The organism is Actinomadura sp. NBRC 104425 (genome assembly GCF_030269545.1).
Lineage (GTDB): Bacteria > Actinomycetota > Actinomycetes > Streptosporangiales > Streptosporangiaceae > Spirillospora > Spirillospora keratinilytica.
Genome location: NZ_BSTN01000002.1, coordinates 1 through 456,004 on the forward strand (window position 1 = coordinate 1; position 456,004 = coordinate 456,004).

Sequence of the window (456,004 nt, forward strand, 5' to 3'; positions counted from 1 at the left end):
CGGGCTGCGGCTGGCACTGGCCGACGTGCGGATGGAAGACCGCCGTCTGGCGCGCGCCCTGCTCGACCGGGAGGTCCGCCGCTCGATCGACCGCGTCTTCAACGCCTATCCGCCGGGCGGGTACGGCCCGCAGGGCCCGTATCCGCCGCAAGGTCCCTATCCGCCGCAGGGCGACTACCCGCCCCCACCGCCCCACGGCGGTCGCGGCGGCGGTCGCGGCGGACACGGCGGCGGCGACTACCCGCCGATCGGCGGGGGCGGCGGAAACTTCGGCGGCGACATGTTCGGCGGCATGTTCGGCAAGGGACGCCCCAAGCGCCCCGGGTTCCCGATCCCGTGCTTCACCGGAACGCTCGTCTGCGTCACCTGCGGCGTCTTCCAGCCCGAGTGGAGCGAGTACCACGGCAAGGACTGCTCCGAGCGCTGCTGGTGCACGCGGCACTGCGACGACTGCGACTGCGGTTGCGACGGCTGCTGCGACTGCTGCGACTGCTGCGACTGCGACTGCGGGTGAGACCGCGGTCTTGACCAAGCGGACGCTTGGGTGACACGCTCGCGACGTGGCGAAGGCGACGTTCGCGCAACTGCTGCTGGACCGCGCCGGCGACCACCACGCCGGCCTGCGCTTCGAGGACGAGACCTACACCTGGGCCGAGACCGTGCGCGCCGCCGGGGCCCGGGCGCGGATGCTGCGCGAGCTGCGCCCGGGCCCCGGCGACCGCCCGCCCCATGTGGGCGTGCTGCTGGACAACGTGCCCGAATACGTGTTCTGGCTCGGCGCCGCCGCGCTGGCGGGCGCGACGCTCGTCGGCGTCAACCCCACCCGGCGCGGCGCCGAACTGGCCGCAGACATCCGCCACACCGACTGCGACCTGATCGTCACCGACTCCGCCCACGCCCCCCTCCTGGACGGCCATTTCGCCGGGCCGACCCTCCGCGTGGACGACGACGCCTACGCGGCCGCGCTCCCGGACGGCGCCCCCGGCCCCGCGGACGCGGCACCGGGCGACCGGCTCCTCCTGCTGTTCACGTCCGGCTCCACCGGCAGGCCCAAGGCGGTGATCTGCAGCCAGGGCAGGCTGGCCGACATCGCGCGCCGGTCCGCCATGATGGGCCTGGGCCGCGACTCGGTCACCTACTGCGCGATGCCGCTGTTCCACGGCAACGCGATCATGGCGAACGTGGCGATGGCCGCGCACGCCGGCGCCACGATCGCGCTGCGGCGCCGCTTCTCCGCCTCCGGGTTCCTGGACGACGTGCGCCGCTACGGCGTCACCTACTTCAACTACGTCGGCCGCGCCCTGGCATACGTCCTCGCCACCCCCGAGCGGCCCGACGACGCCGACAACACGCTGCAGGCCGCGTTCGGCACCGAGGCGTCCGCCCGGGACATGGCCCGGTTCGCCGAGCGCTTCGGCTGCCGCATCATCGAAGGGTACGGGTCCAGCGAAGGCGCGATCTCCCTGCACCGCACCCCGGACACGCCGCCCGACGCGCTCGGCGTCCCCCACACCGGCCGCAAGGTCGCGATCCTGGACCCCGACACCGGCGCCGAATGCCCGCGCGCCCGCTTCGGCCCCGACGGCGCGCTGCTCAACCCCGACGAGGCCATCGGCGAGATCGTCGGGCTGGACGCCGGAGCCGCGTTCGAGGGCTACTACAACGACCCGGACGCCGACGCCGAACGCGTCCGCGGCGGAGCCTACTGGAGCGGCGACCTCGGCTACCGCGACGCCGCCGGCTTCTTCTACTTCGCCGGTCGCGGCACCGACCGGCTGCGCGTGGACAGCGAGAACTTCGCCGCCGCGCCCGTCGAGCGCATCCTGTCCCGCTGGGACCCGGTCGTGATGTGCGCGGTCTACCCGGTGCCCGACCCCCGCACCGGCGACCAGGTGATGGCGGCCCTGGAACTGGACGGCCGGCCGTTCGACCCCGGGGCGTTCGCCGCCTTCCTGGCCGCGCAGCCCGACCTGGGCGCCAAGTGGGCGCCGCGGTTCGTCCGCCTGGTGCGGTCCATGCCGCTCACCGCCACCGGCAAGGTCGACAAACGCCCGCTGCGCCGCGCGCACTGGCAGACCGGCGACCCGGTCTGGTGGCGCCCCGGCCGCGACCTGGCCTACCGGCCCCTGGAACGGGCGCACGCCGCGGCACTACGCGCCGAGTTCGCCGCGCACGGCCGCACCCACGTGCTCACCGCGCTTTGACCCCCGGCACGGCCACGGGAGACCCTCAGTAGGGTTGATGCAGGCCCCGTACCGACTCTGGAGAATCCCGGCCGCCTATGAACATCGGCATGCTGCGTCCCGTGCCGCGCCGCCTGCTCGGCGCCGGCACGGCCCTGGCATTGGCGTTCGCGGGGCTGCTCGCGACGCCCGCGTCCGCCCACGCCCCGTCGCCCGGGCGCGGCGCGGTCCCGCACGCGCAGAACGACGGCGCGGAGGGCGGCATCCCCTGGCTCATGATCCTCATCGGGCTGGTGGTCGGGATCGGCATCGGCATGGCGATGGTGTTCCGCGCCAAGCGCGCGGCGGAGCGCGGCCTGCGGGACCCAGAGCGCGGCGGGGCGGCGAAGAACCGGGACAACGGAGCGGTGGGCGGTGGCGACTAGGGACACGGCGACCAAGGACACCGGGACGCCGGCGGGCGCCGGCACGGCGGCCGTCCTGCGCGTCGGCGCGGTGGCGCTGGCCGCGGGCCTCGCCGTCCTCGCGGCGGGCCTGATCCTCGGCGGGGCCGCCGCGGAGAAGGTCATCCCCGGGCTGACCGACGCGGGCGCGCTGACCCGCTGGGGCCTGCCCGTCTCGCGGCTGGCGATGAACCTCGGCGCGGCGCTGACCGTCGGCGCGCTGCTGACCGCCGTCGCGCTGCTGCCCCTGGAGGGCGGCAAGGGCAAGGAGGTGCCGCGCCTGTCGGGGGACGCCCTCGACTACCTGCGCGCCGCGTCCTGGGCGGCCGCCGCGTGGGCCGCAGCCGCCGCGGCCACGCTCGTGTTCACCGTCGCCGACGTGCTCGGCCAGCCGGTCGGGCAGATCCTCACCGGCAGCGAGCTGAGCAACTACGTCGGGCAGCTGCCGCAGGGCACCGCGCTCATGCTGGTGGTGCTGCTGGCGGTGGTGGTCGCGCTGCTGGCCCGCACCACCACCACGCCGGCGGCTGCGGTCGGCCTGCTGGCGGTCGCCGGCATCGCGCTGCTGCCGCCCCCGCTGACCGGCCACTCCGCCTCGGCCGCCAACCACTCGGTCGCCGTCACCGGCGTCGCCCTGCACGTCGCCGCGGCCGCGCCCTGGGTGGGCGGCCTGGCCATGCTGGTCGCGCACGGGCTGACCCGGCGCGCGCGGCTGGACGTCATGGCCGACCGGTTCAGCCGCATGGCCCTGTGGTGCTACGTCGCCGTCGGCGCCAGCGGTCTGGTGAACGTCATCGCCCGGCTGCCCGACCCGGCCGAGCTGGTGACCACCGACTACGGCCGGCTGGCCCTCGGCAAGATCATCGCGTTCGCCGCGCTCGGCTGGTTCGGCTGGTGGCACCGCGGCCGCACCGTCCCCGCCGTCGCCGACGGCAGGCCCGGGGCGCTGATCCGGCTGGCCGGCGTCGAGGTCGCCGTCATGGCCGCCACGATGGGCCTGGCCGTGGCGCTGGCCCGCACCGCGCCGCCCGCCCCGGCCACCGACCAGTCGGCCGCCGAGGTGCTGCTCGGCTTCCCGGTCCCGCCGCCGATCACCGTCGGCCGGCTGGCCTCGCTGTGGACGTTCGACCTGTTCTTCGCCGCGCTGGTGGTCGTGCTCGGCGGCCTGTACCTGGCGGGGGTGGTGCGGCTGCGCCGCCGCGGCGACTCCTGGTCGGCCCTGCGCACCGTCTCGTGGCTGTTCGGGCTGCTCACGATCGTCGCCGTCACCCAGACCGGCGTCGCCCGGTACGCCCCGGTGATGTTCAGCGTGCACATGGCCGAGCACATGGTGCTGTCCATGCTGACGCCGATCTTCCTGGTGGCCGCGGCGCCCGTCACGCTGGCGCTGCGCGCCCTGCGGCCCGCGCGCGTGCGCGGCGACCGGGGGCCGCGCGAGTGGCTGACGGCCCTGCTGCACAGCCGCTACATCGCCGTCGTCACACACCCGGGCGTCGCCACCGTGAACTTCGTGGCGAGCACGTTCGCGCTGTACTTCACGCCGCTGTTCCAGTCCGCGATGCGCAACCACCTCGGGCACATCGCGATGACCGTGCACTTCCTGGCGGCCGGGTCGCTGTTCTTCTGGGTGCTGATCGGCATCGACCCGGCGCCCCGGCGGCTGCCCTACCCGGGGCGCCTGCTGCTGCTGTTCGTCACCATGCCGTTCCACGCGTTCTTCGGCCTGGCGCTGATGAACCTGAGCGAGCCGCTGGCGCGCGGCTGGTACAACGCCGTCTACCCGTCGTGGGCCACCTCGCTGCTGAAGGACCAGCACACCGGCGGCGCCATCGCCTGGGGCTTCGGCGAGGTCCCCACCTTCATCGTGCTGGTGTTCCTGGCGTTCCAGTGGTTCTTCGACGACCAGCGGCAGGCCCGGCGGATGGACCGCAGGGCCGACCGCGCCGCCGAACGCACCGCGCGCGGCGAGGCGGCGGCCGAGGACGACGAACTGGCCGCCTACAACGCCCGCCTCGCCAAGCTGGCCGAACGCGACCGGCAGGCCCGGCGGCCCCGCCCGTCCGGGAAGGCCGACGGCCCGGACCTCACCCGCGCGGGGGAGGGCGACGGCTCCGCGGGGTGACGGCGGCCCGGGCGCCGCCGCCCCGGCCGGATCCCCGGGCGCGGACGGCCTCCGCGTTCGGCCATGAGCGTACGTTCTGTACGTTTCGTGGCCGAGTGTGGTGGAGTGATGGCCATGCGCGGCTTCCGATTCGGGTTCAACTTCTTCGACGTGGCGGACCGGGACTCGTTCGTCCGGCGGTGCCGCCGGGCCGAGGCGCAGGGGTACCACATCGCCCTGCTGCCCGACCACCTCGGCGGCCCGGCGCCGTTCCCCGCCATGGTCGCCGCCGCGGACGCCACCGAGCGGCTGCGCGTCGGCGCCCTGGTGCTCAACGCCGCCTTCTGGAACGCCCACCTGCTGGCGCGGGAGGTCGCCACGGCCGACCGGCTCACCGGCGGGCGGGTCGAGCTGGGCCTCGGCGCGGGCCACATGAAATGGGAGTTCGACGCCGCGGGCATCCCGTGGGAGCCGTTCGGCGCCCGGGTGGACCGCATGGCCGCCCTCGTGGCGGAGCTGCGCGGCCTGTTCGCCGAGCCCGGCTACGCCGAACGCGCCGACCGCGAGGCGGCCCACGGCCTGTCGGTGCCGGCGCCGGTGCAGCACAGCGGCTTCGGTGGGTCCGGCCCGCCGCTGCTGATCGGCGGCACCGGCGACCGCGTCCTGGAGCAGGCCGCCCTCCACGCCGACATCGTCGGTATCGCCGGGGTCCGCCAGGCGCCGGGGCGGCCGCCGGGCACGTTCCTGCTCGGCGGCGCCGAGCAGGCCGACGACCGCGTGCGGTTCGTGCGGGAGCGGGCCGGCGACCGCTTCGCCGAGCTGGAGCTGAACGTCCTGATCCAGCATGTGGAGATCACCCGGGACCGGCGCGCCTTCGCCGAGCGCCTCGCCGCCGAGCGGATGCCCTACCTCACCCCCGAGCAGGTGCTGGACTGCCCCTTCCTGCTGTTCGGCACCGTCGGGCAGATGGCCGAGCAGCTGCGGGAGCGCCGCGAGCGCTACGGCTTCACCTACGTCGCCGTGCACGCCCCCTTCGTCGACGCCTTCGCCCCGGTGATCGAGCGGCTCGGGTGACGCGGGGACCGGGGCGCGGCCGCGCCGGATCCGGTCCGGCGGCCGGGGCCCGACCTGGGAGAAGTTAGATCGTGGGTTATCCGGGAATGGCCGCGCTCATCCCCGATGTCGGTGATGGGGGGGCGCGAATGTGGAGGCGGCGGATCGCGTCGGTGGTCGCGCCGGTGATGGCGGGCGCGGTGGTCGCGTGGGCGCCGGCGTGCGTGGAGAACGCACGGGTCGTCCCGGCGGCCCGGTCCACGCAGGCGCCGGGCGACGTGCGCCCCACCGCCCGCCCCGCGCCGCAGGCCACCACCGTGCCGCTGCGGATCCTCACCCGGGACGGCGCGACCATCGTGCTCGTCCCCGTCACCGTCAACGGGTACGGCCCCTACGACTTCATCCTGGACACCGGCGCGTCCTCCTCCTCGGTGGACCGCCGCCTGGTGGACCGGATCGGCCTGCCCGACACGGGGGAGACCGCCCGCGTGCGCGGCGTCGGCGGCAGCATGGTCGCACCGCTGGTGCGGGTCCGCGACTGGCGGGTCGGCGACCGGCCGCTGCGCGGCCGGTCGCTGGTCGTCACCGACGTCGGCGACGACCGGGTGGCGGGCCTGCTCGGCTCGGACGAGCTGCGCCGCTTCGGCGTGATCACCGTCGACTACGCCCGGGCGCGGCTGGTGCTGCACGGCGGGTGACGGCGGTCCCGGGCCCGGCGGGACCCGGCTCGCGGCGGACGGCGCGGCCCGCATACCGGGCCTTCGGCACCGACGGGAGGACGACGATGGCCACCATCCCGACCGCGCCGACCACCGGGGCGGCGGGCGCGGTCGGCCCGCGCGCCGCCACCGCCGCCCCGCGATGAGCGCCCCGCGGCCGTCAGGGGAGCTGCCCGAGCGTCACCTTGACGGCGCGGTCGACGCCCTCCGCCGTCGTGATCTGCACCTGGGCGGTGTCGCCCGGACGCAGCCCGGCCAGCGCCTCGGCCAGCGCGCTGGTGTTGGGCGTGGGCGTGCCGTTCACCGCGCGGATCAGGTCGCCCGGCCGGATGCCCGCCTTGTCGGCCGGGCCGCCGGACGTCACCTCCACCACGCCCACGGCCGTCTGCTGCGGGTCGTCGTCGATGATGACCGTCTGGATCGACACGCCCAGCGCGGCCCGGCCCGACCGGCGCACCCGCCCCTCCTTGATCAGCTGCGGGACGATCGTGCGGACCGTGCCGCTCGGGGTGGCGAAGCCGATGCCGACGGCGGTGCCGCCGATCCGCGGGTCGGACGCTGCGGCGGTGGGGATGCCGATCACCTCGCCGTGCAGCGTGACCAGGGCGCCGCCGCTGTTGCCGGGGTTGATCGGCGCGCTGGTCTGGATGGCGTTGGCGATCGTCGCGCCGGGGAAGGCGCCCTCGCGCCGGGTGGTCACCGTGCGGCCCAGCGCGGAGACGATCCCGTTGGTGACGCTGCCGGACAGCCCCAGCGGGTTGCCCATGGCCAGCACGATCTGCCCCGTCCGCAGCTTTGCGGAGTCGCCGAAGGCGGCGGGCCGCAGCCCGGCGCCGTGGACCCGCACCACGGCCAGGTCGTCGGGGGCGTACTCGCCGACCAGCGTCGCGGGCAGCGGCCGGCTCCCGCTGGCCGGGAGCACCTCGATCTTCTGCGCGCCCGCGACGACGTGGGCGTTGGTGACGATGTCGCCGTCGCCGTCGAACACGACGCCGGAGCCCACGCTCTGGTCGGTGCGGATCTGCACCACCGACGGGAGCACCTTGGCGACCACCTTCTCGAACTGCTGCTCCAGCGACGACGCCGCGGGCCCGACCGCGACGGCCGCCGTGTCCGCCGCACGGCGCGCCTCGGTGGAGCCGTCGTCGCCGCCCGTGCATCCGCCCAGCAGCAGGGCGCCCGCCAGCACGGCGGCGCCCGCCCGGGCCCCTGTCCGGAGGAACCTCATGCCCGCGATTGTCCCCGCCCCCGGGGCTTCGACCCCGGGACCGGCGGGCGGCCCGGGCGTGCCGGGCGCGGGCCGGTGGCGATCCTCGACAAGGTCTTACACATCGTTTACTCGGCTTTCGTTAGAAAAGAGAAACGGACATCCGATCGGGGGAACATGGACGCCGCCACACTCTCCGAACTGCGCAAACCGCGTGCCTACCCGGCCGTCTCGGTGCTGATGCCGACCGAGCGCCGGGCGCCGCGCCGCCGCCAGGACCCCATCCGCCTGCGCAACCTGCTCGCCGAGGCGCGGCGGCGGTTGCACTCCGACCCGCGGGTCGATCCCGACGTCGCCGACGAGGTGATGCACAACCTGGAACGCGCCGCCGCCGCGGCCGACCCGGCCCACGCCGAGGGCCTGGCGCTGTTCGCGGCGCCGGGCGGCGAGCACCACGCCTTCGCCGTCGACCAGCCGGTGGACCAGCGCGTGATCGTCGACACCACGTTCGCCACCCGCGATCTGATTGCCGCCTCCACCCGCACGTCCCGGTACTGGCTGCTGGCGCTGTCGGACCACGAGACGCGGCTGTGGGACGGGCGCGGCGGCGAGCTGACCGAGGTCGTCCGGCACGGGTTCCCGGCGACGCCCGAGCCGGTCGACGAGGAGCGCGTCGGGCGCCAGTCGCCGCGCGGCCTGCACGACGGCGACGAGCGCCACCGCCAGTACCTGCGCGAGATCGTGGCCCGTCTGGAGGCCGTGCTGGTCCGCGACCGCCGTCCCGTGGTCGTCGCGGGCGTCGTCCGCCGGCAGGCGCTGTTCGACGAGCTGGCCGGGACGCGGGTGACGGTGGCGGGCCGCATCGACGGCAGCCACGAGACCACGCCGCCGAGCACGCTGGCGCGGCTGGCGCGCCCGGTGCTGGACGCCTACGAGGACCTGCGCGAGGTTGCCGTGCTGGCCGAGCTGGAGACCGCGCGCCGCCTGCACCGCTACGCCGCCGGGCTGGACGAGGTGGTGCGCCTGGTCGAGGAGGGGCGCGGCGAGCACCTGATCGTCGAGCGCGGCTACTACGCCCCGGCGGTGCGCAGCGGCGAGGAGCTGGTGCCGTTCGAGGGCGTGCCCGGGGTGCTGCGCGGCGCGGACGTCGTGGACGACGTGGTCGACAACGTCATCGAGACCACGCTCGAATACGGGGGCGAGGTCACGTTCGTCTCCGACGGCTTCCTCGTCGACCACGACCGCATCGCCCTCGTCACCCGCTTCTAGACGGCGCCGGGAGCCGCTGGGGGCGGCGGTGCCCGGGCCGGCGGCCGTGCGCGGGCGTCAGCCCTTGGTGAGCCAGCGGGTGGTGATCTCGCCGAGCACCGACCGCATCGTCAGGATCGCCACGCCGAGCGTCAGCAGCGGCATGACCACCCAGCGCTCCACCTTGCCGTCGGTGCGCGGGATCACCGGGATCTCCACCCGCCACCTCATCGGCCAGAACACCGGGCAGCCGCGCGGCGTCAGGCAGTCGCCCGCCACGTGCGCCAGGCAGCCCAGCGCCACGGCGAACCCGGCGAAGCTCATGTCCAGGTCGTGCATGAGGTAGACGGCCAGCGCCGCGACCGCGCAGTCGGCCAGCGCGGACTGCGGCTCGCGGCCCTCGAAGTCCAGGCCGATGCCGCGCAGCCCGAACCCGACGATGACGAACAGCGCCGCCCACCAGCCGTATACGAAGTCGGTGGCCAGCCGGTCCATCGCCAGGCCCATCAGGACGGCGAACACGATCGAGTGGGTGGCCTGCCGGTGCCCGCCGGCGATCTTGCCGATCCACTTGCACATGTCCTTGGTGATGGGGCCGTAGGTGTTGGCGATGCGGCCGTTGTGGTGGTCGATGTCGGGCAGCAGCGCCGCGCCCGCGCACACCACCGCGCCCGCCAGCAGCTGCGCGGGCGACAGCGTGATCGCGTGCTCGCCGAGCAGCCGCTCCTGGCTGAGCAGGGGCACCGCCCCCAGCCACACCAGCGCACCGGAGAGGGCATGCGTCTGCCCCATCATGTCGTGATCTCCCGCCCTTCCGCCCGATTCGCACCCGGGCGGGACTTTAGCCCGCCGCGGCGCGCCGACGGCGGCGACGCGCCGACGGCGCGGTGAGGGACCGGCCCTCGTCCGCTTCGACGCGATCTTCGGCCGGAAGGTTCACCGCCGCCGGCGGGCGGGGATGAGCCGCCAGGCACCGGTCCGGCCGCCCGGCTGGTACGGGGCGTCCAGGCGCTTGGCCAGCACGCCCGGCAGGCCCTGCTCGCGGGCGGCGGCCAGCACGGCGTCGCCGTCGCCGGCAAACCACGGGGCGGTCTGCCAGCGCGGGCCGTTCAGCCCCAGGCCGTCGAGCGTGCGGCGGCGCCGCTCGTACGGCTCGTCCAGCAGCGGCCGCCCGTCCAGGTGCAGCACGTCGAAGATCAGGTAGGTCTCGCGGCCCTCCAGCGGCGCCAGCTCGCCGTCGAGCAGGACGGGACGCGCGCCCAGCGCCCTGCCCAGCGGCCCGCCCAGGCCCGCCGGGCCGCCGACCGCGCGGCCCCGCCCGTCGGTGAAGCGGGTGCGGCCGCCCTCGACGTAGGCGAGCAGGCGCCGCCCGCCCCAGGCGAACTCGAAGCCGTAGGCGCCCTGGTCGCGCGGCAGCCGGGCGCGGCCCGCGGCGTGCATCGGCCGCAGCGACTCCGGCAGCGGCTCGGCGCCGGGGTCGGCGGGCGGGTCCATCCGGTGGATCATCCAGTTCTTCCCGCGGGTGCGGAACAGCACGTACCGGCCGGACACGCGCGCGCCGTGCAGCACCACCTTGACCTCGCGGTCGGACCACTTCTCGGTCTCGTACGTGCCGCGGTCCCAGATCGTCATCGTGCCGGCGCCGTACTCGCCTGCGGGGATCTGTCCGTGGAAGGCCGCGTACTCCAGCGGATGGTCCTCGGTGTGCACGGCCAGGCGGTCGGTGCCGGGGTCGGCCGGAATGCCCTTGGGCACCGCCCACGACACCAGGACGCCGCCGCGTTCCAGGCGCAGGTCCCAGTGCAGGCTGCGCGCGTGGTGCTCCTGGACGACGAAGGTGTCGTCGTCGCCCCGGGGGAGCGGCCCGTCCCCCGGCACCGGCTCGGGGGTCCTGCGGGGGTCGCGCCTGCTCCGGTACTCGGCGAGCCGGTCGGCGCCCCCGCCGCGTGCCGTGTCGTCCTCAGCCGCCATGCGGGACGGTCTACCCCGCCGCGGCCGGCCTCACCGGACGGCGGGCCGGCCGCTGCGGGGTCACCGGATGAACACGGCGTGCTCGGCCATCTCGGCGGTGAGCGCCGGGGGCAGCCCGGCCAGCGCCGACAGCTCCTCGGCGGACATGAACCCGCCGGTCTCGTCCCGCACCTGGACGATCCGCGCGGCCATCTGGGGGGTGACGCCGGGCAGCTGCGTCAGCACCTCCGCCGGGGCGTGGTTGACGTCGATCAGCCCGCCGTCGTTGTACTCGCGCGGCAGGTCGGGGCGGCCGATGCGCAGCTCGCGGGCCAGGCCCGGGTCGCTGGCGGCCAGCTCGCGGGCCTTCTGCCGCAGCGCCCGGGAGCGCCGCACCCGCTCGATGGCGGCCTCGTTGTCGACCCCCGACAGCCCGTGCGGGTCGAACACCCGGCGGCGCACCAGGAACGCGTGCCCGCACCCCACGATCGCCTGCACGAAGGTCAGCACGCCCAGGAGCCGGGCGGAGCCCCCCTCCCCGGAGTCGCCCAGGAGCGCCACCTGCGCCACGAAGACGGCCGCGTACACCAGGGCGGCCACCACCAGGTGGGTGCTGCGCCGCCACAGCGCCGCCCCCGCGAACGTGAACGGCGTCAGGTAGCCCAGGCTCAGGAACGGCAGCGCCGCCCACGTCACGCTCAGCGCGGCCCGGCCCGGCGGCATGCTGTCGGACGGGACCCGGGGCGGCGGATACGGCGCTGGGGCGTTCATCGGGCTGCCCTCCTGTGCCGGTTGACGGCTTGTGTGGCCCTCGGTCCCTTTTCTTACCCGGGGGTAGGGGTGCGGAACGGTCAGGGAAGGGTCAGGATCTCGTGGCCGTCTTCGGTCACCACGATGGTGTGCTCGAACTGGGCGGTGCGCTTGCGGTCCTTGGTGACGACCGTCCAGCCGTCTTTCCAGATGTCGTACTCGTAGGTGCCCAGCGTCAGCATCGGCTCGATGGTGAACGTCATGCCCGGCTGCATCACGGTGGTGGCCGCCGGGTCGTCGTAGTGCGGGATCACCAGGCCGGAGTGGAACGTGGTGCCGATGCCGTGCCCGGTGAAGTCGCGCACCACCCCGTACCCGAACCGCTTGGCGTACGACTCGATCACCCGGCCGATCACGTTGATGGCCCGGCCCGGCGCGACCGCGCGGATGCCGCGCATCATCGCCTCGCGGGTGCGCTCCACCAGCAGCCGCGACTCCTCGTCGACCTCGCCGCACAGGTAGGTGGCGTCGGTGTCGCCGTGCACGCCGTCGATGTAGGCGGTGATGTCGATGTTGATGATGTCGCCGTCGCGCAGCACCGTGTCGTCGGGGATGCCGTGGCAGATCACCTCGTTGATCGAGGTGCACAGCGACTTGGGGAAACCGCGGTAGCCCAGGGTGGAGGGGTAGGCGCCGTGGTCGAGCAGGAACTCGTGCCCGATGCGGTCCAGCTCGTCGGTGGTGATCCCGGGGCGGACGTGCCGGCCGACCTCCTCCAGCGCCTGCGCCGCGATCCGCCCGGCCACCCGCATCTTCTCGATCGTCTCGGGCGTCTTGACGTCGGGTTCACCGGTCTTCGGGCGCTTCTTTCCCACGTACTCCGGGCGCGGGATGTGTGCGGGGACCTTGCGCATCGGCGAGACACGGCCGGGTCGCAGGAGTTGGGTCGTCATGTCTGGGAGTGTAGTAACCCGGATCGGGGGACGATTTCAGGGCGCGCGCGTGATCGGCCGTGCGGGAGCGGAGGGACGCGATGAGCGACGACGGCGACTGGTGGTTCTGCCTGAAGCATCTGAAGGTCGAGCACGGCCCCGGCTGCGCCGGCAAGGACCGCATGGGGCCCTACCCCTCCGAGTCGGCGGCGGCCGGTGCGCTCCAACTGGCCCGCGAGCGCAACGAGGCGTGGCGCCGCCAGGACGACGACGAAGACTGACCGGCAGGCGGCGGGCTAGTCCACGGTCGGGCCGCTGACCGCCTCCAGCAGGCGGGCCAGGCGGCGGCGCAGCCCGAGGCCGCCCGGGCGCGGCGCCGGCTCCTGCCCGGCCGCCGCGCTGACCAGGTGCTGCGCGCCGTCGAACGACAGCGCCGCGTCGCCCGGCGGGACGGTCAGGGCCTCGTGCGCCAGACCCCGCAGCTCCCGGTCGCCGCCCTCCAGGGCCAGGATCGTCGCGCCGGTGCGGCGGGCGTCGTCGACCCGTTCCAGCAGCGGCGCCGGCGCGTCCCGCTCGGCGACCACGAACAGCGTCTCACCGCGCCGCGCCGCCTCCAGCCGCTCCAGCCCCACCCGCAGGTGCGGGGGCGCGTCCGGCGGGGGCGACCAGCGCACCAGCGTGGGCGACAGGGCGGGCAGCCGGCTCAGCCTGCTCTCGTCGTCGAGGTGGGCGGCCAGATGCCAGGGGTCGTCGCCGGGCGTGCCCACCAGCAGCAGCCCGCCCGGGGTGCGCGCGCTCACCCGCAGCGCCCGGCCGAGCTCGCCGGTGCGCTCCAGCCACCCCGTCGCCGCGAGCACCTCGCGCAACATCGTCACCTGCTCGGCGTCCACGACCTTATGGTGCCGCAGACCGCGTGCGGCCCTCCGGCTTTCCCGGATGCCGGAGGATGGCGGCGCGGACCGGTTTGGCAGACTCGGCCCATGACTGAGCAGCGGAAGAACCCCTACGACCTGCCCGACGTCAGCGGGCTGTCCATCGGCATCCTGGGCGGCACCGGTGACCAGGGCAAGGGGCTGGCGCGCCGGTTCGCGCTGGCCGGGCACCAGGTGATCATCGGGTCGCGGAAGGCGGACCGGGCCCGGGACGCCGCCGCGGACCTGGGCGCGGACCTGCCGGTGCGGGGCGCGGAGAACCCGGTCGCCGCCGGGGAGGCCGACGTGGTGATCGTCGCGGTGCCGTGGGAGGGGCACAAGGCCACCCTGGAGTCGTTGCGCGCCGAGCTGGACGGCAAGATCGTCGTGGACTGCGTCAACCCGCTGGGCTTCGACAAGCGCGGTGCGTACGCGCTGCCGGTCGAGGAGGGCAGCGCCGCCGAGCAGGCCGCCGCCGTGCTGCCCGGCAGCCGGGTGGTGGCGGCGTTCCACCACGTGTCGGCCAAGCTGCTGCTGGACCCGGGCGTCGACGAGATGCAGCTGGACGTGCTGGTGCTCGGCGACGACCGGGAGGCCACCGACCTGGTCCAGGCGCTGGCGGGACGCATCCCGGGCATGCGCGGCGTGTACGGCGGGCGGCTGCGCAACGCCCGCCAGATCGAGGCGTTCACCGCCAACCTGATCTCCATCAACCGCCGCTACAAGGCCCACGCGGGCCTGCGCGTCACCGACGTCTGACGCGGCGGGAGCCGCAGCTTCGCCGCGCCCGCGGCGGGGCGACCCGCCCGGTGCGGATCGCCCCGCCGGGGACGCGGAGCGACGAGCCGGCGTTCAGCGGGCGATCGACCGGTGGACGGTCAGTGGTAGGCGTGCTCGGGGGCCGGGAACACGCCGCCGACGACCTCCTCGGCGAAGGTGCGGGCCGCGTCGCCGAGCACCGTCTGCAGGTCGGCGTACTTCTTGACGAACTTGGCGGTGTGCGGCGTCAGCCCCGCCATGTCCTGCCACACCAGCACCTGGGCGTCGGTGCGGTCGCCGGCGCCGATGCCGATGGTGGGGATGGACAGCGACTCGGTGACGCGGGCGGCCAGCTCCTCCGGGACGCACTCCAGCACCACCGAGAACGCGCCCGCCGCCTCCAGCGCCTTGGCATCGGCGATCAGCTCCTCGCCCGCCTGGCCGCGGCCCTGCACCCGGTAGCCGCCGAAGACGTTCACCGACTGCGGGGTCAGCCCCAGGTGCGCCATCACCGGGACGCCGGCGGCGACCATGGCCTCGACCTGCGGCAGGATGCGGCGGCCGCCCTCCACCTTGACCGCGTGCACGCCGCTCTCCTTCAGGAAGCGGGTGGCCGCGGCCAGCGCCCCGGGCACGTCGGCCTGGTAGGAGCCGAACGGCAGGTCGGCGACCACCATCGCGCGCTTGGAGCCGCGTACCACGGCGGCGGCCAGCGGGATGAGGTCGTCCAGGGTCACCGGGATCGTGGAGTCGTAGCCGTACACGACCATGGCGGCCGAGTCGCCGACGAGCAGCACCGGGATCCCGGCCTCGTCGAACACCCGCGCGGTGAGCGCGTCGTAGGCGGTGAGCATGGGCCACTTCTCGCGCCGCTGCTTGGCGGCGGCGATGTCGCGGACGGTGACCCTGCGGTCTCCCTTGCCCCCGTAGAGAGCGGTGGGCTGGGCAGCGGACGTCGAAGACACGATGTACCTCCCGTCTCGAGGCGCCACGGTGGCGTACCCGGACGAATCCGATGATTCCACCGCCGAAACGATTCGGGTAGCCCCGAGATTCCGCGCACCGGGTTATTCCCGGCCGTGCATGTGAGGGTGATTACGAAACGATACGGTTGCGTATCGATCCATCCCGTCCTAGGCTCCTTCCGAAACGCAGTCGTATCGAAGCCGCATTCCCCCGCTAAGGAGCGAGTTGGATCCGCAGCTAGTCCACCGCCGGCGCTGGTACATCCTCGCCGTGCTCACCGTCAGCCTTCTGGTGGTGGTGTTGGACAACACCATCCTCAACGTCGCGCTGAAGACCATCGCCGACCCCGAGCAGGGCCTGGGCGCCACCCAGAGTCAGCTGGAGTGGGCGATCAACTCCTACACGCTGGTGTTCGCCGGCCTGCTGTTCACCTTCGGCGTGCTCGGCGACCGCGCCGGCCGCAAACGCGTCCTGATCGGCGGCTTGGCGGTCTTCGGCGTCGCCTCCCTGCTGTCGGCCTACGCCCAGACCCCCGACCAGCTGATCTGGGCCCGCGCCCTGATGGGCCTCGGCGGCGCCGCGGTCATGCCGCAGACCCTGTCCATCATCACCAACGTCTTCGAACCCCAGGAACGGGCCCGCGCCATCGGCATCTGGGCGGGCGCCGTCGGCCTCGCCGTGGCCATCGGCCCCGTCACCGGCGGCCTGCTGCTGGCCCACTTCTGGTGGGGCTCGGTGTTCTTCATCAACGTCCCCGTGATCATCGCCGGGATCGCGCTGATCGCCCTGCTGGTCCCCGAGTCGCGCAACCCGCGGCCGGGACGGTTCGACCCGGTCGGCGTGCTGCTGTCCATCGTCGGCCTGGTCGCCCTGTCGTACGGCATCATCCACGGCGGCGACACCGGTGACTGGCTCACGCCCGGCGTGCTGGCGCCGATCGTCGGCGGCGCCGCCGTGCTGGGCCTGTTCGCCTGGTACGAGGCCCGCACCGACCACCCCGCCTTCGATGTGCGGCTGTTCCGCGACCCGCGGCTGTCGGCGGCGGTCGCCTCGATCGCGCTGTGCTTCTTCGCCGCCACGGGCGTGTTCTTCTTCGCCAACTTCTACATGCAGTCGGTGCGCGGCCTGACCCCGCTGCAGTCCGGCCTGATGGTCCTGCCGTTCGCCGCCGCGCAGCTGATCTTCTCGTCGCGCAGCGCCGCCATGGTGCGCCGCTTCGGCGCCAAGGCGGTGTGCACGGCCGGCCTGCTGCTGGTGTCGGCGGCCCTGACCGCCTACCAGTTCGTCGGCGAGCACACCCCGCTGTGGGTCATGGGAGCGGTGTTCTTCGCGCAGGGCGCGGGCATGGCCAACGTCATGCCGCCCGCGACCGAGTCGGTCATGTCGGCGCTGCCCCGGGAGAAGGCGGGCGCCGGATCGGCCCTCAACAACACCGCCCGGCAGGTCGCCGTCGCACTCGGCGTCGCCGTGCTCGGCTCGGTGGTCGCCTCCGTCTACCGCGGCGACCTGGCCGACCGGCTGGCCGCGCTGCCGGCGGGCGTCCGCGAGGCGGCCGGGCAGTCCATCGAGGGCGCCCACGCCGTCGCGGAGCGGCTCGGCCCCGCCGGGGAAAGCCTGATCGGCCCGGCGAACGCCGCGTTCGTGCACGGCATGCACACCGCGTCGGCCGCGGCGGCGGTGGTCGCGTTCCTCGCCGCCATGATGGTGCTGAGCTGGATGCCCGGCCGCTCCCCGGCCGGCGGCGAGACCACCTCCGCCGAAACGCCCCGGCAGCGCGAGAGCGCTCGGGGGTGACGCCGGGTATGACCAACGCCGCGGTATGAGTAACGTGGCCAGAGATGACCGAGACGACGCAGCATCCCACCCCCGCTGAGCCCGGCGCCGACGCCCCGTGCACCGGCGCCTCCGGGCCCGGCGCCCCCGCCGCGCGCGACGGCGTCCGCGCGCCCGGGCGGCCGCGCAGCGAGCGCGCCGAGAAGGCGATCATCGACGCCGTGATCGACCTGCTGGCCGAGGAGTCCGGCGTGGCCGGCGTCTCCATCGAGGCGGTCGCCGCGCGCGCCGGCGTCGGCAAGACCACGATCTACCGGCGCTGGCCCAACAAGGAGGCGCTGATCGTGCACGCGCTGGCCACCATGAAGGGCCCGCTGCCGCAGCCGTCCGGCGCCTCGGTCCGCGAGGACCTGCTGACGCTGGCCCGCGGGCTGCGCTCCGAGCGCGCCCGCAAGCGGATCCAGTGCTTCTGGAACGTGGTCGGCGCCGCCGAGAAGCACCCCGAGCTGTACGACCGCTACCGGCAGGACGTCATCGAGCCGCGCCGCGAGGTGTTCCGGGACGTGCTGCGCCGCGGCGTGCGCACCGGCGAGGTGCGGCCCGACGTGGACGTCGAGGCCGCCGTCGCCATGCTGATCGGGTCGCTGACCGGGCGGTTCCCCACGGAGCGGCAGCCCGACGACTTCCCCGACGCGGTCGTCGACACGCTGCTGCGCGGCATCGCCGCGGGTGCGTCCTGAGGTGTCCCGGCACAGGCGTCCGCGGGCGCGCCGCGCCCGCGCCCGCGTCCGTTTTCGGCGCGGTAAACGTGCTCTTCTCCCCTCCGTCCCGCCGGATGCTCCATACTGGCGCTGGGGAGAGGTAGGCCGACGGCTGTCTGGAGCGCGTCAGGTGAGATCGGTGATGGCGCCGCAAGGCGATGCGACGGCGGCCGATACGGCGTCGCGCACCCTGGTGCTCGGGGTGGACGCCACGCGGCGCGTCGTGCAGTGCGGACCCAACGCCGAGCCCGTCCTCGGCCACGCTCCGGCCGAGGTCATCGGGCGGTCGGCCGCCGAGCTGGTGGTCGACGAGGCCAAGGCCGACCTGGAGATCCTGCTGGAGGGGCTGGCCACCGGCCACGAACGCAGCAAGGCGCTGACGATGCGGCGCGCCGACGGCACCACCACCGATGCGGTGGTGACCGCCCAGCCGCTGGTCGGCGACGGCTCGCCGGGCGTCCCGGCCGGGCTGCTGTTCGTGCGGGTGGCGCTGCCGCCCAGCGAGCGCTACCAGGACCCGGCGCTGATGCGGCGCGCGCTGATGGACGACCCGCTGGCCCGGTTCGGCGCGTCCCTCGACCTCGACCAGGCCGCCCGCGGGCTGGTCGACGTGATCGTCCCGCACTACTGCACCACCGCCTCGGTGCTGGTGCTGGAGAGCCTGGTCGCCGCCGACGAGGTGCACGAGGAGACGGGCGCGGCCGTGCTGCGCCGCATCGCCGTCACCTCCGACGACGACAACCCGGGCTGGACGGCGACCTTCCCGGTCGGCGAGGTGCTGGTGTATCCGGAGGGCACCCCGTACCGGCAGGTCCTGCAGACCATGCGGCCGGTGCACCTGCCGCTGGTGGACGCCAAGACCGCGCACGACATCGCGCGGCGCTGGCGGCGCGGCCCGGTGGGCGAGCTGCTGACCAACGTGTCGATGGTGCTGCTGCCGCTGGTGGCCCACGACACCCTGCTGGGCTTCATCGCCTGCACCCGCGTGCCCGGGTTCCGCCGCTTCGACGCCTACGACGTCGAGATCGGCATGGAGTTCGCCTCCCGCGCCGCCATCGTCATCGACAACGCGCGCCGCTACAGCCGCGAGCGCGCCACCGCGCTGGCGCTGCAGCGCTCGCTGCTGCCCAACCGGCTGTCGGCGCCGTCGTCGGTCGAGGTGCGCCACCGCTACCTGCCCGGCAGCAAGCTCGTCGAGGTCGGCGGCGACTGGTACGAGTCGATCGCGCTGCCCGGGGCGCGGGTCGCGCTGATCGTCGGCGACGTGGCCGGGCACGGCGTTCGCGCCGCGGTCACCATGGGGCGGCTGCGCACCGCCCTGCACACGCTGGCCAACCTGGAGCTGCCGCCCGCCGACGCGCTGCACCTCATGCACGAGCTGATGATCGAGCTCGGCGAGCAGGAGCCGCACTTCGCCACCTGCGTGTACGCGGTGTACGACGCCACCACCGGCGTCATCGAGATCGCCTCGGCCGGGCACCTGCCGCCGCTGCTCGCCCGCCCCGACGGCAGCAGCGAGTACCTCAAGGTGCCGCCCGCCCCGCCGCTCGGGGTGTCCGGCGGGGCCGCCATCGAAAGCCGCGAGTTCACCGTCGAGGACGGCAGCGTCTTCGTCATCTACACCGACGGCCTGGTGGAGAACCGCGGCACCGACATCGACGACGGCCTGGCCCGGCTGCGCGACGTGTTCGGCCCCGGCACCGTCGAACGCCCCATGGAGGACCTCGCCAAGGCGACGCTGGCGGGCGTGTACGCCGACCACCACCGCGACGACATCGCGGTGCTGATCGCCCGGTTGCGGCGGCTGCCGCCGGAGCGGTTCGCCTCCTGGACCCTGCCGCACGACCCGGCCGTCGTGCGCCGCGCCCGCGGCCTGGTGCGCCGTCGGCTGCAGGACTGGGGCCTGGAGGAGCTGTCCTACACCACCGAGCTGCTGGCGTCCGAGCTGATCACCAACGCGCAGACGCACACGCCCAGCGAGAGCCCGATCGAGCTGCGGCTGCTGCTGGAGCGCACGCTCGTTCTCGAAGTCATGGACCGGTCCGCCGCGCTGCCTCGACTGCGGCACGCCGCCGACGACGAGGAGAACGGACGCGGCCTGCTGGTCGTCAGCCAGCTCGCGCACCGCTGGGGCTCCCGCCGCACCGCCTCGGGCAAGGTCGTGTGGTGCGAGCAGATCGTCCCCGGCGTCGACCCGGACCCGTTCGACACCGTCGACACCTGGCCCGGCGAGAACCACCACAAGGAGTGAGGGCCTCCGCGAGGCCCGGGCGGCCCCCCGGAACCGCTCCGGGGGGCTAGCGGCCGGAGGGTTCGCGCCAGCGGTTGGTGATGGGCAGGCGGCGGTCCCGGCCGAAGTTCTTCGGGGTGATCTTGGGGCCGGGCGGGTACTGCCGCCGCTTGTACTCGGCCAGGTCCACCAGCCGGATCACCCGCTCCACCAGGTCGGGGTCGTGGCCCGCGGCGACCAGCGCGTCGCGGCCGAGGTCGTGCTCCACGTAGTCGACCAGCAGCGGGTCCAGGATGTCGTAGGGCGGCAGCGAGTCGGTGTCGCGCTGGCCGGGGCGCAGCTCGGCCGACGGCTCCTTGAGGATGATCTCCTCGGGGATCGGCTCGACGTCCAGCGCCCGCCAGAACGGCGAGCCCCGGCCGACGCGGCCGTTGCGCCAGCGCGCCAGCTGCCACACCATCGTCTTTGTGACGTCCTTGATCGGGCCGAAGCCGCCCGCGGAGTCGCCGTACAGGGTGGAGTAGCCGGTGGCCAGTTCGCTCTTGTTGCCGCCGGTCAGCACCAGGTGGCCGGACTCGTTGGACAGCGCCATCCAGACGTTGGCGCGGATGCGGGCCTGCAGGTTCTCGGCGGCCAGCCCGTGCAGGTCCAGCTCGGCCTCGAACGCGTCGACCATGCCGCGGATCGGCACGGTCCGCGAGTGCAGACCCTGCCGCTTGACCAGCTCCTCGGCGTCGGTGACCGAGTGCTCGGAGGAGTAGCGGCTGGGTAGCAGCACCACGTGCACGTTGTTCGCGCCGACGGCGTCGGCGGCGATCGTGGCGACCAGGGCCGAGTCGATGCCGCCGGACAGCCCGAGGATCACCGAGCGGAAGCCGTTCTTGCGGACGTAGTCGCGCGTGCCGAGCACCAGCGCCGCGTACACCTCGCCCAGGTCGTCCAGCGGCTCGGCGCGCTCCGACGGGGCCGGCTCGTAGGCGGGCACGGGCGTCTCGGACAGGATCCGCCGCTCGACGGTGATGGCGGTGCCGTCGCCGGCGTCCACCGGCCGGCTGCCCGCGCCCTCGGACCGGTCCGCCTCGGGCAGGTCCAGATCGGCCACCAGCAGGTGCTCGGCGAACTGCGGGGCGCGCGCCAGCAGCCCGCCGTCGGCGCCGACGACCACCGAGTCGCCGTCGAACACCAGCTCGTCCTGGCCGCCGACCATGTTGACGTACGCCAGGCAGCAGCCCGCCTCGCGGGCGCGCCGGGCGCACAGGTCGAGCCGCACGTCGTCCTTGCTGCGCTCGTAGGGGGAGGCGTTGACGACCAGCAGCAGGCCCGCGCGGGCGGCGCGGGTGACGCCGACCGGGCCGCCGTCCTGCCACAGGTCCTCGCAGATGACGGTGGCGACGTCCACCCCGTGCAGGCGGACGACCGGCAGCCGGTCGCCGCGCGCGAAGTAGCGGTACTCGTCGAAGACCCCGTAGTTGGGCAGGTGGTGCTTGGCCGACCAGGTCAGCACGCCGCCGTCGTGCAGCCACGCCACCGCGTTGTAGGACGAGGGGAGGGGCCTCCCGGCGCGCACGGGGGCGTCCGTGCGGTCCAGGTAGCCGACGACGACGGGCAGGTGGCCGAGGCCCTCGTCGGCGAGCCGGCGGGCGGTGCGGCCGAGCGCGCGCCGAGAGGCGTCCACGAACGACTGGCGCAACGCCAGGTCCTCGACCGGATAGCCGGTGAGCGCCATCTCGGGGAAGACCGCCACGTGCGCGCCCGCGTCGGCGGCGCGCCGCGTCCATTCGACGATCAGGTCGGCGTTGCCGTCCAGGTCGCCGACCGTCGGGTTCACCTGCGCGAGCGCTATCCGGAGCTGTGCCACGTCCACAGGGTAAGCCGGGGAGGGATCGCGGCACGAGCCCCGGTTTCGTCATTGTGACGAAAAGAACGTTCGCGGCCGGACCGCGGCATCCGCTCGCGGGGGCGCGGGCGGTCAGGGGCGCAGGTGCGACAGGGTGTCCAGGCGGGGCGGACGCCGCCCCGACTCCGTCGCCGCCGCGTCGGCGGAGGCGTTGTAGCGGCCCGACTCGGTGAGCCAGTCCACGTGCGCGCGCGGTACGCCCAGCAGCACCCGCGCGATCTGCGAGGCCGTCTGGCGCTGTTCCGGGGACAGTTCCAGGCGGTCCATGGTGGCGGGGAACGCCCGCATCGCCTCCTGCACCTCGTCCAGCCGCTCGACGATGCGGTCGAGCACCAGCGCGGCCCCCTCGCGCGGCCCGCACCCGTGCGTCCGGCACATCACGGCGACCAGGTTGTGCGCGTCGCGGCGGGCGTCCTCCATGGCGAACGAGGCGATGTCGTTCGACCAGGCGACGACGTCGGCGACGCCCTCGGACAGGATCACCCACTGCGGCGAGGTCGTCAGCCGGTCCGCCAGCACCACGCCCAGCACCGGCTCGATCAGGTCGTACAGGAACGGCGCGGCGGCCCGGCGGCGCAGACCCGCGTACTCGCGCGGGGTCGGCACCCGGCCGGTGCGGCGGTTGACCGCCTCCTGGGCGCAGCCCGTCCGGTGCGCCTCCATGTGCAGCATGAACCGGCGCCGCCACTCGCGGTCCATCCGGGTGGCGGTGACGTCCCACAGCTCGACCAGCGTGGTCTCCAGGGGCCGGGCCCCGGGACGGGCGTGCCCGAGCCGCATGGCGCGCAGCAGGTCCTCGTACAGCTCGTGCACGGCGGTGGCGCTGCCCGCCAGCGGCTCCTGGTCGAGCATGTCGTCCAGGGCGAACGCCCAGGTCAGCCAGCGTGCGAACAGATCGACCCGGTCGAGGTCGGCGGTGGGGAACACGCGGGCGGCCAGCCGTTCGAACCGGCCGCGGCCCAGTGGCGAGCCGTCCGGGTCGCCCAGGATCAGCCCGCGTCCGCGCGCCCAGCCGTCCACCCGTTCGCCCAGCGGCCAGGCGTCCGGGTGCATGGCCGACGGGGTGGCCAGCGCGGCCACCCGGTCGGTCAGCGAGAGCAGGAGTGATGCGTCCACGACGGGTCCCACGCTATTGATCAGCGGCTATTGCGGGCCATGATCGCAACGTCAAATTTCCGGAAAAGCGGATGAGCGGCGGCCGCCGGGACCCGGTGGCGGGGCGCCCGGACCCGCTCGCCCCCGGCGGGTTCCGCCGACACCGCACCCGCGCGGGTCCGGCATGGCATATTTCTCCCGCGTGCGGTCCTCGCGCGCGGCAGACAAGTGAACAGCGGGAGGAAGAGTGTCCGGAGCATCTCCTTGGCGTCCGGTTCTCGGCGCGGTGCTGGCCGCGCTGGCGCTGGCCGCCGCGGCCTGCGGCGGCGACGGCGCCACCGTGCAGGGCGTGGAGCTGGTCGCGAAGGGGCGGCTCACCACGTGCGCGCAGCTGCCCTACCCGCCCTTCGAGACCAGGCAGGGGGGCCGGGTGGTCGGGTTCGACGTCGACATGCTCGACCTGGTGGCCCGGCGGCTCGGCGTGACCCAGCGCGTCGTCGAGGTCCCGTTCGCCACCATGACGAACGGCGAGGCGCTCGACGCGCAGAGGTGCGACGTCGTCATGGGCGCCATGGCCGTCACCCCCGAGCGCACCGAGCGCATGGACGCCTCCAAGCCCTACTTCGACGCCGCCGTGGCGCTGGTGGTCGAAAAGGGCAGCGGGATCACCTCGCTGCAGGAGGTCGAGGCGGGCGGCCTCAGGCTCGGCACGCAGTCCGCCACCGCCGCCGAACGGTACGTCGAGGACGGGGACTTCGACGACCCCCGGTCGTACGACGACCCGCAGACCGCGCTGAAGGACTTGCGCGCCGGAAAGCTCGACGCCGTCGTGCTGGACTATCCGGCCGCCCGGAACCTGCTGCGGACGCAGGCTGGCTCCGGCGTGGAGATCACCGCCACCCCGCGCACCGGCGAGCGGTACGCCTTCTGGGTCCGCAAGAACCGCAACCCCGCGCTGGTCCGGCTGATCGACCAGGTGATCGACCGGGCCAGGGCGGACGGCACCTACGACCGGCTGTACCGCAAATGGATCGGGCCGCTGCCGGACGCGGGCCGCTCCGCCGCCGCCAGGTGACCTTCGGCGCCTGTTGTGACGGGCGCCCGCATCATGTGGCACAGTGGAGCGAACAGGGCAAATTCGGGGCATATGCGCGGTTTGCTCCCGAGACGGCGCCGCGCTCGGTCCCCGTAACGCCGTGGAAACAGCGGCGAGGCATACTGCAGAATCCCGGACCTGTCGGCACCAGCGTAAACGCCCGTTCAAGCAATGCCGGGCGCGGGCATGGACCGGGCAGTCGGGCTAGCTCATGAGGGAGTAAGGCTTTGGACCGTCAGCAGGAGTTCGTGCTCCGCACCCTGGAGGAGCGCGACATCCGCTTCATCCGGCTGTGGTTCACCGACGTGCTCGGGTTCCTCAAGTCCGTGGCGGTCGCCCCCGCCGAGCTCGAAGGCGCCTTCGACGAGGGCATCGGCTTCGACGGGTCGGCCGTGGAGGGCTTCGCCCGCGTCTACGAGGCCGACATGATCGCCAAGCCGGACCCGTCCACCTTCCAGGTGCTGCCCTGGCGCAGCGAGTCGCCCGGCGTGGCCCGCATGTTCTGCGACATCCTCATGCCGGACGGCACCCCCAGCTTCGCCGACCCGCGCTTCGTGCTCAAGCGCGCCCTGGCCCGGGCCGCCGACCTCGGGTTCACCTTCTACACCCACCCCGAGATCGAGTTCTTCCTGCTGCGCGACCGGCCCGAGGACGGCCGCGTGCCCGACCCGGTGGACGCCGGCGGGTACTTCGACCACACCCCGCACAGCGCCGCGCACGACTTCCGGCGCAACGCGATCATGATGCTGGAGGCCATGGGCATCTCGGTGGAGTTCAGCCACCACGAGAACGCCCCCGGCCAGCAGGAGATCGACCTGCGCTACGCCGACGCGCTCACCACCGCCGACAACATCATGACGTTCCGGCTGGTGATGAAGGAGGTGGCGCTGGAGCAGGGGGTGTACGCCACCTTCATGCCCAAGCCGTTCACCGACCACCCCGGCTCGGGCATGCACACCCACATGTCGCTGTTCGAGGGCGACCGCAACGCCTTCTACGAGCCGGGCGCCGAGTACCAGCTGTCCAAGGTGGGCCGCGCGTTCATCGCCGGCGTGCTGCGGCACTCCGCCGAGATCACCGCCGTGTGCAACCAGTGGGTCAACTCCTACAAGCGGCTGTGGGGCGGCGTCGGCTCCACCGCGGGCGCCGGCGGCGAGGCCCCGCCGTACATCTGCTGGGGCCACAACAACCGCTCGGCGCTGGTGCGGGTGCCGATGTACAAACCGCACAAGGGCCACTCCACCCGCATCGAGTTCCGCTCGCTGGACTCGGCCTGCAACCCCTACCTGGCGTTCGCCGCCATCCTCGGCGCCGGGCTGAAGGGCATCGAGCAGGGCTACGAGCTGCCCCCGGGCGCCGAGGACGACGTGTGGGCGCTCACCCCGGCCGAGCGGCGCGCCATGGGCATCCGCCCGCTGCCGCAGAGCCTGGACGAGGCCATCCACGCGATGGAGCGCAGCGAGCTGATGGCCGACGTGCTCGGCGAGCACACCTTCGACTTCTTCCTGCGCAACAAGCGCCAGGAGTGGGAGGACTACCGCCGCCAGGTCACCGAGTACGAGCGCCGCCGCCTGATCCACATCCTCTGACGGCCCGCGCCCCGCCGGCCCTCCCCGGCCGCGCCGCCGGAGACGCAATCGAGACGTTCGGGTGGGCGCTTGGGGAGTCCCGTGGGGCGCATTCGGTTTAACTTGAGTGCGTGAGCGTGTCGTGGACGCCGGACCGCCGTCCCTCGCTGCCGGGGCGGCTGGCCAGGCTCGGATTCAGCGAGGCGGGACGGGCCGAACGGCTGCTGAAGGAGGCCGAGGACGCCGGTGTCCCACTCGGCGACGACCTGCTGGACGGCCTGGGCGCCACGGCCGACCCGGACCTGGCTCTGGACGGGCTGCTGCGGCTGCTGACCGCCGCGTCCGGCGAGCCGCCGGCGGCACGCGAGCTGCGCGCGGCGCTGGAGCACGAGCCGCCGGTTCGCCGGCGGCTGCTGGCGGTGCTGGGGGTCAGCGCCGCCTTCGCCGACCACCTGGCCCGCCATCCCGGGCAGTGGCGGGCGCTGCGGGACGATGATGGATCGGTCCAAGCGGATCCGCGGACCGTCCTCCTGGGCGCCGTGGGCGCCGATCCGGACGCCGCCGAACCGGTCGCCCGCGACGCCTCCCCCGAGACGCTGGTGGCGCTGCGCGTCGCCTACCGGCGGCGGCTGCTCGGCCTGGCCGGCCGCGACCTGACCGGCGCCGCCGACGTCGCCGAGGTGGCCGCCGAACTCGCCGACCTGGCCGCCGCGGCGCTGCAGGCGGGCCTGGCCGTGGCGCGCGCCGAGGTGCCCGAGCACACCGCCTGCCGGCTGGCCGTGATCGGCATGGGCAAGTGCGGCGGCCGCGAGCTCAACTACGTCAGCGACGTGGACGTGATCTTCGTGGCGGAGCCGCGCGACGGCCACCCCGAGGACGCCGCCATGCGCGCCGCCACCCGCCTGGCCTCGGCCATGATGCGGGCCTGCTCGGCGCACACCACCGAGGGCGCGCTGTGGGAGGTGGACGCCGCGCTGCGCCCCGAGGGCAAGGCCGGGCCGCTGGTGCGCTCGCTGGCCAGCCACCGCGCCTACTACGAGCGCTGGGCCAAGACCTGGGAGTTCCAGGCGCTACTGAAGGCCCGCCCCGTCGCCGGCGACCCCGACCTCGGCGCCCGCTACCTCGACATGATCACTCCGCTGGTGTGGCAGGCCGCGGCGGGGGAGGGGTTCGTCGACGAGGTGCAGTCGATGCGCCGCCGCGTCGAGGCCCACCTCAACCGCCGCGACCCGGCCGCCGAACGCGAGCTCAAGCTCGGCCCCGGCGGGCTGCGCGACGTGGAGTTCGCGGTGCAGCTGCTGCAGCTCGTGCACGGCCGCGCCGACGAGACGCTGCGCGGCCGCGGCACCCTGGAGGCGCTGGCCGCCCTGTCGGAGGGCGGGTACGTGGGCCGCGACGACGCCGCCGCGCTCGCCGCTGCCTACCGGTTCCTGCGCCGCGTCGAGCACCTGGTCCAGCTGCACCGGCTGCGCCGCACCCACGTGGTCCCCGAGGACCCGGCCGACCTGCGCCGCCTCGGCCGCGCCCTCGGCCTGCGCACCGACCCCGTCGGCGAGTTCACCGCGCAGTGGCGGCGGCACGCCCGCCAGGTGCGGCGGCTGCACGAGAAGCTGTTCTACCGGCCGCTGCTGCGCGCCGTGGCCCGCCTCCCCGGACCCGAGGCCCGCCTCACCCACGCGGCCGCCCGCACCCGCCTGGAGGCGCTCGGCTACGCCGATCCGGCGGGCGCGCTGCGGCACATCGAGGCGCTGACCGCCGGGGTGTCGCGGCGCGCCGCCATCCAGCGCACGCTGCTGCCGGTCATGCTCGGCTGGTTCGCCGACGCCCCCGACCCCGACGCGGGCCTGCTCGGCTTCCGCCAGGTCAGCGACGCCCTCGGCGCCACCCCCTGGTACCTGCGGCTGCTGCGCGACGAGGTCACCGTCGCCGAGCGCATGGCCTGGGTGCTGGGCTCCAGCCGGTACGCCACCGACCTGCTGCTGCGCGCCCCCGAGGCGGTGACCATGCTGGTCGGCGACGCCGAGCTGGCGCCGCGCCCGTACGAGGCGCTGCGCACCGAGGCGCTGGCCGCCGTGCGCCGCCACGCCCCCTCCGAGCCGGCCGCCGGGGCCGGCGCGGTGCTGCCCGCCGAGGAGGCCGTCGCCGTCGTGCGCGGGCTGCGCCGCCGCGAGCTGTTCCGCGTGGCCGTCGCCGACCTGCTCGACCTGGCCGACGTGCGCACCGTCGGGGAGGCGCTGTCCGACATCGCCGCCGTCACCGTCGAGGCCGCGCTGCAGGCCGCCATCGACAAGATCCAGATGGAGCGGCGGGGGCCGCTGCCCACCCGGATCGCCGTGGTGGCGATGGGCCGCTTCGGCGGGCACGAGCTCGGCTACGGCAGCGACGCCGACGTGATGTTCGTGCACGACCCGCTGCCCGGTGCCGACGAACGCGACGCGCACGCGGCCGCGCACGCCGTCGCCGAGGAGATGCGCCGCCTGCTGGCGCTGCCCGCCCCCGACCCGCCGCTGGAGATCGACCCCAACCTGCGCCCCGAGGGCCGCCAGGGCCCGCTGGTGCGCACGCTGGCCTCCTACGCCGCCTACTACGCCCGCTGGTCGGAGCCGTGGGAGAGCCAGGCCCTGCTGCGCGCCCACGCCACCATCGGCGACCGGGAGCTGTGCGAACGCTTCCACGCCGTCGTCGACCCGGTGCGCTGGCCCGAGGGCGGCATCGACGACGACGCCGTCCGGCAGATCCGGCGGCTGAAGGCCCGCATGGAGTCCGAGCGGCTGCCCCGCGGCGTGGAGCGGCGCCTGCACATCAAGCTCGGCCCCGGCGGGCTGTCGGACGTCGAGTGGGTCGCCCAGCTGCTGCAGCTGCGCCACGCCCACGACGTGCCCGCGCTGCGCACCACCCGCACCCTCGCCACCCTGGAGGCGGCCGCCGCCGAGAACCTGCTCGCCCCCGCCGACGCCGAGGTGCTGGCGGACGCCTGGCAGCTGGCCACCCGCCTGCGCAACGCGATGATGCTGGTGCGCGGCCGGGCCTCCGACGTGCTGCCGACCGACCACCACCGCGAGCGCAGTTCCGTCAGCCGCATGCTCGGCTACCCCGGCACCGGCGACCTGCTGGAGGACTACCGCCGCCACGCCCGCCGCGCCCGCGCCGTGGTGGAACGCGTCTTCTACGGCGAGGAGTGACCGGCTAGGGGGTCGAGGACTGACCGGTGGCGCGGGCCGGGAGCAGGACGGCGAAGGCCCGGAACGCGCCCCGGCCCAGGACGACGCCGCAGGCCAGCGCGACCGCGCCGCCGACGGCGTCCAGCAGGTAGTGGTTCGCGGTCCCTATGATCACGAAGATGGTGGCGGTCGGGTACAGCGCGGCCGCCGGCACCGCCCAGGGCCGCCGCCGCCCGGCCACCCCGATCACCGCCATCGCGCACCACAGCGACCACGCCGTGTGCATCGACGGCATCGCCGCGTACTGGTTGGACACCGACGCCATCGGCGAGGAGCCGTAGATGCCCCACGTCCCGAAGCTGATCACCGTGTCGGTGAAGCCGGGCAGCATGCGCGGCGGCGCCAGCGGATACAGCCAGAAGCCGACCAGCCCCACCATCGTCGTGGCGAACAGGACCGTGCGGTAGGCCGCGTACCGGTCAGGGTGCCGCGTGTACAGCCACACCAGCACGCCGATCGTCACGGCGAAGTGCATCGTGGCGTAGAAGTAGTTCGCCGGAACCGCCAGCCAGGCGTGCTCGGCGAACAGCCGGTTCAGCGTGTACTCGATGTCGAGGTGCAGGTCGTACTCCAGGGCGAGGATCTCCTGCGCCCGGTGCGCGGCGGTGGCGTGGTCGGCCGGCACCAGGTTGCGGACCATCGAGTAGCAGCCGTAGCAGATCGTGATCAGCAGCAGCTCCGGCCACAGCCGGGGACGGCGCGCTGCGCGCCGCGCGACGGCGCCGCCCGGGGATCGCCGCCCCGGCGCGTCGTCCGTCCCGGGCACGAGCCCCGCGATCCTGGAGGCCCGGCTACCGCGCACCCGAGGACCGGCCGGAGCGGAGTGGCGTGCCGCCCGCATCCCTGATGCCGGGGTCCGTTCGGGGGGTGTCGCCAGCCGTCCGCCGTCCGGGCGCGGACCGTCCGCGCCGCCTCGCCTTCGCATGAAGTTGTGCCTCCGCCTACCGCTCGGCCCCCGCGGCCACCACGGTCCGCACGGTCGTCGCCCGCCGCGTCCGCTCCGGCAGCGCGTGGCGGTACCGAAGCCAGGACGCGTACAGGGCGGCCGCGATCAACGCGATGCCCGCCGCCGCGTCCAGCACGTAGTGGTTGGCGGTGGCCAGGATGACGGCCACCGTCGTGGCCGGATAGACGACGCCGAGCACCCGCACCCACCGGCGGGCCGCCAGCCGAACCAGCACGAACCCGCACCACAGCGCCCATCCCGCGTGCATCGACGGCATGGCCGCGTACTGGTTGGTCAGCGTGCCGGACGCGTCGCTGGCGTACAGCCCCATCGAGTGCAGGGCCGTCACCGGGTCCACGAACCCCTCGTGCTCCAGGAACCGCGGCGGGGCCAGGGGGTACAGCCAGAACCCCAGCAGCGCCGCGCCCGTGGCCGCCATGATGCCCGTGCGCAGCCACCGGTAGTGGACGGGGTGCCGCCGGTACACCCAGACGACGACGCCCAGGGTCACCGCGAAGTGGGCGGTGGCGTAGAAGACGTTGGCGGCGCGCGCCAGCCAGGGCGCCTCCAGCAGCAGCCGGTTGAGGCCCAGCTCGACGTCGATGCCCAGGGACCGCTCGAACGCCAGAACCTGGTCGGCATGGGTGAACGCCGGCCCCGTGCCGTCCTGAACCAGGATCAGCCTCGTGAGCGTATAACCCGTGTAGAACAGAACGATCAGCGCCAGCTCGCGCCACACCGACGGCGCGAACGACCCCACGGCACCCGCCCGGGGCCGCGCCGTGCCGCGGCCGGGGGGTGCGAACCGGCTGGGGGTGGCCGTGGGGGCGGTTTGGACCATGCCGCCTATCCTCGCCGCGGGCCTCTCAATTGAGATCACCGGGACGAATGGTCTTCTTCTCAGACTTGAGTAGTACGCGCCCGAGGGGACTTCGGACCTTCAGGGGGAGGAGGCGCGGTGTCCCCCCGATGAAGTGCAAGGATGCCCCTGATGAACAGGCGCGGTCGTCTCGCCGCGTCTACTCCGGGAGGGATGCTTCAGGCGGAGCGGCCCTCTCCGGACGACCCGGGCAGCACCTGCTCCACGGTCATCGGCTCCTTGAGCGCGTTGCCGACCGTGCAGTAGCTCGCGTGCACCCTGCGGGCCACGGCCTCGAACACCTCGGCGGCCTTCTCCTCGCCCTCGGGCAGCTCCACCTCGTAATCGATCGTGATCGTGCCCAGCCTGCTGGTGGCGACCTTGTCGGCGCGGACGGTGGCGGCCAGCCGCGCCGGCCGGTGCCCGCGCCCCGCGGTCAGCGGCTCCACGGTGACCAGCTCGCAGCCGCCCAGCGCGGCCAGCAGCAGCTCGACGGGCGTGAACGCGCCCGGCGTCTCCCCGGAGCCGTCGACGGCGACCCGCGCCCCACGGTCGTTGACCGCTTCGAAACCGTCGTCGGTGCGCCGGACCCTTACCGTGGCCATCTGATCCCCTTGTGCTCGTCGCGTCGCCCGGGCCCCGCCCGGGCGCCCGTCGGCGCAACAAGATCAGCGGCTCGGATGTTCCCCCGGCGGGAGGGTCACCCGACCTTCAGGGGCCGGCCGTCCGCGCCGGACGTGGTGATGATGCCGGCGGACTGGCGGAGCGGCAGCCCGGCGCCGTTGTCGGGGGCGAGCGGATTGGCCGCCTTGACCCGCGTCACACCGGTGGCGGCGTAGACGGCGGGGGCCCGGACGGGGTGTGCGGCTTCTGCGCGGCGCCGCCGACGCCATGGCGGCCTTGGGTTTCGCGTCGTCGTCCGCGCCGCTGAAGCCGTCCAGCGGCACGCCGTACACCTGCACCGCGGGCGCTGCGGCCGTCGCGCGCCTCCCAAGCTCGGGCCCGGACGCCACCGGCGCGCCGGCCTGGCCCGGACGGCCGCCGGCGCCGCCGGGGCGGGCCGGTGGCGCCCGCCGCCGGACGTGCTGCCCGGACGCCCCGCCGCGGCCTGGTGCGGCCGGCCGCCGGTGACGCTCTCAGGGTAGGCCGGGCGGTCACTGTCCGTCACCGCGCGAAGACGCCTGGCGCCCACTGGCCAGGGAGCTGTCACCCGTGAGCGATGCGGCCGAGGTCAGGACCCCTGTCACGCACAGTGCCGCCGCCGCCGCGGTGGGCGAGCCCAGGCGCATGCGAAAAGGCCGCCCGACCGCCTGCCCGTTGCGGACCGGCGGCCGGGCGGCCGCTCGCTTGCCGACGTGCCCCTGGCGATGCCCTCAAGCAGCCCCGGATACCGCGACGCCCGGTCGGGCGCCGCGATCAGACGTCGTAGTGCAACTCAGACGGAACCAGGCGGGGGCACGCTGATGATGTGCCAGGTCAGCGCGCCCCGACCGGTCACACGTCGTAGTAGAGCTCGAACTCGTGCGGGTGGGGGCGCAGGCGGATCGGGTCGATCTCGAACTCGCGCTTCATGGAGATCCAGGTCTCGATGAGGTCGGGGGTGAACACCCCGCCCTCCAGGAGGAAGTCGTGGTCGTCCTCCAGGGCGTCCAGGACCTTCTCCAGCGAGCCGGGCACCTGCGGGATGGCGCGGGCCTCCTCGGGCGGCAGCTCGTAGAGGTCCTTGTCCACCGGCTCGGCGGGCTCGATCTTGTTCTTGATGCCGTCCAGGCCCGCCATCAGCATCGCCGAGAAGGCCAGGTACGGGTTGCAGGACGGGTCCGGCACGCGGAACTCGACCCGCTTGGCCTTGGGGTTGGAGCCGGTGATCGGGATGCGGATGCAGGCCGACCGGTTGCGCTGCGAGTACACCAGGTTGACCGGGGCCTCGAAGCCGGGCACCAGGCGGTGGTAGGAGTTCACCGTCGGGTTGGTGAAGGCCAGCAGCGCCGGGGCGTGCTTGAGCAGGCCGCCGATGTAGTAGCGGGCGGTGTCCGACAGGCCCGCGTAGCCGACCTCGTCGTAGAACAGCGGCGAGCCGTCCTTCCACAGCGACTGGTGGCAGTGCATGCCCGACCCGTTGTCACCGAAGATCGGCTTGGGCATGAACGTCACCGTCTTGCCCGCGGCGCGCGCCACGTTCTTGACGACGTACTTGTAGAGCAGCAGGTTGTCGGCCGTCTTCAGCAGCGTGTCGAAGCGGAAGTCGATCTCGGCCTGGCCCGCCGTGCCGACCTCGTGGTGCTGCATCTCCACCTGGACGCCCACCCCGAGCAGCTGGGAGACCATCTCCGAGCGCAGGTCGGTGAAGTGGTCCATCGGGGGGACGGGGAAGTAGCCGCCCTTGTACGGCGGCTTGGCGCCGAGGTTGCCGCCGGCCTCCTCGCGCCCGGTGTTCCAGGCGCCCTCGACCGAGTCGAGGAAGTAGTAGCCCGCGTTCTGCTTGGTCTCGAAGCGGACGTCGTCGAAGATGTAGAACTCGGCCTCGGGGCCGAAGAACGCGGTGTCGGCGATGCCGGTGCCGCGCAGGTACTCCTGCGCCTTCTTGGCCACGTTGCGCGGGTCGCGGCTGTAGGGCTCGCCGGTCAGCGGGTCGTGGACGAAGAAGTTGAGGTTGAGGGTCTTGTGCTGGCGGAACGGGTCGAGCACCGCGGTGCTCGGGTCCGGCAGCAGCAGCATGTCCGACTCGTGGATCTCCTGGAAGCCGCGGACCGACGAGCCGTCGAACATCAGCCCCTCGGTGAAGACGCTCTCGCCGAAGCTCTCCACGGGGAACGTGAAGTGCTGCATCTTCCCGGGCAGGTCGACGAATCGACAGTCGACGAAACGCACGCCTTCGCGTTCGATATAGCTCAGGACCTCTTCGGCGCTGCTGAACATCCAGCCTCCTTGGGGCGCTTTCGGCTCCAGAGGAGGCTATGGCCAGGCCGTTTCCCTACCGTGTCCCATATGTTTCGCGTGTGTTACGGCTCACGTTGGGTGGCGGTTTTGGGGGCGTCCGTGCCGTTTCACTAAGTTTCATCGGTCCCGTGAGCCTCGCCGGTGTCCGGCGGCGTCGCCGGCCGCGGGGAGCCGATGGGGACCCACCGCGGGGAGCGGATAGCGTAGAGGCCATGAGCAGCAGCGGTAAGGAGCGGCCCGCCGCGGGGGCGCGGTGGACGCAGACGTGGCTGGGCGGCGCCCGCTCGGCCGGTGCGGACCTCGGCTACCCGGGCGAGCGGCTCGGGTTGCCCGAGCAGGGCGGCGGAGCCGTCGCCGGGTACGGCCGCCGCCTGCTGGCCCTGTTCATCGACTGGGGGCTGTCCCTGCTGGTCGCCAGCCTCCTGGCGCGCGTGTTCGAGCTGTCGCCGCCCGAGCGCAGCCTGACGACGCTGCTGGTGTTCGGCGTGCAGGCCTGGGTGCTGGTCGGGCTGCTCGGCATCACGATCGGCAAGCGGATCTGCGGCATCCGGGTGGCGCGGCTGGACGGCCGCCCCGTCGGGCCCGTATGGGGGCTGGCCCGCGCCGTCCTGCTGGTGGCGGTCGTGCCCGCGCTGATCTGGGACCGCGACCACCGCGGCCTGCACGACCGCGCCGCCAACACCATCGTCGTCAACCTCTGACGCGCTCCCCGCAGCCCCGCAGAGCACGGGCAGGGCCCGCACACCGGACACGAACACCAAGAAGCGCCCCCGGACCGGGGGCGCTTTCTTGCGCGTCGTACAGGGAGGCGGTCAGCGCATCTTGGGCTTGGGCCCCTTGGGCATCCGGACGCCCTTCGGCATCGGGCCCTTGGGCATCTGCATGGCGCGGGGGAGCGCCCGCAGCCGGTCGTTCAGCTCGCCGACCTGCCCCTTGGTGAGGTTGCGGGGAAGCTTCATCAGGTGCCGCTGCAGCTTGTCCACCGGGATCTGGCCGTCGGCGTCGCCGACCTGCACGTCGTAGATCGGCACCTGCTGGGCGGCGCGCGCGATGCGCTTCTTCTCCGCCCCCAGCAGCGCCTTCACCCGGTTGGGCGGGCCCTCGGACACCAGGATCACCCCGGGGCGCCCCACCACGCGGTGCACCATGTCGAGGTTGCGGTTGCCGGCGACGGCCTCGGTGACCGTCCAGTTGCCGCGCATGCTCTTCAGGATCGCCGCGGCCGCGCCCGGCTGCCCGGCGATCATCTTGTACTGCGCGCGCTGCGCCAGCTGACCGAACACGATCATGCCGACGGCGGCCGCGGCCAGCAGCGCCAGCGGGATGAAGAACCACAGGCTGCCGACGACCACCCCGATCAGGATGACGACGACCAGGGTGCCGAGCGCGGAGGCGAACACGATCGGCAGGGCCTTGGGATCGGCCTGCTTGAGCAGCCGGGCGACCAGTCGGATCTGCTGGAAGCGGCCCGGACGCTCCTGGGCCCCGTCCGTCGGCTTGTTCGACATGGCCTCAAGGATAGTGCCGTCGTACCACTCGCCCGACATCTCCCCGACCGGCGCATATCCGCCGACCGGGTGCGGGCGGCCCGCCGGCCGCGCGGCGCGGACGGGCCGGTGTCAGGGCTCGCGGGCCTCGATCGCCTGCCGGTAGAGCCGCCCGGCGCGGTAGCTGGAGCGCACCAGCGGCCCGGACATCACCCCGGCGAAGCCGATCTCCTCGGCCTCCTCGCGCAGCTCGACGAACTCTTCGGGCTTGACCCACCGCTCCACCGGATGGTGCCGCGGGGTGGGCCGCAGGTACTGGGTGATGGTGACCAGCTCGCAGCCCGCCTCGTGCAGGTCGCGCAGCGCCTGGGAGACCTCCTCGCGGGTCTCGCCCATGCCCAGGATCAGGTTGGACTTGGTGACCAGCCCGGCCGCGCGGGCCTGGGTGAGCACGTCCAGCGACCGCTCGTACCGGAAGGCGGGACGGATGCGCTTGAAGATGCGCGGCACGGTCTCCACGTTGTGCGCCAGCACCTCCGGACGCGCGCCGAACACCTCGCCGAGCAGGTCGGGGCGGCCGTTGAAGTCGGGGATCAGCAGCTCGACGCCGCAGCCGGGCACAGCGCCGTGGATGGCGCGCACGGTCTCGGCGTACAGCCAGGCGCCGCCGTCCTCCAGGTCGTCGCGGGCCACGCCGGTGACGGTGGCGTACCGCAGCCCCATCCGAGCGACCGACTCGGCCACCCGGCGCGGCTCGTCGCGGTCGAGCTCGGCGGGCTTGCCGGTGTCGATCTGGCAGAAGTCGCAGCGCCGGGTGCACTGGTCGCCGCCGATGAGGAAGGTGGCCTCCCGGTCCTCCCAGCACTCGTAGATGTTGGGGCAGCCCGCCTCCTGGCACACCGTGTGCAGCCCCTCGGACTTCACCAGGCCCATCAGCTCGCGGTACTGCGGACCGGTCTTCAGCCGCGTTTTGATCCACTCGGGCTTGCGCTCGATCGGCGTCTGGCTGTTGCGGGCTTCGATGCGCAGGAGCCTGCGCCCCTCGGGTGTCACCGTCGTCACCCTCACAGGGTACGTCCCATACCGGACGCCCAGTACAACCCCCGCATGGTGACCTGCGCCCCATCGCAAACGGCGGACGGGGGACGAATCAGGCAGGCCGATTCCCGCGTTTCCACCCTCCGTATCGGCGGTTCTTTCTAAGGTGACACCCTGTCGCCGTCTCGACCCCGTACGGAGGAACCACCGTGGGACTGGCCATGACGTACCTGAGGGTGCCGCCGACGCTGGAGGGCGAGCCCGACCCCTCGCGCATCGCCCGGCTGGTGTTCGGCATCGCCGACTGGCGGCGCCGCCACCCCGCCGAGCACATCGTCGACCTCGGCGCCGCCTGGCAGGCGCTGCACTACCTGATCACCGGGGACGCCTGGGAGGGCCGCGCCCCCGCCGCCGACGTGGTGTGCGGCGGCCGCCTGCTCACCGAGGACGGCGCCGGCGAGCTGGGCATGGACGTGATCTACCTGGCGCCCGAGCGGGTCGCGGCCGCCGCCGAGCACCTGGCCGGCACCCCGTTCGAGACGATCGCCGACCGGTTCGACCCGGAGGCGATGGCCGCCGCCGAGGTGCAGGACGCCGCCGCCATGGACCGCGACCGGGTGCTCGCGCCCGCCTACGCGCGGCTCACCGAGTTCTTCGGCAAGGCCGCCGCCGACGAGCAGGCCGTCTACAAGGTGATGACCCAGACCGGCTGACCGGCCGGGCCGCCGACCCGGCCGGTACGGCAAAAACGTCAGGAGCCGAGCAGCTGGGCGGTGGTGCGGTGCAGGACGCCGGAGGCGCCCAGCACGTCGGCCAGGTGTCGCTCCACCAGGGGCGTGATCTCGGCGACGGTGACGGTGCGGCCGAGCTCGAGGGACAGCGAGGTGGAGCCGACGTCGCGGATCCCGCACGGGACGATGCGGTCGAACCACGACATGTCGCAGTCGCAGTTCAGCATGAAGCCGTGCATGGTGACCCCGCGCGCCACCCGGATCCCGATGGAGCCGATCTTGCGGTCGGGGCTGCCGGGCACCCACAGCCCGCTGCGGCCCTCCACCGTGACGGTCTCCAGGCCGAGCTCGGTGCAGACCGCCATCATCATCTTCTCCAGCAGCCGCACGTAGCCGACCACGTCCACCGGGTCCGGCAGCCGGACGATGGGGTAGCCGGTGAGCTGCCCTGGACCGTGCCAAGTGATCTTCCCGCCGCGGTCGACGTCCACGACCGGGGCGCCGGGGTCGCCGATCGGCCGGTCCAGCGGCTCGGTCCGCTTGCCCGCCGTGTAGACGGGTTCGTGCTCCAGCAGCAGGACGGTGTCGGGGATGAGGCCGTCGGCCCGCAGCGCGTGGGTGCGGCGCTGCAGATCCCAGCCCGCCTCGTAGGGGACGGCCGCGTCCCCGAACCCGGCGTGCACGACGACCAGTTCGCGCGCGGCGGCCGGAGTGCTCGTGGTCTCCGGCTCGCGTACGTCTACCTTCAGATCGGTCACGACGCCCAGCTTATGCCCGGGGTCGTCATGACGAGGCGAGCAGCCTGGGCTCGATGCGGCGCTCGGCGGCCGAGCCGGAGCCGTCCGGCACGACGTGGTAGGCGCCCGCGCCCTTGCCGTAGGACACCGCCTGGACCAGCTCGGTGCCCACGTAGTGCAGGGCCGCCTTCTCGTCGGCGGCGTACGCCTCCGCCAGGGTCCCCTCGGCGACGAGCTGGTGCAGCAGGGGACGGCGCTCCGGCTCGCTGTCGTAGTGGACGCCGCACGAGTACGGCAGCAGCCCCAGCCCGTCGGCCAGCGGCCGCAGGTTCGGCCCGAACGAGTCGGTGGTGCCGCCCGTGTGCCAGCACAGCGCGCCCGCGCTCTGCCCGCACAGCACCACGCCCTCCGTCCACGCCTCCCGCATCATCTCGTCGAGCCCGTGCAGCCGCCACAGCGCCAGCAGGTTGGCGGTGCTGCCGCCGAACACGTACACCAGGTCCTGCGACAGCAGGTGCGAGCGCATGTCCGCCATGTTCGGCATGGGGAACAGCACCAGGTGGCTGACCTCGGCGTCCAGCTGGGAGAAGGCGGCGTAGCCGCGGGCGACGTGCTCGGCGCCGTCGCCGAGGGCGGTGGTCAGGAAGCAGACCCGGGGACGGTCCTGCCCGGTCAGGTCGAGGGCGTAGCGCAGCAGCGGGCTCGGCTCGTACCCGTAACGGGCGTCGGGCACGAAGCTTCCGCCGCCGATCGCGACGATGTGGGGCTGGCCGTCGGTGCTCACTGTCTCGCCTCCGTCGCCGTGCGGGGGTGCTCGGGTTCACCCGTCACGCTACGGGCGCCTGGCGGCAACGTGACCGACTTTGGCGTTTCTTGGTGAAGGCTCCGCACCCGGGAAGCCCGGACGTGCGGAACCCCGCCGCTCCCGGCGGAGCGGCGGGGTTCCCACGGCTGCCGGACGCTCTCAGAGGCCGAGCTCGGACTCGAAGTTGCCCTCCTCCAGGCGGTGCTTGACGGTGCCGAGGAAGCGGGCGGCGTCGGCGCCGTCGATCAGGCGGTGGTCGTAGGTCAGGGCCAGGTAGACCATGGACCGCACCGCGATGACCTCGCCCAGGTTCGGGTCGTCGATGACGGCCGGGCGCTTGACGACCGCGCCGGTGCCCAGCATGCCGACCTGCGGCTGGTTGAGGATCGGGGTGTCGAACAGCGCGCCGCGGCTGCCGGTGTTGGTCAGCGTGAACGTGCCGCCCGCCACCTCGTCCGGGCTGAGCCTGTTGGTGCGGGTCCGCTCGGCCAGGTCGGCGATGCGCTTGGCCAGCCCCGCCAGGTTGAGCTGCCCGGCGTTGTGGATGACCGGGACCATCAGGCCGCGCTCGGGCACGTCCACGGCGATGCCGAGGTTCTCCACGTCGTGGTAGGTGACCTCGTTGGTCTCGCTGTTGATGACGGCGTTGAGCTTGGGGTGAACCTTCAGCGCCTCGACCGCCGCCAGCGCGAAGAACGGCAGGAACGACAGCTTGACGCCCTCGCGGGCCTGGAAGTCGTCCTTGGCCCGCTCCCGCAGCCTGGCGAGCTTGGTGACGTCGACCTCGACCACGGTGGTGAGCTGCGCGGAGACCTGCAGCGACTCCACCATGCGGCGGGCGATGGTCTGCCGGGTGCGGCTCATCTTCTCGGTCTTGCCGCGCAGCGCGGCGGCCTCCGGCGGCACCGCGACCGGCGCGGCGGGGGCCTGCGCGGGAGCCGCCGGGGCCGCGGCGGGCGCGGCCTGCGCGGCGGCCTGCTGCCGGGCGGCCTCCTGGGCGGCGCGCGCCGCCTCCAGCACGTCCTGCTTGCGGATGCGGCCGCCCACGCCGGTGCCCTTGACCGTGGACAGGTCGACGTTGTGCTCGGCGGCCAGCTTGCGCACCAGCGGCGTCACGTACGGGGCGTCCGCCGCCGGCTCGGCCGGGGCGGTTCCGGCCGCGGGCTGCTGCGCGGCGGGCGTCGGCTGCGGCGGCGTCGGCGGCTGGGCGGGCTGCGCCGGGGCGGCCGGCGGCGGCCACGCGCTCGGCGGCGGCGCCTGCTGCGGCGCGACGGGCGGCGCGGGCTGCTGCGGGGCGGGCTGCTGCGGGGCCGGGGCCTCCGGCGCCGGCGCGGGCGCCTCCTGCGCGGCGGGCTGCTCGGGCGCCGGCGGCGCGGCGGCGGCCTCGGCCTGGTCGCCGATCACGGCGAGCTCGGCGCCGACCTCGACGGTCTCGTCCTCGGCAACGGTGATCTTGACCAGCACACCCGACGCGGGAGAAGGGATCTCGGTGTCGACCTTGTCGGTCGACACTTCGAGAAGCGGCTCGTCCGTCTCGACGTGCTCACCCTCCTTCTTCAGCCAGCGGGTGACGGTGCCCTCGGTGACGCTCTCGCCGAGCTGGGGCATGGTGACGGAGACCGACATGACTCTCAGCGACTCCTTTGGAATCTCTCGCGTGCGGGCGTTCAGCCGTGCACGTGCAATGGCTTGCCGGCGAGGGCGAGGTGTGCCTCGCCGACCGCTTCGGATTGGGTCGGGTGGGGGTGGATGAGCTGGGCGACCTCGCTCGGCAGGGCCTCCCAGTTGTAGATGAGCTGACCTTCGGTGATCAGTTCTCCGACGCGGGCGCCGACCATGTGGATCCCGAGCACGGGACCGTCCACGGCCGCGATCACCTTCACCTCCCCCTGGGTGCCCAGGATCTTGCTCCTGGGGTTGCCGGCCAGGTCGTAGGTGAACTCCCTGACCTCGTGCCCCCGCTCCCGCGCCGCCCGGGTGGTCAACCCGACCGAGGCGACCTCGGGATCGGAGTAGGTGATGCGCGGCACCCCGTCGTAGTCGATCGGCTGCGGGTCGAGGCCGCCGAGCCGCTCGGCCACCAGGATGCCCTCGGCGAAGCCGACGTGGGCGAGCTGCGGGGTCGCCACCAGGTCGCCGACCGCCGAGATCGTGGGGACGCTGGTGCGGCAGTACTCGTCCACCTTGACATACCCGCGCTCGGTGGCCACGCCGGCCTCCTCCAGCCCGATGCCGTCCGACACCGGGCCGCGGCCGACGGCGACGAGCAGCAGCTCGGCCTCCAGGACTCTGCCGCCCTCCAGCGCGACGCGCACGCCCTGCGCGGTGGTCTCCGCCTTCTCGAAGCGGACGCCCAGCTCCAAGCCGATGCCGCGGTTGCGGAACGCCCGCTCCAGCCGCTTGGACGACGACTCCTCCTCCTGCGGCAGCAGGTGCGGCAGCGCCTCGACGATGGTGACCTCGGCGCCGAACGAGCGCCAGATGCCGGCGAACTCCACGCCGATCACGCCGCCGCCCAGGATGACCACCGAGGCGGGCACCCGGTCGAGGGTCAGCGCGTGGTCGCTGGTGATGATCCGCTCGCCGTCGATGTCCAGGCCGGGCAGGGACTTGGGGGCCGAGCCGGTGGCCAGCACGATGTGCCGCCCCTCCAGGACGGTGACGGCGCCGTCCGCGCCGGTGACCGCCACGGAGGTCGGGCCGGTCAGCCTGCCCTCGCCCTCGACCACGGTGATGCCCTTGGACTTGATGAGCCCGGTGAGCCCCTTGACGGTGCCGGACACGATCTTGTCCTTGTAGGCGTGCACGCCCGCGATGTCGATGCCCTCGTAGGAGGCCTTGACACCGAACCGTGCCGCCTCGCGGGTCTGGTCGGCGACCTCGGCGGCGTGCAGCAGCGCCTTGGTGGGGATGCAGCCCCGGTTGAGGCACGTGCCGCCGAGCCTGTCGCGTTCGACCAGCGCCGTGCTCATGCCGAGTTCGGCGGCGCGCAGGGCGCATGCGTATCCTCCGCTGCCGCCGCCGAGGACCACGATGTCGAAGGGGCCGTTGTCGGCCACTGGACGCTCCCTTTCCGGTCTGCGCGCTGTTGCTGTGCGGCGGCCGGGCTCAGCGCACGCGGCCCCGTCGCCATGAGGAAATCTATTCGGTTCTCCGGCCGCCCGTACGGGCGGGCGCGGGGCGTCCCGGGGCGGGGTCCCTCGGCGGCGCCGCCGGCCGCGCCGCCGCGGCCGGACCTGGCGCCGCCGCGGCGGCTACAGGCTCCCTGCGGCCAGGTCCTCGGCGATGCGGACCAGCGCGCGGGTCGCCGCTCCGGTGCCGCCCTTGGGGGTGTAGCCGTGCGGCTCGCCCTGGTTGAAGGAGGGACCGGCGATGTCCAGGTGCGCCCAGCGCAGCCCGTCGCGGACGAACTCCTTGAGGAACACGCCCGCCACGAGCATGCCGCCCCACCGCTCGCCGCTGATGTTGGCGATGTCGGCCACCGCCGAGTCGAGGCCCTTGCGCAGCTCCGCCGGGAGCGGCATGCCCCAGAACGCCTCGCCCGCGTCCCGGGCCGCCGCGACCACCTTCTCACGCAGGTCGTCGTCGTTGGCCATCACCCCCGCGGTGCGGGTGCCCAGCGCGACGATCTGCGCGCCGGTGAGGGTGGCGACGTCGACCAGCAGGTCGGGGTCGTCCTCGCCGGCGCGCACCAGAGCGTCGGCCAGGACCAGGCGGCCCTCGGCGTCGGTGTTGAGCACCTCGACGGTCTTGCCGCCGTACACCCGCAGCACGTCGGACGGGCGCTGGGCGGTGCCGCTCGGCATGTTCTCGGCCAGCGCCAGGTAGCCGACGGCGTTGACCTTCACGCCGAGCCGGGCGATCGCCGACAGCGCGCCCAGCACGGCGCCCGCGCCGCCCATGTCGGACTTCATCCAGGCCATGGACTCCGACGGCTTGAGCGACAGGCCGCCCGAGTCGAAGGTGATGCCCTTGCCGACCAGCGCGAGGGTCCGCTGGGCCTCGGGGTGGCGGTAGGCCAGGCGCACCAGCCGCGGCGGGTTGACCGAGCCCTGCCCGACGCCGACCAGGCCGCCGTAGCCGCCCTCGGCCAGCGCCTTGTCGTCCAGGATCTCGATGCCCAGGCCGGTTTCGCTCGCCACCCGCTCGGCGGTGCGGGCCAGGTCGTCGGGGGTCAGGTGGGACGGCGGCGTGTTGACCAGGTCGCGCACCAGGCAGACCGCCTCGGCCAGGGTGCGGGCGCGGTCGAGCGCCTGCTGCCCGCCGTCGGCGGAGGCGACCACGGTGAGCTGCTCGACCGGGTCCTTGCGGTCGCCGGTGCGGAACTCGTGGAAGGCGTAGTTGCCCAGCAGTGCGCCCAGTGCGACCGCCTCCACCTCGCCGGCGGTGGCGGCGGGCAGCGCGACGGCGGCGCGCCGGGTGCCGGCCAGCGCGCGCACGGCCGCTCCGGCGGCGCGGCGCAGCGCCTCGGCGTCCGGCGACTCGCCCAGGCCGACCGCGACGATCAGCGGGGCGGGCAGCGCGCCCAGGGTGGGCACCCGGGTGACCTCCTCGGCCTTGCCGGTCGCGCCCACCGCGCGCAGCGCGTCGGTCAGCCGCCCGCCGAGGGCCTCGTCGACCCCCTCGGCTCCCGCCGCCGGTCGTACGCCGTCGCCGTCCCGCCCGGTCGGGACGACGCCGATCACGAGCGCGTCGACGTCGAGTCTGGCCGGGGCCGCACTGTCAAGGCTGATGGTGGTCGTCACGTCGTCCGATGGTAGTCCTCCCGGTGACCGGTTTCGCCCTTTTGGATCAAGCCTTACCTCCCGGGACCTGCCCGCATCGCCCCGGGGGCGGGGGTGGCGGAAGTGGCGCGGGGCGGCGCGGCGCCGCAGGTGGGCGCGGTGGCGGCGGGTGGCGGGGTGGCGGGACGCCTCCGGTATTCCCTATTTCAGACCGGCTTTATATGGTATGCCCGTGACCAGCGAGAACTCCTCTGCACCGGCCCTGCCCGCCGCCCTGTCGCTGAGCGACGCGCGGCGGCTGCGGGCCGACCGCGCCCGGCAGGTCGCCGACGTGCTGCGGCGGCAGGTGCGGCACGGCGCCTTCCCGTCCGGCGTGCTGCCCGCCGAGGCCGACCTGGTGCGCGAGTTCGGCGCCACCCGCAACGCCGTCCGCGACGCCCTGGACCTGCTGCGCGGCGAGGGCCTGGTCGAACGCTGCCCGGGCGTGGGCACGGTCGTGGTCGGCGCGAAGTACCCGCACCCGCTGGAGCGGCTGCTCGGCCTGGCCGAGACGCTGCGCGAGCACGGCGAGGTCGGCAACGAGGTCCGCACCACCGGCCTGATCACGCCGCCGCGCGAGATCGCCGCCCGGCTGGGCCTGGCGGAGGCCGAGCCGGTGGTCTACATCGAGCGGCTGCGCCGCCTCAACGGGCTGCCGCTGTCGCTGGACCTCACCTACATCCCGCGCGACCTGGGCGAGCCGCTGCTGACCGAGGATTTGGCGCACAACGACGTGTTCGTCCTGCTGGAGCGCATCGCCGGGCAGCCGCTGGGGCGCGCCGAGCTGACGCTCGAGGCGGTCAACGCCGACCCGCACTCGGCGGCCACGCTGGACGCCCCGCGCGGGGCGGCGCTGATGATGGTCGAGCGGCTCACCCATCTGGCCGACGGCCGCCCCGTCGACCTGGAGTTCATCCGCTTCCGCGGCGACCGGATCACCATGCGCGGCACCCTGCGCCGCGGCCCCTGCCGGTAACCCCCAGCCACGAGCACCCCGCCTGTCATACCCCACGAGTCGATATCTGGAGCATCGCCATGGCCCTGGTCGAGTCCCGCGCCGACGTCCCCGTGACGGTGGACGAGGCGCTGTGCATCGACGGCTGCACCCTGTGCGTGGACGTGTGCCCGCTGGACGCGCTGGCCATCCACCCCGAGACCGGCAAGGCCTACATGCACGTCGACGAGTGCTGGTACTGCGGGCCCTGCGCCGACCGGTGCCCGACCGGCGCCGTCACCGTCAACATGCCGTACCTGCTGCGTTGAGGAACCCCATGCGGAAATCGATATCCCGGAAGGCAGCGGCCCGCAGGGCCGCGGCGGTCGCGGCGGCCCTGTCGGCGGCGACCGGCTGCACGGTGGCGGGCAACGCCGCGTCCGACGGCGGCGACGGCGCCGTGCGGGTCGTCGTCGGCTACCAGTCGAAGACGATCAACACCGTCACGGCGGGCACCCTGCTGCGCTCGCTGGGCGCGTTCGAGCGGCGGCTGAACGAGCTGGGCAAGGCCGAGGGCCGCCGCTACACGGTGGTGTGGCAGGACTACGACACCGGCGCGCCGATCACCGCGCAGATGCTCGCCGGCAAGATCGACATCGGGTCGATGGGCGACTACCCGCTGCTCATCAACGGGTCGCGGGCGCAGGCCCAGGGGGACGACGCCCGCACCGAGATGGTGTCGGTCACCGGCTACAACATGCGCGGCTCGCTGAACGGCGTGGTGGTCGCCGCGAACTCGTCCGCCCGCACGCTGGCCGACCTGCGCGGCGGCAAGGTGTCGGCGAGCGTGGGGTCGGCCGGGCACGGCACGTTCGTCCAGGCGGCGAAGAGGTACGGCCTGGACCCGGCCAAGGACGTCACCGTCGAGAACCAGCAGCCCTCCGTAGGGGCGTCGGCGCTGCAGGCGGGGAGCGTCGCGGGGCTGGCGCAGTTCGTGGCATGGCCCGGCCTGCTGGTCAACCGGGGGCAGGCCCGGCTGCTGTACGACGGCGGCGACCTGAACGTGCCCACCTTCCACGGCGTCGTGGTGCGCAAGGCGTTCGCCGGGGAGCGGCCCAAGGTGCTGCAGGCGTTCCTGCAGGCCCAGATCGATGCCACCCGGTACCTGCACGCCAACCCCGTCAAGGCGGCCGAGACGGTCGCGTCCGCCACCGGGCTGCCCGTGGAGACCGTCTACCTCTACAACGGCGCCGGGGGCGTGGCCATCTTCGACCCCACGATCAAGCCGAAACTGCGGGACGCGCTGGCGCACGACGTGCCGTTCCTGAAGTCGATCGGGGTGCTCCAGCAGCCCCTGGACCTCAAGCCGTTCATCAACGACGGCTATCTGCGGCAGGTGTACGGCGCCCAGTACGACCGCGACGTCGCCTCGACCGCCAACCCCGCCGCCATCAAGGGCACCGACCGCGTCTGCGACCGGCAGGTCGAGGACCCGGCGAAGGCGGGCGAGGTGTGGGTCGCCGGGGAGGCGCAACCGCGCCCCGTCGCCGACCCCGTGTGCCTGCTGCGCAACGTGCGGGCCGTGCAGGACGAGGGCAAGCGCGTCCGCGCCGTCTACATCCCCGACGCGGCGACCGCCACCCGCTGGTTCGCCGACAAGGACGTGTGGGTCGAAGACCCCTCCGCCGACAAGGGGGAGAGGTTCAAGCCCTTCGCCACCCAGGAGGGCGCCCAGAAGTACGTCTCCTCCCACAGCGGCGCCAAGGTCGTCTCCTACGACGAGGCGGTGAAACGGGCATGAACACCGCTCTGCGCTGGCCGGTGCGGATCGCGTCCCTGGCCGCCGCCGTGGCCGCATGGCACCTGCTCACCGCGGCCGACGTGCGCCTGTGGGTGAGGTTCGACCGGCTGCCCGGCCCCGCCGAGGTGGCGCGCGAGTTCGCCCGGCAGGTCCAGCACGGCCAGTTCTACGCCGACCTCGCCCAGAGCCTCGTGCGCATCCTCACCGGGTTCGGCCTGGCCGCCGTGGCGGGCGTGGCGCTCGGCATGGCCGTGGCGCGGTCGCGGTGGGCGGGGGACCTGCTGCGGCCCCTGCTGGAGGTGGCCCGCCCCATACCGGCGATCGCGCTGGTGCCGGTGGCGATCCTGCTGTTCCCCGCCAACGAGCAGGGGATCGTGTTCATCACGTTCGTGGCGGCGTTCTTCCCCGTCCTGGTGAGCACCCGGCACGCCGTGCAGGCGCTGCCGACCGTCTGGGAGGACGCGGTGCGCACCCTGGGCGCCGGCCGGATCCGGGTGCTGGCCCAGGTGGTGCTCCCCGGGGTGCTGCCGGGGGTGTTCGGCGGCCTGTCGGTCGGCATGGGCGTGGCGTGGATCTGCGTGATCTCCGCCGAGATGATCTCCGGTGACTTCGGCGTCGGCTACCGCACCTGGCAGGCGTACACGATCGTCGACTACCCCGGCGTGCTCGTCGGCATGACCACCATCGGCGTGCTCGGCTGGGGCACCTCCGCGGCGGTCGAGCTGGCCGGCCGCCGCGTCACCCGCTGGCTGCCGCGCGCTGAGGGAGGCCCCCGATGACGCACCCGACACCGCCGGCCGCGTCGCCGCCGGACGCCCGGTCGGACGCCCGGTCGGACACCCGGTCCAACGCCCGGTCCAACGCATCGCCGGACAGGCCGCAGGGGAAGGGCCTGGCGCTGCGCGCCGAAGGGGTCGACCTCGGCCACGGACGCGGCGCCCCGATCGTCACCGGCCTGGACCTGGACATCCGCCCCGGAGAGATCCTCGCGGTCGTCGGGCCGTCCGGATGCGGCAAATCGACCCTGCTGCGGGCGTTCGCCGGGCTGCTGGCACCCGTGGCGGGGCGGATCACCGCCGACGGCGCGCCCGTCGCCGGGCCGTCCCCCGACCGCGCGCTGATGTTCCAGGACGACGCGTTGCTGCCGTGGCGGTCCGCGCGCCGCAACGTGGAGCTGCCGCTGGCCATGCGGGGGGTGCCGCGCCGCGAACGCCGCGCGCAGGCGCTGGACTGGCTGGCGCGCGTGGGCCTGGCCGACGCGGGCGACCGGCTGCCGCGGCAGCTGTCGGGCGGCATGCGGCAGCGCGTCCAGCTCGCCCGCACCCTGGCCGCCGGGCCCCGCGCGATCCTCATGGACGAGCCGTTCGGCGCCCTGGACGCCCAGACCCGCGCCGCCATGCAGCGCCTGCTGGTGGAGGTGCTGGCCACCGCCCCCGCCACCGTCGTGTTCGTCACCCACGACGTGGACGAGGCGCTGCTGCTGGGCGACCGCGTCGCCGTCCTCGGCCCGGACGGCGTCGGCACCGAGATCGCCGTGCCCGCGCCCCGCGACCCCGACACCCCCGCGCCCGGCGACCTGCGCGACCGCATCCTGGCCGCGCTGGGCGCCCGCGGCGCGACCGCACCGACCAAGGAGACCGTCTGATGGAGACTCCGCCCGTGACCCGGCGGCGGGAACTGCGCTGCGACGTGCTGGTCGTCGGCGGCGGCACGGCCGGGACCATGGCGGCGATCACCGCCGCCGAGCGCGGCGCGTCCGTGCTGCTGCTGGAGAAGGCGCACGTGCGGCACTCGGGGGCGCTGGCCATGGGCATGGACGGGGTGAACAACGCCGTCATCCCCGGCAAGGCCGTCCCCGAGGAGTACGTCGCCGAGATCACCCGCGCCAACGACGGGATCGTCGACCAGCGCACCATCCGGCAGACCGCCACCCGCGGCTACGCGATGGTGCGGCGGCTGGAGCGCTACGGCGTGAAGTTCGAAAAGGACGAGCACGGCGAGTACGCGGTGCGGCGGGTGCACCGGTCCGGGTCGTACGTGCTGCCGATGCCCGAGGGCAAGGACGTCAAGAAGGTCCTGTACCGGGTGCTGCGGCGCCGGGAGATGCGCGAACGCGTGCGGATCGAGAACCGCGTCATGCCCGTGCGCGTGCTGACCCGGGACGGGCGGGCCGTGGGCGCCGCCGGGTTCGACACCCGCAGCGGGGAGTTCGTCACCGTCGCGGCGGGCGCGGTCATCCTGGCCACCGGCGCGTGCGGACGGCTCGGCCTGCCCGCCAGCGGCTACCTGTACGGCACCTACGAGAACCCCACCAACGCCGGCGACGGCTACGCGATGGCCTACCACGCGGGCGCCGAGCTGAGCGGCATCGAGTGCTTTCAGATCAACCCGCTGATCAAGGACTACAACGGCCCCGCCTGCGCCTACGTGGCCAACCCGTTCGGCGGCTACCAGGTCAACGCGCACGGCGAGCGGTTCGTCGACTGCGACTACTGGTCCGGGCAGATGATGGCCGAGGTCAAACGCGAGATCGACTCGGCGCGCGGCCCGATCTACCTCAAGCTCACCCACCTGCCCGACGAGACGCTCACCGCGCTGGAGGGCATCCTGCACACCACCGAGCGGCCCACCCGCGGCACGTTCCACGCCGGGCGCGGCCACGACTACCGCACCCACGACGTGGAGATGCACATCTCCGAGATCGGCCTGTGCGGCGGGCACTCGGCGTCGGGCGTGTGGGTGGACGAGCACGCCCGCACCACCGTCCCCGGCCTGTACGCGGCGGGCGACCTGGCCTGCGTGCCGCACAACTACATGATCGGCGCGTTCGTGTTCGGCGACCTGGCCGGGGAGGACGCCGCCACGCAAGCCGTCCCGCCGCCGGACGAACTGCCCGAGGACCAGGTCCGCGCCGCGCACGAGCTGATCTACCGGCCGCTGCGCAACCCCGACGGCCCGCCGCAGCCGCAGGTGGAGTACAAGCTGCGCCGGTTCGTCAACGACTACGTCGCGCCGCCCAAGACGGCCGCCAAGCTGGAGATCGCCGTCGAGACGTTCGAGCGCATGGAGGGCGAGATCGCGGCGATGGGCGCGCGCACCCCGCACGAGCTGATGCGCGCCGCCGAGGTGACCTTCATCCGCGACTGCGCCGAGATGGCCGCGCGGGCGTCCCTGGTGCGCGCCGAAAGCCGGTGGGGCCTCTACCACGACCGCGCCGACCTGCCCGAACGCGACGACTCGTCCTGGTTCTGCCACCTGAACCTGCGGCGCCGCGAGGACGGCGAGATGGAGTTCATCAAGCGGCCGGTGGCCCCGTACGTGGTGCCGGTCGAGGGGCTCCCGGTGCCGGAGCCGGGCGAGCCGGAGGTGCTCGGGCCGGTGCGCGTCGCCGGGCGGGCCGCGCCGTCGCGCACCGCCTCCGGCGGGCGGCCGGCCGCGTCCGTGGGGCGCTCCCCGCGCATCCTGGAGCTGCTGGAACTCGCCGAGACCGGCCCGTCCCTGGACGAGATCACCCCCTACCTGGACGACCCCGACCCCAAGGTGCGGCGCGCCGCCGTGGCGACGCTCACCGAGGTCGTCCCCGAGGGCGTGGCGGGCGCGCTGGCGGGCGCCCTCGGCGACCGGCACGGCTCGGTGCGGCACGCCGCCGCGACCGCGCTGCGCGAGCTCGTCGAGGTGCTCCCGGCGACCCCCGAGCTGCGCGAGGCCCTGCTGCCCGCGCTGGACGGCCGGGACGCCACCGTCCGGGCGGCGGTGCTGGACGTGCTGCGCGCGCTGCGCCTCGGCGACACCGCGCTGTTCGCCGCCGCGCTGCGCGACGGCGACCACCGCGTCCGGCTGCAGGCCGTGCGCGGCCTGGTCGCCCGCGACGCGGCCGCCGAGACCGCCCGCGCCGCCGCCGACCCGTCCCGCGAGGTGCGCGTGGCCGCGGCGCACGGCCTGGGCGCGATCGGCGACGCGGCCGCCGCCGCGGCGCCCCTGGGAGAGCTGGTGCGCGACGCCGACCCGCTGGTGCGCGCCGCCGCGTTCGAGGCGCTGGCCGGGGTGGGCTGCCCGGCCCCGCTGGACGGCAAGGCGGTCGAGGCGCTGCACGACCCGGCCTGGCAGGTGCGCACGGGCGCCGCCCGGGGCCTGGCGGGCGCGTCCCGCGAGGTGGCGGCCGACCCGCTGATCAAGGCGCTGGACGACCCGCACCTGGACGTTCGCAAGGCCGCCGTGATCACCCTCGGCCGGTGGGCCGCCGACCCGGCGGTGGCCGACGCGCTGCGCGGCGCCCTCGACGACAGCGACGCCGACGTGCGCGGGTACGCCCGCCGCGCGCTGGCCGCCTGACGCTCTTCAGCGGGCGGCCATGGCGACCAGGGCCGCGGTGGCCGCCAGCTCGACGAGGGCGCCGAGCACGTCGCCGGTGATCCCGCCGAGGCGGCGCACCGCGTGCCGCAGCATGAGCAGCGCCGCGGCCAGGGCGGCCAGCACGGCCGCAACGGCGTGCACGCCGCCCGCCGCGCCGTCCAGCCCGGCGCCCAGGGCCCCGGCCGCCGCGACCGCCACGGCGGTCGCGGCGGCCGCCGCGCGCGTGCCGACCGTACCGGCGACCAGGGCGCCCAGCCCGCCGGGACGCGCGCACGGCACCCCCGCCCGGCACGCCCAGGGCAGGGCGAGCCGCCCGGCGACCGCGGCGACCAGCACGGCCGCGGCCGGGTGCGGTGCCGTCGCCACCGCCGCGACCTGCACCAGCAGCGTCAGCACCAGGGTCGCCACGCCGAACGGGCCGATGTCGGACCGCTTCATGACCTCCAGGGCGGCGTCTGCGGGGCGGCGGCTGCCCAGCCCGTCGGCCAGGTCGGCCAGCCCGTCCAGGTGCAGCGCCCGGGTCAGCACGGCCGTCGCGGCCACGGCCAGCGCCGCCCGCAGCGGCGCGGCCAGCCCCGCCTGCTCGCCCGCGACCAGCACCGCCGCCGCGCCGCCGCCGACGATCAGCCCGGTCAGCGGGGCGGCCAGCATGGCGCGTCCGGCGGTGCGCCGGTCCACCGGCGCGGCGGGCAGCGGGACGACGGTCAGCAGCGTGACCGCCAGCCGCAGCGCCGCGCTCACCGAAGCTCCAGCACGCGCCCCGCCACGACCAGCGCGGCCTCCTCCGACTCGGCGGCGAGCCGCTGGTTGAGACGGCCCAGCAGGTCGCGGAACGCGCGCCCGGAGGCCGTGGCGGGCACCGGCGACAGGCCGACCTCGTCGGACACGGCGACCACATGGGCGGACGCGCCGCGCCACGCCTCGACCAGCTCGTCCAGGCGGGGCTGCACGGCGCCGGGGCAGTCCCAGGCGCCGGCGTCGTCGATGACCGCGGCCAGCCAGGTTCCGATGCCGTCCACCAGCACCGCGCCCTCGGCGGAGCCGAGCACCCGGGCAAGGTCGGTGGTCTCCTCGGTCCGCCACCAGGAGGGGCGGCGCCTGCGGTGCGCCTCGATGCGGGCGTTCCATTCGGGGTCGTCGTCGGCGGTCCTGCCCGTGGCGACGTACGTCACGCGGGGGTGGGCGGCCAGGCGCAGCTCCGCCTCGGCCGACTTGCCCGACCTGGCCCCGCCCAGCAGCAGCAGGCGGTACGGGCCGTCCTTTGGGCGCAGCCAGTACCCCAGGCGGCGCTCCAACTCCTGCGGGGACGGCACCCGGTGGTCGACGTGGACGGCGCGCACATCCGTCGCCGGGGTGACGGCCCCGGCGTGACGCAGCCGCCCCAGATGCTCCGGGAACCCCACCAGGTCCAAAAGCGCGGCGTCGTAGACCGCCCCGTCGGCAGGCTCGGGACGCGCACCGGGCCCGGACGCCACCAGGACGCGGCCACCGCGCGGCCCCGTCACGTCCCACCCTCCGGGGACCTCCCGCCGCGCGCACTGCTCCAGCGGCACGCCGTCCACCACCACATGGGTCGGCGCGTAGTGCACCCCGCCGGCACGCAGGCGGTTGCAGGACGCGCACCGGCATCCGGGCACCGGCCAGCCGTCCGGCCCCGCGACGCCTCGCAGTTCGATCTCCATCGTGGAGGAGACTACGGGCCGGTCGTCGCCCCACCTGCCCCGGCCACGCCCCGCACGGCTACGCTCCACGTAAGCAGGACCACAGAACGGCGAGGAGACCCGTGGCCAACCCCCCGAACCCCCCATGGCCCCCGGGCGGGCAGCCGCCCGGTGCGTTCCCACCGCCGAACCAAGGCCACGGCGGCCCTTACCCGCCGGGCGCGCCCTGGCCGCCCGGCGGCACCCCGCCTCCGCCCGCCCCCCGGCGCGGCGGCGCCGCCCTGGTGATCGGCCTGGTGGCCGGGGGACTGGCGGCCGTGCTGGTCGCGGCCGTCGCGGCGTTCGTCGTGCTCCGCGGCGGCGACGGGCAGCAGGAGCTGCGCGTCGGGCAGATCGAGGGCGGCGCCGAGGCCAGGATCGGCGAGGACGGCAGCCTCACCATGGCCCGGCCGGGCGTCGAGCGCCCCCTCGTGGAGATCTACGAGGACTTCGCCTGCCCCCCGTGCGGAAGGTTCGACCGGAGCAACGACCCCATGCTCAAGCAACTGGCGGTCGCGGGCCACGCCAAGGTCGTCTTCCGGCCGATGGTCATCTTCGCGCAGGGCACCGAGCCCATGTACGGCAACTCGCTGCGCGCCGCCTCCGCGCTGCGCTGCGTCAGCGACGGCGCGCGCTGGCTGTCGTACCAGGACGCGCTCTACAACCACCAGCCGGCCCAGGAGACCAGCAGGGGCTACGAGATCTCCGAGCTGCTGTCGTACGGCGCGTCGGTGGGGCTGACCGACGAGGCGTTCCGCGACTGCGTGTCCGAGCAGTCGCGGGCCGAGGACGTGCTGGCCGCCAGCCGCACCTACACCACCTCCCACGGCATCCAGGGCACCCCGTCGGTGCGGGTGGACGGCCGCCTTCTCGCCAACACCGACATCCAGACTCCCGACTCCCTGCGGCGCGCGATCGAGACCGGAGGCTGATCGAACGGTTACCCTCCTCAGGCCGGAGGGAGGTCGAGTACATGGCGTGGAGCTGGCGGCTGGAGAAGGCCGACGGCCAGGAGGTGGGCCGCTCGGAGGAGACGTTCACCACGCAGGCGGACGCGGAGACGTGGCTGGGGGAGACCTGGCGCGGCCTGCGCGAGGAGGGCGTCGACCAGGTCACGCTCCTGGAGGGCGAGTCGGTCGTCTACGGCCCGATGAGCCTGCACGACCCCGACTGACGGCACCGGCGCCGTGGCGCCGCCCCCGCGGGGGCGGCGCCACGGCGCGCGGGCTCAGGGACGGGTCTTCGGGCTGACCGTCTTGGCCGGGTCGCGCTCGACCACCGGGCCGAGCACGTCGTCGATGCGCTTGAGCACGTCGGCGTCCAGCTTCACCCCGGCGGCCTTGGCGTTGTCGCGGACCTGCTCGGGGCGCGACGCGCCCACGATCGCCGACGACACGTTCGGGTTCTGCAGCACCCAGGCCACCGCCAGCTGGGCCATGGTCAGGCCGAGGTCGGCGGCGATCGGCTTGAGCTGCTGCACGCGGGTCAGCACGTCGTCGTTCAAAAACCGCTTGACGAAGTCCGCCCCGCCCTTGTCGTCGGTGGCGCGCGACCCCTGCGGCGGCGGCTGCCCCGGCAGGTACTTGCCGGTCAGCACGCCCTGCGCGATCGGCGACCAGACGATCTGCCCGATGCCCTCCTTCTCGCACAGCGGGACGACCTCGCCCTCGATCACCCGCCACAGCATCGAGTACTGCGGCTGGTTGGACACGATGCGGTCGAACCCCATCTCGTCGGCGATCTTCAACGCGCGGGCGATCTCGTTGGCCCGCCACTCCGAGACGCCGACGTACAGCACCTTGCCCTGCCGCACCAGGTCGTCGAACGCGCGCAGGGTCTCCTCCAGCGGCGTGGAGTAGTCGAACCGGTGCGCCTGGTACAGGTCCACGTAGTCGGTCTGCAGGCGGCGCAGCGACCCGTGGATCGACTCGAAGATGTGCTTGCGCGACAGCCCGCGGTCGTTCTGCCCGGGGCCGGTCGGCCAGTAGACCTTGGTGAAGATCTCCAGACCCTCGCGCCGCTGCCCCTTCAGCGCCCGGCCGAGGACCTCCTCGGCGCGGGTGCCCGCGTACACGTCCGCGGTGTCGAAAGTGGTGATCCCCTCGTCGAGGGCGGCGTGCACGCACGCGCGCGCCGCGTCCTCCTCGACCTGGGAGCCGTGGGTGAGCCAGTTGCCGTAGCTGATCTCGCTGATCTTCAGACCGCTGCGGCCCAGGTGTCGGAACTCCATGGCTCCGACCCTAACCCCGCGAACCCCGCGGAGATCACGTCCGGTGCCGGGTGGACGCCGCGGCCCTCCCGGGGACGTCGCCGCGGCGCCCCCGGTCAGATCTTGTCGCCGATCTCGACCTGGGGGGCGGGGATGCGCAGCCGGCGGAACTGCATGGCGCGCATCGCCGCGTACAGCCCCACGCCCCGGCGGTCCTCGTCGGGGAACCGCTCGGCGGCCAGCTTCTTGATCCTCACGCTCAGCCAGATCCCCTCGATGAACACCAGTGCCAGCAGCAGCGGAGGCGCGAACAGCACGATCAGCCTGGCCCACACCGTCGGCACCAGACTGAGCAGGATCACGGCGAGCATGCCGTACATCAGATACGAGCCGACGGTGCGCCGCGAGTCGACGAAGTCGCGCGCGAGCCGCCGCACCGGCCCCTTGTCCCGCTTGAGGAGGTAGCGCTCGTCGCCCCGGGCCATGCCCTCGCGCACCTTGGCGCGCTCGGCGGCCTGCCTCTCGCGCATCCGCCGGTAGGCCTCCCGGCGGTTGGCGGGGGCCGTGAGCGGCTGGCGGCGCCGCTTCTCGGCGTCGCGGCGCTTGGGGGTGGGACGCCCCTTGCCGCCGGGCTTGACTACTACCTGCGGAGGATCCTCGGGGGCTTCCTGGGTACGACGTCGGAACACGGGGATCAGCCTACCGGCTGCGAACATCGTGACTGCCTCGCGCGTTAACGCGTAGGGTGATAAGAACCCCAGCAGTGGTCATTGAGCCCAGTTTGTGACTGAGCTACAGCACACGAAGGGACCGGCGCCGCGCGATGAGCGTGATGAAGCGAATGTCGATGATCTTCAGGTCCAAGGCGAACAAGGCTTTGGACCGCATGGAGGATCCTCGCGAGACCCTGGACTATTCCTACCAGCGCCAGCTGGAAATGCTGCAGAAGGTCCGTCGGGGTGTTGCCGACGTCGCGACCTCGCGCAAGCGGCTGGAACTGCAGATCAACCAGCTGGAGCAGCAGCACAACAAGCTCACCGAGCAGGGCCGCAAGGCGCTGCAGGTGGGCCGGGAGGACCTGGCCAGGGCCGCGCTGGAGCGGCGGGCCGGTCTCGACTCGCAGCTCAACGACCTGCGCACGCAGTACGAGCAGCTGCAGAGCGAGGAGGAGAAGCTCACCCTCGCCTCGCAGCGGCTGCAGGCCAAGGTGGACGCCTTCCGCACCCGCAAGGAGACGATCAAGGCGACCTACACCGCGGCCGAGGCGCAGACCAAGATCAACGAGGCGTTCTCCGGCATCTCCGAGGAGATGGGCGACGTCGGCCTGGCCATCCAGCGCGCCGAGGAGAAGACCGAGACCATGAAGGCCCGCGCCGGGGCGATCGACGAGCTGCTGGCCTCCGGTGCGCTGGAGGACTTCACCGGTCCCAAGGACGACATCCAGGCCGAGCTCGACCGCATGGGCGCCACCACCGGCGTGGAGCTGGAGCTGGAGCGGATGAAGGCCGAGCTGGGGCAGGGGGTGGCGCCCAAGCAGCTCGGCCAGGGCAGCACGCCCGACGCGCAGCAGCAGGACGCCCCCCAGCAGGCCCAGCAGCAGTCTCCCCAGCAGTCCCCCCAGCAGGCGCAGTACCCGCAGCAGCCCGGGGGTGGCCAGTGATCGTCCGCATCATGGGCGAGGGGCAGCTCGACGTCGCCGACGACGACCTGCCCGCGCTCAACGACCTCGACAGCCGGCTGGAGTCGGCCATCGACTCGGGCGACGAGCAGGCCTTCCGCGCCGCCCTGCACGCGCTGCTGGACAACGTCCGCAAGGTCGGCACGGCGCTGCCCGCCGACAGCCTGGAGCCGTCGGAGCTGGTGCTGCCCCCGGTCGACGCCACCATCGACGAGGTGCGCGCCATGCTCGGCGACGAGGGCCTCATCCCCGGCTGAGAATCCGGCCGAAATCTCCGGCCGAGTCGTGCCGGGGCCGCCCCTCCCACGGCCCGCCGCGGGCCGCCGCCCCGGGGAGGTACGGGCATCGGCCCTGCTCAGGGCACCAACGCGCCGCGTCGAACGTTCCCACAATGGGGTTTCGGACGAGCCCGGAACACCCGTGACGACGGGAGCCGACGACGGGAGGGGGCCCGTATGGCGCGCACCCGCTACGCGTCCGACCGGGGGCTGACGTCACGCATGGTCGTGACGATGTTCCTGCTCGGCCTGGTGTACGTCGCCTTCGTGGCGGCGTTCTTCGCGATCGCGCCCAGCTGGGGACTGGTCGCGCTGGCCATCGCGGTCGCGTTCCTGCTGGCCCAGTACTTCTTCTCCGACCGGCTGACGATGTTCGCCATGCACGGCCGGGTGGTCTCCGAACGGGAGGCACCGGAGCTGCACGGCGTCGTCGACCGGATCTGCGCCATGTCCGACGCGCCCAAGCCGCGCGTCGCCGTCGCCGACACCGACGTGCCGAACGCCTTCGCCACCGGCCGCAACCAGAAGAAGGCCGTGGTGTGCGTGACCACCGGCCTGCTGCGCCGCCTGGACCCCGTGGAGCTGGAGGGGGTGCTGGCGCACGAGATGTCGCACGTCGCGCACAAGGACGTGGCGGTCATGACCATCGCCTCGTTCCTGGGCGTGTGCGCCGGGCTGATCACCCGCCTCGGACTGGAGTGGGGGCTGTGGGGCGGGTTCGGCCGCCGCGACGGCGACCAGAACACCGGCCTGGTGCTGCTGGCGGTGGTGCTGGTCAGCGCCGTGGCGTACGCGATCAGCTTCCTGCTCACCCGGGCGCTGTCGCGGTACCGGGAGCTGTCGGCCGACCGGGCGGCGTCGCTGCTGACCGGCCGCCCGTCCGCGCTGGCCAGCGCGCTGACCAAGGTGTCGGGCGAAATGGCCCGCATCCCCGGTCGCGACCTGCGGGCGGCCGAGCCGTTCAACGCGTTCTTCTTCGCCCCCGCGTTCGCCAAGGGGTTCAGCGTCTCCGCGCTGTTCGCCACGCACCCGCCGCTGCAGCGGCGGCTGGCCCAGCTGCAGCGGATCTCCGACCAGCTCGGCAGGGGAGTGTGACGATGGGGTTCCTGGACGCCCTGCTCGGCCGGTCCAAGCCGGCCAGGCCCGACCTGGAGCGGCTGTTCGCGCTGCCGAACGCCGCGGTCACGCTGGAGGCGGCGGCCGGGTTCACCCCCACCGGCCTGGGCTCGGTGTGCTTCCGCGCCGCCGAGGGCGGGGCGTTCGCGCGGCTGCAGAGCGACCTGCGGGAGCTGCTCGACACCGGCGACGGCCCCCGGGTGGAGGTGAGCACCGACGGCTACGGCTACACCTGGATGCTGTCCCGGCACGCCCCCGACGAGCTGCCCGCGCTCGTCACCGACCTGCACGCGGTCAACTCCACCCTGGAGGCCAACGGCTTCGGGCCGCACCTGCTGTGCTCCCTGGCCGGGTTCCGCGACCCCGACGGGCGGCGCCTGGCGTTGATCTACCTCTACAAGCGCGGCACGTTCTACCCGTTCGCCCCGCTGCCCGGCGACAAGCGCGACAACGCCCTGGAACTGCAGGTCCGCGGGGCCGTCGCCGCCGACCTGCCCGTCGAGCAGGACCTGGGCCGCTGGTTCGCGGTCTGGGGCGCCCCCGGGCTGTGACCCGCCCGGCTTAGGATCAAGACGCCTCCGGCTCATGACCGCGACCCCCGGGGGCGTAAGGGGGCCACACCGTGCACTGGGACCACGAACGCTACTGCGACGCCGCACAGCAGGAGACCGAGTCCTTCGCCGACCGCGTGCGGGACGCCGACCTCGACACTCCGGTGCCGACCTGTCCGGGCTGGACGCTGGCCAAGCTGATCCGCCATCTGGGGCGCACGCACCGCTGGGCGGGCGGCCTGGTCGAACGCCGGGCGCGGCAGCAGGCGAGCGCCCGCGAGCTCGGCATCGTGGCCCCCGACGACCCCGCCGAGCTGCGGCCCTGGTTCGAGGAGGGCGCCGCCGCGCTGCTGCGCACGCTGCGCGCCGCCGACCCGGACGAGGCGGTGTGGACGTGGGGCCCCGACCAGCACGTGCGGTTCTGGAGCAGGCGGATGCTGCACGAGACCGCCGTGCACCGCTACGACGCCGACAACGCCCTCGGCGCCGAGACGGGCTTTTCGGCCGGCGTCGCCGACGACGGCATCGCCGAGTTCGCCGCGAACCTGGAGAGCGTCGCCGCGTTCTCCCCGAAGGTCGGCAGACTGCGCGGCGACGGCACGGTCCTCGCCTTCACCGCGTCCGACACCGGCACCCGCATGCTGCTGCGCCTGCTGCCCGACCGGTTCGACTGGACCCGCGCGGACGGCGCCGGCGACGCCCGGGCCGACGCGGAGGTCACCGCCGCCGCCGGCGACCTGTACCTGTTCCTGTGGGGACGGCGCCGCATCGGCGACCCGGGCATCCGGGCGCGCGGCGACGAGGCCGTGCTGACCCTCTGGACGGAGAACGCGGCGATCTGACGGGGGCGGGCCGGGCCGCTGCGGCCGCCCGGCCCGCCCCCGCCGGCGGCGTTACGGCAGCGCCAGCATCTGGTCGAGGGCGACGCGGGCGTAGTGCGCGGTCTCGGGATCGACCTCGATGGGGTTGACGACCTCGTCCCGCGCCAGCGACTCCAGCGCCCACACCAGGTGCGGCAGGTCGATGCGGTTCATCGTCGAGCAGAAGCACACCGTGCGGTCCAGGAACATCACGTTCTTGTCCGGGTGCGCCTGGGCCAGCCGCTTCACCAGGTTCAGCTCCGTGCCGACCGCCCACGCCGACCCGGACGGGGCCGACTCGATGGTCTTGATGATGAACTCGGTGGACCCGATCAGGTCGGCGCCGAGGACCACCTCGTGCCGGCACTCGGGGTGCACGAGCACGTTCACGTCCGGGACCCGGGCCCGCACCTCGTCCACCGACTCCTTGGTGAACCGGCCGTGCACCGAGCAGTGGCCGCGCCACAGCAGCATCCTGGCGTCGCGCAGCCGCTGCCGGGTCAGCCCCCCGTCCGGGCGGTGCGGGTTGTAGACGACGCAGTCGTCCAGCGACATGCCCATCTCCAGGACGGCGGTGTTGCGCCCGAGGTGCTGGTCGGGCAGGAACAGCACCTTCGACCCCTTGGAGAACGCCCACTCCAGGGCGCGCCTGGCGTTGGAGGAGGTGCAGACCGTGCCCCCGCGGCGGCCCACGAACGCCTTGATGTCGGCGGAGGAGTTCATGTAGGTCACCGGCACGACGTCGTCGGCCACGCCGGCGTCCTCCAGCACCTCCCAGCACTCCTCCACCTGGTCGAACGTGGCCATGTCCGCCATCGAGCAGCCCGCCGCCAGGTCCGGCAGCACCACCCGCTGGTGGTCGGCGGTCAGGATGTCGGCGGACTCGGCCATGAAGTGCACGCCGCAGAACACCACGTACGGCGCCTGCGGCCGGGCCGCCGCCTCGCGGGCCAGCTTGAACGAGTCGCCGGTGACGTCCGCGAACTGGATCACCTCGTCGCGCTGGTAGTGGTGGCCCAGCACGAACACCCGGTCGCCGAGCGCCGCCTTGGCGGCACGGGCGCGCTCCACCAGGGCGGGGTCGGAGGCGGGGGGCAGGTCGCCTGGGCAGTCGACGCCGCGCTCGCTGTCCGGGTCCGCGCCCCGGCCCAGGAGCAGCAGCGGCAGATCACGCACGGGGGTGGTCACGACGCTCTCCCTCCTGCGACAACTTATCGTCGCTTTGACGACTAATAATCGCACACATTCCGGGCATCCAAACCGGGCGGGACGGGGTGTGACGCAGACCGCACCCGATCCGCGGGCCGGATCGGGTGTCAGGCGGGCGTCAGGCGGAATGACCACGGAGCGAGGTACGTTGTCCTAGGAACGTCGAGGCGCGGTGGACCCGAACGCGCCCGACTCGACGACATCCGAGACGAAAGCCGCGGGCGCGGCGCAGACACAAGCCGCAGGCGCGGCGAGGACACCCGGGAGCCACACACATGACGGTTTCAGGCGAGACCACGCAGGAGACCACGCAGCAGGGCGTCATCCTGACCGACGCCGCCGCCGAGAAGGCCAAGAGCCTGCTCGAGCAGGAGGGCCGCGACGACCTGGCGCTGCGTGTCGCCGTGCAGCCGGGGGGCTGCTCGGGCCTGATCTACCAGCTGTTCTTCGACGAGCGGCAGATGGACGGCGACCTGGTCCAGGACTTCAACGGCCTGGCGGTGCGGGTCGACCGGATGAGCGCCCCGTACCTGGCCGGCGCCACCATCGACTTCGTCGACACGATCGAGAAGCAGGGCTTCACGATCGACAACCCGAACGCGTCGGGCTCCTGCGCCTGCGGCGACTCCTTCAACTAGGGGCCGCCCTCCGGCCGCACGAGGTGCGGCCGCGGCTGCGAACGCTCGCCAGGGCCCGGACGGCGCGCCGTCCGGGCCCTCGCGTCTCCGGCCGCGCGGCGTCTTGCGCCCCGGGGCTGCGGCGCGGGCCGATCTCGTGATGCCATGGGCAGTAGTCTTGACCGTCCCGCGATCCCCCATGGGGTCGACGACAGCCGGACACACAGCCGGACGACACCACGAGGAGAGCGACGCCGTGCGCATCGCCGTGACAGGCTCCATCGCGACCGACCATCTGATGACCTTCCCCGGGCGGTTCACCGACCAGCTGCTACCCGATCAGCTCGATCGGGTGTCGCTGTCGTTCCTGGTGGACGAGCTGGAGATCAGGCGGGGCGGCATCGCCGCCAACATCTGCTTCGGCATGGGCAGCCTGGGCCACAGGTCGATCCTGGTGGGCTCGGTCGGTGACGACTTCGCCGACTACCGGTCCTGGCTGGACCGGCACGGCGTGGACACCGCCTCGGTGCACGTGTCCGAGCTGCACCACACCGCCCGCTTCCTGTGCACCACCGACCAGGACCAGAACCAGATCGCCACCTTCTACGCCGGGGCGATGAGCGAGGCGCGCTCCATCGAGCTGCAGCCGGTCGCCGACCGGGTGGGCGGGTTGGACCTGGTGGTGATCAGCCCGAACGACCCCGAGGCGATGCTGCGGCACACCGACGAGTGCCGCGCCCGCGGCATCCCGTTCGCCGCCGACCCGTCCCAGCAGCTGGCCCGCATGGACGGCGCGGACGTGCGCAGGCTCATCGACGGCGCCGCCTACCTGTTCAGCAACGAGTACGAGAAGGCCCTGGCCGAGGAGAAGACCGGCTGGTCGGAGCGGGAGTTTCTGGACCGGGTCGGGGTCCGGGTGACCACCCTCGGCCCCAAGGGCGCGATCATCGACCGCAAGGGCGAGGAGGGCCTGCACGTGCCCGCCGCCCCCGTCGCCAAGGTCGTCGACCCCACCGGAGTGGGCGACGCCTTCCGCGCCGGGTTCCTCACGGCCACCGCCTGGGGCCTGCCGCTGGAGCGCGCGGCCCAGGTCGGCAACGTCACCGCCGCCTACGCCCTCGAGGCCGCCGGCCCGCAGGAGTACTCCCTGTCGACCTCCGCCTTCCTGGAGCGCCTGGCCGGCAGCTACGGGGAGGCCGCCGCCGACGACGTCCGCCCCCACCTGACCTGTCCGAACCCGTAAGGACGCCGCATCGGTGAACAGCGGCCCTCCCGCACGGAAGGGCCGCTGTTCCACGTCTGCGGGGGCCGCCCGAAGGCGAGCGGGAGCCCGCGAACACCCGGCCGTCGGGACGAGCGGCGGATCAGTACGAACGGCGGATCAGTACGAGCGGCGGATCAGTACGAGCGGCGGATATGGAAGGCCCAGCCCTGCTGGAGCGCCTCCTCGCGCACGAACTCCTGCGACTTCATCCGGCACCAGGCGGGCACGTCGGTGCGGGCGGCCACGTCGTCGGCGAGCACCGCGACGATCTCGCCGACCGGGACCTCCCGGATCCGCTCGGCCAGCATGATGATCGGGATGGGGCACTTGCGGCCCAGCGCGTCGATGACCAGCGCGGGCGGGGGCCCGGCGGGGGCGGCCGGCGGTTCGGGGGGCTGCGGCGCGCGCTCGGCGGCGCGGCGGGAACGGCCCAGGAATCTCATCGGAGCGGCCGCCTCACTGTCGTGGTCACGGGGGGAAGGGGCGATGGGGGCGGGGGCGGGGTCATGGGACGTCACTCCACGCTTGCTCCGGCGGCCCGGCGCAGCCGGGCGACCGCGTCGGGCAGCACCTGCAGGAACCGGTCGACGTCGGCCGCGCGTGCGCCGCGGGGCAGCGACACCCGCACGTTGCCATGGGTGATCACTCCCATCGCCTCCAGGACATGGCTGGGACGCAGCGTATCGGCCGTGCACGAGCTTCCCGAGGAGACCGCGAAACCCAGGCGGTCCAGTTCGGTCAGCAGCGCCTCGCCCGGCACGTACAGGCAGGAGAACGTCACCAGGTGCGGCAGCCGCCGCTCCGGGTCGCCCACCACCTGTACGTCTTCGATCGTACGCGGCACCCGGTCCCGGATACGGCCGATCAGCTCGGAAAGGCGGGGCGCCTCGGCGGACATCTCGGCGCGCACCGCCGTCAGCGCGGCCGCCGCCGCCACCGCGCCCGGCACGTTCTCGAACCCGGGCACGCGCCGCCGCTCGCGCTCGTCCTGCGGCAGCGGCGAACGCCACCGAGTGCCCTTGCGGACGACCAGCACGCCCACGCCGGGCGGCCCGCCCCACTTGTGCGCGCTCGCGGCCAGCAGCGACCAGCCGCCCGGCACGTCGACGCGGCCGACCGACTGCGCCGCGTCCACCATCAACGGCACCCCGGCGGCGCGGCACGCCGCCGCGGCCTCGGCGACCGGCTGCACCGTGCCGACCTCGTGGTTGGCCGACTGCAGGCACGCCAGCGCGGTGTCCGGGCGCAGCGCCGCGGCGAACTCGTCCGGGTCGACGCGGCCGTGCCGGTCCACGCCCACCACGGTGACCTCGCCGCCGTCGGCCTCGTGCGACTCGGCCGCGTGCAGCACGCTGGAGTGCTCCACCGCGCTCACCACCAGGTGGCGGCCGGTGCGGCGGCGCGCCCGCAGCGCGCCCAGCACGGCCAGGTGCACCGCCTGCGTGCCGGACGCGGTGAACGACACCTCGTCCGGACGCACCCCGAGCACGGACGCGACCTGCGCGCGCGCCCGGTCGAGCAGCATCCGCGAGGAGCGCGCCGCACCGTACAGGCGGGCCGGATCCGCCCATCCCGAGTCGAGCGCGTCCAGCAGCGCCGCGCGCGCCGCCGGGTGCGGCGGCTCGCCGGACGCGGCGTCGAGATAGACCCTCTCGGAAGGGGCCGTTTCAGCGGTTCGCACGTCGCTGCCCACATCGGATTCGGCCACCTCAGGAGCGTAACCGGGCACCCGATCGGGGGTTGGCGCGACCCTCGCGCTAATCTGTCCATCGCACGTGTGACAACCGACCTGACCGCCCGGAGGACCGGGCTTCATCTGTGGGGAAGGCAATCCGTGAGTCCGACCCGCTCTAGGGAGCGGCGTACGCCTGTGCGCGGTCGCCGCGCGTTGAAAAGCGCAGGGGCCCTGGGCCTGCTGGCGTTGACCGCCTCGGCATGCAGCGACGAGGCCAAGCGCCTGGGCATGCCCGAACCGATCAGCGAGCAGGCCGAGCGCATGCTCACGCTGTGGCAGGGCTCCTGGATCGCGGCGTTCGCCGTCGGCGGCGTCGTCTGGGGCCTGATCATCTGGGCGGTGCTGTTCCACCGCAAGCGCTCCGACGACCTGCCGCCGCAGGTGCGCTACAACCTGCCGATCGAGATCCTCTACACGGCGGTCCCGTTCGTCATCATCGGCGTGCTGTTCTACTTCACCGCCCGCGACCAGGACTACGTCGAGAAAATCGACAACACCAAGCCGCCGGCGGTCACGGTCGACGTCATCGGCTTCCAGTGGAGCTGGCAGTTCGACTACAAGGAGAAGGACGCCTCCGGCCGCGAGCGGACCGTCGCCTCCGTGGTCGGCGTGCCGGTCGCCCCCGACTCCGACAACAAGCCGGTGCTCACCGTCCCGTCGGGTGAGCGCGTCCGCATCCGGCTGCACTCCAACGACGTGATCCACTCGTTCTGGGTCCCGGCGCTCCTCTACAAGAAGGACGTCATGCCGGGCTACACCAACGAGTTCGAGTTCACCGCCACCAAGACCGGCACCTACGAGGGCCGGTGCGCCGAGCTGTGCGGCGTCGACCACAGCCGCATGCTGTTCCAGCTGCGCGTGGTCACGCCCCAGCAGTACGACCAGTTCATCGCCCAGGCCAAGGCCAAGGCGGCGCAGGGAGCCAAGCAGTGACCACCGTCAGCGACGCACCGCGCGCGCAGCTCGCCGCGGCGCGCACGAGCAAGGGGCGCATCATCGCGTCCTGGCTGTCCAGCACCGACCACAAGGTGATCGGCTACATGTACCTGATCACCTCGTTCATCATGTTCCTCATCGGCGGCCTGATGGCCGTGGTGATGCGGGCGGAGCTGTACAAGCCGGGCCTGCAGCTGGTCAGCAACGAGCAGTTCAACCAGCTGTTCACCATGCACGGCACGGTCATGCTGCTGATGTTCGCGACCCCGCTGTTCGCCGGGTTCGCCAACGTCATCATGCCGCTGCAGATCGGGGCGCCGGACGTGGCGTTCCCGCGGATGAACATGCTGGCGTACTGGCTGTTCCTGTTCGGCAGCCTGATCGCGCTGTCGGGGTTCCTCACCCCGGGCGGCGCGGCCAGCTTCGGATGGTTCGCCTACGCGCCGCTGTCGGACGCGGTGCGCTCCCCGGGCATCGGCGGTGACCTGTGGGTGATGGGCCTGACCATGTCGGGTCTCGGCACCATCCTGGGCGGCGTCAACTTCATCACCACGATCCTGTGCATGCGCGCCCCCGGCATGACCATGTTCCGCATGCCGATCTTCACCTGGAACGTGCTGCTGACCTCCATCCTGGTCCTGCTGGCGTTCCCGCCGCTGGCGGCCGCGCTGCTGGGGCTGGAGGCCGACCGCAAGTTCGGCGCGCACATCTTCGACGCCGCGCATGGCGGGGCGCTGCTGTGGCAGCACCTGTTCTGGTTCTTCGGGCACCCGGAGGTCTACATCATCGCCTTGCCGTTCTTCGGCGTGGTGACCGAGATCCTTCCGGTGTTCAGCCGCAAGCCCATCTTCGGCTACATCGGCCTGGTGTTCGCGACCATCGCCATCGCCGGCCTGTCGGTGACGGTGTGGGCGCACCACATGTACGTCACCGGCCAGGTGCTGCTGCCGTTCTTCTCGTTCATGACGTTCCTGATCGCGGTGCCCACCGGGGTGAAGTTCTTCAACTGGGTCGGCACCATCTGGCGGGGGCAGCTCACCTTCGAGTCGCCGATGCTGTGGTCGCTGGGCTTCCTGGTGACGTTCCTGTTCGGCGGGCTGACCGGCGTCATCCTCGCCTCCCCGCCGATGGACTTCCAGCTCAGCGACTCCTACTTCGTGGTGGCGCACTTCCACTACGTGCTGTTCGGCACCGTGGTGTTCGCGATGTTCGCCGGGTTCTTCTTCTGGTGGCCGAAGTGGACCGGCAAGATGCTGAACGACCGGCTCGGCAAGGTGCAGTTCTGGATGCTGTTCATCGGCTTCCACGGCACCTTCCTGGTGCAGCACTGGCTGGGCGCCGAGGGCATGCCGCGCCGGTACGCCGACTACGCCGAGGAGTTCACCGGCCTGAACATGCTGTCCTCCGGTTTCACGCTGCTGCTCGGCCTGTCGATGCTGCCGTTCTTCTACAACGTCTACATCACCTGGAAGAAGGGCAAGCGGGTCGAGGTGGACGACCCGTGGGGCTACGGCAACTCCCTGGAGTGGGCGACGTCGTGCCCGCCGCCGCGGCACAACTTCAACTCGATTCCCCGGATCCGTTCCGAGCGGCCCGCGTTCGACCTGCACCACCCGCGGGTCGGCGTCAAGGGCGAGCTCACCGGGACGAAGGGATAACCGGCGATGCGCGTACAGGCGTTCATGTTCTACGGATGCGCGGTCTTCTTCCTCGCCGCCGACGTCGTCTACTGGCTGTGGTCCAAGGACTGGACCGGCACCACGGCGCTGGCCCTGGCCATCGGCCTGGCGGGCCTGATCGGGTTCTACATCCACTTCACCGTCCGCCGGCTGGAGAAGGCCAACGGCGGCCCGCTGTACGAGGACGACCCGGAGGGCGAGATCGCCGACGCCGCGGGCGAGCTGGGCTTCTTCAGCCCGCACAGCTGGTGGCCGCTGTTCCTGGCGCTGTCCGCCGCGGCGATCACGCTGGGCATGGTGTTCGGCTGGTGGCTGGTGATCCTCGGGGTGGCCGCCACGCTGCTCACCTCGATCGGCCTGGTGTTCGAGTACTACCGGGGCCACTTCTCGCACTGATCCCCGCCGCACCCGCCGGGGGACGGGCGTCAACATCCGCTCCGTCTTCCGCAAGGGCGGCGTGCTGATCGCCCCAGCGATCGGCAAAGAAAGCCGTCGAGGGCCGGGACCCGTCTACCGGACGGGTCCCGGCTTTCCGCATAATGATCGTCGTGCACGTTTCGTGAGGAATGTTTGCCGACGGTGACATGCGATCGGGGGGGCACGGTGCGCGTCGGGAGCTGGGGGACGAGGGGCGTCGGACGGCCCGCCGCGACCGTCCGGCGGCGGTGCGGCCCGGCGGGTCCGCGCCCGCGGCGGACGGCGCTGCTGCTCGGCGCGGTGCTCGCGGTCGCGGGCGGCGCGGCCGCCTGCGACGGCGGCGAACGCGGACCGGACCCGCGCGAGGCGGTGCGCCTGGAGGTGACCCCCGCGGACGGCAGCGCGCTGATCCGGCCCGACAGCCCGATCGACGTGCGGGCCCGCAACGGCACCATAGAGAACGTCACCGTGACGACGAAGGGCACCCGCGTCGAGGGCGGGCTGAACCGCGAGCGCGACCGGTGGCGGTCCCGCTGGACGCTCGACCCGGACACCCACTACACCGTCGTCGCCACCGCCGTCGGCCGCGACGGCAGGACGCGCACGGTCACCAGCGTATTCGGCACCGCCCGGCCCGACCGGACCCTGGAGGCGGCCCTCTCCGCGCCCGACCACGGCGAGACCGTGGGCGTCGGCATGCCCATCGTGCTGCGCTTCGAGCAGGAGGTGACCGACCGCGCCGCCGTGGAGCGCGCACTGGAGCTGACCTCGTCCAGGCCGGTGGAGGGCGCCTGGCACTGGTTCGACGGCCAGAGCCTGGTGTTCCGCACCAGGAACTACTGGCCCGCCCAGACCGACGTGAGGTTCCGGGCGCACCTGAGCGGCTTGCACGCCGGCGGCGGGCTGTACGGCACCAGGAACCTCGACGTGCGCTTCCGCGTCGGCGACCAGCACATCATCCGGGCCGACGAGGACAGCCACCAGATGTGGGTGATGCGCAACGGCCGCCTGGTCCGCACCATCCCCATCAGCATGGGCCGCGGCGGCATCGAGAAGTACACCACCACCAACGGCGTGCACCTGACCATGGAGAAGGGCAACCCGGTCATCATGGACTCGTCCACGGTGGGGTGCGGACCGGACTGCCCCGACTACTACCGCCAGGTCGTCTACTACGCCGTCCGCATCTCCAACAGCGGCGAGTACGTGCACAGCGCCCCCTGGTCCGTGGGCTCGCAGGGGTCGGAGAACGTCAGCCACGGGTGCGTCAACGCCAGCCCGGAGAACGCGCGCTGGTTCTACGACTTCGTCTACCGGGGCGACCCGCTGACGGTGACGGGAAGCTCGCGCGAGCTGGAGCCCGACAACGGCTGGGGGTACTGGCAGATGAAGTGGGACGACTGGGTGAGGGGCAGCGCGCTGAACCGGTCGCTGCTGGTGGGGCCGAACGGCAGCACCCCCGTGCGGAGCACCGTGCAGGCGCCCAGCCAGGCCGGCCCGCGCTCGTCCCCGGGTGCGCACGGGGGCCGCGGGACCGCTACCGGCGATTGAGCGGGGGAGGCTCGGCCGCGCCGTGCATGCGCGCCCAGTCGCGGGCCATGGCGATGCGCTGCGGGCCGGCCGGGTGCGTTCGCCACAGCACGTACTCCACCGGGTCGGGACGCAGGTCGGAAATGTTGCGCACCGACAGTTCGCGCTGCATCGACACAAATGTGGCCGGGTCGCGGGTCAGGTCGAGGGAGTGCGCGTCGGCGCGGGCCTCGATGTGCCTGCTGACGAGGTTCTGCACGGGAGCGCCGACCTGGACGGCCACCGTCACCAGGGCCAGCACGAGCGCGGCCGAGCGGGCGTCCGCCAGGCCGCCGCCGTCGACGCCCGCGCGTCTGCGCAGCCGCGGCGAGGTCAGCAGCAGGTACAGCAGGCAGATCCCCCCGGAGACGGCCAGCGCGCCGATGAGCGTGCCGTGGAGCACGTCGTCGTTGTCGGCGTGCCCCAGCTCGTGCGCCACGATCGATTCGACCTGCTCGGGCGGGGCGCTCTTGAGCAGGGTGTCGTAGACGACGATGCGCCGCGTGGACCCGAACCCGGAGACGTAGGCGTTGAGCGCGGTGGTGCGCCGCGACGCGTCGGCCACCAGCACGTCGGTCACCGGGACGCCGTCGCGTTCGGCCATCGCCAGCAGTTCGCTGCGCAGCGGCCCGGCGGGCAGCGAGTGGAACTTGTTGAACAGCGGCTCGACCGCCACCGGGTACACGAACGACGCGCCGACCACCAGCAGGAACCCGCCCGCCGCGGCCCCGGCCCACCACCAGCGCGGGAAGCGCCGCATCAGCAGGTACAGCAGCGCCAGCGCCACAGTCCAGATCACCCAGGTGACGCCCAGCGACTTGAGCTGGTCGGTCAGCCACGACGGCCACGGCTGGGTGGACAGCCCGTAGCGGTGCAGCACCGACTCGCTCCAGGCGTCGAACGGCAGCCCCACGAGCCGCACGACCGCCGTCAGTGCCAGCGCCGCCGCGGCCACGCGCAGCGGCCACCAGGGCAGCCGGGCCGTCGCCCGGTTCAGGAACCGCGACCCCAGCGGTGTCAGCCCCAGGACGAGCACGAGGGCGAGGCCGACGAGCAGACCCGCGTACGCGGGCGGGGCCAGGGCCGCGTCGAACGCCCGGGACCGTTCGATCTGGGCGGGGGTGAAGTCGAGGGCCGGGTCGGGGGCGGTGTGCCCGCCGGGGACGTGCCCGGGCAGCGGGTTCCACGGTGTGGTGACGGCCAGCACGACGCCGACGGCGGCGAACAGCACCACCGACGCGACCGCCGCCGCCACCCGCGGCCCGGTGCGCCGCTGCGCGCCCTGCGCCGTCCGGGTCGGCGGGTCGTCCGCCCGGGCGGCCCGCGCCGGTGCGTCCGCCGTGTTCTCGCCGCGTTCGCCGCTCACTGCCTCGCCTCCGCACACGCCGTCCCGCCGCCGGTCCGATGCCGCCGGCCCTGCCCTGTCGTCCTGCTCCGTCGTCCTGCTCCGTCGTCCTGCTCTGTCGTCCTGCTCCGTCGTCTTGCCCTGTCGTCCTGCCCCGTCGCCCGTTCCGTCAGCCCAGCTCCTCGCGGAGGTAGCCGCGCCACAGCGCGGTGAGGCGGTCCCGGCCGACGCCCAGCGTCTCGCGCAGCGCGGTGTCCTCCGGTATGCGGCCGGCGGCCCGGTAGAGCCGGACCAGCGCGGCCTCACCGTACCGCTCGGCGATCATCCGGCACGCCAGCCACGCCTCCTGGTACGCCTGCGACAGCCGCGGCGAGGAGCCGGCGAAGTCGGCGCGGCCGGGCAGCCCGGCGGGCAGCCGCCCGGCGGCGACCTCGGCGCGCAGCTCGCGGGCCGCCGACCGGACGCCGATGTCCGCCCGCAGGTAGCCGACGTAGTCGGCCAGGCCCTCGATCAGCCACAGCGGGGTGCGGCCGTCGCGTGCGCCGCCGGTGGCCACGTGGGTCAGCTCGTGCGTCAGCACGACGTCGCGGCCCAGCTCGTTCAGGCGGGCGAACGCGGCGGGGGACACGACCACGCGGTCGGCGCCCGGCCCCTGCGCGGTGGGCGCCACGGTCGCGACGGCGGCGATCCGGTCGAGGTCCTGCGACGGCCCGGCCAGCGCGGAGGCCAGCCGGGCGTCCGCGGGCACCAGCGCGACGGTGCGCCGCCGCCAGCCGCCGCTGCCCACGACGCCGGAGACGACGGGCACGGCCGCGTCCAGGCGGTGCGCGATCTCCTGCAGGCGCGGTCCGTCGCCCACCACGAGGGTGTGGCCGCCCCGCACCACGGTGAGCGGGCCGCCGTCGAAGATGTCGGCGTCGTCGGCCAGGCCGCGCGCGGAACCGTCGCCCGCGATCGTCCAGGAGCCCGCACGCGGTGCGAACGCCAGGTAGCGGGTGCGGACGACGGGTTCGTCGTCGAAGCCGCGCAGACGGTAGCTCAGCCGCACGCGGGCCACGGCGGAGCCGGGTTCGATGCGGTCGAGCGTCTCGCTCCACGACGCCAGCGGAAGCCGCAGCAGGTTGTCGAACAAGCGGCCCTGGGCGTCGCGGTACGCGGCCGGAGCGGTGGCGACCGTGGCCATGAAGGCGGTGCGGTCGCGTTCGCGCACGGCGCGCGTGCGGTTGGCCAGGACGGCCGCGACCGCGCGCGCGTCGGGCACGGCGGTGGGCGTCGCGGAGACCGTGGTGCGGGCGGGCGCGTCGGACCCGGCGGCGGTCAGGCCGAGCCCCGCCGACAGGCATCCCGCCAGGGCGGCGGCGGTGGCGATGACGGCCGCGCGGCGCGAGATCCGGCGGGGCGGCGGCCCGTCGGTCCCGGGGCGGCCGTCGTCGTCCTTCATGCGGGCGATCCTATGCGGGGGTGCCGCGCACGCGGGGGCCTTGGGCGCAGGACGAAGCGGCGTGGCCGCCCGTGGGGGACGGCCACGCCGCGCAAAGAGACTGTGGTTCGGTCCGTCATGGACCCGGGAAGATGCAGACCGCCGGAATACCGGGGCGGCGGTCGCTGTCGGCACAAAGAGTTCTAAGGTGGCGCTCACTCCTTCCAGACGCCTACCGGGTTAGCTGACGGGTTCGGTCGTGGAAGTCGACCTACGGCGCGTGTGCCCTCGCCTTCCGGGGGCGGGGGACGGGCGCCGATTCACCCCGGAGCCGGCCACGGCCCGTATGGACGGGCCCGCGGGCGCCGGCTCGGTGGGTCCCCGGCTCCACCCCTGGTCCCAGGGGCGGACTCGGCGGTCAAGCGGCGATGAACTTGTCCGGGATCGGATGAGGACGGGCCCCGGGTGCGGGGTCCGTCCGGCCGGGCCCGGTGGGCCTGCGTGGCGCACTACCGGAGCCATGCACACCGGGGCGTGCGCACGTGCGGCCTGGGACCGGCGAGCGGGGGACGGCATCTGGCGGATGCCGCGGAGGAGAGACGCGGCACGGGGTGCCGCTGCGGGGCGCGGCACCTGGCTGGTGCCGCAGGGTGACGTCCAGACGTCGGTGCTGGTACGGCGCCTGGCCGGCGTCGCAAGCGGTCACAAAGTACCAAAGAGCAACGGATAGGCAAATACCCGACAAAAAGATCTACGGTCCAGGTCGGAGCGCGTCCGACCTGGACCGTAGCCGGGAAGACGGGGCGGGGACGAGGGGCGCGGGCCGTCAGACCCGCCCGGCGCCGTAGAAGTTCGTCCGGTAGTAGCCCGAGGTAATCGAAACGATCTCCACGTTCTTCCCGGTGCGCGGCGCGTGGATCATCTTGCCGCCGCCGATGTACAGCCCCACGTGCCCGAGGCTGTTGAAGAACACCAGGTCGCCGGGCTGCAGCGCGTCGAACGACACGCGGCGGGTGGCGGCGTACTGGCTGTTGGTGACGCGCGGCAGGTTCACCCCGGCGGCGCCCCAGGCCCGCATCGTCAGCCCCGAGCAGTCGTAGGAGTTGGGCCCCTCGGCGCCGTACTGGTACGGCTTGCCGAGCTGCGCGTAGGCGAACTGGATCGCCGTGCGCGCCGACCCGCTGGCCGGGCCGTTGTAGGTGGCCCCGCTGCCCGTGCCGGGCTTGTCGGCGGTCTCGCCCAGCTTGGCCAGCAGCTTCTTCTGCGCCGCGATCGACTTCTCGACCTCGGCCTTCTTCTCCTTCAGCTCCTTGGCCTTCTTGACGACCTCGTCGTAGGCCGCCTGGGCCTGCGCCTGCTCCCGGCGCAGCCGCTGCGTCGAGGCCAGGAACTGGTCCAGCTCCGAGCTGCGGTTGCGGGACAGGTGCGAGATGACCGCGGACTGGTCGAGGATCTTCTGCGGGTCGTCCGCCGCGGCGAACCCGACGACGCCGCCGGTGTCGCCGTTCTTGTACGCGGCGGCCGCCATCTCGGCGATCTTCTGGCGCAGCTCGTTGAAGGTCTTCTGCTCGTCCGCGCCGGCCTTCTTGGTCGCCTTCAGCTTGCGCTTGGCGATCTTGAGCTCTTCGCCGACCTGGTTGTACTTCTCGACCAGCTGCTCGACCTGCTCGTTGAGCTTGGTGAGCTTCTTACGGGCGTCGGCCGCGCTCGGCGTCGGGTCGGCGTGCGCCGTCGCCATGGGCACCGTCAGGGACGCCGCCACGGTGAGGCAGGCGGTCGCCACCAGGCGCCGGGGGGCGAGCCGCCCCCCGAAGAGATTCCGTGGGCCTCGCGAGTCCGCCGCGGGAGCCCCGGTCATATGACTGGTCACGGTCGGTTATGCCCCTCTCGTCCATGACATCAGCCGACGACACTAGCGATGAGGCACACCCGTCACAACCGATTCGTCACTACTTGCACTGCATATTCGCCACATGATCGCATTGCGTCACAGCATGATCGCTGAACGCTCAGGCGCGGCCCAGGCGGCGCAGCAGCAGGGTGGACGGAGCCGGCCGGGCCCCCGCCCGGCGGGCCGCGTCGGCCACCTCCCGGTCGGACGACACCACCACGATCGCCCGGCCCGACGGCTCGGCCCGCACCAGCTCGCCGATCAGCTCATCGGCGGTCTGCCCGGGACGGCTGAACAGCACCCGCACCCCGCGCGGCGGGTTGATCGCCACCGGGGCGTCCAGCGCGGCGCCGTCGAACACGCACGTCACCTCGGCGCGGGTCTGCGCCGCCAGGCCGCCCAGCCCCGACAGCAGCCGGACCCGCTGGTCCGACAGCGGCAGCTCCCCGTAACCGGTCTTGGTGACGTTGTAGCCGTCCACCACCAGATGCACCTGCGGCAGCGTCAGCAGCCGGTCCAGCAGCTGCGGATCGTCGTCCGACAGCGACCGGCCGGGCAGCGCCCGCAGCGCCTGCCGGTCCGGCGCCACCCCGCCCACCGCGTCGGCCGGGCGGCCGATCGTGGACGGCAGCGCCAGCTCCCGCCGCACCCCCTGCGCGGCGTCCACCAGCGCGTCCAGCAGGATGCGCAGCCGCACGTCGTCGATGTTGCGGCCCTCCCGGGCGGCGCGGCGGGCCGCCTCGGCGTTGGCCTCGGCCTGCTCCAGCCGCACGCGCAGCCGCCGCACCTCCTTGGCGTCGGCCGCCGCCGAATCCAGCGCCGCCGCCAGCCGCCGCTCGGCCGCGGCCACCGCCGCATCGGCCTGCTCGCGCACCGTGCGCGCCTTCATGCGCGCCTCGTGCAGCTTGCGCCGCAGATCGGCGATCTCGGCCTTGGCCTCGCGCAGCTCGGCCCGCAGCTTGTCCGTCTCGGCCGCCCGCGCCGCGCGCAGCGCCGCCAGCTCCTCGCGCAGCGCCGCGACGCGCCGCTCGGCCGCGGCCTCCTCCGAGGCGGTGGCGGACCGCTCCAGGTCCTCGCGCGCCGCCTCCACCTGCCGCGTCCAGCCGTCCGGCCGCAGCAGGTACGCCAGCGCCGCCACCCGCGCCGGATCGGCAGCCGGCGGCACCCGCCCGGCCTCCAGCGCCTCGGCCAGCTCGGCCTGCCCGGCGCGCAGCGGCTCGGCGACGCGGCGCCGGAACGCCTCGTCCTTCTCCAGCAGCGCCGCGATGTGCGGCGCGGCGAACTTGGCGCGCTTGCGCCGCTCGAACCGGGCGAACGGGCGCAGCGGAGCGGGCACCTCGTCGGGCGCAAGGGTGCCGATCAGCTCCGCGGCGGCCTCGACGACATGCTGCCGGACCGCCTCGGGGAGGGGACGGGCGAGCCGCTCGTCCGGATCCGGGCCGCTGTCGATGGTCTTGCTCCTCCCAGGCCGAAATGACCCCCGGTGCGCATTCTGTTCCCGGGCGCCATGCACCTTAACCAGCGCGAACGCGTGATCCCCCGACCCCCGTGCGGCCCCGAGGAGCCCGCAGGCGCCCTCAGGCAGGGGTTCGGCCGGTCCGCGCCCGCCCCCCGAGGGCACAGCGGCCGCACGGTGCGTTCCGGCGGTGTCCACACTAGCGGCACCGGCACTGTCGGTGGCGTCCTCTACGGTCACCGGCATGACTGCTGTGCCCCGCCAACGCGGTCCCGCCTCCCGCGGCGCACCCGTCCCGTCCCACGGCGTCCAGGGCACCCTCGACGACCTCGGCACGCCCCTCGCCGAGGTCACCTTCGTCGTGGTCGACCTGGAGACCACCGGCGGCTCGCCCGGCGACTCGGCCATCACCGAGATCGGCGCGGTCAAGGTCCGCGGCGGCGAACCGCTGGGGGAGTTCGGCACGCTCGTCGACCCGGGCGCCCCCATCCCGCCGTTCATCACCGCGCTCACCGGCATCACCCAGGCCATGGTGGCCGCCGCCCCCCGCATCGAGGCGGTGCTCCCCGCGTTCCTGGAGTTCGCCCGGGGCGCCGTGCTGGTGGCGCACAACGCCGGGTTCGACATCTCCTTCCTCAAGGCCGCCTGCAACGCCCACGGCTACACCTGGCCCGCCTTCACCGTCGTCGACACCGTCGACCTGGCCCGCCGCGTGCTCACCCGCGACGAGGTGCCCAACTGCAAGCTCGACACCCTGGCGCGCTTCTTCCGCACCGGCGCCGCACCCCGCCACCGCGCGCTCGCCGACGCCCGCGCCACCGTCGACGTGCTGCACGGGCTCATCGAGCGGCTCGGCTCCCTCGGCGTGCACTCGCTGGAGGAGCTGCGCGGCTTCGCCAAGGCGCCCACCCCCGAGCAGCGCCGCAAGCGCCACCTGGCCGCCGACGTGCCCCGCGCCCCCGGCGTCTACCTGTTCGAGGACGCCCGCGGCGAGGTGCTGTACGTCGGCAAGAGCGGCGACCTGCGCTCGCGCGTGCGCAGCTACTTCACCGGCTCGGAGACCCGGCTGCGCGTGCGCGAGATGGTCGGCCTGGCCGAACGCGTCCGCACCGTCGTGTGCGCCACCGGCCTGGAGGCCGAGGTCCGCGAGCTGCGGCTCATCGCCGAGCACAAGCCCCGCTACAACCGCCGCTCCAAGTTCCCCGAGCGCTCGGTGTGGCTCAAGCTGACCGCCGAGCCGTTCCCGCGGCTGTCGATCGTGCGCGAGTGCCGCGACGACGGCGCCGCCTACCTGGGGCCGATCTCGTCCCGGCGGCAGGCCGAGGAGGCCCGCGCCGCGCTGCACGAGGCCGTCCCGCTGCGCCAGTGCACCCAGCGGCTCACCCCCCGGATCATCGCCGCCGGACGGGCCCGCACCTGCGTGCTCGCCGACCTCGGCCGCTGCGGCGCCCCGTGCGAGGGCCGGCAGAGCGCCGACGCCTACGCCGGCCACGCCGCCGCCGTCCGGTCGGCCATGGCGGGCGACGTGCGCCCCGTCGTCGCCGCGGCGCAGGCGCGCATCGACCGCCTCGCCGCCGAGCTGCGCTACGAGGAGGCCGCCGCCCAGCGCGACCGGCTCGCCGCGTTCGTCCGCGCCGCCGCGCGCAGCCAGCGCCTGGCCGCGCTCGCCCGCTGCGCCCAGCTGGTGGCCGCGCGTCCCGCGTTCGACGGCGGCTGGGAGCTGGCCGTGGTGCGCTACGGCAGGCTCGCCGCGGCCGGGACGATCCCGCCGCGCGCCCACCCCCGCCCCTACATCGACGCCCTCGTCGCCACCGCCGAGACCGTGTTCCCCGGGCCGGGCCCCGCGGGCGCCGCCGGCGCCGAGGAGATGGAGTGCGTGCTGCGCTGGCTCGACTCGCCCGGCGCCCGCCTCGCCGAGGTGCAGGGGGAGTGGAGCTGTCCGGCGCACGGCGCCGAAGGGGTGCGCCCCCGGATCGAGGCCGCCTACGTGAAACCCGACCCCGAGGACCACGGGTCCCCGCGCCCTCTGCGCTGACGGCGCCGCGGCCCGCTAGGGTGGCGGACTGATCCGGCGCTCCACCGTCCCCTCGGCGCTCCGTCGTCCCTCCGGCGCTCCATCATCCCTACGGCGCTCCATCAACCCTACGGAAGGAATCCCCCCGCGCATGGCCCTGCCGCTGTACGACAGCCAGCCGACCCGCAGGGTGCCCTGGGTCACCTACACGCTGGTGGCGGTGAACGTCATCGTGTACCTGCTCACCCCCATGGCGAACTTCGCCACCTGGTACGGGGAGGGCCGGGCCCGCGAGTGCCGCGCGGCCGAGTTCGTCCTGGAGCACGGCGCCGTGCCCGCGGAGCTGACCAGCGGGCGGCAGCTGCCGCCGCCGGAGTCGATCGTCCGCCGCTGCGGCCCGGTGAGCTACGGCAAGACCCCGTGGGTGTCGGCGTTCACCTCGATGTTCCTGCACTCGGGGGCGCTGCACCTGATCGGCAACCTGGTCGCCCTGTTCGTCGTCGGGCAGGGTGTGGAGGACCGCCTCGGCCGCCTCCGGTACTTGCTCAGCTACCTGGCCTTCGGCCTGGTCGCGGTGTACGGGTACGCCTACACCTCCGCCGACAGCGGCACGCCGCTCATCGGCGCGTCCGGCGCCATCGCCGGGGTGCTGGGCGCCTACCTGGTGCTCAACCCCCGCGGCCGCATCGTCAGCCTGCTCATGCCCGTGGTGATCCGCCTGCCGGTGTGGACCGTGCTGGGCTACTGGTTCATCATCCAGTGGCTGTCGACGGGCGACGACGACAGCAACGTCGCCTACGTCGCGCACATCTACGGGTTCGCGGCGGGCATGCTGTTCGCGCTGCTGGCCCGCCGCGCGGGCCCGGCCCGCAAGATCGCCGCGCTCAGCCGCGGGTAGAGTCGGGCGACGGAGTCGTACCGGAGGCGTCGCATCGCAGACGCCGCACCAGAGGCTGGGGAGGTAGCGGTGGTCACCGCCATCGTGTTCGTCAAGACCGACGTGGCGCGCATCCACGAGGTGGCCGAGGCGGTCGCCGCGCTGGACAGCGTCAGCGAGGTCTACTCGGTGACCGGCGAGTACGACCTGATCGCCATGGTGCGGGTGCGCCGGCACGAGGAGCTGAACGACGTCATCCCGGGCCGCCTCAACAAGGTCCCCGGCATCCTCGACACCGAGACCCACATCGCCTTCCGCACCTACTCCCAGCACGACCTGGAGGCGGCCTTCTCCCTCGGCCTGCCCGACTCCGACTGAGCCGCGGCGGGCCGAAGGCCGTCCTGCGCGCCCCTCCCCCGGGGGAGGAGGGGCGGCGTCAGTCCTTGAGGGACTGCGTGGCGGCGACCCAGCGGTCGAGCAGGGCGGAGGCGGCGCCGGAGTCGACGGCCTCGGCGGCGCGGGCCAGCGCCTCGCCCAGCGCCGCGGTGAGCCCGTCGGCAGCCGGGACGCCGTCGTAGGCCACCATCAGCGCCGCCGCGTTCAGCAGCACCATGTCGCGGACGGGGCCGCGCTCGCCGGCGAACACCGCGCGGGCCACCCCCGCGTTGTAGGCGGCGTCGGCGCCGCGCAGGTCCTCCGGCTTGGCCCGGGGGATGCCCAGCTCGGCCGGGTCGAAGGCGGTCTCGGTGACCGCGCCGTCGCGCACCACCCACACCGTGGACGTGCCGGTGGTGGTCAGCTCGTCGAGCCCGTCGTCGCCGCGGAACACCAGCGACGAGCAGCCCCGCTCGGCGAACACGCCCGCGATGACGCCCGCCATGCGCGGGTGGAACACGCCCACCGCCTGGCAGGTGGGGCGGGCCGGGTTGGTCAGCGGTCCCAGGAAGTTGAACACCGTGGGGGTGCCCAGTTCGCGGCGCGGCTTGGACACGTACTTGAACGCCGGGTGGTACAGCGGCGCGAAGCAGAACGCGATGCCCAGCTCCTCGGCCACCCGGGCGTTGTGCCGGGGCGGCAGGTCGATGACCACGCCGAGCGCCTCCAGCAGGTCGGCCGCGCCGCACGACGAGGAGGCCGCCCGGTTGCCGTGCTTGACCACCCGCACGCCCGCCGCGGCCGCCACCACCGCCGCCATCGTGGAGATGTTGACGGTGTGCGCGCGGTCGCCGCCGGTGCCGACCAGGTCGGCGATGCGGCCGGGCACCGCGATCTCGGTGGCGTTGGCCAGCATGCCGTCGGCCAGCCCGGACACCTCCGCCACCGTCTCGCCCTTGGCGCGCATGGCCACCGCGAACCCGGCGATCTGCACGTCGGTCGCCTCCCCGGCCATGATCGTGTTCATGGCCCAGGCGGTCTCCTCGCTGGACAGCGACTCTCCGTCGAGCAGGGCGCCCAGCAGCGCCGGCCAGGTGGTGCGCGCATCCATGGTGTTCCCCCGAGGGGCAGGTCGGTCCGCTCCGCTCGGCCGGCGGTCGGGCGGAGCGGGTGCAGCGGTCGGATAGGGCTCGTCGGCTAGACGGCCGGGAGGTGGTCGGCGGTGCGCTTGCGCACCAGGTCGGCCACCGCGCGGGCCACCGCCATCGGGTCCAGCGGCAGGCTCACCACGGCGTCGGCCCGCGACCAGGTCGCCAGCCAGCCGTCGTCGCGCCGGGCGATGACGGCGAGCACCGGCGGGCAGTCGTACACCTCGTCCTTGGCCTGCCGGCACACCCCGAGGCCCCCGGCGGGCTGCGCCTCGGCGTCGACCACCATCACGTCGATGTCGCCGCGGTCCAGCCGCTCCACCACGGCGGGGTGGGTGGCGATCTCGACGTACTCCACCTTCGGCAGGTCGGCGGCGGGCCGGCGGCCGATCGCCATCTTGATCTGGGCGCGGGTGTCGGCGTCGTCGCTGTAGACGAGAACCTTCACGGGGCTCTCCGGCGCGGTGCTCATGGCAGAGAAGGCTACCCGTTCCGCCCGCGCGGGAGCGAGGCGGCCGACCCGCTGACACCCGCCCGCCTCCCGGCGCCCGGAAGCGCCCAGGGCCCCGTGTGACGGGCTGTGCGCCACGGGGGCGGCGATGCCGTCGAGCCGCCGTGTGAACACCGCGAAGAGCCGCTGATGGGGGGTCATGCACGGGTCAGCGGACAGGTGACGTAATAATGCTGCCCGTGGCAACAGCAACCGCGATAGAGACAACACCTCACGCTCGGGCGAACCGTCCCAACCTCGTCAGCGTGGGGACGATCGTCTGGCTGTCGTCCGAGCTGATGTTCTTCGCGGCTCTGTTCGCGATGTTCTTCACGATCCGCTCCGTGACGATCGGTCAGGAGGGCCACGACGCGTGGCCCGGCGCCCCCCTTGACCTGCCGCTGTCGGCGCTGAACACCACGATCCTGGTGCTCTCGTCAGTGACCTGCCAGATGGGCGTGTTCAAGGCCGAGGCCGGCAAGGTCCGCCGCTCCGGTAGCCTGCTCAACGTGCGCGGCTGGGGCCTGCGCGAGTGGTACGTGCTGTCGTTCCTGATGGGCGCGTACTTCGTGGCCGGCCAGTGCTTCGAGTACTACAACCTGGTCACCAAGGACGGCCTGACCCTGTCCTCCTCGGCGTACGGGTCGGTCTTCTACATGACCACGGGCTTCCACGGCCTGCACGTGACCGGTGGGCTGATCGCGTTCCTGTTCGTCCTGGGCCGCACCTTCGCCGCGAAGCGGTGGACCCACGAGCAGGCGACGAGCGCGATCGTGGTGTCGTACTACTGGCACTTCGTCGACGTGGTGTGGATCGGGCTGTTCGGCGCGATCTATCTGCTCGACATCTGACGTTCCAACCCTCGTACCGACGATCATGACCCGAACGGGGATTTCCGTGAAAAGGTTCACCGCATGGCGACGGCGCCCATGGGCGGGCTACGCCGTCGTCCTGGCGGCCCTGGCGGCGATCGGCGTCCTCTATGCCGGCTTCACGCCGCAGAACGACCGCGCCGAGGCGGCCGGTAACGCCCAGGCAGCCGAGGATCTGCAGAACGGCCGGCAGCTCTACAACAAGAACTGCGCCAGCTGCCACGGCCAGAACGGCGAGGGCACCAAGGACGCCAACGGCAAGGCGATCGCCCCGAGCCTGCTGGGCGTCGGTGCGGCCTCGGTCGACTTCCAGGTCAGCACGGGCCGGATGCCGGCGATGAACCCGGGCGCGCAGATGCCGCGCAAACGGCCGATCCCCGAGTTCAACGTCGACGTCAAGACCGACTACGAGGAGCCGGAGAAGCGCGAGGCCGCCGAGAAGCAGAAGGCCCAGGCCGAGAAGAACCTGGCCGACCTGCGCGCCTACATCGCCTCGCTGGGCGGCGGCCCCTCGGTGCCGACCGCCGAGCAGACCGACCCGGACAAGGGCAACGCGGCCGCGGGCGGCAAGCTGTTTCGGACCAACTGCGCCCAGTGCCACAACTTCGTGGGCTCGGGCGGCGCGCTGACCGGCGGCAAGTACGCCCCGCCGCTGGACACCAGCGACGTGACGCCGACGCAGATCTACGAGGCCATGCTGACCGGGCCGCAGGCGATGCCGGTGTTCAACGACACCACGCTGACGCCCGAGAACAAGCGGGACATCATCGCCTACCTGGTGAAGACGCGCGAGGAGCCCAACCCGGGCGGTAACGGCCTGGGCCGCGTCGGCCCGGTCTCCGAGGGCCTGGCGGGCTGGTTGATCGGACTCAGCCTGCTCGTCCTGGCGGCGATGTGGATCACCGCGAAGAAGCCGAAGAAGCTGAAGAAGTCATGAGCGAGAACAAGGACCAAGGCATCGGCGGCGCGCAGCGGCCGGGGGAGGAGGGCGGCGCGCCCGGACGCGTGGTCGGCACGCCGTCCCCCGCCGCCGAGCGGCGGCTGCTGCCCGAGGGCGACGTCTCCGCCTCCGAGGGCGCGGGCGAGGAGCTCGACGAGCAGTCGGCCAAGCGCGCCGAGCGCGTGGTGGCCGCGTTCTTCCTGCTCGCCTTCGCCGCCAGCGTGGCGTTCATCGCCTACTACATCGGATGGAGCGGCCGCAACGGCGGCATGCACGGCATCGAGCGGGCCCGCGAGTCCAACCTGTGGCTCGGCGGCACGATGACGCTGGCGTTCCTCGCCATGGCCATCGGCGTCACCATCTGGGTGCGGCGCCTGATGACCAGCAAGCCGATCGTGCAGGAGCGGCACGAGCTGCGCGCCGACGACGCCACCCGGGAGGCGTTCACCAAGACGTTCCTGGACGGCGCCCAGGAGAGCGGCATCACCAAGCGGCCGCTGCTGCGCCGCACGCTGCTGTTGGCCGCCGCGCCGCTGGGCCTGGCGCCGCTGGTGCTGCTGCGCGACCTCGGCCCGCTGCCGGAGAAGCGGCTGCGCCACACCTGGTGGGGCGAGGCCGTCCGCAAGGCCCAGGCCGAGGGCAAGAAGGGCGTGCGCCTGGTGGTGGACGGCACCAACAAGCCGCTGAAGGTCAGCGACTTCTCCACCCCCGGCGGCATGATCACCGTGCTGCCCGAGGGCATCGAGGAGCACGCAGAGAACCCGCTGAACGAGGTCGCCAAGGCGGTCACGATCCTCATCAACATCCCGCCGGACCAGCTCAAGCCCGTCAAGGGCCGCGAGGAATGGCACGTCAACGGGATCGTGGCCTACTCGAAGATCTGCACGCACGTGGGCTGCCCGGCGGCGCTGTACGAGCAGACCACCCACCACATCCTGTGCCCGTGCCACCAGTCCACCTTCGACGCCACGGAGGGGGCCAAGGTCGTCTTCGGGCCGGCGGCGCGGCCGCTGCCGCAGCTGCCGCTGGCCCAGGACGACGAGGGCTACCTGGTGGCCACCGGCGACTTCCCCGAGCCCATCGGGCCGAGCTTCTGGGAGCGCGGATGAGCCAGACCGCACCGGCCGCCCCGAAGGCAATCGAGGGGTCGTTGAACTTCCTCGACGACCGCCTGGGGTCCACCACGTTCTTCAAGCGCAACGCGCGCAAGGTGTTCCCCGACCACTGGTCGTTCATGCTGGGCGAGATCGCCCTGTACTCGTTCGTCATCCTCCTGCTGACCGGCACGTTCCTCACGCTGTGGTTCAAGCCGAGCATGCACGAGGTGATCTACAACGGGTCGTACACCAAGCTCAACGGCGTGAAGATGTCCGAGGCGTACGCCTCGGCGCTGCACATCAGCTTCGACGTGCGCGGCGGCCTGCTCATGCGGCAGCTGCACCACTGGGCCGCCATCCTGTTCATGGCGTCGATCATGGCGCACATGCTGCGGGTGTTCTTCACCGGCGCCTACCGCAAGCCGCGCGAGCTGAACTGGCTGATCGGCATCGGCATGTTCACGCTGGGCATGGTGGAGGGCCTGTTCGGCTACTCGCTGCCGGACGACCTGCTGTCGGGCACCGGTCTGCGCATCACCCAGGGCGTGCTCGAGGCGATCCCGCTCGTCGGCACCTACGGTTACATGTTCCTGTTCGGCGGCGAGTTCCCCGAGGGCGACAACGGCGACCTGATCCCGCGCCTGTTCACCCTGCACGTGCTGCTGATCCCGGGCATCATCCTGGCGCTGGTCACGGCGCACATGATGATCATGTGGCATCAGAAGCACACCGCGATGCCGACCCGCAACCAGACCGAGCAGCAGGTCTACGGCTACCCGTTCTACCCGGTGTTCATGGCCAAGACGGGCGCCTACTTCCTGTTCACCTTCGGGGTGCTGGCGCTGCTGTCGACGCTCACCCAGATCAACCCGATCTGGCTGTTCGGGCCGTACGACCCGGGCGCCATCTCGGCGGGCTCGCAGCCCGACTTCTACATGGGCGTGCTCGAGGGCTCGCTGCGCATCATGCCCAACTGGGAGATCACCGCCGCGGGCCACACGCTGAGCCTGAACGTGCTGATCCCCGCGCTGCTGCCGCTGGGCCTGGTGTTCGGCGGTGCGGCCGCGTGGCCGTTCATCGAACGGTGGGTGACCGGCGACAACCGCAGCCACCACGTCAACGAGCGTCCGCGCAACGCCCCGGTCCGCACCGGCGTGGGCATGGCGGCCGTCACCTTCTACGGGCTGCTGTGGCTGGCGGGCGCCAACGACCTGCTCGCCGAGCGGTTCCACGTCTCGCTGTTCGCGACCACGTGGTTCTTCCGGTTCGCGATCTTCATCGGGCCGGTCCTGGCGTACATCGTCACCAAGCGGATCTGCCTGGGCCTGCAGCGCAAGGACGCGGCGGTGATCGACCACGGCGTGGAGAGCGGCATCATCGTCATGTCGCCCGAGGGCAAGTTCAGCGAGCGGCACACTCCGGTCAAGGAGGACGACAAGATCGTCATCCTGAGCAAGGAGAACGCCAAGCCGGAGGCCCCGGCGGTGGACGCGTCCGGCGTCCCCGCTCCGGGCACCAAGGGCCCGATGGGCTTCCTGCGCTCGCGGCTCCAGCGGGCCTGGACCTTCGACGACATCCCCGTCGAGGACAAGGGCCACCACGGCGAGCACCACGAGGTCGAGGGCGCGGAGCACAGCGGCGCCGAGCAGAAGGAGCTCAGCCGCTAGCATCCGCCGTAACACCACGACGAGGGCCCGTCACCGCGCATGGTGGCGGGCCCTCGCGTCATCCGACTCACCGACAGGTCCATGAACTCCACGCGCACCCTCGTCGTCACCAACGACTTCCCGCCGCGGCCGGGCGGCATCCAGGCGTTCGTGCACAACCTGGCGCTGCGGCGCCCGGCCGGCTCGGTCGTGGTGTACGCGCCCGCCTGGAAGGGGGCGGCGGCGTTCGACGCCGCGCAGCCGTTCCCGGTGGTGCGGCACCCCACGTCGCTGATGCTGCCCGAGCCGGCCGTGCTGCGCCGCGCGGGCGACATCGCCCGGGCGGAGGGGTGCGACTCGGTGCTGTTCGGGGCCGCCGCCCCGCTGGGGCTGCTCGCCGCGCCGCTGCGCCGGTACGGGGTGGAGCGGTTCGTCGGCGTCACCCACGGGCACGAGGCCGGATGGGCGTCGCTTCCGGTGGCGCGCCGGGTGCTGCACCGTATCGGCGACACCGTGGACGTGCTGACGTACCTGGGGGAGTACACCCGGTCGCGTATGGCGCGGGCGCTGTCTCCTGCTGCCGCCGCGCGCATGTCCCGTCTGGCCCCGGGCGTGGACGAGAAGGTCTTCTTCCCCGGCGCGGGGGGCGAGCGGATCCGCGAACGGTACGGGCTGACGGGCCGTCCCGTCGTCGTGTGCGTGTCGCGGCTGGTGCCGCGCAAGGGGCAGGACGCGCTCATCCACGCCTGGCCCCGCGTGCGGCGGGAGGTGCCGGACGCGGCGTTGCTGCTCGTCGGCGGGGGGCCGTACCGTCCTCGGCTCGAGCGCCTGGCCGCTTCGCTGGGCGTGGCCGACGCGGTGGTGTTCACCGGCAGCGTGCCGTGGGAGGAGCTGCCCGCGCACTACGACGCGGGCGACGTGTTCGCCATGCCGTGCCGCACCCGCCGCAGGGGGCTGGACGTCGAAGGGCTCGGCATCGTCTACCTGGAGGCGTCCGCCACGGGGCTGCCCGTCGTCGCGGGGGATTCCGGCGGCGCGCCCGACGCGGTGCTGGACGGCGAGACGGGCGTGGTCGTGCGGGGGCGTTCGGTGCCCGCGGTGGCCGCCGCCGTGGTCGGCCTGCTCCGCGACCCGGGCAGGGCCCGGGAGATGGGGCAGCGCGGACGCGCCTGGGTGGAGGCCGAGTGGCGGTGGGACGTGCAGGCCGCCCGTCTCGACGCGCTGCTCAACCCGTGATCGCATAGGGGCCGGTTCCGCGGGGTCCCCGCCGCCGCGCCGTCGGTGGGGCGCCCGTCGCGGAACCGGCCGGTCAGGGGACCGCGGCGAAGCGCCGGCGGCGCGCGGGTGGGGCCGCCCCGGCTCCCGTCGACCAGTTCCACGCGGCCCCTTGCCGAGGAGGGCGGGTGATCCCGGCGGTGCCGTCCCCGGCGCCCTGCGTGGGGGAGGACCTGGAGGCGGGCGCCCGGTGTGGACGGGCCGGCCCGGCGGGATCGGGGGTGCGTGGACGGGAGCCCGGGGCGCGGCCCCGGCATGCGGCCGCGGCGGGACGGGAGAAGGGGTGGGCCGCCCCGCTGCGAGGGTCGTTCATCGGGGCACCTCCTCCGTTGCGCCGGCGACCGATGACGTTCCCGACGCTAGGGCGGGCGGATGGCGCCGCGAACCCCGTTAAAGCCCATTTAAGCGACAAATCAGACAGTGCTAAGGCCGTGATCACCGGCCGGAGCGGGCGGGGCCGGCGGTGCGCGGGCGGGCCAGCGCCACCACCGCACCCGCCGCGAGCAGGGCGGACAGCGCGAAACCGAGCACGGCCAGGCCGTGCGCGGCCAGCGCCCCGGCGATCTGCGGGCCCAGGCTGGCCCCGGCGAACAGCAGCGCCGAGTAGAGCGAGACGGCGGGCGCGCGGGCGGCGCCGGCCCGGGACCCGATCGTGTCGATCAGGGTGGGGACGGCGACCGCGATGCCCGCGGTGACCAGCATGAGCAGCAGCGCCAGCCCGAGCGTGCCGGGGTGCAGCAGGCCGACCAGGGCCACACCCGCCGCCGCCGTGGCGAGGGCCAGGGCCAGCCGCGCGGGGGCGGGCACGCGCGACAGCCGCGAGGCGAGGAACGGCACGGCCAGGATCACCGGCAGCGCGCTCGCCCGCAGTTCGAGCAGCCCGGTCGTGCCGGTCAGCTGCAGTCCGGTGTAGACCGCGACGAACGCGGCCAGCACCGTGGTCGTGGCCAGGTAGAGCGGCAGCAGGTCGCGCCTGACCAGCAGCGTGGGCATGGCGCGGTAGGCGTCCAGCGGGGAGCCGCCGGCGCGCGGCTCGTCCGGCAGCAGCACCCGGGACAGGACGACGGCGAGCAGGGTGAACGCGGCGGCGCCGGCGAAGAAGAACGCGCGCCAGTCCAGCGCCGCGGCCAGCCCCTGCGCGACCAGCTGCCCGACCACCGCGGCCGACAGGAACCCGGTGGTCAGCAGGGTCACGGTGGTGAGCCGGTGGCGGGGGGCGACGCGTTCGGCGATGTAGGCCATGGCCACGGGCGGGAACGCGCCGGTCGTCACCCCCTGCAGCACGCGCAGGGCCAGCGCGGCGTGCGGGCCGGGGGCCGCCGCCACCAGCCCCGTGGTGACGGCCGTGGCGGCGATGCCGGCGACGATGACGCGGCGGCGCCCGAACCGGTCCGACAGCGGGCCGAACAGCAGGAAGCCGGCCGCGTACCCGAGCCCGAAGACGCTGACCAGCCAGGTCAGCGACGCCGCACCGGCATGCCAGCCCGCGGCGGCCGGGCCGAGTAGCGGGATCATCCCGTACAGCTGCGAGGTGGCCAGCAGTGCGGTGAGGCCCAGCACCGCCGCCGTCCGGACGGCGGGGGCGTAGCGGCTCCGGTCGGCGGAGGCGGCGGACGCCATCGGTGGGGACGTAGTGCACTCCATGCTCGGCGACGGTAACCAACCAACCGGTTGGGAGTCAACCAACCGGTTGGTGGCCAATGCTGGCTATCATGTCCCCCATGCCCAGCGATCACGTCCCGTCCACCTCCGCCGCGCCCGGCAGGGCCGCCTCGCCGCGCGCCGAGTCCACCCGGCTGGCACTGCTCGCCGCCGCCCGCGAGGAGTTCGCCGAGCGCGGCATCGCCGGCGCTCGGGTGGACCGCATCGCGCGCCGGGCCGGCGTCAACAAGGAGCGGATCTACGGCTACTTCGGCAGCAAGGAGAAGCTGTTCGACGCCGTGATCGAGACCGCGCTGGACGAGCTGGTCGAGGTCACCGCGCTGCCGGGCGACGACCCGGCCGGGTGGGTGGGGCGGATGTTCGACTACTACCGCGAGCACCCCGACCTGGCGCGGCTGCTGCTGTGGGAGGGGCTGTACGGCCGCACCGAGAGTCTGCCCGAGCAGCGGCGGCGGATCGCGCACTGCCAGGACAAGATCGACTCGCTGGCCGCGCACCTGGGGCGCGAGCCGTCGCACGAGATCGGGCGGCTGCTGCTCACACTGATCGGCCTGGCCTTGATACCCCTGGCGTTTCCGCAGCTCGCCGAGCTGTTCCGCACTCCCGTGGACGGTCCGGAAGCGGCCGCCGAAATGCGTGAACATCTGACCGCCTTCGTGCGTATGGCACTGGCGAACGCCGATTTTTCGTGACCGGTGCACATCGAAGTGGCTCATGGGGCGTATGCTCCGTGGGTGCGGGCCGACCCCGGCGAAGGGGGACGCCTCGGACGCCACGGGAGTAGAGCGGGCTCCCGGTGTGGCGGCCGCACTGTCTCAGGGAACCGGCGCCGGGTATGAGCGGGCCCGGCGCGGTAGGGGCCTTACGCCTGCGTTCGCCGAGCGCTCCGCCTCCTTCGACAGGAGAGGGGCATGGCGCAACGCGACGGCAGGCATGCGTCTCAAGGCTTCACCTATGCGTCGCCGCGGACGGCATACGTGTCTCCGCACGAGACCTCTGCGAATGCGCAGGAAGACGCGTACGCACAGGCGGAGGCGTACGCGCGCTTCTGGGATGACCAGCCGGGCGGCCGCCGGCGGTCCCGGAACCGGCGGCAGCGGCAGGGGACGCGCCCGCAGCGTTCCCGCTCGTCCGGGGCGGCCGAGGAGTGGCTGTTCGGCGGGCGCCCACCGGACGAGCCGCCCCCCGGGCGACTGCCCGGACCGTCCTTCACCGAACCGCCGCCCGAGCTTCCCCGGCGGCGCTCCACCCGGCGCTCCGAGCCGCCCGGCCGCGACCGGAGCGCCTTGGCGCGTCCCCTCAGCGAACGGCGCTCTCCCGAACAGCACCCCAGCGCGCGCTTCACGGCCGGCGGCCCCTTCCCCGCGTCCGCGGGCCCGGCCCTGGGAGCAGCCCCGTACCCGGACCTCACCGCCACGGCCCCCGACCTGGGCTACGACCCGCGCGACCTCCCGCCGCGCCCCCGCACGCTCGCGGCCGAGGGGCGCCCGCCCGCCCGGACGGCACGCGAGCGGGCGGACGGGCACCGGCGGCGCGGCGGCAAGCAGCGGCGGGGCGCGAAGGCCGCGCGGACCCCGGACCGGCCGCGGCGGCGGGACGACGGCGCCCCGGCGGCGCCGCGCCCGCGGATCAAGTTCGGCCAGACCGACCGGCTGAGCGCGGGCGCGCTGACGCTGTCCATCGTCGTCGGCCTGGCGCTGCTCGCGGTCGTGGAACGCGCCGTCCTGGAGGGCGGCCCCATCGGCACGCCGCAGCAGGCCGGCTCCGCGGGCGCGCTGCCTTCGGCGCGCGACCGGTCGGCCGCGCCGCAGCGCAGCGCGTCCCCGGCGCGCCCCGCGCAGAACCCCAGCGCGTCCACGCCGACCGCGCCCGACGTGGGGGCGCTGACCGCGCAGGTCCGCCGCGTCACCCTGCTGCAGCGCGGCCCGGCGGCCCGGGAGGCGTACGGGGCCGAGCCCGCCGGGCAGCCCGTCGTCGCGACCATCCGGATGAGCGCCGACCGCACCTGGGCGTTCGGCACCACCGCACTGCCGGTGCCGGCCACCCGCTCGGCGATGCCCGAGGTGGCGTTCTTCGTGGCGCGCTGGTCGCTGGGCCGCTGGCAGACCGCGCTGTCGGGCTCCGGCGCGTTCGCCGCGCAGCTCGGCCGGGTGCCCGCCGGGCTGATGTCGGCGGACGAGGCCGCGGCGCTGGCCCGCTTCAGCTCCGTCACCGCCCAGCAGGCCGCCATCGCGACCAACGGGTCCCGCGCCGCGGACCGGCTCATGCTGCCCTGGAAGATCGGCGAGATCTGGTCGATGGGCACGGCCGCCGAGAGCGGGGCGCAGCCGGGCCGGCCGCTCGGCACCCTGGCGTTCTCCGGCGGGGACGGGCGGGTGCTGGCCGCGGGCGACGGCCGGTTCTACCGCATCTGCCGCGACGGGGCGGGCAATGCGCTGGTCATGGTGCTGCACAACAGCGGCCTGGCCAGCGTCTACTACCGGATGCGCAACGTCGCCGCGCTGCGGGACGGCAGCGTGGTCAAGCGCGGCGACCCGCTCGGACGGACCGGTACGGCGCGGCCCTGCGGCGGTGCGCCCGCTCCGCGCGCCGAAGTGCAGTTCGGCCTGCGCCGCGGCGCCGAAGGGGTGCCGCTGGAGGGCGCGCGGATCGGCGGCTGGACGTTCCGCGAGCAGGCCGACCCGTTGCTGGGGTTCGCCCAGCGCGGGGCGATGCAGGTGCTTCCCGGCGGGCTGCTGGCCAACCTCGGGCCGGTCGCACCCGCCGACGACTCCGCGTCCACGGGCCAGGGCGGCGACGAGGCGCCCGGACGCGGCAACGGCAACGCGAACGGCGACGGCAACGGCGGGGGCAACGATGCCGGAGCCGAACAGGAAAACTCCGCGCCTCCCGCAACACCGGATAGGAGTTCGACCAGTGAAGATCCGCAGTAGCGACGAGCCCGTCCTGCCGTCCTGGGCGCTGTGGGCCATCGCGCTCGCCTCGGTACTGGTGCTGGTGGGAGCGGCCACCCCGCCGGGCGCCGCCGCGGCCGGCAAGGTGCAGGCGTTCCTGAACTACTACGTGGGCGTGTTCACGCTGCTGACGCTGACCGCCGCCGTGGTCACCGGCCTGCTGGCCACCGACCGGTTCATCCTGCACATCCGGCACCGGGTGCTCATCCAGGGCGTGCACCGGGCCGCGTCCCTGCTGTCGGTGACGTGCGTGATCGCGCACTTCACCGTCAAGGTGCTCGGCGGGCTGGCCTCCCCGATGCAGATCGTGGTGCCCACCTTCGGCCCGATCGGGCTCGGCACCCTGGCCATGGAGATGATGATGTTCCTCGGGCTGACCGGGGTGCTGCGCGTCCGGTTCGCCTTCCGCGGCGGCGCGCCGTGGGTGTGGCGGTCCATGCACGCGATCGCCTACGTCGCCTGGCCGCTGGCCCTGGTGCACGGGCTCACCGCCGGGCGCGCCGCGGCGAACTGGGTGAACCTCAGCTACATCATGTGCGCGGGCGCGGTCTTCCTGGCCCTGGTCACGCGGCTGTTCGCGGCGGGCAAGCCGCGCGAGATCCGCTACGTCGGCCAGGGCATGACCGACCCGTCCACCGTGGCGCCGCGCACCGTCGTCCAGGCGCCCGGCGCGGCCGACCCGCTGCCGGCGTCGCGGGCGGGCGGCGGAGGTGAGGCGGTGCGATGACGTCCACCTCCGCGATCACCGTCGGCAACATCGGCGGGCCCCGGCTGACGCTCGGCTTCGACCGCTTCGAGCGCCTGGACCTCAACCGGCACCTGGCCGTGCACGGCAAGCTGCACACGCCGATGCTGGAGGACCTGGTCAAGATGTGCGAGCAGGTCGACCTGCGCGGCCGCGGCGGCGCCGGCTTCCCGTTCGCCCGCAAGATCATGGCGGTGGCGGCGCGGATCCGGTACCCGTCGGCCGACCAGACCGACCTGCTGCCCGGCGAGGAGCGCGACGACCGCCGCGACAGCGAGGACGCGGTGGTCGTGGTCAACGGCGCCGAGGGCGAGCCCGCCAGCTACAAGGACAAGGTGCTGCTCACCCGGGCCCCGCACCTGGTGCTGGACGGGGCCGAGATCGCCGCCACCGCGCTCGGCACCCGGCGCATCGTGGTGGCCGTGGAGAGCGAGGAGGCCGCCCGGTCGATCCGCGCCGCCATCACCGAGCGGCGCATGCCCGCCCGGGTGGTGCTGCTGGCCGAGCGGTTCATCTCCGGCCAGGCCGGCGCGGTCATCAACGCCATCAACGGCGAGATGCCGGTGCCGCCGACCCGCAAGGTCCGCGCCGCCGAACGCGGCGTGGACGGCTGCCCCACCCTGCTGTCCAACACCGAGACGTTCGCTCAGCTGGCGGTGCTGACCTCGCTGGGCCCCGACCTGTACGCCTCGGCCGGCACCGAGGACGAGCCCGGCACGACGCTGCTGACCATCGGGGGCACCAAGGTCGTCGAGGCGCCGCTCGGCACCCCGCTGCGGACCGTCCTGGACTACTGCGACGTCCCGCCCGGTCCGGCCGTGCTCGTCGGCGGCTACCACGGCCTGTGGCTGGACCAGCAGAAGGTGAACATGGCGGTGCTGTCCCGCAAGGGGATGCGCAAGGTCGGCGGGACGGTCGGTGCGGGCATCATCGTGCCGCTCACCGAGGGGACGTGCCCGCTCGGAGAGGTCACCCGCATCGTGTCGTACCTGGCGCGCGACTCGGCGGGGCAGTGCGGCCCGTGCCGGCTCGGCCTGCCGGAGATCGTGCGCACGCTGAACGCGCTGAAGTCCGGGGCCGCCATCCCCGACGACGTGCGGCGGGCCGCCGGGATCGGGCGGGGCCGCGGCGCCTGCACGCACCCCGACGGCACCGCCAAGTTCGTCGTGTCGGCGCTCGACGCCTTCGCCGCCGACATCGAGATGCACATGCGCGGCGGCGACTGCGGCATGAAGACGTTCGGCGTGCTGCCGCTGCCCGTGCCCAAGGGCTCCGAGGGCAGGGTCGCCATCGACTGGGGGCGCTGCGACGGGCACGGCCTGTGCGCGTACCTGCTGCCGGAGTTGATCCAGCTCGACCGCTACGGGTTCCCGCAGGTGCTGGGCACCGAGATCCCGTCCTGGATGGAGCGCGACGTGCAGCGCGCCATCGCGATGTGCCCCGCCCTGGCCCTGCGGGTGAGCCCGGCGTGACCGGCGGCGGGCGGCCCGGCCGAGCGGCCGGCGCCGGGCCGCCCGCCGGCCCCGCGCCACCGCGTGCCGGCACCGCGGTGACACCGCCCTGCGGAAAGCGCGCCGCGACCGGCGCGCGCGTTCGGCGCTGCCTGCGAAAAGACCCGGAGAAAACGCGGGAAAAGGGGAGCGGAATGAACCGGAGAACCGTTCCGCCGCGTATCAACCGGCGACCTCCGTCGGATCGGCCGACGCGATCGAAGAAAGGGGCATGATATCGCGTGGGGAAAACTTATGGAGCGGCGGAGATACGTGCGCTGCGGCGTTTCGGGCGCAGCCAGATTCTCCTGGTCGCGGTCGCGGTCGTCGCGGTGGGGGCGGCGCTGTTCGTCGTGCTCAGCCCGCCGGGCGGGTCGGCGGCCAGCGGGGCGTCCGCGCTCACCGGGAGCACGACCGACACCCGCTGGGGGCCGCTGAGCCCGCGCGACCGCGACCTGCTGGTCAAGGTCCGCCTGGCCGGGCTGTGGGAGGGTCCCGCGGGCCAGATGGCCCAGCAGCGGGCGGGCAGCGCGCGGGTCAAGGAGGTCGGCCAGATGATCGCCGAGCAGCACGCGCAACTGGACGCCGACACCCGCACCACCGCCCAGCGGCTGGGCGTGATGCTGCCCAGCCAGCCCAGCTCCGACCAGCAGGGCTGGCTGCGGGAGATGTCCAGGGCGACCGGCGCCGATTTCGACCGGACGTTCGTGCTGCGGCTGCGCACCGCGCACGGAAAGGTCTTCCCGGTGATCGCTCAGGTCCGTTCCGAGAGCCGCAACACCGAAATGCGCGCCTTCGCCGAACGCGCGCTGCGCTATGTCAACACCCATATGACCTTGCTGGAGAGCACGGGTCTGGCCACACAGGAGTCCCTCGTTTCCAAGTAGGTCCCCGACCCCGCTTCCAAGGGAGATCTCAATGCGCAAGAAGAAAGGCATCGCCGTGGCCGTACCGGCCGCCCTGCTGGTGGCCGCCTCGGTCGCCCAGCCCGCGGCCTGGGCGGCGCCCGCCGAACCGCTCGCCGCGGCCGCGGCCGGCGGCCCCAGAAACGGCCAGGGGAACGGCGACGCCGGACGCGGCGGCCAGGACGGCCGGCAGCAGAACGGCCAGGACCAGAACAGCCAGAACCAGAACGGCCAGAACCAGGGAGGCGAGAACCAAGGCCAAGACCAGGGGCAGGACCAGAACCAAAACCAGAACCAGAACCAGGATCAGAACCAGGGCCAGAACCAGGACCAGGACCAGGATCAGAACCAAGGGCAGGGCCAGAACCAAGGGCAGCAGCAGGGCGTCGTCCCGGGCCCGGACGCCGACGACTTCGCCCCGATCGCGCAGGCCCCGCGGCGCAACCAGCCGCGCATCGGACGCAACGGCTCGCGCGGGACGTTCGTGTCGCGCTGCGGAACCAACCAGAACAACCACCACAACCCCGACAACTTCATCGTGGCGCCCGGTGTGCAGAACGGCGCCCAGCACACCCACGACTACGTGGGCAACCTGTCGACCGACGGGCAGTCGACCGACGAGAGCCTGGCCGCGGCGGGCACCACGTGCGCCCGGGGCGACCAGTCCGCCTACTTCTGGCCCGTGATGCGCGACCGCGCCCAGCAGGACGACTCGCCGACCGCGGCGCAGAGCACCGCCGACGGCAACCTGGGCAAGATCGTCCTGCCGACGCAGGCGCGGATGGAGTTCCGCGGCAACGCGCGCAGCAAGGTCGTCGCCATGCCGCGCTTCCTGCGGATCATCACCGGTGACGCCAAGGCGGGCACCAACGGCACCGCCAACGCCCGCGCCCTGTGGACCTGCTCCGGCCAGGAGAACCGCGCGTTCACCGACAAGTACCCGCTGTGCCCCGGCAACAGCCAGGTGACCCGCATTCTGGAGTTCCCCAGCTGCTGGGACGGCCAGAACACCGACAGCGCCAACCACCGCACGCACGTGGTGTTCCCCGACCAGAACGGCGCCTGCCCGGCCGGCACCCGGGCCATCCCGCAGCTGCGCATGACGCTCCGCTACAACCTGCCCAACCGGGCGGAGGCGTTCGCCGTGGACTCGTTCCCCGAACAGGCCCACGACCCGGTGACCGACCACGCCGACTTCGCCAACGTCATGCCCGACAGCCTGATGCGGACCGTCGTCAACTGCATCAACAGCGGACGCAACTGCACCTAGCGGGCGTCCGCCCTCGGACGCACGGCCGGTGGGGAAAGGCAGACGACTTCCGGCGCGCCCCCACCGGCCGTGCCCGCGCCGTAGGGGCCCGGGGCGCCGGGGGGCGCGGCGGGCCCGGCCGCCTAGGATCGGCGGCATGGACGTTGTGATCGCGGGAGGCCACGGGAAGATCGCACTGCGGCTGGCGCGGCTGCTGGCCGCACGCGGGGACCGGGTGCGGTCCCTGATCCGCAATCCCGACCACGCCGGCGACGTGCGGGCCGCGGGCGCCGAACCCGTCGTGTGCGACCTGGAGCACGCGGGCGTGGCGGAGGTCGCCCGGCGCGCCGACGGCGCCGACGCGGTCGTGTTCGCCGCCGGGGCCGGGCCGGGCAGCGGCGCCGCCCGCAAGGACACCGTCGACCGGGCCGCCTCGGTGCTGATGGCCGACGCGGCCGAGCGCACGGGGATCCGCCGGTTCGTCCAGATCTCCTCGATGGGGGCGGGGCAGCCGCCGCGTCCGGGCACCGACGAGGTCTGGGCCGCCTATGTCAAGGCCAAGGGGGAGGCCGAGGACGACCTGCGCGCCCGCGACCTGGACTGGGTGATCCTGCGCCCGGGGCGGCTCACCGACGACCCCGGCACCGGCCGCGTCACCCTGGCCGAGCCGCCGGTCGGCCGCAGCGACGTCACCCGCGACGACGTCGCCGCCGTGATCGTGGCGCTGCTGGACGCCCCGTCCGTCAGCCGCCGCACCCTGGAGCTGGTGGGCGGCGACGTCCCCATCGCCGAAGCCGTCGCCGCCCTGTAAAAGGGTTGTGGGAGCGCTCCCAAGCGCTTCATGATGGGCCGGTGAGCGCTGCACCCGTCATCCGCCCCTACCGCCCCGGCGACCGCGACGCCGTCTACGACGTCTGCGTGCGCACCGCCCACCTGGGAGGGGACTCGCGGCACATCTACCCCGACCTGGAGCTGATGCCGAGCATCTTCGCCGGGCCCTACCTGCACCTCGAACCCGACCTGGCCTTCGTGCTGGACGACGGCGAACGCGCGGTCGGCTACATCCTCGGCACCGCCGACACCGCCGCGTTCGTCAAGGCGTACCGGGCCTCGTGGCTGCCGATGGTGCGGGGCCGCTACCCCGCCCCCGACGGGCCGCCGGCGACGCCCGGCGACGAAATGATCGCGCTGATGCACGACCCCGAGCGCATGCTGGTGCCCGGGCTGGAGGATTATCCGGCCCACCTGCACATCGACCTGCTGCCCGGGCACCAGCGGCGGGGGCACGGCCGCGCCCTGATGCGCGCCTTCCTGGACGCGCTGCGGCGCAGGGGCGTCCCGGCCGTCCACCTGGGCATGGTCACGGCCAACACCGCGGCGCGCGCCTTCTACGACCGGCTGGGGTTCCACGAGATCCCGGTCGCCGACCCGGGGCCGCTCACCTATCTCGGCCGCGGCACCGACTGACCGGGCCCCGGCCGACCGATCGCGCCCGCTCAGTCGGCGCGCTCAGCCGGTGTGCTCAGTCGGTGTAGAGGGCGTCGATCTCCGCGGCGAAGTCCTTCATCACCGCGTGGCGGCGGACCTTGAGGCTGGGCGTCATGTGCCCGGCCTCCTCGGTGAAGTCGACGCCGAGGATGCGGTACTTCTTGATCGCCTCGGCCCGGGAGACGGCCTTGTTGGCCTCGGCGACCGCCGCGTCGATCTCGGCGATCACGTCGGGGTCGCGGCGCAGCTCGTCCAGCGTCATGCCCGCAGGCTTGCCGTGCCGCTCCTTCCAGGGGCCGAGCGCCTCCTCGTCCAGCGTGATCAGCGCGCTGATGAACTTGCGGCCGTCGCCGACCACCAGGCACTGGCTGACCAGCGGATGCGCGCGCAGCCGGTCCTCCAGCGGGGCGGGCGCCACGTTCTTGCCCGCCGCGGTCACCAGGATCTCCTTCTTGCGGCCGGTGATGCGCAGGAAGCCGTCGTCGTCGAGCGCGCCCAGGTCGCCGGTGTGGAACCAGCCGTCCTCCAGGGCCTCCTTGGTGGCGGCCTCGTTGTTCCAGTAGCCGTGCAGCACGTTGACGCCCTTGATCAGCACCTCGCCGTCCTCGGCGATGCGGACCGCGACGCCGGGCAGGGGCTGCCCGACCGTGCCGATGCGCAGCGCGGTGGGCCGGTTGACCGTCGCGGGCGCGGTGGTCTCGGTCAGCCCGTAGCCCTCCAGGATGGTGATGCCCACCCCGCGGAAGAAGTGGCCGAGCCGTTCGCCGAGCGCGGCGCCGCCGGACACGGCGTACTGCACCCGGCCCCCGACGGCGGCCCGCAGCTTCTTGTACACCAGCGCGTCGAACACCTTGTGCCGCAGCCGCAGGCCCAGCCCGGGCGAGCCGTCCTGCAGCGCCTTGCTGTAGGCGATGGCTGTGTCGGCGGCCGCCTTGAAGATCTTCCCCTTGCCCTCGGCGATGGCCTTCTGCTCGGCGCCGTTGTAGACCTTCTCGAACACGCGCGGCACCGCCAGCAGGAACGTCGGCCTGAACGAGGCCAGGTCGGGCAGCAGGCCGGCGATGTCGCTGTGCCCGAGGACGATGCCGCCCTCGATGGTGGCGACCTGGATCAGCCGGGCGAACACGTGCGCCAGCGGCAGGAACAGCAGCGTGGAGCTGCCCGCCACGGTGATCTCGGAGATCGCGCCCTGCACGCCGTTGCGCGCGGTCAGCACCAGGTTCCCGTGGGTCAGCTCGCAGCCCTTGGGCCGGCCGGTGGTGCCGGAGGTGTAGACGAGGGTGGCCAGGTCGCCGGCCGTGCGGGACCGGCGGCGCTCCTCGACCACCGCGTCGTCGAGGTCCTCGCCCGGCTTCGCCGCGGCGTCGAGGCCGCCGTCGTCGATCACCCAGACGTGCGACAGGCCCGGGAGCCGGTCCCGGACCTGCTCGAGCGTCGCGCGGTGGGCGTCGGTCTCGACGAAGGCGCAGACGGCCCCCGAGTCGCCGGCGATCCACTCGACCTGCTCGGCCGAGGACGTCTCGTAGATCGGGACGGTCACCGCGCCCGCCGCCCAGACGGCGTAGTCGATCAGCGTCCACTCGTAGCGGGTGCGCGACATCAGGGCCACCCGGTCGCCGGGCTGCACGCCGGCCGCCACCAGGCCCTTGGCGAGCCGGGTCACCTCGGCGGCGAACTCCCGGGCGGTGACCGGGCGCCAGGACGCGCCGTCCTTGCGCCGGAGCACGATCTGGCCGGGCCGTTCGGCGGCCCGGGAGAACGGCGCGTCGGTCAGGTTGGTGGATTCGGGGACCTCCACCATCGCGGGGACGCTGAACTCGCGCACGGCCACTCCTCGGTCGAACTGTGCGGTGCGTTGGTGCGGGTCGATCCGTTCGGATCGACGGGTGTTCGCTGGTCGGACTTGAGCGGATAGGCGGGCACGACGGTACAGGTTCAACTGCCCGAAAGGATACCCGCGAGTAGGAAAACGGCCGTCGAGGCGCGCGCCATCCCTCGGTCGCGGCGCGGGGAAAGCGGCGCCGGGCCCCGCGCCGCCGCGGGTAACAGACCGGCAAAGCCCCGCCCGGACGCCGTTCGGACGCATCCCCGCTCGCCTACGCTGACCAGGTGGAACGCGACCGCACGCGAGCCGGGACGGGGGCCGGGCGATGGCGCTGCTCGAAGTGATCGCACTGACCGCGGCCGACGCGCGCGCCGCGCAGGAGGGCGGCGCCGACCGCGTCGAACTGGTCGCCGACATGGCCGCCGACGGCCTGACGCCCGATCCGCACGTCGTGGCCGAGGCGCGGCGCGCCACGACGCTGCCGATACGGGTCATGCTGCGCGCCAACGCGGGGTTCGGCACCACCGGACGCGAGCTGTCGCGGCTGCTGGAGACCGCGCGGCGGCTGCGCGACTGCGGCGCCGACGGCTTCGTGCTGGGGTTCCTCGACCCGTTCGGCCACCTGGACCTGGGCTCGACCGGCAAGCTGGCGACGGCCGCGGGCCCGCTGCCCTGGACCTTCCACCGCGCCATCGACCACGCCGCCGACCCGGCCGCGGCCTGGCGGACGCTGCGGCAGGCGCACGGCGGGCCGGACACGGTGCTGACCGCGGGCTCGCCGCGCGGCGTGGACGCCGGGCTGGACCTGCTGGTGCGGCGCGCCGCCGAGGGCCCGGACGCCGCGGCACTGATCATGGCGGGCGGCGGGCTGCGCCGCCGGCACGTCGCCCCGCTGGCCGCCGCGGGCGTGACCGCCTTCCACGTGGGCACCGCGGTGCGGCCCGACGGGTCCTGGCACCGCCCCGTCGATCCGGGCCTGGTCGCCGACTGGCGCGCCCTGGTGTCGGCGGCGCGCCCCCGGGACGCGTGACCCGGCGCAGGCATGATCACCGCGCGAGCGCGGATCCGGAGGCCTGATCAAGTCTCGCGCGCGGGCGGCGGCGGTTCTAAAGTCTGCTCATGCGCATCCACGTGGTGAGCGACGTTCACGGCCGCGCGGACGCCCTCCGGCGCGCAGGCGATGGCGCGGACGCGCTCATCTGCCTCGGCGACCTGATCCTGTTCATCGACTACTCCGACCACGCGCAGGGCATCTTCGCGGAGCTGTTCGGCCGGCGCAACGCCGACCACCTCATCGCGCTGCGCACGCAGAAGCGCTTCGACGAGGCGCGCGAGTTCTCCCGGGCGCTGTGGGACTCCCTGGACGGCGGCGCCTGGCCGCACATCGAACGCGCCGTCCGCAAGCAGTACGCCGAGCTGTTCGACGCCATGCCGACACCGGCCTACCTCACCTACGGCAACGTCGACCTGCCGCACATGTGGGCCGAGTACGCGCGCGACGGGCACCGGGTGCTGGACGGGGAGGCCGTCGAGATCGGCGGGCTGCGGTTCGGCTTCGTCGGGGGCGGGCTGCGCACCGAGTACCGCACCCCCTACGAGCTCGACGACGACGCCTACGCCGCCAAGGTCGCCGCGGTGGGGGAGGTGGACGTGCTGTGCTGCCACATCCCGCCCGCGGTGCCCGAGCTGCTGTACGACACGGTGGCCCGCCGGTTCGAACGCGGCAGCGAGGCCGTCCTCGAACTGATCAAAGACACCCAGCCGCGCTACGTTCTGTTCGGGCACGTCCACCAGCCGCTCGCGCGGCGCGTCCGCATCGGCCGCACCGAGTGCGTCAACGTCGGTCACTTCCGGGCCAGCGGGGTGCCCTACGCGCTGTCGGTGTGACGGATACTTTCGGTGGACCCGCGGGCGGGGGCCCCGCGGCTGACGAGGCGGAGGAAGGCGGCGATGGTGGACCGGACGAGTTCTTCCATCACGATCAAGGCGGACCGGGCCGAGGTCATGGCGGTGATCGCCGATCTGGAGGCCTATCCGCGCTGGGCGAGCGGCATCCGCGAGGTCGCGGTGCAGGAGACCGGGCCGGACGGGCGGGCGAGCCTGGCCCGGCTGACCTTCGACGGCGGCCCGTTCAGCGACACCGTCGGCCTGTCCTACCGCTGGGAGGGCGACGAGCGGGTGCGCTGGGAGCTGGTGGAGCAGGGCGGCGTGGTCACCGGGCTGCACGGCTCCTACCTGCTCGCCGAGACCGACGGCGGCACCGAGGTCACCTACGAGCTGGCCGTCGACGTGCGGGTGCCGATGATCGGCATGGTGCGGCGCAAGGCCGAGAAGCGGATCATCGACTCGGCGCTCAAGGGCCTCAAGCGGCACGTGGAGGGCTGACCCGGGGCCGGGGCGCCGTCCCGGGCGGGACGGCGATGCCCTTCCAACGGCGGCAGGTGGACAATGGCAGGCATGAACGAGCAGCCAGGCGACGTCCTCGACGAGGCGGTGCGGCTCCTCGACGCGCTGCTCAGGCGGGTCGGCGGGCTCGGTGACGTCCTCGGCGGCGCGCCCCGCGACGGCCGCGGCGACGGCGGCGACGGCAACGGCGGCGACGGCGGCGACGTGTGGGCCCGCGTCACCGCCGAGGCGCGCGAGGAGGAGCGGGCGCAGGCGCCGCACGCGCCGCACCGCACCCCGCGAATCGCCACCGGCGCTCCGGAATGTCAGGATTGCCCGGTCTGCCGCGCCATCGCGGTGGCCCGCGAATCCGGCCCGGACGTGGCCGAGCACGTGCGGGAGGCGGGCCGCTCCCTGATGGCCGCGGCGCTGGACGTGCTGGCGGCGTTCGAACGCACCCGCGGCGGGCGGACCGGCCCGGACGCCCGCGGGTCGGGGCGCGGCGCCGCCGCGGACCCCATCGACATCGGCTAGGGCGCGGACGGGCTCCCCGTCCGGGGCGTCGCGAGGAGGAGGAAGGGTAGATGGCCCTGACCATCGGCGTGGATGTGGGCGGAACGAAGGTCGCCGCCGGGGTGGTCGACGACGGGGGGCGCATCCTGGAGCAGGTGCGCAGGCCCACCCCCTCCACCGACCCCCAGGAGATCGCCGACGTCATCGCCGAGGTCGTCGACCTGCTGAAGGGCAAGTTCGAGGGAGTGCGGGCGGTCGGCCTCGGCACGGCGGGCTTCGTCGACCAGACCCGCTCGACCGTGCTGTTCGCGCCGAACCTGGCCTGGCGCGACGAGCCCATCAAGGAGAAGGTCGAGAACCTGGTCGGGCTGCCGGTGGTGGTGGAGAACGACGGCAACGCCACCGCCTGGGGCGAGGCCCGGTACGGCGCCGGGCGCGGGCACGACTTCATCGTCCTGGTCACGCTGGGCACCGGCATCGGCGGCGGCATCATCTTCAACGGCGAGCTGTACCGGGGCCGCTTCGGCATCGGCGCCGAGGTGGGGCACTTCCGGGTGGTGCCGGACGGGCGCCGCTGCGGCTGCGGCAACCGCGGCTGCTGGGAGCAGTACGCCAGCGGCAACGCGCTGGTGCACGAGGCCCGCGAACTGGCCCGGGTCGCCCCGGCGATGGCCGGGCGGCTGCTGGAGCTCGGCGGGGGCACCCCGGAGGGCATCAGCGGCCCCGAGATCACCCAGGCGGCGCGGGAGGGCGACAAGGCGGCGCTGGAGTGCTTCCGCACCGTCGCCCGGTGGGCCGGGCAGGGCCTGGCCGACCTGTCGGCCATCCTCGACCCGGGCGCGTTCATCATCGGCGGCGGCCTGTCCGACGCGGGCGACCTGCTGCTCGACCCGACCCGGGAGGCGTTCCAGAACGCGCTGACCGGCCGCGGCCACCGCCCGCTCCCCGAAATCCGCATCGCCGAGCTGGGGTCGGCCGCCGGCATCGTCGGCGCCGCCGACCTCGCCCGCACCGACCCGCTGTGAGCGTGGGAACGGTCCGGATCCTCAGCTACAACATCCGTTCGCTGCGGGACGACCCCGCCGCCGTGACGCGGGTCGTGCGCGCCCTGGAGCCGGACGCGGCGTGCCTGCAGGAGGTGCCGCGGTTCCTGGGGTGGCGCGGCAAGCGGCGGCGGCTGGCCCGCGGCTGCGGGCTGACCGTCGCGGCGGGGCGGCGCCCCGCCGGCCTGGCGGTGCTGGCCGGGCCCCGCGTCCGGGTCGTGCGCGGCGAGCACCACCTGCTGTCGCCCGTGCCGGGCCTGCACCGGCGCGGGCTGGCGGTCGCGGTGCTGGAGGTCGGCTCCGGTCGGCGCCTCATCGCCGCCGGCACGCATCTGGACCTGAAGGACGAGCCGCGGCGGACGCACACGGCCGAGGTGCTGGAGCTGCTGGACCGCGCCCGCCGGCGCTACGCCGCGCCCGTGGTGCTGGCCGGGGACATCAACGAGGAGCCGGGCGGCGCGTCCTGGGACCTGCTCACCGGCGTGTTCCAGGACGCCTACGCCACCGCGCCCAAGGGGGAGGGGCCGACCTTCTCGGCGCGCTCGCCCCGCAGGCGCATCGACGGCGTGTTCGCCGACCCGGGCGTGGAGATCGTGGCGTGCGGCGTCCCGGACGACCCGGCGGTCATGGCCGACTACGCCGCCGCCACCGACCACCGCCCCGTCCTGGCCGAGATCCGCCTCGTCTGACCCCCGCGGCGGCCCCGCAGCGCCGTCGGCCGCGGGGCCGGTCAGACGACGGCGCCGTCGTCGGGGTCGCGGGGCTCGTCGCCCATGCGCAGCACCAGGGTCACGAACCCGCCGATGAACGCCGCCACCGCCAGGAACGCCGCCCAGCCCGGCACCTGCCAGTCCATCACCACCGTGACCAGCAGGTAGAGCGGGCCGCCGACCAGCGCCGCCCAGGCGCCCTTGGTGAGCGGGTCGGGGTTGGGCAGCGGTGGCGGGGGCGGCGGGACGAAGTGCCCCTCATCGTCGGGGTCCGCGGCGTCGGGGTCCGCGGCGTCGGGGTCCGCGGCGTCGGGGTCCGCGGCGTCGGGGCCGGCGGCGTCGGGGCCCGGGGCGGCGGGCCCGCCGGACGCCGGTCCGGCCGCGTCCGCGGGCTTGATCACCCGGGCGAGCGGCAGCCGCCCGGTGCGGTCCTCGCCCTCGCCCGGCCCGGTGGGCGGGCCGGGGCGCTCGTCGCGGATGTCCTCCTGCTCGGGCCAGGGGGTGGAGCCGTCCTCGGGACCGGTGTCGAAGCCCGCGACGATCTCGGCCCAGATGGCGTCCTCGTCGCGTTCGGCGGTCGCGCCCGGGCGGGCGTCATCGGTGGCGGTCGGCGTGCCGCCGCCCGTCCCGCCCGCGCCGGCGGCGCCCGGGGCCGCGCCGGGAGACGGCTCGGAGGACGGCTCGTCGGCTTCGCGGCCGTCGCCGTCGCCGCGGGCGCCCGCGTCCCGCAGCCGGGTCAGGTGCGCCTGCAGCACGCTCTCGGCGGTCGGCTTCATGGCGACGTCCACGTACAGCCGGTCGAGCACGTCCCGGCCACCCGGATCGGCGGGCCCGGCCGCGGGCTCGCCCGCCGGGGCCGCCGACGCCGCGTACGCCGCCACGCCCGCCTCCCGCAGCGCCGTCAGCATCGCGTCGGCCAGATGCGGGGCCAGATCGACGAGCGGGGCGTAGGCGTCCGCTGACAGTCCGTTGCCACGGCGATTCACGGGGCAGGCTCCTTGGACTCCGGCGTGACCGACGGCACCGGCATACGGCCTCCGCTCCCCCAGTGACGAGTGTCCGGCGGCACCGCCCGCAGGGGGTGGCGGCACGTCCGGACGCCTTGAAACGTGTGTCCCACGGTATTCGCTGCGCCGCGCCGGACAAGCCCCCGGGCGGGATTTCCTCGGCCGAGCCCGCGCGCCGCACCGCGGACGCCGGGCGGCGGCGACGATGCGGGACCCTGTTGCGCGGAATGGGAAGATGTCGCATCATCCCCGGTCGGTCGGATCGGTGCGCCGTGCGGCCGGCGCACCCGTCCTTGAGGAAGGTTGCGGCATGCTCTGGTTCTGGATCCTGCTGCGGATCACGCTCTCGCCCATCCTGTACCTGGTGTGGCGGCCGAGGAACTCGGGCATGCACAACGTCCCCAAACGCGGCCCCGCACTGCTGGTGTCCAACCACCTGTCGTTCGCCGACCACTTCTTCGGCCCGCTGCCGCTGATGCGCCCCATCTACTTCCTCGGCAAGCGCGAGTACTTCACCGGCAAGGGCCTCAAGGGACTGATAAGCAAGGGCTTCTTCACCGGCGTCGGCGTGGTGCCGGTGGACCGCTCCGGCGGCAGCGCCGCCGAGGAGGCGCTGCAGACGGGGCTGCGCATCCTGCGCGAGGGCAAGCTGCTCGGCATCTACCCCGAGGGCACCCGGGCCCCCGACAACCGGCTCTACAAGGGCAAGACGGGCGTGGCGCGGCTGGCGCTGAAGGCCCGGGTCCCGGTGATCCCCATGGCGATGATCAACACGTTCGAGCTGATGCCGTCCGGGCAGCCGTACCCGCGGCTGGGCGTGCGCCCGGGCGTGCGGTTCGGCGAGCCGCTGGACCTGTCGCGCTACTACGGCGCCGAGGACGACCCGAAGGTGCTGCGCAAGGTCACCGACGAGATCATGCAGGCGATCCGGGAGCTGTCCGGGCAGGAGTACGTCGACCGGTACGCCGCCGAGGTCAAGGCGGAGCTGGCCGGGAAGGCGCCGCGTCCCGACGACGGCGACGAGTGACGGGCGGTGCGCAGCGGCGCGCGGCGGCGGGCCGGCGCCCCGTGGAGCTGGAGGTCGCGCTGTGGCGCGCGGTCGCCGTCTACCGGGTGCTGGCGCTGGCCTACGCCGCCGCGCTGATCGCCAAGAACTCCGGCGGGTACGCCCGTCCGCTGGGCGGCTGGGCGGTGCTGGCGGTGATGGCCGCCTGGACGGCGTGGGCCACGTTCGCCTTCGCCGACCCGAGGCGCCGCGGCCGTCCGCTGCTGGCCGCCGACCTGGCGGTGGCGATGGGCTGCCTGCTGGCGACGGCGTGGGTGGAGAGCCCCGAGGGCATCGCCGCGGGCCGCCCCACCCTCCCCGTCTCGTGGGTCGCGGCGGCGGTGCTGTCGTGGGCGGTGCGGGGCGGCAAGCGCCTCGGTCTGACCGCGGCCGCCGTGCTCGGCGTCGGCGACCTGCTGATCCACGTGCTGGCCGGCACCGCCGGCGGGCTCGAAGACCGGACGTTCAACGGCATCGTGCTGCTGCTCATGGCCGGGCTGGTCGTCGGCCACGTGGTGAAGCTGGCCCGCGACGCCGAGGCGCGGCTGGCCCGCGCGGTGGAGCTGGAGGCCGCCACCCGCGAGCGGGAGCGGCTCGCCCGCCGCATCCACGACTCGGTGCTGCAGGTGCTGGCGATGGTCAAGCGGCGCGGCGGCGAGCTCGGCGGGGAGGCCGCCGAACTGGGCCGGCTGGCGGGCGAGCAGGAGGCCGCCCTGCGCGCGCTGATCGGCGCCTCCCCGTCCGCGGCCGGGACCGGCCGCCCGGACGAAGAGCCCGGGCGGCGGGACGAGCAGACGGACCTGCGCCCGCTGCTGACCGCGCACTCGGCGGCCACGGTCACCGTGTCCACCCCCGCCACGCCCGTGCCGCTGGACGCGCACGCCGCGCACGAGATCGAGGCGGCGGTCGCGGCGGCCCTGGACAACGTCCGCCGGCACGGCGGCGACGGCGTGCGCGCCTGGGTCCTGGTGGAGGACGGCGACGACGAGGTGGTCGTGAGCGTCCGCGACGACGGCCCCGGCATCCCCGAGGGGCGGCTGGAGCAGGCCGCCGCCGACGGCCGCCTCGGCGTCGCCCAGTCCATCCGCGGACGCGTGCGCGACCTGGGCGGAACCGTCGCCATCGTCACCGCCCCCGGCGAAGGCACCGAGATCGAGATGACCGTTCCCCGCGCCCCGGACCGGCGGCGCCGATCGTAGGGTGGCCTGCGTGAGCGACGTTCCCCCTCCCGTTCCCCCCGGTGCTTTCTCCGACGTCCCCTCCGAAGAGGGCGACGGCGCCCCCCGGCCGCTGCGGGTGATGGTCGTCGACGACCACCCGATGTGGCGCGACGCGGTCGCCCGCGACCTCGCCGAGGCCGGTCACGAGGTGGTCGCCACGGCGGGGGAGGGCCGCACCGCGGTGCGCGTCGCCGCCGCGGCCCGCCCGGACGTGGCGGTGGTCGACCTGCAGCTGCCCGACATCAGCGGCGTCGAGGTGACCCGGCACCTGGCCGCCGCCGACCCGCCCGTCCGGGTGCTGGTGCTGTCGGCCAGCGGCGAGCAGCAGGACGTGCTGGAGGCGGTCAAGGCCGGGGCCACCGGCTACCTGCTGAAGTCTGCCGCGCGCGAGGAGTTCCTGGACGCGGTGCGCCGCACCGGCGCCGGCGACGCGGTGTTCACCCCGGGCCTGGCCGGGCTGGTGCTGGGCGAGTACCGCCGCCTGGCGTCCGCCGCCCGGCGCGCCGACGACGACGCGCCCCGGCTGACCGAACGCGAGACCGAGGTGCTGCGGCTGGTCGCCAAGGGGCTGACGTACAAGCAGATCGCCCAGCGGCTCGTCCTGTCGCACCGCACGGTGCAGAACCACGTCCAGAACACCCTCGGCAAGCTGCAGCTGCACAACCGCGTGGAGCTGGTCCGCTACGCCATCGAGAAGGGGCTGGACCGGGACGACTGACGCCGCCGCGGCGGAAACGGCGCGCGAATTGTGTCCCGTGACCCGAAACCGATCCGCGCCGCGCCGCATCAATAGAGGCAGGTTCCCAGGGGCGCGGCCCCGGGGGAGGGGAGGGTGACGTGCCCTTGGCTGCGGCGGGCGACACGTGGGGCGTTTCCGGGCCGGTCTCCCTGTGGTGGATGTACCTGCCCGCCACGGTCGTCGTGTTCATCATCGTCGTGTACGTGCGTTGGAGGCTGGCCAGGGGCCGCGCCCCGGAAGGCGAGCTGCACCCCTACGAGCTGGCGTACCTGGCCGAGGGCCGTTCGCGCGCGGTGGCGGCGGCGCTGGCCAGGCTGCACGCCGAGGGCGTGATCGAGGTGGACGGGCTGGGCCGGCTGTGGTTGGCCGGCCCGCCGACGGACGGCACGCCGCTCGACGACGCCGTGTACGAGTCGGTCCGGGTTGGGAACGGCGCGCGGCGCTGGAGGGACCTGCAGTACAAGTCGCGGGTGTCGGCCGCCGTCGACGCGCTCGCCGACGGGCTCGTCCGGAACGGCCTGCTGCTCGGGGACCGCGAGCTGCGGCTGCGCAGGGCGGCGGTGCTGCCGCTGGCCCTGCTGTGCGCGCTGGGCGCGGTGCTGCTCGTGCAGGGGCTCCGGCAGGGGTTGGACGACGACGACGAGCTGTTCCCGTTCCTGCTGGCCGCGACGGCCGCACTCGGTCTAGTCATGTTCGCGATGCTGAACGACGACAACACGTTCGTGGTGCTGAACGACGACAACAACCGGCCGGCCTGGACGGCGGCCGGGGCGCGCGCGGTGCACGAGGCGTCTGAGAAGTACGCGCACCTGCACCCGTCCCACGACCCGGCACTGAAGACCTACGGCCCCAAGGCCGCGGCCTACGGCGTCGCGGTCTTCGGCGCGGCGCTGCTGGTGGGCATGGCCCCCGGGTTCCTGGTGGCCGCCACCGCCGAGGAGATCGTCCGCCGGAGCGACACGAGCGCCGCCATGGGCGGCGGCAGCGGCTGCAGCGGAAGCACCAGCGGCTGTGGAAGCAGCAGCTGCGGCGGCAGCGGTTGCGGTGGCGGTTGCGGTGGCGGCGGCTGCGGAGGTGGAGGAGGAGGATGCGGGGGATGAGCACCACCCTGACCGCGCTGGGCGTCGGCATCGGCTGGCGGCCCGAGATCACCGCGTTCGTCCGCGACCTGCCCGGGCTGCGGTTCACCGAGGTGATCGCCGAGGGCGTCCACCCCGGGCACCCGCCCCGCGACCTGCTCGACCTGCGCGAGCGCGGCGGGGCGGTCGTCCCGCACGGGGTGAAGCTGTCGCTCGGCGGCGCCGAGCCCGTCGCGCCCGAACGCGTCGCGCACCTGGCCGCGTGCGCCGAGGCTCTCGGCTCCCCGCTGGTCAGCGAGCACGTGGCGTTCGTGCGCGCGGGCGGCATCGAGGCGGGCCACCTGCTGCCGGTGCCGCGCACCCGCGCCGCCCTGGACGCCCTGGCCGCCAACATCCGCCGCACCTGCGCCGAGCTGCCCGTGCCGCTGGCCGTCGAGCCGATCGCCGCCCTGTTCGACTGGCCGGACGCCGAATACGACGAGGGCGCCTTCCTGACCGAGCTGGTGGAGCGCACCGGCGTCCTGCTGCTGCTCGACGTCGCCAACGTCTACGCCAACGCCCGCAACCGCGGGCAGGACCCGGTCGCGCTGTTCGACCGGCTGCCCCTGGAGCGCATCGCGTACTGCCACGTCGCGGGCGGCGCCGAGCAGGGCGGTCGCTACCACGACACCCACACCGCGCCGGTGCCCGCCGAGGTCCTCGACCTGGTGGCCGAGCTGTGCGCCCGGCACCGCCCGCCCGGCATCCTGCTGGAACGCGACGGCCGCTACCCGCCGGCCGCCGAGCTGCGCGCCGAACTGGACGCGATCGCCGACGCCGCCGGAATGGAGCGCGTCACGTGACCCGCCAGGACGCACCCGCCGACCGCCCCGAGGCCGCCGCACCCGCCGGTGACTCACCGGAGCGGGCCGGGGAGTTCGATCCGGCGCTGGCGGCGGCGCAGGAGGCCCTGGTGCGCGCCATGGCCGCCGGCGCGCCCGTCCCGGACGGCTTCGACGAAGCCGCCGTCCGCGCCGCCGCCGACGCGATTGTGCGCAAACGGGCGGGGGAAGTGGCGCGGGCGTGGCCGGTCCTGGCAGCCTCGTACGGGACGGACTGGCCGCGCGTGTTCGCCGCGTGGGCGGCCGGGCGTCCCACCCGGGGATCGGTCCGCGACGCGTGGGACTTCGCCCGCGCGCACCGCGCCGAACTGCCCCCGGAGGCCGCCTTCGACCTGGCCCTCGCCGAGGCCCGGTGGGCCTACGACGGGCAGCGCGCGCCGAGGCGCCGCCGGGCCGCCGTTCGGCGCGTCCCCGGAGGCGTCGCGGTGCAGCTCCTGGGGCGGATGCGGGTGCTGGGCGGACGTACGCGCCGGTGATCCGGCGAAGCGCCCACGCGGTCCCGCCGAACGGCTATGGTCTAGACCAATGACCCCGTCCGCCGGCACGCCCCCGGCGCGCCGGTCGGCTCCTGTGGGACCGTGCGGACGACTAGTCTGACCAGTGAAGAAGTCGAGGGAGGGCCCATCATGGCAGGAGAAGGAGAGGGCATGCGCGTCGGAGTGCTGACCGGCGGTGGCGACTGCCCCGGGCTGAACGCCGTCATCCGCGCGGTGGTGCGCAAGGGCGTCCAGAACTTCGGCTATGAGTTCGTGGGCTTCCGGGCGGGCTGGCGCGGGCCGCTGGAGGGCGACACGGTGGCCCTCGACGTGCAGGCGGTGCGCGGCATCCTGCCGCGCGGCGGCACCATCCTGGGCTCCTCGCGGACCAACCCGCTCAAGGTCGAGGGCGGCATCGAGCGGATCAAGGACAACCTGGCCGGACTGGGCGTGGACGCCCTGATCGCCATCGGCGGCGAGGACACCCTCGGCGTGGCGCGCGAGCTGCACGCCAACGGAGTCAACGTGGTCGGCGTGCCCAAGACCATCGACAACGACCTGAACGCCACCGACTACACCTTCGGCTTCGACACCGCGGTCAACATCGCGACCGAGGCCATCGACCGGCTGCACACCACCGCCGAGAGCCACCACCGCGCGCTGATCTGCGAGGTCATGGGCCGGCACGCGGGCTGGATCGCCCTGCACGCCGGGATGGCCGCGGGCGCCAACGTCATCCTGATCCCCGAGCGGCCGTTCGACATCGACAAGGTCGTCGAGTACGTCGAGAGCCGGTTCAAGACCCGCTACGCCCCGATCATCGTGGTCGCCGAGGGCGCCCACCCGGTGGACGGGCAGATGGAGCTGCAGACCGGCGAGCTCGACGCGTTCGGGCACGTCCGGCTCGGCGGCATCGGCCAGCGGCTCGCCGACGAGATCGAAAAGCGCACCGGCAAGGAGGCGCGCTGCACCGTGCTCGGCCACATCCAGCGCGGCGGCACCCCCTCGGCCTTCGACCGGGTCCTGGCCACCCGGTTCGGCCTGCAGGCCATCGACGCCGTCCGCGCCGGCGACTTCGGCAAGATGGTCGCGCTGCGCGGCACCGAGATCGTCCGGGTCGGGCTGGACGAGGCGACCAAGGAGCTCAAGACCGTCCCGCTGGAGCGCTACCAGGAGGCCGAGGTCTTCTTCGGCTGAGCCGCGCCGGCGGTCCGTCCGCCCGGGGGCGCGTCCCCGGGCGGACTCCGGCTGGACGGGCGCCGGGAACAGCGCGACGAGTCGCGGCGTTGGGGCGTGTGGGCCACACTAGAAATCTGCCCGTTCTTGACTTTCGCAGGAGGATCCCGCATGCCCACGCTCGACGCCGCGACCGCGTCCGTCACCGGGGCCCCGCCGGTCGACGGCGAGCCGTGCGTGCTGCTCAAGCTCGGCGAGGTCGTGCTCAAGGGCAAGAACCGCGAGCGGTTCGAGCGGCGGCTGGCCGAGAACGTGCGGGCGGCCGTGCGCGGCATGGTGCCCCGCGTCGAGATCATCCGCCGCCACGGGGTGATGGTGGTGCGCGCGCCCGGCGCCGACGAGGCCGCCGTGGAGCGCCTCGCCGCCCGCATCACCGACGTGATGGGCATCGTGTGGGCGCACCGCGCCTGGGCGGTCGGCAAGGACCCGGCGAGCGTGGAGCGCGCCGCGCTGGCGCTGATGGCCGGGCGCACCGGCAGCTTCGCGGTGCGCTCGCGCCGCCGCGACAAGCGGTTCCCGATGACCTCCTCCGAACTGGACCGCGCGATCGGCGCCGCGATCGTGCAGGCCTACGGGCTGCCGGTGCGGCTGTCGAACCCCGACCACACGCTGTCGATCGAGGTCGACCGGGACGAGGTGTTCGTATTCACCGGCGGGCTGCCCGGCCAGGGCGGACTGCCGGTCGGCATGAGCGGCCGCGCCCTGGTGCTGCTGTCGGGCGGCATCGACTCGCCCGTGGCCGCCTACCGCATGATGCGCCGCGGCCTGCGGGTGGACTTCCTGCACTTCTCCGGCATGCCGTTCACCGGCCCGGAGTCGATCTACAAGGCGTACGCGCTGGTGCGCGAGCTGGACCGGTTCCAGGGCGGGTCGCGGCTGCTGGTGGTGCCGTTCGGCAAGGCGCAGCAGCAGATCAAGTCCTCCGGCGCCGACCGGCTGGCGGTCGTGGCGCAGCGCCGGGTCATGCTGCGCACCGCCGAGCTGGTCGCCCGCAACCTGGGCGGCGCCGCGCTGGTCACCGGGGACGCCCTCGGCCAGGTCAGCAGCCAGACCCTGGCCAACATCACCGCCCTGGACGACGCGGTGCAGCTGCCGATCCTGCGCCCGCTGATCGGCATGGACAAGACCGAGATCATGGACCAGGCGCGCCGCATCCGCACCTTGGCGATCTCCGAGCTGCCCGACGAGGACTGCTGCACCCTGCTGGCTCCGCGCCGCGCCGAGACCCGCGCCCGCATCGAGGACCTGCGGGTGCTGGAGAAGCGCCTGGACGTCGGCGAGCTGGCCGAGCGCCTGGCCGAGTCCGTGCAGGAGCACCGCCCCGTCTACAGCGAGGCGGCGGCCGGCTGACCGCCCCGCGGCCGGCCCGGCGTCAGCATCGCGGGCCGTCGGAGCCCATCAGGGTCAGGCGTTCGATGCGCACGATGCGGAACCGGCGGCCCGCCACCGTGATGCCGTTGCGGCGGGTGCCGTCGGTCATCAGCTCGGCGGCCTCGGCGTACTCGGCCAGGTGGCCCGCGTCCGGGTGCTCCACCGCCGGGACGATGTGCCGGAAGTAGACCGCCAGCGCCTCGCGCGCCTGCCGCGGCGCGTCATGCAGCCGGCCCACCGGGTGCCACCGGCCGTTCGTCCGCTCGGCCACGGTGAACGCCGGGGCCAGCGGCAGCGGCGTCAGGAACGGCTCGGGCGGCCGCCGGCCCGCGCGCGCCGCCGCGTCCAGCAGCTGCCACAGCAGTTCGGCCGTGGCGATGTCGGGCGTGGCCCAGCCGTCGGGCAGGAAGTCGTGGGCGCGGCCGGGGGCGCCGCTCGGGCGCCCCCGGCGCGGGTCGGGGTCGAGGTCGGTGGGGCGGGGCGGTTCGGGGCCGTCCGGCCCGTTGCGCACCAGCTGCTCGATCCGCAGCACCCGGAACCGCAGGTCGCCCGCCCGCACCTCGTCGCGCGGCGGCCCGGAGCACAGCTTGCGTGCCGCCGCGCGCAGCGCAGCGCCGCGCTCGCCGCCGGCGGACGCGGCGCGGTCGTCGAGATGGTCGGCCAGCAGCTCCCGGGCGCCCTGCGGCGACGGATCGCACGCGCAGCAGACCCGCCAGCCGCCGGGGACCCGTTCGGCCGCGGTGAACAGGGCGCCCACCGCGACCGGGTCGGGATAGGCGGCGATGGACCGGCACGCGTCCGCCAGCATCACGGCGGCGACCGGATCGACGCCGTCCAGGCCCTCGGGGAACAGCCGCCCGGCGGCGTCTCCCTCGCCCGTCGTCATGCCGGCCATCATCCTCGCCGGGGCCCCGTCCTGGCGAGTGGTTCAGACCTATTTGTTACTTTCGCTCAGGGAACACCAACGTCACCAGGCTGACGGCGAGCAGGCCCAGTCCGGCCAGCGCGACACCGCCGAGATGCTCGCCGAGCAGCACCAAACCGATGATCGCGGCCACGGCGGGCTCGGCCAGGCTCAGCGTGGTGGCGGTCGCGCCCGACGTGGTGCGCAGCCCCCGCGCGAACAGCACGTACGACGCCGCCGTGCCGACCGCGCCCAGGTAGCAGGCCACCGCGGCGCCCCGGACGTCCAGCAGCCACCCGGGCGAGCCCGCCAGCAGCACCGGCAGCAGCAGCACCGCCGCGCCGCCGAAGATCGAGCCCATCACCACCTGGTCGTCCGCGCCGCGCTCGATCAGCCGCGCGGCCACCATCGTGTACGCGGCGTAGGTGAACCCGCAGAACAGCGCGAGCGCCACCCCGCCCGGGTCGGCCCCGGACGCCTCGCCCCCGCTCATCAGCAGGGCGCAGCCGGCCACGGCACCCGCAGTGGTGGCCGACCAGCGGCGGCCCAGGCCCCGCAGGGTCAGCAGGCCCGCGAAGGCGGGCGCGCTGCCCAGCGACACCACGGTCGCGATCGCCACTCCGGTGAGGGCGACCGACGCCAGATAGGTGACCTGGTAGACGGCCCCGCAGACGGCGCCGAGCACCAGCGGGAGCCAGGCCCGGCGGCCCTGCCGCAGCAGGCCGCGCAGGGCCGTGCGGCGGGACGAGAACGCCACCAGGGCGAACAGCAGCGCGCCGCCCAGCACGATGCGGGCCGAGGCCGCCGAGACCGGCGACGCCGAGGCCGGCGCCAGCGTGAAGACCGGCCCGGCGGTGCCCCACAGGGCGGCGGCCAGGAGGATGTCGACGGCGCCGGAGCGGCGCCCGCCGCGGCGCGCGGAGACGGACGAGAGCGCGCGCGGTGAATCAGGACGTACGGACAACGAGGACTCGCTCCTGAACTCGAATCGGACGGGATGATCCGGGTCCGGGGCGCAGCCGGACGCGCCGCCGGGCCGCGCTCACGCGGCGGGCGGCACGCGCCGCCGGGCCGGGCGCGTCCGCGCCGGGCCGGGCGGAGAAGAAGAGAGGGGAAAGGTCGCCGCACCCCGGTCAGGAGCGGGGCGGCCCCAGGTTCGCCGTCCAGTACGCCATGGCCGCGACACTACCATCCGGCGCGGGCCGCGCGGTCACCTCGGTGCTCGCGCGGCCCGCGGCCGTCCCTCGGGGAGGCGTCAGGCCGAGACGGGCTCGTCGGCGGCCTCGGCGAGCCTGCGGCCGACCAGCGGCGGCAGCTCGCGCACGACGCGGGCCAGCTCGCGCAGATCGCCGTCCACCAGCGCCTGCGGGCCGTCGCACAGCGCGGTCTCCGGGTGCGGGTGCACGTCGACGATCACGCCGTCGGCGCCGACCGCGATGGCCGCGCGGGTCAGCGGCAGCACCAGGTCGCGGCGCCCGCCCGAGTGGGACGGGTCCACGATCACCGGCAGGTGGCCCAGGCGCTGCGCCACCGGCACCGCGGAGATGTCCAGGGTGTTGCGGGTGGCCTTCTCGAAGGTGCGGATGCCCCGCTCGCACAGCACGATGTCGAGGTTGCCGCGCTGGGCGATGTACTCGGCGGCCATCAGCCACTCCTCGATGGTGCCGCTCATCCCCCGCTTGAGCAGCACCGGCATGCCCGACTCCCCGGCGGCCTGCAGCAGCGCGAAGTTCTGCGCGTTGCGGGTGCCGATCTGCAGCATGTCGGCGTACCGGGCGATCAGCTCCACGTCGTGGGCGTCGACGACCTCGGTGACGATCGGCATGCCCGTCTCGGCCCGCACGTCCGCCAGGATCTTCAGCCCGGCCTCGCCGAGGCCCTGGAAGGCGTAGGGCGAGGTGCGCGGCTTGAACGCGCCGCCGCGCAGCAGGGTGGCGCCCGCCGCCTTGGCCATCTGCGCCGCCTGCAGGGTCTGCTCGGGGGTCTCCACCGCGCACGGCCCGGCGATCAGCGTCATCGTGCCCGGTCCGATCGGCACCCCGCCGACCCGCACCACCGAGCGCTCGGCGTGGTTCTCCCTGCTGACCAGCTTGTACGGGGCGGAGATGCGGAGCACGTCGCTGACCCCGCCCATGCCGCGCAGGTTCAGCGACGCGAACTGCTGCACGTCCCCGACCAGCCCGATGATGGTGCGCTCGACGCCGCGGCTGACGAACGCCTCGCCTCCCGTCGTCTCGACCAGCGAGACGACGGCCTGGATATCCGATTCGGTGGCCTCCGGGGCCATGACGACGACCATGCTGTGCCTCCTCTTGCGGCGGGATCCGGCGGACCCCGCGTCCGCGCCCTGGAAACGACGAAAGCCCCGGGCCGCAGCGGCCCGGGGCTCATCGCCTGAAGGTCTGTCAGCGCAGCGTCTGGCAGACCAGCCGCCCGGGCTGGTCGAACCAAAAGAAATACACGACGTTGCGCACGCGACAAGAGTAACCCACGGTCCGGACCGCCGGAGAGGAGGGGGTGAATATGGCTCAGCTCACGCCGGATGGCAGTATGGCCGCGTCATGTCCCCACCCGATGAGCCTTCCGGCGAAGCGCCCGGCAAACCATTGCCGCCGGGGCAGTACATCCCCCGCGGCTGGCCCGTCCTCCACTACGGCCCGGTGCCCAGGTTCCGTCCCGAATCGTGGGACTTCCGGGTGTTCGGCGCGACCGAGTCGGGCGGGCAGTACCGCTGGACGTGGGAGGAGTTCGAACGGCTGCCGCGCACCAGGGCGGTCGGCGACTTCCACTGCGTCACCAAGTTCTCCATCCTCGACAACGAATGGGAGGGCGTGCCCGGCTCGACCGTCGTGGAGCTCGCCCCGCCCCACCCGGACGTCACCCACGTGATGGTGTGGGCCGAGTACGGCTACAGCGCCAACATCCGCATGAGCGACTTCCTGGCGGACACGACGATGTTCGCCATGTACCGCAACGGGGAGCGGCTCACCCCCGACCACGGCTTCCCCGTCCGCCTGGTGGTGCCGCACCTGTACGCGTGGAAGAGCGTCAAGTGGGTCCGGGGCGTGGAGTACATGGTCAAGGACCGCCGCGGCTTCTGGGAGGAGCGCGGCTACCACAACGTCGCCGACCCCTGGAACGAGCAGCGATACTCGTACCAGGAGGAGGAGGGCGAGGCCCCGCCCTACTGACCGGCGCGCCCCCGGGCGGTCCACAGTCTGTGCCGGACGGTGCCTGTTGCCCCAAACGGCAGGGCCGCACCCCCTCATGGGCATTACTGTGTGTCTTCATGTTGATACCGTCCGTGACCGGTATTCTGGTCGGCGGGGCGGCCATGACCGCTGCCCTCGGCACGTGCGCCCTGCGGCCGTGGCTGCGGTCCCGGCGCGGGTTCGGCAGCATGGCCGACGAGGCGACGTTCGCGACGCTGCACACCATCTCGCGGGCCTCGCCGTCCCTGCGCGGCGGGCTGAACCGCGACTCCGCCCGCAAGGCGGCCCGGCACCTGCGGACGCTGCTCGGCGTCGAGGCGGTGGCGCTGGTGGCCGCCGCACCGGTGGACGACCCGCACGCCGACCCGCACGCCGACCCGCACGACGGGCCGCCCGGCGATCCTGAGGACGGGCCGGGCCGGCTGCTGGTGTGGGACGGCGCGGGCGGCTCCCGGCACGCCTGGGCGGTGCTGCACCACGCCCGGCCGGTGCTGGAGTCCGGGCGGCTGCGCGTGATCGGACCGGACGTGCTGTCGTGCGAGGACGCCAGGTGCCGCATCCGCGTGGCCATGGTGGCGCCGCTGTCGGTGCAGGGGCGGGTCGAGGGGGCGCTGGCCGCCTACGGGGGCAGCGCCTCGGCGGCGCGCGTGCGCGCGGTGGGCGAGCTGGCCCGGTGGGTGTCCAGCCAGCTGGAGCTGGCCGAGCTGGACTCCTCCCGCGCGCGCCTGGCCGAGGCCGAGATGCGCGCGCTGCGCGCCCAGATCTCCCCCCACTTCGTCTACAACTCGCTGACCACCATCGCCTCGTTCGTCCGCACCGACCCCGAACGGGCCCGCGACCTGCTGCTGGACTTCGCCGACTTCGCCCGCTACTCGTTCCGCAACCCGCGCGACTTCACCACCCTGGCCGACGAGCTGCGCTCCATCGACCGGTACCTGCTGCTGGAGCGGGCCCGGTTCGGCGACCGGCTGCAGTTCAGCGTGGAGGTCGCCCCGGAGGTGCTGCCGGTGGCGCTGCCGTTCCTGTCGCTGCAGCCGCTGGTGGAGAACGCGATCCGGCACGGCATGGCCGACGCCCGCGAGCCGTTCCGCATCCAGATCGTGGCGCGCGACGAGGGGGCCGAGGCGGCGATCAGCGTGGAGGACGACGGGGTCGGCATGGACCCCGGCCGGCTGCGGGAGATCCTGGCCGCGGGCCCCCTGTCGGCCGGGCGCGACCGGCGCGGCGGCGCGGGCATCGGCCTGGCCAACGTCGACGAGCGGCTGCGGCAGGTCTACGGCGACGAGTACGGGCTGACGGTCGAGACGGCGATCGGCGCGGGCACCAAGGTCAACCTGCGGGTTCCCAAGTACAGTCCGGGCGTGTTCCCCGACTGAGCGGCGGCGTCCCGGCGCCGGGGACGGTACCCGTGTGCGGTCAACGGTCCGTCGGCGAAATTCCTTCACTGTGCGAAACCGATTGCAGACGATCGGTAATCGCGGCAGGGTCCTCTTATGCTGCGCGTCCTTGCCGTTGACGATGAGGTCCCCGCCTTGGAGGAACTGGTCTACCTGCTGCGGGAGGACCCGCGGATCGAGCGCGTCATCGGGGCCTGCGACGCCGCCGCGGCGCTGCGCAACCTGAGCCGGATGCTGGTGTCCGGCGACCGGCTCGACGCGGTGTTCCTCGACATCCGCATGCCGGGCCTGGACGGCCTCGACTTCACGAGGCTGCTGTCGGGGTTCGCCTCCCCGCCGGTGGTGGTGTTCGTCACCGCGCACGACAACTGCGCGGTCACCGCCTACGAGCTGGGGGCGCTGGACTACCTGCTCAAGCCGGTGCGGCCGGAGCGGCTGGCCGAGGCCGTCCGCCGGGTCGACGAGGCGGTCCACCGCGCCGCCGGGCAGGACAAGCGCGCCGTCGACCGCCCGCCCGAGGACGAGATGGTGCCGGTGGAACTGGGCGGCCGCACCCGCCTTGTGCCCCGCCGGGAGGTGACGTACGTGGAGGCGCAGGGCGACTACGTGCGGCTGCACACCGCCGAGGGCAGCTACCTGGTGCGCATGCCGCTGGCCCAGCTGGCGCGCCGCTGGGAGGCGGCCGGGTTCATCCGCATCCACCGCAGCACGCTGGTCGCCCTGGCACACATCACCGAGCTGCGCTTCGACGGCGGCCGCGCGGCCGTGCAGGTCGGGCAGGAGCTGCTGCCGGTCGCCCGCCGCCACACCCGGCAGGTGCGCGACCTGCTGGTGCGCCGCTTCCGCAACGCCGACCCGGACGGCCGGAACGGCGAGCCCGGCCCCCGGCGGGGCGACCCCGGCGGCGGACCCGGCGGCCGCCGCGGCCGGCCGGACGGCGGGCCGGGACGGCGAGGCGGCGGCCGGGACGGGCGCGGCGACGAGTGGGAGCCCGGCGGCGGACGCGGCGGCGGACACGCCGATGACTGAGCCGCGCCGCGTCGCGGTGTCCAATCCGCGCACCCACCGGGCCCGCCGCGGACCGGTCGGCACGGGCTGGGGCGTCGCCCGCGACCTCGACGAGCAGACCGAGCTCGGCGCCGTGTACGCGCGCGCGCTGATCCGCGCGCAGCTGCGCTCGGCGCTGCTGACCGCCGGGGCGGTGCTGACCGCGGTCATCGGGCTGCCCCTGCTGCTGACCCTGGTCCCCGCGCTGGCGCGGGCCCGGGTGCACGGGGTGCCGCTGGCCTGGCCGCTGCTGATGCTGGGCGTGCAGCCGGTCTGGATCATCCTGGCGGTCCGGCAGCTGTGGCGGGCCGAACGCACCGAGCGGGAGTTCGCGCGCTTCGTGGACCACCCGTGATCGCGCCGGCCGTGGCCATCGCGCTGACCGCGCTGATCGTCGTCCTCGGCCTGATGACGGCGCTGACCACGGTGCGCGGCTCGACCGCGCTGCGCGGCCGCCCGCCCGTCGGCGGCGACGCCGCCTCCGACTTCCTGGTCGCTTCGCGCGGGGTGACGCCGCTGTGGAACGCCGCCGCGATCAGCGGCGAGTACATCTCGGCGGCGGCGTTCCTCGGGTGGGCGGGGCTGCTGCTGGCCCACGGCGCCGACGTGCTGTGGCTGCCGATCGGGGCCGTCGGCGGGTACGTGCTGCTGCTGGCGTTCGTGACCGCGCCGCTGCGCCGCTCGGGCGCCTACACCATCTCCGACTTCGCCGAGTGGCGGCTCGGCTCGCTGGCCGTGCGGCGCCTGGTGTCGGTGTGCGTGTGCGTGATCGGCTGGTTCTACCTGCTGCCGCAGTTCCAGGGCGCCGGCGTCACGCTGTGGGTGCTGACCGGCGCGCCCCCCTGGACGGGCTGGGCGCTGGTGGTGGCCGTGGTGGCGGGCCTGGTGCTGTCGGGCGGCATGCGCAGCATCACCGTCGTCCAGGCGATGCAGTACTGGGTGAAGGTGTGCGCGGTGGCGGTCCCGGCCATCGCCGTGCTGGCCGTCTGGCGGCTGGACGGGGCCCGCGACCTCGCCGGTGACGGGCCGCCGAAGTTCCCCCGCGCCACCGTCGTCCGGGTGCAGACCGACGTGGCCGTGCGGGTGCCCGCCGACACGGACGTGACGGTGCGCGGCGAGGTGGACGGCGAGACCCGCCACGGGCGGCCGGTGCGGCTGCCGCGGGGCCGGCACACCGTGGCCGAGGGCACCGAGCTGCGGTTCCCGGCGGGGGCGTGGGTGCCGCACGCCGAACGGCTGCCGATCCAGGAGGACCACGCCTGGGCGCTGCCGTTCGCCCGGGGCCACGACCACCCGCTGTTCGCCACATACTCGGCGCTGCTGGGCGTGCTGCTGGGCACGATGGGGCTGCCGCACATCCTGATGCGGTTCTACACCGCGACCTGCGGCAGTGCGGCGCGCCGCACCGTCGCGATGGTGCCGGTGCTGCTGGCGCTGTTCTATCTGTTCCCGGTCGTGTACGGGACGCTCGGCCGCTTCTACACGCCGGAGCTGCTCGTCACCGGCGACACCGACGCGACCATCCTGATGGTGCCGCAGCGGCTGGTGCCCGGCACCGCGGGCGCGCTGCTGACGGGCCTGGTCGCGGCGGGGGCGTTCGCCGCGTTCATCTCCACGTCCTGCGGCATCGTGGTGGCGATCGCGGGCACGGTGTCGCAGCGGGTGCTGCGCGGCGGCGTGGCGGCCTTCCGGCTCGGCACGGTGTTCGCGCTGGCGGTGCCGCTGGGGGTGCCGCTGACGCCGGCCTCGGACGTCGGCGCGATCGGCGCGGCCAGGCTGGTCACTCTGGCGCTGACGGTGTCGGCGTGCTCGCTGTGCCCGCTGCTGCTGCTCGGCATCTGGTGGCGCGGCCTGACGGCGGCCGGTGCGGGCGCCGGGCTGGTGGTGGGCGGGGGGCTGGCGGTGGCGGCGGCGGTCACCCGGCTGTTCGGCGGGCCGCAAGACGGCTGGCCCGCCGCGCTGCTGGCGCAGCCGGCGATGGCGATCGTGCCGCTGACGTTCGCGGTGATGGTGGCCGGGTCGCTGCTGACCCGCCGCCGGGTGCCCCGCCGGGCCGACCGGGCGCTGGCCCGGTTGCATCTGCCGGAGGAAATCATCAATCGTTGACGCCTGTACGCCGAAGGAAGTTGGCTGTTCCCCTCTGTTGCTGCGAAACCGTTCGTCGTCGTGCTTCGACCGTTCGTCGGCCCGCGGCGGGACGCACATCGACGGCTATCCGCCGTTGGCCGAGGGGACCCGGCCATCGCCTCCCCACCGGTATCTGATCCCTCTACTGTTTTCACTGGCACCACGCACCACACCGCTTCGGGGGGAGCGAGTGGACGCGGACGGCCCCGAGTTCATCGGCCCGCCGGCGGCGCAACCGCCACCCCCGCACGGAACAACAGAGGAGATCCGGCACGGCACCGATAAGCCGGATCAGGAGCCGTCGGATCCCGTACCGGGGGGGTGGGATCCGACGGCGTGAGGCTCGGGCGTCGCTGAATAGTCGGGGGGTTGTTCAGCGACGCCCGGGCCGTTTTCCGTTTCGGGGGCCGGCCCGGTGAGATGCAGGGGGCTGAGATGCAGGGGTGCGGCGCGGGCGGCTCAGCGGTCGCGCAGGCGCTTGAGGGTCTCGACGTCCCTGCGGTGCGGTTCGGGGGCGCGCCCGGGCGTCTCGATGATGAACGGGACGCCCGCCACGGCCGGGTGGCGGAACAGCTCGGCGAACGGCTCCTCGCCGATCCGCCCCGCGCCGATGTTCTCGTGCCGGTCCCTGGCCGATCCGCAGGCGTCCTTGGAGTCGTTGGCGTGGACGAGCTTGAGCCGCCCCTCGCCGACCGTCTCGACGAGCGCGTCGATCGTCGCGGCCGCCCCGCCCGGGGCGGACAGGTCGTGACCGGCGGCGAACGCGTGGCAGGTGTCGAAGCACACCCCGAGCCTGGGATGGCGGTCCAGCGCCTCGAAGAACGGGCCGAGCTGCTCCACCTTGGCGCACAGCATCCGGCCCTGCCCGGCCATGGGCTCCAGCAGCAGGTCGGGCCCGTCGTCGGGGATCTCCTCCAGCAGCGGCAGCAGCTGGTCGCGGACCTGCCGCATGGCGTCCTCGTACGGCTGGCTGACCGCCGAGCCGGTGTGCACCACCACGCCGCGCGCGCCGATGTCGCGGCCCCGGCGCAGCGCGTGCCGCACCGACGCCACCGACTTGGCGAGGGTGTCGGCGCTGGGCGAGCCGAAGTTCACCAGGTACGCCGCGTGGACGTAGACCGGCAGATCCTCCTGCTCGCGCAGCCGGGCGTCCTCGGCGGGCCGGCCGTCCGGCAGCGCCCAGCCGCGCGGGTTGGACACGAACACCTGGACGGCCTCGGCGCCGATCTCGGCGGCGTACTTGAGACCGCCGGTGGCCAGGCCGCCGGCGACCGGGACGTGCGCGCCGACCGGGCAGCCCGCCACGGCCGGCGCCGGGGACGCGCCGACGGAGGACGAGGTCACGGATGAGAAGGCCATAGGGCGCTCAGCATAGTCGCCCGCCGGACCGTTCCCGGCCGCGCCGGGCCGTGCTCGCGACGCGCCGCGCGGGCCGCGCCCGCCGGGCGGGCGGTCAGCCCCAGATGGTGACCTCCTGGCCGCGCTGGGCGGTGGAGCCGGGCAGCGGGTTCTGCCCGACCACCCGGTTGCCCAGCTTGCTGCCGATCTTGACCTTGAAGCCGGAGCTGCGCAGCGTGCGCCGGGCGTCGTCGAACGACTGGCCGATCACCGTCGGCACCGGGAGCCGGTCGCCCCGGTCGCCGGAGTCGTCGTCGCAGAAGAACTCGCCGATCAGGCAGTTGCGGCGGTTGACCACGAGGGTGACCTTGTCGCCGGACGACACGCCGGTGCCCGCCTTGGGGCTCTGCGACAGCACCGTGTCGCCGGGCTTCCCGTCGACCCGGCGCCGCTCGATCTCGACGTCGAGGCCCATGGAGCGCAGCCGGTTGGCGGCGTCGTCGCTCTTCTGCCCCACCACGTTCGGCAGGGACATGCCGCTGCTGACGACGATCTGCACCGGCACGTCGGGGGACTGCTTGTCGCCCGCGGCCGGGTTGGTGCGCACCACGCGGCCCTTGGCCACCGTCTGGGACGGGGTGCTGCTCTCGCGGCCCGGCTGCAGGCCCTTGTCGCGCAGGATGCGCTTGGCGTCCTCCAGGGTGCGGCCGCGCACGTCGGGCACCTCGCGCGGCACCCGTCCCTTGGACGGGGTCAGCGTCACCGTCTCGCCCTTGGCGATCCGCGTGCCCGGCGCCGGGTCGGTCTTGGCGATCTCGCCCTTGTCGACCCGGTCGCTGTACTCCTCGGGGCCGATCCGGGCCTGCAGGCCCGCGTCGGCGAGCGCCCGGCGGGCGTCGGCCACCGTCATGCCGATCAGCCGGTCGGGCACGTGGTCGTACTGGCCGGACGTCTGGTACCACACCGACCAGGCCAGCACCACGGCGGCGACCGCGCCGATCGCGATCAGCACGTACCGGGCGGGCGCGCCGACCCCGCGCCGGGGGGCGCGGTCGTCCGGCGGCACCAGGGCCGGGCCGGTCTCGGCGGGCGACAGCACGGCGGTGCGCCCGCCGCCGGGCGGCGGGTTCTGCCCCGGCGGCACGCCCGGCCCGTTCGGCGGGGCCTCCAGGACGGCGGTGTGCCCGCGGGCCGCCTGCTCGACGCGCCAGTCGATGTCGGGCGGCAGGCCGCCGTGCACCTCGGCCGCCAGCGCCAGGAACTGCCCGGCGTCCTGCGGCCGCTGCGCGGGCTCGCGCGCGGTCGCCCGGGTGACCAGCACGTCCAGCTGCTGCGGAAGGCCCGGCACCAGGTCCGACGGCGGCGGCACGGCCTCGTTGACGTGCTTGTAGGCGATCGCCAGCGGGGTGTCGCCCTGGTGCGGCAGCTCCCCGGTGAGCAGTTCGTAGAGCAGCACGCCGGCCGCGTACACGTCGGTGCGCACGTCGGCGTCGCCGGACAGCACCTGCTCGGGCGCCAGGTAGCCGACGGTGCCGATGATCAGCCCGGTCTTGGTCATCTTGCTGGCGCTCTCGGCCCGGGCCAGCCCGAAGTCGGCCACCTTGACCTGGCCGTCCTCGGTGATCAGCACGTTCTCCGGCTTGACGTCGCGGTGCACCAGGCCGGCCCGGTGCGCGGCGGCCAGCGCGGCCAGCACCGGCTGGAGGATCTCCAGCGCGGCGCGGGGGCCGAGGCGGCCCCGCTCGGTCAGCAGGTCGCGCAGCGTGCGGCCGGGCACGTACTCCATGACCAGGAACACGTGCTCGCCGTCGGTGCGCTGGTCGAACACCGCGACCACGTTGGGGTGCGACAGCGCGGCGGCCGCCTTGGCCTCGCCGATGAAGCGGGCGACGAACTCGTCGTCGGCCGCGAGGTTGGCGTGCATCACCTTGATGGCGACCACGCGATCGAGCCTCAGGTCGCGGGCGACGTAGACCGTGGCCATGCCGCCGCGCGCGACACGGGACTCAATGCGGTAGCGCCCGTCGAGCACCCGCCCGACGAGGGGGTCGGCAACCGTCGTGTCCATCGCTGCGAGTGTAGGCGGCTTTTCCGGTGCGCATCATCAGTCGGGAGTATGAGGATCGATCCGCCCTTGATCGGTCGCGCACCGTGACCGCTCCGGGGCGGACCGCTCCCGAACGGGCGCCGGCGGCGACGGCACGTGCCCGGGGGCGCGGTTCACCGTGAGCGGGCGGCCTCGGGCGCCGCACCCTCGGCGGCGGGGCCAGGGGCGGCGGGGGAGCGGCGGGCGATCCGCGCGCGGACGGCGGCGAACCCGCCCCGCGACACCGCCACCCCGGCCAGGCACAGCACGCCGCCCGCGAGGGTGGGCAGGCCCGGCACCTCGCCCAGCAGCGCCCACGACATCAGCACCACCAGGGCGGGCACGGCGTAGGTGGTCGCGCCCATTTTGCCCGCCGAGGTGCGGGCCAGCGCATACGCCCAGGTGGTGAACGCCAGGGCGGTCGGGAAGACGCCCAGGTACACCATGTCCAGCGTCGCCTTCAGCGGAGCGTCGGCCAGTTCCCCGGCCAGCCGCCCGGCGAACGGCAGGCAGGCGGCCGTCCCCACCATGCAGCCGTACGCGGTGACCTGCAGCGGGGAGCCGTGCTTCAACGCGGGCTTCTGGCTGACCACCCCCACCGCGTAGGTGACGGCCGCCAGCAGGCAGAGCACCACGCCGAGCGTCGCCGACCCGCCGTCCGGGCCGCCGTCCGACAGCGAGACGCCCACCACGACGGCGCCGGCGAACGACACCGCGATCCCGGCCAGCAGGCGCGCCGGCAGCCCCTCCTTGAGCAGCCAGCCGCCCAGCAGCGCGACCAGGATCGGGCCGACGTTGACCACCATTGCGGCGGTGCCCGCGTCCACCTCCTGCTCGCCCCAGTTCAGCACGATGTTGTAGACGCCGAACCACAGCACCCCCGACACCAGGATGCCGGGCCAGGCGGCGCGCGGCGGCGGGCCCTCCCGCCGCACCAGGCACAGCAGCAGGAGCGTGGCCGAACCCGCCAGCAGGCGGCCCAGCGCCAGCGCGCCCGGGGAGAACTCGCGGCCCGCGCTGCGGATCGCCACGAACGCCGACGCCCACAGCACGACCGTGAACGCCGCGGCGGCCACGGCGCGCCGGTCCACCGGCGGCCGGGCCGCCGCCTCTTCCTGTCGATCCATGCGCTGCACCCCGGGAAGCGGACGTTTCCACGAATCCCCGAAGCGCCCCCGCAGGCCGGGGGCCCGGACGGCGGGAAGGCGGCGCTCCCGCGCGGTGGCAGCGCGGGCCGGGGAGGACGCGGATCAGTCTGCGCCCACTCACCTTTCAGGTCCAGCGAGTATTTCTACAGGGAAGCGTTCAGCGTTCCTTCACCATCAGGTGCCGGTGCTGAGGCCCTCCCAGGGGGACGACGCCTGCGCGTAGCGGCGCTTGGGGATGCGCCCCGCCAGCCGCGCCAGCCGCCCGGCCTGCACGGCGTGCCGCATGGCGGCGGCCATCGCGGCGGGGTGCTGCGCGCGGGTGACGGCGGTCGCCAGCAGCACCGCGTCGCAGCCGAGCTCCATGGCCAGCGCGGCGTCGCTGGCGGTGCCCAGGCCCGCGTCCAGCACCACCGGCACGTTCGCCTGCTCGACGATCAGTTCGATGTTGTGCGGGTTGCGGATGCCCAGGCCCGAGCCGATCGGCGAGCCCAGCGGCATCACCGCGGCGCAGCCGACCTGCTCCAGGCGGCGCGCCAGCACCGGGTCGTCGTTGGTGTAGGGCAGCACCACGAACCCGTCGTCCACCAGCTGCTCGGCCGCGTCCACCAGCTCGATCGGGTCGGGCAGCAGGGTGCGCTCGTCGGCGATCACCTCCAGCTTGACCCAGTTGGTGTGCAGCGCCTCGCGGGCCAGCTTGGCCGTCAGCACGGCCTCGCCCGCGGTGAAGCAGCCCGCCGTGTTGGGCAGCACCCGGACGCCGCACTCGCGCAGCACGTCCAGCACCGACCCGCGCGCCTGCGGGTCCACGCGGCGCATGGCGACGGTGGTCAGCTCGGTTCCGGACGCGGTCAGCGCCTCGCGCAGCACGTGCATGCTGGGCGCGCCGCCGGTGCCCATGATCAGCCTGGAGCCGAACTCCTCGCCCGCGATGACGAGGCTGTCCGCCTCGGGGGCCGCACCGCTCTCGGGGGCCCGGCCCGCCGCGGCCGCGCCGGCCGGAGTCGTGTGGGCCGTCTGCTCTCGCACCGTCAACCTCCCTGCACGGCGGTCAGCACCTCGAGCCGATCCGCCTCCCGTAGCGTCGTGGCGTCCCAGTCGGAGCGCCGCACCACCTCGTCGTTGAGCGCCGCCGCCACGCCGGAGACGGCGGGGGCGACGGACGCCACCAGCTCGGCCACGCTGGTGCCCTCGGGCACCTCGCGCGCCTGCCCGTTGACGATGACCTTCATGCCGTGACCTCGAAGCGATCGGGGGTGAAGGGGCGGGCCGCCTCGGGCACCGTCCCGTCCAGCAGCGTCTCGGCGAGGGCGTCCGCGCTGACCGGCGTCAGCAGGATGCCGTTGCGGAAGTGCCCGGTGCCCAGCACCAGCCCCGGCAGCGCGGACGGGCCGAGCACCGGTGCGTTGTCGGGCGAGCCGGGCCGCAGCCCCGCCGACACCTCGGCGAACTCCAGCTCGGTGATGCCGGGCACCAGCTCGCGCGCGTCGCGCAGCAGCTCCCACAGGCCCCCGGCGGTGATGCGGGTGTCGAAGCCCATCTCCTCCTGCGTGGCGCCGACCACGACCTCCCCGTCGGCGCGCGGCACCAGGTAGATCGACGAGCCCTTCACCAGCCCGCGCGTGCAGCGCCGCAGGAACGGCACGCGGGTGCGCAGCCGCAGCACCTGGCCCTTCACCGGACGCACCGGTGGAACGGTCCCGGGGGGCAGGCCGCCGATGTCCGACGACCACGGCCCGGCCGCCAGCAGCACCCGGTCGGCGGGCAGCCGCGTCCCGTCGTCCAGCCGCACCCCGGCGGCGGCGTCGCGTTCGACCAGCACGGCCTCGGCGCGCCGCCGGACCAGCCGCACGCCCAGCTTCTCCGCGGCGGCCAGCAGCGCGGCGGTCAGCCTGCGCGGGTCGATCGAGCCGTCTGCGGGGACCAGCAGCCCGCCGCGCACGCTCGGCGCCAGCATCGGCTCCTGCTTGCGGCACTCCCGCCCGGACAGGTGCTCGGGGGCCAGGCCCAGCGACTCCTGGAAGCGGCGCAGGTCCTCCAGGTAGGCCAGGTCGTCGGAGTCGAAGGCGACCTGCAGCACGCCGTCGGTGCGCAGTGCGGTCTCGGCCCCGGTCAGCTCCTCCAGCTCGGCGACGAACGCCGGGTAGCGGGCCAGGGACGCAAGGCCCAGCCGCAGCAGCGGCTCCTCGCCGTAGGTCAGCTCGCTGACGGGGGTGAGCATCCCGGCGGCGACGTTCGACGCCCCGCTCGCCGGGTCGGGGTCGACCAGGGTGACCGACGCGCCGCGCGCGGCCGTCCGCCAGGCCGCGGCCAGCCCGACGACCCCGGCCCCGATGATCACGATCTCCACGTGTGCACTCCCTTCGCCGGCATGATCCGGATCAGGTCCTGGCGGTCGGCGGCCCGTACAGCCGCCCTCTCAGCCCGGTCGTACCGGACTCCCGCGGTTTCTCGCATGTACCACCCTACGTCCCATTAGTCCGTTCCAGTGTCGGGCCCACCCGTGGCGGGCGGCCGGCCGGAGCGGCCGGAACCGGGCGGGCTAAGGTGTGCCTTCATGAACAGGGTGATCGTGGTGGGCGGCGGTCTGGCGGGCGTGCGGACCGTGGAGGCCCTGCGGCGCAAGGGGCACGAGGGGGAGGTGCTCCTCGTCTCGGCCGAGCGGCACCGGCCCTACGATCGGCCGCCGCTGTCCAAGGCGGTGCTGGCGGGCGACGCCGACGACACCACCGTCGAGGTCGACTGGGACGAGCTGCGCTGCGAGATGCTGCTCGGCGAGCGCGCCACCGCGCTGCGGCCCGGCGACCCCTGCGGCGGCACCGTCGTCACCACAGCCGGCGAGCTGGAGTTCGACGGGCTGGTCATCGCCACCGGCGCCGCCCCCGTCACCCTGCCCGGCCACGGCGCCCAGCGCGTGCTGCGCACCATCGACGACGCCCGCGACCTGCGCGCGCGGCTGACGCCCGGCGTCCGCCTCGTCATCGTCGGCGCGGGCTGGATCGGCGCCGAGGTCGCCACGACCGCCGCCAGGAAGGGCTGCTCGGTCACGGTGGTGGAGGCCGCCGACGCCCCCCTGTCGGGCGCCATCGGCCCCGAGGTCGGGGCGTTGACGGCCCGCTGGTACGGCGAGGCGGGCGTGGAGCTGCGCACCGGCGTCAAGGTCGCCGCCGTCGAGCCCGGGGCGCTGCTGCTGGCCGACGGCGCCCGCGTCCCCGCCGACGAGATCGTGGTCGGTGTCGGCGTCCGCCCCGAACTGGGCTGGCTGGACGGCTCCGGCGTGGAGACCGACGGCGGCGTGGCGACCGACGCCGCGCTCCGCGTCACCGTCGCGGGCGCCCCGCGGTCCGACATCGTGGCGGTGGGCGACTGCGCCGCCTGGTGGTCGAACAGGTACGGGCGGCGCCTGCTCGTCGAGCACTGGGACACCGCCCTCAACGCCCCCGCCGTCGCGGCCGCCACCCTGCTCGGCGAGGACGCCGTCTACGACCCCGTGCCGTACTTCTGGTCCGAGCAGTTCGGCCGCATGGTGCAGTACGCGGGCCACCACCAGGGGGCCGAGCGCGTGCTGCACCGGGGCGACCCCGACGGCTCCACGTGGTCGGTGTGCTGGCTCACCGGCGACCGCCTGGACGCCATCCTCACCGTCGACCGCCCCCGCGACCTGGTGCAGGCGCGCCGCGTGCTGACCGCGGGCACGCCCGTCGACCCGGACCTGCTCGCCGACCCCGAGCGCCCCGTCCGCGAGACGGTGAAGGCCTGACGGCGCCCGCGGTCCTTCCGGGGATGCGGGGGTTTGAGAGGAGCGGGGGCGTGGTAGGCAGGGGGCGTGACGCAGATGCACGCAACCGTTGAGCGCGATCTCGATCCGCAGACCGACGCCCTGGCGGGGGAGTGGCTCACCCTCAAGGAGGCGGCCGCCCGGCTGGGGGTCAAGCACAGCAGGATCAAGCAGCTGCTCGCCGAGCGCAAGCTGCTGGCCGTCCGCCGCGAGGGCCAGCTCATGGTCCCCGCCGCGTTCCTGCGGGACGGCCAGGTGATCAAGGGACTGTCCGGCACGCTGACGGTGCTGTCGGACGCGGGCTTCAGCGACGTCGAGACGCTGCGGTGGCTGTTCACCGCCGACGACACCCTCCCGGGCACCCCGGTCCAGGCCCTCAGCGAGAACCGCGGCACCGAGGTGCGCCGCCGCGCCCAGGCCCTGGCCTTCTAGCGTCCGGGCCCGAACTTCCGGGCCCGAGCGTCCGAACCCCGGCGTCCGAACCCCGGGCCGCCCGCAGGGGCGGGCCGAAGAACGCACGTGACACGATTGCGGGGTCACGCGCGAAGGTGCCGCCGGCCGCCGCACGGCCGGTGCGCACCGGCGCGTGACCCCGCGATCCGCATCCGGCCCCCGGTGCCGGGTACCGATCCCACGACCCGCCGCCGCGCGCGGACGGACCGAGAGCGCGCACGCGCCCAGCAGTGAAAGGAACGTCTTCCACCGTGTCCAGGCACCTGCCCTCCGAACGCGCCGTCGCCCTGCGCGCCCGGCTCAGCCGGGCCCGCCTCTACCTGTGCACGGACGCCAGGGAGCGGCAGGGCGACCTGCCCGAGTTCCTCGACGCGGTGCTGGCCGGAGGCGTCGACATCGTCCAGCTCCGCCACAAGGGCTTGGAGGCGCGGCAGGAGCTGGAGTACCTGCGGGTGTTCCGGGCGGCCTGCGAGCGGCACGGTGCGCTGCTGGCCGTCAACGACCGCGCCGACATCGCTCACGCCGCGCACGCCGACGTCCTGCACCTGGGTCAGGACGACCTGCCGGTGCCGGCCGCCCGCGCCATCGTCGGCCAGGACATGCTCATCGGCCGGTCCACGCACTCCGACGAGCAGGCGTCGGCGGCCGCCGCCGAACCGGGCGTCGACTACTTCTGCGCCGGGCCGGTGTGGCCCACCCCCACCAAGCCGGGACGGCCCGCCCCCGGGCCCAAGCTGCTGGAGTACGTCGCCGCCCAGCGCGAGGTCCGCCCCTGGTTCGCCATCGGCGGCATCGACGCGGGCAACCTCGACCGGGTGCTGGCCGCCGGGGCGACCCGCGTGGTCGTCGTCCGCGCCATCACCGAGGCGGCCGACCCGGGCGCCGCGGCCGCCGAGCTGGCCCGCCGCCTGGCCGCCCACTCCGCCGATCCGTCCTGACCGCCGGCCCGGTCACCCGCCTGATCACCCGCCCGATCACCTGGCCGTCGCCGCGCCTTTCCCCGGCGGTCGCCGCGTGATCGCCGACTCGGCCGCGGGCACGCCCCGGCATGTCCCACAATGGACCCATGAGCATGGGACCCGACGACGAGCGTGTGGTCGAGCTGGTCGAGGACGAGCTGGAGATCCTCCCCGACCAGACCACCGACGACACCGACACCGGATGGGGCGACTGGCGCGGCGACGACGACTCCCGGCTCCTGGACGACCGTCCGCCGCACTGGTGACCCGGCCCTCGAACCGGCGTGCACCGGCCGCGCGGCCCGCCGCGGTGGGCGGCGCCGCGCGGCCCCGCCCATCCCGGCGGGCGGCTCACCACAGCAGGCCGAGCACGAACCCGACCGTCATCACCACGGCCAGGGCCACCATCATCCGCCAGCGGTAGGCCGGGATGCGCCTGGGCCGCGGCTTGGGGGCGGGCGCCCGCCCCTCCCGCAGCGCGCGCACCAGCTGCCGCGCCGTGGGCCGGGCGGCCGGGTTCTTGTCCAGGCAGCGCAGCGCCAGGTCGCGCAGCGGGCCGTCCATGCCGCCCAGATCGGGGCGGCGCGAGGTCACCCGACGCATCACCGCCGCGCTCGGCCCGGTGCCGAACGGGGGGCGTCCCGTGGCGGCGAACACCACCGTCGCGCCCCAGGCCAACACGTCGGCGGGCGGGCCGACCGGCTCGTCCTCGATCTGCTCGGGCGCCATGTAGGCGGGCGCGCCCACCGGGCCCGTCGTGATCGCGGCGGCGTCCGCCAGCCGGGCCGTGCCGAAGCCGACGACCTTGGCGCCGTCCGGGCCGAGCACCACCTCGCCCGGTGTGAAGCCGCGGTGCACGACGCCCGCCCGGTGGATGGCGGCCAGCCCGGCGGCGGTGCGCAGCGCCACCGCGCGCAGCCGCTCGTCCGGCAGCGGCCCCTGCTCCTCCACGACCCGCTGCAGCGTCGGGCCCTCGACGTACTCGCTGACGATGTACGGGCGGTCGCCGGCGACGCCCGCGTCCAGCATCCGGGCGATGTGCCGGCCCGTGACCTCCAGCACCGCGTCGGCCTCCGCGCGGAAGCGGCCGAGCGCCCGCCGCCCGCCCGCCGGGACGCCCCGCAGCAGCTTCACCGCCACCGGCTCGCCCTCCGGCGACCGGGCCAGGTAGGCGACGCCCCGGCCGCCCTCGCCGAGCCGGCCCAGCAGCCGGTAGCCGCCGACGCGGCGGGGGTCGTCCGGGGCCAGCGGGCCGCGCACGCGCCGGTCGCGACGCGGCCGCGGGTCGCGACGCGCATGCCGCTCGGGCGGTGAGGGACGGGGCGTGGGAGGCACGTCTGGCTCCGGCTCAGGGAGGCGAGGGTAGAGGAATGCCTCTTTTGTACCGTGCCGCCCCCGTCCGCGCGTCCCGAACCTTCGATCTGCGGTCTCGTCGCGGGCGGCGCCGCATGAGCGATGTGCGCCCGCGGCGGATGCGCCGGGCGGGTCAGGCCCGGCGGGCGGTGGCGGCGACGGCCAGCTCCTCCAGTGCACCGACGGCCACGGCGGCCAGCGGGGCGTCCGCCAGCGCGGCGGCGGCCTCGGCCGCGTACCGGTCGATCATCTCCTCGCAGGCGGCCAGCCCGCCGGTCTCCTCGATGATCGTCCGCAGCCGGTCCACGCCCTCGGCGTCCAGCCCGGGGTCGCCGAGATGCCGCTCCAGCAGCTCGGCCTGCTCGGGACCGGCGCGTTCGGCGGTCAGCGCGACCAGCACCGTCCGCTTCCCCTCGCGCAGGTCGTCGCCCGCGGGCTTGCCCGTCTCGGCCGGGTCGCCGAACACTCCGAGCACGTCGTCGCGCAGCTGGAAGGCGATGCCGAGCGGGCGCCCGTACGCGCTGAGCGTCTCGATCACCTCGGGCGGCGCCCCGGCCAGCGCGGCGCCGAGGTGCAGCGGGCGCTCGATGGTGTACTTGGCGCTCTTGTACTCCACCACGCGCAGCGCCGTCTCCACGGTGCCGCCGCGGCGCGCGCCCTCCAGCACGTCCAGGTACTGGCCGCACATCACCTCGGTGCGCATCAGGTCGTAGACGGCGCGCCCCCGGGCCAGCCGGTCCGGGTCCAGCGCGCTGGACTCGTACATCTCGCCCGACCACGACAGGCACAGGTCGCCCAGCAGGATCGCCGCGCCCAGCCCGAACGGCTCGGGGGCGCCGAGCAGGCCGTCGCGCCGGTGCAGCTCCTCGAACCGGCGGTGCGCCGACGGCTGGCCGCGGCGGGTGTCGCTGGAGTCCATCACGTCGTCGTGGATGAGGGCGCTGGCCTGCAGCAGCTCCAGGGACGCGGCGGCGGTCACGATGCCCGGCGCCTCGCCGCCGCCCGCGCTGCGCCAGCCCCAGTAGCAGAACTGCGGACGCAGCCGCTTGCCGCCGGCCAGCAGCGCGTCCAACGCGTCCAGGAGGGGGACCAGATCCGGGCTGATCGCCAGGAGTTCCGGCCGCCGGCGGTCGACGAAGGCCAGCAGCGCCTCGTCGACCTCCTTGCGGATGCGGCGCGTCGTCATTTTCCCGATCGTTCCGTTCGCTGGTTGATCACTTACGGCCGAGGTGAGTATTTCGCACCATGTCCTTAATTTCATCCTCGGACAGGGGGAAATCTGCGTGCGCACCGGGGCCGCCCCGGAGCGTGACCCGGATCGCGCCGCTCGAACCGCGGCGACCTCGGGATGTGGCCGGCGGGCCGCCCCCCACTAGGCTGTGAGAATGCGATCTGTACGTCCCGACCGCGCCCCGACGATCCGCGAGCTGCTGGCAGACGGCCGCAAGACGTTCTCCTTCGAGTTCTTCCCCCCCAAGACCGAACAGGGGGTGCGGAACCTGTGGCGCACGATCCGCGAGCTGGAGACGCTCCGCCCGTCGTTCGTGTCGGTGACGTACGGCGCGGGCGGCGGCACCCGCGACAAGACCGTCGACATCGTCGAGCGCATCGCCACCGACACCACCCTCACCCCGGTGGCGCACTGCACCGCCGTCAACCACTCGCGCGCCGAGCTGCGCCACCTGATCGGCCGGTTCGCCGCCGCGGGGGTGCGCAACATCCTCGCCCTGCGCGGCGACCCGCCCGGCGACCCGATGGGCGAGTGGGTCAAGCACCCCGCGGGCGTCGAGTATGCCGCCGAGCTGGTCGGCCTGATCCGCGCGTCCGGCGACTTCTGCGTGGGCGTGGCCGCCTTCCCCTACAAGCATCCGCGCTCGCCCGACATCGACAGCGACACCCGCCACTTCGTGGCCAAGTGCCGCGCCGGCGCCGACTACGCGATCACCCAGATGTTCTTCCGCGCCGAGGACTACTTCCGGCTGCGCGACCGGGTGGCGGCGGTCGGCTGCGACGTGCCGATCATCCCGGGCATCATGCCGGTCACCCAGCTCAGCACCATCGAGCGCTCCGAGCAGCTGTCGGGCGCCCCGTTTCCGCCCGAGGTGCGCGAGCGGTTCGACGCGGTCGCCGGCGACCCCGAGGCGGTGCGGCGGCTGGGCATCGAGCACGCCGCCGAGCTGTGCCGCGAGCTGCTCGACCAGGACGCGCCCGGCATCCACTTCATCACCTTCAACAAGTCCACGGCGACCCGCGAGGTGTACGCGCTGCTGGAGGAGTCCGGCCACGCCGGTCACGGCGCCGTCCGCGCCACCGCCTGATCTTCGGGTCCGGCGCCCCGGGGCGGCGTCCCGGGGCGCGGGCCCGGCCGGGGTCAGCGCTTGGCGGCCAGCGGCAGCATGCCGCCCATGACGGCGTAGCGGGGCCCGCCGCCGGGGAACTCGAAGTCGGTGAGCAGGTCGATCATGCCCACCGAGCGGTACAGGTTGCGGGCGGGGGAGTCCGGCGGGCTGTTCAGCGTGGACAGCACCGCCGTGCGCTCCGAACGGCCCTCGCACAGCGCGTTCAGCAGCGCCCGGCCCAGGCCCTGGCCCTGGTGGTCGGGGTGGACGTGCAGCTCGGCGACCTCGAACGCGTCGTCCAGCCAGGCGGCGGCGTGCTCGGGGCCGCCCTTGTCGGCCAGCGCCTGGTACACCACGTCGTGCCACCACTGCCCGGCCCCGCCGTGGAAGCCGTAGATGAATCCGCGCACCGGCCCGCTCAGGCCCGGCAGCGCCCCGCGCCGCTCGGCCACGATCGCCCGGAACCCCGGGTAGGAGGCGTGCCGCTGCATGATCGTGTGCCGTCCCGGCAGCTGGTCGCGGGGCGGCCGCATCGCCGCCGCGTACACCTCCACGATGGGGTTCAGGCGGCGCAGGAAGGCGCGATGGTCGATCTCGCGCAGCTTCGGCTCCCTCACGCAGTAGAGCCTAGACCCGCCCGTGATGCCGCCTGTGTCCGGCCGGGGGCGAGCGATCCGTCCCGCCTCGGGCACGGGCGCCGCGGCCGCACGGCGCCCGGGGTTTCAGGCCGGGATGGTGCGCTGGGTGGCGTTGAGGCGGTCGTAGATGTCCCACAGGATGCGGTCGGCGGCCTTCTGCAGGCTGGCGCGGTTCTCGTCGAGCTGCCCGCCCCACTGCCGCGCCTCCGGGCCCAGCCAGGCGTCCGTGCCGTTCAGCGTCTTGACGGGCGCGTCCAGGGCGTTGCGCAGCCTGCCGATGCTGCCGTAGGCGTCGGCGTACGCCTGGTAGAGCTGCCGGTAGGCGGGGTTGGGACGCTCGGTGGGCGGCAGCTTGGCCGCCGCGGACGCGTCCAGCGGCGGAAGCAGGCTCCCGGGGGGCGGCGGAGCGGCCATGGCGACCTCTCAGGTCTCGTCGTGTCTCGGCTGCGTCTTCAGGCTTCGGACTCGGAGGAGGCGGACGTCGGGGCGTACAGGCCCTGCCGGGCCAGCGCTTCGCGGGCCTTCTCGCTCAGGTCCGCGCCGGTGAGCACCTGCACCGCGACGGAGCGGACGTCCCGGCTCTCGGCCTCCTCCAGGAGCGTGCGCATCCACTTGGCGTCCATCGTGAGGTGATGGCTGGCCGTCCCCAGCGACTCCTGGAGGAAGCCCAGGCGCGTCTTGCTGCCCTCGGCAGCCTGGATCAGGGCGGCGACCCCGGCCGGGCCGAGCAGCTCGTAGAGCTTCTCGGTGTAGTCGGGGTCGTCGGCGTTGGCCTTCAGGTGCTGCCACACCGACTTGGGGATGGGCGACTCCTCCTTCAGCGCGGCGGACACGGCCAGCGCGTCGGCGCGCGCGGCCTTGGCGGCGGCCTCCCGGGTGGGGAAGTTGCCGATGTCGCCCGCGCCGTTCGGCGTCGTGCCGCGGGGCGGCGTGGCGGGCGCGGGCTTGAAGGAGTGCGCCGGCGCCCCGCCGCCCTTGGACGGCTGCCCGCCCTTGCCGGCCCCGGCCCGCGGCGCGGGGACGCCCCGCGTCGCACCCGTGCCCGCGCTGGCGGACTTGCCCGGCGTCGGCGACGGGGCGGACGGCGCCTGGACGCCCCGGCCCCGGTCGGGATGGGTGACCGCGTAGTTGTAGCGGCGCGTCAGCATGCCGAGCTGGTCGGCCGTCCACTGTGCCACCAGGTCGGCCTGCCGGTACCCGGCGGCCGACACCCCCGGCGGGGGGCGGTGGCTGCTGAGCCAGCCCCGGATCGCCGTGGCCGCCTCCTGCATCTGCCTGAGCAGCTGGTTGAGCGCGGGCGGATCGATGCCGCGGAAGTCGGGGTCTCGCGCGGCCGGCCCGGTGCGCATCTGCGCGGTCATCCGCCCTCCCGAACGTCGTTGGTCCGGTTCCCCAGAATCACACCGGCATCACTCGCTGTCGAGTACCCGCCGCACCGATTCGGGGTCGCGGGCAACGACCGCGCGGCCGTCGCCGGTCAGCACGATGGGCCGCTGGATCAGCACCGGGTTGGCGACCATCACTTCGATCCAGCGCGCGCGGTCGCGCTCCATGTTCTTCAGGTCCAGCTCCTTGGCGACGGGCTCGTTCAGCCGCGCCACCTCCCACGGCTCGGCGCCGATGCGGGTGAGCACCGCGTCGAGCTCCTCGGCCGTCGGCGGATCGTCCAGGTAGCGGCGCTCGGTGTAGGCGATGCCCGCCTCGTCCAGCGCGGCCTTGGCGGTCCTGCTCTTGGAGCAGCGCGGGTTGTGCCAGATCTCGGTCGTCATTCGTCCACTCCAACGTCGGCGGGGTCGCCCCCGGTGATGCGCACCAGTTCGCCGTAGGAGGTCGGGAAGACGGTGTGCGGATGCCCGCCCGCCGCCCAGACCACCTCGTGCCTGTCCAGCCAGACGTCCACGAGCGTACGGATCGGGGCCGGGTGCCCCAGCGGAGCGACACCCCCGATCGGCTGCCCCGTCGCCTGCCGGACGAAGTCCGGCGTGGCCCGGCGGACCTTGCGCGCCCCCACCAGCGCGGCCACCCTGCCCGTGTCGACCCGGTGCGCGCCGCTGGTCAGCACCAGCAGCGGGGCTCCGTCGGCGTCGAAGACGAGGCTGTTGGCGATCGCGCCCACCTCGCAGCCGAGCTGGTCCGCGGCGGCCTGGGCGGTGGGGGCGGGCTCGGGCAGCTCGATGATCTCGCCGGTCGCGCCCCGCTCCCGCAGGGCTTTGGCAACCCTTTCGGCGTTTGCATGCATGAGAGCACTTTAGAGTGTCGAAAACTGCACTAAGGGTGCATTTGCCCAGTAAGGGGGGTACGCGGATGCGTGCACGGATAGCGGTCGTACTGGCCGGTGCGGTGGCCGTGACCGGCTTCACGACCCAGGCGGCGACGGCCGCCCAGGACGCCGCCGTCTCCACCGTCGAACGGGCGGCCGCGCCCGCCCAGCGTCCGACGCTGAAGCTCGGATCCAAGGGCGACGCCGTACGGCAGCTGCAGAACCGCCTCAAGCAGCTCCACTACGACCCGGGGACCGCCGACGGCCGCTTCGGGACGTCCACCCGGATGGCGGTGTGGGCCTTCCAGAAGGTCAACCGCCTCACGGTCAACGGCACCGTCGACGCCGCCGTATGGAAGGCGCTGGACGCCCCCCGGCAGCCCCAGCCGCTCACCAAGCGGCGCGAGGCCGACCGGGTCGACGTCGACCTGACGCACCAGTACCTCGTCGTCTACAAGGGCGGCAAGCTGCGGCTGATCTCGCATGTGTCGGCGGGGTCCGGCAAGCGCTACTGCACCACCGACCCCAAGACCAAGAAGGAGCGCTGCCGCCGCGCCGTCACGCCCACCGGCGACTACCGCACGCTGCGCCGCATCGACGGCTGGCGCAACGCGCCGCTGGGCCGGCTCTACAACCCGATCTACTTCAACGGCGGCATCGCCTTCCACGGCGCGCCGAGCGTGCCCGACTACCCGGCCTCGCACGGCTGCGTCCGGCTGCCCATGCACATCGCCGAGTACTTCCCGAAGATCGTCTCCCTCGGGGTGGCCGTCCACGTGCGCCGTCCGGCCTAGCCGAGACTGTCGGACCCGTCTGCTCCACTGGTCGTGACCAGGGCGGTCATCGCCCGGTTCGAACACGTTGACGAATCGTCACCGGGACGGTTTACTGTGACTGCGTCGAACTTATGTTCGACGTGGTACGGGGTTGCGCGACCGTGCCAGGGCTACGGGGCGCGGTCCCCAGCGCGCCGGCCGCACGGCCGGTCCGCCGGGGCCCGCGGTGTTCACCGGGGGGATCCCGGAGCCCCCGCCCGTCCCCGCCGGTTCAGCGCGCGATCCGGCGGGACGACGGCCGGGCGGAGCGAGGGGAAGCGCTCCGCCCGGCCGGCCAGGCCGGCCCGAGCCGGAAGGAGACAGGCCATGTCCGTCACGAAGACCGCGCGGGGCGTCCACTCCGCTGTTCACTCTTCCGCCCAGTTCGGCGACCTGCCCCGCCCACGTCCACGCCCGGTTCCCGCCCCACGCCCCGCCCACACGGCCGCCGGTCAGCTGCAGGCCGCCCGCATGGGTCTGGCCGAGGCGGCCGAGGCCGCCTCGCCCGCCGTGCGCTACGTGTGCGCCCACCTGGCCGCGCTGCGCGCCGCCGCCGCGGTGCTGGCCGCCAAGGAGCCGGTGGAGACCCACCGCCGCGGCCGCCCGCGCAGCGTGTGGGTGCTGCTCCCCGAGGCCGAGCCCGCCCTGCGCGAGTGGGCCGCGTTCTTCGCCGCCGGCGCCGACAAGCGCGCCGCCGCCGAGGCGGGCCTGCCCCGCGCGGTGACCGCGCGGGAGGCCGACGAGCTGCTGCACGACGCCGAGGTGTTCGTCTCCCTGGTGGAGAAGACCCTGGGCATCCCCAGCCGGCCCACCCTCCCCGTCCACGACTCCCGCGCCGGCTGACCCGGTCCGCGCAAGCATGCCCCACCCACTCCGGAAACCCCGCCGGCCGGGCGGGCCATAACGTCGTCCACCCCACGGCGGCTTTCACCGCGCCCCCTCGTGACGGTGGCGGCGCGCAAGGGGGGGGTTCGGCGCGCGGGTGAGTCCGGTGGCCGCGGGCGTGCTGGACGGGCGCGTCGGAGCGCGCAGGGTGCTGCCGGCCGGAGGCGTGCTCGCGGGAGCCGGGCTGGGGTTCGTCAGCGTGGCGCACGGCGCCATGTGGCGGTTGTACGCGGGCGGAACCGTGCGGGGAGTGGGGTTGGGGCCGGCCTACGCGTGGCCGATCTCGTCGTCGCGGCGGTTCCCGCGGCGCACACGGGGGTGGCCGCCGGAGTGAACACGCTGCTGCGCACCGTGGGGGCGTCGCTGGGGACGCAGGTCAGCGCCGTGATCGTCACGGCGTCGGTGCCGGATGGCGGGAGGTTCCCCGCCGAATGGGGCTTCGTGCTCGGCTTCTCCGTCAGCGCGGCCGCCATGGCCGGGGTGCTCGCCGTTGCCGCGGCGGCACCGCGCAGGACGGGCCGGTGTTGACAGGGTCGAGTTGACAGGGTCGAGCTGACAGGGCAGGTGCCGGCGGGGCCGGTGTGCCGTCCGGGCCTGGCGCGCGAGTCGAGGGGACCGTCCCGCAGACCAGGACCCGGACGCCGGGTCGGGGGCTCCCGGTCAGGTGGTCAGAACGCCTCCACGGCGCGCCGGGCCTCCGGGTCGAGAACGCCCCAGCCGATCAGTTCCTCGGTCAGCTCGGACGGCGACTTGTCGTAGATCACCGCCAGCGACCGCAGGTCCTCCTGCCGGATGGACAGGACCTTTCCGTTGTAGTCGCCCCGCTGGCTCTGGATCGTCGCGGCGTAGCGGGCGAGGGGACCGGCCTTGTCCTTCGGAAGCTGCTGCAGACGCTCGAGATCGATCACGAGCTTCGGGGTAGGACCGAGCGGGCTCGGCGCGGCTCCGCCGGGCAGCAACTCGGAAACCGGCACGCCGTAGAAATCGGCGAGCTCGGCCAGCTTCTGAACGGTGACGGCGCGGTCGCCCCGCTCGTACGAACCCACGACGACGGCCTTCCAGCGGCCGCGGGACTTCTCCTCCACACCGTGCAGGGACAGACCCTGCTGGGTACGGATGGCGCGTAGGCGCGCCCCAAGAGCCTTAGCGTATTCAGACGGCATGTGCGGTCCCCCAGGCTCACTTTCGTCGTCGTTGTCGGGCCCCCGGGACGTGTTCCTTCGCGCCCGGGGGGAAGCCCGGACCCGGAGGCTGCACCGCCCCAAGGGTCCGTCTCCAGCGATGGTTACGGACAGTGACGGTAAAACGGGGACGGCCCTAGGTCAAGCTGATTGGAAAAAAGCGGTCGAATCCGCAGGTCTCGATCCGGACCGTCCGGATCGGGCCGGCCCGTCGCGCGCACCGGTCACCTCCGGCGCCCGATCCCTACATTCCCCGAATGTGACCGCTCTCACCAGGCAAGACGCCCGGTATCCCCGGTACGGGGCGGAGCGGGCGGACTGCTACGGTGATACGGACGAGCGTCCTTTAAGACCCGTCCCGTGAGGCGGGAAAGGAGGTTTCTGTGGTGAATGCTGCCCCTCGGCGGGAGGAACCGCCGGAGGCGCGGGTGGCGGACGGTGACCCCCGGCCCGCCGATCCCGGGGGCACTCCCGGGCACAAGGCCGTTCTGGAGGGTCCCGACATCCGGCGCGCGCTCACCCGCATCGCCCACGAGATCCTGGAGCGCACCAAGGGCGGCGACGACGTCGTCCTGCTGGGCATCCAGACCCGCGGCGTGACGCTGGCGCGGCGCCTGGCCGAGCTGCTGGAGCGGGTGGAGGGCCGCCCGGTCCCGCGCGGCTCGCTCGACGCCACCATGTACCGCGACGACCTGCGGATGAAGCCCGCCCGCGCGCTGAACCGCACCGAGCTGCCCGCCGGCGGCGTCGACGACCGCATCGTGGTCCTGGTGGACGACGTGCTGTTCTCCGGTCGCACCGTCCGCGCCGCCCTGGACGCCCTGGGCGACCTGGGCCGCCCGCGCGCCGTGCAGCTGGCCGTGCTCGTCGACCGCGGCCACCGGCAGCTGCCCATCCGCGCCGACTACGTGGGCAAGAACCTGCCCACCTCCATGCGGGAGACCGTCCGGGTCATGCTCGCCGAGAACGACGGGCGCGACGCGGTGCTGCTCGGCCCGGCCGACGGGCGCCCGCGCTCCGCCGAGGGGAGGCACGGCTGATGCGGCACCTGATCTCGGCGGCCGACCTGAGCAAGGACGACGCGCTGCTCGTGCTGGACACGGCCGAGGAGCTGGCCCGGGTCGCCGACCAGTCCATCAAGAAGCTGCCGACGCTGCGCGGCCGCACCGTGGTGAACCTGTTCTTCGAGGACTCCACCCGCACCCGCATCTCGTTCGAGGCGGCCGCCAAGCGGCTGTCCGCCGACGTGATCAACTTCTCCGCCAAGGGGTCGAGCGTGTCCAAGGGGGAGAGCCTCAAGGACACCGCCCTGACGCTGGAGGCCATGGGCGCCGACTGCGTGGTCATCAGGCACTCGGCGTCCGGCGCCCCGTACCGGCTGGCCAACTGGGTGCGCGGCAGCGTCGTCAACGCCGGCGACGGCACCCACGAGCACCCCACGCAGGCGCTGCTGGACGCGTTCACCATGCGCCGCCGCCTGGGCAGCCTGGAGGGCCGCCGCGTCACGATCGTCGGCGACGTGCTGCACAGCCGGGTGGCACGCTCCAACGTGCTGCTGCTGGGCACCCTCGGCGCCGACGTCACGCTGGTCGCGCCGCCCACGCTGCTGCCGGTCGCGGTCGACACCTGGCCGTGCTCGGTGTCCTACGACCTGGACGCGGTGCTGCCCAAGAGCGACGTGGTGATGATGCTGCGGGTGCAGCGCGAGCGGATGAATGCCGCCTACTTCCCCAGCGTCCGCGAGTACAGCCGCCGCTACGGCCTGGACGCCGAACGGCTGGCCCGGCTGTCCGACGACGCCATCGTCATGCATCCCGGCCCGATGAACCGCGGCGTGGAGATCGCCGCCGAGGTGGCCGACTCGCCCCGCTCCACCGTCGTCGAGCAGGTCGCCAACGGCGTCAGCGCCCGCATGGCCGTGCTGTACCTGCTGCTCGGCGGTTCCGAACCCGCCATCGGCAAGGAGGTCACCGCAAGGTGAGCGTCACCTATCTGATCAAGGACGCGCGGATCCTGGGCGGCGACCCCGCCGACATCCTCGTCCGCGACGGCGTGATCGCCGAGATCGGGCGGGGCCTGGACGCGGCGGGCGCCCAGGTCGTGCCCGCCGACGGCCTGATCGCGCTGCCCGGCCTGGTCGACCTGCACACCCACCTGCGGGAACCGGGACGCGAGGACGCCGAGACCGTCGAGACCGGCACCAAGGCCGCCGCGATGGGCGGCTTCACCGCCGTGCACGCGATGGCCAACACCGACCCCGTCGCCGACACCGCGGGCGTGGTCGAGCAGGTGTGGCGCCTGGGCCGCGAGGCCGGCTACTGCGACGTCCAGCCCGTCGGCGCGGTCACCCGCGGCATCGCCGGCGAGCAGCTGGCCGAGCTGGGCGCCATGGCCGACTCGGCCGCCCGGGTGCGGGTGTTCTCCGACGACGGGCACTGCGTGTCCGACGCGGTGATCATGCGGCGGGCGCTGGAGTACGTCAAGGCGTTCGACGGCGTCATCGCCCAGCACGCCCAGGAGCCGCGGCTGACCGAGGGCGCCCAGATGAACGAGGGCGAGGTGTCGGCCCGGCTCGGCCTGCCCGGCTGGCCCGCGGTGGCCGAGGAGGCTGTCATCGCCCGGGACGTGCTGCTGGCCGAGCACGTGGGCTCGCGGGTGCACGTGTGCCACGTGTCCACCGCCGGCTCGGTGGAGATCATCCGGTGGGCCAAGAGCCGCGGCTGCCGGGTCACCGCCGAGGTCACCCCGCACCACCTGCTGCTCGACGACACCTGCGCCGAGACCTACGACCCCATCTACAAGGTGAACCCGCCGCTGCGCACCGCCGACGACGTCGCCGCGCTGCGGCAGGCCCTGGCCGACGGCACCATCGACTGCGTGGCCACCGACCACGCCCCGCACCCGGTGGAGGCCAAGGAGACCGAGTGGGCCGAGGCCGCCATGGGCATGATCGGGCTGGAGACGGCGCTGCCGGTCGTCCAGGAGGCCATGGTCGACACCGGGCTGCTCGACTGGGCCGGGGTCGCCGACCGCATGTCGGTCCGCCCCGCGCGCATCGGCCGCCTGTCCGGGCAGGGCCGCCCGCTGGCCGCGGGCTCACCCGCCAACATCACGCTGTACGACCCGGCGCCGCGCCGCCCGGTGGACCCGACCGCGATGGCGTCCAAGAGCCGCAACACCCCCTACCAGGGGCTGGAGCTGCCGGGCCGGATCGTCGCGACGTTCCTGCGCGGCCGCGCGACCGTACTGGAAGGGAAGCTGCAGTGACCCCACCTCCCGCCGTGCTCGTCCTCGAAGACGGCAAGACCTTCCACGGGGTCGCGTACGGGGCGCTGGGCGAGACCTTCGGCGAGATGGTCTTCGCCACCGGCATGACCGGCTACCAGGAGACCCTCACCGACCCGTCCTACGCCCGGCAGATCGTGGCGATGACCGCCCCGCACATCGGCAACACCGGCGTCAACGACGAGGACCCCGAGTCGGGCCGCATCCACGTCGCCGGGTACGTGGTGCGCGAACCCGCCCGCGTGGCGTCCAGCTGGCGCGCCACCGGCTCACTGGAGTCGGCGCTGCGCGAGCAGGGCGTCGTCGGCATCGCCGCCCCCGGCACCCGCGCGCTCACCCGCCACCTGCGCGACAAGGGCGCCATGCGCGCCGGGATCTTCAGCGGCGACGCCGCCCTGGCCCCCGAGCGCGACCTGCTGGACAAGGTGCTGGCCAGCCCGTCCATGGTGGGCGCCGACCTGGCCCGCGACGTGTCCACGCCCGAGCCGTACGTGGTCGCCGCGCACGGCGCCAAGCGGTTCACCGTGGCCGCCGTCGACCTGGGCATCAAGGCCATGACGCCGTACCGGATGGCCGAGCGCGGCTGCGAGGTGCACGTGCTGCCCGCGACCAGCACCGCCGAGGACATCCTGGCGCTCGACCCCGACGGCGTGTTCTTCAGCAACGGCCCCGGCGACCCGGCCGCCGCCGGGTACGCCGTCGACGCGCTGCGCGGCGTGCTGGACGCCGGCCGGCCGTTCTTCGGCATCTGCTTCGGCAACCAGATCTTCGGCCGGGCCCTCGGCCTCGGCACCTACAAGCTACGGTTCGGGCACCGGGGCATCAACCAGCCGGTGCGCGACCGCACGACCGGCAAGGTGGACATCTCCGCGCACAACCACGGGTTCGCCGTGGACGCGCCGACCGACGGCACCTTCGACACCCCGTACGGACGCGGCGAGGTCAGCCACGTCAACCTCAACGACGGCTGCGTCGAGGGCCTGCGGCTGCTCGACTACCCGGCGTTCAGCGTCCAGTACCACCCGGAGGCGGCGGCGGGACCGCACGACGCCACCGACCTGTTCGACCGCTTCTGCGAGCTGATGGGGGGTGCCCGCTGATGCCGCGGCGGACCGACCTGAACTCCGTCCTGGTGATCGGCTCCGGCCCGATCGTGATCGGTCAGGCCTGCGAGTTCGACTACTCCGGCACCCAGGCGTGCCGGGTGCTCAAGGCCGAGGGCCTGCGGGTGGTGCTGGTCAACAGCAACCCCGCCACGATCATGACCGACCCCGAGTTCGCCGACGCCACCTATGTCGAGCCGATCACCCCGGAGGTGGTCGAGAAGATCATCGACAAGGAGCGGCCGGACGCGCTGCTGCCCACCCTGGGCGGCCAGACCGCGCTCAACACCGCCATGGCGCTGCACGAGTCGGGCGTGCTGGAGCGCTACGGCGTGGAGCTGATCGGCGCCGACGTGGAGGCCATCCAGGCCGGCGAGAACCGCGAGCGGTTCAAGGCCGTCGTCGACAAGGTCGCCCGCGAGCACGGCCTCAACGCCGCGTCGGCCCGCTCGGTGATCTGCCACACCATGGACGAGTGCCTGGCCGCCGCCGCCGACCTCGGCTACCCGCTCGTCGTGCGGCCGTCGTTCACCATGGGCGGCGCCGGCTCCGGCATGGCCCACGACGAGGCCGACCTGCGCCGCATCGCCGGCGCCGGGCTGGCCGCGTCCCCGACCGGCGAGGTGCTCCTGGAGGAGTCGATCCTCGGCTGGAAGGAGTACGAGCTGGAGGTCATGCGGGACGCCGCCGACAACGTCGTCATCGTGTGCTCCATCGAGAACCTGGACCCGATGGGCGTGCACACCGGCGACTCGATCACCGTGGCGCCCGCCATGACGCTCACCGACCGCGAGTACCAGAACATGCGGGACGTGGCGATCGCGGTGATCCGCGAGGTCGGGGTGGACACCGGCGGCTGCAACATCCAGTTCGCCGTGCACCCGCAGACCGGGCGCATGGTCGTCATCGAGATGAACCCGCGGGTGTCGCGGTCGTCGGCGCTGGCGTCCAAGGCCACCGGCTTCCCCATCGCCAAGATCGCCGCCCGGCTGGCCATCGGCTACACCCTCGACGAGATCCCCAACGACATCACCGCCGAGACCCCCGCCTCGTTCGAGCCGACCCTCGACTACGTGGTGGTCAAGGTGCCGCGGTTCGCGTTCGAGAAGTTCCCCGGCGCCGACGAGGCCCTCACCACCCACATGAAGTCGGTGGGCGAGGCCATGGCGATCGGCCGGTGCTTCACCGAGGCGCTGCAGAAGGCGCTGCGGTCGCTGGAGCAGAAGGGCTCCTCGTTCTCCTGGGCCGGGGACCGCGGCGACGCCGAGGAGTGGGTCGCCAAGGCGAGCCGTCCGCACGACGGGCGGCTGCGCGCCGTCCAGCGGGCGCTGTGGGCGGGCGCGTCGGTGCAGCGGCTGCACGAGGCCACCGGCATCGACCCCTGGTTCCTGGACCAGATCGCCGCGCTCAACGAGATCGCCGAGGAGATCCGCACCGCCGAGGACGCGCTCACCCGCGACAAGCTGCTGCGGGCCAAGCGGCACGGCTTCTCCGACGCCCAGATCGGCGAGCTGCGCGGCCTGTCGGAGGAGGTGGTGCGGGAGCTGCGGCACGCCCTCGGCGTCCGGCCCGTCTACCTGACCGTCGACACCTGCGCCGCCGAGTTCGCCGCCCGCACCCCCTACCTGTACTCCTCCTACGACGAGGAGACCGAGGTGCCGCCCGGCACCAAGCCCAAGGTGATCATCCTGGGGTCCGGGCCGAACCGCATCGGGCAGGGCGTGGAGTTCGACTACTCCTGCGTGCACGCCTCGTTCACCCTGGCCGAGGCGGGCTACGAGACCGTCATGGTCAACTGCAACCCCGAGACCGTCTCCACCGACTACGACACCTCCGACCGGCTGTACTTCGAGCCGCTGACGCTGGAGGACGTGCTGGAGGTGGTGCACGCCGAGCAGAAGACCGGCGAGGTCGCCGGGGTGATCGTCCAGCTGGGCGGGCAGACCCCGCTGGGCCTGGCCCGGCGGCTCGAGGACGCGGGCGTGCCGGTCGTCGGCACCTCGCCGGAGAGCATCCACCTGGCCGAGGACCGCGGCGCGTTCGGCCGGGTGCTGCACCGCGCCGGGCTGACCGCGCCCAAGCACGGCACCGCCACCTCCTTCGAGGAGGCCCGCGAGATCGCCGCCGAGATCGGCTACCCGGTGCTGGTGCGGCCCTCCTACGTGCTGGGGGGCCGCGGCATGGAGATCGTCTACGACGACGCCACGCTGGAGTCGTACCTGGAGATGCAGACCCGGGGCGGCCTGCTGGAGCACCCCGTGCTGGTCGACCGGTTCCTCGACGAGGCCATCGAGATCGACGTGGACGCGCTGTTCGACGGCGAGGAGCTCTACCTCGGCGGAGTCATGGAGCACATCGAGGAGGCCGGCATCCACTCCGGCGACTCGGCGTGCGCGCTGCCGCCCATCACCCTCGGCCACGACGACCTGCGCCGCATCCGCGAGGCCACCGAGGCCCTCGCCCGCGGCATCGGCGTGCAGGGGCTGATGAACGTCCAGTACGCGCTGTCGGCCGGCGTGCTGTACGTGCTGGAGGCCAACCCGCGGGCCTCGCGCACCGTGCCGTTCGTGTCCAAGGCCACCGCCGTGCCGCTGGCCAAGGCCGCCGCCCGGATCATGCTCGGCGCCACCATCGCCGAACTGCGCGCCGAGGGCCTGCTGCCGCCGTCCGGCGACGGCGGGTCGCTGCCGCTGGACGCGCCGATCGCGGTCAAGGAGGCGGTGCTGCCGTTCAACCGGTTCCGCACCCCCGAGGGCCACGGCGTGGACACCGTGCTCGGCCCCGAGATGCGCTCCACCGGCGAGGTCATGGGCATCGACGAGGGGTTCGGCACCGCCTACGCCAAGTCGCAGCAGGCCGCCTACGGCGCGTCCCTGCCCACCAAGGGCCGCGCGTTCGTGTCGGTGGCCAACCGGGACAAGCGGCACATGGTGTTCCCCGTCAAGCGCCTTGCTGACCTCGGCTTTGAGATTCTTGCCACGGAGGGGACCGCGGAGGTCCTGCGCCGCAACGGCGTGCATGCCAAGATCGTGCGCAAGCACAGCGACGGCCCGGGGCCCGACGGCGAGCCCACCATCGTGCGGCGCGTCCTCGACGGCGAAGTGGACCTCATCGTCAATACTCCCTTCGGCAGCCCCGGACAGTCGGGGCCGCGGCTGGACGGCTACGAGATCCGTACCGCGGCCGTGCTGCGCGGTGTGCCGTGCGTGACGACGGTGCAGGGCCTGGCGGCGGCCGTGCAGGGCATCGAGGCCATCGTCGGCGGCCAGATCGGCGTGCGCTCGCTGCAGGAGCACGCCGAACGCCTGCGCGGCGCGCACGGCGCGGGGCCCGCGTGACGGGAGGGCGGCCGGGGCCGTCCGGCGGATGAGCGCCGGGCCGCGCGGCCCGGCGACGACGAGAGGGAGACGGGTGTCCGACACACCGGTGCAGACGTCGGCAACCGTTCTGACGGTGCGCCAGGTGGGCGACTACCACGCGCTGACGGCGGTGGCCCCCGGGGTCGCGGAGCGGTTCCGGCCGGGGCAGTTCGTGGCGCTCGCCGTGGGCGGCGAGCACACCAGCCGCCTGGTGCGCCGGTGCATCGCCGTCCACGAGGTCAAGTCGGACTACGGCGGGACGGTGGAGATGGTGTTCGCCGTCCGCGATCCGGGCACCCGCTGGCTGGCCGGGCTGCGGTCGCGCGACCGGCTCGACGTGGCCGGCCCGCTCGGCCGCCCGTTCCGGCTGCCCCGCGACCCGGTCGGTTGCCTGCTGGTGGGCGGCGGGCCGGGCGCGGCCGGGCTGTTCGCGCTGGCCGACACGCTGCACCGGCGCGGCTGCCAGGTGCACTTCGTGCTGGCGGGCGCCACGGCCCGGCAGGTGTTCGGGTCGCGGATGGCCCAGCGCATCGGCGACAGCGCCACCGTCGTCACCGAGGACGGCTCGCTGGGGGAGAAGGGCGCGCTGCGCGAGGTGCTGCCCCGCGTGATCGAGGAGACCGCCTCCGACGTCGTCTACGGCTGCGGGCCCACGTCGCTGCTGCGCACGGTCACCCGCATCGCCGGGGACGTCGGCCTGCCCTCCCAGGTGTCGGTGGAGGAGTTCCTGCAGCAGACGGGGGCGTGCGGCATCGGCGTGTGCATGACGTGCGTGCTGCCGTTCTACGGCGACGACGGGGTGACCCGCATGGTGCGCGCCTGCACCGAGGGGCCGGTGCTGCGCGGCGACCGCGTCCGCTGGGGCGACCTGGGCACCATCCCGTTCGACGCCCTGGGCGCGCCCCGCGTCCTGCACACCCGGGCGGTGCCGGACCGGGACGACGCCGCCGACCGCGCCCGTGAGGAGGCCCAGTAGATGACGTCGGACAGGATGCGGACCCGGCTGGGCGACCTGGAGCTGCCGAACCCGGTGCTGACGGCGTCCGGCTGCGGCGGGACCGGCCGCGAACTGGCCCAGTTCACCGACCTGACCCGGCTGGGCGCGTTCGTCACCACCTCGGTGATGGCGCAGCCGCGGGCGGGCCGGCCCACCCCCCGGATGGCCGAGACGCCCTCCGGGCTGCTGACCGCGATGGGCCTGCCCGGCCCGGGCATCGACGGCTTCCTCGAACGCGACCTGCCCTGGCTGGCCGAGCATGGCGTGCGGACGATCGTGTCCCTGGCCGGCAACAGCGTCGAGGAGTTCGGCGAACTGGCCCGGCGGCTGCGCGGCGTGCCCGGCGTCGCCGCGATCGAGGTGAACGTCGCCTGCCCCAACGTCGAGGACCGCGGCCGCATGTTCGCCTGGCATCCGCGCGCCTCGGCCGCCGTGGTGCGGGCGGTGCGCGCCAACAGCCGGGTGCCGGTGATCGCCAAGCTCGCGCCCGACGTCACCGACATCGTCACCATCGCGCTGGCCTGCGTGGACGCCGGGGCCGACGCGCTGACCCTGATCAACACGATGGTCGGGATGGCCATCGACACCGACACGCTGCGGCCCACGCTGGCGGGCGTGTCGGGCGGCCTGTCCGGCCCGGCCGTGCGGCCCGTGGCGGTGCGCTGCGTCTACCAGGTGCACGCCGCGCTGCCCGGCACCCCCATCATCGGCGCGGGGGGCGTGGCCACCGGGCTGGACGCGCTGGAGTTCGTGCTGGCCGGGGCCTCGGCGGTCGCGGTGGGCACCACGTTGTTCCACGACCCCTCCGCGGGCACCCGCATCCTGCGCGAGCTGGAGGACGCCCTGGCGGCGCGCCGGCTGACCATGGCCGACGCCGTGGGCCTGGCCCACAAGCCCCCCGGTTACGTCCCGCCCCAGGTCCGCCCCGAGGAGCCCGTGCCGGCGGAGACGAAGGAGAAGCTGCCGTGACCGCTGCCCCCGCCCCCATCGCCGTGGCGCTGGACGCCCCCGACCTGGAGACGGCCGCCCGGTGGGCCTCCCTGGTCACGCCGCACGTCAGCACCGTCAAGGTGGGCCTTGAGCTGTACCTGCGGTACGGGCCGGACGTCGTCGCCAGCGTGCGCGGCGCCAGCGGCGTCCAGGTGTTCCTGGACCTGAAGCTGCACGACATCCCCGCCACCGTTGCGGGCGCGGCGCGCGCCGTGGCGCGGCTGCGCCCGGCGTTCCTCACCGTGCACGCGGCGGGCGGCCCGGCGATGATCCGCGCCGCCGTGGACGCCGCACCGGACACCCGGATCGCGGCGGTGACGGTGCTGACGTCCCTGCGCGACGACGATCTGGCCCGCATCGGGCTGGCGGGGCCCGCGCACGACGCCGTGCGGCGCCTGGCGGCCCTGGCGGTGGACGCCGGTGCCCAAGCGCTCGTCTGCTCGCCTCAGGAGGCCGCTGCGGTGCGCGCGGAGGTCGGCCCCGGTATCACCCTCATCACCCCCGGTGTGCGGCCCGCAGGCGCCGCCACGCAGGACCAGGCGCGGGTCGCCACCCCCGAGGAGGCGCTGGCGGCCGGGGCCGACCTGCTGGTGATCGGGCGCCCCATCACCGGCGCCGCCGACCCGGGCGCGGCGGCCGCGGGCATCGCCGCGGCGCTGCGCCGCACCGCGGCCGGGCCCGCAGCCTGACACGGCCCCCGGTCGCCGCCCCGAGCCGCCGCCCGAAGCACCGTCCGGACCGCCGCCCGAGCCGCCAGCGTGGAGGGACGCCCGGCGGAACGCGGGACCCCGCGGCAACCCTGCCGGTCACCTCCATTAACCTGTCATGCAGGAAGTTTTTGGACATTCCGGACAGGTGATCGACGTCACTTCCGCGGGTCCGTTTTCCGGAAAACGCGGCCCGGTCGAAAAATGTGATGCGTATCACCAAAGAAGGGGGTCCTGGGCTGCCGGAATCGCGGCGGCGGGGTCGCGGCTCGCGGGAAAGTCTCGAAGATAAGGGTGACAAGTGACGCATATGGGGCGTTGCCTGGGGATTTTTCACGATCTTGCGAAAGTCCCAGATGGGGCGGGGGTGCCGCCGGAGCCGCCCGCGAGTGTGTACACTCCGTATTCAGGACACCCCAGGGAGTGATTTTCGTGATTTTGTGGCGGGCCAAACGGCACTTCACGTTGCTTTATAGGGCGCGCACTCGCTAGTTTCCCAACCCGTCCGACTCCGTCGAGTGGAAACCTGAGGTGACCCGGCGTGGCTCTTCCGCCCCTAACCCCCGAACAGCGCGCCGCAGCCCTGGAGAAGGCTGCCAAGGCCCGCAAGGAGCGGGCCGAGGTCAAGAACCGGCTCAAGCACGGGGGAACCTCGCTTGCCGAGGTCCTCAAGGAGGGGCAGACCGACGACGTCATCGGGAAGATGAAGGTGTCGGCCCTCCTGGAATCGCTGCCCGGTGTGGGCAAGGTCCGTGCGAAGCAGATCATGGAGCGCCTGGGCATCGCCGAGTCCCGCCGCGTGCGGGGTCTCGGCGCCAACCAGCGCGCCTCCCTGGAGCGTGAGTTCGGCGGCGGTGGAAACCGCTGACGTGCGACTCACGGGCGGGCGCGGCGGTGCGGCCGTCGCGGCCGGCTCCGGCGCGCCCGGCGGCAGGCCCCCCGGCACGTCCGGCGGCGCGCCCTCATCCGGCTCCATCCCGTCCAGCCCCGGCGCGCCTGACCCCGCGCCGGGCGGCTCCCCCTCGTCGCAGGACTCCATGCTCCGGCGGCTGACGGTCCTGTCCGGGCCGTCGGGCGTCGGCAAGAGCACGGTCGTCGCCGAGATCCGGCGGGCCCACCCCGAGGTGTGGCTGTCGGTCTCGGTGACCACCCGGCCCCCCCGGCCGGGTGAGACCCACGGGGTGCAGTACTACTTCGTCGACGACGCCGGTTTCGACCGGCTCGTCGCCGAGGGGGAACTGCTCGAATGGGCCGAGTTCGCGGGCAACCGCTACGGCACCCCACGGCGGCCGGTCGTGGAACGGCTGGCCGCCGGGCGGCCCGTGCTGCTGGAGATCGATCTGCAGGGTGCGCGCCAGGTCCGGCGGGCGATGCCCGAGGCGATGCTGGTCTTCCTGGCGCCGCCCTCGTGGGAGGAGCTGGTCCGCCGCCTGGTCGGCCGCGGCACCGAGCCCGCGGACGTGATCGAGCGGCGGCTGGCGGCGGCGCGCGTGGAGCTGGCCGCCGAGAAGGAGTTCGACGTGACGCTGGTGAACACGTCCGTCCAGGACGTGTGCAACGAACTGCTAACCTTGATGGCTGTTCGTCAATAGCCGCGTCTAGGGGAAGGCCACATAGTGGCAGCCAGTTCCGAGGGCATCACCAACCCGTCGATCGACGAGCTCCTCGAGGTCGTCGACACCAAGTACGGCCTGGTCACCATCGCCGCCAAGCGCGCCCGGCAGATCAACGCCTACTACGCGCAGCTCGGTGAGGGCCTGCTGGAGTACGTCGGCCCGCTCGTGGAGACCCAGGTGCAGGAGAAGCCGCTGTCGATCGCGCTGCGCGAGACGCGGGAGGGCCTCCTGCACGCCGAGCCGATCGAGGGCTGAGCCGCCCCGACCGCATAACGGAACATGACCGATCCCAGGCCGCGCGTCGTCCTCGGCGTCGGCGCGGGCATCGCCGCCTACAAGGTGTGCGAGCTGCTGCGGCGGTTCACGGAGTCCGGACACGACGTGCGCGTGGTGCCGACCGCCGACGCGCTGCGGTTCGTCGGCGCCGCCACATGGGAGGCGCTGTCGGGCCATCCGGTGTCGACCCGGGTGTGGGACGACGTCGACCAGGTGGCGCACGTGCGCCTGGGCAAGGAGGCCGACCTGGTCTTCGTCGCGCCCGCCACCGCCGACCTGCTGGCGCGGGCCGCGCACGGCCGGGCCGACGACCTGCTCACCGGCACCCTGCTGACCGCCCGGTGCCCCGTGGTGTTCGCGCCCGCGATGCACACCGAGATGTGGGAGCATCCGGCGACCCAGGACAACGTGGCTGTGCTGCGCTCCCGCGGCGCGATCGTCGTCGACCCCGCCTCGGGGCGGCTGACCGGCGCCGACACCGGGCCGGGTCGGCTGCCCGAGCCCGCCGAGCTGTTCGAGGTGGGTCGGCGGGTGCTGGCACGCGGCCGGGCCGCGCCCGACCTCGCGGGCCGGCATGTGGTGATCTCGGCGGGCGGCACCCGCGAGGCGATCGACCCGGTGCGCTTCATCGGCAACCGCTCCTCGGGTCTGCAGGGGTACGCGCTGGCCCGCACGGCGGTGGCGCGCGGCGCGCGGGTGACCGTGGTGGCCGCCAACGTCGCCCTGCCCGACCCGGCGGGCGCCCGCGTGGTCGCCGTGGAGTCGGCCGCCCAGATGCGCGCGGCCGTGCTGGAGGCCGCCGAGCACGCCGACGCGGTGGTGATGGCCGCCGCCGTCGCCGACTTCCGGCCCGCCGACTACCGCGACTCCAAGATCAAGAAGGTGCCCGGGGCGGAGCCGGAGCCGATCAGGCTGGTCAAGAACCCCGACATCCTCGCCGAGCTGAGCGCCCGCCCGCGCGGCGGCCAGGTGGTGGTGGGGTTCGCCGCCGAGACCGACGACGTGCTGAACGCCGGGCGCGAGAAGCTCGCCCGCAAGGGCTGCGACCTGCTGGTGGTCAACGAGGTCGGCGCCGGTCTGGCGTTCGGGCGGCCGGACAACGCCGCCGTGGTGCTGGCCGCCGACGGCGCCGAGACGCCGGTGCCGCGCGGCCCCAAGGAGGACCTCGCCGACGTGGTGTGGGATCTGGTCGCCGAGCGCCTGAAACCGGGCGCCGGCGCGTCCTGTCCGCGTTAGGTGGCGATGAACCGCGACAACTGGTCAAATACCGCATTTGTCCGGTGGTGTCGTCGGAGCGTGCCGAGGAATCATTGTCGCTAGACTTCCTCGAACACCGTCGTCGCCACGGTGCGGGGAACCTGCGTCCCTGCCGAGTCCACAATCCGTCCTGCGACATCAGTCAGCAGCCGCTGCAAGGAGTTCACGTACGTGTCTCGCCGCCTGTTCACCTCCGAGTCCGTCACCGAGGGGCACCCGGACAAGATCGCGGACCAGATCAGCGACGCGATTCTCGACGCCATGCTGAAAGACGACCCCAAGAGCCGGGTCGCCGTGGAGACCATGATCACCACAGGGCAGGTGCACGTCGCCGGTGAGGTGACCACCGAGACCTACGTGGACATCCCCGGGGTGATCCGGGAGAAGATCCTGGAGATCGGATACGACTCGTCCAAGAAGGGCTTCGACGGGCACTCCTGCGGTGTGTCGGTGTCGATCGGGGCCCAGTCGCCCGACATCGCCCAGGGCGTCGACGACGCCTACGAGGCCCGGGAGGGCGAGGCTGGCGACGAGCTCGACCGGCAGGGCGCCGGCGACCAGGGCCTGATGTTCGGCTACGCCACCAACGAGACCCCCGAGCTGATGCCGCTGCCGATCACGCTGGCGCACCGGCTGGCGCAGCGGCTGGCGCACGTCCGCAAGCAGGGCGTGGTGCCCTACCTGCGCCCGGACGGCAAGACCCAGGTGACCATCGAGTACGACGGCGACCGCGCGGTGCGTCTGGACACCGTGGTGGTCTCCAGCCAGCACGCCCCCGACATCAACCTCAAGGAGCTGCTGACCCCCGACATCAAGGAGAACGTGGTCGACCCGGTGCTGGCCGAGTTCGACCTCGACGTCGAGGGGTACCGGCTGCTGGTCAACCCCACCGGCCGGTTCGAGATCGGCGGCCCGATGGGCGACGCCGGGCTGACCGGCCGCAAGATCATCGTGGACACCTACGGCGGCATGGCGCGGCACGGCGGCGGCGCCTTCTCCGGCAAGGACCCCTCCAAGGTGGACCGCTCGGCCGCCTACGCCATGCGCTGGGTCGCCAAGAACATCGTGGCCGCCGGGCTGGCCGACCGCGCCGAGGTGCAGGTCGCCTACGCCATCGGCAAGGCCCACCCGGTCGGCGTGTTCGTGGAGACCTTCGGCACCGAGAAGCTGCCGGTCGAGAAGATCCAGGCCGCCGTCCTGGAGGTGTTCGACCTGCGCCCGGCCGCCATCGTCCGCGACCTGGACCTGCTGCGTCCGATCTACCAGCAGACCGCCGCCTACGGCCACTTCGGCCGCTCCGAGCCCGACTTCTCCTGGGAGCGCACCGACCGCGCCAAGGAGCTCGCGAGCGCCGCGGGCCTGTGACGCCCCGCCCGCCCGCGGCCGGGGCGTGCACGGTCCGCCCCGTAGCCTGACGGCCCGGGAGCGATCGCACAAAGCGCCGGGCGCGCCCCGGTGCACATGCCGGGCGACCGCCTCAAAGGCCCCGTCGGAGTTCCCACTCCACGGGGCCTTCGGCATTGCGGCGCGTGAGGTCCGGGCCGCCGGTGGGCCTCGCGTCCGCGGACGGTCCGCCTGCTCGCCTGACGGCTCGGCGGCGACGGCGGCAGCGGCGGTCGCGGCCCCGGTGCGTGCGCCGGGCCATGCCTGAAGGTGCCGTGTGAGCACATGCTCCACAGGGCCTTCAGCGTTGCGGGGGTGAGGTTCGGGGCCGTCGGCTAGCAGGACGACCCGCGGGGGAGCTTGTAGACGGCTCTGAGCGTGTAGCGGCCGGGGGCCGTGGTGCGGAGGCGGGCGAACTCGCCCTCGTGCGTCAGGCACGCGCCTGCGGGGCCCTGGACGGCCAGCCACGGCGACCAGGAGACCCGCACCAGCGGCGACGCCCCCGCCCGGGGGACGTCCAGGACGACCCGGTCGGCGGTGATGCGCACGACCGAGGCGGGCGGGTCGGCCAGGGGCTGCGGGTCGGTGACGCTGAACAGCCGCCAGTGCTCGTCGCGCCACACCTCGCGAAGCCAGGGCAGGCCGCGGCGGATCAGCTCGGCCTCCTGCTCGGACGACCAGTCGGTCTCCACCTCGGGCAGCACCACGTACCGCACGCCCCAGCGCAGCAGCCACTCGCGGTAGGCGGCGGGGGTGAGGGTGCCGTCGTAGAACAGCCCGTTGCGGTCGGCGTCGACCTGCCGGTTCCAGCCGCGGGCGAGCACCACGTGCCGGCTGAGCCCCGACGCCTCCCAGTGCGAGCGCAGCGGGACGACCTCCACCCGGCCCCGGTCGGCGCCGCGCCGCAGCAGCTCGGCGACCAGCTCGTCGGAGTGCCGGGCGGCGGCCATGGCGGGCCGGGTGTGGACCAGGTCGTCGACGGGCTTGACCACCTGCCACACGGCGGTGACGGCGAACGCGGCGCCGAGCACGGCCAGCCTGCGGCGGTCGCGGACGACGGCCATGGCGCACAGCAGCAGCACGCCGCCGAACATCAGCGCCAGCCGCTCCACGTTGCTGCCGACCGGGGAGGGGATGAGGTAGGTGAGCGTGATCCCCGCCAGGTACACGGCGGTGCCGACGCGGACGGTGCGCCACGCCGGGGGCGCGAACAGCACGAGCGCGACGACGCTGGCGAGGGTGGGCAGCACCACGGCGGTGAAGGAGATCGGCTGGACGCCCTTGAACGGGAACAGCAGCGTCGTGGCGGCCACCACCGCCGGCGGGCCCGCGGCCAGGGCGCAGCCGGTGCCGCGCCGCCCGGTCAAGAACAGCGCCGCCGCCGGCACCATGACGAACAGGCCCGCCACCGGGCTGGCGAGCGTGGTGACCACGGTCAGCGACGTCAGCGCGGCGCCGCGCGCCAGAGGGGCGCCGCGCCGCGAGAGCGCCACCACGGTGGCGATCAGCGCGAAGAACAGGCCGAGCCCGAACGTCACCCGCCCGGCGGCGGCGTTGCACGACAGCGAGAACGCTGCCCACAGCGCGGCGGGCAGCGTCAGCGGGGCCCGGTAGCGCACGAGCAGGTAGGCGGTGATCGTGGCCGACAGCGTGCCGGTCACACAGGCGACCGTGCGGATGCCCGCCCAGGCCATGAGGAGCGGCGACAGCACGCTGTAGGACGCCGGGTGCATGCCGCCGTACCAGAACAGGGCGTAGGGGGAGTCGGGGTGGGTGCGGGCGAAGTGGGTCCAGGCGTGCTGCGCCGCCAGGTCGCCGCCTTCGGCCGCCAGGAACAGCCCCCACACCAGGTGCAGCGCCGCCGCCAGGAGGGTGGCGGCGGTGACGGGGTGACGCGGGTCCGTCCACCGGCGCGGGCGCCCCGGGTGCGCGGACGCGCCGGGACGGCCGGTGCGCGACGGCCGTTCACGCAGGTGGGTCGGGCCGGGGACCGCGGTCACGGCGACTCGGGGGAAATCGGTGACGCTGGCAGCATCGGGCAATGATCCAATGAATCCGGCACGCCTTACAAACCGTGCGCGGCGGCCCGGGGCCGGTGACCGCCGCGGCGTCGGCCTGATCTGGTAGGACGGTTGGCGTGAGCAACGACGGCGGGGGAGCGGAGCTGATCCCGGGGCTGGACGACGTCCCGCGGGCGGTCCCCGAGCGCCCCGCCCCCGCGGCGGGGAAAGGCAAGAGCGGGCGCGCGGCGGCCAAGGGCGCCCGGACGCCCGCCGCGACGCTGCCGGTCGCGCGGGTCGCGGTGGAGGTGCCGCTGGCCCATCTGGACCGTCCGTTCGACTATCTGGTGCCCGACCGGCTCGACGCGCAGGCCGTGCCCGGGTGCCGGGTGCGGGTGCGGTTCGCCGGGCAGCTGGTGGACGGGCTGCTGCTCGACCGGGTCGCCGACAGCGCCCACGAGGGCCGGCTGGCCTACCTGGAGCGGGTCGTCTCGCCCGAGCCGGTGCTGACCCCGCAGGTTGCGGCGCTGGCCCGCGAGGTCGCCGACCGGTACGCGGGCACCCTCGCCGACGTGCTGCGCCTGGCGATCCCGCCGCGGCACGCCCGGGTGGAGGCCGAGCCGCCCCCGGCCCCCGCGCCGGACGCACCGGCACCGAACCGCGACCCCGGGCCGTGGCGGGAGTACCCGGCCGGGCCGTCGTTCGTGGCCGCGCTGGCGGACGGCCGCGCGCCCCGCGCCGTGTGGACGGCGCTGCCCGGCCCCGCGTGGACGGCGGCGATCGCCCGCGCCGTCGCGGTCACCCTGGCGGCCGGGCGCGGCGCGCTGGTCGTCCTGGCCGACGGGCGCGACGTGGCCCGCGTGGACGCGGCGCTGGCCGCGGAGCTGGGGCCGGGGCGGCACGTCGCGCTGACCGCCGAGCTCGGCCCCGCCGAACGCTACCGGCGCTGGCTGGCGGTGCTGCGCGGCGCGGTCCGCGCCGTCGTCGGCACCCGGGCGGCGATGTTCGCGCCCGTCGCCGACCTCGGCCTGGTCGTGCTGTGGGACGACGGCGACGACGTGCACGCCGAGCCGCACGCCCCCTACCCGCACCCCCGCGAGGTGCTGGCGCTGCGCGCCCACCGGGCCGGGGCGGCGGCGCTGTTCGGCGGCTTCACCCGCACCACCGAGGCCACCCGGCTGGTGGAGTCCGGCTGGGCGCACCCCCTGGCGCCCGAGCGGACGCGGCTGCGCCAGGTCATGCCGCGGGTGCGGCCCGTGGGCGACGACGCCGAGCTGGCCCGCGACGGCGCCGCCCGCACCGCCCGCCTGTCGCACCTGGCGTTCGAGACGGCCCGGGGCGCGCTGCGGGAGGGCCCGGTGCTGGTGCAGGTGCCGCGCCGCGGCTACCTGCCGGGCCTGGCGTGCGGGCGCTGCCGCGGCCCCGCCCGGTGCGGCGCCTGCCAGGGGCCGCTGGCGCTGACGTCGTCGCACGCCACCCCCTACTGCCGCTGGTGCGGGCGGATCGCGGGCGACTGGCGCTGCCCGCACTGCGGGCACATCCACGTGCGGGCGGTCGTCGTCGGGGCGCGGCGCACGGCCGAGGAGCTGGGCCGGGCGTTCCCCGGCGTCAACGTCAGAACGTCCGGGCGCGACGGGGTGCTCGACACGGTCGGCGCCGAGCCCGCGCTGGTGGTGTCCACGCCCGGCGCCGAGCCGGTCGCCGACGGCGGCTACGCGGCCGCGCTGCTGCTGGACGGGTGGGTGCTGCTGGGCCGCCCCGACCTGCGGGCGGGGGAGGAGACCCTGCGCCGCTGGCTGAACGCCGCCGCGCTCGTCCGCCCCTCGGCCCCGGTCGTGGTGGCCGCCGAAGGGTCGCTCCCGGCCGTGCAGGCGCTCATCCGCTGGGACCCGGTCACCTTCGCCGAACGGGAGCTGGCCGAACGGCGCGGCGTGGGGTTCCCGCCCGCCGTGCGCATGGCCTCGCTCACCGCGTCCCCGGCGGCGGTCCGCGAACTGCTGGCCGAGGTGCGCCTGCCGGACGGCGCCGAGGTGCTCGGCCCCGTCCCGGTGCCCGACCCGCCCTCGGGCGCGGCCCCCGGCGGGGAGGCCCAGGGCAGGGAACGCGCCCTCATCCGGGTGCCGCGCGGCGCGGGGCTCGCGCTCGCCCGCGCGCTGAAGGAGGCGCAGGGAGTGCGCAGCGCGCGTAAAGCTCCGGAAACCGTGCGCGTCCAGATCGACCCCCTGGAGCTGGTCTGACCACTAGTGTTCTCCGGGTGGCCGACAACACGGACTGGGTCAGCGGCGTGGACGACGCGCTGCGGAAGTGGGCGGACGAGCACGGCGGCGAGTCCGTCGACCCGCGGGGCGCGCGGCTGCTGCTCGACCTCATGCGCGACGACCTGCGGCTGGCCGGGCCGGACGGGCTGACGCCCGAGCTGCTGCGCCGCCTGCTGCTGGAGGTCTTCCCCGAGACGGTGGTCGCGGGCGCCGACGAGGTGCCCGACATCCTCGCCACCGCGCACCGCCTGGTGGCGTTCCTCGGCGAGTCCGGCGCCGTCCCGGCCGCGTGCGCCGCCGAGCTGACCGCCGAGCTGGACGCGCTCGCGCCCCGCTTCGCCGAGGTGGTGGCCGCCGCCGACACCGCCGAGCGGCAGGCCGCGGCCGAGGTGCTCCACGGCATGATGGTCGCCGAGGGGGTCGATCCGGACGACGCCGAGGCGGTCGAACGGTGGGTGCGCGCGTTCGAGGCGCTGCCGGAGGCCGAGCGGTTCGCCCGCACCGAGGAGTACCTGCGCCGGGCCGAGGAACTGGTCGTCCCGCCGGTCCGGGTGGCTTCCGAGGCCGAGCTGGCCGCCGCCGCGCGCCGCTCCCCGCTGGTCGCCGAGGCGCTGTCGGGGGGCTCCGAGAGGCTCCGGCGGGCCGCGGACGAGGCCGGGATCACCGGCGAGGCCGGCATCGCGGGGGACGCCGACGACCGCGCGGTTCTGGACGCCTGGCTGCGGCTGTTCGACGCCGCGGCGGTGCCCGGGCACGACCCGTCCGGCGGCCTCACCCCGGCCCAGCTGGTGCGAAACGAGCTGACCGGCGTGCTGATCCACCTGTACGAGCAGGACGAGCCGACCGCCCCCGAGCCGCTGGCGGCCGCGCTGATGCTGCACGTCGAGCAGGAGTACGAGGTCGCCGACGACCGGCGCGCCCTGAACGCCGCGGTGGAGACCGCGCTGGCCGAGGAGCTCGGCAACCTGGTCCGCTGGGGCGTGGCCGAGACCCGCGGCGGCGGCTACGCGCTCACCCCGCTGGGCGTGTGGGGCGTGCGGGAGCTGCTGCTGGCCGACGGGTTCGTGGCGCCGAAGGTCGGCGAGCTGGCCGAGGCGCCGGCCGCGGACCTGGTGGCCGGGCTGACCTGGCACCGGCACGACACCGCCGACGAGGAGATCGACGGCTGGCTGGCCCGCCGCGACCCCGCCGGCGCCGCCGCCGAGCTGCTGGAGGTCATGCGGACCGGCACCCCCGGCGCCCGCAACCTGGCCGCCGCCGTCCTCGAACGCGTCGGCCCGCAGGCGGCCGGCGCCGTCCGGGACGCCGTGCGGCACCCGCCCGTCCGGCCGTACGCCGTGCTGTGGCTGAGCCGCAACGGCGACCCCGGCGCCGAGCTCGGCCGCGCCGAGTACGTGTGGATGTTCGTCGACTCGGTCGCCGGGATGATGGAGACCGCCGAACCCGGCGAGGCGGTGCGGGCGGCCCTTACCGAGGCGCCCGCCGGCGCCGACATGGCCGCGCTGATCGACGACATCCGGCGGGCCGACCACCCCGACGCCGTCGACGTGCTGGTGGCGCTGGGCGACCACCACCCCGACAAGGCGCTGGCGAAGGCGGCGCGGACCGCCGCCTACAAGGCCCGCTCCAGCCGCGCCGGCGCGGCGGGACGGGGCGGGGGCGCCTCCGGATCTTCGTAGACTGGTGGGACGTCCACCGCGCGACAGGGCGCGGGCCGAGCACCGCAGGGACGAACACGCACAAGCACCGTAGGGAACGGAGTCCTCGTTGGCCGTCAAGCCCATCCGCCTCTTCGGCGACCCCGTGCTGCGCACCCCGGCCGAACCGGTCAAGGACTTCGACAAGGAGCTGCGCCGCCTCGTCAAGGACCTGACCGACACGATGATCGACGCGCCCGGCGTCGGCCTGGCCGCGCCGCAGCTCGGCGTGAGCCTGCGCGTGTTCACCTACTACGTCGACGACCGGCTCGGCCACCTGGTCAATCCGACCCTGGACCTGTCGGACGAGCAGGAGACCGACGACGAGGGCTGCCTGTCGCTGCCCGGCCTGTCGTTCCCCACGCCGCGCGCGGTCCGCGCGGTCGCCAAGGGCTTCAACATGTACGGCGAGCCGATCACCCTGGAGGGCACGCACCTGCTGGCCCGCTGCGTCCAGCACGAGACCGACCACCTGGACGGCGTGATCTTCATCGACCGGATGGACGCCGAGCAGCGCCGGGCCGCGATGAAGGCGATCCGCGAGGCCGAGTGGTTCGGCGAGCCCGCGCCGGTGGTCAAGCAGTCCCCGCACCCCACGTACGGGAAGGCCATCTAGGGTGAAGCTGGTTTTCGCCGGAACCCCGCAGACGGCGGTGCCGTCGCTGGAGGCGCTGCTGGAGTCCGGGCACGACGTCGCCGCCGTCGTCACCCGCCCCGACGCGCCCGCCGGACGCGGCCGCAGGCCGGCGGCCAGCCCGGTCGCGCGGCGCGCCGCCGAGGCCGGGATCGAGGTGCTCAAGCCCGCCAAGGTCCGCGACCCCGAGTTCCTGGACCGGCTGCGCGAGATCGCCCCCGACTGCTGCCCCGTCGTCGCCTACGGGGCGCTGCTGCCGCCGGTCGCGCTGGCCATCCCCCGGCACGGCTGGGTGAACCTGCACTTCTCGCTGCTGCCGGCCTGGCGCGGCGCCGCGCCCGTCCAGCACGCCATCCTGCACGGCGACGACATGACCGGCGCCGCCACCTTCCAGATCGAGGAGGGCCTGGACACCGGCCCGGTCTACGGGGTGCTGACCGAGCCGATCCGCGCCGACGACACCGCCGGGACGCTGCTGGAGCGCCTGGCGCACGCGGGCGCGCGGCTGCTGGTGGACACGATGAACGGCATCGAGGCGGGCATCCTGGAGCCGCGCCCGCAGCCCGGCGACGGCGTCTCGCACGCCGCCAAGATCACCACCGAGGACGCGCGGGTCGACTGGGCCGCCCCCGCCATGCGGATCGACCGGCTCGTCCGCGCCTGCACGCCCGCGCCCGGCGCCTGGACCACCTTCCGCGGCGAACGCCTCAAGCTCGGCCCGGTCCGCCCGCTCGCGGGCGGCGACCCGCTGCCCCCCGGCGCGCTGCGGGTGCGCAAGAACGAGGTGCTGGCCGGCACCGGCACGTCCCCGGTCGTGCTCGGCGAGGTGCAGCCGCAGGGCAAGCGCCGCATGAACGCCGCCGACTGGACGCGCGGCGTCCGGCTCACCGACGAGGACCGCCTGGACTGATGCCGCCCGCCCACCGCCGCAACCGCGGCCGCCGCAACGCCCCGCGCCGGCCCGGCGGCCCCCGCCGCACCGGCCGTCCCCCCGAGGACCTGGCCCGCCGCACCGCGTTCGACGTCATCCGGGCCGTCCAGACCCGCGACGCCTACGCCAACCTGCTGCTGCCCAACCGCCTGCGCTCGCGCGGCCTGACCGGCCGCGACGCCGCGCTCGCCACCGAGCTGACCTACGGCACGCTGCGCGGCCGCGGCACCTACGACGCCGTCCTGGCCCTGTGCAGCGACCGCGACCTGCGCCGCATCGACCCGCCGCTGCTGGACGTGCTGCGGCTGGGCGCCCACCAGATCCTGGCCACCCGCATCCCGCCGCACGCCGCCGTCGGCACCGCCGTCGACCTGGCCCGCTCGGTCGCCGGGCCGGGGCACGCCAAGTTCGCCAACGCCGTGCTGCGCAAGGTCGCCACCCGCGACCTGGCGGCGTGGCTGGCCATCCTCGCGCCCGAGGGCGGCGACGAGGTGGCGCGGCTGTCGGTCGCGCACAGCCACCCCGCCTGGATCGTCTCGGCGCTGCGCGACGCCCTCGGCCCCGACCGCGGCGAGATCGAGCCGCTGCTGGCCGCCGACAACGAACGCCCCCGCGTCACCCTGGTGGCCCGGCCCGGCCGCGCCGCCCCGCAGGAGCTGTACGAGGCGGGGGCCGAGCCGGCGCCGCTGTCCCCGTACGGGGCGGTGCTGCCCGAGGGCGACCCCGCCGCGATCCCGGCCGTCCGGGAGGGCCGCGCCGCCGTCCAGGACGAGGCCAGCCAGCTCGTCGCGCTCGCCCTGGCCGCCGCGCCGCTGGACGGCCCCGACGCCCGCTGGCTCGACATGTGCGCCGGGCCCGGCGGCAAGGCGGGCCTGCTGGCCGCCGTGGCCGCGCAGCGCGGCGCCCGCCTGCTGGCCGCCGACCTGCAGCCGCACCGCGCCGCGCTGGTCCGCGGCGCCGTGGACGGCCGCGCCGGCGTGGTCGTCGCCGACGGCACCGCGCCCGCCTGGCGCCCCGGCGTGTTCGACCGCGTGCTGCTGGACGCGCCGTGCACCGGCCTGGGCGCGCTGCGGCGCCGCCCCGAGGCGCGGTGGCGGCGCGGCCCCGAGGCGGTGGCCGAGATGACGCCGCTGCAGCGCGAACTGCTTGCGTCGGCGCTGCAGGCGGTCCGCCCCGGCGGGGTGGTCGCGTACGTGACGTGCTCGCCGCACCTGGCCGAGACCAGCGTGGTCGTGGACGACGTGCTGCGCGGCCGCGACGACGTGGAGCGCCTGGACGCCCCCGCCGCGCTCGCGGCCGTCGCGCCCGCCCTGACCGGCGTGGCGGCGGCCGAGGACGGCTGCGCCCGGTTCTGGCCGCACCGGCACGGCACCGACGCGATGTTCCTGGCCCTGCTGCGCCGCCGCTGAGACCCGACGTCCGGCCCGCTCTGGGCAACGCCAGGGAACCTTTGCGTGTTGGACGGCGCTTCCACCGGGGACGCCTCAGTAACGTTGGCGCCTGCCGGACAGGAACGTCCCGGGGGAGTGCGTGGTGCTCACCGATTTCATGGAGGCCGTGTCGTTCATCGGGAGCGGCGGCGTCTACCTGTCGCTCCTGGTGCTCGTCTACTGGTGCGTGGATGCCCGGTGGGGGGCCAGGGCCGCAGTGCTGCTGGCGGCCGGCACGGTGCTCAACACCGTGCTGAAGCTGTTCTTCCACGAGCCGCGGCCGTTCTGGACCGACGCCTCGGTCACCGGGCACGAGCCGCGCGACTCGTTCGGCATGCCGTCCGGGCACGCCCAGAGCGCGGCGGTGTTCTGGGGCTTCGCCGCCGCGCAGGCCCCGGCGGGCCGTCCGGCGCTGCGCCGCGCGGCCTGGGCGGCCGCGCTGGCGGTGATCGGCCTGATCGGGGCGTCGCGGGTCGTGCTGGGCGTGCACTCGATCGGGCAGGTGACCGCCGGGTTCGCGATCGGCGCGGTGCTGCTGGCGGTCGGGCTGCACCTGGAGCCGCTGGCGGTGCCGTGGTGGACGCGGCGCCCGCTGCCCGCGCAGCTGGGGCTGGCGCTGGGCGTGTCGCTGGCCCTGGCCGGGCTCGGCTGGGCCGCGGTGGAGGCGCTGGGCGGCTGGCAGTGGCCGGCGCCGTGGGCGCACGCGATCGCGCAGGCCGGCGGCCGCGCCGAGCCGGTCACCGCGGGCGACTGCGCGGCCGCGGCGGGCGGGCTGTTCGGCCTGCTGGCGGGCCTGTCGTGGACGGCCCACCGGGGCGGGTACGACGCGTCCGGGCGGCTGTGGCGGCGGCTGGCGCGCATCCCGGTCGGCGCGGCGGGCGTGTCGGCGTTCTACACCCTCGGGCTGTTCCTCGGCACCCAGCCGGTGCAGGCGTTCGCCGGGCAGGCGCTGCTGGCGCTGTGGGCGACCGCCGGGGCGCCGGAGGCGTTCATGCGGCTCGGGCTGGCGACGCGCACCACCCGCGCGGTCACCCGGGCGGGTGAGGAGCGCGCCGAAGTGCGGCAATAGACTCGGTCCATCATGGCCGCACCGCAGATCTCTCCCAGCATCCTGTCCGCCGACTTCGCCCGGCTCGCCGACGAGGTGGCCGCCGTCTCCGGCGCCGCCGACTGGGTGCACGTCGACGTGATGGACAACCACTTCGTCCCCAACCTCACCCTCGGGCTGCCGGTGGTGCAGTCGCTGCTCAAGCACAGCGCGCTGCCGCTGGACTGCCATCTGATGATCGAGGACCCGGACCGCTGGGCGCCCCAGTACGCCGAGGCGGGGGCGGGCAGCGTCACCATCCACGCCGAGGCGGCCAAGGCGCCGATCCGCACCCTGCGCGCCATCCGCGCCGCCGGGGCCCGCGCCGGCCTCGGCATCAATCCGGCCACGCCGGTCGAGCCGTACGCGGACCTGCTCGGCGAGATCGACATGCTGCTGCTGATGACCGTCGAGCCGGGCTTCGGCGGGCAGAAGTTCCTGGACGTGGTGCTGCCCAAGATCCGCCGCGCCCGGCAGATGATCAAGGGCCGGGAGCTCAACGTGTGGCTGCAGGTCGACGGCGGCGTCAGCACCGAGACGATCGAGCGGTGCGCCGAGGCGGGCGCCGACGTGTTCGTGGCGGGCAGCGCCGTGTACGGCGCCGACGACCCCGCCGACGCCGTGCGCCGCCTGCGGGCGCAGGCCGAGCGCGCCACCCCCGCCGGCTGAGCCCTGCCGGCTGAGCCCTGCCGACCGGACCCGCCGGACAGGCTGCGCCGCGCCCGGCGGGTGGTCGCCCGTCCTGGCAAGCCGAGCGAGCGCTTGGTTGGCCACCTTCGGTCGTGAAATGTCTCACATCCGGTGGGGAATGCCCGGCATGGCACACTGGTTGGCAGCAGTGAACGCGTGCTCCGGGGTCGGTGAAACTCCGAACCGGCGGTGACAGTCCGCGACCCGGCCGAATCCATCGGCCGGTTGACCCGGTGGAACTCCGGGACCGACGGTGAAAGTCCGGATGGGAGGCAGCGCGCTGGGCGTCCCGTTCCGCCGCCGCGGCGGCCGGGGCAGGGCGCCGCGTACACCGTACGCACGTCCCGGAGCCCGTGCCGAACGCATGAGGAGGCCCCGGGACATGTTCACCGGCATCGTCGAGGAACTCGGCGAGATCGTCGCGCTGGAGCCCGCCGGAGACTCGGCGCGCATCACCATCCGCGGCCCGCTCGTCACGCAGGACGCCGTGCACGGCGCGTCGATCGCCGTCAACGGCGTGTGCCTGACCGTGGTGGAGGTCAAGGACGACGCCTTCACCGCCGACGCGGTCAAGGAGACGCTGGACCGCTCCAGCCTCGGCGAGCTCGGCCCCGGCGCCAAGGTGAACCTCGAACGCCCCGTGCGCCTGTCCGACCGGCTCGGCGGCCACCTGGTGCAGGGCCACGTCGACGGCGTCGGCCGCCTGATCTCCCGCGAGCCCGGCGACCGCTGGGACGTGGTGACGTTCTCCCTGCCCCCCGAGCTGTCCCGCTACGTGGTCGACAAGGGCTCCATCACCGTCGACGGTGTCAGCCTCACCGTGGTCGAGGCGGGCGCGGACCGCTTCAGCGTCGCGCTCATCCCCACGACCCGCGAGCTCACCACACTCGGGCTCAAGCAGCCCGGCGACCCGGTGAACCTCGAAGTGGACGTGGTGGCCAAGTACGTCGAGCGCATGCTCGGGAGCCGGGTGGCCTCGTGAGCTGGTACGAGGCCGGATTCCACGTCGCCGGGCAGAAGGTGCTGTGGACCGACCTGGCGGGCAACATCTGCGCCCTGGCCACGGTCTGGCTGGCGACGCTGCGCACCGTGTGGACCTGGCCGGTGCAGCTGTCCGGTTCGGTGCTGCTGTTCGCCGCGTCCCTCAACGCCCATGTCACCGGCAACGCGCTCAAGCAGGTGATGTTCGCCGTGCTGGCGGTGTACGGCTGGTACAGGTGGACGCGCGGCGCCCGCCGAGGCGGCGACCTGCTCGTCCGCCCCGGCACCGCACGCGAACGCGCCGCGCTGCTGGCCGCCATGGCGGTCGGCACGGTCGCGGTGGCGCTGCTGCTGGAGCACTTCCACGCGTCCTGGGCCCCCTGGCCGGACGCCTACATCTTCGCGGGCAGCGCGGCCGCGACCTTCGCCCAGGGCCGCGCGCTGATCGACTTCTGGTGGATCTGGCTGGCGGTCGATCTCGTGGGCGTGCCCCTGGCCCTGATGTCCGGCCTGTGGGTGACCGGCGCCGTGTACGGCGTCTTTCTGGTGCTGGTGTTGAACGGGTACCGCGACTGGCGCCGTATCTGGCAGGCGCGAAGCGTGCATACCCCCCGACCCGAGGCGGTGGCCAATTGACCGAGACCGTGACCGACACTGCGACTGACAGCGCGACCGACACCGCGCCCGAGACAGCGCCCGACACTGCGTTCGGGACCGCGCTCGACAAGGAGGGCCTGTTCGACGACATCGAGGCCGCCGTCGCCGACATCGCGGCGGGCCGGCCCGTCGTCGTCGTCGACGACGAGGACCGCGAGAACGAGGGCGACATCATCTTCGCCGCCGCCAAGGCGACCCCCGAGCTGCTGACGTTCACCATCCGCCACACCAGCGGCGTGATCTGCGTGCCGATGCCCGGCGAGGACCTGGACCGGCTCGGCGTCCCGCTGATGACCGCCCAGAACAACGAGGCCATGCGCACCGCGTTCACCGTCAGCGTGGACGCCCGCGACGGCATCGGCACCGGCATCTCCGCCGCCGACCGGGCGCACACCATCCGGCTGCTGGCCGACCCCGCTGCCGGCCCGGCCGACCTCGTCCAGCCGGGGCATGTGTTCCCGCTGCGCTACCGGCCCGGCGGGGTGCTGCGCCGCCGCGGCCACACCGAGGCCGCGGTGGACCTGGCCCGGCTGGCCGGCCTGCCGCCGGTGGGCGTGCTGGCCGAGGTCGTCAACGACGACGGCACCATGGCCCGGCTGCCCGAGCTGCAGGTGTTCGCCAAGGAGCACGGGCTCAAGCTGATCTCCATCGAGCAGCTCGCCCAGTACCGGCGCCGCCGCGAGCCGACGGTCACCCGCGTCGTGGAGACCCGGCTGCCCAACCGGTTCGGGATGTGGCGGGCCGTCGGGTTCGCCGGCCAGATCGACGGCGGCGAGCACGTCGCGCTCGTGCTCGGCGACCTGGGCGACGGCGAGGACGTGCTGGTGCGGGCGCACTCGGAGTGCCTGACCGGCGACGTGCTGCACTCCGAGCGCTGCGACTGCGGCGCCCAGCTGGACGCGGCCATGGAGCGCATCGCCGCCGAGGGCCGCGGCGTGCTCCTCTACCTGCGCGGGCACGAGGGCCGCGGCATCGGCCTGCTGGCCAAGCTGCGCGCCTATGCTCTGCAGGACGGCGGCTCCGACACCGTGGACGCCAACCTGGAGCTGGGCCTGCCGGCCGACGCCCGCGAGTATTCCAACGCCGCGCACATGCTGCGCGACCTGGGCGTGCGGTCGGTCCGGGTGCTCACCAACAACCCGCGCAAGCTCGCCGGGCTGGACGGCTTCGGCCTGCGGATCCTGGGCCGCGAGGGGCTGCCCGCCGCCGTCACCGAGCACAACCGCCGCTACCTTGCGGCCAAGCGCGACCGCCTCGGCCACCTGATCGAGGGCCTGGCGGAGAAGGAGGAGGTCTCATGAGCGGGACGGGTCGTCCCGAGGACACCGTCGTCGACGCGCACGGCCTGACCCTCGGCGTGGTGTGCACGCGCTGGCATCCGCAGGTCACCGATACCCTGTTGGAGCGGGCGCTGGCCGCGGCCAAGGCGTGCGGCGTGGCCGAGCCCGTCGTGGCGCGCGTCGCGGGGGCGCTGGAGATCCCGGTGGTCGCCCAGCGGCTCGCCCGCGACCTGGACGCCGTGGTGTGCCTGGGCGCGGTGATCCGCGGCGAGACCGCCCACTTCGACTACGTGTGCGACTCGGTCACCGCCGGCGTGACCAGGGTCGCGCTCGACGAGTCGACACCTGTGGGCAACGGCGTCCTGACGTGTGACACCATGGAACAGGCATTCGACCGCAGCGGGCTGCCGGGCAGCCGCGAGGACAAGGGATGGGAGGCGACTGTGGCCGCACTCGACACGGCACTGACCCTGCGAGGGCTGCGGCATCACGGTCACGCCGGGTACGGCGTGGAGCATCCCGGCTCCTGAGACGTCCCCGGTTCCGTCGACCACATCCCGCTCGAAAGGTTTCAACGTGCTGTCTCTCGTCCTGCCCAAGGGGTCCCTGGAGAAGGCGACCATGGAGCTGTTCGACGCGGCCGACCTGACCGTCCGCCGCGCCTCCGAACGCGACTACCGCGCCTCCATCGACGACCCGCGCATCGACCGGGTGCGGGTGCTGCGCCCGCAGGAGATCCCGACCTACCTGGAACAGGGCCTGTTCGACCTCGGCATCACCGGCCGCGACTGGATCACCGAGACCGACGCCGACGTGGTGAGCCTGGGCCAGCTGCAGTACTCCAAGGCCACCTCCAACCCGGTCCGCGTGATCCTCGCGGTGCCCAACGACGCCCCCTGGCAGCAGGTGTCCGACCTGCCGGAGGGCGTGCGGATCTCCACCGAGTTCCCCGCGCTGACCCGGCGCTACCTCGACAAGCACGGCGTCAAGGCGACGGTCGTGCCGTCCTACGGCGCCACCGAGGCCAAGGTGCCCGACATCGTCGACGCGATCGTCGACCTCACCGAGACCGGCTCGTCGCTGCGCAAGAACGGGCTGCGCATCCTGGACACCCTGCTGACCAGCTACACCGAGCTGGTCGCCAACCGCGAGGCCTACGAGGACGAGGCCAAGCGCGCGGCCATGGAGGACATCTCCCTGCTGCTGCAGGGCGCCATCCGGGCCCGCGGCAACGTGCTGCTGAAGCTGAACGTCGGCAACGACCGGCTGCCCGCGGTACTGGACATCATGCCGTCGATGTCGGCGCCGACGGTCACCCCGCTGGCGGGCGGCGACCAGCACGCGGTGGAGAGCGTGGTCGCCAAGCGCGGCGTCAACACCCTCATCCCGGCGCTCAAGGCGGCCGGCGCCCGTGACATCCTCGAGATCCCGATCTCCAAGATTGTCGACTGAGGTTCCGCCGCTTCCGCTGGTGTGGCGCCCGCGCACCACGCGGATCGTGGCCTACGCGATGGCGGGCGTGATCGTGCTCGGCATGGTCGTGCTCGCCATCGTGGTGGCCCCCAGCTTCAAGCTCGTCGACCGGGTCCTGCTGGTGCTGTTCGGGCTGGCCGTGGCGTGGATCCTGCACATGCTGGCCCGCTGCCGCGTGGTCGCCGACGCCTCGGGCCTCACCGTGGTCAACGCCTTCCGCACCCGCCGCCTGGCCTGGGCCGAGGTGGTGGACGCGACGATGAACACCGGCGACCCGTGGCCCACCCTCGACCTGGCCGACGGCACCACCCTGGGCGCCATGGGCATCAACGCCACCGAGAAGGCCCGCGCCGCCCGCGACTTCGCCCAGCTCCAGGCCCTGCTGAAGACCCACGCCGAGGCCCCCGACCCGCAGTGACCCGCGCCCGCGCCGCGCTGCGGTGGCCGCTTCGCGCAGGACCGTCCCGCCCGCGCCGCGCAGGGACCTCGGGTACGCATGGTGACTAGGCTCGACTCTCCCTGTTCTGATGCGCGCGGCGAGGGAATTGAGCTTAACTAGGGAGGGTGAGTGCGATGCCTGCGGAAAGTGACGACGCGACTACGCTGTCGCTGCCGCAATGGGTGATCCCCCCGCCGGGGGGGTTCACCGCTGACGACTTCCTCAAGATGCGCGGCCTCCCCCGGCACACGGAGCTGATCGACGGGAGTCTCGTCTTCGTGAGCCCGCAAGAGAAATGGCACAGCCGGGTCATCAACCTTCTCGTCCAGGAACTCGACCGCCAAGCGCCCCCGGAGCTGCGCGCGGAGCGGGAGATGGCCGTCAAACTCGCCAAGCGCCAGGTCCCCGAGCCCGACGTGCTGGTCGTCACCGCCGAGGCCTATGCGCGGACGAACCCGAGCACGCACTACTTGCCTGAGGATGTCGTGCTGGCGATCGAGGCGGTGTCGCCCGACTCCGAGGACCGGGACCGCGACACCAAGCCGCGCAAGTACGCGGCGGGCGGCATCCGGCACTTCTGGCGGGTGGAGCAGCATGAAGAGGGCACCGTCGTGCACGTCTACGAGCGTGATCTGGATTCCGGCGGCTACGCCCTGACCGGCATCCACCATGACCGGCTGCGCCTGAAGGTGCCGTTCGACATCGACATCGACTTCACCGACGTCTGGAACCGCCGCAACGGGTGACGGGCGTCAGGCGGTCAGCAGGGTGGCGGTGCCGGCGGCCACCAGGGCCAGGGCCCAGATCTGGTCGAGGTTGAGCCAGGCGCGGCGCAGCACGGTCAGGCCGAGGAACTCGTAGACGGCGACGGCGACGGCGCCCGCGACGGCGAACATGGCCAGGGTGTGCACCCCGGTCACGAAGATCCCCGCCGACAGGGCGCCGCCGCCGTGCAGGCCGTGGTCGTGGCCTCCGGGCGCGGGCATGCCGGTCAGGACGGGCAGCAGCATCAGACCCGCGCCGTGCACCGAGGACATCAGGAACGACCAGCACGCCAGCTGCCACAGCGACAACCGCATGCCGACCCAGCGGAAGTGCCGCTGCGACAGCAGGCGCCACAGGCCGAACCCGACGAGCACGGCTCCGCCCACGATCGCGACCACCCGGGTGGTGGTCACCGAGCGGGTGAGCGACACCAGAACGGCGACCGCGCCGACGGAGGCGGCGTGCCCGGCGGCGATGGCGGGCAGCGACTGCAGCAGCAGTGCGCGGCTGCGTTCCTGCAGGCCGCGGGCGACCGCGAACAGCCAGCCCATCCCCGGGTTGAGGCCGTGAAAGGCGCCGAGTGCCACCAGCGCCGCCAGGGAGCCTTCGGTCATCTACGGGTCACGGGTAGCAGTAGGAGTCGGAGGACGCGTCGCCGCCCTGCAGGCGCGTCTGGTGGGGGCGCAGGCCGCGGAAGTCGTCGCCGTGCGGGAAGAACCGCTCGTCGAACGCGAAGCCGTCGGAGGTGGAGTCGAGTTTGGCCATCCAGGCGCCCACGCCGTCGGGGTAGAACTGGTCGTCCCAGGCCCCGTACAGGGAGTTGGTGACGTAGACGCGGCGGCCGTCGCGGCTGACTTCCACCATCTGCGGGCCTCCGGCCAGCGGCAGGTCGGGCGCGGCGGGGTGCGGGGTGCGGCGGACGATGCCGCCGATGCGCACCGAGCCGGCCTCCACCGGGTGGAACGGGTCGCTGACGTCGTAGCGCTTGAGCTCGCCGGTGCCCCAGCACGACACGTACAGCCACTTGTCGTCGACGGACAGGTCGATGTCGGTGACCAGCGGCGGGACGGCGCCGAACGGCTTGATCACCGGCGGGAGGTCGTCGGCGTCGGCCGGTTCTGCGGGGATGGTGATGACCTTGCGGGCGGCCCACCGGTCGCCGTCGCGGTGCCACAGCCACACCGAGGCCGACAGGTCCTCGACGCTGACCACGACCCCGGCGAACCCGTACAGCTTGGTCGGGTCGTGGGCGGGGCGCAGCTCCAGCACCATCTGGTGCTCGTCGCCCAGGTCGACCGTCTGCACGTGGGTGCGCTTGCGCAGATCCCAGAAGTGCAGGGCGTGGCCGTACTTGCGGCCGAGCAGCAGCTCGCCGACGACGCCGTCCTCCACCATGGACGGGGTGCCCCACTCGGAGGTGATCAGGACGTCGTGGGCGATGTGCCACCAGGCGTCGTAGGCCAGGTGCTGCGGGCCGCGGTCGACCTCCCAGCGGCCGAGCACCTCGAACGAGGTGTGGTCGAGCAGCGCGATGCCGCCGGGGCCGTCCGCCCCGTCGGCGCCGCCCAGGTTGGTCAGGTACAGGCCCTCGGGGCCGCAGTGGACGGTGTGGGGGCGGGAGTAGCCGGCGCGTGCGGCCAGCTCCTCCGGCTCCACGGTCTTGACGATGCCGGGCTTCTTGGGGTCGTCCTTGGTGTCCAGGATGTAGACGCGCGACGAGCGAAGCCCCGGCACGATCAGGTAGCGGCGTTCGACGTGGGGGTGCGGCGCGTAGGGGCACAGGGCGCTGCTGCACGCGTTCCAGCCGAAGTGGTGGAGCTCGTCGCCGAGATTGGGCAGTTCGGTCCAGCCGACCACGGAGCCGTAGGAGTCGGATGCGGGGTCCACGTCCAAGACGGCGATGGCGTCGGGCTTGGCCGCGGCCCGGTCGAACGCGGCGACGTAGGCCAGCGTCTCCGGGGGTGCTTTCACGGCCTCTCTGGGCGAGGCGTAGAAGGTGGGATCCGGCTTCCACAGTGCCATGGCATGCTCCTACCCAGTGTCAGTTCGGGGTCACGTCGGTGCGGTGCGGTGTGGCGGTGCCGGTCAGGTGACCGTCACGGGGTGGCGGACCACCGCCCCGAAGAGGTAGCCGAGGGTGTTGTAGGGGACGGTGGCGGGCTGGACGGCGCCCGTTTCGTCGGTGGCCCGCGCCAGCAGCTCGTAGCGGCCGGGACCGGGCGGACGCCAGGGCAGCTCCCACCGCACCCAGGCGCGCGCCGGGCCGGGGCCGTGCAGGCGGGCGTCCCGCCAGGTGGCGCCGCCGTCCAGGCTGACCTCCACCCGGCGCACGCGTCCGTTGCCCGACCAGGACCGGCCGTGCAGCACGTGGGTGCGGCCCCCGTCCATGGCGGCGTCCCAGGCCAGCTCGAACGCGCTCTTGACGTTCATGCGGGTGAGGGGCGCGCTGCCCTCCTCGGGGTAGTCGGGCCCGAACAGCCGGTAGTAGCGGGTGTTCCAGGGGGAGAACAGGGGCTCGTCGGCCACCTGGATGTCGCCCAGCCACTTGATGGAGGCGATGCCCACCCAGGACGGGACGACCAGCCGCACCGGGTAGCCGTGGTCGGGCGGCAGGGGCTTGCCGTTCATCTCGTAGGCCAGCAGCACGTCCTCGAGGGCCTTGGCGACGGGCAGGGGGCGGCGGACGCGGCCGAGGTTCTCGCCGCCGTCGGTGTAGTCGGGGTCCAGGCCGCGGGGGAGGATGTCCACGGCGCGTCGGGTCAGCCCGGCACGTTCCAGGACGGTGGCCAGCGGGACGCCTCGCCAGCGCGCCACGCCGATCGCGCCCAGCTTCCACGGGGTGCCGGACACCTGCTGCCCCTGCTGGGAGGTGAAGAAGCCGCGTCCGTTGCCCGTGCACTCGACGGACGCCGTCAGCGTCTCCGACCGCATGCCGAGCAGGTCCTCGTAGGTGAACTCCACGGGGCGGTCCTCGGTGGGGGAGCCGTGCAGGCCGGTGCCCCACAGCTTCAGCCGCCAGGTGCGCGCGTCGATCAGCGGCGTGGACACGTGGTTGCGGACGAAGAAGCGGTCGGCGGGGGTGAGCAGGCCCTGCCCGCGCATCGCCTCCCAGCGCATCTCGGCGTTGGAGCCGTGGACGATGAACAGCTCGGGAGGCAGCGGCTTGACGATGGGCCCGGCGGAGGCCTGCGCGGGCGCGGCCGCCGCCTGCGCCCGGGTGCCGGCGGCGGCCGTCCGGGGCAGGGCCGCGCCCAGCCCGAGGCCCGCCGCCCCCGCGCCGATGCGGAACACCGCCCGCCTGGAGAGCCTCCCGCCGAACCGCTCCCGCCACTGCGCCGCCCGCACCCGCTCGTAGACGGCCTCGTCCGTCAGATCCGCCCCGCTCATGTCCGGCTGCGTACCGTCAAGGTCCATACCGGCGATGCTGCTGAACCGGCGGCCGAAAGTCAACTTTCCCTACTTGATTGCCAAGAAATTCCCCTACTTGATTGCCAAGGAACAGTGCGGTGGTGAATCGGTGACAACTGCCGGTGAGAGACGGGTGTCCGGTGAGTAGCCTGGCAGCGTGTGGGAGCCCGCGGCCGCCGCCGAGACCCGATCGCCCGCCGAGCTGGCCGACCTGCTGGACCGGCACGGCTACCTGTGCGACGAGGGCCTGGCCACCGCCTGCTTCCTGGCGCTGCGGATGCGGCGGCCGCTGTTTTTGGAGGGCGAGGCCGGGGTCGGCAAGACCGAACTGGCCAAGACGCTCGCCGCGGTGCTGGACGCGCCGCTGATCCGGCTGCAGTGTTACGAGGGGCTGGACGCCGCCCAGGCCCTCTACGACTGGGACTTCCCCCGCCAGCTGCTGCACCTGCGGGCCGCCGAGGCCGCCGGGGTCACCGACGTCGCCCGGCTGGAGGGCGAACTGTACGACCGGCGGTTCCTGGTCGCCCGGCCGCTGCTGCGCGCCCTGGAGACGGTGCCCAGCGTGCTGCTGGTCGACGAGATCGACCGGGCCGACGACGAGTTCGAGGCGTTCCTGCTGGAGGTGCTGAGCGACTTCGCCATCTCGGTGCCCGAACTCGGCACGATCCGCGCCGAGCGGCCCCCGGTCGTGGTGGTCACCTCCAACCGCACCCGCGAGGTGCACGACGCGCTCAAACGCCGCTGCCTGTACCACTGGCTGGAGCACCCCTCCTACGACCGGGAGGTGGCGATCATCCGGCGCCGGCTGCCCGCCGCGTCCGAGCGGCTGGCCGGGCAGGTCGCCGCCGCAGCCCAGCGGCTGCGCGCCCAGGACCTGCTCAAACCGCCCGGCGTCGCGGAGACCCTGGACTGGACCGAGGCGCTCGTCGCGCTCGGCGTCCGCGACCTGGACCCCGACGTGGCGGCGGTGACGCTCGGCACCGTCCTGAAGTACCGCGAGGACCAGGAGCGCGTGCGCGGCCACGGCCTGGCCGCCCTGGTCGGCGGCGGCCCGCCCGGGAGGACGTGACGGCGATGGGCGCGACGCGGGACGTCACCGACACGATCGTCGGGTTCGCGCGCACGCTGCGCGCCGCGGGCGTCGGCGCCGACCCCGAACGCGTCCACGCCATGCTCGCCGCGCTCGACCACCTCGACGTCCTCGACCCCGCCGACGTGTACTGGGCGGGGCGCCTGACGCTGTGCGCCGACCCCGACGACCTGCCCCGCTACGACCGCTGCTTCGCCGCCTACTTCTCCGGGCGGACGGCGCGCCCCGGCCGCCGCCCGCCGCCCCCGGTGGCGGTGCACCGCACCGCCGCCGAGCCCGCCGCCGGCCCCGGCGACGCCGCCGAACCGGCCGCCGCCGCGCTCGCCGCCGCCGGCGACGCCGAGGTGCTGCGGCACCGCGACGTGGCCCGGCTCGGGCCCGCCGAACGCGCCGAGATCAACCGGCTGATCGCGGCGCTGGACGCCGCGTCCGCGCGGCGCCGGTCGCGCCGGTACCGGCCCGCCCCCGCCGGACGGCTCGACCCGGCCCGCACCGTCCGCGACGTGCTGCGCCGCGGCGGGGAGATCTCGCTGCTGCGGCACCGCGCCCACCGCACCCGGCGCCGCCGCGTGGTGCTGCTGGTCGACGTCAGCGGGTCGATGCGTCCGTACGCCGACGCGCTGCTGCGGTTCGCGCACGCAGCGGCCCGCTCGGGCGGCCGGACGGTGGAGGTGTTCAGCGTCGGCACCCGGCTCACCCGGCTCACCCGCGAACTGCGGCACCGCGACCCCGACACGGCGATGGCCGCGGTGTCGGCGGCGATCCCCGACTGGAGCGGCGGCACCCGGCTCGGCGCGGAGCTCAAGGAGTTCCTCGACCGGTTCGGACAGCGCGGCATGGCGCGCGGCGCCGTGGTGGTCATCGCCTCCGACGGCTGGGAGCGCGGCGACGCCGCGCTGCTCGGCGAGCAGATGCGCCGCCTGGCGCGGCTGGCGCACCGCGTGGTGTGGGCCAACCCGCACAAGGCCCGCCCCGGGTACGAGCCCCTCACCGCGGGCATGGCCGCGGCCCTGCCGCACATCGACGACTTCACCTCCGGGCACAGTCTCGGCGCGCTGGAGGAACTCGCCCGCCTGGTCGGGATGCCCGGCGGACGGCACAGGGGAGGTGCCCATGCGTGACGTGCTCGGTGACATCGCGTCCTGGTACGCGGCGGGCGAGACGTTCGGGCTGGCGACCGTGGTGAACACCTTCCGCAGCGCGCCCCGCCCGCCCGGCGCGGCCATGGCGGTGTCGGCGTCGGGCGAGGTGGTCGGCAGCGTGTCCGGCGGGTGCGTCGAGGGCGCGGTGTACGACCTGGCGCAGTCGGTGATCGCGTCCGGGGAGCCGGTCGTGCAGCGCTACGGCGTCAGCGACGACGACGCGTTCGCCGTCGGCCTGACCTGCGGCGGCATCCTGGACGTGCTGGTCGAGCCGGTCGGCCCGGCCACCTTCCCCGAGTTCGGCCGGGTCGCCGCCTCGATCGAGGCGCGCGAGCCGGTGGCGGTCGCCACCGTGGTGGGCGGGCCGGGGCGGCTCGGCGCCCGCCGGGTGATCTGGCCGGACCGCGCGTCCGGCAGCCTGGCGCCCGGCGAGCCGCACGCGGCCCGGCTCGACTCCGCCGTGGACGACGACGCCCGCGGCATGCTCGCCCAGGGCCTGACCGGGCAGCGGCACTACGGCCCCGAGGGGGAGCGGCGCCGGGACGAGCTGTCGGTGTTCGTGCAGTCGTTCGCGCCGCCGCCGCGCCTGCTGGTGTTCGGCGCGATCGACTTCGCCGCCGCCGTCGCCCGCCTCGGCAAGTTCCTCGGCTACCACGTGACCGTGTGCGACGCCCGCCCGGTGTTCGCCACGTCCAAGCGGTTCCCCGAGGCCGACGAGGTCGTGGTGAAGTGGCCGCACAAGTACCTGGAGGAGACCGAGGTGGACGAGCGCACCGCGATCTGCGTGCTCACCCACGACCCCAAGTTCGACGTGCCGCTGCTGCAGGTCGCGCTGCGCACCCCCGCCGGGTACGTGGGCGCCATGGGGTCCCGCCGCACCCACGCCGACCGGGAGCGGCGGCTGCGCGAGGCCGGGCTGACCGACGCCGAGCTGTCGCGGCTGCGCTCGCCCATCGGCCTGGACCTGGGCGCCCGCACCCCCGAGGAGACGGCCGTGTCGATCGCCGCGGAGCTCATCCAGCTGCGCTGGGGCGGTTCGGGCCGCCCGCTCAGCAGCACGTCCGGCCGCATCCACGGCGACGCCCGATGACGGCGGCCCGCGGCGACGCCCCCGCCGGGCTGCTGCTGGCGGCCGGCGCGGGCCGGCGGCTCGGCCGTCCCAAGGCGCTGGTGGAGGTGGCGGGCGAGCGGCTCGTCGACCGGGGCGTGCGGGTGCTGCTCGAGGGCGGCTGCGCCCCGGTGCTCGTGGTGACCGGTGCGGCGCCCGTGGAGGCGGCCGGGGCGGTCGCCGTGCCGAATCCCGGCTGGCGCACCGGCATGGGGTCGTCGCTGCGGGCCGGGCTCGCGGCGCTGCCGCCGGACGCGCCCGCCGTCGTCGTCGCGCTGGTCGACCAGCCGCGCGTCGGCGCCGCCGCCGTGCGCCGGCTGGTGGAGGCCTACCGGGCCGGCGCCCGCGTCGCCGTGGCCACCTACGGCGGGGCGCCGCGCAACCCCGTGCTCATCGCCCGCGAGCACTTCGCCGACGCCGCCGCGGCCGCCGTCGGGGACAGGGGCGCCCGCGCGTTCCTGCGTGCCCGTCCGGACCTGGTCACCCCCGTCGCCTGCGACGACGTCGCCGCTCCCGACGACATCGACACCCCGGCCGATTTGGCCGCATTCCTCCGCCGGCCCGGGGGCGCCCGCTGACGCCCGCACCGCATGTCCCGTTGACTGCCCTGATCGTTTCGGGTCGGATGGACCGCACTGGTCAGGCCGTCCGGTGGAGGTCGTCATGCCCAAACCCCGTCCCGCACATCTCGACAGCCCCGCGTTCACCAGGATCATGAAGGCCGTCAGCGCGGTGCACGTGGCGGCCTACCAGCTGTCGGGCGGTCGGATCGGCGGCCGCTTCCCGCGGTCGGGCGCGCCGGTGTGCCTGCTGACCACGATCGGCCGCCGCAGCCGCACCCACCGCACCAAGCCGCTGCTGTACCTGCAGGACGGCGACCGCGTGGTGATCGTCGCGTCGGTGGGCGGCCACCCCCGCCACCCCGCCTGGTACCACAACCTGACCGCCAACCCGAACGTGCTGGTGCAGATCGGGCCGGATCGGCGGCCCATGCGCGCCCGCACCGCCGACGCGGCCGAACGCGAGGAGCTGTGGCCCCGGCTGGTCGCCCTGTATTCCGACTACGCCGACTACCAGTCCTGGACCGACCGCGAGATCCCCGTGGTGATCTGCGAGCCGGTCTAGTCCCGCCCCGGCAGGACGCTCTCGTCCAGGGCGCCGCAGTCGACGGCGCGGCGCAGCCGGGCGGTCAGCGCCCTGATGGTGGCGGGCTCGTCGAGGACGCCGTCGCCCTTGCCCGCGGCCTGCTCGTGCCAGGCCCGGACCCGGCCGATCACCTCGTCCACCCCGTCCAGGTGGAAGGCGTACACGGCGGCGTAGCGGCTCGGCAGGTGCGCCGGGTGCATGTCCCAGCCCTGGTAGAAGCCGTGCCGCAGGGAGTGCCGGACGTGCGCGGCGTGCACCGCCCAGGTGCGGTTGACCTCGTCGGGGCCGTCGTTGCGCGGGATGACGTTGGTGGACCCGTCCGACAGCCGCACCCCGGTGCCCGCCAGCGACACCTGCATGGCGTGCCGGGCGAAGTCGCAGGCCGGGTGGTCCAGGCGCTGCTCGGCGGGAGGCAGCCCGCACGCCGCGGTGTAGTCGAACACGCCGAAGTGCGCGGCGGTCAGCCGCCCGGCCGCGGCCTCGACGATGGCGCGCAGCCCGAACCGGCCCTGGTGGTCGATGATCGCCTCGGTGGTCTCCACCTGCACCTCGAAGCGCAGGATCCCGGCGGGCAGCCCGAGCGCCGCCTCCAGCCGCTCCAGGTACTCCACGAAGATCGACACGTGCTCGGCCATCACCACCTTGGGGAAGGTGATGGTGAACCCGCCGGGCAGCCGGCCGAGCCGGTCGCGCAGCGCGGTCAGGAACCCGTCCAGGGTCCGCATCGCGCGCACGTGGCCGCCGTCGGCGAACGACTTGATCCGCAGCCCCCAGTAGTGGGGCAGCGTGCGCGCCTGGTACGCGGCGGCGACGGCCTCGACCACCTGGCCGATGTGGGCGTCCTCCTCGGCGTCGTCGCGCACGCCGTAGCCGTCCTCGAAGTCGACGCGCACGTCCTCGATCGGCTCTGCGGCCAGCTTGGCCGCCACCCGCTCGCGCACCGTCCCGGCGATCTCCGGGTCGATGCCGAACGCGGTGCCGAACGACCCCGCGCCGGGCGTGTGCGTGTTCAGCAGCCGCAGCGCCTCGGCGCCGAAGTCGCCGGGCGTGGACGGGGAGAACTGGTCGGCGGGGACGTAGACGGTGTGCACCGGCTGGCGGCCGGACGCCGGGCCGGGGAAGTGGCGGTCGTGCTCGGCGCGCACGGCGTCGACACGGGCGGACAGGTCGTCGATCGATGCAACGCTGAGATTCACCCCGCCATGATCCCGCAAGATGCCCCCCGAATGCGCGCCGGGCGGCACGGCGGTCACGCCGGACCCCGCGGCACGGCGGCGGCCAGGGCCGCCAGGGCGTCGGCGAAGACCCCGGCGGGCGGCGCCACCAGGCCGGCCCCGACCTGCCCGGTACCCGGCTCCCGCCCGGCGATGCCCGTGTCGATCAACGGCAGGATCCCGGTGCGCACCACCCGGGTCACGTCCACGCCCGCCGGGGTGCCGCGGAACGACAGCAGCGGGATCTGCAGCACCGGATGCTCGGCCAGCGTGATCTCGTACATCCGGCGGGTGGCGGCCACCGCGTCCGGCACCTGTCCGCCGACGAACCGGACGATCGCCGGCGCGGCGGCCAGCGCGAACCCGCCCATCCCGGCGGTCTCGGTGATGGCCGAGTCGCCGATGTCGGGGTTGGCGTCGGCCGGGCCGTAGGAGCCGAGATACAGCCCGTCGGGCATCTGCGCGGGGCCGGTGAACCACCGGTCGCCCGTGCCCGACACCTGGATGCCGAAGTCGGTGCCGTTGCGGGCCATCGCCACCACCAGCGTGGACCCCGGGACGCCGCGGGCGGCGTCGGCGGCGGCCTTGGCGGCGGCCATGGCGGCGTTCAGAAAGAAGTGGTCGTTGCCCGCCACGAACCGGAACACCTCGGCGACGTGCGCGCGCGGCGCGTCGGCGGCGACCAGGTCGGCGCCGAGCTCGCGCACCAGCAGGGCCGTGGCGGCGCGGTTGCGGTTGTGCAGCTCGTCGCCCATCTGCAGAGCCTGCGCGATCAGCCCGACCAGGTCGATCGGGCCGTGGCGGCGCACCGCGTCGCGCAGCAGCGGGCCGAGGACCGCGCCCATCCAGCGCAGCCGCTCCAGCACCTCGGGCCCGTACGCCCCGTACCGCAGCACCTTGCCCAAGCCCTCGTTGAGCGAGCAGCAGGCGGTGCCGCCGTGCTCGTCGTCCTGGACCACCAGCATCCACATCGACGGGCTCACCACGCCCGCCATCGGCCCGACGGCGCCGTGGTGGTGGCACGGCTCCAGGGTCGCCGCGCCCCGCGCGAGGGCCCGCTCGGCCTCCTCGGGGGTGCCGGCGAGCCCTTCCAGCACCATGGCGCCCATGAGCGCGCCGCGCATCGGGCCGGACGCGCGGTCCCACTCCAGGGGCGGGCCCGCGTGCAGGAACACGCCCGGCTCCAGGCCCAGCACCTCCGAAGCCGGACGCACGTCCACCAGGTGCGGCCGCGCCGACAGCATGCGCCCCACGGCGCGGGCGTTGGCGTCGGCCCGGCGCGGGTCGCCGAGCACGGCGTTCAGCGCGGGCAGCGACTCCTCCGGCGCCGGCCGCCAGTCGACCTCCTCCACCGGCACCGCCTGCTGGGCCAGCGCCTCGGCCAGCACGCCGACGCCCGCGGCGACGACGCGCGGCTCGCGGGTCAGCAGCCCGCCCAGCCGGGGCCGCGCGTCACTCATCCGGGACTCCTTCCCCGAGCCCGCGCAGCAGGCCGACGGCGTGGCGGGCGGCCTCGGCGTTGGAGGCGAACACCGACGCCCCCGCCTCCCGAAGCGCCGCGACCTGCCGGTCGCGGCCCTGCGGGTCGCCGGGCGTGCCGCACAGCGACACCACCACGGCCAGGTCGGCGCGGTCGGCGCGGGCCGCCGCCAGCGCCGGGGCAAGCGCGGCGGCCGGGTCGGGCTCGGCGCCGTAGCCGAGCACCACGTCCAGCAGCAGCACCCCGCAGGCGGGGTCGGCGGCGTGCTCGGCGACGGCCGCCAGCCGCAGCGTCGGATCGATCATGGGGTGGGCGCGTCCGCGCGTGTAGGCGTCGTCGCCGAAGTCCAGCAGCGCGTGCCCGGCGGCGGGCGGCAGCGACTCGCGGACGATCGCCTCGGCCTCGTCGCGCAGCGTGCCGCCGACGAACAGGCCGCGCAGCGCCCGGCCGGGCGGCACCGGCGGCTGCGGCGCGGGCCAGCGCGGCCAGCGCGGCACCGGGCGGCCGAGCGCGGCCAGGGCCCGCTCCACCGCCGCCGTCAGGTCGTCCTCGCCCGGGGCGGGCAGCGCGAACACCACCGGGGTGTCCAGGCGGCGCGCCGCCTCGCGGATCAGCCCGGCCACCCGCGGGGCGGGCGGCTTGGACACCACGACGATCAGCTCGGTGGCCGCATCGTCGTCCAGCGCGGCCAGCGCCGCCAGCGCCGAACGCCCGCTGACCTGCGGCGACAGGTCGCGTCCGCCCACGCCGAGCACATGGCTGACGCCCACGCCCGCCGCGTCCAGCAGGCACATCACCTGCTGGGCGCCGGTGCCGGACGCGGCCACCACGCCGACCGGGCCGGGCCGCACCGCGTTGGCGAACCCCAGGCCCGCGCCGCCGACCACGGCGGTGCCGCAGTCGGGGCCCATGACGATCAGGCCGCGCCGCGCCGCCGCCTCCTTGAGCGCGATCTCCTGCTCGACCGGCACGTTGTCGCTGAAGACCATGACGTTGAGCCCGGCGTCCAGGGCGTCCATGGCCTCGGCGAACACCTGCGGGCCGGGCACCGACAGCAGCGCCAGCCCGGCGCCGGTCCGCCGCGCGGCCGCGGCGGCCGTCCGCGCGGGCTCCTGCGCGCCGAAGGCGCCGGTCTCGGCCGGGCGGCGCAGCAGCTCGTCGAGCGCGCGGAAGGCGTCGTCCAGGGCGCGGCCGGGCGCGCCGCGGGCGGTGCGGACCGCCACCACCAGGTCGTTCGGACCGGCGTCGGCGGGCACCGCGAACCCCATCCGGCCGAACATCTCGCGGTTGAGGTCGGTGCCCATCGCGGCCATCGCCTCGGCCACATCCGGCCGCTCGGCCAGGCTGCGGCTGACCCGCATCAGCGTCACCGAGTCGTGGTAGGCGCCGCGCCGCACCTCGACCCGAGTGGTGCCCGTCGTGCTCATGGCGCCCCCGATCGCGATGCGTCGCTCATGCAGAGGCCCGGTGGGGCGCCGCGGCCGACGCGGCCAGCGCCAGCACGGCGCGGCAGCCCGCGCGCACGCCCCAGGCCAGGTCGGCGCCGGAGGTGTGCCCGGCGGCCAGCAGCCGCCGCACGGCCGGGCGGGGCGCCTCGCGGCCCGCGACGGCGCGCAGCACGGCGGCCACGTCGGCCCCGGCGGAGCCGGCCGCGGCGCAGTGCAGCAGCGTCGCGGCCAGCGCCGTGGTGCGGGTGCCGGCGTCGGCGGTGACCGCGGCGCCGAGCCACCCGGCCAGCCACACGGCCCGTTCGCCGCCCCGCACGGCCCCGCCGACCAGCCGCAGCGACACCAGCAGGCCGGCCAGGACGTCGTCGCCGCTGGGCGTCAGCCCGGGGCCCAGGCCCACGATCCGCTCGGCGGCCTCGACGGCCCCGGCCAGGTCGCCCGCGGCGCAGGCGGCGGCCAGGGTCTCGGGGTCGGGATGCCCGGCCAGCCCGAAACCCGCGGCGGCGTCGGCCTCGTCGAGGGCGTCCTCCAGGACCCGCACGCCGCGGGCCGCGCCGGCCGGGGTGAGCGGGCCGAGCGCGGGCACCGCGTCCCACCAGCGGCGGGCCCGCACGTACAGCCCGTCGGTCTCGACCAGGCCGTCGCCCACCCACGCCTCGGCGCCCTCGCGGACGGCGCGGAAGGGCCGTTGGCGCCGGGTCGCGGCCAGCACCAGCGCGTTGGGCAGCCGGACGGCGTCGGAGCAGACCACCGCGAGCACGCGGGGTTCGGGGGCCGGGCCGGCGCCGGTCCGCGGCTCGACGCGCATCTCCAGGTAGACGGCGGAGGGGAAGGCGGCGATCACGCGTGCCGGGCGGCGCGGCGCCTCCAGCAGCGGGCGCAGGGGAAGACCCGCGGCGGCGGGGACCGGGGGTCGCCCGGTGAGCGTGCGCAGCGGGATCGGGTCACGCAGGACGATGGTCACGAATCCTCCCGAGGCCGGTGCCGCCGGGCGCGTGTCGTCGGCGGTCGCTCGGACCCGACCTCAGGCAGGACCGTAGACCGGGCCCGCCACCGGACGTATGGTGAATCCTGCCAAGGATGGTCAGGGTCCTTGGAGGTTGTTGTCAGGGTTGATCGCATACCGGTAGCGATCGGGGCATCTTGCGCGATGTAAGCAGCAAAAGCGAGGTGACCGTTCCCTTGAGCGAGCTTTGGTGAGCACCTCACGCAGGCAGCCCCGACCCGCCGGGACCGCCCGAACGGCTCCGGCGGCCTTAGCGCTGCCCCGCCGCCATGCGACCGGCCCTGCGTCCGGCCAGGTGACCGGCCCTGCGACCGGTCGTCCGCCCTTCTGTTCGACCGGGCGCGCGTCCGGGCGCGCCGCCGGGCGGGCGACCGCCCTGGGCCTGCGCGACCGGCCGCCGACCGGGCCGCACGATCCGGCAGGTGCGTCACCGCCGTGCCGCGCATGCGAAGTGACGTCCCGGGGGAACACGGCCCCGGGACCGCCGGGCCAGCCCCCACCCGGGCCGCGCCCGTAGACAGTCGGCGCCCGAAAACCTCGGCGCCCGTTCACGGTTGGGAGCGAAGTGATGTCACTCAATGCGGACCCGGGCCCGCCCGCGCTGCGGCTGGCGAGCACCGGCACGCTGACCTACGGCCTGCCCGTCGGCGAGGTGCTGGGCGTGTCCAGCCTCGCCGGGGCGCGGCTCATCGCGGGCCGCTCGGGGCTCGACCGGGTGGTGCAGCGGCTCAACGTCATGGAGGTGCCCGACGTCCTGGCCTGGGTCAAGCCGAACGAACTGCTGCTGACCACCGGGTACCCGCTGCGCAACACCCCGCAGTCGCTGGACAACCTGGTGGCCGACCTCGACGAGCGCGGCCTGGCCGCACTGGCGATCAAGCTGGGCCGGTACCTGGACGCGCTGCCCGCCGAGATGATCGAGCAGGCCGACCGGCGCGGCTTCCCGCTCATCCTGCTGCCCAACGACGTGGGCTTCGACGACATCCTCAACCAGGTGCTCACCGACATCCTCAACCGGCAGGCGGCCGTGCTGGCCCGCACCGAGGAGGTGCACCGGGCGCTGGTCCAGATCGTGCTGTGCGGCGGCGGCCTGCAGGAGGTCGTCGACGAGGTCGCCACGCTGCTGGACGTCGCCGTCGTGGTGCTGGACGGAGACCAGAAGGTGCTCGCCGGATCCGGCCCCGACGAGCACATCCAGGCGATGCGGGCGTTCGACGTGCTGTCGGGGCGCCCCGGGGTGTGCGTCAACGGCGGGGGCGACCACCTGGTGGTGCCCGTGGTGGCCGGGGGCTTCGACCACGGCCGGATCATCGCCTACAGCCCCGCGGGCACGCTGCGCGAGACCGACCTCGGCATCCTGGAGCGGGCCGCCACCGTGGCCGCGCTGGTGGTGACCAAGCAGCAGGCCGTCGCCGCCGTGGAGAGCAAGTACCGCGCCGACTACCTGCGCGACATCCTGTCCGGCCGGGCCGGCGAGGACGACCGGGTGATCGCGCACTGCGCCGGGTTCGGCTGGGACCTGGACCGCCCGGTCATGGTGGTCGTCGCCGAGCTGGACGGCCGCACCCGCCCGGCCGACGGACCGAACGGCCACAGCGCCCTGGGCGGCGATGCGGCGCGCGGCGGCCGCAGCGCCGACGAGCGGGTCGCCCAGGAGCGGCTGGCCGCCGCCTGGAGCACCGCGGTGCGGCGGCACGACCGGGGCGCCGCGGTCGCCAGTTTCGCCCACGAGGTCGTCGCGGTGATCGGAACGGCGGACGGCGACGAGCCGCCGCTGTCCAGTGGACCGGTCCAGGCGATGCTCAAGGAGGCCACCGCGATCTTCGCCGAGCACCTGTCCGGCAAGCGGACGTTCTCCACCGGCATCAGCCGCACGGTCACCTCGCCGTCCGCGCTGCCCGAGGCCTACGACCAGGCCGTCAAGGCGGTGCGGGTGGGCCGGCAGCTGCACGGCGACGGCGCCCGCGCGCACTTCGACCAGCTGGGCGTCTACCGGCTGCTCAGCCTGGTGTCCGACCCGCAGGAGCTGCACGCCTTCGTCCGGGAGACCCTCGGCGAGCTGGCCGGCGACGACGAGCCGGAGCTGGTCGACCTGCGCCGCACCCTGCAGGTGCTGCTGGAGACCAACCTCAACGTCGCCGAGACGGCCCGGCGCCTGCACTTCCACTACAACACGCTGCGGTACCGCATCGGCAAGCTGGAACGGATGCTCGGCCCGTTCACCGAGGACGCCCATCTCCGCCTCAACCTCACCCTGGCCCTGCACGTGCTGCGCATGCGCGGCATCTGACGCTCCCCGTGCGACGACCTCCCCCGACCAGGCCACACAGACTCCCCACCGGCTCCCGACGCTCCCGGACCCGCCAAGCACCGACCCGCCGAACCTCCGAACCCCCGCCGACTTTCCGTCCTCCCAACCCCTTTCACCTAGGTATGTCGGGGTCTGTCGCGTCGCGCCCGGATTAGTAACACATCGGTGATATAGGCCATACTCCCCACCCAACGGCGGGTGGCGGCTTCGGCACGTGTCGCCGATGCCCTCCCACCTGCCTGGATCTAGCTTGCCCGCAAGGCCGTAAAGCGGCCGTGAAGCGGGGGACGGAGCCGTGGACGCGCCGCGGCCGCGGCGGCACGAGGGAGGCGGGGATGGGCATCGGCTGGAAGGTGCACGGCGACGGCGGGACGCCGCCGCCCGGCGAGGTCGTCGCACCGGACGAGCGGCTGTCGTGGCCGCGCACGGCCGGCATCGGCGCCCAGCACGTCGTGGCGATGTTCGGCGCGACGTTCGTGTTCCCGCTGGTGATGGGGCTCGACCCCAACCTCGCGGTGATGATGTCGGGCGTCGCCACCATCCTGTTCCTGCTGATCGTCCAGGGGAGGGTGCCCAGCTACCTGGGCACCAGCGCCTCGTTCGTGGGCGGGGTGTTCGCCATCCGGGCGGGCGCCGACACCGCGCAGAGCGACGCCCGGGTGACCGGCGCGATCCTGGTCGCCGGGGGCGTGCTGGCCGCGTGCGGCGTGCTCATCCACCTGCTCGGCCCGCGGCTCATCCACCGGGTGTTCCCGCCCGTGGTCACCGGCGCGGTGGTCATGCTCATCGGGTTCGGGCTGGCGTTCGTGGTGGCCGACACCTACTGGCCGCAGGACCACTGGGTCGCGCTGACCACCATGGCGTTCGTGTTCCTGGCCATGGTGGTGTTCCGCGGATTCGTCGGCCGCGTCGCCGTGCTGGTCGGCCTGGTCTTCGGGTACGCGCTGTCGTGGGTGCTCGACCGGGTCGCCGGGCCCGTCACGTCCGTGCTGCCCGGGCAGAACCTGCGCGACGCGGCGGGCCGCGCCTGCGCGCCCGAGGGCCCGTACTGCGTGGCGACCGCGTTCCCCCACGACCGGGTGAGCTTCGACGGCGTCCGGCAGGCCGACTGGTTCGGGCTGCCGCACATGCACGCCCCCGACGTCAAGCTGTCGGCGGTCCTGCTGGTGCTGCCCGCCGTCATCGCGTTGATCGCCGAGAACACGGGGCATGTCAAGGCCGTGGGGGAGATGACCCGTACCGACCTCGACCCGCTGATCGGCCGGGCGGTGTTCGCCGACGGCGTCGGCACCATGGTCGCCACCTCGGTGGGCGGCTCGCCGACGACCACCTACGCCGAGAACATCGGCGTCATGGCCGCCACCCGGATCTACTCGACGGCCGCGTACTACATCGCGGCGGTCATCGCGATCGCGTTCGGGCTGTGCCCCAAGTTCGGCGCGCTGGTGGCCGCCACGCCCGGCGGCGTGCTCGGCGGCGTCACCGTGATCCTCTACGGGATGATCGGGCTGCTCGGCGCCAAGATCTGGATCGAGAACCGGGTGGACTTCGCCGACCCGGTGAACATGGTGCCGGTCGGCGCGGGCATCATCCTGGCGATCGGCCCCGTGGCACACGAGATCAACGACGACTTCACGCTGGAGGGCATCGCCTTCGGCACCATCGTCGTGCTGGCGGGCCACCACCTGCTGCGCGCCATCTCCGACCGGCTCGGCGGCCCCGCCGCGGCCCCGGCGGGCGGCGCGCCCGCATCCGGCGCGGCCCCCTGCGCCGGCCCGCCGGCCGGGACGGCCGAGGCGGCGCCCGCGGGAGGCGACGCCGCGCCGTGAAGCCGCCGCCGTCGCGGCCGTCCAGCCGCTGCTGCCCGCCGCGCTGCGGCACGTCGCGCACCCGGCGATCCGCAACCGCGGCACGGTCGTCGGCAGCCTGGCGCACGCCGACCCGGCCGCCGAACTGCCCGCCGTGCCGGCCGTGCTGGACGGCACGGTCGAGGCGGTGTCCGCCGCCGGGCGCCGCACCATCCGCGCCGCCGACTTCTTCGCCGGTCCGCTGGGGAGCACCCTGCGCGCAGGGGAACTGGCCGGTTCGGCGTTCTTCCTCGCGCTGCCGCCCCGCACCGGCGCAGCGTTCGCCGAGACGTCCCGGCGGCACGGCGACTGCGCCCTCGCCGGTGTCGCCGCCGTGGTCGGCCTGGACGAGGACCTGCGGGTCAGCGCCGCCCGCGCCGGATACCTGGGCGTGGCCGCCGTCCCGCTCGTGCTCGACCTGACCCGCCGGGCCCGGCAGGCGCAGGCCGGCCGCCCGCCCGGTGACGCCGACTGGTCGGGCGTGGCCGGGTTCGTCCGCGAGCGCCTCGACCCCGACGGCGACATCCACGCCGGCGCCGACTACCGGCGGCACCTGGCGGGCGTGCTCACCGAACGCGCGCTGCGCGCTGCCGCGGCCGACGCGCTGGGCCGCGCCCGCACGTCCGCGATCGACGACGAGGCGGGGTGGTGATGGAGGAGACCCACGACGTCGAGCTGACCGTCAACGGGGTGCACCGCACGGCCCGGGCGCCCGCCCGCCGCCTGCTGTCCGACCTGCTGCGGCACGACCTCGGCCTGACCGGCACGCACGTCGGCTGCGAGCACGGCGTATGCGGGCGCCGCACGGTGCTGCTGGACGGCGAGCCGGTGCGCTCGCCGCCGCGGTCGAGGACGCCGAGGGCATCCGCGTCCACCGCATGCCGCTGTCCCCCGACGACCTCCACCGCCTGCGCCTGCGCCCCGAGGCCGCCGGACAGACCGCGGCTCACTGCCGCTCGGGCGACTGCTCGGGCGATGCGGAGGCGTCCGGGGCGTTGCCGCCCAGCGAGCGCGGCAGGTAGTTCTCCACGGCGGCGGGGCGGTAGCCCTGCTGCCGGATCCAGCCGAGGATCGTCTCGAACTGCTTGGCCAGGCCCTTGCGGTAGTGCATGAGGATGATGTCGCCCGGCTTGAAGCCCTTGCCGCCGTCGGCGCGGGCGAACCCGTCGTAGCCGACACCGGGGCCGGTGGTGCCGTTGTAGTACTCGGCCGACCACAGCAGCAGCGCCTTGATGCCGCACTGTTTGGCGACCTCGCGCGTGGTCTTGTTGTAGCTGCCGAACGGCGGGCGGAAGATCTCCGGCCGGCGGCCGTACTGCCGGGCGATGGTCTGGGACGCCTCGCAGATCTCCCTGCGCTGCGCCTCGGGGCCGAGCGTGCGCATGTCGGGGTGGGAGATGGTGTGGTTCTCCATCCGCGACCCGGCGTTGCGCAGCGCCCAGAAGTACTGGCCGTGCCCGTCGACGTACCGGGTGGTCAGGAACGTCATGATCGGCACCTTGCGGGTGCGCACCAGCCGGACGAACTCCGCGTCGTACTCGTAGCCGTCGTCGATGGTGAGGAAGACCACCTTGTCGTTGGTGGTGATGTGGTCGATGACGGGCGGCAGTCCGTCGGGGGCCGGCTGCGGCGGCGTCCACGACCCTGGCCGGGGGGCGGGCCACTGCTGGTCGGCCACCACGGCGGCGAGCTGGTTGCGCATGGACGGGCCTGGGTCGCCGCCCGCCGCGGCGCGCACCGTCGGCCACGTCCCCGCGGCCACGCCAAGCACACCGGCCGCCACCGTGGCGGCCACGGGCAGTTTCCCTCGCATCAGGCGCGTTCTCCCGTTCACCTCGGGCCGACGTCGAAGTGTGTCGCGCGACGATCGGCGATCATCGCTTGGGTGGACGCTTGGACACCCGTTGAGGTTCGCGTTCCCCGCGGGGGAGCCGAGTCACACGACGGCACACATATGATCATGCCCTGTTCACGCGCGGGCCGATTCTGCCCAAACAGCCGCGCCCGCTCGGCAGGAGTTGCCGTTCGGCCGGGCGCGGGCCTTCCTTAGGGTCGGTTCATGAAGGTGATGGGGACCGCTCGGGGCGCCGCTGCCGCGCGTCTGGGAGGCGCTGCGGGCTCCGCAGGTGCCGGCCCGCACCATCCCGGGCTGCCGCTCGCTGGAGGCGGCCGGCGAGGACGTCTACGCGATGACCGTCTCGGCCGGCGTCGCCTCTGTCCGGGGCACCTATGCCGGCCGGGTGGAGCTGACCGATCCCGACCCGCCCCGGGCGTTCACGCCGCGGGCGCGCGGGCATGCGCCAGCGGCGGGCCCGGTGCCCCAACCGGTGCCTCAGCCGGTGGCGCCGGGGCCGATGCTCGCGGCGTTTCTGGCGGGCGGCGCGGTCGCCCTGGCCGGTGTCGCGGCCGGACTAGCGGCGGCCCGCCGGGGCGCGCCGCCGCCGCGCCGGGTTACTTCACGTCGACCAGGTCGACCACGAAGATCAGGGTCTCGCCGGGCTTGATCGCCGGGCTGGGGCTGTGGCTGCCGTAGGCCAGGTGCGGCGGGATCACCAGCTTGCGGCGCCCGCCGACCCGCATGCCCTGGATGCCCATGTCCCAGCCCTTGATGACGCGGCCGGTGCCGAGGGTGAAGTCGAGGGTCTCCCCGCGGTTCCAGGACGCGTCGAACTCCTCGCCGGTGGAGAACGCGACGCCGACGTAGTGCATCGACACCTGCGAGCCCTTGACGGCCTCCGGGCCGTCCCCGACCACGATGTCGGTGATGTCGAGGAACGCGGGCGGCTCGCCCTCGGGGAAGTCGATCTCGGGCCGTTCCAGGGCCATGCAGGGCTCCAGGGGTGTCGTCGGAAGCGCACGCGGGGACCGCTTGCGCCCCCGTGCTCGGTCGCCGTTCAGCGTAGCGGGGTGCGCCCACCCGCCCGAACACCGCGCGGCAAGGTCGCCGAAGATCGGGCGTTCCCATTGGCAGTTTCCGACGTCTCGGCGCCGCGGCCGAGGCGCTGCGGGCGCGGCCCGCGCACCGGGCGCGGACCCGCGCCGTTCTTCGACCGCGGCCCCGGCTTCCCCCGGCTGTCGGGCGGCCGCCCCACGCCGGCGTCGATCTTCCCGACGGGCATACTGCCTGAGACGCATCCGACGGACCGAAGGGGGAGCGATGGACCTGCTCGGCGACCCGGCGGGGCACGCGGGGGACGCGCCCGACGCGGTCCGGGTGGACGGCCGGAGCCTGTCCCGGGCCGAGCTGTTCGCCCGCGCGGCGGCGGTGGCGGCCGAGATCGGCGGCGCCGAGGCCGTCGCGGTGCACGCCACCGCCACCGTCGAGACCGTCGTCGCCGTGGTCGGCGGGATCCTGGCGGGCGTGCCCGTCGTGCCGCTGCCGCCCGACTCGGGCCCGGCCGAACGCGACCACATCCTCGGCGACTCGGGGGCGCGGCTGCTGCTGGCCGCCCGCGGCGCCTGGGACCCGGCCGCCGGCGGCCCGCCCCTCGTCCCCGTGGACGACCTGCCGTCCGCGTCGTCCGCGCCGGCGCCGCAGCCGCCGCCCGGCGACGCGACCGCGCTCATCCTCTACACCAGCGGCACCACCGGCGCGCCCAAGGGCGTGCTGATCTCCCGGGCCGCGATCGCCGCCGGACTGGACGCGCTGGCCGAGGCGTGGGACTGGACGGCCGGCGACGTGCTCGTCCACGGCCTTCCCCTGTTCCACGTGCACGGCCTGATCCTCGGCGTGCTGGGCGCGCTGCGGACCGGGTCGCCGCTGGTGCACACGGGCCGCCCCCGCCCCGCCGCCTACGCCGCCGCGGCCGAACGGCACGGCGGGTCGCTGTTCTTCGGGGTCCCCACGGTGTGGTCGCGGGTGTGCGACGACCCGGCGTCCGCCCGCGCCCTGCGCGGCGCGCGGCTGCTGGTGTCGGGCAGCGCCGCGCTGCCGGTGCCGGTGTTCGACCGGCTGGCCGAGCTGACCGGGCACCGGCCGGTCGAGCGGTACGGCATGACCGAGACGCTCATCACGGTCTCCGCCCGCGCCGGCGGCGACCGGCGTCCCGGCCACGTCGGCACCCCGCTGCCGGGCGTGCGGACGCGGCTGGCGGCCGAGGACGGGTCCCCCGTCCCCTGCGACGGGGAGACGCCCGGGGAACTGCAGGTGCGGGCGCCCATGCTGTTCAGCGGCTACCTGGGCCGCCCCGAGGCCACGGCCGCCGCGTACACGCCCGACGGCTGGTTCCGCACCGGCGACATCGCCGCGATCGGACCGGACGGCTGGCACCGCATCGTCGGCCGGGCGTCCACCGACCTGATCAAGAGCGGCGGGTACCGGATCGGCGCGGGCGAGGTGGAGAACGCGCTGCTGGCGCATCCGGCGGTGCGGGAGGCGGCGGTGGTCGGCACCCCGCACGCCGACCTCGGCGAGCAGGTCACCGCCTACGTCGTCGCCGACGGCGCGACCGGCCCGGAGCTGATCGACTTCGTGGCCGAGCGGCTGTCGGCGCACAAGCGGCCCCGCGTCGTGCACCTGGTCGGGTCGCTGCCGCGCAACGCCATGGGCAAGGTCGTCAAGACCCGCCTGGCCGAGATGTCCACGAAGACGGCTTCCACGGAGAAGGCGTGAAACTGCTGTGCAACGCCCGCCTGCACGGGCGCGAGGGCGCCTTCGACATCGAGATCGACGGCGACCGGTTCGGCCGCGTCCTGCCCGCCGGGCAGGGCTCGGGCGAGGAGTGGATCGACGCCGCGGGCGGCCTGGTCTCGCCGCCGTTCGTCGAACCCCACGTCCACCTCGACACCACCCTCACCGCCGGGGAGCCGCGCTGGAACGCCTCCGGCTCGCTGTGGGAGGGCATCGCGGTGTGGAGCGAGCGCAAGCGCGCCCTCACCCGCGACGACGTGGTCTCGCGCGCCACCGAGGTGCTGCGCTGGTACGCGGCCAACGGCGTGCTGCACGTGCGCAGCCACGTCGACGTCACCGACCCCGGGCTGGTCGCCCTGGACGCGATGCTGGAGGTCCGCGACCGCGTCCGCGACGTGGTGGACCTGCAGCTCGTCGCGTTCCCGCAGGAGGGGATCCGCTCGTTCGACGGCGGCGCCGACCTGCTGGCGGAGGCGGCCCGGCGCGGCGTGGACGCGGTCGGCGCGATCCCGCACTTCGAGGACACCCGCGAGGACGGGGTGCGCTCCCTGGAGACCGCCTTCGAGATCGCCGCCGAGCACGGGCTGATGCTGGACGCGCACTGCGACGAGATCGACGACGAGCAGTCGCGGTTCGTGGAGGTGCTGGCGACCCTCGCCCGCCGCACCGGCCTGCGCGGCCGCGCCACCGCCTCGCACACCACCGCGATGGGCTCCTACAACGGCGCCTACTCCTACAAGCTGCAGCGCATCCTGGCCCGCGCGGGCGTCAACCTGGTGTCCAACCCGCTGGCGAACCTGTGCCTGCAGGGACGGTTCGACGGCTATCCCAAACGCCGCGGCCTCACCCAGGTCAAGGAGATGCTCGGCGCCGGGGTGAACGTGGCGTTCGGCCACGACGACGTGATGGACCCCTGGTTCCCGCTCGGCACCGCCTCGCTGCTGCAGGTCGCCCTCGTCGGCGTCGCCGCCGCGCAGCTCACCGGCCCCGCCGAGATCGACGAGGCGTTCGCCATGGTCACCGAACGCGCCGCCCGGGTGCTGGGCCTCGGCGACCGCTACGGCGTCGCCGAGGGCCGTCCGGCCAGCTTCGTCGTGCTGCCCGCCGCGTCCCGCTTCGACGCGGTCCGCCGCCAGACCCGGCCCACCCACGTGGTGTCCCGCGGCCGGCTGATCGCCGAGACGCCCGCCACGCCCACCCGCCTCACCTGGCCCGGGGAGGAGCCCCGCGACATCGACTTCGTCCGCGACCGCGACCGGTGACGGGCCACCCGGGGAGGTGGGGCTGTCCCCACTGCCGACTGGCGTGGCCGCACCACTGACCTGAGGCACCCGGACGGGTTGACTGGAGCGCAGTGATGCCGCCCCCCCGTCCGGAGGAACCGATGAACGTCCGCGCCCACCCTGTCCTGCGCCGTGCCGGCCAGCACCGGCGGGCGATCGGCTGGGGGCTGGCCGCGGCGGTGCTCGCGGCGGGCGCCTGGGCGACGGCGACCAGCGGTGAGGCGGCCGCGACGGTGTCGGGGGCGCTGCGGGGGATCGCGGACGCGCACCGGGGCCTGGTGCCCGTGCTGGCCCTCCTGGTCGTCGTGCACTTCTGGTTCTCGGCCGTGGCGCTGCGGTATGCGGCGGGGGTGCGGCTGCCGCTGCTGCACGCGACCATGGCGCAGTTCACCGGGGCGACGGCGAACCGGCTGACCGGGGGCGGGCTCGGCAGCGTGGCGGTCAACGCCCGGTACCTGACCGGACGCGGCGTCCCGGCCGGGCGCGCGGTGGCGGTGGCGGGCGTCCTGCAGGTCGGCGGCGCGGTCGCCGACCTGCTGCTGTTCGCGATGGTGCTGCCGTTCGCGCTGACGGCCGGCGACGGCGCCCTGCCGGCGCGGCTGGGGGAGCGCCTCGACAGGCTCGGCGGGCCCCTGCTGGCCGTGCTCGCCGCGGCGGCGCCCCTCGGCGGCGTCGCGGCGTGGCTGCTGCGGGACCGGCTGCGCGGGCCGGCCGAGGCGTGCGCGCGGCTGGCGCGGCGGCCCGGCGACCTGGCCGCCATGCTGGCGGCGTCGGCGGCGACGACGCTGGTCATGGCCGTGGCGTTCGCGCTGAGCGTGCTGGCCGTCCCCGGCGCGGACGTGCCGCCGGGGCGGTTCGGCACGCTGATCGCCGTCTACATGGTCGGCGCGGCGGTCGGCGGCGTCGTCCCGGGGCCGGGCGGCCTGGGCTCGACCGAGGCGGTGCTGGTCGCCCTGCTGGCCGCCGCGGGCGTCCCGGCGGCCCCCGCGCTGTCGGGTGTGCTGATCTTCCGGGCCGTGACGCACTGGGCGCCCGTGCCGATCGGGCTGCTGACCGCCGGGACGGTGCGCGGCCGCAAGGCCGCCCACTGCAAGGACGCCGCCCCCGTCGCGCTGCCCGCCCCGCCTCCCCGGGACGTCCGCGTGCCCGTACGGGCGGCCTGAGCGGCGTCCGTACGAGGTGGGGCCGAAACGTCGCCATGCCCGTCCGACGGCGCGCTTTCACGCAGTCAGACAGCGGGGAACACGCCTGACAGAGGGCATGCACGGGATGGGCTCCGACGCCACGGCGGCGGACACTGCCGCGCTCGACGCAGGCGCCCCGGCCCGGCCGAGGGCACGCCCGCGCCCGGGACCCGCGATGATGGTGCACGTGACTGAGCCGCTCGTACCTCGCATGCAGGAGTTCGGGACCACGATCTTCGCGGAGATGTCCGCGCTGGCGGTGCGGACCGGGTCGATCAACCTCGGCCAGGGCTTCCCGGACACCGACGGCCCGCCGCGCATGCTGGAGACGGCCGTCGAGGCGATCCGCTCCGGCGGCAACCAGTACCCGCCCGGCCCCGGCCTGCCGGAGCTGCGCCGGGCCGTGGCCGCCCAGCGGCGCGGACGCTACGGCCTGGACTACGACCCCGACACCGAGGTCTACATCACCGTCGGCGCCACCGAGGGCATCGCCGCCGGCGTGCTGGCGCTGGCGAACCCCGGCGACGAGGTGATCGTCTTCGAGCCGTACTACGACTCCTACGCCGCCACCATCGCGCTCGCCGGGGCGGTGCGGCGGCCGGTGACGCTGCGCCCGGACGGCGGCCGCTTCACCTTCGACCCCGACGAGCTGCGCGCCGCCGTCGGCCCCCGCACCCGCCTCATCCTGGTGAACTCCCCGCACAACCCGACGGGCACCGTGTTCACCCGCGCGGAGCTGGAGGCGATCGCCGCGCTGTGCCGCGAGCACGACCTCATCGCGATCACCGACGAGGTCTATGAGTACCTGACCTTCGACGGCGCCGAGCACATCCCCCTGGCGACGCTGGACGGGATGCGCGAACGCACCGTCGCGGTGTCGTCGGCGGGCAAGACGTTCTCGGTCACCGGCTGGAAGACCGGCTGGGTCAGCGCGCCTGCCCCGTACGTGCGGGCCGTGCAGACGGTCAAGCAGTTCATGACGTACACGGCCGGCGGCCCCTGGCAGCGCGCCGTCGCCTACGCCCTGGAGAACGAGTTGGACTGGGTGGCCCGGCTGCGCGACTCGCTGCAGGCCAAGCGCGACCGGCTCGTCGCCGGCCTGGAGGCGGCGGGCCTGGCGGCCGTCCGCCCGCAGGGCACCTACTTCGTGCAGGCCGACATCCGCCCGCTCGGCTTCACCGACGGCATGGAGCTGGCCCTGGCGCTGCCGGAGAAGGTCGGCGTCGTCGCCATTCCGGCCCAGGTGTTCTACGACGACGCCGCGGCCGGGGCGCATTTCGTGCGGTTCGCCTTCTGCAAGAAGGACGAGGTCATCGACGAGGCCGTCGAGCGTCTGCGCGGCCTCGGCTGAGAAAACCGCCACGCCGGCTGTAAACACGGCGGCCCTCCCGGGACTACGTGACGACACCGAACCCCCGATCCCGAGGGAGGGCCTTCGTGGATGATCCCGCGGCGCGGTTCACGAGGCTGTACGACGAGAACTACCGGCGGGTCCTGGCGTACGCGCTCACCCACGCCGAACCGCACACCGCCGAGGACGTCGCCAGCGAGACGTTCCTGATCGCCTGGCGGCGGCTCGGCGAGGTGCGCGACCCCGCGCTGCCCTGGCTGCTCGGCGTCGCCCGCAACCTGCTGCGCAAGCAGCGCGACGGCGGACGGCGAAGACGCGCCCTGGCCGAGCGGGTCGCCGCGCTCGCCACCCCCGCCGACCAGGCCGCCTGGGACGTCGCCGAGCACGTCGTCGAACGCCAGAGCGCGCTGGCCGCCGTCGCCGGGCTGCCCGAGCGGGACCTGGAGGTCCTCGCCCTGGTCACCTGGCACGGCCTGGAGCCCCGGCAGGCCGCGAAGGTCGTCGGCTGCTCGGCGGCGGCGCTGTTCGTCCGGCTGCACCGGGCCCGCAAGCGCCTCGCCCGCGCCCTGGAGAGCGGTCCGCCGCCTGCGCCGTCCCGCCCCGTGCACCGCCATGTCGCCGAGGAGGCGACCCGATGACCACCGGAGCCGATATGAAGCGCACGCCGGCAGACATCGATCAGACGTTCGCCGCGCTGCGGCCCGCCGCCCTCGACGCGCTCGCCGAGGACGCCTACGCCCGGCGCCGCGACGCCGACATCGACGAGATCACGCGGTCGGGGGAGCCCGCGCGGGCGGTCCGGCGGCGCCCGTCGCGGCGGCCGCTCCTGCTGGTCGCGGGCGTCGCCGCGGCCTGCGTCGCCGCCGGCGCCATCGCCGTCCCGGCCGCGCGGGACGACGCGCCGCGCACGGTGGCGACGCAGCGGCACCCGGACGGGCCCGTGGACGCCCGCAGCGTCCTGCTGGCCAGCGCCCAGACCGTCGAGCGGACCGAGGAGACGCCCGGCCGCTACTGGTACACCAAGTTCCGCGTGCAGACGCTGAGCAACGTCAACAGGCCCGACGACGGCGGCTCGCGGGAGGCCAAGCTGCCCTACACCTACCGCCTCGCCTCGACCGAGGAGCGCTGGCTGTCGCGCACCGGCCGCGACCGCTCCCGCACGATCACCGGCATCGACCGCAAGATCGATTTCCCGACCGCGCGGGACGAGGCCGCGTGGCGCAAGGCGGGTGCGCCGCGGCTGACCGGCCCGGGCGGCGACAAGCCCCGGGTCATCGACGACCGCCAGACGTTCGGTGAGGTCGTCGCCAACGAACCGGTGACCGTCGAGGCCCTGTTGAAGCTGCCCACCGACGCCGGCGCGCTCACCGCCGACCTCGAGCGCAGGTACCGGCGGGACGTGCGCAGGACGGGCGCCGACATCGCGGGCCCCTTCGAGTACTTCGTGTGGAGCACCGCGGAGAGCCTGCTGGCCGGGCCGGTCACGCCCGGCACCAAGGCCGCCTTCTACCGGGTCCTGGCCGCCCAGCCCGGCATCCGCACCGAGGGCAGGACCACCGACCCGCTCGGCCGCGCCGGCGTCGCCGTGTCGATGAGCGGCGACGGCTACAGCCTGCGCCTCATCGTCGACCCGGAGACGGGGCGGCTGCTGGCCGCCGACAACCGCGTCGGCCAGACGCCCGGGGCGCGCGGCACGACGACGACGTACCTGGACATGGGCTGGGTGGACCGGCTCGGCGCACGTCCCTGAACCGCACGCCGGTTCGGCGCCCGCACGCGCGCCGAACCGGCCAGATCTGCCGAACACGCGGCTGCGCCTGGGCTGGTTTCGCCCAGGCGCAGCCGCCGCTGCGGGGCTACGGTCGGGCCCGTGAGCAGGCGCGCAGCGGGACCGTTCGACGGCGAGCGGGTCCTGATCGCGCTGGGCGGCAACGCCATGACCGCGCCCGACGGCAGCGCCGCCCCGCACGCCCGGCGCGCGCCGGGTCGAGGCGGCCATGGAGCACGTGGCCGACCTGGTGGCGGCGGGCGCCCGGGTGGCGCTCACCCGCGGCAACGGACCGCAGGTCGGCAACCCTGATCAAGAACCAGCCGGCCGCGGATGACCTGGACGGCCGCCTGGTCGACGTGTTCATCGAATGCGAGGCCGACCCGTCCGGGCGGGTGCGCGGGCGCCGCAACATCATGCTGGACGACTCCGACGTGCACTGGCACCGGCAGATCAAGGCGTGCGTCGGCGGAGTGGCCGCCTCGGTCACCGCGACCCCGCGGTGTTCGTGTCGCTCGCCGCCGTGCACCAGGGCCCGTTCGGCGGCGGCACCGTGGCGGCCATCGCCGACCTCGGCCCGAGATGATCACGGCTGGTGAGGTGATAACCGCACAGGGTGGCCGCCGGAGGCTATAGCCTCGTGGCCGTGCGCGACCTGACCATTCCCGAACCCCAGTTCCCCGGCGACGACGGCTCCGCCGACCCGCGGGTGCGCGAGGCGCTGGCCGCATACGCCGACGGCCGCCTCGGCGAGCACGCGGTGCTGCGGGAGCTGGCCGACACGCGGCTGCTGATCCCGGTGGTCGCCGTGCTCACCGAGGAGGAGGACGTCGCCCCCGGCGAGCCGCGCCGCGAGAAGTCCAGCGAGATGGCGCTGCCCACGCTGATCGGCGCGGACGGCCGCCGCGGCGTGCTCGGCTTCACCAGCCTCGACACCCTCAAGGCGTGGCGGCCCGACGCCCGCCCGGTCGCGGTGCACGCCCGGCAGGCGTGCCGGGCCGCGCTGGACGAGAACGCGCAGGCGCTGGTGGTGGACGTGGCGGGCCCGGTGCCGTTCGCCGTGGACGGGGTCCGGCTGCACCTGCTGGCCGAGGGTCGTCCCGTCCCGCCGCCGCACGAGGACCCGGACGTGCTGGCCGCCGTGGAGGCCGCGTTCGGCCCCGAGGAGGCGGTCAGCGGCGTGCGCGTCGGCCGCGGCGGCAAGGCCGAGCTGGCCATCAGCTTCGCCGTGCGGCCCGGGCACGACGAGCGCGACGCCGTGCGCCGCGTCTCCGACCGCCTCGCCGAGATGCTGCGCGGCCGCATCGTCGGCGGCGTCGAACTGACCATCGTCCGCCGCTGAACCCACCGCCCGGCGCCCGGGGATGCAAACCGTTCGCGGGCCGCCGGGCGCATCCGGCATCCTGGGGCGATGCCCGAGAGCCTCGACGACGCGCAGGTGACCGCGCTCATCGACGACTTCATCGACAACGGCTTCGTGCACGTGCCGGAGGCGTTCCCCCGCCAGGTCGCCGACGCCTGCCGCGCGATCATGTGGCCCGACACCGGCTGCGACCCGGACGACCCGTCCACCTGGACCAAGCCCGTGGTGCGGCTGTGGCACTACGCGCAGGAGCCGTTCCGCGCGGCCGCCAACACGCCGAAGCTGCACGCCGCGTTCGACGCCCTCGTCGGCCCCGGCCGGTGGGTGCCGCTACCCGGCCTCGGCACGGTCCCGGTGCGGTTCCCCAGTGAGGACGACCCCGGCGACACCGGCTGGCACGTCGAGGCGAGCTTCCCCGGGGACGACCCCGACGACTTCATGGGCGCGCGGCTGAACGTCTCCTCCAAGGGGCGGGCGCTGCTGGTGCTGTTCCTGTTCTCCGACGTCGGCGAACTGGACGCGCCCACCATGATCCGGGTCGGCTCGCATCTGGACGTGGCGCGGATCCTCGAGCCCGCCGGCGAGGAGGGCCTGTCGTTCATGGAGGCGGCGCACCGGGCCGTCCCGGCGACCGAGCACCGGCCGGTCGCCCTGGCCACGGGGCGCGCCGGGGACGTCTACCTGTGCCATCCGTTCGTCGTGCACGCCGCGCAGCCGCACCGCGGCACCGAGCCGCGCTTCATGGCGCAGCCGCCGCTGTACCCGAAGGAGCCGCTGCGGCTGGAGCGGCCCGACGGGGCCTACTCCCCGGTGGAGACGGCGATCCGGCGAGGGCTCGGGCGCTGAGCGTCGTCCGCGACGGGTCGCTCGCCCCCCACTTCGTCGCGGTCGCCAACGGCGCCTGCGACCAGGCCGCCGTCCGCGCCAACCGGCTGGGGTTCCCGGCCGCCGCCGCGACCTGGTGGCCCCCGTCCTGGACTGGCGCGAGATCACCTGAGGGCCGGCGCCGGAACGGCGGGCGTCACCCGGTCGCGACGTCGCGGAAGTTGCGCACCACCGGGCTGGTGTCGCCGCGCCGCCACACCAGCAGCAGCGGCACGCCCTCCGCCGGCGGCGTCAGGCGGCGGAACACCACCTCGGCCCGCCGTACCCGCGCCACCGCGGCCGGCACGATCGACACGCCCAGCCCGGCCGCGACCAGCCCGACGATCGTCTGCATCTGCACGGCCTCCTGCGCCACGCGCGGCTCGAAGCCCGCGGCCCGCGTCGCGCGCGTGATCGCCTCGTGCAGCCCCGGGCCGAGCGCGCGCGGGAACAGCACGAACGACTCCCCGGCCGACGCGGCGACGGCGCCCCGCGGCCGACCGGGGGCACGACGTCGTCCTCCGAGACCGGCGGCACCGCCTCGGCCACGGTGTGGGTGCTGGGCGCGCTCGGCGTCCTGGCGGTGGCGGACGCCGGCGCCATGCCGGTCAAGTTCGCCCTGCTCGGCGTCGCCGGGATCAACGTGGCCGCCTTCCACCACGGCGTCTACCGGTCGGTCGCCCGGTGGGACCGCGCCGTGCCCCCGCCCGCCCGCGCCCGCATCGCCGGCGCCGTCTCCCTGGTCGTCTGGTCCGGCGTCATCGCCTGCGGCCGCCTCATCGCCTACACGTGACCGTGATGGGGGGCGACTCCCGCGCGACCGGTCTCAAGACCTGGACGGGGGCACGGCGGACAGCGGCGAGTTAATAGGATCGTCTGCATGCTGCGCTGGTTGACCGCGGGGGAGTCCCATGGCCCGGCCCTCACCGCGATCGTCGAGGGCCTTCCGGCGGGCGTGCGCGTGACCTCGGCGGACATCGCCGAGGAACTGCGCCGCCGCCGGCTCGGGCACGGGCGGGGCGCCCGGATGAAGTTCGAGCAGGACAAGGTCACGGTCGTCGGCGGCGTCCGCCACGGCGTGACGCTGGGCGGCCCCGTTGCGGTCGAGGTGGCCAACACCGAGTGGCCCAAGTGGGAGACCGTGATGGCCGCCGACCCCGTCGACCCCGACGTGCTCGCCGCGCAGGCCCGCAACGCGCCGCTGACGCAGCCGCGGCCCGGGCACGCCGACCTGGCCGGCATCCAGAAGTACGGCTTCGACGACGCGCGCCCGGTGCTCGAGCGCGCCAGCGCCCGCGAGACCGCCGCCCGCGTCGCCCTCGGCGCCGTCGCCAAGGCGTTCCTGCGCCAGACGCTCGGCGTGGAGATCCTCAGCCATGTCGTCGCGCTCGGCGAGATCGGCGTGCCCGACGACGCGCCGCGGCCCGCGCCCGGCGACCTGGCGCGCGTGGACGACGACCCGGTGCGCTGCTTCGACCCCGAGACCTCCGCCGCGATGGTCGCGCACATCGACGCGCTGAAGAAGGCGGGCGACACCCTCGGCGGCGTCGTCGAGGTGCTCGCCTACGGCCTGCCGCCCGGCCTGGGCAGCCACGTGCACTGGGACCGCCGCCTGGACTCCCGGTTGGCCGGCGCCCTCATGGGCATCCAGGCGATCAAGGGCGTGGAGGTCGGCGACGGCTTCACCACCGCGCGCCGCCCCGGCTCCCGCGCACACGACGAGATCGAGCCCACCCCCGAGGGCGTGCGCCGCCGCACCAACCGCGCCGGGGGCGTCGAGGGCGGCATGACCACCGGCGAGGTGCTGCGGGTCCGCGCCGCGATGAAGCCGATCTCCACCGTGCCGCGCCGCCTGGACACCGTCGACGTGCGCACCGGCGAGCCCGCCAAGGCCATCAACCAGCGCAGCGACGTCACCGCCGTGCCCGCCGCCGGGGTGGTCGCCGAGGCCATGGTCGCGCTGGTGCTCGCCGATGCGGCGCTGGAGAAGTTCGGCGGCGACTCGGCCGAGGAGACCGCCCGCAACGCGCAGGGCTACCTGTCGTCTTTGGCCGTCAAGTAGGGAGCGCCGACGATGTCCCACTCTGAAGCGGCCCACTCCGGGGCGCGTCGTTCCGGGGCGACCCGCCCCAAGGCCGTGCTGATCGGCCCGCCCGGATCGGGCAAGTCCACCGTCGGCGCCGCCCTGGCCGAGCGGCTCGGCGTCGCACTGCGCGACACCGACGCCGACGTCGAGGCCGCCGCGGGCCGCCCGATCAGCGAGATCTTCATCGACGAGGGCGAGGAGCGGTTCCGCGAGCTGGAACGCGCCGCCGTGCGGACCGCCCTGGCCGAGCACGACGGCGTCCTCGCGCTGGGCGGCGGCGCGGTCCTGGCCGCCGAGACGCAGGAGCTGTTGGCCGGGCACACCGTGGTGTACCTGAAGGTGGGCCTGTCGGAGGCGGTCAAGCGGGTCGGCCTGGCCACCGCGCGTCCGCTGCTGGTGCTCAACCCGCGCAGCCAGCTGCGCCGGCTGCTGAACGAGCGGCTGCCCATCTACGAGCTGCTCGGCACCCTGCACGTGGACACCGAGGGCCGCACCCCCGAGGAGATCGCCGAACAGATCGTCAAGGAGATCGCGTGACCGCGGTGCGGGTGCCCGTCGGGCAGGACGGCGGGCAGGGCTACGACGTCGTCATCGGCACCGGCGTGCTCGGCGAGCTGCCCGCCCTGCTCGGGCAGGGCGTGCGCACCGTCGCGGTCGTGCACGCCGAGGGGCTGCCGGAGATCGCCCGCCCCGTCTGCGGGGCGCTGGAGCGGGCGGGCTTGATCGTGCACGCCCTTCCCGTCCCCGACGGCGAGGCGGCCAAGGAGGTGGGCGTGCTGGCCGGTCTGTGGTCGCGGTTCGCCCGGCTCGGCATGACCCGCTCGGACGCCGTCGTCGGCGTGGGCGGCGGCGCCACCACCGACCTGGCCGGGTTCGCCGCCGCGTCGTGGCTGCGCGGGGTGCGGGTCGTGCTGCTGCCCACCACGCTGCTGGGCATGGTGGACGCCGCGGTCGGCGGCAAGACCGGCATCAACATCCCCGAGGGCAAGAACCTGGTCGGCGCGTTCCACCCACCGGCGGGCGTGCTGTGCGACCTGGCCACCCTCGTCACCGTGCCGCGCCAGGACTACATCAGCGGCCTGGCCGAGGTGATCAAGGCGGGGTTCATCGCCGACCCCAAGATCCTGGACCTGGTGGAGGAGGACCCCGAGGGCGCCGCCTCCCCGGACGGCCCGCACACCCGCGAGCTGGTCGAGCGCTCCGTCCGCGTCAAGGCGGCCGTGGTGTCGGCCGACCTGAGGGAGAGCGGCCTGCGTGAGATCCTCAACTACGGCCACACCCTCGGCCACGCCATCGAGAAGGCCGAGCAGTACCGCTTCCGGCACGGGCACGCCGTGGCGATCGGCATGGTGTACGCCGCCGAGCTGGCCCGCCTGGCGGGCCGGCTGCCCGCCGACCTGGTGGCGCGGCACCGCTCGGTGCTGGCCTCGGTCGGCCTGCCCACCGCCTACCGCGCCGACGCCTGGCCGCGGCTGCGCGCCGCGATGTCGATCGACAAGAAGGCCCGCGGGGCCACGCTGCGCTTCGTCGTCCTGGACGGCCTGGCCGAGCCCGGCCGCCTGGAGGCCCCCGACGAGGACCTGCTCACCGCCGCCTACCGGGAGGTCAGCCGATGAGCCATCGGGTGCTGGTGCTGAACGGGCCGAACCTCGGGCGGCTGGGCACGCGGGAGCCGGACGTGTACGGGTCGGCCACGTTCGACGACCTGGCGGCGCTGTGCCGGGAGACGGGGCGGCGCCTGAACCTGCACGTCGAGGTGCGGCAGACCGATGACGAGGCGGAGCTGATCCGCTGGGTGCACGAGGCGGCCGACGAGCGGCTGCCGGTGGTGCTCAACCCGGCGGCGTTCACGCACTACTCCTACGGGCTGCGGGACGCGCTGGCGCAGCGCACCGCGCCGCTCATCGAGGTGCACATCTCCAACCCCGCGGCCCGCGAGGAGTTCCGCCACACCTCGGTGGTGGCGGGCGTGGCGACGGGCACGATCGCCGGGTTCGGGATGCTGTCGTACGTGCTGGCGCTGCAGGCCGTGGCCGAGCTGATCGCCCAGGACGCGGCCGCCTCCTCCTGACGCGCGCCGCCGTGACGACGCCGTCCGCGCCGCGGCCGACGTCGCCCTCTGCGCCGCCGTCCGCGCCGTTCACGCGGCGGCGGAGGCGGTGTGGGTCAGCTCCTTCAGCTCGGCGATCACGTCGTCCAGGGGGCTCAGGTCGCGCTTGGCGCGGCACATGATGGTGGCGCCCTCCACGGCGGCCACGATGAGGCGGGCCAGCCGGCCGGCGCGCTCTTCGGGCACGCCGGCGTTGGCCAGGCCCGTGGCCAGGGTGTCCTGCCAGCGGTCGAACACGGCGGCGGCGGCCGCGGCCAGCTGCGGGGCGTCCTCGTGCGACTCCACGGTGACCGCCACCACCGGGCAGCCCGCCCGGAAGTCGCTCTTGACCAGGACGCGCCGCCACCACGCGACGAACGCGTCCACGGCCGACGCCGGGTCGCCGCCCTCGACGGCCGCCTGGATGCCCGAGTTGAGGAACTCCCCGGCGTAGCGGACCGCCTCCTCGGCCAGCTGCGCCTTGCCGCCGGGGAAGTGGTGGTAGATCGACCCGCGCGGCGCGCCGCTGTGCCTGATGACCTCGCGGAACCCCGTGCCGCTGTAGCCGCGCTCGCGGAAGAGGTAGGCCGCGCTGCGCACCATGCGTTCCCGGCTGTCCCTGCCCATGGCTCCGATTATGACATTCATCATAAGCTTCGCGGGTTGACCATGACGCACGTCATAGGAAGCTTTGGGTATGTCGGACGTCATACCTAGTGGCTGAGGCCCAGGTCGACGCGGCCCTGCGCGGTCCGGCCCCGTAATAGGGGCGGCTCGGCCGCGAGCGGCGCGGCCGCGTGCGTTACCGTCAACAGAATCCAGTTCGGTTCGTGGAGGGGATGCCGATGCGCATCGGGATGGCGCTCAACTACGCGGGCGGCTTCAAGGAGACCGTGGAGGAACTGGCCGACTACGAGAAGGCCGGGCTCGACATCGTGTTCGTCGCCGAGGCCTACAGCTTCGACGCGGTGAGCCAGCTCGGCTACATCGCCGCCAAGACCGAGCGGCTGCAGATCGCCTCGGGCATCCTGCCGATCTACTCGCGCACGCCCACGCTGCTGGCGATGACCGCCGCCGGCCTGGACTACGTGTCGCAGGGGCGCTTCACGCTGGGCATCGGCGCGTCCGGCCCGCAGGTCATCGAGGGCTTCCACGGCGTGCCGTACACCGCCCCGCTCGGCCGCACCCGCGAGGTCATCGAGATCTGCCGCAAGGTCTGGCGGCGCGAGCGGCTCGAGCACAGCGGCAAGTACTACTCCATGCCGCTTCCGCAGGGGCAGGGCACCGGCCTCGGCAAGCCCCTGAAGATCATCAACCGTCCGGTGCGGGCCGACATCCCGGTGCTGGTCGCCGCGATCGGCCCCAAGAACGTCGAGCTCACCGCCGAGATCGCCAACGGCTGGGAGCCGATCTTCTACGTCCCGGAGAAGGCCGCCGAGGTGTGGGGCGCGTCGCTGGCGGCCGGCAGGGCCCGGCGCGACCCGGCGCTCGGCGAGCTGGACGTGGTCGGCCAGGCGCCGCTGGCCATCGGCGACGACGTGGACGGCTACCTGGAGTTCGGCCGCCCCATGGCCGCCCTCTACATCGGCGGCATGGGCGCCAAGGGCAAGAACTTCTACAACGACCTGTGCCGCCGCTACGGCTGGGAGAAGGAGGCCGAGGAGATCCAGGACCTCTACCTGGACGGCAAGAAGGACGAGGCCGCCGCCAAGGTCCCGCACGAGCTGCTGCAGAAGATGTCGCTGATCGGGTCCGAGGGGCACGTGCGCGAGCGGCTCGCGGCGATGAAGGAGTCCGGCGTCACCACGCTGAACGTCACCCCGATCGCGGGCGACCACAAGGGCCGCCTCGCGCTCATCGAGAAGATCAAGGAGATGGCCGCCGACCTGGACTGAGCCGGCACCGGCCGACGCCCCGCGACGCCCCGCGCCGCGGGGCGTCGCACGTCGGGCGGAATGTCCGGCATGCCGGGCCCCGCCCGGCAGTGGACTACAGTCCTGGCCTATGGAGGAACTCCGCCGCGCACGGCGCGAGCGGCTGGCCGCCTGGACGGCCGCCCACGACCTCGACGCCCTGCTGGTCACCCGGCTCGTCAACGTCCGCTACCTGACCGGGCTGGACAGCTCGAACGCCGCCCTGCTCGTCCCCGCCGACGGGCCCCCGGTGCTGGCCACCGACGGACGCTACGCCGGCACCGCCGCCCGCGTCTGCCCCGAGCTGGAGGCCGTCATCGACCGGCACACCGCCGAAAAGCTGCTGGAGCGGGCGGCCGGGGCCGGGGCGCGGCGGCTCGGCTTCGAACCCCACGCGGTCACCGTCGAGCGGCACACCGAGCTCACCCGCGCCGCCCCCGACGGGATGCAGCTGCGGCCCGCCGGACGCCCCGTCGAGGAGCTGCGCGCCGTCAAGGACGACGCCGAACTGGCGCTGCTGGCCGAGGCATGCGCGATCACCGACCGGGCGTTCGACGCCGTCCTGCCCATGCTCCGGCCCGGCGTGACCGAACGGGAGATCGCCATCGCGCTGGAGCGGCGCATGGTCGACCTGGGCGCCGAGCAGCCCGCGTTCGACTCGATCGTGGCCTGCGGCCCCAACGGCGCGATCCCGCACCACCGGCCCGGCGACCGGCCGCTGGCCCGCGGCGACCTGGTCACCATGGACTTCGGCGCCCGGCACGGCGGCTACCACGCCGACATGACCCGCACCGTCGCGATCGGCGCCGCCGCAGACTGGCAGCGCGACCTGTACGACCTGGTGCGCCGCGCCCAGCAGGCCGCGGTGGACGCAGCCCGCGTCGGCGCCGAGACCCGGGACGTGGACGCCGCCGCCCGCGACCTCATCGCGGCCGCCGGGCACGGCGGCGACTTCACCCACGGCGTCGGACACGGCGTCGGTCTGGAGATCCACGAGGCTCCGCTCCTGGGCTACGACAGGACCGGTAAGCTGGTGGACCGGGTTCCGATCACCGCCGAGCCGGGGGTCTACCTCGCCGGGCGCGGCGGAGTCCGCATCGAGGACACCCTGGTGGCCCGCACGGGCGGTCCGGAGCTTCTCACCACGACCACCAAGGACCTGCTCGTCCTGTGACGGGGCGGGCGAGTCCGACCCATTTGACCACCGGGGGAGCGGGGGACGTCCCCGCACCCTCCCAACGACCACGAACCGAGGCGGGGACGGCCCCGTCAGGGGGCAGGAGAGGACGCTGTGGCGACGACGAACGACCTCAAGAACGGCATGACGCTGAGGCTGGACGGCGAGCTGTGGACGGTCCTGGAGTTCCAGCACGTCAAGCCGGGCAAGGGCGGCGCGTTCGTGCGCACCAAGCTCAAGCACGTGCTGTCGGGCAAGGTGGTCGACAAGACCTTCAACGCCGGCACCAAGGTCGAGGTGGCCAGCGTCGACAAGCGGGAGATGCAGTACCTCTACCGCGAGGGCGAGGACTTCGTCTTCATGGACACCCAGACCTACGATCAGCCGCACATCCCCGCCGCGGTGGTCGGCCAGGCCGCCGACTACCTGCTGCCCGAGCAGATGGCCACCATCGCCTTCCACGGCGAGGACCCGCTGTACGTCGAGCTGCCCGCGGCCGTGGTGCTGGAGGTCACCGAGACCGAGCCGGGCCTGCAGGGCGACCGCTCCACCGGCGGCACCAAGCCCGCCACCCTGGAGACCGGCGCGCAGATCCAGGTGCCGCTGTTCATCACCACCGGCGAGAAGGTCAAGGTCGACACCCGCTCGGGCGAGTACCTCGGCCGCGCCTGATGGCGGCCGCGAGCACACCGACGACGGCCGGACGAAGGAGCGCGGAGAGCGTGCGACCGCAACGACGAGCAGAGCCGTCGCGCGAGGACGGCTGCGCGCCGCCGAGCGGAGCGCGGCGGTGAGCGCGCGGACCAAGGCGCGCAAGCTGGCGCTGGACATCCTGTTCGCCGCCGAGCTGCGCGAGGAGCTGCCGACCGACGTGCTGCACGCGCGCGGGCGGCCCAACCAGGACGAGCTGTCGGCGTACGGGCACGCGGTGCGGCTGATCGAGGGCGTGCAGGAGCACCGCGAGCGCATCGACGAGCTGCTGTCGTCCTACGCCACCGGCTGGACGCTGGACCGCATGCCCGCCGTCGACCGCAACATCCTGCGGATGGGCGCCTTCGAGCTGCTGTGGGTGGACGACGTGCCCGACGGCGTGGCGGTCAGCGAGGCGGTCGCGCTGGCCACCGAGCTGTCCACCGAGGAGTCCCCGCGCTTCGTCAACGGGCTGCTGTCGCGGCTGCAGCGGCTCAAGCCGTCGCTCGCGCTGTAGGCCCGGCCGTTAGGGTGGAGCCATGATGGACGGTCGCCAGCCGAAACGCTCGCGGGGGAGCGGCCCGCGCACCGCCGTGCTGTGGGACGCGCTGCGCGCCGTCCTCGACCGCATCGCACCCGAGTCCGGGCCGAGCGACGTGGTGGACGTCGGCGGCGGCACCGGAGGGTTCGCCGTGCCCATGGCCGAGCTGGGCCACCGGGTCACCGTCGTCGACTCCAGCCCCGACGCGCTGGCCGCGCTGGAGCGGCGCGCCGCCGAGTCCGGCGTCACCGTGCGGGCGGTGCAGGGCGACGCGGCCGCCCTGCCCGACCTGCTCGGCACCGGCACCGCCGACCTGGTGCTGTGCCACAACGTGCTGGAGTACGTCGACGACCCCGCGGCGGCCATGACCGCGCTGACCGCCGCCGTGCGCCCCGGCGGCTCGGTCAGCGTGCTGGTCGCCGGGCGGATCGGCGCGGCGCTGCACCGGGCCGTCCACGGGCACTTCGACGACGCCCGGCGCGCCCTGACCGACCCGGACGGCCGGTGGGGCGAGCGCGACCGCACGCCCCGCCGCTTCACCCGGCAGACCCTGACGGACCTGGTGGGCAAGGCCGGGCTGCGGGTCGGCGAGCTGCACGGCGTGCGGATCTTCGCCGACCTGGTGCCGGACGCGATGCTCGACGGCGAGCAGGACGCGGCCGCCGCGCTGATCGCCCTGGAGCAGGTCGCGGCCGTCCACCCGGTGCTGCGGGAGCTGGCCACGCAGCTGCACCTGCTGGCGTACAAGGACGCCTGAGGGCGGCCGTGAGCCGTAAGCAGCAGCTGCACCGGCCCGGACCGCCGCCCGGCCCGCCCGCCGACGACACCGGCTGCCACATCCTGCACGTCGACATGGACGCCTTCTACGTCGGCGTGGAGCTGCTGGAACGGCCCGAGCTGCGCGGCCGCCCCGTGATCGTGGGCGGCACCGGCGCGCGCGGCGTGGTGTCCTCGGCGTCCTACGAGGCCCGCGCGTACGGCGTGCACTCGGCCATGCCGATGAGCCGGGCCCGGCGGCTGTGCCCGCAGGCCGTGGTGCTGCCGCCCCGGCACGACCGCTACGCCCGGGTGTCGGCCGCCGTCATGGAGATCTTCCGGTCGGTGACCCCGCTGGTCGAGCCGCTGGCCCTGGACGAGGCGTTCCTGGACGTCGCCGGGGCCCGCCGCCGCCTCGGCCGCCCCGCCGAGATCGCCCGGATGATCCGGGCGCAGGTCGCCGAGCAGCAGGGCCTGACCTGCTCGGTCGGCGTGGCCGGCACCAAGTTCGTCGCCAAGCTGGCCTCCACGCGGTGCAAACCGGACGGAATGCTGGTGGTGCCCGCCGACGGCGTCCAGGAGTTCCTGCACCCGCTGCCGGTGGCCGCCCTGTGGGGCGTCGGCGACCGCACCGAGGAGGCCCTGCGCCGCCTCGGGCTGCGCACCGTGGGGCAGCTCGCGCAGGTGCCGCGGGCTGTGCTCCAGCGCGAGCTGGGCACCGCCCTCGGCGCCCACCTGCACGAGCTGGCCTGGGGCCGCGACCCCCGGCCGGTCGTGCCGCGCAGCCCCGACAAGAGCATCGGCGCCGAGGAGACCTTCGACACCGACGTCGACGACCCCGAGACGATCCGGCGGGAGCTGCTGCGACTGGCGGAGAAGGTCGGCGCCCGGCTACGCGCCGCCGGCCACGCGGGCCGCACGGTGAGCGTCAAGTTGCGCCGGTCCGACTTCACCACGCTCACCCGGTCGCGCACGCTGCGTGAACCAACCGACGTCACCCGTATGATCTACGTCACAGCGTGCGAGTTGTACGAGGCGTCCGGACTCGACCGGGTACGCCTGCGTCTGGTGGGCGTCCGGGTGGAGAACCTGGTCCCGTCCGACCAGGCCGTCCGCCAGCCGGCGCTGGACGAACCGGAGACGGGGTGGCGCGAGGCCGAACGCGCCGTTGACCAGGTGAGCAGGCGTTTCGGCAGCGGCGCGGTGCGCCCGGCGGCCCTGGTGCGGCGCTCCGGCGGAACCGGGGGGCCAGATGAGGGGGACGCGAGGTGACATCGAGGTGACCGGCATCCGCCACGCACTCGGTCGTTCGCTTTCGTCCGCCCGGCGCGACTCGTATTCTGGGCATATCACCGTTGAGGTTTCCGTCCTGCCTCGGATACCCCGTCGCAGGGCTGTCGTTGGGAGGCGCCGTGCCGCTCTCTGAGCACGAGCAGCGCATGCTCGACCAAATCGAGCAGGCGCTGTACGCCGAGGATCCGAAGTTCGCGCAGGCGGTCCGCTCGACCAACCCGCAGGTCCACTACAAGCGCCGCATCGTCAAGGCCGCTCTCGGCTTCGTGGTGGGCGTCGGCGCGCTGATGGCCGGGCTGGTGATCAACAAGGGCTCGGTCACCATCGCGATCAGCGTCACCGGCTTCCTGCTGATGGTCGTCTGCTGCGTGTGGGCCCTGTCCAGCTGGAAGCGCATGACGGGCATCGGCACCGAGACGCAGCAGCGGCAGCAGCCCCGGCGCCAGGTCCGGCCCAAGGCGACCTTCATGGAGCGCATGGAGGAGCGCTGGCGGCGGCGCACCGAAGGCGAGTGACCCCCGGGGGCCGGCACCGGCCCCCGCACCGTCCACCCGCCGCCTTCTGATCTCCGCGCGGCCCCGTGCCGCGCCCGCCCCTGGCACGGCGGCCTTTTTCGCGCCCGCGACGCCTCAACGTCCCCGCAAGCCTCAACGCCTCCCCGGCCCCGAGCCTCCACGACCTCAACGGCCCCGCAGGCCGGGCCCCGCACGCCCCACCGCACGCCCCACCCGCGCAGGTGGGGCGCCGACGTTCACGGCGGCCGCCGGACGGCCTCACCGGGCGCGGCGGGAAGGCAGCCGCCGGAACGCAGCCTCCACCCGCGACGCCGCATCGGCCAGACGGCCGCCGACCGCACGGGTCACCGACCCGACCGACCCCATCGTGGACGCCGGCAGCAGCCGGGCGCGCAGCCGGGCACGCCGCCCCACGGACGCCGCAATCGCCTCCCGGACGGTGCGGACGTCCGCCCGCAGCGTCTCCGGCGGCGTCTGGGGGCGGGACGGTGCGTAGCGCGCCAGCTCCTCGGCGTGCGCGATGCGCCCCAGCGCCTGCGACGCGGGAGCGTCCAGCTCCAGCAGCTCGCCCAGACGCCGGGCCGCCGCGCGGGGCGTGTCGCTGGGCCGCCACTCCAGACCGTGGTCCAGGGCGTCGGCGCGCATCTCGCGCCACGCGGCGTGCGCGGCCTCCCCCGGATCGGACGGGGCGCCGCCGGAACGCGACGTCACGCCCGCCCACCGCAGACGGCGGGTCACGTGCCGGGCCGCCATGGGCGCGGCCAGGAGCAGCAGCGCCAGCAGCACCCCGATGATCCAGCCGACGGGCGCGCCGTCGCCGGACCGCTCGCCGCCGGTGCCGGCCTGCGCGCCGAGGTCGTCCTGGCGCTGCGCGGTCGCCGACGGCGACGCCGACGCCGAGGCCTCCGGGCTGGTCTCCGTGGGGCCGCTCTCCTCCTCCTGCGTGCTTGCGGAGCTGCTGGAGACGGTGGGCTCGGAGTAGTCGGGGGTGGCCGCGGTGCCCTGCCCGGCGGCGCCGCTCGGCGTGGGCTCGAACCGCACCCAGCCCGCGCCCTCGAAGTACAGCTCGGGCCAGGCGTGCGCGTCGCGGGTGCGCACCTCCCACACCCCCGGGGTGACCTGCGTCCCGGGCGTGTACCCCATCGCGACCCGGGCGGGGATGCCCAGGATCCGCGCCAGCAGGGCCATCGAGGCGGCGAACTGCTCGCAGTACCCCCTCTTGTTGTTGATCAGGAAGTCGACCAGGTCGCTGCCGCGCTGCGGCGGCTGGGCCGTCAGGTCGTACTGGAACCCGCCGGTCTGGGTGAACCAGCGCTGCAGCATCACCGCCTGGTCGTAGGCGGTGGCCGCCCCGGCGGTGACCTCGTGCGCCAGCCGGCGCACCTCGCGCGGGATGCGCTCGGGGACGAACGTGTAGCGGTTGTACAGCTCGGTCGGGGTGCGCCCGGCCAGCCGCAGCTGGGACGCCGTCGGCCGGGCCCGGATGCTGGTGACGGTGTAGGAGCGGCCGCCCGCCGAGTCGCGCAGCGAGTAGATCATCAGCGACGGGGCGTGCACCCGCCAGTCGCCCTCGATCGACACGCGCGACGGCGCGTACGGCACCGGCAGGAACGACATGTCCCGCACCTGCCGCTGCACCGTGATCCGCGTGGTGACCTGCCGGGCGGGCACCGAGCTCAGGCCGGGCGGGTCGGGCAGGCGGCGGTCCGACAGCCGGTCCCGGGCCGTGCTCTGCAGCGAGGAGTAGGTCCAGCGGTCGCCGTCGAACCGGTCCAGCGAGTACAGCCGCAGGTAGTCGGGGCGGTCGGTGTCGTTGCTGCGGTAGCGCAGCACCAGCAGGTCGTCCTGGCGGGTCAGCTCCCGCTTGAGGCTGACCAGCGGGTCGGGGGTGGTGACGGTCTGCGTGCCGCCGCGCCCGCCGCCGCTGCCCATGCCGAACATGCCGCGCGAGTGGATGCCGGGCGTCACCGCCGGGATCAGCACCGCCACGGCCACGGCCGCCACGCCGATGCGGCGCCCCGCCGCCGCCATCACGCCGGTGTCGGGGCGCGCCGGGGCGTCCGCGGACCGGAACACCAGGTGGCCCCACCCGCCGACCTGCTCGTGGTTGTCGGCGGCCAGCAGCGCCAGATAGCCCAGCGCGCCGACGCCGAACGCGACCCAGCTGACGCTGTCCTCCCGCACGGCGGCGGGCACGCTGTACATCGCCAGCAGCGGCAGCCCGGCGGGCGCGGCGCGGCGCAGCCGCACCGCCAGCAGGTCCACCAGCACCGCGACCAGGCCGATCCCCCCGACGGCCAGCAGCAGAATGCCCGGCACCGGCGGCACGGGCGCGGCGTACCGGTTGGCCGCGTCCCACCCCTCCCGCGTCAGCTCCCCGAGCCGCCGCAGCGACTCGGGGGTCGGCACCACGCCGAGGAACGCCTCGGACGCGGTGAACCGCGCGGTCAGGTACAGGTGCAGCGCGGCCAGCCCGCCGACCGCGCCGAACACCGCGGGCCAGCGGAAGTGCCGCGTCGCCAGCCCGGCCGCGGCGACCACCGCGACCGCGCCCAGCCCGGACCAGAACCAGGTGCGGCCGGAGAACAGCGGGTACAGGGCCACCGAACCCGCCAGGGCGGCCAGCGCCGCCATGATCGTCATGCGTAGTCTCATGCGCCGTCCGTCATGCGAATCGTCCGCCCCGGGTCCGCGGACGCCTCGGCGGCCGCCGACCACGCGCCGGCCAGCTCCGCCGCGGTCCGCAGGCGCACCACGCGCCAGCCCGCCGACTCCAGCAGCCGCGCCGCCGCCTGCGGATCGGTGCCCGTGTCGACGTCCTCGCCGCCCTCCACCAGGACGGCGACGAACGTGCCGGTGCCGCGCCGCACCGCCGCCACCGTCCGCGCCTCCTCGGCCGTCAGCGCCCCGAACGCCGCGACGACCAGCCCGTCGCCCCCGCCGTCGGGCCCGCGCAGCGCGGCCATGCCGCGGGTCAGCGACGGCTCGGCGGAGTGCCGGACCGCCGCCAGCACGTCCAGCAGCAGCCCCTCGGCCGCGCCCGGGACGTCGGCCGTCCTGGGCAGCCGCTCGCCGGCGTCGGTGACCAGCCGCAGCGCCAGCCCGGCCTGCCCCAGGTGCACGCCGACCGACGCGACCACCGACACGGCCTGCTCGAATGACGACAGCGGGCCGTCCCCCACGTGGGCGGCCCGCCGCGTGTCCAGGAACAGGGTGCCGCTGCTCTGCAGCTGCTGCTCCTCGCGCCGCACCATCAGCTCGCCGCGCCGCGCGGTGGACCGCCAGTGCACCCGGCGCAGGTCGTCGCCGTGCCGGTACTCGCGGGGCGTCACGTCGTCCTCGCCGACGGTGGCCACCGCGTGCGCCAGGCTGTCGCCGCCACCCGCCCACGCCCCGGCCGGCCGGCCCTGCGGCAGCGGCACGATCGGCGGCGTGACGGTGAGGGTGTCGGCCATGCTGAACGAGCGCACCATCTCCACCATGCCGAACGGGTCGGCCAGCCGCACCACCAGCGGCCCGAGCCGGTACCGGCCGCGCCGGTCGGACCGGACGCGGTAGCCGAGCTCCCGGGCCCCGCCGGCCTCCAGCCGGTCGAGCACGAACCGGGCCCGCCCGCCGAGGGCGTGCGGGACCTGGTCCTCCACCATCAGCAGGCCGCTCGGCAGCCGCGACACGTTCTCCAGCCGCAGGTCGACGCGGGCCTCGTGGCCGACCGGCAGCCGCACCGGCTCCAGCCGCCGGGCGCACGCCAGCCGGTAGCGGGTGCGCGACACCGCCAGCGTGGACAGCAGCGGCAGCGCCAGGACGAGCATGCCGGCCCGCAGCAGATCGCGCTCACCGAGCACGAACGCGCACACGATCGCGGTGGCCCCGGCGGCCACGAACGACCGCCCCCGCGTGGTCAGGCCGGACAGCGCACGTCTCACGTCACTTCCCGGAGGACGGCACCGGAAGCCGGTTCACCAGCTCGGTCACCACGTGCTCGGGACGGCGCCGCTCCACCTGCGCCTCGGCGGTGGGCAGCAGCCGGTGCGCCAGCACGGGCACCGCCAGGTCCTGGATGTCGTCGGGCAGCACGTAGTCGCGGTCGTCCAGCGCCGCGTACGCCCGGGCCGCCCGCACCAGGTGCAGGGTGGCCCGCGGCGAGGCGCCCAGCCGCAGGTCGGGATGGTTGCGGGTGGCGGTCACCAGGTCGATCGCGTACTGCCGCACGGCCGGCGACACGTGCTGGCGCCGCACGACCTCGATCAGGGCGCGCACGTCGGCGGCGTCGGCGACGGGGGTGAGCCGGTCCAGCGGGGACGACTGCCCGTGCGTGTCCAGCATCTCCAGCTCGGCGGCCGGGGAGGGGTAGCCCATGGAGATCCGGGCGGTGAACCGGTCGCGCTGCGCCTCGGGCAGCGGGTAGGTGCCCTCCATCTCCACCGGGTTCTGCGTGGAGATCACCATGAACGGGCGCTCCAGGGGATAGGTGACGCCGTCGACGGTGACCTGGCGCTCCTCCATGCACTCCAGCAGCGCCGACTGGGTCTTGGGGGAGGCCCGGTTGATCTCATCGCCGACCACGATGTTGGCGAACACCGGGCCCGGCTTGAACTCGAACTCGCGCAGCTCCTGGTTGTAGGCGCTCACCCCGGTGATGTCGCTGGGCAGCAGGTCGGGGGTGAACTGCACCCGGCGCACCGAGCAGTCCACCGACCGGGCCAGCGCCTTGGCCAGCATCGTCTTGCCGACCCCGGGCACGTCCTCGATCAGCAGGTGCCCCTCGGCCAGCAGCACCGTCAACGCCAGCCGCACCACGTCGGGCTTGCCCTCGATGACCGACTCGATGGCATCGCGGATCTTGTGGGCGACCTGCGCAAGCCCGTCCAGGTCGGGGCCGTCCCCGTCCCGGTCGGCGGGCGCGGACGGCCGCAAGGGGCTCGGGCGGTCGGCTGAGGCCGGTTCTCCGGAGCCGGTAGGGGCCCGCATGTACGACTCGCCGTGAGTGCCTACTGCCACCAACAACCCTCCTCAGCCGTCCGGCCTCGCGATGTCCGCCCGGGTTCCGCCGAGTGGTACGGACGCCGGGCCGTGCGCGGCCGGTGCGACGTTCTATTGACTTGCCCAACCCCTGACAGTACGTCCTCGGGCGTCGCGTCGCGATGTCCGCGCGGAACGGGTCGCCCGCTCCCGACGCGGCCCCGCGCGCACACCGCGGCGTGTGCGACGACGGCGTCACGCTGCGGAGCCGCACCGGCACGAACCGCCCCCTCCACTCATCCCCACACAGCATCGCGGGGCACTTGACAAGACGGCATAAAGGCGCCCGCGGCGGTGCCTTCCCGGTGCCGCGCCGGCGCGTCCGGCACGCCGCGTGGGCCCTCCGGAAGGCCCCGCCCCGCCGCCCGGCGCGGCGGGGCCCCGCGCCGCCCCCCACCCCGCTCCACCCCCGTGACCTGCGGATTTGCTCGCGATTGCGGCCTGGGAAGCGTGTTCAACTAGTTGACGGTGGGGAAGAGTGGAGTACAGTGGGGCGCCGTGGGGGGTGTCAGCGCCCCGCACGGCGCGGGGAGGTGGGGGCCCGATGTTCCTAGGCACCCACACGCCGCGCCTCGACGACAAGGGACGACTGTTCCTGCCGGCGAAGTACCGTGAGGAGCTGTCGGGGGGATTGGTGATCACGAAGGGCCAGGAACGCTGCCTCTACGTCTTCCCCATGGCAGAGTTCCAGCGCATCACCGAGGCTCTCCGTGCGGCACCGGTCACCGAGAGGTCCGTGCGGGCCTACAGCCGGGTCTTCTTCGCCAGCGCGTCCGACGAGGTCCCCGACAAGCAGGGACGCATCACGATCCCGCCGCCGCTGCGCGCCTACGCGGGGCTCAAACGCGACTGCACCGTGATCGGGGCCAACACGCGCCTGGAGATCTGGGACACGCCCGCGTGGGAGAGCTACCTGGAACGGGAGGAGCAGGCGTTCGCCGAGATCTCGGAGGAGGTGTTGCCCGGGATCCTGTGACGTTCCACACGTCGGTCCGCCGAGCGGGCACGGGCCCGTGCGCACCGGCTCGCAGCCGGTCCAGCCGGGTCCGCAGAGTGCTCCAGGGGCCGCCCCTGGAGGCCCGGAACGGCGGTCGGCCCGCGTTCGGCCAGGTCTCCAGCCGCTCTCCGGTGCCATCTGGCGCAGCTTCCCCGGTGCCAGAGGGCGACCCCCGCGACACCGCGGTTCTTCCTCAAGGGCAGCGGATGGGGACCTGGCCGGGCGAGGCCGGGGCGGGCACCCCTGCTCGCCGGCCCGCGGCCGGTTGCGCGGGGGCTCGCGGTGTCTCCCGGGGAGACTCCCGGATTTCCCGAGGCGCGGTCCGCGTCCACCAGGCCTTCCGTCCGGCTCGCGCGACCGTCCCGAGTGCGGGACCCGGACATCGGGCTCCGTCCGGGGCCGGATGTTCCGCAGGGGAGAGCAGCCCTTCGCCATCACGGGGTGCGGTTCTCGTCCGGCGGCACTGGGCAGGCCGCGGGGACGGCAGGACCCTTGTACAGGGGGAAGAGTTCCTGTTCCTCTGGCCTATGGCCGGTTTGCCGGGGATTTTTCCAGGGGAGACGTCCGCCGGAACTCCCCGACGGGGGCGCCGGGGGAGGTGCGGCCGACGAAAGCCACGTAGTCCGCGAGCGAGGCGGCGCAAGGGGGTGAGCATGGACGCGGGCGACAACGCGACCGTGGCCGGTCACGTACCGGTCATGCTCGATCGCGTGCTGGCACTGCTCGGGCCCGCCGTCCAGGCCGCCGGCCCGGCCGCCGAGCGCGGCCCCGGCGGGCAGCCGGCCGGCGCGCCGGTCTACGTGGACGCGACCCTGGGCCTGGGCGGCCACGCCGAGGCCATGCTGCGCGCCCATCCCGGGCTGCGCCTGATCGGAATCGACCGCGACACCACCGCGCTGGAGCGGTCCGCGCGGCGGCTGGCCCCCTTCGCCGACCGCATCATCGCCTTGGAGCACGCCGTCTACGACGCGGTGCCCGAGGTGCTGCACCGGCTGGGCGTGCCCGCGGTCGACGCCGTGCTGTTCGACCTCGGGGTGTCGTCCCCGCAGCTCGACGAGGCCGAGCGCGGCTTCGCCTATTCCTATGACGCCCCCCTGGACATGCGGATGGACCGCACCCAGAGCCTGACCGCCGCCGAGGTCGTCAACGGCTACCCGCCCGCCGAGCTCGCCCGCATCCTGCGCGAGTACGGGGAGGAGCGGTTCGCCCAGCGCATCGCGGCCGCGATCGTGCGCGAGCGGCGGCGCGCCCCGCTGGAGTCCACCAAGCGCCTGGCCGACCTGGTGCGCTCGGCGATCCCGGCGGCGACGCGGCGCACCGGGGGCAACCCGGCCAAGCGCACCTTCCAGGCGCTGCGCATCGAGGTGAACGGCGAGCTGGACACCTGGCGGCGGGCGCTGCCCGCCGCGCTGGACGCGCTGCGCGTCGGCGGCCGCGTCGTCGTGCTCAGCTACCACTCGCTGGAGGACCGCATCACCAAGCGGGTCCTGGCCGAGCAGGCGGCCGACACCACCCCGCCGGGCCTGCCCGTCCCGCTGCCCGAGCACCGGCCGCGGTTCCGGCTGCTGACGCGCGGGGCCGAACTGCCGTCCGACGAGGAGACCACGACCAACCCGCGTGCCGCCTCGGTCCGGCTGCGCGCCGCCGAGCGGGTGCGTGAGAACCCGGGGGCGGGGGATCCCCCGGGCAGCCGCAGGGAGGCGAGATGACCACGACCACGCGCCCGCCGGGGGCCGCCAAACCGCCGGGCAGGGGGCGCCGGGGCCGCGCCGCCGACCGCGACGCCGACCGCGACGCGGGCACGCCGGCCGCGCGCAAGGGCAGGACGCCGGGCAGGCCCGCCGGCGACGCGGCCGCCGAGCCCGCCGCCTCCGGCCGCACGCGCAGGCCGGGCCGGGCGTCCGGCGCGTCCGCGGGGCGTGCGGCGGGGGCGGCGCGTCCGCGCCCGGCCGCGCCGCCCCGCCCCGGCAAGACGGCCGGCAAGACGGCCGGCACGGCGGCAAAGGCGCCCGGCAAGGCGCCCAAGGCGGGGGCCGAGCCGGCGCAGCCGTCCAGGGCCGCCAAGGCCGCCGGGCGGGCCGAGTCCGGCGCGCCGCGTCCCGCCGCCCGGCGCAGCACGGCGCCGCCGCGCACGCCGTTCGTGCTGCTGATCGTCGGGCTGCTCGGCGGCGCGCTGGTCAGCCTGCTGCTGCTCAACACGGTGCTGGCGGAGGACGCGTTCACGCTGACCCGGCTGCAGAAGAGCAACAAGCTGCTCGCCCAGCAGAAGCAGGCGCTGCAGGAGGACATCGCCCGGGAGGAGTCGCCGGCGATCCTGGCGCAGCGGGCCGAGGCGCTCGGCATGGTGCGGCCCTCCCAGGTCGCCTATCTCGACGAGCCCACCGGCCGGGTGATCGGCGGTCCGGTGCGCCCGGTGCCGCACGCCGCGGCCGCCACCGCGGGCGCCGCGGGCGTCGTCGGCATCCCCGGCGCCGTGGTGCCGGGCGACGGCGTGCCGACCTCCTCCGACACCGGCGCGTCCGGCGGGCAGAGCGGCACCGGCCAGACGCAGAACGGGCAGACGCAGAACGGGCAGACGCAGCGGCCGTCCGCGCAGCGGTCCGGCACGCCCGCCACCGGGGCGCCGTGAGCGTGAGGCACGCCGAGGGAGTGACGCGGTGACGACTCGGCCGGGACGCGGTACGGCGGGGCCGCCGCCCGGCCGCCGGGGCGGCCCGCAGGGACGCGGTCCCCGCGGGGCGGGGGCGCGCCCTGAGGACAGGAGCGAGAAGAGCGGCCCCGGCGCGGCACGGGCGTCCGGCCGCCCGGCGGGCGGTGCGCCGAAGACGCCGGGTGCGGGCACGCCTCGGCGCCCCGCGCGCGGTGCCGCCGTGCCGCCGCCCCGCAAGGGCGAGCCGGGCGGCGCCGTCCCCCAGCGCACCCCTCCCCGCGACAGGGGCAAGGACAGGGAGCCGGGCGGCAAGGCCGCGGCCAAGCCGGCGAGCAAATCGGCGAGCAAGCCGCAGAGTGAGACGGCGGGCAGGACGACGCGTCCGCGCGCCAAAGGCGCCGCGCCCAAAGGCGCCGCCAGGGAGTCCGGCAGGGCGTCCGCGAAGGCGTCCGCCAAGGCCGACGGCAAGGGGCGGCCAAGGAAGGGCGGCGGGCCGCCGGGGCCGCCGCGCCCGCCGCGACGGCCCCGGCCGCGCGTCCCGTTCCGCCGCCGGGACCCGATCAAGCGGCTGAACGCCGGGCTGCTGGTGGTGGCGTTCGTGCTGTCGCTGTTCGCCGGGCGGCTGGTGCAGTTGCAGACGATCGAGTCGGCGAGCTACACCGAGCGGGCCAAGCGGCAGCGGCTGCAGACCATCGACCTGCCGGCGGTGCGCGGCGATATCACCGACGCCCAGGGCAACCCGCTGGCCATGACCGTGGAGGCGCGCGCCGTCTTCGCCGACCCCCTCATGATCGAGCCCAAGGACCGGCAGAAGGTGGTGTCCAAGCTGGCGCCGATGCTGGGCCTGGACCCGGACTACGTCATGAAGGTGATCAGCAAGACCGGCAGCAGGTTCGAGTACCTGGCGCACGGGGTGCGGCCCGACCGGGCCCGGCTGGTCACCGCCGAGAAGCTGCCCGGCATCGGCACGCTGCCGGAGTACCGGCGCGAGTACCCCAACGACGACCTGGCCGCGGGCGTCATCGGGTTCGTCAACGCCGAGGGCGAGGGCGGCGCCGGGCTGGAGTACTCCATGAACAAGCTGCTGGCCGGCCGGGCCGGGTGGCAGCGCGTGGAGATCAGCCCCGAGGGGCAGCACATCCCCATGGGCGAGGACCAGAAGCAGCCCTCGGTGCCCGGCCGCGGGCTGCGCCTGACCCTGCTGCGCGACCTGCAGTACAAGGCGCAGGAGGCGATCGAGGAGCGGGTGCGCGAGACCGGCGCCCGCAACGGCAGCGTCATCGTCATGGACGTGCGCACCGGGCAGCTGCTGGCGCTGGCGTCCGCGCCCGGCTACGACCCCAACGACTACGGCCGCTACTCCGAGGAGCGCTGGAACAGCCCCATCGTCCGCGAGGCCTACGAGCCCGGCAGCACCGGCAAGGTGATCACCGCGGCCGCGGTCATGGAGAAGGGCGGCGTCACGCCGGAAACCCCGTTCACCGTGCCGTACAGCATCACCCGCTACGACCGCACGTTCCACGACTCGCACCAGCACCCCACGCAGCGGCTGACGTTCGCCGGCGTGCTGGCCACCTCCAGCAACGTCGGCACCATCCTGGCCAGCGAGCGGATCTCCCAGCAGACGCTCTACCAGTTCCTGCGCGCCTTCGGCTTCGGGGAGAAGACGAACATCGGGCTGCCGGGCGAGACCGCCGGAAGCCTCAACCCGCCGAGCAAGTGGTCGGGCACCGACCGGTACCCGATCTCGTACGGGCAGACGGTGTCGGTGAACGCGCTGCAGATGGCCAGCGTCTACGCCACCATCGCCAACAACGGCGTCCGGGTCGCCCCCAACCTGGTCCTGGGCAGCACGGGCGAGGATGGATCGTTCACCCCCGCCCCGGCGCCCGAGCGCCGCCAGGTGATCAGCGCCGACACCGCCCGCAAGCTGCGCGACATGCTGGAGGGCGTCACCTCCGAGGAGGGCACCGCCCCCAAGGCGCGCATCAAGGGCTACCGGGTGGCGGGCAAGACCGGCACCGCGGAGATCGTCAACCCCTCCTGCGGATGCTACCGGGGCGGCGGCTACACCGCCTCCTTTGCCGGATTCGCACCCGCCGATGACCCTCAGCTGGTGGTTCAGGTGGTCCTGCAGAACCCGCGGCGGGGAAGCCACTATGGTGGCGATGCTGCCGCGCCGGTGTTCAAGGACGTGATGAGCTTCGCGCTGCAGACCCGGAAGATCCCGCCGACGGGAAGCAAACCGCCGACCGTCAAGATCTACGCCCGGGACTGACCGCAGCGAGTACCCTCTCTCGCCGTGAGTTCAGCATCGGCAGCCGCGTCCGCCCGAACATCCGCCCGAACGTCCGTCCAGACGTCCGCCCGAACGTCCCGTACCGAAAGACACGCCATGCGCCCGACGACCACTCCGGCCCGGCCGCTGTCCGGTCTGGCGGCGCTGCTGGGGGTCGCGGACGCCGGGAACGGCAGGCGGTCGGCGGGGGTGTCGGTGACCGGCATCACCCACGACTCCCGGCGGGTGCTGCCGGGCGACCTGTACGCGGCGCTGCCCGGCACCCGCGCGCACGGCGCCGACTTCGCCCGGCAGGCCGCCGCCGCGGGCGCCAGGGCGATCCTCACCGACCCGGCCGGACGCGACCGGGCCGCCGCCGCGGGCCTGCCCGTGCTGGTGGTCGACGACGTGCGGGCCCGGCTCGGTCAGGCCGCCGCCTGGGTGTACGGCGAGCCGGCCCGCGACCTGGCCCTCATCGGCGTCACCGGCACCAGCGGCAAGACCACCACCGTGTACCTGCTGGAGGCGGGGCTGCGCGCGGCCGGGGTGGACACCGCCGTGATCGGCACCGTGGAGGTGCGGATCGGCGCCGACCGGGTGCCCGCCGCGCTGACCACCCCCGAGGCCACCGACCTGCACGCGCTGTTCGCCGCGATGCGCGAACGCGGGGTGGGCGCGGCGGCCATGGAGGTCTCCAGCCACGCGCTCGACCAGGGCCGGGTCGGCGGCGCCCACTACGAGGTGGCGGTCTTCACCAACCTGTCCCAGGACCACCTGGACTACCACCCCACCATGCGGGACTACTTCGCCGCCAAGGCCAGGCTGTTCACCCCCGACTACGCGCGGGTCGGCGTGGTCAACCTCGACGACGAGTGGGGCCGCGAGCTGGTGGAGGTCGCGACCATCCCGCTGACCACCTACTCGGCGTCCGGCGACCCGGCGGCCGACTGGCGGGCCGAGGACGTGCGGCTCGGCGCCGACGGCAGCGTGTTCCGCGTGGTCGGCCCCGGCGGCATCGAGGCCGACGCGGCCGTCCAGCTGCCCGGGCCGTTCAACGTGGCCAACGCGCTGGCCGCGATCGTGGCGCTGGTGGAGGCGGGCCTGACGCTGCCCGCCGCGGTGCACGGCGTGGCGTCGCTGACCGGCGTGCCCGGCCGCCTGGAGCGCGTCGACGCCGGCCAGGACTTCGTCGCCCTGGTCGACTACTCGCACAAACCGGGCGCGGTCGAGGCGGTGCTGACCGCGCTGCGCCCGCTCACCGAGGGGCGGCTGGCCGTGGTGCTCGGCTGCGGCGGCGACCGCGACCGCGGCAAGCGCCCGCTGATGGGCGAGACCGCCGCGCGGCTGGCCGACATGGTGTACTTCACCAACGACAACCCCCGGTCCGAGGACCCCCTCGCCATACTCGCCGCTATGGTCGAGGGCGGGCTGAAGGTGCCGCAGGAGCGGCGCGCCCACGTGGTGGTGGAGCCCGACCGCGCAGCCGCGATCGAGCTCGCCGTCGCCCGCGCCCGCCGCGGCGACGTGCTGGTGGTGGCCGGCAAAGGCCACGAGCTGGGCCAGTACGTGGCCGGCGAGGTGCTGCCCTTCGACGACCGGGAGGTCCTGCGCGCGGCGCTGCGCCGAACGCAGGCCGCCGCGGGCGCGTCCAACGTCGAGAACGCACGAGGAGACAGGACGCAGGCGTGATCCCACTTCCGCTGGCGACCATCGCCGAGCTGACCGGCGGCGTCGCCCACGGGGACGGCGCGGACGCCGTGGTCCGCGGCCCCGTCGTCATCGACTCGCGGGCCGTGGCGCCCGGCGCGCTGTTCGCCGCGCTGCGCGGCGAACGCGCCGACGGCCACGACTTCGCCGCCGCCGCGCTGGCCGCCGGGGCCGCCGGGGTGCTCGCCGAGCGCCCGGTCGGCGGGCCCGCCGTCGTCGTCGACGACGTGCGGGCCGCGCTGGGGCGGCTGGCGGCCGGGGTGCTGGCGCGGCTGCCCGGCACCGCCGTCATCGCGGTCACCGGCTCGGCCGGCAAGACCTCCACCAAGGACCTGATCGCCCAGCTGGTCGGGCGGGCCGGGCCGACGGTGTGGCCGCCGGGCTCGTTCAACAACGAGATCGGCCTGCCGCTGACCGTGCTGCGCGCCGAGGAGTCCACCCGCCACCTGGTGCTGGAGATGGGCGCCCGCGGCGCCGGGCACATCGCCTACCTGACCGGCATCGCGCCGCCGCGCGTCGGGGTGGTGCTGAACGTCGGCACCGCGCACGTCGGCGAGTTCGGCGGCCGTGAGAAGATCGCCGAGGCGAAGGGCGAGCTGGTGGAGGCGCTGCCCGCGGACGGCGCGGCGGTGCTGAACGCCGACGACCCGCTGGTGCGCGCCATGGCGGCCCGCACCCGCGCCCGGGTCGTGATGTTCGGCCGGTCCGCCGGCGCCGACGTGCGGGCCGCCGACGAGCGCCTGGACGACGCCGGGCGCCCGCGGTTCACCCTGGTCACCCCGGAGGGGGCGGCGCCGGTGGAGCTGCGCCTGCACGGCGCCCACGCCGTGCTGAACGCGCTGGCGGCCGCGGCCGCGGCCCGGGAGGCGGGCATGGGCGTCGCCGAGATCGCCGCGGCGCTGTCGGAGGCCGCCCCGGTCAGCCGCTGGCGGATGGAGGTGACCGAGCGGCCCGACGGGGTGACCGTCGTCAACGACGCCTACAACGCCAACCCCGAGTCGATGCGGGCCGCGATCGACACCGCCGCGCACATGGCCCGGGGCCGCCGGGCGTGGGCGGTTCTGGGGGAAATGGCCGAGCTCGGCCCTTCTTCCGCCGCGGAACATGCCAAGATCGGACAGCACGTCGCCGAACGGGGGTTCGCCGGGCTCGTCGTGGTCGGCGCGAACGCGGCGGCGATGGCCGAGGGGGCCGAGCGAGTGGGGTCATGGACGGGAGAGTGCGTACAGGTGGATGACGTCGGCGCGGCCGTGACCGCGCTCCGCGAGCGGCTGCGGCCGCGGGACGTCGTGCTGGTGAAGGGCTCTCGCGTCGCCGGGCTGGAGCGGGGCGCCGAGGCCCTGCTGTCCGGTGACCCGGAGGGTGCGGGGGGACGTCCCCCCTCGGGCGGCGCGGCCGGTCCGGAGGGTGACCGGGCGTGACCAATATCATCATCGCCGCCGGGGTGGCCCTGGTGTTCGGCATGGTCGGCACCCCGGTGTGGATCCGGATCGTGCGGAGGCTCGGCTACGGGCAGATGATCCGCGACGAGGGCCCCGAGGCGCACCTGACCAAGCGCGGCACGCCCACCATGGGCGGCGCGGTGTTCATCGTCGGCTCGCTGATCGGGTACGGCGCGGCCCACCTGTTCACCGGGACCGCCCCGACGATCTCCGGCGTGCTGGTGCTGTTCCTGATGGCCGGGCTCGGCCTGGTCGGCTTCGTCGACGACTTCATCAAGGTGTTCAAGCAGCGCAGCCTGGGTCTGCGCAGCGGCGCCAAGATGATCGGCATCGTGATCGTCGGCGTGGTGTTCGCGATCGCCTCGCTGAACTTCCCCAACGGCTACGACCTCACCCCCGCCTCCCCGCACCTGTCGTTCCTGCGCGACTTCGGGCCGTCCATCGGCCCCTACCTGTTCGTGGTGTGGGCGCTGCTGCTGATCGCCGCGACGTCCAACGGGGTGAACCTGACCGACGGGCTGGACGGCCTGGCCGCCGGCCCCGCCGCGATGGTGCTGGGCGCCTACGTCATCATCGGCAACTGGCAGCTGCGCAACAGCTGCTACGACTTCGCGCTGGCGCCCAACTGCTACAGCGTGCGCGACCCGCTGGACCTGGCGGTGGTCGCGGCCGCGGTGCTCGGCGGCGTGTTCGGATTCCTGTGGTGGAACGCCCCGCCCGCCAAGATCTTCATGGGCGACACCGGGTCGCTGGCCCTCGGCGGCGTCCTGGTGGGCCTGGCCATCCTCACCCGCACCCAGTTCCTGCTGGCCATCCTGTGCGGCCTGATCGTGATGATCACCCTGTCGGTGATGATCCAGGTCAGCTGGTTCAAGCTGACCAAGAAACGGGTGTTCAAGATGGCCCCGCTGCAGCACCACTTCGAGCTGTCCGGCTGGGCCGAGACCACCATCGTCGTCCGGTTCTGGCTGATGTCGGCGCTGTTCACCGCGATCGGCCTCGGCCTGTTCTACCTGGAATGGATGCCCAAGCGGTGAGCGGCTCGACCGGGAGCACGGGGGACTGGCGGGGCCGCGCGGTGTGCGTGGCGGGCCTCGGCGTGTCCGGGCAGGCCGCGGCACGGGTGCTGGCCGAGCGCGGCGCCCGCGTCACCGTCGTGGACGCCCGCGACGACGACGCGCTGCGCGAGCGGGCCGAGCGGCTGCGCGCCGACACGGGCGCGACCGTCCGCCTCGGCGACGGCGACACCCTGCCCGCCGGCACCGACCTGGTGGTCACCTCGCCCGGCTGGCGTCCCGACGTGCCGCTGCTGGCGGCCGCCGCGTCCGCCGGCATCGAGATCATCGGCGAGGTCGAACTGGCGTGGCGGCTCGCGCACGGCGGGCCCGGCGGGCGGCAGGCGGCGCCGTGGCTGGCGCTGACCGGCACCAACGGCAAGACCACCGTGGTGCGGATGCTGGCGTGCATGCTCACCGCCGCCGGGCACCGCGCCGTCGCCGTCGGCAACGTGGGCACGCCCATCGTCGAGGCGGTGCTGGACAAGTACGACGTGCTCGCCGTGGAGCTGTCGAGCTACCAGCTGCACTGGTCCAGCTCGCTGGCGCCGCACGCGGCGGCGGTGCTGAACGTGGCGCCCGACCACATCGACTGGCACGGCTCGTTCGAGGCGTACGCGGCCGACAAGGGCCGGATCTACGCGCCCGGAACGGTGGCCGTCGTCAACGCCGACGACCCGGTGTCCACACGGCTCGGCGGGCCCGGCGCCAAGGGCTTCACCCTCGGTACGCCCGCCGCCGGGCAGCTCGGCGTGGTCGAGGACCTGCTCGTCGACCGCGCGTTCACGCCCGACCCGCGGCGCGAGGCCGTGGAGCTGGCCGAACTGGCGGACGTGCGGCCCTTCGCCCCGCACAACGTCGCCAACGCCCTGGCCGCCGCCGCCCTGGCCCGCGCCTACGGCGTCCCGCCCGAGGCGGTGCGGGACGGGCTGCGCGCGTTCACCCCCGACCCGCACCGCATCGCCCACGTGGCGAACGTGGACGGCGTCGACTACGTCGACGACTCCAAGGCCACCAACCCGCACGCCGCCGCCGCGTCCCTGTCGGCCTGCCGGTCGGCGGTGTGGATCGCGGGCGGCCTGCTCAAGGGCGCCGACGTCGACGACCTGGTCCGCTCCTGCGCCGACCGGCTGCGCGGCGTGGTGCTGCTGGGCGCCGACCGGGCGCGGATCGCGCAGTCACTTGCGCGACACGCGCCGGAAGTCCCGGTGGTGGACGTCCCCGACACCGACACTGGGGCGATGGACCGCGTCGTGTCCGCCGCCGCCGGGCTGGCCCGGCCGGGCGACACGGTGCTGCTGGCCCCCGCGGGCGCGTCGTTCGACATGTTCGCCGGCTACGGGGCGCGCGGCGACGCCTTCGCCGCGGCCGTGCGCAGGCTCGCCGAGTCCCGGTAGGGCGCGGCGGGGGCGGGTCCGGCAGCGCGACGAAGAAGGGGGGCCGCGAGCATGAACGCCGCCGTGCCGCCGGCACCGGCGGACGACGGCCGCCGGGAGCGCCCGCGCCGGGCCGGGCCGCGCGAGCACCTCGTCGCCGCCGTCGGCCTGCTGGACCGCCCGCTGACCTCGTACTACCTGGTGCTCGGCTGCTCGGTCATGCTGCTGGCGCTGGGGCTGACCATGGTGCTGTCGGCGTCGCTGGTCCAGCAGATCCAGGCGACCGGGTCGGCGTACACGCTGTTCCAGAAGCAGGCCATGTGGATGGCGATCGGGCTGCCGCTGATGTGGCTGGCCTCGCGGCTGCCGGTGCGCACGTTCCGCGCGTTCGCCTACCCGCTGCTGCTGCTGTCGATCGTGGCGCTGGGCCTGGTGCTGGTGCCCGGCCTCGGCCACTCGGCGGGCGGCGCGACCCGCTGGATCGGCCTCGGGCCGGTGCTGGTGCAGCCGTCCGAGCCCGCCAAGCTGGCGCTGGTGCTGTGGGGCGCCGACCTGCTGGCCCGCAAGGAGCGGCAGGGCCAGCTCAACGAGTGGCGGCCGCTGCTGGTGCCGCTGCTGCCCGGTGCCGGGCTGCTGGTGCTGATGGTCATGCTCGGCAGCGACCTCGGCACCACCCTGGTGCTGCTGACGATCTTCCTGGCGCTGCTGTGGGTGGTCGGCGCGCCGGGCCGGCTGTTCGTCGGCATGGCCGGGCTGGTGTGCCTGCTGGTGGCGATCCTGATCATCGTCGAGCCGTACCGGCTGCAGCGGCTCACCGGCTACCTGGACCCGTCCCAGAACCAGTACACCACCAACTACCAGGGCACCCAGGGGCAGCTGGCGATCGCCTCCGGCGGCTGGCTGGGCACCGGCCTGGGCGAGGGCCGCGCCAAATGGGACTTCCTGCCGCACGCCGAGACCGACTTCATCTTCGCGATCATCGGAGAGGAGCTCGGACTGGTGGGTACCCTCGTGGTGCTGAGCCTGTTCGGGCTGCTGGCCTACGCCGGGCTGCGCATCGCCCGCCGGGTCCGCGATCCCTTCACCCGCCTGGCCGCGGCCGGGGCCACGGCCTGGGTGGTGGTGCAGGCGATCGTCAACATCGGAGCCGTGATCGGTGTGCTTCCCATCACCGGGATCCCGTTGCCGCTGGTCTCCTACGGGGGGTCGGCGCTGATCCCGACCTTGATCGCGCTCGGCATGCTGCTGGCCTTCGCCAAACGCGAACCCGGCGCCCGCCAGGCGTTGGCCGCCCGGGGCCCCGGCCCGGTCGCCCGCGCCCTAAGCTGGCTTGGCCTGGCACGGCGTCAGTGAGTCCCCCCCGTCACGAACACGCTGAGGAGATGTAAGCGAGCATGAGGGTTGTCCTGGCCGGCGGCGGCACCGCCGGACACATCGAGCCCGCGCTGGCCCTCGCCGACGCGCTGCGGCGCATCGATCCCAACACCGGGATCACCTGCCTCGGTACCGAGCGGGGCCTGGAGACCCGGCTGGTCCCGCAGCGGGGCTACCAGCTCGCGCTGATCCCGCCGGTTCCGCTGCCCCGCACCCTGACGCCGCAGCTGCTGACCGTCCCGGGCCGGCTGCGCGGCGCCATCAACGCGGCCGCGGCGATCCTGGACCAGGCGCAGGCCGACGTGCTGGTCGGGTTCGGCGGGTACGTGGCCACCCCCGGCTACCTGGCCGCCCGCAAGCGCAAGATCCCGATCATCGTGCACGAGGCCAACCCCAAGCCGGGCCTGGCCAACAAGCTGGGCGCCCGGTTCACCGAGCACGTGGCCGTCTCGCACGCCGACTCGCCGCTGCCGAACGCCCGGTTCGTCGGGATCCCGCTGCGCCGGGACATCGCCAATCTGGACCGGCTGGCCATGGGGGACAAGGCCCGCTCCTACTTCGGGCTGCTGCCCGACCTGCCCACCCTGCTGATCTTCGGCGGGTCGCAGGGGGCGCGCTCGCTCAACCGCGCCGCGGTGGCCGCCGCCCCGGCCTTCCGGCAGGCCGGCATCCAGGTGCTGCACATCGTCGGGCCCAAGAACACCGAGGAGCCCGAGCCCGCCTCCGGCGGTCCGCAGTACGTCACCATCCCCTACTGCGACCGGATGGACCTGGCCTACGCCGCCGCCGACATGGCCATGTGCCGGGCCGGCGCGATGACCTGCGCCGAGCTGACCGCCGTGGGGCTGCCCGCGGTGTACGTGCCGCTGCCGCACGGCAACGGCGAGCAGCGGCTGAACGCCGAGCCGGTGGTGGCGGGCGGCGGCGGCCTGCTGGTCGACGACGCCGAGCTGTCGCCCGAGTGGATCGTGCACAACCTGCTGCCGGTGCTGGCCGACCCGGGCCGGGTCGCCGCCATGTCCGAGGCCGCCGGGCGGCTGGGCCGCCGCGACGCCGACCAGGCGCTGGCGCAGATGGTGTACGAGGTCGTCCGCTCGGCGGGCCGCCAATGACGGGCGGCGCGACGGGCGGCGAGACGGACAACGAGGGGACGGGCACCGCCCGATGAGTCTGATCAGTCCTGGCGAGGTCGTGCCGGCGGGGGAGCTGGGCAAGGTCCACTTCATCGCGATCGGCGGCGCCGGCATGTCCGGCGTCGCGCGGATCATGTTGCGGCGCGGCATACCCGTCTCCGGCAGCGACGCCCGGGACTCCGAGCTGCTGGCGCAGCTCGGCGAGCTGGGGGCCAAGGTGTTCGTCGGCCACGACGCCGCGCACCTGGGCGACGCCGACACCGTGGTGGTGTCCACGGCGATCCGCGACACCAACCCCGAGCTGGTGGCGGCCCGCCGGCGCGGGCTGCGGGTGCTGCACCGGTCGGCGGCGCTGGCATCGCTGATGGCGGGGCGGCGCGCGGTGGCGGTGGCGGGCACCCACGGCAAGACCACCACCACCTCGATGCTCACGGTCGCGCTGCAGCGGGTCGGCGCCGACCCGTCGTACTGCATCGGCGGGCAGCTGGTCACCACGGGGCTGGGCGCCGACGAGGGCTCCGGGGACGTGTTCGTCGCCGAGGCCGACGAGAGCGACGGCTCGTTCCTGGCCTACAGCCCGCGGGTGGCGGTGGTCACCAACGTCGAGGCCGACCACCTGGACAACTACGGCGGGTTCGAGAAGGTCAAGGAGAACTTCGTCCGGTTCGTCGACCGGATCGAGCCCGGCGGGACGCTGGTGGCCGGGGCCGACGACCCGGTGGCGGTGGAACTGGCCGGGCGGGCCCGCGAACGCGGCCTGACCGTGCGCACCTACGGCGAGGCTCCCGGCGCCGACCTGCGCGTCACCGGCTTCGCCCCGCGCGGCCTGGGCTCCCGGTTCCACGTCGAGGGCGTCGGCGACGTGGCCCTCAGCGTGCCCGGCCGGCACAACGCGCTCAACGCCACCGCCGTGATCGCCGTGGCGCAGGCGCTGGGCGCCGACCTGGCCGGGGTGCTGGACGGGCTGGCCTCGTTCGGCGGGGCGATGCGCCGCCTGGAGCCCAAGGGCGAGGCGGCCGGCGTCGAGGTGTTCGACAGCTACGCCCACCACCCGACCGAGCTGACCGCCGACCTGCGCGCCACCCGCGACTACGTGGAGCAGAAGGGCGGCGGCCGGATCGTCGCGGTGTTCCAGCCGCACCTGTACAGCCGCACCCGCTTCTTCGCCGCCGAGTTCGGCGCCGCGCTGGGGCTGGCCGAGGTGGCGGTGGTGCTGGACGTGTACGGCGCCCGGGAGGACCCCGAGCCCGGCGTCACCGGCGCCCTGGTGGCCGACGCCGTGCCCGAGGCGACGCGCACCGTGTACGCGCCGGTGTTCGACGAGGTCCCCGCCCTCGTGACGGACCTGGCGCGGCCCGGCGACGTGGTGATCACCCTGGGCGCGGGCAACGTCACCGAACTGGGCCCGCGCATCCTGGAGGGGCTCGCCGCCCGCGCGTCCTGACCGCGGCGGCCCGCGGTGCGGGGGCGGACGCCGCAGAATGTGATCTTCGGGGAGTTTCGCCGTCGCCGGGCGTGGGCTCCCCGCAATCGCCGTCCGGCGCGGTCATCCTTACGGCATGACCAACGTGGGCGGGCAGACGGGGGCGCGGCGCGGGCACCCGGGCCGCTGGAAGGTGGCGTTCGTCACGCTGCTGGTGTTCGGGGTGCTCGGCGCGGTGGGCTGGGTGCTGCTCGGCTCGCGGCTGCTGGTGGTGCGCACCGTCGAGGTCACCGGCACCAGGCTCGCCCCGCGCGACCGGATCGTGGCCGCCGCCGGGGTGCGCCTCGGCGTGCCCATGGTGCGGCTGGGCACCGAGGAGGCGCGGGCGCGGCTGGAGCGGCTGCGCGAGGTCGAGTCGGCCACGGTGGAGCGGCGCTGGCCCACCACCGTGCGGATCGTGGTGCGCGAACGCGTCCCGGTCGCGGTGGTGGAGCGCGCCGGCCGGTACTACCGGCTCGACCGGCACGGGGTGACCGTCGCCGACGGCGCGTCCCGGCCGTCGGGGCTGCCCGAGCTGGTCACCGGTTCGCCCGGGCCGTCGGATCCGGCTACGCTGGCGGCGCTGCGCGTGCTCGGAGAGCTGCCCGGCCGCCTCGCCCCGCGGGTCGCCGAGGTGCGGGCGACGAGCGCCGAGTCGGTCACGCTGCGGCTGTCGGGCGGGCCCCTGGTCGTGTGGGGCTCGGCCGAGCGCACCGAGGAGAAGGCGCGGCTGCTGGACGCGCTGCGCCGCACGGCCGCCGGTCGTTCGGCGCGGATCATCGACGTCAGTTCGCCCGAGGTCGTCACCACCCGGTGAAACCGCGGCGGTGCGTGTGTCGCGGCGAAACCGGGCGCCCGATGGGGCACGCTGGGAGCATGGACGGCCTGGCGTGCTTCGCCAACCGGGGCAAGCGGGACTCACCGCGACACGCCGGATCGGTTGGCCGGGGGTTAGTTGACCCTGGCGGTTGGGCCGCCCTACTGTCCGTATCAGTCAGCAGGTTGACATAACTGTAAGCCTCAAGTTTAGGGTGAGGGTTTGCTCGGACGGCACCGCCGCCGTCCGCGGCCCGCGGCGCAGGCCGCACCCGCGGCTTGAGGCGGCAGGCGACAACCGCACAGACATCACAAGGTCCAGAGCACCGCAGCGACCCGGTTCGCCGAACCGGGTCGTCCGGTCCGATAGAGCGAGCGGAAAGGCCCCTCGTCGTGGCAGCACCGCAGAACTACCTCGCGGTCATCAAGGTCGTCGGCATCGGCGGCGGCGGTGTCAACGCCGTCAACCGGATGATCGAAGAGGGACTCAAGGGCGTCGAGTTCATCGCGATCAACACCGACGCCCAGGCGCTGCTGATGAGTGACGCCGACGTCAAACTGGACGTGGGCCGCGAGCTCACCCGGGGGCTCGGCGCGGGCGCCAACCCCGACGTGGGCCGCAAGGCCGCCGAGGACCACCGCGAGGAGATCGAGGAGGTGCTCAAGGGCGCCGACATGGTCTTCGTCACGGCCGGCGAGGGCGGCGGCACCGGCACCGGCGGCGCCCCCGTGGTGGCCAATATCGCCCGCTCCCTGGGCGCGCTGACCATCGGCGTGGTCACCCGCCCGTTCAGCTTCGAGGGCAAGCGGCGCGCCATGCAGGCCGAGGCGGGCATCGAGACGCTGCGCGACGAGGTCGACACGCTCATCGTCATCCCCAACGACCGGCTGCTGTCGATCTCCGACCGGCAGGTCAGCGTGCTGGATGCGTTCAAGGCCGCCGACCAGGTGCTGCTGTCCGGTGTGCAGGGCATCACCGACCTGATCACCACGCCGGGTCTGATCAACCTGGACTTCGCCGACGTCAAGTCGGTCATGTCCGGCGCCGGGTCGGCGCTGATGGGCATCGGCTCGGCGCGCGGCGACGACCGCTCGGTGGCCGCCGCCGAGATGGCGATCTCCAGCCCGCTGCTGGAGGCCAGCATCGACGGTGCGCACGGGGTGCTGCTGTCCATCTCCGGGGGCTCCGACCTGGGCCTGTTCGAAATCAACGAGGCGGCCCAGCTGGTGTCCAACGCCGCCGCGCCGGACGCCAACATCATCTTCGGCGCGGTCATCGACGACGCCCTCGGCGACGAGGTGCGGGTCACAGTGATCGCGGCCGGGTTCGACGAGGGGCGGCCCAGCAAGCCCGCGCCCGAGCCGGACACCCGTCGGCTGCCTCCGCCGCCGCGTCCGGCCCCGCCGCCGCCCGGCGCCGCGGGCGGCAACCCGATCCCCAGCCGGGTCGGCCGGTCCGACCCGCCGCCCACCACCGTGGCGCAGGCCGCCGCGGCGCCGTCCGCGCAGTCCGCCGCGCCGCCCACGGCGCCACCGCGGTCCGAGCCGGAGCGCCCGCAGGCCGGCGGCCCGTCCTCCGACGAGGGAGAACGGTCCGGCGGCCGTTCCGCGTCCGGCGGCGAACACGGCGACGACAGCGGCCCGTCGGCGAAGGACGGCGGCGACGCCGGCGGCTCCGCCGACCGCGACGGCGGGCGGGACGAGGAGTCCCCGATCCGCCCGCCCGCGCCGCGTCCCGCCCCCGACTCGGCCACCGGCCGCGGGCCGGGCGGCGACGGCGAGCCCTCCGGTCCGGCGGGCCAGCGCCGCCGCCCCGTGGTGTTCGACGAGGACGACGATCTCGACGTGCCCGACTTCCTGAAGTGATCGGAGCAGTGGTCACGACCGTCCCCCTGGGCGCGGGCGTGGGCGCCGCGTTCACCGACCGCGCCGGCGGCCGCAGCGCCGCCCCGTTCGACACCCTCAACCTCGGCGGCGCCGTCGGCGACGACCCCGCCGCCGTCCGCGACAACCGCCGCCGCGCCGCCGCGGCGCTGGGCGTCGACCCCGAGCGCACCGTGTGGATGCGCCAGGTGCACGGCGCCGACGTGGCGTTCGTCACCCGCCCGTTCACCGGCGACCCGGCGCCCGGCGTGGACGCCGTCGTGACGACCGAACCCGGGCTCGCGCTGGCGGTGCTGGTCGCCGACTGCGCACCCGTCCTGCTGGCCGACCCGGTCGCCCGCGTGGTGGGCGCGGCGCACTCCGGCCGCCCCGGAACGGCCCTGGGCGTCGTCCCCGCGCTGGTGGCCCGGATGCGCGAGCACGGCGCCGACCCGGCGCGGATCGCCGCGGCGATCGGCCCGGCGGCATGCGGCGGCTGCTACGAGGTGCCCGCCGAGATGCGCGACGAGGTCGCCGCGCGCGTCCCCGAGGCGTACGCGACGACGCGGGCGGGCACGCCGGGCCTGGACATCCGCGCCGGGATCGTCGGGCAGCTCAAGACCGCCGGCGTCGCCGACATCCGCGTCGACCCGCGCTGCACGATCGAGACGCCCGAGCTGTTCTCCTACCGCCGCGAGGGCCGCACCGGCCGTTTCGCCGGATTTGTCTGGCTCACCGGCGATGCGGCGGAGGCCGCCCATGGGTGACGCGGTGGCCGGGGGCGAGGCGCGCCGCGAGGAGCTGGCCGCCAACCTCGCCGAGGTCCGCAAGCGCATCGCGGCCGCCTGCGCGGCGGCCGGCCGCGACCCCGCAGAAGTGACGCTGGTCGCGGTCACCAAGACGTTCCCCGCCTCCGACGTGCGGCTGCTGGCCGAGCTGGGCGTGACCGACGTCGCGGAGAACCGCGACCAGGAGGCCCGCCCCAAGGCGGAGGAGTGCGCGGGGCTGCCGCTGCGCTGGCACTTCGTCGGGCAGCTGCAGACCAACAAGGCGCGCTCGGTGGCGTCCTACGCCGACGTGGTGCAGTCGGTCGACCGGCTGCGGCTGGTGCGGGCGCTGTCGGACGCCGCGGTCCGCGCGGGGCGGACGCTGCGCTGCCTGATCCAGGTGTCGCTGGACGAGCCGGAGCCCGGGCGCGGCCCCGCCGCCACCGGGGCGCGCGGCGGCGCCGACCCCGCCGACGTGCCCGCGCTGGCCGACGCGATCGACACGGCGGGCGGACTGGAGCTGGACGGCGTCATGGCGGTCGCTCCGCTGGGCGCAGACCCTTCCGCCGCGTTCGCCCGGTTGGCCCGGATCGCCGCCGACCTGCGGCGGGAGCGTCCCGGCGCCGCGGTGATCTCGGCCGGGATGAGCGGCGATCTGGAGCAGGCCGTCGCGTGCGGCGCGACACATGTGCGTGTCGGTACGGCGTTGCTCGGCGGCAGGCGGGCAATCGTCAGGTAATGTCCCCCCAGGGGTGCCTGCCGAAACGGCGGGGCGTACGGACGGGCGGTCCGAGGCGGCGTCGAGGCGCCGATGCCGCGGCCACAGGACGACGGAGGGGCATATGGCCAGCGCGATGCGCAAGATGGCGGTCTACCTCGGCCTTGTGGAGGACGACCGCTACGACGACAAGTACGGCAAGTATGACGAGTACGACGAGTACGAGGTCTACGACGACGACGCCGACACCCTCGCCGGCCGCCGTTCCGGACGCGACGAGGAGCCCGGCGGCCAGCTTACACGGGCCGATGACGCCGCGGAGCGGGAACGCGATCATCACGCTGCGTCACCCGGCGACCGACGCTCCGTGGCAGTCTACGAGAGCGGTTCCACCGACCTTGCGCGCATCACTACGCTGCATCCCAGGACCTACAACGAGGCGAGGACCATCGGAGAGCACTTCCGTGAGGGCACACCAGTGATCATGAATCTGACCGAGATGGTCGACAGCGACGCAAAGCGCCTCGTCGACTTCGCGGCGGGTCTGGTATTCGGCCTGCACGGGAGCATCGAGCGTGTTACGAACAAGGTGTTCCTGCTGTCGCCCGCCAACGTCGAGGTGACGGCCGAGGACAAGGCCCGGATGGCAGAACGAGGGTTCTTCAACCAGAGCTGAACGGCGACCATGCGAGAGACTGATACTTCGTGACCATCGTAGGATCCGTGCTCAGCGCGGTGCTGTACATCTTCCTGCTGTTCCTCATCGGGAGACTCATCCTGGAGGTACTGCAGTCGTTCGCCCGGTCATGGCGTCCCACGGGACTGGTGCTGGTGATCGCCGAGACCACCTACACCGTCACCGATCCGCCACTGAAACTGCTGAGGCGGTTCATTCCGCCGATACGGCTGGGTAACGTGGCCCTGGACCTCAGCTTCACGGTCCTCATCCTTGTGGTCTGGGTCATGATCATCTTCGTGCAGAGGCTCTGATCGGATACCGTCCTAGCGGACAGACTCCAAGCGCGCCAAGGAGACGACATGCCACTGACACCCGCCGACGTGCGGAACAAGCAGTTCAGTACCACCAGGCTGAGGCCGGGATACGACGAGGAGGAGGTGGACGCCTTCCTCGACGAGGTCGAGGCCGAGCTGGACCGCCTCATCCAGGAGAACGAGGAGCTGCGGGCGAAGCTGGCCGAGTGCCTGCGCGGCAAGGTCCCGGCCATGGCGGCGCCGATCGTCGAGCCCAAGCCGGACGTGCCGCAGATCCCCGAGCCGCCCCGGCCCGAGCCGCAGCCCCAGCCCGAACCGGAGCCGGCCCAGCTCGGCGGCGGTCTCGGCGGCATGGCGCCCCCCGCCCCCTCCGGCGAGGACAACATGGACACCGCGGCGCGCGTGCTGGCGCTGGCGCAGCAGACCGCCGACCAGGCGATCGCCGACGCCCGCCGGGAGGCCGACGAGACGCTCGGCCGGGCCCGCCGCGAGGCCGAGGAGATCCTCGGCAAGGCCCGCCGCCAGGCCGACCAGATCGTCAGCGAGGCCCGCTCCCGCGCCGAGGCCCTCGACCGGGACGCCCAGGAGCGGCACCGCCAGGTCATGGGCTCGCTGGTGCAGCAGCGCGAGGAGCTCGAACGCGAGGTCGACAACCTGCGCGCCTTCGAACGCGAGTACCGCAGCCGCCTGAAGGTCTATCTGGAGGGGCAGCTGCGCGACCTGGAGGCCGGCAGCACCGAGACCGGCGCGTTCCAGCCCGGTGCCCCCGTGCAGAGCACCCCGACCGCCACCGGCCCGCAGAGCACCCTCGCCCACGACGGCCGCGGCGGCGCCCCCGGCGGCTCCCCCACCGGACCCACCCCCTTCCCTCCGCCCGCCGAGCCGGCCCAGCACGCCCAGCAGGTTCAGCACTCGGCGACCGGCGCCTTCCACGCGGCTGACAACCCGCCGCACGAGAGGCGCTGACCCCCGGCCCTTTGGCGATAGTGTCTTCCCGACCGCCGCGTCGCGCGGCCGGTCCGCAGCGGGCACCGCGCGGGCCAAGCCGCTTCGGCGGTGTTCCGGTACGTCGGTGAAGGCCGTCCGGAGCGATGTGCTCCGGAGAGCGCCCGGCCCTGGAAGGGGAGAGACCCTTGATCATCCTCAGTGGCGTCCTCGTGGTGGTGGCGATCGCCCTGCTGGTCGCGGGCATCGTCGCGGGCAGCGGAGACAGCGCACAGGTGCTCGGCGTGGACGCGCTGGTGGTGATCTACACCTCGATCGCCGTCAGCCTGGTGTCGTTCCTGTGCCTGGCCATCGGGGTCTTCCTGCGGCGCAAGGAGCTGTTCGGCGCGGTCCCCGCCCCCGCCGCGGCCCCGTCGCGCAAGGCACGGTCCGCCAGGTCCGGCCGCAAGGACGACAAGAGCAAGAACAAGAAGGAGAAGAAGAAGGGCGCCACGTCCGGCCGGTCCTCGACCGCCCCGGCGCCCGCCGCCGCCTCCGCCGGCACGGCGACCCCCGGCAAGGACGCCGGTGCTCCGCCCTCCGGCGAGTTTCTGGACATTCCCGCCCAGCCGGTGAAGGTCCCCGACGACGCCCTGGTGTACGTGGTGCGCGGCCGTCGCCGCTACCACCTGGACACGTGCCGCCAGCTTGCGGGGCGCGACAAGGACGAGCTGACCTACATCGAGGCCAAGGAGGAGGGGTTCAGCCCCTGCACGGCCTGCATGCCCGACACCGCCCTGGCGGCGCGCGCCGCGGTGTCGGTGCCCGCACGGTCCGGTGCGCAGGGCCGCTCCTCGTCATCGGCCTCGCCGGCCTCGCCGACCGGGGGCGTGGCCGGATCCGGCCGCTCCACGTCGGCGTCCCCGTCGTCCCCGTCGTCCCCGTCGTCCCCGTCGTCCCCGTCGTCCCCGTCGTCCCCGTCGTCTGCGTCGGCGTCCGCGTCCGCCGAGACCGCCCCACCCGTCAAGCCGACCCTGGACAAGCCCGCGTCCGGCGGGCCCGCGGCCGGGGCGGGTGCGCCGCCGTCGGCGTGGCCCGTTCCGGGGGCGGCCTCCACGCCCGCGCGTCCGTCCGGCGGCGCCCCCGCGCAGGACGCCGCCCAGAGCGCGCCGGCGAAGGGCGGGGCCGCCGCGGACGTCCCGGCGCGCGCCGCCGAAGGCGGCCCGGCCGACGCTCCCACGGCTCCCCGTGGGGAGCGGCCCGCGCGCGACGAGGCGCACGCCGGCGCCCCGTCCGCCGGGGAGCGGGGTGCGGGTGCGCACGCGGCGGGCGACGGCGACGACCCGCAGGTGCGCATCCTCAGCGGCACCAAGCGCTACCACCGCGTCGACTGCGCGCTGATCGAGGACGTCGGCGACGAGGCCGAGGACCTGGAGACCCTGCCCCGAACGGAGGCCGCGGCGCGGGGCTGCACGCCCTGCCTGGTCTGCCAGCCCGACCGCGACCACGCCTCCTCGTAACCGCTCGGCAACCGCCCGCCACCGGGCCGCCGGGCCGCCCGCCTCGCGGCGCCCGGGTTCCGGACGCGCGGCGCCAGCGGTCAGTGCTCCAGGCGGCGCGGCTCGTCCGGGTCGGCGGCCCGCCGCCCGCCGCCGATCCTGCGTCGCTGTTCGCGCAGCTCCCGGCGCTTGACGCTGACGCCGCCGAACAGCGCGAACCCGGTGAGGCGGATGACCGGCGCGTCCGGCTCCAGCGGTCCGTCGTCCGGCAGTTCCACCCCGCCGAAGATCGCCGCGGTGGAGTTGACCACCCGCACGCCCGGCGGCACCGTGATCTCCACACCGCCGAAGATGCAGCTCACGTTGACGGTCACCTCGGGCTGCGCCAGCACGGCCTGCCGGAAGTCCAGCTGAGCCCCGCCGAACACGCAGTGGACGTGGGTGGCGGGCTCGACCAGCCAGCGGCCCCGCCGCTCCGCCCCGGCGAAGACCGCCACGATCGCCGAGGCGAGCCGCTCGGGCGGCGGCAGGTCCGGGGCGGCGTGGGCGGCGGTCTGTTTGCGCAGGTTGACGCGGGGCTGCGCCGCGTCCGGCGGGGCGGGGGCCTTTCCGGCGGCCCCGGGGATGTCCGACACCAGGGGCGTCAGCTCGGCGTAGGTCTTGGCCCGGTACGCCGCGTCGATCCGCTCGGCGTGCTCCTCGGGGGTGATGCGGCCCTCGGCGAGGGCCTCGCGCAGGAGGTCGGCGATCCGGTCCCGGTCGGCGTCCGAGGCCCGCATCAGCGCCGGTTCCGCCGCGGCGCCGGTGTCCCCGGACGCGGTCCCCGCGGGGCCGGACGGGCTCGGATCGGAGGAAGAGGGAGGTTCGGGCAACTTCACCCCGCCATCATCGCAAACGCGATGTGTCGCGAAGAACCCTTTCCGCGGGACCGGCCCGTCATCCGGCGGCGCGGCGCAGCCAGAACGTCAGGCCCAGCTCGTCGTCGCGGCGGGCGGGCAGGTCCCCGTCCGGGCGGCCCTCGTGGAACTCGACGGCCAGCACCTCGGCGGCGATCTGCGCGCCGTGCTCGCGCAGGGCCTCGGCGAGGTCGTCGCCGGCCGCCCGCCACCACAGCGCGACCCGGTCGGTGACCTCCAGGCCCGCGGCCTTGCGGGCGTCCTGCAGCAGCCGGACGACCTCGCGGACCTGCCCGGCGCGCCGCAGCTCGGGCGTGACGGTCAGGTCGAGCGCGACGGTCTCGCCGGCGGCGCTCTCCACGGCCCAGCCGGTCCGCGGCCGCTCGGTGACGATCACCTCGGCGGGGGACAGGGCCACGGCGCCGATGCCGGGCACCTCGACGGTGGCGGCGCCGTCGGCGCGCAGCGCGGCGACCAGCGCGGCGGGGTCGGCGGCGGCGACCGCCCCGGCGACCCCGGGGGTGTCCTTGGCGAACCGGCGGCCCAGCTCGCGGAAGTTGGGCTTGACCTGGTAGTGGACGAGGTCGCCGCCGATGGACGACAGGTCCTGCAGCGCCGCGACGTTCAGCTCCTCGGCGATCTGGGCGCGCAGCTCCTCGGGCAGCTCGGGCCAGCCGGGCGCGCCGACCAGGGCGCGGCCGAGGGGCTGGCGGGTGCGCACGCCGCTGGCGGCCCGCGCGGACCGGCCGAGCTCCACCAGCCGCCGGACCAGGCCCATCCGCGCGGTCAGCTCCGGGTCGAGCAGGTCCTCGCGGACGGCGGGCCAGTCGGCCAGGTGCACCGACTCGGGGGCGTCGGCGGGGCGGATCACGTCCCACACGTAGTCGGTGACGAACGGCACCATCGGCGCCATGAGCCGGGTGAGGGTCTCCACGCACTCGTACAGCGTGGCGAACGCGGCGGCCCCGGCGGGGGTGTCGGGGCCCTCCCAGAAGCGCCGCCGGGAGCGCCGCACGTACCAGTTGGACAGGTCGTCGATGAACTCGGCGAGGCGGCGCCCCGCCGCGGCCGAGTCGAACCGCTCCAGGGCGGCGTCCACCTCGCCGACGGTGCGGTGCAGCTCGGCCAGGGCCCAGCGGTCCAGCAGGGGCCGGTCGGCGGGGGCGGGGGCCTCGCCCATCCGCTCCGGCGTCCACGGGCGGCCGCCCTGGGAGGCGGCGGCGCCCGCGTACAGCACCAGGAACGACGCGGTGTTCCAGTAGGTGAGGAGCACCTTGCGGACGATCTCCTCCAGCGCGTTGTGGCCGACCCGGCGGGAGGCCCACGGCATGCCGCTGGCGAGCATGAACCAGCGCAGCGCGTCGGCGCCGTGCCGTTCCATCAGCGGGATGGGCTCCAGCATGTTGCCCAGGTGCTTGCTCATCTTGCGGCCGTCCTCGGCCAGGATGAGCCCCAGGCACAGCACGTTCTCGTAGGACGAGCGGTCGAACACCAGCGTGCCGACGGCCATCAGGGAGTAGAACCAGCCGCGCGTCTGGTCCTGCGCCTCGCAGATGTACTGGGCGGGGTAGGAGGACTCGAAGGCCTCCTTGTTGCGGTGGGGGGCGCCCCACTGCGCGAACGGCATGGAGCCGGAGTCGTACCAGGCGTCGATGACGTCGGGCACGCGGCGCGCCCGCGCACCGCACCGCGGACAGGGGAAGGTGACCTCGTCCACGTAGGGGCGGTGCGGGTCCAGGCCGGACAGGTCGCGCCCGGCCAGGTCGCCCAGTTCGGCCAGGGAGCCCACGCAGGTGACGTGGTCGTCGTCGGCTTCGCACACCCACAGCGGGAGGGGCGTGCCCCAGTAGCGGCTGCGGGACAGCGCCCAGTCGACGTTGTTGCGCAGCCATTCGCCGTAGCGGCCGTGCTTGACGGTCTCGGGGAACCAGTTGGTCCGCTCGTTCTCCTCCAGCAGCCGCTGCTTGATGCTGGTGGTGCGGATGTACCAGGCGGGCAGCGCGTAGTAGAGCAGCGGGGTGTGGCAGCGCCAGCAGTGCGGGTAGCTGTGCTCCAGCCGACCGCTCCGGTAGAGCAGGCCGCGCTCGTCCAGGTCGGCGGTGAGGAACTCGTCGGCTCTCTTGAAGAACCTGCCGCCCACCAGGGGGACCTCCCGATGGAAGCGCCCGTCCGGGCCGATCGGGTTGACGACGGGCATGCCGTAGGCGCGGCAGACGGCCATGTCGTCCGCACCGAACGCGGGGGCCTGGTGGACCAGGCCGGTGCCGTCCTCCACGGTGACGTAGTCGCCCAGCACCACGTAGTGGGCGTCGGGGATGTCGACCAGGTCGAACGGGCGCCGGTAGGAGGTGCGCTCCAGATCGGTGCCCCGGAACGTGGCGACCCGGTCCGGCCCCTCGCCCAGCACCTGCTCCAGGAGCGGCTCGGCGACGACGAGCACCTCGTTGGAGCCGGCGGGGCGGGCGGCGACGTAGACGACGTCCGGGTGCACGGCGACCGCGGTGTTGGACACCAGCGTCCACGGGGTGGTGGTCCAGATGAGCAGGGACGCGCCCATGTCGGCCAGGGGGCCGGACGTGACGGGCATGCGCACGTACACCGACGGGCTGGTGACGGTCTCGTACCCGCCGGGCTGGCCGAGCTCGTGGTCGGACAGGCCGGTGCCGCAGCGGGGGCAGTAGGGGGTGATGCGGAAGTCGCGGAACAGCAGCCCCTTGTCGAACACCGCCTTCAGGGACCACCACACCGACTCCACGTACTCGGGGTCCATGGTGCGGTAGGCCTGGGCGTTGTCCGCCCAGAAGCCCAGCCGGTCGGACATCTCCTCGAAGGCGTCCACATGGCGCAGCACGGACTCGCGGCACCGCCGGTTGAACTCGGCGACGCCGTAGGCCTCGATGTCCTTCTTGCCGGACAGGCCGAGCTCCCGCTCCACCGCCACCTCGACGGGCAGGCCGTGGCAGTCCCACCCGGCCCTGCGGGGGACGTGGAAGCCCTTCATCGTCTTGTACCGGGGGAAGACGTCCTTGAAGACGCGGGCCTCCACGTGGTGCACGCCCGGCATGCCGTTGGCGGTGGGCGGGCCCTCGTAGAACGTCCAGCGCGGGCCGGATGCGGTGCGCTCCAGGGACCGTTGGAAGACCCTGTTCTCCCGCCAGCGGCGCAGCATCTCCCGCTCCAGGGCGGGCAGGTCGACCTGCGCGGGCAGCGGGCGGAACCGACGACTCACGGGCGGACCTCCGGATGCTCACATGTGACAGCACGTGGACCGGAGGGACGAGGCGCCTTCAAGGGCCCCGCGGTACCACCCTCCTTGGCCGCGCCTCGGGCGCGACCCGCTTCGTTCACCTCTCGGCTGCCGGGTCTACTGGGCCCGTCCGGTCGCCGTGGGACGCGTGCGTCCCGAGGGGTCGGGCGGGCGGTTCTTCCGGCGGCTCCGGGGTGATCTGGCCGCCGGGCACGCCCCCGGGCTCGCACCGTCCCCGGGTCGCTCATGGCTGCATTCGGCGGCAGGTGTCCCCATCAAGGCCGTGCCGATGAGGCCGCTTGCTGTGACCGTAACGCACCGTGGCCCGAATCTCTTCCCTCCGCGCCACCGGCCGCACCCGCCGTTACGAGAATGTGGCGTAGGTCACTCTTGCGATCTGGGCGGCCGGAGGTTCCCGCACGGTCGTGACGGGGCATATGCGGTCAGTAATCTCCGCCGGCGTCCCCGGGGCGTCGGCGCACGTCGTTTGCCGTCCCGCGAAAGGGGACCTATGCTGCCCGCACTGCGTGTGGAGGACATCAGCGCGAGGGGGGCCGAAATGGCCGGCGCGGCGAAGGGGGACAAGCCTCCGGGTGGGCGCGCCCGCGGCGGACACGCGGCCTCGGGGAGCGCCTCCGGCGCGGCCCCGTCCTCCTCCGAGACGGACGCGCGCGCCCCCGGCCGCAAGCCCGCGGGCAGGGGCTCCAAGGACCGGACGGCCGACGCCGTCGCCCGGCGCTCGGACGGCCCGTCCCAGGCGCCGGCGAACACCGACCCGGGCGGCGCGACGGGCACGGCCACCAAGGCCGCGTCGAGAGCCGCGGCCAAGCGCGGGGCGGCGCCGAAGTCCAAGGACGCCGCCAAGGCCCCGGCCGGTGCGGCGCCGGGCCAGGGCGCGGGGGGCACCGCGGCCAAGGCGGCCGAGCTGCCGGTCCGCGAGGACGAGGAGCGCTGGACGGAGGAGGAGCTGGCCGAGGTCCGCTCGCGGCTGCGCGAGGAGTGCAGCGCGCTGGAGGCGGAGATCGCGGCCACCGCCACGCACATCGCCGACGGCGACTCCACCGCCTCGGCGGGCGACGACCAGGCCGACGCGGGCGCCAAGACGTACGCGCGCGAGCACGAGCTGGCACTGACCTACAATGCGCGTGACCTGCTCGCCCAGAACGAGCGGGCCGTCCAGCGGATGGACGCGGGCACCTACGGGATCTGCGAGTCGTGCGGCAGGCCGATCGGCAAGGCGCGCCTCCAGGCGTTCCCGCGTGCGACCCTATGTGTGAGATGCAAACAACGCGAGGAACGTCGCTGAGCGATACGAACAAGTCGCCGACGAGCGGGGCCGAGGCATCGTCCGGATCGCCTCGGCCGCGCCGTGTGGGCACCCTGGTCGCGGTCGCGCTGACCGCGCTGGCCCTGGACGCGGTCACGAAGGCCGTCGTGGTGGCCACCCTGTCCGACCGCGAGCCGATCCGGCTGCTGGGCGGGCTGCTGACGCTGCGCGAGACGCGCAACAGCGGGGCCGCGTTCTCCATCGGCACCGGCTACACGATCGTCTTCACGCTGATCGCCTGCGGGGTGGTCGTGGCGATCCTGCGCACCGCCCGCAACCTGCGAAGCCTGCCCTGGGCGGTGTGCCTGGGCCTGCTGCTGGGCGGCGCGGTGGGCAACCTGGCCGACCGGATGCTGCGCGTGCCCGCGCCGCTGAAAGGCCACGTGGTCGACTGGATCGAGCTGCCGTACTGGCCGGTGTTCAACCTGGCCGACTCGGCGATCGTGTGCGGCGGCGTGCTCGCGGTCGTGCTGGCCGCGCGCGGTCTCCAGCTCGACGGCACCCGCCTCGGCGACGAGGAGCCGGCCGAGGAGCCCGGCGAGCCCGAAGACTCCGGCGCCCCGGCCGGGGGAGAGGGGGTCGCCGGAGCGCGTGAGGAGGCGCCTGCGGGCCGCGAGCCCGCCGGCGCGGCTCCCGCATCCCAGGAGGCCGCAAGCGCCCCTGACAGCGGCTCTGACGGCGGCTCCGACGGTCGCGGCGGCGGCGAGTCCCCTGCGGCGGGCGGGGGCGGGCAGGACGAAGAGGGCGGGACGCCCGCCCGCGGGTCCGCGGCTCCGGAGGAGAAGTCCTGATGGCCGACGTACGCAGTCTCCCCGTCCCCGACGGCCTGGAGGGCGAGCGCGTGGACGCCGCCCTGGCCCGGCTGTTCGGGCTGTCGCGCGGCCGGGCCGCCGACATCATCGCCGCCGGCGACGTGCTGCTGGACGGCCGCGAGGTCGCCAAGTCCGAGCGGCTGCGCGCCGGCGCCTGGCTGGAGGTGACCCTGCCGCCCCCGCCCACGGCCCCCGCCCCGGTCGCCGAACCCGTGCCCGGAATGGGGATTTTGTACGAGGACGCCGACATCGTCGTCGTCGACAAGCCCGTCGGGGTCGCCGCCCACCCCACCACGGGGTGGACCGGCCCGACCGTCCTCGGCGGGCTGCTGGGTGCCGGGCACACCGTGGCCACCAGCGGCGCCGCCGAGCGCCAGGGCATCGTGCACCGGCTGGACGCCAACACCACCGGGGCGATGGTCGTGGCCAAGAGCGAGATCGCCTACTCGCGCCTGAAGCGGGCCTTCAAGGAGCGCCGCGTCGACAAGCGCTACCACGCCCTGGTGCAGGGCCACCCGGACCCGTTCCGCGGCACCGTCGACGCGCCCATCGACCGGCACCCGTCCGGCGACGGCCGCTTCGCGGTGGTCGCCGGGGGCAAGCCGTCGGTCACCCACTACGACACGGTGGAGGCGTTCCGCGCGGCCACCCTGCTCGACATCAACCTGGAGACCGGCCGCACCCACCAGATCCGCGTGCACATGTCGGCGATCCGGCACCCGTGCGTCGGCGACCTGGCCTACGGCGCCGACCCGACGCTGGCCGCCCGGCTCGGCGTGAAACGCCAGTGGCTGCACGCGGTGCGCCTGGGGTTCGAGCACCCCACGCGGGGGGACTGGGTCGAGTTCGAGAGCCCGTACCCCGACGACCTCGAGCGCGCCCTTCAGATCGTCAGCGACGAGTCCTGAGCAGCGGGCCGGGCCGCCGACGCGACCGCCTGCGGCAGGCGCCCTACAACAGGAGGCGCAGGACGGCGGTCACGCCGGCGGCCACGGCCAGCACCACCAGGAACGGGGCGCGCAGCAGCAGCGCGGCCACGGCGGCGCCCAGCCCGGCCAGCCGCGGCCCGTCCAGTTGCAGGGACCCGTTCTGGGCCAGGGCCTGCACGGCGATCAACGCGGTCAGCAGCGCCACCGGGACCAGGTCGGCGAACCGGCGCACCCGGGGGTCCGCCAGCACCCGCTGGGGCGTGACCAGCCCGCCCAGTTTGAGCGCGTAGCAGCCGACACCGGTGGCGATCACGGCGATCCACACGCTCACGGCTGCTCCTCCGCGTCCGCACGGGCGCCGCGCCCGGGCCGCAGCAGCACGGGCAGGGCCGCGGCGGCGGCCAGCATCACGGGCACGCCGGACGGCAGCAGCGGCGTCGCCCCGACCGCGATGACGGCGGCGGCCGCCGCCACCCGGCGCTCCGTGCCGCCCGCGGACAGGCGGGGCCACAGCAGCGCCAGGAACACCGCGGGCCCCAGCGTGTCCAGGCCGAACGCGGCGGGGTCGCCCACCCGGGAGGCGCCGAGCGCCCCCACCAGCGTCGTCAGGTTCCAGGCCAGGTAGAGGCTGACCGCGGTCACGTAGAAGCCGGTACGGGCCGAGGCGCGGTCCGGCTGGGCGGTCGCCACGGCCGTGGTCTCGTCGATGACGACCTGGGCGGCGGCCAGGCGGCGCCAGCCCCGCACCCGCAGCAGGTCCGCCAGACGCAGCCCGTACAGGGCGTTGCGGCCGCCCAGCAGCACCGCGCCCAGCGTCCCGGTCGCCAGCGCGCCCCCGCTGCCGACCACGCCCACGAGGGCGAACTGCGACGCCCCGGTGAAGGCCACCAGGCTCAGCGTGCACGCCTGCGCCACCGACAGTCCCGCCGTGACCGCGGCCGCCCCGAAGGCCAGCCCGGACACCCCCACGCCCAGGCCCACGCCCAGCCCGTCCCGCAGGGCCGCGGAACGCCGCCGGGCGGTCCCGGCATCCGATCCGGCATCCGATTCAGTCACCGTCATCATGGGCGTGGACGCTAGTCAGCGGTCCTGGGACCCGTCTTGAACGTTCTTGCGGTCGCGTTCGGAGACCTCCAGGCCCGCCTCGATGACGGCGTTCATGATGCGGGCCAGCCGCTCGGGGCCCAGCGTCGGCGCGCGCTCGGCCATCGCCGCGACGATCTGCCGCTCCCGGTCGGGGCAGCGGCCCGCGAAGCCCCCGACCGGTTTGAGGCGCTGCACGACGCCCGCGACGGCGGTGCGCCGTTCGAGCAGCGCGGCCAGCGCCGCGTCGATCCCGTCGATGGCCGCGCGCGCCTCCTCCACCGTGGAGAGCGCTTCGAGGCGCGGTATCACGACGCGCAGCTCCTCGTGCTGGGGCGCCTCGTCGCGGCCCGCCTCGGTGTGACGTGCTCCGGTGTCACGTGCTTCGGCGTGAAGTGCCGCGGTCCGGGGCGTCTGGGATCGGGGCGTCTGGGTGTCGAGCGTCTGGTCTGGCATGTCCGATTCCCTTCTGCGGTGGCGGCCCGCGTCAGGGAAGGTGATGCCGTCCGCGCCCGGGCCGCGCTCTGAACGAGAAAAGGCAGAGCCCTCTGGGCTCCGCCTTCGCCGGCTCCGGGGTCGTCGCCAGGTCAGCCCGCGCCGACCGGCTCACCCGGAGCCGGCTGCATAAACGCGGGATAGCGACGGTTCACGCCCGTCATCGTAGGCTCCGCCGTCCCCGACACGCCAACCCACGGGAGGAACATCTCGCCTGTTGAGACGACTCGGGGCGGCCCGGGGCGGCCCGGAGGGTTCGGAGGGCCTTGCTTCAGAGGGCCTTGCGCATCCAGATGTGCGGGATGCCCGCCTCGATGTCCTCCTCGCCGTACGCCTCGTACCCGAGCCGCTCGTAGAACGCGCGCACCGCCGTCTGCGCGTGCAGCTCCACCGACCGCAGCCCCTCCTCCCGCGCGCGCTGCTCGACCGCGCGCACCAGCGCGGCGCCCAAGCCGGCCCCCCGCGTCTCCGGCAGCACCGCCAGCCGCCCCAGGACACCGCAGCCGTCGCGGCGCAGCATCCGCGCCGTGCCCACGGGACGGCCGTCCAGGCGGGCCAGGAAGTGGTCTGCGTCCGCGTCGTGCTCGTCCAGCTCCAGTTCCGGCGGCACGCCCTGCTCGCCGACGAAGACCCGCAGCCGGATCTCCTCGGCGGCGGCTCGCTCCTGCGGGCCGGTGACCAGCGAGATCTGCATCCTCCTATGATGTCAGTCGTGTCGCAGGAAGTCGCTCATTACTGGCGGCATCCCGTTCTGCCCGACGTGGACCTGCTGCAGGCCCGCTACGTCACCCACCGCTTCGGCCGTCACACCCATGACGGGTACGTCATCGCCCTCATCGAGGCCGGGGTGGAGGCGTTCGAGCACGCGGGCAGCACCGAGCGCGCCCCCAAGGGCTCCCTCGCCGTGCTCAACCCCGGCGTGGTGCACACCGGGTACGCGGGCGCGCCGGGCGGGTGGGCCTACCGGGTGCTGTACCCGGCGGTGGGCGTCGTCGCCGACGTCGCCGCCGAGCTGGGAGCCCGGGCGGGCACCCCCTACTTCCCCGACACCGTCATCGAGCGGACGCCCGTCGCCACCCTGGTCCGCGCCGCCCACCGCGCCGGCGAGGGCGGCGACGCCCTGGCGGCCTCCTCGCTGCTGCGCACCGCCCTGGGGGCCCTGCTGCGCCACCACGCCCGCGACATGCCCGCCGAGCGCGGGGCGGCCTGGCCTGCGTCCGTGCGCGCCGCCCGCGACATCCTGCACGACCGCCTGGTGGACCCGCCCACGCTGGAGGAGCTGGCCGAGGCCGTGGGCACGCGCCCGTTCCGCCTCGTCCGGGCGTTCCGGGCCGCGACGGGCCTGCCGCCGCACGCCTACCTCAACCAGGTGCGCGTGCGGCGCGCGCGGGGGCTGCTCGACAGGGGGCTGAGCCCGGCGGAGGTGGCCGCCCGCACGGGCTTCGCCGACCAGTCCCATCTCACGCGCCACTTCAAACGCGTCGTCGGCGTGCCGCCCGGCGCCTACCAGCACGCCCGCGGCGTCGCCCGATCCCGGTCGGCCCCGCGGGACACGGGGCCGACATCCGGTTGATCAGCCTAAAAAGGGCAGGTTGGGGACGTGGTGGGGCGAACGCGGGGTGAACGGGCATCCCGGAGTGTCGGGGCGCGAGGTGTCCGAGGGGCGGGTTAGGCTCTCAGAGCCGCGCCGTCCCGGGCGCTCACCCGGGCGGCGGACTCCCCCGGAACGGATAATCCAGCCACGCACCGGCGGTGCGTGCGCGGTCGCGTGCATTCAGGAGGCGCAGCGGGCATGGCGGACTCGTTCGTCCATCTTCACGTTCATACCGAGTACTCCATGCTGGACGGGGCGGCCCGGCTGAAGCAGCTGTTCGAAGAGGTCCAGCGGCAGAAGATGCCCGCGATCGCCATGACCGACCACGGCAACATGCACGGCGCCTACGACTTCTGGAAGCACGCCAAGGACGCCGGCGTGACCCCCGTGATCGGCATCGAGGCGTACATGGCGCCCGAGTCGCGCTTCCACAAGAAGAAGGTCCAGTGGGGCGAGCCCAGCCAGAAGCGCGACGACGTGTCCGGCGGCGGTCTGATCAACCACAAGACCATCTGGGCCCGCGACAACACCGGCCTGCACAACCTGTTCAAGCTGTCCAGCCGCTCCTACACCGAGGGCTTCGTGTTCAAGTACGCCCGCATGGACGAGGAGCTGCTGGCCGAGCACGCCGACGGGCTGATGGCGACCACCGGCTGCCCGTCGGGCAAGATCCAGACGCGGCTGCGGCTGGGGCAGTTCGACGAGGCGCTCAAGGCGGCCGCCACCTTCCAGGACATCTTCGGCAAGGAGAACTACTTCCTGGAGCTGATGGACCACGGCCTGGAGATCGAGCGCCGCGTCCGCGACGGTCTGATCGAGATCGGCAAGAAGCTGAACATCCCGCCGGTGGTCACCAACGACTCGCACTACACCCACGAGAGCGAGGCGACCGCGCACGACGCGCTGCTGTGCGTGCAGGTCGGCAAGCAGCTGGCCGACCCGGACCGGTTCCGGTTCGACGGCACCGGCTACTACATCAAGTCGCCGGAGGAGATGCGCGCCCTGGACGGCTCCGACATCTGGGCCGAGGGCTGCCGCAACACCCTGCTCATCGCCGAGCGGGTGGACACCGCGGGGATGTTCGAGCACCACGACCTGATGCCGCGCTTCCCGGTGCCCGAGGGCGAGACCGAGGAGAGCTGGTTCCGCAAGGAGGTCTGGCGGGGCCTGGAGCGGCGCTTCCCCGACGGCATCCCCGAGCGGTACCGCAAGCAGGCCGAGTACGAGATGGACGTCATCCTCGCCAAGGGGTACCCCTCGTACTTCCTGGTCGTCGCCGACTTCATCAACTGGGCGAAGAACAACGGCATCCTGGTGGGGCCGGGCCGGGGCAGTGCGGCGGGGTCGCTGGTGGCCTACGCGATGGGCATCACCGACCTGGACCCCCTGCCGCACGGGCTCATCTTCGAGCGGTTCCTCAACCCCGAGCGCGCGTCCATGCCCGACATCGACATCGACTTCCCTGAAGACCGGCGCGCCGAGGTCATCCGATACACCACCGAGAAGTGGGGCGAGGACAAGGTCGCCTTCATCGCGACGTTCGGCACCATCAAGGCGAAGGCCGCCATCAAGGACGCGGGACGCGTCCTGGGCTTCCCGTACGCGCTGGGCGACCGCATCTCCAAGGCGTTCCCGCCCGCCGTCATGGGCAAGGACATCCCGCTGTCGGGCATCTTCGACGACAAGCACCCCCGCTACAACGAGGCGGGCGAGCTGCGCAAGCTCTACGAGGAGGAGCCCGACGTCAAGCAGATCATGGACCTGGCGCAGGGCCTGGAGGGCCTGATCCGCCAGACCGGCGTGCACGCCGCCGGGATCATCATGAGCGGTGAGACGATCACCGACCACATCCCGATCATGCGGCGCGACTCCGACGGCGCGATCATCACGCAGTTCGACTACCCGACCTGCGAGACGCTGGGCCTGCTGAAGATGGACTTCCTGGGCCTGCGCAACCTGACGATCATCGACGACGCGCTCAAGGGGATCAAGGTCAACAAGGGCATCGACGTCAACCTGCTCGAACTGCCGCTGGACGACCCCAAGACCTACGAGCTGCTCGGCCGCGGCGACACCCTCGGGGTGTTCCAGTTCGACGGCGGGCCGATGCGGGCGCTGCTGCGGCTGATGAAGCCCGACAACTTCGAGGACATCTCCGCGGTCGGCGCGCTGTACCGGCCGGGCCCGATGGGCGCCAACTCCCACATCAACTACGCGCTGCGCAAGAACGGCCAGCAGGAGATCACCCCGATCCACCCCGAGCTGGAGGAGCCGCTCAAGGACATCCTCGGCACGACCTACGGCCTGATCGTCTATCAGGAGCAGGTCATGTCCATCGCCCAGAAGGTCGCCGGGTACACGCTGGGACAGGCGGACCTGCTGCGCCGGGCCATGGGCAAGAAGAAGAAGGAGGTCCTCGACAAGGAGTTCAAGCCGTTCTCCGAGGGCATGCGCGAGCGCGGCTACTCCGACGATGCGATCAAGACGCTGTGGGACATCCTGGTCCCGTTCTCCGACTACGCGTTCAACAAGGCGCACAGCGCCGCCTACGGCCTGGTGTCGTACTGGACGGCGTACCTGAAGGCCAACTACCCGGCCGAGTACATGGCGGCGCTGCTGACCTCCGTCGGCGACGACAAGGACAAGAGCGCGCTGTACCTCAACGAGTGCCGCCGCATGGGCCTGACCGTCCTGCCGCCGGACGTCAACACCTCCGACGCCGACTTCACCCCGATGGGCGACAAGGAGATCCGGTTCGGCCTGTCGGCGGTCCGCAACGTCGGCGCCAACGTCGTCGAGGGCATCATCGCGGCGCGCCGGGAGAAGGGCGCCTTCACCGACTTCAACGACTTCCTCAACAAGGTCCCGCCGCAGGTGTGCAACAAGCGGGTCGTCGAGTCGCTGATCAAGGCGGGCGCGTTCGACGAGCTGGGGCACCGGCGCCGGGCGCTGCTGATGGTGCACGAGCAGGCCATCGACTCGGTCGTCGACATCAAGCGCAAGGAGGCCATCGGCCAGGACTCGCTGTTCGGGGCCCTGGAGGAGGACGCCGGCGGCGGCGCGTTCGCCGTGGCCGTCCCCGACGTCGACGAGTGGGACAAGACCACGCTGCTGTCGTTCGAGCGGGAGATGCTCGGCCTGTACGTCTCCGACCACCCGCTGCTGGGCGTCGAGCACATCCTGGAGCGCGAGGCCGACTGCACGATCGCCGCGCTGAGCGAGGGCGAGCGGCCCGACGGCCAGGTGGTGATCGTGGCGGGCCTGCTGTCGGGCCTGCAGCGCAAGGTCACCAAGCAGGGCAACTCGTGGGCCATGTTCCAGCTGGAGGACCTGGGCGGGTCCATCGAGGTGATGTGCTTCCCGTCCACCTACCAGCTGTGCTCCACGCTGCTGACCGAGGACGCCATCCTGGTGGTCAAGGGCCGCGTCGACAAGCGCGAGGACGTCGCCAAGCTCATCGCCATGGAGGTGACCCAGCCGGACCTGACCGTCACCGAGGGGTCGGGCCCGCTGGCCGTCACCATGCCGATCACCCGGTGCACGCCGCCGGTGGTGGCGCGCCTGAAGGAGGTCCTCACCGACCACCCGGGCACGTCCGAGGTGCACCTGCACGTGCAGAACGGCCCGCGCACCACGGTGGTCCGCCTGGACGACCGGCTGCGCGTCGCCCCGTCCCCGGCGCTGATGGGCGACCTCAAGCAGCTTCTCGGCCCGTCCTGCCTGGGCTGACTCGGCTTGGCGGCGGAAGGCCGCCGTCCGCCGGGCTCCGGCCCGCGGACGGCGGCCTTGTCGCATGCCTTTCCCGTCTGCGCCCGCGGCGCGGGGCTACGGGGTGACCGGTGTCCTGGGCGCGGCGGGGGCCGGCTGTTCGGCGTGCCAGTCCATGAAGCGGCCCAGGTCGTCGAAGCGGGCGCGGGCCACGCCGCCGCCGGGCAGCCGGGCCTCGGTCATGCCGGCCGTCTCGCGGAAGGGCACGCGGTGGTGGCTGAGCAGCCGCGCGAGGGTGAGCTGCGGGTGGTGCGGGAACAGGCTGACCGCGTTCGTCAGCAGCCGCGGCACCGGCACCGGATCCCAGGCGGCGGGGGGCGCCTGCGGGTCGTCGACGTGCAGGTAGGCCGACCCGCCGTCGTAGCCGGCGCCGATGTAGCCGCCTCCGCCGAGCACGCCCCCGGCGGCCATGGCGATCAGCTCGCCGCCGTGCCCCGCCGGGCCGGTGTACCAGGACAGGTCGATCTCGGGCGTGGTGAACTCGGGGATGCCGAGCCGCTCGCCGAGGCCGCGGATGACCAGGGTCGGCTCGACGGACGGGTGGTCGTCGCCGAACTGCGGGTTGGCCCAGCCCCACAGCCAGGTGCGTTCGCGGGCGGCGTAGCTGCCGAGCAGCGACACCCGGACCGTGACGCCGCCGCTGGTATAGGTGCGGGCGGTCAGGTCGGCGCTCCAGTCCTCGCGGGGGAGGAACTCGGCGAGCGTCTCCTGCTGCTGGAGGACGACCGCGGCGAGGGCGGCGCCGAAGCGCTGGAACGCAGGACTGAATCCGGACATGTCGGGCACATTATCCCAAGGAAACGGCCGCTCTGGGGCGGGAATCGGACACCACACGGCAGTCGATCGGCTGACCTGGACAGGCTAGGCTTTCGCTGTCAGGAGACATCACGTCTCGCAAGGGGACGCACGGCCATACCAGGGAGCGTACGAGGTGCGGCGACCGACGGGGAGCGCCTTGCGGACCTGTGCGGTCATCACCCTCCTCGTGGCGGTGCTCGGAGTGCCCGCCGGGCTGCTGTGGGCCTGGCTCGCCCCCGACGTGACCTTCGTCGTCGTCCGCGGCCAGGCGCTGCCGCTCGACCCCGAAGGCCAGGGACCCATCGCCGCCGACGGGACGTTCGCGCTCATCGCGCTCGTGGCCGGGCTGGTCTGCGGGTCGCTGGCCTACCTGGCCGGAGGACGCGGCAACGACATCCCGCTGCTGCTCGGCCTGACCGCGGGCGGACTGGCCGCCTCGCTGCTGGCCTGGCGGGTCGGCCACCAGGTGGGCCTCGCCGAGTACGAGCGCGCGCTGCGCACCGCCCGCGACGGACGCACCGTCACCGGCGTGGCCGACCTGCGCGCCACCGGCGTGCTGGTGTTCTGGCCGCTGCTGGCCGTCGCCGCCTACGCCGTGGCCGAGCTGCTCGTCCGCCGGCTACCCGGTGCGCGCGACCTCGGCGACCTTTGCGCCGATGAGCCGGAGCAGATCGCCGGGGGACAGCTCGATCTGCAGGCCGCGCCGGCCGGCCGAGACGTAGACGGTCGCGAACCCTGACGCCGAGGCGTCCACCACGGTCGGCAGCCGGCGGCGCTGCCCCAGCGGGCTGATGCCGCCCACGACGTACCCGGTGGCGCGTTCGGCGTCGGAGGGGTCGGCCATGCGGGCCTTCTTCCCGCCGACCGCGGCCGCGAGCGCCTTGAGGTCGAGCGTGGCCGACACCGGCACCACGGCCACGGTCAGCCGCCCGTCGACCTCCGCCACCAGGGTCTTGAACAGCCGTTCGTGCGGTACGCCCAGGGCGTCGGCCGCGGCCCGCCCGTAGCCGTCGGCCGCGGGGTCGGCCTCGTAGGAGTGCAGGGTGAAGTCGATGCCGGCCTGCGACGCCGCCACGGTCGCGGGCGTGCCGCCGGCCTTGGCCTTCTTCCTGGACGGGGATCCGGCTGGGCTCATGCGGCCAGTCTGCCGACCGCACCGCACCCGGCGCACGCCGGTTTCGGGGTGCGGGCCCGCTCAGTTCGGGTTGAACGCGCCGTCCAGGAACTGCCCGGCGGGCACGGTCGGCAGCATGTCCAGCAGCCGCGTCTCGCGCACCAGCAGCTCCCGCTCGGCGCGCAGCCGCCGCGCCGCGTCCTCGGCCTCCAGCAGCCGCTGCTTGTCGGGGCCGTCCAGCACCACGGCGGCGGCGATCAGGTACGACAGCCGCACCGGGTCCTCCGGCAGGTCCACCGGCTCGGCGATCTCCGCGCCCGCGGCGGCCAGCCGGTGCCGGTACAGCTGGAACAGCAGCCGCACCCGTTGCGCCAGCGGCTCGGCGTCCGCGCCCGCCTCCTCGGGCAGGAACTCCACGTCGCCGCACAGGTAGGGCAGCGACCGGTCGATCCGCTCGAGCCGGAAGCGGCGGCCGCCGACGGTGACGACGTCGAAGCGCCCGTCGGGGTGCGGGGTGACGGCGTGCACCTCGGCGACGCAGCCGACCTCCGCCAGGCGGCGCGCCGACTCGGCGCCCACCTCGTGGCCGAGCTCGATGCCGACCACGCCGAACCGGCGCGGCTCGGGGCGCTCCAGCAGGTCGCGCACGAGCAGGCGGTAGCGCTCCTCGAACAGGTGCAGCGGCAGCACCAGGCCGGGGAACAGCACCGTGCCCAGCGGGAACAGCGGAAGCCGTTCGGTCACCGTTCCTCCTGGTCGCCTCCGGCCCCCCTCGGAGCCGTCGCGGCCGCGCCCCTGCCGCCGTGCGGCGGCCACGGGGTCAGGGTACGTCCGGCCCCGGTGATCAAAAAGGTTGACATTGTCACAGTCTGAAGCCTGGCGCCGCGCCGTCCGGCACCGGGCCACTGGTCGCGATTGGCCCTACCGCCGCCCCGGACGCGGCGGTTAGCGTCGCGGCATGAGGATGCTGGTCGTCGACGCGTTCACCGATCGCCCGTTCGCCGGCAACCCCGCCGGGGTCTGCCTGCTGGACGAGGCGGCCGACCCCGCCTGGATGCAGCGGGTGGCGGCGGAGATGAGGCATTCGGAGACGGCGTTCGTCCGCCCCGTCGGCGAGGAGTTCGAGCTGCGGTGGTTCACGCCGCAGGTGGAGGTGGCGCTGTGCGGCCACGCCACCCTGGCGAGCGGGCACGCCCTGTACGAGACGGGCACGGTCCCCGAAGACCGGCCCATCCGCTTCCGCACCCTGCACAGCGGCGTGCTCACCGTCACCCGCACCGGCGACGGCGAGCTCGGCATGGACTTCCCCGCCGCGCCGCCGGAACCGGTGGACGCGCCCGAGGGGCTCGCCGAGGCGCTCGGCACGCCGTTCTCCTGGGTCGGCCGCACCTGCCAGCCCGACCTGCTGGTGCGGGTGGCCGACGAGGCCGCCGTCCGCAAGCTCACCCCCGACATCGCCGCGCTCGCCCGCCTCGACGCGCGGGTCGTCATCGTCACGGCCCCCGCGGACCCGGGCGCCCGGCACGACTTCGCGTCCCGCGTGTTCGGCCCGGCGGTCGGCGTCGACGAGGACCCGGTGACCGGCTCGGCGCACTGCGCGCTCGCCCCCTACTGGAGCGCCGAGCTGGGGCGCGACACCTTGCTCGGCCACCAGGCGTCCGAACGCGGCGGCGACGTGCGGACCGTCCTGCGCGGCGACCGGGTGACGCTGCTGGGACGCGCCGTCACCGTCCTCGACGGCACCTTCCGGGCGTGACGCCGCACACCCATTCGGCCTCCCGCAAGCCCTTCCACCTGCGCGTCTCGTTGGCTGAGACGGTGCGCGGGGGCCCCGCGGCACTCCGTAGACTGGACGGGTGATTTCCCGTATCGACCTGCGCGGCTCGCTGCCCGGCGATTTGCGCGACGTGCTGCCCCGTGCCGATCTCGACGTCGAGGCCGCCCTGGAGAAGGTGCGGCCGATCTGCGAGGACGTGCGGCATAGGGGCTCGGCCGCGGTACGGGAGCACACCAAGACCTTCGACGGGGTCGACCTGGAGTCCGCCCGCGTCCCGGCCGAGGCGATCGAGGCGGCGTTGAAGGCGCTCGACCCGGCCGTGCGGGACGCGCTGGAGGAGTCGATCCGCCGCGCCCGCCTGGTGCACCGCGACCAGCGCCGCACCGACGTCACCACGCAGGTCGTGCCCGGCGGCACCGTCACCGAGCGGTGGGTGCCGGTGGGCCGCGTCGGGCTGTACGTGCCGGGCGGGCGGGCCGTCTACCCGTCCAGCGTGGTCATGAACGTGGTGCCCGCCCAGGAGGCCGGAGTGCCCTCCCTGGCGGTGGCCTCCCCGCCCCAGGCGGACGGTTCCGGCGGCGGGCTCCCGCACCCGACGATCCTGGCGGCCTGCGCGCTGCTCGGCGTGGACGAGGTCTACGCGGTCGGCGGCGCCCAGGCGATCGCGATGTTCGCCTACGGCACCGACGAGTGCCCCCGCGCCGACCTGGTCACCGGGCCCGGCAACGTGTACGTCGCGGCGGCCAAGCGGCTGCTCAAGGGCGTGATCGGCATCGACTCCGAGGCCGGCCCGACCGAGATCGCGATCCTCGCCGACGGCACCGCCGATCCGGTGCACGTGGCCGCCGACCTGATCAGCCAGGCCGAGCACGACACGCTCGCCGCCGCCGTGCTGGTCACCACCGCTCCCGAGCTGGCCGACGCGGTGGAGCGCGAGCTCAAGGCGCAGGTCGCCCGCACCCGCCACGTCCAGCGGATCACCGAGGCGCTGGCCGGGCGGCAGTCCGGCATCGTCCTGGTCGACGACATCGACGCCGGCCTCGCCGTGGTCGACGCCTACGCCGCCGAGCACCTGGAGATCCACACCGCGGACGCCCGGCAGGTCGCCGCGCGCGTCCGCAACGCCGGAGCGATCTTCATCGGGACGCACGCGCCGGTGTCGCTGGGCGACTACCTGGCCGGGTCCAACCACGTGCTGCCCACCGGCGGCTGCGCCTGCCACTCCTCGGGCCTGTCGGTGCAGTCGTTCCTGCGCGGCATCCACGTCGTCGAGTACGACCGCGACGCCCTCGCCGAGGCCACCGCCCGCGTCGTCGCGCTGGCCGAGGCCGAGGACCTGCCCGCGCACGGCGCCGCGCTCAAGGCCCGCTTCGGCTGGACGATCCCGGGGGAGGGCCGGTGACGTCGCTGTCCGACCTCCCCCTCCGCGACGACCTGCGCGGCAAGGAGCCCTACGGCGCGCCGCAGCTCGACGTGCCCGTCGCGCTCAACACCAACGAGAACCCCTACGGGCCGTCCGAGCGGCTGGTGAAGGCGATCGGCGAGGCCGCCGCCGAGGTCGCCGCGGGACTGAACCGCTACCCCGACCGCGACGCGACGGCGCTGCGCGAGGACCTGGCGGCGTACCTCAACGCCGACACCCCCGGCGCCGGGCTCACCGTGCGGAACGTGTGGGCCGCCAACGGCTCCAACGAGATCATCCAGCAGATCCTGCAGGCGTTCGGCGGGCCGGGCCGCACCGCGCTGGGCTTCGAGCCGTCGTACTCCATGCACCCGATCATCACCCGCGTCACCGCCACCGCCTGGGTGAACGCGCACCGCGACGCCGACTTCGGGATCGACCCCGAGGCCGCCGTCGCGGCGATCGAGCGGCACCGGCCGGACGTGGTGTTCCTCACCTCGCCCAACAACCCGACCGGCACCGCCCTGCCGCCGCGGGTGATCGAGGCGGTGCTGGCGGCGGCGCCGGGCATGGTGGTGGTGGACGAGGCGTACGCCGAGTTCCGCCGCGAGGGCACCCCGTCGGCGCTGACGCTGCTGCCCGGCAACCCGCGGCTGATCGTCACCCGCACCATGTCCAAGGCGTTCGCGATGGCCGGCACCCGCCTGGGCTACCTGGCCGCCGACCCCGCCGTGATCGACGCCCTGCTGCTGGTGCGGCTGCCGTACCACCTGTCGGCGGTGACGCAGGCGGTGGCGCGCGCCGCCGTCGCGCACGGCGACGAGCTGCTGGCCACCGTGGGCCTGCTGCGCCGCGAGCGCGACGCCCTGGTGGCCTGGCTGCGCCGCGAGGGCCTCACCGTGGCCGACTCCGACGCCAACTTCGTGCTGTTCGGCACCTTCCCCGACCGGCGGCGGATCTGGCAGGGCCTGCTCGACCGGGGCGTGCTGATCCGCGAGGTCGGCCCGCCCGAATGGCTGCGGGTCAGCGTCGGCACCCCCGAGGAGATGGCCGCCTTCCGCACCGCACTGAAGGAGATCTTGTGACTGCCCGTATCGGACGCGTCGAACGCGGGACCAAGGAGACCGAGGTCCTGGTCGAGATCGACCTGGACGGCACGGGCCGGGTCGACGTGGCCACCGGCGTCGGGTTCTTCGACCACATGCTGGCCCAGCTCGGCAAGCACGGGTCGTTCGACCTGACCGTCAAGACCAGCGGCGACCTGCACATCGACAGCCACCACACGATCGAGGACACCGCGATCGCGCTGGGCCGGGCGTTCCGGCAGGCGCTCGGCGACAAGACCGGCATCCGCCGCTTCGCCGACGCCTCCGTCCCGCTGGACGAGGCGCTCGCCCAGGTCACCGTGGACATCGCGGGCCGCCCCTACCTGGTGCACTCCGAACCGGACGGCATGGCGCCGATGATCGGGCCGGAGTACGACACCGCGATGACCCGGCACATCCTGGAGTCGTTCGTCGCCAACGCCCAGATCTGCCTGCACGTGCACGTCCCGTACGGCCGCAACGCGCACCACATCGTCGAGGCCCAGTTCAAGGCGCTGGCCCGGGCGCTGCGCGACGCGGTCGCGTTCGACCCGAAGGTGCACGGCATCCCGTCCACCAAGGGGGCCCTGTAGCCGTGGAGGTCGGCGGCCTGGACTTCACCTACGGCAACGTCGCGCTCTTCGGGCTGGCCGTCTTCCTGCTCATGGGCGTCATCAGCTTCCTCCGGCAGGGCCTCAAGGCCGCCGCCGCGGTGGTGTTCGTGCTGATGGCGCTCGCCGCCACCGCGGGGGTGCTGTACCTGTGACCACGAAGATCGTCATTTTGGACTACGGCTCGGGCAACCTGCGCTCGGCCGAGCGGGCGGTCGCCCGGCACGGCGTGGACGTCGAGGTCACCGCCGACTGGGACGCCGCCCTGGCCGCCGACGGGCTGGTCGTGCCCGGGGTCGGCGCGTTCGCCGCGTGCATGGCCGGGCTGCGGTCGGTGCGCGGCGAGCAGATCATCGGGCGGCGGCTGGCGGGCGGCCTTCCCGTGCTGGGCATCTGCGTCGGCATGCAGATCCTGTTCGCCAAGGGCATCGAGCACGGCGTCACCACCGAGGGGTGCGGCGAGTGGCCCGGCACCGTGGACCGGCTGGACGCCCCCGTCGTGCCGCACATGGGATGGAACACCGTCGAGGCGCCCGCCGGCACCGTGCTGTTCCGCGGCATGGACCCCGGCACCCGGTTCTACTTCGTGCACTCCTACGCGGTGCGCCGCTGGGAGCTGGAGCCCGACCCGACGGGACGGCTCGCGCCGCCGCTGGTGACCTGGTCCGAGCACGGCGACCGGTTCGTGGCCGCCGTCGAGAACGGGCCGCTGTGCGCCACCCAGTTCCACCCGGAGAAGTCCGGCGACGCGGGCGCCGAGCTGCTGCGCAACTGGCTGTCCACGCTGCGCTGAGCCGCCCGGCCCGCTCCCCGTTCCCCCGACACCGCGTCCCACCTGCACCGATAGGGTTTCGTTCATGACTCTCACGCTCCTTCCCGCAGTCGACGTCGCCGGCGGCCAGGCCGTCCGCCTGGTCCAGGGCGAGGCGGGCACCGAGACCTCCTACGGCGCCCCGCTGGAGGCCGCCCTGGCCTGGCAGAAGGCGGGAGCGGAGTGGATCCATCTGGTCGACCTGGACGCCGCGTTCGGCCGCGGCTCCAACCGCGAGCTGCTGGCCGAGGTGGTCGGGCGGCTGGACGTGAAGGTGGAGCTGTCCGGCGGCATCCGCGACGACGCGTCCCTGGAGGCGGCCCTGGCGACCGGCTGCGCCCGCGTCAACATCGGCACCGCCGCGCTGGAGAACCCCGAATGGTGCCGCAAGATCATCGCCTCGCACGGCGAGAAGATCGCGGTGGGGCTGGACGTGCGCGGCGACGTGCTGGCCGCCCGCGGCTGGACCCGCGAGGGCGGCGACCTGTGGGAGGTGCTCGACCGGCTGGAGGACGACGGGTGCCCGCGCTACGTCGTCACCGACGTCACCAAGGACGGCACCTTGCGCGGCCCCAACGTCGACCTGCTGCGCCGCGTGTGCGCCCGCACCGACAGGCCCGTCATCGCCTCCGGCGGCGTCTCGTCTCTGGACGACCTGCGCGACATCGCCGCCCTGGTCCCCGAGGGCGTCGAGGGCGCGATCGTGGGCAAGGCGCTGTACGCGGGGGCGTTCACGCTGGAGGAGGCCTTGGAGGCGGTGCGATGAGCCCGCGGGCGAGCAGCGGGGTCGCGGTGCGCGTCATCCCCTGCCTGGACGTCGACGCCGGCCGCGTGGTGAAGGGCGTCAACTTCCAGAACCTGCGCGACGCGGGCGACCCGGTCGAGCTGGCCCGCCGCTACGATGCCGAGGGCGCCGACGAGCTGACCTTCCTGGACATCACCGCGTCCAGCGCCGACCGGTCCACCACCTACGACGTGGTGCGGCGCACCGCCGAGCAGGTGTTCATCCCGCTGACCGTCGGCGGCGGCGTGCGCACCGTCGACGACGTGGACCGGCTGCTGCGCGCGGGTGCCGACAAGGTGTCGGTGAACACCGCCGCGATCGCCCGCCCGGAGTTCCTGCGCGAGGCCGCGCACCGCTTCGGGTCGCAGTGCGTGGTGCTGTCGGTGGACGCCCGCCGCGCCGAGGGCACCCCGTCGGGGTTCGAGGTGACCACGCACGGCGGCCGCCGCGGCACCGGCATCGACGCGCTGGAGTGGGCGCGGCGCGGCGAGGAGCTGGGCGTGGGGGAGATCCTGCTCAACTCCATGGACGCCGACGGCACCAAGGCCGGGTTCGACCTGGAGATGCTGCGCCGGGTCCGCGAGGCGGTCTCCGTGCCGGTGATCGCCAGCGGCGGCGCGGGGGCGCTGGAGCACTTCGCCCCGGCGGTCGACGCGGGCGCCGACGCCGTGCTGGCCGCCAGCGTGTTCCACTTCGGCGACCTGAAGATCTCCGCCGTCAAGGACGCCCTGCGCGCCGCCGGCCACCCCGTCCGCTGAGGCGGCGGGAGGCAAGGGGGCCGGCAAGGGGGCCGGAAGGGGTCAGCACGCCCCGAGATCGGGTGATTCCTCGGCGTCGGGGTCGGAGACGGAGGCCTCGGGCGAGCGTTCCACGACGGGCAGCAGGATCGCCGACGGGTGGTCGGGGTCGTGGAAGACCTCTTGGTCGGCGGGGACGCCCGGGGACGCCGCGGTGGCCAGCGGCTCGCCCGTGCCCGGGTTGACCGCCACCTTCGGGTAGGCGCCGCTGGTGACGTGCACCCGGATCCGGTGGCCGCGGCAGAAGCGGTGCCCGACCGGCCACAGGTCGATCGCCACCCGCCGCACGCCCTGCGTCCCCACCGCCCCGCCGGCCGGATGCTGCGGATCCAGGCGCAGCCCGCCCTCGCAGACGTTGCGGGACGTGCCGTCCGGCGCCACGTCGCACAGCCGCACCAAAAAGTCGGTGTGCTCGCGGCTGGACCGCACGAACAGGTCCGCGACGACGGGCCCGATGAGGTCCAGGTCCTTCTTCAGCGCGGCCGAGGTGAACACCAGCACGTCCCGCCGCTTCTCCAGGGGCCGGTTGTCGACCGGCTTGGACGACCCCAGCAGCGAGGGGCCGCCCAGGGCGGGCGTGGGGTCGGACGGGTCGAACCGGTAGGCGGTGGGCCGGGAGTCCTGCGGCCCGTCCTCGCCGAGCCCTCCGCCCCCGTGCAGGTGCCAGCGTTCCCGCCGCATCCCGGGCGGCGGCCAGTCCCGGTAGTCGCGCCACTCGCGCGCCCCCGTCACGTACAGGCGGACGGGGTTGGCGCGCACGGCCGACAGGTCGCCGCGCAGGTGCGCCTTGAACCAGGCAAGCGCCTCGCGGAACGACACCAGGGTGTGCCGGGCGTCGGCGTGCCACCACGGCCCGATGGTGAGGTACGGGCGGTGCCCCGCGGCCCGCAGCGTCAGGTAGTCCTTGACCTGCCAGGGCAGGAACACGTCGTACCAGCCGCCCAGCAGCGTGACCGGCGCCGCCACCTGCCCGACCGTGCCGCTGAAGTCGCGGCGCCGCCAGTACTCGGCACCGGACTCGTGGTTGGCCAGCAGGTCGCGGTAGAACCGCATCGGCTCCCCGCCCGCCAGCACGTCCAGCTCCGACAGCGGGCGCAGCGAGCGGGCCGCGCGCAGGGCCCGGCGCCGGGACACCAGGGGCGCGGTGAGCAGCCCGAGCGTCGAGGTCTGCCGGCGGGTCAGCTCCGTCCAGCCGAGCGTGGACTCCAGGGCGAAGGAGCCGCCCACGTACGCCGCTTCCCGGAACGAGGACGCGGTGATCTGCAGGGCCATCGCCTTCAGCGCGGGCCCGGCCTCGGCCGCCAGCGCCCACGCCGAGTAGCCGAGGTAGCTGGCCCCGTAGGTGGCGAACGACCCGTCGAACCACGGCTGCTCGCGCAGCCAGGCGACCGTGGCCAGCCCGTCCTCCCGCTCGTTGCCGAGCGGGTCGAACTCGCCCCCCGACCCGAACGTGCCGCGAACGCTCTGCACCAGCAGCTGGAACCCGAACGGCACGAACGGCAGGCCGTTCAGCACGGCGGCGGGGCCGCGCCGCCCGTACGGCGTCCGCACCAGGATGGTGGGCGCGGACCGCGCGCCGCGCGGGACGTACCGGTCGGCCAGCAGCGTCACCCCGTCCGGCATGGTGACCGGGATGTCGCGCTCGACGGTATAGCGGGGGAGGGAGCGGGTCAGGCGGATCGGCGCCGGCGGCAGTCGGTCCAGGCGGTCCCTGAGGGCCATGGGAACTCCGCATCTCGTGGCTACTACCTGGTAATAACGGTATCCGCTGAATCGCCGTCTCGCCACGGCCGCCGCCGCAGGTCATGGCCCCGCCGGACCTCGCTTCGAGACGTTGCGCCATCATGTACTTACGTGACGTGACCGCGAATTCGGGCAGGTCACCACGGGGGCAGGGGCCCGACGGCTGGCATCGGGCGATCACGGGCACGGGGAGGGCCGACAATGTGGGCCGGGCACTACTCGCCGACGGGGCCGCGGGCGCGCGGTGCGCTGCGGAGCGCGGGCCCGCCGCCGGTTCGCCCGGCCGCCGGCTGGTACGCCCTGCCCGTGGCGCTGCTGCTGGCCGCGGTCGCCGGGCTGACGGCCGTGATCGCCGCCACCTGGGACGCCTCCGAGGCCGCCCAGGCCGATCCGGTCGTCGTCGACGGGCGCGGCACGATGCGGCCCGACCTGGCCGCCGGACGCCGCTACCTGCTGTACGTCCCGAGCGGCACGCCCGCGCCCGCCTCGTGCGCGGCCGCCGTCGGTGCGTGGTCGGTGCCGCTCGCGCTGACCAGGTCGGACCCGCGGAGCGCCACCCGCCGGCGCGGCTACCGCTTCGTCGGCTCGTTCCGCGCTCCGGTGTCCGGGCCGACCCGGCTCACCTGCGCGGGCGCCGCCTCCCGCCTGATGATCGCGCCGGACGACGCGGTGCACGGCCTGCTGGGCCTGGCCGCCCTGGCGGCCATGGCCCTGGCCGGCGCCGGCGCGGTGAGCCTCGTGGTGATCTTCGTGCGGCGCCGCCTCACCCGCCGCCGCCTGCTCTACGGCAGGCCCTGAGCCCGGCGCCCGGACGCGCTGCCCGGACGCGGCGCCCGGACGCGGCGCCCGGACGCGCTGCCCGGACGCCGCGCCCCGGTCAGGCCAGGAGGGGCTCGCCGATCCAGCCGCCGGCGCCGCAGCCCGGCGGCACCGCGAAGGCGGCCGACCCCACCGGAGTGATCCACAGGTTGAGCAGGTCGGACTCGGCCAGCCTCCGCTGGACCGGGATGAACTGGCGGTCCAGGTCGGCCTGGTAGGAGACGAACAGCAGCCCCGAGTCGGCCACCCCGTCGGAGCTGACCGCCTCGTCGTAGTTGTAGCTGCGGCGCAGCATGCGCAGCGACGGGTCGCCGGTGCGGGCGAGGCGGATGTGGGCGTTGTCGGAGATGACCGGGAAGCCGTGTTCGTCCTTGGCGGTGAAGTCGGGTTCGTCGTGTTCGGCCTTTCCGGTGAGCGGGGCCCCGGTCTTGATGTCGCGGCCCACGGCGAACGCCTTGGCCGCCTCGTCGGCGGCGTCCCACTTCTCCAGGTTCATGCTGATGCGCCGCAGCACCATGGTGGTGCCGCCGCGCAGCCAGTCCGGTCCGTCGCCGATCCACACGGCCTTGTCCAGGTCGGTGGGCTGGACGGTGCCGTCGAGCTGGCCCATGAGGTTGCGCTGGGTCTGCCCCGCGGGCTGGTTGCGGCGGAACCCGCGCTGGGTCCAGCGCACGGTGGCGAAGTCGCGGGCGTCCTTGACGATCAGGCGCAGCGCGTGGGCGACGGTGACGGCGTCGTCGGCGCAGAGCTGGACGAGCAGGTCGCCGCCGCTCCACCGGTCCTGCAGCCGGTCGGTCGCAAAGCGCGGCAGGTCGAGGTGGGGCTGCCGGTCGCGCAGCCCCGCCTTGGCGAACAGGCCCGGCCCGAATCCGAAGGTGACGGTGAGCCGCGCGGGCAGGTCGGCGAGCTCGGGCTGGGCGTCGGCCAGGCCCGCGCGGCCGGCGGTGAGGCGGCGGGCGTCGTCGGTGAGCAGGCGCATGAGCCGGCCCAGCGCGGCCCGGTCGGTGCCGGGGCGCAGGTCGAACGCGACGAACACCGCGTGGACCTGCGGCTGGGTGACGATGCCGGCCTGGTGCGGGCCGTGGAACGGCTCGACGGCCGGGGTCTTGGCGGGCGCGGGCGCGGCGGGCCGGTCGGCGCGGCAGGCCGCGGTGGCGGCCACCGCCGCCACCGCCCCGCCGACGAACAGGGCCCGCCGGGTGGGATGGCGGTCCATCAGTGGCCCGCCCCGGGCTCGTAGTTCTCGTTGCCGCCCTGGAAGGACTTGCCCAGCGCGGTGAACTCGACCGTGCCGCCGCCCGCGAGGGTGAGGGTGAAGGGGACCCGGTCGCCGGGCCTGATCGGCTTCGCCAGGTCCATGAGCATGATGTGGTAGCCGCCGGGCTTGAGCTCCAGCCTGCCGCCGGCGGGGACGGTGAAGCCGCCCTTGACCGGCCGCATCTTCATCTCGCCGCCGGAGCCTGCGACCTCGTGCAGTTCCACTTCCGGCGAGGCGGGCGTGGCGGCGGAGGTGACGGTGATGGCGGCGCCGGTGGTGTTGACCAGGGTGCCGAACGCGGCGGACATGCCCTTGTCGGCGGTCTTCACCCAGGCGTCGTGGACCGTCAGGGCGGCGGCGCGGCCGGCGGACGCGGCAGACGCGGGAGACGCGGAGGACGCCGCGGGGCTGCTCGGAGCGTCGGCGGCGGGGTCGCCGCCGCAGCCGGCGAGCGCGAGGCAGGCCGCGGCCAGGGGCGCGGCGGCGGTCATGGGGCGGAACGTGGAACGGAACGTGTGACGGAAGCCGTGCACGGCGAAACCCTTCTGGTTCTGGACGCGCGGCGGCATCGGCGGTCCGCGCTCGAGGCGCGGCCGTCCGTGTGCCGGTCGCGGTGGTCGGAAGGAGGCGTCCCGGCGTGATCGACGGGACGGCTCGCACGCCCCGCGTCCGCGGGGCGTGCAGGAACGACGCCCCGCGATGGCGGGGCGTGCGGAGATTGGGCGGCTCAGCGCCCCGGGACGGGCGCGGGCGGCCCCCGCAGAACCAGAACGTGGCGAAGCAGCGCGACGCGAGGCCGGGCCGGGGCGTCGGTGCGCGGCACGGCGCCGCACGGCGGCCGCGGCGCGGGCTCGCCGAGCAGCACCAGCAGCGGCCTGAGCAGGGCGGACGCCGCCAGGCGGGCCAGCCGCCAGATGGCGCGCTCGCCGCGGCGCAGCCACCAGGCCGACACGGCCGCGGCGATCAGGTGCGCGGCCGGCATCGCGGCGCCGCCGTCCCCGGCGGCGACCAGCGCGGGAGCGGTGGGATGGTGGTGCATCCCCCCGGCGCTCATCAGCGCGTGCAGGACGAACTGCCCGCCGAGCAGCCCTCCGAGGATCGTGGGAAGGGAACGCTCGTGCCCGGCCAGCGGCAGCGCCATGGCCCACATGCCGAAGAACCCCCAGTACAGCGCGTCCGGGGACATCGGCTCACCGGAGGCGGTCCGATGCCCCAGCGCGGTGAGGCACACGCACACGGCCGCGAAGAGCGCGGACCGTGCGGCGCGGTACGGGGCTGAGGAGGCCATGACGCTCCCATGCTGCCACGGGCCCGGCGCGTGTCGGCACGGGGTGTGCGGAACCGGTCCGGGCCCGGCCGGGACGGGCCGCCGGCGCCGTCAGGTCGCGTCGTGCAGCGCCGCCGAGCGGGCCAGGTGGCGGCCGATCACCATGCGCTGGATCTGGTTGGTGCCCTCGAAGATCTGCATGACCTTGGCCTCGCGCATGTACCGCTCCACCGGGAAGTCGCGGGTGTAGCCGTACCCGCCGAGCACCTGCACCGCATCGGTGGTGACGCGCATCGCCGAGTCCGTCGCCACCAGCTTGGCCACCGACGCCTGGCGGGAGAACGGCAGGCCCCGGTCGCGGCGGCGGGCCGCCTCCAGGTACGTGGCCCGCGCCGACTCCACCGCGGCCGCCATGTCGGCCAGCATGAACGCCAGCCCCTGGTGGGCGATGACGGGGCGGCCGAACTGCTCGCGCCGCGCCGCGTACCCGACGGCGTGGTCCAGGGCGCCCTGCGCCAGGCCGACCGCGCAGGCGGCGATGCCCAGGCGGCCCGAGTCCAGCGCCGACAGCGCGATCGGGAACCCCTGGCCCTCGTCGCCGATCCGCCACTCGGCGGGCACCCGCGCGTCGTCGAAGTGCAGCTGCGCGGTGGTGGAGCCGGTCAGCCCCATCTTGCGTTCGGGCGGCCCGAACGTCAGCCCCGGCATCCGCCCCTCGACCAGGAAGCAGCTGATGCCGCGCGAGCCCGCGTCCGAGGTGCGGGCGAACAGCGTGTAGAAGTCGGCCTCGCCGCCGTGGGTGATCCAGGTCTTGGTGCCGGTGATCCGGTAGGCCGCGCCGTCCTCGTCCGGAACGGCCCGGGTGCTCAGCGCGCCCGCGTCCGAGCCCGCGTGCGCCTCCGACAGCGCGTACCCGCCCAGCAGCTCGCCGCCGAGCAGCTCGGGCAGCCGCTTGCGCTGCTCGTCGGTGCCGTGCACCGCCAGCGGGTAGCACGACAGCGTGTGCACGCTGACGCCGACCGCCACCGACGCCCACACCGCCGCGATCTCCTCGAGCACCTGCAGATAGACCTCGTACGGCTGGCCTGCGCCGCCGAGCTCCTCCGGGTAGGGCAGCCCGAGCAGCCCGGCCCGGCCGAGCAGCCGGAAGACCTCGCGGGGGAACTCCTCGGCCTCCTCGGCGGCCGCGGCGCGCGGCGCCAGCTCCTTGCGGACGATCTCGCGGGTCAGCGCGAGGAGGTCCTCGGCCTCGGGAGTGGGAAGCAGACGTTCGGCAGGCATGTCCCCATCTTGGCGGATCGTCCGCACTTGCCGCGAGGCGGGCGCCCCTGGGGGCCTTGGTCAGGACGACAGGTCAGGACGACAGGTCAGGACGACGGGTCAGGACGACAGTTCGCGCTCCAGCGGCGTGCGGAAGCGCGGGGTGACCCGTATGCCGTCGAGGAAGGCGGTGATGCGGGCGGCCTCGGCGTCGACCGCGGCGCGGGCGTCGGCGCCGACGTCCTCCAGCAGGCGCGTGACGATCTCCCCGTCCGGCCGCTGCGCCCAGCCGCCGACGACGCGGCCGTCCCACCACACCGTGGGGCCGATGTTGCCGTTGCGGTCGAACAGCATCGGCGCGTGGTCGCCGAGGAACCAGCCGCGCTCCTGCCAGCCCATGGGGGTGGGGTCCAGGGCGGGCAGCAGCGCCGCCCACGGCTCGGCGTCCCGGCCCCCGCCGGCCGCCTCAGCGTCGTCGGCATCGTCGGCGTCGTCGGCGAGCATGACGCCGGTGCCGCCGCCGTCCAGTCCGACCTCGGCGACGTCCAGGCGGGCCAGGGTCTTGTTCACCTCGCCCGCGGTCCAGCCCGTCCACCACTTCAGGTCCGAGACGGGGGCGGGACCGAACGCCCGCAGCCAGCGGGTGGCCAACTCGGCGCGCGCGTCGCCCGCGGGCATGTCGGGGATGCCGCCGGGAAGCCACGTCTCGACGGGATGCCACACGTACTGGCTGCTGATCCACGAGCCGTTGGGGCGGCCCCGCACGATGCGTCCCTCGCAGCCCAGCGTGACCAGCACCCACGTGGTGACGCCGGTGGGACGCGAGTACGACTTGCCCGGAGCCGTCTCCACCTGCGTGCGCAGGCGCGGCTCGTCGGCGCTGAGCTGCGCCCCGGTCGCCTCGCCGCGCGCCAGCAGCGCGCGGTGCGCCGCCTCCAGCACGTCGCCGAACCAGGCTTGCGCGTCGGGGATCCCGCCCCGTTCGATCATGCGGCTGTAGGTGCGGCGCTGCCTGGCGGCCAGGGGCGTGGCGCAGGACGCCTGCAGTGCCGGGACCAGTTCGACGGGGACGACGAACATGGTGCGGCGCATCGCCAGCATCCGCAGCAGCGTCCGGTCGTCGTAGAGGGCCTTCTCCACCGCCTCGTGCGTCGCGGTGCGGCTGCGCGCGGCCACCGACAGGAACACCGTGGCAGGGTCGGTGGCGTGCAGCGCCACGAGGGAGCGGGCGATCTCGGCGACGTCGTCGGTGCGCGCCGCAGGGGCCAGCCGGTGCCGTGCCGCCGCGCGTGCCCGGCGCGCGGCGTCCCCCATCGAACGTTTTGTCGAACGCATGAGCGAATCCTAGGGGGCGGGTCCGACAGGCGCCGCCGGCCGGCCCGTCCCCCGGGCCGCGTCAGCCGTTGTTGGCAATCTTCACGACGATCTTGTCCTGGGTGACGGACTCGACGGACACGTTGAAGCCCTCGGCCTGCTCGGACTCGCCCCGGGGCACGGTGATCTGCTGACCGGCCACCTTGAGCGTGACGGTGTCGCCCTGGACGCTCACCAGCTCCGCCTTGATGCCGAGAATGGATGCGCTGGCCTCCACACCGCGGTCGAAGGTGATGGTGCAGGAGTTCACGTTGCAGTCGGTCGTGGCGCCCTCGCTGCTGCACGCCGCCACGGCGGCCAGGGGCAGCAGCGCGAACGGCAGTACGGTCAGTGCTCGCCGAACTGAGGGGAACATGGCTGCGAGTCTAGGTGCCGCACCCCCGCCGCCGGCCCCTCCTGGAGAGTGAACTCCCCGCGGCCGGAAGTAGTACCCGGCGGTGATGTCCGTGCCGCGCCCTCGGGCCTGCGCGCCTGTGCGTCCTCCTGTGTGACCCTGTGTGACCCTGTGTGACCGCCGTGGCGTGCCGCGTGTCAGCCGCCCTGGTGGCCTGTCGCGCTGCCCTGATGGCCCGTCGTGCCGCCCTGGTGGCCTCCGCCGCTGTGGTCGGCGCCGTACTGGATCTGCCCGCCCAGGTCCTCCTGCAGCGCCTTGAGCGTCTGCTCGGTGCTGACGACGACCCACCGCGGCCCCACCAGGTACGTGCCGCCCCAGGGCTTGGCCTCCTCCAACCACGCCTGCTGCCCCTGGTCGGTGGTGAAGCTGACCACCGTGAAGCGTCCCTTGCTCGTCTGGCAGGCGCCCTGGGACAGGTCCGCGACCTTGCGGATGCTGCTCAGCGTGCACCCGGTCTGCTGGGCGAGCTGCTCGGCGGTGGCGGGCTGGGCCTGCTTCACCTGGCCCTGCCCGCCCGCCTCGCCGCTCGCCCCCGTGCACCCGGCCGCCAGCGGCAGCAGGACCGCGGCGGCACCGCACAGCAGGGCTGCCCTCAAGGGCGATCGGTGATTGTCGGACACCATGGCCCGTCCTCTCCGGGAAGAGTTGAGCGATTCGCCCACACGTACGGGCGGACGCTTCCACGGGGTTCAGCCGCGGGGAGAGGAGGGGCGAAGGGGGTTCAGGTCATGAGGCGCCCGGCGGCGGCGGCGCGCACGGTTGGCTCCTCGGCGGCGTCGTGATGGAGGCGTTGCAGGCGGATGCGGGTCTCACGGGTGAGGGGGGCGGTCTCGGCGGCGACCCGGCGCACGCCCTCCTCGCAGTCCCACAGGCCCTCGACGGTGTAGGACTCGGCGGTGTGCGGCGCGGTACGGGTCAAGGCGGTCAGCACGCGCGGGCGCAGGAACGCATAGGTCGACTCGGTCCAAGCGGTCTTCAGCAGCGGCACGGCCTCGCCGGCGCGCAATCTGCCCAGGCCCTCGATCGGCCCGGCCGCGTCGCCCCAGTCGCGCCGCTCCAGGGCGTCGCGCAGCTCGCTCATCAGCAACGGGATGTCCTGGCGGGTGCCGTAGCGGGCCAGGATGTCCAGCGCCATGTCCTGGCATCCGCCGCGGGCCGTCGCCCACGCCCGCGCCCGCGGCACCGCCTCGGGGCCGTACTCGCGCAACGCCCGGCACACCGCCCCGCCCCATCGGCTGGGCCGCTGCGGCAGCAGCTCCTCGGCCAGGTCCAGCAGGGCCGGGGCGCGTCTGCGGCCGAGCTCGAATATGGCCGCCACGGCGCCGTCGTCACGCCGCCGGGCGGCCTCCAGCAGCTCGGCCTCGGTCCGCCGGGACTTCTTCGCGCCGGCGGCCCCGGGGCGGCGGACGCGGCCGGTGTCGCGGCGCCGGGCCAGGGCGTCGGCGATCCGCGGCTGCCGCGCCGCCCAGCTGTCGATCACCGGATTGTGCGGGCCCGCCACCAGGGCGTCCAACGCCGACTCGCTGCACCGCGCCGCCACCAGCTCGTCCAGGCCGTGCGTCAGCGCCGGATCGCCCAGGCCGACCAGCGTGTCGATGGCGTCGAACCAGTGGGTGCCCTCCTCGGCGTACCGGTACAGCGCCGACGCCGCCTCCCGGCGGCTGAGCCGCACCAGGTCCGCCAGCACCTCCAACGCCAGCTGCACCCGCCGCCCGTCGCCGTCGGCATGGTCGGACGGGGCGAACAGGTGCTCGGCCACCGGGCCGACGGGCAGTTCCAAGTCCACCATCAGACGGGCGTAATAGAGGCCGCGTTCCTCACAGCGCGGGTCCCAGCGTGGGTCGCGGCGTATGCAGTCGTAGACGAACTCGCCCGCACCCGGCTTGTCGGCCGCGCGCCGCGCGGCCCGTCCAAGGCCCCGCTGCAGTTGTCCATGCAGCGTGCCAGCTGATTCCAACACGACCTCGTTGCTCACTCAAGCAGAATGCGCACCCGACCACAAAACCGGCAAGTGCTTTACCTCGGCGAATCGCCCGCCGCCGCAGGAGCGGACCGCGGCGGCGCCTTTCCGGCGGGGCGGGGCTAGATGCGGCGCTGGGCGATCCACGACGCGTGCAGGTCGGCGTAGACGCCCGGGACGCCGACCAGCTCGCTGTGGGGGCCGCGCTGGACGATCCGCCCCGCGTCGAACACCAGCACCTCGTCGGCGGCCTCGGCCGTGGACAGCCGGTGGGCGATGGAGATCGCCGTGCGGCCCCGAGTCACCTCGTCCAGCGCGCGCTGGATGCGCACCTCGGTGGCCGGGTCGACGGCGGACGTGGCCTCGTCCAGCACCAGCAGGTCCGGGTCGGCGATGTAGGCGCGCGCCAGCGCCACCAGCTGACGCTCGCCCGCCGACAAAGACTCGCCGCGCTGCCCCACGGGCGTGTCCAGGCCCCGGGGCAGGCCCTCCAGCCAGTCGCCCAGGCCCAGCTCGACCAGCGCCCGCGCCACCTCCTCGTCGGTGGCGTCCGGCCGCCCGTAGCGGATGTTGTCGCCGAGGGGGGCGTCGAACAGGAAGCCGTCCTGCGGCACCATGACGATGCGCTCGCGCAGGGAGGAGAACCGCACCCGGTCCAGGGGCACGCCGTCCACCAGCACACGCCCGGACGTCGGGTCCATCAGCCGGGTCAGGAGCTTGGCGAACGTCGTCTTGCCCGAGCCCGTCTCGCCCACGACCGCCACGCGGCTGCGGGGGGCGATGGTCACGTTCAGGTCGTGCAGAACGGGCGGCCCTCCGGGATAGGCGAACCCGACGCCCTCGAACCGCACCTCGATCGGCCCGCGCGGCAGCACCTCGCCCGCGTCGCCCGGGTCGGCCACGTCCGGCGCGGTGTCCAGCACGCCCAGCACCCGCCGCCACCCGGCGATCGCGTTCTGCGCCTCGTTGAGCACCTCCGTGGCGGTCTGCATCGGGCTGACGAACAGGGTGATCAGGAACAGGAACGCCACCAGCTCCCCGGCGGTCAGGTCGCCGCCCACCCCCAGCAGCGTCCCCGCCACCACGACCGCGGCGGTCGCCGCGGCCGCCACCAGCTCGCTGGACGGGAACGTCAGCGCCACCAGGCCCTGCGCCCGCGTCTGCGCCCGCCGGTGCGCCTCGACGGTCTCGTCGACGCGGCGGGCGGTGCGGTCCTCGGCCGCGTAGGCGCGGATCACCGAGGCGCCCACCACCGCCTCGCTCACCGCGGCCAGCAGGTCGCCCATCCGCTCGCGGACCCGGGTGTAGGCGGCCGACAGCATCCGCTGGAAGCGGCGCAGCGCGAACGCCAGCGGCACGAACGCCGCCCACACCAGCAGCGCCAGCGGCCAGGAGTACACGGCCATGAGCACGCTGGCCACCACCAGCTGCCCGGTCGACATGATGATCAGCAGCCCGCCCCACTGCATGAACTGGCTGATCTGGTCCACGTCACCGGTCACCCGCGACACCAGCGCGCCGCGCCGCTCGGAGCTCTGGGTGAGCATGGACAGGTCGTGCACGTGCCGGAACGCCTTGATCCGCAGCGTGGCCAGCCCGGACTCGGTGGTCCGGTAGAGCCGCACGTTCATCGCGTAGGCGCTCAGCGCCGTCACGGCCACCGCCGCCGCGCACGCCAGCACGGCGGTGCGGACGAACCCGATGTCGGGCCCGCCCGGCCCGCCCAGCCCCTTGTCGATCGTCTGCTGCACCGCGATCGGCACCACCACCCGGCCCGCCGTCGCCAGCGCCGCCAGCAGCAGCGTGCCGGCCAGGCCCGCGCGGAACTCGGGGCTGAGCCGCAGCCCGCGGCGCAGCGTGGTCAGCGCGCCCTCGCCGGCGGCCGCCGCCTCGTTGAGCGCGGTCACGCCACCGCCTCCTCGCTGTCGGCACTGTCGGCACTGTCGGCACTGTCGACCTCCCCGGCCTGCTCGCCCAGGAGCCGCTGCTCGATCTCGGCGCGCTCGTAGGCGTTGACGAGCGCGCGGTAGCCGGCGGAGCGCTCCAGCAGCTCGGCGTGGGCGCCCCGGGCGGCGACGCGGCCATGCTCGACGTAGACGACCTCGTCGGCCAGCGCGATCGTGGCCTTGCGGTAGGCGACCACCACCACGGTCGCGCCGCCCCCGCCGGCCGTCTGCGCGTCCCGCAGCCCCGCCAGGATCCGCGCCTCCACCTGGGGGTCGACACTGGACGTCGCGTCGTCCAGCACCAGCAGCCGGGGGCGCCGCACCAGGGCGCGCGCCAGCGCCAAGCGCTGCCGCTGCCCGCCCGACAGGGTCGCTCCGCGTTCCCCCACCCGGGTGTCGAGGCCGTCGGGGAGGGCCGCGACGAAGCCGTCGGCCTGGGCGAGGCGCAGCGCCTCCCACACGCGCTCGTCCGGAACGTCCAGGCCCAGGGTCACGTTGCCGCGCACGGTGTCGTCGAACAGGAACGTCTGCTGCGGTACCAGGGCCGCCGTCTCGGCGACGCCGCCGCGCCTCAGGTCGCGGGCGTCCACGCCGTCCAGCAGCACCGACCCGTCGGCCGGGTCCACCAGCCGCACCAGCAGGGACGTCAGCGTCGACTTGCCCGACCCCGTGGGGCCGACCACGGCGATCGTCCGGCCGGGGGCGGCGGAGAACGACACGTCGTGCAGGACGGGGACCGAGGCGTCCCCGTCCGCGGACTCGTAGGCGAAGCGGACGTCGCGCACCTCCAGCGCCGCCGCCTTGCCCTGCCCCGGGGGGCGGTCGCCGTACGGCAGGGAACCGGTGGCGTCCAGCACCCCCCGCACGCGCTCCCAGCCGACAACGCTGCGCGGCACCTCGGCCAGCACCCAGCCCAGCGCGCGGATCGGCCAGGCCAGCAGCGTGAACAGATACGCCACGTGCACCAGGTCGCCCTCCGTCATGGCCCCGGCCTCCAACCGGACGGACCCCACCAGCAGTACCGCCAGAACCCCCAGGTTGGGCAGCGCCTCCAGCGCCGGGTCGAACAGCCCCCGGATGCGGCCGACCGCCACGTTGGCCTCGCGCAGCGCCCGCGCACGCTCGGCGAACCGCTCGGTCTCGTCCTGCTCGCGCCCCAGCGTCTTGACCACCAGGCCGCCCTCGAAGCTCTCGTGCGCGACCTCGCTGACCTCGGCGCGCAGCTGCTGGGCGCGGGTGGCGACGGGGGACAGGCGCCGCTGGTACACCACGTTCAGCAGCGCCACCGCCGGGAAGACCAGGAAGCCGACGAGCGCCACCGCCACGTCGGTGAGCAGGATCGACACGGCCGCGATCAGCAGCATGAACACCACGCCGACCGCCATCGGCAGCGGCGCGATCGGCGCCCACACCGCCTCGACGTCGGCGTTGGCGTTGGACAGCAGCTGCCCGGTGGGGTGGCGGTGGTGCCAGGCCAGGGGGAGCCGCAGGTACTGCCGGGTGACCGCCCGCCGGTAGCGGGCCTGCATGCGGTACTGCATGAGCCCGGCGTAGAACCGGCGGCCCGCCACGCCGAGCGCCTTGAGCAGCGCGACCGCCAGGATCGCCGCCGCGGCCCCGGCCAGCGCGCCCGCCGTGGTGTCGCCGGAGCGCAGCGCCGGCAGCACCACCTCCTCGACGGCCCAGCCCAGCACCTGCGCGGTGCCCACGGTCATCGCCGCGTACAGCCCGCTGGCCAGCACCGCCACGGTGAACACCCGCGGCTCGGCCTTGATCGCGACCCACAGCACGCGCAGCCCCTCGCGCAGGACGCCGGGGCTGACGCGGGGTCTGGGGGGATGCTCGCCTTCGGGGCGGCGGCTGGCCCGGGGGCGGGCGCCGGGACGGCGGCTGGCGCGTGTCGACCCTGATGGCACGGCATCTCCTCGCAGACGGCGGCGCCCGCACGCCCCGTCGGGAGGAACCGCCGGGGCCGGCGGGCTCGCCCAATGCCTACCATCCGTGCCGAACGCTTATTCCCCGGCATAGTCGGACAGGCTGCCGAAGCCACGTGAATCCCCCTTCGGCGCGACAGGCCTCGCCGCGCGGCCCGCCGCCCGCCGCGCGCCCCGCACCGGAGCGGTCCGGCGGGCGCGGCGGCCGCCCCGCCTCCGGGCCGCGGAGTGTGATCGGAACGGATTCGTTCAAGCTCGCCCCGTTTTTCGGTGTACGCACCGGTCAGCGGCGAGAATATCGGCAACGCGGCGGAGTTCTTTGTCAAAAAACACCTGATCGACATGTCCGAAAAACGCCGGTCGGCGGCCCGCCCGGCGGGCCGGGCGGCGGTGCCCGCGACGGCCGCGCAGCCCGCCGCGACGGGCCGCCCGGGACGTCCCGGGCCCGCGCCGCCGCGGCGCGGCACGCGGCGTATAACGCGCCACTTCGCCCACAGGAGAATCGGGAGGGTTGTAGCTCCTGGGGTTTACGCGGATCCGGTGATACGGTGGAGCGGTCGGTTGCAGTCGTGGTTCTCGATCGTTTGCAAGAACGCCCGCGGACTGATGGCAGCGGGCGTTTTGGCTTTTCCGGGGCAGTACCGGGGGGCGAAGACGTCCCGCAGCGACCGGCGCGGGGCCCGCGAGGTGTGGGCCCGAGTTTTGCCGCAAGGAGAAAGACATGCCCCAGCAGGGCACCGTGAAGTGGTTCAACGCCGAGAAGGGCTACGGCTTCATCGCCGTGGACGGCGGTGGCGCCGACGTGTTCGTGCACTACACGGCCATCCAGTCGTCCGGTTACCGCACCCTCGACGAGAACCAGCGCGTCGAGTTCGAGGTGACGCAGGGTCAGCGCGGCCCGCAGGCCGACAACGTCGTCCCCCTCTCGTAACCCGTAGTCGTACCGCCGGGCCCGTACCCCACGCCAGGGGTGCGGGCCCTGTGGTTTCCGGGGCGGGTTCTGAGGGCGCGGCGGGCCGCGACCCGGTACGGGGCTCGCGCGGCGACCCGGCAGAATGGAGCACATGTCCGCTCGCCCGTCCAATCTGGACCCCAAGATCGCCGAACGCCTCAAGCGCACGCCGGACGGCCTCGTGCCCGCCATCGCCCAGCAGTACGACACCGGAGAGGTGCTCATGCTGGCGTGGATGGACGACGAGGCGCTGCACCGCACCCTCACCACCGGCCGCGCCACCTACTGGTCCCGCAGCCGCCAGGAGTACTGGGTGAAGGGCGAGAGCTCCGGCCACCAGCAGTGGGTCAAGTCCGTCGCCCTCGACTGCGACGGCGACGCGATCCTGGTGAAGGTCGACCAGGTCGGCGCCGCCTGCCACACCGGCGACCGCACCTGCTGGGACGCCGACATACTCGACGCCGTCGTCGGGGAACGGCCCGCCGCGGGCTCGTGAGCCCGGCCCGGGAACGCGCCCTGGCCGCCCTGCTGTGCGCGGCCGGTGCCGCACTGCCCCTGCTGGCCGCCGGACGCGCCTGGGCGCACGTGCGGGCCACCGGCGCCATCACCCCGTTCACCCAGGAGCTCACCGGGCGCGACCTGGGCGGAGCGGCGAGCGCCCTGGGCTGGGCCGGGCTGGCGGGGCTGGCGGCCCTGTTCGCCACCCGCGGCAAGGTGCGGGCGGGGGTCGGCGTACTGCTGGTGCTGTTCGGCGCCGCCATCGGCTACGCCTCCGCGGCGTCCATGCGCGCCTCCCACGTCCGGGCGGCGGCGGGCGAGAAGAGCGCCCTGCTGCGGCTGGCCGCGCACCCGTCCGTCGACGTCAACCTGTGGTGGGTCGTCTCCCTCGCCGGCGGCCTGCTGCTGCTGGCCGCGGGGCTGGTGACGCTGCTGCGCGGCGCGCACTGGCCCGGCATGTCGACCCGCTACGAACGCCCCGCCGCGGCTGCCGCACGCCCCCCGTCCAACGCCGACGACCCCTCCAGCCTGTGGAAGTCCCTCGACCGCGGCGAGGACCCCACCGACCCTCCGGCCGACGCCACGCGGCCCGCAGCGGGAAACACCCCCCGGGAGCGGCCGTGAGCCGCGGGACGGGCCCAGACGGCGGCGGGCTCATCCTGGTCGCCGAGCACGAACCCGAGGTGGCGGAACTGCAGCGGCGCTATCTCGGCCGCGAGGGCTTCACCGTCGAGATCGAACCGGACCCGTCGCGTGCGGCCGCCGCCGTGGCGCGCCTTCGCCCCGACGCCGTGGTGCTCGACGTGTCCCGCACCCCGCTGCCCGCCGAGCTGTACCGCCGGGTGGCGGAGGCGGCCCGCCCCGCGCCCGTCGTGGCCGTGACCGGGCCGGTCGAGGCGGTCGCGCGGCACGCGTTCGGCGAGCACCAGGTGACGCGGCCGTTCGCCCCCCGCGTCCTGGTCGGCGCGGTGACCGACGCGCTGCGCCGCGGCGCCGGCACCGGCGACCCGGGGCCGCTGCGCGCCGGCCGGGTCAGCCTCGACCCGCAGGGACGCGCCGTCAGCGTGGACGAGCGCGCCGTCGCCCTCACCGTGACCGAGTTCGACCTGCTGGAGTTCCTGATGAGCAACCCCGGCAGGGTCTTCACCCGCGAACAGCTCCTCGACGCCGCCTGGGGCCCGGGCGCCGGGGCCGGAAGCCGCACGGTGGACGTGCACATCGCCCAGCTGCGCAGCAAGCTGGGCGACGGCAGCCCGATCCGCACCGTCCGCGGCGTCGGCTACGTCCTGGACCCCTGAGCCTTCCGGAGAGGAGCCCCACGGTGGACGACACGACCGCCGCACCCGCCCGCGCCGCGCACCCGCACCCGCACCCGCCCGCCCCGGCGGGGCGCCGCGGCCGCGGGCGGGCGCTGGCCGGGCCCGGCATCGTCCTGGCCGCGGCGGCCGCCGGCGTGGCGCTGGTCAGCGTCGTCGACCCGCACGAGCCCGGCCACTACCCGACCTGCCCGCTGCTGTGGGCGACCGGCCTGTACTGCCCCGGCTGCGGCGGCCTGCGCATGGTCAACTCGCTGACGCACGGCCGCGTCGGGGAGGCGTTCGGGCTCAACCCCATGGCGTTCCTGCTGCTGCCCGTCTTCGCCTACCTGTGGGCGCGCTGGACGGCCTGCGCGGCCAAGGGCGTGCCGTTCGCCTCCGCCCTCGTGCGGCCGCGCGTGATCTACCCGTTCCTCGCGCTGATCATCGTGTACTGGATCGTCCGCAACCTGCCGTTCGGGCACGCCCTGGCGCCCTGACGCGGTTTCGGGCGCCCTGATACCGGCCCGGGTTCGAGTGCCGTCGGCGGCTGCGGCTACGATCGGTGCTGGATCGACCGGAATTTAGGGGGCTTTCCCGTGAGCGAGCCCGAGCGCTGCGGCATGAGCGAGGCGGAGCGGCACGCCGCCGGGACCGACCGGCCCGCGGAGAAGGAAGACCGCGCACCGGGCGCGGCGTACAGGGGAGCGGGGGTCAGGTCGTGAGCGTGCTGAACGAGATCATCGACGGCGTGCGGGCCGATCTGGCCGACCGGCAGCGCGCGGTGCCGCTCGACGAGCTCAAGGCCAAGGCCGAGCGGGCCGAGCCGCCGCGCGACGCGCTGGCCGCGCTGCGCTCCCCGGGCGTGTCCGTCATCGCCGAGGTCAAGCGCAGCAGCCCGTCCAAGGGCGCGCTGGCCGCGATCGCCGACCCGGCCGCCCTGGCCCGCGACTACGAGGCGGGCGGCGCCAAGGTGATCAGCGTGCTGACCGAGCGGCGCCGGTTCGGCGGCAGCCAGGACGACCTGGCCGCGGTGCGCGCCGACGTCGACGTGGCGGTGCTGTGCAAGGACTTCATCGTCACCTCCTACCAGCTGTGGGAGGCCCGCGCCTACGGCGCCGACCTCGCCCTGCTGATCGTGGCCGCGCTGGAGCAGGACGCGCTGGTGTCGCTGGTCGAGCGGGCCGAGTCGATCGGGCTGGTGCCGCTGGTCGAGGTGCACACCGAGGAGGAGGTGGCCCGCGCGATCGACGCGGGCGCCAAGGTCATCGGGGTCAACGCGCGCGACCTGAAGACCCTGCGCGTCGACCGCGGCGTGTTCGCCCGGCTGGCCCCGCTGATCCCCAAGGACATCGTCAAGATCGCCGAGTCGGGCGTGCGCGGCCCGCACGACCTGCTCGCCTACGCCTCGGCGGGCGCCGACGCGGTGCTGGTGGGGGAGAGCCTGGTGATCGGCCGCGACCCGCGCGGCGCCGTCGCCGACCTGGTGGCCGCGGGCGCGCATCCGGCGCTGCGGCAGAGCGGCTGACGCGGATCGCGATAGGGTGAGCGTCATGCGGAGAGAGCCGTCCTCGGGGGAGGGCCCGTCCAGGGGTCCCGTCGAGCCACTGCGCGAACGATGGCGCGCTCGGCCGACGACCCAGCAGCCCGGATGAGCCCTTCTCCCACGACAGGAAGTCCATGACCATCGACACCACTGCCGGCGGTGCCGTCGTGCCCGACGCCACCGGCCACTTCGGCCCGTTCGGCGGGCGCTTCGCCCCCGAGGCCCTCATGGCCGCCCTCGACGAGCTGACCCGCGAGTACGAGGCGGCCCGGCGCGACCCCGCCTTCACCGGCGAGCTGGACCGCCTGCTGGCCGAGTACGCCGGACGGCCCAGCCTGCTCACCGAGGCCCGCCGCTTCGCCGAGCACGCGGGCGGCGCCCGCGTGCTGCTCAAGCGCGAGGACCTCAACCACACCGGCTCCCACAAGATCAACAACGTGCTGGGGCAGGCGCTGCTCACCCGCCGCATGGGCAAGCGCCGCGTCATCGCCGAGACCGGCGCCGGGCAGCACGGCGTGGCCACCGCCACCGCCGCCGCCCTGCTCGGCCTGGAGTGCACCGTCTACATGGGCGAGGTCGACACCGAGCGGCAGGCCCTCAACGTCGCGCGGATGCGGATGCTGGGCGCCGAGGTGGTCCCCGTCCGCACCGGCAGCCGCACCCTCAAGGACGCCTGCAACGAGGCGTTCCGCGACTGGGTTGCCTCCGTCGACCACACCCACTACTGCATCGGCTCGGTCATGGGCCCGCACCCGTTCCCGATGATGGTGCGCGACTTCCATCGCGTCATCGGCGTCGAGGCGCGCGAGCAGTGCCTGCGGATGACCGGACGCCTGCCCGACGCCGTCGTGGCCTGCGTCGGCGGCGGCTCCAACGCCATCGGCGCCTTCCACGCCTTCATCCCGGACCAGTCCGTGCGGCTGTACGGGTTCGAGGCGGGCGGCGACGGCGTGGCCACCGGCAAGCACGCCGCCACCCTGGTCGGCGGGTCGCTCGGCGTCATCCACGGCATGCGCACCTACCTGCTGCAGGACGACGAGGGCCAGACCCTGGAGACCCACTCGATCTCCGCCGGGCTGGACTACCCCGGCGTCGGCCCCGAGCATGCCTGGCTGCGCGACACCGGCCGCGCCGAGTACCGGGAGATCACCGACGCCGAGGCCATGGACGCCTTCGCGCTGCTGTGCCGCACCGAGGGCATCATCCCCGCCATCGAGTCCGCGCACGCCCTGGCCGGGGCCCTCAAGGTCGGCCGGGAGCTCGGCCCGGACGCCACGATCGTCGTATGCCTGTCCGGCCGCGGCGACAAGGACATGCACACCGCCGCCCAGTACTTCGGGCTCGTGCCGCAGGGAGAGGGCCGGTGACCGTCCAGACCGCGTTCGACAAGGCCAAGGCCGAGAGGCGGGCCGCGCTCGTCGGCTACCTGCCGGCCGGGTTCCCCAGCTTCGACGGCGCCGTGGCCGCCGCCACCGCCATGGTCGAGGCCGGCTGCGACGTCATCGAGATCGGCCTGCCCTACACCGACCCGCTGATGGACGGCCCCACCATCCAGGACGCCGTGCACCGGGCGCTGGTCGGCGGCACCCGCGTCGCCGATGTGTTCCGCACCGTGGAGGCCGTCGCCGCCACCGGCGCGGCCACCCTGGTGATGACGTACTGGAACCCCGTCGACCGGTACGGCGTCGACGCCTTCGCCCGCGACCTGAAGTCGGCGGGCGGCACCGGGCTCATCACCCCCGACCTCACCCCCGAGGAGGGCGAACCCTGGCTCGCCGCGTCCGACGCCCACGGACTCGACCGGGTGTTCCTCGTCGCGCTCAGCTCCACCGACGAGCGCATCGAGAAGATCACCGGGGTGTGCCGGGGCTTCGTGTACGCCGCGTCGCTGATGGGCGTCACCGGCGCCCGCAGCGCCGTCGACACCGGCGCCCCCCGCCTGGTCAAGCGCACCCGCACCATCCTGGAGGCGCGGGGCTCGGCGCTGCCGGTCGGGCTGGGCCTGGGCGTCAGCAACGGGGCGCAGGCCGCCGAGGTCGCCGGTTTCGCCGACGGCGTCATCGTGGGTTCGGCGTTCATCCGCCGCCTGCTGGACGCCCCCGACGAGCGCACCGGCGTCGAGGCCGTCCGCGCCCTCGCCGCCGAACTGGCCGAAGGCGTCCGCAACCCGCGCTGACACGCCCGGCCCGCGCCGCCGCCCGGCGCGCGGGCACCGCGGCGGGTCCGCTTTCCGACACCCGCCTTATGCGTCGTCCTCTAAGGTGAAGTCGCGCCGCGTCCGGGCGGACGCGTGGACCGCTCCGCCCGCGACCCGGCGTGTGACGACGTCGGTGGCGGAAGGATCGGGATCGTGCAGGAATCCGTCGAGACGCGGCGCGGCGAGGCGGCGCCCGCCGCGCCGTCGCGCCCGTCGTGGTTCGCGCCCACCGCATGGGTGCTCACGCTGATCGGCCTGGGCGTCTCGGGCTACCTGGTCTACACCCACTACGACCAGGGCGCCCTGCTGTGCACCACCAGCGGCAAGCTGGACTGCCACTCGGTGACCAGCAGCAAGTACTCCGAGCTGCTGGGCATACCGCTGCCGTGGCTCGGGCTGGCGTTCTTCGCCGGGTTCGCGGCGCTGGTCAGCCCGCCCGCGCTGAGGTCGCCGCAGCCCCTGCTGCGGTGGGGGCGGCTTGTGTCGGTCTGCGTCGGGGTGCTGTTCGTGGTCTACCTGGTGACCGTCGAGGCGGCCGTCCTGCACAAGTATTGCCAGTGGTGCACCGGTGTGCACGTCGTCACTATCCTGCTGTTCGCACTTGTCCTGTTCGATGAATACCGGCGGGCCGGTCAGATCGACTAGGTCCGCCCGGCCGCGCGGCGCCACGGCGCGCCCGCGGCGTCCCCGCCGAGGAGAGAGCTGATGAGCAAGGCCGCACGGCAGCGGTCCGCGCGCGAGCGCCTGGCCGAGCAGCGCAAGCGCGAGCAGGCGCGGCGACGGCAGCGGCGGCTGCTGGCCATCGTGCTGGGCTCGGTGGTCGCGGTGGCGGCGATCGTGGCGGTGGTCGTGGTCGTCATCGACCAGCAGAGTCGGCGCGACCAGAAGGCGACCGTCTACTCCGGCCCGCAGGCGCCGTTGACCCGCGAATCCGACGGTTCGATCGTCATGGCCAAGCAGGGCGTGACCAAGCCGGTGCTGGAGATCTTCGAGGACTTCCAGTGCCCGGCCTGCAAGCAGTTCGAGGAGTCCACCGGCAAGACCGTCAAGCAGCTGGCCGCCGAGGGCAAGGTCAAGGTCGTCTACCGGCCGTTCCACCTGTTCGGCCAGCAGCGCGACCCGATCCGGTCGAACTCGCTGCGGTCGGCCGCGGCGGCCCTGTGCGTCCCGGCCGAGCAGTGGCTGTCGTACCACGACGCGCTGTTCAAGTTCCAGCCGGTGGAGGGCCAGAAGGGCTTCGCCGCCGACGACCTGGTCGCCTGGGGCAAGGACGTCGGCGTCACCGACCCGAACTTCGACAAGTGCGTCACCGACCAGCAGAAGAAGTCCCAGGTCGACGCGATGACCAAGTACGCGCTGGAGGACCGCAAGGTCACCGGCACGCCCACCGTCTTCCTCGACGGCCGCAAGCTGGAGAACGAGATCGGCAGCGGCGACGCCCTGCGCCAGGCGGTCGAGTCCGCCGCCCAGTCGTCCGGCCGCTGACCTGCCGGCGGCGCCCGTCCGCGCCCGTCCGCGCCCGTCCGCGCCCGTCCGCGCCCGTCCCGCTCCGACGGCGGGCACCGTGGACCCCTGTGCGGGTCCACGGTGTCCTTTTACCTGCTCTGGAACGTTCCCCCGGTAGCGTCTCTACCGGCGACTCCGGGGGAGGTGGCCGTCGTCGATCGGGGGAGCGATGGACAGGGCGGGCCGGACGGGCGAGGGGCGGCGGCAGCGGGTGCTGCCGGCCGTCCTGGGCGCCGTCGCGGTGATCGCCGTGGCCGTGGCGGTGGTCGTGGCGCTGCGCGGCCGTGACGGCCGCGGGGAGTCCACCGGCCCCGGCACCTACCGGGGGCCGCTGGCGCCCGCGTCGCGCACCCCGGACGGGGCCACCGTCATGTCCCGCACCGGGGTGACCCGGCCGGTGCTGGAGATCTTCGAGGACTTCCAGTGCCCGGTGTGCCGCGCGGTGGAGCACATCGTCGGCCCGACGGTCAAGAGGCTGGCCGCCGAGGGCAGGGTCAGGGTCGTGTACTGGCCGTTCCAGCTGTTCCGCGGCCCCGGCGGCGAACCGCTGGCGTCCAACAGCCGCCGGGCCGCCAACGCCGCCCTGTGCGCCCCGGCCGACCGCTGGCCCGCCTACCACGACACGCTGTTCGCGCACCAGCCGGAGGAGGGCGTCGTCGGCTTCGAGGCGGCCCAGCTCGTCGCCTGGGGCCGCCAGGCCGGCATCACCGGCGCCGGCTTCGCCGCCTGCGTCGGCGAGATGCGCAAGGCCGCCCAGGTGGACGCGATGACCCGGTACGCCACCCGGACCCGCAAGGTGGACGCCGCGCCGGCCGTGTTCCTGGACGGCCGCCCGCTGGACCTGGAGTCCCAGCTGCTGGACGCCGCGGCGTTCGAGCGGGCCGTCGTCGCCGCGGGACGCGGCTGATCGGCTCGCCGCGGGACGCGGCTGATCGGCTCGCCGCGGGACGCGGCCGATCGGCCCGCCGCAGAGGCCGCCCGCGCCACCTCCGGAACGGCATATCGGGTTACGGGGCTTCCGGGGCACCCGGGGACGCCGGAGGCGGTAACGTCAACGGACATGCAGCCGGTGGCCTTCATACCGAGTCCTTCCCAGGGCGTCTGGCACCTTGGATTCATCCCGATCCGCGCCTACGCCCTGATGATCATCATTGGCATCGTCGTCGCGGTCTGGGTGGGCGAGCGGCGCTGGGCCGCGCGCGGCGGCACGCCGGGCGTGGTCATGGACATCGCCATCTGGGCGGTGCCGTTCGGCCTGCTCGGCGGGCGGCTCTACCACGTGATCACCGACTACCAGCGCTACTTCGGCTCCGGACGCGACCCGGTGGACGCGCTGAAGATCTGGGAGGGCGGCCTGGGCATCTGGGGCGCCATCCTGCTCGGCGCGCTGGGCGCGGTGATCGGCTGCCGGCGGCGCGGGATCTCGGTGTCGGCGATGGCCGACACGGTGGCGCCCGGCATCGCGCTGGCCCAGGCCATCGGCCGGTGGGGCAACTACTGGAACCAGGAGCTGTACGGGCGGCCGCTGAACGCGTTCTGGGCGCTGGAGATCGACCAGGGGCACCGGCCGCGCCTCGACAACGGCAACCTGGACCCCCGCTACGCCGACGTCGCCACCTACCACCCCACGTTCCTGTACGAGTCGCTGTGGTGCGTCGGGGTGGCGATCCTGGTCGTGTGGGCGCACCGCCGCTTCAAGCTGGCGCACGGGCGGGTGTTCGCCCTGTACGTCGCCGCGTACACGGTCGGGCGGTTCTGGATCGAGGCGCTGCGCATCGACGACGCCCACCACATCCTCGGCATGCGGCTCAACGACTGGACGGCGCTGATCGTTTTCGCGGGCGCCGTCGCGTACCTGTACCTGGCGCGGAACAAGACCGGCCCCGAGACCGTCACCGTGGGCCCGGACGCGGCGCCCGCCGCGGCCCCGTCCGCCCCCGCCGCGACCTCCGAGGCCCCCGAGGGCGCCCCGGAGAGCGCCGCGCCCGCGAAGCCCGCCGAGCCCGCCGCGCCCGCCGAGAAGGCCGAGGCGGCCGGGGATGGCGAGGGCGCCGACGACGCCGGGACGCCCGCCGAGAAGGCGGACGCGCCCGGGCGGGACGAGAAGCCGCACGACGCGGCCGAGGAGGACACGGCCGGGGACGGGGCGCCCGCAGCGGACGATCCCGGTGACGATGCCGACCGCACGTCCGACGAGGACGACCGTGAAACCGGCGCCGCGACCGCCGAGGCGGACGAGCCCGAGGCGGACGCCGACCCCGGCACGACCGAGAAGACCGGCGGGCACGACGAGTCCGACGAGTCCGATGAGGCGGACCAGTCGGGCGAGTCCGAGGAGTCCGCGGAGCCGAAGGCCGCCGGGAACGCCGGTGAGCGGGGCGAGGCGGAGGCCGTCAAGGACGCCAAGTAGGACGGCGAGGGGGCACCGACGTCCGCGGAGATCCGCCACCAGCACCGCGGCGTCACCGGCGGCCGGCTGCGGCCCGCGGTGTCCGCAGCCATGGACGGCCGGGCCTCCGGCGTCGCGCGCTGATCGGAGCGGGCGCCGCCTGGTCGTGTTCCGCGCGGGGCGGACGACAAACGGTGATGAACCGTTCGTTTGCCCCCGCGGGAGGCGGTGTAGTCGCTAGGCTCGCGTGCTGTGATCGAGGCTCGTGACACAGGTGCGCCGGAGACCGGTCGTCCGGCCGGTGGGCGGGACTTCTTGCCGGAGGACGACAGCAAGCGCGGCAGGAGGAAGAAGAAGCGCAGTCCCAAGCTGCTGTGGGGCGCCGTCGCGGGCGCGGTGGTCGTCGTGGCGGCGGCCGCCGCGGGCGCGGTGGTGCTGACCGGCGGCGATGACGGCGAGGGCGCCGCGACCGGGCTGAGCAACGGGCCCGGCGTGCTGCCGACCGCCTACACCCCGCAGATGGCCGACCGCCAGATGGCCCGCATCGCCCAGCGTTCGGCGGACCAGCGGCCGATGACCCAGGGCGAGGTGTTCTCGAACGAGACCAAGACGGTCACCTACCAGAACTATTCGTTCACGCTGGCGGGGTCGCAGCTGTCCGGGGACTGCAAGTCGGTCACCTGGGGGCAGCGGCTGCACGACGACCTGGCCAAGGCGGGCTGCTCGCAGATCGCCCGCGGCATCTACGTCAGCCAGGACCGCAAGTACGTCGGGCAGTTCGCCGCGATCAACCTGGCCAGCCAGGAGGGCGCCGACCAGATCGTGCGGGTGATGGACCCCGCCACCAAGTCCGGGTTCGTGCTGCCGCTGCTGGCGCCGGGCGCGCCGAAGTTCGGCGGCGGGTTCAGCGCCGCCTACGCCCAGGCGTACGGGCACTACACGATCGTCACCTGGGTGCAGCGCGCGGGCGGCGCCCGGCCCGCCTCGCTCAACGAGATGATCGACATCAGCCTGGCCGTCGAGAAGCCCGCCGACTTCGTGTGGGGCCGCCTGCCCGACGAGGGGAACGGGCGTTGACGCGGCGCGGACCCGAGGTTCGGCGCGGAACGGTCCCGCGCCGGCCGCGCGGACGTTAGTCTGCGCCCTCGTGGACCGCCAAGAACCCGGCCGCGTCCCGGGCCCGCGACGGCCCGGTGCGGCTCCCCGCTCAGGTTCCCGCCGGCCCCGTCCCGCCGACGGACGTCCGGGCCCGCGCGAACGCCGCCCCGACGACCGCCAGCCCCCCAAGGGGGAGCGGCGGTCCGGCGGCGCCCGGCCGCAGCAGCAGCCGCCCGACCGCAGGGCCCGTCCGGGCCGCCCGCCCGCCGCGGGCGACCGGCGGCGGCCTCCGGCCGAGCCGGGGCCGGAGCAGGAGGGCCGGTCGCCGTTCGGCTTCGGACGCCGGCCGCGCGGCAAGGCCCCCGCCCCGGGCGAACGGCCCGGCCGCGACCGCGCGGGCCGCGACGGCGCCGGTCCGCCCGCTGCGGGCAGGCGCCCGTCCTCCGCCCGGTCGCGCGCGGCCGAGCCGGGGCCCGAGCGGGACCCTCGCCAGGCCGCGGGCCGCGACCGCCGTCCGCGCGGCGGCCGGGGCCGGCCGCCCGCCCCGGATCCGAAGAAGCACCGGTCACGCGACCGCAAGCCCGTTCCGGAGGCCGGGGCGGCGGGGCGCGAGCGCCGCTGGGGCCGCAAGCGGCGGCAGCCCGACGCCCAGGCCGCCGTGCAGGCGCCGCACGGCGAATGGCAGGGGCAGGAGGACGAGTGGCAGGGGCACGCGCCCCACGGCCAGGGAACGCCCGCCGACTGGCAGGAGCCCGGCGAGCAGTGGCACGGCCAGGCGGAGGACTGGCGGACCACCGGGGGGCAGCCCGTCCCGGACTGGCAGCAGACGGCCGCCGAGTGGGCGGGTCAGGGCGAACAGTGGCAGGAGGCCCCCGCCGAGTGGCAGAACCCCCAGTCCGGCTGGCAGGACCCTCAGTCCGGCTGGCAGGACCCTCAGTCCGGCTGGCAGGACCCTCAGTCCGGCTGGCAGGACCCTGAAGCCGGGTGGCAGGGCGTCGAGGCCGAGGGGCAGGACGGGCAGTACGCGCCGGACGACGGCGGGCAGCAGGGCGCCGCGCCCGACAAGCCGACCAAAAAGCGCCTGCGGGGAAAGAGGAGTGAGCGCGCCCGGCGCCGGCCGGACGCCGAACGTCCCGCGCGCGGGCCGGAGGGGCCGGGCCGCGACCCGGCCGCCGGCCGGCGGCCGAAGAAGGCGGGGCGCCTGGGGGCGCTGCCGCCCAGAGTCTTCTACGGCGCCGCCGGAGCCCTCGCCGTGATCTTCCTGGTGGGGGCGCTGGCCGTGGTGCTCGTGGGCGGCGGCGACGGCGCCCAGGACGGGCGGCAGGCCCCGCAGAGCATGGGCCGCAGCCCGGCCGCCAGCGGCCCGGCGCCCGCCTCCTACTCCAGCTCGCCGTCGACCGAGGCGTACCGGGGCATCGCCCAGCGCTCGGCCGACCGGACGCCGCTGACCGCGGCCGAGGCGTTCCCCGAGTCCGCCAACAAGATCACCGTCCAGGACGCCGGGTTGCGGCTGACCCTGAAGGTCAAGAGCCTGGACTCCGACTGCACGCTCGCCGTGTGGGGCACCAGCATGGGCGGGCGGCTGCGCGAGCACGGCTGCACCCAGGCGGCCCGGACGCTGTACGCCGACGACGACGGCCGGTACGCGCTGTCGGTCACGGTGTTCAACCTGAACTCGGTGACGGACGCCGACCGGTTCGTCGACGAGATCGGCCAGGGGCGCGGCGGCGGGTTCGTGCGCCCGCTGCCCGCCGCGTCGCCGCTGGACCGCTTCGGCCAGGGCTTCGGCATGGCCCGGGGCCTGGCGATGGGGCACTACGCGGTGGTGGCCTGGGCGCAGCGCCTGGACGGCAAGGGCGACGAGACCGACGAGACGCTGCTGTCGCTGCTGATCGAGGGCGGCAAGGCCCCGGGGCCGCTCGGCCGCGCGGCCCGCACCTCCTGACCGGCCCTCGCGCGGGCCCGACCGGCCGCCGCCCGGCCCGCCCGTGACCGTTCGGGAATCTCGCGTCACGGGCGGGGGCGGCGGAGCGACGGCCGCAAACCCCGCCGCGCGCAGGGTTCGGCACCGCACGCGCGGGGAATGATGCGCATTGCCGGGGTGTTGCGGCGTTCACCATCTGAACATCCGGATCGGTGATGATCATCACCGCGTCGCGGGCGTTTTGTGGTGGTATGTCGCCGGTATCCTTGGATGGACTGACTGCTCACGCACGCGCCGGAAATCGCAGACCTGGGGGAGTTTCGCGATCATGGCGTGTCGGGGATGATCCCGACAGTGATGTAATGTCATCTCACCGCAGCAGGGCCAACGTCGTCCCGAGCCTGCACTGACCCCTTAGCAGTGACACGACGACGACGGGAGGGTTGATGGCTGCTGCTGCGCTCACACCGGGTGCTCCCCAGACCCAGGGGCTGTACGACCGGTCCTTTGAGCACGACGCCTGTGGCGTCGGCATGGTGGCCGACCTGCACGGTCGCAAGAGCCATGACATCATTTGCAAGGCCCTGACCGTCCTGAAGAATCTGGACCACCGCGGCGCCGTGGGCGCCGAGCCCGACGACGGTGACGGCGTCGGCATCCTCACCCAGATCCCCGACGCGTTCTTCCGCGAGGTCTGCGACTTCGAACTGCCCCCGGCCGGCGCGTACGCGGCGGGCATCGCGTTCCTGCCCACCGACCCTAAGGAGCGGGCCGCGGCCGTCGCGCACATCGAGACGCTGTGCGTGGAGGAGGGGCTCACCGTCCTCGGCTGGCGCGCGCTGCCGCACGACCCGAACTTCGCCGGGCCCGCCGCCCGCCGCGCCATGCCGCACTTCGCCCAGCTGTTCGTGACCGCCGCCGAGGGCGGCGAGCACGCCGGCAAGACCGGTATCGAGCTGGACCGCGTGGTGTTCTGCATGCGCGAGCGCGCCGAGCAGGACGTCGAAGTCTACTTCCCGAGCCTGTCGGCGCGGACCATCGTCTACAAGGGGATGCTCACCACCCCGCAGCTGGAGCCGTTCTTCCCCGACCTGTCCGACCGCCGCTTCGCCAGCGCCATCGCCCTGGTGCACTCGCGGTTCTCCACCAACACCTTCCCCGCCTGGGAGCTGGCCCACCCCTACCGGTTCATCGCGCACAACGGCGAGATCAACACCGTCAAGGGCAACCGGAACTGGATGCGGGCCCGCGAGGCGCTGCTGAAGTCCGACCTGATCCCCGGGGACCTGTCGCGCGTCTTCCCGGTCATCGACATCGAGGCCAGTGACACCGCCTCCTTCGACGAGTGCCTGGAGCTGCTGCACCTGGGCGGCCGGTCGCTGCCGCACGCGGTGCTGATGATGATCCCGGAGGCGTGGGAGAACCACACCGGGATGGACCCCGACCGGCGCGCGTTCTACGAGTTCCACTCCACGCTGATGGAGGCGTGGGACGGTCCGGCCAGCGTGTCGTTCACCGACGGCACCGTGGTCGGCGCGGTGCTGGACCGCAACGGCCTGCGCCCCGGCCGCTACTGGGTCACCGACGACGGCCTGGTCGTGCTGGCCAGCGAGGCCGGCGTGCTGGACATCCCCGCCGCCAAGGTGGTTCGCAAGGGCCGCCTGCAGCCGGGCCGGATCTTCCTGGTCGACACCGAGGCCGGGCGGATCGTCGAGGACGACGAGGTCAAGGCCGAACTGGCCGCCCAGCACCCCTACGGTCAGTGGCTGCACGAGGGCCTGGTCCGGTTCGAGGAGCTGCCCGCCCGCCAGCGCGAGGTCCCCACCCACGAGACGCTGGTCAAGCGGCAGCAGACCTTCGGCTACACCCTCGAAGAGCAGCGGGTGATCCTCACCCCGATGGCCCGCACCGGCGCCGAGCCGGTCGGCTCCATGGGCACCGACACCCCGCTGGCGGTGCTGTCGAAGCGGCCGCGGCTGCTGTACGACTACTTCAAGCAGCTGTTCGCCCAGGTCACCAACCCCCCGCTGGACGCGATCCGCGAGGAGCTGGTGACGTCCCTGCAGTCCACCCTCGGCCCGGAGGGCAACCTGCTCGAACCCGGCCCGGACTCCTGCCGCCGGCTGGTGCTGCCCACCCCGATCCTGGACAACGGCGAACTCGCCAAGATCATCCACATCAACGACGAGGGCGCGCTGCCGCACCTGCAGGCGCACGTCGTGCACGGCCTGTACGAGGTGAACGGCGGCGGCGAGGCGCTGCGCACCCGCCTGGAGGAGATCTGCGCCGAGGTGTCGCGCGCGATCGCCGCCGGGGCCCGCATCATCGTGCTGTCGGACCGCGGCGCCGACTCGGCCCGCGCGCCGATCCCGGCGCTGCTGCTCACCGGAGCGGTGCACCACCACCTGATCCGGGAGAAGGCCCGCACCCGCGTCGGCCTGGTCGTGGAGACCGCCGAGGCCCGCGAGTGCCACCACATGGCGCTGCTCATCGGGTACGGCGCGTCCGCGATCAATCCGTACCTGGCCATCGAGACCGTCGAGGACCTGGTCCGCACCGGTGACATCGCGCTCGACGCGGCCACCGCCGTACGCAACCTGATCAAGGCGTACGGCAAGGGCATCCTGAAGATCATGTCGAAGATGGGCGTGTCCACGGTGGCCTCCTACACCGGCGCGCAGATCTTCGAGGCGATCGGCCTGGGCGCCGAGGTGATCGACCGGTGCTTCACCGGCACCACCTCCCGCCTCGGCGGCGTCGGTTTCGACGTGCTGGCCCGCGAGGTCGCCGAGCGGCACCGCCGCGCCTACCCGCCGCGCGGCGTCGAGCCCGCGCACCGCACCCTGGAGGTCGGCGGCGAGTACCAGTGGCGCCGCGAGGGCGAGGAGCACCTGTTCAACCCCGAGACGGTGTTCAAGCTCCAGCACGCCACCCGCACCCGCCGCTACGAGGTCTTCAAGGAGTACACCCGCCGGGTGGACGAGCAGGCCGAGAGGCTGATGACCCTGCGCGGCCTGTTCCGGCTGCGCGAGGGCGTCCGGCCGCCGGTGCCGATCGAGGAGGTCGAGCCGGTCAGCGAGATCGTCAAGCGGTTCTCCACCGGCGCGATGTCCTACGGGTCCATCTCCGCCGAGGCGCACGAGACGCTGGCCATCGCCATGAACCGGCTGGGCGGCAAGTCCAACACCGGCGAGGGCGGCGAGGACCCCGAGCGGTTCACCCCCGACCCCAACGGCGACCTGCGGCGCAGCGCCATCAAGCAGGTGGCGTCCGGCCGGTTCGGCGTGACCTCGCAGTACCTGACCAACGCCGACGACCTGCAGATCAAGATGGCGCAGGGCGCCAAGCCCGGCGAGGGCGGCCAGCTGCCCGGCCACAAGGTCTACCCGTGGATCGCCAAGACCCGGCACTCCACCCCGGGCGTGGGCCTGATCTCGCCGCCGCCGCACCACGACATCTACTCGATCGAGGACCTGGCGCAGCTCATCCACGACCTGAAGAACGCCAACCCGTCCGCGCGGGTGCACGTCAAGCTGGTCGCCGAGGTCGGCGTCGGCACCGTCGCGGCCGGGGTGTCCAAGGCGCACGCCGACGTGGTGCTGATCTCCGGGCACGACGGCGGCACCGGCGCGTCCCCGCTGACCTCCATCAAGCACGCGGGCGCGCCGTGGGAGCTGGGCCTGGCCGAGACGCAGCAGACGCTGCTGCTCAACGGGCTGCGCGACCGCATCGTCGTGCAGACCGACGGGCAGATGAAGACCGGCCGCGACGTGGTGATCGCCGCGCTGCTCGGCGCCGAGGAGTACGGCTTCGCCACCGCGCCGCTGGTGGTGTCCGGCTGCGTGATGATGCGGGTGTGCCACCTGGACACCTGCCCGGTCGGCGTGGCCACCCAGAACCCGGTGCTGCGCAAGCGGTTCAGCGGCAAGCCCGAGTTCGTGGTGAACTTCTTCGAGTTCATCGCCGAGGAGGTCCGCGAGTACCTGGCCGCCCTGGGCTTCCGCTCGCTGGACGAGGCGATCGGGCACGTCGAGCTGCTCGACACCACCCGCGCCGTCGACCACTGGAAGGCCGCCGGCCTGGACCTGTCGCCGATCCTGCACCGGCCCGAGCTGCCCGAGGGCACCGCGCTGCGGCAGGTCGTCCAGCAGGACCACGGCCTGGAGAAGGCCCTGGACAACACGCTGATCCAGCTGGCCGAAGGCGCCATCGAGCACGGCCGCCCGGTGCGCCTGGAGATGCCGATCCGCAACGTCAACCGCACGGTCGGCACCATGCTCGGCCACGAGGTGACGCGGGCGCGCGGCGCCGACGGCCTGCCCGACGACACCATCGACATCACCTTCACCGGTTCGGCCGGGCAGTCGTTCGGCGCGTTCGTGCCGCGCGGCATCACGCTGCGGCTGGTGGGCGACGCCAACGACTACGTCGGCAAGGGCCTGTCGGGCGGACGCATCACGCTGCGGCCGCACCCCGACGCGCCGTTCGCCGCCGAGGACCAGATCATCGCCGGCAACGTGCTGCTGTACGGGGCGACGTCCGGCGAGCTGTTCGCCCGCGGCGTCGTCGGCGAGCGGTTCTGCGTGCGCAACTCCGGCGCCACCGCCGTGGTGGAGGGCGTCGGCGACCACGCCCTGGAGTACATGACCGGCGGCCGCGCGGTCATCCTCGGCCGCACCGGACGCAACCTGGCGGCCGGCATGTCCGGCGGCATCGGCTACGTCCTGGATTTGGACCCGCAGCTGGTCAACCCGGAGATGGTCGACCTGGAGCCGCTCACCGCCGAGGACGGCGACTTCCTGCGCGGCCTCGTCGAGCGGCACCTGGCCGAGACCGGTTCCACGGTGGCCGAGAAGCTGCTGGCCGACTGGGAGGGCTCCGCCGCCCGGTTCACCAAGATCATGCCGCGTGACTACCGGCGCGTCCTGGAGGCCATGGCCAAGGCCGAGGCCGAGGGACGCGACGTCGACGAGGCCGTCATGGCCGCCGCCAAGGCCTGAGGAAGGGGGTTTCCACACTCATGGCAGACCCGAAGGGTTTCCTGACCGTCCAGCGGGAGCTCCCGAAGCGCCGCCCGGTCGACGTGCGCATCAAAAGCTGGCGCGAGGTCTACGAAGACTTCGGCCGCGACCGCCTGGAGAAGCAGGCCAGCCGCTGCATGGACTGCGGCATCCCGTTCTGCCACCAGGGCTGCCCGCTCGGCAACCTCATCCCCGAGTGGAACGACCTGGTGTACAAGCGGGACTGGCAGGCGGCGATCGAGCGCCTGCACGCCACCAACAACTTCCCCGAGTTCACCGGGCGGCTGTGCCCGGCGCCCTGCGAGAGCGCCTGCGTGCTGGGCATCAACCAGGACCCGGTCACCATCAAGCGGGTCGAGGTCGAGATCATCGACCGGGCCTGGGCCGAGGGCTGGGTGCGCCCGCTGCCGCCGCCGGTGAAGACCGGCAAGAAGGTCGCCGTCGTCGGCTCCGGCCCGGCGGGCCTGGCCGCCGCCCAGCAGCTCACCCGCGCCGGGCACGAGGTGTGCGTGTACGAGCGCGCCGACCGCATCGGCGGGCTGCTGCGCTACGGCATCCCCGAGTTCAAGATGGAGAAGCGGCACCTGGACCGCCGCATCGCCCAGATGCGCGCCGAGGGCACCGACTTCAAGACCTCGGTGAACGTCGGCGTCGACATCACCGCCGACGAGCTGCGCGCCCAGTACGACGCGGTGCTGCTGGCGGGCGGCGCCACCGCCTGGCGCGACCTGCCCGTCCCCGGCCGCGAGCTCAAGGGCATCTACCAGGCCATGGAGTACCTGCCCCTGGCCAACAAGGTGCAGGAGGGCGACATGGAGGAGTCGCCCGTCACGGCCAAGGGCAAGCACGTCGTGGTCATCGGCGGCGGCGACACCGGCGCCGACTGCATCGGCACCGCGATCCGCCAGGGGGCGCGCTCGATCACCCAGCTGGAGATCATGCCGCAGCCGCCCGCCACGCGGCCCGACCACCAGCCGTGGCCGACGTACCCGATGCTGTTCAAGATGGAGAGCGCCCACGAGGAGCTCGCCGACATGTGTGGCGACCGGCTGTACGCGGTGTCCACCCAGGAGTTCCTCGGCGACGAGGACGGCAACGTCCGCGCCCTGCGCCTGGTCGAGGTGGAGGGTCCGCAGGCCGGGTTCAAGCCGGTCCCCGGCACCGAGCGGGAGATCCCCGCCGAGCTGGTCACCCTGGCCATGGGCTTCCTCGGCCCGCAGCGCGAGGGCCTGCTGGAGCAGCTCGGCGTGGAGCTCGACCAGCGCGGCAACGTCGTCCGCGACGCCGACTACGCCACCTGTGTGGACGGCGTGTTCGTCGCCGGCGACATGGGCCGCGGCCAGTCCCTGATCGTCTGGGCGATCGCGGAGGGCCGGTCCGCCGCGCACGGCGTCGACAAGTACCTGTCCGGCGACACGGTGCTGCCGTACCCGATTCCCCCCACCGCGCGGCCGATCGCGTAAAAGATTCACGTACCATCGAGTAAGAAAGGTTCGAGGCCGGCCCCGGCGCCCGGGGCCGGCCTCGACCATGGTGCGCCTGCGAAGGGGGGAACCGCATGCCGAGCCGCCGGATCGACGTCACCACCTGGTACCTGGAGCAATGCGATCCCGGCGACCTGAACCCGGCCCGCGAGACCTCCGCCCGCATCGTCCGCGCCGAGGTCGTCCTCCCCGAGCTGAGCCGCTTCCTCTACAGCGCCGTCGGCGGCGACTGGTACTGGACCGACCGGCTGCCCTGGACGTACGAGCAGTGGCGCAACTGGCTCGAACGGCCCGGCGTCGAGACCTGGATCGCCTACGTCGGCGGCACCCCCGCCGGGTTCGCCGAACTCGACCCGCAGCCGGACGGCCAGGTGGAGCTCGCCTACTTCGGCCTCCTGCGCCCCTTCCACGGCCAGGGCTTCGGCGGCCACCTGCTCAGCGTCGCCGCCGCCCGCGCCTGGGACCTGGCCGACCGCTGGCCCGGCCGGGAGCCCACCACCCGCGTCTGGCTGCACACCTGCTCCCTCGACGGCCCCGCCGCCCTGCGCAACTACCAGTCCCGAGGCTTCCGCCTCTACGACACCAAGGTCAAGACCAGGGACCTGCCCCACCAGCCCCCCGGCCCCTGGCCCGGCGCCCGCTGATGTGACGGGCCGCCCGAGTGCGGGTATGGCCATGGCCGTTCGGCCGGCCTGCGCATGGATCGCCGTCGGGACGGCGGCGCTCCCTTCCGCCGACGCCGCTTCACCGGCGCGGCGGGCGACGGCGGAACCCGCCGCCGGCGCGGATGCGGCGTGCATGCAACCGCCGGTCATGGCGCCGATACGCGCTGTCCGGCGGCCGGCCCGGACCGGTGTCCGGTGCGGTCCGGGCGGACGACCACGGGGGGAGACATCATGCCGACCAGGATGGTGCTCGGGCTCTTGAAGGGCGTCATGGCCATCGTCGCGATGCTGGTGCCCGCGACCGTTCCCGCCGTCGCGGCCGTCACGGCCGCGGGGGCCGTCGTCGCCGTCGCAGCGGGGTGCGCTTCCGGCGACCGCGATGGCGACGGTGACGGCGACAACAGGGACGATAGGGACGACGGAGACAACGGGAACGACGGAAACGACGGGGACAACGGAAACGACGACTGAACGGCGGCGAAGCCGGCTCCCTGCCCGTACGGGGCCCTGCGGGCGTTCACTCCGGGACGGAGTGAAGGCCTGGGGATCGGGGTGGAGGTCGACCGGACCGAGGCGATCCGGGACTACGCCGTGTCGGTCTGGCGCCATGGGGACCGGGAGGTCGCCATCAGGGTTCCGCATGAGCCGCTCACCGCCGAGGCGGTGCGCTCCGTGGCGCGGAAGACGACTCTGATCATCGTCCGGGAGATCACACCCGGGGCGCGGGAGGCGCTCAAGCAGCCGACCCGGGCCCGCTACGTCCAGCCCGAGCACATCCTGTGGATGCTCGCCAGTCTCGTGAAAAGCCGCGGCGACGAGCTCACCGCCGACGAGCTCATCCTCAGCCTCCAGCTGATCCGCGTCTCGTCGTTGGACGCGGACGGCTGGTACCTCCTCCACCCCGACGAGGTCAGCGCCCCGCCTCCCTTCCACGGCGCCCTGCCCTCTCTCACCTCTCCTTCGGAGGCGGCGGCCCCGTCCGACGACGAGCTCGACTGACACGCCGGGGAGCCCCCTGGTCAGTTCGTCCGTCCGCGTCGGGCCCGAAGGACGAAGAACCCCGCCGGCCGGGGTGCGCTCAACCGCGGGGGAAGCGCGTCACCCAGCGGCGCTGCCAGGGGGTTTCGACGGCGCGGGGGTGGTGGTGCTCGCGTGCCCAGGCGACGGCCTCGGACGGTGGGATGCCGGACAGGACGGCCAGGCAGGCGATGACGGTGCCGGTGCGGCCGACGCCGCCGCCGCAGGCGACCTCCACGGCCTGGCCCGCGCGGGCCCGTTCGTGCAGTGCGCGGATCGACCGGACGGCGTGTTCGCGGTCGCGGGGGAGCAGGAAGTCGGGCCAGTCGATCCAGTGGGACGGCCACGTCAACCGGTCCGCGTGGCGGCGGCGCAGGCGGGATGTGCCCAGGTACAGGCCGAAGTCGGGCGGCGGGCCGTCCGGCGCGGGGGCGCGCAGCCCGCGGCCGCGGATCCAGGTGCCGTCGGGGAGCCGGATGGCGCCGTGCAGCCGCGGGGCGCTCACCGGGCCACGCTCCCCAGGCGCCGGGCGCGGTGGCGGGCGACGTTGACGCGGTTGCCGCACCGTTCGGGCATGCAGTAGCGGCGCTTCCCGGCCCGGCTGGTGTCGACGAACACGCCGCGGCAGCCGGGGGCGGCGCAGGTGCGGAACCGCTCGCGGCCCAGCGTGCGGACGACGCCGGCCAGCCCGACGCCGACGAGCGCCGCCAGCTCGTCGGCCAGCGGGGCGCCGGGGGCCGTCGGCAGGTGCCACTGCCACCGGCCGTCGTCGTCGCGGTGCAGCACGGGTGCGAGGCCGGCGCGCTTGATCAGCACGGTCGAGCCCGCGATGGCGTGCTCCTCGGTCTCGGTCTCCAGGATGACGCGGATCTGCATGCGCAGCATGTGCACCAGGCGCAGGTCGTCGTCGGTCGGCGGCGGCGCGTCGAGCCGCACGCCGCGCTCGGCGAGGAACCGCCTGAGCGCGGCGGCGTCGGGGAGTGCGTCGCCGGTGGTGACGCGCACCGTGGGCGAGGTGTTGACCAGGTCGGACGCCACGGTCGCGCCGATCGTGTAGTCGCTGAGGGGGATGATCACGGTTGTCGCTTCTCCATCGATGTAACTGGTGAAACGAGCATATAACCCTTACTGTGCGGGTCCGCCGCCGTTCGCGGGAGGCGGCACGCGCGCCGCGACGGTCCGTCCGTGATCGGCCAGGGGGTTGACTGTTGCGGCGAAACCGGGATCATCACTCCTGCCCCCGGCACCTGGTGCGCCGGCGTGACCTTTGACTGGAGGCCGGAGTGCGCCTGCCCACCCTGATCGCCCTGCCGGCCGCACTGGCGGCCGCGCTGCTGTCGGCGTGCGGGAGCAGCCGCGGCGAGTCGCTGCTCGACAAGAAGACCTGGGTGGTCGGCGTGCGGCCCGACCTGCCGGGGCTGGGGCTGCGGCGGCCGGACGGCACGTTCGAGGGATTCGACATCGACGTGGCCCGCTACATCGCCCGCGACCTGGGGCGGACGGTCACCTTCGTCCCGGTGCTGGCCGCCGACCGCATTCCGGTGCTGGAGACGAAACGGGCCGACCTGGTGCTCGCCACCCTTTCGGTCACCCCCGAACGCAAGACCAGCATCGCCTTCGCCGGCCCCTACCTCACCTCCTACCAGGACGTCCTCGTCCGCGCCGACATGAAAGGCGTCACCGGCCTGCGCGACCTGATAGGCCGCAGATTCTGCGCGGTGCAGGGCTCGGACACCACCAAAAGGCTGCTGGCGGTCCGGGGGATGACCGCCACGCTCGTCCCCGCCAAGGACTACGACCGCTGCATGGCCCTGATCCGCTCGAACGGCGTCGACGCGATCACCACCAACGACGTGATCCTCGCCGGGCTGGCCAAACGCGCCGGCGGGGGAGTGCGGCTGCTCGGCGCGCAGATCGCCGAGCAGAACAGCGGAATAGGAATACGCCGCGGCGACCCGGACGGCTGCGAGGCGCTCAACGGCGCCATCACCCGCATGTACCAGAACGGCACCGCCGCGAAACTGCTGCGCAAATGGTTCGGCGGCACCGGTCTCGACCGGCGCCCCATCATCGAGGTGCCCCAGTTCGAGGGCTGCCTGTGACCGCCCGCGGGCGTTGTCACACGGCCGACTCCCGGTAGACGTCCAGCAGGTCGGTGTTCCGCGACCGCCACACTTCGAGCAGCTTCCCGCTGTCCCCTCCGTGCTCCCGGACCAGCTCGAACTCCGCCCGCGTCGCCGGAATCAGCGTGATCACCTGCAATGCGGGCCGCCCCTGGCGGTCATGGAAGACGTTGAAACCGTCCCCGGTGCAGGGATGGCCCGCCGCCAGCAGGAACTCGATCCGCGAACCGGGGATCAGCGGCTCGGAATTGACGTACCCGCCGCCGAACTCGTATCCGCGTCCGCTCCCGATCACCCGTTCGGCCGCGACGTGCAGCAGATAACCCGCCTCGTCCTCCTGCCCCGGCAGCGCCGACACCACGAACTCCTCGGGCAGCGTCGCGGTCACCTTCTGGAACCGCACGCCGGTGCTGGCCGCCGACACCATCGCCATTTCGGGATGGGCGTGGAAACCGATGGCGAACCCCCGGTTGCGCCCGTCGCCCATGACCGGCCCCTGTGCGCTCACCACCCGGCCCAGATGACGCTGCATATGGGCGAGCAGCCCCTCATATCGGTCCGGATCTGTATAGGGATAACTCACCGGCCCGATTCTAGGGGCGCGCTATCCGCGCCCCGGGCGGACTGTACGCGGGCGGCCGCTCACCTTGCGTGGCGGCGGCGCGCCGCCAGGGCTGTGACGTGCGGTCGGTCAGGCGTTGTTCACCTGCGATCCGCCGGGACGTCAGTCGAGCGCTCTAGTTTCCCAGAGGCGTTCCGACCGCCCCGGACCACCGGAACGCACCAAAGTAACGTTGAGTGATGAGGTGCGCACATGACCGTCGACCCTGACGACATCAGCTCCAACCCGTCGGGCAACGCGACGTTCGGGCAGATCGTCCAGGCCCGCCTGTCGCGCAGGGCGGCGATCCGCGGCGGCACGCTGCTCGCCGCGGCGGGCTTCCTCGGCGCCGGCGCGGGCACCGGCACGGCCTCGGCGGCGGTGGCCGCGGCCCCGGCGTCCCACGGCCGCGGCAAGCGCAGCCTGCTCGGATTCAAGGCCGTCCCGACCGGCACCGCCGACAAGGTGACCGTCCCCGACGGCTACACCGCCGACGTCCTGATCCCGTGGGGGACGCCGGTGCGCGCACGCGGCCCCAAGTGGAAGAAGGACGCCTCCAACAGCGCGGCCGAACAGGCCCAGCAGATCGGCATGAACCACGACGGCATGCACTTCTTCCCCCTGCGCGGGGGCCACGAAGGCCTGCTGGTGCTCAACCACGAGTACGTGGACCAGGCGCTGCTGTTCCCCGACGGCGACACCGTGATGACCAAGGAGAAGGTCGACAAGGCCCTCGCCGCACACGGCGTCAGCATCGTCAAGCTCGCCCGGGTCAAGGGCCGCTGGCAGCACGTCGACTCCCGCTACAACCGCCGCGTCACCGGATCGACCCCCGTGACGTTCTCCGGGCCGGTGCGGGCCGACCACTCCGCGCTGAAGGCCAACAACCGCCCCATGGGCACGCTCAACAACTGCTCCAGCGGCGCCACCCCCTGGGGCACCTACCTGGCGTGCGAGGAGAACTGGAACAACTACTTCGGCACCACCGACACCTCGTGGACGCCGTCCCCCGAACTCGCCCGCTACGGGGTCAGCGCCGAGGGCGGCGGCTACAAGTGGCACACCGCCGACCCCCGCTTCGACCTCGCCGTCAACCCCAACGAGGTCAACCGGTTCGGCTGGGTCGTCGAGATCGACCCGTTCAACCCGAACCACACGCCCGTCAAGCGCACCGCGCTGGGCCGCATCAAGCACGAGAGCGCCACCGTCACCGAGTCCCGCGGCCGCATCGTCGTCTACACCGGTGACGACCAGGACGGCGAGTACGTCTACAAGTTCGTCGGCAGCGCACCCTGGCGGCAGCTGCGCGCGCGCGGCAAGAGCCCCCTCGACCACGGCACGCTCTACGTGGCCAAGTTCAACGACGACGGCACGGGCACCTGGCTGCCGCTGACGTTCGGCACCGGCCCCCTCACCAAGGCCAACGGCTGGAAGGACCAGGCGGATGTGCTGCTGCGCACCCGCCAGGCCGCCGACGCCGTGGGCGCCACCAAGCTGGACCGCCCCGAATGGGTCGCCGTGCACCCCGGCAACAAGGACGTGTACCTCACCCTCACCAACGGCTCTGGCTGGGACAACAAGGTCAACCCCCGCAAGCCCAACCCCTACGGGCACATCATCCGGTGGCGGGAGAGGCACGGCGACAACACCGCCACCTCCTTCGAGTGGGACATCTTCCTGCTGGCGGGCGACCCCGCCTATGACTCGAAGGTCACCCTGGCGTCCGAGGACGTGTTCGGCTCCCCCGACGGCCTGGGCTTCGACCCCAGCGGCCGCCTGTGGATCGAGACCGACGTGTCCAACTCCTCGCAGAACCTCGCGTCCAAGGGCTACGACCACATCGGCAACAACCAGATGCTCGCGGCGGACCCCCGCACGGGCGAGGTGCGCCGGTTCCTCGTCGGCCCGCGCGGCTGCGAGATCACCGGGTTCACCATGACCCCCGACGGACGCACCCTGTTCGTCAACGTCCAGCACCCGGGCGAGGCGACCACCGCCTGGGGCGCGCCGAGCCCCGAAAACCCGCGCGCGGTCAGCAACTGGCCCGACTTCGACCCCGCGGGCCGCCCCCGCTCGGCCACCCTCGTCATCCGCAAGAAGGACGGCGGCGTCATCGGCACCTGACGCCCTGCCCCGACCGCTCAGGCGGCCCGCGCCCTGCGAGACGAGCACAGGGCGCGGGCCGTCGGCGCGCGGGCGCCGCAGCGGCGGGACACCGCGACCCCGCCCGCCTCCTACAGCAACGCGCCGATGGGCACCCCCGCCAGGTCGCGCACGTCATGCGCCAGGTGCGCCTGGTCGGCGTAACCGGCGCCGTGAGCCACCTCGGCCAGCGGTTCGCCCGCCCGGGCCCGCGCCAGAGCACGCTGGAAACGCAGCACCCGCTGCAGGGTCTTCGGCCCGTACCCCCGAACGCCGCCGACGCCCGCCGCCGCAACTGCCGCTCACCCAGCCCCAGCATCCCGGCCACGTCCCGCACCGGCACACCCCGCGACAACGCCCGCACCACCGCCGGAACGATCGGATCGGGCGGCCCCTCGGCCCGCGCCAGCGCGGCCCCCGCGAGCACCGCATGCGGCGAAGGCGACCCGGCCACCGCCTCCCCGAGACGGTCGGCGTCCGCCCCCCACAGGTCCCGCAGCGGCAGCCGCCCGTCGCGCACCGCGTCCGCCGGCACCCCCAGCACCGGCGGCGCCGCCCCCGGGCCGAACCGGATCCCGACCAGACGCTCACCCGGCCGCAGCTCCGCCAGATCGGGGCCGGTGTCCGGGCCCGCCACGGTCACCCGCGCGTCCCCGCTCCACCAGATCAGGTCCACGCAGCCGTCCGGCACCACCCGCTGCACCTGCGGCCCCGCGTGCGCGGCCGCCTCACGCGACCACAGGCACACCAGACCCGACCCGGGCGGAGCCGGATCCTCGCGGTAACGCGCGACGCCCATCCCCCCTCCCTACCACCGCACACCGCCCGCTCCGCATAGGGCCCCCGCATACGGGCAGGGGGAGCGGTGGCCGACCACGAGCCAGAAGGAGACCACCGCCATGGCCACCGAACTGCAGGGCAGGACCATCGCCTTCCTCGTCGCCCCCGAAGGCGTCGAGCAGGCCGAACTCACCGAACCCTGGACCGCCGTCGACAAGGCCGGCGGCCGACCCGTCCTGGTGTCCACCGAGGCGGGCCGCATCCAGGCCTTCGACCACCTCGACAAGGCCGACACCTTCGCCGTCGACGCCACCGCCGCCGACGCCGACCCCGCCTCCTTCGACGCGCTGGTGCTGCCCGGCGGCGTCGCCAACCCCGACCACCTGCGCACCAGGCCCGAGGCCGTCGCGTTCGCCAAGGCCTTCTTCGACGCGGGCAAGCCGGTGGCCGCCATCTGCCACGCGCCGTGGACGCTCATCGAGGCCGGCGTGGCCCGCGGCCGCACCCTCACCTCCTGGCCCAGCCTGCGCACCGACCTGCGCAACGCCGGCGCCACCTGGGTCGACGAGGAGGTCCAGGTCTGCCGGAGCGGCCCCAACACCCTGGTCACCAGCCGCCGGCCCGACGACCTCAAGGCCTTCTGCCAGGCCGCTGTCGAAGCCTTCCGCGCCTGACAGCCCGGCTCCGCCGCGCCCGCGCCGCCCCCGCCCGGCGGCGGTCCACGCGGCCGCCGGAGGCATGGGCGTGTCGGGGCTTGTGCGGGGTGTTGCGGGGAGTTGCGTCCGCGAGCCGCGGCGGCCGACGGCGGGCGCGAAGACGGTGCGGGAGACGGCTTCCAGGCCGGTGGTCTAGACCCTTGCCCTAGACCAGTCGGTGAATCTTCGACGACCGTATCCTGCACGAATATCCGTACTGGCAGGTAACTAAGTAGCGTTGTGCACGTGACCCGTCGAGCGAAGATTGTCAGCACCATCGGTCCCGCCTGCTCCAGCGAGGAGCAGATCCACGCGCTCGTGGAGGCCGGCATCGACGTCGCCCGCCTCAATATGAGCCACGGCGAACACGCCGTCCACGAGCAGGTCTACCACCGCCTGCGAGCCGCCGCCGAGGCCACCGGCCGCGGCGTCGGCATCCTGGCCGACCTGCAGGGCCCCAAGATCCGCGTTGGACGCTTCCCCGACGGGCCGGTACGCCTGACCCTCGGGGACGAGTTCACCATCACCACCGAGGACGTCCCCGGCAACCGCCAGCAGGTCTCCACCACCTATCAGGGCCTGCCCGGCGACGTCGCCCCCGGCGACACCATCCTCGTCGACGACGGCCGCGTCGCGCTGCGCGTCACCGAGGTCGACGGCCCCCGCGTGCGCACCACCGTCACCGTCGGCGGCATGGTGTCCGACAACAAGGGCCTCAACCTGCCCGGCGTCCCCGTCAGCGTCCCCGCCCTCACCGCAAAGGACGAGGCCGACCTGCGCTGGGCGCTGCGCCTCGGCGTCGACATGGTCGCCCTGTCGTTCGTCCGCACCCCCGAGGACGCCGCCACCTGCTACCAGATCATGGACGAGGAGGGCGTCCGCGTCCCGCTCATCGCCAAGATCGAAAAGCCGCAGGCCGTGGAACGCCTCCCCGAGATCGTCGCCGCGTTCGACGGCATCATGGTCGCCCGCGGCGACCTCGGCGTCGAACTGCCCCTCGAGCAGGTCCCCATCGTGCAGAAGCGCGCCATCGAACTGTGCCGCGAAAAGGCCCGCCCGGTCATCGTGGCCACCCAGATGCTCGACTCGATGATCTCCTCGCCACGGCCCACCCGCGCAGAGACCTCCGACGTCGCCAACGCCGTCTTCGAAGGCGCCGACGCCGTCATGCTGTCCGGTGAGACCAGCGTCGGCCAGTACCCCATCGAGTCCGTCCAGACGATGAGCCGCATCGTCGAGACGGCCGAGAAGGCGTCCCTGCAGGCCACCCACACCCTCACCCGTATCCCCGAGACCGTCGGCGGAGCCATCGCCCGCGCCGCCGCCGAGGTCGGCGCCATCGTCGGCGCCGAGGCCCTGGTCGCCTTCACCATGTCCGGCGAGACCGCCCGCCGCCTGTCGCGCTACCGCTCGCCCATCCCGCTGCTCGCCTTCACCTCCGTGCCCGCCACCCGCGGCCGCCTCGCCCACGTCTGGGGCGTCGAGACCTTCATCGTCCCCCACGTCGACCACACCGACGAGATGTTCCGCCAGGTCGAGCAGGCCCTCCTCGAACTCGGACGCTGCCAGAAGGGCGACCGCGTCGTCGTCGTCGCCGGCTCGCCCCCCGGCACCCCCGGCTCCACCAACGCCCTGCGCGTCCTGCGCATCGGCGACGCCATCTCCGGCGCCCTGCGCGGATGACCTCACGAGCACCACACGGGGGACGATCGACCGGGTAACGGCTCGCGCACCGCTCTTCACATCCGCGGCATGGCCGTCACGGTCCAGGGGATCTCGCTGCGGCCCCCTCGTCCCCCAGGTGGTGCGATGGAACCGGTCGAGAACTCCCCGACCGACGCCAGCGACTTCATCTGGGGGCCCTGGCTCCTCATCCCCTGCCTCTCGCCACCGGCGTGTACCTGACCGCCGTCCTGCGCGGACCGCAGATCCGCCGCTTCCGCCTGGCGTTCTGGCTCGCCTTCGCCAAACGCTGTGACGAGGGCGCCGACGGAGACATCCCCCACTACCCGGCACTGGCCGCCGCCCAGCGGCTTCGTCCCCCTCATGCTCGTCCTGTACGTCGCCGGCGCGTTGATTCGTGCCGGTGGGCGTGCGATGGGGCGTGCCGGGAAGCCGCATTAGGCGGCGGTCCTGTGCGGTGGCAGCGGGCGAGGCGTTCGTCTGGGGGTGCGGTGGGGACGGCGGGTCAGTACTTGGGGCCCGAAGAGGTAGCCGTACGCCCGGTGATCCAGTTCGCGACCGTGAAGGCGTGGGCAGAGGCACTGGGGCGTTCCGATGCGCGTCCGGGAGCGAGGACGCCGTCGGGTGCCGCGGCGCCGATGGCGCACCGCGGAGACAACAGACACCGCATGACTGCGCGACCGTCCGGTCGGTGAGGCCCTGAGCCTTGAGCCGAAGGGCGTGACCGGTGATCCTCTGTCATACCTGGAGCCAGCGTCGCACAGGGGCACGACACAATCGCCCCCAGTGAGGCCTCAGTGATCATTGAGGCGTATGCGACGCGGGCGGCGCGGCTCAACGCACGTGGTACCGGGAGCGGGACTCGAACCCGCACGCTCTTGCGAGCCGATGCTTTTGAGGCATCTATGTCTGCCTATTCCATCATCCCGGCTTCAAGCCGAACATCTGGCGAGATGTCCGCATTTCGGCCACCCTCGTGGGGCAGCCGACACCAGGGTAGCGGGTCCCGGTAGTCTCGTGCGCGTGACGCAGAGCGCTCGGCGAGTTGTGATCGCAGAAGATGAGGCCCTGATCCGCCTGGACCTCAGGGAGATGCTCCAGGAGGACGGTTACGAGGTCGTCGGGGAGGCCGGGGACGGGGAGGCCGCCGTCCGGCTGGCCACCGAGCTGCGGCCGGATCTGGTCATTCTCGATGTCAAGATGCCCGTGCTGGACGGCATCTCGGCGGCCGAGCGGATCTCCGCCGAGCGGATCGCGCCGGTGGTGATCCTCACCGCGTTCTCGCAGCGCGAACTGGTGCAGCGGGCCACCGAGGCGGGCGCGATGGCGTATCTGGTCAAGCCGTTCACCAAGACCGACCTGGCGCCGGCGATCGAGATGGCGGTGAGCCGGTACACCGAGCTGCGGGCGCTGGAGGCCGAGGTCGCCGGGCTGCAGGAGCGGCTGGAGACCCGTAAGATCGTCGATCGGGCGAAGGGGCTGCTGCAGGCGGCCAACGGCTGGACCGAGCCCGAGGCGTTCCGCTGGATCCAGAAGACCTCGATGGACCGCAGGCTGACCATGCGCGCGGTGGCGGAGGCGGTGCTGGCCGGGGCCGCGGGGGAGGGCTCCGCGAAGTCTCCCGGTCAGGCGGGGGCCAAGCCGTCGGGCGGTGGCAATGCCAGGCCCGCCGGAGGGAGTGGCGCCGGGCCGCGTTCTGCGGCCGGCGGCGGGGAAGGCGACGCGAACGCCAGGTCGAACGGCGGGAGCGGCCCCCGGCCCGGCGGTGCCGCGCAGGGCTGAGCCGCCCCGCAGGGCCGCGGGCCCGAGCCGCGCGCATCGCCCTGCATAGAAAACGTCACCGCGCGTGATGATCGCTGGTGGCGGCAGGGTTTTTTGGCCACGGAGCCGTAACGACTGAGTAACCCTTCTGTCCGGGGGAGCTGCTCTGGCGAGGGTCGTCGGTGTACGACATACCTGGCCCCCGAGTGACCGATATCTCCCGCTTGACGTCGGTGTCGGGGTTGGACTCGTACCCGATCCCTTCCGGATCCGGATGGAAAGGTTGGCACCTTGCGGCGCAACATGATGAGGGTCACCGGTGCGGTGGCGATGAGCGCGGTGCTGGCGCTCGGTGCCGTCGCCTGCGGCGGCGACGACGGTGGCAGCGGCGGTGGCGGCGACAGCGTCACCATCGGGTTCATGGGGGACCTCACCGGCGAGAACTCCGGCCTGGTGATTCCGCCCAAGCAGGGCGCCCAGCTGGCGATCGACCAGTACAACGCCAAGAACCCCAAGGTCAAGATCAATTTCAAGACCTATGACAGCCAGGGCAAGCCGGAGCAGGCCAGCCCGCTGGTGCAGGGCGCGATCAAGAACGACAAGATCGTTGCGCTGATCGGGCCGGCGTTCTCCGGTGAGTCGCAGGCCACCGGGCCGATCCTCGAGGAGGCCGGGGTGCCGAGCGTGTCGCCGTCGGCGACCGACATCACGCTGGCGCAGAAGGGCTGGAAGTACTGGCACCGGGTGGTGGCCGACGACTCGGTGCAGTCCGCGGGGGCCGCCGAGTTCATCACCGGCTCGCTGAAGGCCAAGAAGGTCTTCACCGTCCACGACAAGCAGGTCTACGGCAAGGGCCTGGCGGACGCGATCGCCAAGGCCGTCCAGGCCAAGGGCGTGCAGACCGGCACCGAGGGCGTGGACGACAAGGCCACCGACTACTCGTCCACGGTGAACAAGATCAAGCAGTTCAACCCGGACGTGGTGTACTACGGCGGCTACTACTCGGTGGCGGGCCGGCTGTTCAAGCAGCTGCGCGAGGCCGGGTACCAGGGCAAGGTGATGTCGGGCGACGGCTCGGTGGCGACCGGTCTGATCGACGGCGCGGGTGAGAAGAACGCGCAGGGCGCGCTGCTGTCGTGCGGGTGCAACATCGACGCCTCCGGCAAGAGCGGCAAGACGGCCGCGGACTTCGCCGCCGCCTACAAGCAGAAGTACGGCACCGACGTGGCCATCTACTCGGCCGAGGGGTACGACGCGGCGACCGCGCTGATCAAGGCGGTCGAGGCGGGCAAGACCGACTCCAAGTCGATCAACGAGTACCTGAAGACCGTCAGCTTCGAGGGCGCCGGCAAGCAGATCAAGTTCGCTGAGAACGGCGCTCTGGCGACCCAGGACATCTTCATCTACGAGGTGCAGGGCCGGGCGATCACGCTCCTGGGCAACAGCAAGGAGGCCAAGGCCAGCAGCTGAGGCGGATGACGCCCTGCTCGGCCCGTGCCCTCGGCGGCGACTGACTCCCGAGGGCGACATGTTGGCGTGGGAGCGGGAGCGCCACGAGCGCTCCCGCTCCCTTCAACAAAGGCTCCTAAGGTGTTCGAAGACTTCATCTCACAGTTCTGGCCGTCGACCATCGACGGCCTGGCGCTGGGTGCGATCTACGCGCTCGTCGCCCTCGGGTACACGATGGTCTACGGCGTGCTGCGGCTGATCAATTTCGCGCACGCGGATATCTTCATGGTCGGCACCTTCGCCGCGCTGGGCACGGTGCAGGTGCTGGGCGTGTCGGACGTGGGCGGCGCCGCGCTGATCGGTGTGGTGGCGCTGATGGCGGTGGTGGCGGCCGTGATCTCCGGCGGCGGGGCGATGCTGCTGGAGCTGGTGGCCTACCGGCCGCTGCGCAAGAAGGGGGCGTCGCGGCTGGCGGCGCTGATCTCGGCGATCGGCGCGTCGATCTTCCTGCAGCAGCTGTTCGCGACGCTGCTGGTCCCGGCGCTGTTCGGCACCTCCAAGGAGGGCGGGCGGCTGCCGGTGGACGAGCACTTCGTGTCGCGCAGCAATGTCATCGACGCGGGGCCGATCGAGGTCAGCAACGACAAGCTGATCATTTTCGTCGGCGCGATCGTGATGATGGTGGCGCTGGACCAGTTCGTGAACCGCACGCGGCTGGGCCGGGGCATCCGGTCGACCGCGCAGGACCCGGAGACGGCGGTGTTGATGGGGGTCAACATCGACCGGGTGGTGTCGGTGACGTTCCTGGTGGGCGGCGCTATGGCGGGTGTCGCGGCGGCGCTGTACTTCCTGCGGTTCGAGCAGGCCTGGTACTTCACGGGCTTCCTGCTGGGCATCAAGGCGTTCACGGCGGCGGTGCTGGGCGGTATCGGCAACATCCGCGGGGCGCTGGTCGGCGGTTTCGCGCTCGGACTGTTTGAAATGTACGGTTCGAGCCTGTTCGGGTCCGAGTGGCGGGACGTCGTGGCGTTCTCGGTGCTGATCCTTGTCCTCATGTTCCGTCCCACCGGCATTCTCGGTGAGTCTCTTCAACAGGCGCGCGCATGAACCTGACAAAGAACCACAAGGGCAACGGCGGGTCGCGGGCCGGGAGGCTGTCGCTGGACCCGGTGCGGGACTGGTGGGCGTCGGCGCCCCGCGAGGTGCGCTGGATCGTGTACCTGCTGCTGGTGGTCGGGGCGCTGGTGCTGCCGAGCGAGTCGATCGGGTCGTTCATGGCGCCCAGCGGCAGCGACTGGCCGACGATGCTGAGCGACCAGATCGGCATCTACGTGCTGCTGGCGCTGGGGCTGAACGTGGTGGTCGGCATGGCCGGCCTGCTCGACCTGGGGTATGTGGCGTTCTACGCCGTGGGCGGGTACACGATCGGCATCTTCGCCACCAAGTACGGCTGGAACTTCTGGGAGACGCTGCTGCTGGCGATTGTGCTGGCGTCGCTGTCGGGGGTGATCCTGGGGGCGCCGACGCTGCGGCTGCGCGGCGACTACCTGGCGATCGTGACGCTGGGGTTCGGTGAGATCGTCAAGCAGACGGCGGCCAACAGCGACTACGTCAACGGGCCGCGCGGCATCCAGGGCATTCCGCATCCGCCGTCGCTGTCGGAGTTCGAAGTTCTCGGCGTGCAGCCGCTGAAGTACGGGCTGCTGGACTCGCGGCCGTACTACTACATGCTGGTGGTCTTCATCGTGCTGACGATCATCTTCGTCAAGCGGATGGAGAACAGCCGGGTGGGCCGGGCCTGGGCGGCGATCCGCGAGGACGAGGACGCGGCGGAGCTGATGGGCGTGCCGACGTTCCGGTTCAAGCTGGCGGCGTTCGCGATCGGCGCGGCGATCGGCGGCAGCGGCGGCGTGGTGTTCGCGGCCAAGCAGACGTCGATCAACCCGGAGAACTTCGTGTTCCTGGTGTCGGCGCTGATCCTGGCGTCGGTGGTGCTGGGAGGCTCGGGCAACATCCCGGGCGTGATACTGGGCGCGTTCATGCTGGCGTGGCTGCCGGAGCGGTTCCGGGAGCTGCAGGACTACCGGATGCTGCTGTTCGGTGCGGCGCTGGTGCTGATGATGGTGTTCCGTCCGGAGGGCCTGTGGCCGTCGCGGCGCCGCAAGGCGGAGCTGGAGGAGGGCACCGGCGGAATGGGCGGCATGGGCGCCGAGGTCGCGGCTCCGGCCGCGGTGGGCGCGGACGTCGCGGGCGATGCCGCGGAGGTGAAGAAGTGAGCGAGGCTTCTCAGGGCGCCGCGGCCGCGGACAGGCCGGTGCTGCAGCTGCAGGACGTGACCATGCGCTTCGGCGGCGTGGTGGCGTTGAACGGGGTGTCGCTGGAGATCGGCAAGGGGGAGATCTTCGCCTTGATCGGTCCGAACGGCGCGGGCAAGACGACGGTGTTCAACGTCACCACGGGCGTGTACCGGCCGAGCGAGGGGCGCGTGGTGTTCGACGGCACGCGCATCGACGGCAAGAAGCGGTTCGCGGTCACCAAGCTGGGGGTGGCGCGGACGTTCCAGAACGTGCGGCTGTTCCACAACATGACGTCGCTGGAGAACGTCATGGTGGGGGCGGACGCGCATCACCGCACCGGGTTCGTGGGCGCGGCGCTGGGGCTGCCGTGGCATCGGCGTGAGGAGCGCGACGGCCGGGCCAAGGCGCGGGAGCTGCTGGAGTTCGTGGGCATTCCGCATCGGGGCGACGAGGCGGCCAAGAACCTGCCGTACGGCGACCAGCGGCGGCTGGAGATCGCGCGGGCGCTGGCGACCGATCCGAAGCTGCTGCTGCTGGACGAGCCGGCCGCGGGCATGAACCCGGCGGAGAAGATCGAGCTGCAGAAGCTGATCCGCAAGATCCGCGATTCGGGTCGCACGGTGCTGCTGATCGAGCACGACATGGGCCTGGTCATGGGGATCAGCGACCGGATCGCGGTGCTGGACTTCGGTCAAAAGATCGCCGAGGGCCTGCCCGCCGAGGTGCAGAACGACCCGCGGGTCATCGAGGCGTACCTGGGAGCCGCAGCCGATGCTTCTTGAGATTTCCGACATCCACGTCCACTACGGCAAGATCGCCGCGCTGAAGGGCGTGTCGGCGGAGGTGGACCAGGGCGAGATCGTCACCCTGATCGGCGCCAACGGCGCCGGGAAGACGACGACGCTGAAGACGATCTCCGGGCTGCGGCCGCTGTCGGCGGGCCGGATCGTGTTCGACGGGCAGGACATCAGCCGGATGCCGGGGCACAAGCGGGTGCTGGCGGGCATCGGGCAGGCTCCGGAGGGGCGGGGCATCTTCCCCGGCATGACGGTGGAGGAGAACCTGCTGATGGGCGCGTACGCCCGTAAAGGCGACGTGTCCAAGGATCTGAACGAGGTCTACGAGCTGTTCCCGCGCCTGGCCGAGCGCAAGAACCAGGCGGGCGGCACGATGTCGGGCGGCGAGCAGCAGATGCTGGCGATCGGGCGGGCGATGATGGCCGACCCGAAGGTGCTGCTGCTGGACGAGCCGTCGATGGGGCTGGCGCCGCTGCTGGTGCAGCAGATCTTCTCGATCATCCAGGAGATCAACCGGCGGGGCTGCACGGTGCTGCTGGTGGAGCAGAACGCGCAGCAGGCGCTGCAGATCGCGGACCGCGCGTACGTGCTGGAGACGGGCCGGGTGGTCAAGTCGGCCGCCGCCCACGAGCTGCTGGACGACCCCGAGGTCAGGGCCGCCTATCTGGGCGGCGACCTGGGTGAGGCGGCCGCGTCGACGAAGGTGGACGGTGCGCCCGAGCCGGGCTCGGATGAGGACACCGCCGCGGACGACACGGTCGTCGACGACGAGGTCCGCAAGGACTGACCTGCCACTGGTCGGCCGCCCCCGGCCCCGGGTTCGCCCGGTGCCCGGGGGCGGTCCGCGTCTTGGGGTGAGGCCGCTGGCGATGGCTTCCAGGGAGGCGTCCCCCCGGGAGAAAACAAGGACCGGCGGCCTGCACACTTGCCGGCACACCGGTCCCAGGTCTGAGGCCCGAGATCACCTTTGGGGCCGTACGGGTCTTCCCCGGAAGCGTACGTTGTCTACTCAGTGATCTCGGGCCGTTCCAATCAACGTTACCGATCGGACGCCTTCGTCCGCAAAGGAACCGCCGCGCCGGGGGAGTCGTGCCCGCGGGCGCCCGGTCATCCGGCGGACGGCGGCACCGGGTTCTCGCCGCCGGCGGGCGGACGGTCGCGGAGCATGCAGGTCAGCCGGGCGGTGCAGATCCGGCGGCCGTCGTCGTCGGTGATCACGATGTCGTAGGTGGCGAGGCTGCGCCCCGCGTGCAGCTTGGTCGCCACGCCGGTGACGTACCCGTCGGTGGCCGACCGGTGGTGGGTGGCGTTGATCTCGATGCCGACGGCGATGCGGTCGCGGCCGGCGTGCAGCGCGGCGCCCGTCGAGCCGAGCGACTCGGCGAGCACGCAGGAGGCGCCGCCGTGCAGCAGCCCGTACGGCTGGGTGTTGCCCTTGACCGGCATGCGGCCCACCACCCGGTCGGCCGTGGCCTCGAGGATCTCCACTCCCATGGCCTTCGGCAGGTGGCCCTGGGCCACGCCGTTGAGCAGTTCGACGAGCTCCTGCTGGTCGTCCGTCATCGAGCCTCCCTCAAACCGTCGTACGCGCAGACTAGAGTCAAGCTGTGGCGACCCAAGAATCGACCCCTGACAAGCAGCAAGACCGGCTCCTTCTGCTCGACGGCCACTCGCTGGCCTACCGGGCGTTCTTCGCCCTGCCGGTGGAGAACTTCAGCACCACCGACGGGCAGCCCACCAACGCGGTGTACGGCTTCACCTCGATGCTGATCAACGTGCTGCGCGACGAGCAGCCCACCCACATCGCGGTGGCGTTCGACCGGTCCGAGCCCACGTTCCGGCACGAGCAGTACGTGGAGTACAAGGCGGGCCGGCAGAAGACGCCCGACGAGTTCCGCAGCCAGGTCAGCCTGATCTTCGAGGTGCTGGACGCGCTGCGCATCCCGCGGCTGTCGGTGGCCGGGTACGAGGCCGACGACATCATCGCCACGCTGGCCACCCAGGCCACCGCCGCGGGCATGCAGACGCTGGTGGTCACCGGCGACCGGGACGCCTTCCAGCTCGTCGACGACAACGTCACGGTGCTGTACCCGGTGCGCGGGGTGTCGGAGCTGACCCGCTACGACCCGGCCGCGGTGGAGCAGCGCTACGGCGTCCCGCCCGAGCGGTACCGCGAGCTGGCCGCGCTGGTGGGCGAGAGCAGCGACAACCTGCCGGGCGTGCCCGGCGTCGGCCCCAAGACCGCGGCCAAGTGGCTCAACAAGTACGGCGACCTGGACACCCTGGTCGCCCACGTGGACGAGATCAAGGGCAAGGCGGGCGACAACCTGCGCGAGCATCTCGCCCAGGTGCTGCGCAACCAGCAGATCAACAAGCTCGACCGCGAGGTCGGCCTGGAGCTGACGCCGCCGCAGCTGACCATGGGCCGCTGGGACCGCGACGAGATCCACACCCTGTTCGACTCGCTGCAGTTCCGAGTGCTGCGCGAGCGGCTGTACGCGACGCTGTCGTCGGTGGAGCCCGAGGCCGACGAGGGCTTCGAGGTGGAGCTGGCCGAGCTGGAGCCGGGCGGGCTGGGGGCGTGGCTGGCCGAGCACGCCGCCGGCGCCGACCGCACCGGCCTGGCGGTGTCCGGCTCGTGGGGCCGCGGCACCGGCGAGGTCACGGCGCTGGCGCTGGCGTCCCCCAAGGGCCCGGCGGTGTACCTGGACCCGGCCGAGCTGATCGAGGACGACGAGCGCGCGCTGGCCGCGTGGCTGGCCGACGCGTCCCGCCCCAAGGCGATCCACGACGCCAAGGGCCCGATGCTGGCGCTGGCCGCCCGCGGGCTGTCGCTGGCGGGCGTCACCAGCGACACCGCCCTGGCCGCCTATCTGGCCCTGCCGGGGCAGCGCACGTTCGACCTGGGCGACCTGGTGCTGCGCTACCTGCATCGCGAGCTGCGCGACGAGTCCGACGACTCCGGGCAGCTGACCCTGGACGGCTCCGGTGAGGCCGAGGCCGCCCGCGACCTGGCCGTGCGCGCCCGCGCCGTCGCCGAGCTCGCCGACGCCCTCGACCGCGACCTGGAGCGCCGCGGCGCCACCCGGCTGCTGCACCAGGTCGAGCTGCCGCTGGTCGGCGTGCTGGCCGACATGGAGCGCGCGGGCATCGCCGTGGACGCCGGGCATCTGGCGGGGCTGTCGTCCTCGCTGGGCGGCCAGGTCAAGGAGGTCGAGCAGCAGGCGCACGCCGCCGTCGGCCACGAGTTCAACCTGGGGTCGCCCAAGCAGGTGCAGCAGGTGCTGTTCGACGAGCTGAAGCTGCCCAAGACCAAGCGCACCAAGACCGGCTACACCACCGACTCCGAGGCGCTGACGAACCTGCTGGCCAAGGAGGCGCACCCCGTCCTGGAGCACATCCTGCGCTGGCGCGAGGCGGCCAAGCTCAAGAGCATCGTCGACTCGCTGATCCCGATGGCCGACGACGCCGGGCGCATCCACACCACCTTCAACCAGATGATCGCCGCGACCGGGCGGCTGTCGTCCACGGACCCGAACCTGCAGAACATCCCGATCCGCACCGCCGAGGGCCGGCAGATCCGCGAGGCGTTCGTCGTCGGCGAGGGCTACGAGTGCCTGCTCACCGCCGACTACAGCCAGATCGAGCTGCGGATCATGGCGCACCTGTCGGAGGACGAGGCGCTGCTGGAGGCGTTCCGCCAGCGCGCCGACTTCCACACGATCACCGCCTCCCGCGTGTTCGGCCTGCCGCCCGAGGAGATCGACTCGGAGCTGCGCGCCCGGATCAAGGCGATGAACTACGGCCTGGCCTACGGCCTGTCGGCGTACGGGCTGTCGCAGCAGCTGCACATTTCGGCCGACGAGGCCCGCGAGCTGATGGAGGAGTACTTCCAGCAGTTCGGCGGCGTCCGCGACTATCTGCGCGAGGTGGTGGCCCGCGCCCGCCAGGACGGCTACACCGAGACCATCCTCGGCCGCCGCCGCTATCTGCCCGACCTGACGTCGGACAACCGACAGCGGCGCGAGATGGCCGAGCGGATGGCCCTCAACGCCCCGATCCAGGGGTCGGCCGCCGACATCATCAAGGTCGCCAGCCTCAACGTCGACCGCGCCCTGCGCGAGCACGGCCTGCGTTCGCGCATGCTCCTGCAGGTGCACGACGAACTGGTCTTCGAGGTCGCCCCGGGCGAGCTCGAACGCCTCCAGGACCTCGTCCGCGAGGAGATGGTCGGCGCCTACGACCTGCGCGCCCCCTTGGAGGTCTCCATGGGCACCGGCCGAACCTGGCAGGACGCCGCCCACTGACTCGGCGCGCCGGCCTGCCCCGGCGAGGGGCAGGCCCCGACCGGGCGGAGCGACCGCAACCGGCGGGGGCCGTGGTGCCCTCGTGCGTCGCCGCGGTGGGCGATGCCACCGTTGCGGTTCGGGTCTCGTCCCGGTGGTCGGCGCGACACGCCGGCTCGTCGAGGGGCGCGTCAGCGAACAGGTGCGGCGGACCGGCCGGTGTGACGGGCCCCTCGGGGCGCGAAGCTGGGGGTGCGGGCCATGTCCGCCCGTGCCGGTCGGCTCGCAGTGGTGCGCGTGTCGGTCACTGTGGGGCTGGTTGAGGGGGCGTGCCCAGGGCTGCCCGCCCTGCGCGCCAGTCTGCCCTCACAAGGGGCGGGCCCCGTGCCTGCGGTGCGACCAGCGATCCGGGCGGCGGAGCCGCTGAGGCGCCCTTTGGGCATCGTTTGCGCGGACGGTGCTCCCGGGTGTCCCACCCGGTCGGCGGGCCCCTTACGGTCGTCCAGGGGACGTCAGCGGGCCGGTCCGGCGTCGACTGGGCTGGGGTGACGGTTCCTTGGCCGAAGCTGGTCGTGTGCCTGAGCCGGGCGGTGCGTTGTCGTGCCCGTGTCGACCGCTGTGGGTTTTGGCTGTGGGCCGCGCCCTCTTTTGGGTTGTCCGTTCTGCATGCTGGCTTGCCTTGACAGGGGGCAGGGCCCGTGCCTGCGGTGCGACCGGCGACCCGGGCGGCGGAGCCGCTGAGGCGCCCTCTGGGCGTCGTTTGCGTGGGCGCTGTCTCGGGTGGTGCGTCGGGGTGTCGTCCCGCTCGGCCGGTGCGGCCCTCCCGGTCGTTCAGGGGCGCGTCGGCAGACGGGTACGGCGTCGTCGGCGGAGAGACCTGGCCGGGGGCGGCCAGGCGAGGCGACACGCGGGGGCGGGGTGGTGATCTTCGCTGGGCTGGTGACATTTTGCCATCGGATGACCACGCTCGGCGATCAAGGCGGGTCGGAGGGGTATTCGGGAAGGCGCGTACATCTCAGCAGGGCGGGGCCGCCGGAGCGGGCGTAAGAGTTACCGGCATGTCGGGTTGGCGGTCCTTCGTCCGTCGTGGACGGAGGAGCCGTACGCTTTCTCTGGCCGCGTTCCGTGGGCCGTTGGAGGGGTCGTGCCGCTTCTTCACAAGATCGCCGGTCTGGTGATCGTCTGTGCCGTGGTCCTGGGGCTCGTCCTTCCGCGGGACGAGCGCGGGGCCGGGCCGGAGCGCGAGGCGGCGCGGGCCGGGGCGCACTCGGCGTCCGACGGCGGGGCGGCGAAGGACGCGCCGGCGCGGCCGGCGCGGCAGGAGCGCACGACGCCCGCCCGGCCTTCGCCCTCGGTGACGGTGATCGCGCAGGCGCGTCCGGAGGCCGCGCGGGTCCGGGCCAACGAGCTCGGGCAGATTCCGGTGCTCATGTATCACCGGATCGTTAAAAAGCCGGAGATGTCGCTTGACCGGTCCGTCCAGGAGTTCCGGGACGAGATCACGCGGCTGGCCAAGTCCGGGTACGTCCCGATCACGGCCGGCGAGTTCGCGGCGGGGCGGATCGACGTCCCGGCCGGGCGGCACCCGGTGGTGCTGACGTTCGACGACAGCACGCCCGGGCACTTCGCGCTGGACGCCAACGGCAACCCCGCGCCCGACACCGCCGTGTCCGTCCTGCTGGAGGTGGCGCGGCAGTACCCCGGGTTCCGGCCGACGGCCACGTTCTACCTGAACAAGGACCCCTTCCAGCTCGGCGCCCGGACGGGCGAGGGGCTCAAGTGGCTGGTGCGGCACGGGTTCGAGCTGGGCAACCACACCCTGTCGCACAAGAATCTGGCGGAGATGTCGCGGTCCGCCGTCGAGAAGGAGATCGGCGACATCGAGGGGCGGATCGTGTCGCTGGCCGGCGTGCACACCAGGACGCTGGCCTACCCGTTCGGGTCCGAGCCGAAGGAGGCCGCCTGGGCGCAGGCCAAGCCGGGCTCCTACCGGTTCAACGGGGTCTTCCTGGCCGGTTGGCGGCCCTCGGAGTCCCCGTTCAGCAGGGACTTCGACTGGCGGCGCATCCCCCGGGTGCGGTCCGAAGGCAAGATCGCCGAGGACGACTGCAAGCGGTACTGCTCCACCGCCTGGCTCGACTGGTTGGACAAAAACCCCGGAGAACGGTACATCTCTGATGGGGATCCGAATACCATTTCGTTCCCTAGGACCGCGGAAGGCAAGCTGGCCAGTAGGTTCCGGGCGTACGCCCGTGCCTACTGAGCGCCGCTCGGCCATACCCTCCGATTGACCCCGCGCTGTGCGTCCCATATTCTGATCGCTGCGCTGTGGGCCTGCGCGTGTCTCGGACGGAGCAGGCTCGCGCTCGGTCAGGTCGTCGACATCGGTTCGGTATGACTGACGCGGCTTGCGCCGCGTCCCTTCCGGTCCTCGGCAGGGCGGAAATGGGCCCGCCGCGCATCCGTCAGACAACTACGCATGTCCGTATCCGGAGCCAGCCGACACATGACGAGCAGCACCGAGGCGACCTCGACCACTCCGCAGGTGGCGGTCAACGACATCGGGTCCGAGGATGCCTTCCTCGCCGCGATCGACGAGACCATCAAGTACTTCAGCGACGGCGACATTGTGGAGGGGACGGTCGTCAAGGTCGATCGTGACGAGGTTCTCCTCGACATCGGCTACAAGACCGAGGGCGTCATCCCCTCCCGAGAGCTGTCCATCAAGCACGACGTCGACCCCAACGAGGTCGTCGCCGTGGGCGACCACGTCGAGGCCCTGGTCCTCCAGAAGGAGGACAAGGAGGGCCGGCTGATCCTGTCCAAGAAGCGCGCCCAGTACGAGCGCGCCTGGGGCACGATCGAGAAGATCAAGGACGAGGACGGCATCGTCACCGGTACCGTCATCGAGGTCGTCAAGGGCGGTCTCATCCTCGACATCGGCCTTCGCGGGTTCCTGCCCGCCTCGCTGGTCGAGATGCGCCGGGTGCGCGACCTGCAGCCCTACGTCGGCCGCGAGCTCGAGGCCAAGATCATCGAGCTGGACAAGAACCGCAACAACGTGGTCCTGTCCCGCCGCGCCTGGCTCGAGCAGACCCAGAGCGAGGTCCGCCAGACCTTCCTCAACACCCTGCAGAAGGGCCAGGTCCGCAAGGGCGTGGTGTCGTCCATCGTCAACTTCGGCGCGTTCGTCGACCTGGGCGGAGTGGACGGCCTGGTGCACGTCTCCGAGCTGTCCTGGAAGCACATCGACCACCCGTCGGAGGTCGTCGAGGTCGGCCAGGAGGTCACCGTCGAGGTCCTCGACGTCGACATGGAGCGCGAGCGGGTCTCCCTGTCGCTCAAGGCGACCCAGGAGGACCCCTGGCAGCAGTTCGCCCGCACCCACCAGATCGGGCAGGTCGTGCCGGGCCGCGTCACCAAGCTGGTGCCGTTCGGCGCGTTCGTCCGCGTCGAGGAGGGCATCGAGGGCCTGGTGCACATCTCCGAGCTGGCCGAGCGCCACGTGGAGATCCCCGAGCAGGTGGTCCAGGTCGGCGACGAGATCTTCGTGAAGATCATCGACATCGACCTCGACCGGCGCCGCATCAGCCTGTCGCTCAAGCAGGCCAACGAGGGCGCCCTGGGCATCGAGGACGAGGACTTCGACCCCACCCTCTACGGCATGCCCGCCGAGTACGACGAGCAGGGCAACTACAAGTACCCCGAGGGCTTCGACCCGGAGACCGGGGAGTGGCTGCCCGGCTACGAGCAGCAGCGGGAGACCTGGGAGCGCCAGTACGCCGAGGCGCGCGCCCGCTTCGAGGCGCACCGCCGCCAGATCGAGGAGGCCCGCAAGGCCGAGGCGGAGGCCGAGGGCGGCCTCGGCGGCGACGCCTCCTACTCCGGCGGTGAGAGCGACTCCGGCGGCGCCCTGGCCACCGACGAGGCCCTCGCCGCGCTGCGCGAGAAGCTCTCGGGCGGCCAGTAGGCGGCACCCCGTTCAGGGCCCGCACGCCGCGTCCTGAACGGCCTGTGACAGCCGGTCCGGGACGTGGTTCCAGGGGACGCCCCGGGGACCGCGTCCCGGACCGATGCGCCCGCCTCTTGCGTGCAGCCCGCCTCGCAGGCGGCCGACCCGGCGGGCACGCTCGGCGTCCGGCCACGCGGTCCACAGCGCCGGCTCAGCCTCACACGCATGCTCACGGCGGTCGCCCGCGGGCGCGTGCGCGGCGCTGTCCTGTTGGGGCTTCGGTCGGGGTGTCCTTGCCGTCGGCGCTCCACCTGTGACGGGGCCCGCCCGCAGGCGGACCCGCGACGCAGGCCGCCCGCGGGCGGAGTCGGGGAAGCCCTCGAACGTCCGCGCGGCAGTCCGCCGCTGCGCGTGCTGCGGGGCGTCTGCTGAACCCGGGCCGGGGCAAGGTGCTCGCAAGACCGGCGTCGGGCGTCGCCGCTGACGTTCCGCAGGTGCTGGCGAGCCGCCCTGCGCCCCCGGGAGTCATTCGGCCGGCGCCGCCTGCTGCACGCACCCGGCGCGGCGACGTGCCGGTTGACGTACTGCGGGATGCCGGCCGGTCTGGTCCGGGGTGCCTGTGGTGCTCTGTGTGGCGGTTTGGTGCGTGTGCGCGTCCGTGAGTGGCTCCGGGGGCGCGTGAGATCGCGACTGCCCGTTGCACGTTCTCCGTCCGGCAGAGGCAGACGCAGGCTGGTACAGGCTGTGGCCCGGCTGACGCCGGCCGCCTGAAGGCACGCAGCACATGGCCGGCCCGCGCCACGCCGGCGCGGTCTCGGCGTTGGCGCGCGAGGCGGCCTGCTGCCTCCCGCCTCGCGCTCGGCAGGTGGTCCGCGGGGCCTGGGCGGTACTCCCGGCCGGCCGCATGCACGCCGGGACTGCCGCGATGGCTTGCGGACGTCCGCCCGGCGTCCATACGCGGGACCGGCGCGGGCGGCCTGCTGCCCTGACGGCTCGCCTGCGAGAGGCCGGGGTCCGCTGGGACCGGATCGGACGCCGCCGGGTCGGCCTCGCCGCAGGGACGTGGGCCTTGCCGCCCGCGGCCACCCGCGAGGCAGGCGGCCCCGTGCCGACGGGAGAGGCGGTCCGGTTGCGGCCGCGCGGCCGGCGCGTGTCGGGCTGCGGCGCCCCCTGGCTCCGCCTTCGCGTCCCGGGTAGGGCGCTGGTGTGGTGAATTTTGGGGAGTCGTAGCGGCGTGGGACGCTCGGCGGGTCATAGGATCAACGGCCGGAGGTGCGGTTCGTGGATCGGCCTTCGGCCGTGATCCTTGTGGCGCCCGCCGGACCCCTCCGGTCCCCGTCGGCGGCCCGCCCGCTCGTCCCGCCCGTTTTCCTGCTCGTCCCCGGGGAGCACACGTTCAATTGGCCAGCACAGAGGTAGGCACCCGGACCGGCGGCCCCGCGCAGGCCGGTCCCTCGATCGTCCCGCAGGGTCCGGCGCGGCTGGTGCTGATCGCCGTCACCGTCGCCGTGCTCGCGCAGACCCTGCGCTTTTCGCTGCCCCAGTTCGACCACTTCGCCGACTCCGCCGGCGTCGGCGTGGCCGGTGCGGCCGTGCTGGTGGTGTTCCTGGCGGGGTTCGCCGGGCCGCTGGTGCGCCGGGCCGCCGGGCCCCGCGGGCTGCTGCTGGCCGGGGTCGGCGGGCTGCTGGCGGTGCGGCTTGTCGCCGAGGCGGTCGAGCCGCGCGTGTGGCTGGCGTTCCTCGGCACCGCGATCGGCATGGTCGCGGTGGCGGCGCTGTACGAGGGCGCGCGCGGCCTGTCCGGGGTGGGCTTCGCCACCGCCACGGTCGCGGGCCTGTCGGCCGACACCGCGGTGCGCATGGCGTTCGGCACCTGGGACCCGGTGTGGCGGCCCGGGGTCTGGCCGTGGCTGCCGTGCCTGGCGTTCGTGGGCCTGGGCGCCTTCGCGCTGTACCGGGAGCTGTCGTCCGGGCCGGTGGAGGCGCCGGGCATCTCCTGGCGGGACGCGCTGGGCGCCTCGGCGATCGGGCCGTTCCTGGCGCTGCAGACGCTGGTGCTGTCCAGCCCGGCGTTCGTGGCGTCGTCGGGGTGGCGGTCGCTGACCGTCGCGCACGTGGCGGTCGTCGCCGGGCAGGGGCTGGCGCTGGCGTTCCTGGCGTCGGGCCTGGCGGTGCGGGCGGTGCCGGGCGGCGTGTGCGTGCTCGGCGGCACCCTGCTGGGCGTCGGCGCGGGCGCGGTCGCCGGAACGTACGCGATCAGCGGCATCGAGGTGGTGCCGGTGGTGGTCGTCGGGCAGGTGCTGTCGGCGTGGCTGCTGGCGGTGGCGTGCCGCGCGCCGCTGCGCCGCGCCGGGACGGGCGGCCCGGTGTGGCGGATCGACACGGGCGCCGCGCTCGGCGGGTTCCTCATCGCGCTGATCCTCATCCCGTACCAGGTCAGCGCGATCGAGCCGCTACCGGTGCCGAACAACGTGCTGCCCGGCCTGGCGGGAATCCTGCTGGGCGCGCTGGCGGCGATCGCGGCGGCGCGGGGCGGCCCGCTGCCGGCGCGGGCGCCGGTGCGGGCGCTGACCGCCGGGGCCGCCGCGCTGGTGCTGCTGCTCGGCACGCTGATCTTCACGTTCACCACCCCGAACCGGGAGGCCGGCGCGGCGGCCCGGTCGGCCGGGCAGGTGCGGGTGATGACCTACAACATCCACGACGCGGTCGACCAGGACGGCCGTCTCGACCCCGAGGGCATCGCGCGGGAGATCGAGCGGCAGCGCGTCGACGTGGTGCTGCTGCAGGAGGCCGGACGCGGGTCGCTGCTGTCGGGCACCACCGACGTCGGGGTGTGGCTGTCGCGCCGCCTCGGCATGAAGCTGCTGTGGGGGCCGGCCGCCGACGGGCAGTTCGGCAACGCGATCCTGACGTCGCTGCCGGTGCGCAGCTCGGGCACCGGGAGGATGGCCAAGGCCGACTGGTCGCAGATCCGCGGGTACGTGTGGGCGCGGCTGGCGGTCGGCGGCACCACGATGGACGTGTGGTCCACGCACCTGGAGGGCGGCGCCGACCAGGACGCCGAACGGGTCCGCGAGGTCGCCACGCTGCTGCGGGCCTGGGGCGGCGCCCCCCGCACGATCATCGGCGGCGACTTCAACGGCGGGCCGGGCAGCGCGGCGGTCGGCCGGATGCTGGACGGCACCGAGCTGCGCAGCGCCGCATTCAGCGGCGACCCGTCGCCGACCACGGCCGCCGGCGAGCGGGTCGACTGGATCTTCGGCACCGACGACCTGACGTTCTCCGACTACCAGGTGGTGCGGTCGCGGGCGTCGGACCACTATCCCATCGTGGTGACCGTCCGGATCGGGCGGTAGCCGGCCGCGGGCCCGCGGCCCCGCTAGGGTCGCCCCATGCACGAGCCGCAGGTCGTGATCGAGCGGGCCGGGCCCGCGGACGCCGGGGAGATCTTCACCGTGCAGCGCGCGGCCTACCTGGCCGAGGCGCAGCTGTACGGCGACCCGTTCCTCCCTCCGCTGGTGGAGTCGCTGGAGCAGCTGCGCGCGGCGCTCGACGGCGACGCGGTGGTGCTGAAGGCGGTGGCCGGGCACCGCCTGGTGGGGGCGGTGCGGGCGCAGTTCAGCGAGCACACCTGCCTGATCGGGCGGCTGGTCGTCGCGCCGGACGCGCAGGGCCGCGGGATCGGCGGCCGTCTGGTGGCGGCGCTGGAGCAGCAGGTGGCGGGCCGTGTCGACGCGTGCGTGCTGTTCACCGGCCATCTCAGCGAGGCGGGCCTGCGGCTGGCCCGGCGGCTCGGCTACCGGGAGACGCACCGCGAGCGCGTCGCGGCCCACCTGACGCTGGTGCACATGCGCAAGGACCTGGTGCCCGCGGTGGCTCCCGGCTGACCCCGCCCCCTGCGCCGCCGATCGAGCGGTCGTTAGGGTGGGGGCGTGCTGAAGGTGGGACTGACCGGCGGGATCGGATCGGGCAAAAGCGAGGTGTCGGCGCGGCTCGCCGCGCACGGCGCGATGGTCATCGACGCGGACCGGATCGCCCGGGAGGTGGTCGAGCCCGGCACGCCCGGGCTGGCGGCGGTGGTGAAGGAGTTCGGCGAGCAGGTGCTGCGGCCCGACGGCGCGCTGGACCGCGAGCGGCTGGGCTCGATCGTGTTCTCCGACCCGGACCGGCTGGCCGCGCTGAACGCGATCGTCCACCCCCTGGTGGGGGAGCGGGTGGCGGAGCTGATGGAGGCCGCCCCCGAGGGCGCGGTGGTGGTGTACGACGTGCCGCTGCTGGCCGAGAACGGCCTGGCCGGCATGTACGACGTGGTGGTGGTCGTGGACGCCCCCGTGGAGACGCAGGTCCGGCGGCTGGTGGAGCACCGCGGGATGACCGAGGAGGACGCGCGGGCCCGGATCGCCGCCCAGGCCACCCGGGAGCAGCGCCTCGCGCTCGCCCACCGCGTCATCGACAATTCCGGGAGCCTGGACGAACTACGCGCCCAGGTCGACACGCTGTGGGACGAGCTGACCCGGCGCGCACGCGCCGCCCAGGCGGGGTGAGGGCCGAGAGGGGCCGGTAGAGGCCGTCCCCCGGCCGCAGGGTCAGAACTCGGCGTCCAGGGGGATCCGGCGGACCTCGGGAAGGTAGGCGTCCAGCTCGCCCGGCTCGAAGCGGCACATGCCGATGGCGTACCAGAATTCGGAGGTGGCGTCGCCCTCCCACTTGTAGTCGCCGGACGGCGCCAGGGCGGCCCAACCGGCGGGCAGCCCCAGCAGGGTGACGCGGCGGGCCGGGGCGGCGGGGTCGGACACGTCCCACAGGATGATGGCGCCGTCGTCGCCCGCGCTGGCCAGCAGCGTGCCGTCGGGGGAGAACGACAGCGACCACACGCGCCGGGTGTGGCCGGAAAGGGTGTGCACAGTGCGTCCGTCCCGCGGATCCCACAGCCGCACCACCAGGTCGTCCCCGGCGGTGGCCAGCAGCGTGCCGCTGGGGTGGAACGCGGCGCACCACAGCCGTCCGGCGTGGCCGGTCAGGACGCGGCGCGCCTGCCCCGAGTGCGGGTCCCACAGCCAGGCGGCGCCGTCGTTGCCGGCGCTGACGAGGGTGTCGCCGGTGGCGTCGAACTGCACCCGGTAGACGCGGTCGGTGTGGCCGCGCAGCGTGACGACGCATTCGCCGGTGCGGGCGTCCCACAGGCGGACGAGGCTGTCGTCGCAGCCGGTGGCGACCAGGCGGCCGTCGGGGGAGAAGTCGATGGACCGCACCCGGCCGCGGTGGTCGGCCAGGTTGACGGTCTCGCGGCCGGTGGTCCAGTACCACAGCCGGACGGTGTCGTCGTCGTTGGCGGTGGCCAGCACGTCCCCGTCGGGGCTGAACGCCTGCGCCCACACGTGGTCGGTCTCGGCGTTCAGCTCCCGTTCGAACACGCCCGTGCCGGCCTGCCACAGGTGGACGCCGCCGTCGTTGGTGGCGGTGGCCAGCTGCGCCCCGGCGGGGTTGAACGCGGCGGAGGTGAGGTTGTCGGCGGCGCCGCGCAGTTCCCGCACCAGGCGTCCGGTGCGCGGCTCCCACAGCCGTACCAGGCCGTCGTTGCCGCTGGAGGCCAGCAGCCCGCCGTCGGGGGAGAAGCACACGCCGGTGACGCGGCGGCCGTGTCCGCGCAGCACGGCCCTGCACTGCCCCGTCTCGGCGTCCCACAGCCGGGCGGTGCCGTCGTTGCTGCTGGTGGCGAGCTGGGAGCCGTCGGGGCGGAACGCGAACGGCCACACCGCCCCGCGGTGCCCGGCCAGTTCCACGCGCAGCCGCCCGGTCTCGGGGTCCCACAGGCGGATGGTCCCGGCGCTGTCGGCGGTGGCCAGGCGCCCCCCATCGGGGCTGAACGTCGCCTGGTAGATGGCGCCGCCGTGGCCGGTGAGGGTGCGGTGCAGGCGCCCGTCCCGCCACAGCCGCACTGAGCGGTCGGTGTCGCCGGTCACCATCAGGTCGCCGCCGGGGTGGAACGCGACGGCGTAGACGCGGCCGGTGTGGCCCACCAGTTCGTGCCGGATCTCCCCGGTGCGGATGTCCCACAGCCGCACCACGCCCGCCTCGTCGCCCGCGGCCAGCAGCGAGCCCCCCGGGTGGAACACCGCGCGGTAGACGGCGCCGCGGTGGCCGGTGAGCGTGCGTTGCAGCCGCCCCGTCACCAGGTCCCACACGCGCAGGACGCCCCCGGCGTCGCCCGTCACCATCACGGTGCCGGCGGGGTCGAACACCGCGGTGTAGATGGGCGCGGTGTGGCCGGGCAGCTCGTGGCGTTTCTCGCCGGTGGCGCAGTCCCACAGGCGGACGGTGCCGTCGGCCGCCCCCGCCGCCAGGAGCACGCCCCGGTGGGGGCCGTCGGGATGGGGCGGGCCGACGACGACGGGCCACACCCCTTCGGGGTGCACGGTGAGCGTGTGCGTGCAGCGGCCCGTCGCCAGGTCCCACAGCCGGATCGTGCCGTCGGCCGATCCGGTGGCCAGCAGGTCGCCGGTGGTGTCGAACACGACCGCGTAGGCGCGGTCGCGGTGGCCCAGGAGCGTGCGCAGGGGAGTACCCGTCACCGCGTCGCACACCAGCACGCCGCCGTCCTCGCCGCCCACCGCCAGGATGGACCCGCCCGGGCTGTAGGCCAGCGGCTGCGGCAGCCGGCTGGTGGCGAAGTGGAACCCGTAGGGGACGCCGATCCCGGCGGGGGCCACCTGCAGGTCCACGGGGCGGCCGGGGGCGATGGCGGCCTCGCGCAGCTCGGGCGCGGACGCGATGCGTTCCGGCAGGTTCGCGTCGATGAGGGCGGCGCGGGTCCAGCGGCTGCCGTCCACCGCCGCGTCCCGCAGGTCGGCGCGGGCCAGCCGCGCCCGCGACAGGTCCGCGCCGCGCAGGTCCGCGCCGGTCAGCCGGGCCCCGTCCAGCCGCGCCCCGGCCAGTGCCGCGTCCCGCAGCACCGCGCGCGACAGGTCGGCGCCGACCAGCTGCGCGTCGGTCAGGTCCGCGCCGGTCAGGTCGACGCCCTGGAAGTCGCGGTAGGACAGGTCCTCGCCGGCCAGGCGGGCGCCGCGCAGGTCGGTGCGCGCGGACGTGCGCAGCCGCGTGGTGATCTTGATGGCGTTGGAGCGGGCCACGTCGCCGGCGCTCGCGTCCGCCAGCACCCCGGCCGCCCACTCCTGGCAGGCGCGCGTGTCCGCAAGGTCGCACAGGAAGTCGACGGTCAGCTGCGACAGCGCGCGGGAGGCGAGCGCGCGCGGGGCCGCGCCCTTGGCGAACTCGTCGGCGATGTGCCGGGCGACGAGCCACTCCACCACCGACCCGTGGATGAAGCCGAACAGGCCCTCGTCGGTGCGCACCAGCAGGCTCCCCGCCCCGACCGCGTGCGTCACCTGGTGCGGCGACATGCGCCCCTCGGTGAGGCCGGTGAGCGTGTCGGCCACGTCGGCGAGTTCCGCCAGGCGCAGGAACGACTCGTTGGTCTCCCACAGCCGCAGCGCGAGCGTCCCCACCGCCTGCCACATCGCCTCGACGGTGAGCCCGGCCGGGCCCCCGGTGTGGCGGACCCGGTCGGCCTCGTACGCCAGCCACGACGACAGGATCTCCCGGTACAGGTCCGCGGGGCTGACGGTGTGGCGGGCGTGCGCGACCGCCCGCAGCCGCTCCTCGGGCAGGTCGGCGATGAAGCTCAGCATGCGCGGGTTGCTGGTCAGGCCCAGCAGCTCCTCCAGGCCCGCCAGGATGCGCAGCCGCTCGTCGGCCACGCGTTCGTCGCCGTAGCGGTTGACCAGGTACGCGCGGACCTGCGCGGGGGTGAAGTCCTCCAGGCTCAGCACCCGGCGGTGCGGCAGCACCCCCACCTTCTCGCCCAGCGCGGTGAACACCTGCGCCTGCGACTTGAAGTGCTGCGTGCGGCTCGCCACCACGATCTTCGCCTTGTCCTGGGCGGCCTGCAGCAGCGTGTCCAGGTGGTCGGCGGCCTGGTCGTAGGTGACGCGGGTGACCAGCTCGTCGAACCCGTCGAACAGCAGCACGATGCGGCCCTGCCGCAGCATGTAGTGGAACGCCTTGAGGTCGATCAACTCCTCGCCGTGGTTGGCCAGGTGCGCGGCGACCAGGCCGTCCACCGAGTGCGCCTTGTCCAGCGCGCGCAGCTCGATGAGGATCGGGACGACGTGCGGCAGCTCCTCGGGGATGCGGCGGGCCAGCTCCCGCAGCGCGAACGTCTTACCGCGCCCGAAGTCGCCGAGCAGCAGCAGGAACCGGCCGTGGTCGGCGGCCAGCAGGCGCAGCATCTCCTCGACGACGTCGTCGCGCACGGCGCTGCCCTCGGCGTCCGAGGGCGACCGGTCCAGCTCGCGGAAGCGCTGCGGCACGTACAGGGACGGCGGGTACAGGGGACCCGACGACAGCCGCGCCGTCTGGCCCGCCACGTACTCCGACAGGTCCAGCAGCCCCTGGAACTCGGTGAGGCTGCGCACGCGGATGCCGCGGCGGAGCGCGTCCTCGCGCAGCGACCGGGGCGGGGGCGGCCCCACGTAGACCAGCTCCGAGCCGTGGTCGGACCCGTCGGCGTGGACGTGCCGGACGAACGCGTCCACGTCCGCCTCCGTCACCTGCCCCACGTGCGCGCCGATGCGGTACTGGCGGACGAAGCCGTCCTCCAGGTGGGTGAGCAGCAGGTGCGGCGGGTCCTGGCCCCCGTCCGGGCGGGGCGCGGGCACCACGCGGCGGATCTGGGCGCGTTCGAACCGGGTCTCGCAGGCTTCGGCGATGCGGCCCAGCAGCCGCGCCGTGGGGTCGGGCGTGGGCTCGGCGTGCCCGTCGTCGACGGCCCGCTCGATCGGGGGGGTGGGGGCGGGCGGCGCGACCTGCGCGCGCAGCGGGGGGAACGTGCCGTCGACGCGGGCCCAGAACCGTTCCAGGCGTTCGGGGCCGCGCCGCTCCGCCTGGTCGGGGATCCAGCGTTCCAGGCCGTCGCGCCGTACGACGACGGTCTGGTGGCGGCCGGGGCCGAGCGCGGGCACGACCGGCGCCTGGGACGGCATCAGCCCGATCGCGCCCAGTTCCGAGGGCGTCCCCTGGAAGAACAGGTTGACGTGGGCGCCCAGCAGGGAGTCGACGGTGCCCGGGTCGCGCAGGGCGTCCCGCTCCCCGGCGAGGGGGCTGTGCGCGACGGCACCCAGGCGCAGCCAGCCCTCGTCCTCGAAGTGCCGCAGCCGTTCGGTGAACCAGGCGGCCTGGGCGCGCCCCACCTCGCCGTAGCGGTCCTCCGGGCGGTGGGTGAGCGGCAGCGTCGAGTTGAGCCCGGCCACGACCACCTTCAGGTCGTTGACCGGGAACAGCGTCCAGGGCTGGGCGCTGTCGAAGATGAGGCTGTCCAGCCCCTGGTAGAAGTCCTTGAACAGCGCCGCGAAGTGCCGCCACTTGGGCCAGTACGGCGGCTGCGGCTCGATGTCGTCGGCCTCGCAGCTGGAGAAGTACGCCTGGCACGCCGCCCGGGTGACGTCGTGGGGGCCGGGCACGACCACCACCCGCTGCGCCTCAAGGCCCAGCAGCGCCCGCAGGCTGGTCAGGAACGACAGCGCCTCGGCGAACTCCTTGCGGCTGCCCGAGTGGGTCAGGTCGCCCGTCACCACCAGCAGGTCGGGCCGCGGCACGCCCGCGTCGGCCAGCCGCGTCACATCGCTCCAGATGCGGTCCTGCAGTTCGGTGGCGGTGGTGGGCTCGTCCGGCTCGGCGAGGGTGCGCCCGAACCGGGGCCCGGACACGTGCAGCACGCTCAGCTGCTCGCGCGGCCCCGGGTCGTCGGCCCGGCCCGGGAAGGCGGGGGGCACGACGGGCGTGCGGCGCGCCGCGCGTTCGCCCGTGGGTTCGGGCAGCGCACCGCCGGGCGGCTGCGCGGAGGGCTCCTGGGACGCCCCCGGCGCGCCGGGGAAGGCCGGGCCGGAGTCCGGCCGCGCGTGCCCGGCCAGCGCCTCCTGGATGCGCCGCATCAGCAGCGCGCGCGCCTGCGCGGGGTCCTCCACCCCGACCAGGTCCACGTAGGTGATGGTCGACAGCAGCCCGTCGATGTCGCAGTCCTCGATGCGCACCGTGACGAGCTTGCGCGCGGGGTCGTCGGGGTCGGCGCGCAACGCCGTCATCCACTCCCACCGCCCGTACCGCGACCGCAGGTAGTTGCGCGACAGCACCGCGATGACCACCTTGGCCTCCGACAGGCCGCGGTCCATGAAGTCGATGAAGTTGGTGCCGGGGACGAAGTCCCACGCCTGCATCATCGTGCGGTGCCCGGCCGTCTCCAGCTGCCAGGCGATCCACGCCGCCCAGCGCTCGTCGGCAGGGGAGTAACTGATGAAGAAGTCAGTCGGGCGATCCTGCATGGACGAGCCGGAAGGGGGTGTCATGCGGCCAGTATCGCGCGCGCCGACGGGCCCGCGCATCGCCGCAACGCCCGCGCCGTAGGGGCTGCGGCCCCCGGGGCCCGGCCGCCGCGGAGCGTGGGACGGGGTGCGCTGTTGTGGGATCATGGCGGCCGTGGCCCCATCCAGCCAGACCATCAGGCGCGCTCTGGGCGCTCTCGGCGTGCTCGACTGGATCCGGATCGGCCTGCTGCTCCTGGGGCTGGTCTTCGTGGTCACCGGACTGCTGCCCAGCGCCGACGCCCGCGCCAGCATCGAACGCATCGCCCCCCTGCTGCTGTTCCTGTTCAGCGTCATCGTGCTGGCGGAACTGACCAAGGAGGCGGGGGTCTTCGACGCCATCGCCCTGGGCATGGCGCGGCTGGGGCGCGGCGCCTACCCGGCGCTGTTCCTGCTGTGCGTGGCGTTCGCCTCGGCCACCACCGTGTTCCTCAACCTGGACACCACCGCGGTGCTGCTCACCCCCGTCATGCTGGCGCTGGCCGCCAACGCGCGCATCGCGGCGCTGCCGCTGGCGATGACGACGGTGTGGCTGGCCAACACCGCCAGCCTGCTGCTGCCGGTGTCCAACCTGACGAACCTGCTGGCGGCCGACCGCGTCGCCCTGGAGACCCCCGAGTTCGCCGCCCGCATGTGGGCTCCGCAGCTGGCCGCGCTGGCGGTGACGATGACGCTGCTGTGGGTGTTCTACTGGCGGCGCCGGATGCGGGGCGCCGACCGTTACGAACCGCCGCCGCCCGCCCCCGTGCGCGACCGGGTGCTGTTCGCGGCGACGGGCGGGGCGTGCATGCTGTTCATCGGCTCGATCCTCGCGGGGGTGCACACGGGGATCGCACTGGGTCTGGCCGCCACCGCCGCCGCCGTGGTCGCCGTGGCGGCGTTCGCCGTCCGCGCCCCCGCCGCGCTGCGGCCGTCCCTGATCCCCTGGCAGCTGATGGTGTTCGTCACCGGGCTGTTCCTGGTCGAGCCGACGCTGGAGCGGTTCGGGCTGGACGAGGTGATGCGCGGGCTCGTCGGCGCCGACGACGGCCTGGGCGGCGCGCTGCGGGCGGCCTTCGCCGGCGGCGGCCTGGCCAACGCCATCAACAACCTGCCCGCCTACGTGGCGGGCGAGTCGGCCGTCCCGGTGGCCAACCACGACCAGCTGCTGGCGCTGCTGATCGGCACGAACGTCGGCCCCGTCATCACGCCGTGGGGGTCGCTGGCGACGCTGCTGTGGTTCGAGTGGTGCCGCCGGTGGGACGTGCGGGTGCCGATGGTGAAGTTCGTGGCGACCGGCGCGCTGCTGGCGGTGCTGGGGTGCGCCGCCGGTGTGGGCGTCCTGCTGCTCGCGCACTGACCCCTGGCGGTCACAGGCGCAGGCCGTTGACGGCGGTGGCGGCGGCGGTGGTCTCCAGGAGGCGGTCCAGCAGGTTCGCGCGGGCCGCCACGAAGCCGCGCTGCTCCGCGGGCAGGTCGATGTCGAGCTCGTAGGGGGAGCCGTCCAGGCCGCGCAGTTCCGCGCCCGCCTCGGCGGCCAGCAGCGCACCGGCGGGAAGGTCCACCATCTCGGGCCGGTAGCCGACGATGCCGTCGATGTCGCCGCGGGCCAGCATCACCCACGCCACCAGCGGCGCCCACAGCTGCAGCAGGCGCCCGCACCCGGCCTCCAGCGACGTGCGCATGCTCAGCGCGACCGGGTCGCCCCGCCCCACCTCGTGGCCTTGCGTCCAGGCCAGGACGGGGTGCTCGACGCGGCCCGGGCCGTCCAGGCGCAGCCGCGCACCGTCCGGCCCGTGGGCGCCCTGGCCGCGCGCCGCCGACCACGTGCGCGCCGTGACGGGGTCGTGGACGACCCCCAGCACCGGAACCGACCCCCTGCACAGGGCCAGTCCCACCGCGTACACGGGCATGCCGATCGCGACGTTGTTCGTGCCGTCCAGCGGGTCCACCAGCCACACCATGCCGTCGCCGCCCTCCAGGACGCCCGACTCCTCGGCGATGATGCGGTGGCCCGGGTAGACGGCCCGCAGCCTGCGCAGGATCAGCTCCTCGGCCGCGGTGTCCAGGTCGGTGACCACGTCGCCGTGGTCGCCTTTCGCGCGCATCCGCAGCGGCTCGCACATGCGTGCGCGCAGCAGCGCCCCCGCCGCCTCGGCGGCGTCCACGGCGACCTGACGGGCCTGGACGAGGTCGACCGGATCGGCCTGGGCGGGGGGAGGGGTTTTCATCGGACCTCTCCAATCGGGGGGCGGACGCTAGGGCCGCGCCGAGCGGCGCGGTGCCGGGGTGCCATCGGGCCCCGGACGGGGCGGGGCGGGTTCGGGGGACGTCTGGCGTGCGGCGCCCGCGCCGGTGCCCCCCGGACGGGCGGCGTCGGCGGCCGGGGCCCGGACGTAACGCGGCGGCAGCGAGTACTCGGCGGCGATGCGCTGCGCCGAACGCAGGGCGGCGCGGGCGGCCTCGTCCGGGTCGCAGTTCGCCCGCCGCACCTGGTGCGTGGGCAGGTCGAGCGGGCCCAGGGACAGGTCGCCCCCGTCGGGGATCTGCCGGCCCAGCGCCACCGTGGCGGCGTCCGGCTCGCCCTCGATGACGGTGCTGTGGAACGCGCCCGCGGGCAGGCTGTAGGTCTCGCCGGTGCGGTGCGTGGCGGCGTCGCCGGGGGAGTACCGGACGGTGCGGCCGGTGGCGCGCAGCTCGTCCACGCCGCCGCGGCTCACCACTTCGAACACCCGGTGCGTGGCCGGGTCCTCCTCGACGACGCGTGCCCGCATGTTCCGCACCTTTCCGTACAGGACGAAGCTGACCAGGTCCCAGCTGTGGCAGTGCACCAGCGACGTGGTCGACGGCGCGGGCGTGACCTGCGGGGACCAGATGTGCAGGCACACCCCCAGCTGGCCGCGCCGCTCCACGGGCAGGCACAGAAAGCCCAGCGGGTGCCGCACCGGGGCGATGGGGGACCGCCCTTGCGCGACGTCCACCAGGATGTCGCGCGCCCACGCGGGCAGCGACCCCGCCGCGGTGCCCGCGGCGATCTCGCCGTAGACGGCGCCGTAGACGCCGCCGTGCAGGTCCGGAAAGCGCATCACCGTCACTCGTAGGGGTCCTTGGCGCGCAGCGCCTTGCGGATGATGTCGATGACGTCGCGGTCGGTGTAGGAGCCCGGCAGTTCGATCCCGGTGACCTCGAACAGCTTGCGCGCCTCCTCGACGGTCGGCTCGTCGTCCAGCGGCGCCAGCCGGGCCTGCTCGACCGGCACCCGGCGCGCCTGGTCGAGGCTGGTCTGCAGCTCGGCGGCGCACCAGGCGTAGAAGAACTTGCCGCTGTCGACCACCAGCGCCTCGCCGCGCGGATCGTCCCGCGTGATCACCAGGCGGGACGCGGCCAGGTCGTAGCGCAGCGTCGTCATCGTCTGTGACAGGCCGATGTCGATGTCGAGCATGTTGAAGCGCTGCTTGTGCCAGCAGGCCGCCAGGATCGTGGCGTAGGCCTCCTTGCGGGTGCGGTCCAGCGTCCACGGCTCGCCCGTGGCGTCCGGCCGGTCCGACACCGACCGGCGGTGCCGCGCGTAGGACTCGCACACGGTCACGTTGGTGGGGTCGATGATCTCCAGCCGGACCAGCAGGGTGCGGCGCTCGCGGCGGGCCGCGGCCACGCACTCCGGCAGCGTCCGCGCCCGGATGTAGGTGCCGGTGCCGCCCTTGAAGAACCACCGGTCGGTGTCGCGGCGGGCCTCGGCGAGCACCTGCCCCACCTGCGCGCCGTCGATGACCCGCACCACCGCCGTCTCGTCCAGGGCGCGCTTGGTGTCGGACATGACGCCCTCGAAACGCTCGATCTGCGCCAGCCGCTCGCCCAGCTCTTCCAGGGTGGCCGAGGACGACCGCAGCGTGTCGCGGACCTCGGCCTCCACCGGGACGCGGCGGGCGCGGTCACGCAGCACCGAGGTGGCCAGCAGGCCGATCACCGCCAGGATCGCGCTGTCGGTCACCTCGTCCGGCACCCGCACGCCGAGGCCGATCACGGCGACGGCGACGGCCAGCACCAGGGCGATGAGGGCGTCGGCGTTCTTCCCGAGCCAAAGCGCGAATCGCGTCATCGCAGCACAGTTCCCCGTCCATCGGCGGCGCCGTCATCGTAACCAGACCGCCACAGCGGGGCCACCGTCCCCGGCGCCCGATCGATGTGCCCGTAGGGCCGCGAGGAGGGCGGCCGCCCGGGGCCCGCCGGAAAAACCGGCGCCGGATCGTCCGCACAACGGGACCGCTTATTACGGATGTGCCGCCACACGCGCTGCGGTACCGCCGGAACGTCGTAAAAACGACGGGGCCGATCGACCTGGGCTATAGGCTCGTCACCATGCGAATCCGGGGCTGGTGGGAGGGCTTTCGGGAGTGGTGGTGGGAGCTGTGGCCGACCCGCCGCTCCCAGGCGCTCGACCTGTCCCTCGCCGTCGCGCTCGCCGCCGTCGACGGGGTCTTCCTCTGGTTCGCCACCGACGGCTTCTGGCTTCCGCCCGTTGCCGTGTCGCTGTGCAGCGCGGTGCTGGCCCTCGGGCTGGCGGTGCGGCGCCGCCACCCGGTGGCCCTGGCCCTGTTCGCCGTCGCCTTCGGGGCGGCCCTGGGCGCGGGCGCCTTCTCGACGCTCGTGATCCTCTACTCGCTGGGCGCCTACACCGCGTCACGGCGCACCGTGCTCGCCATCGCGGCGCTGAACTTCGCCGCCTACCTGCTGGTGCCGGGCCCGACCGCCGCCAAGGAACCCTTCCTCGGCCTGCTGGTCGCGGGCGTCACGTTCATCTTCTCCCCGGTGCTGCTGGGCCTCTACATGGGCGCCCGCAAGCAGCTGTTCGCCTCCCTGCAGGAACGCGCCGAGCGCCTGGAACTGGAGCAGCACCTGCTCGCCGAACGCGCGCGCGCCGAGGAACGCACCCGCATCGCCCGGGAGATGCACGACGTCGTCGCCAACCGCATCAGCGTCATGGTGGTGCACGCGGGGGCGCTCAAGGCCGTCGCCGCCCGCGACCCCGCACGGGCGGCCGAGACGGCGGCCGTCATCGGCGACATGGGACGGCAGGCCCTGGAGGAGCTGCGCCAGGTCATCGGCGTGCTGCGGCACGGCGAAGACGTGCTGCCGCAGACCTCCCCGACGCTGGCCGACGTGCGCGACCTGGTCGACCAGTCCGGCGCCACCGGCCTGCGCGTCGACCTGCGGGTCCGGGGCGAGGAGCGGCCTATGCCCCCGGCGGTCAGCCGCGCGGTGTACCGGCTCGTCCAGGAGGCTTTGACCAACGTCCACAAGCACGCCGGCGACGCCGACACCAGCGTCGACCTGCGGCTGCGGCCCGAGGCCGTCGAGGTCGAGGTGACCAACGCCCCGCCGCGCGCGGCGCCCGCCCACGGCCTGCCCAGCGGCGGCAACGGCCTGCTCGGGCTGCGCGAGCGGGTCACCGCCCTCGGCGGGGTGTTCACCGCCGGGCAGTGCGACGGCGGCGGCTTCCGCGTCCGCGCCCACCTGCCCCTCCCGGCCCCCTCCTCACCGCACTGATCAAGGCTCTGACCTGGGGAAACGTCCTCCGGTACGACATTGTCGGACCCGCTGCATAAAGTGGGGAACGGCGGATCACCCCGGTCCGCCGCGGACCCGGTACGGGGGGAGGCGGAATGCGGCCGATCACCGACCTGCAGCGCAAGGTCGCGCCGTTCGAGGTCGTCACGGAGATGACGCCGTCCGGGGACCAGCCCGAGGCGATCAACGAGCTGGCCCGGCGGGTGGAGCGCGGCGACAAGGACGTCGTGCTGCTCGGCGCCACCGGCACCGGCAAGACCGCCACGATCGCCTGGCTGATCGAAAGGCTGCAGCGCCCCGTCCTGGTGATGCAGCCCAACAAGACGCTGGCCGCGCAGTTCGCCAACGAGCTGCGGGAGATGCTGCCGAACAACGCCGTCGAGTACTTCGTGTCGTACTACGACTACTACCAGCCCGAGGCGTACATCCCGCAGACCGACACCTACATCGAGAAGGACTCCTCGATCAACGACGAGGTCGACCGGCTGCGCCACTCGGCCACCAACTCGCTGCTGACCCGCCGCGACACCGTCGTGGTCGCCTCGGTGTCGTGCATCTACGGCCTGGGCACCCCGCAGGAGTACGTCGACCGGATGGTCCCGCTGCGCGTCGGCGACGAGATCGAGCGCGACGAGCTGCTGCGCCGGCTGGTCGAGATGCAGTACACCCGCAACGACCTGTCGTTCACCCGCGGCACGTTCCGGGTCCGCGGCGACACCATCGAGATCATCCCGCAGTACGAGGAGCTCGCCGTCCGCATCGAGATGTTCGGCGACGAGATCGAGAAGCTGGCCACCCTGCATCCGCTCACCGGCGAGGTCCTGTCGGAGGACGAGGAGGTCTACGTCTTCCCCGCCTCCCACTACGTCGCCGGGCCCGAGCGCATGGAGCGCGCCATCCGCGACATCGAGGCCGAGCTGGAGGAGCGCCTGGCCGAGCTGGAGCGGCAGGGCAAGCTGCTGGAGGCGCAGCGGCTGCGCATGCGCACCACCTACGACATCGAGATGATGCGCCAGGTCGGCACCTGCTCGGGCATCGAGAACTACTCCCGGCACATCGACGGCCGCCCCGCCGGGTCGGCGCCCAACACCCTGCTGGACTTCTTCCCCGAGGACTTCCTGCTGGTCATCGACGAGTCCCACCAGACCGTCCCGCAGATCGGCGCCATGTACGAGGGCGACGCCTCCCGCAAGCGGATGCTGGTCGAGCACGGCTTCCGCCTGCCGTCGGCCATGGACAACCGCCCGCTGAAGTGGGAGGAGTTCCTGGAGCGCATCGGGCAGACCGTCTACCTGTCGGCCACCCCCGGCCCCTACGAGATGGAGCGCGTCCAGGGCGACGTCGTCGAGCAGGTCATCCGCCCCACCGGCCTGCTCGACCCGGAGATCGTGGTCAAGCCCACCAAGGGCCAGATCGACGACCTGGTGCACGAGATCCGCGAACGCACCGCCCGCGACGAGCGCGTCCTGGTCACCACGCTGACCAAGAAGATGGCCGAGGACCTCACCGACTACCTGCTGGAGCTCGGCATCCAGGTGCGCTACCTGCACAGCGAGGTCGACACGCTGCGCCGCATCGAGCTGCTGCGCGAGCTGCGCTCCGGCGAGTTCGACGTGCTGGTCGGCATCAACCTGCTGCGCGAGGGACTGGACCTGCCCGAGGTGTCGCTGGTGGCGATCCTGGACGCCGACAAGGAGGGCTTCCTGCGCTCGGAGACCTCGCTGATCCAGACGATCGGCCGCGCCGCCCGCAACGTGTCCGGCCAGGTGCACATGTACGCCGACACCGTCACCCCGTCCATGCAGCGGGCGATCGACGAGACCAACCGGCGTCGCGCCAAGCAGCAGGCCTACAACGCCGAGCACGGCATCGAACCGCGCGCCCTGCGCAAGCGGATCGCCGACATCCTCGACTCCCTGGCCCGCGAGGACGCCGACACCCAGACCCTCATCGGCGGCGCGGCCCGCCAGCAGAGCCGCGGCAAGGCGCCCGTGCCCGGCCTGGCCTCCCGCGCTCGCGAGGCCGGCCGCCACGCCGCCGACCTGGTCGGCGAACGCCCCCGCGAGGAGCTGGAGTCGCTGATCGAGGAAATGACCGCCCAAATGCACCAGGCCGCCGCCGACCTGCAGTTCGAACTCGCCGCCCGGCTCCGCGACGAGATCAAGGAACTGAAGCGCGAACTGCGCGAGATGAAGGAGGCCGGCGTCCGCTGACCCGCCCCCGACCGCCCTTCCGCCACACGCCCGTGCGCCCCCGAATGCGCCTAACCGGTCACTCCGGGGATCTCGACGCCGGTGCGAACGGCTGGGCGGCCGCGAGGCGCCCGCGGTGGATCCCGGTGGCGACGCAGCCGCCGTTCAACGGACGTCAGGCGGGGGCAGGGCGATGGGGCGGCCGGGGGTCGGGAGGTGGAGGCGGTCGGCGAGGGCGGCCTTGGTGAAGGCGGCCTCGACGTCGGCGGGGCCCTCGGTGAAGTGGGTCCAGCCCTCGATGTGCAGTGGGACGACGTGGCGGGCGCCGAGGATGCGGGTGGCTTCGGTCATCGCGGCGGCGCCCAGGGTGAACTGCGCGTCGCCGATCGGGGGAGTGCGGACCGCGCCGCCGAACAGCAGTGCCACGTCGATGCGCGGGAAGCGCGTCGCGATCTCGCGGACGACGTCCAGGGAGGCGTTGTCGCCGCTGACGTACACGGTCGGCAGGCCGGCGCCGGTCAGCACGAATCCGATGACCTCTCCGGTGAGGTGCTCGGTGCCCGGCGGGCCGTGCAGAGCCGGCACCGCGGTGATCCGTACGGGGCCGAGGTCGCGGTATTGCCACGGGCGCAGGGCGGTGACGCCGGGGACGCGGCCCGCCGCGGCGGTGGTGCTCAGCACCAGCGGGACCGTGCCGAGCAGGGCCCGGCCGGCGTGGTCGAGGTTGTCGGGGTGCTGGTCGTGGGAGAGCAGTACGGCGTCGACGGCTCCGATCCCGGCGGCGTCGACGGCGGGCGGGGCCAACTTGGTCAGGACGTGGTCGCCGATCGGGTAGTCGCCGGGCGGGTCGAAGGTGGGGTCGGTGACCAGGCGCAGGCCGCCGAGTTCCAGCACGGCGGTCGGGCCGCCGACCGGCAGGATCGTCATGGTCATGGGACGTACTGTGCCGGGCCGGGCGGAGCCGCAGGAGTGGCGTGAACGCCATGGTGCGATAGGATCCGGCCATGCCCCGGGACCCCAGGACGATCGGCGTGGTGCTCGGCGACGACGCGCCGATGCTGGAGATCGCCGTGCCCGAGCGGGTGTTCGGCCTGGCGGTGCCCGGCGGCCCCGCGTTCGAGGTGGTGGCCGTCCCCGAGCGTCCCGGCCCGTTGACGACCAGCGCGGGCATCCGGGTCAGCGCCCCGCACCCGCTGGAGGCGCTGGACCGGGCCGGCATGGTGATCGTCCCGGGCTGGCGGGAACCGGACCGGGCGTCCGCCGCGCCGCCGGTGCTGGAGGCGCTGCTCGCCGCCCACGCCGACGGGGCGATCGTGGTCGGGCTGTGCCTGGGCGCCTTCGTGCTGGCCGAGGCGGGCCTGCTGGACGGGCGCCGGGCCACCACGCACTGGCGCCACACCGCCGACCTCGCCGCCGGGTACCCGGGCGTGGCGGTGGTCGACGACGCGCTGTACGTGGACGAGGGCACGATCGTGACCAGCGCGGGGAGCGCCGCCGGCATCGACGCCTGCCTGTACCTGCTGCGGCGCGAGCACGGCGCGGCGGTGGCCAACGCGGTCGCGCGGGCGCTGGTGGTGGCGCCGCAGCGGACCGGCGGGCAGGCCCAGTTCATCGAGCGTCCGGTGCCCGAGCCGCCGGTGGGCGACGCGATCAGCGACGCGGTGGCGTACGCGCTGGCGCACCTGGACGATCCGCGCCTGGACGTCGCCCGGCTGGCCGCCGCGGCGCACATGAGCCGCCGCACGTTCGACCGGCGGTTCCGCCAGTCCACCGGCGTGTCGCCGCTGCGCTGGCTGCTGACCCAGCGGGTGCTGCGCGCCCAGCACCTGTTGGAGAGCACGGACCTGGGCGTCGACGCGGTGGCGCGGCGGTCCGGGTTCTCCGACGGCGTGGCGCTGCGTCCGCACTTCCGCAGGCTCGTGGGCGTGCCCCCGCAGGCCTACCGCAACGCTTTCCGCGCCACATGACCCTGGGAGGTTCGCGTGCCGTATCCCGATCCCGACCGCGTGCTCGGCTGCCTGCTCGGCGGCGCCATCGGGGACGCGCTCGGCGCGCCCGTCGAGGGCATGCCCCTTGCGGAGATCCGCCGCCGGTACGGGGCCGGCGGGATCACCGGGTACGTCCCGGGGCGGCTGCCCGCCGGGTCGATCACCGATGACACGCAGCTGACGATGTTCACCGCGCAGGCGCTGGTACAGGCGTCCGTGCGGGCCAGGGCCAGGGGCATCGGCGGGGCGACGCTGGGCCTGCTGCAGTCGGCGTACCTCACCTGGCTCGCCGGGCAGGGCGTGCGGATGCCGCCGCAGCACTCGCTGTACGGCCCGCTGAACATGGACCCGGCCATGACGAGCCGCCGGGCGCCCGGGCGGACCGTCCTGTCCGCGCTGCTCAAGGCGGCCGAACGGCAGCGTCCCGGCTGGCCGCTGGGCACGGTCGACGACCCCATCAACGACTCCAAGGGGTGCATGGGCGTCGTGCGGGCCGCGCCGTGCGGGATCGCGGCGGCAAGCGCCGAGCGGGCCTTCGAGCTGGGCTGCCAGGCGGCGGCGCTGACGCACGGGCACCCGACCGGCCGGCTTCCCGCGGGGGTGCTCGCCGCGACGGTGCACGGCCTGCTGCGCGGCGCCGCGCTGCGGGAGGCCCTCGACACCGCCCGCGCGCTGCTGCGCGGGCACCGGCGGCACCGGGAGACCTCCCGCGCCCTCGACCGGGCGGTCGAGCTGGCCGCCGAGCCGCCGTCGCCGGAACGGCTGGAGACCCTCGGCGGCGGCTGGACCGGGGAGGAGGCGCTGGCCATCGGCGTGTACGCGGCCCTGGCCGCCGAGCGGGAGGGCGCGCCGGAGGCCGTGGGACGGCGCGGCCTGCTGCTGGCCGTCAACCACTCCGGCGACAGCGATTCGACCGGTGCCGTCTGCGGGAACCTGCTCGGCGCCCGGTACGGGTCGGCGGCGTTCCCGCAGGCGTGGCGGGACGGGCTCGAAGTGCGCGGCACGGTCGCCGCGATGGCCGACGACTGCGCGCAGGAGTTCGGCCCCAACCCGCCCACCGGCGACTACGGTGAACCGCCGATGTCGTGGCTGATGCGCTACCCGGAGGCGTGACAAGCGCATCGGCGGCCACGTTCGCCAGGGGGGCGGCGCCCGGTCGCTGCGGGCGGTGTCCGGCCGGGTTGGGGCCCTCGGTGTGGCGCTGGTCACTTTCTGGTGCGTGCCGTGGAACGCCCCCTGGTGCGCCGGGCACGGATGCGCCGAGTTTCCGCAGGAACGGCCGAGGCCGCGGCGGGGCCGCGCACGGTCGGCGCCCGGGTGGGATCGGGCGGGAACTCGGGGCGCGGCAGGTTCGTCTGATCATGCGGGGACGAGGGAAGGGAGGGCGATGACGGGGCCGCGCTCCTGGCCGCGGCGGGTACGGGACCGCCTCGGTGACAGGGGTCTCGCCATCGCCCTCCTGCTCATCTTCATCGCGGCGGTGTTCACGCCGCTGGCGGCGTTCCCCGCGGTGCGCTGCGAGGTCTTCGGCAAAAGCTGCCCGCGGGCGGTGCACACGCTGCAGGCCGTGCCGGTCACCTCCACCCAGGCCGTCCCGCTGACCCCGGTGGAGGCCGCCACGCGGGGCGCGTACGTGGCGCTCGGCGACTCCTACTCCTCCGGCCTGGGCGCCGAGACGACGGCGGCCGACCACAACCCGCTCAACCGCTGCCACCGCACGTCCAACGCCTACTACCACCAGGTGGCCAGGGAGTTCCGTTTCGCCGGCGGAACCGCGTTCTGGGCCTGCTCGGGTGCGACCACCGCCGACGTCCTGGACGGCAAGTCCGGCGAGCCCGCCCAGCTCGGCCGCATCGGCGCCGGCACCAGCCTGGTGACGATCAGCATCGGCGGCAATGACGTCGGCTTCTCCCGGGTGCTGGCCGGATGCGTGGTCAAGCTGCCGTGGAGCCGCCGGTGCCAGGAGCAGGGCGGCGACATCGCCGCGCGGGTGGCCGAACTGCGCCGCACCCTGCCCGCCCTGCTCGACAAGATCACCGACCGGGCGCCGCGCGCCCGGGTGGTCGTGATGGGCTATCCGCGGCTGTTCTCCGAGGTCGACAACGCCTCCGGCGACAACATCGACGTGGCCGACCAGCGCTGGCTCAACGCCCGGGCGCGCGATTTGAACGAGCTGATCCGGCAGACGGTGCGGGAGGCCGACGAGCGGCTGGCCGCCGACCGCGCGCCGGGCAGCGTGGAGTTCGTCGACGCCTACAGCGCGTTCGCCGGGCACGAGGCGGGCAGTCTCGACCCGTACGTCAACGGCCTGGCGGTGAACCTGGCCGGGCTGTCGGCCGAGCCGCGCAGCTTCCACCCCACCGTCGAGGGGCACCGGGCGCTGGCGGAGCTGTTCATCGAGCAGATCAGGAAGGGGCCCGGCCGCCCGCTCAACCAGTTCCGCTGACGCCCGCAGCGGGCGGCCGGTCTCCGCGACGATCTCCGGTCAGCCCTCGGTGAGGGCGTTGAGCCGCTCGATGGCGTCGGCGAACTCCTCGATCATGTCGTAGACGACCTGGCGGGCGGGCCGGACGGAGTTCATCAGGCCCACGCACTGCCCGACGAAGTAGCCGGCCAGCTCGCGGGCGCCCGGGTTGCCGGTCTCGGCCGCCTTGGTGATCTGCCGCATCGCGCCCTCGGCGAGCACCATCTGCAGCGGCATGCCGAGCGGGCCGGGGCTGTCCGGGCCGTCCCACTCCTCGGTCCACGCCGACCGCAGCTGGCGGGCGGGCTTGCCGGTGCGCGACCGGGAGCGGACGGTATCGCGGGACGTGGCGGCCAGCAGCTTGCTCTTGACCACCGGGGGCGTCTCGGCCTCCTCGGTGGTCAGCCACACCGAGCCGCACCACACGCCGGAGGCGCCCAGCGCCATCGCCGCGGCCATCTGCCGACCGGTGGCGATGCCGCCCGCGGCCAGCACCGGGATGGGCGCCACGGTGTCCACGACCTCGGGGACGAGCACCATGGTGGAGATCTCGCCGGTGTGCCCGCCCGCCTCGCCGCCCTGTGCGACGATCAGGTCCACGCCCGCAGCGACCTGGCGGCGGGCGTGCTCGGCGGTGCCGACCAGCGCCGCCACCGGGACACCGGCGGCCCGCGCGGCCTCCACCATGTGCGGCGGCGGCGGACCGAGGGCGCTGGCGATCAGCCGGATGGGGTGGGAGAGGGCGACCTCGACCAGTTCGGTGGCGCCGCGTTCGGTGACGCCGGGGCCGCGCGCGCCGGACCGTCCGGCCCGGTCGAACTCCGGCCGCGGCACCCCGTACTTGTCGAAGAGCTCGGCCAGGAACTTCCAGTGCTCTTCGGGGACGGCCGCCAGCAGGCCGCCGAGTCCGCCCGAGCCGCTGCGGGCGGCCTCGTCGATGCGGCCGGGGACCAGGACGTCCACGCCGTAGGGGCGGCCGCCGACGTGGTCGTCGATCCAGCGCAGCTCCTCTTCCAGGCGTTCGGGCGTGTAGGCGACGGCGCCGAGCACGCCGAACCCCCCGGCGTTGGTGACGGCGGCGACCACGTCGCGGCAGTGGCTGAAGGCGAACAGCGGGAACTCGATGCCGAACCGTTCGCAGACCTCGGTGCGCATGCCCCGACGCTAGGTGACCGAACGCCGTTCGGTCTAGGGTGCGGCGGGCTGGAACAGCACGTAGGACTCGCCCTCGGCGGGGTGCTCGAACACCGCGCGCAGCGGCAGCCCCTCGCGCAGCGCCGCCAGGTCGGCGCCGACGAGCCGGGTGTGCAGCCACGGCCCCTCGGCCAGCTCCACCAGCGCCAGGCAGACCGGCGGCGGCACGGTGCCGTCGCCGGCGGGGCGGCCGTGCAGGACGGTCCAGGTCACCAGGGTGGCCTCGCCGCTCGCCTCGGCCCAGGCGGGGTCGGATCCGCCGCAGCCGGGGCAGTCGCCGGCGTCCGGCGCCAGCCACCGGTCGCAGGCGTCGCACCGCCGCACGACCAGTCGGCCGGCCGCGGCGCCGTCGAAGAACGGGTCGGTGCGCCCGTCGCGGCGCAGGACGCCCAGGTCCATCTCAGGCTCCCTTCGCATGCGGGCTGACGATCAGCGTGGAGTGGTGGTCCAGGACGCCGCCGTTGCCGCTGACCAGGATGACGTCGTTGCGGGGGGCCTGCCGGTCCCCGCCGTGGCCGCGGGCCTGGATCACCGCCTCCGACAGGGGCGTCATGCCCCACATGTAGTAGGCGGAGAGCTGCCCGCCCCCGGTGTTGGTCGGCAGCGCCCCGCCCGGCCCGAGCGCCCCGGACTCGACGAACGGCCCGCCCTCGCCCTTGGCGCAGAAGCCGTAGTCCTCCAGCGACACCAGCACCGTGTAGGTGTAGCAGTCGTAGAGCTGGCACATGTCGATGTCGCCGACGCCCACCCCGGCCATCTTCATCGCGATCGGGCCGGACACGGCCGCGCCGGTGGTGAGCCCGAACTCGCTGCCGCGCTCCCTGCCGTGCCCGGGGTGGCCCTGGCCCCATCCCCACAGGTGCACGGGCGGCTGGGCCAGGTCGCGGGTGCGGTCGGCGCCGGTGACGACGACGGCGATGGCGCCGTTGGACACCAGGCAGCAGTCCAGCAGGTGCAGCGGTTCGGCGACCCACCGGGAGTTCTGGTGGTCGGCCAGGGTGATCGGCTCGCGCATCTGCGCCAGCGGGTTGCGCGCCGCCCACTGCCGGGTGGCGACGGCGATCGCGCCGAGCTGCTCGCTGGTGGTGCCGTAGCGGGCCATGTGCCGCCGGGCGGCCAGCGCGTAGAACGCGTTGACGCTGCGGAATCCCAGCGCGGCGGTCATGCCGCCGTACCCGTACCATTCGCGGGCGTCGCGGTGGTACGCCGAACCCGCTGGCTGCTTGGGCCGCAGCGGCGCGTCGGCGAACACGCACGCGACCGTGGAGGCGGCGCCGCTGATCACCGACATCGCCGCGTACGCCACCATCGCCCCGGCGGTCGCGCCGAACGCGTTCATCTGGGTCAGCAGCCGCAGGTCGCGCAGGCCGAGCGTGCCGGCCAGCTCGATGCCGGGCGAGCCGCTCATGCCGTGGCTGACCAGCAGGCCGTCCAGGTCGCCCAGGGCCAGCCCGGCGTCGGCGACGGCCCGCCGCACCGCCTCGGCCGCGAGCCGGCGCGGGCTGCGCCCGTAGACCTTGCCGAGTTCGGTCATGCCCAGCCCCGCGATCGCGGCACCCGACGTGGGTCCCGTCACGCCCCCTCCTTCGCTTTCCGTCCTTGCGGAAAACGTTACCGAATCTGATTCTGGTCGGTGTGGGGGAGGGGGCGCGGACGGTCAGGACGCCAGCACCGCATGCAGGAAGTCGCGGGTGCGCTGCTCGGCGGGCGCCTCGAAGATCCGCTCCGGCGGCCCCTCCTCGACGATCCGCCCCCGGTCGAACATCAGCACCCGGTCGGAGATGTCGCGCGCGAAGTTCATCTCGTGTGTCACGCACAGCATGGTCAGGTCGCTGTCCCGGGCGATGTCGCGCAGCAGGTCCTGCACGCCGACGACCAGCTCGGGGTCCAGCGCCGAGGTGACCTCGTCCAGCAGCAGCACCTTGGGCTCCATGGCCAGCGCCCGGGCGATCGCGACCCGCTGCTGCTGCCCGCCCGACAGCTGAGACGGATGCGCGTCGATCTTGTCGGCCAGCCCGACCATGTCCAGCAGGCGGCGGGCCCGCTCGACCGCCTCGTCCCTGGACAGCCCCAGCACGCGCACCGGCGCCTCGGTCAGGTTGCGCAGCACGTTCATGTTCGGGAACAGGTTGAACTGCTGGAACACCATGCCGATCTGCTTGCGCATCTCGTGCAGGTGCCGCTCGCCGGCCGGGACGAGCCGGCCGCCGCGCGGCATGTGCGACAGCGGCCGGTCGCCGACCCAGATGACGCCGCCGTCCACCCTCTCCAGCGTCATCAGCAGCCGCAGGATCGTGGTCTTGCCCGAGCCGCTCGGCCCGATCAGCGTCACCCGCTCGCCGGGCGCGACCGTGAAGTCCAGCTCGCGCAGCACCACGTTGCGGCCGAACCGCTTGACCACCTTCTCGAAGCGGATGCCCGGCGCGCCGTCGGCCGGCCGCGCCGGGCCGGGCGCGGGCAGGCGGCGGCCCTCCGGGGACTCCTCGGGGACGGACGCGGACGGTGCGAGGTCAGCAGGCGGGTCAGCAGGCGGGTCGACAGGCGGGTCGACAGGTGGGTCAATAGGTGGCATAGCGCCTCTCCAGGCGACGGACGACGATGGACGACAGCACGCTCACGATCACGAACAGCACGCCCACGACCGTGATCGGCTCCAGGTAGCGCAGCGTCTCGGCGCCGGCCCGGTAGGCGGCGCCGAGCAGCTCGCTGACGCTGATCGCCAGCAGCAGCGGCGAGTCCTTGAACATGGCGATCAGGTAGTTGCCCAGGCTCGGCACCACCCTGCGCACCGCCTGCGGCAGGATCACGTCCTGCCAGGCGCGCCGCCGCGGCAGGTTCAGCGCCACGCACGCCTCCCACTGGCCGCGCGGCACGTCGGCGATGCCGGCCCGGTACACCTCGCAGGTGTAGGTCGAGTAGTGCAGCCCCAGGCCGATCACCCCCGCCGTCAGCGCGCCGAGCGTCAGCCCCCAGGAGGGCAGCACGTAGAAGATGAAGAACAGCTGCACCAGCAGCGGGGTGCTGCGGATGAACTCCACCACCCACCGCACCGCCTGGTTGACGGCCCGGCTGGGGGTGCGCCGCAGCAGCGTCCACACCAGGCCCAGCACCAGCGCGATCAGGTAGCCGAGCACGGTGGCCAGCACGGTGACGCGCAGCCCGTCCAGCAGGTCCGGCAGGATCTCGCCGGTGTAGTTCCAGTCCCAGGTCATCAGGCCTTCACCGCCCCCGCACCGGACGCCGCCGCGGCCGCGCGCCGGTCCGGCCGCCTGCCGAGCATGCGGTCGACGCGCCGCTCGGCGTACCGCACGGCCAGCTGCAGCATCTGCGCGATCGCGAAGTACACCACCAAGATGACCAGGAACGTCGCGGCCGTCTCCCCGGTGGCGGCGCGGATCCGCTGGGCGTTGAACGTCAGGTCCCCGATGGTGATCAGGGAGACCAGGGCGGTGCCCTTCATCAGCTCGATCAGCAGGTTGCCGAACGGCGGCAGCATCAGCGCCACCGCCTGCGGCAGCGTCACCCGCAGCATCCGCTGCCACGGGGTGAAGTTCAGCGCGACCGCCGCCTCGTACTGCGCCCTGGGCACGGCGTTGACCGCGCCGCGCACCACCTCGGCGCCGTACGCGCCGACGTTGAGGCCGAGCGACAGCACCGCCGCGGCGACCGGCGTGAACCGGAACCCCACCAGCGGCAGCGCGTAGAACAGCCAGTACATCAGCACGAGCGTTGCGGTGCCGCGGAAGAACTCCACGTACACCCGGTTCAGCGCGCGGACGGCGGTGTGCCGCGAGGTGCCCGCCAGGCCGAACACCAGCGCCGGCACCAGCGCCAGCGCCGCCCCGTACACCGTCAGCTGGACGGTGGTCCACGTGCCGCGCAGCAGCTGCGGGTAGGCGTCGAGCACGTCCGACATGACCGATCAGCCCCGGCAGTACGCGGCGGCGGTGTCGTCCGGGCCGGGCATCTCGGCCTGGGTGAACCCGAACGGCTGCAGGATCGGCAGCAGCCGGTTGGAGCGTTTGAGCTCGGCGAGCTTGTCGTTGAACGCCTTGAGCAGGTCGCCGTCGGCCTTGCGGAACGCGAACGCCCCCGCGCCCTTCTGCTCCTTGCCGTCGATGACGGGGGTGAAGGCGTCGGTGAGCTCGAACGGCTCGCCTTTGTGCTTGGACAGCAGGTCGGCCAGCGAGATGCGGGTCAGCGCGATGCAGTCGATGCGCTCGGCCTTCAGCCCCTCGTAGGCGCTGGGCTGGTCGGGGAAGGTCTTGATGTTGCTCTTCTTCACCCCGAGCTTCTCGGCGTACCCGGCCTCCACGGCGCCGGTCAGCACGCCGACGCGCAGGTTCTTGGCGGCGGCGTCCTCGAACGTGGCGATGCCCTCGGGGTTGCCCTTGGGCACCATGAACGCGCTCTTGGCGATGTACTCGGGGTCGGAGAACGCCGCCGCCGAGCAGCGTTCGGGGGTGATGAACATGCCGGCGGCGATCACGTCGAAGCGGCGGGCGTTCAGGCCGCCGATCAGCCCGCCGAAGTCGACCTGGACTCCCTCGACCGTGCCGATGCCCAGCTCCTTGAAGATGACGCGGGCCAGCTCGGGCGCCTCCCCGGTCAGTTCGCCGGAGGTGTCGGTGTAGCCGTACGGGGCCTCGTTGGCGAAGCCGACCTTGATCTTGCCGTCCTGCCGGGCGCGCTCCAGGGTGCCCCCGCCCCGGAGCTCCTGCTCGGGATCGGTCCGCGAGCAGCCGGCGGCGGCCAGCGGGACCGCCCCGGCCAGCACGGCCGCGGTGCGCAGCAAGTGGCGTCTCGTCGGGGAAGTCATCGTCGAACTCCTGGAGGGTGAGGCCCGGCGCCGACGGTCGCGGGGCCGGGCTTGCCGGTGGTCGTGTCGGGTGCGGGACGGGCGGCCGCGCCGGAGCGGGACCGCCCGTTCCGCCGCGGGCCCGTCCGCGCCTTGCCGGGGCTGGGCGGCGGCGGACGGGCCGCGGATCTGCGACCGGGCCCGGCCGGCCCGCCGCCGGCCGGGCCCGGTCCGGGTCAGTCGCGGACGGGGGTGAAGTCGCGTGCGCCGATGAACGACGGCCGCGGCGCGGGCGCGGAGTACGGCTCCACGCAGGCGTTGTCGACGCTGTTGAACACGATGAACACGTTCGAGCGGGGGAAGGGGGTGATGTTGCCGTTGGAGCCGTGCATGCAGTTGCAGTCGAACATCGTCGCCGAGCCGGGCGGGCCGGTGAGCAGGTCGATGCCGTGCCGCTCGGCCAGGACCGACAGGCTGCCCTGGTCGGGCGTGCCGATCTCCTGGTTGCGCAGCGACTGCTTGTAGTGGTCGGCCGGGGTCTCCCCGACGCAGGACACGAACGTCTTGTGCGACCCCGGCATGATCATCAGGCCGCCGTTGTGGACGAAGTTCTCGGTGAGCGCGATGGAGATGCTCACCGCGCGCATGCGCGGCATCCCGTCCTCGGCGTGCCAGGTCTCGAAGTCGGAGTGCCAGTAGAAGTCCTTGCCGGTGAACCCGGGCTTGTAGTTGACCCGGCTCTGGTGCACGTAGACGTCGCCGCCGAGGATCTGCCGGGCCCGGCCGACCACCCGCGGGTCGCGCACCAGGCCGGCGAACACCTCGCTGATCCGGTGCACCTCGAAGATGGAGCGGACCTCGTCGGAGTCGCGCTCGGTGACCGTCCGCTCGTCGGCCAGGATGTTCGGGTCGCAGGCCAGGCGGCGCAGCTCGGCCCGGTAGGTCTCCACCTCCTCGGGCTCCAGCAGCCGCTCGACCGTCAGATAGCCGGTGGCCTCGTACGACCGCAGCGTCTCGGCGTCGATCGGGCCGTCGTCCGGGCCGCCGTACACCACGGGGTCCTGCCGGTACAGCAGCGCGGGCTCGGCCGCCTTGCGGGTGGGATAGGCGTCGGTGCTCGTCGGATGGGACTCGATGACACTCACGCGTCCTCCTCGGTCAGCAGCGGGTAGACACCGTTCTCGTCGTGCACCTCCCGGCCGGTGCAGGGCGGGTTGAAGACGCAGACCGTGCGCACGTCGGTGCGGGCGCGCAGCGTGTGGTGCTCATGCCCGTCGAGCAGGTACATGACGCCCGGTTCGATCCGGTGCGTCTCGCCGGTCTCCTCGTTGACCAGCTCGCCCTCTCCCTCGATGCAGTAGACGGCCTCGATGTGGTGGGCGTACCACATCCTCGTCTCGGTGCCCGCGTACAGCACCGTGTCGTGCAGGGAGAAGCCGACGCCCTCTTTGGCCAGCACCAGGCGGCGGCTCTCCCAGGTCGGCGCCTTCACATCGCGGTCGGTGCCGATGACGTCCTTCAGTGACCTGACGATCATTCGTTGCTCCTCTCCGGCGGACGCGGCGCGGGTTCAGGCGGTCACGGCGGTGCGGACGGCCTCGACCGAGTCGGCCAGGATCTCCAGGCCGGCGGCCAGGTCCGCCTCGGTGGTGGTCAGCGGCGGCAGCAGCTTGACGACCTCGCCCTCGGGCCCGGAGGTCTCCATGAGCAGGCCGCGCCGGAACGCCTCGGCGCACACCTTGGGCGCCAGCTCCGGCTCCCGCATGACCAGGCCCCACACCAGGCCCCGCCCGCGCACCGAGTGCACCGCGCCCGCATGCTCCAGCGCGATCTCGTTCAGCGCCCGCTCCACCTGCTCGCCCTTGGCCCGGGTCTGCTTCTCCAGGCCCTCGTCGGCCCAGTAGTCCTCCAGTGCGCCGGTGGCGGTCACCATCGCGGGGTTGAAGCCGCGGAAGGTGCCGTTGTGCTCGCCGGGCTCCCACACGTCCAGTTCCCGCCGCAGCAGCGTCACCGCCAGCGGCAGCCCGTAGCCGCTCAGCGACTTGGACAGGCAGACGATGTCCGGGGTGAGCCCGGCCTCCTCGAAGCTGAAGAACGGGCCGGTGCGGCCGCAGCCCATCTGCACGTCGTCGACGATCAGCAGGATGTCGTGGCGGCGGCACAGGTCCTGCAGGCCGCGCAGCCACTCGGCGCTGGCGGTGTTGACGCCGCCCTCGCCCTGCACGGTCTCGACGATCACGGCGGCGGGCTTGTCCAGGCCGCTGCCGCTGTCCTCCAGCATCGTCTCGAACAACAGGAAGTCGGGGGTGCGGCCGTCCAGGTAGTTGTCGTAGGGCATGGCCACGCCGTGGCCCAGCGGCACGCCCGCGCCGGTGCGCTTCATCGAGTTGCCGGTCACCGCCAGCGCCCCCAGCGTCATGCCGTGGAAGGCGTTGGTGAAGCTGACGACCGTCTCCCGGCCGGTGTACTTGCGCGCCAGCTTCAGCGCGGCCTCCACCGCATGGTTGCCCGCCGGACCGGGGAACTGCACCTTGTAGTCCAGGCCGCGCGGCCGGAGCACCACCTCGTCGAAACGTTCCAGGAACCGCCGTTTGGCGGCGGTGTACATGTCGAGCGAGTGCACGATCGCGTCACTCGCCAGGTAGTCCAGCAGCCGGCGTTTCAGCCCCGGGTCGTTGTGCCCGTAGTTGAGCGTGCCCGCGCCCGCGAAGAAGTCCAGGTACGTCTTTCCGTCCTCGTCGGTGATATGGCTGCCCTGCGCGGTGGTGAACACCGTGGGCCAGCCCCTGCAGTAGCCGCGCACCTCGGATTCGAGACGAGCGAATACGTCCATGTTTTCTCTGCCTCCGGTGGTTCGGGAATGGGCGGTCGAAGAACTCGGCCGTGCGGTCGTCGGGACGGTCGGGATCGGAATCCGGGCGGATCTGAGAACGGGCTGAACGGGGAGCGGGCCGGGATCGCAGGATCGGGGGCGTGGACCGGTCCGGTGCGCCGCGCGCCGGCTTGCGTGCACCGCCCGGCGGTGCCCGGGCGCAGGGCCGGGCGGACGCCGCCGCGGGCTCCGCGCGGTGGCCGTCAGGAACGGCTCAGCGGGCCGATGCGGAAAAGGATCTCGGGTTCGTGGCCGGCGGGAAGGTGCGCCTCGCCGAACAGCGGGCTGCGGACCACCGCGCAGCCGCGGCCCCGGGCGAACGATTCGAACATCGCCGCGCTGGCGGCGTTGCCCGGTGTGACCGTCGCCTCCATGTACCGGCAGCCCAGCGCGGGCATCCGGTCGCCGAGCCGGTCCAGCATGCGCCGGGCGAGGCCCCGGCCGCGGTGGGCGCGGTCGACCGCGACCTGCCACACGAACAGCGTGTCGCGCCGGCCGGGGCGCACGTAACCGGTGACGAAACCGCACGCCGCGCCGTCCGCCCGGGCCACCACGGAGGTGCCGGAGAAATCGCGGCACCAGAGCACGTAACTGTATGGCGAGTTGACGTCCAGCACGTTCGAGTCTCGCGCGAGCCGCCACATCTCGGGACCGTCGGCCAGGTCCGGCTCGCGGAGCCGGAACGCCGGCTCGCTCCCTGTCGGCGGGGATGTCGAGTGCAGGGATTGCGCTGCCATGTGAGAGAAACCTAGCGAAGGTTCCTGAACGCGCCGCGGGCATTGTTATCGACGAGATGTTTGGCATTCCCGCGACGGGGTAGGGAAAATTGCTTGTTCGAATCGGGCGTGTTCGGCGCGCGCGGCGGCGGGGGACGAGCGCGCCGTTCTCCGCCGCACGCAGGGGAATCCGCGTGACGGGCACCGGACGCGCCGGCGCCCGTCACGCCCGCCACCGTGGGTGACGCGGCGTGCACAGCACCCGACCTCGATGTTTCAATTGTGTGAGGTAAATCACTCGGCCGTAGTGACAACTGTGTGGCCCTGCAGTGCGTCGGGGTGTGTCCCGCGGTGGCCGCGCGGTCTGAGTGACAGGCGAGACGCGGCCCTGCGCGGTCTTCGCCGGCGCCCCTCGCGGGCGTTCAGGGTGCGGCGCAGCCCCGCCCGCAGGCGTCCACAGGAGCCCGCGGGCGGCACTGAAGGGGAAGAAGCGTCGGGGCGCAGCGGAAAGGGCTCAGCGGGCGAACCGGTCGGTGGCCTCGATGAGGTGGTGCAGGATGCCGGGCTCGTCGTAGGAGTGGCCCGCATCGTCCACGAGGTGGAACTCGGCCTCGGGCCAGGCGCGGTGCAGGTCCCACGCGGTGGCGGGCGGCGTGCAGACGTCGTAGCGGCCCTGCACGATGACGGCCGGGATGTGCCGGATCTTGTCGACGTCGCGCAGCAGCTGCTCGTGGTCGAAGAAGCCCTCGTTGACGAAGTAGTGGTTCTCGATGCGGGCGAACGCCACCGCGAAGTCGGGGTCGCCGAACGACTCGACCAGGTCGGGGGAGGGGCGCAGCTTCATCGTGCCCGCCTCCCACTGCGCCCAGGCCCGTGCGGCGGCCACGCGCACGTCCCGGTCGGGGGAGTTGAGGCGCTCGTGGTAGGCGCGCAGGAGGTCCTCGCGCTCGTCCTCGGGAATGGGCGCCAGGAACTTCTCCCACAGATCGGGGAACATGAGCGAGGCGCCTTCCTGGTAGAACCAGTACAGCTCGAACGGCCGGAGGGTGAAGATGCCCCGTAGCACCAGCTCGCTGACCCGGTCGGGGTGCGTCTGCGCGTACGCCAGGGCCAGCGCGCTGCCCCACGACCCCCCGAACACCAGCCACCGTTCGATGCCCAGGTGCTCGCGCAGCTTCTCCATGTCGGCGACCAGGTGCCAGGTGGTGTTGTGCTCCAGCGACACCCCGGGGTCGGCGGCGTGCGGCAGGCTGCGCCCGCAGTTGCGCTGGTCGAACAGCACGATCCGGTACGCCTTCGGGTCGAACTGGCGGCGGTGCGCGGGCGTGCAGCCCGCGCCGGGCCCGCCGTGCACCATCACCGCGGGCTTGCCGTCGGGGTTTCCGCAGACCTCCCAGTGGATCCGGTTGCCGTCGCCCACGTCCAGCAGCCCGGAATCGTACGGTTCGATCGGCGGATACAGGGTTGCGAGCTCCATGGGCTGTGATTGTTTCATCTCACGCGGGGGGCCGTGAGACGCCGCATCCGCGGCTTGATCTGCGGGAAAGGACTGTGAGGATCAAGAAACTAAACCCCAAACAGGGCAAACGCTGTGGTGATCGGCACTAGAGTGCCTTCCATGTGCCAAGCGACGAGCCGCCAGGCGAGGAGTGCAGCGAACAGATGAGCACAGCAGCCCCGCGACCGTTGCTCCGCACCCGCGCCGCCCGGCGGGTCGGCCGAGTACGGCGAGGAGAACTTGGAGGGCCGGAGTGAGCGAGCTGAACGGGTCGGGCGGCGGACGCAAGATCCCGGACTCGGCCTCTCCCTGGCCCGTTCCCGCGGCCCAGCAGCCGATCAAGGCCGCCGGGCGCGCGGGCGAGGCGGGCGGCCGGCGCGACCCCGACCTGGCCGAGGCGCAGCCGTGGGACATCGTCGAGCGGCTGCGGCAGATGGCCGACCTGATCGGGGACGCGCTCGCCGCCGGTGAGCGCAAGGTCGCCGAGGCCCACAACGACGCCCAGAACCAGGTCGCCGCGATGCAGGCCGAGAAGGAGTCGGCGCAGCGGGACGCGGCGGCGGCCTGGGGCGAGGTGCAGCGTGCGCGGGGGCAGGCCGAGGAGGCCGACCGGCGTGCGCTGGAGGCCGAGCGGCGGCTGGCCGAGGCGCAGAGCGAGGCGCAGTCCCAGATCGCCGCGCTCCAGGCCGACAAGCAGAACCAGGTCGCCGCGCTCCAGGCGGAGAAGGAGTCGGCGCAGCGGGACGCGGCGGCGGCCTGGGGCGAGGTGCAGCGTGCGCGGGGGCAGGCCGAGGAGGCCGACCGGCGTGCGCTGGAGGCCGAGCGGCGGCTGGCCGAGGCGCAGAGCGAGGCGCAGTCCCAGATCGCCGCGATGCAGGCCGAGAAGGAGGCCGCCCAGCGCGACGCCGCCGCCGCCTGGAACCAGGCCCAGCAAGGGCGCGCCCAGGCCGAGCAGGCGCGCGCCCAAGCCGAGCAGGCCCTCGCCCAGGCGGAGCAGGCGCGCGTGCAGGCCGAGCAGGCCCGCGCCCAGATGGAGCAGGCCCAGGCGCAGGCCGAGCAGGCCGAGCGCAGGGTCGCCGAGGCCGAGGCCACCGTCCGGCAGGCCATGGCGCAGCGCGACTCGATGAGCGAGGCCCGCGACGACGCCCTGCGCGCCGTCGAGGACGCCGTCACCGCGCGGCGCGCCGCCGAGGCCGAGCGCGACCGGCTCGCCGAGCAGGCCGCCGAGCTGTCGCGGGCGCTGGAGGGCGCGCACGGCGAGCTGTCGGCGCTGCGCGCCAAGGCCGCCGACGCCGAGCTGACCGCCAAGAACCTGCAGCAGGTCGCCGCGGCGGCCGCCAAGGAGTCCGAGGACGCCCGGCGCCGCGCCGGGGAGGCCGAGCTGCGCGCGCAGGAGTCCGAGCGGCGGGCCCAGGAGGCCGAGCGCCGCGCCGCGGACGCCGACCGGCGGGCCGCCGACGCCGACCGGCGGATGGCCGAGGCCGACCGGCTGGTGCAGCAGGCCGGCAAGGAGCGCGAGCAGGCCCTCGACACGGCGGCGCAGTCGCTGGAGGCCGCCAAGAAGGCCGAGCGCGAGCGCGACGCCGCCGTCGCGGCCCGCGCCCAGCTGGAGCAGGCCCGCGCGCAGCTGGAGCAGGCGCGCGAGGCGGCCGAGCGGGCCCGGGAGGCGGCCGAGCGGGCGCGCGACGCCGCGCTGCAGGCGCAGGCGCAGGCCGAGTCGGAGCTGACGCTGGCGCGCGGCCGGGCCGAGACCGCCGAGCGCGAGCGCGACAAGGCCCTGGCGGGCATGCGGCAGATCGCCGCCGAGCGCGACGCGGTCGCCGAGAAGCTCGGCGAGCGCGAGCAGTGGGTCGACCAGCTCGCGCAGGCGGTCACCGAGCAGCGCGCGGCCATCGCCGAGCTGTCGCAGGAGCGCGACAGCGCCCGCAACGCCGCCGACCAGGCCCGCTCGCTGATCGACGAGCTCACCCGGCAGCTGCGCACGATCATGCCGACCGCGGCCCCGCGGATCTGACCGCCGCGGGCCTGCTGGTCGAGGGCCGCGGACGCCGCGGCCGGGTCCGGTCCGCGTTCCGGTCGCCGGATCGACGGCGGTGCCCCCGTCCCGAGGCCGGGATCGGCCACGGGCGGGGGCCTTCCTTTTCGACCGCGGGCCGCGGGCGGGTCCGGGCACGCGTCCTGGACGGCGGTGGCACGCGCGGCTGATATCCTGGTGGCCCGTGGACAGTGCGGTGGACATCTTGCGATGAACACGCGATGAACGCCGCCTCAGCAGCGACCACGGGAGCCCCTTCTTGCCATCGGCAGCCACTGGTAGATCACGTCCTACCAAGCATCTGTTCGTCACCGGCGGTGTCGCCTCCAGCCTCGGCAAGGGACTGACGGCGTCGAGCCTGGGGCGGCTTCTGGCCCTGCGGGGCCTGCGGGTCACCATGCAGAAGCTGGACCCGTACCTCAACGTCGACCCCGGCACCATGAACCCGTTCCAGCACGGCGAGGTCTTCGTGACCGACGACGGCGCCGAGACCGACCTGGACATCGGGCACTACGAACGCTTCCTCGACACCGAACTGCACGGCTCGGCCAACGTCACCACCGGCCAGGTCTACTCCAACGTGATCGCCAAGGAGCGGCGCGGCGAGTACCTCGGCGACACCGTGCAGGTGATCCCGCACATCACCAACGAGATCAAGGACCGCATCCGCGGCATGGCCGACGGCGACGTCGACATCGTCATCACCGAGGTCGGCGGCACGGTCGGCGACATCGAGTCGCTGCCGTTCCTGGAGGCGGTGCGGCAGATCCGGCACGAGATCGGCCGGGAGAACTGCTTCTTCCTGCACGTGTCGCTGCTGCCCTACATCGGCCCGTCCGGGGAGCTGAAGACCAAGCCGACCCAGCACTCGGTGTCGGCGCTGCGCTCCATCGGCATCCAGCCCGACGCGATCGTGTGCCGCTCGGACCGGCCGATCACCGACGGGCTGCGCAACAAGATCAGCCTGATGTGCGACGTCGACCGCGAGGCCGTGGTGTCGGCGGTGGACGCCGCCAGCATCTACGACATCCCCAAGGTCCTGCACGCCGAGGGCCTGGACGCCTACGTGGTGCGCCGGCTGGGGCTGCCGTTCCGCGACGTCGACTGGGGCGCCTGGGACGAGCTGCTGCGCCGGGTGCACCGGCCCGCCCGCGAGGTCACCATCGCGCTGGTCGGCAAGTACATCGACCTGCCCGACGCGTACCTGTCGGTGACCGAGGCGCTGCGGCACGGCGGGTTCGGCAACGACGCGCGCGTCAACATCCGCTGGGTCAAGAGCGACGACTGCGAGACCCCCGAGGGCGCCGGCCGCGAGCTGGACGGCGTCGACGGCGTGCTGATCCCCGGCGGGTTCGGCGTGCGCGGCATCGAGGGCAAGATCGGCGCGGTGCGGCACGCCCGGGAGAACCGCATCCCGCTGCTGGGCATCTGCCTGGGCCTGCAGTGCATGGTGATCGAGGCGGCCCGGTCGCTGGCCGGGCTGGCCGACGCGGGCAGCGCCGAGTTCGACCCGGCCACCCCGCACCCGGTGGTGGCGACCATGGCCGACCAGGTCGACGTGGTCGCCGGCGAGCGCGACATGGGCGGCACGATGCGCCTCGGCCTGTACCCGGCCGACCTGGCCGAGGGCTCGATCGTGCGCGAGCTGTACGGGGAGGCCAAGGCGGCCGAGCGGCACCGGCACCGCTACGAGGTCAACAACGCCTACCGCGAGCGGCTGGAGCGGGCCGGGCTGGTCTTCTCCGGGCTGTCGCCGGACGGCCGCCTGGTGGAGTACGTGGAGCTGCCGCGCGAGGCGCACCCGTTCTTCGTCGGCACGCAGGCGCACCCGGAGTTCCGGTCCCGCCCGACCCATCCGCACCCGCTGTTCGCCGGCCTGATCTCCGCGGCGCTGGACTACGCCGCCGCGCGGGGCCGCGCGGACGCGGTGACCGCCCCGTGACCGGCGGCTCCGGCGGCGCCCGGCTCGGCCCGGACGACGTGCGCGACCGGCCCGAGCGGTGGGAGGTCGTCGGCAGCGACGAGGAGTACCGCGGGCACGTGATCCGGGTGCGCCGCGACCGCGTCCGCATGCCCAACGGCGACCGCATGGAGATCGCCCAGCGGGACGTCGTGGAGCATCCCGGCTCGGTCGGCGTCATCGCGCTCGACGACGCCGACCGGGTGCTGCTGCTGCGCCAGTACCGGCACCCGGTGGGCCGGCTGCTGTGGGAGGCGCCCGCCGGGCTGCGTGACGTGCCCGGCGAGCCGCTGCACGAGCTGGCCGAGCGCGAGCTGCTGGAGGAGGCCGGGTGCCGCGCCGGCCGCTGGGACACCCTGGCCGACGTGCTGCCGTCCCCCGGCATGTCCGACGAGCGGATCCGCATCTTCCTGGCCCGCGACCTCACCGAGGTGCCCGCCGAGGAGATCGGCTTCGAGCGGGTGCACGAGGAGGCCGACATGCCGGTGGTGTGGGTGCCGCTGGACGAGGCGGTCCGCAAGGTGCTGGCCGGGGAGATCCACAACATGATCGCCTCGCTGGGCGTGCTGGCCGTGCAGGCGGCGCGGGCGCGCGGCTTCCGCGACCTGCGCCCCGTCGACGCCCCCGAGGACTGACCGGGCGCCCCGCGGGGCCGACCGCGGCGCGGGCGGGCGCGACATGCGGCCCGGCGGCGTGTCGATCGGGTCTCGCGGCGCCGTCGGAGGCGGCATGATGGGCAGGTCCCTGTCGGTCATCCCGCCCGGAAGAGGTCCGCACTGTCACCGAGCACGCCCGGCCGGAACGCCGCGCCCCCTGGAGCCGGACAGGACGGCGCACGGCGCGACGCACCGCGGCCTGCCGGGCAGCCCGCCGGACAGGGCGCCGCCGACGACCTCGACGGCGCCCTCGGTCCCGACGGCGGCCCGGACGGCGGCGCGTCCGCGCTGCGCTCGGCCGTGCTCACCTACCTGGGGCACCTGGCCGTGGAACGGGGCCTGGCCGCCAACACCCTCAGCTCCTACCGCCGCGACCTGCGCCGCTACCTGGCGGTGCTGACCGCCCGCGGCCGCACCGCCATCGACCAGGTCGGCGAGGACGACGTGCGCGCGTTCCTGGTCGGGCTGCGCGAGGGCGACGCCGACCACCCGCCGCTGTCGGCCGGGTCGGCGGCCCGCGCGGTGGTGGCCGTGCGCGGGCTGCACCGCTTCGCGCTGCGCGAGGGGCTGGCCCCCGGCGACCCGGCCCGCGACGTCCGCCCGCCCACGCCGCCGCGGCGGCTGCCCAAGGCCATCTCCATCGACGACGTCGAACGGCTGCTGGCCGCGGCCGCGGGCCCCGGCGGCGACGCCACCGCGCGCGGGCTGCGCGACCGGGCGCTGCTGGAGCTGCTGTACGGGTCGGGCGTGCGCATCTCCGAGGCCGTCGGCCTGGACGTCGACGACCTGGACCTGGACGAGGGGATCGCCCGCGTGCGCGGCAAGGGCGGCAAGACCCGCGTGGTGCCGATCGGCGACTACGCCCGGCGCGCCGTCGAGGCGTACCTGGTGCGGGCCCGCCCCGAGCTGAGCGCGGCGGGACGCGGCGGCCCCGCGCTGTTTCTGAACGCGCGCGGCGGGCGGCTGTCGCGGCAGGGCGCCTGGATGGTGCTGCGCGCCGCCGCCGAACGCGCCGACCTGAAGAACGTGTCCCCGCACACACTGCGGCACTCGTTCGCCACGCACCTGCTCGACGGCGGCGCGGACGTGCGGGTGGTGCAGGAGCTGCTGGGGCACGCGTCGGTGACCACCACGCAGGTCTACACGCTCGTCACCGTGCAGATGCTGCGCGAGGTGTACGCCACGTCACACCCCCGCGCCCGCGGATGAGGCCGGCGGATGAACAGGACGTATCGGGGCCAGACAAAACACGCCCATTGGCGCGCGTCGGCTTGAGAGGCGCCGTGTCAACCCCTAGAGTCCCGGACCTGGATGGCATTTACCGGGCCGCCCGGGGAGGGATCTGGTGACCAGCACAGAGGCTGCGGGGGGCGTCCTGTCCTCCGCCACCATTGAGACCGATCCGACTCTTGCCCTCGGACCGACGCAGCGGCCGGTGCCCAACTTCCCCGAGCCCGAGCCGCTGGACGAGCACGGACCGGCCCGCGTGGTGTCGATCTGCAACCAGAAGGGCGGGGTCGGCAAGACCACCACCACCATCAACCTCGGCGCCGCGCTGGCCGAGTACGGCCGCCGCGTGCTGCTGGTGGACTTCGACCCGCAGGGCGCGCTGTCGGTCGGGCTGGGCAAGGGCGATCCGCGCCAGCTCGACATGACGATCTACAACCTCCTGCTGGAGCACGACACCGAGTGGGAGGACGTCGTCATCGACACCGGCGTCGACGGCATGGACCTGCTGCCCAGCAACATCGACCTGTCCGGCGCCGAGGTCCAGCTGGTGCACGAGGTGGGGCGCGAGTACATCCTGGCGGGCGCGCTGAAGTCGGCGGTGTCGCACTACGACTACATCCTCATCGACTGCCAGCCGTCGCTCGGCCTGCTCACCGTCAACGCGCTGGCCGCCAGCCAGGGCGTGCTGATCCCGCTGGAGTGCGAGTACTTCGCGATGCGGGGCGTGGCGCTGCTGATGGAGACCATCGACAAGGTCCAGTCGCGCATCAACTCCGAGCTGCAGATCGACGGGGTGCTCGGCACCATGTACGACTCGCGCACCCTGCACACCCGCGAGGTGCTCGGCCGCATCGTCGAGGCGTTCGGCGACAAGGTGTTCCACACCGTCATCAACCGCACGGTGCGGTTCCCCGACGCCACCGTCGCGGGCGAGCCGATCACCTACTTCGACCCGACCTCGATGGGCGCCAACGCCTACCGCAGCCTGGCCCGCGAGGTGCTGCAGCGCTGGGCCGCGGCCGAGGCCGCCGCCAGGTGACGCCCCGTCCTCGCTCCCGGGAGTGAGGACGTGCCCCCGCCTGCCCGGACGTCCGCCGCGGCCGGTGGACGCGGCCGCGTCCCGACTCCGCTACCGTGAGCGAGGTGGACCGGACGTCGCAGGAGCCGCAGGCCGAGGAGGGCCGTGGCTTCCGCGTTCACCTGGACAACTTCGAGGGCCCGTTCGACCTGCTGCTCGGCCTGATCTCCAAGCACAAGCTGGACATCACCGAGGTGTCGCTGGCCAAGGTCACCGACGACTTCATCGCCCACATCCGCTCGCACGGCAAGGACTGGGACCTGGACCAGGCCAGCCACTTCCTGCTGGTCGCCGCCACCCTGCTGGACCTCAAGGCGGCCCGGCTGCTGCCGACCGGCGAGGTCGACGACGAGGAGGACCTGGCCCTGCTGGAGGCCCGCGACATGCTGTTCGCGCGGCTGCTGCAGTACCGGGCGTTCAAGGAGGTCGCCCGGTTCCTGGCGGGCCGGATGGCCGAGCAGGGGCGGCGGTACCCGCGCATGGTGCCGATGGAGCCCCGCTTCGCCAACCTGCTGCCGGAGGTGCTGCTGGGGCTCGGGCCCGCCGAGTTCGCCCGCCTGGCCGCCAAGGCCCTCACCCCCAAGGCGCCCCCGACCGTCTCGGTCGAGCACATGTACCAGCCCAAGGCCAGCGTCCGCGAGCAGGCCGCGATCGTGGTGGAGCGGCTGCGCGAGCTGCGCGCCACCACCTTCCGCGTGCTCACCGAGGACTGCGCGGGCACCTTCGAGGTGGTCGCGCGGTTCCTGGCGCTGCTGGAGCTGTACCGCGAGAAGGCGGTCGCGTTCGAGCAGGCCGAGCCGCTGGGCGAGCTGCACATCACCTGGACCGGGACCGACGACGGCGACGTCGTCGTCGGCGACGACTACGAAGGCTCCCGGGAGCCGGAGAAAGACAAGACCGATGACTGAACCGCCCCGCGAGGACGCCCCCGAGGGCGTCCCCGACGAACCCGCCCCGCCGCCCCCGCCGGCTGAGGACGCGCCCGGGGACGCGCCGCCCGGGGACGCAGGCCCCGCCCCGTCCGCGGAGGACCAGGGCCCGGGGCTGCGCGCCTCGATCGAGGCGATCCTGCTGGTGGTGGACGAGCCGGTGAGCGAGGTCACGCTCGCCCAGCTGCTGGAGCGCCCCCGCCAGGAGATCGCCGCCACGCTGCGGGAGCTGTCTGCGGAATACACCGCCCAGGGCCGCGGGTTCGACCTTCGGGAGGTGGCAGGGGGCTGGCGTTTCTACACTCGGGACGTGTGCGCCCCGGTGGTCGAGCGGTTCGTCACCGACGGTCAGCAGGCCCGCCTCACCCAGGCGGCGCTGGAGACCCTGGCGGTGGTGGCCTACCGCCAGCCGGTGAGCCGGGCCCGCGTCTCGGCGATCCGCGGCGTCAACAGCGACGGGGTGATCCGCACGCTGCTGCTGCGGGGGCTGATCGAGGAGGCGGGCCAGGACCCCGAGTCGCACGCGAACCTGTACCGGACCACGGGGTACTTCTTGGAGCGGCTGGGGTTGCGCAGCCTGGACGAGCTGCCCGACCTCGCCCCCTACCTCCCCGAAGACCTGCCAGACGACACAGTTGAGGAAAAGTGACCGACAACCAGGGCGTACGGTTGCAGAAGGTGCTCGCCGACGCCGGAATCGGCAGCCGCCGCCACTGCGAGGAGCTGATCGGCGAGGGCCGTGTCAGCGTCAACGGCCGGAAGGTGTTCCGCTTCGGTGAGCGCGTGGACCCCGAACGCGACGTCATCCACGTCGACGGCCGGCGCGTGGAGACCCGCGCCGAGATGCGCTACTACGCCGTCAACAAGCCGCGCGGCGTGGTCAGCACCATGTCCGACGAGCGGGGCCGCAAATCGCTGGCCGACTTCGTGGACGTGCCCGAGCGGCTGTTCCACGTCGGCCGCCTGGACACCGACACCGAGGGGTTGATCCTGCTCACCAACGACGGGGAGCTGGCGCACCGCCTCATGCACCCCAGCTACGGCGTGCAGAAGACCTACCTGGCCGAGATCCACGGGCCGATCCCGCGGGACCTGGGGCGGCGGCTGAAGGCCGGCGTCGCGCTGGAGGACGGGCTCGCCAAGGCCGACCGGTTCCGGGTGTTCGACCAGGTGGGCAAGCGGGTGCTGGTGGAGATCGCCCTGCACGAGGGCCGCAAGCACATCGTGCGGCGGATGCTCAAGCAGGTCGGGTTCCCCGTGCAGCAGCTGGCCCGCGTCGAGTTCGGGCCGATCAAACTCGGCCAGCTGCGTCCCGGCACACTCCGGGCGCTGACGGTCCGGGAGATCGGCGAGCTGTACAAGGCCGTGGGCCTGTAGGAGGTGTGAACGTGGCGGTACGCGCGATCCGCGGGGCGACGCAGGTGGACGCCGACGACCGGGACCAGATCCTGGCGGCCACCACCGAGCTGGTGACCGAGGTGATGACGCGCAACGCGCTGACGACCGACGACGTCATCAGTGTGATCTTCACCGCGACGCCCGACCTGACCGGCGAGTTCCCGGCGCTGGCGGCGCGCAAGCTGGGCTTCCACGAGGTCCCGCTGCTGTGCGCCAGCGAGATCGGCGTGCCGCATGCGCTGCCCCGGGTGATCCGGCTGATGGCGCACGTGGAGACCGACCGTCCCCGCTCGCAGATCCAGCACGTGTACCTGCGCGGCGCGGCCGCGCTGCGGCTCGACATCGCGCAGTGAGCCCGGCGCGACAGGACGGGCACGCCGGGCCGGGCGGGGCGTGCGGTTCCGCGGCGCGGCACGGCGGTGCACCCGGGGCCGCTACCCTTGTCGCGTGGCTGAAGAGGGCTTTCCACGGCGGATCGTGGTGATCGGGGCCGGGCTGATCGGCACCTCGATCGCCCTGGCCATGCGCGAACGCGGCGCCGAGGTGCAGTTGGCCGACCGCGACGCCGCCGCGCTGGCGATGGCCGTAGAGCTGGGCGCGGGCACGGCCCTGCCGGACGGCGACGGCCCCGCCGACCCCGGCGCGGGGCCCGCCGACCTGGCGGTGCTGGCCGTCCCGCCCGCCGCCGTGGCCGTCACCCTGGCGGACGCGCAGAAGCGCGGGCTGGCCAAGGTCTACACCGACGTGGCCAGCGTCAAGGCGCTGCCGCTGCGGCAGGCGCGCGACCTGGGCTGCGACCTGGGCGCGTTCGTGCCGGGCCATCCGATGGCCGGGCGGGAGCGCTCCGGCCCGGCGGCGGCCCGTGCCGACCTGTTCCTCGGCCGCTCCTGGGCGCTGTGCCCGCCGGCCGAGGCGGCGCCGGAGGCCGTCGAGGCGGTGGCCGCGCTGGCCCGGGCGTGCGGCGCCGAGCCGGTCACCGTCGACGCCGAGGAGCACGACCGCGCCGTCGCGCTGGTCTCGCACGCCCCGCACGTGGTGTCGGCCGCGGTCGCCGCCCGGCTGACCGGCGCCGACGACATGACGCTCGGCCTGGCCGGGCAGGGCCTGCGGGACGTCACCCGCATCGCCGCCGGCGACCCGCGGCTGTGGATCGGCATCCTGACCGGCAACGCCGCCCCCGTCGCCGACGTGCTGGAGGCCGTGGCCACCGATCTGGCCGTGGCGGCCTCGCTGCTGCGCGACGGCAGCGAGCAGGCCGCCACCCACGTCGCCGACCTGCTGCTGCGCGGCAACGCGGGCCGCTCGCGCATCCCCGGCAAGCACGGCGGCGCCCCGTCGGCGTACGCCACGGTGCAGGTGGTCATCCCCGACCGCCCCGGCGAGCTGGCCATGATCTTCCAGGCGGCGGGCGTGGCCGGGGTCAACATCGAGGACGTCTCGATCGAGCACTCCCCGGGCCGCCCGCTGGGCGTGCTGGAGATCTCGGTCAAGCCCGAGGCCGCCCAGAAGCTGGCCGAGGAACTGCGTTCGCGCGGCTGGTCGGTCCCCGGCCTGGCATAGCGCCTCCCGAGGCGTCCGCGGCGGCCCGCAGCGGGCCCGACGGGGCCGCGCACACGGGTACGCTGACGCGACGGGGGAACACGGCCCCCGGCACCCCCCGGGGCCGTCCGCGCGCCCGCCGCGGAAACCCGCGGGCAAGCCGCCGCATCACGGAAAGGGAGCGATCGTGCCGCTCGTCATCGCCATGGACGGCCCCTCGGGGTCGGGCAAGTCCAGCGCCTCCAAGGGCGTGGCCCGCGCGCTCGGGCTGCGCTACCTCGACACCGGCGCGATGTACCGCGCCATGACCTGGTGGATGCTGCGGGCGGGCGTGCCGGTGGAGGACGCCGAGGCGGTCGCGGCCCGCGCCGGGGAGCCGGTGATCGAGTCCGGCACCGACCCCGACGCGCCCACCATCGCGGTGGACGGCACGGACGTGTCCGGCCCGATCCGCACCCGCGAGGTGACCAACGCGGTCAGCGCGGTCAGCGCCGTGCCGCAGGTGCGCGAGCGGCTGGTGGCGCTGCAGCGCGAGATCATCGGCGCGGGCGGCATCGTCGTGGAGGGACGCGACATCGGCACCGTGGTGGCGCCCGACGCGCCCGTCAAGATCTTCCTGACGGCCAGCGAGGAGGCCCGGGCGGCCCGCCGCGCCAAGGACCTGGCCGACGACCCCGCCGCCACGGTGACGGTGACGCGCGCCGAGCAGGCCCGCCGCGACCGGCTCGACTCCACCCGGGCTGCCTCGCCGCTGACCAAGGCCCCGGACGCGCACGAGATCGACTCGACCGAGCTGACCCTGGACGAGGTGATCGAGAAGGTCGTGCGGCTGGCGAAGGACGCGTCCTAACCGGGCCGCACGGCCGGGCCGCACGGCCGGGCACGGGTGCGGTCCGCGGAGCGGACGACGAGGAGGGCGGCCGGCGCCGCGCGCGGCGCCCCGGAGGCGAGCGGAAGACAGTGAGCGAATACGAGATCGAGACGGTGGACGGCCCGGCGGCCGCGGACCGGGAGGCGGCGCCGCCCCCGGTCGTGGCCGTGGTGGGCCGTCCCAACGTGGGCAAGTCGACCCTGGTCAACCGGATTCTGGGCCGCCGGGAGGCGGTCGTGGAGGACGTGCCGGGCGTGACCCGCGACCGCGTCGCCTACGAGGCCAACTGGAGCGGCCGCCGCTTCACCGTCGTCGACACCGGCGGCTGGCTGCCGGACGCCTCCGGCCTGGCCGCCGCGATCGCCGAGCAGGCGCGGCTGGCGGTCGACCTGGCCGACGTGGTGATGTTCGTGGTGGACGCGACGGTGGGCGCCACCGACGTCGACGAGGCCGTGGTGGACATCCTGCGCCGCTCCGGCAAGCCGGTGGTGCTGGTCGCCAACAAGGTGGACGACGTGGCCACCGAGGCCGACGCGGCCATGCTGTGGTCGCTGGGCATCGGCGAGCCGCACCCGGTCAGCGCCCTGCACGGCCGCGGCAGCGGCGACCTGCTGGACGCGGTGCTGGACGCGCTGCCAGCCGAGCCGCCGCCCGAGACGTTCGCCGCGGCCGGGGGGCCGCGGCGGGTGGCGCTGCTGGGCCGCCCCAACGTCGGCAAGTCCAGCCTGCTCAACCAGCTGGCGGGGGAGAAGCGCGCCGTGGTCGACTCGGTCGCCGGCACCACCCGCGACCCGGTGGACGAGCTGATCGAGCTGGGCGGCCGCGAGTGGCGGTTCATCGACACCGCGGGCATCCGGCGGCGCCACCGGGAGAACCAGGGCGCCGACTTCTACGCCACGCTGCGCACCCAGTCGGCGCTGGAGCGGGCCGAGGTGGCGGTGGTGCTGATCGACGCGTCCGAGCCGCTGGCCGAGCAGGACCTGCGGATCGTGTCGATGGTGATCGAGTCCGGCCGGGCCCTGGTGATCGCCTACAACAAGTGGGACCTGCTGGACGAGGAGCGCCGCCACTACCTCGAACGCGAGATCGACCGGCAGATGCACAACGCCCGGTGGGCGCCGCGCGTCAACATCTCCGCCCGCACCGGGCGGCACGTGGACAAGCTGGTGCCCGCCCTGGACACGGCGCTGGAGGGCTGGGGCACCCGCGTGCCCACGTCCAAGCTCAACCAGTTCTTCACCGACCTGGTGGCCGCGCACCCGCACCCGATCCGGGGCGGCAGGCAGCCCCGGGTGCTGTTCGCCACCCAGCCGAGCGTGCGGCCGCCCAAGTTCGTGCTGTTCACCACCGGGTTTTTGGAGGAGGGCTACCGCCGGTTCATCGAACGGCGCCTGCGCGAGGAGTTCGGCTTCGCCGGCACGCCCATCGACATCACGATGCGCATCCGGGAGAAGCGCGGCAAGCGCAAGTGAGGGACATGTTCTCGTTGACGAGGCGACGAGAACATGTTCTCTTTTGCGGGTGAGGTTCCTGCTGTTGCTCGGGTGCGCGGCGGGCTGCGCGGCGCTCGGCTTCGCCTGGCGCGAGCCGTGGCTCGGCGCCGTCGGCCTCCTGGTCGCCTTCGCGGCGATGTTCACCGACCGCGACGACGTCCCGGTGGACGACGAGAAGCGCGCCTACGAGCCCACCAAGACCGTCCGCAACATGCGCGCCCGCGACCGCTGACGGCGCGGCCGCCGGGGGCGTGGCGCCGCTCCGTGCGGGGAGCGCGGACGTCCCGCACGGAGCGGTTGCTCGTGCCCGGCGCGCGGCGCGCCCGCCGGGTCAGGGGTGGGGCCGGTCGCGGCGTTCACCGGCGACCCGCTCGTCGTGCCGTTCGGCGGGCGCCGGGCCCGCGCCTTCCGGCCCGGGCGCGCCGGGGCCGGGTGTGCCGGATCCGGGTGTGCTGCGTCCGGGCGCGCCGGGTCTGGGCGCCTGCTGTCCCGGGGGTCCGTAGGCGGGCGGCGCGCCGCCCGGGCTCGGCGGTGGTCCGGTTCCGGACGTCCGGCCGTAGCGTCCGCGGGGCGGAACGGCCGGCTGAGCCGGGCCTGCGCCGGGCCGTGCCGGGGCGCCGCGGGCGGCTTCGCGAGCGGCCGCGGTCTTCGCGGCCCGCCGGGTCTCCCGCACGCCGACCACGGCGAAGCGGCCCAGGGCGAACGCGGAGAGGAACACGGTCACCACGCCGAGGCCGCTGAACCCCGCGATCTGCTCGGTCACGCGCTGGGCGGTGGACGTTCCGAGGGGCGCGCCGGCGGTGCCGAGGCCCCAGAGCGCTCCGAGCGTGTGGCCCACGACGAACCAGGCGCCGGCGAGGGCGGCCAGCCAGGCCCCGAACATCGCGGCCGCGCGGTTGGCGCTGACGAGCAGGACCAGCCCGCCGATGACCGTGGCGATCCCGGGCAGCACGCTCAGTTGCAGCCGCGCCGCGGTGTACACCCAGGGCTCGTCGGGTGCGAAGCCGAAGTGGGCGTAGGGGCCGACGAACGGCAGCAGCGCGCCCCACAGGCCCAGCAGCACGAGAAGGGCGCCGCTGAGGAGGCCCCGGGTCCGCGGAGCCCGCATGGTCCCAGTCATGATCTCCTCCTGACCGGGCTAACCGTGATGTGCGTGTCGGACCCCCTCTACCCGTAAGACCCGCCCCCAAGCACGTCATTTGGCATGTAAGCCCCACAAAAGGGACGGCATTGCGGGGAAGTGATCGTGGGCGGCGAGGGCGTCGTCGTCGCGCGCCGCCCGCCTGCCGCGGCGGGCGGGCCCCCCGGGACCGGGAACGGCTACGCCTCACCATCGCATCTGCGAGAGAGATAGGGAAAAAGGTCCCGCAAATGCGGTGAGAACCGCCATATTCCCTTGGCATCTGCCGCGGGCTACGCTTGCCGCGTGACGATGTTCCGGATCAGTGAGGCGGCCGCGCTGCTGGGGGTCAGCGCGGACACGGTCCGCCGCTGGGTGGACGGCGGGCGGCTGTCGGCCGTCCGCGACGAGCACGGGCACCGTCGCGTCCCCGGCGCCGAGCTCGCCGCGTTCGTCCGCGAGCAGGGGCGGCGCGGGGGCGACGGCGAGCCGGGGGAGCGGTTCTCCTCCGCACGCAACCGGATGCGCGGCATCGTCACCGACGTGCGCCGGGACGGGGTGATGGCCCAGGTGGAGATGCAGGCCGGTCCGTTCCGCGTGGTGTCGCTGATGAGCCGGGAGGCGGCCGACGAACTGGCCCTGGAGGTCGGGGTGGTCGCCGAGGCCGTCGTGAAGTCCACCAACGTCGTCGTCGAACTGCCCGACCTCGGCTGAGCCCGCCCGTACCGGCTCGGCCAACACGAGAGGACCCCATGACCGTGATGAAGCGCCTCCCCATCCCGGCCGCGGCGCCGGCCCTGCTGGCCGCCGCCGCACTGGCCCTGTCCGGCTGCGGCGACGTCGACGACGGCGGCAGTGCCTCCGCGGGCGCCGACAAGGGCGGCAAGACCCTCACGGTGTTCGCCGCGGCGTCCCTCACCGAGACGTTCACCTCGCTGGGCAAGACGTTCGAGAGCTCGCATCCGGGCGTGAAGGTGCGGTTCAACTTCGGCGGCAGCTCCACCCTCGCGCAGCAGATCGTCCAGGGCGCCCCGGCGGACGTGTTCGCCGCCGCCAACACCACCACGATGAAGACCGTCACCGACCGGGGCGCCGCGTCCGGGCAGCCGACGGTGTTCGCCAGGAACCGGCTGGTCATCGCCGTCTCCGGGAGCGGCGAGAGCAAGGTCAAGGGGCTGTCCGACCTGGCCGACCGCGGGCTGAAGGTCGTGCTGTGCGCCACCCAGGTGCCGTGCGGCTCCGCCGCCGACAAGGCGCTGCAGGCGGCCGGCGTGAAGGTCACGCCGGTGTCGCGCGAGCAGGACGTCAAGGCCGTGCTCACCAAGGTCCGGATGGGCGAGGCCGACGCCGGACTGGTCTACCGCACCGACGTGCGGGCCGCGTCCGGTCAGGTGAAGGGCGTGGAGTTCGCCGAGTCGGCCAAGGCGGTCAACGACTACCCGATCGCGCCGCTGGCCGAGGCGCCGCAGCCCGCCCTGGCCAAGGAGTTCGTCGGGCTGGTGCTGTCGCAGCAGGGCCGCACGGTGCTGACCCGGGCGGGGTTCGAGGCGCCGTGACCCGGCCGCCCGGCACCGCCCGGCCCCCCGCGGCCGGGCCGGACCGCGACCGCGGGCTGGGGCGGCCGCCGTGGATGCTGGTGCTGCCCGCGCTGCTCGGCCTGGCGTTCCTGGTGCTGCCGCTGGCCGGGCTGCTGGTGCGCACGCCGTGGTCGACGCTGGGCACCCGCCTGGCCGAGCCGCAGGTGCTGGAGGCGCTGCGGCTGTCGCTGGTCAGCGCGACCGCCGCCACCGGCGTGTGCCTGGTGCTGGGCGTGCCGCTGGCGTGGCTGCTGGCGCGCGTGCCGTTCCCCGGCGCCCGGCTCGTGCGGGCCCTGGTGACCGTCCCGCTGGTGCTGCCGCCCGTGGTCGGCGGTGTGGCGCTGCTGCTGGCGCTGGGGCGCCGCGGGCTGGTCGGGCGGTGGCTGGACGAGGCGTTCGGCATCACGCTGCCGTTCACCACCGCCGGCGTGGTGCTCGCCGAGACGTTCGTGGCGATGCCGTTCCTGGTGATCAGCGTGGAGGGCGCGCTGCGCGCCGCCGACCTGCGCTACGAGGAGGCGGCGGCCACGCTGGGCGCCACCCGCTGGACGACGTTCCGCCGGGTGACGCTGCCGCTGGTCGCCCCGGGCGTGCTGGCGGGCGCCATCCTGTGCTGGGCGCGGGCGCTGGGCGAGTTCGGCGCGACCATCACGTTCGCGGGCAACTTCCCCGGCCGCACCCAGACCATGCCGCTGGCCGTCTACCTGGCCCTGGAGACCGACCCGCAGGCGGCGATCGTGCTGAGCCTGGTGCTGCTGGCGGTGTCGGTGATCGTCCTGGCCGCCCTGCGCGACCGGTGGGTGAACGCATGAGCCGTCCCGGCGCACCGGTGACGCCGTACCGGCGGGAGGGGGACGCCGGCCGCAGCGGGCTCGACGCGCGGCTGGTGGTGCGGCGCGGCGGCTTCGAGCTGGACCTCGGGCTGACGGCCGGGCCCGGCGAGGTGGTGGCCCTGCTGGGGCCCAACGGGGCGGGCAAGAGCACCGCGCTGCGCGCGCTGGCCGGGCTCGTCCCGACGGCGGGCGGGCACATCCGCGTGGACGGCAGGGACCTGCGCCCGCTGCCGCCGGAGCGGCGCGGCATCGGCATGGTGTTCCAGGACTACCTGCTGTTCCCGCATCTGAGCGCCTTGGAGAACGTCGCGTTCGGGCTGCGCTGCCAGGGCATGCGCAAGCGCGAGGCGCGGCGCGTCGCCGCGCAGTGGCTGGAGCAGGTCGGTCTGGCCGAGTACGCCTCGGCGCGGCCGCGGCAGCTGTCGGGGGGCCAGGCCCAGCGGGTGGCGCTGGCGCGCGCCCTGGCCGTGGGGCCGAGCCTGCTGCTGCTGGACGAGCCGCTGTCGGCGCTGGACGCCCACACCCGGCTGGAGATCCGGTCCGCGCTGCGGCGCCGCCTGGAGGGGTTCGAGGGCGCGGCCGTGCTGGTGACGCACGACCCGCTGGACGCGATGGTGCTGGCCGGCCGGCTGGTGGTGCTGGAGAACGGGCGGCCGGTGCAGCAGGGGCGCCCCGCCGACGTGGCCCGGCATCCCCGCACCGAGTACGTGGCGCGCCTGGTGGGGCTCAACCTCTACCGGGGCCGTGCCGAGGGCACCTCGGTGCGGATCGGGGACGGGGACGGCGGCGGCATGGTGCTGGACACGGTTGACCATCTCCAAGGAGAGGTTTTCCTGGCTTTTGAGCCGGCAGCGGTCGCGTTGTACCGGTCCCGCCCCGAGGGCAGCCCCCGCAACGTGTGGCGGGCGCGGGTGGCGGCGGTGGAGCGGCAGGGCGACCGCGTGCGCGTGCGCCTCGACGGGCCGCCGCTCGCCGCGGCCGCCGATGTGACGCCGGCCGCCGTCGCCGAACTCGAATTGGCCCCGGGCAGCGCGGTTTGGGCGTCCTTGAAGGCGACCGAAACTCGGGTTTACCCGGCTTGATCCTTCGCATCCGGCGGCGTGATGGAAGCGCTTTCCATCGGTCCTGACCGGTGATTTCGGTCACAAATGGGTAGGTCTGTCGCACCCGACCCGCTGCAAGTGGTCCAGACCAAATGGAAAAAACGTGCGGGTTTGTTCATGATGCAGAGATCCTGCGAACTGCTGAAGGAGTAGCCCGTGTCCCACCAGGTCACCGCGTCCTCGGCCACCGGCCCGGACCAGGCCCCGACCAGTCACCGCGAGCTGATTGACTGGGTGCGCGGGATCGCCGAGCTCACCCGTCCCGATCGGATCGAATGGTGTGACGGCTCGGACGCGGAATGGGAGCGCCTGACCGACCTTCTCGTCGAACAGGGCACCTTCAAACGGCTCAATCCCGCCAAGCGGCCCAACAGCTTCTACGCCGCCTCCGATCCCAGCGACGTGGCCCGCGTCGAGGACCGCACCTTCATCTGCTCCGAAAAGGAGGAGGACGCCGGTCCCACCAACAACTGGATCGCCCCGGACGAGATGCGCGCCACCTTCCGGGAGCTGTTCGACGGCTGCATGCGCGGCCGCACCATGTACGTGGTGCCGTTCTGCATGGGGCCGCTCGGCGGCAACATCTCCCAGCTCGGGGTGGAGATCACCGACTCGCCGTACGTCGCGGTGTCGATGCGGATCATGACGCGGATGGGCACCGAGGCGCTGCGGCTGATCGAGGAGCGCCGCTCGTTCGTCAAGTGCGTCCACTCGGTCGGCGCGCCGCTGGAGCCCGGCCAGAAGGACGTGCCCTGGCCGTGCAACAGCACCAAGTACATCTCGCACTTCCCCGAGACCCGGGAGATCTGGTCCTACGGGTCCGGCTACGGCGGCAACGCGCTGCTGGGCAAGAAGTGCTACGCGCTGCGCATCGCCTCCACCATGGCCCGCGACGAGGGCTGGCTGGCCGAGCACATGCTGATCCTCAAGCTGACCCCGCCGGACGGCGAGGTCCGCTACGTCGCCGCCGCATTCCCGTCCGCCTGCGGCAAGACGAACCTGGCCATGCTGCAGCCCACCATCCCGGGCTGGAAGGTCGAGACGATCGGCGACGACATCGCCTGGATGCGCTTCGGCGAGGACGGCCGGCTGTACGCGATCAACCCCGAGGCCGGGTTCTTCGGCGTCGCCCCCGGCACCGGCGAGGGCACCAACGCCAACGCCGTCAAGACGCTGTGGGGCAACAGCATCTTTACCAACGTCGCGCTCACCGACGACGGCGACGTGTGGTGGGAGGGCCTGACCGAGGAGCCGCCCGCGCACCTGACCGACTGGCGGGGCAACGACTGGACGCCCGACTCGGACACCCCGGCGGCGCACCCGAACGCCCGCTTCACCACCCCGGCCGGGCAGTGCCCGATCATCGCGCCGGAGTGGGAGGACCCCAAGGGCGTGCCGATCTCGGCGATCCTGTTCGGCGGCCGCCGCGCCACCGCCGTGCCGCTGGTCATCGAGTCGTTCGACTGGCAGCACGGGGTGTTCCTGGGCGCCAACGTGGCCTCGGAGAAGACCGCCGCGGCCGAGGGCACCGTCGGCGAGCTGCGCCGCGACCCGTTCGCCATGCTGCCGTTCTGCGGCTACAACATGGGCGACTACTTCGGCCACTGGCTGAAGATCGGCCGCTCCACCGAGCCCGAGAAGCTGCCGCGCATCTACTACGTCAACTGGTTCCGCAAGGACGCCGACGGCAAGTTCATCTGGCCGGGCTTCGGCGAGAACAGCCGGGTCCTCAAGTGGATCGTCGACCGGCTCAACGGCCGGGCCGACGCGGTCAAGTCCCCGATCGGCCACCTGCCCACCCGCGAGTCGCTGGACACCGAGGGCCTGGACCTGGACGACGCCGCCCTGGACCTGCTGCTCAGCGTCGACCGCGAGGTGTGGAAGCAGGAGGCCGACCTGGTCCCGGCGTTCTTCGAGACCTTCGGCGACCACCTGCCCAAGGAGCTGTGGGACGAGTACCGCGCCCTGAAGCACCGCCTCGGCGAGTGACGTCCGCTGCCCGCCGCCCCGCCCAGGGTCCCGGGAACGCGGCGGGCGCAGGACGCCGGCAGCGAGGTCACACCCCCGGTGTGACCTCGCTGCCTTTTCCGGCGCCGGCCGCATCGGAGCCGTTCGGCCGGCATTTCCGGTCGTTTAGGATGCGTGCCATGACGCGGCTGGAGCACAGAGTGCACGAGCTCACCGTCGGCCAGCTCGCCGAACGCAGCGGCGTGTCGGTGTCGGCGCTGCACTTCTACGAGTCCAAGGGGCTGATCAGCAGCCGCCGCACCGCGGGCAACCAGCGCCGCTTCAGCCGCGACACGCTGCGCCGGGTCTCCTTCATCAAGGTGTCCCAGCGGATCGGCATCCCGCTCAGCGAGATCAAGAAGGCGCTGGCCACGCTCCCCGAGGGCCGCACCCCCACGGTGGAGGACTGGGCCCGCCTGTCCGAGACGTGGCGGGCCGACCTCGACGAGCGCATCGCGCAGCTCGAGCGCCTGCGCGACGACCTCACCGAGTGCATCGGCTGCGGCTGCCTGTCGTTGAACAAGTGCGCGCTGGCCAACCCCTACGACCGGCTCGGCGACGAGGGCCCGGGCCCCCGCCGCCTGCTCGTCCGCCGCGGCGAGCGCCCCCGCGACACGCGCGCCGCCCATGGAGATGACGCCCATGGGGACGCCGCCCGCGAGGACTCCCGCGAGGAGGCCGCCGCCGGCTGCGTCGGCTGCACCTGAACCCGCTCCGCCGCCGGCCGGCGACGGCACGGCACCGCAGGCGCTGCCGTCAGCGGGCCCGCGGCGTGCGCGGCTGCTGGAACGCCCGGTGGTTGCGGTCGCGGCCGTGCGGGTCGACGCGGCGCGGCGCCGGCTCCCGCCCCACCGGCTGGCTGGGCCGCGGGCTGCTCGGCACGTGCGGCACGTCCATCTCCACCGGCTTGTCGGCCAGCTCGAACTCCTGGTCGTAGTGGTGGAGCAGCAGGCCCTCGCCCTCCAGCAGCTCGTAGCGGGCCGACTCGCCGGTCACGGTGACCTTCAGCCGGTTGCCCCGGTAGCGCATGGAGAACGCCAGCCGGCTGATGCCGCCGGGCAGCCGCGGCGCGAACCGCAGCCTGCCGTGCGCCGCGCGCATCCCGCCGAACCCGGCGACCAGCCCGCTCCACGCGCCCGCCATCGAGGCGATGTGCAGGCCGTCGCGGGTGTTGCGGTTGAGGTCGTGCAGGTCCATCAGCGCGGTCTCGCCGAGGTAGTCGTGCGCCAGGTCCAGCTGCCCCACCTCGGCGGCGATCACCGCCTGGGTCTGCGCGGACAGCGAGGAGTCCCGCACCGTCAGCGCCTCGTAGTAGTGGAAGTTGCGGACCTTCTGCTCGTAGGTGAACGCCTCCCCGCACATGTGCATGGCCAGCACCAGGTCGGCCTGCTTGACGACCTGCTTGCGGTACAGGTCGAAGTACGGGTAGTTCAGCAGCAGCGGGTAGTGCTCGGGCTTGGTGGACGCGAAGTCCCACCGCGCGTGGTTGGTGAACCCCTCGCTCTGCGGGTGCACGCCCAGCCGCTCGTCGTAGGGGATCATCATGGCCGCCGCCGCGTCCCGCCACGACGCGGCCTCCTCGGTGGTGACGCCGAGCCGCTCGGCCAGGTCCGGATGGCGCATCGCCATCGCCGCGGCCTCCCGCAGGTTCCGCTGCGCCATCAGGTTGGTGTAGACGTTGTTGTCGGCGATCGAGCTGTACTCGTCGGGCCCGGTGACGCCGTCGATGCGGAACACGCCCTCCACGTCGTGGTGGCCGAGGCCGCGCCACAGCCGCGCCGTCTCCACCAGCAGCTCCAGGCCGACCTCGCGTTCGAACTCCTCGTCGCCGGTGGCGTCCACGTACCGCACGACGGCGTCGGCGATGTCGGCGTTGATGTGGAACGCGGCGGTGCCCGCGGGCCAGTAGCCCGAGCACTCCTGCCCGCGGATCGTGCGCCACGGGAACGCCGCCCCCGCCAGGCCGAGCTGGCGGGCGCGCTCGCGGGCCAGGCCCAGCGTCATGTGCCGCCACCGCAGCGCGTCGGCCGCCGACGACGGGTGCGTGTAGGTCAGCACGGGCAGCACGAACGTCTCGGTGTCCCAGAAGGTGTGCCCGTCGTACCCGGGCCCGGTCAGGCCCTTGGCGGGGATCATCCGGCGTTCGGCGCGCGCGCCGGCCTGCAGGATGTGGAACAGCCCGAACCGCACCGCCTGCTGCACCTCGGCGTCGCCGTCCACCTCGACGTCGGCGCCGCTCCAGAACTCGTCGAGATAGGTGCGCTGCTCGTCCAGCAGGCCCTCCCAGCCGGTGTGCCGGGCCGCCGCCAGCGCCGCCACCACCTGGTCGTGCAGCGCGGGACGGGACCGCCGGCTCGACCACCCGTACGCCAGGTACTTGACGATCCGCAGCCGCTGCCCCGGCTCCAGCCGCGTGGCCACGGTCAGCCGCGCGACGTCCGGGAAGCTCTCGATGTCGGTCGCCATGTGCCCGGGACCCTCGATCTGGTGGTCCATCGCGGCGGCCATGCGCAGCCCGCTGTGCCGGGTGCGGTGCACCATGACCGCCTTGGTGTGGTTGGTGACGTGCTCCTCGCTGACCAGCGGCGACTCCAGCACCGCGGCGGTGCGCGGATCGCGGCCGAGGTCGGGCAGCGACTCGTTGGCCACCAGCTCCGACTGCGCCACCACCCGCACCGAGTGGTCCAGCGGCTCGACGTCGTAGCAGATCGCGGCGATGGCGCGTTGGGTCAGCGACACCAGCCGCACCGAGGTGATCCGCACCGAGCGCCCGGCGGGGGAGGTCCACTCCACCTGCCGGGTCAGCGTGCCCGCCCGCATGTCCAGGATGCGCTCGTGCGAGTCGAGCCGCCCGTACCGCACGTCGAACGGCTCGTCGTCCACCAGCAGCCGGATCAGCTTGCCGTTGGTGACGTTGATCACGGTCTGCCCCGACTCGGGGTAGCCGTACCCGGCCTCGGCGTGCGGCAGCGGCCGCAGCTCGTAGAACGAGTTGAGGTAGCTGCCGGGCAGCCCGTGCGGGTCGCCCTCGTCCAGGTTGCCGCGCAACCCCATGTGCCCGTTCGACAGAGCGAAGACCGACTCGCTCTGCGCCAGGCGGTCCAGCCGCAGTTCCGGTTCCCGCACGCACCACGGCTCGACCGTGAACACCGGCAGGTCCACGTTGGTGGTGGTGTGACGGCCCCCGCGCCCGTCGCTCACTTGTCCTCCAGAAGTTCCGATAGGTCCCCGACGACGATGTCGGCCCCGTGCCGCGCCAGCGCCTCCCGGTGGCCCCCGCCGACCCGGTCCACGCCCACGACGTAGGCGAAGTCCCCCGCGCGGCCCGCCTCCACACCTGCCAGCGCGTCCTCGAACACCGCCGCGCGCGCCGCCGGCACCCCGACCGCCTCCGCCCCCGCCAGGAACATGTCGGGCGCCGGCTTGCCGGGCAGGTCGCGCTCTCGGGCGACCACCCCGTCGACGCGGGTGTCGAACAGGTCGGCGATGCCCGCGGCGGCCAGCACCTGCACGGTGTTGGCGCTGGACGACACCACGGCGGTCCGCAGCCCGGCGTCCCGGCAGGCCCGCACGTACGCCACCGACCCGTCGTACACCTCGACGCCGTCGTCCTCCAGCAGCTTGAGCACGAGCTCGTTCTTGCGGTTGCCGAGGCCGTACACGGTCTCGGCGTCGGGCGGGTCGTCGGGGCCGCCCTCGGGCAGCGTGATGCCGCGGGAGGCCAGGAACGAGCGCGTCCCGTCCTCGCGGCGCTTGCCGTCGACGTACTTGCCGTAGTCGCCGGCCTCGTCGAACGGGACGAACTGCGTACCGGTCGCCTCCGCCCGCGCCTTCAGGTACTCGTCGAACATCCGCTTCCACGCGGCGGCGTGCACCGCGGCTGTACGGGTAAGTACGCCGTCCAGGTCGAACAGGCAGGCGCCGACCGGTTGCGGCAGTCCCAGCATGGCTTCCCCCTCGCGGGTTCGGTGATCTCTACGATGCGTCCCGTTCCCTGGATGGAACAAGGACATGCGGCCGCCCGGTTGACCGAACAGCGGGCGACCTCACCCGCGTACCCACGGGTGTGGGGCCTGAACGAAGAGGAGACGAGTCGATGAGCAAGGCGCGCATAGGTGTCACCGGGTTGGCGGTGATGGGCCGGAACCTGGCCCGCAACCTCGCCCGGCACGGGCATCCCGTTGCCGTGCACAACCGCACCGCCGCCCGCACCAAGGCGCTGGTGGAAGAGTTCGGGGACGAGGGTACCTTCATCCCCGCCGAGACGCCCGAGGAGTTCGTGGCCTCGCTGGAACGCCCCCGCCGTCTGGTGATCATGGTGAAGGCGGGGGCGCCGACCGATGCGGTCATCGAGGAGTTCGCGCCGCTGCTGGAGCCGGGCGACATGATCGTCGACGGGGGGAACGCGCACTTCGCCGACACCCGGCGGCGCGAGGCGGCGCTGCGCGAACGCGGCCTGCACTTCGTCGGCACCGGCATCTCCGGCGGCGAGGAGGGCGCGCTGCACGGCCCGAGCATCATGCCGGGCGGGTCGGCCGAGTCCTACGAGGCGCTCGGCCCGCTGCTGGAGGACATCGCCGCCAAGGTCGACGGCACGCCGTGCTGCGTGCACGTCGGACCGGACGGCGCCGGGCACTTCGTGAAGATGGTGCACAACGGCATCGAGTACGCCGACATGCAGCTGATCGCCGAGTCCTACGACCTGCTGCGGCACGCCGCCGGGCTGTCCCCGGCCGAGATCGCCGAGGTGTTCCGCACCTGGAACACCGGGCGGCTGGAGTCCTACCTCATCGAGATCACCGCCGAGGTGCTGGCGCACACCGACGCCGCCACCGGCCGCCCGTTCGTCGACGTGGTGCTGGACCAGGCCGAGCAGAAGGGCACCGGCCGCTGGACCGTGCAGACCGCCCTCGACCTGGGCGTCCCGGTCTCGGGCATCGCCGAGGCCGTGTTCGCCCGCTCGGTCTCCGGCCATGCCGGCCTGCGCCGCGCCGCCCGCAACCTGCCCGGCCCCAAGAACGACGTGCGCTACCTGTCCGGGTTCGCCGACGACGTCGAGCAGGCCCTGTACGCCTCGAAGGTCGTCGCGTACGCGCAGGGCTTCCACCAGATCCAGGCGGGCAGCGAAGAATACGGCTGGAACATCGACCTGGGGCAGATGGCCACGATCTGGCGCGGCGGCTGCATCATCCGCGCCCGCTTCCTGGACCGGATCCGGGCCGCCTACGAGGCCGACCCGCGCACGCCGACGCTGCTGACCGACGACCACTTCGCCGAGGCGGTCGGCGCGGCCCAGGACGCCTGGCGCCGCGTCGTCGCCACCGCCGCGCAGCTGGGCATCCCGGCGCCGGGCTTCTCCAGCGCGCTGGCCTACTACGACTCGCTGCGCGCCGAGCGCCTGCCCGCCGCCCTCACCCAGGGGCAGCGCGACTTCTTCGGCGCCCACACCTACCGGCGCGTCGACCGCGACGGCTCCTTCCACACCCTCTGGGGCGGCGACCGCTCCGAAGTCGAGGCCTGAGCCGTACCGTCCCCCGGGCGCCTCGCGTGCGCCCGGGGGACGGCTTTTTCTCACGCGGTGGCCTGCTCCTGGACGACCGCCCACCGCCCGACCGGCCGGTACGCCGAGTCGTAGATCTCCGACCCGTCGCCGGGCTGAAGGGCGTAGTGCTTCAGGTTGCCGCCCCAGTAGCGCAGGATGCGCCCCAGCTCTTCGGCGGCGTCACCGTCGAACGCCGTCTCGCCCATATCGACTTCGAGAACGAATTTCACCGGCCGGACCCCTCTTTCTCGGCATGTTCCGTGCCCTTCAATCGTCTCATTGAAGTGCTTGTTGGGCTTTTGAGAGGCGCTCTCCCTGCTCACTGGTGTGTGCACCCGTCGAGAACCTCAACTCGGGGTGTCAGAGCCGGCAGCTGATCTCCATGCCCTCGTCGTAGGGGAACGTCAGGCTGTGGTACCCGTTGGCGGGGTCGCGGACGTACTCCAGGTAGGGCGCCAGCTCCTCCATGTCGACGTCGTCGGCCACGACCAGGGTGCCGGGGGCCAGGCGCGGCTCCAGCAGCCGCAGCACCGGCAGGCACAGCTCCTTCCAGCCGTCGAGCAGGACGAACCCGGCGGGTTCGTCCAGGGCGGCGAGAGTCTCCAGGGCGTCCCCCTCCAGGAGGGTGATCACGTCGTCCAGGCCGGTCTCGGCGAAGGTGCGGCGCGCCGCGGCGGCCTTCTCCGCGCTGAGCTCGGTGGTGACGACGCGTCCGGTGCCGTTGTCGCGCACCGCGGCGGCCAGAAACAGCGTGGAGATCCCGTACGACGTGCCGAACTCGACCACGAGGGCCGGGCGGGCGGCGCGCACCAGGCTGTAGAGCAGCCTGCCCCCGGGCTCGGAGATCGGCATGTAGATGCCCGAGGCCACGTCGGCGCGTTCGGCCACGGTCATCGCGGCGAGCGCGTCGAAGTCGATCTCGGCGAAGGCCTCCCCGTCGCGGTCGGCGGCCGCGAACATCCGGTCGAGTGCGCCCGCGACGCGCGGGTCGGTGAGCGTGCTGGTGTGTGTCATGCGGGCTAGACTAGACGCAACGTTGCGTCTAGTCTAGCCGGGCTATTCTTGCCTCTCGGGTGAGGGAGGACATGACGAGCGCAGCGCACACCGCCCGGCCGGAACCGGCCCGGCGGCACCACGGCAACCGGCACGGCCGCAGCGAGCCGGCCCGCCGGGCCGTCCTGGAGGCGGCGGACGGCCTGCTCGTGGAGAAGGGGTTCGCGGGGGTCACGATCGAGGGCATCGCCGCGCGCGCCGGTGTCGCCAAGCAGACCGTCTACCGCTGGTGGAAGACCAAGACCGACATCCTGGTGGAGGCCTTCCTGGAGGACCTGGACGAGGGCCCGATGCCCCCCGACCACGGCGACCTCGCCCGCGACCTGCGCGCCCACGTGCGCTGGCTGGCCGACTTCCTCGGACGCACCGAAGCCGGCGCCGTGTTCCGCGCCCTGATCGCCCAGGCCCAGCACGACCCGGCGTTCGCCGCCGACTTCCGCGCCCGCTACCTCGACCGGCAGCGCGCCCTGGACCGCCTGCCGCTGGAACGCGCTGCCCGGCGCGGCGAACTGCCCGCCGACCTGGACCTGGCCGCCGAGACCGAACGCCTCGTCGGCCCCGTCTACTACCGCGTCCTGGTCACCGGCGAACCGCTCGACGACGACTTCCTCGACGGGCTCGTGGACGCCTTCCTCGCCACCCTGCGCTGACCGTCAGCCGACGCTGACGACCTGCTGCAGCAGACCCCACACGAAATGCGCCACGTACGACTCGCCGTCGGACGTGGTGAACTCCACGCGCCAACGGCTCGGCACCTCACCCGGGTGATGCCGCACGGCGCCGAAACACCGCTCCAGGTCGCCGACGACACACCCCCACGGCCGGAGATCCTCGACACTTGCCAACTCCGGCGCCGCCGCCTCGTCGTCCCTGACCAGCCACTCATGCAGCACCGCCCCGCCGGGGCCGGCGAGGATCTCGAACCGCAGATCCGGCCACAACGCGAACGGCGGCCACCACGCCGCCTCGCACACCACGTCCCCGATCCGCTGCTCGCGCGTACCCGCCGGAGGACCGAGCACCGCCTCGTAGCGGGCCCGCCCGCGCGGGAACGTCCGCGACCGCACGATCCGCTGCCACCGCGCGTTCACCTCGCGCATCTCCGTGCGGGACGCCCCCACCGACCGCACCGCCTCGGCCACGAGGTCCGGCTGGTAGTCGGCCATCCGCCGAAGCAGAACGAGCTGGAACTCCCGCCGCGCGAACCCCTTCACCGCAGCCGCCCACCGCCCTCCACGCCGGTAGCGCTCATAGATTTCGCCCTTGCCGATAGCGGTGTCCGACCACAACACCGCCATGCTCGCACCTGGGGCGAGCCCCTGCGCGACAACTCGACCATCGCCACCGCCGTACCTGGCAGCCAAGGCGCGCAGCACCTCTCCCAGAAGTTGTCAAGGTCAACCTGACGCGCTTATGCTCCCGTCAAGGCAACCCTGACAGGAGGGCGGTTTGAGTGCGTTGAGTACAACACCCGAGGACCTCCGGTGCTCGTTCTGCAACAAGTCGCATACCGAGGTGGCCAAGCTGGTCGCCGGGCCCGGCTTGTACATCTGCAACGAGTGCGTGGACCTGTCCGCGGCCATCATCGAGGAGTACCGCGACAAGCCGGTCGAGGTCCGCTTGCCGACGTGGGAGTCGCTGACGGACGAGCAGATGCTCGACCACATTCCCCGCGTCGCGGCGGCGGCCGATCAGGTCGAAGCCAACCTGCGCTCCTGGGTCCAGGAGCTGCGTCGGCGAGGGGTGACCTGGGCGAGGATCGGAGCCGCCTTGGGCATCTCCCGCCAGGCGGCATGGGAACGCTTTTCCGGCGAGGAATGACCGCACTCTGCCACCCCGACCGGACACATCGGCCCACACTGTGGCAGCCGCGACGCTTCACCCTTCCCGATCAGCCACCGTTCGAGCCGACTCGGCGATCGGATTGTCGGGCGAGTCCAGCCAGACGCGTTGCCCTTCGAGGGTGACGGTCACCCAGAACCGGGTGCAGTCGGGGCGTCCGGCCTTGATCCATCGCTCCTCGGTCTCGTGGCGTACCGCCTGCGGTATCCCCTGCCCGCGCAGCGGCATGAAGTACGCCGGGGAGACGAACGGCCCCTCAGCCGTTCCGTCCGCGCGCACCTCCAACACAGCCAGCGGCCCGGCCGGGTGGAACGTCGCCGCCCAGGGAACCACGATCACCCCGCCCGGCCGAGTCTGCTCCACCCAGGCATACGGCACGGTATGCGCCGCCGCCGTGCAGATCACGCGGTCGAACGGCGCATGCGCGGGCGCCCCCTTCTCCCCGTCTCCCGTGATCACGGTCACATCGCCGAAGCCCGCGACCCGCAGGGCGTGACGAGCATGGTCCGCCGCCGACGGATCGATCTCCATCGACACCACCTCGGCCCCCAGGGCCGCCAGGCATGCGGCGTTGTACCCGGTCCCCGTGCCGATCTCCAGCACGCGCATGCCCGCGTCAACCCGCAAAGCGCCGATCATCTTTGCCATGACCGATGGAGCCGACGAAGACGACGTAGGCCACATTCCGTCCTTGATCTGCGTCATGATCGGCTCGTCCGACGCCACCAGCCGTTCCCATTCCTCCGGCTCGTCGCGGCGAGACAGCGCCACCAACTGAGCATCCCGAACCACCCACACGGTTTCCGGGATGAATACCCGCCGATCGATACACGGCAGCCCAGGGAACCTGGTCACGACGACGCCTGGCCCGTCCCGTTGCAGGACCCGCACGTGATCTTCTGCTCTTTGTTGTCCAGATTGATCACCGTGTAGCCCTTGCCGCCACACGAACCGCACGCCGGCTGCTTCGAGTGCTTCCCCACTTGCCTTCCTTCCCACACTTAGGGACGACGCCCCGCTCACCGCTTGTGAAGGTTTTGATGATGCCCAGAATAAAATCGCAGATCACAGCGTCATGGCCCGCGGTCCGGCCATGACAGCACCGTCCGGCCGCTGCGGGCCGTAGACAGTTCCAGTTCACCGATGGCCAGGCAGGCCGACTGGTCGATCAGGATCCGCCATGGGTGAGCGCCTGGGGTGTCGCCTAGCCGTGGTCCCTCATGCCTGAACCGCGCGAGCACTGGTCGCCTGCTTACGCCTTGATCTTCCTGGCAATCTGATCTTCCGGGGGTCTCTGTGGAAGATCGCGAGTTGCGGCCGGTGCATTGGCTGGCCCGCTCATCACTCATCGTCTGCCCCAATGTTCCGTGCTATGGCAGGCATGAGCGAGTGTACTTTCGATCGCCCATCGAGTAAGGGAAGTGATGAAAACGAAGTCAGAAGGTTATCGGACAAAGCGGACTTTGCGTCAAACTTTCCCGCCTGAATCGGCAGTGGCCTTGGGTCTTGCCGAGCTCGACGCTATGAAGCGGCCGCATTCACAGGTGGACAACGTCGTTTTTGTTGCATTTGAACTGATCGCGGTGTGGGACTCCAGCAATCGGCTGCCTCAGGTGAGGCCATCTCCGGACCTGGGGGCGGATGTCTCGGCCCTGTCGTCCGAGGGCTCCCATGACCTCGGTGGCTGGGGTCTGCCCATCGTCTCCACCCTCGCCGCCAACTGCGGCTGCACCCCCGAACCGACCGGCGGCAAGTGGGTCTGGGCCAGCCTTGAGATCTGTTGAACAGGGTGGGCTGTGGTGTCACCGGGTGGTGAACGGGGCGGGCGGGCCTGTGGGGGTGGGGGTTGTGGCGGTATTGGCGCGGGCACCCTCCGGGCACGGGCAGGATGGAAGGTGTGAACCTCATCGATCATCTTCCCTCGGGTGCCGACGTCGACGCCGACTCGCTGTTCGAGGCGTTCGAACGGTGGGTGTCCGGGCGCGGGATCACCTTGTATCCCGCGCAGGAGGAGGCGCTGATCGAGGTGGTGTCCGGCGCCAACGTGATCCTGGCGACGCCCACCGGGTCGGGTAAGAGCCTGGTGGCGGCGGGGGCGCTGTTCGCGGCTCTGGCGCGCGACGAGGTCGGGTTCTACACCGCGCCGATCAAGGCGCTGGTATCGGAGAAGTTCTTCGACCTGTGCGAGATGTTCGGGCGGGAGAACGTCGGCATGATGACCGGCGACGCCAGCGTCAACGCCGACGCGCCGATCATCTGCTGCACCGCCGAGGTGCTGGCCAACATCGCGCTGCGCGACGGCGCCGACGCCGACATCGGCGTGGTGGTGATGGACGAGTTCCACTTCTACGCCGAGCCCGAGCGCGGGTGGGCGTGGCAGATTCCGCTGCTGGAGCTGCCGCAGGCGCAGTTCCTGCTGATGTCGGCGACGCTCGGCGACGTGTCGTTCTTCCAGAAGGACCTGACCCGGCGCACCGGGCGCCAGACCGCGCTGGTGACGTCGGCCGAGCGGCCCGTCCCGCTGATCTACGAGTACCGCACCACCCCGCTGCACGAGACGATCGAGGAGCTGCTGGGCGAGCAGAAGGCACCGATCTACCTGGTGCATTTCACCCAGGCCGCGGCGATCGAGCGGGCGCAGGCGCTGATGAGCGTCAACGTGTGCTCCAAGGCGGAGAAGCGGCAGATCGCCGAGATGATCGGCGACTTCCGGTTCACCACCAAGTTCGGGCGCAACCTGTCGCGGTTCGTGCGGCACGGCATCGGCGTGCACCATGCCGGGATGCTGCCCAAGTACCGGCGGCTGGTGGAGCGGCTGGCGCAGGCGGGGCTGCTGAAGGTGATCTGCGGCACCGACACACTCGGCGTCGGCGTGAACGTGCCGATCCGCACGGTGGTGTTCACGGCGCTGAGCAAGTACGACGGGCACCGGGTGCGGCGGCTGCGGGCCCGCGAGTTCCACCAGATCGCCGGGCGGGCCGGGCGCGCCGGGTTCGACACCGTCGGGTACGTGGTGGCGCAGGCCCCCGAGCACGTCGTCGAGAACGAAAGGGCGCTGGCCAAGGCGGGCGACGACCCCAAGAAGCGGCGCAAGGTGCAGCGCAAGAAGCCCCCGGAGGGGTTCGTCGGCTGGGACGAGGACACCTTCCGCAAGCTGCAGACCGCCGAGCCGGAGAAGCTCACCTCGCGGTTCCAGGTCAGCCACGCCATGCTGCTGTCGGTGATCGCCCGCCCGGGCAACGCGTTCCAGGCGATGAAGAAGCTGCTCACCGACAACCACGAGGACCGGGCCGCGCAGCGCCGGCACATCTCCCGGGCCATCGCGATCTACCGGTCGCTGCTGGCGGGCGGGATCGTGGAGGTGCTGGACGAGCCCGACGAGCAGGGCCGCTACGCGCGCATCACCGTCGACCTGCAGGAGGACTTCGCGCTCAACCAGGCGCTGTCGACGTTCGCGCTGGCCGCGTTCGAGATCCTGGACCCCGCCTCGCCCACGTACGCGCTGGACGTGCTGTCGGTGATCGAGGCGACGCTGGACGATCCGCGGCAGATCCTGGCCGCGCAGGAGAACAAGGCCCGCGGCGAGGCCGTCGCCGAGATGAAGGCCGAGGGCATCGAGTACGAGGAGCGGATGGAGCTGCTCCAGGACGTCACCTACCCCATGCCGCTGGAGGAGGAGCTGGCGGCGGCGTACGAGACGTACCGGACCGGGCACCCGTGGGTCGGCGACCATCCGCTCAGCCCCAAGTCGATCGTGCGGGACATGTACGAGCGGGCGATGACGTTCACCGAGTACATCGCCCACTACGAGCTGGCCCGGGCGGAGGGGCTGCTGCTGCGCTACCTGTCGGGCGCCTACAAGGCGCTGCAGCAGACCGTCCCCGAGTCGATCAAGACCGACGAGCTGATGGACCTGATCGCCTGGCTGGGCGAGCTGGTCCGCCAGGTCGACTCCAGCCTGCTGGACGAGTGGGAGCAGCTCGCCCATCCCGAGGACGGGCCCGTCCGCCAGCCGGTCGAGGAGAAGGTCGCCAAGGTCACCGCCAACGCGCGGGCGTTCCGGGTGCTGGTGCGCAACGCGATGTTCCGCCGGGTGGAGCTGGCCGCGCTGGAGAAGTACGACGAACTGGGCGAGCTGGACCCGGAGCTGGGCGCCGACGGGTGGGCCGCGGCGATGCAGGCGTACTGGGACGAGCACGACGACCTGCTCACCGGCCCGGACGCGCGCGGCCCGAAGCTGCTGATGATCGAGGAGGTGCCGGAGGAGTCCCTGTGGCGGGTCCGGCAGGTCTTCGACGACCCGGAGGGCCACCACGACTGGGGTATCGACGCCGAGGTGGATCTGACAGCCTCGGACGAGGCGGGCGAGGCGGTCGTCCGCGTCACCGGCGTCGACCGGCTCTAGATCTGGGAGGGGTTCCATGGTCCAGGTGGCCGTCGCGCAGTTCGCGGCCGGGCTCGACAAGGAGCGCAACCTGGCCGGCGTGCGGGAGCTGGTCGGGGAGGCGGCGGCCCGGGGCGCCCGGGTGGTGGTGCTGCCGGAGTACTCGATGTTCGCCGCGCCGCGCGTGGACGAGCGGTTCGTCGCGTCCGCCGAGGACCTGGACGGGCCGTTCGCCACCGGGCTGGCCGAGACCGCCCGGCGGCACGGCGTGCACGTCGTCGCCGGAATGAACGAGCGCACCGACGACCCCGGCCGCATCTCCAACACGCTGCTGGCCGTGGGCCCGGACGGGAAGATCGCCGCGACCTACCGGAAGATCCACCTGTATGACGCGTTCGGCATGCGCGAGTCGGACGTGATCCGCCCCGGCGAGATCGCCGAGCCGGAGACGTTCACCGTCGACGGCCTGCGGTTCGGCATGCAGACCTGCTACGACGTGCGGTTCCCGGAGGTGACGCGGCGGCTGGTGGACGCGGGCGTGGACGTGCTGGCGCTGCCCGCCGACTGGGTGCCGGGCCCGCTCAAGGAGGACCACTGGCGGACCCTGGTGCGCGCCCGCGCCATCGAGAACACCGTCTACGTGGCCGCGGCCGACCAGCACGCCCCGACCGGCGCCGGCAACAGCATGATCGTCGATCCGATGGGCGTGGTCGTGGCGTCGCTGGGCGAGGGCACCGGAACGGCGGTCGCCCCGGTGTCGGCCGAGCGGATCGCCGCGGTGCGGGCGACGAACCCGGCGTTGGAGCTGCGCCGCTTCACTGTCGCGCCCCGCACCTGACCACCCGCCCGGCCCTGCGCCCGGCCCGGAACGCCGCTAAAGGCGCCGCCCCACCCCGGTCACCAGCTCGCGCAGGCGCATCGGCCCGCCGGTCTCGGGCGACAGCGGGGGAGTGTCCATGCCCGCGCCGCTGCGCAGCCCGTCGAGGAACTGGCGCAGCGCGTCCAGCGCGCTGTACCGGGGCGTCCAGCCCAGTTCGGTGCGGGCCCGGGTGGTGTCCATGACGGGCAGGTGCAGGGCCAGGTCGAGCAGCTGCGGGGAGGCCGGCACCAGGCCGAGCTCCCACGCGATGCTCAGCGCGGCCTTGGCCCCGCGCGCGGGCAGGCGGATCCTGCGCGCGTGCAGCAGCTGCGCCAGCTCGTCCGGGCCGATCACCGGGTCGGCGGCCAAGTTGAACGGGCCCCGCACGTCCTCGGTCACCGCCAGCCGGTACGCCTCGGCGGCGTCGTCGGTGTGCAGTGCCTGGAACCGCAGCCCGGGCACGTCCGGCACGACCGGGATCAGGCCCGGTCGCACCAGCGGGTTCGGCAGGAACGGCCCGGCGAACAACCGCCGCTGGCCGGACGCCGACTCCCGTTTGAAGATGAACCCGGGGCGCATCCGCACCACCCGGCGGTCGGGGTGCTCGGCCTGGAAGGCGTCCAGCATCCGCTCCACGTACGCCTTCTCCCGGCCGTAGGCGGCGGTGGGCCAGCTGTGCGTGGGCCACGACTCGTCCACCGGGCGGTCGTCGCGGGGCCCGGGGGAGTAGGCGCCGACGGACGAGGCGTACACCAGCGCGGGCACGCCCGCGTCGGCCACCGCCTGGAACACCCGGGCGCTGCCCGCCACGTTGGCCCGCCAGGTGATCGCCGGGGTGTGCGTGGGCTGGAACAGCCAGGCGAGGTGGACGACGGCGTCCGCGCCGCGGAACAGGCCCGCGAGGTCGGCGTCGGCGACGTCGGCCCGCGCCCACTCGGTCTTGTCGATCCTCAGCCGGGGACGGCGGCGGGCGATGCCCAGGATCGAGGTGATCCGGACGTCCGCGGCCAGCGCCTGCGCGGTGCTGGTGCCCACGTTGCCCGTGGCCCCCACGACGACGACCCGCATGATCGCCTCCTTGCGCTGTCGGCGGTCGGGTTCTTTTCGCCGTACCCCGCCGCGCCGCGCCCATGCGTCCCGCCCCCGGCCCGGGGGCGGGATGCCGGCCCCGAGTCAGGCGGCCTCGCTGGTGATCAGCCGCGTCACCTCGGTGCGCAGGGAGTCCACGTCCACGCCGGAGGTCTTCAGGATCCACACGGCGGGGTTGTCCCGGTCGTGCAGCACGCCCAGGAGGACGTGGCCGGCCGCGATGTGGTTGTGCTTGAGGCTGATCGCGTGCCGCAGGCTCAGCTCCAGGGACTTTTTGGCGCCCTTGTTGAACGGCACGTGCCCCCGCTCGCCCCGCCGCCACCGGCCGGGCGGGGCGTCCAGGGCGCCCTCGCCGAACGTCTCCTCCGCCGCCCGCCGCACCGCGTCCAGGTCGATGCCGATGGAGCGCAGCGCCTCGGGGTCGAGGGGGTCCCCGCCGGCCGCGGTGCGGGCGAGCCGGGCCCGCAGCTCGCGGGCCTCCAGCCCCTGCCCGCGCAGCGCCCGGCCCGCCGGGCCGTCGTCCTGGACGAGGGCGAGCAGCAGGTGCTCCGGGCCGATGTGCCGGTGGCCCAGTTCCCGCACCGCCTCCTCCCGGGCCAGCGTCACGACCGCCCGGGCGTCCTTGGTGAACCGTTCGAACATCGCCTCATCGCTCCTTCGACAGGATCCGCCGGCCGCCGCCGTACTTCTTGTGGACCGCCTGGCGGCTCACCCCCAGGCACACCGCGATCTCCTGCCAGGACCAGCCGCGTTCGCGGGCGTTGGCCACCTGCAGCGCCTCCAGCCGTTCGGCCAGTTCGCGCAGTGCGCGCACGGCCCGCAGCCCGATGGCCGGGTCCTGGCTGCCCGCCTGCGTGGCGAGCTTCACTCCGTCGTCCATGCTGTCAATGTAGGTTGACAATCCGGAGGTTGTCAACCTGAGTTGACACAATCCGGGTGGACGTCAGGCCGGGGTGAGCAGGGGGGTCAGCAGATCATCCAGGTCGATCAACCCGGCGGGGCGGCCGTCGGAGGCCAGCACCAGGCCCAGCCGGCTGCGGTGGGCGCGCAGCGTCGCCACCGCCTCGGCGACCGGGGCGCCGATCGGCAGGGCGGGCACCGGGTGGGCCAGCTCGCCCGCGGTCGTCCGCACGCCCCGGGCCCGCGCCACGTACGCGTCCCGCACGTGCACCATGCGCGCGGCGCCGTCCCGGCCCGGGCCCCGGACCATCAGGCGGACCAGGCCGTGCCGGGCGGCGGTGTCGACGATCTCCCGCGGGGTGGCGGCGGCCGGCACCGCGACGATGCCGCCGATCGGTGTCACCAGGCCCGCCAGCGGGGCGCGCGGCGCGTCCAGCGCGGCGGTCAGCAGCCGCAGGTCCGTCTCCCCGATCAGCCCCAGCCGCCGCGACTCCACCACCAGGCTGCGCAGCTGCTCGGGCGTGCGCGACACGCTCGCGGTGTCCCGCGCCGGGACGCCGACCAGGCGCAGCAGCAGGTTGGTGGCGGCGTTCAGCACCGCCAGCACCGGCCGGGTCGCCGCCGAGAACGCCCGGAACGGCGGCGCCAGCAGCATCGCCGACCGCTCCGGATGCGTGATCGCCCACGACTTGGGCGCCATCTCGCCCAGCACCATGTGCAGGAACGTCACCAGGCCGAGCGCCACCACGAACGCCGCGGCGTGCGCGGCCGCGGACGGCAGCCCCGCCGCGCGCGCGAGCGGCGCCAGCGTGTGCGCGATCACCGGCTCGGACACCAGGCCCAGCCCCAGCGAGCACATGGTGACGCCCAGCTGCGCTCCGGCCAGCATCAGCGACAGCTCGCGGACGCCCGCCACCGCCGACGCGGCGGCCCGGCTGCCGCGCGCCGCCGCCCGTTCCAGCCGCGGCCGCCTCGCCGCCACCAGCGCGAACTCCGAGGCGACGAAGAACCCGTTGCCCGCCAGCAGCGCCGCCGTCACCGCAAGGCCCGTGGACAGGTTCATTCCGCGCCCCTCTCCTCGCCCTCCGGCACCGCGGCCGTCACCCGCAGCCGGATCGTCTCGGGGACGTGCCGGTGCACCGTCACCACCTCGACCACCGCGCGGCGCGGCGGCTCGTCCAGGCGGGCCGGCGGCAGGTCCACGGTGACGACGTCGCCCGGCTCTGCGACCCGGCCCAGGCGCCGCAGCAGCAGCCCGGCCACCGTCTCGTAGTCGCCCTCGGGCAGCGCGATGCCGGTCTCGTGCGCCACCTCGTCCACCCGCAGCCCCGCATCGGTGATCCACCACCGGCCGCGCCGCCGCGCCGGGACGTCGGCCGCCTCCAGCTCGTCGGCGATCTCCCCGACCAGCTCCTCGGCCGCGTCCTCCCAGGTGATCAGGCCCGCGAACCCGCCGTACTCGTCGATCACCAGCGCCATGGCGGTGCCGCCGGCCCGCAGGCGCAGCACCACCTCCGGCAGCGGCAGCGTGGCCGGCAGCAGCAGCGCCGGACGCGCCGCCTTCCGCACGGGGACGGGCGCGTCCGGCGGCAGCCGCACCAGCTCCTCCAGGCCGACCACGCCCAGCACGTCGTCGACGCTGTCGCCGACCACCGGGTAGCGGCTGTGCCCGGCCTCGGCGATCACCTCGGCCATCCGGGCGACCGGCGTCCCGCCCGGGACGGTGACCACGTCCACCCGCGGCACCATCGCCTCCCCGGCGGTGCGGTCGGAGAACGCCAGCGCCCGCTCCAGCAGCTCGGCGTGCTGCTCCTCCAGCTGCTCGCCGGACTCGCCGATGATGTGGCCGAGCTCCTCCAGCGTGGCGCCGTGCCGCAGCTCCTGCACCGGCTCGATGCCGGCCGCGCGCAGCAGCCGGTTGGCCGAGGCGTCGAACAGCCGGATCAGCGGCGCCGCCACCGCCAGGTACACCAGGGTGGACGAGGCCAGCGCGCGGGCCATCGCATCGGCTCTGGACAGCGCGAGGTTCTTGGGGAACAGCTCGCCCAGCACCATCTGGATCACCGTGGCGATCAGGAAGCCGAGGGCCAGGGCGATCCCGCCGGTCGCGCCCGCCGGGACCCCGGCCGCCGCCAGCGCCGGGGCGATCAGCCCGGCCAGCGCCGGCTTGGCGATGAACCCCACGACCAGGGCGGTCACGGTGATGCCGAGCTGGGCGCCGGACAGCATGAACGACAACCGCTCCATCACCCGCACGGCGCGGGCCGCGCGCCGGTCGCCCCGCGCCGCCATCGCCTCCAGCGTGGGCCGGTCCGCGGTGACGAAGACGAACTCCTGGGCCACGAAGTACCCGGTCGCGGCCGTCAGCGCCACGACCGCCGGCAGCCCGAGCGCCAGGTCCACCGAACCTCCCTCCTGCAGAGGGCTCCCGGAACCCTGCATATCCCCGATCTCCCGTCCGCCACTCGGGGAGGGCGCGCCGCGCCCGTGCCGCCGGGGCCGAGCGGGGGGTGACGAGGGGGCGACGAGGGGTGCCAACGGGCGGGGCCGCTTGGCATGCTGGAGGGAGTCCCGTCACGCGCGACGGGAGCGACAGGGCATCGGTTGCACGGTTTTCCCTACCCGCCGGGAGTGCCCATGACCGACGAGAAATGTCCCCGTCCCGTCTTCGACCCGGCCATCCCCAGCGGCGACCGGGCGCTGCTGGCGGCGGCGCCGGAACGGCTGACCCCGGCGAGCCTGCCCGTTCCGCCCCCGCCCCGCCCGAGCGCCGCCGTGCTCGCGGCCCGGGCGGTCTGGATCCCGCTGTTCGCGTTCTTCTACGGCGTGCTGCCCGGCGGCTGGCTGCGCCTGTTCTTCCTGGCCTCGCTGGACGAGGACGACCTGATGGGCGGGGTGTTCCGGTGGGGCCGCACGGCGGTCGCGGCGATGATGCTCACCCCCGCCGTGCAGGTCGTGCTGATCCTGCTGGGCATGGGCGAGGCCGCGGTCGCGCTGGCGGCGGTCAGCTTCGCCGCCTGGGCGGTCGGCGCCGTGCGGCACCTGCGCGAGCCCGCCGCGTCCCGGGCGGCCCGCGAGCACCACGGCCGCTACCTGCTGCCCGCCGACTTCGACCGGCCCGCCGCCCGGCTGCTGGTGCGGGCCCAGCGGGCGATCGACACGGTGCTGGGCTCCGCGGCGCACCGCGTCGGGCTGCTCGACGACGTCAACAACGCGGTGGTGCTGCCCCGCCAGGAGTGGGCGGTCGCCTGCGCGCTGGCCGAGCACACCCGGCTGCGCCGCGAGCGCCGCGCCCAGCAGCCCGAGCGGCTGACCGAGACCGTGCGCGAGCTGCTGGAGCCGCAGCGCCGCGCCCTGGAGCTGTCGGTGCGTGCGATCACCCAGCGGATCGAGGCGCTGGAGGAGTACGCCCGGCGGGCCCGGCAGGCCGACGACGCCTTCCACGAGTGGCGGGTGCTGCGGCGGCTGCCCGAGCAGAACGCCCGCTACCAGGACCTGCTGGCCCGCACCGTCGGCCACGACCTGGCCCGCGAGGAGATCGAGCGGCTGGCCGACGACGCCCGCCGCGCCGAACGGGCCCTGCGCGACAGCGTCGCCACGGCACTGCGCACGGGCCGCGCCGTCACCGCGCCCCCCGCCTGACCACCCGGGACCCCGGTCACCGGACGCGGCGGGCCGACCGGGGCGGCGGCTCGGCGGGCCGCCCGACCCGCACGACGCTGAGCAGCCGCGCCGGGTCGTCCACGTCCAGCATGCGGGCGAGCGCGGCGCGCGTGGCGGGCGCGTCGATGATCTGGCTCAGCGGGTGGACGGTGTGGCCGAGGCGGGAAAGCGCCAGCCACTGCCGCATCAGCACCCGCCCCATCGCGATCTCCCCCTCGGGCGGGCAGCCGGCCGGGCCGACGAGCACGAGCACGTCGCCGTCGTGGTCGAGCAGGCCCCGGGAGGCCGCCGCGAGCAGACGCGGCAGGCCCGCGCGGCGCAGCACCGGATACGCCCGCGGCGACAGGACGGCGCGCAGCCCGAGCGCCTCGGCGCGGCCGAGCCGCAGGGCCCGGTCGGTGAGGCCGTCGAGGCCGTAGCGGGGGTCGCGGGGGCTCAGTCGCAGCCAGGCGCGCAGCTCGAACGTCACGGCGGGGTCGCCGAACATGTGCCGGTCGGCGTCGTACAGCAGCCCGGCCAGCCGGCGGCACGGCAGCCGCAGCGTGCGGGCCCCGGCCGCCTCGGCCTGCTCGGCGGCGGCCCCGAACACCGCGTCGTCGAGCCGCCCGGGCCGGTAGGGGACGCGGCCGGTGCGGCGGGCGCGCACGTCGTCCGCGGTGAACGGGGTGGCGTACGGCTCGCCGGCGGCCACCAGAGCACCGACCAGCCGCCGCGCCCGGTCGTAGCCGGGGCGGAACCCGACCGGCAGACCCGCATCGGCGCACACGATCAGGCACGTCTCGGTGAACGCGCCCAGCCCCAGCCGCAGGTCCCGCCCGGTCGGGTCGGCCGCCGGCAGCGCACACGCCGGATCCCAGCCGATCTCGACCCGGTCGCCGCGGTAGCGCAGCGTCCACGGCTGGGTGTTGTGCGCGCTGGGCGCCCGCCAGAAGTCGGGCTCCAGCGCGCGCAGATCGCCCAGGTTCACCGGATCTCCATTTCGTAGAACGTGTAGCCGTGCAGCGGCCTGCCGCCCATCGCGACGTACTGGGCGGCCGACCCCGGATTGGTGCGTTCCACGAACGTGCTGCGCAGCGTCCGGTAGCCGCCGGCGCGCAGGTTGCGCAGCAGCTCCCGGGACAGCAGCCGCATGTACCCGCGCCCCTGCTCGTCCGGCACCGTGCCCTTGACGATCAGGACGGCGTCGCGGCGGTACCGGGAGCGGGTCAGCAGCAGCCGCACCTGGTTGCGCGGGCCGAGGTCGCCGTCCACACCCGCCACGAACTCGGAGATGTCCGGCACGCACAGCACGAACGCGATGGGACGCCCCGCCTTGGTCAGGTAGAGCAGCAGCGACTCGTCGATCAGGTGGGCCAGCCCGTCGGTGGCCCGGTCCAGCTGCTCGGCCGAGATCTCCGTGTAGTAGCCGAGCCCGGCGAACGAGGCGTTCAGCATCTCCCGCAGCATCGGCAGCTGCTCGCCGAACCGCCGGCGCGAGCCGCGGTGCACCGCCAGGTCCTCGGCGGCCAGACGGGCGTCGTCGAAGCCGAACACCGCGTCGGGGTCGGCGGTCACCGGGCAGATCCACGTGTCGGACTCGAACCGCCGCGCGAACCCGTACGCCTCGTAGGCGCGCGGGTAGTACGCGGGGTTCCACGCGCTGTCGATGAACCCGCGCTCGGAGAACCCCGAGGTGATGACGCCGCCGGACTGGTTGGGCAGCAGCGACACCGGCCCGAACGCCGCGGCCTTCCCCGCCTCCGCCCCCGCCGCGCGGATCGCGTCGAACAGCGCGCGTGCGGCGCGCTCGTCGTCGGTGAACTCGGTGAGCCCGAACAGCTGCGCCGGACGGCCGATCTTGGCGTCGAACGCGGCGTCGGTGTGCAGGGTGGTGCGCGCCACCACCCGGCCGGCCGCGTCGCGCAGCACGTACAGCCGCACGCCCGGGACCTCGCCGCGGTACCAGCCGCGGATCTGCTGCCGCAGCGGCGGCACGAACCGCGGGTCCCCGCCGTGGACGCGCCGGGCGAACTCGATGAACTCGCGCAGAGCGCGCCGCGTCCGCACGTGCTCGAAGGTGAAGGTCATCGGCGCTCACGGGCGACCGGCGGGCCCTGCTCCTCGTGGCTGAGCGGAGTGAACTCGCAGATGTGCGCCATGACGTCGCCCTCGGCGCGCCACACGCCGTTGCTGTAGCCCTCCGGCTCGGCGTTGTAGATGCGGATGTAGCCGCCGGTGGCGTTCCTGGTGCCGTCGGTCACCCAGCGCATCAGCCTGCGGTGGTGGCGGCTGCGCGCGAACAGCAGCAGCGAGTCGCGGTCCTCGAAGAACGCCAGGGTGCCCAGCGTGAACGGGAACTCCCAGTACACCTTGTGCCAGCAGTAGCCGCGCATCCGCTTCATGTCGCGGACCAGCCGGAACCAGGTCAGGCTCAGGGTGAGGACCGACAGCGGGCCGCGGTAGCGGGTGGCGCCGACGAACATCGCGGTCGCCTGCGCCTGCCGGGGCGCCCTGCTGAAGTCGGCGGTGCGCATCAGCAGGCCCTCGCGTGCCGCCCGGCGTCCGCCGCCGGGGCGTCCTTCACCAGGTAGACGTTCTTGAGCCCGCCGGCGCCCGCGAACGGGCCCTCGCCCGGACCGAACACCCGCACCCGCAGGTCGCCGGCCGCCGGGTCCTCCTTCAGCGACGCGGCGAAGTCGCGGGACACCGCGGCCAGATGGTCGCGGACGCCGTCGCGGCAGATTCGCGCCAGCCGGGCGACCGCCGTCTCGTCCATGTCCGCGTCCTCCCGCAGCTCGATGTTGACGACGGGCCGCGACTCCAGGTCCGGCTGCTCCTCCAGCGACAGGCAGAACCGCGCGATGTCGGCGGCGTAGGGGTTGCCCTCGTACAGGCCGTACTCCACGTCCTGCGGGTAGAGGTTGGCGCCCATGTAGGAGATCGTGCTGTCGGCCCGTCCGAACAGGAACAGCAGCGGCAGCGTCATCTTCTCGTCGCCGGTGGCGCGCCGGCACTCGGCCCACCGCTGCGGGTCCCGCCGGATGATCTTGCGGACCCGGTGCAGCGGGTGCAGCAGCGCCTCGTCGCCCACGTTGTAGCGCAGCTTGGGCTGCAGGCAGGCCTTGCTGGTGAGCGTGCACAGCAGCTCGCCGCGCGCGTTGACCTCCAGGTACGTCTCCAGCGGGTTGTAGTGGAAGATCATCGGCAGCCGCTGCTCGTGCTCGCCCAGCAGCTCGCGGCGCAGCTCGGCGTCGACGGCCAGCCGCTTGCGCAGCCACACCGTGAACGCGCTTTCGGCGCCCATCCCGATCGTCAGGTCGCTGGCGCCGTAGCCGGAGCGGACCTCCTCCAGGCGCCGCTCCAGGTAGTCGCGCAGCGCCTCGGTCATCCCCTCGCCGCCGACCATGCCCCGGATCCGGTACTCCTTCCAGGGGAAGCCGAGCGCGTCCAGCCGGTCCACCAGGTGCTTGAGGAACGGCGGGTAGGCGGCGACGATGTAGTCGTAGCCGGGGCCGAAGTGCTCCAGCGTGTCGACGATCTTGTCCAGGTCGGGGCCGGTGTTCTTGACCATCGCGATGCGGGCCAGCGCCGCGCCGGTGGTGGTGCCGGTCGCCCACGCGCCCATCGAGTACGCGTTGATCACAAAAAGCCGCCGGCCGGGGAAGACCAGCTCGATGTACCCGGCGGCGTTGCGGTAGATCCCTTTGAGCTCGCGCGGGCCGCGCACCCAGTTGTACGGCTTGCCGGTGGAGCCGGACGACTCGTCCACGATCACGCCGGGCCGGTGCAGCCGCCCCTCCTGGCACCGGCTGGCCTCGTCGTAGACGCTCGCGTAGTTCTGCTTGCTCGTCTCGGGGAAGTCGGCCAGGCGGCGGGGCCGGCGGGCGCACGTGCGCCGCACGAAGTCCCGGTAGGCGGGCACGTCGACGGCGGCGAACGCGCACGCCAGCCGCGCGTGGCGGGCGGCCAGCCGGTCGAGCGCCGGATGGTAGCGGCGGGCGGTGAACCGCCACACCGCCGGATGCGCCGCGGCGCTCCGGTACACGCCGGTCAGCAACCAGGAGCACGCCTGCAACCGGGCCCGGCGCCAGCGCTCGCGCGGCGTGAGCGGTCCCAGCCGGGGCGACAGCCGCGCCCCCGCATCCTCCCTAGCCATGATCACCTTCCTGTCGGTGCGTCCGTCAACGTCTGGAAGGAAGTGTGCGTGCCGCGGGGGCGCGGGGACATCCGCCGTGCGACGGGGTTCCGCCCCCGTACAAGTACCTAGGCAGTGGGCGCCGCGGTACTCACCGGCTCCCGCGCCGCGGCGGGCGCGGCCCCGGGGCGGCGGTTGAGGGCGTGGCCGAGCGCCACCGTGGCGAGCGCGGCGGCGCCCAGCCCGGCGCCGATCCACCCGACCGCCGGGTACCCGGCGCCCGCGCCGATCGCCAGACCGCCCAGCCAGGGGCCCGCGGTGATCCCGACGTTGAACGCCGAGAAGTTGGTGGCGGCGGCCAGCGTCGGCGCCCGGCCGGCCAGGGCGAACACCCGGGCGTTAAGCGCCGGGTTGGTGGCGAAGCCGAACGCGCCCAGCAGGAAGACCAGCGGAACGGCCGGCGCGGGCGTGCCCAGTGACAGCGCCAGGGCCGCGGAGACGACGACGGTCCCCGACACGCCGATGTACAGCGTGCCGAAGGGGTGCCGGTCGGACGTGCGGCCGCCGACGGCGATGCCGAGGAAGGACCCGACCCCGTACAGCACCAGCACGGCGGGCACCCAGCGTTCGGCCAGCCCGGTGGTGTCGGTGAGCATCGCGCCCAGGTAGCTGAACGTCACCAGCAGCGCTCCCGTGGACAGCGCGGTCGTGCCGTAGGCGAGCCAGAGCCGCGGGTTGGCCATGGCGCGCAGCTCCTCGCCCAGCCGGGGCACGGCGTCCGGGTCGGGACGGCCGCCCGGCAGCGTCGCCGGCACCCCGACCATGGCGAGCGCCGACAGGGCGGCCACCGCCCAGAACGCCGCCCGCCAGCCGAGGTTCTGGCCGATGAGCGTGCCGCCGGGCAGCCCGACGATGGTGGCGACGGTCAGCCCGCCCGCGACGACGCTCATCGCCTTGCCGCGCGCGTTCTCCGCCACCAGCCCCACCGCCGTGACCGAGGCGACCGCCCAGAACCCCGCGTACACGAACGCGCCGAGCGCGCGGGTCGCCAGCAGCGCGCCGTAGCCGGGGGCCAGTGCCCCCGCAACGTGGGTCAGTGCGAAGACCGCCAGGAAGGCCGGCAGGGTGGCGCGGCGGGGCCAGCGCAGGGTCACCACCGCCAGCAGCGGCGCGCCGACCAGCATCCCGGCGGCGAACGCCGAGATCAGCAGGCCCGCCTGCGGGACGGACACGCCGAGATCGGCGGCCATGCCGGGCAGCAGCCCGGCGAGCATCAGCTCCGAGGTGCCCTGGGCGAAGATCGCCAGGCCCAGGACGTAGACGGCCGGTGGCATGGGGGGTCCCTTCTGTTTTGGATTGATCAGTTCAATATGAGGGCGAAAGAAAGGGCGGCACGGCGGCCGCCCGGCGCTCACGGCGGTCAGGGCCGCCCGGGCCTCACAGCGCGTCCAGCGCGGTGCGGGCGATCGCCTCCAGGACGTCGCGCCCGGCGCCGCCCCGCGCGGCCACCCGCATCCCGCTGATGGTGGCGATGACGAAGTGGGCCAGGGCGTCGGGGTCCTTGCCGGGGTCGATCTCGCCGCTGCGGCGTCCCCGGTCGATCGCCGTGCGCAGCGCCTCGAAGCGCAGGTCGTAGTTGCGGCGCAGCCACGCGGCGGTCTCGGGGTCGCGCGGGCCCAGTTCGACGAGCGAGTTGACCACCAGGCAGCCCGCCGGGTCGTCCGGGTCGGGCTCGACGGCCCGCCACATCAGCGTCCGCACCTTCTCCCTGGTGGGCAGGTCGGACTCCAGCACCTCCATCATGTCGGCGTCCTTGGCCTGGGCGTAGCGGCGCAGGACCCTGCCGAACAGGTCGCGCTTGCTGCGGAAGGTGTTGTAGACGCTGCTGCGGCCCAGGCCCGTGGCCGCGCACAGGTCCTCGGTGGAGGTCGCCTCGTACCCGGCGGTCCAGAAGGCGCGCATCGCCGCCTCCACCGCCCGGTCCTCGTCGAACTGTCTCGGTCGCGCCATGCCGGCACGCTACCACGTTTTGGATCGAGCGATCCAAAACCTGCGGTGCGGCCGGCGGCCACCGGACCGGCGCGGACGGCCGCGCCGGCCTCAGCCGAACACCTTGCCCGGGTTGAAGATCCCGGCCGGGTCGAGGGCGTCCTTGACGGCGCGGTGCAGGGCCAGCACCGCCGGGCCCGCCTCGGCGGCCAGCCCGCGCATCTTCAGCAGCCCCACCCCGTGCTCCCCGGTCACGGTCCCGCCCAGCTCCAGCGCCGCGTCGATGATCCGGTCGAACGCTCGCTGCGCCCGCGCCCGCGCCGCCTCGTCGCCCGCCGGGACGATCATCAGCGGGTGCAGGTTGCCGTCCCCGGCGTGCGCGATGTTGGCGATCCGGATCTCCTCCTCGGCGCCGATCCGCTCGATCCGGCCCAGCATCTCCGGCACCAGCATGCGCGGCACGCACACGTCCTTGGTCAGCACCGGCCCGAGCCGCTCCAGCGCCGGATAGGCCAGGCGCCGCGCCGCGAACAGCGCGTCCGCCTCCGCCTGGTCGGTGGACCGCGCGCTCCACATCGCGCCCGCCTCCTCGAAGCACGCCAGGACCGCGTCGGCCTCCTCGTCCCCGGCCGCGCCCGGCGCGTCGCAGCGCGCCAGCAGCAGAAAATCGCCGCTGTCGGCCAGCCCCATGTTCTTCCAGTCGTCGACCGCGCGCAGGCAGTACCGGTCCACCAGCTCCAGCGCGCTCGGCACCACCCCGCGGGACGTCACGGCGGCCACGGCCCGCCCCGCATCGGTCAGCGCCCCGAAGCAGCCGACGACGGTGCGCTCGGCGGCCCGCGCGCCGCGCAGCCGCACCGTCACCTCGGTGATCACGCCGAGCGTGCCCTCCGACCCGACCAGCAGCCCGGCCAGGTCGTACCCGGCCACGCCCTTGGCGGTGCGGCGGCCCAGCCGCACCGTCTCGCCGCGGCCCATGACCGCCTCCAGGGCCAGCACGTAGTCCCGGGTGACGCCGTACTTCACGCAGCACACCCCGCCCGCGTTGGTGGCGACGTTCCCGCCGATCGTCGACCACGGGGAGCTGGCCGGATCCGGCGGATACCACAGCCCGTGCTCCGCGCACGCCGCGCGCAGGTCGTCGTTCACCACACCGGGCTGCACCACCGCCAGCCGCTCGTCCGGGTCGATGCGCAGGATCCGGTCCATCGCCTCGAACGAGATCACCACGCAGCCCGCGACGGCGTTGGCGCCGCCCGACAGCCCGGTGCCCGCCCCGCGCGGCACCACCGGCGCGCCGCGCTCGGCGCAGCACGCCACCACGGCGGCCACCTCGGCGGTCTCCCGCGGCCGCACCACCGCGGCCGGCGTCTCGTAAGGCGCCCAGGCGGCCTGGTCGCGGGCATAGGACGCCAAGATCTCGGGGTCGGTGACGACCCGGTCGGCGGGGAGGACACGTTCCAACGCGGCAGCGATATCGCCCATACCCGCACACTATTCGGTCTCCCGAGTACGGCCCGGGCGTACCGGCCGACGCGGGTCGTTCCACCCGCAGACAGGCACGGGGCCTGGCTATCATGGGTGATCGGCCGTGCTCTGTGCGGTGACGCGGCCGGAGACGGGGCGCCGCATCTCGGCCCCCGCCTTATCCCTGTTTCGACCGGCTCGGCGCCGGTCCTTTTCGTGTCCGCCCGCCCTCGGCGGGGCGGGCGAAGTCCGTGAGGAGGGTGACGTCCATGTATCCCAGGGACGGCCGAGGGAACGCGGTCGAGGGGAGCCCGTCCTTTCCCCAGGTCGAGCGCGAGATTCTCGACCTCTGGGCCGAGGGCGACACCTTCCGCCGCTCGGTGGAGGCGCGCCCGGCCGGGCAGAGCGGCTCCAACGAGTACGTGTTCTACGACGGGCCGCCGTTCGCCAACGGCCTGCCCCACTACGGCCACCTGCTGACCGGGTACATCAAGGACGTCATCCCCCGCTACCGCACCATGCTCGGCCGCCGCGTGGAGCGCCGCTTCGGCTGGGACTGCCACGGCCTGCCCGCCGAGGTCGAGGCCGAGAAGCAGCTCGGCATCTCCACCAAGACCGAGATCCTCGACATGGGCGTCAAGCGGTTCAACGACGCCTGCCGCGAATCGGTCCTGCGGTACGTGGAGGAGTGGGAACGCTATGTGACCCGCCAGGCCCGCTGGGTCGACTTCGACAACGACTACAAGACGCTCGACCTGAACTTCATGGAGAGCGTCATGTGGGCGTTCAAGACCCTCTACGACAAGGGCCTGATCTACGAGGGCTTCCAGGTGCTGGCGTACTGCTGGCGCTGCGAGACGCCGCTGTCCAACGCCGAGACCGGCATGGACGACTCCTACCGCGAACGCGTCGACCCGTCCGTCACGGTCGGCTTCGAGCTGGAGACCGGCGAGACCCTGCTGGTGTGGACCACCACCCCCTGGACGCTGCCCAGCAACCTCGCCGTCGCCGTCGGCCCCGACATCGACTACGCGGTCGTCGCCCACGACGGCAAGGAGTACATCATCGCCGAGGCCCGCCTCGGCGAGTACCGCAGGCAGCTGGCCGCCGAGGGCGCCGAGCCGGACGTCGTGCGCCGGCTGCGCGGCGCCGACCTCGTCGGCCGCTCCTACCGGCCCCCGTTCGACTTCCTCGCGGGCACCGAGAACGCCTTCCGGGTGCTCGCCGGCGACTTCGTCACCACCGACAGCGGCACCGGCATCGTGCACATGGCGCCCGCGTTCGGCGAGGACGACCAGCGGGCCTGCTCCGCCGCCGGCATCCCCACCGTGGTCACCGTCGACGACGCCGCCCGCTTCACCAGCCAGGTGCCCGACTACGCCGGGCAGCAGGTCTTCGACGCCAACAAGCAGATCGTGCGCGACCTGCGGGCCCGCGGCGCGCTGCTGCGGCACGACTCCTACACCCACTCCTACCCGCACTGCTGGCGCTGCGACACCCCGCTGATCTACAAGGCCATGTCCAGCTGGTTCGTGGCCGTCACCAAGTTCCGCGACCGGATGGTCGAGCTGAACGAGCAGATCGACTGGGTGCCCGGGCACGTCAAGAAGGGCGCGTTCGGCAAGTGGCTGGAGGGCGCCCGGGACTGGTCGATCAGCCGCAACCGGTTCTGGGGCTCGCCCATCCCGGTCTGGAAGTCCGACAACCCCGACTACCCGCGCGTCGACGTGTACGGCTCGCTCGACGAGATCGAACGCGACTTCGGCGTGCGCCCCGCCGACCTGCACCGGCCCGGCGTCGACGAGCTCGTGCGGCCCAACCCCGACGACCCCACCGGCAAGTCCATGATGCGCCGCGTCCCGGCGGTGCTGGACTGCTGGTTCGAGTCGGGCTCCATGCCGTTCGCGCAGGTGCACTACCCCTTCGAGAACGGCGAGTGGTTCGACGACCACTACCCGGGCGACTTCATCGTCGAGTACCAGGGCCAGACCCGCGCCTGGTTCTACTACCTGCACGTGCTGGCCACGGCCCTGTTCGACCGGCCCGCGTTCCGCACCTGCCTGGCGCACGGCATCCTCCTCGGCGAGGACGGCCGCAAGATGTCCAAGAAGCTGCGCAACTACCCGGACGTCTACGAGATGTTCGACCGGTACGGCGCAGACGCCATGCGCTGGTTCCTGCTCAGCTCGCCGGTGGTGTCGGGCGGGGACATGCCGGTGACCGAGGCGGGCATCCGCGACGCCGTCCGCCAGGTGATCAAGCCGATGTGGAACGCCTGGCACTTCTTCGCCCTCTACGCCAACGCCACCCCCTACGAGGCGCGGCTGCGCACCGACTCCGAGCACGTCCTCGACCGCTACATCCTCGTCAAGACCGGGCGGCTGGTGCGCGAGGTGCGCGCCGACCTGGACGGCTACGCGCTCGGCGCCGCCTGCCAGCGCGTCCGCCAGTTCCTCGACACGCTGACCAACTGGTACGTGCGCCGCTCCCGCGCCCGGTTCTGGGACGGCGACGCCGACGCCTTCGACACCCTCTACACGGTGCTGGAGACGCTGCTGCGGGTGGCGGCGCCGCTGCTGCCGCTGACCACCGAGAAGGCGTGGCGCGGCCTGACCGGCGGCGAGTCGGTGCACCTGACCGACTGGCCGGACGACGGCGCCTTCCCGGCCGACGACGCGCTCGCCGACGGCATGGACCGCGCCCGCGAGGTCTGCTCGGCCGCGCTGTCGCTGCGCAAGGCCGCCGACGTGCGGGTCCGGCTGCCGCTGCGCACCCTCACGGTGGCCGCCGCCGACGCCGACACGCTGCGCCCGTACCTGGACCTGGTCGCCGACGAGGTGAACGTCAAGAGCGTCGAGCTCAGCGACGACGCCGCCGGGCACGCCGAGCGCGTGCTGACCGTGCTGCCCCGCGTGCTCGGCCCCCGCCTGGGCAAGGACACCCAGAAGGTCATCCGCGCCGTCAAGAGCGGCGACTGGCAGGAGCGCGACGGCCGCATCGTCGCCGGGGGCGTCGAGCTGGAGGAGGGCGAGTACGAGACGCGCCTGGTGCCGCGCGACTCCGGCCAGGCCGCGCTGATCGGCGACGGCGTGGTCGTCCTGGACACCGAGGTCACCCCCGAGCTGCGCGCCGAGGGCCTGGCCCGCGACCTGGTGCGCGTCATCCAGACCGCCCGCCGCGAGAGCGGCCTGCACGTCTCCGACCGGATCACCGTCGCCGTCGGCGGCTCGTCCGACGTGGCCGAGGCCGTGCAGGAGCACGGCGAGTTCATCGCGCGCGAGACCCTCGCCGAGAAGCTGAGCTTCGGCGACGTCCCGGACGGCGCCGTCCACACCGGCGAGGTCGGCGACGGCGACCCGGTCACCGTCGCCGTCCAACGGGTGTGACGCATGTTTCCCGCGGGGCGGCCGGCGCCGCCCCGCGCGAAACCGTGCGCCCGGGCCTGGGCACTCTGGCGGCGCCGTCAAACTGCAACTCCCACGCGGTCATGCTTCTGTGACACATTGGTCACTGTGCGTAGCTATATAGTCTGGGGCGTCCGAAATCAGGGGGCTTCAGACAACGGTGAGGAGAACCGCATGGTGACCCCGTTCACCACGGAGCGTCACGAGCGGCTGCGGCGGCAGGTCAGCGAGTTCGCGGAGGCCGAGGTGCGGCCCCGCGTCCGCCAGATGGAGGAGTCCCGCACCGTCCAGCACCGGCTGGCCAGGCTGATCGCCCGGCAGGGCTGGATCGGTGCGACGATCACCCGTCGGTACGGCGGCATGGGCCAGGGGCACCTCGCCAAGACCATCATCATCGAGGAGCTGTCGCGGGTCAGCGCCGCCATGGGCGCCATGGTGCAGGCCTCCCAGCTGGGCGTGGCCAAGATCGTGCACTTCGGCAGCGAGGAGCAGAAGAAGACCTGGCTGCCCGCGATCGCCGCGGGCGAGTGCCTGCCCACCATCGCGGTGACCGAGCCGGACTCCGGCGGCCACGTCCTCGGCATGACCTCCAGCGCCGTCCGCGACGGCGACGACTACATCCTCAACGGCCGCAAGGTGTACGTCGGCAACAGCCACATCGGCGACCTGCACGGCGTGGTGGTGCGCACCGGCCCGGGCTCGAACGGGCTGTCGGCGTTCCTGGTGGAGGCCGACCGGCCCGGGCTGACCGTCGTCCCGCACCGCCCGGCCATGGGCCTGCACGGCTTCGGCTTCGGCGAGCTGCGCTTCGACGGCTGCCGCGTGCCGGCCGCCAACCGGCTCGGCGCCGAGGGCGACGGCCTGCACGTGGCGTACTCCTCCAGCGTCCTGTACGGGCGGCCCAACCTGACCGCGGTGTCCCTCGGCATCCACCGCGCCGTCGTCGAGGACACCGGCGCGTTCACCGCCCAGCGGCACCGCTACGGCAGGCCGCTGGCCGAACTGCCGTCGGTCAAGCTGAAGCTGGGGCGGATGCAGTCGCGGCTGATGACCGCCCGGATCGCCGCCTACCACGCCGTCCACCTGCTGGACCTGGGCGAGCCGTGCGACGCCGAGCTGATGAACGCCAAGCTCGTCAACGTCGAGCACGCCATCGACAGCGCCCGCGACGCGATGGAGGTGCACGCCGCATGCGGGCTGTTCACCGACCGGCCCGTCGAGCGGTACCTGCGCGACGCCTTCCACATCTTCGCGCCCGCCGGGACGTCCGAGGTGCAGCTGCTGCGGCTCGGCGAGGTGGCGCTCGGCACGTCCAAGGGGCAGTGGTCGCGCCGGTTCGCCGCCCCGCTGGACGCCGACGCCTTCGCGGGAGCGCTCGCAGGCCGCGGGTGACCGCCCGCACGGCGCGGGCGGCGCCGCGGCCGGCCGGCAAAGGCGGGCCGGATCAGCCGGTGGCCAGGTCCTCGCGGCGGTGGATCAGCTCCACCATCTCCGCCGCCCGCGCCTTGATCAGCTCTAGGCCGGGCCGGCCCCACGGCCGCGGCTCCCGGTCCACCACGCAGATCGTGCCGAGCGCGACCCCGCACCGGTCGATCAGCGGCGCGCCCATGTACGAGCGGATGCCGATCGTGTCGACCACCGGGTTCCCGGCGAACCGCGGATAGTCGCACACGTCGTCCAGCACCAGCGGCAGCCGCCGGACGACCACATGCGGGCACCAGCCGTGGTCGCGGGCCATCTCCCGGCCCATCTCGATCGGCTCGCCGCCCCCCGACACCGCTTCGACGCCGGGCGCCACGTACAGCCCGGCGAAGAACTGGCGCTGCTCGTCGATGAAGTTGACCATGGCGAACGGGGTGCCGGTGACCTGGGCCAGGTCGCGGGCGAACGCGTCGAACTCGGGGTCGGCCACGTCGCCGAGCCGAAGCTCGCGCAGCCGCAGCACGCGGCGCGGCGCCTCCTCGTCGACGGGGGTCAGCAGTCGCTCGTAGAACATGGCAGGGGGCTCCTCGGACATCGGGGGACCGGACTAGACGGGACGGGACGACACCGCGCGGGCGAGCAGATGGCGCACCAGCGCCACCAGCACCGACGTGGCCGAACGCGCGGCCCGGGCGTCGCACGGCACCACCGGCACGTCCGGGCCGAGGCGCAGCGCCGCCCGCACCTCCTCGGGCTCGTAGCGGAACGCCCCGTCGAACTCGTTGATCGCGACCAGGAACGGGATGCCTCGGCGCTCGAAGAAGTCCACCGCCTCGAACGAGCCGGTCAGCCGGCGGGTGTCCACCAGCACCACCGCGCCCAGCGCACCGTTGGACAACTCGTTCCACAGGAACCAGAACCGCTCCTGCCCGGGCGTGCCGAACAGGTACAGCACATGCCGCGCGTCCACGGTGATGCGGCCGAAGTCGAACGCCACCGTGGTGGTGGACTTGCCGGCCACGCCCGCCAGGCTGTCGGTGCCGACGCTCGCCGCGGTGATCAACTCCTCGGTGCTCAGCGGGGTGATCTCGCTGACCGCGCCGATGAAGGTCGTCTTGCCCACGCCGAACCCGCCGGCGACCAGCACCTTGGCCGCCGCGGGGAACTCGTCGTCACAGGCGTTGCCGCAGGCCATCGAGGAGCGCCTCCAAGACGATGGGGTCGGACGGGTCGGTCGCCGCGCCCGGATGCCGGGTCTGCACGGCGCCGTGGTCGATCAGGTCGGCCACCAGCACCTTCGTCACCGCCACCGGCAGCCGCAGATGCGCGGCGAGCTCGGCCACCGGGACCGGCGCGCGGCGGCACAGCTCCAGGATCCGGGCGTGTTCGGGGCCGTGCCGCGGCGCCGCCTCCCGTCCGGTCGCCTTCACCAGCGACAGCAGGTTCAGCGGATGGGCGGGACGGGTGCGTCCGCCGCTCACCTGGTACGGGCGCACCAGCCGCCCGGCGTTGCCGTCCAGCCACGGCTCCTGCCCCGAGACGGCCACGGCTCACCGGACCGGGGGACGTGCGGCGCCGGCGGCCGTCTCCCGCGCCGGGGTGGCCAGGAACGGGCGGACGCTCTTGATCAGCTGGGCCATCTCGTAGCCGAGCACGCCCGCGTCCGCCTCCCGCCCGGCCAGCACCGCCAGCACCGAACCGAACCCGGCCGAGGAGACGAACAGCAGCGCCTCCTCCAGTTCGGCCACCACCTGGCGCACCAGGTCGCCGCCGCCGAACTCGGCGCCGGCGCTGCGGGCCAGCGAGATCAGCCCGGAGGCGATGGCCGCCATCCGCTCGGCGCCGTCCTGGTTCAGCCCGTGCACGGCCTTGGTCAGCCCGTCGGACGACAGCAGCACGGCGCCGCGGGTGTGGCGGACCCGCTGGACCAGGTCGCTCAGCAGCCAGGTCAGATCGGTTTCCTGGCTCGGGGGCACAGCGCTCACCATGATGGAAGGACTCCTTTGCCGCGTGGGACGCTCGCTTCGGCGGGACGGTCAGCCGGTCAGCCGGACGTGCCGGGAGGGCCCGCGGAGCCGCCGGGGTCGTGGCCGCCGTCCTCCCGTTCGGCGCGCCTGACACCGCCGCGGAACGCCGCCATCAGACCGGGGGAGTGCAGCGGCCCCTCCTCCTCGCGCCTGGGCGCGGGCGGCTCCCGCAGCTGCGGCGCCAGATGCGTCTGCGCCCGGCGTTCGGGCAGGGGCGGCCGCTCGCCCCGATCGGCGGGCGGGGAGCCAGGGGCGGAGTCGGCGGGGGAGGGCGGGGGCGGAGCGTCCGGCGGAGCCGCGCCAGCACCGCCGGACGCCGCCTCCGCACCCGGACCGCCCGCGTGCGCGACGGGGGCGGCCGGGACCTCGCGCGCCGCCGAGGCGTACCGCGGCTCGACCGGCCGTGCGTGGGCGGCGGGCGTCGGGGCCGGAGAGCCGCCCTGCGTGCCCTGCGCGCCCGCCGCCGGGGCCGGCGCCGCCGCCGCGGTCTCGCGCGGCACCAGGGTGACCAGTTCGTTCGGCAGGACGGCCACCGCCTGCGTGCCGCCGAAGACGTTGCTGCGCAGCCGCACCCGCACCCCGTGCCGGCGGGCCAGCGAGGCCACCACGAACAGGCCGATGCGGCCGTCGCGCAGCAGCTCGTCGACGCTGACCCGGTCGGGGTCGGCCAGCAGCTCGTTCATCCGGCGCTGCTCGGCGGCCGCCATGCCGAGGCCGCGGTCCTCCACCTCGACCGCCAGCCCGGCGGCGACCCGCTCGGTGCGCAGCAGCACATGGGTGTGCGGCGGGGAGAACCGGGTGGCGTTCTCGATCAGCTCGGCCACCAGGTGGATCACGTCGGCGACCGCGTCGCCGCGCAGCGCCCCCAGCACCGGCGGCACGACCTTGACCCGCGGGTACTGCTCCACCTCGGCGACCGACGAGCGCAGCACCTCGTACATGTCCACCGGGCGGGTCCACTGCCGCCGGGACGACGCGCCGCCGAGCACCGCCAGGCTCTCGGACTGGCGGCGCATCCGGGTGGCCAGGTGGTCGATGGTGAACAGGCCCTTGAGCAGTTCGGGGTCCTCCACCCGGGCCTCCAGCTCGTCCAGCAGCCCGATCTCGCGGTGCACCAGCGACTGCATCCGCCGCGCCACGTTGACGAACACCTCCACCTGCCGGTCGGCGCCGGTGCCGGACCGCAGGCTCGCCGCCCGCATCACCGCCTCGCGCGCGGCGTGCCGCTCCCGGTGCAGATCCAGCGCGAGCAGCGTGAACGGGTCGCGGTCGGCGGCCTCGGCGGGGGGCGGGGCCACGCGGCGCGGCGTGGGGCGCTCGCCGTTCTCCAGCCGGGTCATCAGCGCACGCAGGTCGGCGCGGCCGTGGGCGCTGAGCGCACGCAGCGCGTCCACCCGCTGCCGGACGCGGCGCGCGGTGTCGCGGGCCCCGTACACGGTGGCGCCGAGCAGCACGACGGTGCCCGTGCCCGCGATGGCCAGCACCACGCGGGTGCCGGTGGCCGACGGGTCGGCCACCACCAGCAGTATCGCGGTCACCCACGCCAGCACCGCCATCGCGGCGGTGGGCAGCACCAGCAGCCACGGCTGCACCACGGTCGCGGTGCCCGTCGCGGTATCCGTCGGGACACCTCCGGGGTGCTGATGCGGCGGGCCGGGCATGGGCATCCTCCACACGCGGGGGCTGATGGGCGACATACAGTAGCGAATTCGCCGCGTCTGAGAAGGGGGATGAGGCGATTTCGGCCTGGAGAAAGCGGCCCGCGAATAATGATCAAGAAAAATGGCAGCGAAATGGTCGCTGCAACTTTCGTGGATGGCGCCGTTTATATCCGGATAATGCGGCGATTATCGTCAATCCGGGTGGAGTCAGGTGATCGTCACCAGGTAGAAGGGCAGCCGGCCGCAACGGGCCGCCGCGCGCACGCCGTCCCCGGCTTCTCGGACGGCCTCCGCCGCCGGGCCGCGCAGCAGGGCGCCGGTCACATGGCGGGCCGACGCGGACACGATGATCCGCCCCTGCGCATTGGCCAGCACGGTGCCGGACGGCATCAGCGGCAGCACCGGGCCCTCCAGGCGGCGCACGAACAGGTCCGCGCCGGTGACGCCCAGAAAGCGCGCCCCGTCCAGCACGGGTGCCGACATCGTGAGGATGTACTGGTCGGTGCCGTAGTAGTCGACGTACGGGCCGTGCACGTGGGCGCGGCCGCTGTCGCGCGGCACCGTGAACCAGCCGTGCCGCGTGTAGTCGTAGAATCCCGGGCCGGCCGGGTCCAGGTCGACGACCAGGCGTTCGGGCGCGCCGGAGCCGTCGGCGGTCTGCCACCACTCCAGCCACATCGGCGCGTCCGCCGGCACGTCCGGCGCGGCCACGAACCCGGCCCCGCTGACCAGCTCGGCGTGCCGTGCGATCAGCGCCGCCGCGTCCTCGCGCAGCGGCGCCGCGGCGCCGCGGTCGGGCCGGCCGGCCGCGCGGATCAGCGCCGCGGCGCGGGCGCCGAAGGCCTCCACCGAGTCCAGCACCGCGTCGAAGACGGCGCCGACGCGCCGGCTTGCGGCGGCGGCCTGCTCTCGTTCCTGCGCCGATGCCCGCGTCACCGCTCTCACCGCCCCACCAGGTCGAGGTGCAGCCCGATGAGCCGCTCGACGGCCTCGGTCACGTGCTCGCGGGCCAGCCGCGCGGCGCGCTCGCCCTCGCCCGCCCCGATCGCCCCGGCGATCCGGCGGTGCTGCTCGGCCATCCGGCCGCGGGCGGCGGCGCCGGCGCCCGGCAGCCACAGCAGCGGGCCGATCTCGGTCTGCATGGCGATCTCGGCGCGGGTCAGCCGGGCCGAGTGGGCCGCGGCGGCCACCTCGACGTGGAAGCGGCCGTCGGTGCGGTGCCGCCGCTCGGGGTCGTGCGCGGCGGCGAACGCCTCGGCGGCGTCCGACAGGCGCCGCACGTCCTCGGGCGAGGCGCGGTCGGCGGCCAGCAGCGCGGCGCCGGCGGCCAGCGCGGCGTAGTGGTCGCCGAGGTCGCGCAGGTCCTCCACGGACAGCCCGCGCAGCCGTGCGCGCCGGTGGGCCGCGGTCTCGCGGGGCGACGGCCCGCGCACGAAGCTGCCGCCGCCCCGGCCGCGGCGGGTGACGATCAGCCCCTGGCGGCGCAGCTCGCCGAGCGCCTCGCGGACCGTGGCGATGGCCACGCCGAGCTGGTCGGCCAGGTCGGCCTCGCTGGGCAGCTGCTCGCCGTCGGCCAGCAGCCCGAGGCAGATCGCGTCGGCCAGCCGCCGTGTGATCAGCTCGGCCCGGCCCAGGCTGTCCAGCGGTGTGAACACGGCGAGCCGGGTGATCGCGGACGCGTCCGGCGCGGGCATGGCGGCGGCCCCCCGTCGACAAACATGCGGTCCCGTGAGTTTCCGGCCGATGCTACTGGAGAGCACCGGCCGGCGTCAGTCTCCCGGGACCGGCGCCGCAACGGGATCCGGATCCCGGCGCCCGACGAGGCCGGCCGCCCCCGCGCTTGCGCCGCGGCCCGGGGCCGTGGGCCGCGGCGGCCCGGCCGTTGGCTCAGAACGGGTAGTGGGCGTGCTGCGTGGCGACCGTGACCCAGCGGGTGTTGGTGAACGCCTCGATGCCCCACCGCCCGCCGAACCGCCCGTACCCGGAGGCCTTGAACCCGCCGAACGGGGCCTGCGGCTCGTCGGCCACCGACTGGTCGTTGACGTGCACGATGCCGGTGCGGATGCGCCGCGCCACCTTCAGCCCGTGCGTGGCGTTCTCGGTGATGACGCCCGCGGTGAGCCCGTTGTCGGTGTCGTTGGCCAGCGCCACGGCCTCGTCGTCGGTGGCGAAGCTCTCCACCACGCAGACCGGGCCGAACGCCTCGGCGTAGTACAGGTCGGCCTCCTTGGGCACGCCGGTCAGCACGGTCGCCGGGTGCACCGCCCCGTCCGGTTCGCCGCCGCCGGCCAGCACCCGGGCGCCCTTGCCGACCGCGTCGCGGACCAGGGCCGCCACGCGGCGCGCCGCGTCCGCCGAGATCAGCGGGCCGATGACGGTGGCGGGGTCGTCCGGGGAGCCGGACGGCAGCCCGGCCGCCTTCGCGGTGAACTTGGCGGTGAACTCCTCGGCCAGCGACTCGTGCACCAGCACCCGGTCGCCGGACATGCAGATCTGCCCGGCGTTCATGAACACCCCGAACGCGGCGGCGTCGACGGCGTAGTCCACGTCGGCGTCGTCCAGCACGATGATGGCGTTCTTGCCGCCCAGCTCCAGCACCGCGGGCTTGAGGTGGCGGGCCGCCTTCTCGCCGATGATCCGGCCCACGTTCGTCGAGCCGGTGAAGTTGACCGCGCGCACCCGCGGGTCGGCGATGAGCGCGTCGGCGACCGCGGGCGCGTCGGCCGGGTCGTTGCTGACCACGTTGAGCGCCCCGGCCGGCAGCCCGGCGTCGCGCAGCACGTCGGCCACGAAGTAACCGCAGGCCAGCGGGGCGTCCTCACTGGGCTTGAGCACCACCGAGTTGCCCGCCGCCAGCGCCGCCGCCACCGCCCGCACCCCCAGGATGATCGGGGCGTTCCACGGGGAGAACGCGGCGACCACGCCGACCGGCTCGCGCACCGCCAGCCCGAGCGCACCCTCCTCCTGCGCCGAGAGCACATCGCCGCGCGGCGCGGTGACCGCGGCGGCGGCCTCCCGCAGCATGCCGGCGGCCAGCGCCACGTTGAAGTGCGCCCACGGCCGGGTGCCGCCCACCTCGCCCGCCATCAGGTCGGCGGCCTGCTCGGCGCGCTCCTCCAGCAGGTCGGCGGCCTTGAGAAAGATCGCCCGGCGGACGGAGGGGGTGACCGCGGCCCAGCCCTCGAAGGCGGCCTGCGCGGCGTCGACGGCGAGCGTCACGTCCTCGGGTCCGGCGGCCGCCACGGTCGCGTACGTCTCGCCCGTGTAGGGGGCGACGTCCCGCGTCGTGCGGCCCGACCGGGCGGGCACGTCCTCGCCTGCGATCAGCAGCTGTCGGGTGAAGGTCATGCCGCTCCAGCATTGTGGTCGGGGCCACATGGGCGAAGCCTACTTTTCCGCTCAATGGAAAACCTAGTGGAAAAGCCGGAGCGAAGCCGTTCTATGTGCGGGCTCACCCGGAATATGCTCGTGGTACGAGGATAAAAGCGGGGGCGAGGATGTCACCATGCAGCAGACCGCGCACCGGGCCCGCAGCCAGCGGTGGCAGGGGGCGCTGGCGGTGCTCCGCCACGTCCACGCGCACCCCGCGGCCACCCGGGCCGACGTGGCGCGCGCCCTCGGCCTCAGCAGCGGCTCGGCCACCGAGATCACCGCGCGGCTGAAGGCGGCGCGGCTGGTCGCCGAGGCCGACCCGCGTCCCACCGGCGAGCGGGGCCGTCCCTCGCCCGCCCTGGTGGCCCACCCGCGCGGTCCGCTGGTGTGCGTCGTCGACATCGGCCACGAGCACTGGCGCGTGGCGACGGTCGAACTGGGCGGGGGCATCGCCGGCCTGGAGTCCGGGCGGCATGCCGACCGCGACGCCGGCGCCGTCCTCGCTCGCCTGCGCGGCAGGGTCGCTGCCGTACGGCGGCGGTACGGCCCGCGCGTGCGCGCCGTGTCGGTCGCGGTCGCGGGCACGGTGCGGGGCGGCACGGTCGTGCAGGCCTCCGGGATGGGCTGGAGCGAGGTGGACCTGCAGTTGCTGCCGTCAGGCTCCCGCACGCCCCTGCTGGTCGGCAACGACGCGTCCCTGGCCGGGCTGGCCGAGGCGCGGCGCGGCGTCGGCGCCGGCGCCCGCGTGGTGCTGCACCTGACCGTCGAGGTCGGCGTCGGCGGCATCCTCGTCGTGGACGGGCGGCCCGTCGACGGCGCCACCGGCGCGGGCGGCGAGTTCGGGCACATGCCGTTCGGCGACCCCGCGCGTGCCTGCCCGTGCGGCGCGCACGGCTGCTGGGACCTGGAGGTCGACGGTCGCGCCATGGCGCGGCTGCTCGGCCAGCCGCCGCCGCGCGACCCCCGCACCGCCGCCGAACGCGCCCTCCGGGCCGCCGCGGGCGGCGACCCGTCCGCCCGCGCCGCCGTGGCCGCCGCCGCCCGCGCGCTGGGACGCGGCGTCGGCGGCCTGGTCAACGCCCTCGACCCGGACATGGTGAGCCTGTCCGGGCTGGCCATCGACCTGGCCGCGACGGCACCGGACGAGCTGAACGCCGGCTACCTGGCGGGCCTGATGCGCTTCCGTCGCGCCGCCCCGCCGCCGCTGCTGACGTCGACGCTCGGCCCGCTCAGCCCGGTCACCGGCGCCGCCGAGGCCGCCTTCGACGTCCTGCTCACCGAGGAGGGCCTGGAGTCCTGGCTCGCCACCGCGGGCTGATCCACCCGGCGAGACCCTCCGGCGCCACGTGCGCCTTGTCCAGCCGGAGCTGTCCGGCCGGGCCCGTCGGGGCGGCCCGCGTCGGAGCCGTGGTCGGGGACGGGCGTCAGCCTTCCTGCCGCGCCCGCGCCATCAGTTGCGCGAGCTCGCCGAGGTCGCCGATCCGCAGATCGCCGGGCAGGCCGCGCAGCGCCGCCACGGCGGCGCCGGCCGCCCGGCCCGCCTCGATGCCCGGCATGCTGTCCTCGACGACCAGGCAGCGCGCCGGATCGACCCCCAGCAGCTCGGCCGCCCGCAGGTACCCCTCCGGGTCGGGCTTGCCCCGCCGGACGTCCTCGATGGTGATCAGCAGCGGCGGTTCGGGCAGGCCCGCCGCGCCCAGCCGCGCCTTGGCCAGCCGCACATCGGCACTGGTCACCACCGCCCAGGGCACCTCCCACCGGGCGAGCAGCGCCAGCAGGTCGGCCGCGCCCGCGATGGGCGTGATGTCGTCCAGGTCGTCGTACTCCAGCGCGAGCTGCCGCGCCGCCGACGCGGCGACCGCGTCGTCGTCCAGGTGGGGCAGCAGCCGCCGCACGGTGCGCTCGCCCGGACTGCCGTGCATGATCGCCAGCACGTCCGCGACCGGCACGCCGTTCTCGGCGGCCCACGTGCGCCATGCACGCTCCACGGCCGCGTCGGAGTCGACCAGCGTGCCGTCCATGTCGAACAGGACCGCCGCCGCCTCCGCCAGGTCTCGCATGAGCCCCTCCCCGATATTTCCTCGCCAGTCGAGGATAAAACAAGGGCCGGAGGCCGGTGCGGACGGCGCCGGTGAAACCGGAGACTCAGGGCCGGCAGGGGCGTCAGGTGTCGCAACCTGTCCTTGCGGAACCGGCCCCTGTCTGAACCGCGAAGGTCCGCCGCCCCCCAGCGCCCGCGTCGGCACCGGCCCGTGTCCCGCCGGGCACGGGCCGGTGGTTCACGGATCAGTCCTTGACGAGGAGCTCGACCAGCCCGGGCAGGCCCTCGGCGCCGTGACCGTCGGCGACGCGGCGCTTCATCAACTGCAGGATCGGGTCCCACAGCTCGGTGCTGACGCCCTGGGCCCGGCTGAGGTCGCCGATGGCGTCGTGCGACACCTGCATGGCCAGGTTGGAACCGGTCTCGGCGTAGTCGCGCGCGTCCACCTGCGCCGCCCACGCGGGGACCGCCCCCAGCATGGCCCGCAGCCACGGAACGAGCTCGTCACGCGCGAACTCCGCGACCTCGCCGCCGGACGCACGCACCAGCGCGGCCGCGTGCAGGAACCCGCCGATCATCCCGTACATCCCGCTGAGCAGCGCCAGATCGTGCAGCGGGGCGGTGCCCGGGTCGTCACCGAGGTACACGCTGCGGCCGAACACGTCCAGCACCTCGCGGTGCTTCTCGAACGCCGCCGCCGATCCGCTGTACAACAGCGTGGCCACGGGCTGGGCGATCATCTCGGGGACGGCCATGATGCCGCCGTCCAGGTACTCGGCGCCGAGCGCGCTCACCTTTTCGGCCAGCGTCCGCGCCTCCGCCGGCGCACCGTTGGTGAGGTTGACCAGCGTTCGCCCGCGCAGCGCCTGCCCGGCCTCGTCGACGAGCGTGTGCACGTCGGCGTAGTCGAGGATGCAGATGATCGACACGTCGGCCGACGCGAAGGCCTCGGCGGGCGTACCGGCGCGCACCGCCCCGCGTTCCACGAGCGCGTCCGCGCGTGCGGGCGTGCGGTTCCACACGGTGAGGCGGTGACCGGCGGCGAGCAGCGCGTCGGCGAGCGCGGTGCCCATGGCACCGAGCCCGAGCAGCGCGACGGAAGGCTTCGAAGGCATGCCGAACTCCACTGTTGACAAGGGGTGACGTCGAAGCGGGGCCGAGCGGCGCCCGCCGCTCAAGTGTCGGAAGCCGGCGTTACGCTCGGCAAGTACCGACTTAAAGGTTCGGTACTTACCGAAACCTCAGAAATGGAGACTCGGATGGCCGGTCCCGGTCCGTACACCTGCGGCTTGGACGCCGCGATGGACGTGGTCGGCGGTAAGTGGAAGGCACTGATCCTCTGGGCGCTCCAGGACGGCCCGGTGCGCTTCGGGGAGCTCCGCCGGGAGATCCCGGGCATCAGCGAGAAGATGCTGATCCAGCAGCTCAAGGAACTGCAGGGCCACGGCGTGGTGCACCGCGAGTCCTTCCACGAGATACCGCCGCGCGTGGAGTACTCCCTGACTCCGCTGGGCGTCTCACTGACCGAGGCGCTGGACGCACTGGGCGAGTGGGGGACCCGCCACCTCGCCGAGTTGGCCGCAAGGACCGGACGCCCGCCCCACCCCCTCCACGCCGAACGCTCCTCCGAATCCCGCTCCCACGCGGCTCAGCCCGGCTAAGCCCCGCGCGGAGCCCCACCCGCGTGCGCCTGGCGCGCGGCGAGCGCCTCATACAAGGGCCGCGCTCGGCTCGCCGCCGATGGCTGATGAGCCCGTGCCGGGACGTCACAGGCAATGCCGTGGACGGCTGCGCCGGCGACATCTGGCGGGCCGTCTCGACGGCGGCCTGGCACGTCCCCTGCGGTGAGGTCCCATAGAGCAGCCGGTGCTGCCGTGGTCACGTCACGGGAGGCGTGCGGGCCCCGGCCCGTCCGTGCGGACGGCGGACGATGCGCACCCCGGCCGGGGCCGTCAGCCCGGGGCGGCCCAGGTTCGTGCAGGAGGCCCCAGACGATGGCGGATCATGTCTGTGTGCCATCGCTGGAACCCATGACGCTCTACACCGGTGACGCCGTACGCCTCGACGCCGCCCATCTGCCCGGGGACAAGGGCCTGTGCTTCGTGCTGGCGCACGGGTTCACCTGCTCCTGGCGGAAGCCGGCGCTACGCCGCATCGCCGGCGTGCTCAACCACTACGGCGGGGTCATCGGCCTCGACTTCCGCGGCCACGGCAGGTCCGGCGGCCTGTCGACGGTCGGCGACCGCGAGGTGCTGGACGTGGAGGCGGCCGTCGCGGCGGCACGCAGACGGGGGTACGAGCGTGTCGCCGTGGCCGGGTTCTCCATGGGAGGAGCGGTCGCCGTCAGGCACGCGGCGTTGCACGGGGGCGTGGACTGCGTCGCGTCCATCAGCGCGCCCGCCCGCTGGTACTACCGAGGGACGGTGCCGATGCGACGCGTCCACTGGGCGATCGAACGGCGCACGGGGCGCCTGGCGGTCAGGCTCGCCCGCCGTACCCGGATCGCGGCCGAGGGGTGGGATCCCGTCCCCGAGGCGCCCTACGAGGTCGCAGGCCGGATCGCCCCGACACCGCTGCTGGTGGTGCACGGGGACGCCGACCCGTTCTTCCCCCTCGAACACGCCCACCAGCTGTACGAGGCGGCGCGTGACCCGCGAGAACTCTGGATCGAGCCCTCGTTCGGCCACGCGGAGGCCGCCGCGCCACCTGCGCTGATCAAGAAGATCGGGGAGTGGGCCGCGGCCGCGTCCTGAGCCCGGGCAGACCGGCGACCGTGTCGGCGCGCCCGGCGGGTCGCGCTACCCGACGCGACGATCCCCCTTGTGCGCGCCGTAGAGATCGACCTGCCGGGCCATGATCTCCCGCAGCGGCGTCCCCCGGGGGGACGCCGTACACGGTGCCCGGGAAATCCAGGTCCCGTTGCACCTCCCACGGCTGGTCGTGCTGCTCGGGGGAGAACGACTGCGCCGGATCTCCTGCGGCCGTCCACCCGATCGGCACGACCGTGTCCGGGGCGAGCCGTGAATTGACGTGCAAAACGCTATGAAGATCACTATAACGAGCCGAATCAGGCATTTTCCTTGTGCGCCGCGAAGTTATCCACAGATGCGGCGATGCCTTCCGCCGGAGCATCGTGAAATCGCATTCTCGTCACCATGAAAACGTTCACACCGGCCGGCGGACACGCCGGCAACCTCACCTGGAGGCGCGTTCCGGACGGGCTCGCCGTCCCTGTCACCGATGACACCGGCCCCGCATCCGGCCGGGCGGACTCACTGACCGCCCGAGCGTCGATGATCAGCCGTCTGCTGGCGCCGCACGCGGTCGTCACCCGCAGGACCGCCGCCTGGATCTGGGAGCTGGACGTGCTGCCTCCCGGAGTGCACGAGTGGCAGTGGGACGTGGAACTGATGTGGCCCGGCCGCGATCTGCCGCCGGACGAACTGCCGGCCGAGCACATCGTGGAGCAGGCCGGTGTCAGGGTGACCTCCATGGCGCGCACGGCGCTCGACTGCGCCCGCTGGCTGCCGCGCCTGGAGGCGGTGGCGGCGCTCGACCAGTTCCTGCGGCGCGGCGTCGACCCGGCGTCCCTGGCGGCCATGGCCCGCGACCTCGCCGGACGCCCCAACGCCCGGCGACTGCGCGACGTACTGCGCCTCGGCGACGGCGCCGCCGCCTCCCCCGGTGAGAGCTGGACGCGGGTGATGGTCGTCGACGCTGGCTTCCCCCGCCCCCGCACGCAGATCCCCGTCGCCGGCCCCTACGGGGAGCCGCTGTTCGTCGACCTCGGTTACGAGCAGTTACGCGTGGGTCTGGAATACGACGGCGAACGCCACCACAGCGGCGCCCGGGCCCGGGCGCACGACGAACGCCGGCGCCGATGGCTGCGAAAGGAGATGGGATGGGAGATCATCCCCGTCACCAAGGGCATGTTCGCCCGGCCTGCTCCCTACCTGGAGGCCTTGCTCACCGCCCTCCTGCAACGTGGCTGGACCCCCGGCGACGCCACGCTGAACCGCATCGCCACCCGCCTGGACCGCCGCGTCAGGACCCGACGCACGCCGTGACGCGTCACCGACTCGGGGGTGCACCTGGCCATCGGGCTTCTCCGACGCCTGGCCCTGGCGTTGAGAACGCTGCTCGCCGGGGCGGCGACCTGCCCCATGGCGGCCCGGCGTAGTGCGGCGCCGTCCACGGCCCCCGGCGGGCGCATCGCCGTGGCCGGCAGCACGCGACGGCCACCGCAGCAGCCGGAACGATGCCGCAGCAGTAAGGCGGATGCCGCCCGCGGCGCGGCCGTACCGGCGTGGGCGCCGCAGAAGGTCGCCGCCGCGGCACCGGGCCGTCACCTCCGCTCCGACGCCGCGATGCGCCGCCGCATCGGTCGCCGGACGGGCCCACCCGGCGCCCGGCATGCACCGAGGCGCCGTGGCGGGCAGCTCGATCACGTAGGCTGTCCCTCACATCGGATGGTCCGTGCTGCTGGGGGGTCACATGGGTTCTCACGACGGGGACGCCGGTTCCGTCGTCGGGGACGACCCGCTTCTCCCATTGGTGCTGGCGGTGCTGGAGCACTACGGCTACGCCTGCACGCTGATCAGCGCGGACGAGGTCGAGGTCTCACGGCCGGACCGCGCCGACGTCAACCCCTACCGCATCCGGCTCACCAACCTGCGGCAGTGGACCGCGCGCGAGCCGCGCGACCAGTGGCCCGCGCTGGTCTCCGACTTCCTCGGCAGCCTCATCGCCGCCACCGAGGCCGACCTGAACGACGGCGCCCTGGACCTCGACGACTACGCGTCGGTGCGGTCGCTGCTGCGGATGCGCCTTTACGCCGAGGACATCGACGACGAACTGGACCTCGTGTGCCGTGCCGTGGCGCCCGGGCTCTGCGAGGTCGTGGTGATCGACAAGCCCACGACGCTGATGGTGCTGACCGCCGAGATCGCCAAGGAGTGGCCGGTCGACTGGGACGAGCTGTTCCGGGTGGCGCGGGAGAACGTCCGGTCGGACGGTCCACTGGACGCCCACGTGCAGCCCGTCGGCGGCACCCGGCTCGCGTCCCTGTACGGCGACACCGCCTATGTCACCGGGCACGCCCTGTGGGTGGGGGACTACCCGGTGACCGGGCCGTACGGCGCACTGCTCGCCGTCCCCACACAGAGCGTGGTGCACGCGGCGCCGCTGGAGGGGGCGGCGGTCCCCGACGCCATCAACAAGCTCATCGGCCTCGCCTGGACGGAGTACCGGCAGGGTCCGCGTTCGGTGCAGCCGCACATCTACCGGTGGCATGAGGGCGAGCTGTCGCTGGCGGGGACGGTGGAACAGTCGGCGGACAGCTCGCTGACCGTTCAGATCACGCCGGAGTTCCAGGACTGCCTGGAAGAACTGATCCGCGACTGATCCGCCCGCTGCGAGAGGTCGGCGGCCCCCACCATCAACGCCCAGAACACGACCAAAACCTGTTTGCGCCGGCCGGTGGGGCCGCCCCGGGGGTGCGATCGGGGCGGCCCGCCTGTCGGTTGCGCTTGGCGCTGGGGGCGGCACCTGGTCGATGGGGGCGCTTTGGCTGCCGGGTTGTGCGGAGCCGGGCGTGGTGGCGCAGGGCCTTGACCTTTTTATGCGGGCGGGGGTTGGTGCGGCTCCGGACGATGGCAGGTCGCTGGGCGCCGACCGCCACGGCATGCCGGGTCGCGCCGCCTGTGCCGATGGATGCGGCTGCGACGTTTCGGCCCTCTTCATGGGCATCGCTCTGGTGTTCGCCGTCGCCGCCGGGCGGCACGTCCCTGGTCTGGTGCTCCTGCCTGGCCTGAGCCTTGCCTCGGCCCTGCGGAGCCGGGCGTGGTGGCACAGCGCTCTGACCTCGGCGTTCGATCCGTGCGCGAGCGACCCGGCTGATCGAGCGGGGCGCTCCGTCTCATCGCGTCGCGGGGGCTCGCGGGCGGGTGGTTCGTTGGCCTGGTGCAGGGTGTGTCAGGGGGTGAGGGCTTTGGCGAGGGCGGAGGTGAAGGCTCGGACCTCGTCTTCCGTGGTGGCGAAGGAGCACATCCAGCGGACCTCGCCGGTCCGCTCGTCCCAGGTGGCGAAGGAGTACTGTTCGCGCAGGCGGGCGGCGGCCTCGGCGGAGAGGGCGGCGAAGACGGCGTTCGCTTCGACGGGGCGGGTGATGCGCACTCCGGGGAGGGGGCGGACGGCCTCGGCCAGGCGCCGGGCCATCGCGTTGGCGTGGCGGGCGTTGCGCAACCACAGGTCGCCGTCGAGGAGCGCGACGAGCTGGGCGGAGATGAAGCGCATCTTGGACGCCAGCTGCATCCCCGCCTTGCGCAGGAACGGCAGGCCGCGCACCGCCGCGGGGTCGAGCACGACGACGGCCTCGCCCATCAGCAGGCCGTTCTTGGTGCCGCCGAACGACAGCACGTCCACCCCCGCGTCGGTGGTGAGGGCGCGGAGGGGGACGCCGAGTGAGGCCGCGGCGTTGGCGAGACGGGCGCCGTCCATGTGCACGCGCATGCCGCGTTCGTGGGCGTGCGCGGTGAGCGCCGCGATCTGCTCGGGGGTGTAGACGGTCCCCAGCTCCGTGCTCTGCGTCAGGGACACGACGCCGGGCTGCGCGTGGTGCACGTCGCCCCAGCCCCAGGCGTACCGGTCGACCAGTTCGGGGGTCAGCCTGCCGTCCGGCGCGGGCACCGGGACCAGCTTGAGCCCGGCGACCTTCTCGGCGGCGCCGCACTCGTCCACGTTGATATGGGATCCCTCGGCGCAGATCACCGAGCTCCACCGCTCCGACATCGACTGGAGGGCGACGACGTTGGCGCCGGTGCCGTTGAAGACGCAGAACGCCTCGGCCTGGTCGCCGAAGTGCCGCCGCACGACGTCGCGCAGCCGCGCGGTGTACGCGTCGTCGCCGTAGGCGCCCTGGTAGCCCTCGTTCGCCGCGGTCAGGGCGGCGAGGATCTCCGGGTGCGCCCCCGCGCAGTTGTCGCTGGCGAAGCCGGCGTCCGGCGTGCGGGGGCCGTCAGGAACCGGTGAGGTCAACGCGTCGTCCGTTCAGCTCGTCGGCGGGGCGGTTCCACAGCGCGGCCACGGCGTCGGCGAGGTCGTCGACGTGGGTGTGCCGGGAGTAGTCGGCGTCCGGGTCGTCCCGCCTCATGGCGTCGGTCAGCAGAGCCTCGACGACGAGGATCGTCGCCGCCGCGGAGCTGCCGGACAGCGCGTCGGCCAGCGCCAGCGTCCACGTCTCGGCCGCCGCCTTGGCGGTGGCGTACACGGCGTCGCCCTGGGTGGGACGCCGTGCGGCGGGCTGCGACACGATCGCGAACCGACCTGCGGGGGAGCGGCGCAACTGCCGGTGGAACGCCAGCGTGGCGTGCTGCAGAGTGCGGATCAGCAGATCGTGCAGCAGCGCCCAGTCGGCCAGGTCGGTGTCGGCGAACGATTCGGCGCCGCGCCAGCCGCCCACCAGGTGGATCAGCCCGTCCGCGGCGCCGTGCTCGGCGGCGACCCCGTCCGCCCAGGCGCGGGTGCCGTCGGCGTCGAGCAGGTCGATGACCGCGGGGAACACGTTCGCTTCGGCCCAGCGCTGCGGCCGCACGTCCGCCGCCACGACCCGCGCGCCGTCCGCCGCCAGCCGGCGCACCACGGCCCGGCCCGCGGGACCGCCCGCGCCCGTCACCACGATCACCCGACCGCTCACGGCCGACAACTGGACCATGCGCATATTCTGCACGTCCGCGGGAGAGCGCCCGCCACCGGGATCACGATCACCCGCCCCGGGCACCGACCCCGGTCGCAGGGAGCGCGCTTCGGTGTGCCGGGCCTCGAGGCGCTGCCCCTCGCCGCGCGGGCATTGGTCCTGAGCCCCAGGCGGAGGCCGGGGCCGTCGGCGTGTCGGGGGTCGGGCGGAGGTCAGCGGTGGGCGGGGTCGGCGTCCAGGAGGTGGGCGCAGTCGTTGAAGGCCGTGGGGCGCAGCGCGCCTCCGTCGCGCCGCCAGCGGGTCACCGAGCAGTTGCCGATGGGATCCTTCTCGATCTCCATGATCTCCTGCTCGGACAGCTCCTCGACGATGTACCGGGTCATCACCACGATCGCGTCGTGCGCGACCACCAGGATGCGGGCGTCCGGCGACGACAGGCCCAGGTCGCGGTAGAAGCTGCGCAGCCGCAGGGCCAGGTCCGTCCAGGACTCGCCGCCCGGGGGCCGGTAGTAGAACTTGCCCAGGCGCCGCATGCGCGCGGCCTCCTGCGGATGGCGGCGGCGCACGCCGACGGGGGTCAGGCCCTCCAGGATGCCCTGCTCGCGGTCGCGCAGCCGTTCGTCCACCTCGATGCGCAGCCCGCCCGGCTCGTCCGGGCCGAACGGGGTCTGCGCGAGGGCGATGCGGGCGGTGTCCCGGGCGCGCAGGTAGGGGGACGTGACGACCCTGGTGGGGCGCTCGTCGTCGGGCAGGTCCGCCAGCCAGCGGCCGAGCGCGGCGGCCTGGCGCCGTCCGGTGTCGGTGAGGGGGATGTCGGCGTCGCGTTCGGGGAGACCGACCTCCTCGACGTCGGTGCCCTGCACCGCGCGGTAGGCGGCGTTGGCGGTGCTCTCCCCGTGCCGGGTCAGGATGAGGCCGTCGAGCGCGTTCACGCCGTTCATGATTCCACGGGACCGGACGGCCGGTGCTCTACAGGCGGTAGTAGTCTCGGGACCGCCATGTCGAGCGCCCTCTCCACCGTGATCATCGTCGTGTCGCTGCTGGCGGCCGTCTACAGCCTGGTGACGGCCCTGCGCGACCGGGCGATGGGCTGGGACCACCTGGCCGCGCTGGGCGTCCTGGAGGTGCTGCTGGTCGCCCAGATGGCGGTGGGCTTGGTCAAGCTGTCCGGCGACGAGGGGCCCGACGACACCGCCACCTTCGTCGGCTACCTCATCGGCGCCCTGCTCGTCCCCGTCCTCAGCGCGGGCTGGGGCCTGCTCGAGCGGACCCGCTGGGGCCCGGGCGTCATCGTGGTGGCGTGCCTGGCCGTGTCGGTGATGGTGGTGCGTCTCGGGCAGCTGTGGGAGGGCACCGTTGGCTGAGGACGTGAGCGGAAAGACCGCGCAGACCGCCGGGACGGGCAGCGGCCCCGGGCGGATCCTGGTCGCCGTGTACGGGATCTTCGCGCTGGCGGCCGGGGCGCGCGCCGGGGTGCAGATGGCGACCCGCTTCTCCGACGCGCCCGTCGCCTACTCGCTGTCGGCGTTCGCCGCGGTGGTGTACGTGCTGGCCACCGTGGCGCTCGCCCTGGGCGGACGCACGTCGCGGCGCGTGGCGCTGGTGTCCTGCTCGATCGAGCTGGCCGGAGTGCTCGCCGTCGGGACGCTGAGCCTCGCCGACAAGGAGGCGTTCCCCGACGAGACGGTGTGGTCGGTCTACGGCCAGGGCTACGGGTTCGTCCCCCTGGTGCTGCCCGTCATCGGCCTGTACTGGCTGTGGCGCAGCGGCCGCCGCACGGGCTGACCGGATCCCGGCGCGGCCGCCCGTGACCGGCGGCCGCGCCCAGGAGGGATCAAGGTCGTCGCCTCGCGTGTCGCCGTTCCGGGCGGCCGCTTGCGGCGCATCCGGGGGCGTACGGACGGTCAGGCGGCCTCGGACGTCATCGTGCGGCCCCCGATGGGGAGCGCGTGCACGGTCGCGCGGGCGACCGTGTCGACGTCCTCGGGGGACAGGACGGCGTGCGGGTGCCGGCGGATCCACCACAGCAGCCGCAGCGGCCGGGCGAACAGGATGCCGTCGGCGACGAACGGGCTCTTGCGCAGCTTGCCGCCGTGCACCGCGTGCACGGGCACCACCTTCAGCTCCATGTCGGCGCGCTCGGAGATGAGCCGTCCGGCGGTGGCGGCGGCCTCCTTCAGCTCGCGCGTCATGGCGGTGCGGGTGCGCCCGTCGATGAACAGCCGGCCGCCGTGCTTGCTGATCTCGGTGTCGGGGTGCCAGGCGTCGTTGCGGATCAGCCACACCCCGCCGGGACCGACGAGTATCTGGTCGGCCTCGCCGTGGCCGGGAACGATGCGGGCGTGCAGCACGCGGTGCCCGCGCCGCTCCAGCGTGAACCACAGCAGCCGGGCCATCTGCTGGTCGCCGCGCAGCCCGCGCCGCCACACGTGGGATCGGTGGTACAGCCACCAGTGCAGGGCCGCGTCGGCCGTCGCGACCAGCAACGCCATGACGACACCGAAAACACCGTTCACCAAGAGCACGCCCAGCACAAGCGCCACACCGGCGAGAATGGCGCGGATGCGCAACCTGCTCTTTCGGTCGCGCTGCCACAGTTCTGCGTACACCGCCTGCGGGGATCCGCCGGTGAAGGCCTCCCGGTCGCGGAAGTAGATGGAGCTGCCGAACATCCCGAGTCCTTCCCTGCGCCTGCGATGACGACTCGATTATCGGGATACCTGAGCTCCGGCCCGCTGTCGTCCCCCGGTGCGGGGCTTGCGTCCGGAAAGCGACCGCGGTGAAAGAGATTTGGCAGGTCACCGGGATGCGGTGAAGCATCTGCCGCATGTTCTCGGCGGTTGCTTTAGAACGTTCTAGGCACCCGGCTGAAATACGCAGTGCAACTATCACCGCAAGAGTCGGACGCCCATTTTCCGCGTGGTGTTTCTCACATGATGTACGACGCGGCGGCGAGAGCGCCACCCGGCGCCCGGCACACTGGTGCGGTGCCTGACGAACGTCTCCGAGCGGCCCTGACCGAACTGCCCGTCCGCCGAGCGCTGCCCGGGCTGCGCGCGGCGTTGCGCGAACACGGCGTCGCCGTGCTGGCGGCGCCTCCCGGCACGGGCAAGACGACGCTGGTCCCGCTCGCGCTGGCGGGGCTGACGCCGTCGGACGGGCCCGCCGCCCCGGACGGCAAGGTGGTCGTGGTGGAGCCGCGGCGCCTGGCCGCGCGGGCCGCCGCGCGCCGCATGGCGTGGCTGCTGGGCGAACGGGTCGGCGGCCGGGTCGGCGTCAGCGTGCGCGGCGAGCACCGCCCCGGCACGCGGGTCGAGGTGGTGACCACGGGCGTGCTGCTGCGGCGGCTGCAGGACGAGCCGGAACTGGCCGACATCGCCGCGGTCGTCCTCGACGAGTGCCACGAACGGCACCTGGACGCCGACACCGCGATGGCCTTCCTCCTCGACGTGCGCGCCGCCCTGCGCCCCGAACTGCGCCTGGTCGCCGCGTCCGCCACCGCCGACACCGAGCCGTGGGCGCGCCTGCTCGGCGGCGACGGCGCGCCCGCCCCCGTCGTGGAGACCGAGGCGGCGCTGCACCCGGTGGAGGTGGTCTGGGCGGCGCCGCAGCGGCCGCCCGCGCCACCGCACGGCATGCGCGTCGATCCGGCGCTGCTGGACCACGTCGCCGCGACCGTGCGCCGGGCCCTCGCCGAACGCGACGGCGACGTGCTGTGCTTCCTGCCGGGCGCCGGCGAGATCGCCCGGGTGGCGGGGCTGCTGTCCGGCGCGGGCGCGGACGTGCTGCAGGTGCACGGCCAGGCGCCGGCCGCCGTGCAGGACGCCGTGCTCGCGCCGGGGGAGCGGCGGCGGGTGGTGCTGGCGACCTCGGTGGCCGAGTCCAGCCTCACCGTGCCGGGCGTGCGCGTCGTCGTCGACTCCGGACTGGCGCGCGAGCCCCGCACCGACCACGCCCGCGGCCTCGGCGCCCTGACCACCGTGCGGGTCTCGCGCGCCGCGGCCGAGCAGCGCGCCGGACGCGCCGGGCGGGAGGCCCCCGGCACCGTCTACCGCTGCTGGAGCCGGGCCGAGCACGAACGGCTGCCCGCCCGCCCCCGCCCCGAGATCGAACTGGCCGACCTGACCGCGTTCGCCCTGCACGCCGCCTGCTGGGGCGACCCGGACGCGGCCGGGCTCGCGCTGCTGGACGCCCCTCCGCAGGCGGCGATGCGCGCCGCGCGCCGCACGCTGCGCGCCATCGGCGCGGTGGACGGCGACGGCCGGGCCACCGAGCGTGGACGCGTCCTCGCCCGCGTCGGCGTCCACCCGCGCCTGGCGCGGGCGCTGGTGGACGGCGCCGAACGGGTCGGGGCCCGCGCCGCCGCCCAGGTGGTGGCGATGCTGTCGGAGCCGCCGCCGCGCGGCGCGGGCGACGACCTCACCGCGCTGTGGCGCACGCTGCGCCGCCCCGGCCCGCCCGCCGACGCCTACGCCGCCCGCTGGCGCGACGAGGCCGGACGCCTGCGCAACGCCCTCCCGCACGACCCGCCGCCGGCGGAGGCGCATGTGGAGGGGCATCTGGAGGGGCATGTCAAGGGGCATGACGACGCGGTGGCGGGCACCGTGGTCGCGCTGGCGTTCCCCGAGCGCGTGGCGCGCAGGCGGCCCGACGGCGGCTACCTGATGGCCTCGGGCACCGGCGCCGCCCTGGCCGACGGGTCGGCGCTGGCGGCGGCCCGCGCCGAATGGCTGGCCGTCGCGGAGGCCGACCGGCCCGCCGGGGCCGCCACCGCCCGCATCCGGCGGGCCGTCGTCATCGACGAGGACATCGCCCGGCCGGCCGCCGCGCCGCTGCTGGCGCAGGACGAGGAGGTCGCCTGGCGGGACGGCGACGTGGCCGCCCGGCGCGTCGAACGGCTCGGCGCGATCGAGCTGACGGTGCGTCCGCTGCCCGAGCCCGACCCGCAGCGGGTGCGGGCGGCGCTGCTGGACGGCCTGCGCGCCGAGGGGCCGGGCCTGCTCACCTGGACGCCCGCGGCCGTCGCGCTGCGCGAGCGGCTGGCGTTCTGCCGCCGCGCGCTCGGGGACCCGTGGCCGCGGGTGGACGACGGGGCCCTGATCGAGCACGCCGCAGACTGGATCACCGCGGCCGGGGCCCGCCGCCGCGCCGACCTGGCCCGCATCGACGTGGCCGCCGCGCTGCGCGCCCTGCCGCCCTGGGAGTGCGCGGCGCGGCTGGACGAGCTGGCGCCCGAGCGGATCGAGGTGCCGTCGGGGTCCCGGATCCGCGTCGACTACTCCGGGGAGCAGCCCGTGCTGGCGGTCAAACTGCAGGTGCTGTTCGGCTGGGACGCCGCGCCGCGGCTGGCCGGCGGGCGCGTCCCGCTGGTGGTGCACCTGCTGTCGCCGGCCGGGCGGCCCGCCGCCGTCACCGCCGACCTGGCTTCGTTCTGGCGGGACGGCTACCGGGCCGTGCGGGCGGAACTGCGCGGCCGCTACCCGCGCCACCCGTGGCCGGAGGACCCCGTGACGGCCGAGCCGACCCGGCACGCCAAGGCCCGCCGCGCCCGCTGATCCCGCCACCGGACGCGAGACGGGGATCAGGCGCTGCCGGCGCGGGAGCGGATCAGCACCTCGACGCCGTCCGGCACCCGGCCCGGGCCGGACTCGAAGGCGTGCTCGGGGCCGACGGCGCCGCCGTACTCGGCATCCTCGCAAAGCACCGGTGCGTCCGCGTCCGCGGCTGCGCGGACCCGTCCGCCCGCCGGGGCGCCTAACCTGGAGCGATGAGCGCCACTCGACCGGCCGCCCCGCCCGGCGGCCGCCCCCGGCTCATGCTGCCCGCCCTGCGCGAGGTCTACGAGGCCTACGTGCGGGCGGCCGGCGAACTGCCCGGGCTGCCCGACGCGCTGCGGGCCGAGGTGTGGACGTCCGCGCAGCTCGGCACGCTGGAGGCGGCGGCCCCGAACGCCGCCGCGCGCCGCGCCGCCCTCGCCGACCTGATCACCGTGCTGGGGTCCGCCGGGACGCCCGGCGCGCGCCTGTTCCTGCGCGCGCTCGCCGCGGTCGGACCGGCCGAGGCCCGCCCGGCGGCCGCCCGCGCCGCCCGGCGCGCGCCCCGCACCCCCGAAGGCGGCGAACCGCCGTGGGCGCGGCGGCTCGGCCGGGTCGCCCCAGGGCAGGTGTGGCTCATCCAGGAGGGGCCCCTGGACGGCGACAGGCTGGTCTGCGAGTTCCGCTACACCTTCGACGGATCCGGGCTGCACGCCCTCGCCGTACGGCTCGGATACGGCGACGTCCCGAGCGAGGTCGTCGTCGTGGGGGACGTGCCCGCGCTCATGGCCGCCGCCCGCCGGGCGATGCAGGCCGAACTGTGCGTCGTGCAGCCCCACGACCCGGCGGCCGTCGGCGCCAGGCTGCGCGCCGCCCTCGCCGACGCCGACCGGCTTGCCCCCGAGTGCTATCCCGCGCTGGCCCTCGCCCGGCACCGCGCCGCCCTGCTTGCCGGGGAGACGCCCCCGCGCAATCGAACGGCCGAATGAACGGGCTGCACGGCCACGAGGACGGATCGTGGCCGTGCAGCCGTCACCCGGCGCCCCGGAAAGGGCGGCGTCCGGACCATGGCGGGGGACAGGCCGGACACCGACCCGGGCAGCGCTCCGGGACCGGGTTCGGAAGGCGGGGAGGCACCGCCGCGGGGCGGGCGGCACACGGCGCCTCCCCGCGGGCTCAGACCGGCACGGTGAGCAGGGTGCGGCCGCCGCCCTGACCGATCGTCCGCACCTCGAAGCGGGCGATCTCGTCGGACGACAGCGCGGTGCCGCCCTGCAGCGTCAGCGGGTCGGGGGAGCCCGGCACCCCGTAGCCCTTGGCGGGCACCGACCAGCCCGCCACCGTGTGCGCGCGGCCCGTCCGGTCGATGGCGACCAGCTCGCACTGCAGCGGGCCGCGCACCTTGGACAGGCGCAGCCCCACCCGGCTGCCCCACAGCTTGGACTCCACCGCGACCGTGCCCGTCACACCGGTGCCGGGGTCGGAGGCGGTGACGCGCTGCCCGTCCCGCATGAGCGCTTCGACGCTGCCGTCCACGACCCGCACCGACGGGCCGGCACCGGCGGCCGCTGCGCCCCCGCCGCCCGCGTCGCCGGACATGGTGAGCCCGGTGCCGAACGCGCCCGCGAGCAGCACCACCCCGGCCGCGGCGCCGACCAGCGCGCGCCGGACCCGGCCGCGCCGCATCTTCCGCGCCCGGTGCCGCAGCAGGTCGGTCACCACCTCGGGGGGCGGCGGGACGGGCGTGGCGTCGCGCGGGTCCTCGATGGGCGGCATGCCGTGCAGCTGCGCCGCGACCCCGCGCAGCACGGTCAGCTCCTCGTTGCAGGGCAGGCAGGTGGACAGGTGGGCCTCGAACGCGCGCCGGTCCGGCTCCTCCAGCAGGCCGAGGGCGTAGGCGCCGACGTCGATGTGCGATGGGCCGGTCGTCACGGCGTGACGCCCCTTTCCTCCAGGGCCACGCGCAGCGCCCGGAGCGCGTAGTAGACCCGGGACTTGACGGTGCCGACGGGGATGCCGAGCTGCTTGGCGGCCTCGTTGACCGAGCGGTCCCGGAAGAAGGTCTCGTTGAGGATTTCGCGGTGCGCGGGGGACAGCGACTGGAGCGCCTCGGACACGACGACTGATCGCAGGAGATCCTCCAACCCGTCGGGGGCGCGCATGTTCTCCAGCGGGCCCTCGCCCGCCTCCTGCGGCCGGGCGTTCTTGCGGCGCTGGTCGTCGATGACGATCCGGCGTGCGACGGTGGCCAGCCACGGCAGCATCGACGTCGCGTTGGCGTCCAGCTGGTGTGCGCTGCGCCAGGCCCGGATCATCGTCTCCTGGACGACGTCCTCGGCCCAGTGCCGGTCGCCGCCGGTCAGCCGCAGGACGAACGACAGCAGCGGGCGGCCGTACACGCGGTACAGCTCGGTGACGATCACCTGGTCGTCCACGGCGTCGGCGGGGCGGGGGCCGCGGAACCAGCTCCACGGGCCGGAGCCGCCGTCACCGCCGCGCGGGCGGCGGCGCGCCGCCACGGTGGTCGAGGATCTGTGTGCCATTCGGCAATCTCCGCTGATGGGGGTAGTCGGGAGGTCGGGCAGGGATGCGGGTCAGCCGCCGGGTGCGCCGCCGGAGCCGCCGCCCGCCCCGGCGCCGAGGCCGACGGTCGTCCCGGTGCCGACTGCCGTGCCGGTGCCCGCCTGGGCCTTGGTGCCGTTGGGCCGGACGACGAACCAGAGGTTGTTCACGCCGTGGCCGTTCTCGTCGCCGGGGGAGGTGTCCTGGGAGTAGTGGTAGAGCGGCCAGCCGCCCACGGTGACCTGCAGGGCACCGTCGGACCGCCTGATCCGGCCGATCCTGGCCCGCTCCACCCCCGTGACGTCCAGCGTCGGCGTCCACAGCACGGGCGGCCAGGTCTGCGCGCACGTCCCCACGCACCGGGACAGCGACGGGCGGGCGCTGTCGCGGTCGTACCGGTAGACGGCGCGTCCCCGGTTGTCGACCAGGATCGCGCCGAGTTGGTAGTCCTGCATCGCGCGCAGCCCGGTCGGGCTCGCGGCGCCCCGGGGCTCGATGGTGGGCGTCCCCTTCCAGGGCCATCCGCCCGAGGCCGGCTGCTCGCCGGCGGCCCCCGCGGCGCCGCCCGTGGCCGTACCGGCGGGCGCCGCGCCCTGCGAGGCCCCGCCGTACAGGCCGCAGCCCGCGAGCGTCGCGCAGGCCGCCGCGACCGCGGTCCCCATGAGGACGCCCCGTCCCCGGACGTTCATGTGCCTCCTCCGCTGTGGCGTGTGCCGCGTCGGAAGGCAGTACGGGGCGCCCGGCGGAAAGGGTTCAACGGTCCGCGCACCGGATCCGCAAGGCAGCTGCGCTGAAGAAAAAGGCGCGGCGCGAGGGCACCCCGCAGTTCCCTCGCGCCGCGCGTTTGTCCGGCCCTGACGCGATCCCCGTCACGCCGCGTCGGGGCCGTACACCTCCCACAGCTCGCCGGCGAAGAACCGGCCGAACCGCACCAGCGCCGCCGCGCAGTCCGGACCGGACGTGCGGAACGTGGTCAGCTGGCGGGCGAAATCGGGCAGCCGGATGTGCATCACCCCGGCCGCCAGCACCTCGGCGTCCGCGTCCCCGCCCTCGGGCACGTGCCCGTCCAGGATCCGCACGTACAGGGTCGAGGTGTCCGGCCAGATCCGCGTGGGCGGGCCGTGCAGGACGTTCTTCTGCCCGGTCAGGGTGCGCGGCCGGCCCTCGCCGTCGGTGAAGTGCAGCCGGTACTTCATCAGGCGGCGGTCCTCCGCGCCCGCGGGCGCCAGGCAGTTGAACCAGCCCCGCAGGACGGCCCGCCGGCCCCCGCAGCCGGCGGACTCCACCCACCCGTCGGCCCGCGCGGTGTGCTCGGGCTCGTCGAGGAAGCGGTCGACGTCGTCGGCGGTGATGGTGAGGCGCAACGTGATGCGCTCGCGCGCCCCGGCGAGCTCGCCCGCGCGCGGGTCGTCCTCGCCGAACGTCACGAACCCCTTCATCACCTCGGTGAACGACAACGACGTACGGGCGTCCGCCCCGGGGGACGTCCCCCGGTCCCGCTCGGGGCGCCCCGAGTCCGCCTCATACGCCGTGCCGTTCCCCGCCCCTCCAGACGGGCCGGCCTCCCCCGAGGCCGGCCCGGCCCCCGTGTCCGGTGCGTCGTGCGTCCGCTGTGCGCCGTCGCGCGGCGGGGTGTGCGTGCTCCTGCCCCGGCTCGCGGCGTTCTCCAGCGCCCGGGTGCTCAGGCGGTCGGCCATCGCCGCGATCGTCAGGGAAGGGTTCGGGCCCACCGGCCCGGGCATCGCCGCCCCGTCGGCGATGTACAGGCCGGGGTGGCCGAACACCTCGCCGAAGGCGTCGCAGACGCCCTCGCCCTCGTGCCGTCCCATCGGCGCGCCGCCCAGCGGGTGCACCGTGATGACCCGCTTGCGGAACCAGATCGGGTTGTCGGCGTACTCCGCGCCGAGCACGTCGGCGATGGCCCGCATGGTCTTGCGCAGCCGCGCGTAGTGCGCCCGGCTGGACTCGGCGCTCCACCTGGCGTTCAGCCGCCCGCCCCGCAGCTCCAGCCGGCCGTCGGCGGCGTCGCGGCCCATGCCCAGCAGCGGCAGCGAGCTGACCGACAGCGCCCCGTCGCCGATCAGGTCCGACAGCTCCGCCGACACGTTGGTGTCGGGCGCGTCCTTGAAGAACTCCACGAACCGCTGCCACAGGAACTTCACGACCCGCACGATCTGCTCGTCGGGCTCCAGCCCCGGCACCATCCAGTCGACGAACGAGGGGTAGCCGCCGTCCTGGATGTAGGCGCCGGGCCCGGCGCCCGGCGCGCCGTCCAGGGCGTCCGGCAGCCGGATCGCGCTGGTGATGACCGGGCCGCGGCTGGCGTCCAGCGGCCGCACCCGGTCGCGGTCCTTGGCCTTGAGCAGGAACGTCAGCAGGTCGCCGTTGCCGCTGAACCGGGTGCCGAGCGCCCCGCTCAGCCCCGGCAGCGCCGCCCGCGACTTCAGCAGCAGGTACGTCGTGCCGTACGTGCCCGCCGCCAGGACCAGCCGCTCGCACGCGATCGTGCGGACCGGCCGCCTGTCCTTGCGGACGTTCACGTCGTGGTGGACGTAGTCGACCTCGTAGCCGCCGCCGGGCCGCGGCCGGATCCCCTTGACCTCGTGCTCGGTGCGCAGGTCGGCCCCGTGGAACGCGGCCGCCGACAGGTAGGTGTGGTCGAGGCTGTTCTTGGCGCCGTCGTTGCAGCCGATGTCGCACTCGCCGCACAGCCGGCACGTGCGCCGCGGCACGCCGTGCACGTTGCCGTAGGACGGCTCGGCGAGCGGCAGGCCGACTCCCGGCTCGGCACCGGGCGACGGGGCGAAGCTGATCCCCAGCGGCGGCCGGCTGTAGTGCAGCCCCAGCTCGGCGGCCGCGTCCTGTATCGCGTGCGCCTTGGGCGTGTGGTCGTACGGCGGCCGGTCGAGCGGGTAGACGGCGGTGCCGATCATCTTCTCGACCGCGTCGTAGTGCGGGTCGAGGTCCGCGCGGCTCACCGGCCACTCCTCGTGCCGCCCGCCGGGCAGGTCGGTGACGAACCACCGCTCGTCCTTGCGCAGCAGCACGTTGGCGTAGATGAGCGACCCGCCGCCCAGACCGGACGACACCACCGAGTCGAAGCCCTTGAAGCTCCAGACGTCGAACATCCCGTACAGCCCGGCCTCGGGGTCCCAGAACGCCCGGCCGATCTCGGCGGGGGAGCGGGGGAAGGTGCCGGGCGGGTACGCGCGGCCGCGCTCCAGCACCACCACCGACCGTCCGGCCTCGGCCATCCGGTACGCGGCCACCGAGCCGCCGAACCCGGACCCGACGACCACCGTGTCGACGTGCTCCATCAGGCCACCTGCCGGTCGCGGCTGTGCTTGCGCAGGTGCTCCAGGATGGCCGGGAACACGTCGGCGTGCGCGTTGCGGCCGACGATCGGGTCCACGTGGGAGTACCGGGGCAGGACCTTCAGCGAGTGCCTGCCGGGCGCCCGGCGCGACAGGACGCGGTGGCAGACGATGTTGGAGTCGGTGAACACGCGGTTGTCCGAACCGGTCAAGAACAGGCTGGGCGGCAGGTTCTCGGGGGCGTCGCGCAGGTAGTTGTCGGGCAGCGCGGCGTAGCGCGGGTCGCCCGGACGGTTCTTCACCGCGTACCCGGCCTTGACCATCTTGCGGATGTGCCGGTAGTAGCTCAGCCCCGTCACCGGGAAAAGGTCGGCCCACCGCTGGTGCGTCTCGGGCGCCAGGCTGTCGTGGTCGTAGAACATCGCCGGGAAGCCGGTGCCCCACATGAAGCTGACCATGTGGCAGTCGGGGTTGTCGCACTCGCGGTGCACCGCCGACACCAGCCGGGAGATCATCCGGTTGCGGGTGAAGCGGCCCGCCCGCGCCGAGTAGGCGTCCAGCACCGACACCCCGAACCCGTACTCGACGATGGCGGGGCCGAAGTTCAGCTTCAGCCGCGACCACGCCGGCACCCGGGTGACCAGCGAGACGCTGTTGGACACCGCGCTGGTGACGTCGGTGATCAGGCCCGCGGACATGCTCATGAAGAACGACACCGCGCCCAGGCACTGCGCGACGACGTGCACCCGCCGGTCGCCGATGTGGCGGCGCAGCTCGCGCATGGCGGCGGGGTGGTCGTACAGCGCGATGTCGTCGAGGCTGTACCCGTTGGTCTCGGCGTTGTACGGGTACCGGTTGCTCATCCGGAAGTCCAGCGTCCAGACGTCGGTGAACCCGTTGTCCAGCAGGAAGTTCACCATGTTGTAGTGCTCGGGCATGATGAACATGTCGCTGGACGCCGGCAGGCCGTGCAGGAGCAGCACCACGTCGTCGCAGTCGGCGCGGTGGAAGCGCGTCAGGTGCAGCCCGAGACCGTCCTCGGTGGCGAACGGGTGCACCGAGATCTCGGCCTTCTCCACGCCGTCCAGCGTGTAGCGCGCGACGGGACGCTGCATGTCCATCGACCTCCCCAGCTCGGCAACAACCATGGCGTCCCCTCGGGCGCGGGGACATCGTGGTAAACCCTGACTTCCACGGTGCCGTTCCGGAGGACGTGTCGTGCGTGATTCTCCGGAGGGCCCTTCAGCGTCATGTGACGCACCGCGGACCGCGCCCGTTTCAACGGTGCGCCGGCCCCGCCCGCGAGCGCCACGTCAACCCTCTCCCGCCGTGTGGCGGGGGCGCTACTCCTGCGCGTCGGTCTGCAGCCGGGCCAGCGCCTTCACCAGGTTCACCCGGGAGGTGATGTCCAGCTTGGAGAAGATGTGCGACAGGTGCGTCTCGACGGTGCGGACGCTGATGAACAGCCGCTCGGCGATCTGCTGGTTGGTGAGGCCGTCGGAGACGAGCATGGCGACCTCGAACTCCCGCTGGGACAGGCCGAACTGCTCGTCGCCGCCCCGCCGCCCCGACGCGCCGCGTCCCGCCGGGCCGGGCGTGCGGATGCCGACGCGCCGCTGCTCCAGCGTGGCCCGGGAGTGCAGCAGGCGGGCCCCGCACGCGGCGAAGATCTCGGCGGCGGCGCGCAGGTCGTCGCGGGCCGCGGCGCGGTCCTTGGCCCTGGCCGCGGCGACCCCGGCGGCCAGCCGCGCCCGCCCCACGTCCACGCGGGCGTAGCACGCCTCGAACAGCGCGGCGGCCTCGCGGGCCAGGCCCGCGGCGGTCTTCGGGTCGGCGGACATCGCCGCGTGCGCGCGCGCCAGCATGGCCCGCGCCCGGTCGCTGTCGAGCTGCGGGTGGGCGACCTGCTCGGCGCGCCCGGCCCACAGCGCGGCGTCCTCGTCGCGGCCCTGCTGCGCGGCGACCTCGGCCATGGTCTCGCAGCAGGCCAGGCGGGCGTCGGGGTCGAGCAGGATCACCTCGCCGAAGCCGTTGCAGGCCTCCATCATGGCCTCGACGCCCTCGTCCACCCGCGACAGGCCGAGCAGCGCCCGCGCCCGCGCGTACTGGGCCTGCGCGCCGTACCACTCGCCGCCGTCGGCGCCGGCGCGCATCGCCTCGTCGGCCAGCCGCAGCGCCTCCTTGGCGTCCCCGGCCAGGCCGACCGTCAGGGACTGCTGGGTCAGCGCCCCCGCCAGCTGCGGCGCCGCGCCCAGCAGCCGCGCCGTCTCGGCCGCCTCCTCGGCGATCATCATGGCCTCGGTGAGCCGGCCCTCCATCGTGGACGCGCGGGCCTGCCCGGTCAGCAGGGTGGCCAGGATGTAGGTCTGCCCGGTGGCGCGGGCGACCGACACCGCGCGCTCGAAGTGCCGCCGGGACGCGGCGTAGCGGCCCATCATGTGCTCGGCCCAGCACAGCCAGGCCACCGCGTCCAGCCATTCGGCCAGTTCGTCGTCGGTCGCCTCGGCCACCAGCCGGTCGGCGGTCTCGGCGTACCGGACGGCGGCGGCCAGGTCGCCGGACAGGAACGACGACATCGGCCGCAGCGCGGTGACCGCCATCCGCACCGCGGGCGGCCAGCCCTCCCCGCCGTTCTCGGGCATGTTCTCCAGGACGGCGCGGGCCGCGCGGAAGTCGCCGCGGAACAGGCTCTCGGCCACCAGCCGCAGCCGCAGCGGAACACCGGTCGGCGACGCCGGGTCGGGGATGCGGCGCAGCTCGTCCAGCAGCAGCGCCCGCGCCTCGTGCGGACGGCCCAGCAGCCGCTCCATCAGCGCGCACAGCCGCGCCGCCGTGACGCGGCGGTCGTAGTCGTCGGTCGGCAGCAGCCGCAGCAGCGTGCGGGCCGTCTCGCGCCCCTCGGCCAGCCGCCCGCCGAGCGACTCCACCTGCGCCAGCTCCAGCAGCAGCTCCAGCCGGGACGGCAGCGGCCGGCGGCCCTGCGCCGCCGCGGGCGGCTCGGGCATGTTCTCCGGCATCAGCCGCAGCGCGGCGCGCAGCCAGTGCGCCGCGGTGACCGGGGCCTGCGCGGTGAACGTGCGGGCCGCCTCCACCAGCGTGGCGATCGCCGCCGGGTCGCCGACCCGCCCCGACCGCTCCACATGCCGGGCGCGCACCGCGGCGGGCGCACCGATCCGCGCCAGGTAGGCGGCGATGCGGCCGTGCGCGGCCAGCCGCCACCCGGCCGCGGCCGACCCGTAGGCGGCGTGCCGCACCAGGGGGTGGCGGAACCGGAACCGCTCGGCCATCGGCCGCACGATGTCGCGGGCGACCAGCTCGTCCAGCGCCGACAGCGTGTCGTCCTCCGACACCTCGGCGGCCACCGCGGCCAGTGCCGGGTCGAACTCGTCGGCGGCGACCGCCGCGCCCTGCGCCACCAGCAGCGCGGTCCGCGACAGGCCGCTCAGCTCCAGCATCAGGGCGGCCTGCACCGCGGGCGGCAGGTCGCCGTCGCCCGGGCCGGCGACCGGCCGCTGCGGGCTGCGCGCCAGCGCCTCGAGGTAGAAGGGGTTGCCGCCGCTGGCGCGGTACAGCTCGCGGCAGCGCGCGTCGGGCACCCGCAGGCCGAGCAGCTGCGCGACCTCCTGCTCGGTGAGCGGGTCCACCGGGACGCGCAGGCCGCGGCCGTTCTGCACCGCGTCCTCGACCAGCGCGGCCAGCCGCGGCGACGCCTGCGCCGGCCGGTACGCCACGGCGAGCGCCACCCGCGCCCGCGGCGGGTGCCGCACCAGGTGGTCCAGCAGCTCGATGGTGGCCTCGTCGGCCCAGTGCAGGTCGTCCAGCATCAGCGCCAGGCCGGACGCGGCGGCCAGCTCCTCCAGCAGCCGCCGCACGGTCCGGTACAGCTGGTAGCGGGCCACCTGCCGCCCGTCGGCGGTCACGGCGGCCGGTCCGGTGGCGGCGGGCGCGGCGGCCAGGGCCGGGAACACCGCCGACAGCAGCCGGGTCGCGTCCGGCCCGAGGTCGGGCAGATGCTCCTCCAGATGGTCGTCGAGGGCGTCGACGACGGCGCCGAACGGCATCTCCTGCTCGAACTCGGCGGCGCGGCCCGCGCGGGTGGGCAGCTTGCGCGCCGCGGCGGCCCCCGACAGCTCGCTCAGCAGCCGGGTCTTGCCCGCCCCCGGCTCGCCGACGAGGGCGACGAACCGGAACGCGCCCTCGGCCGTGGCGTCCAGCGCCTCCTCCAGGGCACGCAGCACGCCCTGGCGCCCCACCAGCGGCAGGGCCGCCGGAAGGACGTCGGGCTGGTGGTCCGTACGACCCTCCATGTCCACACCCCACCAGTAGTGACAAGGCGGTCGACACGCCGCGACGAAGACGTCCAGCCGGTGTCTTGCCTCGATCTTCAGGCAGCCGCAGGGGACACTTTACCGATTCGGCCGATGGCATGGCCGAACCCGCGGTCCGGCCTGCGCAGCCCGGACCGCCGCGGTCGCGTCCCCCCGCGGTCGCTCTCTGCCATCAACCGCCTTAACCAAGGGGATGTCAACAGTCTTCAGTTAGGCGTTGCCTACCCGTCACCCTTCTACTCGCGTTCTGCTCACTCATCCCGGCCACGGCCGGGCCGCCGCCGAACCCCGCCGGGCGGCCACGACGCGCGCCGACCTCGCCGGAACCAGCGTGACCGCCCTGAGCCGGACGCGCTCGGGCGCGGGGTCGGCGGGACGCAGCTCCACCCGGCGCAGCACCTCGGCGACGATCATCCGCATCTCCAGCAGCGCCAGCTGGGCGCCCGCGCAGTAGCGGCGGCCGCCGCCGAACGGCAGCCAGGCCCGGTTGGCCTTCGCCGCCTCCGGGCCGAGGAACCGCTCGGGCCGGAACACCCCGGGGTCGGGGAACACATCCGGATCGGTGTGCACCAGCGGGATGACCGCCGCCACGCACCATCCGGCGGGAATCCGGTGGCCGCCGACCACCATCGGCTCGGCCAGCACCCGGGGCGTGGCCGGCACCACCGGGCGGACCCGCAGCGACTCTTTGATCACTGCGTCCAGGTAGGCGCGGCCGTCGTCGCCGTCCGCCGGCTCGTCGCGCAGCCGCTCCAGCACCCGGGGCGTCCGCACCAGGCGCTCGAACGTCCAGGCCAGGGCGGTGGCCGTGGTCTCGTGCCCGGCGACCAGCAAAGTGATCAGCTCGTCGCGCACCTCCCGGTCGGTCAGCGGCTCGCCCGCCTCGTCCCGCGCCGCCAGCAGCTGCGACAGCACGTCGCAGGCGCCCGGGTCGCCGTCGCGGCGGCGCCGGGCCATCTCGTCGTAGAGGATCGCGTCGACCTGCGCGCGGACCCGCGCGAACCGGGTGGTGGGCAGGAACGCGGCGCGCCGCGCCGCCGGGGCGGTCAGCAGCCACTCGCGCGGCCGGGGCGGCAGGCGCACCACGGCGGCGTTCCCGCCGAGCGCCACCAGCCGCGGCAGCAGGACGCGCAGGCGGCGCAGCCGCCCGGCGTCGCGGATGCCGAACACCACCCGCATGATCACTTCGAGGGTGATGCGCTCCATCCGGGGGCGCAGCGCGAACGGTTCGCCGAGCGGCCACCGGTCGATGTCGGCGGCGGCGATCTCGGCCACCCGCTCGCCCCAGCGCGCCACCGCCCGCCCGTGCAGCGGCGGGCCGAGCAGCCGCCGGTGCCGCCACCACGGCTCCTCGTCCAGCGTCAGCAGTGACGCCTCGCCGACCAGCGGCCCGAGCAGCCCGCGCCGCACCGCCCCCGCGCGCCCCCCGGAGCCGTCGGCGGCCAGCACCTGTTCGGCCAGGTCGGCGGTGGCCACGCACACCTCCGGCGGCATGCCGGGGAGCCGGATCGCAAAGACGGGCCCGAGGCGGCGCCCGGCGGCGAAGAACCGCATCGGGTCGGCGACGAGCCAGGCCACCTGCAGCGGCGGAGGCAGGCGCAGACCGGGGGGAGCGGGCATCGAGACTCCTGCACGGGATCTCCGGGGAGGAGATCCTTCGAGATGGCGTTCACCGGAGCGCGGCGGAGTGGGGCCGCCGCGCCACTCCGGTCGGATCCGCACCGGAGATCACTGTAATGATCTTCGTTCGCAGGCGTCTCTCACATCGTGGTAAACACCGATATCGGCGGTCAGTCAGAAAGCGCCGACCACCCGGGTACCGGTGACCGCTCAGCTCAGGCCGATGCGGGCGGCCGCATCCGACCAGGCGGACTCGTCGCCGCGCGGCTCGTAGCGGCGCAGCGGCTGCGTCCCGGCGACCAGCGCCCGCATCTCCGCCAGGTCGCCCACGACCCCGTGCGCGCGCGCCTGCACCAGGGCGTTGCCCAGCGCGGTGGCCTCCACCGGCCCGGCGACGACGGGCAGCCCGCACGCGTCCGCGGTCAGCTGGCACAGCAGCTCGTTGCGGGAGCCGCCGCCGACCAGGTGCACCACCTCCACCTCGCGGCCGGACAGCCGCGCCGCCTGCCGGATGGCCGCGCGGTGCGCCAGCGCCAGGCTGTCGAGAACGCAGCGTACGGTCTCGGCGCGGGTGCCCGGCTCGGGCATGCCGCGGCGGCGGCAGTGCGCGGCGATCCGCTCGGGCATGCCGCCCGGCGGCAGGAACTCGGGGTCGTCCGGGTCGATCAGCGAACGCAGCGCCGGAACCCGCGCCGCCTCCGCCAGCAGCGACGACAGGTCGGGGGAGTCCCAGGCGCGCAGGCACTCCTGCAGCAGCCACAGCCCCATCACATTGCGCAGGTAGCGGACGGTGCCGTCCACCCCGCCCTCGTTGGTGAAGTTGGCCTCGCGGCTGGCCTCGGTCAGCACCGGCTCGGGCAGCTCCACACCCACCAGGGACCAGGTGCCGCAGGAGATGTAGCCGAAGCGCTCCCCCGAGGCGGGGACCGCGGCCACGGCCGAGGCGGTGTCGTGGGACGCGACCGCCGTCACCGGCAGGTCCGCGCGCAGCCCCGTCTCCTCGGCCACGTCGGCGCGCAGCGTCCCCACCACGTCGCCCGGCTCGCGCAGGTCGGGCAGCAGCTGCGCGGGAAGACCCAGGCGGTCCAGCAGGGGCCGCGACCACGCGCCCGCGCGCACGTCGAGCAGCCCCGTCGTGGACGCGTTGGTGCGTTCGGCGCCGATCCGCCCGGTCAGCCAGTACCCCACCAGGTCCGGGATCAGCAGCAGCGTCCGCGCGCGCTTGAGCACGTCCGCCGATTCGGCCGCGAGCTGGTAGACGGTGTTGAACGGCAGGAACTGCAGGCCCGACACCTGGTACAGGTGGTCGTCGCCGAGTTCGGCCCGCACCCGCTCCATGACGCCGTCGGTGCGCGCGTCGCGGTAGTGCACGGGGTTGCCGAGCAGCGCGCCGCGCTCGTCCAGCAGCCCGTAGTCGACGGCCCACGAGTCGATGCCCACCGACACCAGGCCGGGCGGCGCCGCGCGCAGCCCGTCGAGCACGTTGCCGTACAGGCCCAGGATGTCCCAGTGCAGCGTGCCCGCGACCCGCACGGGCCGGTTGGGGAAGCGCCGCAGCTCCTCCAGCTCCAGCGTCCCCGGCCCGACGCGCGCGGCCATCACCCGACCGCTGGACGCCCCGAAGTCGACGGCGGCGAACACCGCAGATGAAGCGTTCATGGGACGAGCAGTACCTCCAGGGTGCGGGGGCCGTGCACGCCCTCGACGCGCGACAGCTCGATGTCGCTGGTCGCCGAGGGGCCGGACACGAAGGTGAGGGGACGGGACGGGTCGAGCCGCTCCAGCGCCTCGGGCACGTCGGCCGCGACCTGGCCGGCGGTGACCACGATCAGGTGGTAGTCGGGCACCAGGGACAGCGCCCGCGGCCCCTGGCCGGGCCCGTGGTCCAGCACGATCGTGCCGGTCTCGGCGATCGCGGCGGCGCAGCCGGTGACCGCGCCCGCCAGCCCGTCCAGTTCGGCCGCGGACGGGTCGCGCGCGATCCGCTCCGGCGGGACGTGCGCCAGCCACTCGTCCGGCAGTCCGGACGGCACCGCGAACGCCCCGCCGCCGCGCGCGGCCGGGGACTCGCCTCGCGCGGCCGGGGACTCGGCGCGCGCGGCCAGCGCCTCGCCGCGCGCGGCCAGCGCCTCGGCGCGCGCGGCCAGCGCCTCGGCCACCGCGCCGGGCAGTTCGCCGGCGGACACCAGCCGCACCGCGGCGCGGTAGTCGGCGACCCGTTCGGCGAACAGCTCCAGGGTCCGCTCGCCGTGGTGGCGCCGCAGGTAGCCGCGGTCGATCCGGGCGTAGGACTCGGCCACGTCGGCGGCCGTGCGCCGACCCGTGATCCGCTCGATGCGGCCGAGGATCTCCTCGCGCGCGTTCGCGCCTGCCCGCCCGCTCATTCGCCCTTCCCTCCGGTGCGGTTCCACCAGGCGCGGAACGACTCCTCCGGCGGCGCCGGCGCGTCCCGGGTGTCGGTCCACGCGCTCAGCGGCCCGGGCAGGCGCCGGATGCGGCCGCGCCGCCCCACCACGTGCCGGCCGGCGGACGCGGCGCGCTGCGCCAGCGCCAGCCGGGCGGGCGAACGCAGCGTCCACCCCGCGACGTCCATCACCGCGCGCTCCAGCGGATGCTTGCGCCCCTTCTCCACGGCGCGGGCGCGCAGATGCACCAGCACCTCGGGGATGTCGATGGCCACCGGGCACGCCTCGAAGCACGCCCCGCACAGCGACGACGCGTAGGGCAGCGAGGAGTCCACGTCCGAGCCGATGCCGCGGATCTGCGGCGACAGGATCGCGCCGATCGGCCCCGGGTAGGGCGAGCCGTAGGCGTGCCCGCCGGCCCGCGCGTAGACGGGGCACACGTTCAGGCACGCCGAGCAGCGGATGCAGCGCAGCGCCTGCCGCCCGACCTCGTCGGCCAGCGTCGCGGTGCGGCCGTTGTCCAGCAGGACCAGATGGAAGTCCGACGGCCCGTCGCCGGGGGTGATGCCGGTCCAGGCGGAGGTGTAGGGGTTCATCCGCTCCGCCGTCGAGGAGCGGGGCAGCAGCTGCAGGAACACCTCCAGGTCGCGCCAGCTCGGCACGATCTTCTCGATGCCCATCACCGAGATCAGCGTCTCGGGCAGCGTCAGGCACATCCGCCCGTTGCCCTCCGACTCCAGCACCACCAGCGTGCCGGTGTCGGCGACGGCGAAGTTGACCCCGGACACCGCCACCTTCGCCGACAGGAACTTGGCGCGCAGGTGCCGCCGCGCCGCCTCGGCCAGCTCGGCGGGCGAGTCGGACAGCCCGGCCGGCGCGTCCGGCATGGTGCGGCGGAAGATGTCGCGGATGTCGGCGCGGTTGCGGTGGATGGCCGGGACCAGGATGTGCGACGGGCGGTCGTCGCCGAGCTGCACGATCAGCTCGGCCAGGTCGGTCTCGTGGGCGGTGATGCCCGCCTCGGCCAGCGCCTCGTTCAGCCCGATCTCCTGGGTGGCCATCGACTTGACCTTGACCACCTCGGTCTCGCCGGTCGCCCGGACCAGGTCGGTGACGATCCGGTTGGCCTCGGCGGCGTCGCGCGCCCAGTGCACCGTGCCGCCGGCCTCGGTGACCTTCTCCTCCAGCAGGCGCAGGTAGTGCCCGAGGTTCGCCAGGACGTGGTCCTTGATCTGCCGGCCCGCCTCGCGCAGCGCCGCCCAGTCGTCCAGCTCGGCGACGGCCTCGGCGCGGCGCCGGCGGATCGTGGACGTGGCGTGCGCCAGGTTGCGGCGCAGCCGGGTGTCGCCCACCGCGCGGCGCGCCGCGTCCGGGAACGCCGGCATCCCCAGGTAGGTCGGCATGCGGGCGGCGGTGCCGCTGTCGGTGCCGCTGCTCATGTTCGGTCCTCCTCCGTGGAGGCGAGGATTTCGGCCAGGTGCACCGTGCGCACGCCGGACCGGGTGCGCGACAGCGCCCCGCCGATGTGCATCAGGCAGGAGTTGTCGGCCGCGCACAGCGCCTCGGCGCCGGTGCGGCGCACGTTGGTCACCTTGTCGGCGCACATCGCGGCCGACACCTCGGAGTTCTTGAGGGCGAACGTGCCGCCGAAGCCGCAGCACTCGGCCGCCTCGGGCAGTTCCACCAGGTCGATGCCGCGCACGGCGCGCAGCAGCCGCAGCGGCCGGTCGCCCACGTGCAGCATGCGCATCGAGTGGCAGGTGGGGTGGTAGGTGACGCGGTGCGGGAAGTAGGCGCCCACGTCGGTCACGCCGAGCACGTCGACCAGGAACTCCGACAGCTCGTACACCTTGGGCGTCAGCGCCTGCACGCGCGCGGCCAGGGCGCGGTCGCCGGAGTCGGCCGCCAGCCTGGGGTGCCAGTCGCGCACCATCGCCCCGCACGACGCCGACGGGGTCACCACCGCGTCGTAGCCGGCGAACGCGTCGGCGAACCCGCGCACCAGCGGCAGGGCCTGCCTGCGGTAGCCGGTGTTGAAGTGCATCTGCCCGCAGCAGGTCTGGGCCTGCGGGAAGTCGACCTCGTGCCCCAGCCGGTTGAGCAGCCGCACGACCGCCTTGCCCGTGCCGGGGAACATCGTGTCGTTCAGACACGTGATGAACAGCGCGACCTTCATCGCTCCTCCTCGGAGCCGCCCGCGCCGACGGAGATCTCCGGGAGGCCGGAGTCCTCCGCGCCGACGCGGCGGCTTGACTCGCGCACCACCAGCTCCGGCTGGAACATCACCTGCTGGTGGGCGTGCCCCTCGGGGTCGTCGCACTCCTCCAGCAGCAGTTCGGTGGCGATGCGGCCCAGTTGGTAGGTGGGCTGGCGCACCGAGCTGAGCGGCACCGCGGCCGCGGCGGAGAACTCGATGTCGTCGTAGCCGATGAGCGCCACGTCGGCGGGCACCTGCACCCCCGCCTGCAGCAGCACCCGCATCACCCCGAGGGCGAGCAGGTCGTTGGCGCAGAAGATGGCGTCGGGCAGGGTGCCGTCGGCCAGCAGCCGCCGCGCCGCCTCCTGGCCGGCGCGGGCGTTCATCGCCGGGACGGTCAGCTCCCGCATCGCCTCGCGCGGCATCCCGGCCGCGCGCAGCGCCCGCAGCGCGCCCCTGCGCCGGTCGGCGCACTGCCGCAGCGCGGAGGGGCCGGTGACGAAGCCCAGCGTGCGGGCGCCGTCGGCCAGCAGCCGGCCGACCGCCAGCTCGCCGCCCGCCACGTCGTCCACCGCCACCGAGCACTGGTTCGCGCGGGGGGTGGGGTGGTCCAGCAGGACGACCGGGATGTCGCGCTCGCGCAGCCGGTCGGCCTGCCGCCCGTCGTCCACCGGCGTGACCAGCACGCCGCGGACCCGCTGCTCGGCGAACACGCGCAGGTTGCGCTGCTCGCGCTCCTCGGACTCGGCGGACGACGACAGCAGCACCGCGTAGCCGTGCTCGCTGGCCGCGTCCTCCACGCCGCGGGCGACCTCGGTGAAGAACGGGTTGGACAGGTCGAGCACCATGAGCCCGACCGTGCGGCTGTGCCCGGCGCGCAGCGTCGACGCCGAACCGTGGCGGACGAACCCCAGCTCGCGGATGGCCTGCTCGACCCGGGCGCGGGTGGCGGGGGCCACCCGCTCGGGGCGGTTGAGCACGTTGGAGACGGTGCCGGGAGACACTCCCGCGTGCTGCGCCACCTGCTTGATGCCCACGGTCGCCGGGCCCCCGGCACCGTTGCGCGTGGCCGGACGTCTCCTCGCGGACCGGCGCGGTGCGGGGACCTCGCCGGTGCCGTCTGTGCTCATCTGCCGCCCCCGGGTCGGTCTGCGTCTGTGGTGTGTGCCCGCTCACTTTGGGTCATGCCGTTAAAACGTGTCAACCCCGCAGTGGCGATCTTGGAAGCAGCGGCGCGGTCGGCGCCTCCTCGGCCCCGCCGCTCCCGAAGACTCGTTAGCCCCTGTCCCACCGGGGATCCAGCGATTTTCCGGCAAGTGCCCTCTTGACGAGTGCGTTGAGTCACATCTACCGTCCTCCGCAACATCACCTTAAAACGTTTTTCATCTACGAGACATCGAAACCCCATCCGAGGAGGGCGGCCGTGAGCGCACCCGCTCGGTCGGCTCCGCCGACACTGGCGCTGGTCAACGTGAGCAAGTCGTTCGGCGCCGTGCGAGCCCTGCAGGGCGTGACCATCGAGCTCCACGCGGGCGAGGTGCACGCGCTGGCGGGCGAGAACGGAGCCGGCAAGTCGACCGTCGTAAAAACGTTCGCAGGCGTGCACCGCCCCGACACCGGGGAGGTGCGGGTCGAGGGCCGTCCGGTGACCTTCCACGGCCCCGCCGACGCGCAGGCCGCCGGCGTCGCGGTCATCTACCAGGAGCCCACGCTGTTCCCCGACCTGTCGGTCGCCGAGAACATCTTCATGGGCCGCCAGCCCCGCACCGCCCTCGGCCGCATCGACCGCCGCGCCATGCACGCCCGGACCGCCGAGCTGTTCGAGCGGCTCGGCGTGGCCCTGGACCCGCAGCAGCCCGCGCGCGGCCTGTCCATCGCCGACCAGCAGGTCGTCGAGATCGCCAAGGCCATCTCCCGCAAGGCCCGGGTACTGATCATGGACGAGCCGACCGCCGCGCTCACCGGCCAGGAGGTCGCCCGGCTGTTCGCCGTCACCCGGACGCTGCGCGACCAGGGCTGCGCGGTGCTGTTCATCTCGCACCGGCTGGAGGAGATCTTCGAGATCTGCCAGCGGGTCACCACCCTGCGCGACGGCACCTACATCGGCACCGAGGACGTCGCCGACCTCACCCCCGACGACCTGGTGCAGCGCATGGTCGGCCGCGAGGTGGAGGCGCTGTACCCCAAGCAGGACGTGACACCGGGCGAGGTGGCGCTCAAGGTGTCCCGGCTGACCCGCGAGGGCGTGTTCACCGACGTGTCGTTCGAGGTGCGCCGCGGCGAGATCGTGGCACTGGCCGGGCTGGTCGGCGCGGGCCGCAGCGAGGTCGCCCGCGCGATCTTCGGCGTGGACCGCTGGGACGCCGGCGCGGTCGAGGTGAACGGCACCGCGCTGCCCCCGGGCAGCCCCACCGCGGCCATGGCCGCCGGGATCGCGCTGGTCCCCGAGGACCGCCGCCAGCAGGGCCTGGTCATGGACATGTCGATCGAGCGCAACATGGGCCTGACCCAGCTGCGCTCGCTGCGCCGCGCCACCGGCCGCGGCCCGCTGATCTCCCGGCGGGTGGAGCGCGACCGCGCCGCCGACTGGGCGCTGCGCCTGCAGCTGAAGTACGCCCGGCTGAGCGACGTGGTGGGCGTGCTGTCCGGCGGCAACCAGCAGAAGGTCGTGCTGGCCAAGTGGCTGGCCACCGACCCGGCGGTGCTGATCGTCGACGAGCCCACCCGCGGCATCGACGTCGGCACCAAGGCCGAGGTGCACCGGCTGCTGTCGGAGCTGGCCGCGCAGAACCTGGCCATCCTGATGATCTCGTCCGACCTGCCGGAGGTGCTCGGCATGGCCGACCGGGTCCTGGTCATGCACGAGGGACGGCTCACCGCCGAGATCCCGCGCGCCGAGGCCACCGAGGAGTCGGTCATGGCCGCCGCCACCGGCCGCACCGGCGCCGTGGGGGAGGCCGCGTGAGTACGACCCTTACCAAGTCGCCGGGGGCGCCGTCGGCGGCGGACAACGGCGGGCGCAGCGGCCGGCTGGTCGATCTGGTGCTGCGCGCCCGCGAGCTGAGCATCGCCGCGGCGCTGGTGGTGCTGGTGCTCGGCACCACGATCGCCAACCCGCGCTTTCTGTCCGAGCAGGGCGTCAAGGACATCTTCCTCAACGCCTCGATCCTGGCGCTGCTGGCCGTCGGGCAGACGCTGGTGGTCGTCACCCGCAACATCGACCTGTCGGTCGGCTCGGTGGTCGGCCTGGTGGCGTTCGTCGTCGGCGACTTCGTCTCCGGCACCGACCACGGGCTGCCGTCGGCGCTGGCCGTCGGCATCGGGATCGGCGCGCTGTGCGGGGTCGTCAACGGCCTGCTGATCAGCTTCCTGCGGGTGCCCGCCCTGGTGGTCACGCTCGGCATGCTGTACGTGATCCAGGGCATCGACTACTACATCGCGCACGGCGAGCAGATCAACGCCGCCAACGTGCCGCAGAGCATCCTCGACCTCGGCAACGGCAGCCTGCTGGGCGTGCCCTACCTGCCGCTGATCACCATCCTGATCATGCTGGCGGTCGGGTACTACCTGCGCTCCTACTCCTCGGGCCGGGAGTTCTACGCCATCGGCTCCAACCCGGAGGCGGCGCGCCTGGCGGGCGTGCCGATCCGCCGCCGGGTCTTCACCGCCTACCTGGTCAGCGGAGTGCTGGCCGGGCTGGCCGGGGTGCTGTGGCTGGCCCGCTTCGGCACCGTCGTCGCCGACAACGCCAACGGCTGGGAGCTGCAAGTGGTCAGCGCCGTCGTGGTCGGCGGCGTGGCGATCACCGGCGGGGTCGGCACCGTCTACGGCGCCGCGCTCGGCGCCCTGCTCATCACCACCATCGGCAGCGCCCTGGTGGTCCTGAAGATCAATTCCTTCTGGCAGGACGCCATCACCGGCCTGCTGCTCCTGCTGGCGATCAGCGTGGACCGGGTGCTGGCGCTGCGCGTCACGCAGGCCTTGAAGAAGAGGAGCCGCCGTCATGGCTGACCGGGGGGCTGTGGGGGGTCGTCCCCCCACCGGGAACAGGGCTGACCGGGGGGCTGTGGGGGGTCGTCCCCCCACCGGGAACACGGCTGACCGGGGGGCTGTGGGGGGTCGTCCCCCCACCGGGAACACGGCTGGAAGCAAGCAGGGCGGATTCGAGGTCGGCCGCCTGGTGCGCTGGGACGTGGTCGTCGCCGCGCTGCTCATCGTGGTCTTCTTCGGCGGCGTCGGCCTGTCGCCCGACTTCGGCAACACCGACAACATCTCCTTCGCCCTCGGCGACCTCAGCGAGATCGCGCTGATCGCGCTGCCGATGACGCTGCTGGTGGTGTGCGGGCAGGTGGACCTGTCGGTCGCCTCCGTGCTCGGCCTGTCCAGCGCGCTGGTCGGCAAGCTGTGGGACGGCGGCATGGCGATCGAGACGATCATCCCGCTGGTGCTGGTGGTCGGCCTGGTGTGCGGGCTGGTCAACGGCGTGCTGGTGACCCGGCTCGGACTGCCGTCGCTGGCCGTCACCATCGGCACGATGACGCTGTACCGCGGGCTGGCGTACGTGGTGCTGGGCACCGAGGCCGTCTCGCAGTTCCCGCAGCAGTACACCGACCTGGCCGTCAACAACGTGCCGGGCACCCCGATCCCGTACCCGATCGCGCTGTTCGCCGTGCTGGCGCTGACGACCGCCGTCGTCCTGCACGCCACCGGCGTGGGCCGCTCCCTGTTCGCCATCGGCGCGCAGGAGGAGGCCGCCTACTTCGCCGGGATCCGCGTCAAGCGCCTGAAGCTGATCCTGTTCGTGCTGTCCGGGCTGGTCGCCTCGTTCGCCGGGATCGTCTACACGCTGCGCTACGGCAGCGCCCGCGCCGACAACGGCCTGGGCCTGGAGCTCACCGTCATCGCGGCGGTGCTGCTGGGCGGCGTGGACTTCGACGGCGGCAAGGGCACCCTGGGCGGCGTGCTCGCCGGGGTCCTGCTGATCGGCGTGATGCGCAACCTGCTGATGCTCAACGACGTCGCCAACGAGATCCAGTCGATCGTGACCGGGCTGCTGCTGGTGGTGTCGGTGCTCACCCCGCGGGTGATCGCCATCGTCCGCGAGGTCAGATCCCGGGGCGGCGGCTCCGGCGCCCCCGCCGCGGCGAAGGCCGCCTCCTAGCGAGAAGGCCGCCTCCCAGCGACTTCACTCCCGCTCCCCGCTGCACATCACCCACCCCGATCGCATCGCCGATGCGACTTTGCGAAAGGCACGACAGATGACCTTCCGTTCCGTCCTCACCCGGCGTTCGGTGAGCGCCATCGCGAGCGCGAGCGTGCTCGCGCTCGGCCTGGCCGCCTGCGGCGGCACCACCAAGGAGTCCACCGAGTCCGCCGCGGGCGGGGCCGCCGCGGCCACGGCCTCCGCCAACCCCAACGCGGAGATCAAGAAGGGCCTGAAGATCGCCTTCCTGCCCAAGCAGATCAACAACCCGTACGAGAAGATCGTCGACGAGGCCGGGATCGCCGCGGCCAAGGAGTACGCCGGCGAGGCCAAGGAGGTCGGCCCGTCCGACGCGGCGGCGTCCTCCCAGGTGTCCTACATCAACACGCTGGTGCAGCAGCGGCAGGACGCCATCCTCATCGCCGCCAACGACCCCAACGCCGTGTGCGGCCCGCTCAAGCAGGCCATGTCCCGCGGCATCAAGGTCGTCGCCTACGACTCCGACACCTCCAAGGACTGCCGCAACCTGTTCATCAACCAGGCCAGCTCCGAGGAGATCGGCCGCAGCCAGGTCAAACTGCTGGCCGACCAGATCGGCGGCAAGGGCGAGATCGCGATCCTGTCCGCCACGGCCAACGCCACCAACCAGAACACCTGGATCAAGTACATGCAGGACGAGCTGAAGAAGCCGGAGTACTCCGGGATGAAGCTCGTCAAGATCGCCTACGGTGACGACGACGACCAGAAGTCGTTCCAGCAGACCCAGGGCCTGCTGCAGGCCTACCCGAACCTCAAGGGCATCATCTCGCCGACCACCGTGGGCATCGCCGCGGCCGCCCGCTACATCTCCGGGTCCAAGTACAAGGGCAAGGTCGTGCTGACCGGCCTGGGCACGCCGAACCAGATGCGCAAGTTCGTCAAGGACGGCACCGTCGAGAAGTTCGCCCTGTGGGACCCCAAGAACCTGGGCTACCTGGCCTCCTACGCGGCCGCCGCGCTGGCGTCCGGGCAGATCACCGGCGCCGAGGGCCAGACGTTCAAGGCCGGCAAGCTCGGCTCGCGCACCATCGGCAAGGACGGCGAGGTCATCCTCGGCCCGCCCACCGTCTTCGACAAGAGCAACATCGACCAGTACGACTTCTGAGCCGGGGGAGAGAGCGCCCATGCGACGCGTGTGTTTCCTCCTGAAGGTCAAACAGGACCGGATCGAGGAGTACCGGGAGCGGCACGCCGCCGTCTGGCCGGAGATGCAGGCCGCCCTGCGCGACACCGGCTGGCGCAACTACTCGCTCTTCCTGCGCGACGACGGGCTGCTGGTCGGCTACCTGGAGACCGAGGACTTCGACAAGGCGCTGGAAGGCATGGCCCGCACCGAGGTCAACGCCCGCTGGCAGGCCGAGATGGCGCCGTTGTTCGAGGATCTGGACGGCCGCGCCCCCGACCAGGGGATGCTGCCGCTCACCGAGGTCTTCCACCTGGACTGAGACGATCGGACCGGGCCGTCCCGGGGCGCCCGGGACGGCCCGCAGACCGGGCACCGGGAGACCGGGGACCGGGGAAAGGAACACATGACTGAGATCAGCGCGGTGAAGGACGCCCTGCGCCGCCAGCACATCGAGACTCCGTCCTGGGCCTACGGCAACTCCGGGACGCGTTTCAAGGTGTTCCCCCAGCCGGGCGTGCCGCGCACACCCCAGGAGAAGATCGACGACGCGGCGCAGGTGCACCGCTTCACCGGGGTGGCGCCGAGCGTGGCCCTGCACATCCCGTGGGACACGGTCGACGACTACGCCGCCCTCGCCGCCTACGCGCAGGAGCGCGGCGTGCGGATCGGGGCGATCAACTCCAACGTCTTCCAGGACGACGACTACAAGCTGGGCAGCGTCACCAACCCCGACCCGGCCGTCCGCAAGAAGGCGCTGAACCACCTGCTGGAGTGCGTCGACATCATGGACGCCACCGGATCGCGCGACCTGAAGCTGTGGTTCTCCGACGGCACCAACTACCCGGGCCAGGACGACATCCGCGAGCGCCAGGACCGCCTGTTCGAGGCGCTGCAGGCGGTGTACGAGCGGCTCGGCGACGACCAGCGGATGCTGCTGGAGTACAAGCTGTTCGAGCCGGCGTTCTACACCACCGACGTGCCGGACTGGGGCACCTCCTACGCGCACTGCCTCAAGCTGGGCCCCAAGGCGCAGGTGGTGGTGGACACCGGGCACCACGCGCCCGGCACCAACATCGAGTTCATCGTGGCGTTCCTGCTGCGCGAGGGCAAGCTCGGCGGGTTCGACTTCAACTCCCGCTTCTACGCCGACGACGACCTGATGGTGGGCTCGGCCGACCCGTTCCAGCTGTTCCGGATCATGTACGAGGTGGTGCGGGGCGGCGGCTACGAGCCGGACTCCGGGGTGGCGTTCATGCTCGACCAGTGCCACAACATCGAGCCGAAGATCCAGGGGCAGATCCGCTCGGTGATGAACGTGCAGGAGGCCACCGCCAAGGCGCTGCTGGTGGACGCCGAGGCGCTGCGGGAGGCGCAGCGGTCCGGCGACGTGCTCGGCGCGAACGCGGTGTTCATGGACGCGTTCAACACCGACGTGCGGCCGCTGCTGGCCGAGCTGCGCGAGGAGATGGGCCTGCACCCGGACCCGGTCGCCGCCTACAAGGCGTCCGGCTACTTCGAGCGGATCGTCGCCGAGCGGGTCGGCGGCACGCAGGCGGGGTGGGGAGCGTGACCGTCCTGCTGCGCGGGGCGGCCGGCCGCCGGGCGCGCGCGGTGACGCTCGGCGCGGCCGCCCTGCTCGCCCTCGCCTGCGTGCCCGCGGCCGCCGCGACCGCGACGGCCGGTGCGCAGGCGGCCGCCGCCAAGGCCGACGGGACGCCGTCGCTCAAGCGGCTGCGCGACACCGAGCTGGACCCGCAGGCGCTGTACTTCGTGTCCTACGACGGCCTGGTCAACAACGGGTCGTTCCAGCAGAGCGGCATCCTCACCTACGCCGGGTACCAGTACGCCGCCTGGTACACCGCCGACCGCAGCGCCGTGATCGCGCGCCGCCACCTGCCGAACGGCGCGTGGCAGAAGGTGGTGCTGCCGCACAAGCTGTCGGTCGACGACTCCCACAACGTCATCTCGCTGGGGGTGTCGCCGCAGGACGGCCGCCTGCACGTGGCGATGGACACCCACAACAACCGCGTGTACTACACCAAGTCCGAGCCGGGCCTGGTGTCCAAGCCGTCGCCGAGCCGGTGGGACGCCTCCCGGTTCGGCGAGGTGCGGCGCGACCTGGACGGCGTCGACCTCGGCGACATCACCTACCCGCAGTTCGCCGTCACGCCCGAGAAGAAGCTGCAGCTGGTGTACCGGACGGGCGGCTCGGGCAACGGCACCAACGAGATCGCCGAATACGACAACGGCACGTGGACCAAGCTCGGCAAGTGGTCCAGCGCCGCCGGCACGTACTCGGGCAACGGGCAGACCAGCAACGCCCGCAACATGTACGTCCACGGCATCACCTACGGCAAGGACGGCAGGCTGCACGCCGCGTTCACCTGGCGGGAGCAGAACTTCGGCGTGCTGTGCCATCCGGGCGGCCTGTCCAACCACGACACCGGCTACGTCTACTCCGACGACCGGGGCCGCACCTGGCGCAACGACGCGGGTCAGACCGTCGCGACCACCGGCACCGACGACCTGGTGGCGCTGGACGACCCGGGCCTGGTGGTCGACCCGCTCGACCCGAACCACGCGCTGATGAACCAGGAGAGCCAGGCGGTCGACTCGACCGGCGCCCCGCACGTGATCATCAGCTACGTGCCGGGCCGGTTCACCCAGTGCGTCACCGACTTCACCGCCCAGCGCAAGGCCTACTCGCGGGCGTTCCACCTGACCCGCGACGCGTCCGGCAAGTGGCGCAAGGTGGAGATCCCCGTGCCGGTCGAGGCGTTCGGCCGCTCCCGCATCGTGTTCGACGAGCACGACAACGTCTACGTCGTCATGCCGTTCGGCCGGGTCGTCGCCGCGAGCAGGGCCAGCGGCTGGACGGACTGGAAGCTGCTGTTCGACGGCACCTTCTACGACGGCGGCCGCACCCTCAACGCGTTCGGCGAGGTCCTCGTCGACGACTCACGGGTCGCCACCGACGGCGTGCTGTCGGTGATGTACCAGCGCAAGTCCTCCGGGACCACCCCCTCATCCATCCGCGTGATCGACTTCAAGCTCTCCTGACCGACGGAAGGCGACGGACGTGCCCCCCACCGACCCTGTGGCAGTGAACGCGGCAGTGAACGCGGACTCCGCCGTCCGCGCCACCCGCTGCGACCCCGGCCGCCGGACGCGGACGCCCCGGCGGCGTCCGCGGGGGCCGGCACCGACGACGGCTCCGCACTGACCGCCGCGCGCGTCGTCCGCGTCCCGGACGCGGGCGGCGACGGCACCGACCGGGTCGAGACCGGCCCGGGCACCGACAAAGTTCACGACGAGGGGAAGCGAATAATGACCTCCACTCCACGCGAAGTGGAGCAGCTGCTGGAACGGGCCCACACCCTGGGCTCGGACCCGCGCAACACCAACTACGCGGGCGGCAACGCCTCCGCCAAGGGCACCGTCACCGACCCGGTGACCGCCCAGGACGTCGAGCTGATGTGGGTGAAGGGCTCGGGCGGCGACCTGGGCACCCTCACCGAGGCCGGCCTGGCCGTGCTGCGCCTGGACCGCATGCGCGCGCTCGTCGACGTCTACCCGGGCGTCGAGCGCGAGGACGAGATGGTCGCCGCGTTCGACTTCTGCCTGCACGGCAAGGGCGGCGCCGCCCCGTCCATCGACACGGCCATGCACGGGCTGGTGGACGCCGCGCACGTCGACCACCTGCACCCCGACTCCGGCATCGCGATCGCCACCGCCGCCGACGGCGAGGAGCTGACCCGGCGGATCTTCGGCGACCGGGTGCTGTGGGTGCCGTGGCGGCGGCCCGGCTTCCAGCTCGGCCTGGACATCGCCCAGATCAAGAAGGACAACCCGCAGGCCATCGGGGTGATCCTCGGCGGGCACGGCATCACCGCCTGGGGCGCCACCAGCGAGGAGTGCCAGGCCAACTCGCTGGAGATCATCCGCACCGCCGAGGAGTACATCGCCCGCAACGGCAAGGCCGAGCCGTTCGGCCCGATGATCGACGGCTACGAGCCGCTGCCCGAGGCCGAGCGGCACGCCCGCGCCGCCGAGCTGTTCCCGCTGATCCGCGGCCTGGCATCCACGGACCGGCCGCAGGTGGGCCACTACACCGACAGCCCCGAGGTGCTGGACTTCGTCTCCCGCGCCGAGCACCCCCGGCTGGCCGGGCTCGGCACGTCCTGCCCGGACCACTTCCTGCGCACCAAGGTCGCGCCGATGGTGCTGGACCTGCCGCCGTCGGCGCCGCTGGAGGACGTCAAGGCGCGGCTGCGCGAGCTGCACGCCGCCTACCGCGAGGAGTACGCCGCCTACTACCGGCGGCACGCCACCCCCGACTCCCCGCCGATGCGCGGCGCCGACCCGGCGATCGTGCTCGTCCCGGGCGTGGGCATGTTCAGCTTCGGCGCCAACAAGCAGACCGCCCGCGTCGCCGGTGAGTTCTACGTCAACGCCATCAACGTGATGCGCGGCGCCGAGGCGCTGTCCACCTACCGGCCGATCCCCGAGTCGGAGAAGTTCCGCATCGAGTACTGGGAGCTGGAGGAGGCCAAGCTCCGCCGCATGCCCAAGCCCAAGCCGCTGGCCACGCGGGTCGCGCTGGTCACCGGCGGCGGGTCGGGCATCGGCGCGGCCACCGCCCGCCGCCTGGCCGCCGAGGGCGCGTGCGTGGTCGTCGCCGACCGGGACGCGGCCGCGGCCGAGAAGGTCGCCGCGGAGATCGCCGACGCGGCCAAGGCGCTGCAGCCCGGCGACGTCGCCACCGCCGTCGCCGTGGACGTCACCGACGAGGAGCAGATCGCCGCGGCCGTGCGCGCCGCCGTGCTGGCGTTCGGCGGCGTCGACCTGGTCGTCAACAACGCCGGCCTGTCGATCTCCAAGCCGCTGCTGGAGACCACGGCCGCCGACTGGGACCTGCAGCATGACGTGATGGCGCGCGGCTCGTTCCTGGTGTCCCGGGAGACCGCCCGCGTCATGATCGAGCAGGGCATGGGCGGCGACATCGTCTACATCGTGTCCAAGAACGGCGTGTTCGCCGGGCCCAACAACATCGCCTACGGCGCCACCAAGGCCGACCAGGCGCACCAGGTGCGGCTGCTGGCGGCCGAGCTCGGCGGGCACGGCATCCGCGTCAACGGCGTCAACCCCGACGGCGTGGTGCGCGGGTCGGGCATCTTCGCCGGCGGCTGGGGCGCCCAGCGCGCCGCCGTCTACGGCGTGGAGGAGGAGAAGCTCGGCGAGTTCTACGCCCAGCGCACGCTGC

At 74.0% G+C, this 456,004-nt stretch carries 411 protein-coding genes, 1 tRNA gene, 6 pseudogenes and 2 riboswitches (1 of these 420 cut by a window edge); of the genes and pseudogenes, 258 read left to right on the forward strand and 160 right to left on the reverse strand.

The window, feature by feature from the left end:
* From QSK22_RS03110 to QSK22_RS03135, 6 genes and pseudogenes are all read left to right on the forward strand, one after another.
* Nucleotides 1-514: pseudogene (locus QSK22_RS03110) on the forward strand (hypothetical protein); the annotation flags it as partial.
* Nucleotides 515-560: 46 nt separating this feature from the next.
* A complete protein-coding gene (locus QSK22_RS03115) occupies nt 561-2,204 on the forward strand; it encodes an AMP-binding protein (protein ID WP_285492397.1) in 1,644 nt (547 codons plus the stop codon).
* Between the two features lie 89 nt (nt 2,205-2,293).
* Nucleotides 2,294-2,608, forward strand: coding sequence for a hypothetical protein (locus QSK22_RS03120; RefSeq protein WP_285492398.1), 315 nt, complete (start codon nt 2,294-2,296; stop codon nt 2,606-2,608).
* Complete coding sequence (locus QSK22_RS03125; RefSeq protein ID WP_285492399.1) at nt 2,598-4,748, forward strand: bifunctional copper resistance protein CopD/cytochrome c oxidase assembly protein; 2,151 nt, start codon at nt 2,598-2,600, stop codon at nt 4,746-4,748. The genes QSK22_RS03120 and QSK22_RS03125 overlap by 11 nt, the downstream gene beginning before the upstream one ends.
* A gap of 114 nt (nt 4,749-4,862) precedes the next feature.
* The gene (locus QSK22_RS03130; RefSeq protein WP_285492400.1) at nt 4,863-5,801 is read left to right on the forward strand and encodes a TIGR03621 family F420-dependent LLM class oxidoreductase; all 939 of its coding nucleotides are present in this window, start codon (nt 4,863-4,865) and stop codon (nt 5,799-5,801) included.
* Between the two features lie 128 nt (nt 5,802-5,929).
* Nucleotides 5,930-6,478: a retropepsin-like aspartic protease gene (locus QSK22_RS03135; RefSeq protein WP_285492401.1), complete on the forward strand. Its 549-nt coding sequence runs from the start codon at nt 5,930-5,932 to the stop codon at nt 6,476-6,478.
* Between the two features lie 181 nt (nt 6,479-6,659).
* On the opposite strand, the gene QSK22_RS03140 is transcribed toward QSK22_RS03135, so the two are convergent.
* Nucleotides 6,660-7,727 carry a S1C family serine protease gene (locus QSK22_RS03140; protein WP_285492402.1) on the reverse strand — a complete coding sequence of 356 codons (1,068 nt, stop codon included), beginning with the start codon at nt 7,725-7,727 and terminating at the stop codon, nt 6,660-6,662.
* 156 nt (nt 7,728-7,883) lie between these two features.
* On the opposite strand from QSK22_RS03140, the gene QSK22_RS03145 reads away from it, so the two are divergent.
* On the forward strand, nt 7,884-8,975 hold the full coding sequence (locus tag QSK22_RS03145) for a baeRF3 domain-containing protein (protein WP_285492403.1): 1,092 nt from the start codon (nt 7,884-7,886) through the stop codon (nt 8,973-8,975).
* Between the two features lie 57 nt (nt 8,976-9,032).
* Here the strand turns inward: QSK22_RS03145 and QSK22_RS03150 are convergent, their stop codons facing one another.
* From QSK22_RS03150 to map, 4 genes are all read right to left on the reverse strand, one after another.
* The gene (locus QSK22_RS03150) at nt 9,033-9,749 is read right to left on the reverse strand and encodes a metal-dependent hydrolase (RefSeq protein WP_285492404.1); all 717 of its coding nucleotides are present in this window, start codon (nt 9,747-9,749) and stop codon (nt 9,033-9,035) included.
* A 141-nt stretch (nt 9,750-9,890) separates the two neighbouring features.
* The gene (locus QSK22_RS03155; protein WP_285492405.1) at nt 9,891-10,925 is read right to left on the reverse strand and encodes a DNA polymerase ligase N-terminal domain-containing protein; all 1,035 of its coding nucleotides are present in this window, start codon (nt 10,923-10,925) and stop codon (nt 9,891-9,893) included.
* Between the two features lie 60 nt (nt 10,926-10,985).
* Nucleotides 10,986-11,675, reverse strand: coding sequence for a ComEA family DNA-binding protein (locus QSK22_RS03160; RefSeq protein WP_285492406.1), 690 nt, complete (start codon nt 11,673-11,675; stop codon nt 10,986-10,988).
* An 80-nt stretch (nt 11,676-11,755) separates the two neighbouring features.
* Nucleotides 11,756-12,607 (reverse strand): type I methionyl aminopeptidase, encoded by an 852-nt coding sequence (gene map / locus QSK22_RS03165; RefSeq protein ID WP_285492407.1) that lies wholly within the window; start codon nt 12,605-12,607, stop codon nt 11,756-11,758.
* Nucleotides 12,608-12,687: 80 nt separating this feature from the next.
* Here map and QSK22_RS03170 point away from each other — a divergent pair, with 80 nt between their 5' ends.
* On the forward strand, nt 12,688-12,867 hold the full coding sequence (locus tag QSK22_RS03170; RefSeq protein WP_285492408.1) for a hypothetical protein: 180 nt from the start codon (nt 12,688-12,690) through the stop codon (nt 12,865-12,867).
* A 15-nt stretch (nt 12,868-12,882) separates the two neighbouring features.
* Here the strand turns inward: QSK22_RS03170 and QSK22_RS03175 are convergent, their stop codons facing one another.
* Nucleotides 12,883-13,476: a hypothetical protein gene (locus tag QSK22_RS03175; protein ID WP_285492409.1), complete on the reverse strand. Its 594-nt coding sequence runs from the start codon at nt 13,474-13,476 to the stop codon at nt 12,883-12,885.
* Between the two features lie 90 nt (nt 13,477-13,566).
* Here QSK22_RS03175 and npdG point away from each other — a divergent pair, with 90 nt between their 5' ends.
* Entirely contained in the window at nt 13,567-14,256 is a 690-nt protein-coding gene (npdG, locus tag QSK22_RS03180) for an NADPH-dependent F420 reductase (RefSeq protein WP_285492410.1), read from the forward strand.
* Between the two features lie 119 nt (nt 14,257-14,375).
* Here the strand turns inward: npdG and panB are convergent, their stop codons facing one another.
* The gene (gene panB, locus QSK22_RS03185; protein WP_502872262.1) at nt 14,376-15,221 is read right to left on the reverse strand and encodes a 3-methyl-2-oxobutanoate hydroxymethyltransferase; all 846 of its coding nucleotides are present in this window, start codon (nt 15,219-15,221) and stop codon (nt 14,376-14,378) included.
* 226 nt (nt 15,222-15,447) lie between these two features.
* Between panB and QSK22_RS03190 the strand changes: the two genes are divergently transcribed.
* The 3 genes from QSK22_RS03190 to QSK22_RS03200 all read left to right on the forward strand — a co-directional run bounded on the left by QSK22_RS03190 (nt 15,448) and on the right by QSK22_RS03200 (nt 20,007).
* A complete protein-coding gene (locus tag QSK22_RS03190) occupies nt 15,448-17,016 on the forward strand; it encodes an MFS transporter (protein WP_285492411.1) in 1,569 nt (522 codons plus the stop codon).
* A 44-nt stretch (nt 17,017-17,060) separates the two neighbouring features.
* Entirely contained in the window at nt 17,061-17,735 is a 675-nt protein-coding gene (locus QSK22_RS03195) for a TetR/AcrR family transcriptional regulator (protein WP_285492412.1), read from the forward strand.
* A gap of 163 nt (nt 17,736-17,898) precedes the next feature.
* Nucleotides 17,899-20,007 carry a SpoIIE family protein phosphatase gene (locus QSK22_RS03200; RefSeq protein WP_285492897.1) on the forward strand — a complete coding sequence of 703 codons (2,109 nt, stop codon included), beginning with the start codon at nt 17,899-17,901 and terminating at the stop codon, nt 20,005-20,007.
* A gap of 46 nt (nt 20,008-20,053) precedes the next feature.
* On the opposite strand, the gene QSK22_RS03205 is transcribed toward QSK22_RS03200, so the two are convergent.
* Together QSK22_RS03205 and QSK22_RS03210 are read right to left on the reverse strand one after the other, a co-directional pair.
* On the reverse strand, nt 20,054-21,844 hold the full coding sequence (locus QSK22_RS03205) for an NAD+ synthase (protein WP_285492413.1): 1,791 nt from the start codon (nt 21,842-21,844) through the stop codon (nt 20,054-20,056).
* 111 nt (nt 21,845-21,955) lie between these two features.
* Nucleotides 21,956-22,999, reverse strand: coding sequence for a terpene synthase family protein (locus QSK22_RS03210; RefSeq protein WP_285492414.1), 1,044 nt, complete (start codon nt 22,997-22,999; stop codon nt 21,956-21,958).
* A gap of 226 nt (nt 23,000-23,225) precedes the next feature.
* Between QSK22_RS03210 and QSK22_RS03215 the strand changes: the two genes are divergently transcribed.
* The 3 genes from QSK22_RS03215 to QSK22_RS03225 all read left to right on the forward strand — a co-directional run bounded on the left by QSK22_RS03215 (nt 23,226) and on the right by QSK22_RS03225 (nt 28,824).
* On the forward strand, nt 23,226-24,053 hold the full coding sequence (locus tag QSK22_RS03215; RefSeq protein ID WP_285492415.1) for an ABC transporter substrate-binding protein: 828 nt from the start codon (nt 23,226-23,228) through the stop codon (nt 24,051-24,053).
* Nucleotides 24,054-24,301: 248 nt separating this feature from the next.
* Entirely contained in the window at nt 24,302-25,663 is a 1,362-nt protein-coding gene (glnA2, locus tag QSK22_RS03220) for a gamma-glutamylpolyamine synthetase GlnA2 (RefSeq protein ID WP_285492416.1), read from the forward strand.
* A gap of 110 nt (nt 25,664-25,773) precedes the next feature.
* On the forward strand, nt 25,774-28,824 hold the full coding sequence (locus QSK22_RS03225) for a bifunctional [glutamine synthetase] adenylyltransferase/[glutamine synthetase]-adenylyl-L-tyrosine phosphorylase (RefSeq protein ID WP_285492417.1): 3,051 nt from the start codon (nt 25,774-25,776) through the stop codon (nt 28,822-28,824).
* A 4-nt stretch (nt 28,825-28,828) separates the two neighbouring features.
* Here the strand turns inward: QSK22_RS03225 and QSK22_RS03230 are convergent, their stop codons facing one another.
* The 5 genes from QSK22_RS03230 to glnA all read right to left on the reverse strand — a co-directional run bounded on the left by QSK22_RS03230 (nt 28,829) and on the right by glnA (nt 33,587).
* Complete coding sequence (locus QSK22_RS03230; RefSeq protein ID WP_285492418.1) at nt 28,829-29,629, reverse strand: phosphatase PAP2 family protein; 801 nt, start codon at nt 29,627-29,629, stop codon at nt 28,829-28,831.
* A 175-nt stretch (nt 29,630-29,804) separates the two neighbouring features.
* The gene (locus tag QSK22_RS03235; protein ID WP_285492419.1) at nt 29,805-30,650 is read right to left on the reverse strand and encodes a phosphatase PAP2 family protein; all 846 of its coding nucleotides are present in this window, start codon (nt 30,648-30,650) and stop codon (nt 29,805-29,807) included.
* A gap of 197 nt (nt 30,651-30,847) precedes the next feature.
* Nucleotides 30,848-31,273: an OsmC family protein gene (locus QSK22_RS03240; RefSeq protein ID WP_285492420.1), complete on the reverse strand. Its 426-nt coding sequence runs from the start codon at nt 31,271-31,273 to the stop codon at nt 30,848-30,850.
* 95 nt (nt 31,274-31,368) lie between these two features.
* Complete coding sequence (locus QSK22_RS03245; protein ID WP_285492421.1) at nt 31,369-31,491, reverse strand: hypothetical protein; 123 nt, start codon at nt 31,489-31,491, stop codon at nt 31,369-31,371.
* 671 nt (nt 31,492-32,162) lie between these two features.
* Nucleotides 32,163-33,587, reverse strand: coding sequence for a type I glutamate--ammonia ligase (gene glnA, locus QSK22_RS03250; protein ID WP_285492422.1), 1,425 nt, complete (start codon nt 33,585-33,587; stop codon nt 32,163-32,165).
* A gap of 233 nt (nt 33,588-33,820) precedes the next feature.
* Between glnA and QSK22_RS03255 the strand changes: the two genes are divergently transcribed.
* Nucleotides 33,821-34,309: an RDD family protein gene (locus QSK22_RS03255; protein WP_285492423.1), complete on the forward strand. Its 489-nt coding sequence runs from the start codon at nt 33,821-33,823 to the stop codon at nt 34,307-34,309.
* A gap of 111 nt (nt 34,310-34,420) precedes the next feature.
* Here QSK22_RS03255 and QSK22_RS03260 read toward each other — a convergent pair whose 3' ends face one another.
* Both QSK22_RS03260 and lipA read right to left on the reverse strand, forming a co-directional pair.
* Nucleotides 34,421-35,116, reverse strand: coding sequence for a DUF4191 domain-containing protein (locus tag QSK22_RS03260; protein WP_285492424.1), 696 nt, complete (start codon nt 35,114-35,116; stop codon nt 34,421-34,423).
* A 111-nt stretch (nt 35,117-35,227) separates the two neighbouring features.
* Nucleotides 35,228-36,157: a lipoyl synthase gene (gene lipA / locus QSK22_RS03265; RefSeq protein ID WP_285492425.1), complete on the reverse strand. Its 930-nt coding sequence runs from the start codon at nt 36,155-36,157 to the stop codon at nt 35,228-35,230.
* Between the two features lie 185 nt (nt 36,158-36,342).
* On the opposite strand from lipA, the gene QSK22_RS03270 reads away from it, so the two are divergent.
* Nucleotides 36,343-36,846, forward strand: coding sequence for a DUF1877 family protein (locus QSK22_RS03270; protein ID WP_285492426.1), 504 nt, complete (start codon nt 36,343-36,345; stop codon nt 36,844-36,846).
* 38 nt (nt 36,847-36,884) lie between these two features.
* Here the strand turns inward: QSK22_RS03270 and lipB are convergent, their stop codons facing one another.
* The 5 genes from lipB to QSK22_RS03295 all read right to left on the reverse strand — a co-directional run bounded on the left by lipB (nt 36,885) and on the right by QSK22_RS03295 (nt 43,151).
* On the reverse strand, nt 36,885-37,622 hold the full coding sequence (gene lipB / locus QSK22_RS03275) for a lipoyl(octanoyl) transferase LipB (RefSeq protein ID WP_502872263.1): 738 nt from the start codon (nt 37,620-37,622) through the stop codon (nt 36,885-36,887).
* A gap of 25 nt (nt 37,623-37,647) precedes the next feature.
* Nucleotides 37,648-38,385 carry a Type 1 glutamine amidotransferase-like domain-containing protein gene (locus tag QSK22_RS03280; protein ID WP_285492427.1) on the reverse strand — a complete coding sequence of 246 codons (738 nt, stop codon included), beginning with the start codon at nt 38,383-38,385 and terminating at the stop codon, nt 37,648-37,650.
* Between the two features lie 180 nt (nt 38,386-38,565).
* Complete coding sequence (gene sucB, locus QSK22_RS03285; RefSeq protein WP_285492428.1) at nt 38,566-40,032, reverse strand: 2-oxoglutarate dehydrogenase, E2 component, dihydrolipoamide succinyltransferase; 1,467 nt, start codon at nt 40,030-40,032, stop codon at nt 38,566-38,568.
* Nucleotides 40,033-40,073: 41 nt separating this feature from the next.
* Complete coding sequence (gene lpdA, locus QSK22_RS03290) at nt 40,074-41,465, reverse strand: dihydrolipoyl dehydrogenase (RefSeq protein WP_285492429.1); 1,392 nt, start codon at nt 41,463-41,465, stop codon at nt 40,074-40,076.
* A 195-nt stretch (nt 41,466-41,660) separates the two neighbouring features.
* Nucleotides 41,661-43,151, reverse strand: coding sequence for a leucyl aminopeptidase (locus tag QSK22_RS03295; protein WP_285492430.1), 1,491 nt, complete (start codon nt 43,149-43,151; stop codon nt 41,661-41,663).
* A 211-nt stretch (nt 43,152-43,362) separates the two neighbouring features.
* On the opposite strand from QSK22_RS03295, the gene QSK22_RS03300 reads away from it, so the two are divergent.
* The 6 genes from QSK22_RS03300 to QSK22_RS03325 are packed head-to-tail and all read left to right on the forward strand — an operon-like array spanning nt 43,363 to nt 50,236.
* Nucleotides 43,363-44,145 carry a GntR family transcriptional regulator gene (locus tag QSK22_RS03300; protein ID WP_285492431.1) on the forward strand — a complete coding sequence of 261 codons (783 nt, stop codon included), beginning with the start codon at nt 43,363-43,365 and terminating at the stop codon, nt 44,143-44,145.
* Between the two features lie 59 nt (nt 44,146-44,204).
* Complete coding sequence (locus tag QSK22_RS03305) at nt 44,205-44,432, forward strand: 4Fe-4S dicluster domain-containing protein (RefSeq protein WP_285492432.1); 228 nt, start codon at nt 44,205-44,207, stop codon at nt 44,430-44,432.
* Nucleotides 44,433-44,440: 8 nt separating this feature from the next.
* A complete protein-coding gene (locus QSK22_RS03310) occupies nt 44,441-45,904 on the forward strand; it encodes an ABC transporter substrate-binding protein (RefSeq protein ID WP_285492433.1) in 1,464 nt (487 codons plus the stop codon).
* A complete protein-coding gene (locus tag QSK22_RS03315) occupies nt 45,901-46,683 on the forward strand; it encodes an ABC transporter permease (RefSeq protein WP_285492434.1) in 783 nt (260 codons plus the stop codon). Before QSK22_RS03310 ends, QSK22_RS03315 begins: the two co-directional genes overlap by 4 nt.
* On the forward strand, nt 46,680-47,549 hold the full coding sequence (locus tag QSK22_RS03320; RefSeq protein ID WP_285492435.1) for an ABC transporter ATP-binding protein: 870 nt from the start codon (nt 46,680-46,682) through the stop codon (nt 47,547-47,549). Before QSK22_RS03315 ends, QSK22_RS03320 begins: the two co-directional genes overlap by 4 nt.
* Nucleotides 47,549-50,236 carry a fumarate reductase/succinate dehydrogenase flavoprotein subunit gene (locus QSK22_RS03325; protein ID WP_285492436.1) on the forward strand — a complete coding sequence of 896 codons (2,688 nt, stop codon included), beginning with the start codon at nt 47,549-47,551 and terminating at the stop codon, nt 50,234-50,236. Before QSK22_RS03320 ends, QSK22_RS03325 begins: the two co-directional genes overlap by 1 nt.
* Nucleotides 50,237-50,242: 6 nt before the next feature.
* Here QSK22_RS03325 and QSK22_RS03330 read toward each other — a convergent pair whose 3' ends face one another.
* Complete coding sequence (locus QSK22_RS03330; RefSeq protein WP_285492437.1) at nt 50,243-50,998, reverse strand: adenosylcobinamide-GDP ribazoletransferase; 756 nt, start codon at nt 50,996-50,998, stop codon at nt 50,243-50,245.
* A complete protein-coding gene (locus QSK22_RS03335) occupies nt 50,995-51,939 on the reverse strand; it encodes a bifunctional adenosylcobinamide kinase/adenosylcobinamide-phosphate guanylyltransferase (RefSeq protein ID WP_285492438.1) in 945 nt (314 codons plus the stop codon). Before QSK22_RS03335 ends, QSK22_RS03330 begins: the two co-directional genes overlap by 4 nt.
* Nucleotides 51,940-52,040: 101 nt before the next feature.
* On the opposite strand from QSK22_RS03335, the gene QSK22_RS03340 reads away from it, so the two are divergent.
* A complete protein-coding gene (locus QSK22_RS03340; RefSeq protein WP_285492439.1) occupies nt 52,041-52,889 on the forward strand; it encodes a DsbA family protein in 849 nt (282 codons plus the stop codon).
* A 41-nt stretch (nt 52,890-52,930) separates the two neighbouring features.
* The gene (locus tag QSK22_RS03345; RefSeq protein WP_285492440.1) at nt 52,931-53,131 is read left to right on the forward strand and encodes a hypothetical protein; all 201 of its coding nucleotides are present in this window, start codon (nt 52,931-52,933) and stop codon (nt 53,129-53,131) included.
* Between the two features lie 54 nt (nt 53,132-53,185).
* Here QSK22_RS03345 and QSK22_RS03350 read toward each other — a convergent pair whose 3' ends face one another.
* A complete protein-coding gene (locus QSK22_RS03350; protein WP_285492441.1) occupies nt 53,186-54,187 on the reverse strand; it encodes an aldo/keto reductase family protein in 1,002 nt (333 codons plus the stop codon).
* A gap of 95 nt (nt 54,188-54,282) precedes the next feature.
* On the reverse strand, nt 54,283-54,855 hold the full coding sequence (locus QSK22_RS03355) for a DUF3043 domain-containing protein (protein WP_285492442.1): 573 nt from the start codon (nt 54,853-54,855) through the stop codon (nt 54,283-54,285).
* Between the two features lie 158 nt (nt 54,856-55,013).
* Here QSK22_RS03355 and QSK22_RS03360 point away from each other — a divergent pair, with 158 nt between their 5' ends.
* The 5 genes from QSK22_RS03360 (at nt 55,014) to QSK22_RS03380 (ending at nt 58,631) form a co-directional block, all read left to right on the forward strand.
* Nucleotides 55,014-55,826 carry a PspA/IM30 family protein gene (locus QSK22_RS03360; RefSeq protein ID WP_285492899.1) on the forward strand — a complete coding sequence of 271 codons (813 nt, stop codon included), beginning with the start codon at nt 55,014-55,016 and terminating at the stop codon, nt 55,824-55,826.
* Nucleotides 55,823-56,101 (forward strand): PspA-associated protein PspAA, encoded by a 279-nt coding sequence (gene pspAA, locus QSK22_RS03365; RefSeq protein ID WP_285492443.1) that lies wholly within the window; start codon nt 55,823-55,825, stop codon nt 56,099-56,101. Before QSK22_RS03360 ends, pspAA begins: the two co-directional genes overlap by 4 nt.
* Nucleotides 56,102-56,299: 198 nt before the next feature.
* A complete protein-coding gene (gene htpX, locus QSK22_RS03370; protein WP_285492444.1) occupies nt 56,300-57,217 on the forward strand; it encodes a zinc metalloprotease HtpX in 918 nt (305 codons plus the stop codon).
* Between the two features lie 2 nt (nt 57,218-57,219).
* Nucleotides 57,220-57,789: a PspA-associated protein PspAB gene (gene pspAB, locus QSK22_RS03375; protein WP_285492445.1), complete on the forward strand. Its 570-nt coding sequence runs from the start codon at nt 57,220-57,222 to the stop codon at nt 57,787-57,789.
* Nucleotides 57,790-57,860: 71 nt separating this feature from the next.
* Nucleotides 57,861-58,631 (forward strand): maleylpyruvate isomerase family mycothiol-dependent enzyme, encoded by a 771-nt coding sequence (locus QSK22_RS03380; protein WP_285492446.1) that lies wholly within the window; start codon nt 57,861-57,863, stop codon nt 58,629-58,631.
* Nucleotides 58,632-58,682: 51 nt separating this feature from the next.
* On the opposite strand, the gene nadA is transcribed toward QSK22_RS03380, so the two are convergent.
* Nucleotides 58,683-59,837, reverse strand: a complete 1,155-nt coding sequence (gene nadA, locus QSK22_RS03385) for a quinolinate synthase NadA (protein WP_285492447.1) — start codon at nt 59,835-59,837, stop codon at nt 58,683-58,685.
* A gap of 296 nt (nt 59,838-60,133) precedes the next feature.
* Here nadA and QSK22_RS03390 point away from each other — a divergent pair, with 296 nt between their 5' ends.
* Together QSK22_RS03390 and QSK22_RS03395 are read left to right on the forward strand one after the other, a co-directional pair.
* Nucleotides 60,134-60,496 (forward strand): HesB/IscA family protein, encoded by a 363-nt coding sequence (locus QSK22_RS03390; protein ID WP_285492448.1) that lies wholly within the window; start codon nt 60,134-60,136, stop codon nt 60,494-60,496.
* A 235-nt stretch (nt 60,497-60,731) separates the two neighbouring features.
* On the forward strand, nt 60,732-61,718 hold the full coding sequence (locus QSK22_RS03395; RefSeq protein ID WP_285492449.1) for a carbohydrate kinase family protein: 987 nt from the start codon (nt 60,732-60,734) through the stop codon (nt 61,716-61,718).
* Nucleotides 61,719-61,873: 155 nt separating this feature from the next.
* Here QSK22_RS03395 and QSK22_RS03400 read toward each other — a convergent pair whose 3' ends face one another.
* Both QSK22_RS03400 and QSK22_RS03405 read right to left on the reverse strand, forming a co-directional pair.
* Nucleotides 61,874-62,182, reverse strand: a complete 309-nt coding sequence (locus QSK22_RS03400; protein WP_352231403.1) for a sulfurtransferase TusA family protein — start codon at nt 62,180-62,182, stop codon at nt 61,874-61,876.
* A gap of 71 nt (nt 62,183-62,253) precedes the next feature.
* The gene (locus QSK22_RS03405) at nt 62,254-63,420 is read right to left on the reverse strand and encodes a cysteine desulfurase family protein (protein WP_285492901.1); all 1,167 of its coding nucleotides are present in this window, start codon (nt 63,418-63,420) and stop codon (nt 62,254-62,256) included.
* 207 nt (nt 63,421-63,627) lie between these two features.
* Between QSK22_RS03405 and ctaC the strand changes: the two genes are divergently transcribed.
* The 4 genes from ctaC to QSK22_RS03425 all read left to right on the forward strand — a co-directional run bounded on the left by ctaC (nt 63,628) and on the right by QSK22_RS03425 (nt 68,057).
* Nucleotides 63,628-64,407, forward strand: a complete 780-nt coding sequence (gene ctaC, locus QSK22_RS03410; RefSeq protein ID WP_285492450.1) for an aa3-type cytochrome oxidase subunit II — start codon at nt 63,628-63,630, stop codon at nt 64,405-64,407.
* Complete coding sequence (gene ctaD / locus QSK22_RS03415; protein WP_285492451.1) at nt 64,404-66,068, forward strand: aa3-type cytochrome oxidase subunit I; 1,665 nt, start codon at nt 64,404-64,406, stop codon at nt 66,066-66,068. The genes ctaC and ctaD overlap by 4 nt, the downstream gene beginning before the upstream one ends.
* A gap of 6 nt (nt 66,069-66,074) precedes the next feature.
* Nucleotides 66,075-66,485, forward strand: coding sequence for a cytochrome c oxidase subunit 4 (locus tag QSK22_RS03420; protein WP_285492452.1), 411 nt, complete (start codon nt 66,075-66,077; stop codon nt 66,483-66,485).
* Nucleotides 66,486-66,692: 207 nt separating this feature from the next.
* Nucleotides 66,693-68,057: a L,D-transpeptidase gene (locus QSK22_RS03425; protein WP_285492453.1), complete on the forward strand. Its 1,365-nt coding sequence runs from the start codon at nt 66,693-66,695 to the stop codon at nt 68,055-68,057.
* Here QSK22_RS03425 and QSK22_RS03430 read toward each other — a convergent pair.
* The 4 genes from QSK22_RS03430 to QSK22_RS03445 all read right to left on the reverse strand — a co-directional run bounded on the left by QSK22_RS03430 (nt 68,044) and on the right by QSK22_RS03445 (nt 74,244).
* Nucleotides 68,044-69,441, reverse strand: a complete 1,398-nt coding sequence (locus tag QSK22_RS03430) for a M48 family metallopeptidase (RefSeq protein ID WP_285492454.1) — start codon at nt 69,439-69,441, stop codon at nt 68,044-68,046. The two genes, QSK22_RS03425 and QSK22_RS03430, sit on opposite strands and share 14 nt — an antisense overlap.
* Nucleotides 69,442-69,589: 148 nt before the next feature.
* Entirely contained in the window at nt 69,590-70,861 is a 1,272-nt protein-coding gene (locus QSK22_RS03435) for a hypothetical protein (protein WP_285492455.1), read from the reverse strand.
* Nucleotides 70,862-71,054: 193 nt separating this feature from the next.
* Nucleotides 71,055-71,267, reverse strand: a riboswitch (cyclic di-AMP (ydaO/yuaA leader).
* A gap of 399 nt (nt 71,268-71,666) precedes the next feature.
* Nucleotides 71,667-72,578 carry a C40 family peptidase gene (locus tag QSK22_RS03440; RefSeq protein ID WP_285492456.1) on the reverse strand — a complete coding sequence of 304 codons (912 nt, stop codon included), beginning with the start codon at nt 72,576-72,578 and terminating at the stop codon, nt 71,667-71,669.
* A gap of 271 nt (nt 72,579-72,849) precedes the next feature.
* Nucleotides 72,850-74,244: an NYN domain-containing protein gene (locus tag QSK22_RS03445; protein ID WP_285492457.1), complete on the reverse strand. Its 1,395-nt coding sequence runs from the start codon at nt 74,242-74,244 to the stop codon at nt 72,850-72,852.
* Between the two features lie 187 nt (nt 74,245-74,431).
* Between QSK22_RS03445 and QSK22_RS03450 the strand changes: the two genes are divergently transcribed.
* The 3 genes from QSK22_RS03450 to QSK22_RS03460 all read left to right on the forward strand — a co-directional run bounded on the left by QSK22_RS03450 (nt 74,432) and on the right by QSK22_RS03460 (nt 77,456).
* Entirely contained in the window at nt 74,432-76,222 is a 1,791-nt protein-coding gene (locus QSK22_RS03450) for a DEDD exonuclease domain-containing protein (RefSeq protein WP_285492458.1), read from the forward strand.
* Between the two features lie 130 nt (nt 76,223-76,352).
* Entirely contained in the window at nt 76,353-77,099 is a 747-nt protein-coding gene (locus tag QSK22_RS03455; protein WP_285492459.1) for a rhomboid family intramembrane serine protease, read from the forward strand.
* A gap of 69 nt (nt 77,100-77,168) precedes the next feature.
* Nucleotides 77,169-77,456: an Lrp/AsnC family transcriptional regulator gene (locus tag QSK22_RS03460; protein ID WP_285492460.1), complete on the forward strand. Its 288-nt coding sequence runs from the start codon at nt 77,169-77,171 to the stop codon at nt 77,454-77,456.
* A gap of 58 nt (nt 77,457-77,514) precedes the next feature.
* Here QSK22_RS03460 and trpD read toward each other — a convergent pair whose 3' ends face one another.
* Nucleotides 77,515-78,564 (reverse strand): anthranilate phosphoribosyltransferase, encoded by a 1,050-nt coding sequence (trpD, locus tag QSK22_RS03465; protein WP_285492461.1) that lies wholly within the window; start codon nt 78,562-78,564, stop codon nt 77,515-77,517.
* An 86-nt stretch (nt 78,565-78,650) separates the two neighbouring features.
* Nucleotides 78,651-79,073 (reverse strand): hypothetical protein, encoded by a 423-nt coding sequence (locus QSK22_RS03470; RefSeq protein WP_285492462.1) that lies wholly within the window; start codon nt 79,071-79,073, stop codon nt 78,651-78,653.
* A gap of 209 nt (nt 79,074-79,282) precedes the next feature.
* On the opposite strand from QSK22_RS03470, the gene ctaE reads away from it, so the two are divergent.
* The 5 genes from ctaE to QSK22_RS03495 all read left to right on the forward strand — a co-directional run bounded on the left by ctaE (nt 79,283) and on the right by QSK22_RS03495 (nt 84,882).
* Entirely contained in the window at nt 79,283-79,942 is a 660-nt protein-coding gene (ctaE, locus tag QSK22_RS03475) for an aa3-type cytochrome oxidase subunit III (RefSeq protein ID WP_352231404.1), read from the forward strand.
* A 46-nt stretch (nt 79,943-79,988) separates the two neighbouring features.
* Nucleotides 79,989-80,900 carry a cytochrome bc1 complex diheme cytochrome c subunit gene (gene qcrC / locus QSK22_RS03480; protein ID WP_285492464.1) on the forward strand — a complete coding sequence of 304 codons (912 nt, stop codon included), beginning with the start codon at nt 79,989-79,991 and terminating at the stop codon, nt 80,898-80,900.
* On the forward strand, nt 80,897-82,012 hold the full coding sequence (gene qcrA, locus QSK22_RS03485) for a cytochrome bc1 complex Rieske iron-sulfur subunit (protein ID WP_285492465.1): 1,116 nt from the start codon (nt 80,897-80,899) through the stop codon (nt 82,010-82,012). The genes qcrC and qcrA overlap by 4 nt, the downstream gene beginning before the upstream one ends.
* Nucleotides 82,009-83,667, forward strand: coding sequence for a cytochrome bc1 complex cytochrome b subunit (gene qcrB, locus QSK22_RS03490; RefSeq protein WP_285492466.1), 1,659 nt, complete (start codon nt 82,009-82,011; stop codon nt 83,665-83,667). Before qcrA ends, qcrB begins: the two co-directional genes overlap by 4 nt.
* 81 nt (nt 83,668-83,748) lie before the next feature.
* Nucleotides 83,749-84,882, forward strand: a complete 1,134-nt coding sequence (locus tag QSK22_RS03495; RefSeq protein WP_285492467.1) for a glycosyltransferase family 4 protein — start codon at nt 83,749-83,751, stop codon at nt 84,880-84,882.
* A 474-nt stretch (nt 84,883-85,356) separates the two neighbouring features.
* Here QSK22_RS03495 and QSK22_RS03500 read toward each other — a convergent pair whose 3' ends face one another.
* Nucleotides 85,357-86,565 (reverse strand): MFS transporter, encoded by a 1,209-nt coding sequence (locus QSK22_RS03500; RefSeq protein ID WP_285492468.1) that lies wholly within the window; start codon nt 86,563-86,565, stop codon nt 85,357-85,359.
* 77 nt (nt 86,566-86,642) lie between these two features.
* Between QSK22_RS03500 and QSK22_RS03505 the strand changes: the two genes are divergently transcribed.
* From QSK22_RS03505 to QSK22_RS03540, 8 genes are all read left to right on the forward strand, one after another.
* Nucleotides 86,643-87,275, forward strand: coding sequence for a TetR/AcrR family transcriptional regulator (locus QSK22_RS03505; RefSeq protein ID WP_285492469.1), 633 nt, complete (start codon nt 86,643-86,645; stop codon nt 87,273-87,275).
* A 219-nt stretch (nt 87,276-87,494) separates the two neighbouring features.
* On the forward strand, nt 87,495-89,516 hold the full coding sequence (locus tag QSK22_RS03510; RefSeq protein ID WP_285492470.1) for a M23 family metallopeptidase: 2,022 nt from the start codon (nt 87,495-87,497) through the stop codon (nt 89,514-89,516).
* A complete protein-coding gene (locus QSK22_RS03515) occupies nt 89,500-90,264 on the forward strand; it encodes a ferric reductase-like transmembrane domain-containing protein (RefSeq protein WP_285492471.1) in 765 nt (254 codons plus the stop codon). The genes QSK22_RS03510 and QSK22_RS03515 overlap by 17 nt, the downstream gene beginning before the upstream one ends.
* Complete coding sequence (locus QSK22_RS03520; RefSeq protein WP_285492472.1) at nt 90,261-91,754, forward strand: NADH-quinone oxidoreductase subunit NuoF family protein; 1,494 nt, start codon at nt 90,261-90,263, stop codon at nt 91,752-91,754. The genes QSK22_RS03515 and QSK22_RS03520 overlap by 4 nt, the downstream gene beginning before the upstream one ends.
* Nucleotides 91,755-92,014: 260 nt before the next feature.
* Nucleotides 92,015-92,659, forward strand: a complete 645-nt coding sequence (locus tag QSK22_RS03525) for a DUF4142 domain-containing protein (RefSeq protein ID WP_285492473.1) — start codon at nt 92,015-92,017, stop codon at nt 92,657-92,659.
* 31 nt (nt 92,660-92,690) lie between these two features.
* Nucleotides 92,691-93,947, forward strand: a complete 1,257-nt coding sequence (locus QSK22_RS03530) for a DUF1996 domain-containing protein (protein WP_285492474.1) — start codon at nt 92,691-92,693, stop codon at nt 93,945-93,947.
* Nucleotides 93,948-94,083: 136 nt separating this feature from the next.
* Nucleotides 94,084-94,737, forward strand: a complete 654-nt coding sequence (locus QSK22_RS03535) for an SDR family oxidoreductase (protein WP_285492475.1) — start codon at nt 94,084-94,086, stop codon at nt 94,735-94,737.
* 41 nt (nt 94,738-94,778) lie between these two features.
* Entirely contained in the window at nt 94,779-95,393 is a 615-nt protein-coding gene (locus QSK22_RS03540) for a GNAT family N-acetyltransferase (protein ID WP_285492476.1), read from the forward strand.
* 55 nt (nt 95,394-95,448) lie between these two features.
* Here the strand turns inward: QSK22_RS03540 and QSK22_RS03545 are convergent, their stop codons facing one another.
* The gene (locus QSK22_RS03545) at nt 95,449-97,239 is read right to left on the reverse strand and encodes an AMP-dependent synthetase/ligase (RefSeq protein WP_285492477.1); all 1,791 of its coding nucleotides are present in this window, start codon (nt 97,237-97,239) and stop codon (nt 95,449-95,451) included.
* Nucleotides 97,240-97,564: 325 nt separating this feature from the next.
* On the opposite strand from QSK22_RS03545, the gene QSK22_RS03550 reads away from it, so the two are divergent.
* The 6 genes from QSK22_RS03550 (at nt 97,565) to QSK22_RS03575 (ending at nt 101,869) form a co-directional block, all read left to right on the forward strand.
* Nucleotides 97,565-98,269 (forward strand): copper homeostasis protein CutC, encoded by a 705-nt coding sequence (locus QSK22_RS03550; protein WP_285492478.1) that lies wholly within the window; start codon nt 97,565-97,567, stop codon nt 98,267-98,269.
* Nucleotides 98,270-98,358: 89 nt separating this feature from the next.
* Entirely contained in the window at nt 98,359-99,126 is a 768-nt protein-coding gene (locus tag QSK22_RS03555) for a metallophosphoesterase family protein (RefSeq protein ID WP_285492479.1), read from the forward strand.
* 63 nt (nt 99,127-99,189) lie between these two features.
* Nucleotides 99,190-99,624 (forward strand): SRPBCC family protein, encoded by a 435-nt coding sequence (locus tag QSK22_RS03560; RefSeq protein ID WP_285492480.1) that lies wholly within the window; start codon nt 99,190-99,192, stop codon nt 99,622-99,624.
* 72 nt (nt 99,625-99,696) lie between these two features.
* A complete protein-coding gene (locus tag QSK22_RS03565) occupies nt 99,697-100,158 on the forward strand; it encodes a hypothetical protein (protein WP_285492481.1) in 462 nt (153 codons plus the stop codon).
* A gap of 50 nt (nt 100,159-100,208) precedes the next feature.
* Nucleotides 100,209-101,162 carry an ROK family glucokinase gene (locus QSK22_RS03570; protein ID WP_285492482.1) on the forward strand — a complete coding sequence of 318 codons (954 nt, stop codon included), beginning with the start codon at nt 100,209-100,211 and terminating at the stop codon, nt 101,160-101,162.
* Complete coding sequence (locus QSK22_RS03575; RefSeq protein WP_352231405.1) at nt 101,159-101,869, forward strand: endonuclease/exonuclease/phosphatase family protein; 711 nt, start codon at nt 101,159-101,161, stop codon at nt 101,867-101,869. The genes QSK22_RS03570 and QSK22_RS03575 overlap by 4 nt, the downstream gene beginning before the upstream one ends.
* Before the next feature lie 41 nt (nt 101,870-101,910).
* Here the strand turns inward: QSK22_RS03575 and QSK22_RS03580 are convergent, their stop codons facing one another.
* A complete protein-coding gene (locus QSK22_RS03580) occupies nt 101,911-102,876 on the reverse strand; it encodes a hypothetical protein (protein ID WP_285492483.1) in 966 nt (321 codons plus the stop codon).
* Nucleotides 102,877-103,207: 331 nt separating this feature from the next.
* Between QSK22_RS03580 and QSK22_RS03585 the strand changes: the two genes are divergently transcribed.
* From QSK22_RS03585 to thiI, 8 genes are all read left to right on the forward strand, one after another.
* Entirely contained in the window at nt 103,208-103,924 is a 717-nt protein-coding gene (locus tag QSK22_RS03585; RefSeq protein ID WP_285492484.1) for a lysophospholipid acyltransferase family protein, read from the forward strand.
* Nucleotides 103,921-105,141, forward strand: coding sequence for a MacS family sensor histidine kinase (gene macS / locus QSK22_RS03590; protein ID WP_285492485.1), 1,221 nt, complete (start codon nt 103,921-103,923; stop codon nt 105,139-105,141). Before QSK22_RS03585 ends, macS begins: the two co-directional genes overlap by 4 nt.
* A gap of 100 nt (nt 105,142-105,241) precedes the next feature.
* Nucleotides 105,242-105,880 carry a response regulator gene (locus tag QSK22_RS03595; protein WP_285492903.1) on the forward strand — a complete coding sequence of 213 codons (639 nt, stop codon included), beginning with the start codon at nt 105,242-105,244 and terminating at the stop codon, nt 105,878-105,880.
* A 119-nt stretch (nt 105,881-105,999) separates the two neighbouring features.
* Nucleotides 106,000-107,001: a TIGR04222 domain-containing membrane protein gene (locus tag QSK22_RS03600; RefSeq protein WP_285492486.1), complete on the forward strand. Its 1,002-nt coding sequence runs from the start codon at nt 106,000-106,002 to the stop codon at nt 106,999-107,001.
* Complete coding sequence (locus QSK22_RS03605; protein WP_285492487.1) at nt 106,998-107,822, forward strand: MbnB/TglH/ChrH family RiPP precursor modification enzyme; 825 nt, start codon at nt 106,998-107,000, stop codon at nt 107,820-107,822. Before QSK22_RS03600 ends, QSK22_RS03605 begins: the two co-directional genes overlap by 4 nt.
* Nucleotides 107,819-108,337: an SCO6045 C-terminal-like domain-containing protein gene (locus tag QSK22_RS03610; protein WP_285492488.1), complete on the forward strand. Its 519-nt coding sequence runs from the start codon at nt 107,819-107,821 to the stop codon at nt 108,335-108,337. Before QSK22_RS03605 ends, QSK22_RS03610 begins: the two co-directional genes overlap by 4 nt.
* A gap of 171 nt (nt 108,338-108,508) precedes the next feature.
* Nucleotides 108,509-109,534, forward strand: coding sequence for a 6-phosphofructokinase (locus tag QSK22_RS03615; RefSeq protein ID WP_285492904.1), 1,026 nt, complete (start codon nt 108,509-108,511; stop codon nt 109,532-109,534).
* Between the two features lie 150 nt (nt 109,535-109,684).
* Nucleotides 109,685-110,923 (forward strand): tRNA uracil 4-sulfurtransferase ThiI, encoded by a 1,239-nt coding sequence (gene thiI / locus QSK22_RS03620; protein ID WP_285492489.1) that lies wholly within the window; start codon nt 109,685-109,687, stop codon nt 110,921-110,923.
* 22 nt (nt 110,924-110,945) lie between these two features.
* Here the strand turns inward: thiI and QSK22_RS03625 are convergent, their stop codons facing one another.
* The 3 genes from QSK22_RS03625 to aroF form a co-directional block, all read right to left on the reverse strand.
* The gene (locus QSK22_RS03625) at nt 110,946-111,830 is read right to left on the reverse strand and encodes a DUF5954 family protein (protein WP_285492490.1); all 885 of its coding nucleotides are present in this window, start codon (nt 111,828-111,830) and stop codon (nt 110,946-110,948) included.
* A 55-nt stretch (nt 111,831-111,885) separates the two neighbouring features.
* Nucleotides 111,886-112,812, reverse strand: coding sequence for an EamA family transporter (locus tag QSK22_RS03630; protein WP_285492491.1), 927 nt, complete (start codon nt 112,810-112,812; stop codon nt 111,886-111,888).
* A 291-nt stretch (nt 112,813-113,103) separates the two neighbouring features.
* Nucleotides 113,104-114,147 carry a 3-deoxy-7-phosphoheptulonate synthase gene (gene aroF, locus QSK22_RS03635; protein WP_285492492.1) on the reverse strand — a complete coding sequence of 348 codons (1,044 nt, stop codon included), beginning with the start codon at nt 114,145-114,147 and terminating at the stop codon, nt 113,104-113,106.
* A gap of 262 nt (nt 114,148-114,409) precedes the next feature.
* On the opposite strand from aroF, the gene QSK22_RS03640 reads away from it, so the two are divergent.
* The 5 genes and pseudogenes from QSK22_RS03640 (at nt 114,410) to QSK22_RS03660 (ending at nt 119,610) form a co-directional block, all read left to right on the forward strand.
* Nucleotides 114,410-115,039: a sulfite oxidase-like oxidoreductase gene (locus QSK22_RS03640; RefSeq protein WP_285492493.1), complete on the forward strand. Its 630-nt coding sequence runs from the start codon at nt 114,410-114,412 to the stop codon at nt 115,037-115,039.
* Nucleotides 115,040-115,152: 113 nt separating this feature from the next.
* Nucleotides 115,153-116,436, forward strand: a complete 1,284-nt coding sequence (locus tag QSK22_RS03645) for a histidine kinase (protein WP_352231406.1) — start codon at nt 115,153-115,155, stop codon at nt 116,434-116,436.
* 117 nt (nt 116,437-116,553) lie between these two features.
* Nucleotides 116,554-117,303, forward strand: a pseudogene (locus QSK22_RS03650) (LytR/AlgR family response regulator transcription factor); the annotation flags it as partial.
* Between the two features lie 175 nt (nt 117,304-117,478).
* Nucleotides 117,479-117,859, forward strand: coding sequence for a hypothetical protein (locus QSK22_RS03655; RefSeq protein ID WP_285492494.1), 381 nt, complete (start codon nt 117,479-117,481; stop codon nt 117,857-117,859).
* The gene (locus QSK22_RS03660) at nt 117,856-119,610 is read left to right on the forward strand and encodes a sodium/solute symporter (protein WP_285492495.1); all 1,755 of its coding nucleotides are present in this window, start codon (nt 117,856-117,858) and stop codon (nt 119,608-119,610) included. The genes QSK22_RS03655 and QSK22_RS03660 overlap by 4 nt, the downstream gene beginning before the upstream one ends.
* A 480-nt stretch (nt 119,611-120,090) precedes the next feature.
* Here the strand turns inward: QSK22_RS03660 and QSK22_RS03665 are convergent, their stop codons facing one another.
* From QSK22_RS03665 to thiO, 6 genes are all read right to left on the reverse strand, one after another.
* Complete coding sequence (locus QSK22_RS03665; RefSeq protein ID WP_285492496.1) at nt 120,091-120,990, reverse strand: deoxyribonuclease IV; 900 nt, start codon at nt 120,988-120,990, stop codon at nt 120,091-120,093.
* 94 nt (nt 120,991-121,084) lie between these two features.
* Complete coding sequence (pknB, locus tag QSK22_RS03670; RefSeq protein ID WP_285492497.1) at nt 121,085-123,037, reverse strand: Stk1 family PASTA domain-containing Ser/Thr kinase; 1,953 nt, start codon at nt 123,035-123,037, stop codon at nt 121,085-121,087.
* Nucleotides 123,038-123,189: 152 nt separating this feature from the next.
* Entirely contained in the window at nt 123,190-124,182 is a 993-nt protein-coding gene (locus QSK22_RS03675; RefSeq protein ID WP_285492498.1) for a DMT family transporter, read from the reverse strand.
* Between the two features lie 195 nt (nt 124,183-124,377).
* Complete coding sequence (locus QSK22_RS03680; RefSeq protein ID WP_285492906.1) at nt 124,378-125,133, reverse strand: thiazole synthase; 756 nt, start codon at nt 125,131-125,133, stop codon at nt 124,378-124,380.
* Nucleotides 125,134-125,231: 98 nt separating this feature from the next.
* Entirely contained in the window at nt 125,232-125,432 is a 201-nt protein-coding gene (gene thiS, locus QSK22_RS03685) for a sulfur carrier protein ThiS (RefSeq protein WP_285492499.1), read from the reverse strand.
* Nucleotides 125,429-126,550 carry a glycine oxidase ThiO gene (gene thiO, locus QSK22_RS03690; protein ID WP_285492500.1) on the reverse strand — a complete coding sequence of 374 codons (1,122 nt, stop codon included), beginning with the start codon at nt 126,548-126,550 and terminating at the stop codon, nt 125,429-125,431. Before thiO ends, thiS begins: the two co-directional genes overlap by 4 nt.
* 207 nt (nt 126,551-126,757) lie before the next feature.
* Here thiO and QSK22_RS03695 point away from each other — a divergent pair, with 207 nt between their 5' ends.
* From QSK22_RS03695 to QSK22_RS03710, 4 genes are all read left to right on the forward strand, one after another.
* Nucleotides 126,758-127,960 (forward strand): NAD(P)/FAD-dependent oxidoreductase, encoded by a 1,203-nt coding sequence (locus tag QSK22_RS03695; RefSeq protein ID WP_285492501.1) that lies wholly within the window; start codon nt 126,758-126,760, stop codon nt 127,958-127,960.
* 75 nt (nt 127,961-128,035) lie between these two features.
* Nucleotides 128,036-128,410, forward strand: coding sequence for an Rv2175c family DNA-binding protein (locus QSK22_RS03700; protein WP_285492502.1), 375 nt, complete (start codon nt 128,036-128,038; stop codon nt 128,408-128,410).
* 272 nt (nt 128,411-128,682) lie between these two features.
* Nucleotides 128,683-129,369, forward strand: coding sequence for a thiamine phosphate synthase (thiE, locus tag QSK22_RS03705; protein WP_285492503.1), 687 nt, complete (start codon nt 128,683-128,685; stop codon nt 129,367-129,369).
* A gap of 128 nt (nt 129,370-129,497) precedes the next feature.
* Nucleotides 129,498-129,656 carry a hypothetical protein gene (locus tag QSK22_RS03710; RefSeq protein ID WP_285492504.1) on the forward strand — a complete coding sequence of 53 codons (159 nt, stop codon included), beginning with the start codon at nt 129,498-129,500 and terminating at the stop codon, nt 129,654-129,656.
* An 85-nt stretch (nt 129,657-129,741) separates the two neighbouring features.
* Here QSK22_RS03710 and QSK22_RS03715 read toward each other — a convergent pair whose 3' ends face one another.
* Nucleotides 129,742-130,650 carry a serine/threonine-protein kinase gene (locus QSK22_RS03715; protein WP_285492505.1) on the reverse strand — a complete coding sequence of 303 codons (909 nt, stop codon included), beginning with the start codon at nt 130,648-130,650 and terminating at the stop codon, nt 129,742-129,744.
* Nucleotides 130,651-130,876: 226 nt separating this feature from the next.
* A complete protein-coding gene (locus QSK22_RS03720; protein ID WP_285492506.1) occupies nt 130,877-131,929 on the reverse strand; it encodes a polyprenyl synthetase family protein in 1,053 nt (350 codons plus the stop codon).
* Nucleotides 131,930-132,128: 199 nt separating this feature from the next.
* On the opposite strand from QSK22_RS03720, the gene metF reads away from it, so the two are divergent.
* The gene (metF, locus tag QSK22_RS03725) at nt 132,129-133,061 is read left to right on the forward strand and encodes a methylenetetrahydrofolate reductase [NAD(P)H] (RefSeq protein ID WP_285492507.1); all 933 of its coding nucleotides are present in this window, start codon (nt 132,129-132,131) and stop codon (nt 133,059-133,061) included.
* Nucleotides 133,062-133,114: 53 nt separating this feature from the next.
* Here metF and QSK22_RS03730 read toward each other — a convergent pair whose 3' ends face one another.
* The 5 genes from QSK22_RS03730 to QSK22_RS03750 all read right to left on the reverse strand — a co-directional run bounded on the left by QSK22_RS03730 (nt 133,115) and on the right by QSK22_RS03750 (nt 135,959).
* Nucleotides 133,115-133,699, reverse strand: coding sequence for a GNAT family N-acetyltransferase (locus tag QSK22_RS03730; RefSeq protein WP_285492508.1), 585 nt, complete (start codon nt 133,697-133,699; stop codon nt 133,115-133,117).
* A 105-nt stretch (nt 133,700-133,804) separates the two neighbouring features.
* Entirely contained in the window at nt 133,805-134,134 is a 330-nt protein-coding gene (locus QSK22_RS03735; protein WP_285492509.1) for a hypothetical protein, read from the reverse strand.
* A 38-nt stretch (nt 134,135-134,172) separates the two neighbouring features.
* Nucleotides 134,173-135,081, reverse strand: coding sequence for a hypothetical protein (locus QSK22_RS03740; protein ID WP_285492510.1), 909 nt, complete (start codon nt 135,079-135,081; stop codon nt 134,173-134,175).
* A 48-nt stretch (nt 135,082-135,129) separates the two neighbouring features.
* The gene (locus QSK22_RS03745; RefSeq protein ID WP_285492511.1) at nt 135,130-135,489 is read right to left on the reverse strand and encodes an arsenate reductase family protein; all 360 of its coding nucleotides are present in this window, start codon (nt 135,487-135,489) and stop codon (nt 135,130-135,132) included.
* Nucleotides 135,486-135,959: a YbaK/EbsC family protein gene (locus QSK22_RS03750; RefSeq protein WP_285492512.1), complete on the reverse strand. Its 474-nt coding sequence runs from the start codon at nt 135,957-135,959 to the stop codon at nt 135,486-135,488. The genes QSK22_RS03745 and QSK22_RS03750 overlap by 4 nt, the downstream gene beginning before the upstream one ends.
* Before the next feature lie 65 nt (nt 135,960-136,024).
* On the opposite strand from QSK22_RS03750, the gene QSK22_RS03755 reads away from it, so the two are divergent.
* From QSK22_RS03755 to QSK22_RS03765, 3 genes are all read left to right on the forward strand, one after another.
* Entirely contained in the window at nt 136,025-136,774 is a 750-nt protein-coding gene (locus QSK22_RS03755) for a L,D-transpeptidase family protein (RefSeq protein WP_285492513.1), read from the forward strand.
* A gap of 348 nt (nt 136,775-137,122) precedes the next feature.
* Nucleotides 137,123-137,638 (forward strand): SAV_6107 family HEPN domain-containing protein, encoded by a 516-nt coding sequence (locus tag QSK22_RS03760; protein ID WP_285492514.1) that lies wholly within the window; start codon nt 137,123-137,125, stop codon nt 137,636-137,638.
* 315 nt (nt 137,639-137,953) lie between these two features.
* Nucleotides 137,954-138,208, forward strand: coding sequence for a hypothetical protein (locus QSK22_RS03765; RefSeq protein WP_285492516.1), 255 nt, complete (start codon nt 137,954-137,956; stop codon nt 138,206-138,208).
* Nucleotides 138,209-138,348: 140 nt separating this feature from the next.
* On the opposite strand, the gene bldD is transcribed toward QSK22_RS03765, so the two are convergent.
* Nucleotides 138,349-138,843: a transcriptional regulator BldD gene (gene bldD, locus QSK22_RS03770; protein WP_285492517.1), complete on the reverse strand. Its 495-nt coding sequence runs from the start codon at nt 138,841-138,843 to the stop codon at nt 138,349-138,351.
* 446 nt (nt 138,844-139,289) lie between these two features.
* Here bldD and pyrR point away from each other — a divergent pair, with 446 nt between their 5' ends.
* From pyrR to metK, 13 genes are all read left to right on the forward strand, one after another.
* Nucleotides 139,290-139,901 carry a bifunctional pyr operon transcriptional regulator/uracil phosphoribosyltransferase PyrR gene (pyrR, locus tag QSK22_RS03775; RefSeq protein WP_285492907.1) on the forward strand — a complete coding sequence of 204 codons (612 nt, stop codon included), beginning with the start codon at nt 139,290-139,292 and terminating at the stop codon, nt 139,899-139,901.
* Complete coding sequence (locus QSK22_RS03780) at nt 139,901-140,842, forward strand: aspartate carbamoyltransferase catalytic subunit (RefSeq protein WP_285492518.1); 942 nt, start codon at nt 139,901-139,903, stop codon at nt 140,840-140,842. The genes pyrR and QSK22_RS03780 overlap by 1 nt, the downstream gene beginning before the upstream one ends.
* Nucleotides 140,839-142,128: a dihydroorotase gene (locus QSK22_RS03785; protein WP_285492519.1), complete on the forward strand. Its 1,290-nt coding sequence runs from the start codon at nt 140,839-140,841 to the stop codon at nt 142,126-142,128. The genes QSK22_RS03780 and QSK22_RS03785 overlap by 4 nt, the downstream gene beginning before the upstream one ends.
* Complete coding sequence (gene carA / locus QSK22_RS03790; protein WP_285492520.1) at nt 142,125-143,246, forward strand: glutamine-hydrolyzing carbamoyl-phosphate synthase small subunit; 1,122 nt, start codon at nt 142,125-142,127, stop codon at nt 143,244-143,246. The genes QSK22_RS03785 and carA overlap by 4 nt, the downstream gene beginning before the upstream one ends.
* Nucleotides 143,246-146,587 (forward strand): carbamoyl-phosphate synthase large subunit, encoded by a 3,342-nt coding sequence (gene carB / locus QSK22_RS03795; protein WP_285492521.1) that lies wholly within the window; start codon nt 143,246-143,248, stop codon nt 146,585-146,587. The genes carA and carB overlap by 1 nt, the downstream gene beginning before the upstream one ends.
* A 73-nt stretch (nt 146,588-146,660) precedes the next feature.
* Entirely contained in the window at nt 146,661-147,584 is a 924-nt protein-coding gene (locus QSK22_RS03800; RefSeq protein WP_285492522.1) for an iron-sulfur cluster-binding protein, read from the forward strand.
* A complete protein-coding gene (locus QSK22_RS03805) occupies nt 147,585-148,574 on the forward strand; it encodes a dihydroorotate dehydrogenase (protein WP_285492523.1) in 990 nt (329 codons plus the stop codon).
* Complete coding sequence (gene pyrF / locus QSK22_RS03810) at nt 148,571-149,284, forward strand: orotidine-5'-phosphate decarboxylase (protein WP_285492524.1); 714 nt, start codon at nt 148,571-148,573, stop codon at nt 149,282-149,284. Before QSK22_RS03805 ends, pyrF begins: the two co-directional genes overlap by 4 nt.
* Nucleotides 149,285-149,843: 559 nt before the next feature.
* The gene (mihF, locus tag QSK22_RS03815; RefSeq protein ID WP_285492525.1) at nt 149,844-150,170 is read left to right on the forward strand and encodes an integration host factor, actinobacterial type; all 327 of its coding nucleotides are present in this window, start codon (nt 149,844-149,846) and stop codon (nt 150,168-150,170) included.
* A 169-nt stretch (nt 150,171-150,339) separates the two neighbouring features.
* A complete protein-coding gene (gene gmk / locus QSK22_RS03820) occupies nt 150,340-150,894 on the forward strand; it encodes a guanylate kinase (protein WP_285492908.1) in 555 nt (184 codons plus the stop codon).
* A 24-nt stretch (nt 150,895-150,918) separates the two neighbouring features.
* Nucleotides 150,919-151,173 carry a DNA-directed RNA polymerase subunit omega gene (rpoZ, locus tag QSK22_RS03825; protein WP_285492526.1) on the forward strand — a complete coding sequence of 85 codons (255 nt, stop codon included), beginning with the start codon at nt 150,919-150,921 and terminating at the stop codon, nt 151,171-151,173.
* Nucleotides 151,174-151,197: 24 nt separating this feature from the next.
* Nucleotides 151,198-152,430 (forward strand): bifunctional phosphopantothenoylcysteine decarboxylase/phosphopantothenate--cysteine ligase CoaBC, encoded by a 1,233-nt coding sequence (coaBC, locus tag QSK22_RS03830; protein ID WP_285492527.1) that lies wholly within the window; start codon nt 151,198-151,200, stop codon nt 152,428-152,430.
* Nucleotides 152,431-152,622: 192 nt separating this feature from the next.
* Nucleotides 152,623-153,816 carry a methionine adenosyltransferase gene (gene metK, locus QSK22_RS03835; RefSeq protein ID WP_285492528.1) on the forward strand — a complete coding sequence of 398 codons (1,194 nt, stop codon included), beginning with the start codon at nt 152,623-152,625 and terminating at the stop codon, nt 153,814-153,816.
* Nucleotides 153,817-154,169: 353 nt separating this feature from the next.
* Here metK and QSK22_RS03840 read toward each other — a convergent pair whose 3' ends face one another.
* Nucleotides 154,170-155,834, reverse strand: coding sequence for a DUF8823 domain-containing protein (locus QSK22_RS03840; protein WP_285492529.1), 1,665 nt, complete (start codon nt 155,832-155,834; stop codon nt 154,170-154,172).
* 137 nt (nt 155,835-155,971) lie between these two features.
* Between QSK22_RS03840 and QSK22_RS03845 the strand changes: the two genes are divergently transcribed.
* From QSK22_RS03845 to QSK22_RS03910, 14 genes are all read left to right on the forward strand, one after another.
* Nucleotides 155,972-158,071 carry a primosomal protein N' gene (locus QSK22_RS03845; RefSeq protein WP_285492531.1) on the forward strand — a complete coding sequence of 700 codons (2,100 nt, stop codon included), beginning with the start codon at nt 155,972-155,974 and terminating at the stop codon, nt 158,069-158,071.
* A gap of 17 nt (nt 158,072-158,088) precedes the next feature.
* On the forward strand, nt 158,089-159,771 hold the full coding sequence (locus QSK22_RS03850; RefSeq protein ID WP_285492532.1) for a hypothetical protein: 1,683 nt from the start codon (nt 158,089-158,091) through the stop codon (nt 159,769-159,771).
* 88 nt (nt 159,772-159,859) lie between these two features.
* Nucleotides 159,860-160,405: a peptide deformylase gene (gene def, locus QSK22_RS03855; protein ID WP_285492533.1), complete on the forward strand. Its 546-nt coding sequence runs from the start codon at nt 159,860-159,862 to the stop codon at nt 160,403-160,405.
* A 1-nt stretch (nt 160,406) separates the two neighbouring features.
* Entirely contained in the window at nt 160,407-161,333 is a 927-nt protein-coding gene (fmt, locus tag QSK22_RS03860; protein WP_285492534.1) for a methionyl-tRNA formyltransferase, read from the forward strand.
* The gene (locus QSK22_RS03865) at nt 161,333-162,763 is read left to right on the forward strand and encodes an RsmB/NOP family class I SAM-dependent RNA methyltransferase (protein WP_285492535.1); all 1,431 of its coding nucleotides are present in this window, start codon (nt 161,333-161,335) and stop codon (nt 162,761-162,763) included. Before fmt ends, QSK22_RS03865 begins: the two co-directional genes overlap by 1 nt.
* A gap of 124 nt (nt 162,764-162,887) precedes the next feature.
* Entirely contained in the window at nt 162,888-163,853 is a 966-nt protein-coding gene (locus tag QSK22_RS03870) for a phosphatase PAP2 family protein (RefSeq protein ID WP_285492536.1), read from the forward strand.
* A gap of 12 nt (nt 163,854-163,865) precedes the next feature.
* Entirely contained in the window at nt 163,866-164,540 is a 675-nt protein-coding gene (rpe, locus tag QSK22_RS03875) for a ribulose-phosphate 3-epimerase (protein WP_285492537.1), read from the forward strand.
* A gap of 173 nt (nt 164,541-164,713) precedes the next feature.
* Nucleotides 164,714-164,844: riboswitch (FMN riboswitch) on the forward strand.
* A 99-nt stretch (nt 164,845-164,943) separates the two neighbouring features.
* Entirely contained in the window at nt 164,944-165,543 is a 600-nt protein-coding gene (locus tag QSK22_RS03880) for a riboflavin synthase (protein ID WP_285492538.1), read from the forward strand.
* Nucleotides 165,540-166,178, forward strand: a complete 639-nt coding sequence (gene pnuC, locus QSK22_RS03885; protein ID WP_285492539.1) for a nicotinamide riboside transporter PnuC — start codon at nt 165,540-165,542, stop codon at nt 166,176-166,178. Before QSK22_RS03880 ends, pnuC begins: the two co-directional genes overlap by 4 nt.
* On the forward strand, nt 166,175-167,500 hold the full coding sequence (locus tag QSK22_RS03890; RefSeq protein ID WP_502872264.1) for a bifunctional 3,4-dihydroxy-2-butanone-4-phosphate synthase/GTP cyclohydrolase II: 1,326 nt from the start codon (nt 166,175-166,177) through the stop codon (nt 167,498-167,500). Before pnuC ends, QSK22_RS03890 begins: the two co-directional genes overlap by 4 nt.
* A complete protein-coding gene (gene ribH, locus QSK22_RS03895) occupies nt 167,497-168,009 on the forward strand; it encodes a 6,7-dimethyl-8-ribityllumazine synthase (RefSeq protein ID WP_285492540.1) in 513 nt (170 codons plus the stop codon). The genes QSK22_RS03890 and ribH overlap by 4 nt, the downstream gene beginning before the upstream one ends.
* 46 nt (nt 168,010-168,055) lie before the next feature.
* Entirely contained in the window at nt 168,056-168,931 is an 876-nt protein-coding gene (gene hisG / locus QSK22_RS03900) for an ATP phosphoribosyltransferase (RefSeq protein ID WP_285492541.1), read from the forward strand.
* Nucleotides 168,921-169,370 carry a PH domain-containing protein gene (locus QSK22_RS03905; RefSeq protein ID WP_352231409.1) on the forward strand — a complete coding sequence of 150 codons (450 nt, stop codon included), beginning with the start codon at nt 168,921-168,923 and terminating at the stop codon, nt 169,368-169,370. Before hisG ends, QSK22_RS03905 begins: the two co-directional genes overlap by 11 nt.
* Nucleotides 169,371-169,525: 155 nt before the next feature.
* A complete protein-coding gene (locus tag QSK22_RS03910) occupies nt 169,526-170,137 on the forward strand; it encodes a Uma2 family endonuclease (protein WP_285492542.1) in 612 nt (203 codons plus the stop codon).
* Nucleotides 170,138-170,143: 6 nt separating this feature from the next.
* Here the strand turns inward: QSK22_RS03910 and QSK22_RS03915 are convergent, their stop codons facing one another.
* From QSK22_RS03915 to QSK22_RS03925, 3 genes are all read right to left on the reverse strand, one after another.
* Nucleotides 170,144-170,770, reverse strand: coding sequence for a hypothetical protein (locus QSK22_RS03915; protein WP_285492543.1), 627 nt, complete (start codon nt 170,768-170,770; stop codon nt 170,144-170,146).
* A 7-nt stretch (nt 170,771-170,777) separates the two neighbouring features.
* Nucleotides 170,778-172,178, reverse strand: coding sequence for a selenium-binding protein SBP56-related protein (locus QSK22_RS03920; RefSeq protein ID WP_285492544.1), 1,401 nt, complete (start codon nt 172,176-172,178; stop codon nt 170,778-170,780).
* Between the two features lie 63 nt (nt 172,179-172,241).
* On the reverse strand, nt 172,242-173,543 hold the full coding sequence (locus QSK22_RS03925) for a sulfite oxidase (protein WP_285492545.1): 1,302 nt from the start codon (nt 173,541-173,543) through the stop codon (nt 172,242-172,244).
* A 178-nt stretch (nt 173,544-173,721) separates the two neighbouring features.
* Here QSK22_RS03925 and QSK22_RS03930 point away from each other — a divergent pair, with 178 nt between their 5' ends.
* The 5 genes from QSK22_RS03930 to QSK22_RS03950 all read left to right on the forward strand — a co-directional run bounded on the left by QSK22_RS03930 (nt 173,722) and on the right by QSK22_RS03950 (nt 178,029).
* Nucleotides 173,722-174,633: an AAA family ATPase gene (locus tag QSK22_RS03930; RefSeq protein WP_285492546.1), complete on the forward strand. Its 912-nt coding sequence runs from the start codon at nt 173,722-173,724 to the stop codon at nt 174,631-174,633.
* Nucleotides 174,634-174,638: 5 nt separating this feature from the next.
* On the forward strand, nt 174,639-175,775 hold the full coding sequence (locus QSK22_RS03935) for a vWA domain-containing protein (protein WP_285492547.1): 1,137 nt from the start codon (nt 174,639-174,641) through the stop codon (nt 175,773-175,775).
* Nucleotides 175,768-176,886: an XdhC family protein gene (locus QSK22_RS03940; protein ID WP_285492548.1), complete on the forward strand. Its 1,119-nt coding sequence runs from the start codon at nt 175,768-175,770 to the stop codon at nt 176,884-176,886. Before QSK22_RS03935 ends, QSK22_RS03940 begins: the two co-directional genes overlap by 8 nt.
* Entirely contained in the window at nt 176,883-177,482 is a 600-nt protein-coding gene (locus QSK22_RS03945) for a nucleotidyltransferase family protein (RefSeq protein WP_285492549.1), read from the forward strand. The genes QSK22_RS03940 and QSK22_RS03945 overlap by 4 nt, the downstream gene beginning before the upstream one ends.
* Nucleotides 177,483-177,567: 85 nt before the next feature.
* On the forward strand, nt 177,568-178,029 hold the full coding sequence (locus QSK22_RS03950) for a nitroreductase family deazaflavin-dependent oxidoreductase (protein WP_285492550.1): 462 nt from the start codon (nt 177,568-177,570) through the stop codon (nt 178,027-178,029).
* Here the strand turns inward: QSK22_RS03950 and QSK22_RS03955 are convergent.
* From QSK22_RS03955 to QSK22_RS03970, 4 genes are read right to left on the reverse strand one after another with little or no spacing between them, the layout of a single operon-like run.
* Entirely contained in the window at nt 178,026-179,246 is a 1,221-nt protein-coding gene (locus QSK22_RS03955) for a DUF6986 family protein (RefSeq protein WP_285492551.1), read from the reverse strand. The genes QSK22_RS03950 and QSK22_RS03955 overlap by 4 nt on opposite strands.
* Nucleotides 179,247-179,299: 53 nt before the next feature.
* Entirely contained in the window at nt 179,300-180,724 is a 1,425-nt protein-coding gene (locus QSK22_RS03960; RefSeq protein WP_285492552.1) for a YlbE family protein, read from the reverse strand.
* Nucleotides 180,717-182,171 carry an AllF/FdrA family protein gene (locus QSK22_RS03965; protein WP_285492553.1) on the reverse strand — a complete coding sequence of 485 codons (1,455 nt, stop codon included), beginning with the start codon at nt 182,169-182,171 and terminating at the stop codon, nt 180,717-180,719. Before QSK22_RS03965 ends, QSK22_RS03960 begins: the two co-directional genes overlap by 8 nt.
* Before the next feature lie 25 nt (nt 182,172-182,196).
* A complete protein-coding gene (locus tag QSK22_RS03970; RefSeq protein WP_285492554.1) occupies nt 182,197-183,156 on the reverse strand; it encodes an oxamate carbamoyltransferase subunit AllH family protein in 960 nt (319 codons plus the stop codon).
* Nucleotides 183,157-183,766: 610 nt separating this feature from the next.
* Here QSK22_RS03970 and QSK22_RS03975 point away from each other — a divergent pair.
* The 4 genes and pseudogenes from QSK22_RS03975 to QSK22_RS03995 all read left to right on the forward strand — a co-directional run.
* Nucleotides 183,767-185,488: a PucR family transcriptional regulator gene (locus QSK22_RS03975; RefSeq protein ID WP_285492555.1), complete on the forward strand. Its 1,722-nt coding sequence runs from the start codon at nt 183,767-183,769 to the stop codon at nt 185,486-185,488.
* Nucleotides 185,489-185,844: 356 nt separating this feature from the next.
* Nucleotides 185,845-187,338, forward strand: coding sequence for a uracil-xanthine permease family protein (locus QSK22_RS03980; protein ID WP_285492556.1), 1,494 nt, complete (start codon nt 185,845-185,847; stop codon nt 187,336-187,338).
* A 43-nt stretch (nt 187,339-187,381) separates the two neighbouring features.
* The gene (locus QSK22_RS33660; protein WP_502872276.1) at nt 187,382-188,008 is read left to right on the forward strand and encodes an FAD binding domain-containing protein; all 627 of its coding nucleotides are present in this window, start codon (nt 187,382-187,384) and stop codon (nt 188,006-188,008) included.
* A pseudogene (locus tag QSK22_RS03995) lies at nt 188,008-188,241 on the forward strand (2Fe-2S iron-sulfur cluster-binding protein); the annotation flags it as partial. The gene QSK22_RS33660 and the pseudogene QSK22_RS03995, both read left to right, overlap by 1 nt.
* Before the next feature lie 61 nt (nt 188,242-188,302).
* Here the strand turns inward: QSK22_RS03995 and QSK22_RS04000 are convergent.
* On the reverse strand, nt 188,303-189,169 hold the full coding sequence (locus QSK22_RS04000; RefSeq protein ID WP_285492557.1) for a polysaccharide deacetylase family protein: 867 nt from the start codon (nt 189,167-189,169) through the stop codon (nt 188,303-188,305).
* A 277-nt stretch (nt 189,170-189,446) separates the two neighbouring features.
* Between QSK22_RS04000 and QSK22_RS33665 the strand changes: the two genes are divergently transcribed.
* Nucleotides 189,447-189,860, forward strand: coding sequence for an SRPBCC domain-containing protein (locus QSK22_RS33665; RefSeq protein ID WP_352231413.1), 414 nt, complete (start codon nt 189,447-189,449; stop codon nt 189,858-189,860).
* Here the strand turns inward: QSK22_RS33665 and QSK22_RS04005 are convergent.
* The gene (locus tag QSK22_RS04005) at nt 189,808-190,182 is read right to left on the reverse strand and encodes an FKBP-type peptidyl-prolyl cis-trans isomerase (RefSeq protein ID WP_285492558.1); all 375 of its coding nucleotides are present in this window, start codon (nt 190,180-190,182) and stop codon (nt 189,808-189,810) included. The two genes, QSK22_RS33665 and QSK22_RS04005, sit on opposite strands and share 53 nt — an antisense overlap.
* Before the next feature lie 331 nt (nt 190,183-190,513).
* Here QSK22_RS04005 and QSK22_RS04010 point away from each other — a divergent pair, with 331 nt between their 5' ends.
* From QSK22_RS04010 to QSK22_RS04055, 10 genes and pseudogenes are all read left to right on the forward strand, one after another.
* Nucleotides 190,514-191,968 carry an acyl-CoA synthetase gene (locus QSK22_RS04010; protein ID WP_285492559.1) on the forward strand — a complete coding sequence of 485 codons (1,455 nt, stop codon included), beginning with the start codon at nt 190,514-190,516 and terminating at the stop codon, nt 191,966-191,968.
* On the forward strand, nt 191,965-193,248 hold the full coding sequence (gene codA / locus QSK22_RS04015) for a cytosine deaminase (RefSeq protein ID WP_285492560.1): 1,284 nt from the start codon (nt 191,965-191,967) through the stop codon (nt 193,246-193,248). Before QSK22_RS04010 ends, codA begins: the two co-directional genes overlap by 4 nt.
* A 122-nt stretch (nt 193,249-193,370) precedes the next feature.
* Nucleotides 193,371-194,432 carry a lysylphosphatidylglycerol synthase domain-containing protein gene (locus tag QSK22_RS04020; RefSeq protein ID WP_285492561.1) on the forward strand — a complete coding sequence of 354 codons (1,062 nt, stop codon included), beginning with the start codon at nt 193,371-193,373 and terminating at the stop codon, nt 194,430-194,432.
* 208 nt (nt 194,433-194,640) lie between these two features.
* Nucleotides 194,641-195,804 (forward strand): pyridoxal phosphate-dependent aminotransferase, encoded by a 1,164-nt coding sequence (locus QSK22_RS04025; protein WP_502872265.1) that lies wholly within the window; start codon nt 194,641-194,643, stop codon nt 195,802-195,804.
* Nucleotides 195,805-195,890: 86 nt separating this feature from the next.
* Complete coding sequence (locus QSK22_RS04030; protein WP_285492562.1) at nt 195,891-196,442, forward strand: RNA polymerase sigma factor; 552 nt, start codon at nt 195,891-195,893, stop codon at nt 196,440-196,442.
* Nucleotides 196,439-197,554: a CU044_5270 family protein gene (locus QSK22_RS04035; RefSeq protein WP_285492563.1), complete on the forward strand. Its 1,116-nt coding sequence runs from the start codon at nt 196,439-196,441 to the stop codon at nt 197,552-197,554. The genes QSK22_RS04030 and QSK22_RS04035 overlap by 4 nt, the downstream gene beginning before the upstream one ends.
* Before the next feature lie 377 nt (nt 197,555-197,931).
* Nucleotides 197,932-198,015 (forward strand): annotated as a pseudogene (locus QSK22_RS04040) (ring-opening amidohydrolase); the annotation flags it as partial.
* Between the two features lie 17 nt (nt 198,016-198,032).
* Nucleotides 198,033-198,158 (forward strand): ring-opening amidohydrolase, encoded by a 126-nt coding sequence (locus tag QSK22_RS04045; protein ID WP_285492934.1) that lies wholly within the window; start codon nt 198,033-198,035, stop codon nt 198,156-198,158.
* 60 nt (nt 198,159-198,218) lie between these two features.
* Nucleotides 198,219-198,914: an SseB family protein gene (locus QSK22_RS04050; protein ID WP_285492564.1), complete on the forward strand. Its 696-nt coding sequence runs from the start codon at nt 198,219-198,221 to the stop codon at nt 198,912-198,914.
* 69 nt (nt 198,915-198,983) lie between these two features.
* Nucleotides 198,984-199,781 (forward strand): phytanoyl-CoA dioxygenase family protein, encoded by a 798-nt coding sequence (locus QSK22_RS04055; protein WP_285492565.1) that lies wholly within the window; start codon nt 198,984-198,986, stop codon nt 199,779-199,781.
* Between the two features lie 175 nt (nt 199,782-199,956).
* On the opposite strand, the gene QSK22_RS04060 is transcribed toward QSK22_RS04055, so the two are convergent.
* Nucleotides 199,957-200,460, reverse strand: a complete 504-nt coding sequence (locus tag QSK22_RS04060) for a LysR substrate-binding domain-containing protein (RefSeq protein WP_352231410.1) — start codon at nt 200,458-200,460, stop codon at nt 199,957-199,959.
* On the opposite strand from QSK22_RS04060, the gene QSK22_RS04065 reads away from it, so the two are divergent.
* From QSK22_RS04065 to aroQ, 5 genes are all read left to right on the forward strand, one after another.
* Complete coding sequence (locus QSK22_RS04065; protein WP_285492935.1) at nt 200,356-200,592, forward strand: hypothetical protein; 237 nt, start codon at nt 200,356-200,358, stop codon at nt 200,590-200,592. The two genes, QSK22_RS04060 and QSK22_RS04065, sit on opposite strands and share 105 nt — an antisense overlap.
* 87 nt (nt 200,593-200,679) lie before the next feature.
* Nucleotides 200,680-201,861 (forward strand): chorismate synthase, encoded by a 1,182-nt coding sequence (aroC, locus tag QSK22_RS04070; RefSeq protein WP_285492566.1) that lies wholly within the window; start codon nt 200,680-200,682, stop codon nt 201,859-201,861.
* 12 nt (nt 201,862-201,873) lie between these two features.
* On the forward strand, nt 201,874-202,422 hold the full coding sequence (locus QSK22_RS04075) for a shikimate kinase (RefSeq protein WP_285492567.1): 549 nt from the start codon (nt 201,874-201,876) through the stop codon (nt 202,420-202,422).
* Entirely contained in the window at nt 202,419-203,501 is a 1,083-nt protein-coding gene (aroB, locus tag QSK22_RS04080) for a 3-dehydroquinate synthase (RefSeq protein ID WP_285492568.1), read from the forward strand. Before QSK22_RS04075 ends, aroB begins: the two co-directional genes overlap by 4 nt.
* Entirely contained in the window at nt 203,498-203,956 is a 459-nt protein-coding gene (gene aroQ, locus QSK22_RS04085; RefSeq protein WP_285492569.1) for a type II 3-dehydroquinate dehydratase, read from the forward strand. Before aroB ends, aroQ begins: the two co-directional genes overlap by 4 nt.
* A gap of 69 nt (nt 203,957-204,025) precedes the next feature.
* Here the strand turns inward: aroQ and QSK22_RS04090 are convergent, their stop codons facing one another.
* Nucleotides 204,026-204,601: a TetR/AcrR family transcriptional regulator gene (locus tag QSK22_RS04090; RefSeq protein WP_285492570.1), complete on the reverse strand. Its 576-nt coding sequence runs from the start codon at nt 204,599-204,601 to the stop codon at nt 204,026-204,028.
* 218 nt (nt 204,602-204,819) lie between these two features.
* On the opposite strand from QSK22_RS04090, the gene QSK22_RS04095 reads away from it, so the two are divergent.
* The 7 genes from QSK22_RS04095 (at nt 204,820) to QSK22_RS04125 (ending at nt 210,859) form a co-directional block, all read left to right on the forward strand.
* Complete coding sequence (locus QSK22_RS04095; RefSeq protein ID WP_285492571.1) at nt 204,820-205,869, forward strand: LLM class F420-dependent oxidoreductase; 1,050 nt, start codon at nt 204,820-204,822, stop codon at nt 205,867-205,869.
* A gap of 109 nt (nt 205,870-205,978) precedes the next feature.
* Entirely contained in the window at nt 205,979-207,061 is a 1,083-nt protein-coding gene (locus QSK22_RS04100) for a M24 family metallopeptidase (RefSeq protein WP_285492572.1), read from the forward strand.
* 117 nt (nt 207,062-207,178) lie between these two features.
* Nucleotides 207,179-207,736, forward strand: coding sequence for an elongation factor P (efp, locus tag QSK22_RS04105; RefSeq protein WP_285492573.1), 558 nt, complete (start codon nt 207,179-207,181; stop codon nt 207,734-207,736).
* Nucleotides 207,737-207,854: 118 nt separating this feature from the next.
* Nucleotides 207,855-208,271: a transcription antitermination factor NusB gene (nusB, locus tag QSK22_RS04110; RefSeq protein WP_285492574.1), complete on the forward strand. Its 417-nt coding sequence runs from the start codon at nt 207,855-207,857 to the stop codon at nt 208,269-208,271.
* 22 nt (nt 208,272-208,293) lie between these two features.
* Nucleotides 208,294-209,052 carry a methyltransferase domain-containing protein gene (locus QSK22_RS04115; protein WP_285492575.1) on the forward strand — a complete coding sequence of 253 codons (759 nt, stop codon included), beginning with the start codon at nt 208,294-208,296 and terminating at the stop codon, nt 209,050-209,052.
* Nucleotides 209,053-209,060: 8 nt separating this feature from the next.
* Nucleotides 209,061-210,323 (forward strand): DNA polymerase IV, encoded by a 1,263-nt coding sequence (locus QSK22_RS04120; RefSeq protein WP_285492576.1) that lies wholly within the window; start codon nt 209,061-209,063, stop codon nt 210,321-210,323.
* 140 nt (nt 210,324-210,463) lie between these two features.
* On the forward strand, nt 210,464-210,859 hold the full coding sequence (locus QSK22_RS04125) for an SCO2097 family morphological protein (protein ID WP_285492577.1): 396 nt from the start codon (nt 210,464-210,466) through the stop codon (nt 210,857-210,859).
* 258 nt (nt 210,860-211,117) lie between these two features.
* Here QSK22_RS04125 and QSK22_RS04130 read toward each other — a convergent pair whose 3' ends face one another.
* From QSK22_RS04130 to QSK22_RS04140, 3 genes are read right to left on the reverse strand one after another with little or no spacing between them, the layout of a single operon-like run.
* Nucleotides 211,118-213,514, reverse strand: coding sequence for a transglutaminase TgpA family protein (locus tag QSK22_RS04130; RefSeq protein ID WP_285492578.1), 2,397 nt, complete (start codon nt 213,512-213,514; stop codon nt 211,118-211,120).
* Nucleotides 213,511-214,785, reverse strand: a complete 1,275-nt coding sequence (locus QSK22_RS04135; RefSeq protein WP_285492579.1) for a DUF58 domain-containing protein — start codon at nt 214,783-214,785, stop codon at nt 213,511-213,513. Before QSK22_RS04135 ends, QSK22_RS04130 begins: the two co-directional genes overlap by 4 nt.
* Nucleotide 214,786: 1 nt before the next feature.
* Complete coding sequence (locus tag QSK22_RS04140) at nt 214,787-215,830, reverse strand: AAA family ATPase (protein ID WP_502872277.1); 1,044 nt, start codon at nt 215,828-215,830, stop codon at nt 214,787-214,789.
* Nucleotides 215,831-216,425: 595 nt separating this feature from the next.
* Here QSK22_RS04140 and mraZ point away from each other — a divergent pair.
* From mraZ to QSK22_RS04235, 19 genes are all read left to right on the forward strand, one after another.
* Nucleotides 216,426-216,857: a division/cell wall cluster transcriptional repressor MraZ gene (mraZ, locus tag QSK22_RS04145; RefSeq protein ID WP_285492581.1), complete on the forward strand. Its 432-nt coding sequence runs from the start codon at nt 216,426-216,428 to the stop codon at nt 216,855-216,857.
* Nucleotides 216,858-217,531: 674 nt separating this feature from the next.
* Nucleotides 217,532-218,587 (forward strand): 16S rRNA (cytosine(1402)-N(4))-methyltransferase RsmH, encoded by a 1,056-nt coding sequence (rsmH, locus tag QSK22_RS04150; RefSeq protein WP_285492582.1) that lies wholly within the window; start codon nt 217,532-217,534, stop codon nt 218,585-218,587.
* On the forward strand, nt 218,584-219,507 hold the full coding sequence (gene ftsL / locus QSK22_RS04155) for a cell division protein FtsL (RefSeq protein WP_285492583.1): 924 nt from the start codon (nt 218,584-218,586) through the stop codon (nt 219,505-219,507). Before rsmH ends, ftsL begins: the two co-directional genes overlap by 4 nt.
* Nucleotides 219,508-220,087: 580 nt before the next feature.
* Nucleotides 220,088-221,806 carry a peptidoglycan D,D-transpeptidase FtsI family protein gene (locus QSK22_RS04160; protein ID WP_502872278.1) on the forward strand — a complete coding sequence of 573 codons (1,719 nt, stop codon included), beginning with the start codon at nt 220,088-220,090 and terminating at the stop codon, nt 221,804-221,806.
* Between the two features lie 117 nt (nt 221,807-221,923).
* A complete protein-coding gene (locus QSK22_RS04165; protein ID WP_285492585.1) occupies nt 221,924-223,495 on the forward strand; it encodes a UDP-N-acetylmuramoyl-L-alanyl-D-glutamate--2,6-diaminopimelate ligase in 1,572 nt (523 codons plus the stop codon).
* Nucleotides 223,492-224,934: a UDP-N-acetylmuramoyl-tripeptide--D-alanyl-D-alanine ligase gene (locus tag QSK22_RS04170; RefSeq protein ID WP_285492586.1), complete on the forward strand. Its 1,443-nt coding sequence runs from the start codon at nt 223,492-223,494 to the stop codon at nt 224,932-224,934. The genes QSK22_RS04165 and QSK22_RS04170 overlap by 4 nt, the downstream gene beginning before the upstream one ends.
* Nucleotides 224,931-225,992 (forward strand): phospho-N-acetylmuramoyl-pentapeptide-transferase, encoded by a 1,062-nt coding sequence (mraY, locus tag QSK22_RS04175; RefSeq protein ID WP_285492587.1) that lies wholly within the window; start codon nt 224,931-224,933, stop codon nt 225,990-225,992. Before QSK22_RS04170 ends, mraY begins: the two co-directional genes overlap by 4 nt.
* Nucleotides 225,974-227,407 (forward strand): UDP-N-acetylmuramoyl-L-alanine--D-glutamate ligase, encoded by a 1,434-nt coding sequence (gene murD / locus QSK22_RS04180; RefSeq protein ID WP_502872266.1) that lies wholly within the window; start codon nt 225,974-225,976, stop codon nt 227,405-227,407. The genes mraY and murD overlap by 19 nt, the downstream gene beginning before the upstream one ends.
* Before the next feature lie 51 nt (nt 227,408-227,458).
* A complete protein-coding gene (gene ftsW / locus QSK22_RS04185) occupies nt 227,459-228,739 on the forward strand; it encodes a putative lipid II flippase FtsW (RefSeq protein ID WP_285492589.1) in 1,281 nt (426 codons plus the stop codon).
* 41 nt (nt 228,740-228,780) lie between these two features.
* Nucleotides 228,781-229,872 carry an undecaprenyldiphospho-muramoylpentapeptide beta-N-acetylglucosaminyltransferase gene (murG, locus tag QSK22_RS04190; protein ID WP_285492590.1) on the forward strand — a complete coding sequence of 364 codons (1,092 nt, stop codon included), beginning with the start codon at nt 228,781-228,783 and terminating at the stop codon, nt 229,870-229,872.
* A gap of 52 nt (nt 229,873-229,924) precedes the next feature.
* A complete protein-coding gene (murC, locus tag QSK22_RS04195) occupies nt 229,925-231,337 on the forward strand; it encodes a UDP-N-acetylmuramate--L-alanine ligase (RefSeq protein WP_285492591.1) in 1,413 nt (470 codons plus the stop codon).
* Nucleotides 231,338-231,452: 115 nt separating this feature from the next.
* On the forward strand, nt 231,453-232,172 hold the full coding sequence (locus QSK22_RS04200) for a cell division protein FtsQ/DivIB (protein WP_285492592.1): 720 nt from the start codon (nt 231,453-231,455) through the stop codon (nt 232,170-232,172).
* A 392-nt stretch (nt 232,173-232,564) separates the two neighbouring features.
* Nucleotides 232,565-234,037, forward strand: coding sequence for a cell division protein FtsZ (ftsZ, locus tag QSK22_RS04205; protein ID WP_285492593.1), 1,473 nt, complete (start codon nt 232,565-232,567; stop codon nt 234,035-234,037).
* Entirely contained in the window at nt 234,034-234,801 is a 768-nt protein-coding gene (gene pgeF, locus QSK22_RS04210; RefSeq protein WP_285492594.1) for a peptidoglycan editing factor PgeF, read from the forward strand. Before ftsZ ends, pgeF begins: the two co-directional genes overlap by 4 nt.
* Nucleotides 234,794-235,540, forward strand: a complete 747-nt coding sequence (locus QSK22_RS04215; RefSeq protein WP_285492595.1) for a YggS family pyridoxal phosphate-dependent enzyme — start codon at nt 234,794-234,796, stop codon at nt 235,538-235,540. Before pgeF ends, QSK22_RS04215 begins: the two co-directional genes overlap by 8 nt.
* 103 nt (nt 235,541-235,643) lie before the next feature.
* Complete coding sequence (locus tag QSK22_RS04220; RefSeq protein ID WP_285492596.1) at nt 235,644-236,195, forward strand: cell division protein SepF; 552 nt, start codon at nt 235,644-235,646, stop codon at nt 236,193-236,195.
* 29 nt (nt 236,196-236,224) lie between these two features.
* A complete protein-coding gene (locus QSK22_RS04225; RefSeq protein ID WP_285492597.1) occupies nt 236,225-236,509 on the forward strand; it encodes a YggT family protein in 285 nt (94 codons plus the stop codon).
* A gap of 48 nt (nt 236,510-236,557) precedes the next feature.
* Entirely contained in the window at nt 236,558-237,478 is a 921-nt protein-coding gene (locus QSK22_RS04230; protein ID WP_285492598.1) for a DivIVA domain-containing protein, read from the forward strand.
* 167 nt (nt 237,479-237,645) lie between these two features.
* Complete coding sequence (locus tag QSK22_RS04235; RefSeq protein ID WP_285492599.1) at nt 237,646-238,956, forward strand: hypothetical protein; 1,311 nt, start codon at nt 237,646-237,648, stop codon at nt 238,954-238,956.
* Between the two features lie 80 nt (nt 238,957-239,036).
* On the opposite strand, the gene QSK22_RS04240 is transcribed toward QSK22_RS04235, so the two are convergent.
* Both QSK22_RS04240 and ileS (QSK22_RS04245) read right to left on the reverse strand, forming a co-directional pair.
* Nucleotides 239,037-239,813 (reverse strand): DUF1707 SHOCT-like domain-containing protein, encoded by a 777-nt coding sequence (locus QSK22_RS04240; protein WP_285492600.1) that lies wholly within the window; start codon nt 239,811-239,813, stop codon nt 239,037-239,039.
* 58 nt (nt 239,814-239,871) lie between these two features.
* Nucleotides 239,872-243,060, reverse strand: a complete 3,189-nt coding sequence (gene ileS, locus QSK22_RS04245) for an isoleucine--tRNA ligase (protein WP_285492601.1) — start codon at nt 243,058-243,060, stop codon at nt 239,872-239,874.
* A gap of 943 nt (nt 243,061-244,003) precedes the next feature.
* Here ileS (QSK22_RS04245) and QSK22_RS04250 point away from each other — a divergent pair.
* The 3 genes from QSK22_RS04250 to QSK22_RS04260 all read left to right on the forward strand — a co-directional run bounded on the left by QSK22_RS04250 (nt 244,004) and on the right by QSK22_RS04260 (nt 246,125).
* Nucleotides 244,004-244,384 (forward strand): TraR/DksA family transcriptional regulator, encoded by a 381-nt coding sequence (locus tag QSK22_RS04250; RefSeq protein WP_285492914.1) that lies wholly within the window; start codon nt 244,004-244,006, stop codon nt 244,382-244,384.
* Between the two features lie 65 nt (nt 244,385-244,449).
* Nucleotides 244,450-245,196, forward strand: coding sequence for a signal peptidase II (locus QSK22_RS04255; protein ID WP_285492602.1), 747 nt, complete (start codon nt 244,450-244,452; stop codon nt 245,194-245,196).
* Nucleotides 245,196-246,125, forward strand: a complete 930-nt coding sequence (locus QSK22_RS04260; protein WP_285492603.1) for an RluA family pseudouridine synthase — start codon at nt 245,196-245,198, stop codon at nt 246,123-246,125. Before QSK22_RS04255 ends, QSK22_RS04260 begins: the two co-directional genes overlap by 1 nt.
* A gap of 43 nt (nt 246,126-246,168) precedes the next feature.
* On the opposite strand, the gene QSK22_RS04265 is transcribed toward QSK22_RS04260, so the two are convergent.
* The 4 genes from QSK22_RS04265 to QSK22_RS04280 all read right to left on the reverse strand — a co-directional run bounded on the left by QSK22_RS04265 (nt 246,169) and on the right by QSK22_RS04280 (nt 248,418).
* A complete protein-coding gene (locus tag QSK22_RS04265) occupies nt 246,169-246,477 on the reverse strand; it encodes an AzlD domain-containing protein (RefSeq protein WP_285492604.1) in 309 nt (102 codons plus the stop codon).
* Nucleotides 246,474-247,202, reverse strand: coding sequence for an AzlC family ABC transporter permease (locus QSK22_RS04270; protein ID WP_502872267.1), 729 nt, complete (start codon nt 247,200-247,202; stop codon nt 246,474-246,476). The genes QSK22_RS04265 and QSK22_RS04270 overlap by 4 nt, the downstream gene beginning before the upstream one ends.
* A 24-nt stretch (nt 247,203-247,226) precedes the next feature.
* Nucleotides 247,227-247,685, reverse strand: coding sequence for a chorismate mutase (locus QSK22_RS04275; RefSeq protein ID WP_352231412.1), 459 nt, complete (start codon nt 247,683-247,685; stop codon nt 247,227-247,229).
* Nucleotides 247,686-247,995: 310 nt separating this feature from the next.
* Nucleotides 247,996-248,418 carry a GNAT family N-acetyltransferase gene (locus QSK22_RS04280; RefSeq protein ID WP_285492605.1) on the reverse strand — a complete coding sequence of 141 codons (423 nt, stop codon included), beginning with the start codon at nt 248,416-248,418 and terminating at the stop codon, nt 247,996-247,998.
* Between the two features lie 9 nt (nt 248,419-248,427).
* Here QSK22_RS04280 and QSK22_RS04285 point away from each other — a divergent pair, with 9 nt between their 5' ends.
* Together QSK22_RS04285 and dnaE are read left to right on the forward strand one after the other, a co-directional pair.
* Nucleotides 248,428-249,297 (forward strand): AraC family transcriptional regulator, encoded by an 870-nt coding sequence (locus QSK22_RS04285; RefSeq protein WP_285492606.1) that lies wholly within the window; start codon nt 248,428-248,430, stop codon nt 249,295-249,297.
* Between the two features lie 219 nt (nt 249,298-249,516).
* Nucleotides 249,517-253,047, forward strand: a complete 3,531-nt coding sequence (dnaE, locus tag QSK22_RS04290) for a DNA polymerase III subunit alpha (RefSeq protein WP_285492607.1) — start codon at nt 249,517-249,519, stop codon at nt 253,045-253,047.
* Between the two features lie 96 nt (nt 253,048-253,143).
* Here dnaE and QSK22_RS04295 read toward each other — a convergent pair whose 3' ends face one another.
* Entirely contained in the window at nt 253,144-253,863 is a 720-nt protein-coding gene (locus QSK22_RS04295; RefSeq protein WP_285492608.1) for a DUF6882 domain-containing protein, read from the reverse strand.
* Between the two features lie 178 nt (nt 253,864-254,041).
* On the opposite strand from QSK22_RS04295, the gene QSK22_RS04300 reads away from it, so the two are divergent.
* The gene (locus tag QSK22_RS04300; protein ID WP_285492609.1) at nt 254,042-254,623 is read left to right on the forward strand and encodes a hypothetical protein; all 582 of its coding nucleotides are present in this window, start codon (nt 254,042-254,044) and stop codon (nt 254,621-254,623) included.
* Here the strand turns inward: QSK22_RS04300 and ybaK are convergent.
* Together ybaK and QSK22_RS04310 are read right to left on the reverse strand one after the other, a co-directional pair.
* Nucleotides 254,504-255,019: a Cys-tRNA(Pro) deacylase gene (ybaK, locus tag QSK22_RS04305; RefSeq protein ID WP_285492610.1), complete on the reverse strand. Its 516-nt coding sequence runs from the start codon at nt 255,017-255,019 to the stop codon at nt 254,504-254,506. The genes QSK22_RS04300 and ybaK overlap by 120 nt on opposite strands.
* Before the next feature lie 60 nt (nt 255,020-255,079).
* On the reverse strand, nt 255,080-255,742 hold the full coding sequence (locus tag QSK22_RS04310) for an LON peptidase substrate-binding domain-containing protein (protein WP_285492611.1): 663 nt from the start codon (nt 255,740-255,742) through the stop codon (nt 255,080-255,082).
* Nucleotides 255,743-255,956: 214 nt separating this feature from the next.
* On the opposite strand from QSK22_RS04310, the gene QSK22_RS04315 reads away from it, so the two are divergent.
* The 8 genes from QSK22_RS04315 to hisF all read left to right on the forward strand — a co-directional run bounded on the left by QSK22_RS04315 (nt 255,957) and on the right by hisF (nt 262,226).
* On the forward strand, nt 255,957-256,754 hold the full coding sequence (locus QSK22_RS04315) for a PhzF family phenazine biosynthesis protein (protein WP_285492612.1): 798 nt from the start codon (nt 255,957-255,959) through the stop codon (nt 256,752-256,754).
* Between the two features lie 100 nt (nt 256,755-256,854).
* Nucleotides 256,855-258,177, forward strand: a complete 1,323-nt coding sequence (gene hisD, locus QSK22_RS04320; RefSeq protein ID WP_285492613.1) for a histidinol dehydrogenase — start codon at nt 256,855-256,857, stop codon at nt 258,175-258,177.
* A complete protein-coding gene (locus tag QSK22_RS04325) occupies nt 258,174-259,262 on the forward strand; it encodes a histidinol-phosphate transaminase (protein WP_285492614.1) in 1,089 nt (362 codons plus the stop codon). Before hisD ends, QSK22_RS04325 begins: the two co-directional genes overlap by 4 nt.
* Nucleotides 259,190-259,855, forward strand: coding sequence for an imidazoleglycerol-phosphate dehydratase HisB (gene hisB, locus QSK22_RS04330; protein WP_285492615.1), 666 nt, complete (start codon nt 259,190-259,192; stop codon nt 259,853-259,855). Before QSK22_RS04325 ends, hisB begins: the two co-directional genes overlap by 73 nt.
* Nucleotides 259,856-259,857: 2 nt before the next feature.
* Nucleotides 259,858-260,028, forward strand: a complete 171-nt coding sequence (locus QSK22_RS04335) for a CG2302 family histidine operon protein (RefSeq protein WP_285492616.1) — start codon at nt 259,858-259,860, stop codon at nt 260,026-260,028.
* Nucleotides 260,025-260,666 (forward strand): imidazole glycerol phosphate synthase subunit HisH, encoded by a 642-nt coding sequence (gene hisH, locus QSK22_RS04340; RefSeq protein WP_285492617.1) that lies wholly within the window; start codon nt 260,025-260,027, stop codon nt 260,664-260,666. The genes QSK22_RS04335 and hisH overlap by 4 nt, the downstream gene beginning before the upstream one ends.
* A 64-nt stretch (nt 260,667-260,730) precedes the next feature.
* Nucleotides 260,731-261,450 (forward strand): bifunctional 1-(5-phosphoribosyl)-5-((5-phosphoribosylamino)methylideneamino)imidazole-4-carboxamide isomerase/phosphoribosylanthranilate isomerase PriA, encoded by a 720-nt coding sequence (gene priA, locus QSK22_RS04345; RefSeq protein ID WP_285492618.1) that lies wholly within the window; start codon nt 260,731-260,733, stop codon nt 261,448-261,450.
* Nucleotides 261,447-262,226: an imidazole glycerol phosphate synthase subunit HisF gene (hisF, locus tag QSK22_RS04350; RefSeq protein ID WP_285492619.1), complete on the forward strand. Its 780-nt coding sequence runs from the start codon at nt 261,447-261,449 to the stop codon at nt 262,224-262,226. Before priA ends, hisF begins: the two co-directional genes overlap by 4 nt.
* A 42-nt stretch (nt 262,227-262,268) precedes the next feature.
* Here hisF and QSK22_RS04355 read toward each other — a convergent pair whose 3' ends face one another.
* A complete protein-coding gene (locus tag QSK22_RS04355; RefSeq protein ID WP_285492620.1) occupies nt 262,269-263,987 on the reverse strand; it encodes a CocE/NonD family hydrolase in 1,719 nt (572 codons plus the stop codon).
* A 222-nt stretch (nt 263,988-264,209) separates the two neighbouring features.
* Here QSK22_RS04355 and QSK22_RS04360 point away from each other — a divergent pair, with 222 nt between their 5' ends.
* Nucleotides 264,210-264,806 (forward strand): hypothetical protein, encoded by a 597-nt coding sequence (locus tag QSK22_RS04360; protein ID WP_285492621.1) that lies wholly within the window; start codon nt 264,210-264,212, stop codon nt 264,804-264,806.
* Nucleotides 264,807-264,885: 79 nt separating this feature from the next.
* Here QSK22_RS04360 and QSK22_RS04365 read toward each other — a convergent pair whose 3' ends face one another.
* The 10 genes from QSK22_RS04365 to QSK22_RS04410 form a co-directional block, all read right to left on the reverse strand.
* Nucleotides 264,886-266,043: a Dyp-type peroxidase gene (locus QSK22_RS04365; protein WP_285492622.1), complete on the reverse strand. Its 1,158-nt coding sequence runs from the start codon at nt 266,041-266,043 to the stop codon at nt 264,886-264,888.
* A complete protein-coding gene (locus tag QSK22_RS04370; RefSeq protein ID WP_285492623.1) occupies nt 266,043-266,576 on the reverse strand; it encodes a copper chaperone PCu(A)C in 534 nt (177 codons plus the stop codon). The genes QSK22_RS04365 and QSK22_RS04370 overlap by 1 nt, the downstream gene beginning before the upstream one ends.
* A 236-nt stretch (nt 266,577-266,812) precedes the next feature.
* Nucleotides 266,813-267,373, reverse strand: coding sequence for a hypothetical protein (locus QSK22_RS04375; protein WP_285492624.1), 561 nt, complete (start codon nt 267,371-267,373; stop codon nt 266,813-266,815).
* Nucleotides 267,374-267,463: 90 nt separating this feature from the next.
* Nucleotides 267,464-268,633, reverse strand: coding sequence for an acyl-CoA dehydrogenase family protein (locus tag QSK22_RS04380; protein WP_285492625.1), 1,170 nt, complete (start codon nt 268,631-268,633; stop codon nt 267,464-267,466).
* A gap of 99 nt (nt 268,634-268,732) precedes the next feature.
* The gene (locus tag QSK22_RS04385; RefSeq protein ID WP_285492626.1) at nt 268,733-269,947 is read right to left on the reverse strand and encodes a winged helix DNA-binding domain-containing protein; all 1,215 of its coding nucleotides are present in this window, start codon (nt 269,945-269,947) and stop codon (nt 268,733-268,735) included.
* A 61-nt stretch (nt 269,948-270,008) separates the two neighbouring features.
* Nucleotides 270,009-270,341 (reverse strand): hypothetical protein, encoded by a 333-nt coding sequence (locus QSK22_RS04390; RefSeq protein WP_285492627.1) that lies wholly within the window; start codon nt 270,339-270,341, stop codon nt 270,009-270,011.
* Nucleotides 270,342-270,517: 176 nt separating this feature from the next.
* On the reverse strand, nt 270,518-270,976 hold the full coding sequence (locus tag QSK22_RS04395) for a hypothetical protein (RefSeq protein WP_285492628.1): 459 nt from the start codon (nt 270,974-270,976) through the stop codon (nt 270,518-270,520).
* A 125-nt stretch (nt 270,977-271,101) separates the two neighbouring features.
* Nucleotides 271,102-272,355 carry a hypothetical protein gene (locus QSK22_RS04400; protein WP_285492629.1) on the reverse strand — a complete coding sequence of 418 codons (1,254 nt, stop codon included), beginning with the start codon at nt 272,353-272,355 and terminating at the stop codon, nt 271,102-271,104.
* Between the two features lie 107 nt (nt 272,356-272,462).
* Entirely contained in the window at nt 272,463-274,247 is a 1,785-nt protein-coding gene (locus QSK22_RS04405) for an ABC transporter ATP-binding protein (protein WP_285492630.1), read from the reverse strand.
* On the reverse strand, nt 274,244-276,094 hold the full coding sequence (locus QSK22_RS04410; protein WP_285492917.1) for an ABC transporter ATP-binding protein: 1,851 nt from the start codon (nt 276,092-276,094) through the stop codon (nt 274,244-274,246). Before QSK22_RS04410 ends, QSK22_RS04405 begins: the two co-directional genes overlap by 4 nt.
* 847 nt (nt 276,095-276,941) lie before the next feature.
* On the opposite strand from QSK22_RS04410, the gene QSK22_RS04415 reads away from it, so the two are divergent.
* The 19 genes from QSK22_RS04415 to QSK22_RS04505 all read left to right on the forward strand — a co-directional run bounded on the left by QSK22_RS04415 (nt 276,942) and on the right by QSK22_RS04505 (nt 297,794).
* The gene (locus QSK22_RS04415) at nt 276,942-277,151 is read left to right on the forward strand and encodes a cold-shock protein (protein WP_285492631.1); all 210 of its coding nucleotides are present in this window, start codon (nt 276,942-276,944) and stop codon (nt 277,149-277,151) included.
* 133 nt (nt 277,152-277,284) lie between these two features.
* Nucleotides 277,285-277,668 (forward strand): phosphoribosyl-AMP cyclohydrolase, encoded by a 384-nt coding sequence (gene hisI, locus QSK22_RS04420; protein ID WP_285492632.1) that lies wholly within the window; start codon nt 277,285-277,287, stop codon nt 277,666-277,668.
* The gene (locus QSK22_RS04425; RefSeq protein ID WP_285492633.1) at nt 277,665-278,294 is read left to right on the forward strand and encodes a Trp biosynthesis-associated membrane protein; all 630 of its coding nucleotides are present in this window, start codon (nt 277,665-277,667) and stop codon (nt 278,292-278,294) included. The genes hisI and QSK22_RS04425 overlap by 4 nt, the downstream gene beginning before the upstream one ends.
* Nucleotides 278,291-278,968 carry a response regulator transcription factor gene (locus tag QSK22_RS04430; protein ID WP_285492634.1) on the forward strand — a complete coding sequence of 226 codons (678 nt, stop codon included), beginning with the start codon at nt 278,291-278,293 and terminating at the stop codon, nt 278,966-278,968. The genes QSK22_RS04425 and QSK22_RS04430 overlap by 4 nt, the downstream gene beginning before the upstream one ends.
* Before the next feature lie 23 nt (nt 278,969-278,991).
* Complete coding sequence (locus QSK22_RS04435) at nt 278,992-279,465, forward strand: DUF2752 domain-containing protein (RefSeq protein WP_285492635.1); 474 nt, start codon at nt 278,992-278,994, stop codon at nt 279,463-279,465.
* A 221-nt stretch (nt 279,466-279,686) separates the two neighbouring features.
* Entirely contained in the window at nt 279,687-280,493 is an 807-nt protein-coding gene (trpC, locus tag QSK22_RS04440; RefSeq protein WP_285492636.1) for an indole-3-glycerol phosphate synthase TrpC, read from the forward strand.
* Nucleotides 280,494-280,645: 152 nt separating this feature from the next.
* Nucleotides 280,646-281,878, forward strand: a complete 1,233-nt coding sequence (trpB, locus tag QSK22_RS04445) for a tryptophan synthase subunit beta (RefSeq protein WP_285492637.1) — start codon at nt 280,646-280,648, stop codon at nt 281,876-281,878.
* Nucleotides 281,875-282,687 (forward strand): tryptophan synthase subunit alpha, encoded by an 813-nt coding sequence (gene trpA / locus QSK22_RS04450; protein ID WP_285492638.1) that lies wholly within the window; start codon nt 281,875-281,877, stop codon nt 282,685-282,687. The genes trpB and trpA overlap by 4 nt, the downstream gene beginning before the upstream one ends.
* 174 nt (nt 282,688-282,861) lie before the next feature.
* A complete protein-coding gene (locus QSK22_RS04455) occupies nt 282,862-283,353 on the forward strand; it encodes a vitamin K epoxide reductase family protein (protein WP_285492639.1) in 492 nt (163 codons plus the stop codon).
* 60 nt (nt 283,354-283,413) lie between these two features.
* A complete protein-coding gene (locus QSK22_RS04460; protein WP_285492640.1) occupies nt 283,414-284,193 on the forward strand; it encodes a DsbA family protein in 780 nt (259 codons plus the stop codon).
* 190 nt (nt 284,194-284,383) lie between these two features.
* On the forward strand, nt 284,384-285,121 hold the full coding sequence (locus QSK22_RS04465) for a DsbA family protein (RefSeq protein ID WP_285492641.1): 738 nt from the start codon (nt 284,384-284,386) through the stop codon (nt 285,119-285,121).
* A 153-nt stretch (nt 285,122-285,274) separates the two neighbouring features.
* Nucleotides 285,275-286,624, forward strand: a complete 1,350-nt coding sequence (gene lgt, locus QSK22_RS04470) for a prolipoprotein diacylglyceryl transferase (protein WP_285492642.1) — start codon at nt 285,275-285,277, stop codon at nt 286,622-286,624.
* Between the two features lie 231 nt (nt 286,625-286,855).
* Nucleotides 286,856-287,680 (forward strand): hypothetical protein, encoded by an 825-nt coding sequence (locus QSK22_RS04475; protein ID WP_285492644.1) that lies wholly within the window; start codon nt 286,856-286,858, stop codon nt 287,678-287,680.
* 70 nt (nt 287,681-287,750) lie between these two features.
* Nucleotides 287,751-289,646, forward strand: a complete 1,896-nt coding sequence (locus QSK22_RS04480; protein WP_285492645.1) for a hypothetical protein — start codon at nt 287,751-287,753, stop codon at nt 289,644-289,646.
* A gap of 425 nt (nt 289,647-290,071) precedes the next feature.
* Nucleotides 290,072-294,625: a glutamate synthase large subunit gene (gene gltB, locus QSK22_RS04485; protein WP_285492646.1), complete on the forward strand. Its 4,554-nt coding sequence runs from the start codon at nt 290,072-290,074 to the stop codon at nt 294,623-294,625.
* Nucleotides 294,626-294,645: 20 nt separating this feature from the next.
* Entirely contained in the window at nt 294,646-296,109 is a 1,464-nt protein-coding gene (locus tag QSK22_RS04490; protein WP_285492647.1) for a glutamate synthase subunit beta, read from the forward strand.
* 95 nt (nt 296,110-296,204) lie between these two features.
* The gene (locus QSK22_RS04495) at nt 296,205-296,774 is read left to right on the forward strand and encodes a GNAT family N-acetyltransferase (RefSeq protein WP_285492648.1); all 570 of its coding nucleotides are present in this window, start codon (nt 296,205-296,207) and stop codon (nt 296,772-296,774) included.
* Nucleotides 296,775-297,026: 252 nt separating this feature from the next.
* Nucleotides 297,027-297,266, forward strand: a complete 240-nt coding sequence (locus tag QSK22_RS04500; RefSeq protein WP_285492649.1) for a hypothetical protein — start codon at nt 297,027-297,029, stop codon at nt 297,264-297,266.
* A gap of 81 nt (nt 297,267-297,347) precedes the next feature.
* On the forward strand, nt 297,348-297,794 hold the full coding sequence (locus QSK22_RS04505) for a hypothetical protein (protein ID WP_285492650.1): 447 nt from the start codon (nt 297,348-297,350) through the stop codon (nt 297,792-297,794).
* Between the two features lie 79 nt (nt 297,795-297,873).
* Here QSK22_RS04505 and QSK22_RS04510 read toward each other — a convergent pair whose 3' ends face one another.
* Nucleotides 297,874-298,317, reverse strand: coding sequence for a protein-tyrosine phosphatase family protein (locus QSK22_RS04510; RefSeq protein WP_285492651.1), 444 nt, complete (start codon nt 298,315-298,317; stop codon nt 297,874-297,876).
* Entirely contained in the window at nt 298,314-298,889 is a 576-nt protein-coding gene (locus tag QSK22_RS04515; RefSeq protein WP_285492652.1) for a CGNR zinc finger domain-containing protein, read from the reverse strand. The genes QSK22_RS04510 and QSK22_RS04515 overlap by 4 nt, the downstream gene beginning before the upstream one ends.
* Before the next feature lie 206 nt (nt 298,890-299,095).
* Here QSK22_RS04515 and QSK22_RS04520 point away from each other — a divergent pair, with 206 nt between their 5' ends.
* Nucleotides 299,096-299,914, forward strand: a complete 819-nt coding sequence (locus tag QSK22_RS04520) for a transporter substrate-binding domain-containing protein (RefSeq protein WP_285492653.1) — start codon at nt 299,096-299,098, stop codon at nt 299,912-299,914.
* 16 nt (nt 299,915-299,930) lie between these two features.
* On the opposite strand, the gene QSK22_RS04525 is transcribed toward QSK22_RS04520, so the two are convergent.
* Nucleotides 299,931-300,518: a suppressor of fused domain protein gene (locus QSK22_RS04525; protein WP_285492654.1), complete on the reverse strand. Its 588-nt coding sequence runs from the start codon at nt 300,516-300,518 to the stop codon at nt 299,931-299,933.
* Between the two features lie 231 nt (nt 300,519-300,749).
* Between QSK22_RS04525 and QSK22_RS04530 the strand changes: the two genes are divergently transcribed.
* Complete coding sequence (locus QSK22_RS04530; RefSeq protein WP_285492655.1) at nt 300,750-302,660, forward strand: PhoX family protein; 1,911 nt, start codon at nt 300,750-300,752, stop codon at nt 302,658-302,660.
* Nucleotides 302,661-302,770: 110 nt separating this feature from the next.
* On the opposite strand, the gene QSK22_RS04535 is transcribed toward QSK22_RS04530, so the two are convergent.
* Both QSK22_RS04535 and QSK22_RS33670 read right to left on the reverse strand, forming a co-directional pair.
* The gene (locus tag QSK22_RS04535; protein WP_285492656.1) at nt 302,771-302,917 is read right to left on the reverse strand and encodes a helix-turn-helix domain-containing protein; all 147 of its coding nucleotides are present in this window, start codon (nt 302,915-302,917) and stop codon (nt 302,771-302,773) included.
* Between the two features lie 326 nt (nt 302,918-303,243).
* Nucleotides 303,244-303,477: pseudogene (locus QSK22_RS33670) on the reverse strand (DUF6597 domain-containing transcriptional factor); the annotation flags it as partial.
* A 100-nt stretch (nt 303,478-303,577) separates the two neighbouring features.
* On the opposite strand from QSK22_RS33670, the gene QSK22_RS04540 reads away from it, so the two are divergent.
* Together QSK22_RS04540 and pyk are read left to right on the forward strand one after the other, a co-directional pair.
* Complete coding sequence (locus QSK22_RS04540; protein WP_285492657.1) at nt 303,578-304,132, forward strand: type 1 glutamine amidotransferase domain-containing protein; 555 nt, start codon at nt 303,578-303,580, stop codon at nt 304,130-304,132.
* A gap of 267 nt (nt 304,133-304,399) precedes the next feature.
* Nucleotides 304,400-305,836: a pyruvate kinase gene (gene pyk, locus QSK22_RS04545; protein ID WP_285492658.1), complete on the forward strand. Its 1,437-nt coding sequence runs from the start codon at nt 304,400-304,402 to the stop codon at nt 305,834-305,836.
* A gap of 844 nt (nt 305,837-306,680) precedes the next feature.
* Here the strand turns inward: pyk and QSK22_RS04550 are convergent.
* Nucleotides 306,681-306,767, reverse strand: a tRNA-Leu gene (locus tag QSK22_RS04550).
* 116 nt (nt 306,768-306,883) lie between these two features.
* Here QSK22_RS04550 and QSK22_RS04555 point away from each other — a divergent pair.
* From QSK22_RS04555 to QSK22_RS04580, 6 genes and pseudogenes are all read left to right on the forward strand, one after another.
* Nucleotides 306,884-307,441: pseudogene (locus tag QSK22_RS04555) on the forward strand (ANTAR domain-containing response regulator); the annotation flags it as partial.
* Between the two features lie 447 nt (nt 307,442-307,888).
* The gene (locus QSK22_RS04560) at nt 307,889-309,067 is read left to right on the forward strand and encodes a branched-chain amino acid ABC transporter substrate-binding protein (protein ID WP_285492659.1); all 1,179 of its coding nucleotides are present in this window, start codon (nt 307,889-307,891) and stop codon (nt 309,065-309,067) included.
* A gap of 120 nt (nt 309,068-309,187) precedes the next feature.
* Nucleotides 309,188-310,153 (forward strand): branched-chain amino acid ABC transporter permease, encoded by a 966-nt coding sequence (locus QSK22_RS04565; protein ID WP_285492660.1) that lies wholly within the window; start codon nt 309,188-309,190, stop codon nt 310,151-310,153.
* A complete protein-coding gene (locus tag QSK22_RS04570; protein WP_285492661.1) occupies nt 310,150-311,322 on the forward strand; it encodes a branched-chain amino acid ABC transporter permease in 1,173 nt (390 codons plus the stop codon). The genes QSK22_RS04565 and QSK22_RS04570 overlap by 4 nt, the downstream gene beginning before the upstream one ends.
* A 62-nt stretch (nt 311,323-311,384) precedes the next feature.
* Nucleotides 311,385-312,125, forward strand: a complete 741-nt coding sequence (locus tag QSK22_RS04575) for an ABC transporter ATP-binding protein (protein ID WP_285492918.1) — start codon at nt 311,385-311,387, stop codon at nt 312,123-312,125.
* Nucleotides 312,115-312,927, forward strand: a complete 813-nt coding sequence (locus QSK22_RS04580) for an ABC transporter ATP-binding protein (RefSeq protein WP_285492662.1) — start codon at nt 312,115-312,117, stop codon at nt 312,925-312,927. Before QSK22_RS04575 ends, QSK22_RS04580 begins: the two co-directional genes overlap by 11 nt.
* A gap of 320 nt (nt 312,928-313,247) precedes the next feature.
* Here QSK22_RS04580 and QSK22_RS04585 read toward each other — a convergent pair whose 3' ends face one another.
* Complete coding sequence (locus QSK22_RS04585) at nt 313,248-313,703, reverse strand: PaaI family thioesterase (RefSeq protein WP_285492663.1); 456 nt, start codon at nt 313,701-313,703, stop codon at nt 313,248-313,250.
* Between the two features lie 44 nt (nt 313,704-313,747).
* Between QSK22_RS04585 and polA the strand changes: the two genes are divergently transcribed.
* From polA to coaE, 6 genes are all read left to right on the forward strand, one after another.
* Nucleotides 313,748-316,447, forward strand: a complete 2,700-nt coding sequence (polA, locus tag QSK22_RS04590; protein ID WP_285492664.1) for a DNA polymerase I — start codon at nt 313,748-313,750, stop codon at nt 316,445-316,447.
* 1,123 nt (nt 316,448-317,570) lie between these two features.
* Nucleotides 317,571-318,689 carry a polysaccharide deacetylase family protein gene (locus QSK22_RS04595; protein WP_285492665.1) on the forward strand — a complete coding sequence of 373 codons (1,119 nt, stop codon included), beginning with the start codon at nt 317,571-317,573 and terminating at the stop codon, nt 318,687-318,689.
* Nucleotides 318,690-318,932: 243 nt separating this feature from the next.
* Nucleotides 318,933-320,396, forward strand: a complete 1,464-nt coding sequence (rpsA, locus tag QSK22_RS04600; protein WP_285492666.1) for a 30S ribosomal protein S1 — start codon at nt 318,933-318,935, stop codon at nt 320,394-320,396.
* Between the two features lie 1,382 nt (nt 320,397-321,778).
* A complete protein-coding gene (locus QSK22_RS04605; RefSeq protein WP_285492667.1) occupies nt 321,779-323,734 on the forward strand; it encodes an endonuclease/exonuclease/phosphatase family protein in 1,956 nt (651 codons plus the stop codon).
* A gap of 36 nt (nt 323,735-323,770) precedes the next feature.
* The gene (locus QSK22_RS04610; RefSeq protein WP_285492668.1) at nt 323,771-324,265 is read left to right on the forward strand and encodes a GNAT family N-acetyltransferase; all 495 of its coding nucleotides are present in this window, start codon (nt 323,771-323,773) and stop codon (nt 324,263-324,265) included.
* 45 nt (nt 324,266-324,310) lie between these two features.
* Nucleotides 324,311-324,922, forward strand: a complete 612-nt coding sequence (gene coaE / locus QSK22_RS04615; protein ID WP_285492669.1) for a dephospho-CoA kinase — start codon at nt 324,311-324,313, stop codon at nt 324,920-324,922.
* Nucleotides 324,923-324,964: 42 nt separating this feature from the next.
* Here coaE and QSK22_RS04620 read toward each other — a convergent pair whose 3' ends face one another.
* Nucleotides 324,965-330,778, reverse strand: coding sequence for a WD40 domain-containing protein (locus QSK22_RS04620; RefSeq protein ID WP_285492671.1), 5,814 nt, complete (start codon nt 330,776-330,778; stop codon nt 324,965-324,967).
* Between the two features lie 121 nt (nt 330,779-330,899).
* On the opposite strand from QSK22_RS04620, the gene QSK22_RS04625 reads away from it, so the two are divergent.
* Nucleotides 330,900-332,132, forward strand: coding sequence for an ArsB/NhaD family transporter (locus tag QSK22_RS04625; protein WP_285492672.1), 1,233 nt, complete (start codon nt 330,900-330,902; stop codon nt 332,130-332,132).
* A 10-nt stretch (nt 332,133-332,142) separates the two neighbouring features.
* Here QSK22_RS04625 and QSK22_RS04630 read toward each other — a convergent pair whose 3' ends face one another.
* Genes QSK22_RS04630 through QSK22_RS04640 form a run of 3 tightly spaced genes read right to left on the reverse strand, consistent with a single transcriptional unit; the run spans nt 332,143 to nt 334,871 of the window.
* Nucleotides 332,143-333,003 carry an inositol monophosphatase family protein gene (locus QSK22_RS04630; protein ID WP_285492673.1) on the reverse strand — a complete coding sequence of 287 codons (861 nt, stop codon included), beginning with the start codon at nt 333,001-333,003 and terminating at the stop codon, nt 332,143-332,145.
* Nucleotides 333,004-333,030: 27 nt separating this feature from the next.
* Nucleotides 333,031-333,867 (reverse strand): hypothetical protein, encoded by an 837-nt coding sequence (locus QSK22_RS04635; protein WP_285492674.1) that lies wholly within the window; start codon nt 333,865-333,867, stop codon nt 333,031-333,033.
* The gene (locus tag QSK22_RS04640) at nt 333,864-334,871 is read right to left on the reverse strand and encodes a hypothetical protein (protein ID WP_285492675.1); all 1,008 of its coding nucleotides are present in this window, start codon (nt 334,869-334,871) and stop codon (nt 333,864-333,866) included. The genes QSK22_RS04635 and QSK22_RS04640 overlap by 4 nt, the downstream gene beginning before the upstream one ends.
* 260 nt (nt 334,872-335,131) lie before the next feature.
* Here QSK22_RS04640 and QSK22_RS04645 point away from each other — a divergent pair, with 260 nt between their 5' ends.
* Both QSK22_RS04645 and uvrB read left to right on the forward strand, forming a co-directional pair.
* Nucleotides 335,132-336,319 (forward strand): sensor histidine kinase, encoded by a 1,188-nt coding sequence (locus tag QSK22_RS04645; RefSeq protein WP_285492676.1) that lies wholly within the window; start codon nt 335,132-335,134, stop codon nt 336,317-336,319.
* Between the two features lie 116 nt (nt 336,320-336,435).
* Nucleotides 336,436-338,553, forward strand: a complete 2,118-nt coding sequence (gene uvrB / locus QSK22_RS04650; protein WP_285492677.1) for an excinuclease ABC subunit UvrB — start codon at nt 336,436-336,438, stop codon at nt 338,551-338,553.
* A 144-nt stretch (nt 338,554-338,697) separates the two neighbouring features.
* Here the strand turns inward: uvrB and QSK22_RS04655 are convergent, their stop codons facing one another.
* The gene (locus QSK22_RS04655; RefSeq protein WP_285492678.1) at nt 338,698-339,465 is read right to left on the reverse strand and encodes an MBL fold metallo-hydrolase; all 768 of its coding nucleotides are present in this window, start codon (nt 339,463-339,465) and stop codon (nt 338,698-338,700) included.
* Nucleotides 339,466-339,536: 71 nt separating this feature from the next.
* On the opposite strand from QSK22_RS04655, the gene QSK22_RS04660 reads away from it, so the two are divergent.
* From QSK22_RS04660 to QSK22_RS04670, 3 genes are all read left to right on the forward strand, one after another.
* Nucleotides 339,537-340,499: a GlxA family transcriptional regulator gene (locus tag QSK22_RS04660; RefSeq protein WP_285492679.1), complete on the forward strand. Its 963-nt coding sequence runs from the start codon at nt 339,537-339,539 to the stop codon at nt 340,497-340,499.
* Between the two features lie 15 nt (nt 340,500-340,514).
* Nucleotides 340,515-341,633 carry an ADP-ribosylglycohydrolase family protein gene (locus QSK22_RS04665; RefSeq protein WP_285492680.1) on the forward strand — a complete coding sequence of 373 codons (1,119 nt, stop codon included), beginning with the start codon at nt 340,515-340,517 and terminating at the stop codon, nt 341,631-341,633.
* Between the two features lie 274 nt (nt 341,634-341,907).
* Nucleotides 341,908-342,966, forward strand: a complete 1,059-nt coding sequence (locus QSK22_RS04670) for an SGNH/GDSL hydrolase family protein (protein ID WP_285492681.1) — start codon at nt 341,908-341,910, stop codon at nt 342,964-342,966.
* A gap of 39 nt (nt 342,967-343,005) precedes the next feature.
* Here the strand turns inward: QSK22_RS04670 and QSK22_RS04675 are convergent, their stop codons facing one another.
* From QSK22_RS04675 to pip, 12 genes are all read right to left on the reverse strand, one after another.
* The gene (locus QSK22_RS04675; RefSeq protein WP_285492682.1) at nt 343,006-344,139 is read right to left on the reverse strand and encodes an NAD(P)H-dependent flavin oxidoreductase; all 1,134 of its coding nucleotides are present in this window, start codon (nt 344,137-344,139) and stop codon (nt 343,006-343,008) included.
* Between the two features lie 33 nt (nt 344,140-344,172).
* A complete protein-coding gene (locus QSK22_RS04680; RefSeq protein WP_285492683.1) occupies nt 344,173-344,595 on the reverse strand; it encodes a Zn-ribbon domain-containing OB-fold protein in 423 nt (140 codons plus the stop codon).
* Nucleotides 344,579-345,754, reverse strand: a complete 1,176-nt coding sequence (locus tag QSK22_RS04685) for a thiolase family protein (RefSeq protein WP_285492684.1) — start codon at nt 345,752-345,754, stop codon at nt 344,579-344,581. The genes QSK22_RS04680 and QSK22_RS04685 overlap by 17 nt, the downstream gene beginning before the upstream one ends.
* A gap of 81 nt (nt 345,755-345,835) precedes the next feature.
* A complete protein-coding gene (ehuA, locus tag QSK22_RS04690; protein WP_285492685.1) occupies nt 345,836-346,750 on the reverse strand; it encodes an ectoine/hydroxyectoine ABC transporter ATP-binding protein EhuA in 915 nt (304 codons plus the stop codon).
* Entirely contained in the window at nt 346,737-347,390 is a 654-nt protein-coding gene (gene ehuD / locus QSK22_RS04695) for an ectoine/hydroxyectoine ABC transporter permease subunit EhuD (RefSeq protein ID WP_285492686.1), read from the reverse strand. The genes ehuA and ehuD overlap by 14 nt, the downstream gene beginning before the upstream one ends.
* Nucleotides 347,390-348,094, reverse strand: coding sequence for an ectoine/hydroxyectoine ABC transporter permease subunit EhuC (gene ehuC / locus QSK22_RS04700; protein ID WP_285492687.1), 705 nt, complete (start codon nt 348,092-348,094; stop codon nt 347,390-347,392). Before ehuC ends, ehuD begins: the two co-directional genes overlap by 1 nt.
* A gap of 6 nt (nt 348,095-348,100) precedes the next feature.
* Nucleotides 348,101-348,997, reverse strand: coding sequence for an ectoine/hydroxyectoine ABC transporter substrate-binding protein EhuB (gene ehuB / locus QSK22_RS04705; RefSeq protein ID WP_285492688.1), 897 nt, complete (start codon nt 348,995-348,997; stop codon nt 348,101-348,103).
* A 215-nt stretch (nt 348,998-349,212) separates the two neighbouring features.
* Complete coding sequence (gene thpD, locus QSK22_RS04710) at nt 349,213-350,121, reverse strand: ectoine hydroxylase (protein WP_285492689.1); 909 nt, start codon at nt 350,119-350,121, stop codon at nt 349,213-349,215.
* On the reverse strand, nt 350,118-350,513 hold the full coding sequence (locus tag QSK22_RS04715; RefSeq protein ID WP_285492690.1) for an ectoine synthase: 396 nt from the start codon (nt 350,511-350,513) through the stop codon (nt 350,118-350,120). Before QSK22_RS04715 ends, thpD begins: the two co-directional genes overlap by 4 nt.
* Nucleotides 350,514-350,546: 33 nt before the next feature.
* Nucleotides 350,547-351,809: a diaminobutyrate--2-oxoglutarate transaminase gene (gene ectB / locus QSK22_RS04720; RefSeq protein WP_285492691.1), complete on the reverse strand. Its 1,263-nt coding sequence runs from the start codon at nt 351,807-351,809 to the stop codon at nt 350,547-350,549.
* Nucleotides 351,810-352,051: 242 nt separating this feature from the next.
* Complete coding sequence (gene ectA / locus QSK22_RS04725) at nt 352,052-352,585, reverse strand: diaminobutyrate acetyltransferase (protein ID WP_285492692.1); 534 nt, start codon at nt 352,583-352,585, stop codon at nt 352,052-352,054.
* 493 nt (nt 352,586-353,078) lie between these two features.
* Nucleotides 353,079-354,041, reverse strand: coding sequence for a prolyl aminopeptidase (pip, locus tag QSK22_RS04730; protein WP_285492693.1), 963 nt, complete (start codon nt 354,039-354,041; stop codon nt 353,079-353,081).
* A gap of 274 nt (nt 354,042-354,315) precedes the next feature.
* Here pip and QSK22_RS04735 point away from each other — a divergent pair, with 274 nt between their 5' ends.
* From QSK22_RS04735 to QSK22_RS04795, 13 genes are all read left to right on the forward strand, one after another.
* A complete protein-coding gene (locus tag QSK22_RS04735) occupies nt 354,316-356,076 on the forward strand; it encodes a coiled-coil domain-containing protein (protein WP_285492694.1) in 1,761 nt (586 codons plus the stop codon).
* Between the two features lie 280 nt (nt 356,077-356,356).
* Nucleotides 356,357-358,039 carry a CTP synthase gene (gene pyrG, locus QSK22_RS04740; protein WP_285492695.1) on the forward strand — a complete coding sequence of 561 codons (1,683 nt, stop codon included), beginning with the start codon at nt 356,357-356,359 and terminating at the stop codon, nt 358,037-358,039.
* On the forward strand, nt 358,036-358,692 hold the full coding sequence (locus QSK22_RS04745) for an NUDIX domain-containing protein (RefSeq protein WP_285492696.1): 657 nt from the start codon (nt 358,036-358,038) through the stop codon (nt 358,690-358,692). The genes pyrG and QSK22_RS04745 overlap by 4 nt, the downstream gene beginning before the upstream one ends.
* A 321-nt stretch (nt 358,693-359,013) precedes the next feature.
* Nucleotides 359,014-359,922 carry a site-specific tyrosine recombinase XerD gene (gene xerD / locus QSK22_RS04750; protein ID WP_285492697.1) on the forward strand — a complete coding sequence of 303 codons (909 nt, stop codon included), beginning with the start codon at nt 359,014-359,016 and terminating at the stop codon, nt 359,920-359,922.
* Between the two features lie 181 nt (nt 359,923-360,103).
* Nucleotides 360,104-360,982 (forward strand): ParA family protein, encoded by an 879-nt coding sequence (locus QSK22_RS04755; protein ID WP_285492919.1) that lies wholly within the window; start codon nt 360,104-360,106, stop codon nt 360,980-360,982.
* Between the two features lie 95 nt (nt 360,983-361,077).
* Nucleotides 361,078-361,929, forward strand: a complete 852-nt coding sequence (locus QSK22_RS04760; RefSeq protein ID WP_285492699.1) for a segregation and condensation protein A — start codon at nt 361,078-361,080, stop codon at nt 361,927-361,929.
* Nucleotides 361,922-362,599 carry an SMC-Scp complex subunit ScpB gene (gene scpB, locus QSK22_RS04765; RefSeq protein WP_285492700.1) on the forward strand — a complete coding sequence of 226 codons (678 nt, stop codon included), beginning with the start codon at nt 361,922-361,924 and terminating at the stop codon, nt 362,597-362,599. The genes QSK22_RS04760 and scpB overlap by 8 nt, the downstream gene beginning before the upstream one ends.
* Nucleotides 362,596-363,327: a pseudouridine synthase gene (locus QSK22_RS04770; protein WP_285492701.1), complete on the forward strand. Its 732-nt coding sequence runs from the start codon at nt 362,596-362,598 to the stop codon at nt 363,325-363,327. Before scpB ends, QSK22_RS04770 begins: the two co-directional genes overlap by 4 nt.
* Before the next feature lie 11 nt (nt 363,328-363,338).
* Nucleotides 363,339-363,701 (forward strand): chorismate mutase, encoded by a 363-nt coding sequence (gene aroH, locus QSK22_RS04775; protein ID WP_285492702.1) that lies wholly within the window; start codon nt 363,339-363,341, stop codon nt 363,699-363,701.
* A gap of 94 nt (nt 363,702-363,795) precedes the next feature.
* Nucleotides 363,796-364,908 carry a prephenate dehydrogenase gene (locus QSK22_RS04780; protein ID WP_285492703.1) on the forward strand — a complete coding sequence of 371 codons (1,113 nt, stop codon included), beginning with the start codon at nt 363,796-363,798 and terminating at the stop codon, nt 364,906-364,908.
* Between the two features lie 166 nt (nt 364,909-365,074).
* Nucleotides 365,075-365,737 carry a (d)CMP kinase gene (gene cmk, locus QSK22_RS04785; protein WP_285492704.1) on the forward strand — a complete coding sequence of 221 codons (663 nt, stop codon included), beginning with the start codon at nt 365,075-365,077 and terminating at the stop codon, nt 365,735-365,737.
* A gap of 110 nt (nt 365,738-365,847) precedes the next feature.
* The gene (gene der, locus QSK22_RS04790; protein ID WP_285492705.1) at nt 365,848-367,230 is read left to right on the forward strand and encodes a ribosome biogenesis GTPase Der; all 1,383 of its coding nucleotides are present in this window, start codon (nt 365,848-365,850) and stop codon (nt 367,228-367,230) included.
* Between the two features lie 49 nt (nt 367,231-367,279).
* A complete protein-coding gene (locus tag QSK22_RS04795) occupies nt 367,280-367,483 on the forward strand; it encodes a hypothetical protein (protein ID WP_285492706.1) in 204 nt (67 codons plus the stop codon).
* Nucleotides 367,484-367,582: 99 nt separating this feature from the next.
* Here QSK22_RS04795 and QSK22_RS04800 read toward each other — a convergent pair whose 3' ends face one another.
* The gene (locus tag QSK22_RS04800) at nt 367,583-368,371 is read right to left on the reverse strand and encodes a hypothetical protein (RefSeq protein WP_285492707.1); all 789 of its coding nucleotides are present in this window, start codon (nt 368,369-368,371) and stop codon (nt 367,583-367,585) included.
* Between the two features lie 306 nt (nt 368,372-368,677).
* On the opposite strand from QSK22_RS04800, the gene QSK22_RS04805 reads away from it, so the two are divergent.
* From QSK22_RS04805 to soxR, 6 genes are all read left to right on the forward strand, one after another.
* Nucleotides 368,678-369,085 (forward strand): TOBE domain-containing protein, encoded by a 408-nt coding sequence (locus QSK22_RS04805; protein ID WP_285492708.1) that lies wholly within the window; start codon nt 368,678-368,680, stop codon nt 369,083-369,085.
* 38 nt (nt 369,086-369,123) lie between these two features.
* A complete protein-coding gene (gene modA, locus QSK22_RS04810) occupies nt 369,124-369,927 on the forward strand; it encodes a molybdate ABC transporter substrate-binding protein (RefSeq protein WP_502872269.1) in 804 nt (267 codons plus the stop codon).
* A complete protein-coding gene (locus QSK22_RS04815) occupies nt 369,924-370,760 on the forward strand; it encodes an ABC transporter permease (RefSeq protein ID WP_502872270.1) in 837 nt (278 codons plus the stop codon). The genes modA and QSK22_RS04815 overlap by 4 nt, the downstream gene beginning before the upstream one ends.
* On the forward strand, nt 370,757-371,863 hold the full coding sequence (locus tag QSK22_RS04820) for an ABC transporter ATP-binding protein (RefSeq protein WP_285492709.1): 1,107 nt from the start codon (nt 370,757-370,759) through the stop codon (nt 371,861-371,863). The genes QSK22_RS04815 and QSK22_RS04820 overlap by 4 nt, the downstream gene beginning before the upstream one ends.
* Before the next feature lie 177 nt (nt 371,864-372,040).
* A complete protein-coding gene (locus QSK22_RS04825) occupies nt 372,041-373,873 on the forward strand; it encodes a phosphoenolpyruvate carboxykinase (GTP) (protein ID WP_285492710.1) in 1,833 nt (610 codons plus the stop codon).
* Between the two features lie 158 nt (nt 373,874-374,031).
* Complete coding sequence (soxR, locus tag QSK22_RS04830; RefSeq protein WP_502872271.1) at nt 374,032-374,598, forward strand: redox-sensitive transcriptional activator SoxR; 567 nt, start codon at nt 374,032-374,034, stop codon at nt 374,596-374,598.
* Nucleotides 374,599-374,647: 49 nt separating this feature from the next.
* Here soxR and QSK22_RS04835 read toward each other — a convergent pair whose 3' ends face one another.
* Nucleotides 374,648-377,092, reverse strand: coding sequence for a glycoside hydrolase family 65 protein (locus tag QSK22_RS04835; RefSeq protein ID WP_285492712.1), 2,445 nt, complete (start codon nt 377,090-377,092; stop codon nt 374,648-374,650).
* The gene (locus tag QSK22_RS04840) at nt 377,089-377,838 is read right to left on the reverse strand and encodes a beta-phosphoglucomutase family hydrolase (RefSeq protein WP_285492713.1); all 750 of its coding nucleotides are present in this window, start codon (nt 377,836-377,838) and stop codon (nt 377,089-377,091) included. The genes QSK22_RS04835 and QSK22_RS04840 overlap by 4 nt, the downstream gene beginning before the upstream one ends.
* Before the next feature lie 149 nt (nt 377,839-377,987).
* On the opposite strand from QSK22_RS04840, the gene gnd reads away from it, so the two are divergent.
* Nucleotides 377,988-379,412: an NADP-dependent phosphogluconate dehydrogenase gene (gene gnd, locus QSK22_RS04845; RefSeq protein ID WP_285492714.1), complete on the forward strand. Its 1,425-nt coding sequence runs from the start codon at nt 377,988-377,990 to the stop codon at nt 379,410-379,412.
* Nucleotides 379,413-379,462: 50 nt separating this feature from the next.
* Here the strand turns inward: gnd and QSK22_RS04850 are convergent, their stop codons facing one another.
* Both QSK22_RS04850 and QSK22_RS04855 read right to left on the reverse strand, forming a co-directional pair.
* Nucleotides 379,463-379,663 carry a hypothetical protein gene (locus QSK22_RS04850; RefSeq protein ID WP_285492715.1) on the reverse strand — a complete coding sequence of 67 codons (201 nt, stop codon included), beginning with the start codon at nt 379,661-379,663 and terminating at the stop codon, nt 379,463-379,465.
* A gap of 130 nt (nt 379,664-379,793) precedes the next feature.
* Nucleotides 379,794-380,447 (reverse strand): O-methyltransferase, encoded by a 654-nt coding sequence (locus QSK22_RS04855; RefSeq protein WP_285492716.1) that lies wholly within the window; start codon nt 380,445-380,447, stop codon nt 379,794-379,796.
* A gap of 71 nt (nt 380,448-380,518) precedes the next feature.
* Between QSK22_RS04855 and QSK22_RS04860 the strand changes: the two genes are divergently transcribed.
* Complete coding sequence (locus QSK22_RS04860; RefSeq protein WP_285492717.1) at nt 380,519-381,136, forward strand: TetR/AcrR family transcriptional regulator; 618 nt, start codon at nt 380,519-380,521, stop codon at nt 381,134-381,136.
* Between the two features lie 3 nt (nt 381,137-381,139).
* Here the strand turns inward: QSK22_RS04860 and QSK22_RS04865 are convergent, their stop codons facing one another.
* On the reverse strand, nt 381,140-381,784 hold the full coding sequence (locus QSK22_RS04865; protein ID WP_285492718.1) for a hypothetical protein: 645 nt from the start codon (nt 381,782-381,784) through the stop codon (nt 381,140-381,142).
* A 160-nt stretch (nt 381,785-381,944) separates the two neighbouring features.
* Here QSK22_RS04865 and QSK22_RS33970 point away from each other — a divergent pair, with 160 nt between their 5' ends.
* Nucleotides 381,945-382,307, forward strand: a complete 363-nt coding sequence (locus QSK22_RS33970) for a ClpX C4-type zinc finger protein (RefSeq protein WP_285492922.1) — start codon at nt 381,945-381,947, stop codon at nt 382,305-382,307.
* 57 nt (nt 382,308-382,364) lie between these two features.
* Here QSK22_RS33970 and QSK22_RS04875 read toward each other — a convergent pair whose 3' ends face one another.
* Nucleotides 382,365-383,099, reverse strand: a complete 735-nt coding sequence (locus tag QSK22_RS04875; protein ID WP_285492719.1) for a protein-L-isoaspartate O-methyltransferase family protein — start codon at nt 383,097-383,099, stop codon at nt 382,365-382,367.
* Nucleotides 383,100-383,179: 80 nt separating this feature from the next.
* Nucleotides 383,180-383,311, reverse strand: coding sequence for a hypothetical protein (locus QSK22_RS04880; RefSeq protein ID WP_285492720.1), 132 nt, complete (start codon nt 383,309-383,311; stop codon nt 383,180-383,182).
* A gap of 438 nt (nt 383,312-383,749) precedes the next feature.
* Here QSK22_RS04880 and QSK22_RS04885 point away from each other — a divergent pair, with 438 nt between their 5' ends.
* The 3 genes from QSK22_RS04885 to QSK22_RS04895 all read left to right on the forward strand — a co-directional run bounded on the left by QSK22_RS04885 (nt 383,750) and on the right by QSK22_RS04895 (nt 387,550).
* Nucleotides 383,750-384,112: an ATP-binding protein gene (locus QSK22_RS04885; protein ID WP_285492721.1), complete on the forward strand. Its 363-nt coding sequence runs from the start codon at nt 383,750-383,752 to the stop codon at nt 384,110-384,112.
* A 104-nt stretch (nt 384,113-384,216) separates the two neighbouring features.
* Complete coding sequence (locus QSK22_RS04890) at nt 384,217-386,733, forward strand: DEAD/DEAH box helicase (RefSeq protein ID WP_285492722.1); 2,517 nt, start codon at nt 384,217-384,219, stop codon at nt 386,731-386,733.
* A 16-nt stretch (nt 386,734-386,749) separates the two neighbouring features.
* Entirely contained in the window at nt 386,750-387,550 is an 801-nt protein-coding gene (locus tag QSK22_RS04895; protein WP_285492723.1) for a carbon-nitrogen hydrolase family protein, read from the forward strand.
* Nucleotides 387,551-387,586: 36 nt separating this feature from the next.
* Here the strand turns inward: QSK22_RS04895 and QSK22_RS04900 are convergent, their stop codons facing one another.
* The 5 genes from QSK22_RS04900 to QSK22_RS04920 form a co-directional block, all read right to left on the reverse strand.
* On the reverse strand, nt 387,587-388,639 hold the full coding sequence (locus tag QSK22_RS04900; protein ID WP_285492724.1) for an SDR family oxidoreductase: 1,053 nt from the start codon (nt 388,637-388,639) through the stop codon (nt 387,587-387,589).
* Nucleotides 388,640-388,744: 105 nt separating this feature from the next.
* On the reverse strand, nt 388,745-389,302 hold the full coding sequence (locus QSK22_RS04905; RefSeq protein WP_285492725.1) for a Clp protease N-terminal domain-containing protein: 558 nt from the start codon (nt 389,300-389,302) through the stop codon (nt 388,745-388,747).
* A gap of 4 nt (nt 389,303-389,306) precedes the next feature.
* Nucleotides 389,307-389,540, reverse strand: coding sequence for a helix-turn-helix domain-containing protein (locus tag QSK22_RS04910; protein WP_285492726.1), 234 nt, complete (start codon nt 389,538-389,540; stop codon nt 389,307-389,309).
* 63 nt (nt 389,541-389,603) lie between these two features.
* A complete protein-coding gene (locus tag QSK22_RS04915) occupies nt 389,604-390,623 on the reverse strand; it encodes a CNNM domain-containing protein (protein ID WP_285492727.1) in 1,020 nt (339 codons plus the stop codon).
* A complete protein-coding gene (locus tag QSK22_RS04920) occupies nt 390,620-391,963 on the reverse strand; it encodes a hemolysin family protein (RefSeq protein WP_285492728.1) in 1,344 nt (447 codons plus the stop codon). The genes QSK22_RS04915 and QSK22_RS04920 overlap by 4 nt, the downstream gene beginning before the upstream one ends.
* Nucleotides 391,964-392,197: 234 nt before the next feature.
* Here QSK22_RS04920 and QSK22_RS04925 point away from each other — a divergent pair, with 234 nt between their 5' ends.
* Complete coding sequence (locus QSK22_RS04925; protein ID WP_285492729.1) at nt 392,198-393,202, forward strand: amino acid adenylation domain-containing protein; 1,005 nt, start codon at nt 392,198-392,200, stop codon at nt 393,200-393,202.
* Nucleotides 393,203-393,218: 16 nt separating this feature from the next.
* On the opposite strand, the gene QSK22_RS04930 is transcribed toward QSK22_RS04925, so the two are convergent.
* The 7 genes from QSK22_RS04930 to QSK22_RS04960 all read right to left on the reverse strand — a co-directional run bounded on the left by QSK22_RS04930 (nt 393,219) and on the right by QSK22_RS04960 (nt 400,811).
* Nucleotides 393,219-394,190, reverse strand: a complete 972-nt coding sequence (locus QSK22_RS04930) for a hypothetical protein (RefSeq protein WP_285492730.1) — start codon at nt 394,188-394,190, stop codon at nt 393,219-393,221.
* Nucleotides 394,187-395,290, reverse strand: coding sequence for a hypothetical protein (locus QSK22_RS04935; RefSeq protein ID WP_285492731.1), 1,104 nt, complete (start codon nt 395,288-395,290; stop codon nt 394,187-394,189). Before QSK22_RS04935 ends, QSK22_RS04930 begins: the two co-directional genes overlap by 4 nt.
* Nucleotides 395,287-395,736, reverse strand: coding sequence for a DUF4188 domain-containing protein (locus QSK22_RS04940; RefSeq protein ID WP_285492732.1), 450 nt, complete (start codon nt 395,734-395,736; stop codon nt 395,287-395,289). Before QSK22_RS04940 ends, QSK22_RS04935 begins: the two co-directional genes overlap by 4 nt.
* A complete protein-coding gene (locus tag QSK22_RS04945) occupies nt 395,736-397,358 on the reverse strand; it encodes a phenylacetate--CoA ligase family protein (RefSeq protein ID WP_285492733.1) in 1,623 nt (540 codons plus the stop codon). Before QSK22_RS04945 ends, QSK22_RS04940 begins: the two co-directional genes overlap by 1 nt.
* A gap of 107 nt (nt 397,359-397,465) precedes the next feature.
* A complete protein-coding gene (locus QSK22_RS04950; protein WP_285492734.1) occupies nt 397,466-398,671 on the reverse strand; it encodes a Cmx/CmrA family chloramphenicol efflux MFS transporter in 1,206 nt (401 codons plus the stop codon).
* A 103-nt stretch (nt 398,672-398,774) separates the two neighbouring features.
* Nucleotides 398,775-399,347: a TetR/AcrR family transcriptional regulator gene (locus tag QSK22_RS04955; RefSeq protein WP_285492735.1), complete on the reverse strand. Its 573-nt coding sequence runs from the start codon at nt 399,345-399,347 to the stop codon at nt 398,775-398,777.
* Between the two features lie 90 nt (nt 399,348-399,437).
* The gene (locus tag QSK22_RS04960; RefSeq protein WP_285492736.1) at nt 399,438-400,811 is read right to left on the reverse strand and encodes an FAD-binding oxidoreductase; all 1,374 of its coding nucleotides are present in this window, start codon (nt 400,809-400,811) and stop codon (nt 399,438-399,440) included.
* Nucleotides 400,812-401,062: 251 nt separating this feature from the next.
* Between QSK22_RS04960 and ileS (QSK22_RS04965) the strand changes: the two genes are divergently transcribed.
* Both ileS (QSK22_RS04965) and QSK22_RS04970 read left to right on the forward strand, forming a co-directional pair.
* Nucleotides 401,063-404,179, forward strand: a complete 3,117-nt coding sequence (gene ileS / locus QSK22_RS04965; RefSeq protein WP_285492737.1) for an isoleucine--tRNA ligase — start codon at nt 401,063-401,065, stop codon at nt 404,177-404,179.
* Between the two features lie 192 nt (nt 404,180-404,371).
* The gene (locus tag QSK22_RS04970) at nt 404,372-405,589 is read left to right on the forward strand and encodes an acyl-CoA dehydrogenase family protein (protein ID WP_285492738.1); all 1,218 of its coding nucleotides are present in this window, start codon (nt 404,372-404,374) and stop codon (nt 405,587-405,589) included.
* 52 nt (nt 405,590-405,641) lie between these two features.
* Here QSK22_RS04970 and QSK22_RS04975 read toward each other — a convergent pair whose 3' ends face one another.
* The 8 genes from QSK22_RS04975 to QSK22_RS05010 form a co-directional block, all read right to left on the reverse strand.
* Nucleotides 405,642-406,193: a GAF domain-containing protein gene (locus QSK22_RS04975; RefSeq protein ID WP_285492739.1), complete on the reverse strand. Its 552-nt coding sequence runs from the start codon at nt 406,191-406,193 to the stop codon at nt 405,642-405,644.
* 33 nt (nt 406,194-406,226) lie between these two features.
* Nucleotides 406,227-406,814: a GTP-binding protein gene (locus tag QSK22_RS04980; RefSeq protein ID WP_285492740.1), complete on the reverse strand. Its 588-nt coding sequence runs from the start codon at nt 406,812-406,814 to the stop codon at nt 406,227-406,229.
* On the reverse strand, nt 406,792-407,166 hold the full coding sequence (locus QSK22_RS04985) for a DUF742 domain-containing protein (RefSeq protein WP_285492741.1): 375 nt from the start codon (nt 407,164-407,166) through the stop codon (nt 406,792-406,794). Before QSK22_RS04985 ends, QSK22_RS04980 begins: the two co-directional genes overlap by 23 nt.
* A 3-nt stretch (nt 407,167-407,169) precedes the next feature.
* Complete coding sequence (locus QSK22_RS04990; protein ID WP_285492742.1) at nt 407,170-407,607, reverse strand: roadblock/LC7 domain-containing protein; 438 nt, start codon at nt 407,605-407,607, stop codon at nt 407,170-407,172.
* 56 nt (nt 407,608-407,663) lie between these two features.
* Nucleotides 407,664-409,238 carry a sensor histidine kinase gene (locus QSK22_RS04995; protein ID WP_285492743.1) on the reverse strand — a complete coding sequence of 525 codons (1,575 nt, stop codon included), beginning with the start codon at nt 409,236-409,238 and terminating at the stop codon, nt 407,664-407,666.
* Nucleotides 409,239-409,514: 276 nt separating this feature from the next.
* Entirely contained in the window at nt 409,515-410,243 is a 729-nt protein-coding gene (locus QSK22_RS05000) for a cache domain-containing protein (RefSeq protein ID WP_285492744.1), read from the reverse strand.
* A gap of 5 nt (nt 410,244-410,248) precedes the next feature.
* Complete coding sequence (locus tag QSK22_RS05005; protein WP_285492745.1) at nt 410,249-411,001, reverse strand: FadR/GntR family transcriptional regulator; 753 nt, start codon at nt 410,999-411,001, stop codon at nt 410,249-410,251.
* 193 nt (nt 411,002-411,194) lie between these two features.
* On the reverse strand, nt 411,195-412,655 hold the full coding sequence (locus tag QSK22_RS05010; RefSeq protein ID WP_285492746.1) for an aldehyde dehydrogenase family protein: 1,461 nt from the start codon (nt 412,653-412,655) through the stop codon (nt 411,195-411,197).
* Between the two features lie 157 nt (nt 412,656-412,812).
* Here QSK22_RS05010 and QSK22_RS05015 point away from each other — a divergent pair, with 157 nt between their 5' ends.
* Nucleotides 412,813-413,997: an ROK family transcriptional regulator gene (locus QSK22_RS05015; protein WP_285492747.1), complete on the forward strand. Its 1,185-nt coding sequence runs from the start codon at nt 412,813-412,815 to the stop codon at nt 413,995-413,997.
* 106 nt (nt 413,998-414,103) lie between these two features.
* Here the strand turns inward: QSK22_RS05015 and QSK22_RS05020 are convergent, their stop codons facing one another.
* Complete coding sequence (locus QSK22_RS05020) at nt 414,104-414,739, reverse strand: HAD-IA family hydrolase (RefSeq protein ID WP_285492748.1); 636 nt, start codon at nt 414,737-414,739, stop codon at nt 414,104-414,106.
* A 226-nt stretch (nt 414,740-414,965) separates the two neighbouring features.
* Nucleotides 414,966-415,835 carry an NAD(P)-dependent oxidoreductase gene (locus tag QSK22_RS05025; protein ID WP_285492749.1) on the reverse strand — a complete coding sequence of 290 codons (870 nt, stop codon included), beginning with the start codon at nt 415,833-415,835 and terminating at the stop codon, nt 414,966-414,968.
* Between the two features lie 144 nt (nt 415,836-415,979).
* Between QSK22_RS05025 and QSK22_RS05030 the strand changes: the two genes are divergently transcribed.
* From QSK22_RS05030 to QSK22_RS05045, 4 genes are all read left to right on the forward strand, one after another.
* Nucleotides 415,980-416,381: a winged helix-turn-helix transcriptional regulator gene (locus tag QSK22_RS05030; protein WP_285492750.1), complete on the forward strand. Its 402-nt coding sequence runs from the start codon at nt 415,980-415,982 to the stop codon at nt 416,379-416,381.
* 333 nt (nt 416,382-416,714) lie between these two features.
* Nucleotides 416,715-417,473 (forward strand): alpha/beta hydrolase, encoded by a 759-nt coding sequence (locus QSK22_RS05035; protein WP_502872272.1) that lies wholly within the window; start codon nt 416,715-416,717, stop codon nt 417,471-417,473.
* Nucleotides 417,474-418,013: 540 nt separating this feature from the next.
* Nucleotides 418,014-418,787 carry a type IV toxin-antitoxin system AbiEi family antitoxin gene (locus tag QSK22_RS05040; RefSeq protein WP_285492752.1) on the forward strand — a complete coding sequence of 258 codons (774 nt, stop codon included), beginning with the start codon at nt 418,014-418,016 and terminating at the stop codon, nt 418,785-418,787.
* 427 nt (nt 418,788-419,214) lie between these two features.
* Complete coding sequence (locus QSK22_RS05045) at nt 419,215-420,123, forward strand: DUF1444 domain-containing protein (protein WP_285492753.1); 909 nt, start codon at nt 419,215-419,217, stop codon at nt 420,121-420,123.
* A gap of 570 nt (nt 420,124-420,693) precedes the next feature.
* On the opposite strand, the gene QSK22_RS05050 is transcribed toward QSK22_RS05045, so the two are convergent.
* The 3 genes from QSK22_RS05050 to QSK22_RS05060 all read right to left on the reverse strand — a co-directional run bounded on the left by QSK22_RS05050 (nt 420,694) and on the right by QSK22_RS05060 (nt 423,354).
* Complete coding sequence (locus QSK22_RS05050; protein WP_285492754.1) at nt 420,694-421,755, reverse strand: threonine aldolase family protein; 1,062 nt, start codon at nt 421,753-421,755, stop codon at nt 420,694-420,696.
* Complete coding sequence (locus QSK22_RS05055) at nt 421,736-422,431, reverse strand: SDR family oxidoreductase (RefSeq protein ID WP_285492755.1); 696 nt, start codon at nt 422,429-422,431, stop codon at nt 421,736-421,738. Before QSK22_RS05055 ends, QSK22_RS05050 begins: the two co-directional genes overlap by 20 nt.
* A 194-nt stretch (nt 422,432-422,625) precedes the next feature.
* Nucleotides 422,626-423,354 (reverse strand): histidine phosphatase family protein, encoded by a 729-nt coding sequence (locus tag QSK22_RS05060; protein ID WP_285492756.1) that lies wholly within the window; start codon nt 423,352-423,354, stop codon nt 422,626-422,628.
* Nucleotides 423,355-423,411: 57 nt separating this feature from the next.
* Here QSK22_RS05060 and QSK22_RS05065 point away from each other — a divergent pair, with 57 nt between their 5' ends.
* Complete coding sequence (locus tag QSK22_RS05065; protein WP_285492757.1) at nt 423,412-423,777, forward strand: hypothetical protein; 366 nt, start codon at nt 423,412-423,414, stop codon at nt 423,775-423,777.
* Nucleotides 423,778-423,781: 4 nt separating this feature from the next.
* Nucleotides 423,782-424,198 carry a hypothetical protein gene (locus QSK22_RS05070; RefSeq protein ID WP_285492758.1) on the forward strand — a complete coding sequence of 139 codons (417 nt, stop codon included), beginning with the start codon at nt 423,782-423,784 and terminating at the stop codon, nt 424,196-424,198.
* A gap of 119 nt (nt 424,199-424,317) precedes the next feature.
* On the opposite strand, the gene QSK22_RS05075 is transcribed toward QSK22_RS05070, so the two are convergent.
* A complete protein-coding gene (locus QSK22_RS05075) occupies nt 424,318-425,085 on the reverse strand; it encodes an NERD domain-containing protein (RefSeq protein ID WP_285492759.1) in 768 nt (255 codons plus the stop codon).
* A 264-nt stretch (nt 425,086-425,349) separates the two neighbouring features.
* On the opposite strand from QSK22_RS05075, the gene hrpB reads away from it, so the two are divergent.
* The gene (hrpB, locus tag QSK22_RS05080) at nt 425,350-427,968 is read left to right on the forward strand and encodes an ATP-dependent helicase HrpB (RefSeq protein WP_502872279.1); all 2,619 of its coding nucleotides are present in this window, start codon (nt 425,350-425,352) and stop codon (nt 427,966-427,968) included.
* A gap of 26 nt (nt 427,969-427,994) precedes the next feature.
* On the opposite strand, the gene QSK22_RS05085 is transcribed toward hrpB, so the two are convergent.
* Entirely contained in the window at nt 427,995-428,117 is a 123-nt protein-coding gene (locus QSK22_RS05085) for a hypothetical protein (RefSeq protein WP_285492761.1), read from the reverse strand.
* A 63-nt stretch (nt 428,118-428,180) separates the two neighbouring features.
* Here QSK22_RS05085 and QSK22_RS05090 point away from each other — a divergent pair, with 63 nt between their 5' ends.
* Complete coding sequence (locus tag QSK22_RS05090) at nt 428,181-428,936, forward strand: hypothetical protein (RefSeq protein ID WP_285492762.1); 756 nt, start codon at nt 428,181-428,183, stop codon at nt 428,934-428,936.
* 187 nt (nt 428,937-429,123) lie between these two features.
* On the opposite strand, the gene QSK22_RS05095 is transcribed toward QSK22_RS05090, so the two are convergent.
* The 12 genes from QSK22_RS05095 to QSK22_RS05150 form a co-directional block, all read right to left on the reverse strand.
* The gene (locus QSK22_RS05095) at nt 429,124-429,879 is read right to left on the reverse strand and encodes an anti-sigma factor family protein (protein WP_285492763.1); all 756 of its coding nucleotides are present in this window, start codon (nt 429,877-429,879) and stop codon (nt 429,124-429,126) included.
* Nucleotides 429,876-430,490 (reverse strand): sigma-70 family RNA polymerase sigma factor, encoded by a 615-nt coding sequence (locus QSK22_RS05100; protein WP_285492764.1) that lies wholly within the window; start codon nt 430,488-430,490, stop codon nt 429,876-429,878. Before QSK22_RS05100 ends, QSK22_RS05095 begins: the two co-directional genes overlap by 4 nt.
* Before the next feature lie 51 nt (nt 430,491-430,541).
* The gene (locus QSK22_RS05105) at nt 430,542-431,198 is read right to left on the reverse strand and encodes a hypothetical protein (RefSeq protein WP_285492765.1); all 657 of its coding nucleotides are present in this window, start codon (nt 431,196-431,198) and stop codon (nt 430,542-430,544) included.
* A gap of 180 nt (nt 431,199-431,378) precedes the next feature.
* Nucleotides 431,379-433,826 carry a GMC oxidoreductase gene (locus QSK22_RS05110; protein ID WP_285492766.1) on the reverse strand — a complete coding sequence of 816 codons (2,448 nt, stop codon included), beginning with the start codon at nt 433,824-433,826 and terminating at the stop codon, nt 431,379-431,381.
* Nucleotides 433,826-434,971 carry an alpha/beta fold hydrolase gene (locus QSK22_RS05115; RefSeq protein ID WP_285492767.1) on the reverse strand — a complete coding sequence of 382 codons (1,146 nt, stop codon included), beginning with the start codon at nt 434,969-434,971 and terminating at the stop codon, nt 433,826-433,828. The genes QSK22_RS05110 and QSK22_RS05115 overlap by 1 nt, the downstream gene beginning before the upstream one ends.
* Before the next feature lie 195 nt (nt 434,972-435,166).
* Nucleotides 435,167-438,130 carry a helix-turn-helix transcriptional regulator gene (locus QSK22_RS05120; protein ID WP_285492768.1) on the reverse strand — a complete coding sequence of 988 codons (2,964 nt, stop codon included), beginning with the start codon at nt 438,128-438,130 and terminating at the stop codon, nt 435,167-435,169.
* Between the two features lie 276 nt (nt 438,131-438,406).
* On the reverse strand, nt 438,407-439,771 hold the full coding sequence (locus QSK22_RS05125) for a cytochrome P450 (protein ID WP_285492769.1): 1,365 nt from the start codon (nt 439,769-439,771) through the stop codon (nt 438,407-438,409).
* 210 nt (nt 439,772-439,981) lie between these two features.
* Nucleotides 439,982-441,430, reverse strand: a complete 1,449-nt coding sequence (locus QSK22_RS05130) for a rhamnulokinase (RefSeq protein ID WP_285492770.1) — start codon at nt 441,428-441,430, stop codon at nt 439,982-439,984.
* Nucleotides 441,427-442,155: a LutC/YkgG family protein gene (locus QSK22_RS05135; RefSeq protein ID WP_285492771.1), complete on the reverse strand. Its 729-nt coding sequence runs from the start codon at nt 442,153-442,155 to the stop codon at nt 441,427-441,429. The genes QSK22_RS05130 and QSK22_RS05135 overlap by 4 nt, the downstream gene beginning before the upstream one ends.
* Nucleotides 442,152-443,561, reverse strand: a complete 1,410-nt coding sequence (locus QSK22_RS05140; protein WP_285492923.1) for a LutB/LldF family L-lactate oxidation iron-sulfur protein — start codon at nt 443,559-443,561, stop codon at nt 442,152-442,154. The genes QSK22_RS05135 and QSK22_RS05140 overlap by 4 nt, the downstream gene beginning before the upstream one ends.
* Before the next feature lie 50 nt (nt 443,562-443,611).
* The gene (locus QSK22_RS05145; RefSeq protein WP_285492772.1) at nt 443,612-444,352 is read right to left on the reverse strand and encodes a (Fe-S)-binding protein; all 741 of its coding nucleotides are present in this window, start codon (nt 444,350-444,352) and stop codon (nt 443,612-443,614) included.
* The gene (locus QSK22_RS05150) at nt 444,349-445,503 is read right to left on the reverse strand and encodes a LacI family DNA-binding transcriptional regulator (RefSeq protein WP_285492773.1); all 1,155 of its coding nucleotides are present in this window, start codon (nt 445,501-445,503) and stop codon (nt 444,349-444,351) included. The genes QSK22_RS05145 and QSK22_RS05150 overlap by 4 nt, the downstream gene beginning before the upstream one ends.
* 293 nt (nt 445,504-445,796) lie before the next feature.
* Between QSK22_RS05150 and QSK22_RS05155 the strand changes: the two genes are divergently transcribed.
* From QSK22_RS05155 to QSK22_RS05190, 8 genes are all read left to right on the forward strand, one after another.
* Nucleotides 445,797-447,338 (forward strand): sugar ABC transporter ATP-binding protein, encoded by a 1,542-nt coding sequence (locus QSK22_RS05155; RefSeq protein WP_502872274.1) that lies wholly within the window; start codon nt 445,797-445,799, stop codon nt 447,336-447,338.
* Nucleotides 447,335-448,384 carry an ABC transporter permease gene (locus QSK22_RS05160; RefSeq protein WP_285492774.1) on the forward strand — a complete coding sequence of 350 codons (1,050 nt, stop codon included), beginning with the start codon at nt 447,335-447,337 and terminating at the stop codon, nt 448,382-448,384. Before QSK22_RS05155 ends, QSK22_RS05160 begins: the two co-directional genes overlap by 4 nt.
* A gap of 100 nt (nt 448,385-448,484) precedes the next feature.
* Nucleotides 448,485-449,534 carry an ABC transporter permease gene (locus QSK22_RS05165; RefSeq protein WP_285492775.1) on the forward strand — a complete coding sequence of 350 codons (1,050 nt, stop codon included), beginning with the start codon at nt 448,485-448,487 and terminating at the stop codon, nt 449,532-449,534.
* Nucleotides 449,535-449,631: 97 nt separating this feature from the next.
* Entirely contained in the window at nt 449,632-450,720 is a 1,089-nt protein-coding gene (gene rhaS / locus QSK22_RS05170; RefSeq protein ID WP_285492776.1) for a rhamnose ABC transporter substrate-binding protein, read from the forward strand.
* A gap of 19 nt (nt 450,721-450,739) precedes the next feature.
* Nucleotides 450,740-451,060, forward strand: a complete 321-nt coding sequence (locus QSK22_RS05175) for an L-rhamnose mutarotase (RefSeq protein WP_285492777.1) — start codon at nt 450,740-450,742, stop codon at nt 451,058-451,060.
* Between the two features lie 84 nt (nt 451,061-451,144).
* Nucleotides 451,145-452,311: an L-rhamnose isomerase gene (rhaI, locus tag QSK22_RS05180; protein WP_285492778.1), complete on the forward strand. Its 1,167-nt coding sequence runs from the start codon at nt 451,145-451,147 to the stop codon at nt 452,309-452,311.
* Nucleotides 452,308-453,801, forward strand: coding sequence for a BNR repeat-containing protein (locus tag QSK22_RS05185; RefSeq protein WP_285492779.1), 1,494 nt, complete (start codon nt 452,308-452,310; stop codon nt 453,799-453,801). Before rhaI ends, QSK22_RS05185 begins: the two co-directional genes overlap by 4 nt.
* 267 nt (nt 453,802-454,068) lie before the next feature.
* On the forward strand, nt 454,069-456,004 hold the 5' portion of the coding sequence (locus QSK22_RS05190) for a bifunctional aldolase/short-chain dehydrogenase (protein ID WP_285492780.1). 128 nt of this gene lie beyond the right edge of the window; the window shows 1,936 of its 2,064 coding nt (coding positions 1-1,936); the start codon lies at nt 454,069-454,071; the stop codon falls past the right edge of the window.

Excerpts from the sequence above, each read along its gene's own strand:
- QSK22_RS03120 (WP_285492398.1), top strand. The coding sequence starts at position 2,294 with ATGCTGCGTCCCGTGCCGCGCCGCCTGCTCGGCGCCGGCACGGCCCTG.
- QSK22_RS03130 (WP_285492400.1), top strand. The coding sequence starts at position 4,863 with ATGCGCGGCTTCCGATTCGGGTTCAACTTCTTCGACGTGGCGGACCGG.
- QSK22_RS03135 (WP_285492401.1), top strand. The coding sequence starts at position 5,930 with ATGTGGAGGCGGCGGATCGCGTCGGTGGTCGCGCCGGTGATGGCGGGC.
- QSK22_RS03140 (WP_285492402.1), bottom strand. The coding sequence starts at position 7,727 with ATGAGGTTCCTCCGGACAGGGGCCCGGGCGGGCGCCGCCGTGCTGGCG.
- QSK22_RS03145 (WP_285492403.1), top strand. The coding sequence starts at position 7,884 with ATGGACGCCGCCACACTCTCCGAACTGCGCAAACCGCGTGCCTACCCG.
- QSK22_RS03150 (WP_285492404.1), bottom strand. The coding sequence starts at position 9,749 with ATGATGGGGCAGACGCATGCCCTCTCCGGTGCGCTGGTGTGGCTGGGG.
- QSK22_RS03155 (WP_285492405.1), bottom strand. The coding sequence starts at position 10,925 with ATGGCGGCTGAGGACGACACGGCACGCGGCGGGGGCGCCGACCGGCTC.
- QSK22_RS03160 (WP_285492406.1), bottom strand. The coding sequence starts at position 11,675 with ATGAACGCCCCAGCGCCGTATCCGCCGCCCCGGGTCCCGTCCGACAGC.
- map (WP_285492407.1), bottom strand. The coding sequence starts at position 12,607 with ATGACGACCCAACTCCTGCGACCCGGCCGTGTCTCGCCGATGCGCAAG.
- QSK22_RS03170 (WP_285492408.1), top strand. The coding sequence starts at position 12,688 with ATGAGCGACGACGGCGACTGGTGGTTCTGCCTGAAGCATCTGAAGGTC.
- npdG (WP_285492410.1), top strand. The coding sequence starts at position 13,567 with ATGACTGAGCAGCGGAAGAACCCCTACGACCTGCCCGACGTCAGCGGG.
- QSK22_RS03195 (WP_285492412.1), top strand. The coding sequence starts at position 17,061 with ATGACCGAGACGACGCAGCATCCCACCCCCGCTGAGCCCGGCGCCGAC.
- QSK22_RS03200 (WP_285492897.1), top strand. The coding sequence starts at position 17,899 with ATGGCGCCGCAAGGCGATGCGACGGCGGCCGATACGGCGTCGCGCACC.
- QSK22_RS03235 (WP_285492419.1), bottom strand. The coding sequence starts at position 30,650 with ATGGTCCAAACCGCCCCCACGGCCACCCCCAGCCGGTTCGCACCCCCC.
- QSK22_RS03240 (WP_285492420.1), bottom strand. The coding sequence starts at position 31,273 with ATGGCCACGGTAAGGGTCCGGCGCACCGACGACGGTTTCGAAGCGGTC.
- glnA (WP_285492422.1), bottom strand. The coding sequence starts at position 33,587 with ATGTTCAGCAGCGCCGAAGAGGTCCTGAGCTATATCGAACGCGAAGGC.
- QSK22_RS03255 (WP_285492423.1), top strand. The coding sequence starts at position 33,821 with ATGAGCAGCAGCGGTAAGGAGCGGCCCGCCGCGGGGGCGCGGTGGACG.
- QSK22_RS03260 (WP_285492424.1), bottom strand. The coding sequence starts at position 35,116 with ATGTCGAACAAGCCGACGGACGGGGCCCAGGAGCGTCCGGGCCGCTTC.
- sucB (WP_285492428.1), bottom strand. The coding sequence starts at position 40,032 with ATGTCGGTCTCCGTCACCATGCCCCAGCTCGGCGAGAGCGTCACCGAG.
- QSK22_RS03305 (WP_285492432.1), top strand. The coding sequence starts at position 44,205 with ATGGCCCTGGTCGAGTCCCGCGCCGACGTCCCCGTGACGGTGGACGAG.
- QSK22_RS03310 (WP_285492433.1), top strand. The coding sequence starts at position 44,441 with ATGCGGAAATCGATATCCCGGAAGGCAGCGGCCCGCAGGGCCGCGGCG.
- QSK22_RS03315 (WP_285492434.1), top strand. The coding sequence starts at position 45,901 with ATGAACACCGCTCTGCGCTGGCCGGTGCGGATCGCGTCCCTGGCCGCC.
- QSK22_RS03320 (WP_285492435.1), top strand. The coding sequence starts at position 46,680 with ATGACGCACCCGACACCGCCGGCCGCGTCGCCGCCGGACGCCCGGTCG.
- QSK22_RS03325 (WP_285492436.1), top strand. The coding sequence starts at position 47,549 with ATGGAGACTCCGCCCGTGACCCGGCGGCGGGAACTGCGCTGCGACGTG.
- QSK22_RS03335 (WP_285492438.1), bottom strand. The coding sequence starts at position 51,939 with ATGGAGATCGAACTGCGAGGCGTCGCGGGGCCGGACGGCTGGCCGGTG.
- QSK22_RS03345 (WP_285492440.1), top strand. The coding sequence starts at position 52,931 with ATGGCGTGGAGCTGGCGGCTGGAGAAGGCCGACGGCCAGGAGGTGGGC.
- QSK22_RS03350 (WP_285492441.1), bottom strand. The coding sequence starts at position 54,187 with ATGGAGTTCCGACACCTGGGCCGCAGCGGTCTGAAGATCAGCGAGATC.
- QSK22_RS03360 (WP_285492899.1), top strand. The coding sequence starts at position 55,014 with ATGATCTTCAGGTCCAAGGCGAACAAGGCTTTGGACCGCATGGAGGAT.
- htpX (WP_285492444.1), top strand. The coding sequence starts at position 56,300 with ATGGCGCGCACCCGCTACGCGTCCGACCGGGGGCTGACGTCACGCATG.
- pspAB (WP_285492445.1), top strand. The coding sequence starts at position 57,220 with ATGGGGTTCCTGGACGCCCTGCTCGGCCGGTCCAAGCCGGCCAGGCCC.
- QSK22_RS03390 (WP_285492448.1), top strand. The coding sequence starts at position 60,134 with ATGACGGTTTCAGGCGAGACCACGCAGGAGACCACGCAGCAGGGCGTC.
- QSK22_RS03400 (WP_352231403.1), bottom strand. The coding sequence starts at position 62,182 with ATGAGATTCCTGGGCCGTTCCCGCCGCGCCGCCGAGCGCGCGCCGCAG.
- QSK22_RS03420 (WP_285492452.1), top strand. The coding sequence starts at position 66,075 with ATGCGCGTACAGGCGTTCATGTTCTACGGATGCGCGGTCTTCTTCCTC.
- QSK22_RS03435 (WP_285492455.1), bottom strand. The coding sequence starts at position 70,861 with ATGAAGGACGACGACGGCCGCCCCGGGACCGACGGGCCGCCGCCCCGC.
- QSK22_RS03440 (WP_285492456.1), bottom strand. The coding sequence starts at position 72,578 with ATGGCGACGGCGCACGCCGACCCGACGCCGAGCGCGGCCGACGCCCGT.
- QSK22_RS03450 (WP_285492458.1), top strand. The coding sequence starts at position 74,432 with ATGACTGCTGTGCCCCGCCAACGCGGTCCCGCCTCCCGCGGCGCACCC.
- QSK22_RS03455 (WP_285492459.1), top strand. The coding sequence starts at position 76,353 with ATGGCCCTGCCGCTGTACGACAGCCAGCCGACCCGCAGGGTGCCCTGG.
- trpD (WP_285492461.1), bottom strand. The coding sequence starts at position 78,564 with ATGGATGCGCGCACCACCTGGCCGGCGCTGCTGGGCGCCCTGCTCGAC.
- QSK22_RS03470 (WP_285492462.1), bottom strand. The coding sequence starts at position 79,073 with ATGAGCACCGCGCCGGAGAGCCCCGTGAAGGTTCTCGTCTACAGCGAC.
- ctaE (WP_352231404.1), top strand. The coding sequence starts at position 79,283 with ATGCTGCCCGTGGCAACAGCAACCGCGATAGAGACAACACCTCACGCT.
- qcrA (WP_285492465.1), top strand. The coding sequence starts at position 80,897 with ATGAGCGAGAACAAGGACCAAGGCATCGGCGGCGCGCAGCGGCCGGGG.
- qcrB (WP_285492466.1), top strand. The coding sequence starts at position 82,009 with ATGAGCCAGACCGCACCGGCCGCCCCGAAGGCAATCGAGGGGTCGTTG.
- QSK22_RS03495 (WP_285492467.1), top strand. The coding sequence starts at position 83,749 with ATGAACTCCACGCGCACCCTCGTCGTCACCAACGACTTCCCGCCGCGG.
- QSK22_RS03500 (WP_285492468.1), bottom strand. The coding sequence starts at position 86,565 with ATGGAGTGCACTACGTCCCCACCGATGGCGTCCGCCGCCTCCGCCGAC.
- QSK22_RS03505 (WP_285492469.1), top strand. The coding sequence starts at position 86,643 with ATGCCCAGCGATCACGTCCCGTCCACCTCCGCCGCGCCCGGCAGGGCC.
- QSK22_RS03510 (WP_285492470.1), top strand. The coding sequence starts at position 87,495 with ATGGCGCAACGCGACGGCAGGCATGCGTCTCAAGGCTTCACCTATGCG.
- QSK22_RS03520 (WP_285492472.1), top strand. The coding sequence starts at position 90,261 with ATGACGTCCACCTCCGCGATCACCGTCGGCAACATCGGCGGGCCCCGG.
- QSK22_RS03530 (WP_285492474.1), top strand. The coding sequence starts at position 92,691 with ATGCGCAAGAAGAAAGGCATCGCCGTGGCCGTACCGGCCGCCCTGCTG.
- QSK22_RS03535 (WP_285492475.1), top strand. The coding sequence starts at position 94,084 with ATGGACGTTGTGATCGCGGGAGGCCACGGGAAGATCGCACTGCGGCTG.
- QSK22_RS03550 (WP_285492478.1), top strand. The coding sequence starts at position 97,565 with ATGGCGCTGCTCGAAGTGATCGCACTGACCGCGGCCGACGCGCGCGCC.
- QSK22_RS03555 (WP_285492479.1), top strand. The coding sequence starts at position 98,359 with ATGCGCATCCACGTGGTGAGCGACGTTCACGGCCGCGCGGACGCCCTC.
- QSK22_RS03560 (WP_285492480.1), top strand. The coding sequence starts at position 99,190 with ATGGTGGACCGGACGAGTTCTTCCATCACGATCAAGGCGGACCGGGCC.
- QSK22_RS03565 (WP_285492481.1), top strand. The coding sequence starts at position 99,697 with ATGAACGAGCAGCCAGGCGACGTCCTCGACGAGGCGGTGCGGCTCCTC.
- QSK22_RS03570 (WP_285492482.1), top strand. The coding sequence starts at position 100,209 with ATGGCCCTGACCATCGGCGTGGATGTGGGCGGAACGAAGGTCGCCGCC.
- QSK22_RS03585 (WP_285492484.1), top strand. The coding sequence starts at position 103,208 with ATGCTCTGGTTCTGGATCCTGCTGCGGATCACGCTCTCGCCCATCCTG.
- QSK22_RS03595 (WP_285492903.1), top strand. The coding sequence starts at position 105,242 with ATGGTCGTCGACGACCACCCGATGTGGCGCGACGCGGTCGCCCGCGAC.
- QSK22_RS03605 (WP_285492487.1), top strand. The coding sequence starts at position 106,998 with ATGAGCACCACCCTGACCGCGCTGGGCGTCGGCATCGGCTGGCGGCCC.
- QSK22_RS03615 (WP_285492904.1), top strand. The coding sequence starts at position 108,509 with ATGCGCGTCGGAGTGCTGACCGGCGGTGGCGACTGCCCCGGGCTGAAC.
- thiI (WP_285492489.1), top strand. The coding sequence starts at position 109,685 with ATGCCCACGCTCGACGCCGCGACCGCGTCCGTCACCGGGGCCCCGCCG.
- QSK22_RS03625 (WP_285492490.1), bottom strand. The coding sequence starts at position 111,830 with ATGACGACGGGCGAGGGAGACGCCGCCGGGCGGCTGTTCCCCGAGGGC.
- aroF (WP_285492492.1), bottom strand. The coding sequence starts at position 114,147 with ATGGTCGTCGTCATGGCCCCGGAGGCCACCGAATCGGATATCCAGGCC.
- QSK22_RS03640 (WP_285492493.1), top strand. The coding sequence starts at position 114,410 with ATGTCCCCACCCGATGAGCCTTCCGGCGAAGCGCCCGGCAAACCATTG.
- QSK22_RS03655 (WP_285492494.1), top strand. The coding sequence starts at position 117,479 with ATGACTGAGCCGCGCCGCGTCGCGGTGTCCAATCCGCGCACCCACCGG.
- QSK22_RS03665 (WP_285492496.1), bottom strand. The coding sequence starts at position 120,990 with ATGGCCTTCTCATCCGTGACCTCGTCCTCCGTCGGCGCGTCCCCGGCG.
- pknB (WP_285492497.1), bottom strand. The coding sequence starts at position 123,037 with ATGGACACGACGGTTGCCGACCCCCTCGTCGGGCGGGTGCTCGACGGG.
- QSK22_RS03675 (WP_285492498.1), bottom strand. The coding sequence starts at position 124,182 with ATGGATCGACAGGAAGAGGCGGCGGCCCGGCCGCCGGTGGACCGGCGC.
- thiS (WP_285492499.1), bottom strand. The coding sequence starts at position 125,432 with ATGAAGGTCATCGTCAACGGGCAGGCGCGCGAGGTGCCCGAGGGCACC.
- QSK22_RS03695 (WP_285492501.1), top strand. The coding sequence starts at position 126,758 with ATGAACAGGGTGATCGTGGTGGGCGGCGGTCTGGCGGGCGTGCGGACC.
- QSK22_RS03700 (WP_285492502.1), top strand. The coding sequence starts at position 128,036 with ATGCACGCAACCGTTGAGCGCGATCTCGATCCGCAGACCGACGCCCTG.
- QSK22_RS03710 (WP_285492504.1), top strand. The coding sequence starts at position 129,498 with ATGAGCATGGGACCCGACGACGAGCGTGTGGTCGAGCTGGTCGAGGAC.
- QSK22_RS03720 (WP_285492506.1), bottom strand. The coding sequence starts at position 131,929 with ATGACGACGCGCCGCATCCGCAAGGAGGTCGACGAGGCGCTGCTGGCC.
- metF (WP_285492507.1), top strand. The coding sequence starts at position 132,129 with ATGCGATCTGTACGTCCCGACCGCGCCCCGACGATCCGCGAGCTGCTG.
- QSK22_RS03735 (WP_285492509.1), bottom strand. The coding sequence starts at position 134,134 with ATGGCCGCTCCGCCGCCCCCCGGGAGCCTGCTTCCGCCGCTGGACGCG.
- QSK22_RS03740 (WP_285492510.1), bottom strand. The coding sequence starts at position 135,081 with ATGACCGCGCAGATGCGCACCGGGCCGGCCGCGCGAGACCCCGACTTC.
- QSK22_RS03745 (WP_285492511.1), bottom strand. The coding sequence starts at position 135,489 with ATGACGACCGAGATCTGGCACAACCCGCGCTGCTCCAAGAGCAGGACC.
- QSK22_RS03750 (WP_285492512.1), bottom strand. The coding sequence starts at position 135,959 with ATGCATGCAAACGCCGAAAGGGTTGCCAAAGCCCTGCGGGAGCGGGGC.
- QSK22_RS03755 (WP_285492513.1), top strand. The coding sequence starts at position 136,025 with ATGCGTGCACGGATAGCGGTCGTACTGGCCGGTGCGGTGGCCGTGACC.
- QSK22_RS03760 (WP_285492514.1), top strand. The coding sequence starts at position 137,123 with ATGTCCGTCACGAAGACCGCGCGGGGCGTCCACTCCGCTGTTCACTCT.
- bldD (WP_285492517.1), bottom strand. The coding sequence starts at position 138,843 with ATGCCGTCTGAATACGCTAAGGCTCTTGGGGCGCGCCTACGCGCCATC.
- QSK22_RS03780 (WP_285492518.1), top strand. The coding sequence starts at position 139,901 with ATGCGGCACCTGATCTCGGCGGCCGACCTGAGCAAGGACGACGCGCTG.
- carB (WP_285492521.1), top strand. The coding sequence starts at position 143,246 with ATGCCGCGGCGGACCGACCTGAACTCCGTCCTGGTGATCGGCTCCGGC.
- QSK22_RS03805 (WP_285492523.1), top strand. The coding sequence starts at position 147,585 with ATGACGTCGGACAGGATGCGGACCCGGCTGGGCGACCTGGAGCTGCCG.
- gmk (WP_285492908.1), top strand. The coding sequence starts at position 150,340 with ATGCTCCGGCGGCTGACGGTCCTGTCCGGGCCGTCGGGCGTCGGCAAG.
- coaBC (WP_285492527.1), top strand. The coding sequence starts at position 151,198 with ATGACCGATCCCAGGCCGCGCGTCGTCCTCGGCGTCGGCGCGGGCATC.
- QSK22_RS03865 (WP_285492535.1), top strand. The coding sequence starts at position 161,333 with ATGCCGCCCGCCCACCGCCGCAACCGCGGCCGCCGCAACGCCCCGCGC.
- rpe (WP_285492537.1), top strand. The coding sequence starts at position 163,866 with ATGGCCGCACCGCAGATCTCTCCCAGCATCCTGTCCGCCGACTTCGCC.
- QSK22_RS03880 (WP_285492538.1), top strand. The coding sequence starts at position 164,944 with ATGTTCACCGGCATCGTCGAGGAACTCGGCGAGATCGTCGCGCTGGAG.
- ribH (WP_285492540.1), top strand. The coding sequence starts at position 167,497 with ATGAGCGGGACGGGTCGTCCCGAGGACACCGTCGTCGACGCGCACGGC.
- QSK22_RS03910 (WP_285492542.1), top strand. The coding sequence starts at position 169,526 with ATGCCTGCGGAAAGTGACGACGCGACTACGCTGTCGCTGCCGCAATGG.
- QSK22_RS03915 (WP_285492543.1), bottom strand. The coding sequence starts at position 170,770 with ATGACCGAAGGCTCCCTGGCGGCGCTGGTGGCACTCGGCGCCTTTCAC.
- QSK22_RS03920 (WP_285492544.1), bottom strand. The coding sequence starts at position 172,178 with ATGGCACTGTGGAAGCCGGATCCCACCTTCTACGCCTCGCCCAGAGAG.
- QSK22_RS03925 (WP_285492545.1), bottom strand. The coding sequence starts at position 173,543 with ATGAGCGGGGCGGATCTGACGGACGAGGCCGTCTACGAGCGGGTGCGG.
- QSK22_RS03935 (WP_285492547.1), top strand. The coding sequence starts at position 174,639 with ATGGGCGCGACGCGGGACGTCACCGACACGATCGTCGGGTTCGCGCGC.
- QSK22_RS03940 (WP_285492548.1), top strand. The coding sequence starts at position 175,768 with ATGCGTGACGTGCTCGGTGACATCGCGTCCTGGTACGCGGCGGGCGAG.
- QSK22_RS03945 (WP_285492549.1), top strand. The coding sequence starts at position 176,883 with ATGACGGCGGCCCGCGGCGACGCCCCCGCCGGGCTGCTGCTGGCGGCC.
- QSK22_RS03950 (WP_285492550.1), top strand. The coding sequence starts at position 177,568 with ATGCCCAAACCCCGTCCCGCACATCTCGACAGCCCCGCGTTCACCAGG.
- QSK22_RS03960 (WP_285492552.1), bottom strand. The coding sequence starts at position 180,724 with ATGAGTGACGCGCGGCCCCGGCTGGGCGGGCTGCTGACCCGCGAGCCG.
- QSK22_RS03965 (WP_285492553.1), bottom strand. The coding sequence starts at position 182,171 with ATGAGCACGACGGGCACCACTCGGGTCGAGGTGCGGCGCGGCGCCTAC.
- QSK22_RS03975 (WP_285492555.1), top strand. The coding sequence starts at position 183,767 with ATGTCACTCAATGCGGACCCGGGCCCGCCCGCGCTGCGGCTGGCGAGC.
- QSK22_RS03980 (WP_285492556.1), top strand. The coding sequence starts at position 185,845 with ATGGGCATCGGCTGGAAGGTGCACGGCGACGGCGGGACGCCGCCGCCC.
- QSK22_RS04000 (WP_285492557.1), bottom strand. The coding sequence starts at position 189,169 with ATGCGAGGGAAACTGCCCGTGGCCGCCACGGTGGCGGCCGGTGTGCTT.
- QSK22_RS04005 (WP_285492558.1), bottom strand. The coding sequence starts at position 190,182 with ATGGCCCTGGAACGGCCCGAGATCGACTTCCCCGAGGGCGAGCCGCCC.
- QSK22_RS04010 (WP_285492559.1), top strand. The coding sequence starts at position 190,514 with ATGGACCTGCTCGGCGACCCGGCGGGGCACGCGGGGGACGCGCCCGAC.
- QSK22_RS04020 (WP_285492561.1), top strand. The coding sequence starts at position 193,371 with ATGAACGTCCGCGCCCACCCTGTCCTGCGCCGTGCCGGCCAGCACCGG.
- QSK22_RS04035 (WP_285492563.1), top strand. The coding sequence starts at position 196,439 with ATGACCACCGGAGCCGATATGAAGCGCACGCCGGCAGACATCGATCAG.
- QSK22_RS04055 (WP_285492565.1), top strand. The coding sequence starts at position 198,984 with ATGCCCGAGAGCCTCGACGACGCGCAGGTGACCGCGCTCATCGACGAC.
- aroC (WP_285492566.1), top strand. The coding sequence starts at position 200,680 with ATGCTGCGCTGGTTGACCGCGGGGGAGTCCCATGGCCCGGCCCTCACC.
- QSK22_RS04075 (WP_285492567.1), top strand. The coding sequence starts at position 201,874 with ATGTCCCACTCTGAAGCGGCCCACTCCGGGGCGCGTCGTTCCGGGGCG.
- aroQ (WP_285492569.1), top strand. The coding sequence starts at position 203,498 with ATGAGCCATCGGGTGCTGGTGCTGAACGGGCCGAACCTCGGGCGGCTG.
- QSK22_RS04090 (WP_285492570.1), bottom strand. The coding sequence starts at position 204,601 with ATGGGCAGGGACAGCCGGGAACGCATGGTGCGCAGCGCGGCCTACCTC.
- QSK22_RS04095 (WP_285492571.1), top strand. The coding sequence starts at position 204,820 with ATGCGCATCGGGATGGCGCTCAACTACGCGGGCGGCTTCAAGGAGACC.
- QSK22_RS04100 (WP_285492572.1), top strand. The coding sequence starts at position 205,979 with ATGGAGGAACTCCGCCGCGCACGGCGCGAGCGGCTGGCCGCCTGGACG.
- QSK22_RS04115 (WP_285492575.1), top strand. The coding sequence starts at position 208,294 with ATGATGGACGGTCGCCAGCCGAAACGCTCGCGGGGGAGCGGCCCGCGC.
- QSK22_RS04130 (WP_285492578.1), bottom strand. The coding sequence starts at position 213,514 with ATGAGACTACGCATGACGATCATGGCGGCGCTGGCCGCCCTGGCGGGT.
- QSK22_RS04140 (WP_502872277.1), bottom strand. The coding sequence starts at position 215,830 with ATGCGGGCCCCTACCGGCTCCGGAGAACCGGCCTCAGCCGACCGCCCG.
- mraZ (WP_285492581.1), top strand. The coding sequence starts at position 216,426 with ATGTTCCTAGGCACCCACACGCCGCGCCTCGACGACAAGGGACGACTG.
- rsmH (WP_285492582.1), top strand. The coding sequence starts at position 217,532 with ATGGACGCGGGCGACAACGCGACCGTGGCCGGTCACGTACCGGTCATG.
- ftsL (WP_285492583.1), top strand. The coding sequence starts at position 218,584 with ATGACCACGACCACGCGCCCGCCGGGGGCCGCCAAACCGCCGGGCAGG.
- QSK22_RS04165 (WP_285492585.1), top strand. The coding sequence starts at position 221,924 with ATGCGCCCGACGACCACTCCGGCCCGGCCGCTGTCCGGTCTGGCGGCG.
- murD (WP_502872266.1), top strand. The coding sequence starts at position 225,974 with ATGGATGCCCAAGCGGTGAGCGGCTCGACCGGGAGCACGGGGGACTGG.
- ftsW (WP_285492589.1), top strand. The coding sequence starts at position 227,459 with ATGAACGCCGCCGTGCCGCCGGCACCGGCGGACGACGGCCGCCGGGAG.
- murG (WP_285492590.1), top strand. The coding sequence starts at position 228,781 with ATGAGGGTTGTCCTGGCCGGCGGCGGCACCGCCGGACACATCGAGCCC.
- murC (WP_285492591.1), top strand. The coding sequence starts at position 229,925 with ATGAGTCTGATCAGTCCTGGCGAGGTCGTGCCGGCGGGGGAGCTGGGC.
- QSK22_RS04200 (WP_285492592.1), top strand. The coding sequence starts at position 231,453 with ATGACCAACGTGGGCGGGCAGACGGGGGCGCGGCGCGGGCACCCGGGC.
- QSK22_RS04215 (WP_285492595.1), top strand. The coding sequence starts at position 234,794 with ATGGGTGACGCGGTGGCCGGGGGCGAGGCGCGCCGCGAGGAGCTGGCC.
- QSK22_RS04220 (WP_285492596.1), top strand. The coding sequence starts at position 235,644 with ATGGCCAGCGCGATGCGCAAGATGGCGGTCTACCTCGGCCTTGTGGAG.
- QSK22_RS04230 (WP_285492598.1), top strand. The coding sequence starts at position 236,558 with ATGCCACTGACACCCGCCGACGTGCGGAACAAGCAGTTCAGTACCACC.
- QSK22_RS04260 (WP_285492603.1), top strand. The coding sequence starts at position 245,196 with ATGGCCGACGTACGCAGTCTCCCCGTCCCCGACGGCCTGGAGGGCGAG.
- QSK22_RS04275 (WP_352231412.1), bottom strand. The coding sequence starts at position 247,685 with ATGCCAGACCAGACGCTCGACACCCAGACGCCCCGATCCCAGACGCCC.
- QSK22_RS04280 (WP_285492605.1), bottom strand. The coding sequence starts at position 248,418 with ATGCAGATCTCGCTGGTCACCGGCCCGCAGGAGCGAGCCGCCGCCGAG.
- QSK22_RS04285 (WP_285492606.1), top strand. The coding sequence starts at position 248,428 with ATGTCAGTCGTGTCGCAGGAAGTCGCTCATTACTGGCGGCATCCCGTT.
- dnaE (WP_285492607.1), top strand. The coding sequence starts at position 249,517 with ATGGCGGACTCGTTCGTCCATCTTCACGTTCATACCGAGTACTCCATG.
- QSK22_RS04295 (WP_285492608.1), bottom strand. The coding sequence starts at position 253,863 with ATGTCCGGATTCAGTCCTGCGTTCCAGCGCTTCGGCGCCGCCCTCGCC.
- ybaK (WP_285492610.1), bottom strand. The coding sequence starts at position 255,019 with ATGAGCCCAGCCGGATCCCCGTCCAGGAAGAAGGCCAAGGCCGGCGGC.
- QSK22_RS04315 (WP_285492612.1), top strand. The coding sequence starts at position 255,957 with ATGAGGATGCTGGTCGTCGACGCGTTCACCGATCGCCCGTTCGCCGGC.
- hisB (WP_285492615.1), top strand. The coding sequence starts at position 259,190 with ATGGCTGCGGGTCAGCGTCGGCACCCCCGAGGAGATGGCCGCCTTCCG.
- priA (WP_285492618.1), top strand. The coding sequence starts at position 260,731 with ATGACTCTCACGCTCCTTCCCGCAGTCGACGTCGCCGGCGGCCAGGCC.
- hisF (WP_285492619.1), top strand. The coding sequence starts at position 261,447 with ATGAGCCCGCGGGCGAGCAGCGGGGTCGCGGTGCGCGTCATCCCCTGC.
- QSK22_RS04355 (WP_285492620.1), bottom strand. The coding sequence starts at position 263,987 with ATGGCCCTCAGGGACCGCCTGGACCGACTGCCGCCGGCGCCGATCCGC.
- QSK22_RS04360 (WP_285492621.1), top strand. The coding sequence starts at position 264,210 with ATGTGGGCCGGGCACTACTCGCCGACGGGGCCGCGGGCGCGCGGTGCG.
- QSK22_RS04365 (WP_285492622.1), bottom strand. The coding sequence starts at position 266,043 with ATGGACCGCCATCCCACCCGGCGGGCCCTGTTCGTCGGCGGGGCGGTG.
- QSK22_RS04370 (WP_285492623.1), bottom strand. The coding sequence starts at position 266,576 with ATGACCGCCGCCGCGCCCCTGGCCGCGGCCTGCCTCGCGCTCGCCGGC.
- QSK22_RS04375 (WP_285492624.1), bottom strand. The coding sequence starts at position 267,373 with ATGGCCTCCTCAGCCCCGTACCGCGCCGCACGGTCCGCGCTCTTCGCG.
- QSK22_RS04380 (WP_285492625.1), bottom strand. The coding sequence starts at position 268,633 with ATGCCTGCCGAACGTCTGCTTCCCACTCCCGAGGCCGAGGACCTCCTC.
- QSK22_RS04385 (WP_285492626.1), bottom strand. The coding sequence starts at position 269,947 with ATGCGTTCGACAAAACGTTCGATGGGGGACGCCGCGCGCCGGGCACGC.
- QSK22_RS04390 (WP_285492627.1), bottom strand. The coding sequence starts at position 270,341 with ATGTTCCCCTCAGTTCGGCGAGCACTGACCGTACTGCCGTTCGCGCTG.
- QSK22_RS04415 (WP_285492631.1), top strand. The coding sequence starts at position 276,942 with ATGCCCCAGCAGGGCACCGTGAAGTGGTTCAACGCCGAGAAGGGCTAC.
- hisI (WP_285492632.1), top strand. The coding sequence starts at position 277,285 with ATGTCCGCTCGCCCGTCCAATCTGGACCCCAAGATCGCCGAACGCCTC.
- trpB (WP_285492637.1), top strand. The coding sequence starts at position 280,646 with ATGACCATCGACACCACTGCCGGCGGTGCCGTCGTGCCCGACGCCACC.
- QSK22_RS04460 (WP_285492640.1), top strand. The coding sequence starts at position 283,414 with ATGAGCAAGGCCGCACGGCAGCGGTCCGCGCGCGAGCGCCTGGCCGAG.
- QSK22_RS04465 (WP_285492641.1), top strand. The coding sequence starts at position 284,384 with ATGGACAGGGCGGGCCGGACGGGCGAGGGGCGGCGGCAGCGGGTGCTG.
- lgt (WP_285492642.1), top strand. The coding sequence starts at position 285,275 with ATGCAGCCGGTGGCCTTCATACCGAGTCCTTCCCAGGGCGTCTGGCAC.
- gltB (WP_285492646.1), top strand. The coding sequence starts at position 290,072 with ATGGCTGCTGCTGCGCTCACACCGGGTGCTCCCCAGACCCAGGGGCTG.
- QSK22_RS04490 (WP_285492647.1), top strand. The coding sequence starts at position 294,646 with ATGGCAGACCCGAAGGGTTTCCTGACCGTCCAGCGGGAGCTCCCGAAG.
- QSK22_RS04495 (WP_285492648.1), top strand. The coding sequence starts at position 296,205 with ATGCCGAGCCGCCGGATCGACGTCACCACCTGGTACCTGGAGCAATGC.
- QSK22_RS04500 (WP_285492649.1), top strand. The coding sequence starts at position 297,027 with ATGCCGACCAGGATGGTGCTCGGGCTCTTGAAGGGCGTCATGGCCATC.
- QSK22_RS04530 (WP_285492655.1), top strand. The coding sequence starts at position 300,750 with ATGACCGTCGACCCTGACGACATCAGCTCCAACCCGTCGGGCAACGCG.
- QSK22_RS04540 (WP_285492657.1), top strand. The coding sequence starts at position 303,578 with ATGGCCACCGAACTGCAGGGCAGGACCATCGCCTTCCTCGTCGCCCCC.
- QSK22_RS04570 (WP_285492661.1), top strand. The coding sequence starts at position 310,150 with ATGAACCTGACAAAGAACCACAAGGGCAACGGCGGGTCGCGGGCCGGG.
- QSK22_RS04575 (WP_285492918.1), top strand. The coding sequence starts at position 311,385 with ATGCGCTTCGGCGGCGTGGTGGCGTTGAACGGGGTGTCGCTGGAGATC.
- QSK22_RS04580 (WP_285492662.1), top strand. The coding sequence starts at position 312,115 with ATGCTTCTTGAGATTTCCGACATCCACGTCCACTACGGCAAGATCGCC.
- QSK22_RS04585 (WP_285492663.1), bottom strand. The coding sequence starts at position 313,703 with ATGACGGACGACCAGCAGGAGCTCGTCGAACTGCTCAACGGCGTGGCC.
- rpsA (WP_285492666.1), top strand. The coding sequence starts at position 318,933 with ATGACGAGCAGCACCGAGGCGACCTCGACCACTCCGCAGGTGGCGGTC.
- QSK22_RS04610 (WP_285492668.1), top strand. The coding sequence starts at position 323,771 with ATGCACGAGCCGCAGGTCGTGATCGAGCGGGCCGGGCCCGCGGACGCC.
- QSK22_RS04620 (WP_285492671.1), bottom strand. The coding sequence starts at position 330,778 with ATGACACCCCCTTCCGGCTCGTCCATGCAGGATCGCCCGACTGACTTC.
- QSK22_RS04625 (WP_285492672.1), top strand. The coding sequence starts at position 330,900 with ATGGCGGCCGTGGCCCCATCCAGCCAGACCATCAGGCGCGCTCTGGGC.
- QSK22_RS04630 (WP_285492673.1), bottom strand. The coding sequence starts at position 333,003 with ATGAAAACCCCTCCCCCCGCCCAGGCCGATCCGGTCGACCTCGTCCAG.
- QSK22_RS04640 (WP_285492675.1), bottom strand. The coding sequence starts at position 334,871 with ATGACGCGATTCGCGCTTTGGCTCGGGAAGAACGCCGACGCCCTCATC.
- QSK22_RS04645 (WP_285492676.1), top strand. The coding sequence starts at position 335,132 with ATGCGAATCCGGGGCTGGTGGGAGGGCTTTCGGGAGTGGTGGTGGGAG.
- uvrB (WP_285492677.1), top strand. The coding sequence starts at position 336,436 with ATGCGGCCGATCACCGACCTGCAGCGCAAGGTCGCGCCGTTCGAGGTC.
- QSK22_RS04655 (WP_285492678.1), bottom strand. The coding sequence starts at position 339,465 with ATGACCATGACGATCCTGCCGGTCGGCGGCCCGACCGCCGTGCTGGAA.
- QSK22_RS04660 (WP_285492679.1), top strand. The coding sequence starts at position 339,537 with ATGCCCCGGGACCCCAGGACGATCGGCGTGGTGCTCGGCGACGACGCG.
- QSK22_RS04670 (WP_285492681.1), top strand. The coding sequence starts at position 341,908 with ATGACGGGGCCGCGCTCCTGGCCGCGGCGGGTACGGGACCGCCTCGGT.
- QSK22_RS04675 (WP_285492682.1), bottom strand. The coding sequence starts at position 344,139 with ATGCGCACCGAGGTCTGCGAACGGTTCGGCATCGAGTTCCCGCTGTTC.
- QSK22_RS04680 (WP_285492683.1), bottom strand. The coding sequence starts at position 344,595 with ATGCGAAGGGAGCCTGAGATGGACCTGGGCGTCCTGCGCCGCGACGGG.
- ehuA (WP_285492685.1), bottom strand. The coding sequence starts at position 346,750 with ATGCCACCTATTGACCCACCTGTCGACCCGCCTGTCGACCCGCCTGCT.
- ehuD (WP_285492686.1), bottom strand. The coding sequence starts at position 347,390 with ATGACCTGGGACTGGAACTACACCGGCGAGATCCTGCCGGACCTGCTG.
- ehuC (WP_285492687.1), bottom strand. The coding sequence starts at position 348,094 with ATGTCGGACGTGCTCGACGCCTACCCGCAGCTGCTGCGCGGCACGTGG.
- ehuB (WP_285492688.1), bottom strand. The coding sequence starts at position 348,997 with ATGACTTCCCCGACGAGACGCCACTTGCTGCGCACCGCGGCCGTGCTG.
- QSK22_RS04715 (WP_285492690.1), bottom strand. The coding sequence starts at position 350,513 with ATGATCGTCAGGTCACTGAAGGACGTCATCGGCACCGACCGCGATGTG.
- ectB (WP_285492691.1), bottom strand. The coding sequence starts at position 351,809 with ATGGACGTATTCGCTCGTCTCGAATCCGAGGTGCGCGGCTACTGCAGG.
- ectA (WP_285492692.1), bottom strand. The coding sequence starts at position 352,585 with ATGGCAGCGCAATCCCTGCACTCGACATCCCCGCCGACAGGGAGCGAG.
- pip (WP_285492693.1), bottom strand. The coding sequence starts at position 354,041 with ATGGAGCTCGCAACCCTGTATCCGCCGATCGAACCGTACGATTCCGGG.
- scpB (WP_285492700.1), top strand. The coding sequence starts at position 361,922 with ATGACTGAACCGCCCCGCGAGGACGCCCCCGAGGGCGTCCCCGACGAA.
- QSK22_RS04800 (WP_285492707.1), bottom strand. The coding sequence starts at position 368,371 with ATGACTGGGACCATGCGGGCTCCGCGGACCCGGGGCCTCCTCAGCGGC.
- modA (WP_502872269.1), top strand. The coding sequence starts at position 369,124 with ATGACCGTGATGAAGCGCCTCCCCATCCCGGCCGCGGCGCCGGCCCTG.
- QSK22_RS04820 (WP_285492709.1), top strand. The coding sequence starts at position 370,757 with ATGAGCCGTCCCGGCGCACCGGTGACGCCGTACCGGCGGGAGGGGGAC.
- soxR (WP_502872271.1), top strand. The coding sequence starts at position 374,032 with ATGACGCGGCTGGAGCACAGAGTGCACGAGCTCACCGTCGGCCAGCTC.
- QSK22_RS04840 (WP_285492713.1), bottom strand. The coding sequence starts at position 377,838 with ATGCTGGGACTGCCGCAACCGGTCGGCGCCTGCCTGTTCGACCTGGAC.
- gnd (WP_285492714.1), top strand. The coding sequence starts at position 377,988 with ATGAGCAAGGCGCGCATAGGTGTCACCGGGTTGGCGGTGATGGGCCGG.
- QSK22_RS04855 (WP_285492716.1), bottom strand. The coding sequence starts at position 380,447 with ATGACACACACCAGCACGCTCACCGACCCGCGCGTCGCGGGCGCACTC.
- QSK22_RS04860 (WP_285492717.1), top strand. The coding sequence starts at position 380,519 with ATGACGAGCGCAGCGCACACCGCCCGGCCGGAACCGGCCCGGCGGCAC.
- QSK22_RS04865 (WP_285492718.1), bottom strand. The coding sequence starts at position 381,784 with ATGGCGGTGTTGTGGTCGGACACCGCTATCGGCAAGGGCGAAATCTAT.
- QSK22_RS04890 (WP_285492722.1), top strand. The coding sequence starts at position 384,217 with ATGGAAGGTGTGAACCTCATCGATCATCTTCCCTCGGGTGCCGACGTC.
- QSK22_RS04895 (WP_285492723.1), top strand. The coding sequence starts at position 386,750 with ATGGTCCAGGTGGCCGTCGCGCAGTTCGCGGCCGGGCTCGACAAGGAG.
- QSK22_RS04900 (WP_285492724.1), bottom strand. The coding sequence starts at position 388,639 with ATGCGGGTCGTCGTCGTGGGGGCCACGGGCAACGTGGGCACCAGCACC.
- QSK22_RS04905 (WP_285492725.1), bottom strand. The coding sequence starts at position 389,302 with ATGTTCGAACGGTTCACCAAGGACGCCCGGGCGGTCGTGACGCTGGCC.
- QSK22_RS04910 (WP_285492726.1), bottom strand. The coding sequence starts at position 389,540 with ATGGACGACGGAGTGAAGCTCGCCACGCAGGCGGGCAGCCAGGACCCG.
- QSK22_RS04915 (WP_285492727.1), bottom strand. The coding sequence starts at position 390,623 with ATGAACCTGTCCACGGGCCTTGCGGTGACGGCGGCGCTGCTGGCGGGC.
- QSK22_RS04925 (WP_285492729.1), top strand. The coding sequence starts at position 392,198 with ATGACCGACGAGAAATGTCCCCGTCCCGTCTTCGACCCGGCCATCCCC.
- QSK22_RS04935 (WP_285492731.1), bottom strand. The coding sequence starts at position 395,290 with ATGACCTTCACCTTCGAGCACGTGCGGACGCGGCGCGCTCTGCGCGAG.
- QSK22_RS04940 (WP_285492732.1), bottom strand. The coding sequence starts at position 395,736 with ATGCGCACCGCCGACTTCAGCAGGGCGCCCCGGCAGGCGCAGGCGACC.
- QSK22_RS04945 (WP_285492733.1), bottom strand. The coding sequence starts at position 397,358 with ATGGCTAGGGAGGATGCGGGGGCGCGGCTGTCGCCCCGGCTGGGACCG.
- QSK22_RS04950 (WP_285492734.1), bottom strand. The coding sequence starts at position 398,671 with ATGCCACCGGCCGTCTACGTCCTGGGCCTGGCGATCTTCGCCCAGGGC.
- QSK22_RS04955 (WP_285492735.1), bottom strand. The coding sequence starts at position 399,347 with ATGGCGCGACCGAGACAGTTCGACGAGGACCGGGCGGTGGAGGCGGCG.
- QSK22_RS04960 (WP_285492736.1), bottom strand. The coding sequence starts at position 400,811 with ATGGGCGATATCGCTGCCGCGTTGGAACGTGTCCTCCCCGCCGACCGG.
- ileS (WP_285492737.1), top strand. The coding sequence starts at position 401,063 with ATGTATCCCAGGGACGGCCGAGGGAACGCGGTCGAGGGGAGCCCGTCC.
- QSK22_RS04970 (WP_285492738.1), top strand. The coding sequence starts at position 404,372 with ATGGTGACCCCGTTCACCACGGAGCGTCACGAGCGGCTGCGGCGGCAG.
- QSK22_RS04975 (WP_285492739.1), bottom strand. The coding sequence starts at position 406,193 with ATGTTCTACGAGCGACTGCTGACCCCCGTCGACGAGGAGGCGCCGCGC.
- QSK22_RS04980 (WP_285492740.1), bottom strand. The coding sequence starts at position 406,814 with ATGGCCTGCGGCAACGCCTGTGACGACGAGTTCCCCGCGGCGGCCAAG.
- QSK22_RS04990 (WP_285492742.1), bottom strand. The coding sequence starts at position 407,607 with ATGGTGAGCGCTGTGCCCCCGAGCCAGGAAACCGATCTGACCTGGCTG.
- QSK22_RS05005 (WP_285492745.1), bottom strand. The coding sequence starts at position 411,001 with ATGCCCGCGCCGGACGCGTCCGCGATCACCCGGCTCGCCGTGTTCACA.
- QSK22_RS05010 (WP_285492746.1), bottom strand. The coding sequence starts at position 412,655 with ATGACCTTCACCCGACAGCTGCTGATCGCAGGCGAGGACGTGCCCGCC.
- QSK22_RS05015 (WP_285492747.1), top strand. The coding sequence starts at position 412,813 with ATGCAGCAGACCGCGCACCGGGCCCGCAGCCAGCGGTGGCAGGGGGCG.
- QSK22_RS05020 (WP_285492748.1), bottom strand. The coding sequence starts at position 414,739 with ATGCGAGACCTGGCGGAGGCGGCGGCGGTCCTGTTCGACATGGACGGC.
- QSK22_RS05025 (WP_285492749.1), bottom strand. The coding sequence starts at position 415,835 with ATGCCTTCGAAGCCTTCCGTCGCGCTGCTCGGGCTCGGTGCCATGGGC.
- QSK22_RS05030 (WP_285492750.1), top strand. The coding sequence starts at position 415,980 with ATGGCCGGTCCCGGTCCGTACACCTGCGGCTTGGACGCCGCGATGGAC.
- QSK22_RS05035 (WP_502872272.1), top strand. The coding sequence starts at position 416,715 with ATGGCGGATCATGTCTGTGTGCCATCGCTGGAACCCATGACGCTCTAC.
- QSK22_RS05040 (WP_285492752.1), top strand. The coding sequence starts at position 418,014 with ATGATCAGCCGTCTGCTGGCGCCGCACGCGGTCGTCACCCGCAGGACC.
- QSK22_RS05045 (WP_285492753.1), top strand. The coding sequence starts at position 419,215 with ATGGGTTCTCACGACGGGGACGCCGGTTCCGTCGTCGGGGACGACCCG.
- QSK22_RS05055 (WP_285492755.1), bottom strand. The coding sequence starts at position 422,431 with ATGGTCCAGTTGTCGGCCGTGAGCGGTCGGGTGATCGTGGTGACGGGC.
- QSK22_RS05060 (WP_285492756.1), bottom strand. The coding sequence starts at position 423,354 with ATGAACGGCGTGAACGCGCTCGACGGCCTCATCCTGACCCGGCACGGG.
- QSK22_RS05065 (WP_285492757.1), top strand. The coding sequence starts at position 423,412 with ATGTCGAGCGCCCTCTCCACCGTGATCATCGTCGTGTCGCTGCTGGCG.
- QSK22_RS05075 (WP_285492759.1), bottom strand. The coding sequence starts at position 425,085 with ATGTTCGGCAGCTCCATCTACTTCCGCGACCGGGAGGCCTTCACCGGC.
- hrpB (WP_502872279.1), top strand. The coding sequence starts at position 425,350 with ATGTACGACGCGGCGGCGAGAGCGCCACCCGGCGCCCGGCACACTGGT.
- QSK22_RS05090 (WP_285492762.1), top strand. The coding sequence starts at position 428,181 with ATGAGCGCCACTCGACCGGCCGCCCCGCCCGGCGGCCGCCCCCGGCTC.
- QSK22_RS05100 (WP_285492764.1), bottom strand. The coding sequence starts at position 430,490 with ATGGCACACAGATCCTCGACCACCGTGGCGGCGCGCCGCCGCCCGCGC.
- QSK22_RS05105 (WP_285492765.1), bottom strand. The coding sequence starts at position 431,198 with ATGAACGTCCGGGGACGGGGCGTCCTCATGGGGACCGCGGTCGCGGCG.
- QSK22_RS05110 (WP_285492766.1), bottom strand. The coding sequence starts at position 433,826 with ATGGAGCACGTCGACACGGTGGTCGTCGGGTCCGGGTTCGGCGGCTCG.
- QSK22_RS05115 (WP_285492767.1), bottom strand. The coding sequence starts at position 434,971 with ATGGTTGTTGCCGAGCTGGGGAGGTCGATGGACATGCAGCGTCCCGTC.
- QSK22_RS05120 (WP_285492768.1), bottom strand. The coding sequence starts at position 438,130 with ATGGAGGGTCGTACGGACCACCAGCCCGACGTCCTTCCGGCGGCCCTG.
- QSK22_RS05125 (WP_285492769.1), bottom strand. The coding sequence starts at position 439,771 with ATGCCCGCTCCCCCCGGTCTGCGCCTGCCTCCGCCGCTGCAGGTGGCC.
- QSK22_RS05130 (WP_285492770.1), bottom strand. The coding sequence starts at position 441,430 with ATGAACGCTTCATCTGCGGTGTTCGCCGCCGTCGACTTCGGGGCGTCC.
- QSK22_RS05135 (WP_285492771.1), bottom strand. The coding sequence starts at position 442,155 with ATGAGCGGGCGGGCAGGCGCGAACGCGCGCGAGGAGATCCTCGGCCGC.
- QSK22_RS05140 (WP_285492923.1), bottom strand. The coding sequence starts at position 443,561 with ATGCCGGCGTTCCCGGACGCGGCGCGCCGCGCGGTGGGCGACACCCGG.
- QSK22_RS05145 (WP_285492772.1), bottom strand. The coding sequence starts at position 444,352 with ATGAAGGTCGCGCTGTTCATCACGTGTCTGAACGACACGATGTTCCCC.
- QSK22_RS05150 (WP_285492773.1), bottom strand. The coding sequence starts at position 445,503 with ATGAGCACAGACGGCACCGGCGAGGTCCCCGCACCGCGCCGGTCCGCG.
- rhaS (WP_285492776.1), top strand. The coding sequence starts at position 449,632 with ATGACCTTCCGTTCCGTCCTCACCCGGCGTTCGGTGAGCGCCATCGCG.
- QSK22_RS05175 (WP_285492777.1), top strand. The coding sequence starts at position 450,740 with ATGCGACGCGTGTGTTTCCTCCTGAAGGTCAAACAGGACCGGATCGAG.
- rhaI (WP_285492778.1), top strand. The coding sequence starts at position 451,145 with ATGACTGAGATCAGCGCGGTGAAGGACGCCCTGCGCCGCCAGCACATC.